The organism is Micromonospora taraxaci (assembly GCF_007830095.1).
GTDB lineage: Bacteria > Actinomycetota > Actinomycetes > Mycobacteriales > Micromonosporaceae > Micromonospora > Micromonospora taraxaci.
Genome location: NZ_VIWZ01000001.1, coordinates 1822623 through 2283995, shown reverse-complemented (window position 1 = coordinate 2283995; position 461373 = coordinate 1822623). Strand labels below are relative to the sequence as shown.

Sequence of the window (461373 nt, the reverse complement as noted above, 5' to 3'; positions counted from 1 at the left end):
AGGGCGCCACGACGACGGTGACCTCCGCGCAGCGGGCGGCTGCCGCCTCGATCAGCGCGTGGTGCCCGGCGTGCGGCGGGTAGAACTTGCCCACCACCATCCCGTGCCCGAACTCCGATGCCCGCTCGCTGCGCTCGCTCATGCCGTCACTCCGCTTCGCTGCGTGCCGGCATGAGGCACCGTCGCACTGAGCCTGCTGATTCGCTCGCTGCGCTCGCTCATGCCGTCACTCCGCTTCGCTGCGTGCCGGCATGAGGCACCGTCGCACTGAGCCTGCTGATTCGCTCGCTGCGCTCGCTCATGCGGCGACCGGCGCTGGGCCGGGCGGCACCGGGGTCGGAGGGTCGACCCGACGCAGGTCCGCCCGCCAGGCCCGCAACCCGAGCACGCACAGGGCGAGGAAGACCAGGTAGAGGACGGCGGTCAGGTGCAGCCCCTTGTACGCGTACAACGGGATGTAGATCAGGTCGGCCGCGATCCACAGCCACCAGCTCTCCACCCGCTTGCGGGTCTGTCCGTACGTCGCCAGCAGGGACAGCGCCGTGGTCAACGCGTCCGGCAGCGGCACTGTGGAATCGGTGGCCCGGTCCAGCAGGACCCACAGACCGGCGGTGAGCAGCACGCCGACCACGGCCAGCGCCAACCACTCCCGTCGCCCGGTACGACTCACCGTGAGCCGGCTCCGCCGCTCGCCACCGAACAACCAGTGCCACCAGCCGTAGCAGCCGAGCGCGACGTACACGACCTGGAGCCCGGCGTCGGCGTACAGGCCGGCGGTCCAGAACAGCAGCATGAGCAGCAGCACGTTGGCGATGCCGATCGGCCAGTTGGCGATCTTCTGCCGGGCCACCAACCACACGTTGAGCACACCTGTGGCGAACCCCAACAGCTCCGCCCAGGTGGTGCCCGTACCGGCCACCTGGAACGCGGTGCCGGTGAGCCAATCGATGATCACGGTGCCACCCTAGGGGCACCCTCCAGGCGGGAACAGACCCCGGGACACCATCGGCCCCGCCCGTCGTGGGAGGCTTTCCGACATGGTGCTCGAAGTCGCGCTGATCGACGTACTACCCGGACACGAGGACGCGTTCGCCGCCGCGTACGCCGAGGGTCACCCGGTGCTCGCCGGGGCGACCGGTTGCCGCTCGGTGCGGATGACGCGGGGCATCGAGTCCCCCACCCGCTTCGTTCTGCTCGTCGAATGGGACTCGGTCGAGGCCCACGAGGACAACTTCCGGGCCACCGAACGCTTCGAGCAGTGGCGTGCGTTGATCGGACCGCACTTCGCCGGGCCGCCCGTGGTCGAGCACTTCCTCGACGTACCGGCCTGAGCGGCCGCTGTCGCATCTCCGCGGTCGCTGTCGTACCGCACGGTTATCGTGCCCGCGCACGCGCCGGCCGCCGGTCCCGACGGGCTCGGGGGCGCCGGGCCCGGTGGCCGCGCGGCACGACGACTCCTACTCGCCCACGCGGCGGGCCAGCGCGGTGACGGTCTCCTCCGGTGACAGCGCCGCCGCCAGCAGCGCCTCGGTCATCCGCTGGTAACGGTCGACGTCGAGCAGGGTGGCCAACCGCACGTCGGTGGTCAACGCCTCGAGCATCACCGTCCGCGGGTCCGCCGGGTCCGGAAAGGCATAGCAGGAGTACGGCGTGAGTGGGTGCAGCCCGCCGCCGGCCACCCCGCGTGGCAGCAGCCGCACCGTGACGTGCGACAGCCCGGTCACGGCCACCAGGTGGCGCAACTGTTCACGCCAGACCGCCTCCGGCAGGTCGCCCGGGTCGCAGACCGCCTCGGCGAGCACCGCCGTGTAGCGCGGCGGGTAGGCCCGCCGCAGCACCTCCTGCCGCAGCGCACGGGCGCGCACCTCGGCCTCCACGTCCACCTCGGGCGTGAGCCGCGCGCCGGCCGTGACCAGCACCCGGGCGTACGCGGGCGTCTGGAGCAGCCCCGGCACGACCGACGGCTGGTACTCGACGATGTCCGCCGCGCCCGCCTCCAGCTCGGCGTAGGTGCGTTGCCGTTCGCTCATCTCGCCCAGCGTCTTCCACCAGCCGCGGCTGGTCGCCGCGTCCCGGGCGATCACGATCAGCGCTTCACGGGCGGGCGAGGGCACCTTGTAGATGTCCAGCAAATCGAGCACATCGGCGAGGTCAGGACGGCTCTGACCCAGCTCGATGCGGGACAATTTCGACGTCGAGGCCCAACCCAGCCGGTCGCAGACCTGCTCCAGGGTCAGCGCCTCGCGCCGGCGTAGCTGGCGCAACTCTGCGCCCAGACGTGCACGTCGAATAACAGGACTTGTTGGTAGCGGCATCCCGGCCTCCCCACCGAGGGAGAGTACGCAGGACGATCACCCAGTGCAATAGTTTGCTCGCACACCGCAATCAGGGCATTCGGTCCGGTCGCCGATTCCGACCTACGGCACCCGCCGCCGTCGCTGTTCGGCAGGGGTTTCCGGCAGCAGAGGCCAGTCCCGGAGCAGGCGCCGCCTCGGGGGCGAGCTCGGCGGCGTAACCCCGGCGTCCTGGCCCAACCCGCGCCTGACAGATCCGAGGTTGCCGAGGAGGCATCACCACCGGCGGTCGCTGTGGAGCTGATGCCGCAAACGATTCGCCGTCAGCGGGGGCCGGTCGATTGATGGCCGCCTGCCGTCGCCGACACGGGACACCTGGCCGCGATGCCACAGACGATTCAGCTCCAAAGGCTCGCCAACCGTCCTCCGCCTCCCCCTGCGGGCACCCTGCCGGCGGACGTCTCGGGTCGGCACGTCCGCGACGCGCGCCGGCATGGTGAAGCGCACGGACCGGCACGGTGGAGACAGCGCGCGGGCCGGCGCGGTTGCCTCAGGGGCGGTAGGTGCCGAAGGACCAGACGTTGCCGGCCAGGTCGCGGGCGGCGTAGTCGCGTGAGCCGTAGTCGGTGTCGAACGGCTCCCGGATGATCTCGGCACCGGCCGCGCGAGCCTGGGCACAGTGGGCATCGACGTCCGGCACCGCCACGTAGACCGACCAGTCGTCGTCGGCCGGCCGAGGTGCGGTGTCGGCGCGACCGCCCAGCATGATCATGCCGGTGTCGAGGACCAGCTCCGCGTGCGCGACCGAGCCGTCCGGCGTCTCGTGCACGACGTGCGCCTGGAAACCGAAGGCAGAGCAGAGCCAGTCGATCGCGGCACGGGGATCGGGGTAACGGAAGATCGGATAGACAGTTCGCATGAGCTGATTCTGCCGCCGGCGACCCGGGGCTGAATTGGACGAATGTGACCTCGGCGGGTCGCCTCGTCGAGGTGTGTCAGCCGGCTGCCGGCCGGGAGGCGAGCAGCGCGGCCGGGGTGACCCCGGCGAACTCTCGGAAGTCCCGGATCAGGTGCGACTGGTCGTAGTAGCCGTAGCCCGCCGCGACCGCGGCCCAGTCGACCGGCCTTCCCACGCCGGGTGGAGCCGCAGCGGGGGGCTCGGCCCGCTCGACGCCGGCGGGCGGCTCGCAGCCCGGCCCGTCGAGGCCATCCGGCCCGACGTTCGGGCCGACGTTGCCCAGCGCCGTGCACGCCTGCTGGAAACGCAGCAACCGGGCGGCAGTCTTGGGCGGCAGTCCCACCTCGTGTCGGAACCGGAACGCGAGGTGCCGTCGGCTCCAGCCCACCTCGTCAGCCAGCGCGGCGACGCTCCCGCGCCCACCGCTGGCGACGAGCCACTGCCACGCCCGGTCGACGCGGGCGTCCACCGGCGGGGACGCCGCCAGCCGGGCACCGAGCACTCTGTCGAGCAGGACGAAGCGCTCCGGCCAGCCGGGTGCCTCGGCGAGCCGGACACGCAGTCGCGCCAGCCAACGCCCCGGGAGCTGCCCGACCTCCACAGCCCGATTGGTCAACTCGCTCAGCGGCAGGCCGAGAAGCCGGCGGGCGGCCAGCGGGGCGAGCAGCAGCTCGACGCCCTCCCCCACGCCCAGCATGCGGGTCGTACACCAACCGTCGAAGGTGCCGGCCACGAACGAGTCGACCTGCGTGACGCCCCGCTCCGCGCTGCGCGGGTCGGTCACGTCCAGCGGAGCACCCCAGCCCAGTATCAGCACCACGAAGGCACCCGCCGACTCCCGGCGGACCAGTGGGAGGTCCGCTCGTTCCCGGTAGCCTACGTACCGGTCCACGAACGGGCGCAGACGGACGTCGGGTCGCCCGGTGACGATCTCGCCGTCCGTCACTTCACGCCGGCGGCGTCCATGCCGCGGAGCTCCTTCTTCAAGTCGGAGACCTCGTCGCGGATCCGGGCCGCCAACTCGAACTGCAGCTCGCGGGCTGCGGCCAGCATCTGGTCGTTGAGCTCCTGGATCAGCTGGGCGAGGTCGGCGCGCGCCATCCCCTCCCGCGAGGTCGTCGTGGCGGCGGACCGGCTGCGGCTGCGGGTCTCCTTGACCGGCGCCTTGCCCCGGGAGAGCTGACGCACCGCGCCCCCGACCCGGGAGTTCTCGGTGTCCTCCGCCTCGCGGTAGATGTCGTCCAGGATGTCGTGGATCTTCTTACGCAGCGGCTCCGGGCTGATGCCGTGCGCCTCGTTGTGCGCGATCTGCTTGGCCCGACGCCGGTCCGTCTCGTCGATCGCCGCCGCCATCGACGGGGTGATCTTGTCGGCGTACATGTGCACCTGACCGGAGACGTTACGAGCGGCCCGGCCGATGGTCTGGATCAGCGAACGGCCGCTGCGCAGGAAGCCCTCCTTGTCGGCGTCGAGGATCGCCACCAGCGACACCTCGGGCAGATCCAGGCCTTCGCGGAGCAGGTTGATGCCGACCAGCACGTCGTAGTCGCCCTTGCGCAGCTCGCGCAGCAACTCCACCCGGCGCAGCGTGTCGACCTCCGAGTGCAGGTAACGCACCCGGATGCCGTTCTCCAGGAGGTAGTCGGACAGGTCCTCGGCCATCTTCTTGGTCAACGTGGTGACCAGCACCCGCTCGTCGCGGTCGGTCCGCAGCTTGATCTCGTGCATGAGGTCGTCGATCTGGCCCTTGGTCGGCTTGATCACGACCTGCGGGTCGACCAGACCGGTGGGCCGGATGACCTGCTCGACGAACTCGCCCTGGGCCTGCTCCATCTCCCAGGTGCCGGGAGTCGCGGAGAGGAAGACCATCTGACCGACCCGCTCCAGGAACTCGTCGAAGCGCAACGGCCGGTTGTCGGCCGCGCTCGGCAGCCGGAAGCCGTGGTCGATGAGCATCCGCTTGCGGGACGCGTCGCCCTCGTACATGCCGCCGATCTGCGGGATGGTCACGTGCGACTCGTCGACAACGGTGAGGAAGTCGTCGGGGAAGTAGTCGAGCAGGGCGTGCGGCGGGCTGCCGGGCAGCCGCCCGTCCATGTGCATCGAGTAGTTCTCGATGCCGGAGCAGAAGCCGACCTGCCGCATCATCTCGATGTCGTAGGTGGTGCGCATCCGCAACCGCTGCGCCTCCAGCAGCTTGCCCTGCCGCTCCAGCTCGGCGAGCCGCTCGGCCAGCTCCACCTCGATGTCGCGGATCGCCCGTTCCATCCGCTCCGGACCGGCCGCGTAGTGCGTCGCCGGGAAGATCACCAGCTGGTCGACCTCGCGGACCACGTCACCGGTCAACGGGTTGAGGTAGTAGAGCTTCTCCACCTCGTCACCGAACAGCTCGATGCGGATCGCCAGTTCCTCGTACGCCGGGATGATCTCCAGCGTGTCGCCGCGGACCCGGAAGGTGCCCCGCTGGAAGGCCATGTCGTTGCGGGTGTACTGGATGTCGACCAGCCGCCGCAGCAACTGGTCGCGGTCGAGCTCCTGCCCGATCTGCGCCTTCACCGCCCGGTTGAGGTATTCCTCCGGGGTGCCCAGACCGTAGATCGCCGAGACGGTCGCCACCACGATCACGTCGCGGCGGGTGAGCAGCGACATCGTCGCCGAGTGCCGCAGCCGCTCCACCTCCTCGTTGATCGAGGAGTCCTTCTCGATGTAGGTGTCGGTCTGCGGGATGTACGCCTCGGGCTGGTAGTAGTCGTAGTACGAGACGAAGTATTCGACCGCGTTGTGCGGCAGAAGCTCGCTGAACTCCTTGGCCAGCTGCGCACAGAGCGTCTTGTTGGGGGCGAGCACCAGGGTCGGGCGCTGGAGGCGCTCGACCAGCCACGCCGTGGTGGCGCTCTTGCCGGTGCCGGTCGCGCCGAGCAGCACGGTGTTGCGGTCGCCGCGCCGAACCCGACGCTCAAGCTCGTCGATGGCCGCCGGTTGGTCGCCGGCCGGCTGGAACTCACTGACGACCTGGAAGCGGCTGTCCAGCCGGGGAATGTCGAGCGCCATGTCATCAACGGTACGCCGGAGGTCCGACAGGAACGGGCGTCACGCCAGGTACGTGATCGGCTTCAATATTCCCATTGTGTGGCCCATGTCACCGGGACTACCCTCTTCATGTAGGCCGCTCGCGGCGGCCGACCGGGCCGGTGGCCAGGCCGTCATCACGGCCGGCCGCCCCCGGCACTGCGGTCGCAGCACCCGGCTCGTCCGGCGTGCGCACCGGTGTGGTCGCGCTCACGGCGCAGACCGGCCGCCGCGAGCGCCCCTGCTCGTCACCCCGGTGCCTCCCCGCCCGTTTCATCTCCGTGGACACCTCTCCGACCCCGGCTCCCGACACCACCCCCCGCAACGCCGACGCCAAACGGCGGGCTTCCACCGCACGCAGCACCGACACCGGGGACGCGCGACGAGCCACCACCTCCCGCCCCGGTGACACCGGGGATGCGGCCCGCCCCTCCGACGCCGCTGCGCGGCCCACGACCAGCCGACCCGCCACCGCCCGACCGACCGGCAGGGGGCGACCCGCCAGCGGGCGCCGAGCCGCCACCGGGCGACGTCGCGACGGGGCCGGAGCGACCACCCGCGCTGACGACACCTCCGCACCCGCCGCCGACCCGGCGGACGGTCGAACCCCGGCCAGCCGCCGTCGACGTACCGTGCTGCTGTTGCTCGCGCTGACCGCTGTGACGTCCGCGGCGGCGTTGGTGTTCGGGCTGTTGAGCTGGGCGCCCGATCCGCCCGAGCCAACCCGGCCGCTGACCGTCGCCGAGGGCGAGCGGCTGGCCGCCGTGCGGGTCACCAACCTGCGGGACCTGCGCGCCGGGGTCCGGGTCACCGCCGGCGTCGACGCCGCCCGGATCGAACTGGTGGGTTGGGTGGACTGGTCGCGGTCCCTGCTCTACCTCGACGTGGGTGGGCCGGGCGCGGGCGCCGAACGAGGGCTGGTGCAGAAGGTCGGCGCGGTCCTGGTGGTCCGACCCGACCCTGCGGCCGTACCCACTCCCGCCGCACCACCGCTGGTGCCTCCCGCGGACCGTTGGCGGTTGCACCGCCTCGAACCTGGGGCGAACCTGGCACCCGTGCTCGACCTGCTCCTCGGCCTCGCCGCCGACCGCCCGGACGCGACGCGGGCGGTGCCCGACGGTGGCGCGCGGTGGATCGCCCAGGACACCGTGCCCGCCGGGCCGGTGGACGTCCTACAGGCGCCGTTGCCCGGGACACCAGCCTCTCGTTCGGCACCCGGTAGCACCGCCGGTTCGGCGAGCGCCGACCCGGACAGCCAGACCCGGTACTGGCTCGACCAGGACGCCCGCCTGCACAAACTGGTGACCCAACTGCCCGGCGTCGGCCCGGTCACTGTGGTCCTCAACCGGACGGACCGGCCGACGCTACACCCGGTGGACGCCCTCGGTGGCCGGCCCGGCCTGCCGCGCGCGCTGACCGACGCCGAGCGGCGTCGACTGGACCAGCTACCGGCCCGGTTGCGGGCGAAGAGCGGTGCCACGCTGACACTGACCGCACCCGTCGGCACGGACACGAATCTGCGGGCCGCCGGCTGGTTGAGCTGGACCACGCGTACCGCGTACCTCGCGGTTGCCGACCTGGGCGTGCCGGACCGCCGGACCCTGCTGCGGCGCGACGCCACCGGTCTGGCCCGGGCGGACCTGCCCGCGGGCACCGCCGGTGGCGGCACCGCGGAGCAGCCCGAACGGCCGCCGCTTCCGCCCCCGGCCGGGCCGTGGCGCGTCTCCCGAGCCGGCAGCGACGCCCTGAGCGTGCTCGTGGACGCGGCGGTGGCCGCCGGGTCGGTCGGGCCACGCGGTACGGCCGTCCGGGTACGCGAGGACGTCGCCGGCGGGCAGACCGTGGACGTCGTCGAGGTCGGCTCGGCCGGCGCGCGGCTGCGCTACTGGATCGATCGCGACGGGTCGCTACGCCGGCTGGAACTGCACACCGACGCCGACGCGTGGGCCCAACTGGATCTCCGTCCCACAATGGTGCCCCGGCTCGCCCCGATCCCCCGGCCAGCCGCCACCCCTCGACCCCACGCCGCCCGCTGACCGGTGCCGCTCAGGGCCGCCAGCCGGTCTGCTCGGCCCACTGCTCAGCCCGCAGATACTCCTCGTCGAACCACGGATCACTGGCCGTGCCTGATTCGCCGACCTCCGGTGCCGCGTCGGCGAGGTCCCGCTTGAGCAGCAGGTACGCGGACCGCTGATCCGGATCGGCACGCAGGTGGTCGCGCATCATCAAGGCGTACCGCCAGCCCGGCGAGTCGGCCACCCGCACGTGCAGGCGAACCGGGCGGCCCGGGTCGGCGCTGCCGTGCAACCGCTTCTGCCACCGAGCGCTGCCAGCCGGACGCGGGTCGTCCCACCACTGCCCGGGCACGCGGGGGAACCCGGCGTTCGCCAGTCGGTCGGCCAGCGCATTATCGGCGTCGGCGAGGCTGGACACGGCCACCTGCACGTCGATGACGTCCTGGGCGGCGAGGCCGGGCACCGCCGTCGAACCGATGTGGTCGATCCGCAGGGCGTCCGAGCCGAGCGCGTGTCGGATCCGGGCGGCCAGCCGCGCGTACTGCTCCGGCCAGGTCACGTCGGCGCCGACCCGGTCGATCCGACCTGGCGGGACCACCCGCCGCTCGCGCAGATTGTGCTCGTAGGGCAACAACCGCCGAGCCCAGAGCGCGTCGACGGCGTCGTGCAGGTCCGCCAGGCTGCCGTCGTTGGTCAGCACCACGTCCGCCGCGGCCCGCCGACGGGCGTCGTCGGCCTGGGCGGCCATCCGCCGCTCGGCCTCCGCGCGGCCCATCCCCCGGTCACGCGCCAGCCGTTCCAGTCGGGTCGTCACGGCCGTCTGCACCACGATCACCAGGTGGTACGTGGGCGCGAGCCCCACCTCGACCAGCAGCGGTACGTCGTTGACGACGATCGCGTCGGGCGCCGCGGCGGCGGTCAGTTCAGCGGTACGGGCCCGGACCCGAGGGTGCGTGATCGACTCAAGTCGACGGCGCGCCGTCTCGTCGGCGAACACCAACGCGCCCAGCGCGGCGCGGTCCAACGCGCCGTCAGCGTCCAGCACCGTGTCGGAGAAGGCGGCAACGATCTCGGCCAATCCGTCCGTACCCGGTGTCACGACCTCCCGTGCCACAGTGTCGGCGTCGATGAGCACCGCACCCCGCTCGGCCAGCCGCGCCGCCACCGCACTCTTGCCCGACCCGATCCCGCCGGTCAACCCCACTCTCAACACCCGACCAGTCAACCGGATGCCCGAGCCCACCACCAAACCCGCCCACCCGACGCGGCCCGACGCGAGCGGGGTGGAGCGGCCCGACAGCGCCGCCCCACGACCACGACCGGGCACCTGCTCACGGCGAAGGCCCCGCCCCCGGCGATCCGAAGATCGCGGGGACGGGGCCTGTCGTCGTTCAGCGGGTCACTTACCGCCGGCGAGCTTCTCCCGCAGTGCGGCGAGCGCCTCGTCGGTGGCCAGCGTGCCGGCCGGCTCCTCGGCCTGCCGGCTCGGGGCCGGGCTGGACGAGGAGGTGGTGCCACCGCCGCCACCGGCAGCGGCCGGGACGGCCGGGGCCGGGTTGGCAGCGGCCTCGGCGTCGGCAGCCCGAGAGGTCTGCACCTGCTTGGTGTGGGCCTCCCAGCGCTGACGAGCCTCGGCGTACTGGTTCTCCCAGGTCTCGCGCTGCTTGTCGTACCCCTCGAGCCACTCGCCCGTCTCGGGGTCGAAGCCCTCCGGGTAGATGTAGTTGCCCTCGGTGTCGTACGTCGCGGCCATGCCGTAGAGGGTCGGGTCGAAGTGCTCCTCGCCCTCGACGAAGCCCTCGTTGGCCTGCTTGAGCGACAGGGAGATCCGGCGACGCTCGAGGTCGATGTCGATGACCTTGACCATGACCTCGGAGCCGACCTGGACGACCTGCTCCGGGATCTCCACGTGGCGCTCGGCCAGCTCGGAGATGTGGACCAGGCCCTCGATGCCGTCGTCGACGCGGACGAACGCACCGAACGGAACCAGCTTGGTGACCTTACCCGGCACGATCTGCTGGATCGCGTGGGTGCGGGCGAACTGCCGCCACGGGTCCTCCTGGGTCGCCTTCAGCGACAGCGAGACCCGCTCGCGGTCCAGGTCGACGTCCAGGACCTCGACCTCGACCTCCTGGCCCACCTCGACGACCTCGGACGGGTGGTCGATGTGCTTCCAGGACAGCTCGGAGACGTGCACCAGACCGTCGACGCCGCCGAGGTCCACGAACGCGCCGAAGTTGACGATCGAGGACACGACGCCCTTGCGGACCTGGCCCTTCTGCAGCTTGTTGAGGAACTCGGTGCGCACCTCGGACTGCGTCTGCTCAAGCCAGGCCCGGCGGGACAGGACCACGTTGTTGCGGTTCTTGTCCAGCTCGATGATCTTGGCTTCGAGCTCCCGCCCGACGTACGGCTGCAGGTCACGCACACGACGCATCTCGACCAGCGACGCGGGCAGGAAGCCGCGCAGCCCGATGTCGAGGATGAGGCCGCCCTTGACCACCTCGATGACCGAACCGCGGACGACGCCGTCCTCGTCCTTGATCTTCTCGATCGTGCCCCAGGCCCGCTCGTACTGCGCCCGCTTCTTGGAGAGGATCAGACGACCCTCCTTGTCCTCCTTCTGGAGGACCAGGGCCTCGATGTGGTCACCAACCGTCACAACCTCGGCGGGGTCCACGTCGTGCTTGATCGACAACTCCCGAGAGGGAATGACGCCCTCGGTCTTGTAGCCGATGTCGAGCAGGACCTCGTCCCGATCGACCTTGACGACGGTGCCTTCGACAATGTCGCCGTCGTTGAAGTACTTGATGGTCTCGTCGATCGCGGCGAGGAAAGCCTCCTCGGAACCGAGATCGTCGTGGGTGACCCGGGTGGCGCTCGAGGGGGCCTCGATGCTGCTCGTCATGTGGGCGGTTGCTCCGGTCGGTGGGTTGTCACAGCAGGCTGGTGTCGCGGTGACCTGTTCGCGCCAGCGGATCCGTCGCCGGGCACACCGAACGATCGCTAGTGAGATCATGATGTGGCTCCGTCGACCGCGCACCTGCTCCCTGCCGAGGCAACGCGATCCGCGAGCGCATCGTCTAGCCTACCGTGCGCATTACCACAGCGTGCAAGCCCTCCCGGCTTCTCTACGTGCGGTGACCTGCGAAAGGCGAACAATCGCCCGGAAACGACCCCAGCTGTCTCGTGCGTCACAGCAGCCACAACCGACCCTCGCGGGACGGGCGCGAACAGGCGTCGGGACGCCCGCCACCCGCCGGCGCGGACACCACGTCGATCAAGGAGCCACTCGAAACTTGGCCGCGCCGCCGCACCCCACGCGACGGGTAGGGCCTAGCGTGAGCGCCGTGGATGACGACAGCCGGGTCACCCGGCGCCGGGTGGCTGACGCCGAGGTCCGACGGGCCAACCGCGGCTGGTGGGACACCGACGCCGACGACTACCAGGCCGAGCATGGCGCGTTCCTCGGCGACGTGGACTTCGTCTGGTGTCCGGAAGGACTCCGCGAGGCCGACGCCCGCCTGCTCGGCGAGGTGTCCGGGCGGCGCGTGCTGGAGGTCGGCTGCGGGGCGGCGGCCGCCGCCCGCTGGCTCGCCACCCAGGGCGCCTCGCCGATCGCCTTCGACCTGTCCGCCGGCATGTTGCGGCACGCCGCCAAGGCCGCCGACGACACCGGGGTACGCGTACCGCTGGTGCAGGCCGACGCCCTCGCCCTCCCGTTCGCCGACCGGTCCTTCGACCTCGCCTGCACCGCGTTCGGCGCGATCCCGTTCGTGGACGACTCGGCGGCCCTGCACGCCGAGGTGCACCGGGTGCTGCGCCCCGGCGGACGGTGGGTGTTCTCGGTGACCCACCCGATGCGCTGGATCTTCCTCGACGACCCCGGTGAGGGCGGGCTGACCGCCGTGCACTCGTACTTCGACCGTTCCCCCTACGTCGAGCAGGACGAGACCGGCGTGGCCACCTACGTCGAGCAGCACCGCACCCTCGGCGACCGGATCCGCGAGCTGGTCGGCGCCGGGTTCCGGCTGCTGGACCTGGTGGAGCCGGAGTGGCCGGAGGGGCACGATGGGATCTGGGGGCAGTGGAGTCCGCTGCGCGGGCGCCTCTTTCCCGGTACGGCCATCTTCGTCACCGAGAAGCCCGCCGACTGAGCGCGTCGCACCTGTGGTCCGACCTGCGGGCCATCGATCGCCGGTAGGCTCGACCCCATGAGCGCCGAGCCCATCCCGACATCACCTGGCCCCTGGTGTCCGGACCCGATGCGGCAGCAGCGTGCCGACTACACGCTGGAGGACCTGCTCGCCCTGCCGGACGACGCCCCCCGCGTCGAACTCGTCGACGGAGTTATCCAGGTGACACCCTCCCCCACCCTGGGCCATCAAGACATCTGCAGCCTGCTGTGGCTGTGGCTGCGCTCGCACGCCCCGGCGAATCTTCGCGCCGCGCAAGCAGTCGGCGTCGCACTCAGCCGCAACACCAGCCGGCAGCCAGACGTGCTGCTCTGTCGCGCCGAGGTGCCGTCCAACCGGTCCACGTTACGGCCGGCGGACGTCGCACTCGCCGTGGAGATCGTCTCGCCCGGCACGCGACGGATCGACCGGTTCGCGAAGCCCGGTGAGTACGCTGCCGCCGGCATCCCGTTCTACTGGCGGATCGAGCAGGACCCGCTGCACGTCTACGCGTACCGGATCGGCGACCACGTGGGGCCGGGCGGTGAGCGGCAGTACGAGCTGGTCGCCGACGGCGCCGACGTGATCGAGCTGACCGAGCCGTTCGACATCAAGCTGCCGATCGCCGAGATCACGCCGTAGCAGTTTCGCCCCCTGGGCGTCGGGTAGCCGAGGGCATGGCCGAACAGAGATTCCACAAGGGCGACCATGTCTCCTGGTCGGCCCACGGCAGCCGCGCGTACGGCGTGGTGCAGGAGACCATCACCGAACGGACTCGGATCCGGGGGCGGGCCGTGAACGCGGCGCCCGACGACCCGCAGTACCGGGTTCGCAGTGACGGAACGGGCCGCGACGTGGCCCACCGCCCCGAGGCGCTGCGCCATGAGCAGGGCTGACGACCAGGGCCGGGACACCTACCGGGAGTTCACCGAGGCGGTGAACATGAAGCCCGCTGAGCTGTCGTCCTGGCTGGAGACCGACGAGTCGAAGCAGGTTGGCTGGCACAAGGGCGGTCGTTCCGGTGGCGGCGAGTCCGTCGGGCACGAGTCCGGCCGGAAGATCATCAACCTGTTGCGTCGTAAACGCAGCGATCTTTCCGAGGGCGACTACAAGCACATGCGCAAGGTGGTCGGCTACGTACGCCGGCACATGGCGCAGCGCCCCTCCGGCAACGTCCGCGACACCAAGTGGCGCTGGTCCCTCATGAACTGGGGCCACGACCCGATGAAGTAGCGAACCGGCCGCCCGCACGGGCTCCCGAGACGGCGCGACCCAGCGGGACGAGACGCGGCCCAGCGATCGAGTACGGCTTTACGGACGGGCAGCGACGCGACTGGCGGGACCAAGTCAGGGTTCCGGGGAAACCCGACCCACGCAGGGATCAAGCCCGACCGCCCGGAGTGGGTCGGGCTGCCCCGGAACCCCCTCACCGCACAGGCCAGGACACCCCGCAACCCAATCAGTGATCAGCGCTGTTCCAGTCCCGGCCTTCGCCCACCGACACCTCCAGGGGCACCGACAGCGGGTACGCCCCGCCCATCTCGTGGCGGACGAGTGCCTCCAATGCCTCCCGCTCGCCGGGTGCGACCTCGAAGACCAACTCGTCGTGCACCTGCAGCAGCATCCGCGAGCGCAGCCCGGCGTCGCCGAGCGCGGTGTCGACGTGCAGCATCGCGACCTTGATGATGTCGGCCGCGGAGCCCTGGATGGGGGCGTTGAGCGCCATCCGCTCGGCGATGTCGCGGCGCTGCCGGTTGTCGCTGACCAGGTCGGGCAGGTAGCGGCGGCGCCCCAGGATGGTCGAGGTGTAGCCGTCCTGGCGGGCTCGGGCGACGACCTGTTGGAGGTAGTCGCGCACCCCGCCGAAGCCGGCGAAGTAGTTCTCCATCAGCCCGCGCGCCTCTTCGGTGCTGATGCTGAGCTGTTGGGACAGGCCGAACGCGCTGAGCCCGTACGCCAGGCCGTAGTTCATGGCCTTGATCTTGCGCCGCTGGTCGGGGGTGACCTCGTCGAGCGGCACCCCGAAGACCGACGAGGCGGTGGCGGCGTGGAAGTCGGCGCCGGAGTTGAAGGCCTCGATGAGCGCGTCGTCCGACGACAGGTGCGCCATGATGCGCATCTCGATCTGGCTGTAGTCGGCGGTGAGCAGGCACTCGTAGCCCTCCCCCACCACAAAGGCGCGGCGGATACGCCGGCCCTCCTCGGTGCGGATCGGGATGTTCTGCAGGTTGGGTTCGGTGGAGGAGAGCCGACCGGTGGCCGCCACCGTCTGGTTGAAGGTGGTGTGGATCCGGCCGTCGTCGGAGACCGACTTCAGCAAACCGTCCACTGTCGACTTGAGCTTGGCCACGTCGCGGTGGCGCAGCAGGTGGGCCAGCACCGGGTGCGGCTGCTGGGCGTAGAGCCACTGCAGGGCGTCGGCGTCGGTGGTGTAACCCGTCTTGATCTTCTTGGTCTTCGGCAGACCCAGCTCGGTGAAGAGGATCTCCTGCAGCTGCTTGGGTGAGCCGAGGTTGAACTCCCGACCCACCGCCTCGTACGCGCCCTGCGCGGCGGCCTTCACCTCGGCGGCGAAGTGCGCCTCCAACTCGGACAGGTAGTGGGTGTCGGCGGCGATGCCGGTGCTCTCCATGCCGGCCAGCACCCGCATCAACGGCAGCTCGACCCCGGCCATCAGCCGGGCGGACTGCTCGCCGTCGCGGGACAGCTCGGCGTCGATCGCGTCGGCCAGGTCGAGGGTGGCGCGGGCCTGCAGCATCAGGTTCTGCTCGGCGACGCCCTCGTCGCCCAGCCCGTCGAGGGTGAGCTGGCCCGACTCGGGGACGTCGACCCGCAGCTCCCGGTGCAGGTAGCGCAGCGCCAGGTCGGTGAGGTCGTAGGAGCGCTGGTCGGGGCGGGCCAGGTATGCGGCGATCTGGGTGTCGCGGACGATGCCGGCGAGCTGCCAGCCGTGCGCGGCGCAGGCCAGCACGGCCGGCTTGCTGTCGTGCAGCACCTTGGGTCGCTGTGCGTCGGCCAGCCAGCCGGCGAGGGCACCCTCGTCGGTCGGGTCGAGACGCGCCGGGTCGACCCAGGCCGCCGCGCCGCCGGCGGTGGCCAACGCCAGACCGGTGATCGAGGCGGTGTGCCGGCGGTTGACGCCGGTGTCGAGCTTGACCGCCAGCCCGACCGGGGTGCCGGTCGGCGCGTGCGTTTCCAGCCAGCCGGCCAGTGCCCCGGGCTCGGTGAGCACCTCGCCGGAGAGGTCGAACCCGGACTCGGCCTCCGGCTCGACCGCCTCCAGGTACTGGTAGAGGCGGTCGCGCAGGATGCGGAACTCGAGGGTGTCGAACACCTGGTGCACGGCCTCCCGGTCCCACCCGGTCCAGCGGGTGTCCTCCGGGCGCAGCGGCAGCTCCAGGTCGGAGACGAGCCGGTTGATCTCGTAGTTGCGGATCACGTCGGCGAGGCGCTCCCGCAGGCTGTCACCGGCCTTGCCCTTGATCTCGTCGGCGCGGGCGATCACGCCCTCCACCCCGCCGTACGTGGTGATCCACTTAGCGGCGGTCTTCGGGCCGACGCCGGGGATGCCGGGCAGGTTGTCACTGGTCTCGCCGACGAGCGCGGCGAGGTCCCGGTACTGCTGCGGGCCGACGCCGTACTTCGCCTCGATCGCCGCCGGATCCATCCGGGCCAGGTCGGAGACGCCCTTGCGCGGGTAGAGGACGGTGATCTGGTCGTCGACCAGCTGGAACGCGTCCCGGTCACCGCTGCTGATCAGCACCGACATGCCCTGGTCGCGGGCCTGACAGGCGAGCGTGGCGATGACGTCGTCGGCCTCGAAGCCCTCCTTCTCCACCACCGGGATCTGGAGCGCGGCCAGGACCTCCTTGACCAGGCTGACCTGGCCCTTGAAGTCGTTCGGGGTCTCGCTGCGGCCGGCCTTGTACTCCGCGTACTGCTCGGTGCGGAAGGAACGGCGGGAGACGTCGAAGGCCACCACGATGTGGGTGGGCTGCTCATCGCGCAGCACGTTGATCAGCATCGACGTGAAGCCGTACACCGCGTTGGTCGGCTGACCCGTCGTGGTGGAGAAGTTTTCCACAGGCAGGGCGAAGAAGGCCCGGTATGCCATGGAATGTCCGTCGACGAGGAGCAGGCGCGGCGTCGTAGCTGTCACGGCAGCGACTCTAGTCCGTCGCACCGACATCCCTGGCCGGCGGCACCGGCGACGCGACACCGAAACCACAGCCGACCCGAACGCCGGCGGCCGGCCACCCCACGAGGGGTGACCGGCCGCCGCTCGGATGGCTCAGGCCACGCCGAGGTACGCCTCCTTGACCGACGGATCGTGCAGCAGGTCCTGACCGGACCCCTCCTTCACGATTCGACCGGTCTCCAGCACGTAGCCGCGGTGTGCCCGCGACAGCGCCTGCTGGGCGTTCTGCTCCACCAGCAGGATGGTGGTGCCCTGCTGGTTGATCTCCGTGATGATGTCGAAGATCTGCCGAATCACCAGCGGGGCCAGACCCATCGACGGCTCGTCGAGCAGCAGCAGCTTCGGACGGCTCATCAGCGCCCGGCCGACAGCGAGCATCTGCTGTTCGCCGCCGGAGAGCGTGCCGCCGGCCTGCTTGCGCCGCTCGGCCAGCCGCGGGAAGAGGGTCAGCACCCGGTCCAGGTCGGCGGCGATGCCGGCGGAGTCCCGCCGGGTGTACGCCCCCATGTCCAGGTTCTCCATCACCGTCATACCCGGGAAGATCTGCCGTCCTTCCGGCGACTGACACAGCCCCCGGACCACCCGCAGGTCGGCCCGGAGCTTGCTGATGTCCTCACCGTTGAACGTGATCTTCCCCTCGGACAGCGACCGGGTCCCCGAGATGGCCCGCATCGTGGTGGTCTTGCCGGCGCCGTTCGCGCCGATCAGGGCCACCACCTCACCCTCGTTGACGGTGAGGCTGATGCCGTGCAGCGCCTCGATCCGACCGTAGGCGACGGCGACGTTCTCCAACTCAAGCAGCGTCATCGGCGGGCTCCCCCAGGTACGCGGCGATCACCTTCGGATCGCGGCTGACCTCCGCGGGCGCACCCTCGGCGATCTTGCGGCCGAACTCCAGCACCACGATCCGATCGGTGACGCCCATGACCAGCCGCATGTCGTGCTCGATGAGCAGCACGGTCAGGCCCATGTCCCGGATCTTGCGGATCAGGGTGAGGAGCTCCTCCTTCTCCGCCGGGTTGAAGCCGGCGGCCGGCTCGTCCAGGCAGATCAGCTTCGGCTCGGTGGCCAGCGCGCGGGCGATCTCCAACCGACGCTGGTAGCCGTACGGCAGGTTGCGCGCCTCGTCGTTGGCCCGGTCGGCGATGCCGACGAAACGCAGCAACTCCAACGCCTTGGCCTCGGCCGCCCGCTCCTCCAGGATGTGCCGGGACAACCCGAACGTCTTGGCGAACGTCCGGCGCGTCTCCTGCCACGTCCGCTGGATGCCCGCCTCGGCGGTCACCTGCGGCAACTCGTGCGGCTTCGGCTTCTTCCGGGGCACCCGGAAGATCGCACCGGGCACGCTGGTCCGGTGCCGGGAGTCCGTGCCGACCATGACGTTCTCCAGCGCCGTCATCTCCGGGAAGAGACGGATGTTCTGGAACGTCCGGGAGATGCCCAACTGGCTGATCTGGTGCGGCTTACGGCCGGTCACCTTCTGGCCGCGGAACAGGACAGCCCCGGAGGTCGGCTTGTACACGCCGGTCATCACGTTGAAGCTGGTGGTCTTGCCGGCGCCGTTCGGCCCGATGAGGCCGAGGATCTCGCCCTCGTAGATCTGGAAATTAATCTTGTCGAGGGCGACCACACCACCGAAGCGGAGCGTGACGTCGTTGACTTCGAGCAGCACCGACCGAGGTCCGGGCTGAGCCGGGATCTTCGGCGCGGACGTGCTGGTGGTCTGGTCAGACATGAGCGGGCGCCTCCTCTGCCTCCGCCGCGCGGTCCTTCAACTCGCGGGCTCGCCGCCGGCTCGGGATCAGACCCTGCGGACGCAGGATCATCACCAGCACCATGGCCAGACCGAAGACCAGCCACCGGTAGTCGGCGAAGTCGCGGAACCGTTCCGGCAGGTACGCCAGCAGCACCGCGCCGAGCGAGACACCGAGCATGTTGCCGGAGCCGCCGACCACGACCATCGCGACGAAGAGAATCGAGAGGTTCGCGTTGAACTGGGTCGGGTCGATGAACGCGTTACGACTGCCAAAGAGGAAGCCCGCCAGGCCGCCGAGCGCCGCGCCCATGGCGAACGCCCAGAGCTTGAACTTGAACGGGTACACGCCCATCACCGCGGCCGCGTCCTCGTCCTCGCGGACGGCGAGCCAGGCACGACCCACCCGGCTGTGCTCCAACCGGCGGACCACGATCACCATCAGCAGCACGAAGGTAATCGCCAACCAGTACCAGGGCTTCGCGTCGATCAGACCGAAGACCTTGTTGTCCGCCGAGGGCGCACCCTCCGGGCCGGGAATGGCAGAGATACCTACCGGACCGTTGGTGACCCCGGTGGCGTTGCGGGCCACGATCCGGATGATCTCACCGAAGCCGAGCGTCACGATTGCGAGGTAGTCACCGCGCAGCCGCAGCGTCGGCCAGCCCAGCAGCACCCCGGAGATCATCGTCAGCACGATCGCGATCAGCAGACAGATGCCCCAGGTCACCGCCCACGTCGGCGGCAGGTCGAACTCCTGCTGGATCCACTTGACCACCGGCGAGTTCACCGAACCGAACAGCGCCACGCTGTACGCGCCGATGGCGAAGAACCCGATGTAGCCGAGGTCGAGCAGGCCGGCGAGGCCGACCACCACGTTCAGACCGATCGCGACCAGGACGTAAATGGCGCAGACGAAGAGCACGCCCGCCCAGTTGTTGCCGCCCTCGATCGAGTCGGTACGCAGGTCGTTCAGACCGGGGACCATGAGACCACCGGGCAGCTTGCCCAGGTACGGCAGGGAATAGACGAAAACGAGCAGGGCGACCACGCCGATGGCCTTCTGCCACTTCGGCAGCGCCTGCCAGCGCTCGCCGATCGAGGTCAGGAAACCGACCCGGCGGCGGTCTGCGGTGCGAATCTTGTCGATCATGCGCGGGCCCTCCCGAGCGACTCACCCAACAGGCCGGTGGGCCGGAACATCAGCACCACGATCAGCACCACGAAGGCGATGACGTCCTCCCAGTTGGACGCGAAGAGCGTCGCACCGTAGACCTCCACGATGCCCAGGAAGAGGCCACCCAGCAGCGCGCCGCGCAGGTTGCCGATGCCACCGAGCACCGCGGCGGTGAACGCCTTCAGGCCGAGCACGAAGCCGATGCTGTTCTGGGTGAAGCCGAACCGCATGCTCCACAACAGCGCGGCCGCGCCGGCCATGATGCCGCCGAGCACGAAGATCAGCATGATCACGCGCTCCTGGTTGACGCCCATCAGCGCGGCGGTCTCCGGGTTCTGGGCCACCGCCCGCACGCCCCGGCCGTACCGGGTGCGGTTGATGAACCAGTCCAGGAGCGCCATCATCGCCACGGCCGCGACGAAGACGATCAGCTGGATGTTCGTGATCGCCGTGTTGCCGATGGTGAACAGGGTCTCCTGCTGGATGATCGTCGGCATACCGACGATCTGGCGGGGCCGACCGAACACATCCGGCAACGCGCCACCGAGCAGCTTCGGCAGCACCTGCCCGAAGAGCTCGACGAAGACCAGGGACAGACCGATCGCGGTGATCAGGAAGATCAGCGGTGGCGCGTTCTTGCGCCGCAGTGGCCGGTAGGCGACCCGCTCGAGCGCGAGAGCCGTACCGCCCGAGGCTGCCGCCGCGACGACCAGACCGAGTACCAGGAACAGGATCGCCTGGCCGATAGGCGGGTTATTTTCCACCCCGAGCTGGTTCCAGAGGATCAGCACCGCGAAGGTACCGACCATGAACACCTCGGAGTGCGCGAAGTTGATCAGGCGAAGGACGCCGTAGACGAGGGTGTAGCCAAGGGCGATCAGGGCATAGATGGCGCCCTTGGACAGGCCATCGACCGTGTGCTGGCCGAGATGGCCGATCAGTTCATCGAAATGCACCGGGGGTCTCCTTGAATCGAGTGCGGCCGGGGTGAGACACCCCGGCCGCACTCCATTGCGTGGGGCGTCAGCTGAGCTTGAGCTCCTGCAGCGCCTCGATGGCCTCGCCCTTGATCTGGTAGGCCCAGATGACGACCTTCGTCGGGTCAACGTCACCCTTGGCGTCGAACTTGATGTACTTCGACACACCCTGCTTGTCGTACGACTTCACGAACGCCAGGATGTCCGCCCGGCTCTTCTTGCCAGCCTTGAAGGCGTCCAGGTAGATCGTCGCGCCGTCGAAGCCCTCAGCGCCGTAGGAGCCCGGCGGGATGCCGAACTTCTTCTGGTAGTCGGCGGAGAAGGTGCCGCCGGCCTTGTCGGCCGGGAGGCACGGGCAGGTGATGATCGCGCCCTCGGCGCCACCGGAGGCACCCTTCGGGAACGCGGTGTCGTACAGACCGTCCGGGCCGACGAACTTGGCCTGGACACCGGCGGCACGCATCTGCTTCACCAGCGGAGCGGCCTCACGGGTGTAACCGCCGTAGAAGACGAAGTCCGCCTGAGCGGCCTTGATCTTGGAGACGGTGGCGTCGAACTGCGTCTGCCGCTCCTGGATCTTGTCCTTGTTCACGACCAGCGGGCCGAGCTGCTTGCCCAGCTCGTCGGTGATGCCGGCGCCGTAGGCGCTGGCGTCGTCGACCATGAAGACCTTCTGCGCGTTCTGGGTCTTCAGGTAGCTCGCGACCGCACCAGCCTGCGTGCCGTCGTTGCCGACGACGCGGTAGAAGGACGTGTTGCCCTTCTGGGTCAGGTCGGTCCGGGTCGCCGAGGGGCTGACCATCGCCAGGCCGGCGGCCTGGTAGATCGGCATCGTCGCGTCCGACTCACCCGAGAAGTGACCACCGATGACGCCGAGGAACGAGTTGTCACCGGCGATCTGGTTCGCGAACGGGGTCGCCACCGCGGGGTCACCCTGGGTGTCGAACTCCTGCATGGTGACCTTGCAGTTCGGGTTCGCGGTGTTGAACTGCTCCACGGCGAGCTTCGCGCCGTTCAGCGACGGGATCACCAGACCCGCGTTGTCACCAGTGAACGCGCCGAAGATCGCGATCTTGCCACCGCAGTCACCGGACGCGGTCCCACCCTCGCCGCTGCCGGAATCCTGGCAACCAGCCGCGACCACCAGGGTCGCGGCGAGCGCAACGGTGCCCAGCGCCCGTACATAGCTTCGCCTCACGGCTTCCTGACCTCCTCCAGATGCGGACCTGGCTGACCCGAAGCGACGGCGACAGCAGCAGACCGCAATTCCACCCACCCCGCAGGGACTCCCCCTGCGTTACGGCTCGTGATGGCGGAGCGTACCGACACCGCATACCGTCCCGGAAGGCCTGAACGCGGGGTCTGCGAAACCGTTACGAAGACGTGGGCAATCTTGTCGATGTCCGTCACAGGTGAATCGGCCAGACGGTCCTTAAGCGCGCGCCCGGTCCGAATCCCACCCACGCTCAGACGGGCCGCTCCGACCCGGAACAAGCGTCGCTGAGCTGCAAAAACAGCGCGCTCGGGCCGCCGCACCACAGCACAGTCGGCTTTCAGACCCCGGTGCCGGCCGCCCACCACAACCCGGCTCTGGTGCCGTCGTCCGCAGCCAGCCACCACCGGTCACCCACCGCCACCAGCGTCACGTCCCGGTCGACACCCGCCGGCACATCGAGCGGCATCGCAGCCTCCCGCCACGACCCACCACGATCCGTCGACACCCACACCGAATGCCGCGCACCGTCGACCACCGCGGCGAACAGCCGATCGCCCGACGACACCAGCGACGTCACCGCCGGCACCCCCGCGCCGGCCCGCCGCCCGAACGTCCCGGCCGCCACCCAGCCCGCCGCCTCCTGCCGCCACGCGCCGAACGTCGACCCCCGCAGCCCGACCGCCACCGGCACACCGCCGACCAGCACCACCCGCTGCAACTCCTCGTACTCCGAACCGCCCGGCAGCACAGTGCGCCGCCACGACCGACCATCCGGCGACGACCAGACCGCCGGGTCCCGGTCGATCCGACCGGCCGGCAGGAGACCACCCACCGCCAACCAGCCCGACGACGTCGCCACCGAGTCGAACGCCCAGGTCACCCCCACCGCATCACTGGCCAACTCCGGAGCACCCTCGACCAGCGCGAACTCCGCCGCGTCCGGCGACCCCACCCAGGAAGCCGCCCCCGCCGAACGGTTGCCGACGATCAACCAACCCTGCGCACCGGCCGTCAGGCGGGACACGTTCACCGCCGTCGGCCCGCCGTACGTCTCGAACGACGCCTGCACCTCGACCAGCGCGCCATCGGCCACCTGCCGCCACGTGCTCACCCGCGGATAACCGTGCGCGCCACCGACCTTCGCGCCGATCAGCGCCGCCTTCCCGTCCCGGCAGGCCACCGACAGGAACACGTTCTGCCGACCGTAGAAGGAATCCGGACGCACCGGCAGCACCGTCCAGGTCGCACCGTCCACACTGGTCCAGGCCGCCGGACGTGTGCCGCCCTCGGCGTCGACGACACCACCGACCACGAACCACCGGCCCGCGCACGACACCGCGTCACGTACCAACGGACGCCCCGCACCACCCGGCGGCGCCGGCAGCGTCAGCGGCTGCCAAGCCGGCCGCGACGCCGGCGCGGCGGCCGCCGTCGTCGGCTCGCCGCCGCTCGGCGCGGCCGGCCCGTCGCACCCGGCAAGAGCCAGCGCGAAGAGGCCGAACACCGCGATCACCCGTCGGACGGACACACGTCGATGCTAACCACCGGAGGTCACGCGGGGCGTCCCCCCGCGCGCCACGGTCAGGCGCTCAGACGGTCGGCTGCTGCGACACCTCGCCGCCAGCGGTCTCCGCGAGGATCCGCTCGGCGACCTCCTTCATGGTCATCCGGTGGTCCATCGCCGTGCGCTGGATCCACTTGAACGCCTGCGGCTCGGTCATCCCGTACGTGGTCATCAGCGCGCCCTTGGCCCGCTCCACCGCCTTGCGGATCTCCAGGCGGTCGGTCAGGCTCGCGACCTCCGCCTCCAGGGCCGCGACCTCCGAGTAACGCGACAGCGCGATCTCCACCGCCGGGACCAGGTCGCTCTTCTGGAAAGGCTTCACGAGGTACGCCATCGCGCCGGCCGCCCGCGCCCGCTCCACCAGGTCACGCTGACTGAACGCGGTCAGGATGATCACCGGGGCGATTCGGGCGCCGGCGATGCGCTCGGCGGCGGCCAGCCCATCCATGATCGGCATCTTGATGTCGAGGATGACCAGGTCGGGCTTCAGTTCCTCGGCGAGGCGGACGGCTGTCTCACCGTCTCCGGCCTCCCCCACCACCTCGTAACCCTCTTCGACAAGCATCTCGGCGAGGTCCAGCCGGATCAGCGCCTCGTCCTCGGCGATCAGTACGCGCCTGCGCTCGGCATCCGTCGGCATCTCAGCCACCAGCCCTACCCCCACCATCGATCACTGCACGGCTACCCACCCATGCTCCCGCATGAGAGTAGTCGGGTACAGTAAGCGCCACCCGCCGGGATGGTGGAACGGCATACACGGAAGTCTCAAACACTTCTGCCCGAAAGGGCTTGCGGGTTCGAATCCCGCTCCCGGCACTTTGTCATACACCTGTTCGATGATGTGGGCGTGCATCCACCGCAGATGCGGGCGCGAGCTCGCGCCCTACGCGCTCACGGACACCCCATCCACGCTGTGGCTCGCAGGCTCTCCGTGCCATACAGCACGGTCTGGCACTGGTGCGTGGATCGACCCGAGCCGGTGAAGCGCGGCACGGAGCTACGGTGCTTCCGGTGCCGGCCGGATGTCGACAATCCGACCGACCCCGCCGCCTACGCCTACCTGCTCGGTCTCTACCTAGGCGACGGCCACCTGGTGACAACGGCACGCGTCCCCGTGTTGCGCATCTACTGTTCCGATGGGTGGCCCGGGTTGATTGAGGCGTGCGATGTGGCCATGCGCGCCGTTCTGGCGTCGAAGGTGCAGCGGGTCCAGAAACAGGGTTGCGTCGGCGTGCAGAGTTACGGCAGCCACTGGCCGTGCCTGCTGCCACAGCACGGTCCCGGCAAGAAGCACGAGCGACCGATCGTCCTGACCGACTGGCAACGGCCGATTCTCGAAGTTCATCCCGGCGACTTCCTGCGCGGGCTCTTCCACTCCGACGGCTGCCGAACAGCCAACCGGGTCACGACGCGAGGTCGGCACTACATCTACCCGCGCTACATGTTCGTCAACGAGTCGTCCGACATCATGGGGCTGTGTCAGTGGGGCCTGGACCTGCTGGGCGTCGCCTGGCGGATGAACCGCCGCAATTCGCTGTCGGTAGCCCGGCGTGACGCCGTCGCCACACTGGACCGGCACGTCGGCCCGAAGTCCTGACTAGCGGCGGCGCGCCGGTAGGGCGGTTCCCGCCCTCAAGGAAGATGAGTCGATCAGAGCAACGTCGCGCGTGACTGTCGACGACAGGGGTGGGTGCTGATGCGGGTGGCGATTTTCGGTGCGACAGGCATGGTCGGCCAGGGCGTGTTGCGGGAGGCGCTGCTCGCCGAGGACGTGCGGGAGGTGCTCACCGTCGGCCGCAGGCCGACCGGTCAGCGGGATCCGAAGCTGCGGGAGCTGACGGTCGCGGACGTGGGCGACCTGTCGTCGGTGCGCGCCGAGTTGGCCGGCGTGGACGCGTGCTTCTACTGCCTGGGCGTGTCCTCGCTGGGTCTGGACGAGGCCGCGTACACCCGGGTGAGTTACGACTACCCGCTGGCGGCGGCGCGGTTGCTGGCCGAGGTGAGTCCGCAGGTGACGTTCGTCTACGTCTCGGGTGTCGGCACGGATTCGTCGGGTCAGGGTCGGGTCATGTGGGCGCGGGTCAAGGGCCGTACCGAGAACGCAATCATGGAGCTGCTGCCCAACGGCTACGCGGCACGGCCCGGGTTCATCCAGCCGACGTACGGTGCGGTGTCGAAGACCCGGTGGTACCGGTTCGGGTACGCGGTCACCCGTCCGCTGTTCCCGGTGTTGCGGCGGCTGCTGCCGAACCAGGTCACCACGACGGACGGGATCGGTCGGGCGATGCTGCGGGTGGCTCGGGAGGGTTCGCCGACGCGCGTGTTGGGCAACCGCGAGCTGCGCTGATCAGACGATCGTGGCGAGGGCCTGGGCGAGGTCGGCGCGCAGGTCTTCGGGGTCTTCGAGGCCGACCGAGAGGCGCAGCAGACCGGCGCCGGGTTTGGCGTCGCCTTCGACGGGCCGGTGGGTGAGCGAGGCCGGGTGCTGGATGAGGGTGTCGACGCCGCCGAGCGACACCGCGTGGGTGATGAGGTGGCAGGCGCCGGCGACTGTCGCCGCTGCGGGTGCGCCGCCGCGTACCTCGAAGGCGAGCAGGCTGCCGGGTCCGGCCATCTGGCGGCCGACCAGCGCCGCCGGGTCGTACACCGAGGGGTGGTGCACCCGGTGTACGGCGGGGTGGTCGGCGAGCCAGCCGGCGAGTTTCTCGGCGGTGGCCTGTTGGGCGCGGACCCGCAGCGGCAGGGTTTGCAGGCCGCGGTGCAGCAGGTAGCCGCCGAGCGGGTGCAGGATCGCGCCGGTGACCGCGCGGACCTGGCGGAGGCGCGCGGCCCAGTCGGCGTCGCAGGCGACGACGCCGGCGAGCACGTCGCCGTGTCCGCCGATGCTCTTGGTGGCGCTGTGCAGGACGAGGGTGGCGCCGTGCCGGGCGGGTTGTTGCAGCACGGGGGTGGCGACGGTGTTGTCGACCAGCAGCGGGATGTCGCCGGCCGCGGCGGCGAGGGCGGCGATGTCGACCAGGTCGAGGGTGGGGTTGGCGGGCGTCTCGACGATGACCAGCGCGGTGTCGGGTCGGATGGCGGCGGCGACCTCGTCGGGGCGCGCCCAGGTGACTGTGGTGCCGAGCAGGCCGGTGGCGAGGACGTGGTCGGTTCCGCCGTAGAGGGGGCGGACGGCGACGACGTGGCGGCGGTCGTCGCGGGCGGCGGCGAGCACTGTGGCGGTGAGGGCGGCCATGCCGCTGGCGAAGGCGACGGCCTGCGCGGTGCCCTCCAGTTCGGCGAGGGCGGTTTCGAAGCGGGCGACGGTGGGGTTCCAGAGCCGCTGGTAGACGGCGCTGCCGTCGGCGGGGAGGGTGCCGCCGGTGGCGAGCTGCTCGTACGCGGCGCCGCCGTCGTCGACCGAGGGCAGCGGGTTGGTGGTGGACAGGTCGATGGGCGGTACGTGCACGCCGAGGGTGCGTAGGTCGTCGCGGCCGGCGTGTACGGCCCGGGTGTCCACCGTCGTCATGCCGGTAGCGTCGAACATCTACCAATGAACAGGCAATGCTTCGGCAGATCATTCTGTCAGGTGGCTTGGTTTTGCTGATGGATTCGGGCGAGGATGGCGGAATGCCTCCTGAGCCGAACGATGTGCGGCCGTATCCGGCCCTGGACGAGGTGGACCGCGCGATCCTCACCGAACTGGCCGCGGATGGTCGCCTGCCGAACAACGCGCTCGCCGAGCGGGTGGGGGTCGCGCCGTCGACGTGCCTGACCCGCACCCGGGCGCTGCGCGAGCGGGGCGCGATCCGTGGTTTCCACGCCGAGGTGGATCCGGCCGCGCTCGGTCTGCCGTTGCAGGCGTTGGTGTCGGTGCGGCTGACCGCGCACGAGCGGGCGGCGGTGGACGCGTTCCGGGCCCGGTCGGTGCGGCTGCCGGGGGTGGTGTCGGTGTTCCACGTGGCCGGCGCGGACGACTACGTGCTGCACGTGCGGGCGGCGTCGGGTGACGCGTTGCGGGACTTCGTGCTGGACCATCTGGCTGTCGACCCGGTGGTGCAGCACACCCAGACCAGCCTGATCTTCGAGCAGGCGCGCGGGGTGGGTTGAGCGTCGGTTGGAATGAACGGGCAGGCCGGGGAGTTGGCACACCGTGTGATCACCGTACCGTTGTCTGTTCTTGATCTTGCCCCGGTCGCCAAGGGCACCACTGTCGGCGCGGCCCTGGAGGCCACCACCGAGCTGGCGCGACGCACCGAGGAGTTGGGCTACCGCCGATTCTGGGTGGCCGAGCACCACAACATGCCGGCGATCGCCAGCTCGGCTCCCGCGGTGCTGCTGGCTCACCTGGCCGCGAACACCTCGACGATCCGCCTCGGTTCGGGCGGCGTGATGCTGCCCAACCACGCGCCGCTCGTGGTGGCCGAGCAGTTCGGCACCCTCGAAGCGCTGCACCCGGGTCGGATCGACCTGGGCATCGGCCGGGCGCCGGGCACCGACCAGGTGACGGCGCTGGCGCTGCGGCGCACCATGGAGGGCCTGTCCGCGGAGCACTTCCCCCGCGAGCTGGCGGACCTGATGAACTACTTCAGCGGCGAGAAGCCCGGGCAGATCATCGCCATGCCGGGCCAGGGCACCCAACCGGCCGTGTGGCTGCTGGGCTCCAGCGGGTTCAGCGCCCAACTCGCCGGTCTGCTCGGTCTGCCGTTCTCGTTCGCGCACCACTTCAGCTCGGGGAACACCCTGCCGGCGCTGGCCCTGTACCGGCAGAACTTCCGGCCGTCGCAGTGGTTGGACAAGCCGTACGCGATGGTGGCGGTCAACGCGGTCTGCGCGGAGACCGACGAGCGAGCCGAGTGGCTGGCCGGGCCGAGCGCGTTGTCGTTTCTGAAGCTGCGCTCCGGGAAGCCCGAGCCGCTGTCGACGCCCGACGAGGCGGCGGCGTACCCGTACTCCGAGTTCGAGAGGGAGTTCGTCCTGCAACGCCGTGACGGTCAGGCGATGGGCTCGCCGGAGACGGTGCGCCGGCAGCTGACCGAGCTGGTGGAGCGCACCGGCGCGGACGAGCTGATGCTGACCACGTTGGTGTACGACGTGAAGGACCGGGTGCGGTCGTACGAGCTGATCGCCGAGCAGGTGGCGGGCGGTCTGCACCGGACGGCGTGAAACACGATCTTCACGTCAGCGTCACCCCGCCGACCCGGACGGTGCCTAATGTTGGTTCCGGTGGTGGTACGGCACTCTCGGTCGGGACGGGTCGAGAATGCCGCGGTGTGGCGCACCGGGCCGGAGCTGAGCGGATTCCGCGGCTGCGGCCCGGTGCCTGCCACCCTAGGCGACCCCGTCCGGGACCACCAGGGGTCAGATCAGCGTAGGTGGATGTTCGGCGTGGGCGGGGTGCTGCCCATCCCGTTGCCGATGAAGAACCCCGGGTGCGGCGGTTGGTTGTACGCCGTGTTCTGCCAGGCGATGGCCACCCGATACTGCGGGTCGTGCATCAGGGTGTAGAGCCGGACGCTGGTCGGGGTGGGTGTGCTGTAGATGCGCAACGCCCGGCTGTCGGTGGTCCGCCAGATCACCTCCTCGCGCCAGTCACCGAGGATGTCGCCGGAGAGCGCCGGCGTGGACTTGGTGCCGTTGTTGGACGCCACCCCGCTGCCGTCGAGCAGCCGGGTCTCGCCGCCGGTGCCGTACTTGTCGATCTTCGTGCTGTCGAGCAGTTCCCGCACCGGGTCGCCGTCCCACCAGGCGAGGAAGTTCGCCGACGACGGCTTACGGCCGACGTTCTGCCCCCTGGTGTTGGCCAGCCCGGAGGCCGCCGACGACCACGACTCCGCGCCGGGGCTGCCCGCCCAGATGTCCGCCGAGACACCCCGGCCGTTGTCGCCCGAGGCCGGCGTGGACCAGAGCACCTGACCGGTACGGGCGTCCGCGAAGTAGGAGCTGGGCTTGCTGCCGTCCTCGTCGACCTTGAACACCTCCAGGCCGGAGCGGCTCGGGTCGAGGTCCCCGACGTGCAGGGCGTCGCCGTGCCCGTTGCCGGTGGAGTGCAGCAGCCGACCGTTGTCGTCGACGGTGGCCGCGCCGTACACGATCTCCTGACGGCCGTCACCGTCGACGTCGGCCACGGAGAGCTGGTGGTTGCCCTGTCCGGCGGCGGCACCGTTACCGGAGGAGTTCGAGTCGAACGTCCAGCGCTTGGTCAGCGTGCCGTTGCGGAAGTCCCAGGCCGCGATCACCGCGCGGGTGTAGTAACCCCGGGCCATGATCAGCGAGGGGCGCTGCCCGTCCAGGTACGCGGTGCCGGCGAGGAAACGGTCCACCCGGTTGCCGTACGAGTCACCCCAGGACGACACCGTGCCGCGTGGCGGGTCGTAGGTGACGGTGGAGAGGATCGCGCCGGTCTGGCCGTTGAACATGGTCAGGTACTCCGGGCCGCTGAGCACGTAACCGCTGGAGTTGCGGTAGTCCGCCGACGAGGACCCGATGACCTGACCGGTGCCGGAACGGGTGCCGTCGGCGGTCTTCATGGCCACCTCCGCGCGGCCGTCACCGTCGTAGTCGTACACCTGGAACTGGGTGTAGTGGGCGCCGGCCCGGATGTTGCGGCCCAGATCGACCCGCCACAGCCGGGTGCCGGTGAGGGTGTACGCGTCGACGTAGACGTTGCCGGTGTAGCCGGACTGGGAGTTGTCCTTGGCGTTCGACGGATCCCACTTCAGCACGATCTCGTAGGTGCCGTCGCCGTTGAGGTCACCGACCGAGGCGTCGTTGGCGCTGTAGGTGTAACTCTCGCCGCTGGGCGTGCTGCCGCCGGCCGGGACCTGCAACGGCACGTCCAGGTAACCCGCGCCGAACTGCAACGCCGGTGCCGACGCCGCCTGCTCGACGCCGTCGACAACGGCCCGCACGGTGTACGCCGAGCCGGCCGCCGCTCCGCTGTCGAGGTAGTTGGTGGCACCGGTGATCGGGCTGGCGTTGACCCTGGTGGAGCCGCGGTACAGGTTGAACGACACAGCGGAGTTCTCGGTGCCGAGCAGCCGCCAGGAGACCAGGTTGCCGCTGCCGGAGCGGACGCTGATCAGCCCTCGGTCCAGGTTCTCCATCTGCAGCCCCCCGCTGGTCGGCGGCGGCGTGGTGGGCGGTGGTGTGGTCGGCGGCGGGGTGGTGGGCTCGCCGGTGGGCGGGGCGCCGGTGCAGACGGTGCCGTTGAGCGTGAAGCTGCCCGGCACCGGGTTGCTGCCGGTCCACGAACCGTTGAACCCGAACGAGGCGGAGCCGTTCGTGGCGAGGCTCGCGTTGTGGTCGACGTTGCGGGCGGTGACCTGGGCACCGGACTGGGTGACGACGGCGTTCCACGCCTGGGTGACCTGTTGGCCAGCCGCGTACGACCAGGTGAGGGCCCACCCGTTCACCGGGTCGCCGAGGTTGGTGACGGCGACGTTGGCACCGAAGCCGCCCTGCCACTGGTTCGTGATCTGGTAGTCGACGCGGCAGCCGACGGCGGCGGCCGAGGCGGTGACCGTGGCGAGGGTGCCGGCCACGACGGCGGCGGCCGTGGTGCCGGCGAGCAGGATCAGCCGATGTCTGGACTGGTGCATGGAGTGCCTCCGGGGATCCGGTGATGACCGCTGTGGCCCACTGGCCCTGCCCGGGAAGCACAGTGGATCGGCCCGGCCGCGGCGGCGGCGGACGGCGGTCTGATCGGGGGTGAACGCCCTGGAACTCACGGATCCGGCTCAAGCCGCATCGTAGGGCAAGCGCTTTCCGCTCCGCAATATCGATGCCCGTCGCTTCCATGCCGGGTCTTGCGTCGGCGATCGATGCCTGATCAACTCGTTGAGGTGACCGCTCCGCACATGGACCCCGACGAATTCCGCCGCGCCGGCCACGCCGTCGTCGACTGGATCGCCGACTACTGGGCGACAGTCGGGCAACTGCCGGTCGCCCCGTCCGACCCGCCCGGCACTGTCGCCGCCGCCCTGCCCACCACACCACCCACCACCGGCGGCGAACCGGTCGAGGCGGTCCTCGCCGACCTGGACGCGATCGTCGTACCGGGGCTGACCCACTGGCAACACCCCAGCTTCTTCGGCTACTTCCCGGCCAATACCTCCGGCCCCAGCGTGCTCGGCGACCTGGTCAGCTCCGGGCTCGGTGTGCAGGGCATGCTCTGGGCCACCAGCCCCGCCAGCACCGAGTTGGAAACGGTGGTGATGGACTGGCTGGCGCACCTACTGGACCTGCCACAGCGGTTCCGTTCGACCGGCACCGGCGGCGGCGTCATCCAGGACTCCGCCTCCTCGGCGACCCTGGTGGCCACCCTCGCGGCACTGCACCGGGCCAGCGGGGGCCGCTGGCGCGACACCGGCATCGACCGGCGCTACCGCGCCTACACCTCCACCCACGGGCACTCCTCCATCGAGAAGGCCGCCCGGATCGCCGGGCTGGGCAGCGACGGGGTCCGCGCCATCGACGTCGACCCGGACACCCAGGCGCTGCTGCCCGCCGTGCTCCGCGCCGCCATCGACGCCGACCTGGCCGCCGGTGACGTACCGGCCATCGTGGTGGCCACCATCGGCACCACCTCCACCACCGCCGTCGACCCGATACCGGAGATCGGGGCCATCTGCGCGGAGTACGGCATCTGGCTGCACGTCGACGCCGCGTACGCGGGCGCCGCCGCCGTCTGCCCCGAACTACGGTGGTCACACGCCGGCCTGGAGTACGCCGATTCGTACTGCTTCGACCCGCACAAGTGGCTGCTCACCGGCTTCGACTGCGACGCGTTCTGGGTGGCCGACCGCGCCGAGCTGATCGAGGCGCTGACAGTGCTGCCGGAGTTCCTGCGCAACGCGGCCTCCGACTCCGGCGCGGTGATCGACTACCGCGACTGGCAGGTGCCACTGGGTCGACGCTTCCGGGCCCTGAAACTGTGGTTCGTGCTGCGCTGGTACGGTGCCGAAGGGTTGCAGGCACACATCCGCTCCGGCGTACGGCTCGCCGAACGGTTCGCCGAGCAGGTTCGCGCCGACGACCGGTTCGAGGTGGCGGCGGCGCACCCGTTCGCGCTGGTCTGCTTCCGGCTGCGTGCCGACGACGACGTCAACGCCGCACTGCTCGCCTCGGTGAACGCCACCGGACGCGTACACCTGACGCACACCCGGGTCGCCGGCCGCTACACGCTGCGGATGGCCATCGGCTCCCCGCAGACCACCGAAACGCACATCGACGACGCCTGGACCCTGCTCGCCGCCACTGCCAAGGACCTCCTCACCCCCTGACGCGCCCCACGCGCGTCGGATCTTGGCGAGGGGCGCCTGGCGCGGACGGCCGTCGAGCGGTTGGGGACGGGGTTCAGCGTGGGTTGGGCGTACCCGTCGGGGTCAGCTCGGCCGGGACCGCGACGGCGGCGACAGCGCCGACAAGGGGGGCCGGAGCGGGCGCGGTGGAAGAGTTCGCAGCCTGGGCGGCCTCGGCGCGTGCCCGCCGGGTGCGGCGCAGGGCTCGCACGGCCAGCACCAGGGCGGCAAGCCAGCCGACGGCCAGGAGGGCGTACACGGTGGGGCGGACCGGGCCGTCCAGTTCGGCGGAGCGGATCAGGGTGCGGGCGTTGGTCAGCACGATCACACCACCGACCGCCGCGCCGAGCAGTTGGGCGGGCACGATCCGTACCAGCCAGGCGGCCAGCGGGGCGGCGATGAGCCCGCCGACCAGCAGCGCGGCGACGGTGGGGAGCAGGAACCCTTCGGTGCCCAGCCCGATCAGGAAGCCGACGCTGGCCGCGCCGGCCACGACGAACTCGGCGGTGTCCACCGAGCCGATCACCTTGCGGGGTTCCATCCGGCCGGAGACCAGCAGCGCCGGGGTGGCCACCGGGCCCCACCCGCCGCCGCCGGTCGCGTCGACGAAGCCCGCGACCAGGCCCAGGGGGCCGAGGAAGCGACCGCGGAGCCGCCCGCCGACCCGATCGGTGCGCAACGGGCGGGCGAAGCGGATCAGCAGGTACGCACCGAGCGTGAAGAGGATGCCGGCCATCCACGGCGCGGCGGCTTCGGTGGAGATCGAGCTGAGCACTGTGGCGCCGGCGAAGGCACCGATCGCGCCGGGCAGGGCGATGCGGGTCACCACTCGCCAGTCGACGTTGCCGAACCGCCAGTGCGCGACCCCTGCGGCGAGCGTGGTGCCGATCTCGGCCAGGTGCACCGACGCCGAGGCGGCGGCCGGGGCGACTCCGGCGACCAGCAGCAGCGTGGACGAGGTCAACCCGTACGCCATGCCGAGCGAACCATCGATCAACTGCGCGACGAGCCCGACCAGAGCGAGGACCAGTAGCTTGCGCACGAGCGCCCCCTGACTTTTCGGTATCTCCTATCGACTTGGTCGACAATGCGGCACGGGGCAGTCAGGGTCAAGCCCCTATCGGTGGATGGGACGCCACCGCGTGGCGCGCGCCGACGGGCCAACCACGCAGGGCACCCAGACAGGACCGCAGCGCGACGCACCCGCAGGCACGGCGTTTCCCGCTTCACCAATTTGCGATCTTGGACAGTTTCCGTTCGCGCCGAACGGAAACTGTCCAAGATCTCCCGACCGCCGGTGCCGGACGCGACCACAGCGGAGCGCGACACGACACCGCGGGCCATGACGCGGCGCAGCCACCACGACGCGCTACCGCGGACGCACGGCGTGTGGCTGGAGAGCGCTCAGGTCCAGGCGCGCGGGTCGGCGACCAGCTCGGTGACCCGCGCGGGCAGGGTGCCTGCTGCGACGTCGGCGACGCTGACCAGTTCGAGGATTTCGCGCTCGCTCGCTCGCAACGCGATCCAGACTTCCTGGAGCGCCCGGGCGGGGCCGTGGTAGCCGAGTTGTTCGGGGCGCTGCCCGCGTACGTGCGCGAGGGGCCCGTCGATCACCCGGATGACCTCGGCGAGGGAGATCTCCTCGGCGGGGCGGGCCAGCCAGTAGCCGCCTTCCGGGCCACGCTGGGCGTGCACGATGCCGCCGCGGCGCAGCTGGAGCAGGATGCTCTCCAGGAACTTCGGCGGGATCTCCTGGGCTCGGGCGATCTGGTCGGCCGTGACCGGCCGGCCGCGTCCCGGACCACTGGCCGTCGCGGCGAGCTCGGCGGCCGCGCGGAGGGCGTAGTCGACCCGGGCGGAGAGGCGCATGTCGGCAAGGTTAGCCGCTGGTCGTCCGGGCGGGCGGGCGACCCTCGGCCGATCGGACGCGCATCGACGAATACCCGTGAATTCACGCCCCTCGGGGAGGACCGGTGAAGTGCGTCATGATCCACGACAAGGTGGCTGCCGAAAAGCCGTTCCGGAGCGTCCCTATGCTGGGCGGGAGTACGACTGTCTGGCCGTTTACCCAACCGCCGGCACATATTGATAAACGCCCGGGCACACTCGGGGGGAAGGCACCACGATGACCGATACCGCGACACGTACCTGGGATGGCATGACCATCCCGGTGGCCGGCACCTATCTCCTCGATCAGGCGCACAAGCGGATCGGTTTCCTGTCCCGGCACATGATGGTGAGCCCGGTACGCGGTGAGTTCGCCGAGGCCACCGCGCAGGTCTTCGTGGCGGAGGACCCGCTGCTCTCCTCGGTGACGGCGACCATCACGACGGCCAGCATCACCACCGGGAGCGTCGACCGGGACACCCATCTCAAGAGCGCCGACTTCCTGGACGTGGAGCGCTTTCCGACCCTCGAATATCGAAGCACCGGCATTAAATGGCAGGGCAACGACAACCCCATATTCCAGTGGGCCCGTCTGCGCAACCATCGGCTGGGCGGACGAGGCCGGAGTCACATTATTCCGCCGCAGTCCGAGGGCATGCCCGGACGATTCGTCCTCACCGGTGAGTTGACGGTGAAGGGCATCACCCGGGCTGTCGACCTGGAGGTGAATTTCGGCGGCGCACGTCAGGATCCGTACGGGCAGAACATTTTCGGGTTCAGCGCGACGGCCGAGATCAACCGCGAGGACTACGGCCTGCTCTGGAACGTCGTCCTGGAGAGCGGCGGGGTGCTGGTCGGTAAGACGGTGCAGATCGAGATCGCCGGCGAGGCGATCTACCAGGGCTGACCCTCGTCATCCCCGCCAGAGGCCTGGCGGGGATGGGCGACAGCGTCAGGCGCCGACGCGGCGGAGCAGACCCTCCTGGACGGCGCTGGCGATCTGCTGGCCGTCGGTGGTGAACATCCGACCGGTGGCCAGCCCGCGGGCCCCGGACGCCGACGGACTCAAGCAGTCGTAGAGGAACCATTCGTCGGCACGGAACGACCGGTGGAACCACAGGGCGTGGTCCAGGCTCGCGCCGACCAACCCGCCGGGCCCCCACACCTCGCCGTGCGCGGAGAGCACCGAGTCGAGCAGGGTGAGGTCCGAGGCGTAGGTGAGCGCGCAGGCGTGCAGCAGCGGATCGTCGGGCAGTTTGCCGTCGATGCGCATCCAGACCCGTTGGTGCGGGTCGGCGGGCCGGTCGCCGGGGCGCACCCAGCCGGGCTCCCCCACGTAACGCACGTCGATCGGCCGCGGGATCTGACCCCAGATGCCGAGCCGCTCCGGGTAGCGGGCGAGCCGGTCCGACATCGTCGGCACGTCCTGCGGCAGGGGTACGTCCAGCGGAGCGGTGACCTGGTGGTCCAGCCCCTCCTCGGCCCGCTGAAAGGACGCCGACATGAAGAAGATCGGCTTGCCGTGTTGGAGGGCGACCGAGCGGCGTACCGAGAACGACCGTCCGTCGCGGATGTTCTCCACCTGGTACTCGATCGGTTCGACCGGGTCGCCGGGGCGGACGAAGTAGCCGTGCAGGGAGTGCACGAACCGCTCCGGGTCGACGGTGCGGCCGGCGGCGACCAGGGCCTGACCGGCAACCTGGCCGCCGTACACCCGTTGTGGACCGACCGGGGGGCTCATCCCCCGGAAGGTCATCTCGCCGGTCGGGTCGAGGTCCAGCACTTCCAGGAGCTGGTCCACGGCGGCCTGGCCGACCGCGACCCGACCGTCGCTCACTGCAGGGCCCGCGCCGACGCCGCGTCGACCAGCGAACCGAGCTGGTGTACGCGCAGCGTGTTGGTCGAGCCGGGAGTGCCGGGCGGGCTGCCCGCCACGATCACCACGTAGTCACCGGGGTTGGCCCGGTTGAGGCCGAGCAGCGCCTGGTCGACCTGACGGAACATGTCGTCGGTGTGCTGCACGAACGGCATCAGGAAGGTCTCCACGCCCCAGGTGAGGGCGAGCTGGTCGCGCACCTCGGGGACCGGCGTGAAGGCCAGCAGCGGCAGGTCGCAGTGCAGGCGGGACAGCCGTCGGACGGTGTCGCCGGTCTGCGAGAAGGCGACGAGCGCCTTGGCGTTGATGGCCCGGGCGATCGACGAGGCGGCGACGGTGAGCGCGCCACCGTGGGTACGCGGGTCGTGCTGTAGGCGGGGAACGCCGATCGAGCCGGACTCGGTGGTCGTCACGATCTTGGCCATGGTGCTGACGGTCAGCACCGGGTACTTGCCGACGCTGGTCTCGCCGGAGAGCATCACCGCGTCCGCGCCGTCGAGCACCGCGTTGGCGACGTCGGAGGCCTCCGCGCGGGTGGGGCGGGAGTTCTCGATCATGGAGTCGAGCATCTGGGTGGCCACGATGACCGGCTTGGCATTTTCCCGGCACAGCTGCACGGCGCGCTTCTGGACCAGGGGGACCTGGTCCAGTGGCATCTCGACACCGAGGTCACCGCGGGCGACCATGACGCCGTCGAAGGCCAGCACGATGGCCTCGAGGTGCTCCACCGCCTCCGGCTTCTCGACCTTGGCGAGCACCGGGCGGAACACGCCCTCCTCGGCCATGATGCCGTGCACGAGCTTGATGTCCTCCGCGGAGCGGACGAAGGAGAGCGCGACCAGGTCGACGCCGAGCCCGAGGGAGAAACGCAGGTCCTCGGCGTCCTTGTCCGACATCGCGGGGACGCTGACCGCCACGTTGGGCAGCGAGACGCCCTTGTTGTTGGAGACCGGGCCGCCCTCGGTGACCAGGCAGCGGATGTCGTTGCCGGTGACGTCGCTGACCTCGACGGCGACCCGACCGTCGTCGATCAGCAGCCGGTCGCCGGGCTTCACCTCGTGCGGCAGCCTGGTGTAGGTGCAGGAGACCCGCTCCTTGGTGCCGAGGATGTCGTCGCCGGTGATCACGACCGAGTCGCCGGTGCGCCACTCGTGCGGGCCGTCGGCGAACTTGCCGAGCCGGATCTTGGGACCCTGGAGGTCGGCGAGGACGGCCACCGGCTTACCTGCCGCCTCGGACGCCTCCCGGACCAGTCGATAGACCGCCTCGTGGTCGGCGTGGCTGCCGTGGCTGAAGTTGAGCCTCGCCACGTTCATGCCGGCCTCGACGAGACCCCGGATGCGCTCCGGGGACGAGGTGGCGGGACCAAGAGTGCAGACGATCTTCGCGCGGCGTGTCACGCCCATCAGGCTAGTCTCTCCTTCAGGTCGGACTCGGGACCGACCCATTGCAGGCAGGGGAACTTGTGTCCAACGACGCGCGGCGCGCGTCGGGCCGGCGGGCGGAACCACACCGGGAACGTTGTGGCGACGGGCAACAGCGACCGCGCGCCGGGAATCGTACGCCTCCGGTGGCGTGCGCTGTCGGGGTGCTCCCGGCGGCCGCCTGCCATCAGTGCGCCGACGGCGGCAGGGTGGGCACCGCGGTGAGCAGCTCACGCGGGTCGTAGCGGTGCTTGGCCCGGCGTAGCCGCGGCCAGTTCGCGCCGTAGGCGAGCCGCACCCGATCGGTCTCCTCCGGTGCGAGCAGGTTGGGGTAACCACCGGGCAGGGCGTGCGGGGCGAGCTGCGCCGAGGTGCGCTCGGCCCACTCCCGGTGCGGCTCGGCCCGCTCGCCGGGCGCCCAGACCGCGATGATCTCGGTGAGCAGGTGGTCGGTGCGCAGCCCGAACGCCGTGTCGGCGAGCCGGACCCGGGTGGCCGCTCCGTGGAAGTGGTGCACGGCCAGCGCGGAGAACGGTGAGCTGACCTGCCGGGCGGCGTCGACGAGCACGTCCACGGCACTGTCGGTGAGCGTGGGAAGCCAGCGGGTACGCAGCAGGTAGTGGTTGCCGTCGACCATTCCGCCGTCGAACATCCGCAACGCGTCCGCGTACGGCATCGGAGCGATCTGGTCGACGAGCGGGGTGCCCAGGGCGCGCAGTCGGTCCATCCACGGCAGCCCGGCGTCGGAGTCCGGGCCGCTGTAGAAGGGGCAGACGAAGATCACCGGTTCGCCGGCCGGGCCGGGCAGGAAACCGGTCATCACGGTCAGCTCGTCCGGGGCCTCGGCGACCAGCGCGCCGTAGCCGCGCAGCACGTCCGGCGCCTCGGCCAACGGAAACATGATCATGCCGGCCAGCACGCCGGACAGCCGGTGCGCCCGGAAGCGCAGCTCGGTCACGATGCCGAGGTTTCCGCCGCCGCCGCGCAGCGCCCAGTACAGCTCGGCGTCGTGCAGGGGGTCGGCGGTGACCCGGCGGCCGTCGGCGAGAACCACCTCCGCGCCGAGCAGGTTGTCCACTGTCAGGCCGAACCGGCCGCACAGCGGGCCGTACCCGCCGGCGAGGGACAGCCCGGCCATGCCCACGGCGTCGACCACGCCGGTGGGCACCACCAGGTCGTACGGGCGGGCGGCGGCGAGCAGCTCGGCGGCCGTGGTGCCGCCGCCGACGGTCACCGTGGCCGTGTCCGGGTCGACCCGGACGGTACGCAACTCGGTCAGGTCGAGCACCAGCCCGCCGTCGCGCAGCGCCCGACCGGCCCAGTCGTGCCCGCCGGAGCGGACCGACAGGGGCAGGTGGCACCGGGCGGCGATGCGGACCGCGTCGGCCACCTCGCCGGCGTCCAGGCACTGCGCGACCAGAGCGGGCGAGCGCTGGACCGCGCCGTTCCAGAGCCGGGTGGTGGTGGCGTAGGCGGCGTCACCCGGCTCGTGCAGCCGGTCGCCGAGCAGGGCCCGCAGCCGGGCGGCGGCCGTCGCGACATCGGGGGTGGCGGCGGAGCTCATGGCAACTCCTCGACCGGGGCCGATCGATGGCTCCGGGTACGCCCCGGCGGCGGCCCTCGCTGGGCGCGACCGTAGCACCGGAGGCCCGCCGAGCGCCGTCACCATCACGACAGCCGCCGATTGACCGGCCAGTCAGCTCTCGGCCTTGACCAGCGGGAACTCCAGGGATCCGGCCGGGCAGAGGAAGGTCAGCACGTCCACCCGGTAAAGGCCGGCCTGCACCGCCGGGTTGGCCTCCACCACGCTGCGGACGTCCTCGACACTGCCGGTGCGGGCGAGCCCGAAGCCGATCGGGGGCTCGGGGTTGCTGGTCGTCCCGTCGATCGAGCCGGAGACCAGGATGATGCCGCGTCGCTGCAGCGCCTGCATGTGCTCGGCGTGCTCGGCCTGCAACCGTTGCACGGTCTCGGCGGGCAGGACCCGCCCGGCCGCGCCGGGATAGAGCACGATGCACTCGTACGTGTCGAGCGCGAAGTTGACCTGCGGCACTCCCGCCATGGGTGCTCCCTCCGCCGTCGCGCCGGAACGCACCGGCTCCGGCCAGCGTCGCACGTGCGCCCTGCTCGTACCTGTCGCTTCCGGGTAACCGCCGGCGGGGCAGGTGACGTGTCGGGTCGCACAGTCGGCGGACCGGCGGTGTCACCGTCCATTTCCGGGGGATGATCTACCCATGGCGACAAACATCAGTGAGCAGCCCGCGAAGGCGTCCGGCACGTACCGCATCGGTGGCGACGTCACTGTCAACCGGCTCGGCTACGGCGCGATGCAGATCACCGGCCCAGGTGTCTGGGGAGATCCGAAGGACCCGGCCGAGGCGGTCCGGGTGCTGCGTCGTGCGGTCGAGCTGGGCGTGACGTTCATCGACACCGCCGACTCGTACGGGCCGTTCGTCTCGGAGCTGCTGATCCGTGAGGCCCTGCACCCGTACGCCGACGACCTGGTCATCGCGACCAAGGCGGGGCTGAGCCGTTCCGGGCCGGGCGACTGGCGCGCGTTGGGCCGCCCGGAGTACCTGCGTCAGCAGTGTGAGCTGAGCCTGCGCCACCTCGGCCTGGACAGCATCCCGCTCTACCAGCTGCACCGGATCGACCCGAAGGTGCCGCTCGCCGACCAGCTCGGTGAGCTGGCGCTGCTGCAGCAGGAGGGCAAGATCCAGCACATCGGGTTGTCCGAGGTGAGCGTCGCGCAGATCGAGGAGTCCCGGGCGATCACCACGATCGCGTCCGTGCAGAACCTGTACAACCTCGCCAACCGCAGCGCCGAGGACGTGCTGGAGTACTGCGAGCGCAACGACCTCGCGTTCATTCCGTGGTTCCCGATCGCGACCGGTGAGCTGGCCCGCCCGGGCGGCCCGCTGGACGCGATCTCCACGGCGCACGGCGCGTCGCCCGCGCAGCTCGCGCTGGCCTGGCTGCTGCGCCGCTCGCCGGTGATGCTGCCGATCCCCGGCACGTCCTCGGTGGCGCACCTGGAGGAGAACGTGAGCGCGGCCGACGTGCGGCTCACCGACGACGAGTTCGAGGCGCTCGCCAAGGCCAGCTGAGCTGCCGGTCCGGACGCCGTCGTCTCAGTCGGCGGCGTCCGGCCCGGGCTCGCGGGCGGCCCGCAGCGCCTCGGTGGCCTGGGCCAGCAGGCGCGCGGAGTCGGTTCGTCCGCTCACCTGGAGTTCCACCTCCGTGTCCCCGGCCTGGATCCGGATGCTGGCCTCGGTGCGCTGCTGGTCGACCCAGGACTGCAACAGGTTGAACAGCCCTGGCAGCAGACCCTGGGCCAGCACCGCGATGATCACTGCGTCGCTGAAGCCGGGCCGGCCCCCGCCGCCGCCGGCCTGGCGGACCACCGGTCGGTACTCCGGGTGGCGGTGGATCCAGGTCAGCAGGTCGACCGACGGCTGCTGGCGCTGGCGGGGGTTGATGGTCAGCCGTACGGGCAGCCGGGCGGCGGTGTTGCTGTCGGGCACGGGCTCTCTCTCCGGTCAGTTGACGGCAGGGCGGAAGGTGACGTTGTCGCCGTCGGCGGTGGCGACGCCGGTGACGGACAACGTGTCGTCGTCGGTGAACGGTGAGGTGCCACCGAAGTACGTGTTGGTGCCGCTGACCTGCACCCTGCCCCGGGTTTCGGGCGGGGTGGTCACCTGGGCGCTGGCCGGGCCGGTCAACTCCAGGGTGAGCTTCGGGTACTCCAGGATCTTCCAGGTGACCTTCTGCGCGGACCCGCCGTAGTAGCTGAACGGGCAGCCGGGTGGCGCGGTGACCGTCTGTTTGGCGCACTCGTCCAGCCAGGCGCGGACCTGGGCCTCGACGGCCTCGGCCGCCGCCGGTTTGAGCACCGGGGTCAGTTGCAGGGTGGCGGCGCTCTGCCCGGGGTCGGCCACCACCGTCGCGTTCGGCGTCTCGCTGAGCGCGCTGGACGGGCCGGTGGCGGTGTAGACGCCGGGCAGCAGCACCAGCGGCGGCCCCTCGGTGGCGACCGGCAGTTCCACCCCGTTGAGCCGCACCCCGGGGTCGGCGATCGAGGAGTTGAGCGGGATCGGGCCACCGGTCAACCGCCAACCGTGAAACAGGCCGGCGGTGGACTCCTTGTCGCGCTCCAGCGTGAGGGTGGCGGTCTGCCGTGCCTCGGCCAGCCGGTACGCGACAGTGGCGGTCGCCGTGTCGCCGTCGCGTTCCAGCGAGCTGACCTCGACGTCGGTCGGTGGCTGGTAGCCCTCGCCGCGCAGCAGTCGGTCGAGCAGCTTGGTGTCGGTGCCGGCACCCTGGTCGGTCAGGTGGCCGAGCGCGGCCTCGCTGTCCCGGTCGGCGAGCGCGGCGAAGAAGCCCTCGACCGCCGCCTCGGGGCGGAAGAACGCCCACTGCACCGCGCTGAGCCCACCGGCGCCGAGGCAGGCGACCAGGGCGAGCGCACCGACCAGCAGCCAGGTGCGGCGGGTGCCGACCGGGCCGGACTGGTTGAACAGTCGCTCGACGGTGACCGGCTCGGTCACGCCGGTGGGCGCACCGGTCAACGACGCCCGTTCCAGCGCGTCGAGCCGGAGTTCGTGCGGCGGGTGGGTGGCGCAGACCGCCTCGTCCCAACCGCTGCGGCCAGTCTCGAAGGACAGCCGCCGTTCGAGGATGCGCCGCATCGCCTCGACGTGCCCGGTGAGTACGGCGCCGAGGTCGGCCCGGTACTCCGCCGCCCGGACATCGCGGGCGTGCAGCGGCAGCACCACGTACCGCATGGTGAGCAGCACCGGCCAGAAGAGCAGGAAGACCACGAAGTTGGTGCCCGGGTGCGGGAACGTCCGCATCAGCCAGGCCGGCAGGGCGTGCGCGAGGGTGAGCGGCAGGCCGACACCACGGACGAAGGCGCTGGTGATCTCGTCTCCGGTGCGCCAGTGCACCAGCTCGTGGCTAAACAGCGCGGCGATCTCGTCGTCCGCCTCGGTCAGCACGGCGGTGGTGACCACGACGTGCCGGGCGTACGTGCGGGCGTTGCTCAGGACGGGGTCGTCCTCCATGAGCAGCCGCGGCACGCTGGGCAGGCCGAGTCGTCGCGCGCAGTCGTCCAGCACGGGTCGCAGCCGCGCGGCCTCGCGGCGGCTGGGCTGGCGGGCGCCGGAGACGACGAGCAGTCGCGGTTCCAGCACCACCCGGTAGAGCGTGTAGAGGACCCCGATCAGCCCCGCCGCGACGACGGTGCCGACCAGGCCGGTGACCACGGCGAACGGCCCCTCGCCGGCGCCCAGCCAGGGCAGCACCAGCACGCTGAGGAAACCGACCAGGAAACCGACGGCGAAGCCGGCGACGCCGCCAAGCACCCCGCCGGAGCGGCTCAGGAACGACTCCAGCAGGGAGCCGATCAGCGGCGCGTCGCGGAGCACCTGCGGCACCTGGTCGTCAGCGCCGAGGCCGCCGGCGAAGAGGCCGACGATGCCGAAGCTGAGACCGCCCCAGAAGGCCAGGAGCAGCGCCACCGGCAGGTAGAACCAGGTGGCGACGAAGGCGCCCAGCACGCCGCGCCAGTCCCGCAGGATCCCGGCGCGCAGCCAGACCAGCGCGCTGGGATAACCCGGAGGGCGGTCGGAGAACCCGCCGCCGGTCGACTGCGGGTCGGCGGCCGGCGGCTCGGCGGCCCGGACGTCGAGCTGCGGCACTGTCGGCGGGGTGTTCTCCGGCGGCACGGTGTGCGGCTCGGTCATGCGCGCTGCTCCTTCGCGAATGTCACTTCCTCTGTCGCCAATGGACAGCCGCAGCAGGCTATCGAGCACATCCGATGCCTGCCACACCCTTTCCCGGGAACGTCGGGCAACCGACACTCATCGGCTCGTGACAGTGGGGGTGGTCCCGTCGGGACCACCCCCACGGGCCGGGTCAGAGCGCGAGGCAGTTGGGTCGCACCGGGCCGTCGACCAGGGCGCCGCGCACGATGGTGTACGCCGTGCCGTCGAGCACCAGACCGAGGTGCCCCACCACCCGCAGCGGGCAGTACGACTGGATCAGCACGTTTGTCGCGCCGTCGTTGACCACGGCGTTGCCGGTCGGCCGGACCAGCTCGTCCTGAAGGGTGCGGATGGTGGTGTAGCGCACCGCCCCCGGGGTGTCGTCGCCGGCGTTGAGGTCGGCGAGGAACGCCGAGCCGATGGTCATCTGTTGACAGGCCACGATGCCGGCGCAGCTGCCGAGGCCGAGGAACGCCACGATGTTGGCGACGTAGGTGCCGTACTGCGGTGTGCCCAGGCTGACGTAGCGACCGACGGTGGCCGTGCCGCCGAGCCGCTTGAGGTAGTAGCGGCTGACCAGGCCGCCTTCGGAGTGGGCGACGACGTCCACAGTCGACGCGCCGGTGCTGGCGCGCACCTGGTCGACGTAGGTGGCGAACGCGCGGGCGGAGGTGGGGATGTCGCCGAGGCCCAGCCCGGGCAGTTGGTAGATGAAGGCGCGGTAGCCGTCGGCGCGTAGCCGGGCGGCGATCGGCTCGTACGCGACGGCGACGCCGCTGAGCCCGCCGACCACGATCACCGGGTTGGCCGCGGCGGCGGTCGGGGCAGCGGGGGCGGGGGCGGCGGTCGCGGTGCCGGCGGAGGCGATCAGGGCGGCGACGGCGACGGACACGACTAGGGCGGTCTTTCGGAGCAGCATGGCTGCACCTCCGGGGGGAGGCACCCGGCGAACCGGGCAGGTGGGTGGGGGTGTCCGGTCGACCGTGCGACGATCATCCCCGCAACAATTCGGCAACGTCAATGACTTGTTACGCGCCGGTAACCCGTTGTCCCGCCGAGGGCGCAAACCGGCAATTCGCCGGGCCTCCACATCGGACGGGCCGCGCTGGCGCGTACCCCTGGGTTGTGGCGGCGGATGGCATGCTGTGGCCGTGGCCACGGACGAACCCCCCGAGCGCCAGCTACGGGTGATGCCCTGGTGGCTGGTCCTGGTCGGCCTGCTGATCGCCGCCGCCCTGGGCTGGCTGGTGCTGGATCTGCTGCTCACCGAGGCGGGCCGGGCCACCCAGCCGGACACCCGGGCCACGCTGCGCATCGACGCGATCCGCACCGGCCTGACAGTGGTCGCCGGCACCGGTGGAGGGCTCGCCCTGCTGCTGGCCGCCCGTCGTCAGTGGATCACCGAGCGCGCCCAGCGACACCAGGAGAGCGTCGCCGCCCGCGACCAGGCGCACCGTGACCGGGTCCAGGCGCACGCCGAGTCGGTGGCCGAGGCCGCGCAACGACACCAGGACCGGCAGTCCTCGGCCGCCGAGCACGACGCGGCGGAACGGCGGTTGACCGAGCTCTACACCCGGGCGGTCGAGCTGCTCGGCAACGACAGCGCGGCGGTACGTCTCGGTGGCCTGCACGCGCTGGAGCGCCTCGGTCAGGACAATCCGGGGCAGCGTACGACGATCGCGGCGGTGCTCTGCGCGTACCTGCGGATGCCGGCGCCCGACGACGAGCCGCGCGAGACGGAGGTCCGGCGCACCGCGCAGCGTGTGCTCACCCGGCACCTACGCGCGGACGACGCGGCCCACTGGCCGGAGGTCGCGCTGAACCTGGTCGGTGCCCGGCTGGTCGACTTCGACGCCGCCGGCTGCACGCTCGTCGACGCGACCTTCACCGGCGCGGTGTTCACCGGCGCGACGACCTTCGCGGGCGCGACGGCGCGGGGGCGTCTCCTGCTCGGGTCGGCGACCTTCGGTGACGTGACCTTCGAGGGCTTGACGGCCGACGGCGAGGTCATGCTGGACGGGGTTCGGGGCGTCGGCCAGGCCAGCTTCGACGGGGCCGCCTTCACCGGTGGCCTGTCCTGCCGGCGAGCCGGCTTCGCCGGCCCGACCTCGTTCCGCCGGGCGACGTTCGGCCAGCCGACCAGCTTCGACGCGACCCGCTTCGAAGACGCCGCGACGTTCCGGGAGGCCGTCTTCGACGGCGCCCTGTCGATGGAGCACACCGAGTTCGGCGGGTCGGCCACCTTCCACTCCGCCCGCTTCACGAACATGGCGCTGTTCCGCTGGACGGTGTTCGGCGCGGAGGCGCTGTTCGACAGGGCCCGCTTCACCGACGCCGCGAACTTCGGTCGGGCCCGGTTCCACAGCATGGCCAGCTTCCGTGACGCGCAGTTCAGCCGACCACCGCAGGTGGAGCAGGCGCGGGCGATGGTCGACGCCGGCCACCGCTGGCCGGCGGGCACGGTGACGGAACGCCTCGACGACGAGTGGCTACTGCTGGTCGACAGCTGACCGGACGGCGGTCAGCTCGACGTGGCCGGCGGGCGCAGCCCGTCCAGGGCCACGCCGAGCACCCGGTCGCGCTGCTCGGGTGACGGGAACTGGGCCATGGTGAGGCCACTGATCAGCCGCACCACGTCGTCGAAGCCGATGTCGTCACGGACCACGCGGGCGGCCTGGGCCCGCCGCATCAGCGGTTCGCCGGCGGCGTAGATCTCCGTCCGGCAGCTCTGGAAGATCTCGGAGTCGTGCAGCAGATGCTCGGCGAGCGCCCGCTTGGTGGCGACGTACGCGACGAAGCGGTGCAGCCAGGCGACCAGCGCGTCCCACGGTGGCAGTTCGGCCAGGTCCTCGGCGGAGCGGCTCAACGCCCGGACCTCCTCGACGTAGACCGCCTCGAACAGGTGCCGCCGGCTCGGGAAGTTGCGGTAGAGAGTGCCGATGCCCACCCCGGCTCGCCGGGCCACGTCCTCCAACGAGGCGGCAGCGCCGTTCTCGGCGAACGCCTCGCGGGCAGCGGCGACCAGGGAGTCGTAGTTGCGCCGCGCATCGGCCCGCTTGGGTCGCTGGGCGAAGACCTCGGGCGCCTGCCCCGCGCTGCTCATGACGTGCGTCACCTCAACCTGGTTGCATCCGGAGGCATCCCTCCGCTAGCTTAGTGGAGGCACCCCTCCGGAATCGCCGGAGGCCTGCCTCCGGTTAGCTTACCTCGGGATCCGCACGACCGCCGCCTGGCCACCCCGATCGCCCGGACCCGACAAGCCCGCCCGCCAGAGACGACGGGTGACACACCTCCCTCCGTACCGTTATCAGGAGTCTTCTCTCGTGGCAGTGACCTCCCGACGCAGCTCGCGTCGGCTCACCTTCACCGTGCTCGCGGCCGGCGCCGGGTTCTTCGCGATGCTCCAGTCGCTGATCACCCCGGTGCTGCCGACCATCCAGCAGGACCTGCACACCTCCCAGAACACCGTGACCTGGGTGCTCACCGCCTACCTGCTCTCGGCGTCGATCTTCACGCCGATCCTCGGGCGGGTCGGCGACATGGTCGGCAAGGAGCGGATGCTCGTCGCGTCGCTCGCCGCGCTCGCCCTCGGCTGCCTGGTGGCCGCCATCGCCCCGAACATCGGCGTCCTCATCGTCGCCCGCGTCGTACAGGGCATCGGCGGCGCCGTCTTCCCCCTCTCGTTCGGCATCATCCGGGACGAGTTCCCGGCCGCGCGGGTCTCCTCGGCCGTCGGCGCCATCTCGGCGATCGTCGCGGCGGGCGGTGGCCTGGGCATCGTGCTGGCCGGCCCGATCGTCACCGCACTGGACTACCGGTGGCTGTTCTGGATCCCGATGGTCGTGGTGGGCCTGACCGCCGTCGCCGCCCACCTGTTCATCCCCCAGTCGCCGGTCCGTACCCCCGGACGCATCGACTGGCGCGCCACAGTGCTGCTCTCCGGCTGGCTGGTCGCGCTGCTGCTGCCGATCAGCCAGGGCGCGGCCTGGGGCTGGACCTCCATCCGGGTTCTCGGCCTGCTCGCGCTCGCCGTGGTGCTGCTGGCCGGCTGGCTGGTCGCCGAGGTGCGCTCGGCCAACCCGCTGATCGACATGCGGATGATGCGCCTGCCCGGCGTGTGGACCACCAACCTGGTCGCCCTGCTCTACGGCGCGTCGATGTTCTCCGTGTACGCGTTCCTCCCGCAGTTCGTGCAGACCCCGACCATCGCCGGCTACGGCTTCGGCGCCAGCATCAGCCAGGCCGGTCTGCTCATGCTGCCGATGCTCGTCGCGATGTTCGTCGCCGGCATCGTCGCCGGCCGCCTCCAGGCCGTCTTCAGCGCCAAGGCGCAGCTCGCGTCCGGCGCCGCGTTCAACGTGGCCGCGTCCGCCATGCTGGCCACCGCCCACGACACCCGCTGGGAGGTCGCCGTCGCCGGTGGCCTGGCCGGTCTCGGCATCGGCCTGGCCTTCGCGTCGATGGCCAACCTGATCGTCGCCAGCGTGCCCGCCAGCCAGACCGGCGTGGCCACCGGCATGAACGCCAACATCCGCACCATCGGCGGCGCGATCGGCGCGGCCGTCGTCAGCGGCGTGATCACGGCTCACCCGCAGGCCAGCGGCCTGCCCCGGGAGACCGACTTCACCATGGGGTTTCTCCTCCTCACCGCGATCGCCGTCGCGGCCACCCTCGCGGCCCTGGCCGTCCCGTCCGCCCGGCGATCGTCGGCCGGTCGCGGGCCGTCCACCGCGACGATCCTCGAGTCGGAGCTAGCCGGCGAGTTCGCCACCATGCCCGCGACCCGCTGAGGTTCGTCGGCCAGTCGAAGCCCGGGACGGTCATCCGTCCCGGGCTTCGCCGTCAGGTGACGCAGAGCTGGGCGCTCAATGTGGCGAAGCTCCACTCCGCCCAGCGCTGCGGCGACCAACCCCGCTCCCGTACCAGAAGCAGATAGAGCTCCGGGCCGAGAAGGGCGTAGAGCACGTCGGCCGCCTGCGCGACGGACACGTCGGTACGCGCGCCCGGCTTGCTCATCAGCGACGTCGCCGCGGCTTCGTGCACTACGTACCGAGGGTCGACTCCCCGAGGCCAGATCGCGGCGACCTCGGCGTCCGTGGCGACGGCGGCATCGAGCATCCGGATGATCGGCGCGACCCGGTCCAGCACCACAGCGGTGCCGTCCACGTGCGCCCGCAACTGCTCCTGGGCCGTCCCGGCGGCCATGGCGGCACGGAACCACTCGCGGTCCATGGTGGCCACCGGCTCGTCGTCTCCGGCCACTGTGACGTCGACCAGCTCCTTGAGCAGCGTGCGCTTGTTGCCGAAGGCGAAGTAGATCGTCTGCACCGCCACCTGGGCTGCCGCCGCCACGTCCTGAAGATTCGTCGCGCCGTAGCCGCGCTCGACGAACAACTCCCGCGCGGCCGCCAGGATCCGCTGCCGGGTTTGTCGCGCCTTCTGGCTGCGTAGTCCCGAGCCCTTGACATCGCTCATGCGGGAGATTATCTCTAGAACAAGTCACTAGAAGTCAACTCTAGAGAGGAACTACAGCGATGTCTCTGCTCGTGATCACACGGTTCAGCGCCGACCCCGCTCACGCCGAGCTGGTGCCCACGCGCCACGCCGACCTCGTCTCGGCCACCCGGGCGGCCGTCGGCGGCCCGATCGAGGCCCGCCTCGGCCGCGTCGACGACCGGCAGTGGGTGGGCGTGTGGCGGTGGGAGTCGGCCGAGCAACTGGCGGCGGCGCGGAAGGTGACACCGGGCAGCGCCGCCGGCACAGCGGCGTTCGCCCTGGCCATCGACCCCACCGCCGAAGAAGTCCAGCTCGTCGACGAACGCTGATCGGCCGACGGAACCCGGTGGTGGTCGGCCGCTCCGGCTCCACCGGGTGCGACCGACCCGGGGATAGGCTGACCACTCCCGCCCGTACGCCGTCTCCAGGATGTGTCCATGCCCGAACTGTTGACCGCTGACCGCATCGACGAGATCGGCGTCCTGGGCGTCAGGAGCCCCGACCCGGCCGCGCTCGTCGCCGAACTGGTGGGCGCTGTCGACGAGGGCCGGGTCGCGGACCCGGCCGACACCGGGTACGCCCTGCTGGTCGCCGCGGACATCCTGGAGCAGGCCGGCGACCGCGCCGACGCGCTCGCCCTGGCCACCCGCGCCATCGCCGAACAGCCTGACGAGGACGCGTACGCCCGGGCGGTGCGCGGCGGCCTGCTCCTGCGCCTCGGCCGCGCCGACGAGGGCATGGCCGAGCTGACCGCGCTCCGCCCGCTGCTGGAGACCAGCCCTCACGCCACCTACGTAATCGACGAGCTGGTCGAATCCGACCGCACCGAGACGGCGCTGGAGTGGCTGACCGGGGCACTCGACGCGATCCTGGAACGGACCCGCACCCAGCAGCACGAGTCCGAGGACGCCCAGGACGAGGCCGCAGCCATGATCTTCGGCCTGACTCAGCGACGGCACGACCTGCGTGCGGAACTGGGCCTGCCGCACGACGAGTACGACAACCTCGCCGACCGGTTGCGCGCCGCGAGCGACCACGCGCTCGACGCCCTGGACGACGGCCCGGCGACGCTGCTCTTCTGGCCAAAGGCGGAGTTCGATGCGCTGCTGGTGCGGTGGCCGGCGCTCGCCGAGACCTACCCGCCCACCTGGGACGAGCACCGCGCCCAGACCGAACGAGCGTTCGTCGAGGCCTCCGGGCTGGGCGGCACCGACCTGGGCGTGGTCGCCGGCACGGTCGCGGGCCTGGCGGCCTTCGCGGAACGCGCCGGCAGCGACCCCACCGAGGAGGAAACCCTCGACGAGTACGCCGACAGCCTCGACGAGGCCGGCGTGACCGCCTGGCCACCCGGCCGCAACGACGCCTGCTGGTGCGGCTCGGGTAGCAAGTACAAGAAGTGCTGCCTGCCCCGCTCGCGCGGCTGATGGCAGCCCGAACAGGAGGCAGTGCGATGACCACAGCGGATCAGCACGAAGCAGTCGAGGACAGCCCGGTCGGTTGGGTCGCCAGCCACATCCGACGCTACGTGCAGACCGACGGCGCGGACGGCGGCACCTTCCACGGCGTACCCTCGCTGCTGCTCACCACCCGCGGACGCCGCACCGGCACGCTGCGGCGCACCGCCCTGATGTACGGACGTGACGGCGACAACCACCTGCTGGTGGCGTCCAACGGAGGCGCGGACAAGCACCCGGCCTGGTACCTGAACCTGAGCGCCGACCCGACCGTGGAGATCCAGGTCGACGCGGAGCGGTTCGCCGCCAGGGCCCGGACGGCGACCGCCGAGGAGCGTGTCCGGTTGTGGCCAGTGATGACGAAGGTCTTCCCGACGTACGCGCGCTACCAGAAGGGCACCGAGCGGGAGATTCCCCTGGTCATCGTCGAACGCACGTCGGCGAAGCCGCAGGGCTCTCGGGCGCGGTGATTCCTTGGGTGACTGCCCGCAGGGTGTCCGTGGTGAAACGATCCTGGTCGACCAGCACGTCGACGGCGACACCGGGCGCCGCCAGCCAGAACGCCTCAGCGGCACCGATGAGACCAGAGCTGTCGACATGCTGGAATTCGGTCAACTCCCAATCCGCGGGATCACGCTCGTGATACTCGGCCAGGAAGTCGCGTAGCTCGGCGAGAGTTCCGAGCCGCTCACCCCGGAGCACGTGCACCCGCAGGTCGACCCGATGGCCGTCCTCAACCTGGCGCTCCCAGACACGAGTGGCGAAGCTGACGTCCTCCCACTCGGAGGCGAAGTCCGAAACCAGGTCCCCGATGCCCGATGGCAGGTGGCCGATGTGGAAGCCGTCCAGGTCCCCACCGTCGCGGGCATCCGAATCAGGCGCGCCCATCAGCCGGCCGCCTCAATCGCCGCCTCCACCTTGTCCAGATAGTTGAACCACCACTCCCCCTCGTCCTTCGGGCGCAGCGACAGGAGACTCGCCGCCACAACGAAGGCAAGAACGACTGCGCTTACGGCTGGCAGCACTCCCGACAGCGGTCGGCCGGTCAGCACGGCACTGAGGAAGGCTTCGACTTCGCCACCGGTCACGGAGCTCCAGGCCTCGGCCTCGGCAACCTCGGCGGCCAACTCCTGTACTTGTTGTGGTGATGGTCTTCCCGCGCAGATGTCAGCACTGACGAAGGCAGAGATTGCGACGAGCAGTTCCATGGCCGACCGCCGCGTTGGCTCGTCGGAGAACATCTTCAGTGCCTCGTCAAATTCGCCCGGCTGCCGCTTGACGGCCCAGTGCAACGCGTCGCGGACGAGCTGCTCGATTCGCTCATCGATCTTCAACTGAACCTCCGTCGTTGTGCGACCTCGCCTTGTAAGCCTTGAGGGATCCCCAGGTGGCTACCGCCCCGAGCACGACGCCGGCTACTGCCTTCGGCAGAGCTGGCAAGAACTCTGAAACGGTCGCCCACGCTGTCGCCGCCGATGAACCACCAACAGCAATCGCCTCTGGGCTGACCTTCTTCCGCCGTGTGGGCGGAGGCGCCTCCCGGTCCTCTCGACTCCGTGCCTCGCGTCGTCCGTCGCGGTCGGCCATTGCCGGCTTCAAGCGCGGAACCGCAGGCCGCAAGGTGATGTCCGCCGCTGCGGGTGGTTGGTGGGTTGCGCTGCCACCACCCGTTGTCAGTTTCCCAGCGCTCGGACCTTGGCGATCGTCTCCTGGACGTGCTGCTTGGCCGGGTCGCCACCCTGGGACGCCTGCGCCAGCGCCTGGCGGTACGCGTCGATCATGCCGACCAGCGGACCCGCAGCCACACCTTCCAGGGCACCGGCGACGAGTGCCCGCGCTTCGGCTGCGTCCTGTGCCGCCGCTGCGGTTTTGGCCTTCGCCTCGTCCAGCTTCTGCGACGCCGCCGCCAACCTCGCGATGATCTGTGCTGCGCTCACGCGCGCCTCCCCGTGGTCGACCATCGCCTCCACCACCGCACCGGCGGAGACCACCTGGGAGCGTACGAGATCCGCGCACCCAGCGCGACCGCCCGCTCGCTCAATCGTCACCTCGTCGACGGAAGTGGCGGACGAGACGTCGACTGGGTGCGGCAACGGGTAGATCTTGGACAGTTTCCGTTACTCATGAACGGAAACTGTCCAAGATCTGGGGTAGACGCCCCACATTCGGGCTCGCTCAGCGGTCAGCGCTCAGCAACGAACACGCCGAGGCCGTGAACGCCCTGCACCCAACCCTGCGTCTGAAGGACCAGGATGGCCTGCCGAACGACGGTCGTCGAAACGCCGTGCTGAGCCTTGAGCTGCACGGTGGACGGCAACTGGTCCCCCGGCGCGAGCTCTCCTGACTCGATTTGGCCCCGGATGTGGTCCGCGAGCCGCTCCCACTTTGGTTTGACGGGCATATGGACTCCCAGGTCTGCCCCGTCATTTGATCACGCGCTACTACTCGTGACAAGTAACGTGTTGTCGTGCTTGCTATCCGTGACTAGTTGTGTAAAGTTCGAAACGGCTGGCTCCCAGGTCTGCAAACCGGAGCTGGTCGTTCCCACCGCGCAGAGAGCGTCCGGTCGGTCGGTCCCCCCTTCCGGCCGGGCGTGCCGGGGTGTGCCCGCACGCCACCCCACGCCATGCCAGCAGCACCCAGCAACGCCATGAACAGCAAGGAGTACGACCCGACGGGAGCCTCCGATGCCCGATCGACCCGACGAATCCCCCACCGAACCACCAGCCGCACCCGAACGACGCTCTCGCCTCGTCTCCGCGCAGGACGTCGAAGACGCCGACGATGTCCTGTTCGCTCATCCGCCGCGCGTGGTGCGTCGCTGGCTCTGCGAGTGCGGAGTCGACTACCCCTGTACGGATGTGCGCTTCGCCCTTCTGGTGAAGTCCAGCGCCGAGGCGGGCGAATGAGCACCGACACCGTGGACGACTTGCGTGACGCCTGGTTGGCCACGATCTCCGCCGCCGACCGGGCCGGCGCGCACCTGCATGGGGCGGGGCCGCTCGGCCGACGGTTGCCCTGGCAGGACGCCGTCACGGAGTGCTGGCGAGCGTTGAGTCTGGTCTACGCCGGCCTGGCCGCGAGCACGCGACCGCCGGGAACCTCGGCCAGGCAACCGCCGGGAAGCTTGAACACGCGGTCACCGGGCACCTCGGCCAGGCGATCGCAGGAAGGCTCGGACACGCGATCGCCGGGAAGCTCGGTCGGAGACCTGCTCGCCGGCCTGCGTTCCGCTCGCGTCGACGCGGATCGGGCCGTCGCGTTGGCCGCCCGTGTCCGCTGGCGGTTGGGTGCGGCCGAGGACCAGCTTCGGCGTACCCGAATCGTGGCGGACGCGGTCGCGGCCCGGCAGTTCGCGGCGGCCATCACCCGGTTGGACCTGGTCGGTGCCCGGCTCGCGGTCGGCGGCCGCCGGATCGACCAGGCGGTGGCGGCGCTGATCAATGTGCTGGCGGCACCGCCGGGACGCAGCGGTGGCACCACGACCAGCGGCGACGCCCACCGGGCGGACAGCACCACAAGCGACATCCGCAACGCCAGCGACACCCGCGACGCCGACAGCGACAGGGTCCGCGCCGAGCAGATCGCCTGCGGCTGCCACGCGGCGAGCGCCCTGGTGGCCAGGAGACATCGACAGCGGAGGGCACGCATGATGATCAGGGGGCGACGATGGTGACCGATCCGCATGCGGCGCTACGAGGCCTGCTGACCGGGCGGCTGCGGGGCCACGAACGGCGGTTACGTCGGTTCACCGAGCGGGACTGGCGGCGGTACGGTGATCTGCTCGCCGGTGCGCTGCTGGTGGCGGTCCGGCGGCGGTTCGTCGCGGGGCAGGATCGGGCCCCGGTGATCCGGTTCGTGGCGTCCGCGCGGGAACGTTACGACGCCGGCGGGCACGACGTCGATCCGGTGTTGGCCGAGGCGCTGGTCTGGGCGGCACTCGGCGAGCGTCCACCGGTGCCCGACAGCGCGGCGGCGGTCGTTGCCCGGACGGTGCTGCTGCTCGGACTCCTTGAGGACGAAGGTCTCACCGACAGCGAACGCGACGAGATCCTCGCTGCCGCCGCGCAGGCCGTCGACGCATCGACGCAGGACGCCGAACGGCAGGAGACCGACAGGACGCGGATCCGGGACCGGGTTCGCGGGGCGGTGCCGGGGCGGGAAGCGCCGTAGACTCCGCAGCCGGCGAGGGTGATGGCCAGCGCGGGATGGGGGCGGCGACGTGACACCTGCGGGTACGCCCAGCAGACCGCCCGGCCGACGTCGGTTGGCTCTCGCCGTCGGGTTGGGCGGTGGTCTCGCGCTGCTGCTGGCCCTCCTGCTCGCTATTCCGCAGGTGACCGGAGACGGTTGGGGCTTGCGCGACAGGCCCACGCCCACACCGGCATCGTCACCGCAGGGCCAGGTCAGCCGGGACTGCGTCGTGCACCTCAAGGGCCAGGAGGCAGCGGCGCTGTTCCTGCGGGACATCCCGGCGGACCGGTGGGGAGACCCGGTACGGGGAACTGTTTCGACGTTCAGTGAGCCGTACGTGCTCTGGCTCTTCGACTCCGAGTGCCAGCCTCACCGGGCGATCGAGATGCCGCCGCGAACCACTCGGACGTTCACTGCCCAGGTGGGCCAGGTCTGGTACTACGCCGAAGCGTCAGCGAAGCAACCCGGCGACGGCTGCACCTGCCGCGTCTTCGGTTTGTCCACCACGGAGCAGGAGTTCAGCGACACCGGACGCCTCAGTTACCACAGCGAGCAGCCGGGATAATCGACACGACATCGCCGCAGTCGAGGCATCCCCAGAATGCGGACCAGCCCTGACTGCGACGACAACGGTGGATCACGCCGCTGAGGGCGGCCCGTTCTGCACCCGGTTGATCAGGTCGTGCAGTGGCTTGGTGCCACTGCCGACCATCACACCGGTCACGATGGCGTCGATCCAGATCGCCACCCCGTTCCAGTCACCGCCAGCGACCGCGTGCAGGATGTAGAACCCGCCAGCGCTGGACGCCACGGTGGCCAGCCCACTCGCAAGGCCCCACGCGACGACCGTGCGGTTCGCCTTGGCCCGCGCCACCGTCGCCGTGGCCGTGGCGACCGCCTCGCGGTCGGCCTCGGTCGGGCCGTCGGTCCGGGCGTCCACCTCGGCCACCGCTCGTGCCAACGCGGCCTCGGCGGCCCGTCCGGGCAGCCAGCGTGAGAACGGTTCCAGGATCCGTTCGACAGCCGCGGCGAACACCAGGAGGGTGAGGAAGACAGCCGTGGAGTCCTCCGGCTGGATCTTCGCGGCGGAGATACCGCTACGCCAGATCGCCCAGGCGGCGACAGCTCCGGCGGCGATCAGCCCGAACCCTGCGAGCACCGCCCCGGGACCGGCCTGCTGCGACGCCGCGACGACGGTCAGCCCCGACTCCTGATCGGCTCGTGGCGCGGCCGCCTCGGCTGTCGCACTGTCCCGAACGGATTCCACCTCGACGGTGGTGGACGCCTGTCCCTGCACTGTCCTGCCCAACCTTTCGACCTGCCGTTCGCCGAGACGTCTAGGCGTGAATCTCGCGATCCCGAACGACTGCGCACCCACGGCGCTCGGGCGGGGAGATTACGGCACCAATGTGGACGCTGTGGTGCCCGGGTGTGCGGCGCGCTACAGCGCCCGACGGCGACTTCACAGCGAACAGAACAACCCCGGTGAGTCGTGACCGCTCAGTAACGCTTCGTGACAGGAATGGCGCACCATTGGTACGTGGACATGCTGGAGTGGCTGGGGGCGGTGCTCGAATGGATCCAGAAGGTGGATCCGCTGATGAGCGCTGCGGTGACCGCAGTGGCGTTGTCGGGCTGGGTGGTGCGACGGATGGGGCAGCTCCGACGTGGTGCTCCGGAGGAGCGGTACCGCCGGTGGTTCGTCGAGGAGTACCAGGTGTACAACCCGTACCTGGCGGCACCGGAGACACTGCGGCTCGAACGGACCCTGGTGCCGTTGTTCGTCACCGAGGACGGGCAGCCGGACCGTGCCGCCGACGCCGCCGAACGAATCGCCGACCGGGCCGGGCACGTCGTGCTCCTCGGTGACGCCGGGTCCGGCAAGACGACGACGCTCAAGGCGTTCGGGATCGCGGCGCTGGGCGGTGTCGACGGTCGCAGTGGGACGGGCCGGGACCAGGAGGTGCCGTTCCTGGTGCCGGTACGGCTGCTGCGTGGGGTCGTGCAACCCGGGGCGCTGACCGACTACATCCTCGCCATGCTGCGGTCACAGAAGGGGCTTGCCCTGACCAGGGAGGAGGCCGACCAGTTCCTCGCCCAGGTGTTGCAGCAGCGGCGTTGCGTCGTGTTGCTCGACGGGCTGGACGAGGTGACGCCGACGACGTACGCGGCAGTGCGGGACGAGGTGTACCGCTTCCTCAGCGACCACACACCGGAGCTGCCCACCGCCAACGCCCGGATCGTGATCACCTGTCGGCGGCTCACCTTCCTGCGGATCGCCGAGGACTGGCAGGCGGAGCGGTTCGGAGCACACCGCAGCTATGCGCTGGCGCCGTTGCGGGACACCGAGATACTCGCCTACCTGCGGGCCTTCCCGGACCGGTTCCCGGAGGTCGACGGGCCACAGCGGTTCATGCAGCAACTCCGCTCCTCGGGCACGTTGGGCCTGCACCGCAACCCGCTGGTCCTCTCGATGTCGGTGGGCCTGTACGCGGGCCGGAAGTTCCCCGCCATCGCGCACTCCACCGCCCGGCTGTACGACGAGATGATCGACGAGATGCTCGGCCGGCACAGTTTCCGGGCCGACGGCCTCACCACCGGTGTGAACGAGTTCGACCAAGCCGACAAGCTGCGGGTTCTGCGGGAGTTCGCGCTGCGGGCGGCGCTCGGCCCGCAGGGGTTCGGGCCGTTCAGCCGGCTGGCGCTCGTCGAGTTCGTGTCCGCGACCGGGGACCGGCTCCGGCAGACCCTCCACGGCCGGGCCGGCGAGTTCGTGGACGAGATCATCGACCGGTCCGGGCTGCTCAGCCGGGTCGCCGACGGGCAGTACGAGTTCGTGCACCGCTCGCTGCAGGAGCACCTGGTCGCCTCCGAACTGCTCCGCCAGGGCGACGACGGCCTGCGACTGCTGCGTGAGCGGGTGATGGAACGCGAGTGGCGTCGGGTGGTGCTCTTCTACACGGCCGTCGCGGACCAGTCGGTCGTCACCGACTTCATCGGGGAACTGGCCGAGATCGACCCGGTGCTCGCCTGCGCCTGCCTGGCCGGGGCGGACTGCCTCAACCCGGTCGGGTTCGCCGTACTCGATCGGATGGCCGAACCACTGCGTGACCCCGCGCCGGCGGTGATGCTCCCCGCCCTGGCAGCGGTCCTGAGCGCCACGGCGTCCCCCCGCGCGGCGATCCGCGACGCCGCCCGGGAACAGGCGTTCACCTGGCTGACCAAGGTCGCGGGAGGAGCGGACGCGGCGGACGCGCTCGGGGGCACCCACGAGACGCTGCTCGACGTGATGACGATGCTCGTGGAACGGCTGGGCGAGAGCTCGGTCAGCCGCTCCATGGTCGTCCGCCTGGTCGCCGTCGTACCCGACGATCCGCGGTTCGTCGAACCGTTGTGGCGGTGTCTGCGTACCGCCGAGGGTGCCGCCGCCGACGACCAGTCGCTCGTGGCGCTGGTCGACCGACTGCTCCGGCTCGCCACCGACCCGGCGTGTTTCGCGGCGTTGCAGCGCCAACCGGCCGCGCACCCGAGGTTCGCCACCGCGCTCCTGCGGCAGCAGGTGTACCCGTTCCGGCGCGGGCTGGACCGACAGTCGAACCTGGTGACGCTGCTGTGCTGGGCTCAGGAGGTCGGGCTGGCAGCGCCGGACATCAACCGCTTCCTGGCGGCCAAGGCCACCGACCCGGCCCGTTGGGCGAGCCTCGAAGCGGACTGGCGTCACCAGTCCGCCTCGGCCGTCGTCCCGGTGTTCCGGGCGCAGCGGGTCGACCGGCACCGGGCCGAACGGGCGACTGGCGCGATGCTGGCAGTGCTCTCCGTCGCGGCGCTCGTCGCGGTCGGGTGGGATCTGGCCCGAGCACGTGGGGTGCTGAGCCCGGCCGTCGGCGGCGCGATGGTCGTGCTGGCGGCGGCGGAGCTGGGGTTGGCGCTGACCATGCTCGGGTTCCAGCCGCAGGGCGGGATGCGCAGGGTACGGCTGTGGCGGCCCAACGAGTGGGTAGACGCCTACGAGGACCCGCGCAGCCGACACTGGCTGGTGCCCGACGCGGGCGACGGTCGGCCCGCTGGCGGCGTCACCGGGTGAGGTACGGCGCGACGTCGGCGGGCAGTCGGGGGCCGGTCCGGCCGAGTTGCCGGTACGCCACGACCTTGCCGGTGGCCCGCCCGTCGCCGTTCGCCCGCAGGCCGAACGACAGGGTGCCGGACGCGCCGTGGACCTGGTGCGCCAGCGCGAGGTTGCCGAACTGGGTCTGCACGTCGGCGACGCCCGGCACGCTGTTGCCCAGGGCGGCCACCCGGATCGCCCGGACGGCGCTCGCCACGGCGTCGTGGTGCATCATCGCGTACCCGTCGTTGAGGGAGTCGTCGCGGAAACCCGCGTCGCGGTGCGCCTTGAGGAAGTCCGCGAAGCCGTCCGGTGTGCCGGGTCGGTTGGCGACCCAGGCCGGCGCGTCCGCCGAGGAGGCCCAGATGACCGACACGTTGGCCTCGTCCAGCAGACCCACCTGCTGGGGCGTGAGCTGGAAGCCGGTGGCACCGACCATGATGGTCAGCGGATGTTTGCGGCAGCTCCGCACCTTGAGCGCCTCGGCGAAGCTTGGGAAGTCGGCGACGCGGCCGGCGAAGAACACCGTGTCTGTTTGCAGGCGTGGGTCGACGACCGCGTTGCACAGGTTCAACACCACCGGAGTGAAGACGTTCGGGGTGGCGGGACTGTCGACCGTCCCGCCGTTGAAGGGAGGCGATCCGGTCTTGATGTGATCCTTCAGCACCTCGGTGAACGCCGCCGTCAACGTCCGCGGGTACGGGTCGTCGTTCTGGTCGGCGACGATCATGCCGCTGCGCAGGGGCAGCACGTCGCGCTGCTTGTCCAGGAGATCCTTCAACGCCAACGCGTAGTCCATGTTGCTCGGTGACACGCTGTGGAACGTCGGGTACGAGACCGCGTTGAAGTCCGTCGCCGAGGTGACCGCCCCGACCATCGGGATGCCGACGTCCCGCGCCGACAGCTTCGCCGCCACGTCCTTGCTGCCCTGGAAGCTGGAGCCGAGACCGACGACCGCGACCAGCGGGTTCTCGGCAGTGCGCAGCGCCACGATCTGGTCCACGAGCTCGACGTGGAACGGCTGCCGACTGCCCTGGTTGACCAGTAGCAACTGCACGGCAGGCGCGTTTTTGTCGCCGAAGGCGGACGAGCTGTTGGCCCTCTGCAGGGCCGCGTACGCGCCCTGCAGACTGAACCTGATCTGGTCGAGGGACATCGCCGAGGCGGCCGGCGGGCGGGCCACGCTCAGCGGCACCAACAAAACGATCCGGACGTAGCGCGAAGAGCTCTTCTCGACCTCTCGGTTAACGGCCATAATTTTGTCGGCGACCGGCCTTATTGCGGGATCCAGCGTGGCACTGTCGGTTATCGGACCAAGGCACTCGTCCGTTTCCGCAGTCAATATCCCCGGGCAGGCATTCGCGGTCGCGGTCGGCCTACCAGCTGGCGATGGATCGGGCTCGCGCTGCTTGAGGACGAGCACGCCGACGAGCGCGAGCAACGCGAGGGCAATCACCCCGGCGAGCACGAACCGTAGAGCATTCGTTCCGGCCCAACGAATCACCGGACCTCCTCATCGCGCGCGAACTGCGTGTCTGGACATCGACTATAACCACAGCCACAACGCCCGACTCACCCTGAAGCTCACGTGAATAATTCACGCGTGTGTCGCGGTCAACACGCTCGGAATCGGACCAGCAGAAATGACAGAAATCGCAGGGATCAGCGCAACCCGCGCACCAGCAGCAGGTAGGCGCAGTAGGCCATCGGCACCACCAGGAAACAGATCAGGAACCCGAGCGGCAGATACCGCGGCGGGGTGCCGGCCACCATGGCGGGTCGCCCCCACCGGCCCAGCACCAGGTACCCGCCGAAGAACGCCACCGCCGGCAACCCCGCGCAGATCCACGCGCCAAGGGTGAACCCGTCGACCAGACCGACCCCGGAGGCGAGCACCAGGGCCAGCACCAGCACCCCGGCGGCAGCACCACACCCGGCGTAGACGGCGACCGCCCGCGCCAACGGTGACCACGTCGGTAGCAGCGCCGGTCGCTGGGCCAGCACCTCCGCCTGCTGCCCGTGCCGGTCGGCCTCGTCGGCCATCCGCCGGGCCAGCTCCAACTCGACGGTCGGGTCGACCGCCGCCGCGCGCTGCGCCGGCACCCCGACGCCCGCCGGGCTCACCGCCGTCGGCAACGCCAGCCGAGCCTCCCCCGCCAGCAACTCGGGGTACGCCCCGACCCCAGCCCGCCCCGGCGCGCCGGCTGCGCCGGCGTCTCCCCCGTCCCCGGTCCCGGGTGGGGTGGACGGAGCCGATCCGGCGCTGGACGGTGGTGTGGAAGGGGCCGACCCGACGCTGGACGGTGGGCCGGGTGGCGGTTGGTCGATGCCGATCGCGCGGCCGAGCTGGTCGAGGCGGTGCCCCTGGGCGGTCAGCCGCTGCTGGAGGTAGTCGACGGCGGCGTGCAGGTCACGGCGGCGTGCGGCCTCGGTGGCGGCGTGCTGTTCGCCGGCGCGGCGCTGCTCGGAGAGCTGTCGGGCCAGCGCCGCGTACTCCTCGAAGGACACTGTCACCGCTCCCCGTCCGGTTCGTGCCCGTCGCCGGCGAACGGGACGATCAGCCGGGTGCGCTGGTCGTGCCGGTCGATCAGCAGCGCCCGGTCGGAGCGGGGCGTGTAGGCCAGGTCGTGTGTCCCGAGGTGCAGGGCCAACTCGGGACCGGGCACGTTGAGGGCGACCAGGCAGGCGATGTCGTCGCGGTTCTGGGTGCCGCCGAGGTCGTCGGCGAGGCGTCGCAGCCCGCGCCACCATCCGAGCAGGTGCACCCCCTGCCCGGGGCCCTGGCGCAGGAGTTCGCGCAGGTCGTCCAGGCCGGAGCGGAACGTGCCCGGGTCGGTCGCACCGAGAACAGGCGCGGCGGCGTCCATACCGAACACCACCAGGTACTCGCGACCGTCGGGCTCACCGGCCAGGGTGGCGATCCGGTCGCGCAGCCCGGCCGCGTCGAGACGCGACACCTGGTGACCGGCCGCCCGGAGGACGGCCTCGGTGTCGTCGGCTACCGGGTCGGCGGCGGTGACCAGGGAGGCCACCTGGAACCGGGCGTGACCGGGAGCGTGTTGGCGGGCCAGGCTCACCGTCGCGGCGCGCAGCACGTCCGCGCCGGTCGGCGCGGTGCCCACCACGGCGAGGTGCCGGCCGGGTGTTGCGTCCATCAGGAACAGGGCGGTCGTGCCGTGCACGTCGACGGTACGGCCGACCAGGGCCATCGGGCGCCGGCCACCGGGACGCAGTCCGGCGAAGGTCGAGTCGTTCTCGACCCGCGCGGCCTCGTACCCCTTGAAGACCGCCGGTGCCCGCGAACCCGGCGGACGGGCCTGCCACAGCTCGTGGCGCAACGCGGCCAGGTCAGCGGCGGCGGCGTGCGCGTCGGGGAACCGCAGCACGGTGTCGGCGCCGACCGCGCCGGCGGCGGTGTTGACCACCGCGGAGCCGATCGGCAGGGCCGCGGCGGCGTCGTTGAGCTGGTCGAGCACCCCACCCCCGCCAGGCAACGCCACCCGCAACGCGAACTGCCCGAAGATCGCCTCGGCCCGACCGTAGAGGGCCTCGATGCCGGTCATGCTCTGGCTGGCCAGCACCAGGTGGATGCCGTACGAGCGGCCCTTGCGGGCCAACTCCTCCAGCAGGTCCACGGATTCGCGGGCCAGCGTGTCGTTGCCGGCCAGCAGCACGTGGAACTCGTCGACGACCGCCACGATGCGGGGCAGCGGATTGTCCCGGGGCAGGTCGGCGAGCTTGGTGACACCGTGCCGCTTGAGCGCGCCGGCCCGGCGTTGCGCCTCCCGGCGCAGCTCGCGCAGGACGGCGAGGCCGTACTCGCGGTCGGATTCGATGCCGACGGCTCGGGCGTGCGGCAGCCAGGACGGGTCGCGGCCCGTGGGCACGAACTCGGTGAAGCTCACGCCCTCCTTGAAATCGAGCAGGTAGAGCTGCAACTCGGCCGGCGAGTAGCGGGCGGCCAGCCCGTAGAGGACGTCGAGGAGGAAGACGGTCTTGCCCGCGCCGGTGCGCCCACCGACCAGCCAGTGCGGGGTGGCGTCGTCGAAGGCCAACGTCAGCGGGGCGTTGCCGGCCCGGCCGATCACCGTCCGCAGACCGTTGCCGGCGGACTCGGCCCACCGCCGCTCGGGCAGCAGGTCGGTGAACGGCAGCGCGTCGGCGCGTCGGGTGGCGGCCCCGAGGTGCTCGGCGAGCGCGCGTACCGAGGCGGGCGGCGGGTCACCGTCGAGCAGCACGGGTGCGGCGAGCCCACTGCCGTCGGCGCTGAACGGAACGCCGGGTGGGTCGCCGACGTGAGCGTACCCCTGGTCGAGTCGGATCGCTGTGGTGCCGCCCAGCGGCGGTGCGGTCTCGCCGGGCAGCCGGGACGGGTGTCCGGTGAGCAGGACGCAGACGGCGGCGGCCGGGCCGGCGTGGGTGAGCGCGGCGAGCCGGGCCAGCTCGCGCGGCGGCGGCGCGGCGGTGGCGACCACCACCAGGAGGTGCCGGGCGGTGGGTGGACCGTGCTGCGCGGCCCGGGCGTGCTGCTCGGCGGCGTCGAGCAGCGCGGTCACCTCGGCTTCACTGGTGGCCGGCGGGTCGAGCACCCCGGCGTCGAGCAGGGGGCGCAACGGGCCGAAGGTGGCGCCCAGCGCGGCCGTGTCGATGCCGACGACCCGGACCTGACCGGGCGGTGCGGTGGCGACCAGTCGCAGCACCAACGCCCGCAGCAACCCGGCGACCAGCGGGGACCGGGCGTCGGTGTCGATGGCCAGGTGGTGACCGCCGCCGAGTGGGACCAGCACCGGGAAGTCACCGTCCGGGGTGGACGCCGCGCCGATCCGCACCGCGGCCGGCGCGTCGGTCAGCGGCGTGACACCCGGAGCGGGAGTGGCAAGGGTGCCGCCGAGACGTGCGAGTCGGGTCACCAGGTCACCGACGCCGGTCGAGCCGACGGCGGCGGCTGCCGTGCCGAGCGCGTTGCGGGCGTTGTCCAGGTGCGCTCGGGCCGCCCGGTGGGAGTTGACCGCCTGCCCGTACGCCGACGCGAGCCTGCCCACCCTCTGCCCCCAACGCCGACGGCTGCCTGGTCCCAGGAACCCTAACGGACGCCGGTGGCACCCGGACAGTCCTGCCAGGACGTGTCACGCCGGGTCTGTCACGTGGGCCCGCACGGCACCGGGTCGGCGGTGTCGGCAAGGCCGCAGCGGAACACCTCCACCGGCGCCGTGGCCACGTCGGGCACCTGCTCCACCCGCAGCAGGGCCAGCCGTTTGTCGACCGGCTCGCCTGACTCGGGCGTGAACCGGATCAGCCCGGCCACCCCCCGGTACCCCTGGCCGGCGTTCTGCCGGAGCACCTCCGCGTGCACGGCGACCGGATTGACCGACGTCGGCTCCCACCGCTGGCGCGGGTCGGCGTGGTGCAGGCGGGCGGCGAGGCTCTCCACCGCTCGGATCATCATCATCGCCGCGTCGTAGGCGAGGCTGACCCGCTCGCCGACCTGGTGCCCGGTCTCCGGCCGGCAACGCGGCGGGTCGAGCAGGTCGTCGGCCTGGATCCAGGACAGGAAGCTGGCCCGCGCGTCGTCGTCACGTCGCTCCTGGGCGGCCCGCAGCGCGGCGCAGGTGGCCAGGGAGGCCTTGGAGACGTACGTGACGGGCAGGTTGCCGGGGGCTGCGGCGCGCAGCCCGGGATTGGCCATGTAGCGGTTGACCGAGTCGTCGGCGACGAGATGCCGGGGCGGGTTGCCGCCGCACTCGCGCAACGCCCGCAGGAAACCGTCGAACTCCGTCCAGCGGCCCGCGTAGAAGAGCAGGCCGGGGTAGCCGCACTCGTCGGTCAGCCGCTCACCGGTGCGCCACTCTTCGAGGCGCGTCATCCGGGGACCGAACCGTTGCCGGAGCCCGTCGACGAGCGTGCCCACGTACAGGTCCTCGGTGAGCGTGCTGCCCTCCAGCGTCGTGTAGTAGACGTGCGCCTCGTTGACCTTCAGCACCTGTTGGGCGTACGCGTCGACCATCTCCACCTGGTCGGTGTTGGGCGCGGAGATCTGCAGGTAGAGGCGGGAGTTCGCGTCCATCCGGTCGGCGGAGAGCGTGGGCGCCAGCACCGGCAGCCCGACCTTGTTCAGCTCGCGCAGCGCTCGGGCGGTGCTCGTCCGGCTCTCCACCAGACCGACCACCCCGACCACAGTGGGGTCGTCCGAGGCCAGCTCGGCCAGCATCGACACGGCCCGGTCCGCGTAGATCATCTGCCGGCCACCGTTGGCCACCACGATCCGCAGCAGCGCGGCACCGTCGGCGCCGGCCGACTCCTTCAGCAACGCGTACTGGGCGGTGGCCATGCCTTCGAGCTCCTCGCGCTCGGAGACGTAGGACTCCTCGTCGGCGCGGGTCCGGTTGCCGGTCAGGGTGCCCAGGTAGACCAGGGTCAGGAAGGGCCGGCGTCGGTCGCTGCGCTGCCAGACCTCCTCGGCGGCGCGGTTCTGCGCGAAGATCCGCTCCTGGATGGTCCGCAGCCCGTCCTGGCCGGGGTCGTTGTTGAACACCTGCGCGGCACTGTCGCTGTAGCCGACGCACTCGCCGCTGGCGACCACCTCGACCGACACCCGGCCGCCGGTCAACGACGGGTGGCAGCCCGGCCCCCACCGGCTGCCCGCCCAGACACCCAGCGCCGCGACCAGCACCAGGCAGAGCGCCGCCGGCAGGAAACGCCTCGACCACCAGGGCGGATCGGGCGCGGAGAACGGCCGGACGCTGCCCCGCGACGGCGGGCCGGTGTCGGTGTCGTCGGGACGCAACGCCACGAGCCAGGCGGCCGGGCGGCGCAGCCGCCGCATCTCCGGCAGCGCCTCGGTCCACTCGTCGTACGCCTCGTCGGCCTCGGTCAGCGGATGCGGCTCGGGCAGCTCCGGCGGTGGTTGCCCGCCGGACACGACGATGAGCAGCGGGTCGTTGCGGCCGGTCTCGGTGCGGACGTCGCCGACCAGGCGCACCAGTTCACCGCCGACGTTGCCGGGCGCGACGTGGTCGATCAACAGCACCGGGTACGCGGTGCGCCGCCAGTCCGACGGGCGCCACGGCCGACGCCGGTACGCCTGCCGCAGGTCCTCCAGGAACGCGTGCAACAGCAGCTTGTTGACCTGGTCGGGTTGCTCGCCGTCACGCCACCCGGCGGTGAGGCGCTCGGCGAAGCCGAGGAACGTGACCGACTGCCGAGGCGCGAGGTACTGCTGGCGCATGAACCAGGTGTAGTGCCGCCCGAGCACCGGCACCCGGCCGGAGACGGCGGCCCGGAAGACCACCCCCGGCACGGCGCGGCGGACCAGCCAGAGCAGCAGCTGCGAGACGATGCTGACCGCGTCACCGCCGCTGGGCGGCGCTTCGGGAGCGCGCGGGCCCCGGCGGTCGCGCAACCGGCGTACCAGGGCCGCGCGGCTGTCGTCGCCGTCGACGCCGAAGGTGAGGCTCTGGTGCATCAGCCAGTCGGCGAGCGGGTAGTGCCGAAAGCGCAGCCGGGCGGCGCCGAACGCCTCCAGGGAGAGCTGCCGGTGCAGCTCGCGCAGCAGCGCTGACACGTCCCCGGCACCCGGCGGCGCGTCGGCGTCCAGCACGGCGTGCGGCACCCGCCGCCGGGGACCCTGTCCGAGGAATCGGCGCAGCGGCGTCATCAGGTCCGACGTGTCCGAGCGGACCAGCCAGAGCAGCGGCAGCCGGCGGTCGCCGCGACGGGGCCGCCGCAGCAGCCGGGCGAGCAGCGCGAAGAACTCCAGCCCGCCGGCTGGCAGCCGGTCCCGACCGCCCGCGGCCTGCCGCTGACCGATCAACTCCCGCTTGGGCACCTCGGACCGCCGCACGCGTCACCTCCGATCCACACAGTGTGACCTTGTGGAGCAAGACGCACCAGAGATCGACGCCGATCGGGGGTGTCGCGGGCCGGCGACGTTCACAGTTGTCGATTAGGTTGGCGTGGCGAACACCCGATGGAGGGAGTCCACCTCGTGCGACGAGCACTCACGGCGGCCACCGCCGCCCTGACCCTCACCACCGCCGGCACCGTGCTCGCCGGCACCCCCGGCCAGGCGGCCCCGGCGGGCTGGGGCCGGCCGATCGTCACGGCCGCGCCGCAACCCGGCGCGTCCGGCCTGGGCGACACCTACTTCCCCGACTACGGCAACGGCGGCTACGACGTCGAGCACTACGACGTCCGGCTGCGCTACGACCCGGCCACCGACCTGCTCACCGGCACCACCACCATCCTCGCCACCGCCACTCAGGACCTCTCGACGTTCAATCTGGACTTCCTGCTCGACGTCGAGTCGGTCCGGGTCAACGGCTGGGCGGCGACCACCAGCACCGCCGGTGTCCACGAGTTGGTGGTCACCCCGGCCCGCACGGTGACCCGGGGCCAGCAGCTCACCATCGTGGTGCGTTACTCCGGTATCCCGTCGGAGACCCTGGTCGGCGGCTACACCGGCTGGACGCGGACCGACGACGGCGCGCTCGCCGTCAACGAGCCCGAGTCGGCGTGGTGGTGGTTCCCCAGCAACGACCACCCCCTGGACAAGGCCACGTTCGACATCTCGGTGTCGGTGCCCACCGGCGTCGAGGTGATCAGCAACGGTGTGCAGCCGAGGCCCCCGGCGGCCGAGGCCGGCAACCGCACGCGCTGGATCTGGCGGACCACCTCCCCCACGGCCACCTACCTGGCCTTCATGGCCATCGGCCAGTACGACATCGTCACCGACACCACCCCGGGCGGCCAGCCGGTGGTCAACGCGTACAGCACCTCACTGGGCGCCCTCGGGCCGGCCGCGCGTGCCAGCATCGAGCGGACCGCCGAGATCGTCGACTGGTGCGGCGGGATCTTCGGGCCGTACCCGTTCGAGGCGCAGGGTGGCGTGGCCGGTCCGGTCGACGGCATCAGCTTCGCCCTGGAGACGCAGACCCGACCGGTGTACGGGCCGGGCTTCTGGCGGCGCGGTGCCAACACGTACGTGGTGGTGCACGAGAACGCCCACCAGTGGTTCGGCGACTCGGTCTCGGTGGCCGAGTGGCGACACATCTGGCTCAACGAGGGTTTCGCCTCGTACGCCGAGTGGCTGTGGTCGGAGGAGCAGGGTGAGGGCACCGCGCAGGAGGTGTTCGACTTCACCTACGCCAGCTACCCGGCCGACGACGAGTTCTGGCAGGTGCTGCCCGGTGACCCGGGTGCCGGCCGGATCTTCGACAACGCGGTCTACGACCGGGGCGCGATGACGTTGCACCAGCTCCGGCTGGCCGTCGGCGACGACGCGTTCTTCGAGATCCTGCCGGCCTGGGCCACCGAGCACCGGTACGGCAACGGCACGATCGCGCAGTTCCAGGCGCTGGCCGAGCGGATCTCCGGGCTGGACCTGGACGACCTGTTCACCACCTGGCTCTTCACCGCAGGCCGCCCCGACGTGGCCAGCGCCGCCCGCAAGGCCGCCCCGCCGGCCGAGCCGAAGTCCTGGGCCAAGATCCGCGAGGCGCATGACCTGATGTCGCACTGAGGATCCGGTGTGGACCGGAAGGGCCCGTCGCCCCTGCGGCGGGCCCTTTCCGGGTCGCCACTGCCCGGCATCCCGCTGCTCTCCCGCGACCCGGACCGAGGACCGACCACTTCGGTGCGTGCCTGTAGACCTGCCCCGGATATGGGGCGATGACGGCGCCCCACATCTGGGGCAGGTCTACAGGGACCGCCGAGGTCGTCATCCACCCGGCCGAGGACCTGGCGAGACCTGATCACGCAGTCGCTGGCACACCCGTCGCCGTAGCCGTGCTCGCCTCGACCGCGCGGATGTGCCGGTAGGCGAACCAGAGGGGTGGGAACGCCCCGACCGCGAAGGACAGGTCGACGAGCGTCCAGAACCAGGGGATGTCCCGGATCGGCCCGCAGATCAGCGCCAGCGGGACGATGCCCGCGCAGGCGATCATGCCGACCTGCACCACCCAGACGTTGCGCACCGGGTCACGCAGTGGCCCCCAGAACGCCACCGCCAGCACCAGGTGGGCGAAGGCCAGCCAGTCGGTGCCGTACAGCAGGAACGGGTAGTCGTCGCCGGCTGTCACGAGCCCGGTGTGCACCCGCTCGATCCAGGCGACCAGGGCGGGCAGTTGGTCGGAGAGCGGGTCCAGCGCGCGCAGCAACCAGCGCACCTCGATCTCCAGCGGAAAGGCGGTGGCACCGCTCAGGAAGAGCCCGATCAGCACGATCCACAGCCACCGACGGGTCCGTCGTAGCCGCTCCTCGATGTCCATGATCGGAGCGTAACGACGATCTTCGTGCCGCCCTGCCCCGTGCGCGTGCCACCGGGGGTGACCGCTGTCTCAGCGGCGGGCCACCGACCCGGCGGTGGCCAGCTCCGGGAGCCGGACCGCGCCCAACCGGATCTCGCCGGGACCGGCCGGCGCTATCACACACACCGCCCCGGCGGGACGGACGATGCGGGCGGCCCGGAACGCCACCCGTCGTACCGGATGGCGCGGCCGGGGCGTGACCAGCGCGAGGGTCGCCGTGCGGGCGTGCTGACGGTCCAGGGCGACGGCCGCCGCGACCGTGGCGATCGTCGCGGCGGTCCCGGCCAGGACGAGCGTCTGGCGCGGCCCGGCGTACTCGGCGAGCCAGCCGAGCAGCGGGGCACCGACCGCGGCGGAGACCGAGCCGGTGACCGCCAGCGCGGCGAGCACCCGACCCCGCATCGCGGCGTCGGTGTCGAGTTGGGCGCGGGTACCGACCGTGGTGTCGATGACCACCGCCGCGGCGGCGATCGGCAGGATCACCGCTGCGAAGCTCACGGTCCCCGGTGCGAGGCCGGCGACGATCTGCAAACCGCTGGCGAGCAGGCCGGCGACGACGAGCGTTCCGTACCCCAGGGAACGGCGACGGGCCGCGACGAGGGCGCCGACCACCGTTCCGACCGCGAACACCGTCGACAGGACGCCGTAGCCGGACGCGCCGGCGTTCAGCGGGCCGTCGCTCATCGCCGCCATCGTCACCTGGTAGTTGCGGCCCAGACTGCCGAGCACGAACGACAGGGCGAGCGCGAGGAGCAGCACCGGCTGCCCGCGCAGGTAGGCGAACCCGGCCCGCACGCCGCTGCGGGTCGCGCCGGCGGCGGTCACCGCCACGCCGGCCACGGCCCCCGGGCGGACGGCGAACAGCGCCACCACCACGGCGGCGAAGCTCGCCGCGTTGATGCCGAACAGCAGGGCGGGGCCGACGGCGGCCACCACGACGGCGCCGAGGCTCATGCCGAGGATGCGGCCGGCGGAGTTGGAGAGCGACCCGAGCGCCAGGGCGTTGCCGAGGGTCTCCCGGTCGACGAGGGTGGAGGCCCAGCGGCCCATCACCGGGCCCTCGATGGCCGAGACGGCACCGGTGGCCAGGGAGATCGCGAAGATCAGCGGTAGGCCGCCGAAACCGGTCAGGGCGACCGCGCCCAGCCCGGCGGCGAGCGCCGCGTGGGCCACCTGGGAGGTGATCAGCAGCGGGCGGGCCGGCAGGCGGTCGGCCAGTACACCGCCCCAGACGCTGAGCAGCAGTGTCGGTGCCGCCTGGAGCAGCACGGCGAACCCCATGGACGTCGCCGAACCGGTCTCCTTCAGGACGTACCAGTTGACCCCGAGGACCTGCATCCAGGTGCCGATGACGGAGACGAACCCGGCGAGCGCCCAGATGCGGTAGTTGCGATGGCGCAGCGCGGCGAAGGTGGCACCCGTGGCCACGACGAACCTCCAGCGATCGGCGGCATGATCATTCAGGCCGATCGCGGCGCGGTTCGGCAGCCGACAAGTCTTGCCGCCTTAAACCTGTTTGCCCACATTTGTGAGCGGCTTCACCAGCGGGAATGCCCGGCCGGTGCGGCAGCAGCCTGCCGCACCGGCCGGACGACCCAATCTGTCAGCGAGCGGCGAGAGCCTGCGCGGCCGGGCCGACCGGGGCCGGCAGCACACCGGCACCGCCGAGGTAGGCGTGGATGGCGGCGGCCGCCGCACGACCCTCGGCGATGGCCCAGACGATCAGCGAAGCGCCCCGGTGCATGTCACCCGCGACGAACACCCCGTCGGCGTCGGTCTGCCAGTCGTCGCGGGCGTCGACAGCGCCCCGCGGGTTGCGGGTCACCCCGAACTGCGCCAGCAGCGGCTGCTGCTCGGTGCCCTCGAAACCGATCGCCAGCAGCACCAGATCCGCCGGAAGCTCCCGCTCGGAGCCCGGCACCACCGTCACGATGCGCCGGCCGTCGCGCTTCTCGACGGTCACCTCGGCGATCCGAACCGCACGCACCTGGCCGGTGCCGTCGTCCACGAACTCCTGCACCGCAGCGGCGAAGACCCGCTCGCCGCCCTCCTCGTGCGCCGGGTAGCTGCGCAGGATCCACGGCCAGGTCGGCCACGGGTCCCGTGCCTCGTCGCGCTCCTGCGGCGGCTGCGGGTACAGGTCGAGCTGGTGCACGCCCGCAGCGCCCTGGCGATGGGCGACGCCGAGGCAGTCGGCGGCGGTGTCCCCACCACCGATGATCACCACGTGCTTGCCGGCAGCGTCGATCGGAGTGCCGTCCGGCAGCACCGCCCGCGCCAGCCGGCGCTCGCCGGTGGTCACGACGCCGGCCTGGTCGGTGGCCGCGGTGGCGACCGCGCGATTCGCCGCGACCAGGTGCGCCATCGCCTGGTGTACGCCCCGAAGCGCCCGCCCCGGGGTCTCCGGAGTGTCCCGGCCCTGCAACGCGCCGCAGGCCAACAGCACCGCGTCGTGCTCGGCGCGCAACTGCTCGGCGGTGACGTCCACCCCGACGTTCACGCCGGTGCGGAAGCGCACCCCCTCGGCGGCGAGCTGGGCCAACCGGGCGTCGATGTGCCGCTTCTCCAACTTGAAGTCGGGGATGCCGTACCGGAGCAGACCACCGATCGCGTCGTCCCGCTCGTACACCGTCACCGCGTGACCGGCGCGAGCCAACTGCTGGGCGGCGGCGAGGCCGGCGGGCCCGGAGCCGACGACTGCGACCGACCGGCCGGACGGCGCCGGCACCGGGCGGGGGGTGAACCCACGCGCGGCGGCGGCGTCGGCGATCTCCACCTCGACCTGCTTGATGGTCACCGGCTGACCACCGGGGATACCGAGCACGCAGGCCGCCTCGCAGGGCGCCGGACAGAGCCGACCGGTGAACTCCGGGAAGTTGTTGGTGGCGTGCAGCGACTCCACCGCGGCATCCCAGTTGCCGGTACGCACCAGGTCGTTCCAGTCCGGGATGCGGTTGCCCAGCGGGCAGCCGTCGTGGCAGAACGGGATGCCGCAGTCCATGCATCGCGTGGCCTGCTCACGGACCAGCTCCTCGCCGGCCGGCGGGTAGACCTCACGCCAGTCGCTGATCCGCACCGACACCGGACGGCGGGCCGGCAGTCGCCGGTCGTAGCGCAGGAAACCGTTCGGGTCAGGCACGTGCCACCTCCTGGGCCGCCACCCGCGGGGCGGGCGGCGCCGGCATCGCCGGCACAGCGGGTGCGGTCAGTTCTGTCATGACCGCGTCGTCGACGTCGCGGCCGGCGGCTTCGGCGGCCCGCATGATCTCCAGCACCCGGCGGTAGTCGCGGGGTACCACAGCGGTGAACTCGGCCACCGCCTCCGGCCAGCGCTTGAGCAGCTCCTCGGCGACCGCCGACCCGGTCTCGGCCACGTGCCGCTGCACCAACTCGTGCAGCAGCGCCTGCTCCTGCTCACCCAGCGGCGCCAGGTCCACCAGCTCGGTGTTGACCCGCGCATGGTCCAGGTGGTGCACGTACGCCGTGCCGCCGGACATGCCGGCCGCGAAGTTACGGCCGGTCGCGCCGAGCACCACCACAGTGCCACCGGTCATGTACTCGCAACCGTGGTCGCCGACACCCTCGACCACGGCGACCGCGCCGGAGTTGCGCACCGCGAACCGCTCCCCCACCCGGCCACGCAGGAAGACCTCGCCCGCCGTGGCTCCGTACAGGATGGTGTTGCCGGCGATGATCTGGTCCTCGGCCCGCTGCCCCGGCGCGGCGTCGGGGTCGAGGAACGGGGCGGCGGCGTCCGGACGGACGACGACCCGCCCACCGGAAAGACCCTTGCCCACGTAGTCGTTGGCGTCGCCGTGCAGCCGCAGGGTCACCCCACGCGGCAGGAACGCGCCGAACGACTGCCCGGCCGTGCCGTTCAGCACGAACTCGATGGTGTCGTCCGGGAGCCCGGCACCGCCGAAGCGACGGGTGACCTCCCCGCCGAGCATCGCGCCGACGCTGCGGTGCTCGTTGCGCACCGCCACCTCGACGCGCACCGGCGCCCCGTCGGACAACGCTGGACGGGCCAACGCGATCAGCTCGTTGTCCAGGGCCTGCTCCAGGCCGTGGTCCTGGGCGCGCACCCCGCGTCGGGCCGCACCGGCGGGCAGCTCCGGCAGGTGCAGAACGGGCGCCAGGTCCAACCCGTGCGCCTTCCAGTGCGTCAGAGCCGGGGCCACGTCGAGCAGCTCTGCCTGCCCGATCGCCTCCTCGATGGACCGGAGACCCAGCTCCGCCAGGTAGCCCCGGACCTCCTCGGCGAGGAAGAGGAAGAAGTTCTCCACGAACTCCGGGGTGCCGGTGAACCGCTCACGCAGTACCGGATTCTGGGTGGCGATGCCGACCGGGCAGGTGTCCAGGTGGCAGACCCGCATCATCACGCAACCGGCGACGATAAGCGGCGCTGTCGCGAAACCGAACTCCTCCGCGCCGAGCAGCGCCGCGACCAGCACGTCCCGGCCGGTCTTGAGCTGGCCGTCGACCTGAACGGTGACCCGGTCGCGCAGCTTGTTGAGCAACAGCGTCTGCTGCGCCTCGGCCAGCCCCAGCTCCCACGGCGTACCGGCGTGCTTGAGCGAGTTCATCGGGGACGCGCCCGTGCCGCCGTCGTGGCCGGAGATCAGGATGACGTCCGCCTTGAGCTTCGCCACCCCGGCGGCGACGGTGCCGACGCCGACCTCGCTGACCAGCTTGACGTGCACCCGGGCTGCCGGGTTGACGCACTTCAGGTCGTGGACGAGCTGGGCCAGGTCCTCGATGGAGTAGATGTCGTGGTGCGGCGGTGGGGAGATCAGACCGACGCCGGGAGTGGCGTGCCGGGTCCGGGCGATCCACGGCCAGACCTTGTTGCCGGGCAGCTGACCGCCCTCGCCCGGCTTCGCGCCCTGGGCCATCTTGATCTGGAGGTCGTCCGCGTTGACCAGGTATTCGCTGGTCACACCGAAGCGACCGCTGGCGATCTGCTTGACCGCCGAGCGGCGGGCCGGGTCGTGCAGGCGCTCGACGTCCTCGCCGCCCTCACCGGTGTTGGACTTGCCGCCGAGACGGTTCATCGCGATGGCGAGTGTCTCGTGTGCCTCGGCGGAGATCGACCCGTACGACATGGCGCCGGTCGCGAACCGCTTGACGATCTCGGAGGCCGGCTCGACCTCCTCGATCGGCACCGCCGGGCGGACCCCGGTACGCAGGGTGAACAGCCCGCGCAACGAACCGGCCTGCGCGGCGAGCGCGTCGACCTTCGCGGTGTACTCCCGGAAGACGTCGTACTGCCGACTCCGGGTGGCGTGCTGCAACAGGAAGACCGTCTCCGGGTTGAACAGGTGCAGCTCACCCTCGCGACGCCACTGGTACTCGCCACCGACCTCGAGCCGGTCGGAGGCGGCGGTGCCCGCCGACGGCCAGGCCAGCGCGTGCCGGGCAGCCACCTCGGCGTGCACGCCGGCGAGGCCCACCCCGCCGATCCGGCTGGGGGTGCCCCGGAAGTACCGCTCGACGAGCCGGCTGTCGAGGCCGACCGCCTCGAAGACCTGCGCCCCGCAGTACGAGGAGACCGTCGAGATGCCCATCTTCGACATGATCTTCAGGACGCCCTTGCCGAGCGCCTTGGCGTAGTTGCGCACAGCGGCAGCCGGCTCGACGCCGGCCAGCGCACCGGTGGAGATCAGATCCTCCACCGACTCGAACGCCAGGTACGGGTTGACCGCCGCCGCCCCGTAACCGATCAGGACGGCCGCGTGGTGCACCTCCCGACAGTCGCCGGACTCCACGATCAACGCCGCCTGGGTACGCGTCTGCTCGCGCACCAGGTGCTGGTGCACGGCGGCGGTGAGCAGCAGCGACGGGATCGGCGCCAGGTCGGCGTTGGAATCCCGGTCGGAGAGCACCAGGATCCGCACGCCGTCCTCGATCGCCTCGGAGACGTGCCGACAGATCTCGGTCAGCCGCGCCTTGATCCCGGCGGCGCCCTCCCGGATCCGGTACAGCCCGGAGACCCGGACCGCCTTGAAGCCGGGCAGGTCGCCGTCCTCGTCGATGGAGAGGATCTTCGCCAGCTCGTCGTTGTCGATGATCGGGTGCGGCAGCACGATCTGCCGGCAGCTCGCCGCGCCCGGGTCGAGCAGGTTGCCCTCCGGCCCGATCGTCGACGCCAGGCTGGTCACCAGCTCTTCGCGGATGGCATCCAGCGGCGGGTTGGTGACCTGGGCGAAGAGTTGGTGGAAGTAGTCGTAGAGCAGCCGCGGCCGGGTGGACAGCGGCGAGATCGGAGTGTCCGTACCCATCGAACCGAGCGGCTCGGCGCCGGTGCGGGCCATCGGCCCGAGCAGGATCTTCAGCTCCTCCTCGGTGTAGCCGAAGGTCTGCTGCCGCCGGCGTACCGAGTCGTGGGTGTAGACGGTGTGCTCGCGGGCCGGCAGGTCACCCAGCTCGATCAGCCCGGCGTGCAGCCACTCGGCGTAGGGCTGGGCGGCGGCCAACTCGGACTTGATCTCCTCGTCGTGCACGATCCGACCGGCGACGGTGTCGACCAGGAACATCTTGCCCGGCTGGAGTCGGCCCTTGGCGACCACGTGGGCCGGGTCGAGGTCGAGCACGCCCGCCTCGGAACCGAGCACGACGAGGCCGTCGTCCGTCTGCCACCAGCGCCCCGGGCGCAGCCCGTTGCGGTCCAGCACCGCACCGACGATCTCGCCGTCGGTGAAGGCCACCGACGCGGGACCGTCCCACGGCTCCATCAGGCTGGCGTGAAAGCGGTAGAAGGCGCGCTTGGCCGGCTCCATGCCGGGGTCGTTCTCCCACGCCTCGGGGATCATCATGAGCACCGCGTGCGGCAGGCTCCGCCCCGCAAGGTGCAGCAGCTCAAGGACCTCGTCGAAGTTCGCCGAGTCGGAGGCGCCGGGCGTGCACACCGGGAAGACCCGCCGGATGTTGCCCGGCACGTTCGGCGAGCGCAGCAGCGCCTCCCGAGCCTGCATCCAGTTGCGGTTGCCCCGGATCGTGTTGATCTCGCCGTTGTGGGCGATGAAGCGGTACGGGTGCGCCAGCGGCCAGGACGGGAACGTGTTGGTGGAGAAGCGGGAGTGCACCAACGCGATCGCGCTGTCGATCCGCTCGTCACGCAGATCCGGGTAGAACGCCGGCAACTGGTCGGGGGTGAGCATTCCCTTGTAGACCATGGTGCGGCTGGACAGCGACGGGAAGTATGCCGGGACGCCCCGCTCGGCGGTCTCCCGTTCGGCTTGTTTGCGCAGGCTGAACGCCACTCGGTCCAGCTCGATGCCGTGCAGCGGCGAACCGGCCGGCCCCTCGGGCGCGTCGGTGAGCCGTCGCGCGGCCAGGAAGAGCTGTCGAACCCGGGGCATCGCCGCCAGGGCCGTCTCGCCAAGGTCGCTGCTGTCGATCGGCACGTCCCGCCAGCCGAGCAGGTCGGCGCCCTCCACCAGCGCGTACTTCTCGACCACCCGCCGGGCACGCGCCTCGGCGGCGTCGTCGTCGGGGAAGAAGACCAGCCCCGTCGCGTACTGACCGGCCGGGGGAAGCGCGATGTCGGCCACCGCGCGCAGGAACGCGTCGGGGACCTGGATCATGATGCCCGCGCCGTCGCCGGTGTTCTGCTCCGCGCCTCGGGCGCCGCGATGGTCCAGTCGACACAGGGCGCCGAGCCCGTTGGCGACGACCGCGTGTGAACGCCGGCCGTGCAGGTCCGCCACGAACGCCACACCGCAGGCGTCGTGCTCCTGCGCGGGGTCGTAGAGGCCCTGGGCGGGTGGGCGGGGGTCGGGCATCGGGGACGCCTGCGGGCTGTGCGGGTACGGCTGTGTCATATCCGCGTACGGCTGAGCCACCGGGCCTCCTGTCGTCACTCAGGTTGGATCATGGTGGGGACGACGTCGGCCCGTGGGTCTATTGAGTCTACGTTAGGGCGACGCTCGCACGGCCACCTGAGATTGATCACACCGTCCACTGGCTGGGACGTGTAGTCTCGCGCGGTGGATCCGCTCAACAAGCACGTCTTCGACCGGTTGGAACGTTTCTACGACGCGGTGCCCCGCGACGTCGCCGGTGCGGAGGAACATGGCGGGCTGGTGTTGTTCGTCCGCGAGGGCAACGGATGGCCGTTCTACGCCCGTCCCCGGCTCGACGCCAGCGAACCGCCGTCGCTGGCCGACGTGGCCTCGGTTCGCGAGCGGCAACGGAAGCTGGGCCTGCCGGAAGCCTTTGAGTGGGTGCACGAGACGACCCCCGACCTGCTGGCGGTGGCTCGCTCGGCGGGGCTGCACGTGTTGGAGGCGCCGCTGATGGTGCTCGACCCGAGCGCGCTGCCCGACCCGGCGACGCTCTCCGACGCGGCGGTGCGGGTGCTGGCCGCCGACTCCCCCGGTTTTGCCGCCGATGTCGCCGCCCGGCGCGCGGTGGCAGCCGTGGCGTTCGCCGCCGCCGGCACCGCCACCGGAGAGGCGGGCCCGGCAGAGCGGGACGCGGCGGTCACCGAACTCGAACTCGCCGCGCTCGACGAGGAACGCGCCCGGATCGGCGACGGCCGACGGATTTCCGCACTGGCCGGCACGTCGACCGAGGGTGCGCTGTCCAGCGGCATGGCCATGCGGGTCGACGACGTCGCGGAGATCGCCGGGGTGGCCACCCTGCCGGCCGCCCGCCGACGCGGACTGGGCGCCGCGCTGACCGCCACCCTCGCCCGGGAACTGCTCGCGGCCGGCACCGACCTGGTCTTCCTCTCCGCCGGCAGCGAGGAGATCGCCCGGGTCTACCTGCGGGTCGGCTTCCGCCGCATCGGCACCGCCTGCATCGCCGAACCCGCAGCCCTGATCCCCTAGCCCCGCCCTCCGACCATGTCGATCATGGAGTCGTGGCGCCGGATCAGGACGGTTTTGTCACGCTTCGACCACCACCACAAGTCCTTGATCGACGCGGTGGAACGAGTGAGGCGGGTCAGGTGGGGGGCCGCCACTGGGCGGCGGTGGCCGCTGCGCTGGAGAGCAGTCGGGAGTTGATCGTGCCGAGCGCGGCGTCGCGGGCGCGCAGTGCCAACCGGCCACGGGCCTGGAGCACCGCCGACATCCGCCGCGTCTGCCGGACCACCGTCGCGGCGCGCGGGCGGCGTACCCGGTCGTACGCCTGAACGGCGTCGGGCAGCCGAGCCTCACGGAGCAGGGTGGCGAGCGTGGCGGCGTCCTCGAACGCGAGGCAGGCGCCCTGCCCGAGGTGCGGTGGCATGGCGTGCGCCGCGTCACCGAGTAGCACCACTCCGCCCGGACCGGCCGGAAAGCCGTACGCGCGGGGCAGCGGTCGCAGCTCGCGGACCTCCTGCTGGACCAGGTCGGACGGGTCGGTGGCGTCGAGCAGCGCGCCGATCGGGTCGGGCCAGCCCGCGTACCAGCGACGGAGCAGGGCGAGCTGGGTCTCCGGCGGTTCGGGGCGTGGCGCGCCGGCAGCGGTGGCCACCCAGTAGATGCCGCCCCGGGTGGAACCACCCGACGAGCCGCGCTCACCCAACGACGCGGCCACGAAGCGGTAGCCCGCGCCGAGGATCTCACCGACCAGTGGCTGGTCGTCGCGTAGCCGGGGCGCCTTGTACCAGGGGATGACAGCGCGCCAGGCGGCACATCCGGAGCTGACCACCCGGGATTCGGGGGCGAGTTGGCGGCGGATGCCGCTGTCCGTGCCGTCGGCCGCGACCACCAGGTCGACCTCGATGGTCTGTCGGCCGTCGCTGACCGCCGGTCGCTCACCCGGCTCGACCCGGACGTGGCGCACTGTCACGCCGGTCCGCAGGTCGACCCGCTCGCCGAGACCGGCGATCAACGCGTCGTGCAGGTCCTCGCGGTGCACCACCACCGGCATCCGGTCGGCGGGGATGGGCCGAGGCTGGACGAGCCAGTGCCCGTCCGGGCGGCGGACCCCACCGTCGGGCAGCGGAGTGGCGATGGCAGCCAGGCCCGCGCCGAGGCCGAGGGCTTGCAGCGCGCGGACACCGTTGGGCCAGAGCACCACGGCGGTCGGCTCGGGGCGGACCCGTTCGGCGCGCTCCATGAGGGTGACCATCCAGCCGGAGCGGGCCAGCGCGCCGGCCACCGCGAGGCCACCGACCCCGGCGCCGACCACCACCGCGCTTCGCATCGGTGTCGCCCCCGCTCAGCTGTCCCGGTCGGCGGGCCGCACGCCCGAGGCGTCAGCCCGGTCGGCGGGCCGGGCGCCTGCGACGTCAGCCCGGTCGGCTGACGAATCGTCCGCAGAGTCGTCGTCGGTCGACGTGCTGCCGACGACCGTGTCGTCGGCGCGGGGCTCGTCGGTGCCGGGCTCACCGGTGCTGCGCTCGACGGCCTCGTCGCCAGCGGGCTCCGCCGGCACGACGCCGGTTTCCTGCCAGGCGGCGTACTGCTCCTCGCTGACCACCCGGTAGCCCTCCGGCGCGGCGGTCCGCGTGGGGGTCTCCCGCTCGGAGAGGTCCACCTGGGACAGGTCGGACGCGGGGGGCGGGGTCGGCGTCGGCGTCGCGCCGATCGGGATCAGGAACTCCTGCGGGCCGCGTACCCGCACGAAGTAGATCAACCCGCCGAGGAAGACCAGGGCGGCGGTCCAGACGTTGAGCCGGACGCCGAGGATCTGGTTGGCCTCGTCGGTGCGCATCAGCTCGATCCAGAACCGGCCGGCGGTGTAGCCCATCACGTAGAGCGCGAAGGCCCGACCCCGACCCAGCTTGAGTCGGCGGTCGAGGAGGAAGACCAGGGCGACGACGCCGAGGTTCCACAGCAGCTCGTAGAGGAAGGTCGGCTGGTACAGGCCTGGTTCGAGGATGGGCTGCCCGGCGTCGTCCCGCAGGGCGTGCCCCGGATTGTCCGGGTCCATCCGGTGGATCTCCAGGCCCCACGGCAGTGTGGTGCGGGCACCGAACAGCTCGTTGTTGAACCAGTTGCCGAGCCGCCCGACCGCCTGGGCCAGCGGCAGCCCGGGCGCCAGCGCGTCGGCCACCACGCCGAACGGAATGCCGAGCTGTCGGGCCGCAATCCACGCCCCGACCGCGCCACCGGCGACCGCGCCCCAGATGCCGAGACCACCCTCCCAGATGGCGAACGCCTTCATCGGCTCGCCACCGGCGCCGAAGTATTTCTCCGGCGAGGTGATCACGTGGTAGATCCGGGCGCCGATGATGCCCGCGGGCACCGCCCAGACGGCGATGTCGAGCACCGCGCCGGGCGCGACGCCGCGCTGCCGCAGCCGGCGCTCCGTCACCCAGCAGGCCAGCACGATGCCGGCGATGATGCAGAGCGCGTAGGCCCGGATCGGCACCGGCCCGAGCTGCCAGACCGCGGTGCTGGGGCTGGGCAGGGCCGCCTGGGGGGACAGCGAGGCGAGGGTCACGGGTGCACACGCTACCGCTGCACACCCCCACAGCGGCACCCCGGGCCGCCGGAGCCCGCAACTCGGTGACTTCTGGTTTGCACCCCCGTACGCTCTTTGTCCATGAGCGCGCTCACCTGGGCGGTCGCCGCGGTCGTCACCGACGACACCGGCCGCGTGCTGCTCTGTCGACAGGGTCGGGGCGAGCGCCGCTACGCGCTTCCCGGTGGGCGTCTACGTCCGGCGGAGAGTCCGGTGCGGGCGGCCCTGCGGGACATCAGGGCGGAGACCGGCTGGGACATCGACCTGGTCGACCTGGTCGGCGTCTACCACCTGACCGGCCCCGCGGGGGAGGCTACGCCCGGCCGCGTCGGACCGCTGCCGGACGTCCTCGTACACGTGTTCCGGGCCCGCGCCGCAGGGGTCCAGCCGGCCGCCGACCCACCGCCGGGCTGCCGGCTGTCCTGGCACTCCCCCGACGTGCTCCCCGAGGCCGTCACGCCACTCACGCGGGCCGCCGTCACCGACGCTCGTGAGGGCCGCTCCGGCGTACTCCACGATGTTTCCCGGACGCCGGGCGTCGCAGCGCCGCCGGCGACGACTCTCTGGCGCGCGACCGACCCGGACGGGCGGTCGGGAGCGGGGCAGCCTCCGGAGCAACGCGGCGAGGCCGCGGACCCGTCCCTGCGCCCCTGACAGCCCCGAACACCCCGAGGGCCGCCAGCGTTGAGCGCCGAAACCCGGCGGGAGTCTCAGCGGGTGGGGGTACGGACGCCCTCGGCGAGTTCGGCACTGAGGGTACGCAGCGCGGCCAGCCCGTCGGCCTCGGTGGGCGCGTCGAGCACGCACCGGACCAGGGCGCTACCCACGATCACCCCGTCGGCGTACCCGGCGACGGTGCCGGCCTGCGCGCCGGTGCCCACGCCCAGACCGACACCGACCGGCAGGTCGGTGACCGCCCGGACCCGGGAGACCAACGTCGGAGCCGCGTCCGAGGTGCTCGCCCGAGCTCCCGTCACACCCATGACGGCTGTCGCGTAGACGAAGCCACGGCAGTGCTCCACTGTCATCGCCAGCCGAGCGTCGGTGGACGACGGCGAGACCAGGAACGTGCGGTCCAGCCCGTGTGCGTCCGAGGCCGCGAGCCACTCGTCGGCCTCGTCGGGGATCAGGTCGGGGGTGATCAGACCGGTGCCGCCGGCGGAGGCGAGGTCACGGGCGAACACGTCCACGCCGTACCGCTCGACCGGGTTCCAGTAGGTCATCGTGACCACCGGCGCGCCGGTGGCCGCCACCGCCTCGATGATGCGCATGGTGTCGGCGGTGCGGACGCCGCCGGCCAGGGCGATGTCGCTGGCCTTCTGGATCACCGGCCCGTCCATCACCGGGTCGGAGTAGGGAATCTCCACCTCGATGACGTCGACCCCGGCCTCGACCATGGCGATCATCGCGGCGATGCTGCCCTCGACGCTCGGGAAACCAGCCGGCATGCAGCCGACCAGCAGTGCCCGCCCGTCGGCGCGGGCCTTGTCGAAGGCCAGCCCGATCCGGCTCATCTCACTGCTCCTTGTCGAGGATGCCGAAGTAGTCACCGGCGGTGTGCACGTCCTTGTCGCCCCGCCCGGAGAGGTTGACCACGATGGTGGGTTCCCGACCGAGCTCGGCGGCGAGCTTCGGGGCCAACGTGACGGTGCCGGCGAGCGCGTGCGCGCTCTCGATCGCCGGGATGATCCCCTCGGTGCGGCAGAGCAGCTCGAACGCAGCCATCGCCTCGTCGTCGGTGACCGGCAGGTAGTTCGCCCGACCGGTGTCGTGCAGCCAGGCGTGCTCGGGCCCGACGCCCGGGTAGTCCAGACCGGCGGAGATCGAGTGCGACTCCAGGGTCTGCCCGTCGGCGTCCTGCAGCACGTAGGTGCGGGCACCGTGCAGGACGCCGGCCGACCCACCGGTGATGCTGGCCGCGTGCCGGCTGGTGGTCACGCCGTCGCCGCCGGCCTCGAAGCCGTACAGCCGCACGTCGTCGTCGCCGACGAAGGCGTGGAAGATGCCCAACGCGTTGGATCCACCACCGACACAGGCGGTCACCGCGTCCGGCAGCGCGCCGGTGAGGTCGAGGCACTGCTGGCGGGCCTCGTCACCGATGCCCCGCACGAAGTCGCGGACCATCGCCGGGAACGGGTGGGGGCCGGCGGCGGTGCCGATCAGGTAGTGCGTCTCGTCGACGTTGGCCACCCAGTCACGCATCGCCTCGTTCATCGCGTCCTTGAGCGTGCGCGAGCCGTTGGTCACCGGCACGACGGTGGCGCCGAGCATGCGCATCCGGGCCACGTTCAGTGCCTGCCGCTCGGTGTCGACCTGGCCCATGTAGACCACGCACTCCAGGTCGAACAGGGCGGCGGCGGTCGCGGTGGCCACACCGTGCTGGCCGGCGCCGGTCTCCGCGATCACCCGGGTCTTGCCCATCCGCTTGGTGAGCAGCGCCTGGCCGAGCACGTTGCGCACCTTGTGCGCGCCGGTGTGGTTGAGGTCCTCGCGCTTGAGCAGCACCCGCGCGCCGACCTTCGCGGAGAAACGCCGGGCCTCGTAGAGCAGCGACGGGGTGCCGGCGTAGTCGCGCAGCAGTGCCCCGAACTCGGCCCGGAAGGACTCGTCCGCCATCGCGGCGCGCCACGCCCCGTCGAGCTCGTCCAACGCGGCCACCAGGGCCTCGGGAACGAACCGACCGCCGAAGCGGCCGAAGTGGCCGGCGGAGTCGGGCTGCGGGCCGGCCACCGGGGCCAGCGCGTCGGCGCTCATCGGAAATCCTCTCGGTGGGGCGTCACGTCGGTGCGGGGTCAGCGCACCGGCCGGGGCGTTGCGGGGTGGTTGCCCGCGTTGACCAACTCGGCGACCGCCTCGCGGGGGCTCTTCTGGGTGACCAGACCCTCGCCGACGAGCACCGCGTCGGCGCCCGCGGAGGCGTACCGGATCAGGTCGTGGGGGCCGCGAACACCGGACTCCGCGATCTTGACGACGCTGCTGGGCAGGCCGGGCGCGATCCGCTCGAACACCGACCGGTCGACCTCAAGGGTACGCAGGTCACGGGCGTTGACCCCGATCACCTGCGCGCCGGCCTCCAGAGCCCGGTCGGCCTCTTCCTCGTCGTGCACCTCGACGAGCGCGGTCATGCCCAGCGACTCGATCCGCTCCAGCAGGCCCATCAACACGTTCTGCTCGAGCGCGGCGACGATCAGCAGGACCAGGTCCGCGCCGTGCGCACGCGCCTCGTGCACCTGGTAGCTGGAGACCACGAAGTCCTTGCGCAGCACCGGCACGGTCACGGCGGCGCGGACGGCCGCGAGATCGTCCAGCGAACCGCCGAACCAGCGCCCCTCGGTCAGCACACTGATCGCCCGAGCCCCACCGGCCGCGTAGTCGACGGCGAGATCGGCCGGATCGGCGATCTCGGCCAGCCGGCCCTTGGACGGCGACGAACGCTTCACCTCGGCGATCACGGCCACGCCGGGCTTGCGCAGCGCCGCGTACGCGTCCAGCGGCGGCGGCGCCGCCGCTGCCAGTTCACGGATCCGCTCCAGCGGAACCTGCTCCTGGCGTCGGGCGACGTCCTCACGTACGCCAGCCAGAATCTCGTCGAGCACGCTTACGGACGCTGCCTGACCGGCGTCGTCCCCCTCCGCGTGCGCATGCTCAGCAGTCACCAACGGACTCCCCTCTCCGGGCGTCATGGGCCGATGCTAGGGGCAGCCGACCGACGCCGAATGCCGGGGGTATGGCGCTGCTCACGAAAAGGGCTGCGGCATAATGGCCGACTTGCCGTGAACGGTGTGTCACGCAGCGCCACCTCCGGTATCGACCGCCGTCACACGGTGCGAGGCCCGACGACCACGGTCGGACCGGGCCGATCCATCGATCATGCCACCAGTCGCCGGTCGGCGCGCGACGACAACAACGTCGATCGATGTTGTGAGCAAGCTCAAGGTCGGACGGACAGTCCTGGTCATGGCCCAGGCGAGACAGTTGACCGGGCGGTCACAGCGGCGAAACCTCGGCCGACGAGCATCGTCCTCGGGCAGACTCAATGGCGCGCCTGCCCCGACCGTCGCAACTCCTCGTGCGAGGTGACCATGAGCATGTCCGAGCCGCAGCCGACCAGCGGGTTGACCACCATCTCACGCACAGTGGCGTCGCTCGCCGTCGGCGTGGTGCACACCGTCGAACGCGCAGTGGTCGGCGAAGGACGGATGCGGACCGCACGCGGCAACGCCTGGGAGGCCGTCTGCGCCGACCGGGCCCGCGCCGACCAACGCGCCGAGCTGAACCGCCTGGTGGCCGAGCTGACCGCCGCCCGTGCCGCCAGCCGCCGGGTACAGCGCGAGCGTCAGCCAGTCGGCTGACACGCCGCCTGCCCGCGGCGTCAGTCGGCGGTCGGGTCCTCGCCCCGGTCCAGAGCGTCCCACGCCTCCGTCGTCCGCCGCCCGGCCAGCGGCGTCGACGAACCCTCCGGGCCGGCCGGCGCCGACACGGTCTCCGGGCCCAAGCGCGCCGGCCGTTCGTACCGAGCGCCCATCGCCGGCCAACCGCCGCCCCGCACCGCCGTCCACCAGCCACCAGCGGCAGCCAACAACCCGCCGAGCAGGCACAGCGCCGGCCACTGCCGGCTCACCGAGCCACCCACGTCGGCGACCAGCCCGTAGCCGCCACCGGCCGCCACCGCCAGACCCAGCACGCCGAGCAGCCCGCCGAGCACCCGCCGCACCCGGCCCCGGGTGGCCAGCACCGCACCACCACCCGCCAACGCCACCACAGCCAGCGCCGGCAGCCACGGCAGCAGGCCCGCGCCGCTGCGGGTGTCCCGCACCGGCGGCAGCGGCGCCGGGCGCACCGTCAACTCGACCGACCAACTCCGCGTCGCAGCCCACAGCGCCAGACCCGCGCCGGCCAGACAGAGCAGGACGGCGTACGTCAACTCGCGCCGCCCCACAGCGGACCGCTCCCCGCCACCACGCGCGCTCACTGGGCCGGCCTTTCGTTCGCGACTGCGGGGCTCCGCTCCGCTGCACTCCTCGCGCTCACCGAACCGGCCTTTCGTTCGCGACTGCGGGGCTCCGCTCCGCTGCACTCCTCGCGCTCACCGGGCCGGCCTCAGTGTTTCGGCGGCTGCGATCGCCGCCAGCACCGCGGCGGCCTTGTTCCGCGTCTCCTGGTCCTCGGCGGCCGGGTCCGAGTCGGCGACCACCCCCGCACCGGCCTGCACGTAGGCGCGGCCGTCGCGGATGAGCGCGGTCCGGATGGCGATCGCCATGTCCAGGTCACCACCGAAGCCGAAGTAGCCGACAGTGCCCCCGTAGAGACCACGGCGTACCGGCTCCAGCTCCTCGATGATCTCCATGGCCCGCACCTTCGGCGCGCCAGAGAGGGTGCCGGCCGGGAAGGTCGCGGCGAGCGCGTCGAAGGCCGTCTGATCGTCACGCAGCGTGCCGGTGACGGTGGAGACGATGTGCATGACGTGGCTGTACCGCTCGATGGTGGCGAACTCGGGAACCTCCACGGTGCCCGGCTGACAGACCCGGCCCAGGTCGTTGCGACCCAGGTCGACGAGCATCACGTGCTCGGCGCGTTCCTTCGGGTCGGCGAGCAGCTCGGCGGCGAGCGCGGCGTCGGCGGCGGGGGTGCCGCCACGCGGTCGGGTGCCGGCGATCGGGTGCAGCAGCGCCCTCCGTCGCCCGTCCTCGGCGGCGGTGACCTTCAGGTGCGCCTCCGGTGACGAGCCGACGATGTCGAAGCCGTCGAAGCGCAGCAGGTACATGTACGGGCTCGGGTTGCTGGTGCGCAGCACCCGGTACACGTCCAACGGGTCGGCGTGGATCGGCCGCTCGAACCGCTGGGAGAGCACGATCTGGAAGCACTCACCGGCCCGGATCGCCTCCTTGGCCGCTTCCACGGCCTTCGGGTACCCGTCGGCGGGCGTACGGCAGAGCACCTCCCCGACCGGAGGACGCTCGACCGTGGAGATCATCGGCGGGATGGGCCGGGACAGCGCGGTGGTCATCGCGTCCAGTCGGCCCACCGCGTGGTGGTACGCGGCGGCGACCTGCGGGGCGCGGTCCGGGGCGTCCGACGGTGGCAGCACCGCGTTGGCGACCAGGATCGCCGAACCGTCGTAGTGGTCGAGCACCACCAGGTCGGTGGCGAGCATCATGCCCAGCTCCGGCACACCCAGGTCGTTCTCGGTCAGCTCGGGCAACCGCTCGAAACGGCGGATGAGGTCGTACCCCAGGTAGCCGACCATGCCCCCGGTCAGCGGCGGCAGCCCGTCGGAGGGGTCCCCGACCGGGCCGGCCAGCGCCGCGACGGTCTCCCGCAGCACCCGCACCGGGTCGCCCTCGGTGGGCAGACCCGCCGGCGGCTGGCCGAGCCAGGTCGCCACGCCGTCCCGCTCGACGAGGGTCGCGCTGCTGCGTACGCCGATGAAGGAATAGCGCGACCAGGCCATGCCGGCCGACCCCACGCCCTGCTCGGCGGACTCCAACAGGAACGTGCCCGGTCCCCCGGCCAGCTTCCGGTAGACGCCCACCGGGGTCTCCGCGTCGGCCAGCAAGCGCCGGGTGACCGGCACGACCCGCCAGCGGGCCGCCAACTCGGTGAAGGTGGCCAGGTCCGGGGTGACCGCGCCGTCGGTCACGGCTGGGCCTGCGTGGTGACGGGCAGTTCGGTGAAGAAGCAGGTCCGGTGCCCGGTGTGGCAGGCGGCGCCGACCTGGTCCACGCTCACCAGCAGCGCGTCCCCGTCGCAGTCCAGGGCGACCGAGCGGACGTACTGGTGGTGCCCGGAGGTGGCCCCCTTGACCCAGTACTCGCGGCGGCTGCGCGACCAGTAGGTCGCGCGACCTGTGGTGAGGGTGCGGTGCAGCGCCTCGTCGTCCATCCAGGCGACCATCAGCACCTCGCCGGAGTCGTGCGCACGGACCACGGCGGCGACCAGACCATCGGCGCTGCGGCGCAGCCGGGCCGCGATGGCCGGGTCGAGCCGGGACGGGCGAGCCGACTCGGGCGTCACCGGGCCGTTGGGATCGCTGGGGACGCCGGTCGCCGGCGCGTCAGGTACGGGCACAGTGACCAATTGTCCCGCACGCGGCGCGGGTACCGCCGACCGCTCCCGCCCAGGCCGCGGCGGAAGCCCGACGGGTCGGGCCAGCTGGGCCACGTAGCGGTCCAACCGGCCGTCGACCAGGGCGGCGGCCAGGTCCGCGCCGGCGGTGTCGGCGATCTCCTCGGCGTACGGCCGGATCAACGGCAACGTGCCGGCGACCAGCCGTACGGCGGCGGCCCACAGCGCGCTGGTGGCGCCCGGACGCAGCCCGAGGCAGAGCAGCATGTCGGCCCGGTATCCGGGTGGGGCCACCGGCAGTTCCAGGGCCGCCGCGAAGGCCGCCCGGCGGGAGTGGACCCGCACCGAGGGGTTGGCCGGGCGCAGCACCGACGGGCAGAGGCGGGCCAGGTCGGCGACGGCGAGCCGGACGCCGAGGCGGTCGTTGACGGCCCGAGCGGCGGCAGCCTTACCCAGCGTGGCGATCAGTTCCTCGAGTCGGGGTGGCTCGGCGGGCTGACAGAGCACCGGCAGATCGATCCGGGGGCGCCAGTGCGGGTCGGCCCAGAGCAGTCTCGCCGGCGTGGTGACCGGCAGCCCGAACGCCCAGTCGGCCGGTTCCCCGAGTCGGTGCACCCAGGAGCGGACGTCCCGGGCGGCCACCGAGACGTGGGTGACCCGACCTGCGGTTTCGGCCAGGTACGCCCGCCGGGCGGCGTACGGGGCACCGCCGACCAGCACGTCGAGGTCGACGTCGCTGTGTGCGGTGGCGGCGCGGCGGGCGTGACTGCCGCGCAGCAGGATGCCGACGACCGGTCGCTCGGCGGCCTGCCGCAGCCGCGCGGCCCAGTCCTCGAGAAAACCGCTGTCCGGTAACGGAGGGTGACCCACCGCGCCATCGTGCCGTACGCCCGATCAGCGCGCAATGCCCGTTGGCGGACTCAGTGTCCGGTCCGGAGCCTACTGCCCGTTCTCATGCTTCCTGCGACGACTGGCGGAGCGGACGCGTTGCGTCGGGATCAGTAATTCATCTAGCGTTGATTTCAACAGATGATGAGTTTTCTTGGAGGTGCGGGATGGACGATGCGATAGCCGTCCGGGACCTGGTCGTCGACCGGGGCGGGCGGCGTGTGCTGGACGGCATCAGTTGCCGCGTCCCGCGCGGCGCCGTCACGGGCCTGCTCGGCCCCAGCGGCAGCGGCAAGACCACGTTCATGCGCGCGGTGGTCGGGGTGCAGCTGGTCAGCGGCGGGACGATCACCGTCCTCGGACGACCGGCGGGCACCCCGGCGCTGCGGCACCGGGTCGGCTACCTGACCCAGGCGCCGAGCGTCTACGCCGACCTGACCGTGCGGGAGAACGCCCGCTATTTCGCGGCCCTGTACGGCCGGGGTCGGGCCGAGGCCGACCAGGCGATCAGCGATGTCGGGCTCGCCTCGGCGGCCGGTCAACTGGTCGCCACCCTCTCCGGTGGTCAACGCAGCCGAGCCTCCCTGGCCTGTGCGCTGGTCGGAGAACCGGAGCTGGTCATCCTCGACGAGCCGACAGTCGGTCAGGACCCGGTGCTGCGAGCCGATCTGTGGGCCCGTTTCCACGCGATGGCCGCCGCGGGCACCACCCTGTTGGTGTCGAGCCACGTCATGGACGAGGCGGCCCGCTGCGACCGGCTTCTGCTGATCCGCCAGGGGCGGCTGATCGCCGACGACAGCCCGGCAGCCGTCCGCGCCACTGCCGGGGTGGACGACCTCGACGAGGCGTTCCTGCGCCTGATCCGGGCCGGCGAGGCGGGTCCGGCCACCATGGACGCGACGAACGGACGGGAGCAGTCGTGACCCCGCGGATCCTGGCGGCCACCACCGGCCGCATCCTGCGCCAACTCCGGCACGACCGGCGCACCATCGCGCTGCTCGTGGTGGTGCCGGCGGCCCTGCTCACCCTGGTCTACTTCATGTACGCCGACCAGCCCACCCCGCCCGGCCAACCGACGACGTTCGACCGGATCGCGCTGGTGATGCTGGGCATCTTCCCCTTCGTGATCATGTTCCTGGTGACCAGCATCGCCATGCTCCGGGAACGCACCTCCGGCACGTTGGAGCGGCTGCTCACCACACCACTGGGCAAACTCGACCTGCTCTTCGGGTACGGCATCGCGTTCGGCCTGGCCGCCGCCGTACAGGCCGTCGTCGCCGCCGGTGTGGCGTACTGGATCTTCGGTCTGGAGACCGCCGGCAGCATGGGGCTGGTGATCGGGATCGCCGTCGTCGACGCCGTGCTCGGCGTCGCGCTCGGCCTGCTGTGCAGCGCCTTCGCGCGCACCGAGTTCCAGGCAGTACAGTTCCTGCCAGTCGTGGTGATCCCCCAACTGCTGCTCTGCGGGCTGTTCGTGGCCCGCGACCAGATGGCCGGCTGGCTCCAGGCGCTCAGTGACGCCTTCCCCCTGTCGTACGCCATCGAGGCGTTGCAGGAGGTCGGCGCCCACGCCGAGCCGACCGGCAGGATGTGGCGGGACGTGGCGGTGGTGCTCGCAGCGGTGGTGCTGGCGCTGGTGCTCGCGGCGGCCACCCTGCGCCGGCGCAGCGGCTGAGGCTGCGGCAGCCGTGGGTCGACCGGCCCACGGCTGCCCAGGTGGACGAACGAGGGGCGGCGATGACGCGGCGGACCGGCCGGCGACCCGGCAATCCGGACACCCGGGAGGCGATCCTCGACGCCGCGCGCACGACGTTCGCGGAGCGTGGCTTCGACTCCGCGTCCATCCGCGCCATCGCCGGCACGGCAGGTGTCGACCCCGCGTTGGTGCACCACTACTTCGGCAGCAAGGACCAGCTCTTCCTCACCGCGATGAACTTCCCGGTCGACCCCGCCCAGCTGGTGCCGACGGTGCTCGCCGGTGACCGGGACGGCGCCGGTGAGCGCCTGGTGCGCACCTTCCTCGGTGTCTGGGACTCGCCCGCCGGCAGCGCCGCGCAGGCGCTGCTGCGTTCCGCGGTGAGCAACGAGTGGACCGCGCGGCTGCTGCGCGAGTTCGTCACCACCCAGGTCCTGCGCCGGGTGCTCGAACAGCTCGACGTCGACCCGGCCCAACTGCCGCTGCGCGGTTCGCTGGTGGCCACCCAGATGATCGGCCTGGCGATGATGCGGTACGTGGTGCGCCTGGAACCGGTCGCGTCGGCGGCCCCGGAGACCCTGGTGGCGGCGATCGGCCCGACGATCCAGCGGTACCTCACCGGGCCGCTGCCGGCCTGAGATCCCTGCGACGTCCCAGCCACCGTGATCCACTCCGGTTCGGCGAACTCGCGGTATCCGAGTGCCAGGGATACCCCCACATCGGCGAAACCGAGTGGATCAAGGCCGAACGCGCGGCGACGGGCACGACAGCCCGGTCAGCGCGGCGGACGGGCACCGGCCGGGAGCCGCAGCGGCGGCAGCAACCTCGGCAGGTCGGCCGGATCGGCCACCGGGCCGGGGAAGGCCAATCGGATCCGACGCCGGGAACCCGGTCGGCCGAGGGCGACCACCAGCCCGTAGCGGTCGATCCGCACCACCCGGGGCGCCCCGCCCGGGGCCTGCTCGGTCAACCCGAGCTGTCGGCGCAGGTACTCGGTGACCTGCGCGCTGTCGCCCTCGGCGAGGTGGGCCAGCAGCCGCGCCTCGACCGGGTGCACCGGGTCCGGCTCCGCCTCGGCGTACTCCACCGGGTCGATCCGGTGCACGACGCCGGCCCGCTCCCAGCGGACCTCGACCACCTCGAAGCGGAACAGCCGGAAGCGGGCGCCCAGGTCGAGGAGGTCACCGGTCGGCTCCACCGCGGCGAAGTCGACAGCCGCGTGGCGGGCCTCGTCGCCGTGCAGCTCGGCCGCCCAACCGGACACCCACGCCCGACCCAGACCGGGCGCGCCGGCGGCCGGCGGCAGGTCGAGCACGTCGAGGACCACCGCCACGTCGTCGCCCCCGGCGACCGGCTGCAGGGCGGCGGCCAGGTGACTGGCCACCGGCACCAGCAGCAGCACCCGTCCGTCCGGGTCCGTCACGTGCCGGGCGTGGTGCGGGCCGGGGCGGTGGGCCAGGTGGACGAGACCGGGCAGGCGGCCGGCGACGAGGGTACGGACGATCTCGGCGGGGTTGGGCCGCATGGGCGCGACCTCCTTCGAAGGTTAGGCTTACCTAAGCCGGAGCCTAGAGCACCTGACCTCCGGCGTCCACCACACCGGAACACCACGTCACCTGGTCTGCTCCAGCCAGGAGGCGTAAAGCAGGCCGTAGACCGAGTCGGCGTCACGCACCAGCTCGTCGTGCGGACCCCGCTGCACCACCCGACCCCGATCCACCACGATCACCTCGTCGGCCGCCTGCGCCGTGGAAAGCCGGTGCGCGATGGCGAGGGTCGTCCGCCCCCGGGTGACAGCGTCCAGGGTGCGTTGCAACCGCACCTCGGTCGCCGGATCCACCGCGCTGGTCGCCTCGTCCAGCACCAACAGGTCCGGATCGGCCACGTACGCACGGGCCAACGCGACCAACTGCCGCTCCCCGACGCTGAGCGCCTCGCCCCGCTCACCGACCGGCGTGTCCAGACCCGCCGGCAGACCCTCCAACCAGTCCGACAGGCCCAACTCCGTGAAGGCGACAGCCAACTGCTCGTCGGTCAGCTCCGGCCGGGCGAACCGGACGTTGTCCCCCACCGTCGCGTCGAACAGGAAACCGTCCTGCGGCACCATCACCACCCGGGACCGCAGCGAGTCGAACCGCACCTCCGCCAGCGGCACCCCGGACAGCAGCACCGCCCCGGCCGACGGGTCCATCAGCCGGGTCAACAACTTGGCGAAGGTGGTCTTGCCGCTGCCCGTCTCGCCGACCACCGCCACCCGGCTCTTCGCCGGGATCTCCAGGTCGATGTCGTGCAGCACCGGCGGGCCACCCGGATAGGCGAACCGCACACCCGCGAAGCGGATGTCCAACGGCCCACCCGGCAACTCCCGCCCCTGCTCCCCCGGGTCCGCCACGTCGGGGGCGACGTCCAACACGTCCAGCACCCGACGCCAGCCCGCGATCGCGTTCTGGGCCTCGTTGAGCACCTCGGTGGCGATCTGCACCGGCTGGATGAAGAGCGTCACCAGGAACAGGAACGCCGTCAACTGGCCGATCGACAACGTGCCACCCACCCCCAGCGTCACGCCGAGCACCACCACACCGGCCAACGCCAGCCCCGCCGCCAACTCGCCCACCGAACTGCCCACGATGCTGATCCGGATCGCCCGCTGCTGCGCCACCCGCTGCCCGTCGATCGCCTCGTCCAACCGCCGCTCGGTACGCCCCGCGATGCCGTACGCCCGAATCACCGGAGCGCCCACCACGCTCTCGCCGATCGCGCCGAGCAGCGCGCCGGTGCGCTGCCGCACCGTCGCGTACGCCGTCGCGAGCCGGCGCTGCAACTGCCGGATCACGAACACCGCCGGCAGGAACGCGGCCAACACCACAAGAGTCAATTGCCAGGAGTACGCCAGCATCACGGCGGTCGTGACCACCAACTGACCGAGGTTGACCAGCAGGATCACGCCACCCCACTGGAGGAACTGGGTGATCTGGTCGACGTCGCTGGTCACCCGCGACACCAGCGACCCGCGCCGCTCCGACTGCTGGTGCAACATCGACAGGTCGTGCACGTGTCGGAACGCCCGCGTCCGCACGTTCGCCAACGCCGTCTCGCTCACCGTGAACAACCGGCGCATCATCAGGTAACCGCAGATCGTCGTGATCGCCAGGATCGCCGCGGTGATCCCCACGACCGACCAGAGCACAGCGAAATTCAGACCACCGACGATGCCGCGGTCGATGCCCTGCTGGACGGCGACCGGCACGGCCACCCGACCGACCATGTAGACCAACGCGAGGGCCAACGTGCCGGCCAGACCGGTCCGCAGCTCCGGCGACAGAGCCAGACCCCGACGCAGGGTCTGCCAGGTCGTCTCCTCCCGCGTCTCCCGCTCATCGGTCTTGACGCTCACTGAACCGGCCTTTCGTTCGCGACTGCGGGGCTCCGCTTCGCTGCACTCCTCGCGCTCACCGAACCGGCCTTTCGTTCGCGACTGCGGGGCTCCGCTTCGCTGCACTCCTCGCGCTCACCGGTCCACCTCGATTTCCAGGCCCGAGGGCAGCGGCGCGACGTCGTCGCCGTACGGACTCTCCTGCGCGCGTTCGACCTCGGCCTGCTCGTACGCCGTGACCAGGTCGACGTAGCCGGGCACCGTGGCCAGCAACTCGTTGTGCGTGCCCCGGGCGATCACCCGCCCCTGCTCCACATAGATGACCTCGTCGGCGAGCGCGATGGTGGCCCGTCGGTACGCCACCACCAGGATCGACGCTACCGGCACACCCGGCTCGGCCGTCGACGACCGCAGCCCGGCCAGGATGGCCGCCTCCACCCGGGGGTCCACCGCGCTCGTCGCATCGTCGAGCACCAGCAGGCGCGGGCGGCCGGCCAACGCGCGGGCCAGGGTGAGACGCTGCCGCTGCCCGCCGGAGAGCGAGGTGCCCCGCTCGCCGACCATGGTGTCCAGACCGTCGGGCAGCGCCGCGACGAAGCCGTCCGCCTCGGCGAGCCGCAGGGCCGCCCAGACGGCCTCGTCGTCGATGCCCGGCCGGTCCAGCGCGATGTTGGCGCGCACCGTGTCGTCGAAGACGAACGGCACCTGAGCGACCAGCGCCACAGTGCCGGCGAGCGACGCGGCGGTCAGCTCACGCACGTCCACACCGTCCAGGGTGACGACGCCGGTGTCCGGGTCGACGAGGCGTACCGCCAACGAGGCGATGGTGGACTTACCGGCGCCGGTCGGCCCGACCAGAGCTACCGTCCGACCGGCCGGCACGGTGAAGCCGACCTCGCCGAGGACCTGCGCGCCGGGCTGGTGTGCCTCCGCCGGCGGGTAGGAGAAGTGCACGTCGCTGAAGGTGAGGGTGGCCGGGCCGGAGCCGGCCGGGTCGAGCACGCGCTGCCCGTACGGCATCTCGCCGGTGGCGTCGAGCACCCGGCGGACCCGGTCCCAGCCGGCGACGCTGCGCGGCAGCTCGGCCAGGACCCAACCGATGGCCCGCACCGGGAAGGCCAGCACGGTGAAGAGGAACGCCACGCTGACCAGCTCGGTCACGCTGATCGCGCCCTGGCGCAGCCGGAACGCCCCGACCACCAGCACGGCGAGGGTGCCCAGGCTGGGCAGGGTCTCCAACAGCGGGTCGAAGATGCCGCGCAGCCGACCGACAGCGATCAACGAGTCGCGCAGCTCGCCGGCCCGGCCGGCGAACCGGGCGGTCTCCTGCGCCTCGCGGCCCATCGTCTTGACCACCAGGGCGCCGTCGAAGCTCTCGTGGGCGATGCCGCTGACCTCGGCGCGCAGCCGTTGGGCCCGAGCCTGCCGGGGCGCCATCCGACGGGAGTAGACGACGTTGAGGGCGAACAGCGCGGGGAAGACCGCGAGGCCGACCAGGGCCAGCGCCCAGTCGGTGGCGAAGAGCGACACGATCGCGCCGACCAGCATCACGAGCGTGCCGACGGCGAAGGGCAGCGGCGCGATCGGGTACCACGCCGCCTCCACGTCCGAGTTGGCGTTGGACAGCAACGTGCCGGTGGAGTTGCGGTGGTGCCAGGACAGCGGCAGCTCCAGGTACCGGCGGGTGACCCGACGTCGGTAGGAGGCCTGGAGGCGGTACTGCATGTAGCCGGCCCCGAGCCGCCGACCGACGATGCCGGCCACCCGCAGCACGCTGATCCCGAACAACGCCGTCGCGGCCAGCGCGAGCGTGCCCGCGCCCACCTCACCGCGTTCGATGGCCGGGAGCGCTACCTCGCCGATGACCGTCCCGACCACCCGCGCGCTGATGATGATCATCCCGCCGAAGAGCACACTGCCGACGACCGCCACCGTGAAGATCCGTGGCTGCTCACGAATGGCCTGCCGCAGGACCCCCAGCCCTCGACTGAGCACGTCCCGACTTGTCCTGCTCGCCACGCTCTCCCCCGCCGTAAGCGTCAATTATCTCCCTCATCCTTACCGGTCCGGGCCAGCACCGCCGACCCCGACCGGATATGTCGACCGTCACGTAGCGGACGGCGGCGGGCGGCGGGCTTCGTCCCCGGCCGCCGCCGTCGCGCGCCGACGGGCCGACGGGCCTACGATCAGGCCATGCCGCGGTACGCCCGAGCCGAGCGCGAGGCGCTGGCCGATCTCCTCGTGGCCTTCGGGCCGGACGCTCCGACGATCAACGAGGGCTGGGCGACCCGTGACCTCGCCGCGCACCTGGTGCTCCGGGAGCGTCGTCCGGACGCGGCCGGAGGGCTCGTACTGCCGCCGCTGCGCGGCTACGCCGAGCGGGTCCGCCGGCATCTCGCCGCGCGGCCCTATCCCGACCTGGTGGCGCAGGTACGCCGTCCGCCGCTCTGGAGCCCGATCAGCAATCCGTTGACCGACGAGCTGGCCAACCTGATGGAGTTCTTCATCCATCACGAGGACGTCCGCCGGGCCGGCTCCGGCTGGCAGCCGCGTGACCTGCCCGCCGGTCTGCAGGGCGCGCTCTGGAAGCGGGCCGCCCCGATGGCGCGGTTGGCCCTGCGCCGCTTCCCGGCGGATCTCTACGTGCAGGCGCCCGGCCACGGTGAGCTGTCCGTCGGCCGAGGGGGCGAGCCGCTGCGGGTGGTCGGCCCTCCGGCGGAGCTGGTCCTCTTCCTCTCCGGTCGCCAACGGGTGGCCCGGGTCCAACTGGACGGTCCCACGGAGGCCGCACGACGGCTTCGCACGGCCAGCCTGGGCATGTAACCGTCTGCACATAAACGGCCACGAAACGGGTGTGGGGTTCCCCACACCCAGCGAAACATGCAGATGCCTCCTCCCGTACGCTTCACCGCGCCGCTCCGCGCCGGGCGGCACGAAGTGGGGGCGCACTGTGCGAAGTTTCGCGATTTCGGCGCTGCGGGAGCCCCCGTTTCCCACGGGGCGCCACGGTGCCACGGAGCAGGTGGCGAGCGAGAGCGTGGAGTGGGCGCGCGCGTTCGGGCTGGTCGATTCCAGCCAACGTGTGCACCGACTGCAACGGGCCGACGCCGCCGGCCTGTCCGGGCGCGCCTGCCCGGACGGCTCGGTCGACGGGCTACGACTGCTCACGGACCTGATCAGTTGGCTCTTCGTGATGGACGACGCGTGCGATGAGGACGGCCTCGGCGCCGACCCGGTCCGACTGGGCCCGGCGATCAGCACACTGCTCGACGTGCTGGACCGGTACGGCGACCCGAACGTCCTACCGCCCGCCGTCGGGCCGCTCGGTGACGCGCTGCACGACCTGTGCCGTCGGATCCGACTGCACGACCACGCGGCTCTGCTGCTGCGGTTCGTCAGCCAGATGCGGGAGTACCTGCTGGCGTTGCTCTGGGAGGCGACCAACCGGGAGCGCCAGCGCGTGCCCGACGTGGCGGAGTACGTCCAACTGCGCCGGCACATCGGCGGCGTGCATCCCTGCCTCACGCTGACCGACCTGGCGTCGGCGCGACCCCCGGGGTCGGCGCAACGCGCCAACCCGGCGTTGCTCGCCCTGGATCTGCTGGCCGTGGACCTGGTCTGCTGGTGCAACGACCTCTTCTCCTACGGCAAGGAGAGCCGGGCCGACCCGGACGCGCACAACCTGGTGACGGTCATCGCCCAGGACAGCGACGCGGACGAGCCGGCCGCACTGCGTGCCGCGGCGAACCGGTTCAACCAGGGCCTGGCGAAGTATCTGGACGCCGAGGAGGCGCTGCTGTCCAGCGGGAACGACGAGATGCGCCTCGCGCTGGCCGTCCGCCGGAACTGGGTCCGGGCCACCTACGACTGGTCAGTCGTGGCTGACCGGTACGCCTGATTCCGCCGTACCGGTCGGCGGGTTGGGACGGCCGGACGATCACCGGGGCTAGCCGATGCACGGTGGCAGGCAATACTCTTCGGTAACCATCATGACGTGACGCCCGTCACGCCACCACCCCCGAAGGCGGCTACAGCGATGGCTCTCGATGTACCGTACCGCTCCATCCCGGACATGTTCCTCAAGCGCGTGGCGGCCACCCCCGACCGGAACGCGTTTGCGTCCCCGACCCCCGACGACGCGGGGCCTGCCTGGCTGACCTGGGAGCAGGTCGGCCAGCGCGCCAAGGCGGTCGCCGCCGGCCTGCACGGCCTGGGCGTCGGCCAGGAGAACCCGGTCGCGATCCTCGCCAACACCCGGCTGGACTGGGTGATCGCCGACCTCGGCATCATGTGTGCCGGCGGCGCGACCACGACCGTCTACCCGACCACCGAACCGGCCGACGCGACGTACATCATCGCGGACTCCGGGTCGAAGGTGCTCTTCGCGGAAAATCCGGCCCAGGCGGCGAAGATCGCCGGCGCCACCCTGCCCGCGCTGACCCATGTGGTGCTCCTCGACGGCGCTGTTGACCCGACCGCAGCGATTCCGCAGTTGACGCTCGCCGAGTTGGAGGAGCGGGGCACCCGCGCGCTCGCCGCCGAGCCGGATCTGATCGACATGCTCGTGGCCGGCATCGGTCCGGAGCACCTGGCCACCCTGATCTACACCTCCGGGACCACCGGTCGACCCAAGGGCGTCGAGCTGCTGCACGGCGGCTGGTGCTGGGAGGCCGTGGCGCAGGCCGAGGTCGGGCTGCTGCGCGACGACGACCTGCAGTACCTGTGGCTGCCGCTGGCCCACTCGTTCGGCAAGACGCTGCTCTGCGGCGCCATCCACGTCGGCCTGCCCACCTACGTCGACGGCCGGGTGGAGAAGCTGGTCGACCTGCTGTCGGTGATCCGCCCGACGCTGATGTGCGGTGCGCCCCGGGTCTTCGAGAAGGTCTACAACCGGGCGGTGACCACCGCCCAGGGCGCGGGTGGCGCAAAGGCGAAGATCTTCGCCTGGGGCGTCCAGGTCGGCAAGGAGAAGGTGGCCCTGGAACAGGCCGGCAAGCCGGTGCCGGGCGGGCTCAAGCTGCGTTACGGGCTGGCCGAGAAGCTGGTGTTCAGCAAGCTCCAGGCCCGACTGGGCGGCCGGATGCGGGTGCTGGTGTCCGGTGCCGCCCCGCTCAGCCCGGAGATCGCCACTTTCTTCGCCGCGGCGAACCTGCCGATCTCCGAGGGCTACGGCCTGACCGAGACCAGCGCCGGCAACTTCGTCAACCCGCCGTCGGGGCTGCGGATCGGCACGGTGGGCCGGGCGATGGGTGACCTGGAGTGCCGGATCGACAGCGACGGGGAGATCCTGGTGCGTGGTCGGCCGGTGATGCGCGGCTATCACAACCTGCCGGAGGAGACCGCCGCCGCGTTCACCGAGGACGGTTTCTTCCGCACCGGCGACATCGGCAGCCTCGACGAGCAGGGCTACCTGCAGATCACCGACCGCAAGAAGGACCTGGTCAAGACCTCGGGCGGCAAGTACATCGCACCGTCGCACATCGAGGGGATGTTCAAGGCCATCTGCCCGTACACCTCCCAGGCGGTCGTCGTCGGTCAGGCCCGCAACTTCTGCACGATGCTGGTCACGCTGGACCCGGACGCGATCCGGGGTTGGGCGGCCGGTGGCCCGCTCGAGGGACGCAGCTACACCGAGATCGTCGCCTCGCCGGAGGCCCGGACGATGGTCGAGGAGTACGTCGCCCAGCTCAACGCGAAGCTCAACCGCTGGGAGACCATCAAGAAGGTGGCCATCCTGCCACGCGACCTGACGATCGAGGACGGCGAGATCACGCCGTCGTTGAAGATCAAGCGACGTGGTGTGGAGAGCAACTTCGCCGCCCAGATCGAGGAGATGTACGCCGGCACCCTCGCCGAGCTCTGACAAGTCGCCGATGGCCCCGCGCCCGCCCGGGTGCGGGGCCGTCGGCTCGTCGTCGCCGCTCTGCCGGGGGTCGGCCTTCGCCGGCAGAGCTCAGGCGATGACCGCCGGCTCCCGCCACCGTTGACGGCCGGCCCGGTCCAGGTCGTAACGGACCGCGGCGATCCGCCCCACAGCCTCCACCAGGTCCGCGGCGGGCAGGGTGAACGGCAGCCGCAGGAACCGCTCCAGGGTGCCGTCCAGGCCGAACCGGGGGCCGGGCGCCAGTCGTACGCCGACCTCCTCGGCGGCCCGGGCCAGCGCACTGGAGACGGGGCCGTCCAACTCGGCCCAGAGCGTCACGCCACCTCGGGGCACGGTGACCCGCCAGTCCGGCAACCGCTGCGCCAGCGCGTCGAGCAGCGCGTCGCGTTGGGCGGCCAACGTGATGCGGCGGTCGGTGACGATCGTGTCGGCGTGGGCGAGCAGGTGCACCGCCACCAGTTGGTCCAGCACCGGGCTGGCCATGTCCACCCCGACCCGGACGGCGGCCAGCCGCTGCACCTGCGGCGCCGCGGCGCGCACCCAGCCGATCCGCAGACCACCCCAGTAGGGCTTGCTCATCCCACCGATGCTGATCACGCGACTGTGCCGGTCGTAGACGGCGACCGGGGGTGGCAGCTCGGTGCCGTCCAGTGGCAGGTCCACGAAGGACTCGTCGACGACCAGGTCGGTGCCGACCGCGTGGGCGGCGGCCACCACCCGCTCCCGCAGCGCGGCGGGCATCAGGTGCCCGGTCGGGTTCTGGAACTCCGGAATCAGATAGGCCAGCTTGGGCCGGGTCTGCCGGAGACTGCCCAGCAGCAGGTCGGAATCCCAGCCGTCGGCGTCGGCGGCCAGACCGTGGGTGGTGATCCGGGCCCGTCGCCCGGCCAACGCGGCAAGCGCGTTGGGATAGGTCGGGGACTCGACCAGCACACTGCCGCCCGGGGCCAGGGCGAGCCGCAGCACCAGGTCCAGGGCGTGCTGCGTGCCGCTGGTGACCATGATCTGGTCGGCCGACGTGGGCAACCCCCGAGCGGTGTACCCGGCGGCCACCGCCTCGCGTAGCTCGATGATGCCGGTCGGGTGGTAACCGGCTCCGCCCAGGTAACGGGGCAGGTCCTCGGCGGCGGCGCGGGCCGCACCCAGCAGTTGCGGTGGGGCGGCCGGTGCGGCGGCGCCGAGGTCGATCATGTCCCGGTCGTCCAACGGGGTCCACAGGCCGGTGCTGGCGACCCGGTGGTTGCCGGGCAGCATCGTCCAGCTGCCCGCGCCCCGGCGGCTGGCCAGGTGCCCGGTCTCCCGCAGGTGCCGGTACGCGGCGGTGACCGTGGTCCGGCTGATCCGCAGCGCCTCGGCCAGCTCCCGCTCGGCGGGAAGGCGGACGCCCAGCGGCAGACGGCCGTCGGCGAGCAGACCGCGCACCGCGCCGGCCAGGGCCGCGTAGTCGGGGCTGCGTCGGCGACCCGGGAGGGCATGCCACTGCCCGAGCAGGCGAGCCAATTGGACCCCGCGCACCTGACCAGTCATGGCCACTCCCCCGATATTGGCTTCTTCCTCGATGAGGATTGGCATCTAGGGTGGCATGCATGGCATTGCTTGGCAATCTGCGGCACCGGCCGGTTCGGCGGTTGGTCCAGCTCTATCTCGGGCTCGGCCTCTACGGCGTCAGCATGGCCCTGATGGTCCGCTCCGACCTGGGCCTCGACCCGTGGGACGTGTTCCACCAGGGCCTCTCCGAGTTGACCGAGCTCTCGTTCGGCACCGTCACCATCGGCGTCGGCGCGCTGGTGCTGCTGCTCTGGATCCCGCTGCGGCAGCGACCGGGCCTCGGCACGGTCAGCAACGTCGTGGTGATCGGCCTGGTCGTGGATGCCACTCTGGCGCTGCTGCCCTCCGGTGGCCCGCTCGGCGTCCGGATCGCGATGTTGGTCACCGGTATCGTCGCGAACGGAGCCGCCACCGGCATGTATCTCGGTGCCAGGTTGGGCCCGGGCCCACGCGACGGGCTGATGACCGGCTTCGTGGCCCGCCGGCCCGGCTGGTCGATCCGGCTGGTGCGAACGGTCATCGAGGTCACCGTGCTGGCGCTGGGCTGGTTGCTCGGCGGCACTGTCGGCCTGGGCACCGTCGCGTACGCGCTGGCCATCGGTCCGCTGGCCCAGCTCTTCATCCCGCTGTTCGCCGTACCCGAAGCCGCCGGACCTGACGACGCCGTACCCGAAGCCGCCGCAGTCGACGAGACCGCAGCCGACGACGCCGCGCCCACGGCCGGTACCGCCGCACCGGTCGCCCCCACCGGCTGAACCCTCACCGACCGTCCGCGAACCGGTACGCGGTGGTGCTCCACAGTGCCGGATGGAGGGTGGGTGTTCCCTTCCGGGACGCGCGCCGTCATCATCTCTGCATGGGGGAGAACGGTTGGCGCTGGACGGACGCCTGGATCTTCGTGTCGTTGGTCATCGCGAGCGGTGCCGGTCGGCATCGTCGGTCGGCGACAAGTCGACGGCCGGAGGGCGTCCGCCTTACCGATGTGCTGTCCACCGCTGACCACCTCAACCACGCGATTCCGCAGCGGCACGAGGTGGAGGCCGCGGTCCAGCGGCTGGTCGGTGCGGGGCTGGTCAGCGTCGCCGACGGCTGGTTCCGGATCACCGCCGAGGGTGAACAGCTCTGGCGTACCCGCCCGCGGGCGGGTGTGGCGACCATGGTGGACACCGTGCAGGGCGTGCTGACCCGGCGACACGCTCCCGGCAGCGCCGAGTGGAACCTGGACGAGGCCGACCACGCGGCGGCCGTCCAGGAGTACGCGGTCCGGTCCATCCCGACGCCCCGCCGATCCCCGGAGGGCCACTCCGGCGGGCACTGACGAGTCAGCGCACCGGGTGACCGCTGTGGCGCAGCGCGTCCTTGACCTCGGCCACCGTCAGCTCGCCGAAGTGGAAGACACTGGCGGCGAGCACCGCGTCCGCCCCGGCGCCGATCGCTGGCGGAAAGTGGGCCACCTCGCCGGCACCGCCACTGGCGATCACCGGCACGTCCACCACCGCTCGCACCGCGGCGATCAACTCCAGGTCGAAGCCGGCCTTGGTGCCGTCGGCGTCCATCGAGTTGAGCAGGATCTCCCCCGCGCCCAACTCGGCGCTCCGGGCCGCCCACCGCACGGCGTCCATCCCGGTGCCACGTCGGCCGCCGTGGGTGGTGACCTCGAAGCCGCTGGGTGTCACGCCGTTCGGGGCCCGTCGTACGTCGAGGGAGAGCACGAGCACCTGCCGGCCGAACCGGTCGGCGATCTCGGCGATCAGCTCCGGACGGGCGATCGCGGCGGTGTTCACACCCACCTTGTCCGCACCGGCACGCAGCAGCGTGTCCACGTCGGCGACCTGCCGGACCCCACCGCCGACGGTCAGCGGGATGAACACCGACTCGGCGGTGCGGCGTACCACGTCGAGCATGGTGCCCCGGTCGCTCGACGACGCGGTGACGTCGAGGAAGGTCAGCTCGTCCGCCCCGGCCCGGTCGTACGCGGCGGCCAACTCCACCGGGTCGCCGGCGTCGCGCAGGTCGAGGAAGTTGACGCCCTTGACCACCCGTCCGGCGTCCACGTCCAGACAGGGGATCACCCGTACCGCCACGGTCATGCCGCGAGCCTATCTCCCGCGCGTGGCACGGCGGTCGACCCGATCGGGTCGACCGCCGTGAGAGAGGTGGGCGTCACACGCGGACGAGCATCTTGCCCAGGTTGTCGCCGCGCAGGACGCCGAGGAACGCCGACGGGGCGTTCTCGATGCCGTCCACGATCGTCTCGTCGTAGGACAGGGTGCCCTCGCGCAGCCAGCCGGCGACGTCACTGACGAACGCCGAACGCACGTCGTTGTGGTCGTTGACCAGGAAGCCACGCAGGGTGAGCCGCTTGCCGATGACCAGCGCCAGGTTGCGCGGGGCGGCCGGCGGTTCGGTGGCGTTGTACTGCGCGATCATGCCGCAGATGGCGGCTCGACCGTGCAGGTTCATGACCGAGATCGCCGCTTCCAGGTGGTCACCGCCGACGTTGTCGAAGTAGACGTCGACGCCGTCCGGGGCGGCCGCCCGCAGCGAGTCACGGACCGGCCCGTCGTGGTAGTCGAAGGCCGCGTCGAAGCCCAACGCCCGCAGCCGCTCGACCTTGGCCGGCGACCCGGCGCTGCCGACGACCCGACCGGCACCCTTGAGCTTGGCGATCTGGCCGACCAGGCTGCCGACCGCGCCGGCCGCGGCGGAGACGAACACCGTCTCGCCGGGCTTCATCGCGGCCACTTCCAGCAGCCCGGCGTACGCGGTCAGCCCGGTCATGCCCAGCACGCTCAGGTAGGCGCTGGCCGGGGCGACGTTCGGGTCGACCGGCCGCGCGGCGGTGGCGTCGAGCACTGCGTACTCCCGCCAGCCCAGCCCGTGCAGGACGGTGGTCCCGACGGCGATGTTCGCCGCCTCACTGGCCACCACCTCGCCGATCGCGGCGCCGTCGAGCGGCGCGTCGAGTGCGAACGGCGCGACGTACGACTTGACGTCGTTCATCCGTCCCCGCATGTACGGGTCGACGGACATGTACTGGTTGCGGACCACGATCTGGCCCGGTCCGGGCGTCGGGACCTCGGTCTCGACGAGTCGGAAATTGTCGTCGGTGGGCCAGCCGATGGGGCGGCTGGCCAGGTGGATCTCACGGTTGCTGGTCACGGGGGTGGTCGTCCTCTCGTCCGCGGTGGGGTGCCCGGGGGCCTGTGGTCAGGCGGCCAGGGTCTCGCGGACGGTCAGCGTGACGTCGATGTTGCCGCGGGTGGCGTTCGAGTAGGGGCAGACCTGGTGGGCCTGCTCGACCAGCTGCTCGGCGGCCTCGCGGGGCACGGCGGGCAGGTCGACGACGAGCTGCACGGTGAGCCCGAAGCTGCCGCTGCCGTTCGGGCCGATGCCCACCTCGGCGGCGACGACGGAGCCGGTCACGTCGGCCTTGGCCCGTCGGGCCACGACCCGCAGCGCGCCGTGGAAGCAGGCCGCGTAGCCGGCGGCGAAGAGCTGCTCGGGGTTGGCCGCGCCGCCGGCGCCGCCCATCTCCTTCGGCACGGCCAGGTCGAGCGCGAGGGTGCCGTCGGAGGTCTCGACGTGGCCGTCCCGCCCGTCGCCGCTGGCGGTCGCTGACGCGGTGTAGAGAACCTGCATGAGGGTCACTGCTCCTTCTGTCGGTGGATGGTGTCGGTGACCTGGGTGAGGGTGTCGCGCAGCGCGACCAGCTCGGTGATGCCCAGCCCGGTGGCCTGGGCGATGCACATCGGGACGTGGTCGACCTGTTGGCGCAGGGCACGGCCCTGCTCGGTGAGGCCCACCTCGACCCGCCGCTCGTCGCGGGCGGACCGTCGTCGGGCCACCAGCCCCGCCCCCTCCAGTCGCTTGAGCAGCGGAGAGAGGGTGCCGGAGTCCAGTCGCAGCTCGGTGCCCAGCTCGGACACCGTGCGGGCGTCGTCGGGACGCTCCCAGAGCACCAGCAGCACCAGGTACTGCGGGTAGGTCAGCCCGAACTCGTCGAGAATCGGCCGGTAGACGTCAGTCAGCGCACGCGACGCGGTGTAGAGCGCGAAGCACACCTGCCGGCGCAGCACCAGGTCATCGGTCACCGTTGAACCGTAGCCCACAATTAAGTTGTGCACAATCTAATCGTGCCGACCATGGCTCGGCCGGGCACACCTCAGCGATCGCCGAGGTACGCCTCCAACTCCACCTCGACCAGGTGCTCCGGGTCCAGCAGACCGGCCACCACCACCAGGGTGGCCGCTGGCCGGACCGCTCCGAAGACCGCGTTGTGCGCCCGGCCCACCTCGTCGGCGTGCAGCCGGTCGGTCACGTACAACCTGGTCCGGACCACGTCACCCGGCTCCGCACCGACCTCGGCCAGCGCGTCCAACCCGATCCGCAGCGCCTGCGCGGTCTGCGCGGCGGCGTCACCGACGTGCACCACCTGACCGTCCACCGTCGCCGTGCAGCCGGCCGTCCAGGCCCGGTCACCGGCCCGGACCACCCGGGAGTAGCCGTAGCTCTGCTCCCACGGCCCACCCGACCCCAGCCGGGTGACAGTCACGCCTCGGCCAGCGTCCGCAGCGCCTCGGCCACCGTGAAGGCACCCGCGTAGAGCGCCTTACCGGCGATGACGCCCTCCACCCCGACCGGCTCCAGGGTCGCCAACGCCCGCAGGTCGTCCAGCGTGGACACGCCCCCCGAGGCGATCACCGGCCGGTCGGTACGAGCACACACCTCACGCAGCAGGTCCAGGTTCGGCCCGCGCATCGTGCCGTCCTTGGTGATGTCGGTGACCACGTACCGGCTCGCGCCCGCCTTGTCCAGCCGCTCCAGCACCTCGTACAGGTCACCGCCGTCCCGGGTCCACCCACGCGCGGACAGGGTCTGGCCCCGCACGTCCAACCCGATGGCCACCCGGTCGCCGTACTCCCCGACCACCCGGTCACACCAGACCGGGTCCTCGAGAGCCGCGGTGCCGATGTTCACCCGGGCCGCACCGGTGCCCAACGCCGCACGCAGCGACTCGTCGTCGCGGATCCCGCCCGACAGCTCCACCTTCACGTCCAACTGGCGCACCACCTCGGCGAGCAGGTGCGCGTTGGTGCCCCGCCCGAACGCCGCGTCCAGGTCGACCAGGTGGATCCACTCCGCGCCGTCCTGCTGCCAGGCCAGCGCCGCGTCCAACGGGTCGCCGTAGACGCTCTCGCTTCCGAGGGCGCCCTGCACGAGCCGGACGGCCCGGCCGTCGGCGACATCCACGGCGGGTAACAGGGTCAGGCTCAACGTGTTCTCCTCGATCAGGTACGACGGTCCAGGGCGATCACCACGATCGCCGGCAGTACGAGCAGCAACAGCACGATCAGCGCGATACGCAACGCCAGATTGTCGACGAACGACCAGATCAGAATCAGCGCCGCGCCGGTGAGCAGCACGATCGCGGCCCGCTCACCACGGCTGTGCCGGGCCAGCCGGCCCGAGCGGCCCCGCCGCAGCTGCGGCGTCAACCGGCGGACCACCGCGCGACGACGTTGCCGGCGAGCCACCTGCCGCTGCCGGACGGCCCGCTCCCGGGCCTGCTCCGCCTCCCGCTCCGCCCGCCGACGGGCCCGTTCCCGGCTCACCGCGACGCCCCCGCGCCGGGCACCGGGCGACGACGCTCAACCACCGCTGGGCAGCGTGGCGAGCCAGTTGCGCAGCAGCGCGGCACCGGTGTCGGCGGACTTCTCCGGGTGGAACTGGGCCGCCGACAGCGGACCCCGCTCCACAGCGGCGACGAAATCAACGTCGTGGTGGGCGGTGGTCACCGTGGCACCGGCAGCAGCCAGCGCCGCCGCATCACCCACGGCGTACGAGTGGACGAAGTAGAACCGGCTCTGCTCCGACAACCCGGCGAAGAGCACCGACTCCCCCGGCGCCCGGACCGTGTTCCAGCCCATGTGCGGCAACCGCGTGGCGGCCAACCGGGTCACCCCACCGGGCAGCAACCCGAGCCCCTTGGTCACCACACCGTGCTCCTCGCCGTACTCGAAGAGCACCTGCATGCCCACGCAGATCCCCAGCACCGGCCGACCGGCCGCCACCCGCTCGGCGATCACCGGGCCGGCACCCAACGCCTCGATCCCGGCCATGCACGCCGCGTACGCGCCCACCCCCGGCACCACCAGACCATCGGCGGCGGCTGCGGCGGACAGGTCGTCGGTCACCCGCACGTCCGCGCCGGCGGCGGCCAGTGCCCGCTCCGCCGAGCGCAGGTTGCCCGAGCCGTAGTCGAGCACCACCACGGCGCTCATGCGTCCTGCCCCGGCAACAGCCACAGCACCCCGCCGACAGTGGCGAGCACCGCGAGCAGCGCGGTGATGCCCACCACGCCCTTCGACGCGCCCTGGCGGTACAGCGACCAGGCGCCACCCACCAACACCCCGGCCAGGATCAGCAACAACGTCGGCAACGCGGCGCCCATCAGAGCCACCCGCCATTCGCGACTGCGGGGCTCCGCTCCGCTGCACTCCTCGCGCTCATCAGAGCCACCCGCCATTCGCGACTGCGGGGCTCCGCTCCGCTGCACTCCTCGCGCTCATCACAGCGCACCCTTCGTGCTCGGGATCGCACCGGCCGCGCGTGGGTCGATCGAGGTCGCCTCGCGCAACGCACGGGAGACCGCCTTGAACTGCGCCTCCACCACGTGGTGCGCGTCCGGGTGGCCGCCCGGCCGGGCCGCCCGCAGCACGTCGACGTGCAGCGTGACCCGGGCCGCCTGCCCGAAGGACTCCCAGATGTGCCGGGTCATGCTCGTCGCGTAGACCGGCCCGATGTACGGGGCCAGCACCGGCTCGTCGTGCACCACGTACGGCCGACCGGACAGGTCCACAGCCGCCCGGACCAGCACCTCGTCCATCGGCACGGTCGCCGAACCGTACCGTCGGATGCCGGCCTTGTCGCCCAGTGCCTGGTCGAACGCGGCGCCCAGGGCGAGCGCGGTGTCCTCGATGGTGTGGTGCGCGTCGATCTCCAGGTCACCCACAGTGCGCACGGTCAGGTCGAAGCCGCCGTGCCGGGCGATCTGGTGCAGCATGTGGTCGTAGAAGCCCACGCCGGTGCTGATCTCGGCGGCTCCGGTGCCGTCGAGGTCGATCTCGACGAGGACCTTGGTCTCCTTGGTGATCCGCTCCACCCGGGCGGTCCGACTCATTGCATACCTTTCGGTCGCGACTGCGGGGCTCGCAAGCTCACTCCTCGCGCTCCCACGTCACAGTCTCCATTGCGGTAAGGAAGGCGTCGGTCTCGGCGGCGGTGCCGGCGGTCACCCGCAGCCAGCCGGGCAGACCGACGTCCCGGACCAGCACGCCCTGGGCCAGCAGGGCCTTCCAGATGACGGTCTGGTCGCCGCCCACCTGGAAGAGCACGAAGTTGGCGTCGCTGTCGGCGACCCGCAACCCGCGCTCCCGCAGCGTCGCCACGATCCGGTCCCGCTGCGCCATGATCGCGCTCACCGTACCGAGAAGGGCGTCGCGGTGGGTCACCGCCGCACGTGCGGCGGCCTGGGTGAGGCTGGAGAGATGGTATGGCAGCCGGACGAGCTGCACCGCCTGCACCACCGCCGGATCGGCGGCCAGGTAACCCAGCCGCCCACCGGCGAAGCCGAACGCCTTGCTCATCGTGCGGCTGACCACCAGCCGCGGGTGGCCGGGCAGCACCGCGAGGGCGCTGACCGTCCCGGGCCGGGCGAACTCGGCGTACGCCTCGTCGACGACCACCATGCCGGGCGCGGCGTCGAGCACCGCGGCGATCACCGCCGGGTCCAGTGCCGTGCCGGTCGGGTTGTTCGGCGAGCAGAGGAAGACCACGTCCGGTTGGTGCTCGCGGACCTGGGCGACCGCCTCCTCGACGGTCAACCCGAAGTCGACGCCACGCTCGGCGGGCACCCACCGGGTGCCGGTGCCGAGGGCCAGCAACGGATGCATCGAGTACGCCGGAACGAAGCCGAGTGCGCTGCGCCCCGGCCCACCGAACGCCTGGAGCAGCTGCTGCTGGATCTCGTTGGAGCCGTTCGCCGCCCACACCTGCGCGACGGTGAGCCCGTGCCCGAGATATTCGGCCAGGTCGGCGCGGAGCGCCACGGCGTCCCGGTCCGGGTAGCGGTTCAACTCGCGCAACTCGGCCGCGAGCGCCTTGCCGATCGCCTCGACCACCGGCTCCGGCACCGGGTAGGAGTTCTCGTTGGTGTTGAGCCGCACCGGCACGTCCAGCTGCGGCGCCCCGTACGGCGACAGCCCTCGCAGGTCGTCCCGGATCGGCAGGTCGTCGAGACTCGTCACGTCGACGCTCCCGGGAAGCGCGCCTGCACCGCCTGGCCGTGTGCGGGCAGGTCCTCGACGTTCGCCAGGGTGACCACGTGCGGGGCCACGTCACGCAGCGCCGCCTCCGTGTACTCGATCAGGTGGACGCCGCGCAGGAACGACTGCACCGACAGCCCGGAGGAGTGCCGGGCGCAGCCGCCGGTGGGCAACACGTGGTTGGACCCGGCGCAGTAGTCGCCGAGCGACACCGGCGACCAGGCGCCCACGAAGATCGCCCCGGCGTTGCGCACCCGAAGCGCCCACTCCCGGGCGTCGGCCGTCTGGATCTCCAGGTGCTCGGCCGCGTACGCGTCGACCACCCGCAGCCCCGCCTCCAGATCGTCGACCAGCACCACGCCGCTCTGCTCGCCGGTCAGCGCCGTGGTCACCCGCTCGACGTGCTTGGTCGCCGGCACCTGCCGGGCCAACTCCCGCTCGACCGACTCGACAAGCTCCAGCGACGGGGTGACCAGCACGCTCGCGGCCAGCGGGTCGTGCTCGGCCTGACTGATCAGGTCGGCGGCCACGTGCGCCGGGTCGGCAGTGTCGTCGGCCAGGATGGCGATCTCGGTCGGCCCGGCCTCGGCGTCGATGCCGACCACGCCCCGCAGCAGCCGCTTGGCGGCGGTCACCCAGATGTTGCCCGGGCCGGTGATCAGGTCGACCGGGTCGCACCGCAGCTCACCCAACGGGTCGACAGCAGCGCCGTACGCCAGCATCGCCACCGCCTGGGCCCCGCCGACGGCGTACACCTCGTCGACACCGAGCAGCGCGCACGCGGCGAGCACCCGGGGGTCGGGCAGGCCACCGTTGTCCTTCTGCGGCGGGCTGGCCACCACCAGCGACCGCACGCCGGCCGCCTGGGCGGGAACGACGTTCATCACGACCGTCGACGGGTACATCGCCAGGCCGCCGGGCACGTAGAGGCCGACCCGGTCGACGGGCAGCCACCGCTCGGTGACAGTGCCGCCGGGCACCACCTGCGTGGTGTGGTCGGTGCGGCGCTGGTCGGCGTGCACCCGACGGGCCCGGCTGATCGATTCCAGCAGCGCGGCACGCACGCTGGGATCGAGCACCCCCTCGGCCTCGGTGATCGCCTCGGCCGGCACCCGCAGCACCTCCGGAGAGATGCCGTCGAACCGCTCGCTGGCCTCCCGGATCGCCGGGTAACCATGCTCGCGGACCGCCTCCACCAGCGGTCGGATCCGCTCGACGGCGACCGACACGTCGAGTTGGGCACGGGGCAGCAGGCGGCGCGGGTCTCCAAGACCGTTGCGCAGGTCGATCCGGTTCAGCACCCTTGCGAGTCTAGGCGGCCCGCCCGCGGTGCACCCGAGCCGCCCGTACGCCGGGACGGTGAGCCGGGCCACGCTCACCGGCGCGAGATTGGTTAGGCTCGACCATGTGACCGCACGGCTGCCGGTGTTTCCGCTCGCAACGGTGCTCTTTCCCGGGTTGGTGCTGCCGTTGCACATCTTCGAGGAGCGCTACCGGGCGCTGGTCCGACACCTCGTCGACCTGCCCGAGGGCGCTCCCCGCGAGTTCGGCGTGGTGGCCATCCAGGCGGGTTGGGAGGTCGCACCCGCCGGTCCCGGCTCCCGCGCGACGGCGGGCGTCGGCGAGGTCACCCTGCACGAGGTGGGCTGCACCGCCGAGCTGCGGCAGGTGACCGAACTGGCCGACGGTGGTTTCGACATCGTCACTGTCGGCCGCCGCCGGTTCCGGATCGCCGAGGTCGACGAGGACGCGGCTCCCTACCTGACCGCGGACGTCGAGTGGCTTCCCGACCCTTCCGGGCCCGACGAGGTCGCCGACCTGTTGGCCGCCCGGGTGATCGCGGTGTTCCGGCAGTACCTGGGGCTGATCCGCCCCGACCCGGAGGAGATCTCCGAGCAACTGCCGGAGGATCCGACGGTGTTGTCCCATCTGGTGGCGGCGACCGCGGCGCTCACCGTCGACGACCGGCAGCGGCTGCTGGCCATCGACGACACCGCCGCGCGGCTCCGCGCCGAGCTACGGCTGCTCAACCGCGAGGCGGCTCTGCTGCGTCAGGTGCGGGCGGTTCCGGTGCCGTTGGCGGAACTGGCGTCCCCGCCGACACCCAACTGAGCCCCGGCTCGGGCTCCGGGCGCAGGCCCGGCCACCGCGACCAGCCCGCCAGCAGCGTGTACGTGATCGCGGCGCCGAACGCCGGCAACAGCAGGTTGCCGTGCGGCAGCGGTAGGACACCGAGCAGCCAGTCGACCCCGCCGGCCCGCAGGTCGGCGGGTTTGGTGAAGGCCTGCCCGGCCGGGGCGGTGTCCAGCAGCCGGTCGAAGGTGGCCAATCCGATCCGCCGTCCCACCTGCCAGGCCACCGGCGCGGCGGCCAACCCGCCGAGAACCGCGGCGAGCAGCCCGACCGGGCCGCGCCGACGTCGCAGCACGAACCACAGGGCGAGCGCCACCAGCAACCCGAAGGCCAGCCCGAGCAGACTGAACCACCCGTCGGCGGCGATCGGCTGCTCCGGTTGCGGGTCGGAGTAGATCGCCCCCTCGGCGGTCTTGAGCACCGGCGTGTCCGGCGCGAGCCCCGCCCAGAGCAGCCCGAAGGGCACACCCAGGACAGCCACGGCGAGCACGCTGGCCAGCACCGTCGCCACGGTACGCAGCGGACGACGCGGCTCGTCGAAGGTCAGCTCCAACGAGCTCTGGTACGCCGCCGAGGCGGGGATGTCGCCCGGACCGTACCCGTGCTGCGGTGTCGCCAGCTGGGCCTCCGGCGGTGGCACGGTCCCCGGCAGCGACCCGTTCCCGGGCTGCGACTCGGCGTCCGGCTGCGACCGGGGCGACCGCTCGGCGTCCGGCTGCGGCCCGGACGACCGCTCAGCCTCCGGCGAGGTCGCGCCTGGCGTGCGGGGCGGCGCGGGGCGGTCGGGCTCGTCGACGGGCCGCGCGGGGTCGGGGTAGTCCGGGCTCACCCGATGATCCTCTCAGGCGCGGTCGAGTGCCGGGGCTCCGGTGGCGGCAGACCAGCTCACCGGGCGAACGGCTCCACCATCATCGCCGCCGCCCGCAACCACGCCTGCCGGGTCTCCGGCTGGAGCTGGTGGTACTCGATCGACGCCCCGGTCTCCAGCGCCGGGTCGTAGGGCACCACGGCCACTCCACGGGTACGGGTGGCGAAGTGCCGTTCCAGGTCGTCCTGCAGTGGCGAGCGACCCGGGGTCGGGCAGGAGATGAGGGTGACGGCGTTGTCCGCCAACTCGCCCATGCCCTCCTCGTGCAGCAGGTCGAGCATCCAGTCCGCGCTGAACGCCGCGTCCTCCCGCGGCACAGTGGTCACCACCAGCTGGTCGGCGGCCTGCATCACGGTGCGCCAGTTGGGGCTCTCCACGTTGTTGCCGGTGTCGACACAGACCACGTCGTGGGTGCGCCGCAGCAGCTCCAGCACCCGCCGGACGGTGAACTGGTCCAGTCGCTGGGCGAAGCGCGGGCTCTCCTCGCCGGCCAGCACGTCGTACGAACCGTCGGAGGCGTGCCGCAGGTAGTCGTCCAGCCGACCCAGCAGGGTCTCGCCTTCGAGGATCTCGATCTGGGCCAGGTCGGTGACCAGGTGCCGGATCGTCCGGGCGTGTCGGGCGCTGCCGGCGCGCAGCCCGAGGGTGCCGCGCAGCTCGTTGTCGTCCCAGGCGAGCACGCCCTGCCCACGCACGCTGCCGACGGTGGCCGCGGCGAGCACTGTGGCGGTGGTCTTGTGCACCCCGCCCTTGGGGTTGGCGAAGGCGAACACCCGGGGCGTGCCCAGATCCCGCCGCAGCACCCCGTTGGCCCGTTCCTGCTCGTCGACGCCCTGCGAGCGCCACTCGATCCGGGGCGGGTAGGAGCGCTCGACGACCGCCGAACCGACCGATTGGGCGACCGGCGGGGGCGCGACCGGTGGTGCGATCGGCGGTGGTGCGATCGGCGCGGGGGGTGGCGCGGCGACCGGCGGGGGCTGCGGCACGGCGACCGGATAGCCGGTCTCCGGCTGGTAGCCGGTCTCCAGCAGGGCGTACCGCGACTCCACCGGCGGGTCGCCCGGCCGGTAACCGTTGTCCAGCAACGCGTACCGCGACGGACCCGGGTCGGGGACGACCGGCGGCGGCTCGGGTTCGGTCCGGTACGTCGGCTCGACCCGATGGCCCGGATCCGCCCGGTAACCCGGCTCGGCACGGTACGCCGGCTCCGCCCGATAGTCGGGCTCCCCCCGGTACGGCTCACCCCGGTAACCCGGCTCGGCCCCGAAGCCCGGCTCGGCCCCGAAGCCCGGCTCGGCCCCGAAGCCCGACTCCGGGCGATAGGTCGGCTCCGCGCGGTACGCCGGCTCGGCCCGATAGTCGGGCTCCGGCCGGTAACCCGGCTCGGCCCGGTAACCCGGCTCGGCGCGGTACGCCGGGTCCGACCGGTAGTCCGGCTCCGACCGGTACGCGGGGTCCGACCGGTACGCCGGCTCGGCGCGGTAGTCCGGCTCGGCCCGGTAGGCGGGGTCGACGCGGTAGGTAGCCTCGGCGCGGTAGTCGGGCTCCGCGCCGTACGACAAATCTGCTGGATGCCCGATGGCGGATGCCCGCCCCGCGTAGCCGTTGGGGGCCGCGCGCCGGGGCAGCGGGTCAGGCGGCGCGTCGTCGGCACGCCGCTCCGGCTCGGTCTGCTCCGCGCCGCGACCGCCCAGCCGGGCGCGGTCCAACAACGCACGCCACCGCGGCGCTGGTTCGGCCGGCCGGCCCCAGCCGGTCTCACTGCCCTCCACGGCCCGCCCTCCCAGCGCCATCGATCTCCGTCTGACAGGCTACGAACCAAACCCTATTCGGACCACACCTCAGAGCGCACACCAGCCGACGCAGATCACGACGACGCGGGTGTCGGGGATTCGGCACCGGTGCTGTCCGGGGAGGTGGCGATGCTCGGCGGGGGCGGCTCGGTCGACTCGGCGGACGACGGCGCGGGTGACGGAATCGTGACGACCGGTGCGGGTTCCGACGATTCGCCCACCGACGCCAGCGGCGCGGGCGCGGGCGGGGTGGACTCGACGGAAACGTCCGGGGTCGGCGCGGGCCTCGGCCCGGTGTCGGCCGGCGGGCGCACCACGTCGCGCTGTTCGGGCAGTGGTGGCGTGAAGACCGTACGGTCCAGCCGGTACACCTCGGGGGCGGGGTCGACGGCCCGAACGTCCGGGCGGGCCGCCACACCGCGCAACACCTGAGGGGCCGCCCGCACCACAGCGGCGTAGACGCAGGCGCAGCCGGTCCGGTACGCCGCCGCCTCGGCGGTCGCCACCTCGGCCCCGCTGACGTAGCGTTCCCGCAACTCCCGCTCGCCCACTCCGTCACCGTCGACAGCCGCGGCCCGGGCCTGGTAGTCGGCGGCTTCGGTGTCCTTGCGGGCCGCCACCTCTTCCATCCCGGCGACCACGTCGTCCGGCACCCGTAGCGCGGGAATCCGGACGATCTCGGTCTGCCGCCCGGGCAGCGGCACCCGCCCGAAGACGGTGGAGACCCCGACGTCGCCGAGCACCGCCGCCAGACGCTGCGGCGGCAGGTACTCGGTGAGCGTGACCAACGCGTACGTGCCACCCCCCGCGGACGAGGCGGACGCGGGGAGCGCGGCCAGGTCGGCGGCGGCGGACCGCAGGTAGCCGGGGACGGAATCACCGTCGGCGACGCCGACCCGGGTCACCTCACCCACCGTCCGGTCACCCACCGGCGCGTCGTCGACAGCCCAGACCGCGGTGCCCAGGACCGCCGCCGCGGAGAGCACGGCGGCCCAGGTGAGCACCCCGGACCGCGCCGACCGGTCGCCCAGCCGGGCCACGGCCCGGGTCAGCGGCGGCAGCAGCCGTTGGTCCAGCTGCCGCAGCAGGTTGCCGGCGCGCACGGGCGGGATCCCCTCGTCGGATCGGTGTCGGGCGGTCGCCGCTCAGTCACGCAGGATCTGGAGCGCACGGTCCAGGTCGTCAGGGTAGTCGCTGACGAACCGGACCTCGTCCCCCGTTCGGGGGTGCAAAAAGCTCAGTTCGCGGGCGTGCAACCACTGTCGGGCCAGGCCGAGACGGGCCGAGAGGGTGGGGTCGGCGCCATAGGTGAGGTCACCCACGCAGGGGTGCCGCAGGGTGGAGAAGTGCACCCGGATCTGGTGGGTCCGACCGGTCTCCAGCCGGACGTCGACCAGGCTCGCGGCCGGGAACGCCTCGAGGGTGTCGTAGTGGGTGATGCTCGGCTTGCCGCCGGACACCACCGCCCAGCGGTAGTCGTGGGTGGGGTGCCTGTCGATCGGCGCGTCCACGGTCCCGCGCAGCGGGTCCAGGTGGCCCTGCACCACGGCGTGGTAACCCTTGTCCACCTCGCGGTACTTGAAGGCCCGCTTCAACGCCGTGTACGCCTGTTCGCTCTTGGCGACCGCCATGATCCCGGTGGTCCCCACGTCGAGCCGGTGCACCACGCCCTGACGCTCGGCGGCACCACTCGTGGAGATGCGGTGGCCGATCGCGGCGAGGCCGCCGATCACCGTCGGGCCGGTCCATCCGGGGCTGGGGTGGGCCGCCACTCCGACCGGCTTGTCGACCACGACGATGTCGTCGTCGGCGTAGACCACCCGCAGGCCGGGCACCGCCTGCGGCACCACTGTCGGCGGCGCGACCGGGGCGGGCAGCGTGACGTCCAGCCAGGAGCCGGCCTTGACCTTGTGCGAGTTGGGCCGGGCGCTGCCGTCGACAAGCGCGTCCCCGGCATCCACCAGGGCCGCGGCTGCGGTGCGGGAGAGCCCGAACAGGCGGGACACGGCCTGGTCCAGTCGCATGCCGTCGAGGCCGTCCGGCACGGGCAGGGAACGGTGGTCGCCGCCAGCGGCGAATGCGGAGGTCATGCCCGCTCCTGCTGCTCGGCGCCCTGGGGGGCGTCCGTCTCGGTCGGGTCGCCGTCGCGGCCGGCGCGCCGGCCGTCACGCTGGCGGCCGGTCAGCTCCAACAGCACGGCCAGCAGCACGCCGCACACCAGCGAGCTGTCCGCCAGGTTGAACACCGGCCAGACCTGGCCGTACGGGTCGAAGAGGCTGATCATGTCGACCACGTGCCCGTGGAAGGGGGATGGTGCCCGGAAGATCCGGTCGACGAGGTTGCCCAGCGCGCCGCCCAGCACCAGGCCGAGGGAGATCGCCCAGGGCAGTGAGCGCAGTCGCAGTGCCATCCAGACGATCCAGCCGACCACACCGATGGTGATCAGCGGGAAGACCCAGGTGTGGTCCGCGCCGATGCTCCAGGCGGCACCGCTGTTACGCGTCAGGCTCAGGTAGACGAACCCGCCGAGCAGACGGACCGGCTCCCGGTCGGTCAACGCGGCCAGCGCGAGGTGCTTGGTGACCAGGTCGGCCAGCAGGGCCACCAGGGCGACTCCGGCGAGGATCGCAACGGCCCGGGGTCGGCGTGTGCCGCCGCCCGGATCGGTGCGGCCGGGTTCGGCGGACGGTGCTGCGGTCATGCGCTCCCCATCGACAGTCTCGGCGGTGATCGCTCACCGTCTCATCGCCGCCGGGGAACGGACCTCAGCGCCGTTCCTCCAGCTGCTTGCACGTCACACACTGGGTGGCCGACGGGAATGCGGCGAGGCGCTCGACCGGGATCGGGTTGCCGCACCGCTCGCACCAGCCGTAACCACCCTCGTCGAGGCGCTCCAACGCGCGCTCCACCTGCGTGATCCGTTCCAGAATGCTGTTGGCGAGAGAGATCTCCTGCTCCCGCTCGAGCGTCTTGGTGCCCGTGTCGGCCTGGTCGTCCCCGGCCGAGTCGGTCAGCCGATCGCGCTGCAGCTCGGTGATCTCGCTCAGCGTCTGATCGTACTCGGCGCGAAGCTCGTCCCGCCGCGCCGCCAACGCCGCCCGGATCTTCTCGGTCTCCGCCGTGCTCCGGGTGGCCTTGGCCACCGGCTTGCGCCCGGCGGTCCTGGTGTCGGCTGGCTTAGCCATGGGTCGCTCCCTCGGCCGGGGAGCCGCGTGGTTCGCGGCATCCTGGTCAGGGGGCGCCGACCAAGGCGTCCCCTAATGGACGAAAAGGGGCGCACGGCGACGATGGCCGCGCACTCCGGAGGTTGGCAAGAATACGGAACGTACAGGCGTCCGACAACGTGCCGCACCGTCGCACCGCTCAACAGCCCCTAGCCCTGCCTAACTGGGGCAAAGGGAACGCTAGCAGATCAACCGGGCACCTCATCCCCGTGTTCGCCAAACCACCGAGCCAGCCGACCCCGTCGGCTGACGGCCCGCAACCTCCGCTCGGCGGCGTCCCGCACCCCGGCGGTCGCCACGATCAACAGGCTGTCGCCGGTCTTCAGCCGGGTGTCCGGCGCGGGCACGAATCCCACCCCGTCGCGCAGCACCAGCGTCACCGACGCACCCAGCGGAAGCCGCAGCTCGTCGACGTGCACGCCGGCCAACCGGGAGCCCGGCGGCACCTCCACCTGGAGCAGGTCCGCGCGCATCCGCTCCAGCGGAGCGGTCTCCACATGGATCTCGGCGGCCTCGGTCGGCGCGGTCACCCGCAACCAGCGGGCGAACGGCCCCAGCGCCCCGGCCTGCACCAGAGTGAAGATCACTACCAGCACGAAGACCACGTCGAAGAGACGCTCCGCACCGGGCACCCGCTCGGAGAGCGGAATGGTCGCCAGCACGATCGGCACCGCCCCGCGCAGGCCCGCCCAGGACAGGAACGCCTGTTCACGGAGGCCGACCCGGAACGGCAGCGCCGAGACGGCCACCGACAACGGCCGGGCCAGCAGCACCAGGGCCAGCCCCGCGACCACAGCGGGAAGCACCGCCGCGTCCAGTCGGCCCGGTGAGGCCAGCAACCCGAGCAGCACGAACAGCCCGATCTGAGCGAGCCACGCCAGCCCGTCCGCGAAACCGAGGATCGCCTGCCGGTGCGACAACCGGGCGTTGCCCAGCAGCACCCCGGCCACGTACACGGCGAGGAACCCCGAGGCGTGCAGCACCGCCCCGGCGGCGTACGCCAACACGGTGATGCCCACCGCGGCGATCGGGTAGAGACCGGCCGACGGCAGCGCCGCCCGGCGCAGCGCCCAGGTGCCGGCGACACCCGCACCCACGCCCACCGCCGCACCCACGCCCAGCTCGTAGCAGACCAGCCCGACCTCGTACCACCACGGATGCGCCCAACCCTCGTGGGACAGCAGCACCACCAGCAGCACCACCGGGGCGTCGTTCATGCCCGACTCGGCCTCCAGGGTGGCCACCAGCCGGGGCGGCAACCGCAGCCGGCGCAGGGTGGCGAAGACGGCCGCCGCATCGGTGGACGACAGCACCGCCCCGTAGAGCAACGCCAACCGCCAGTCCAACCCCAACAGAAGGTGTACGGCGACACCGACCACCACGATGCTCACGACGACGCCGACCGTGGAGAGTGCCGAGGCCAGCCCGAGCACCGGTCGTAGCGTGCTCCACCGGGCGGTGAGACCACCCTCCGCGATGATCACGATCAGCGCGCAGAAGCCGAGGGCCCGGGTCAGCTCGACGTCGTCGAAGCGGATACCCAGCCCGCCCTCGCCGATCGCCACACCCAGCGCCAGGTAGACGAGGAGGCTGGGCACACCGAGCCGGGTGGATAGTCGCACCGCGCCCACGGCGACCAGCAGCACGGCGGCACCGAGCAGCAGCGCGATGTCCAACCCGGGCGTCACGGTTGAACCAACCCGGGCGTCACGGCTGCCTGGCCTGGGCGTTCCTCACTCGGCAGATCCGTCGCGCAGTCGACGCAGCAGCGCGGACAGCTCCGACGCGGGCCGGTCGACGAGGAAGAGCTTGTCCCGACTCGCCGCGCCGGCGCGCAGGGACACCGCCGCCGGCCGGATGCCCAGGGCGGCCGCCAACGCCCGGCGGGCCGCTTCGGTCGCCCGCCCGTCGACGGCGGGGTCGTGCACCGCGATCACCAGGGCAGGCCCGTGTGGACCGTCGAAGCGTCCACCCACCCGGTCCCGGGAGGCTCCGGGCTTCACCCGTACCGCCACGGTGAGCGTCTCCTGCGCGGACACCGGCGCCGCTTCAGATCGGCCGGACGTCGGCGAGCAGGGCGGTGGCTGGCGCGCACTGCGCGCAGGGAGTGAACCCGAGCTCGACGGCCTCGGCGACCGGCAGCTCCTCGGGCACCCGGCCAGCGAGGAACGCGCAACTGGCGAGGTGGTAGCGAGGGTGACCGTCGACCACCTGGACAGCGTCGGGGAGTCGCGCCACCCGGGCCGCCTCGGCGGGAGTGACCGGCTGCTCGGCCGGCTCGTCGGGCACCGACCCGCCGGCACGGTAGGCGTCGTCGGTCGAAGCCGCAGACGGCGAGGCGGGGCTGACGGGCTGGACGGGAGCGGACGCGCCGTCGGTCGGAGTCACGAACGGTGCCGCGTCGTCGAACGGCGGCACCTCGTCGGCCCCGGAGCCGAACGGCGGCTCACGGTCGACCGGCGGCTCGGGTGGTTGCCGCCACCCGGTGCCGCCGGTGCCAACCGTCGTGGGCACGTGCTGGACCGGTACTTCCGGCTCGGCCAGCGGCGGCCCGTACGCCGAACCCGTGGCCTGGCTGGCCATGCGGGACACGTCGGGCTGTCGCCGGTCGGTCCGACCGGGATCCGCCGTCGCGCGGTTGGCAGCTGCCTGGCGGGCGCCCACCACCAACGCCACGGCGGCCAACAGACTGGCCGCGATGGAAATGATCAACAGGAAGCTGGATCCCCCGGCCAGACCGAGCACCAGGAGGACCACCGCGACGAGGATGAGCAGGAGACTTGCGACTATCACGGCTCACCCCCGCCGCGTCGTACCGCCCAGACGGGGCCGGCGACCGTCACCATTGTCGGAGAGCGATCGCCGGCCGGTGCTCAGCGTCCGGCTTCGAGGGCGCCGGAGCGCCCGCCGCCGCCGTACGAACCGGCGAGGCCCGCAGCGGCCAGCCCGTTGCCGCCGGCGACCCGGCCTGCCTCGGAGCGGGTCATCTCGGCTTCGAGGCCCTGGCCGCGACCGTCGAGGTCCCGCAGCTGGCTCTCCAGGTACGCCTTGAGCCGGGTGCGGTACTCACGCTCGAACTGCTTGAGCTCCTCGATGTGCTTCTGCAGGGCCGTGCGCTTGGCGTCCAGGCCGCCCATGGCCTCCTGGTGCCGCTGGCGGGCGTCCCGCTCGAGGGCGTCAGCCTTCGCGCGCGCCTCCCGGGTCACCTCCTCGGCCTTGCTGCGAGCCTCGGACAGCAGGCTGTCGGCCTCGCGGCGAGCGTCGGACACGTGGTCGTCGGCGGTGCGCTGGGCCATCATCAGCACGCGCAGGGCCTGCTGCTCGCCGTCACCGGTGACGCCAGCGGGGCCGCCGGTCGTGCGGACCTGCTCCAGCTCGGCCTGCATCGCGCGGGCGGCCTGCTCGGCCGCCGACTTGTCGCGCTGCACCCGGTCCAGCTGGGCCTTGACGTCGTTGAGCTCCGCCGCCAGTCGGGCGTCGCCGCCGGGGCCCGCGGGGGCGCCGCCACGGCCGCCGCGCTCCACCTGGGCGCGCAGCTCGTTGTTCTCCTCGATGAGACGGGCGAGCTCACGCTCGACCTCATCGAGGAAGGCGTCGACCTCTTCCTCGTCATACCCCCGCTTGCCGATCGGCGGCTTTTTGAAGGCGACGTTGTGGACGTCGGCCGGGGTCAGCGGCATCGAAACTCCTCGGGTCAGTTGCGGCCGCGAAAGCGCGTCGGTCATCAGGCAGATGCCCTGATCGACGGCCCTAACACGAACTCCATCAGCACGAACAGGATAACCAGGAGCACAAGGGAGGCCAGGTCGATGCTCACGGTACCAATTCGCAGCGGAGGGATCACACGCCTCAACGCGTTGAGAGGGGGATCAGTGACGCTCCACACGGATTCCAATCCTGCCGATGCGCCACGCCCCGGTTGCCAGCGCCGGCCGTACTGCAGGACGGCGCTCAACACGAACCGGGACAGGAGAAGGAGCAGGAAGACATAAAGGATCAGGTACAGCACTTGCAGTAAGATCGACAACACGGTCAGCGACGTCCCTCGGGTCGGGCGGGGTCAACTCAGGCTGAAAAAACCGCCCTCAGCGATCTTGGCCTTGTCCTCAGCGGTGACCTGGACATTGGCCGGTGAGAGCAGGAACACCCGATTGGTCACGCGCTCGATCGTACCGCGCAGGCCGAACGCCAGCCCGGCGGCGAAGTCCACCAGACGGCGGGCATCGGCCTCATCCATCTCGGTGAGATTGATGATCACCGGAACGCCGTCGCGGAAGTGCTCACCGATCGTGCGCGCCTCACGGTAGGTGGTCGGATGCAGCGTGGTGATCTGGTAACGCTGCTCCTCCTCGGGCAGCGCCCGCTCACGTGCCGTGACCTGCGGCGCGAGGGCCAGGTTGTCACGGGTGTGGTAGGTCAACGCGCCGGAGGTCTCACCAGCCGACGACCGCGTGATCGACCGGACGCTGGACCGCTCGATCCGCTCCGGACGCTCACCGTCGCCACGCTCGGACTCGCCCAACCGCCCGCTCGTGCGCTCGGAGAGCCGCCCCCGCTCACTGATCCGGGGCCGGGGAGCCGGCGGCTCCTCGGTGTCGTCCTCGTCCTCGTCGGCGAACTCCTCGGCGTACCGGCTCTGCCGGTAACGCGACTCGCGGTAGCCACCCTTGTCGTAGCCACCGTCGTCGTAGGCCCGCTCGTCGTCTTCCTCGACCAGACCGAGCCAGACCCCCGCCTTGCGCAGTGCACCCATCCCGCGCCCTTCCGTCCGCCGTGCGGCACGCGCCCCCGTGCCATGTCGCCCGTCGCGAGTGGACAACCATGCCCATCGGACCGAAACGGCAATCCCCCGGCGCGCGATTCGCGTCGCGCGCCACGACCCCCGACCAGGAGACGCCGTTCCTGAAACAACACTGATGTAATTTGCATGTCTCGCGGTCAGGCTACCGCAGCGTGGAACGCATTCCGAGCAACGCGCTACCGACGCGGACATGTGTCGCGCCATATCGGATCGCGATGTCGAAATCTCCGCTCATCCCCGCGGACAGCGCGGTCGCTCCCGGATGGAGGCCCCGAAACACGTCGGCGACCTCGGCGAGACGGGCGAAGGCCCGCTCCGGTTCCCAACCCAGCGGAGCGACCGCCATGAGGCCGACGAGACGCAGCCCGGGCGCGTCGGCCACCGCCTCGGCCACCGGTTCCAGCCCGGCGCCCGGATCGGCCGACCCGGGCAACGCCCCACCCCGGGCCGCGTCGCCGTCGATGCTCACCTGGACCAGGACGTCCAGCGGCACCTCCCGGTCGGCGGCGGCGTTGGTCAACGCCCGTGCCAGCCGGACACTGTCGACGGACTGCACCACATCGGCGTACCGGACCACCGAGCGAGCCTTGTTGCGCTGCAACTGACCGATGAAGTGCCACCGCGGTCGTACCCCGGCCGCCGCAACCTCGGCGGCCTTACCGGCCGCCTCCTGGTCGCGGTTCTCCCCCATGTCGGTCACTCCGAGCGCGGCCAGCGCGACCACGTCGCTGGCCGGGTAGGTCTTCGTCACCGCGATCATCGTGACGTCGGCGCGGTCCCGGCCGGCCTGCGCGCAGGCGTCGGCGATCCGGGACCGCACCTGAGCCAGGCCGGCCGCGATCTCGGCGTGCCGTTCCGGCCGCGCCGTGGCTGAGCTGTCGGTCATCGGCGGTGCTCAGGACCCGTTCTTGAGGAAGTCGGGGACGTCCACGTCGTCGAAGAGCACCCGGCGCGGCGACTGGGCCGGAGCCGGGTTGGTCGTCGGCGCCGGCACCGGGGTGCTCTGCGGCGCCGGTTGGTTGGTGTTGGTCTTACGGGTCGGCTCGGCCGCCTTGTACGCGGGCGTGCCGCCGTCGAAGCCCGCCGCGATGACAGTCACCCGCACCTCGTCACCGAGCGCGTCGTCGATGACCGCACCGAAGATGATGTTGGCATCCGGGTGGGCCGCGTCGGTGACCAGCTGGGCAGCGTCGTTGATCTCGAACAGGCCGAGGTCGGAACCACCGGCGATGGAGAGCAGCACGCCGCGCGCGCCGTCCATGCTCTGCTCCAGCAGCGGGCTGGAGATGGCCGCCTCGGCCGCCTCGACCGCGCGGTTCTCACCGCGGGCGCTGCCGATGCCCATCAACGCGCTGCCGGCGCCGCTCATCACGCTCTTGACGTCGGCGAAGTCCAGGTTGATCAGACCCGGGGTGGTGATCAGATCGGTGATGCCCTGCACACCGGAGAGCAGCACCTGGTCGGCGGTGCGGAACGCGTCCATCATGCTGATGTTGCGGTCGCCCAGGGCCAGCAGCCGGTCGTTCGGGATCACGATCAGCGTGTCGCACTGGTTGCGGAGTTCGTCTATCCCCGACTCGGCCTGCACCTGGCGCCGCTTGCCCTCGAAGGAGAACGGGCGGGTCACCACACCGATGGTCAGCGCGCCGAGCTTGCGGGCGATGTTCGCCACCACGGGCGCGCCGCCGGTGCCGGTGCCGCCGCCCTCGCCGCAGGTCACAAAGACCATGTCGGCGCCCTTGAGCACCTCCTCGATCTCGTCGCGGTGGTCCTCGGCGGCGTTCTTGCCGACGTCCGGGTTGGCCCCGGCCCCCAGGCCGCGGGTCAGCTCCCGGCCAACGTCGAGCTTCACGTCGGCGTCACTCATCAGCAGCGCCTGCGCATCGGTGTTGATCGCGATGAACTCGACGCCCTTGAGCCCAACCTCGATCATCCGGTTGACGGCGTTGACGCCGCCGCCCCCGATGCCGACGACCTTGATGACCGCCAGGTAGTTGTGCGGAGGTGTCATCTCCGGTCCTTTCCTTCGAGATTGGCTTCGGCCGACCGGGTACGGCGTGGCCAGACCAGCGGCCGACGACAGCTGTCACCAGCGAGGATCAGGGGTGAACCCTCACCCTCTACTAGAGGCTTACAGTTATGTCAACCACTGAACCTCTTCGGGGCAACGTAAGCGCCACCACGCCATGAGCCAAGGACCCGCCCGGCGTGTCGCCGGCCGGAGCGCAACGGGTCACGACGTCACACGCCTCCCGGCTCATCGGAAGGTCACCACGTCCGGCGCGCTCACGTCGATCCGATCGGTGTCCTCGTCGAGCAGCGCGGTGGCCACCCGGGCCTTGTCCGTACCCCGTGTCGCGTCGCCCCAGACCACCGTCCGGTCCCCCTTCAGCCGCAGGGTGATCCGGGCCAGCCCCTCCACGTTCACGTCCACCACCTCGGCGCGGAGCTGCGGAGTCAACGCGACGAGCACCTCCAGCCCGGCGCGGGTGCCCGGGTCGTCGGCAGCCGGCCGAACCACCGTCACCTGGGGCAACTCGGCGGGTCGTTGGTCCACCGTCCGGAACGCCACCCCGCTGCGGTCGATCAGGGCGAACCTCTCCCCCTGCGGCACCGCCGCCACCGGAGTCCGCTCGGTCACCCGCACCACGAGCGTGCCGGGCCAGTCCCGGGACACGGTGGCCCGCTCCACCGGGGCCAACGCGCCGACACGACGGGCGGCGGCGTTCAGGTCCACCCGGGCCAGCGGCACCCCGTCCTGCACCGCGACGGCGTCGTGCACCTGCACCGGGGTCACCAGGTCGGCGCCCTCCACCCGTACCTCCCGCACACCGAACAGCCCAGTGCCGAGAACCACCCACGCGACCAGCCCGGCCAGGGCGAGCACCCCGGCGGCCACCGCCCAGGGCAGCGCGGCGCGCATACGACGCTGCCGGGCCCGGGCCATGAACCGGCGGGTCGAGGGCGGAACCGCGTCCCGCCCGGCCCGGACCAGCTGCCAACGCCGGGCCGGACCACGACGCGGAGCGCCGCCGTCGCCGGCGCTGGTCCGCCCTCGGGCCGGGCCGGGACTCATCCGGCCGTGGACGCCGTGCCGCCGGGTGCGGCGGTGCCACCGAGGGCCGCCCCGTCGCCGCCGGCCGTGGCCCCGCCCGGCACCGGATCGCCGAGCACCGGGGCGGTGGCCACCGGGTCGACGGTCGCGGTCGGCGCGGAGCCGCCCGCCCGCTCCCCCAGCGCGGCCAGCAACTCGTCGCCCATCAGCGAGATCGGCGGGGCGCCCATGGTCACCACCACGTCCCCCGGGCGGGCCCGACGGGCCACCTCGACCGGCGCCGCCTCCCACGAGTCGACGAAGACCTTGCGGTCGGCGGGCAGGTCCACCGCCGCGATCAGCGCCGCCGAGCCCTCACCGGGCTGGCGCAGCTCGCCCGGCCCGAACACCTCCAGCAGCACCACCTCGTCGGCGATGGCCAGCGCCTCCGCGATCTCCGCCTGGTTGTCGCGGGTGCGGTACAGCCGGTACGGCTGGAAGACGACGATCAACCGCCCGTCCCCGGCCACCTCACGCAGCGTCTGCAACGCCAGCGTCATCGACGTCGGGTGGTAGGCGTACTCGTCGTAGACCAGTACGCCGTCCGCGACACCCTTGCGCTCGAAGCGCCGCCGCACGCCAGGGAAGACCGCCAGCGCGGCCTCCGCCGCCTCCAGCGGCAACTCGAGCAGGTACGTGGCCAGCACGGCGGAAGCGCTGTTCAGCCCCATGTGCCGCCCCGGCACCGGGAGCCGGAACTCGCCCAGCGACCGGCCGTCGATGGCGGCCAGGTAGCGCACCCCCCGCGCGGAGGAGGAGATCTCGGTCAGCCGCAGGTCGGCGTCGGCCGCCTCGCCGTAGGTGAACACCCGCCGCCCTTCGGCGCGCAGGCTCTCGGCCAGCCGTCGACCGCCCGCGTCGTCGGCGCAGGTGATGATGAACCCGTCCGGGTCGGTGAGGCGCGCGAACTCCACGAACGCCGCCTCCAGCGTCGCGTAGTCGCCGTAGGTGTTGAGGTGGTCCGCCTCGACGTTGGTGATGATCGAGACGTACGGGCGGTAGATGAGGAACGAGCGGTCGCTCTCGTCCGCCTCGACCACGAAGTGCTCGCCGGTGCCGTGGTGGGCGCCCGAGCCGACCTCGGAGATCTCGCCGCCGATCACGAAGGACGGGTCCACCCCGGCCTGCTGCAACACCATGGTCACCATCGACGTGGTGGTGGTCTTGCCGTGCGTACCGGCCACCGCGATCGCCCGACGGCCCGTCATGGCCGCAGCGAGGGCCTCGGAGCGATGCAGCACCCGCAGGCCGCGCCGACGAGCCTCGACCAGCTCCAGGTGGTCCTGCGGGATGGCCGAGGAGTAGACGACGGTGTCGACCCCGTCGAGGTTGGTCGCCTCGTGGCTGAGGTAGATGGTGCCGCCAAGCGCCCGCAGCCCCGCCAACGAGGGCCACTCCCGCAGATCGCTGCCGGAGACCCGGATGCCCCGGGTGAGCAGCAGCCGCGCCACGCCGAGCATGCCCACCCCACCGACACCGATCAGGTGGACGGCGCCCAGGTCCTCGGCGGTGAGCGTGCCGGCCGGGGTGAACTGCGCGGTCATCGGGCCACCGCCTGGAGGACGAAGGAGCGCAGCGCCTCGTCGCCGTCACGTCGCCCGTACCTCGCCGCGGCGGCGCCCATCGTGTGCAACCGCTGCGGGTCGCGGATGAGCGGGATGACGGTGCGCTCCAGCCAGTCCGGGGTGAGTTCCGCGTCGTCGACCAGGAGACCGCCGCCGGCCTCCACCACGGGCAGGGCGTTGCGCCGCTGCTCCTGGTTGCTGTGCGGGTACGGCACGTAGATCGTCGGCTGCCCGATCGCGGAAACCTCGGCGACGGTCATCGCGCCGCCCCGGGCCAGCATCAGGTCGGCGGCGGCGTAGCCCAGCTCCATCTCGGACAGGTACGGCAGCGTCACGTACGGCACCGGCAGGTCGGTGGGGATCGGCACCGGCTCGTTGCGCGCGCCCATCACGTGCAGCACCTGCACGCCGTTGCGGGCCAACTCCTTGGCCGCGCCGGACACCGCCAGGTTGATCGAACGGGCGCCCGACGAGCCGCCGGAGACGAAGAGCACCGGCAGGTCCGGGCGGAGCCCGAAGTGGGCGCGGGCAGCGTTGCGCAGCGCGTACCGGTCCAGTGCGGCGATGCTGCGACGCAGTGGCACCCCCACGATGGTGGCGTCGCGCAGGGACTCGGCCTGACTGGGCTGGTGCGGGAAGCCGACGGCGATGTTCTTGGTGAACTTCATGCCCAGCCGGTTGGCGACGCCCGGCGGCACGTTCACCTCGTGGATCACCATGGGCATCTCCCGACGCCACGCGGCCAGGTAGGCCGGCACCGAGACGTACCCGCCGAAGCCGACGACCACGTCGGCCTTCACCTCGTCGATCACCTTGCCCGCCGCGCGCGCGGCGGTCCACATCCGGCCCGGGGTACGGACCAGGTTCATGTTGACCGACCGGGGCAGTTGGTACGCCGGGATCTGCCGCAGGTCGTAGCCCTGCGGCGGGATCAGGTCGTTCTCCATGCCGCGTGGAGTGCCGAGGCAGGTGATCCGGACGCCCGGGTCGTGTCGGCGCAGGCAGTCGGCGAAGGCGAGCAGCGGGTAGACGTGCCCCCCGGTGCCACCTCCCGCGAGCACCACCGAACGCAGCGGACCCATCAGCGTCTCCTCTCGCTCGCCGTACCCCTGCGGCTCCGGTCCTGTCGGACCCCGCGCGGCACGGCCTGGTCGTCATGGCGCCGCTCACGGGACCGGGGCACGGACCCTCGGCCAGCGGGCGGCGTCGCCGGCCGGCGACGCCGGCCGGGAAGCGGCGGCAACGGGGCCCAGAGTAGTCGGACCCACCGGGCCGGCGGACGGGCATGCAGTGCTCTGGCCGCATCGGGTTCGGCGCGGGCGAAGGACGCCAGCATGCCGATGCCCGCCAACGTCACCACCAGGGCGCTTCCACCGTCGGAGATGAACGGCAGCGGCAGGCCGGTGATCGGCAGCAGCCCGACCACCCCACCGATGTTGATCACGGCTTGGCTGACCAGCCAGGTGGTCACGGCGGCGGCGGCGAGCCGGCGGAACGGGTCGTCGACCCGGCGGGCGATCCGCAACCCGGTGTACGCGAGGACCGCGAACAGGGCGAGCACCACCGCGCAGCCGATCACGCCCAACTCCTCGGCGATGATCGCGAAGATGAAGTCGTTGTGCGCCTCGGGCAGCCAGTCCCATTTCAGGCTGCCCTTGCCCAGCCCGACGCCGAACCAGCCGCCGTGCTCGATGGCCAGCCGCCCCTGGTAGAACTGGAGGCAGCCGTCGAGCTTGCAGGTCTCCGGGTCCGGCGGGTTGAAGAACATGGCCAGCCGGGCGAAGCGGTAGTTCTCCTCGCCGCGTTCGCCGGAGCCGGCCCCGAGCGAGGCCACCGCGACGAGCAGGCCGACGCCGAGCAGCCCGACGACCGTCAGCACGCCGAAGACCCGCATCCGGACACCGGCGGCCCAGAGTAGCCCCACCACCAGGGCCAGCAGGCAGAGCATCGTGCCCGTGTCGTTGTAGCCGACCAGGACGAAGAGCAGGCCCATCACCGGGAAGAGCGGGGTGGCCAACTCCCGCCACCACCCCAACGCGGCACCCTTGCGGGCGATCAGGTGCGCGCCCCACAACACCAGCGCGAACTTGGCCAGCTCCGAGGGCTGCACCTGGATCCCGCCGATGAACAGCCAGTTCAGGCGCGCCTCGATCGGCCCGAATCCGGCCGACTTCTGGTTCGTGAGCCGGGCGTAGGCGACCAGCAGGTTGAGGACCAGCAACAGCACCACCGAGGTGATCAGCAAGGGCCGGCCCAGGGACCGGTAGGTGCTGGCGGGCAGCCGTTGGCAGGCCCAGAACGCACCGATGCCGATCACCGCGAAGATGGCCTGCTTGGTCACCGAGGCCGAGGCGTTGCCGTCCTCGGCGTAGTCCTTCACGCTGGTCGCCGAGAAGACCATGGTCAGCCCGATCAGCAGCAGCAGGCCGGCACAGGACAGCAGCAGGTAGTAGGAGGCCAGCGGCCGGTCCAGCAGGCCGCGCAGGGCGGCGAGCCCGGCGGCCCCGTCCAGCCCGCGCAGCGGCGCCGGCGGTTCCGGCTCGCGGCCCGCAGCGCCGGACTCCGGACCCGTGGTTGCCGCGCCGGGCCTCGGCTCACGCGGCGGCGAACCGGACTCCTTACCGCCCGCCGCCGCGCCGGACCTCAGCCCTCGCGGCGACGCGCCGGATTCCGAGCCACGCCGGTCGTCCGCGCGGCCCGGCGGAACGCTGCCCGCCGGGCCCGCTGACCGCCGCGGCCGGACGGCCGTCCTGTCGTCCCTGTCGTCGGTGCCTGGTTCCTCCCCCACCCCGACATCATCACCGCTAGCCACGCCCGGCGAGCCCACAACGAGACCCCCGGCGTGTCGGACCGCGAAGATCCGCACAACATCGGGGAAATTGCTGCCTCAGAGCAGCCGAGACAGCAACTTCGCCGATGTTGTGCGGATCTTGGGGAAGGCGCAGCCCCGGGCGCCGGGGCGTCCGGGGCTGGGCCGGGGTCGGGGGTCGACGGAAGGTGGGGACCGGTCAGGTCATGTTGGCGAGGAACTCGCTGTAGAACAGGCCCAGGGCGATCGCCACGCCGATCCCGGCGATGATCCAGAAGCGCACCACGATGTTGACCTCGCTCCAGCCGGCCAACTCGAAGTGGTGCTGCAGGGGCGACATCCGGAACACTCGTTTACCGGTGGTCTTGAAGGAGATGATCTGGATCACCACGGACATCGTGATGATGACGAAGAGCCCACCGATGATCGGAAGCAGCAGGATGGTGCGGGTCGACATCGCCATGCCGGCGATCAGACCACCCAGCCCCAACGCCCCGGTGTCACCCATGAAGATCCGTGCCGGGGACGTGTTCCACCAGAGGAAGCCCACACAGGCCCCGGCCGCCGCCCCGGCTATCAGCGCGATCTCCAACGGGTCGCGGACCTCGTAGCAGTACGGCTGGGTGTAGCTCGGGTCGGCGCACCAGTGCCGGTACTGCCAGAACGCGATCAACGCGTACGCGGCGAGCACCATCACCGAGGCGCCGGTGGCCAGGCCGTCCAGACCGTCGGTGAGGTTCACGCCGTTCGTCGCGGCCATCACCACGAAGATGAAGATGATCACCGCGCCGACCTTGCTGACCTCCAGGAAGTCGATGTCCCGGATGAAGCTCAGCGTGGTGCTGCCCACCGTCTCGGTGTTGGTCGCCCTGCCCGTCGCGTCGGTCATCGTGCTCGGGAACCACAGCGCGATCACCCCGAAGACCGCGCCGACGAGGATCTGCCCGAGCAGCTTGCCGCGCTTGTTCAGGCCGGCGCTGTTGCGCTTGCGGACCTTGAGGAAGTCGTCGAGGAAACCCACCGCGCCGGAGAAGACCATCAGCCCCAGCAGCACCAGCGCCGTGATGGTCGGCTCCACCTGCGCGATCTGCTGGTCCGGCAGGGTGGTAAGGGCAAGGTGCCCGGCCACGTACGCGATCACCGTGGCGAGGATGAAGACCACGCCACCCATGGTGGGCGTGCCCTTCTTGCCCTGGTGCATGGCCGGGCCGTCGGAGCGGATCGGCTGGCCGGCCTTGAGCCGGGTGAACACCTTGATCGCGATCGGAGTGCAGAACAGCGACACGAGGAAGGCCACCCCGATGGCGACGATGACCGCCCTCATCGGCCGGCCTCCCCGGCGGCGGCGTCGGCGCGCAGGGCGTCGGCCACCTCCCACGTCCGGTACCGGGAACCCTTGACCAGGACGACGTCACCCGGTCGTAGTTCACTCCGCAGCACCTCGACGGCCGCTGCCTGATCGGTGAGCAGCACCGACTCTCCTCCCCAGTTCCCTACCGCTGTCGCGCCTTCGTGGATCGGCGCGGCCGGCTCACCCACCACGAGCAGCCGGTCGACACCCAACTCGGCCACCAGTTGGCCGACCTGGGCGTGGCCGTCCCGCTCGAACGGGCCCAACTCGGCCATGTATCCGAGCACCGCGACGGTACGCCGCCCCTGGCCGATACTGGCCAGCGCCCGCACCGCCACCGCCATCGAGGCCGGGTTGGCGTTGTACGAGTCGTCGATGACTGTCACCCCGTCGGGGCGGTCGAACACGTCCATCCGCCGGGTCGAGACCAGCCCCAGCTCACCGAGGGCCGTGGCCAGCTCGGCGAGCGGCATGCCCAGCTCCCGGGCCACCGCCGCCGCGGCGAGCGTGTTACCCACCTGGTGGTGGCCGGTCAACCCGAGCCGCACCGGCGCGCGCCCCTCCGGGGTGACAAGGGTGTACGACGGGTGCCCCCGCTCGTCCAGCGTCACGTCCTCGGCGCGCACGTCGGCGTCCGGTGCCTCGCCGTAGCGGACCACCCGGGCCCTGGTGCGGCTCGCCATCGCGGACACCCGGGGGTCGTCGGCGTTCAGGACTGCCAGCCCGTCCGCCGGCAGGGCCTCGACCAGCTCACCCTTGGCCACTGCGATGTTGTCCTGCGAGCCGAACTCGCCGATGTGCGACGTGCCGACGTTGAGCACCACGGAGATCCGGGGCGGCACCAGCTCGCACAGGTACCGCACGTGCCCGATCCCGCGGGCGCCCTTCTCCATCACCAGGTAGCGGGTGTCCGGCCCGGCCCGCAGCGCGGTGTGCGGGTGCCCCAGCTCGTTGTTGAACGAGCCGGGCGGTGCCACCGTGGCCCCGAGCCGGGCGGTGAGCTGGCCGATCAGATCTTTCGTGGTGGTCTTGCCGGACGAGCCGGTCACACCGATCACGGTCAGGTCGGGGAGACGGTCCACCGCGGCGCGGGCCAACCGACCCATCGCGGTCAGCGCGTCGTCGACGATCACCATGGGCACCCCGGGCACCTCTCGGCTGCCCAGCACCGCCACCGCGCCGGCCTCGACGGCCGTCTCCGCGTAGTCGTGCCCGTCGACCTTCTCCCCGGGGAAGGCCACGAAGAGCGACCCCGGGCCCACCTTGCGCGAGTCGAACTCGACGCTGCCCGTGACGGTGGCGGCCGGGTCGGCGGCGACGAGCCGCCCGTCGACGGCGGCGGCCACCTCGGCCAGGCTCAGCGCGATCATCGCTGACCCGCCAGGTCCCCGAAGCGGGCACGCAGCGCGGCGGCCAACTCGACGCTGTCGTCGAACGGGAGCACCTCGCCCGCCACCTCCTGGCCTCGCTCGTGCCCCTTGCCGAGCAGCGCGATGACGTCGCCCGGCTCGGCCAGCCGTACCGCCTCGTCGATCGCGGCGCGGCGGCCCGCCACCTCCACGATCCGGGCGGCAGTGGCGGCCCGGTACGCCCCGGCGAGCACCTCGGCGCGGATCTCCGCCGGATCCTCGGTACGCGGGTTGTCGTCGGTCACCAGCACCACGTCGGCTCCCTCCGCCGCGGCGGCGCCCATCACCGGCCGCTTGCCCCGGTCCCGATCCCCGCCGGCGCCGATCACGCAGATCAACCGACCGGCGCTCAACTCACGCAACGCGGCCAGCGCGGCCACGATCGCGTCCGACTTGTGCGCGTAGTCGACCACCCCGCGCACCGGGGCGGCGACGTCGACCAGCTCCAGCCGGCCCGGCACCCCACCGCAGGCGGCCACGCCGGTCGCCGCGGTCGCCGGGTCCACCCCGGCGCCGACCAACGCGGCGATCGCCAGCAGCGCGTTGGCCACGTTGTGCCGCCCGGGCAACGCCACCCCGGCGGACAGGACCACGCCGTCCGGGCCGTGGGCGGTGAACCGCTGGGCGTACCCCTCGCCGCTCACGCCGTCGGCCCACCAGCTCGCGCCTTGATCACCGGCCGCCGAGTAGGTGACAGTGGCCGGCTTGTACAGCGGCTTGAGGGCACTGTCGTCGAGGTTGAGCACCTCGACCGCGCACCGCCCGTCGAAGAGCTGGGCCTTCGCGGCGAAGTAGTCGTCGCTGTCGGCGTGGAAGTCCAGGTGGTCGGAGCCGAAGTTGGTGTAGCCGCCGACGGCGAACCGGACACCGCCCACCCGGCCCATGGCCAGCGCGTGGCTGGAAACCTCCATGACCACAGCGGTCACCCCCCGCTCGCGGGCGGTGGCCAGCATGGCGTGCAGGTCGGTCGCCTCCGGGGTGGTACGCACGCTGTCGATCACCAGGTCGCCGAGCCGGGTCTCCACCGTGCCGATCAGCCCGGTGGTGTGGCCGGCGGCCCGCAGCCCCGACTCGACCAGGTACGCGGTGGAGGTCTTGCCGGCCGTGCCGGTCACCCCGATCACGGTCAGGTCGGCGGTCGGGTCGCCGTACACGGCCGACGCCAGCTCGCCGAGCACGGCGCGTGGGTCGGGCACCACCAGGACGGGCAGACCGCTCCCGGCGGCCATCTCCGCACCCGCCGGGTCGGTCAGCAGAGCCACCGCACCCGCCTCGGCGGCGGCGGCGACGAACTCCGCGCCGTGCCGACGGGCACCGGGCAGCGCCGCGTACAGGTCGCCGGGGCGGACCTCACCGCTGGCGTGGGTAGCGCCGGTGACGAGCACCGCAGCGGCGTCCGCCGGAAGGTCGACGGCGAGTCGGACGGCAAGATCACCGAGCCGGACTCCGGTCACGGTACGTGGACGTGGATTGCCGGGCACGGCGTCAGACCCTACCCGGTCGTCCGGTTCCGGCCGCACAGCCGCCCCGGTGGTTCGTCGGCACTCACCGATGATGTCCCGCCGCCGCTGCTCAGCGCGGATAGACCGTGAACTTGGGTGCGGAACCGCCGGTGGAGGGCGGTACGCGGTTGTGACGCAGCGTGAACTGCATCATGTCGCGGAACGCCGGCCCGGCGATCGCCGCGCCCCCACCACCGGGCGCGTACGCGAAGACCGCGATCACGTACCGGGGGTTCTCGGCGGGGGCCATCCCGATGAACGAGGACACCTCGCCGGGCTGCTTCTTGCCGTCCACCAGTCGCCACCCGGTACCGGTCTTGCCCGCGACCCGGTAACCGGGGACGGCGGCGGTCAGGCCGGTGGCCCGGTCGACTGTGGTGACGGCCTCCAGCATGGTGCGCAGCGCCGCCGCGTTCTGCGGGCTGAGCACGGACCGGGTCACCGGCGCCGGCGCGGGGGTGCGCTTGCCGTCCGGGCCGATCACCTCCTTGACCAGGTGCGGCTGCACGTACGTGCCGTTGTTCGCGATGGCGGCGTACGCGGCGGCCATCTGCAACGGGGTGGCGTCGACGCTGTGCCCGATCGGCACCGACCCTTCCGACGAATCGCTCCACTCGTCGGCCGGCAACAGCCGCCCGCTGGCCTCCCCCGGCATCCCCTCACCGGTGGGCTTACCCAGCCCGAACCGCTTCTGGTAGTCGATCAACCGGTCCCGGCCGAGCTTGTCGGCGATGGTGATCGTGCCGACGTTCGACGAGTAGGCGAGCATCCCCGGCACGCTCATCCGCTTGCCGTTGGCCGGATGGGTGTCGGAGAACCAGGTGTCGCCCTTCTTGATGCTGTTGGCGATGGGCAGCGCGGTGTCCGGAGTGATGACGCCCTCCTGCAACGCCGCGCCGAAGGTGATCGCCTTGTGGATCGACCCGGGGTCGACGACGAAGCTGGTCGCCGCGTCCTCCCGGGCGACCGGGTCGCTCGGGAACGGCCTCGCCGCGCTGTAGGTGGGATTGCTGGCCTGGGCCAGCACCGCACCCGAGGGGATCTCGATGATCACGGCGGCGCCGGTGCCGCCCCGCGCCTTGGCCATGCCCGCGCTGAGGATCTGCTGGGTGCGGAACTGGAGGTCACGGTCGATGGTGAGGGCCAGCGAGCTGCCCGGCTTGGCGGCCGTGGTCCGGCTGTAGCCGCCCGGGATCGGTGCGGCCAGGTCACCCAGGCCGGCCTCGTACACCCGCTTGCCGTCCTGCCCGGCCAGCACGTCCTCGAAGCGGGCCTCCAACCCTTCCAGCCCGGCCATGTCCTGGCTGGTGAAGCCGATCAGGTTGGCCGCCAGGTCGCCGCCGGGCACGTCACGGCGTTCGTCGCGGTGCACCCCGATGCCGGGGAGCTCCAGCGCCTGCACCCGCTTGGCGGTCGCGATCTCCACGCCTCGCGCCAGGTACGCGAACGTGGACGTCTTGCCGCCCTCCAGCTTCCGGGGCTTCATCAGGTCGACGAGCTTCGAGGCGGGGATGCCGAGCAACGGGGAGAGCGCCCTCGCGGTGCCGGGCGGGTCCTTCACTTCGGTCGGGTCGGCGTACACGTACCGCGCCTCGACGCTGCGGGCCAGCGGCGCGCCGGTGCTGTCGTAGATCGCGCCCCGCGGGGCGGGCAGCTCGACAGTGTGGAGCCGGTCGGCGACGCCGCCGCCGGCGTACGCCGGTGCGTCGACCGCCTGGAGGAAGACCAGCCGGATTCCGATGCTGGCGAACAGCGTCAGGGCGAGCGCCGTACCCAGCCGCAGCCGCAGCCGCGAGTCGGCCAGCTTCGGCGGGCGCGGCGGCTTGCGGGAGGGGCGACGGGCCACCGGCCGGTCGGCGCGGCGCGGCGCACGCGGCGTGGTGCGGCGGCGCGGCGCGGGCTCGTCGACGCCCGGAGCACGGGGAACACGCGGGGAGACGGTCCGCACGACGCCGCCGCGACCGGCTGCCGGGGCGTCGCGCCGGCCGGAACGGGCGGCGGCCCGGCCGCCGTCGAGCACCTGCAGGGCCGGTCGGAAGGGGTCGCCGGAGCGGGTGCTGCGCGGCGTACGACGCTGCTCGGCGCCCCCGCCGCGGGCCGGCGTGCCGCGCTCGTCACGGACCGTCCGACCCCTCGGGGTGTACGCGCGAGCACCCGAGATCCCCCCGATGCCGGGCTCGCTGCTGCGCGACTCGTCGTCGGCGGGGCTGGCGTCACGCGAAGAACCGCGCCGGGCCCCCTTCGGGTCCCGGCGCGGTTCGTCCGACCTCGGCGGCACTGGTCAGCCTCCCGCACCCTGGCTGGTCACCGACGGCTGGCCGCTCGCGGGCTGCGGCACCTCCAGCGTCTTGCCGTCGGGCAGCCGGATGTAGCCCGGCTCGCCGGCGTCCACCAGGCCCAGCCGCCGCGCCTCGGCGGTCAGGTTGCCCGGCGCCTCGTGTTCGGCGATCTGCTTGTCCAGTTGCTGCTTCTCCAGGTCCAGTCGAGCCTGCTGCTGCTGCAGCCGCTCCAACCGGAACGCGTTTTCATTGATCTTGGTGTTGACCGCCAGGATGCCGAGCACCCCACCGACCACCAGCACCACGATCAGCGCCGCGAACGGCGCACGCGGCACCGACACCGGCGGTGGTGGTGCCACCCGCAGCCGGGGCGGCCGCGCGCTGGTGGCGGCACCGGCCTTCTCGACCGGCCGCAGCGCAGCGGTGCCCTGGGTGGGGAACTCGCGCGCCCCCCGGGCGCGAGTCTCCCCCTGCCGGTTCACTCGATCGATGCGTGGCGTACCGTTTCCGGGGCGCGGAGCCCGCTCCGCCGCGGTCCGGCCCCCCGACCGCGGTGCGCGCTGCTCGCCGCCGGTGACGCCCCGGCGGTCGCGCTTGTCAATGCTCATGTCCCTCCCCCTCAACATCCGTCCCTCTGCCGTCCCGGTGCCGCTGACCCCCCACGGATCAGCCGGACCCCGTGCCCGGTTGGTGCATTCCCTTCACCCGTCGGCGAGACCGTTCGCGGTCGGTCCGCCCCTGCTCAGTCGCGTTCGGGTCGAGTCGTTCCGCTGCCCGCAGCCGCACCGATGCGGCCCGCGGGTTCGCGGCGACCTCCGCCTCCCCGGGAAGTTCGGCGCCCCGGCTGAGCAGCCGGAACGTCGGACCCGACCCGGGAAGCTCGACCGGGAGGTCGACCGGGCCCTTACTGCGGACCCGGTCCGCGAGCGCCGCCTTGGTGAGCCGGTCCTCCAACGAGTGGTAGGACAGGACCACCATGCGACCGCCCACGGTCAGTGCGTCGAGCGCGGATGGCAACGCTGTCTCCAGCGCTGCCAGCTCTCTGTTTACCTCGATCCGTAAAGCCTGAAACGTTCTCTTTGCCGGGTGCCCACCCGTTCGTCGGGCTGGTGCCGGAATCGACTCCCGGACCAGCTCCGCCAACCGCGCGGAGGAGGTGATCCGGCCGCGTTCCCGCTCCCGCAGGATCGCCGAGGCGATCCGGCCGGCGAACTTCTCCTCGCCGTAGACCCGCAGCACCCGAGCCAGGTCCGGATGCGGGTAGGTGTTGACCACCTCCTCGGCAGTCACCCCCCGGGTCTGGTCCATCCGCATGTCCAGGGGCGCGTCCTGGGCGTACGCGAACCCGCGGTCGGGCGCGTCCAACTGCAACGACGAAACACCCAGATCGAACAGGATCCCGTCGATGCCCGGATAGCCCAGCCGGTCCAGCACATCCGGCAACTCGTCGTAGACGGCGTGCTCCAGGTGCACCCGATCGGCGAACCGAGCCAGTCGAACCCGCGCGTGGGCGAGCGCCTCGGTGTCCCGGTCGAGCCCGATCAGGACCGTCTCCGGGTGCGCCTCCAGCACCGCCTCCGCATGCCCGGCCAGGCCGAGCGTCGCGTCGACGTGGACCGTCCGGCCGCCTCGACCCAGCGCGGGGGCCAGCAGCTCGAGACACCGCTCGAGCAGCACCGGCACGTGCGTGCCGCGCAACTCCCCCATGTTGACCCCCACTGGTTGAAACGTCCGTTCTTCTCGTGCGCCTGTCGTCGGACGGCGCTGCCGTCGTACCGCCAGATCCCCATCCGCTCCCGCCTGACACCGGACTCGCGCCGATGACTGGATCGTGCGCCTGGCACCGGGGAAGGGATGCCAGGAACTCGAAAGCGGCTGGAGATCTCGCAGTACGTCGGGCGCCGTTCCGCCCTACAGACCGCCGGGCAGCACCCCCTCCTCAATGTCGGCGAAGTCGTCTTCGCTCTCGGCGAGGTAGGTCTCCCAGGCGACCTTGTCCCAGATCTCCACCCGCGTGCTCGCGCCGATCACCACCAACTCGCGGTCCAGAGCGGCGTACGCCCGGAGGTGAGCGGGGATGGTCACCCGACCCTGCTTGTCCGGAACCTCGTCGTGCGCGCTGGCGAAGAAGACCCGGCTGTAGGCCCGGGCCGCCTTGTGTGTCATCGGCTGCGCGCGCAACTGCTCCGCGATGCGCTGGAACTCAGGGGTGGGGAAGACGTAGAGGCAGCGCTCCTGCCCTTTGGTGACCACAACACCCCCCGCCAGCTCATCTCGAAACTTGGCCGGAAGGATCAGCCGGCCCTTTTCGTCCAGGCGTGGAGTGTGGGTGCCGAGAAACACGGCCCTACCCCCCTTGCCCCTGAGCGGCGTTCGCGGCGCCGCTGACCCCCCGGGCCGGTGAGCCCTCCCGGCCTCACCATTGGTCCCCACTCTACTCCACTTCCCTCCACCCGCAACCAGATTCGCCCGCGTGGCGTGCCCGATCCGGCGGCAAAACCGCACGTCACAAGGGGTGGAGTGGAGTGGAGGGCCGTCGCGCCCCTCCGGCGTGGTCCGCTTTCCGACATAGATCGACTCCGTCCGGCGGAGTCCCGACCGGCCGCCCGCGCAGCCGCCACGGCCGAACGGTTCACCGTCGGCGGCGATCTGGCGGGGCGGGCGGTCCGGTAACCTCGCTCGCGTGACGGACGCGAAAATGCCCCTACGGGCCAAGGTGGCCAGCTCCGTGTCACGGACCGCCGCGGCGCTCTCCAGGGCGGCCGGCCGTGGCGACGGTTCGGTGATCGGTGGCTGGATCGGCCTGAAGATCGACCCGGACCTGCTGGCCCACCTGTCGGCCGGACGTGCGATCGCGCTCGTCTCCGGCACCAACGGCAAGACCACCACCACCCGGCTGACATCCGCGGCGGTCGGCGTGCTCGGCCGGGTCGCCACCAACTCGTTCGGCGCCAACATGCCCACCGGGCACACCTCGGCGCTGGCCAAGGCCGGCAGCACCCCGTACGCGGTGCTGGAGGTCGACGAGCACTACCTCGCCCAGGTGCTGGAGGCGACCGAGCCGCACGTGGTCGCGCTGCTCAACCTCTCCCGCGACCAGCTGGACCGCGCCAAGGAGGTCGCCATGATGGCGCAGCTCTGGCGCGCGGCCCTGGTCCGGCACACCGATGTCCGGGTGGTGGCCAACGCCGACGACCCGCTGGTGGTCTGGGCGGCCACGCCGCCGGGCGACCCCGCCCGCGGCATCAACCCGCCGCACGTGACCTGGTTCAGCGCCGGTCAGCGCTGGCACGACGACTCCTGGGTCTGCCCGGAGTGCGGCTCCACCATCGCGCGCTCCGGCGACCAGTGGTGGTGCACCGGCTGTCCGCTGCGCCGACCGGAGCCGCAGTGGGTCGTCGAGGACGAAGGGGTGCTCGACCCCACCGGCGCCTGGCACAAGGTCTCCCTGCAACTGCCCGGGAAGGTCAACGTCGGCAACGCGGCGACCGCGCTGGCCGTGGCCGCCGAGTTCGGGGTCCGTCCGGTCGACGCGGTGTCCCGCCTCGGCATCGTCACCTCGGTCGCCGGTCGTTACGCCCAGGTCGACAAGGACGGGCGCAACATCCGGCTGCTGCTGGCCAAGAACCCGGCCAGCTGGCTGGAGGCGTTCGACATGGCCGACAACGCGCCGACCCTGCTCTCCATCAACGCGCGCGACCCCGACGGCCTCGACACGTCCTGGCTCTTCGACGTCGACTTCGCCCCGCTCCGCGGCCGGCAGGTGTTGATCACCGGTGACCGGGCATACGACCTGGCGGTTCGGTTGGACGTCAACGACGTGCCCTTCCAGCACGTCCGCACGTTCGAGGACGCCATCCGGTCGGTCCCGCCCGGGCGGCTGGAGGTCATCGCGAACTACACCGCGTTCCAGGACATCCGAGCGGAGTTGGACCGTGTCATCTGAGAGCCTGCGCATCGTCTGGATCTACCCCGACCTGCTGTCCACCTACGGCGACCGGGGCAATGCCCTGATCCTCGCCCGCCGGGCCCGCCAACGGGGGATGCCGGTCGAGGTGGTGGAGGTGCGCTCCGACCAGAAACTGCCCGCTACCGCCGACATCTACCTGGTCGGCGGCGGCGAGGACGGCCCGCAGGCGTTGGGCGCGCAGCGGCTGATCGCCGACGGCGGTCTGCACCGGGCGGTCGCCCAGGGCTCGGTCGTGTTCGGCGTCTGCGCCGGCTACCAACTGCTCGGCACCTCCTTCTTCGCCAAGGGCGTGCAGTGCCGTGGGCTGGAGATGCTCGACCTGCAGTCCGACCGAGGCGAGAGCCGGGCCGTGGGTGAGCTGGCCGGTGAGATCGACCCACGGCTGGGTCTGCCCCCGCTGACCGGTTTCGAGAACCACGGCGGCCGCACCCACCTCGGCCCCGAGGTCTCCCCGCTGGCCCGGATCACCGCCGGGATCGGCAACGACGGCACCACCGAGGGCGCGTGGCGCGGCAAGCTGCTGGGCACCTACTCGCACGGCCCGGCACTCGCCCGCAACCCGGCCCTCGCCGACCTGCTGCTGCGGTGGGCCACCGGGGCGCACCAGCTCCCGCCGCTCGACGACACCTGGTCGGACCGGCTCCGCAACGAGCGCCGCTCCGCAGTGGCCGCCGCCCGGGCATGATCCGTGCCGTCCGACGGCTGCTCCGGCAGCCGTCGGCCGTCCGGTTCGCCCTGCTCGTGCTCCTGATCGGCGGTTGCGGGCTACTGCTGCTCCTGGTGCCCCGGCCGGATCCGGAGCACCTTCCGCTGCTGGCCGACAAGCTGGGCGACCTCGCCCCGGTCGCCGCGATCCTCGGCGGCGCGCTGCTGCTGGTCGCGCTGGTCCCCCGGACCTTCATCACGCTCGCCGCGGGCGCGATCTTCGGCCCGCTGGAAGGTGCCGCGTACGCCCTGGGCGCCGCCTTGGTGGCCGCGGCGATCGGGTTCACGGTCGGCCGGCTGCTCGGCCGAGAGTTCGTCGCCGAACGGGTCCGTGGTCGCCTGGCCCGCCTCGACGGCTGGTTCGCCCGGCAGAGCGTGTTCGGTGTGGTCACCGTCCGCCTGCTGCCGATCGCCGGCTTCGGTCTGGTCAGCTACGGGTACGGCACGACCGGCGCCCGCGTGCTGCCGTTCCTGGCCGGCAGCGTCATCGCATCCGCGCCGACCGCGTTCGGCTACGCGGCGATCGGCGCCGCGGTCAGCTCCCCCGGTGAGATCAACTGGTACGCCGCAGCCCCGGCCAGCCTCGGCCTGATCGCCAGCGTGGTGCTCGTCCACCAGTGGTGGCGCGCCGAACGCCGCCGCCGGCGGATGCCGGTCTGACCATGCCCGAATCGGCCGCCTGATCCGCCCCGCCCCGAGGCGGACACCCCGGAGAGTGTGATGCCGCAGTGGAATCTAGATTCCACTGCGGCATCACGCTCAGAACCGCACCCGTCTCCGCCGACGTCACGCTGCGTGCCGGCGGAGGGGGTCAGGCGACGACGGAGACCATCCGACCCTGGACGACAATGACCTTCCGGGGCTCCTTGCCGGCCAGCGTCGCGGCCACCGCCTCCAGGGCAGCTGTCCGGACGGTCTCCTCGGAGGCGTCGGCGGGGACCTCGATGCGGCCACGGACCTTGCCGTTGACCTGCACCGGATAGGTCACCGTGTCGGCCACCAGCAGCGCCGGGTCGGCCGTCGGGAAGTCCGCGTACGTCAGCGAGGTGTCGTGGCCCAGCTTGCGCCACAGCTCCTCGGCCATGTGCGGGGCGAACGGCGCCACCATCAGCACCAGCGGCTCGGCCACCTCGCGGGGCGTGGCCGACAGGCCGGTCAACCCGTTGGTCAGCTGGATCAGCTTGGCGATCGCGGTGTTGAACCGGATGCCGTCCATGTCGCCACGGACGCCGTCGATCACCGTGTGCAGCAGCCGACGGGTCGCCTCGTCGGCCGGGTCCTCGGTGATCCGCAGCGCGCCGGTCTGCTCGTCGATGACGGCCCGCCACACCCGCTGCAGGAACCGGTACGACCCGACCACCGCCCGGGTCTCCCAGGGGCGGGACACCTCCAGCGGGCCCATCGACATCTCGTACACCCGGAAGGTGTCCGCGCCGTACGCGGCGCACATGTCGTCGGGGGTCACCACGTTCTTCAGCGACTTGCCCATCTTGCCGTACTCGCGGTTGACCACCAGGTCTTCCAGGTAGTACGCGCCGTCGCGCTCGACCACGTCCTCGGCCTGCACGTAACTGCCGCGCGAGTCGGTGTACGCGTACGCCTGGATCATGCCCTGGTTGAACAGCTTGCGGAACGGCTCGAACGACGACACGTGGCCCAGGTCGAACAGCACCTTGTGCCAGAAGCGCGCGTACAGCAGGTGCAGCACGGCGTGCTCGGCACCACCGACGTACAGGTCGGTGCCGCCGCAGTCGCCGTCGCCGCGCGGGCCCATCCAGTAGCGCTCGTTCTCGGCGTCGACGAACCGGTCGCTGTTGGTCGGGTCCAGGTAGCGCATCTCGTACCAGCAGGAGCCGGCCCACTGCGGCATCACGTTGGTCTCGCGGGTGTAGCGCTTCGGCCCGTCACCCAGGTCCAGCTCGACCTCGACCCAGTCCCGCCGCCGCGACAGCGGGGTCTCCGGGTTGCTGTCCGCGTCGTCGGCGGCGAACGTCTTCGGCGAGAAGTCGTCCACCTCCGGCAGCTCGACCGGCAGCATCTCCTCCGGCAGGGCGATGGCCGCGCCGGTCTCGTCGTAGACGATGGGGAACGGCTCGCCCCAGTAGCGCTGCCGGGAGAACAGCCAGTCGCGCAGCCGGTAGGTGACCGCGCCGGTGCCGTGCCCGTTCGCCTCCAGCCAGGCGATGATCCTCGCCTTGGCGTCGGCGACCCCCAGCCCGTTCAGGTCCAGGCCGCGCTCGGGCGCGGCGCTGTTGATCGCCGGACCGTCACCGGTGTACGCCTTGCCGTCGAAGCCCTCCGCCGGCTGCACGGTACGCACGATGGGCAGCTCGAAGACCTCGGCGAACGCCCAGTCCCGCTCGTCCTGGGCCGGCACCGCCATGATCGCGCCGGTGCCGTAGCCGGCCAGCACGTAGTCGGCCACGAAGATCGGGATCTGCCCGCCGGTGACCGGGTTGGTGGCGTACGCGCCGATGAAGACGCCGGTCTTCTCCTTGGTGTCGGACTGCCGCTCGACGTCGGTCTTGGCCGCCGCGGCCTTGCGGTACGCCTCGATGGCCGCCCGAGGGCTGGTGTGCCCGCCGGTCCAGGCGTCGCGCGTCCCGTCCGGCCAGGCGGCCGGCGCCAGCACGTCGACCAGCTCGTGCTCGGGCGCCAGCACCATGTAGGTGGCCCCGAAGACGGTGTCCGGACGGGTCGTGAACACCCGGACGGGCGCGGCGGCGGTCGGGAAGTCGATGTGCGCGCCCTGGGAGCGGCCGATCCAGTTGCGCTGCATCAGCTTGATCGGCTCGGGCCAGTCCAGGCTGTCCAGGTCGTCCAGCAGCCGGTCACCGTACGCGGTGATCCGCATCATCCACTGCTTCAGGTTGCGCTTGAAGACCGGGAAGTTGCCCCGCTCGGACCGGCCGTCGGCGGTGACCTCCTCGTTGGCCAGCACGGTGCCCAGCCCCGGGCACCAGTTCACCGGGGCGTGCGAGACGTACGCCAGGCGGTGGTCGTCGACGACCTGGCGGCGCTCGGCGACGCTCAGCTCGGCCCAGGCCCGGCCGTCCGGGGTGGGCCGGTTGCCGCCCTCGAACTCGGCGATCAGCTCGGCGATCGGGCGGGCCCGGCCGGCGTCGCGGTCGTACCAGGAGTTGAAGATCTGCAGGAAGATCCACTGGGTCCAGCGGTAGAAGTCGGTGTCGATGGTCGCCACCGAGCGACGCTCGTCGTGCGCCAGGCCCAGTCGACGCAGCTGCGCCTTGTACCGCTCGATGTTCGCCACCGTGGTGGTCCTGGGGTGGGTGCCGGTCTGCACCGCGTACTGCTCGGCGGGCAGGCCGAACGCGTCGAAGCCCATCGCGTGCAGCACGTTGCGGCCGGCCATTCGCTGGTAGCGGGCGTAGCAGTCGGTGCCGATGTATCCCAGCGGGTGACCGACGTGCAGGCCGGCACCGGACGGGTACGGGAACATGTCCAGCACGTACAGCTTCTCCGCGCCGGCGCGGGGGTGGGTCGGGTCGGCCAGCGGGCCGGTCGGGTTCGGTGCGTGGAAGGTGCCCTCGCGCGCCCAGGTGTCCTGCCAACGGATCTCGATCTCGTCGGCCAGGGCCGCGGTGTACCGGAACGGGGGAATGTCGCCCGCCGGTGCGGCTGCCTCACTCATCGTCTCTCCTCGCTTCGCTTCGCTTCGTCTCGGCGCCACCGGGCCGGGCCGGCGGCGGGCACAAAAAAGCCCCTCGCGCAGGAGGGGCCGCCGTGCTGTCGCTGCGTTCAGCGCATCAGCACGGCCCGGTAAGAAGCAGGAAGACTCCGGCCATGTCCCGCAGTGTACCTCGCCCACGGTTCGGTCTGCCGGCCCCCGGCCGGGCCGAACCCGTTCCCCCGAGCTGGCGAATATCGGTGCGTAACCGACGGACTACCTGCGGGGGTCGGCGATAACGACAAACATGGTTAGCCTGAGAGACCAGTGAGATTCCTGCGGCAAACGAGGCTCGACGTCGCGAACCCAACGGCGGGTCCAGGTGCTCTAGTCAGAGCTGCCGTGACGGCGACGAGGAGGAGGCCCGTGACACAACAGACCTGGGACGAGGTGGGCGGCCTACTGCCGCACGACGAGTTCCGCGCCGCCAGCGAGGCCATCGTGGCCAACATCGAGCAGGTCATCGAGGGTAAGACCGCCACCGTGCGGCTCGCCCTGGCCGTCCTGCTCGCCGAGGGTCACCTCCTGATCGAAGACGTCCCGGGTGTCGGCAAGACCAAGCTGGCCAAGGCCCTCGCGCGGTCCATCGACTGCACGGTGCGGCGCATCCAGTTCACCCCTGACCTGCTGCCCAGCGACGTCACCGGCGTCAGCGTCTACAACCAGGAGACGCACGACTTCGAGTTCCGCCCCGGTGCGGTGTTCGCCAACCTGGTGGTCGGTGACGAGATCAACCGGGCCTCGCCGAAGACCCAGTCGGCGTTGCTGGAGTGCATGGAGGAGCGGCAGGTCACCGTCGACGGCGTGACCTACCAGCTGCAGACCCCGTTCATGGTCATCGCCACGCAGAACCCGATCGAGATGGAGGGGACGTACCCGCTCCCCGAGGCGCAGCGTGACCGCTTCACCGCCCGCATCGCGATGGGCTACCCGGACGTCAACGCCGAACTGGCCATGCTCGACGGGCACGGCGCCACCGACCCGCTGCACGAGCTGCGCCCGGTGTCCGACGCGAACATCGTCCGGCAGCTGATCTCCACCGTCCGGCAGGTGCACGTCGCGGACGCCGTCAAGCAGTACGCGATCGACCTGGTCACCGCCACCCGCGAGGCCCCCGACCTGCGGCTCGGCGCCTCCCCCCGGGCGACCCTGCAACTGCTGCGCACCGCCCGGGCGGTCGCCGCCCTGGAGGGTCGCGACTACGTCCTCCCCGACGACCTGCAGGCCCTGGCGGTGCCGGTGCTCGCGCACCGGATCATCCCGACGGCCGACGCGCAGCTCGCCCGACGCACCACCGACGCGATCGTCTCCGAGCTGGTGCACCGCCTTCCACTGCCGCACGACCGGCAGCGCAACCCGTACGACACCCGGCCCGCCACCGGCAACGGTCGCGCGCCCTACGAGCCGCGGAGGCCGTGACGTGCGTGCCGGGCTGCGCGGGCTGACCACCCGCGGGCGCTCCTTCCTCGCCGCCGCGCTCGCGGCGGCGCTCTCGGCGGGCATCCTGGGCGAGAAGGACCTGCTGCGGGTGGCGGTGCTGTTGGGCATCCTGCCGTTGCTGGCGGCGGCCTACGTCGGGCGCAGCCGCTACAAGCTGGCCTGCAACCGTTCACTGGACCCGCACCGGGTTCCGGTCGGCGCCAACTCCCGCGTGGTGCTGCGCCTGCAGAACCTCTCCCGGCTGCCCACCGGCACCCTCCTTCTGGAGGACCGGCTGCCCTACGCGCTGGGCAGCCGACCCCGGGTGGTGTTGGAGCGGCTCGGCGCACACCAGGCCACCTCCGTGGCGTACACGGTGCGGGCCGACGTGCGGGGTCGCTACGACGTGGGTCCGCTGGTGGTCCGGATGACCGACCCGTTCGGCCTGTGCGAGCTCACCAGGTCCTTCCCCAGCACCGACCACCTGACGGTCATCCCGCAGGTCACCCCACTGCCGTCGGTGCGGCTCCCCGGGGAGTACGCGGGCAGCGGCGACAGCCGGGCCCGTTCGGTGGCGGTGCACGGCGAGGACGACGCGGCGACCCGGGAGTACCGGCGCGGCGACGACCTGCGGCGGGTGCACTGGAAGTCCACCGCCCGCACCGGCGAGCTGATGGTGCGCCGCGAGGAGCAGCCGTGGGAGAGCCGGGCCACAGTGGTCCTGGACACCCGCGCCTACGGCCACCGCGGCGAGGGGCCGACGGCAAGCTTCGAGTGGTCCGTCTCCGCCGCCGCGAGCATCGCCGTCCACCTGCGCCAGGCCGGCTACAAGTTGCGCCTGGTCACCGGCTCCGGTGCGGACGTGGACGCCTCGGAGGCCGGCGGTGACGGGACGCTGCTCGACCACCTCGCGGAGGTCCGGCTGGATCAACGCGCCGAGGTGACCGACCTCGTGCAACGGGTCCGCCAACGCTCCGACGGCGGTCTGATCATCGGGCTGTTCGGCACGGTGAGCGTGGCCGAGGCCGAGCTGCTGGCCGGGCTGCGCGGCAACGGGGCCACCTGTGTCGGGTTCCTGCTGAACAGCTCGACCTGGCTCAGCCTGCCGGAGAAGGCCCGGGCCGAGGCGGAGCACGCGCACGGCACCGCCGTCCTCGCCATGGTGCGCAGCGGCTGGCGGGTGGTCGGGGTCGACCACGGCGGCCGACTGCCCGCGTTGTGGCCGCAGGCCGGTCGGGGCTCCCAGGGCTTCGCCCTGCGCGCCGCACTGGCCGAGACGGTGGCCGGCGGCGTGCGATGAACGGAAGGTTCCCCTCATGAACGCCAGTCGCAACATCGGCGTGGTGGCGGCCGCGGCGACAGTGTTGGCGGCCGCGCCGCTGTCCGCCATCTTCGAGAGTTGGACGTGGCTGATCGAGTCCATCATCGCGGTCGCGGTGGTGGCCGGGGTGGCCGCGTTGACCAGGCTCGCCCGAGCCCCCCTGTGGGGTCAGGTGCTGGGCATGCTCGCCGGCCTGATTCTCGCCCTGACCTGGTTGTTCCCCAGCGGCTCGGAGCTGCTCGCCTTCCTGCCCACGCCGGGCACGTTCGCGCACTTCAGCGAACTGGTCGCCGGGTCCGCCGAGGACATGCGCTCGTACGGCGTCGAGGTTCCCGACACCGATCCGTTGCTGTTCATCACCGTGCTCGGCGTCGCCGGGGTGGCAGTGCTCGTCGACGTCCTGGCCGTCGGGCTGCGTCGGCCCGCGCTGGCCGGGCTGCCGATGCTCGCCATCTACTCGGTGCCGGTCGCCGTCTACGTGGACAGCGTGCCCGCGGTGCCGTTCGTGGTGGGGGCCGCCGGTTACCTGTGGCTGCTGGTCACCGACAACGTCGACCGCGTACGCCGCTTCGGGCGGCGATTCACCGGTGACGGCCGCGACGTCGACGTGTGGGAAGCCTCGCCGCTGGCGTCCGCCGGCCGCCGGCTCGCGGTGATCGGCGTGGCCGTGGCGGTGGTCCTGCCCCTGGCGGTGCCGGGTATGACCGGTGGGATGCTCGACAGCATCAGCCGGGGGTCGGGAAACGGCACCGGGACCGGGAACGGCTCGGGCGGCACGTCGGGTCGGATCGACCTGTTCGCGTCGCTCGCCGGCCAGCTCAACCAGTCGCAGGTGTTCGACATGGTCAAGGTCACCACCAACGAGGCGAACCCGTTCTACCTGCGCTACGCGGTCGCCGACGAGCTACGTCCGGCTGGTTTCCTGGCGCGCAGCCCGAGCGGCCGGCCGGCCAACCGGGACCTGCCGGACCCGGCCGACCGGGCCGCCCGAGGCGTGCAGCGCACCACCTACCGGGCGACGGTCGAGGTCACCAAGAGCCTGAGCATGGCGCTGATGCCGGTGTACGCCGAGCCGGTGCGCACCGAGGACCTCAGCGGCAACTGGCTGTACGACCCCAACCAGCAGATCGTGTTCTCCAACCGGGAGAACTCCCGGGGCCGCAAGTACTCCTTCGACTACGTCCGTTCGACGTACACCCCGGCGGTGCTGCGGGCCGCGCCGACGCTTCCGGCGGAGCACCCGGTACGTCGGCAGATGACCGCCACCCCCGATCGGGTGCCCGAGGTGGATGAGCTGGTCGCGGGGCTGATCCAGGGCAAGCGCACCGACTACGACCGGGTGCTGGCGATCTACTCGCACTTCTCGGCGGACAACGGTTTCAAGTACCGGCTCAGCACCGAGAGCGGCAGCAGCGGGCAGGACATCGTCAACTTCCTGACCAACAAGGTCGGCTACTGCCAGCAGTACGCGGCGTCGATGGCCTGGCTGGTCCGCGCGGCCGGCATCCCGGCGCGGGTGGCGTTCGGGTTCACCAACGGCAGCAACCGCGACGGTGACACGATCACCCTGACCAACCTCAACCTGCACGCCTGGACCGAGGTCTTCTTCGACGGTGTCGGTTGGGTGCCCTTCGACGCCACTCCGGCGTACGGGGTGCCCGGCTCCACCCGATCGGCCTGGGCACCGGACACTGACGCGCCGGAGCCGACGACGCCGGGCACCGGTGTCACGGACACCCCGGCCGGTCCCGAGGCGTCGGCTGGGCCGGCCGGACCGGACAACGCGGACCGGGAGATCGACGAGGGGTTCTCCGCCGGCGGCACCACCCCCGAGGATCAGCCGCCGGTCTGGCCGTGGTGGGCGGCGGGACTGTTGGCCCTGCTGGCTCTCCTCGCGGTGCCTGCTCTGCGCCGGCTCGCGCTGCGGCGCCGACGGGGCGGGAGGGCGAGCGCCACCCCGGCCGCCACAGTTGTCGACGACGGCACCGAGCCTGGTGCCCGTGCGGTGGTGGTCACCGTGGACGCCGACCGTGCCCGCGCCGACGCACACGCAGCGTGGGCGGAGTTGCTCGACACTCTGGTGGACTTCCGGGTTCCGGTAGACCTGACGGAAACGCCCAGGGCGACCGCGGACCGGCTCGTTCGGGACACGCTCGACGACGCCGCAGCGGTGGAGTCGGCACGGCTGCTCGGCAGGGCGGAGGAGCGGGCCCGGTACGCGCGGGATCCGCTGACCGGTGAACGGTTGTCGCCGGCCCTCCGCACGGTCCGTGGGGCGCTCGCCGAGCGGGCGGACCGACGGACCCGCCTCCTCGCCGCGGTGCTACCACCGTCGGTGCTGCTGCGGTGGAGGACCGGCCTCGCGGACGCCTCCAGCCGAATGGTGGCGCTGACCGGGCGGGCCCGGTACCAGCTGCTGCGCTGGAACCCCCGGCGGCTGCTGGCCGACCGGGCGACCCGCTGACGAACGTCCGTCCAGGTTGGGGGGCGGCGGCAGACCGCCGCCGCCCCCACCTGAGCCCACCTGCCCGCCCCACCCCTGGAGCCCTGACCCGTCAGGCGCGGTAGCGCCACGGGCGGGGTTCGGCTTTACAAGCGCGGGGCAGGGCGCGCGCGGACGCGACAAGGGTCGCCGGGAACGGTGCCCGGCGACCTGCTCGTCGCGGCGTACGACCCGCCTCAGCGGCGGGGTCGACTCACCGGTGTCCCTCCGGGCGCTGCCGCCACCTGTCCTCCATGCGGTCCAGGATCGACGACCGGCGACCGGATCGGCCGCCGCGGGGGCGACGACGACTCGTCGTGCCGCCCACCACATGCAGGTCCGGTGACTGCGCCCGCCGGTGCGACTGCACCGCGAACGCGGCCGACGCCAGCATGACGACGAAGCCTGCCACCGCCAGCGGTGGAGTCTTGATCACCGCGCCATAGACCAGTAGAGCCAAGCCAGCGATGATGACGCCGGCGGCGACGAGCAGGCGACGCCGCGCGTGGAAGCGCGGATCGCTGGCGCGCACGGCCGAGGCGAATTTGGGGTCCTCGGCAAGCGACCGCTCGATCTGCTCGAACAGCCGCTGCTCGTGCTCCGAGAGCGGCACGGCACTCCTCCCCGGTCACGTTGAGTCGGGCCCACTCGGGCCGACAGACCGTGGCAGCCAACCGGCTGCTTACCCGCAAGTCTACGAGGGGGGTCGCGCGTCGGAAAGCGGGACGACCTATGGGTGGGGTGGATTTTCCTTTCGGCGGGCATCAGGGTCGCCCATCAGACTGGCCGGACCTATGACGGACCGCCCGAAACGGGCAGCGGCGGCGTCCGCGGCAGCCTCCGCTTCGCGCCAGCCACGCTCGGGTGCGCCGAGAGTGAGCTGCCGGGGGGCACCCTGCGCGGAGGCGAGCCCTTCGACCCGGACACCGACGAGTCGGATCCGCTCACCCGGGTCCAATGCGGTGTAGAGCGCCCAGACCGTGTCGAACATCTCCCGGGCGGTGTCGGTGGGCACGTCGAGGGTGCGGGAGCGGCTGACGGTGCGGAAGTCCGCCAGCCGGACCTTGAGCGCCACGGTGCGCCCGACCTGCCCGGAACCGCGCAACCGGACGCCGACCTTCGCGCTCAGCGCGAGCAACGCGCGGCGGATCTCCAACGGGTCGGCCACGTCGACGTCGAAGGTCACCTCAGCGCCGATCGACTTGTCGACGTGCTCCGGGCTGACCCCGCGCGGGTCCCGTCCCCAGGCCAGCTCGTGCAGGTGCGCCGCCGAGGCCGCACCGACCGCCCGGCGGAGCATGCCCACCGGCGCCTCGGCGAGGTCGCCGACGGTGGACAGGCCGAGGCGGCGCAGCGCTTCGGCGGCGCGCTCCCCCACCCCCCACAGCGCGTCCACCGGCAGCGGGTGCAGGAAGTCGAGCACCTGCCCCGGCGGCACCACCAGCAGGCCGTCCGGTTTGGCCCGGGTGGAGCCCAGCTTGGCCACGAACTTGCTCGGCGCCACCCCCACCGAGCAGGTCAGCGCCTGCTCGTCGGCGACCCGGCGGCGGATCAGCCGGGCGATGGTGGCCGGGGAGCCGAAGAGCCGGCGGGCACCGGTGACGTCGAGGAACGCCTCGTCGAGGGAGAGCGGCTCGACCAGCGGGGTGACGTCCCGGAAGATCTGCATGACCGCCCGGGAGGCGGCGCTGTAGGCGGTGAAGTCCGGTGGCAGGTAGACCGCGTGCGGGCAGCGGGCCCGGGCCTGGCTGGTCGGCATCGCGCTGCGCACCCCGTAGCGGCGGGCCTCGTAGCTGGCCGAGCTGACCACCCCACGGGGCCCGACGCCGCCGACGACCACCGGCCTGCCGCGCAGCTCGGGTCGGCGGCGCACCTCGACGGCGGCGAAGAACGCGTCCATGTCGACGTGCAGGATCGGGCTGTCGGAGTCGTCGGCGTCCGGCCCGAAGCGCGGATCGTCGCCCCGGGGCAACGACTGGCTGCGGCCCATCCCGGCAGGTTAACCCGGGGGTACGACACCACCACCCACCAGTGGGCCGGTACCGCCGGTCAGCCGCGGACGACCAGCAGCGGCACGGTCAGCTCCGCGGCGGTGTCCGACCCGTGGTACGCGACCAGCTTCGACGCCATCGGTCGCTCGGTGCGGCTGGCCATGACCGCGTACGTGTCGTTGCAGGTCACCACCACGTCGCCGATCCGGCCCAGGTGTTCCTCGGGCACCGGCCCGAACCAGCCGGTGGCCACCGCCTCGTCGCGGGTACGGACCCGGGCCGCGTCACCCAGCACCTCCGACCAGGCGGCCAGCACGTCGTCGACCGCGCCCGGCTCGACGTGCAGGTAGCGGACCCGGGCCTCACCGGCCACCAGCCGCAACCCGGTGCGCAGCCGTGGGTCGGTGTCCAGGTCGAAGCGGTGCGCGGCGGGTACGTCGAGCTGGCCGTGGTCGGCGGTCACCAGCAGCGCCGCGTCCGACGGCAGCCCGTCGACCAGCCGGGCGAGCATGGTGTCCACCTCGGTGGCGGCGACCCGCCAGGGCTCCGAGTCGACGCCGTAGACGTGGCCGTACCGGTCCAGGTCGGCGTGGTAGCCGGAGACCAGGGTCGGCCCGCCGCCGGTGGCCAGCGCGGCCAGCATGGCGGCGGCCACCGCCTCCCCGCCGGCGGCGCCCCGGAAGTCGCCTCCCCGGTTGGCGGCCACCGTCAAACCGCTGCCGCCGAACTCCGGCCGACTCACCACCGTCACCGCCACACCGGCGGCGCGGGCACGCTCCAGTTGGGTGGTGACCGGTTGCCAGGTCAACGGCGACGGGTCGGCGGCCCAGTCGGTGTGGGTGAGCACCCGGTCGGTGCCGGGCACCCGCACGGTGAAGCCGAGCACCCCGTGCGCACCGGGCGCGACGCCGGTGCCCAGCGACACCAGACTCGTCGGGGTGGTGGACGGGAAGCCGGCGATGAGCGGCCGGGCCACCGTCGCCGCCAGGCCGGCGAGGGTCGGCGCGTAGGGCGCGGCGGTCGGCAGCTGGTACCACCCGAGCCCGTCGACCAGCAGCACGGCGACCCGGCGTACCCCCGCCAGGGCGGGGACGAGCCCGAGCGGGTCGGCCGAGCCGGGGACGCCCAGCACGGCGAGCGCGCTGGGCAGCACGTCGGCGAGACGGCCGCCGCCGTGGTCCGGTCCGAGGACCGTCAGCGGCGCCACGCCTGGCGACTCACTCATGCCGGCCGGCGGGCGAACAGGTGCAGTTGGGCGGCCAGGTCCCGGTACGGCGGCAGGGCGGCCAACGCGCGTTCCAACTCGACGAGGGCGGCGGGCTGCCCGTCGGCGACGGCGGCCGGCAGCAGGTCGGCCAGCACGCGTACCCCGTGGATCTCCTCGACCACGAGCCCGGCGGCGCCGAGCAGCGCGGCGGCGCCGGGGGCGTCGTAGCGGCGTCGCAGGGTGTCCCGCGGCCCGGCGGCACCGGCCGGGTCGGTGGCCAGCGCGGCCGCGACGTCGAGGTGACCGTTCATCGCCCGGCCCAGCACGGCGGCGGCCCGGCCGGCCACCAGCACACTGGCCGCGCCGCCGGGACGCAGCGCGGTGGCCAGCGCCGCCACCACCGGCGCGGGGTCGTCGACCACCTCCAGCACGGCGTGGCAGAGCACCAGGTCGACACCGGCCGGCTCGACCAGCCCGGCGAGGGCGTCGCCGTCGCCCTGCACGGCGGCGATCCGGTCGGCCACGCCGGCCTCGGCGGCCCGGCGGGTCAGCGCGGCGAGCGCGTCGGGGCTGGCGTCGACCACTGTGACCCGGTGCCCGGCGCGGGCCAGGGGTACGGCGAAACCGCCGGTGCCGCCGCCCACGTCCAGCACGGTGAGCTCGGCGTCGCCGCGCCGGTCCAGTTCGGCGCGGAGCACCGACCAGATCACGGCGGTACGGGGGGTCAGCGGCGGCCCGGCGAACCGGCCTCGGGTCTGCTCCACCCGGTCGAGCCTAGTCACCCGGTCCATCCCCGGTGCGGGCGTGTGGCGGGCGCACCCGCCACCCGTCCGGCCGGTCTGCGGTGCCGGGTCGGTCAGGACTCGGTGCCCTCGACCTCGTCCTCCGCCCGGGACCGGCGCTCGTTGGCCACCGGCCCGTTGGTCACCTCGTACTCGCGAGGGTCGGCGAGGTGCGACGGCACCCAGGTCGCACCCAGCCGGGTCCGCCGGGCGTTCGCGATTCCACCGGTGTACGCGTGGTTCCCCATCACTGTCATTCCCCCTCACGGATCACGGGCCACTCTGCCCGCTCGGGGACGAGTCTCCCGCCCACCGCCGCAGGAAACCGTAATGTGGATCACTAGATCAGCGGAAGTCACGGGATGCGGGACTGACCGGTGGCTCGATGGCGTCCAACCGGTCGGCCACCAGGTTGGTCACCCCCTCGTGCCGCTGCAACTGCCCCCTGACCACCAGCGCGGCGCTGGTCCGGGCCACCCGCCGGTAGCGCTGCCACAGCCCCGGCGAACAGGTGACGTTGAGCATCCCCGTCTCGTCCTCCAGGTTGAGGAAGGTGACGCCACCCGCGGTCGCCGGACGTTGCCGGTGGGTGACGATGCCACCGACCCGGATCCGCTGCCCCGGCTCCACCCGACCGAGCCGGGCGATCGGCACCGCGCCGAGCACGTCGAGCTGACCCCGGATGAACCGGGCCGGGTGGCTCTCCGGCGACAGCCCGGTGGCCCACACGTCGGCGACCAGCCGGTCCACCGCCTCCATCCCGGGCAGCGTGGGCGCCGCCGCGCCGGTCACCGTGCCGGGCAACCGGCCCGGCCGGTCCTGCGCCGCCGCCCCGGCGGCCCACAACGCCTCCCGCCGGGTCAACCCGAAACAGGCGAAGGCGTCCGCGGTGGCCAGGGCCTCCAACTGCGCGGCGGTGAGACCGACCCGCCGGGCCAGATCAGGCATGTCCCGGTACGGCCCACCGGTGACCCGTTCGACCTCGATCCGTTCGGCCACGTCGGCGCCGAGGGTCCGTACGCTGGACAGGCCGAGCCGGACAGCGGGACCGCCCAGCCCCCAGGCGTGCGGCGGCTCCCCCGGCCCGCTGCCCCACCGGGTGTCCGGGTTGGACTCCAGCACCGCCGACGCCGCGCTGGCGTTGATGTCCGGACGACGGACCTCCACCCCGTGCCGGCGGGCGTCGTCGGCCAGGGTCTGCGGGGAGTAGAACCCCATCGGCTGGGCGTTGAGCAGCGCCGCCAGGAACGCCGCAGGGTGGTAACGCTTGAGCCAGGAGCTGGCGTAGACCAGGTAGGCGAAGCTCATCGCGTGGCTTTCCGGGAAGCCGTAGCTGGCGAACGCGGTGAGCTTGCGGTAGACGTCGTCGGCCAGCTCACCGGTGATGCCCCGCTCGGCCATCCCGGCGTAGAGCCGGTCGGCGATCCGGCTCATCCGCTCGACCGACCGTTTGGCGCCCATCGCCCGGCGCAACTGGTCGGCCTCGGCCGCGTCGAAGCCGGCCAGGTCGATGGCGAGCTGCATCAACTGCTCCTGGAACAGCGGCACACCCAGGGTCTTCTCCAGCGCGTTACGCATCAGCGGATGCGCGAAGGTCACCGCCTCCTGGCCGTTCTTGCGCCGGATGAACGGGTGCACCGAACCGCCCTGGATCGGGCCGGGCCGGATCAGCGCCACCTCGACCACCAGGTCGTAGAACTCGCGGGGCTTGAGCCGGGGCAGGGTGGCCATCTGGGCACGGCTCTCCACCTGGAACACCCCGACCGAGTCGGCCCGGCAGAGCATGTCGTAGACCTCCGGGTCGTCCAGCGTCATGTCACCGAGGTCGAGCCGGGACCCGATCATGTCGTAGCCGTAGTGCAGCGCGGAGAGCATGCCCAGGCCGAGCAGGTCGAACTTGACCAGACCGACCGCCGCGCAGTCGTCCTTGTCCCACTGGAGCACGCTGCGCCCGGGCATCCGCCCCCACTCCACCGGGCACACCTCGATCACCGGACGGTCGCAGATCACCATGCCGCCCGAGTGGATGCCCAGGTGCCGGGGGAACGTCTGCAACTCGTTGGCGTACTCCACCACCTGCTCGGGGATGTTCTCGACGTCGACAGTGGCGACCGAACCCCACCTGTCGATCTGCTTGCTCCAGGCGTCCTGCTGCCCCGGCGAGTACCCGAACGCCTTGGCCACGTCCCGCACTGCCGACCGGGGCCGGTAGGAGATGACGTTGGCGACCTGGGCGGCGTGCTCCCGGCCGTAACGGGTGTAGACGTGCTGGATCACCTCCTCCCGACGGTCGGACTCGATGTCCACGTCGATGTCGGGTGGGCCGTCCCGTTCCGGGGCGAGGAAGCGCTCGAAGAGCAGCCGGTGCCGGACCGCGTCCACGTTGGTGATCCGCAACGCGTAGCAGACCGCCGAGTTGGCCGCCGAACCCCGACCCTGGCAGTAGATGTCCTGCTCGCGGCAGAACGTGACGATGTCGTAGACCACCAGGAAGTAGCCGGGGAAACCCAGCTCCTCGATCATGTTCAGTTCGTGGTCGAGTTGCGCGTACGCCGTCGGGTGCGCCTGCGGAGGGCCGTAACGCTCGCGTGCCCCGTCGGCGGTCAGCTTCCGCAACCAGCTCATCTCCGTGTGCCCCGGCGGCACCGGGTACGCCGGCAGCTGCGGCGCGACCAGTTGCAGGTCGAAGGCCAACTCGGCGCCGAACTCGGCGGCTCGCGCCACAGCACCCGGGTACGCGGCGAACCGGGCCGCCATCTCCGCGCCGCTGCGCAGGTGGGCGGTGGCCGCCGCGGGCAGCCAGCCGTCGATCTCGTCCAGGCTGCGCCGGGCCCGGACGGCGGCGACGGTGGTGGCCAACCGCCGCCGGCCGGGGCTGGCGTAGTGCACGTTGTTGCTGGCCACCGTCGGCAGCCCGGCCGCGGCGGCCAGGTCGGCGAGCGCGTCGTTGCGGTCGGCGTCGACCGGGTGGCCGTGGTCGGTCAGCTCCACCGCCACCGTCTCCGCGCCGAAGAGCGAGGTCAGCCGGTCCAATTCACGGGCCGCCGCGTCCACCCCCTCGGTGAGCAGCGCACCCGGCACGTGCCCCTTGCGGCAGCCGGTCAACACCAGCACGTGGTCGCGCAACTCGGCGGCGACCTCCTCCAGCTCCCCGTAGACCGGGCGGCCCTTCTCCCCGCCGCGCAACTGGGCACGGGCGATGGTGGCGGCCAACCGTGCGTACCCCTCGTGGCCGTGCGCGAGCACCAGCAGGTGCGAGCCGTGCGGGTCGGGTTCGCCGTTCTGCGGACCGGGAAGCCCGAGGGAGAGCTCCGCGCCGAAGATGGTCGGCAGACCCAGCATGCGGGCCGCCTCGGCGAAGCGGACCACGCCGTAGAAGCCGTCGTGGTCGGTGACGGCGAGCGCGGTGAGCCCCAGTCGGGCCGCCTCCTCGGCCAGCTCTTCGGGGTGGCTGGCACCGTCGAGGAAGCTGAAGTTGGTGTGCGCGTGCAGCTCCGCGTAGGGCACCACGCCGTCAGGGCGGGTCAGCTCCGGCGGCTGGTACTGCTCGCGGCGGCGGCTCCAGGCCGGGGAGTCGCCACCGTCGGCGTCCACGGCGAGCGGGTCCACCACGTGCAGGTGCCGCTCGCCCCGGCTCCCCCGCTTGTCGTCGGCCCGACCGGAGAGCACCCGTTCCAGCTCCGACCAGGGCATCTTCGGGTTGTGGAAGCTCATCCTCGCCACTCCCGGCTGACCAGACCCACGACCAGGCGCTCAGTCATAGATCGCCTCCACCAGCCACTGCCCGGCCTCGACGGCCAGCAGCAGAGCGGCGCCACCGGCCAGGCTGACCTGGAACCGCGCCCGACGGCGGGCCTCGGCCGGCACCCACCAGCGCTCGTCCACCGGCCACGGGCCGGCCCAGCCCACGATCTCCGTGGGCTGGCCGGCGCCGACCACCAACCGAGCAGGTGGGGCGCTCACCGCCAACCGCGCGCTGATCACCACCGGCTCACCGGCGGCGTCGTGCACCGTCGCCGCGAGCGGGCTGGGCAGCACCACCGCCGGAGCGGGCGCCGGCAGCCGGCCCGGCCACGGCGGAACTGCGCCGCCACCGTGGTCCGCGGGCCGACCGGAGCTGGCGGCCCGGTCGGTGCCGCTGGTGATCGGCTCGCCGGGCAGCGGTGCGGGGCCGGGGCGGGCGGGGACGCGTTCGTCGCCCCACGGCACCAGTCGCACCTGGTCGGCTGGGGAGCGCCCACCGCCGAGCACCGCGGTGACCACCGCCTCCGGGCCGAGGATGCCCTGCACACGGCTCAACGCCCGGTGCGCTCGTTCCCGCTCCTCGCCGGTCTCCCCCCACAGGCCGGCCTGCAGGCCTGCCTGGGCGATCACCCCGTCCGGGATCAGTCGCAGCCGGATGATGCCGGCCGTCGGTCGGGCCGGACGGGCGCCGCCGCGACCACTGCTGCCGGAGAGCCAACCGTCGAGCTGCCAGCGCACCCGGTCGGCGATGGCCGCGGCGGTGAGCAGGCCGTCGTGCCGCCACACCCGGTGCAACTCCTGCCCGTGCTCGGTGACCGCCTCGATGCCGAGCCGGGTGCAGGCCAGCCCGTGCCCGGCCAGCCGCTCATGCAACTGCTCGGCCAGCGCTCGGGCCACGAACGCCGCCACGTCGACCCGGTCGATCGGCTCGTCGTGCTCGGCGGTCACCGTCAGGTCGGCCGGCGGCTGCCGGACCGCGAGTGGGCGGTGGTCCCGCCCGGCGGCCAGCCGATGGGCCAGCGCGCCGTCGAACCCGAACCGGGCCAGCACGTCACCGGCCGGCAGCGCGGCGAAGTCACCGAGGGTACGCACACCGAGCCGACGCAGCAGGTCGGCCAGCGCCGAGCGGCCGAGCGCCTCGACCGGCAACCCGGCCAGGAACTCCGGTGTGCCACCCGGTGCCACCACCCGACCGGCGCGAGCGGCCAACCCGGCCGCGAACACCCCGTCGGCGATGCCGACCTGGCTCTCCACCAGGCACGACTGGGCGACGTGCTCGATGATCCGCTCGGCGGCCGCCTCCTCGCCACCGAGGTAACGGCTCGGCCCCCGGGCGGCCACCGCGCAGGCCCCCGGACGGACCACCTCGACACCGGCGACCAACTCCTCCACCGCGGCGACCACCGGCTCGAACGCCCGGGTGTCCCGCCCCGGGTCGTAGTCCACGACGGTGAGCTGGGGGCAACGACCCTGCGCCTCCCGTTTGCGCAGGCCTCGACGCACCCCCTCGGCACGGGCCCGCTCGGAGCAGGCGACCACCCGGTTGGCGTGCAGCACGGCGACCGGGCCGGTCGCCGGCACTCCGTCGACGATCTCGGCGGCGAGCACCGGCCAGTCCGGGCACCACAGCAGCAGGGTCCGTGCCGGCGAGCCGGTCACTCCCGACCGACCAGGGCGAGCGACGCGGTCGGACGGCCCACGGCCGACGGCTTCGGACGGGGGATGACCCGGGTCAGCCCGTCACCCGGTAGCCAGACCTTGATCTCCTTCGGCCGCGCGGCTGCCCCGCGCCCGCGCGCCGAGACGGTGACCTCCCGGCGGCGCAGCCGCCCCCGACCGGCCCCGAGCCCTTCCCACACACCACGGACCACCTGCAACGTCACGTCCGCGCCGTCCCACCGGCCGTACGGGACGAGCACGCTGCCGCGCTGCCGCGCCCGGGCGGCCAACCGGGTGGCGACCGAGGCGGAGACGGTGGCCGGCACGGCGGTGACCACGACGTCCACCCCGTCGATCAGCGCGGCGACAACGGTGGCCCACTCGGGGCCGGGATTCGGCACCAGGGCCAGCCGGTCCAGGGCGATGCCCAGCTCGGCGGCCGCACCCGCGCCGAACGTCGGCACACCGACCACCGCGCACCACGAGCCGGATCGGGACGCCTCGGCGAGCAGCGCCAGCATCAGCGAGGTGCCACCGCTGCGCTGGGGCTGGCCGGCGGCGACCGCGATGGTGCTGCCCCGGCGCAGGCCCCGGTTGGGCAGCAGACCGGTCAGCTCGGGCACCACCGGCAACACCCGGTGGCCGCCGACCTGGTCAGGTGCGCTCGCCGGACGCACCAGATCGGCCAGTGCGGCGGAACCGACCACCGTGCGGCCCGCCATTGGACCAACTCCCCCGTCGTTGCTGTGGATCAGATCAGGATCGGCACGCCGTGCCACCGGCCGCCCGGCTCCCCCCGCTGGGCGGTCGGTGGCACGGCGGGATCAGGCGGCGAGGCCGTCCAGGGCCGGCTGGTGGGCCACGCCGAGCGCGGTCTCCACCACCGTGACGAACTGTTCGGCAGCGCGGAGCAGATCGTCTGCCTCCCGGGCGCTGACCACCCGGGGGATGCCAGCCTCGGCGGCGGCGCGCTTGCTGGCGCCGGCGGCGAAGAACCGGGACCACTCGTCGAGCTCCGGGGCGACGGCGCAGAGAAGGACCCAGACGCTGGTGATCCGGTTGCGTCGACTCGGCGCGGGCCGGGCACGGGCGGCGAGCAGGGCGGCCGCCGCACGCAGCGCCGCCAGGTGGGCAGCCGCGTAGCGCAGACCGTCGGGTCGGGTCTGGCCGGCCTCGACCAGCCCACGCCGGGCCAACGTGAGGAGCTGGGCGGGGGTGCGGTGCGGCAGCACGTGCGCCGGCACCGTCGGTGCCTGAGCCGGGTTGGTCGGCATGGTGTCTCCTCCACATGGCCGGGGCGTCGCCCCGGCGCTGGTGCCGCCGGCGAGACGCCGAGGTCGGGTGGTGCGGAGGAAGACGCACCGGGTGTGGCCGGCCGGGTGTGGATGCTTCCCCACACCACACCCGGCCGGCGTACCGGCGGGTTCGTCGCCCGCCGCCCGGGGGTCGTGGGCGGCGGGCGACGATCCTGCCTGTCGGGACCAGGCTCGCGACTGCCTGGAAACCCAGGTGCGGCCCGCGGAGCCGCACCGCCGGGGCTGGCGCCGCGAAACGCCGCGCTCCGGCCGGTTGGAACGAACGTTCGAGGCAATCGAACACTCGTTCTAACTGCTGCTGACAGTACACCTCCCCTCCGACGAAAATGCAACGTGTGACGCGCCGGGTGTGCCAGCCGCGCGAACCGGGGTGAGCCGACACCGACCCAACCGGGAAGAATGGCGACATGCAGCCACACCCGAACGTACGAGCGGCGCAGGCCACGCCCACCGCCGGCAGCCCCGCCGAGGTGGCGTGAGCACCGCACCGGAGCTGGTCACGTTGCACGTGTGGCGGACCTCCCGCGGCGCGCTGCCCCGGGCGCTGACCCGGATGGCGGTCGACCCCCGCCGGCTGCGCGCCCTCCCGGGCGCCCGTTTCGGCAAGCTGTTGGGCACCGGGACCGGCACCGGGTTCGGGCCGGGCGACGCCGACCTGACCCGGTGGGCGGCGCTGACCGTCTGGGACTCCCCCGCCACCGCGGCCGACTTCGACGACTCGACGGTCGGGCGCGCCTGGGCCCGCATCGCCCGTGCCTCCGCCCGGGTCGACCTGCGCCCGCTGACCAGCCGGGGCGAGTGGTCCGGTCAGCAGCCGTTCGGCGACCCGCCGGGTGGCCGGGTCACCGGCCCGGTGCTGGCGCTGACCCGGGCTCGGTTGCGGGCCCGCCGGGCGGCCACCTTCTGGCGGGCGATCCCCCCGGTGGCCGCCGCCCTGCGCGACGCGCCCGGGCTGCTGGCCCGGTTCGGGGTCGGGGAGGCACCGCTGGGTTGGCAGGGCACGGTGAGCGTGTGGCGCGACCCGACGGACCTGGTGGCGTTCGCGTACCGTCACCCGGAGCACCGGGCGGCGATCATGCGAACCCCCACCGAGGGTTGGTACGCGGAGGAGCTGTTCGCCCGGTTCGAGGTGCTCGACGTGGTCGGCGACCGGTCGGTGCTCGGATGGGTCGCCGACGGTGGCCCGGCAACGGTGAAGGGTGGACGGGCATGAGGTTGGTGCGCTGGACGCCGGACGATCTCGTCCGGCGGCTGGACGACGTGGTGGCCGTCTACGGCGAGGCGATGGGATACCGCACCGACCTGCTGGAGGCCCGGCGCGGCTACATCGCCACCCACGTCCGCCGCCCGGGTTTCCGGGCGGTCGCCAGCCTGACCAGCGAGGGTCACCTCGCCGGCTTCGGCTACGGCTACCTGGGCGCCTCCGGCCAGTGGTGGCACGACCAGGTGCACCGAGCGCTGGACGCACCGACCCGTCAACGCTGGCTCACCCACTGCTTCGAGGTGGTCGAGCTGCACGTCCGGCCGCCGGCGCAGGGGCACGGTCTGGGCACCGGGCAGCTGCGCGCGCTGCTCGGCATGGCCGAGGGTGACACCACGCTGCTGTCCACCCCGGAGGCCGACGAGCAGACCTCACGGGCCTGGCGGCTGTACCGGCGCTTCGGTTTCGTCGACGTGCTGCGCAACTTCCACTTTCCCGGCGACGAGCGGCCGTTCGGCGTACTCGGTCGGGATCTGCCACTCGAGCCACCGGCGTCATGACCCGGCGGATCTCCTGGGCGCTGCTCGCCGTCCTGGTGCTCGCCCAGATCTGCTACCCGCTCACCACCGGCGACACCCGGGCCGGGCTCACCGTGGCCACCGTCGTGCTCGGTTGGCTGCTCTCGGTCGGCCACGCGCTGCTCAGCCGGGGCCCGCGGGTCGCGGCGGCGCTGGTCGCGGTGGCCACCGGCGGCGGGTTCGCGATCGAGGCGATCGGGGTGGCCACCGGTGTGCCGTTCGGCAGCTACGACTACTCCGGCGAGCTGGGCCCCAAACTCGCCGGGGTGCCGCTGATCATTCCGCTGGCCTGGACCTGGATGGCCTGGCCGGCCTGGCTGGCCGCGGTCCGGCTCACCAGCGGCGGGTCGGCGACGGCGGGCGGCGGGTCGGCGACGGCCGGCGGCGCGTCGACGGTCGGTCGATGGGCGGGGAGGATCGCGCTGGCCACCGTCGGGCTCGCCGCCTGGGACCTCTTCCTCGATCCGCAGATGGTGGCCGAGGGCTACTGGGTCTGGCGCGACGCCACCCCGGCGTTGCCCGGCCTGCCCGGCATCCCGGTCAGCAACTACCTGGGCTGGCTGCTCTTCGCGGTGCTGATGATGAGCGCGCTCCGCCCGCTGGCCGGGCCCGCCGCCGAACGCACCGACCGGCGGGACCACCCGATGACCGCGCTCTACCTGTGGACGTACTTCTCCAGCATCCTGGCCCACGCCGTCTTCCTCGACCTGCCCGCCTCGGCGCTCTGGGGCGCCGCCGGCATGTCGGTGACCGCGATACCGCTGGCGGTGACAGTGCTGCGCGCCCGCCGGGCTCGTGAGACCCGCCAGGAGGACCACCAGCCGCACCGGCCCGGCGTCGACGCGACCCGATGACCGTCCTGCTCGCCCTGCTCGTCGCCGTCGCCGCGTTGACCGGGCACACCTGGCTCAACGCCGTCCGCTGGCTGCGCCGGCCCACCGACCGGCCCACCCCGGTCGACGAGCCGGTCGCCGTGCTGCTGCCGCTGCGCGACGAGGCCGCCCGGGTCACCGGATGCCTGCGTGCCCTGCTCGCCCAACGCGGCGTGCCCGGGCTGCGCATCGTGGTCCTCGACGACGGGTCCACCGACGGCACCGCCGACGTGGTCCGCGCGGTGGCCGGCGACGACCCCCGGGTCACGCTGCTCACCGGGGTCTCGCCGCCGCCGGGCTGGCTGGGCAAGCCGCACGCCTGCTGGCAGTTGGCCGCCCGGGCCGACCCCGACGCCACCGCGCTGGTCTTCGTCGACGCCGACGTGGTGCTCGCCCCGCACGCCGTGGCCGCGGCCGTCACCGAGCTGCGCGCCGCCGGCGCGACGCTGCTGTCGCCGTACCCCCGGATCGTGGTGGCGACGGCGGCCGACCGGCTGGTGCAGCCGCTGTTGCAGTGGCTCTGGCTGACCTTCCTGCCGCTGCGGGCGATGGAGCGCTCGTCGCGGCCGTCGCTGGCCGCCGCGGGCGGCCAGTTCCTGGTGCTGGACCGGGCCGGCTACACCGCCGCCGGCGGGCACGCCGCGGTCGCCGACAAGATCCTTGAGGACGTCGAGCTGGCCCGGGCGGTCAAGCGGGCCGGTGGGCGGATCGCCCTGGCCGACGGGTCCCGGCTGGCCACCTGCCGGATGTACGACGACTGGCCGCAGTTGCGCGACGGGTACTCGAAGTCGCTCTGGGCGTCGTTCGGGCACCCGGGCGCGGCGGCGGCCGTGGTGGCGGCGCTGCTGCTGCTGTACACCGCCCCGCCGCTGATCGCGCTTGTGGGTGTGGCGGCCGACGCGCCGGGGGTGGCCGCCGTGGGCCTGGCTGGCTATCTGCTCGGGGTGGTCGGGCGGGTGCTCACCGCCCGGGCGACCGGGGGCCGGTGGTGGCCCGACGCGCTCGCACACCCCGTGTCGGTCGTGGTCCTCGGTTGGCTGACCCTGCGGTCGTACCATCTGCGAAAGCGACGCCGCCTGACCTGGCGGGGTCGCCCGGTCAGCTAGGAGGGCACGGCATGGCGCGGATCGTGGTCGTCGGCGCCGGGGTGGGTGGCCTCGCCACCGCCGCCCGGCTGGCCGCCACCGGGCACCAGGTGACCGTCTTCGAACGGGCCGACACGGTCGGCGGCAAGCTCGGCCGGTACGCGCACGACACCCCGGCCGGCTCGTTCCACTTCGACACCGGGCCGAGCCTGCTCACCCTGCCCGAGGTGTTCCACGACCTGTTCGAGGCGACCGGGGCCAAGCTCGACGAGTACCTGGACCTGGTCCCGCTGGACCCGATCGTCCGGCACGTCTTCGGAGACGGCGGCCCACCCCTGGACTCGTGCGCCGACCCGGTGGAGTTCGCCACGAGGATCGGCGCCGCCTTCGGCGATCGGGCGGCGACCGACTGGCAGCGGCTGTGGCATCGGGCCGCGCGGGTGTGGAACGCCTCCTCGCGGGACATCCTGCGCCGTACCGTCGACTCCCCGCGCGACCTCGCGTCGCTGGCCTGGCGGGTCGGTGACCTGGCCGCCATCGCACCGGGCCGCACCCTGCGCGGCCTGGGCCGCCGACACCTGTCCGACCCCCGGCTGCGGATGCTGCTGGACCGGTACGCCACCTACACCGGGGCCGACCCCCGCCGGGCGCCGGCGGCGCTGGTCGCGGTCCCGTACGCCGAGCTGACCTTCGGTGGCTGGTACCTGCGCGGCGGGTTGGGCACCCTCGCCGACGCGTTGCTCACCCGCTGTCTGGACCTGGGCGTGGTCGTGCAGACCGACGCCACTGTCACCCGGATCGACGCCACCGGCGGCCGGGTGCACGGGGTACGCCTCGCCGGTGTCGGCGCGCCGGTGCCCGCCGACGTGGTGGTGGCCAACGTGGACGCCCTCACCGTCTACCGTGACCTGCTGCCGCACCCCCGTCGGCTGGCCGGGCTGACCGACCGCAGCCTCGCCGGTTTCGTGCTGCTGCTCGGCGTCTCCGGCAGCACCGGGCTGGCCCACCACAATGTCTTCTTCCCGGGTGACTACGACGCGGAGTTCGACGCGGTCTTCGGTGACCCCGGGCGCGGCGTACGGGCACGGCCGGCGGCCGACCCGACGGTGTTCGTCACAGTTGCCGACGACCCGATGGTCCGTCCGGCCGGGCACGAGGCATGGTTCGTGCTGGTCAACGCCCCACGGCAGGGCACCGCGGCGGGCGCTGTCGACTGGCGACGGCCGGGGCTGGCCGACGCGTACGCCGATCGGATCCTGGAGGTGCTGGCGCGGCGCGGCGTGGACGTGCGCGACCGGGTGCTGTTCCGGGAGGTCCGCACCCCGGCCGACCTGGACGCGGCGACCGGCGCGCCGGGTGGCTCGATCTACGGCACCGCCGGAGGGTTGCTCCGCCCCGCCAACCGGGGCCCGGCCAACGGGCTGTGGCTGGTGGGCGGCTCCACCCACCCGGGTGGCGGGTTGCCGATGGTGACCCTGTCCGCGCAGATCGTCGCCGACGAGATCGGCCCCGCCTGGTAGGGCCGCTCAGCCGGCGTCGAGCAGGGCGCGGCGGATGGTGGAGAGCAGCTGCCCCAGACCGAAGCCGGCCAACAGCACCCACACCGCTGTCGCCATGGTGATGGTGCCGGCGGCCAAATCCGGCTCGATCAGCCCGGCCAACCCGGCGACCAGCAGCCCGGCCAGCGCCACCGAGACCCGGGTGGGTCGCTCGCCCACTGTCACCGCGCCGATGTCACGCATGCCGGCGGCGACCGCCCGGGCCCGGACGTACTCGTGCAGCCAGGACAGCGCTCCGCCCGCGACGACCAGCGCGCCCGGCGCGCCGACCAGCCAGAACGCCAGCAACCACGCCACCTCACCGAGCCGGTCGGCGACCGAGTCGTAGACGTAGCCGAGCCGGGTGGTGCGGCTGGTGGCGACCGCCACCGCGCCGTCCACGCTGTCCGCCACGGCGGCGAGCAGCACGAACAACGCGCCGAGGAAGAGGCCGTTCCCCGGCCGGGTCACCAGCAACGGTACGCAGAAGCAGAGCAGCACCCCGGCCACTGTGACCGCGGTGGGGCTGACCCGCAGCCGACCCAGCACATACCCCACGTGGTACGCGAATCGCAGCCACGCGCGCACCACCGGCGCCGCGACCCGAGGGTCGAACCCGCCGTGCAACCGCGCCCAGGCCGTGGCGTACTGATCCCAGTTCAGCTGTGTGCCCACCTGGGGATCAACCGTCGTGCCGGGCATCAGGTGTCGCAGGACCAGCATTCACACCCGCGCGCCGGCCTTCAGGTTCTGCCAGACCTCACGGGTCGCGGTGGACCGGTTGAGGGTGATGAAGTGGATCCCCGGCACACCCTCGTCCAGCAGCCGGCGGCACATCTCGCTGGCCTGCTCGACGCCGAGCCGGCGGACGGCCTCCGGGTCGTCGGCGACGCGCTCGAAGCGGGCCGCCAGCGCCGGCGGGAAGGGCGCGCCGGACAGCTGCACGGACCGCTCGATGGTGCCGATCTGGGTCACCGGCATCACCCCGGCCAGGATCGGGGTGTCGCAGCCGGCCGCGGCCACCCGGTCACGCAGTCGCAGGTAGTCGTCGGCGTCGAAGAACATCTGCGTGATCGCGAACGCCGCGCCGGCCCGGCACTTGCGGACGAACTGCGCGGTGTCGCTGGCCACGTCGGGCGAGCGGGGATGCTTGTACGGGAAGGCCGCCACGCCGACGCTGAAGTCGCCGGAATCGCGCACCAGGCGGACCAGGTCCTCGGCGTAGTCCACTCCCTCGGGGTGGCGGATCCACTCGCCGCCCGGGTTGCCCGGCGGGTCGCCGCGCACGGCCAGCACGTTGCGCACCCCCACCCCGGCGAGCCGGCCGATCACGTGTCGCAGCTCGGCGACGGAGTGGTCGACAGCGGTCAGGTGGGCCATCGGCAGCAGAGTGGTGTCGGTGGCGATCCGTTCGGTCACCGCCACAGTGGTGTCCCGCGTCGACCCGCCCGCGCCGTACGTGATCGACACGAACGACGGACGCAGCGACTCCAACTCGCGGATGGCCTGCCAGAGCAGCCGCTCCCCGGCGTCGGTCTTGGGCGGGAAGAACTCGAACGAGAAGGTCGGCTGACGCTCACGGATGAGCTCCCCGATCGCTGGCTGCGGATTGGGGAGTACCGAGGGAAGACCGAGCGCCACGACCCGACTCTAGCGGGCGAGGCGACAGTGACCCAGGCGCTTCCCACCCGATGACCGGTGTCGTGCCGCGCGCCCCGGCCGGTGGGCGCGAGGGCGTCGTACCCCCGGGGTAGGAATGGGTGGCATGGGAGGGGCGGTGGGGGCGGTCCCGGTGCCCGTGCGGGGGTCAGCAACTCAAGCGGCGACGTCCGTCCCGGCCGGCAGGTCGGGCGGGTGGGTCGTCACCGCGCCGACGCCCGCCAGGAGGACCTGTGACCCCACCCGCACCGCCGCGCCCCGCGCAGCTCGGGCCGTTGTTGGCCCGCTGCCGGCTGGCCCGGGGCTGGAGCCAGCAGCGCACCGCCGCCGAGTTGTGCGCCGCCGCCGGGGTGCCGACGTTGAGCCGGCACGAGGTGTCCCGCTGGGAACGCCAGCGCCGGGTGCCCGGCGGGTTCTGGCTCGGCTGGCTCGCGGTCGTCCTGGACGTGCCGCTGGTGGCGCTGGCCGAGGCCGCGGCAGCCACCCGTCGGGCCACTCGCCGGGCCGTCCCTACCCGACCCGCCCGAGCCACCGGACCGGGCCGCGCCGCTCGGGCCGGCACGCCACCGGCAGGGCGCACCGGTCCCGGTCGCACCGCTGGGACTACGCGTGGCGGTGGAGCGCGGGCCACGGGGACCGGCTAGCGTCGGGGCGTGACCCACGCTGCTCCCGTGTCTCCCGTCGACCGCGCCGACCTGCGGCAGCGGGTGGACAAGGCCCTCACCGAGTTCCTGGCCGGTCAACGGGCCCGACTCGCCGCCGTGGACGACGCGCTGGTCCCGGTGGCCGAGGCGATCGAGGCCTTCGTGCTCGGTGGCGGCAAGCGGCTACGTCCGGCGTTCGCGTACTGGGGGTTCCGGGGCGCCGGCGGGGTCGACGGCGAGCCGGTGCTCGCCGCCCTGGCCTCGTTGGAGTTCGTCCAGGCCAGTGCCCTGATGCACGACGACCTGATGGACCGCTCGGACACCCGACGTGGTGAGCCCGCTGTGCACCGGCGGTTCGCCGCCCGGCACCGGCAGGCCGGCTGGGGTGGTGACCCGGACAGCTTCGGCGACGCCGCGGCTCTCCTGCTGGGTGACCTCTGCCTGGTCTGGTCCGACGAGCTGCTGCACTCCGCGGGGCTGGACCCGTGGGTGCTGGCCCGGGCCCGGCCGGTCTTCGACGAGATGCGCACCGAGGTCACCGTCGGTCAGTACCTCGACGTGCTGACCCAGGCCACCGGGGACACCTCGGTGGAACGGGCCAGCAAGGTCGCCCGGTACAAGTCGGCGAAGTACACCGTCGAGCGTCCACTGCTGCTCGGCGCCGCGCTGGCCGACGCGACGGCCGACGTGCGGACGGCCTACTCGGCGTACGGGCTGCCGCTGGGTGAGGCGTTCCAGCTCCGCGACGACGTGCTGGGGGTCTTCGGTGACCCGGCGCTGACCGGCAAGCCGGCCGGTGACGACCTGCGGGAGGGAAAGCGCACCTACCTGGTGGCGGCTGCCGTGGAGACCACCGACGACGCGGGCCGCGAGCTGCTGCTCGGCCGGCTCGGCGACCCGGAGCTGGACGAGGAGGGGGTGGCCCGGCTGCGCGAGCTGATCACCGCGAGCGGGGCGCTCGCCCGTACCGAGCAGCGGATCGTCACGCTCACCGACAGCGCCCTCGCCGCCCTGGCCGCCGTCGACCTCGACACCGAGGCCCGCCAGGCCCTGGTGGACCTGGCCATAGCCGCGACCCGCCGAGCCGACTAACCCCCGGCCCTGCCGCTTTCCCGCGTCGATCATGAAGTTAGCGGGCACCGCCTCGGCGTGTCGCGCCGCCAACTTCATAATCGACCGGGAGAAGGGGTGGGGCGGGTCAGAAACCTTCGGCTTGGGCTCTGCGTTTCACTTCGCGGGCCTGGTCACCGGAGAGGGCGGCGGCCGGGGTGTTCCCGGGGAGGGTGTCGTCCTGCTCGTAGAGCCAGCGCAGGGCGGCCTCGTCGTCGTAGCCGTTGTCGGAGAGCAGGTTGAGCACGCCGGGCAGGTGCTTGAGCACCGTCTGGTTGGCAACCAGGTCCGCCGGGATGCGGCGGACGCCGTCGCGGCGGACCGCCAGCAACTCCCGGTCGCGGATCATCTGGTGCACCTTGCTGATCGACACGTCGAGACGCTCGGCGACGTCGGGCAGGGTCAGCCAGCCGGCCGGGTCGGTGGGGCCGGCGAGCTCCAGGCCGGGCACGGCCTGGTCGGGTACGGGTTCGGTCACCCGACCACCCTGCCACGCCGTCACCACGACGAGCCACCGGCACCCCGGACAACCGATCGACGCCCTGACTCGTGCGTACCGCTGACCAGCGGACGAGGGGCGGCGAGCGCGGCGGGACGAACCAGTTCGGCGATCGGCTGTAGCATCCTGTTCAACCTTCACCCCCTGGACACATAGACTCCCTGCCGATGGACACTCAGGTCGCCGACACGTTGCTGGGCTCGCTGATCGACGGGCGCTACCGCATTCGCGGTCGCGTGGCCCGTGGTGGCATGGCGACCGTGTACACCGCCACCGACGAGCGCCTTGAGCGCACCGTCGCCGTGAAGATCATTCACCCGACCCAGGCGCCCGAGGCCCGCGCCCGGATCGCCAACTTCGTGGCTCGGTTCACCGACGAGGCGAAGACCATCGCCCGGCTGACCCACCCGAACGTGGTGGCCGTCTACGACCAGGGCACCCACGCCGGCCTGCCGTACCTGGTGATGGAGTACGTCCGCGGTCGCACGCTGCGCGACGTGCTGGCCGAGCGCCGCCGGCTCAACCCGGACGAGGCGCTGGCCATCGCCGAGCAGATGCTCGCCGCGATCGCCGCCGCGCACCGGTCGGGTCTGGTGCACCGCGACGTCAAGCCGGAGAACGTGCTGGTCGCCGAGGCGCCCACCGGTGGCGTCGCCAACCTGGTCGACAGCGTCGTCAAGGTGGCCGACTTCGGTCTGGCCCGGGCGGTCGAGGCGAGCGCCGACGACGAGCAGGGCACCCAGCTGATGGCCACCGTGGCGTACGTCGCCCCGGAGCTGGTCACCGAGGGCCGCGCCGATCCCCGTACCGACGTCTACTCGGCGGGCATCGTGCTGTTCGAGATGCTCACCGGTCGCGTGCCGTACGACGGGGACCGCCCGGTCGACGTCGCCTGGCAGCATGTCGACCGGGACGTGCCGGCACCCTCGACGCTGGTGCCCGGCCTGCCGCCGGTCCTCGACGGCCTGGTGCAGCGCGCCACCCGACGTGACCCCGGTGCGCGGCCCGCCGACGCCGGCGCACTGCTGACCGAGGTGCAGGCGGCCCGGGAGCGCCTGGGTGACGGCAACACCCACACCGCAGTGCTCCGGCCGGTGAGCGGCGACGCGCCACTGTCGCAGCCGACCATGGTGGTCGCGACGGTCCGGCCGCCCGACCGCCCGGCCTGGGCGCGGCTGCCGGAGGGCGGCAACCAGGGCGGAGGGCGACGTCGGGCCGCTCCGGAGCCCGCGGAGGGTCTGGGGTCTCGGCTCGCCGCGCTGCGCAGCACGCTGATGGCGAGTCCGCGTGGCCGGTTGGCCGTCGCGGCGGTGGTGGTGACGCTGGGTCTGGTGGCCGCGATCGGGGGGTGGTGGTTCGGCGTCGGCCGTTACACGACCGCCCCGCAGCTGGTGAGTTTGAGCAACGCCGAGGCGCAGGCGCAGGCCGACCGGGCCGGGCTCGTCCTGAAGTACGGCGAGCCGCGCTTCGACGAAAAGGCACCGAAGGACAGCGTGCTGGAGCAGACCCCGGGCTCGACCTCCAAGATCGTCAAGGGTGGCACGATCACGCTGACCCTGTCCCTGGGCCCGGAGCGCTTCCCCGTGCCGGACGTGATCGGTAAGGAGTTCGACCTCGCCGAGGCGGACCTGGTCAACGTGAAGCTGGTGGTGGCCAAGGGCACCCCCCGCTACGACGACACCCTGCCGGCCGGCGTCGTGCTGGACACCAACCCCAAGGTGGGCACCGAGGTCAAACCCGGCGCGAAGATCACCCTCATCCTGAGCCGGGGCCGGGCGCCGGTGTCGGTGCCGAACCTGGTCGGCAAGAGCCTGACCGAAGCCCGCACCACCCTGGCCCAGCTCAACCTGACCCTGGTCGAGACCTACAAGGACTCTGACAAGCCCAAGGACGAGATCCTCGGCCAGAGCCCGGCCGATGGCGCCGGCGTGGAGAAGGGCACCCAGGTCAAGCTGGACGTCAGCAAGGGCCCACCGGCGATCGTCATGCCCCGGGTGATCGACCTGCCCTGTCAGCAGGCCAAGCAGGCGTTGGAGGGCCAGGGCTTCCCGGTGACGGCCCTGATCAACCCGAACGCCGTGGTCCGGATCCAGGCGCCGGGCGAGAACTCGCAGGTGCCGCCGGGCACCCCGGTCACCCTCACGTGCTTCTGATGTCGGCGGCAACCTCGCGTCCGGTGGGCGCGCACACTCCGACCTCCGGCGGGCTGGCCAGGGCCGCCCTGCCGTACGTCGACGCGACCGGCGCGCGGGTGGTGCAGGTCTACGTCTCCAACTCGCGGGGCTGGGCGCTGCCCGACGGTGACCCCGCGCAGGACGCCCTGTTCCGCGACGGCTGCGCCGAGCGGGGCATTCCCGCGTTCATCCACGCCTCGCTGCTGGTCAACCTCGGCTCACCCACTCCGGCCACGGTCGAGAAGTCGGCACAGACGCTGGCGCACGCGCTGCGTCGGGGCGTGGCGATCGGTGCTCAGGCGGTGGTGTTCCACGCGGGCAGTTCGGTGGACGAGGGGCACGCCGATGCGGCGATGCGGCAGGTCCGCGAGGAACTGCTGCCGCTGCTCGACTGGGCCGCGGCCGCCGGTGGCCCGATGCTGCTGGTCGAGCCGAGCGCGGGCGGGGGCCGGTCGCTCGCCTCGCGGGTGGAGCAGCTCGGTCCGTACCTGGACGCGGTGGACCGCCACCCGATGCTGGGGGTCTGCTTCGACACCTGCCACGCCTGGGCCGCCGGGCACGACCTGGCGGTCGAGGGTGGCATGACGGCGACCCTGGACACGCTGGTGGCCACCGTCGGCGCGGACCGGCTACGGCTGGTCCACGCCAACGACTCGAAGGACCTGTGCGGCTCCACGCGGGACCGGCACGAGAACATCGGCAAGGGCACCATCGGCGAGCCCGCCTTCGCCGAGCTGATGACGCACCCCGCCACCGCCGGCGTACCCCTGGTCGTGGAGACCCCGAGCGAGAAGCAGGTCGGCCACGCCGCCGACATCCAAACCCTCACCCGCCTCCACGCCTGAACCCCGCCTCCACCCCGCCGATCCTCGTTGATCAAGAGGTTCGCGTCATCCGGACGCCGGAATCTGACGCAAACCTCTTGATCAACAGCTGGGAGGGAGCGGCCGGCGGGGGTTAGGACGCCGTCAGGATGCGGGGTAGGGCTTCGACCGCGTGGTCGATGTCCGCGTCGCTGACGCCCAGGTGGGTGACCAGGCGGGCGGTACGGGGGCCGAGCACCGAGATGAGTACGCCCTCGGCCCGTGCGACGGCCGCCAGGGCACGCGCGTCCAGGGCGTGCTTGGTCAGGTCCAGCGCGACCAGGTTGGTGCGAACCGTCGTCGCCAGCACACCGAACGGCGCGACCGCCTCGGCGAGCCGGGACGCCTTGGCGTGGTCGTCGGCCAGTCGGTCGACGTGGTGCGCGAGCGCGTACCGGCCGGCCGCGGCGAGGATGCCGGCCTGGCGCATACCGCCGCCCATCCGCTTACGGATCAGCCGGGCTCGTTCGATCTTGTCGGCGCTGCCGACCACGAGCGAGCCGACCGGCGCGCCGAGACCCTTGGACAAACACACCGACAGCGTGTCGAAGAGCCGGCCGTACTCGATCAGGGGCACACCGTCCGCGACGTGCGCGTGCCAGATCCGGGCGCCGTCGCAGTGCAGCGCCACATCCGCGTCGTCGGCGACCGCACGCAGATCCCGCAGGGTGCTCAGCGGAATCACCCCGCCGCCGCCCCGGTTGTGCGTCTGCTCGACGGCGATCGCGCGGGTCGGAACAGCGAAGAAGCCGTCCGGCCGGATCATCCCGGCCACCGCCTCCGGGTCGATGTCCGCGCCGACGGCGGGCCAGGTCCGCGAGGAGATCCCGCCGTACGCGGCGGCGGCCCCGATCTCGTACGTGACCACGTGCGCGTCCGCGTCGCAGAGCAGCTCGTCGCCCGGCGACACCAGCAGTTGCAGGGCGATCTGGTTGGCCATCGACCCGCTCGGGGCGAACAGCGCCGCCTCGTGCCCGAACAGGGCGGCGACCTCGGCTTCGAGAGCGTTGACCGTCGGATCCTCGCCGTAGACGTCGTCACCGACCTCGGCGGTGGCCATCGCCTCCCGCATCCCGGCGGTCGGCCGGGTCACCGTGTCGGACCGCAGGTCCACGAACTGGTCTGCCACTGTCATCCTTTCGACCGCCGGTTGCGGGTCTCGCACACCTGGCCACGGTCATTCTTCTCGGCTGCCGACGGAGGGTCCGCAACCTCAGCCGCTGTCATTCTTTCGGCCGCCGACTGCGGGGCTCGCAAGCTCACTCCTCGCGTCAACCGCTGTCATTCTTTTGGCCGCCGACTGCGGGGCTCGCAAGCTCACTCCTCGCGTCAGCCGCGGAGCATCTCCGCCACCAGGAAGGCCAACTCCAACGACTGCTGGGTGTTCAGCCGCGGGTCGCAGGCGGTCTCGTAGCGGTCGGGCAGGTCGAGGTCCTCGATGCCCTGAGCGCCGCCGAGGCACTCGGTGACGTCCTCGCCGGTCAACTCGACGTGTATGCCACCCGGGTGGGTGTCCAGCCCTCGGTGCACCTCGAAGTAGCCGAGCACCTCGTCGACGATGCGGTCGAAGTGCCGGGTCTTGTAGCCGTTGGACGACTCGTGCGTGTTGCCGTGCATCGGGTCGCACTGCCAGACCACCTTGGCGCCGGCGGCGGTGACCTTGGCGACGATCGGCGGCAGGGCGTCGCGCACCCGGTGGTTGCCCATCCGGCTGATCAGGGTGAGCCGGCCGGGGATGTTGTCCGGGTTGAGCTTCTCGCACAGCTCGATCGCCTCGTCCGGGGACGTGGTCGGGCCGAGCTTGACCCCGATCGGGTTGGCGATCCGGGAGATGAAGTCGATGTGCGCCCCGCTGATCTGCCGGGTGCGCTCGCCGATCCACAGGAAGTGCCCGGAGAGGCCGTACGCCCGACGGTCGGAGACCCGGGTGAGCGCCCGGTCGTACTCCAGGGCCAGGGCCTCGTGGGAGCAGTAGAGCGTGACCGTACGCAGCGCCTCGTCGTCGGTCATGCCGCAGGCCCGGATGAACGCCAGCGCCCGGTCGATCTCCCGGGCGATCGCCTCGTAGCGCTCCCCCGCCGGGGAGTTCTTCACGAAGCCCTTGTTCCAGTCGTGCACCGCGTGCAGGTCGGCGAGCCCACCGGCGAGGTACGCCCGGAGCATGTTCATCGCCGCCGCCGAGTTGGCGTACGCCCGGATCATGCGCTGCGGATCGGCGACCCGGGCTGCCGGATCGGCCTCCAGCGAGTTGATCATGTCGCCCCGGTACGCGGGCAGGCCGCGCGCGTCGGTGGGCAGCGAGCGGGGCTTGGTGTACTGCCCGGCCACCCGGGCGACCTTGACCACCGGCAGGGACGCGCCGTAGGTGAGCACGATCGCCATCTGGAGCAGGGTGCGGGCGTTCGCCAGCAGGTGACTCTCGGTGTTGTCGGCGAACGTCTCGGCGCAGTCACCGCCCTGCAGCAGGAACGCCTTGCCCTCGCAGACCAGGGCGAGCTTCTGCCGGAGCTGGTCCACCTCGTAGGGCGCGACGACCGACGGCACTGTGTCGAGGACCTTGCAGACCTCGGCGACGGCGGCCGGGTCGGACCACGGCGGGACCTGCTCGCGGGGCAGTTCCCGCCATCGGTCCAGGCCGAGCGCGGCGTCCTCGGCGGAGTCGACTGTCGGTCGGCTGGTCTGCAGACCGGGGCTACCCACCCCGGGATGGCTCAGCTGATGCCACTCATGGCGCATGACAGAAAGCGTACGGCGACGGTCGGGGTGACCGGGCGGCGAGGGGGACGGTTCCGGCAGGTGGGAGATCAATCCGCCGGGCGCTGGTCAGGACGGGGGCGTGAGGACGGCACCGCCCGGCGTCGGGCTGGCGACCGACGTCCCGCCCGGAGCCTCCCCGGCGATGCACCAGTCGCCGCCGTCCCGGGTGACGGTGAACACCAGCGGCCGGGCGACGGTGCGCTTGCCGGAGGTGACCGAGACCGACACGCTGACCTCCTGCCCGAACGGACCGGACCGGATGTCGGTGATGGCCGCCTCGGGCACCTGGAAGTGGTCGGCGAAGTCACCGTTGGGTCCGGTGGCACCGAGGTCGAAGCCGTCGTGCAGGAGAGCGCAGAGCTGGCTCCGACCGGCGGCGACGTCCTTCGCGGTCATCGCGTCGAGGTACGCCTGCACGCGCTCGCGGGAGCGGGCGGCGGCCTCCTCGGCCGGGGCTCGCGCCGGTTTGGTGGCGGGCTCCTCCTCGGCGTCACCGCCGATGCCACAGCCGCCCAGGACGATGGGTGCCAGCACCAGCCCGGCGGCGGTCGCCGCCAGCCTGCGGTGGGTCGAGCGCATGACCACCTCCGTCGACGGTGCCATCGGGACCTGCCGAGCCGGGAGTCTGCCATATCGAGCCGGGTCGGCCCAACGACGGCGGCCCGGCCGACGCTGGGCGTCGTCCGGGCCGTCAGGTCACGGGCGGGGAGGGACGGTGCGGGCCCCTCCCCGCCGTGTGGGTGGTGCGTCGGCCCTCGGCTCAGCCGAGGCCGCCCTTGATGGCGCCGATGAGCTCGCCATTGGTGGTGTCACCGGAGAGCTCCCAGAAGAACGCGCCACCGAGGCCCTGGTTGTTCGCGTACGTCATCTTGCCGTTGATGGTCGACGGGGTGTCGTAGCTCCACCAGTTGCTGCCGCACTTGGCGTACGCGGTGCCGGCGATCGTGCCGGTGGCCGGGCAGGTGTTCTTGAGGACCTTGTAGTCCTCGATGCCCGCCTCGTAGGTGCCCGGAGCCGCGCCGGTGGCGCTGCCGCCGGGTGTGGCCTGGGTGACGCCGGTCCAGCCACGGCCGTAGAAGCCGATGCCGAGCAGCAGCTTGTTGGCCGGGACGCCCTTGCTCTTGAGCTTCTGGATCGCGGCGTCGGAGTTGAAGCCCTGCTGCGGGATGCCGGTGTACGAGGTCAGCGGCGAGTGCGGGGCCGTCGGCCCCTGCGCGGCGAAGGCCCCGAAGTAGTCGTAGGTCATCGGCATCAGCCAGTTGAGGTTGCCGATCGCGCCGGCGTAGTCGGTGGCGTCGATCTTGCCGCCGTTGCTGCCGTCCGCGGTGATGGCGGCGGTGACCAGGGCGCTGGACCCGAACTTCGACCGGAGGGCGCTGATCACGTTCTTGAACGCGTTCGGGCCGCTGCTGTCACAGGTCAGACCGCAGGCGTTGGGGTACTCCCAGTCGACGTCGATGCCGTCGAAGACGTCCGCCCAGCGCGGGTCCTCGACCAGGTTGTAGCAGCTCTCGGCGAAGGCGGCCGGGTTCTGCGCGGCCTGGGTGAAGCCGCCGGACCAGGTCCAACCGCCGAACGACCAGATCACCTTGAGGTGCGGGTTCATCTGCTTGAGCTTGCGCAGCTGGTTGAAGCTGCCGCGCAGCGGCTGGTCCCAGGTGTCGGCGACGCCGTCCACGCTGTCCGCGGCCGTGTACGCCTTCTCGTAGTCGGCGTAGCTGTCACCGATGGAGCAGCGACCGCCGGTGGTGTTGCCGAAGGCGTACAGGATGTGGGTCAGCTTGGCGGCCGAGCCGCTGGTCTGGATGTTCTTGACGTGGTAGTTGCGCCCGTAGACGCCCCACTCGGCGAAGTAGCCGACGACCTTCTTGCCGCCGGTGTTCGGCGGCGGCGTGGTCGGCGGGGTCGTGGTCGGTGGGGTGGTGGTGGGCGGCGTCGTGGTCGGCGGCGTGGTGGTGGGCGGGGTGGTGCCGCCGCCGCACGCCGCGCCGTTGACGGTGCAGTTCAGCGGCGCCTTGTAGGCGCCGGTGCCGTTGTAGCCCCAGCTGAACGAGGCGCCCGGGGCGATGCCGCCGGCCCAGCTCTTCTTGACCGCGACGTAGTGGTTGCCGCTGCTGGTGACGTCGGCGTCCCAGGCGCTGCTGATGGTGGTGCCCGACGGTAGGTCGAATTCGATGCGCCAGGTGCTGATAGCGGCACTCGATCCGTTGGTGACGGTCACCCTCGTCTCGTGACCGGTCCCCCAGTCCTGCGCCTTGGTGAAGGTGGTGGTGACCGTGCCGGCGCCGAACGCGGTGGTCACCGGCACCGCTGCGACGGTCACGGCGACCACGGCACCGGCCCAGAGGGCCCGGCGGAGCGATCTTTTCATGCGGCGTCTCCCGAACTGTTAGGAAACTTTCCAAAAGAGATGGTGAGACGGTACTCACGGCGTCATCAGTTCGTCAAGATGTCCATGTTTCGATTTCTCCTGGTGCATGGAGTGCCCGCGCCCCGGCCCTCCGGCGGTCGGCGCGTAGCCTCGCCCCATGACCGTCTTCGATACCCCGATCGATGCCCTCACCGGCGGCCCCGCAGACCTGGCCCGCTACCGCGGCAAGGCGTTGTTGGTCGTGAATGTGGCCTCCCGCTGCGGCCTCACCCCGCAGTACGCCGGCCTGCAGAAACTCGCGGAGACCTATGCCGATCGCGGCCTGGTGGTGCTCGGTGTGCCGTGCAACCAGTTCGCCGGGCAGGAGCCGGGCAGCGCCGCCGAGATCAGCGACTTCTGCCAGGTCAACTACGGGGTCACCTTCCCGCTGACCGAGAAGGTCGACGTCAACGGCCCCAACCGGCACCCCCTCTACGCCGCGCTCGTGGACACATCGGACGCCGACGGGCACACCGGGGACGTCCGGTGGAACTTCGAGAAGTTCCTGGTCGCACCGGACGGCACGGTGGCCGCCCGGTTCGCCCCGTCGGTCGAGCCCGCAGCCGAAGAACTCCGCATCGCCATCGAGAAGACCCTCCCCGCCTGACCACCCCCGAGGTGGGTTGATCAAGAGGTTCGCGTCAGAAACGGGCGAACCTCTTGATCAACACGTCGGAGCCGCCGTCGGTGACCAGCGTGAGCAGTAGGTTGGGCAGGACGGGATCGCGGGCGCGGGCAGGCCCGCCAGCTCGGCGAGACGTCGCATGCCCGGCAGTCCGCGCCGCCGGGCAACAGTGATAACCCACCGCGTCGGTGGGGAATGCGTCACGGCTGGGCGGAGTTGGGAACGAGCATGACAACTGTGGGACTGATCGGCAGCGGCAACATCGGCGGCACCGTGGCGCGGCTGGCCGTCGACGCCGGCTACGACGTGGTGCTGAGCAACTCGCGGGGTCCGGAGACCCTCACCGACCTGGTCGACAGCCTTGGCGAGCACGCCAGCGCCGGCACCGCACAGGACGCGGCGCGGGTGGGTGACCTGGTGGTGGTCAGCGTGCCGCTGAAGGCGTACCGCGCGGTGCCCGTGGAGCCACTGGCCGGCAAGGTCGTCATCGACACCAACAACTACTACCCCCAGCGCGACGGGAACTTCCCGGAGCTGGACAGCGGCGACGTCACCAGCAGCGAGTTGCTCCAGCAGCACCTGCCGGAGTCACGGGTGGTCAAGGTCTTCAACAACATCTACTTCGCGGGCCTGGCCGCGCTGGCCCGGCCGACGGGTGCAGCCGACCGCAGCGCCCTCGCCATCGCCGGTGACGACGAGGCCGCGAAGGCCGAAGTAACGGCCTTCCTCGACCGGATCGGCTACGACGCCGTCGACGCGGGCTCCCTCGCCGACGGCTGGCGCTACCAGCCCGACACCCCGGCGTACGGCACGCTCTACTCCGCCTCGCCGACCGACTGGCAGCACCCGACCCCGGGTGACGCCGACACGCTGCGCGCCGCGCTGGCCTCCGCCACCCGCTGAGCACCACCGCCGCCCGCCGGACGATCGCCTACCGGGTGGTCGCCCGGAGGGCGGCGGCGAGTTCCTCGTCGTAGCTCGCGATCGGTCGACCGTCCGAGGCGTACGCGACGAGCCGTCCCTGCGCCATGCTCGCCGAGCGGAACGAGAACGTCCGGCTCCCCGGGTACGCGTTGAGCAACGGAATGGCCCGCGGCGGCCCGCCCGGGGCGGAAAAATACTCCAGCCGGGTCACCTGCGGGGAGACCACGCCGTTGACCCGCACCTTGGTCTTCTCGGCCCGGGTGCCGAAGGTGACCGGCGCATGGGTGCCGTAGGCGGCGCATTCGACCGGGCCACGGCAGACGAAGAAGTATCGCGGGTTGACCACGTCGTCGAGGGCGTACGCCTTGAAGGTCGGATCCGCACCGGCGGGCAACGGCTGCACGGCGAAGAACGCGACCGCCACCGTGGCCGTCACGCCCACTCGCAACCAGCCCCGCGCGCCCGCCGGTCGTCGGTGCGCCCGGGAAGCGGCGACCGCGACGCCACCGAAGCCGACCAGGCACAGCAGGCCCACCCCGATCGCGCGGGCGTTCTCGAAGAGGAACTGCACCCCCGGCCGCGTCGACACCGGGCCGAGAACCGCACCCAGCGAGACGACCATGGCGGCGAGCAGCGCTCCCCCGGCCGCCCGCTGCGTGACGCCGGACGCGCCGATCAGCAGCATCGCCGCGAGCACCGGCCACACCTGGTGGTGGGTCCAGGACACCGGGGACGCGGCGACCGTGGCGCAGCCGACGAGCACCGCCGCGTGCCCGGGGCGGCCCTGTCGCGTCAACTGTCGCGCCCGCAGCAGCGCCGCCACGCAGACGAGCGCCACCAGACCGGCCCAGAGCACTGGCAACGTCGCCTCGTCCACGCCGACGCGCAGCAGCATCCCGTGCACTGACTGGTTGCCCAGCGACGCCAGGTTGCCGATCCGTGAGGTCTGCCGCACCGCCTCGGTCCAGTACGTCCAGCTCTCTGCGGGCAGCACGACCCCGGCGACCACCGCGCACGTCAGGAATGTCGCCACCGCGCGGCCCGCGTCGCGATAGCGGCCGGTGGCGAGGAAGTAGACCACGAACAACAGCGGGGTCAGCTTGATCGCCGAGGCGACCCCGACCAGCACCCCGCGCAGCCGGGGCGGGACCACGCCCATCCCGTCGAGCAGGGCCATCAACACGATGAAGATGCTCACCTGACCGAACCGCAGATTGCTCTGCACCGGCGCGGAGAGCATCAGCACCGTGGCCGCCACCGCCACGGCGAGCGGTCGCCGGGACTGCCGGGTGGTCAGCGCGACACCGACCGCCCCGGCGATGGCCACCACCGCCGCGCACGTCGCCACGAGCCAGATCCCCTGGAGTACGCCCTCACTCACGGCGGTGATCGGACCGAGCACGAGTGCGGCGAACGGCGGATAGGTGAACGGCCCACCATTGGCCGCCTCGTATTCGTACAGCGGCCGCCCAGCGTGCAGATCGGACAACGCGCCGTAGTAGATGTGCAGGTCGGAGAGCCGGTCCGCGCGGTTCAGCACGAGCACACAGGACACCAGCGCGACGACGACGAAGGTCGCCCACACCAGCGCCACCCGGCGATCCCGCATCGACCGAGGATAATCCAGCGCGGCCGCCCCCGTCGGCCCTGCCGTCGCTCACCGGCCACAGGCACCGTGGCGAGCGCGACCACGGACGTCGGCGGCGCGTCTGCCCTCGGAAGAACGGACCGGGCTGGGCGCGAGTCGGTCCCTAGCATCGACGGATGGCGAGGACGAGCGCTGCGGCGTACGACGCGCACGCGGACTGGTACGAGAATTACCTCTCCGGCGGCGGCGACTATCTCCAGCGGGTGCACGCGATCGCGGAGGACCTGCTCGGCACGGGCGAGGGACCCTGTCTCGACATCTGCTGCGGCACCGTTGCGCGCGTGCCGGACCTGTTCGCCTTCCTGGCGATCCGCGAGCGGTAGCCCGCCCGCTCCGCCCGACCGCGTAAGCCGAGGGGCGCCAGCGTGCCTCCGCAAAAACATCGACGTGGCAACTTGCGCCTCAGTCCCGTAAACGGGACCCTGTTCTCTGGGTTGCCGCCCGCTCACCGAAAGTGCTTCCGGAGGCGACATGCACACGCTCCGTACCGTGCCCCGCCGGCTGCTGGCCGGAACCGGCGCGCTCCTGCTCGGCACCGCCCTCGCTGCCACCGGCGCCCCGGTCCCGGCCGCTGCCGCCAAGGGCGCGGACACCGTCGGATACGTCCGACTCGCCCACCTCTCCCCCGACACCCCGGCCGTCGACGTCTACCTGGCCGCGCCCGGCGCCGCGAAACCGAGGGTCTTCCCCGGGGTCGGCTACGGCGTGGTCTCCGACTATCTGGAGCTGGCGCCCGGACGGTACGCGGTGGCGATGCGCGAGGCCGGCGCCCCCGCCAGCGACCCCCCGGTGCTCACCACCGAGGTCGCGGTGACCAGCGGCGACGCCTTCACGGTGGCCGGTGTCGGCCGGCACGCCGACCTCGGCCTGCGGGTGCTCAACGACGACCTCAGCGCCCCCACCGACGGCCGCGCCAAGGTGCGGGTCGTGCAGGCGTCCGTCCGGACCCCGATGCTCGACGTGGCCGCCGCCGACGGCCCGATGATCGCCGACGGCGTGCAGTTCGCGACGACGACCGACTACCAGCAGGTCGAGCCGGGCAGGTGGCGGCTGAAGCTGACCGGTGCCGGTGGCCCGAGCACCGACGCCGAGGTGCGCCTCACCGGCGGCGCGGTCTACTCACTGCTGGTGCTCGACGCGAAGCAGGGTGGGCTCACCGCCGAGCTGCGCCGCGACGCCGAGGGCGGCACCGTCGTCCCCGCCGGCGGGGTGGACACCGGCGCCGGCGGCACCGCCCGGACCGGGCTCGACGCGTACCCCCTGGTGGCCGGCGCTCTGGCCGCGGCGGCCGGGGCGGTGGCGTTGCTGCTCTGGCGTCGGCGGCGGCGCACCACCTGGTGAGCGCCGGGCCGGACCCGTCGATCCGGCGGCACCGCGACCGCCGGGTGCCGCTGGCCGCGCTGGTCGCGGCCGGCGCGGCGGTCTTCCTGGCCGCCGGCACCGGGGTCGGGCTGGCCGGCAGCGATCCGCCGCCGCCGGCGGCGAGCTGGCACCCCGGCTGCACCGACGACTGCCCGTCGACGGCCGCCGCGCCCACCCCACAGGGACCACCCACTCGGGTACGCGTACCGCGCATCGGCGTCGACTCGACGCTCACGGTGCTGGGCCTGGACCAGGCCGGGGCACTGATCCCGCCCGCCGACTTCGACGTCGCCGGCTGGTACGGCGGCGGTCCGGCACCCGGCGACACCGGCCCGGCCGTGCTCGCCGGCCACCTGGACTCGCGCCGCGGCCCGGCGGTCTTCGCCCGGCTCGGTGAGCTGCGGCCGGGCGACCGGGTGGAGGTGTGGCGCGGCGGGCAGCGGCTGGTGTTCCGGGTGACCGGCTCGCTGCGGACCCGCAAGGACCAGTTCCCGACCGCCGTGGTGTACGGCCCGACGCCCAACGCGGAGCTACGCCTGGTCACCTGCGGGGGTGCGTTCGACCGGCGGAGTGGGCACTACCGGGACAACGTCGTGGTGTTCGCGGTGGCCGAGGCCTCCGAAACGATCCCGCCGAAGCCGGCTGCGGGCTGAGCCGCACCCGGCCTCATCCGCGTCAGAGTCGGGGCGGCGGTCCGAGCCGCACCGGGCTTGATCCACTCGGGTTCGCCGATGTCGCGGTATCCCCCGCGCTCGGATACCGCGTTTTCGGCGAACCCGAGTGGATCAAGGTGCGGCGGCAGGGCGCGGCCGGGTCGGGCGGGGGTGCGTCAGAGTGGGCGGCGGCCGGCGAAGCCGCACTCGGCCCGGTGGTACCAGCGCACGTCGGAATCACCCTCGAGCCAGCACCAGAGCACCGCGCGGCCTTCGCGCTCGCCGGGGAAGTCGAGCAGCACCGGAGCGATGCCCTTGACCTGGATGTCGTGCTGGTGCAGCTCGTCGACGACGGCGTGCAGCCGAGCCTCCAGGCCCTTCACCTCGGCCAGCCCGCCGAGGGCGCTGACGCCGTGGTCGGCGAGGTCGACGCGCAGCTCGGCCAGGTCGGCCCGGACCCGGATCAACTCGTCGATGCGCGGTTGCAGCGTGGCCACCAGGTGCCGGGCCTGGGCAAGTGTGAACACCGCGCCAGTATGCGGCACGCCCGGCCCCGCGACGAGCCCCGAACGCCTAACCCCGCGCGCCCGGAACACCACATCAGCCCGCCGCCACGCGCGAAGAACGCTCAGTCGGCCTGCGCTGCCAGCTCGCGGGCCCGGTCGCGGGCGGCTTCGAGTGCGGCGAGCAGCGCGGCGCGTACCCCGTGCTTCTCCAGCTCGCGGATCGCGGAGATGGTGGTGCCAGCCGGTGAGGTGACCGCCTCGCGCAGTTTGACCGGGTGCTCGCCCGAGTCGCGCAGCATCACCGCGGAACCGATCGCGGTCTGCACGATCAGCTCGTGCGCCACCTGCCGGGGCAGCCCGAGCAGGATCCCCGCGTCGATCATGGCCTCGACCAGCAGGTAGAAGTAGGCCGGGCCGGAGCCGGAGAGTGCGGTGACCGCGTCCTGCTGCGACTCGGGCACCCGGATCGTCTGGCCGAGCGGCTTGAACATCTCCTCGGCCAACGCCAGGTGGGCGCCGGTGGCGTGCGCGCCCGCCGAGATCGCGGTCATCGCCTCGTCGACAAGCGCCGGGGTGTTGGTCATCACCCGGACCACCGGGGTGCCGTCGGGCAGCCGGCGGCTGAAGAAGCTGGTGGGGAGGCCGGCGCAGAGCGAGATGACGAGCTTGTCGGCCGGCACCTTGGGGCCGATCTCGTCGAGCAGCGCGGCGGCGTCCTGCGGCTTCACCGAGATCGCGAGCACCGCCGCCTCGTCCACCGCCGTCAGGTTGTCGACCACCCGGACGCCGTAGCGGGCGGTCAACTCCTCGGCGCGAGCTGGCCGGCGGGCGGTTGCCAGCAGCTTGTCCACGGGCCATCCCGAGCGCAGCAGCCCGGAGAGCATCAGCTCACCGATCTTGCCCGCGCCGATCACCGCGACCGTGTGCACCCCGGCTGACATCTCGGTCGTACCCCCTCGCATCGGGTCGCGGCGCGGCGGACCCGCAGGCCCGCCGCGCCGCCGACTGTCGATCAGCTGCCGAAGAACACCTCGGCCTCGGCGTACCGCTCCAGCGGCACGGTCTTCAGCTCGCGGGTGGCGTCGGCGAGCGGCACCCGGACGATGTCGGTGCTCTGCATCGCGACCATCTTGCCCCAGTCGCCGTCGTTGACGGCGTCGATGGCCTGCAGGCCCAGGCGGGTGGCGAGCACCCGGTCGAAGGCGGTCGGGGTGCCACCGCGCTGGATGTGGCCGAGCACCACGGTGCGGGCCTCCTTGCCGGTCTTGGCCTCCAGCTGCTCGGCGAGCCACTGGCCGATGCCGCCGAGGCGGACGTGACCGAACGAGTCCAGCTCCTGGTTGGCGAGGACCATCTGGCCGTCCAGCGGCTGAGCGCCCTCGGCGACGACCACGATCGGGGCGTACTGGTGCTGGAAGCGCTTCTCGACGTAGCCGGCCACCTGGTCGACGTCGAACTGCCGCTCGGGCAGCAGGATCACGTTGGCGCCGCCGGCCAGGCCGGCGTGCAGGGCGATCCAGCCGGCGTGCCGGCCCATGACCTCGACGACCAGGGTGCGGTGGTGGCTTTCCGCCGTGGTGTGCAGGCGGTCGATGGCCTCCATCGCGATGTTGACAGCGGTGTCGAAGCCGAAGGTGTAGTCGGTGGCGCCGAGGTCGTTGTCGATCGTCTTCGGGACGCCGACCACCTGCACGCCCAGCTCGTAGAGCTTGGTGGCCACACCGAGGGTGTCCTCGCCGCCGATCGCGATGAGCGCGTCCACGCCCTGCTCGGCGAGATTGTCCTTGATCCGCTCGACGCCGTTCTCGATCTTGAACGGGTTGGTGCGGGACGAGCCGAGGATGGTGCCGCCACGGGGCAGGATGCCGCGAACGTCGGCGATGCCCAACGGACGGGACAGACCCTCCAGCGGGCCCTTCCAGCCGTCCCGGAAGCCCACGAACTCGTGACCGTAGGTGGCGACACCCTTACGGACCACCGCCCGGATGACCGCATTGAGACCTGGGCAGTCGCCGCCGCCGGTGAGCACGCCGATACGCATGATCCGTCATCCTCCTGGAGCATCAGGTAAAGCCCGATATGCCCCAGGGTATGTGTCAGGTCAGACCATCGGCGCCGTTGCCGGCCCGGGGCGGGCCGTCACTGCGAACTGTAGTCGGCCCGCAGGTAAGGCGACAGCGCGCCCCGGTGGCGACCCGGCTCAGAAGGTCACCTCGTGGTTCTCGCCGGCCTTCGGTGGCCGGCCGGTGACCGCTGCCTTCGCGTAGCCGAGGAGGTTGACCACTGTGCTACCCGGCGAGTCCCAGTACTCGGCCGAGGTGGCGTGCACCTTGATCAGCGTGAGACCGGGGGTGTCCAGCCCGCCGGGGAACCAGGCCTTGAGCAACGGGTTCCACAACCGCTCGGCCCGAGCCCGGTCGAACCCCTCGGTGGCGGTCCCCGAGATCGACACCCAGGCGTGGTGCTTCTGGTCGGAGAAGGCGACGTTGACCTCCGGGTTCACCCGGAGTTGGCGGACCTTGGCCGAGTCGGCGTAGGCGAAGAACCAGAGGTCGCCGTCGAACTCGACCTCCTGGAGCCCCATCGGCCGACTCACCTGCCGACCGTCCAGCGCGATCGTGGTGAGCATGCAGATCCGGGCGGCCCGAGCCAGCTCGGTGATCCGGACGCGGGACTCTGCGGCGCTGGTCGGCTCGTTGCTCATGGCACTCTCCTCCGCTTCGGTTCGCCGAACCGATGCCCGGGACAGAACCGGTCAAACCTACGGCGGTACGACCGGCGGTCAGCGGGCCGTCATCGCCCGCCAGCGGGCCAGGTTGTGCCGGGCGTCGACCAGAGCGTCGTGCCGGGCCGCGTCCGCGTCCGGCAGGGTCGGCCGCCCACTGTCGTCCCAGAGCTGCCGCAGCTCCTTGGTGTAGCGAGGGATCTCCCGGGGCAGCGCCGGCATCGCACCCCAGAGCTGGGCGAGCACCACGTGGTCGTACGCGGCGTACCAGGCCCACAGCTCCAACTGCTCCCCCGGCCGGTCCCGGATCGGCTCGACCAGGAAGTCGTACAGGTCGTCGCGGATGCGCTCACGCGACCGCCAGGCCCGGTCCGCCGGGGAGGGCAGCTTGTCCAGCACGTTGCGTCGGACCCAGGGCACGGCGCGGGAGTCGTCGAACTCGGTGGAGACCGCGTAGAACTCGCGGCCGTACTCGTCGACGACACCGATCGAGACGAGGTCGACGGTGGTGCCGTCCTCGATGAACTCGCAGTCGTAGAAATAGCGGTAGACCATTCCGGGCATCTTCGCCCACCGCCGCGCGACAGTTCCCGGCGGGGTCCAGCTCGCGACGGTCACGGAAAAGCTTCGAGGGGTGTACAGCAAGCGACCGGACCGTCATGATCTGATGTGTACCGCTACCGGACGCCGAATCGGTGTCAGTTCACCTTGTCAGGGCCATCAGGTTCACCCGGTGAGCGAGTTTGTGGTCCATGACCGGGGAGGGGTTGGGCCGTGGAGATGCGCCTTCCGGAGCCGGGTGACGCGCTCACGGGTGTCGAGATGTTCGCCGGGTTGGAGCCCGAGGTACGGCAGCGTGTCATCGCCGCCGCCGTTCCGCGCACCTACCGCAAGGGCCAGTTGCTCTTCGTGGAGAACGACCCGGGCGAGTCACTGATCGTGCTGCGCCGCGGCGCGGTGGCGGTCTTTCGCACCGCACCGACCGGCGAGCGGGCCGTGTTGTCGGTGATCCGACCACCCGACGTGCTCGGCGAGGTCTCCCTGCTGGACGCGTCGACCCGGTCCGCGTCGGCCGAGGCCATCGAGGACTGTGCGGCGCTCGCACTGTCCAGGGGCGCGTTCATGGAGCTGGTGCACTCCAACCCTCGCATCCTGGACGCGGTGATGCGCTCGCTGGGTGGGCTGATCCGTCGGCTCACCGAGCAGAACGCCGACCATGTCTTCCTCGACCTACCCGGTCGGGTGGCCAAGACGCTGGTCCGGTTGGCCGGTGAGAGCCAGGCACCGATGATCACGATCGAGCTCAACCAGAGTCAGTTGGCCGAGATGGCCGGGGGTTCCCGACAAAGCGTCAACCAGGCGATCGGCTCGTTCGCCAGCCGCGGCTGGCTGCGTACCGAGGGGCGTCGGATCGTGGTGACCGACGTGGCCGCGCTGCGCCGTCGCGCCGGCATGAGCGACCGCTGACACCACTGACACACGCGAAACGGCCGGGCCGCCCGTGGGCGACCCGGCCGTTCGTATCCGTCACCGGTGTGGGGTCACACCCCGGAGCTGCCCGGCCCGGCCCACTTGTCCGGGCCCTTGCCGTCGCCGCCCGGGCCGTGCGACTGCTCGCTGACGATGCCCTCGGCCTGGAGCGTGGCGAGCGTGGCCGCGTCGACGTCCACCGAGTCGCCTGCGGAGTGGCTGACCCCGTTGCCGTCGGTCCAGTCGCTCTCCAGCTTGACGTACACCATTGACCTGTCCCCCTCTGGTCGCTGCTCGATATCTGGCCGCCTGAATCTAGTCGCTCTGGTCCCTTGGTGGACTGTCCACAAGCCAACAGGCCGGTACCTGACAGCGGCGGACGAGAGCGATAATTCCCGGCAGGGGACGCCACCGGCGTCGACCTGTTCGCCTCTGGGGGAGGTGTCATCGCCGCGCAGTGTGGACGCTGTGGACGCACGGCCGCCGACGGAGACCGTTTCTGCGGTGGCTGCGGCGCCGAGCTGGGGGCTGTGTGCCCACACTGTCTGCGCCCACTGGCCTCGGACGTCACGTTCTGCACGTCGTGCGGGTCGCCGCGACCGGGCGCCGAACGACCGGCCCCGGTCCATCCGCAGGAGGACCGCCGCCGGGTGAGCGTGCTCTTCGTGGACCTGATCGACTTCACGCCGTACGTCGAGCGCGCCGACCCCGAGCAGGTCCGGGGCATGCAGACCGGCTTCTTCTCCGCCGCCCGCCGGGTGGTCGGTCAGTACGGCGGGGTGGTCGAGAAGTACATCGGGGACGCGGTGATGGCGCTCTTCGGTGCCCCGATCGCCACCGAGACCGACGCGTTGCGCTGCGTACGGGCGGGTCTCGAACTGCAACGGGTGCTCACCCGGTTCGCGCCGACCGGCAGCACCGAGTTGCGGTTCCGGGTCGGGGTCGCCACCGGCGAGGCACTGGTGGACGTTGCCGCCGCTCGCGACGGTGGGCAGGCGATCGTTGCCGGCGACGTGGTGAACACCGCCTCCAGGATGCAGTCCGTCGCGCCACCCGGCGGCGTGCTGGTCTGTGGCACCACCCACGCGCTCACCAAGGACGCGATCCGCTACGAGGAACAGCCCCCGGTCACCCTGCGCGGCCGGTCGTCGCCGACCGAGGTGTGGTTGGCGCTCTCTCCCCTGCGTCGCCAGCCCACCGACCGGGAGCCGGACACCACACCGTTGGTGGACCGGGAACACGAGCTGGGCATGCTCGTCAACGCGTTGCACAGGTCGCTGCGCGACCGTCGACCGCAGGTGGTGACGATCTTCGGCCGGGCCGGCATCGGCAAGAGCCGGCTGCTGCGGGAGCTCTACCGGCACACCGGCCGGCTGGTCGACGAGCCGCTGACCTGGCGGACCGGCCGCTGCCCGCCGTTCGGCGAGAACGTCACCTTCGCGGCGCTCGCCGACATCGTCAAGTCCGAGGCGGGCATCCTCGACACCGACCCGGCGGGCAGCGCCGCGCAGCGGCTGGCCGCCGCAGTGAGCGAGCTGATCGGCCCGGGCGAACGGGACCGGGTGGTGGACGCGTTGCGCCCGCTGGTCGGGCTGCCCGGCACTCCGCTGCCGGCCGAGGAGGCGGAGTCGGCATGGCGTCGCTTCCTGCTGGCGCTGGCCACCCGACGACCCACGGTGCTGGTCTTCGAGGACCTGCACTGGGCCGACGACGCGATGCTGCGCTTCGTGGAGCTGCTCGGAGCGGCAGCCCGCGACGTGCCGCTGCTGCTGCTCTGCACCGCACGTCCGGAGCTGGTCGACCGGGACCCGAGCTGGGCCGGGACGATCACCGGCTCGGTGACCATCACCCTGCCGCCCCTGCGCGACACCGGCATCGCGGCCCTGTACGCGCACCTGTTCGGCCAGGCGGCGTTCTCCGCCGACATGCTGAGCCCGTTGATCGAGGTGGCCGGCGGCAACCCGCTCTACGCGCACGAGTACGTCCGGATGCTGATCGAGCAGGGGGCGCTGCGCCAGTCCGGGCGGGGGTGGTCGCTGGACAAGCACCTTGAGCTGACCATGCCGGAGAGCGTGCACGCGGTCATCGCCAACCGGGTGGACCTGCTGGACGCCAAGGACCGCGCGGTGCTGCTGGCCGCGTCCGTCGTCGGGGTGCAGTTCTGGCCCGGCGCGGTCGCCGCCGCGCTCGGTCAGCCGGTCGAGTCGGTCGAACGTTCGCTGCGCCGACTGGAACAGCGCGACTTTGTGCACGAGCAGTCGGCGTCGACGATGGCCGGGCAGGCGGAGTTCCGGTTCCGCCACGTGCTGGTCCGCGACGTCTGCTACCAGCGGTTACCGCGTACCGAGCGGGTGGCCCGGCACGAGCGGGCCGCCGACTGGCTCGACGCGCTGTCGCACTCCCGCGACACCGACCTGGCCGAGGTGCTCGCCCACCACCGCTGGGCGGCCCACGAGATCGCCCGCTCGCTGGGCATGGAGGTGCGGCGCTACGCCGGGCCGGCGCGGCAGGCGCTGCACCGGGCGGCCCGCCGGGCGTACGCGCTGCACGGGCTGGACGCGGCGGCCAGCCACGCGGGCCGGGCTCTCGGCCTGGCCGACGACGACGACCCGGTGGGTCGGCTCCAGTTGGAGTTGTTGAGCACCGAGATCTCGTTCTACCGGGACGGCAACGCGTTCCTGTCCGGGGGTGGGGCGGAGCAGGTGCACACGCTCGCCGACCGGTTGCTGTCGCACGGCGACGACGCCTGCGCCGCCCGGGCGTGGACGCTGCTCGGCCAGGCCGCCTGGCTACGCGCCGACCGTGGTGACGCGTTGGCCTGCCTGGACCGCGCGGTGCACCTGTTCGAGCCGTTGCCGGACAGTCCGCAGAAGGCGGACGCGTACGCGGAGATGGGCCGGTTGCACATGCTCAACTACGAGCGGGACCCGGCCGTGGCGGCGGCGGACACGGCGGCGGAGATCGCCGAGCGGTTGGGCCTGACCGAGACCCGTACCAACGCGCGGATCACCGCGGCCACGGCCCGTTACCAGTCCGGGGACCGGGTGGGCCTGGACGAGTTGCACGCGATCGTCGAGTTCGCCCGGGCCGGTCAACTGCTGGCCTTGCCCCGGGCCACCCAGAACCTCGCCTACGCGATCCGCGAGGAGGGCGACTGGCTACGGTCCAACGCCCTGCTCTCGGCCGCGCCGGCACGGACCGCCAGCGGTCAGACCCTGACCACCAGCTATTCGGCCGAGGCGATGCGTGCCTGGTTCGACGGTGACTTCGGTCGGCTGCTCACGGCGGCGGAGGCGTTCGTGGACACGCCCACCGGCAGTTGGGACATGCAGGTGCGTGGGTTGCGCTGCTGTCTGCTGGTGTTGCGCGACGACGACGATCCGGACGACCTGGCCGACGCGCTGGACACTGCGCGGCGCAGCGGGTTCCACCGGCTGCACTGGACGATGCTGAGCATGGCCGCGTTGTGCCGGGCGTTGCAGGGGCGCGCGGCCGAGGCGGCGGAGCTGATCGAGGAACTGGACCGGTGCTGGTCGGCGGTGCCGGCGCTGGCCAGCGGGGAGTGGATCGCCGCCGCCGCGTACGCCGCGGCTCTGAGCGGTCGGGACGCGGCGGTGCGGGTCCGCACGATGCTCGGCCGGGTCGGGCATCGCACGCCCTGGTCGGAGGCGGCGTTGCGGACCGTGACGGCGGCCCTGGCGGCGGCGGACGGCGACCACCAACGCTCCGCCGAGCTGCACCTGGCCGCCGCCGAGACCTACGGGCGGGTCCCGGACGTGAGCGACCGGGTGCTGGCGTTGGCGTTCGCGGCGGCGGAGCTGACCCGGGCCGGCGATCCGGCGGGCGCACGGGAGACCCTCGCCGAGGTACGCGTCTTCGCGTTGCGCAACGACGCCCCCGGCCTGCTCGCGCTGGCCGGGCGCCCGATCACCCCGACCGGGCCGGCGGTCGCGTGTTGAGCCGCCGCACGCGGCCCAACGGCTGAGCCGCCTCAGGCGGCGACTGGCGTCTTGAGCTTCTGCGCGTAGATGTCGACGTACTCGCGGCCGGAGAGCTCCATCAACTCGTACATGACCTCGTCGGTGACCGCGCGCTCGACGAACCGGTCGCCGGCCAGGCCGGCGTAGCGGGAGAAGTCCAGCGGCGCCCCGAAGCGGACCCGCACCTGGCCGACCCGCGGGAGGAGCCTGCCGGGCGGCTGGAGTTCGTCGGCGTTGAGCATCGCCACCGGCACCACCACCGCGCCGCTCTCCAGGGCCAGCCGCGCCACACCGGTCTTGCCCCGGTAGAGCCGCCCGTCCGGGGAGCGGGTGCCCTCGGGGTAGATGCCGGCCACTCCCTGGGCGCGCAGCACCCGCAACTGGGTGTCCAGGGCGGCGCGGGCGGCCTGACCGCCGGAGCGGTCTACGGGGATCGTGCCGGTGCCGACGAAGAACATCTTCATCAACCGACCCTTGATCCCCTTGCCGGTGAAGTACTCCGCCTTGGCCACGAAGGTGACCCTCCGCGAGACGATCAACGGGATGAAGATCGAGTCGAAGAAGGAGAGATGGTTGCTCGCCAGGATCACCGGGCCGGTCGCTGGTACGTGGTCCAGCCCCTCCACCCGTGGGCGGAAGATCAGCTTGAGCAGCGGACCGAGGAGCACGTACTTCAACAGCCAGTAGAGCACCGGCGTCCTTTCCCGTGGTGTGCCCGCGACAACGCCAGCCGGCGTCGCCGACGAGCCTACGAAGCGCGCGCTCTCACCACAACGGACGAAGCTGCGGGCTGACGCACCGACCGGTCCGAGGCCAGGCGCGTGTCCGGCCTCACGACCACATTCGACATCCGTCGAGCACGGCCCGCCGTCAGGCGTCCGGCTGCTTCGGTCTCGCAGAGTGCCGTCGTCGTCGGATCACCGCAGCGAGTTCACGCAGGATGACAACGGGAGGCCCGACGCTGGCGAGCACCGCGACCCAGGCACGCCAGCCTCCCTCCCTCACGATGTCGGGCAACAGGATCACGGTGAAGAGGAGCATGAGACCCCACACCGACAGCCTTCGCCCCGAGTTGCCCGACGTCGTCACACCGCGTTGGCGGCGGCCGCCGGGGTGGCCAGCAGGTACACCGGCGGCAGGGCCACCAGCGCCGCCCGCCACCGCCGACTCCGCGGATTCCCGGTCCATCCCGCCCTCTCGATGCGCGGCGCGCTACTCACCCCGCCGTTCCTTCCACTGTAGGTACTCGCGGTACAGCCCCTCCTCCCGCCGTCGCATGCGTCGGTGCAGCACCCGGGAGACGACGAGGAGCACGGCGCCGCCGCCCAGCATCAGGTAGCCCAGCGCCCGGTCGCCGGGGATCTTCGGAGCGGTGCTGAACAGCAACCCCAGCAGGGCCGAGCCCAGGCCCAGGTAGAGCGCGATCCCCGGCGGCGTCTGCCGGTATTCGAGGTGCTGACGCTGCGCGAAGGTCTGAAGGTGCGGTGGGATGTCCAGTTCCTCGTGCTCACCAGCAGCCACGTGCGCCTCTCCGTTCCCGGTCGGTGGCAGGTCGGCAGGGCGGCGCTCGGCGTGGCGGGTCGCCTTGGCGTCAACGATCACCGAGATCGCACGTCTCGCGCAAGAACGGACAAAGGACCCCCGCCGCGACCTGCGGCGGTAGCCGTGACTTTGGAAGACGCGACACAACGCACTCCCGGAACCATGCCCTGACGTGTCACGATTCAGAGCACGGCGTGCGGACCGGGCGTCGAGGGGCAGGGGTGGCCGCGCCGGAAGGCGCGTTAAGGGGGATGTCCGGGTGTCAGCGGGTGGGGCCCGCCGGGGACGGCGGGACAACGGGCTCGACGCGAACGAGTACGCCATCGTCGGCGACGTCGATCCGCGCGTCGGTGAGCACCTGCTCGACGTGCTGGCAGCCGGCGGGATCGCCGCCTACCTGCAGCCCTCCGCCGACCTCAACCCGGTCACCCGCACCACCACCGTTCCGGCCCGGCCGGTCGACCGGCTCTACGTCGACCGTTCGCATCTGACCACCGCACGGGACTACCTGACCCAGCTCTCCGACGAGAGCGCTCCGGAGCAGCCGCCCGCCCGGGACGAACCGGACATCGACGCCGAGTGGGCACGGATCGTGGCCGGCTTCCACACCACCTCGTCGACGGACGACCACCCGTGGCCGGCTTCGGAGAACGTCGAGGAACGGGACGAGCCGACGGCCGGTCCGCTGGCCCGATCCGGTGCCGACGAGCCTGGTCCGACCGCCACCGATGTCCGCCGACTGCCGTCCGCGACCGACATCTCGGGGATCTCCGTCGGTCGTGGCGCTCGGCCGGACGAGCCGTCGCTGCTGGACGGGCTGGACACCTTCGGCGCCGACCTGCCCGACGACGAGGACGACGACGAGGGTTACCACCCGCCGCCACCGCCACCGTTGCCGCGGATCAGCAAGTACGCGGTGGTCGGCGTGCTCGGCGTGGTCATCGGGTTCGCGCTCTTCCTCTTCCCGTGGCTGCTCCCGGTGGACAGGTCGGCGGTCACCCTGTTCGGTTTCACCGGCATCCTGGCCGGTTTCGTCACGCTGATCTGGCGGTTGCGCCCCGGCGACGAGGACGAAGACGACCCGGACAACGGCGCCGTCGTCTGATCGGGGCCCGCATTCCGGGACGGCACCGTCCCGCCGATGCCGTAACAGTGGTGTAACTTACTGTCAGTAGGAATACCGCTGTACGTCACTTCCCCCGCTGACTGACCGGTTTTCCCTTGCTCGTGGCGGTCAGTCCTCTGCTGATCGGAATGCCCGAGATGCGACAGAGTTCCCTCGTGCTGGTGGCCAACCGCCTCCCCATCGACGACAGTCAGGCCCCCGACGGGGCCTGCGAGTGGCGGCGCAGCCCGGGTGGGCTGGTCAGCGCGCTACACCCGCTCCTGCGACACACCCCGGCGACCTGGGTCGGCTGGGCCGGCGGCACCGGGCCCGCCCCCACCCTGCCGGACGTGGACGGCGTCCGGATGCACACCGTCGCGCTCAGCGCGGAAGATCTCCGCGACCACTACGAAGGGTTCGCCAACGCCACCCTGTGGCCGCTCTACCACGACTCGGTGGAGCAGCCGGAGCACCACCGTCGGTGGTGGGAGGCGTATCAGCGGGTCAACCAGCGTTTCGCGGAGGCGACCGCCCAGGTGGCCGAGCCGGGCGCGGTGGTCTGGGTGCAGGATTACCACCTGCAATTGGTCCCCGGCCAGCTCCGCGCGCTCCGCCCCGACCTGCGCATCGGGTTCTTCCTGCACGTGCCGTTCCCGCCGCCGGAGCTGTTCATGCAGCTCCCCCGCCGGGCCGAGCTGCTGCGCGGCATGCTCGGCGCCGACCTGGTCGGTTTCCAGCGTGCCCAGGCGGCGCACAATTTCGCCCAACTGGTGACCCGGGTGCTGGAGCTGCCGGCCACCGACCGGCGGATCGGCATCGACGACCGGGTCGTCCGCATCGGCGCGTTCCCGGTCTCCATCGACACCGCCGAGATGTCCGCGCTCGCCGCCCGACCGGACGTGGCGGCCCGCGCCCGCCGGCTCCGGCAGGACCTCGGCGACCCACGGCAGGTCATCCTCAGCGTCGACCGGATGGACTACACCAAGGGCATCGAGCAGCGCCTCAAGGCGTACAGCGAACTGCTCGCCACCGGCGACGTCAAGGTCCGCGACACCGTGCTGGTGCAGGTCGCCATGCCGAGCCGGGAACGCGTCGGCCAGTACCAGATCCTGCGGGAGCGCATCGAGCGCGAGGTGGGCCGGATCAACGGCGAGTTCGGGCGGGTCGGCGAACCGGCGATCCACTACCTCACCCAGCCCTTCGACCGGGCCGAGCTGGCCGCCCTCTACCGGGTCGCCGACGTGATGGCGGTGACCCCGCTGCGGGACGGGATGAACCTGGTCGCCAAGGAGTACGTGGCCGCCCGGGTGGACGACGACGGCGCGCTGCTGCTCAGCGAGTTCGCCGGCACCGCCGCCGAGCTGTCCCAGGCGTACCTGGTCAACCCGCACGACCTGGAAGGGCTCAAACAGGGTCTGCGCGCGGCGCTACGGGCCAGCCCGGACGACGTCACCCAGCGGATGCGGGCCATGCGCGCCCACCTGCAGCAGCACGACATCCGGGCCTGGGCCCGCTCCTACCTGCGTGCCCTGGACGAGGGCGGCACCCTGGTCAGCCGCCTGTCCAGCACCGACGGCAGCCCCGAGGACGGCGCGCGGGTGCCCCGACCCGCCACCCCCGCCGGCAGTCCGGCCGCCCAGCAGGCCAGCGGCTGACCGCCGATCCGGTGGCCTCAGTGCGCCGCCGGCTCCTTCTCCAACCAGTCCAGGATCGCGTCGATCGGCTCCGCCCACCGCGCGTCCAGCATCAGGTCGTGGCCCATGCCGGGGAAGAGCAGCGGGGCCGAACCGTACTGGCGGGCCACCCGCGTCAGCGTCGACGCCGGCACCACCCGGTCGTCCGGGCTGCCCAACACCAGCACCGGCGGCGCACCCACAGCAGGCTCGGGCTCCGGCTGCCCCAACAGCGCCCACTGCGCCCGACGGCTGGCCCGACCGAGCCGTCCGACGTGCCGTCGGGCCTCCTCGTCCGGCAACTCGCGGCTGAACAACTGCCCCCGGTTGAGCCGCAACGGCCCGCCGAACACCGCCGGCACCGTGCCCGCCGGGTTACGACGCAGCGCCGCACCCAGCACTCCCCAACCGCCGAAGACGGGCGCCACCAACACCGCGCCCCGCGCCGGGTAGCGGGCCAACGCGTGCGCCACCACCAGCGCCCCGGCGCCGTGCCCCACCAGCACCGTCTGCCGTGGCAGGCTCGCGGCCACCTGGACCACGTCATGGGTGTACGCCCGCAGCGTCGCCTCCGGCGCCGGCTCGCTGGCCCCGTGCCCCCGCAGGCTCACCGCGTACGCCGGGAAGCCCCGCGACGCCGCGTGACCCAGCCAGTGTTCGGCGAACGCCCACGCGCCGTGCCCGAAACCGGGCACGAAGAGTAGCGGCGGACGCCCCTCCTCGTGCTCGGGAAGGGCGCTGAGCACCTCACGCCGCACCGGCCGGACCGGACGTGACCACTCCCGGCCCCGCATGATCCGCAGCTCGGTCACTTGCCCTCCAGGTCGACTAGGGCGCGCTGGACGGCGCGCAGGTAGTCGGCGTGACCGACCTCGAACCAGTGCCGGCTGCTCTCCTTGACCTTCCCGGAGTAGCGCTCCCCGGCCCGCTCCCGCACCCGCTGGGCGAACGCCGCCGCCCGCTCCGGTCGGTCCCGGCGGGCCTGGAGCAGGCGGGCGAAGAGCACCGTCTGCCAGTGCGACAGGGTGAACAACCCGGAGTCGGGCTGCACCAGGCCGGCGACCGCCAGCGTCGGGTGCCCCGGGGTGAAGGCGTTGAGCCACAGGGTGGGCCGACCCGCCCCCGCGCTGTCGCCGAACACCGACGCGTCGAGGAACTCGAAGCGCGGCAGGTAACCGGTGGCGAAGACGACCACCTCGGGGTCGATCTCGCGGCCGTCGGCCAACTCCACGGCGTACGGGTGGAACCGGGCGATGTCCGGCACCGGGCCGATCCCGCCGTGGCCCACGTAGTAGACGAGCTGGCTGTTGGCGATGGGGTGCGTCTCGTACACCCGGTGGTCGGGTTTCGGCAGGCCGAAGCGGGTGAGGTCGCCGACGGTCAGCCGCAGCGTCCAGTGGTAGAGCCACTGCCGGACCCGCAGCGGCACACGCAGCGCCAGCAGGCTGTCGTTCACCTGGTCGGCGGGGCGGCCCAACACGAACTTCGGCGCGTACCAGTAGCCGCGTCGGGTGGAGTGCCAGCAGCGCGACGCCTGCTGGGCGGCCTCGACGGCGATGTCACAACCGGTGTTGCCGGCGCCGACCACCAGCACCCGCTTGCCGCGCAACTGCGCGGGGTCCTTGTAGGACGAGGCGTGCATGATCTCGCCGCGGAACTCCTCCAGCCCCTCGTAACGGGGCAGCTTCGGCGACCAGTTGTGCCCGTTGGCGATCACCACGGCGGCGTACCGGGAGGTGCGCTCCGGGCCGTACCCGCCGGTGGAGCGGGTGGTCACGTCCCACCGCTCCCCCGGGGCGGGCTCGACCCGGACGACCTCGGTGCCGAACCAGATGTGCGAGCGCAGGTCGAAGTGGTCGGCGTACCGCTCGAAGTAGGACAGCAGCTGACTGTGGTGCGGGTAGTCCGGCCAGGAGTCCGGCATCGGGAAGTCCGGGAACTGGGTGAACGGCTTCGACGAGATCAGGTGGGTGCTGGCGTACACCGGGCTGCGGTCGTGCCGCCAGTTCCAGGCGCCGCCGACGCCGGTCTCCCGCTCGTAACAGTCGACGCCGAAGCCGTGCTCGCGCAGGTTCTTGATGGCCGTCAGGCCGCTGGCCCCGGCCCCGATGACGCAGACCGTGTCGCCCCGGTCGGAGACCGGGCGACCGTCGCTGTTCAGCGCGGACGGGGTCGCCTCCGGATCGGGCCGGCCGTGGTCGGTGGAGGTGGACACCGAAACATCTCCTTTTGGTACGGCAGGCGTGCCGGTCGCCGCGAAATCCTCTCCACAACGACGCCGGATGTCCAGTCCTACCGTGCGGACATCGGCGGGCGAGCCGACGCCGGGGTCAGTCGGTGCCGGGCAGCAGCAGGTCGACCAGGACCGGGAAGTGGTCGGAGGCGCGCCGGGTCTGCGGCGTGTCCACCACGTCGTAGTCGACGACGGTGATCCGCGGGTCGACGAAGAGCGCGTCGATGCGTCGGCGCGGCTCGTGGCAGGAGTAGGTGAGCCGGTCCGCCCGGTCGGCCGCCACCGCGACATCGGTCAGCCCCTGGGACACGGTCGCCCAGGCCGGCCCGTCCGGACCCTCGTTGAGGTCCGCGCCGGCCAGCACCGGGCTGGTCGCCGCGTCGAGACCCCGCTTGAACTCGACGGCTTGCGCGGGCCGCTCGGCCGGGTCGGTGGACAGGTGCGAGCCGGCGACTGTGAACCGGGCGCCGGCCACCCGGCAGTCGGCGTACGCGGCGCCGCGCAGGTGCCGGCCGGGGGTCAGCGGGAAGCGCTGGCACCGGGTGTCCCGCACCTGGACCCGCAGGCTGGTCAACAGCAGGTTGCCCAACGCCGGCAGGCCGCCGGCGGCCACCACCAGGCCGAACGACTCGGCCAACGTGGCGGATTTCTGCCGCCACCGGAACCGGCGTGGCCCCTCCTGCACGATCACCACGTCCGGCTTCGCCGACCGGACCACCGCCGCCAGCGCGGCGGTGTCGTCGCGCTGGCTGTGGATGTTGTACGACACCACCCGCAGCGGTACGCCCATCGGTGGACCGCCTCAGATCCGGCGGGCCAGGTCGGCGGCGCCGATCACGCCCGCGCTGTTGCCCAGCTCCGCCGGGAGCACCTCGGCCACCGGCAGGCGACCACGCTGGGCGAGCGCGTCGACGTACGAGCGGCGCGTCGGGCCGAGCAGCAGGTCACCGGCGTCGATCACGCCGCCGCCGACCACCAGGGTCTGCGGGTCGAGGATCTGCGCCATGTCGGCGAGGCTGGTGCCCAGCCACCGGCCGATCTGCGCGAACGCCTCGGCGGAGATCGGGTCGCCGTCCTGCGCGGCGGCGGTCACCATCGGACCGGTGATCGCCTCGGCCTCACCGCCGGCCAGCTCCAGCAGCGCGGCTGCCCGGTTGGGCTCCTGCCGGGCGCCGGCTCGGGCGAAGCGGACGAGAGCGCTGCCGCTGGCGTACTGCTCGATGCAGCCCAGCCGGCCGCATCCGCACTGGTGTCCGTCCGGCACGGCCAGCATGTGGCCCAGTTCGGCGGCGATGCCGTGCGCGCCGCGCATCAGTTCGCCACCGAGGACGACGCCGCCGCCCACGCCAGTGCCGATGGTGAACATGATCATGGAGTCGTCGGCAGCGCGGGCCGCGCCGTACCGGAACTCGGCCCAGGCGGCCACGTTCCCGTCGTTCTCCACGATCACCGGCAGCCCGATGGCCTTGCCGACGTACTCGCGCAGCGGTTCGTCACGCCAGGCGAGGTTGGGGGCGAAGAGCACTGTCGACCGACTGGCGTCGATCCAGCCGGCCGCGCCGATGCCGACGGCCTCGATCGTCCGACCGGCGGCCAGCTCCCCGACCAGCTCGATGATGACGTCGCGGGTCTTGCCGACGTCGTCGGCGGGAGTGTCCCGTCGGGTCTGCACGAGGACCGTGCCGGTCTCGTCCACGACACCGCCGGCCACCTTCGTGCCACCGACGTCGACTCCGATGGTCAGCGTCACCGCTGCCGCCCCCCTCTGCTGCTGTCCGGCCCGCGCCCCGGCGACGTGCCGGTCCGGGTCGGGATGTCCCGCGCTCAGGCGCCGTCGCCCGATGCTTCCGCGTCGGAGTGGTCGGGCACCCGCGACGCGGGCACCACGGGACGGGTGGTCGGTGCCGGCACGGTCGCCGACCCGGCCTCGTCGACGGGTGGTGCGGCGGCCGGGGCGAGTGGATCCGCCGTCCGGGTGGCGACCGACCAGACATCCCGTTCCGGCGCCGGCTGAGAATCATGCCCGGTGCGGGTGGCATCGCGCCACACGTGATCGTCGGCCGCCGCGGTGGACGACTCCTGGACGGTCGGCTCCGGCAGCACGTCGTCGGTGCTCACGGCCGGTTCCGGCGACGTCCGGGTAGGCGTTTCGGTGGGCGGCCCGGTGGGACTCGTCGTGGGCGACTCCGGCGGGGAGAACGCGCGGAGCAGGCTGGCGACGCCCGCCGCGAGGTCCCCCGCGCCGGTCGCGAGACGTTCGGCGAATTCCGGACTCGGGTCACGCAACGCGGCAATGCCCCGACAGACCGGGCAGACACAGCATTCGGGCGATCCGGTGGCGAAAGCACCACCGGCGCCGGGACGCCCGTCAGAGCCGCCGCTGTGACCGAGGACACCGGCCAGCACCCCGCCCAGCGAGCCGAACGCGCCGCCCGCCGAGCCGGCGGAGGCCAGTCGCGCCCCCGCGAGCAGAGTGGCGACCAGCCGCTCCGCCTCTTCCCGGGCCGAACCCGGATCCGTTCCGCCCACCCTCGGCTCCTCTACCGTGCCACCGGACACGTCACTGCGCCGCACCGGTTGCTTCTACCCGGCGCTTGAGCTGCTTCAACGCGGTGTCCATGATCATCTTCTCGGCTTTGCGCCGAAACATCCCGAGCATTCCCACCGACAGGTCGACCTCCAGGGTGTAGGTCACCGTGGTGCTGCCGTCCGGGTTACCCACCAGGTCGTACGAACCGCGCTGGCTCTTCTGCATCTTCGAGGGGGCGACCAGGTGCCACTCGATCCGGGACAGGTCCTCGGCGTACTCGTACGCGAGCACGTACTCGTCGGCCATCACCCCGGCGTCGATGGTGAAGCGCACCTGGCTGGCGTAGCCGTCCTCGTACTCCTCGACGACCTCGGCGCGGCGCACCGCGTCGGTCCACTCGGGGTAGCGCGCGAAGTCGCAGATGACCGCCGTCACCCGTTCCGGTGCGGCGCCGATGATGATCGACTGGGTGGAGGAGTCCGCCATGGGGGGAGGCTACCCGGCGGGTAGCGCCAGCACGCCGCGCCGCCCCCGGCGACAGCAGGCACCGTACGACGCCGGGCGTCAGGGCCTGTGTCGAAGTCCTCGGTCGAGCCGAGGCGGAGTCCGGGCGGCGGTCCGGCAAGGCGGATATTCGTTCGGATACCGGTGTTGTATCCGGGCGAATATCCAACGCGGCCGGTCGTCGCCCGGGCCCGCCGCAGGCCGGCCAGGGGCTTTGACACAGGCCCTGACAGGGTGCCCTAGCTCACCGGGTAGGTTTCGACACAACCGACGCCCACCGCGGCGGCCGGCCCGGCCAGTGCGAGCACGAAGGAGTGCAGGTGCGCGAGTTCTCCGTCCCGCCGATCGTCACCGTTGGCGACGCGGCCAACCTCACCGATCCGGTCTGGGACAACGCCGAGGTCGCGCCCGACGCCGTCCAGTTCGCCCGACCCGTCCCGGCCGCCGACGGCACCGTCACCACCTGGACCGACGTGACCTGCCTCCAGTTCCGCGACGAGGTGGCCGCCGTGGCCCGGGGCCTGATCGCCGCCGGCATCGAGCCGGGCGTCCGGGTCGGTCTGATGAGCCGTACCCGCTACGAGTGGACGCTGCTGGACTACGCCATCTGGGTCGTCGGCGCGGTCACCGTGCCGATCTACGAGACGTCCAGCGCCGAGCAGGCCGCGTGGATCCTCGAGGACTCCAACGCGGTCGGCGTGGTGGTGGAGACCGAGGCGCACGCCAACCTGGTCGCCGCTGTCCGGCACCGACTGCCCGAGCTGAACCACGTCTGGCAGATCGACAGCGGCGCGGTCGACGAGCTGGTCACGACCGGCGCGGCGGTCGAGTTGGCCGAGGTCGAACGGCGACGCAAGGCCGTCCGCGCCGACGACCTGGCCACGATCATCTACACCAGCGGCACCACCGGCCGACCCAAGGGCTGCGTGCTCACCCATCGCAACATGTACGCCGACATCGCCAACGCGGTGCCGGTGCTGCCGAACCTGTTCAACGCCGGCGCGACCACCCTGCTGTTCCTCCCCCTGGCGCACGCCTTCGCCCGTCTGATCCAGATCGGCGTCGTGCAGGCGCGGGCCACCATGGCGCACTGCGCCGACACCAAGAACCTGGTCGCCGAGTTGCAGGCGTTCCGGCCGACCTTCGTGCTCTCCGTACCCCGGGTGTTCGAGAAGGTCTACAACGCCGCCAAGCAGAAGGCCGAGGCGGACGGCAAGGGCGGCATCTTCGCCCGTGCGGAGCAGGTCGCCATCGCGTACAGCGAGGCTCTGGAAACCCGGGGCGGACCTGGCCTGGCCCTGCGCGCCCAACACGCGGTCTTCGACCGGCTGGTCTACCGCAAGCTGCGCGCCGCGCTCGGCGGGCGGTGCCGGGACGCGATCTCCGGCGGCGCGCCGCTCGGCGCCCGACTCGGGCACTTCTTCCGCGGCATCGGCGTGACGGTCCTGGAGGGCTACGGCCTCACCGAGACCTCGCCCGCCGCCGCGGCGAACCTGCCCACCGGCACCCGGATCGGCACTGTCGGCCGTCCGCTGCCCGGCGTGACCGTCCGCATCGAGGACGACGGCGAGATCCTGATCTCCGGCGAGTTGGTCTTCCAGGGTTACTGGCGCAACGAGACGGCGACCGCCGAGACGATCAGCTCCGACGGCTGGTTCCGCACCGGCGACCTGGGCAACCTCGACGCGGACGGCTACCTGAGCATCACCGGCCGCAAGAAGGAGCTGATCGTCACCGCCGGCGGCAAGAACGTCGCCCCGGCGGTGCTGGAGGACCTGGTCCGGGCGCACCCGTTGATCAGCCAGTGTGTCGTGGTCGGTGACGCCAAGCCGTTCATCGCGGCCCTCGTGACGGTGGACGAGGAGGCGCTGCCGACCTGGTTGGAGGGCGCCGGGATGCCCGCCGACACCTCGGTCGAGCAACTGCGCGAGCACGAGGGCCTGCGCCAGGAGATCCAGACCGCGATCGACACCGCGAACCAGGCCGTCTCCAAGGCCGAGGCGATCAAGGTGTTCCGGGTTCTGCCCCGCGACTTCACCGAGGCGACCGGCGAGTTGACCCCGTCGCTCAAGGTCAAGCGCCAGGTTGTCCACAAGACGTACGCGGCGGAGATCGCCGATATCTACCGAGGCTGACTACCATCCGTCACGTGCCCGCATCCACAGCCACCGCACCGCACCCGCATCCCCTCGCCGCGGCCGCCCGCCTGGTGATGCTGGCGTTGATCGCCGTCCTGACCCTGTTCGCCACCCGTGACGTCACCCAGCTGTGGTGGATCGCGTTGCTGGCGGTGGCCGGTCTGCCGTCCCTGCTGGCTCCCCAGCACCGGCTGATCGCGCCGCTGAGCAGGGTGGCGGAGGTGGTGGTGCTGGGCCTGGCCGCGAGCCACGTGGCAGCGGTCGCGTCGATCGGCGGCACCGTCGACGGGCTCGGTGCCTCGGCGATACTCCCCTACCTGGCGGTCCCGGTGACCGTCACCGCGCTGCGCCGCCGCTTCCGTGAGGGCAGCGCCCTGCTCGCGGTCACCGCCGCCACGCTGCTGGTCAGCGGTGCCCTGACCACCGTCGGCGGCGGGGTCCAGCTCGGCCAGCCGGGTTACCTCGCGGTCTGCGCGCAGTGGCTGATCCTGGCGGCCCTCGGGCTCTACGCCGCCGGCACCCTGCACCGGGTGATGGCCGTACGCGGCGAGGGCAAACCGCAGCCGTACGCCGAGGCCACCCGACTGCTGACCCAACTGCGGACGGTGGCCCGGCAGCTCCCCGGGGCCACCCTCGACCCGGGCGGCATCTCCGAGCATCTGCTGGAGGAGTTGCGCACCGTGGCCCGGGCCGACCGGGGCGCGGTGCTGTCGGCCAGCGGCGGCGGCCGGCTCGTGGTGCTCGCCCAGGCCGGCGTCGACCGGGTGGACTGGGAGACGACGCTGGACGCGGATTCGGCGATCGCCGACGCCTGGGCCAGCCAACAGGCCACGACGGCCGCACGGTCACAGTCACGCTCGCACCGCGGTGGTGACGTGTCCGCGCTGATCGTCCCGCTGGTCGCCGGCGTGCGCACCGTGGGGCTGGTGGTGCTGGAGGCGGACGCCGCGCAGGCGTACCCGCCGCCGGTGGTGTCCCGGGTGACGGCGCTGACCCGCCCGGCCGCGCTGCGGCTGGAGGCGGCGCTGCTGTTCGACGAGGTCCGCTCGCTGGCCACCAACGAGGAGCGGCAGCGGCTGGCCCGGGAGATCCACGACGGGGTGGCGCAGGAGTTGGTGATGGTCGGCTACGGCATCGACAACGCCATGGCCACCGTCTTCGACGACGCGGACGAGACCGCCGAGGCCCTGCGTACGCTGCGCGCCGAGGTGACCCGGGTGATCCAGGAACTGCGGCTGAGCCTCTTCGAGCTGCGCAGCGAGGTGGACCGGCAGGGCGGGCTGGCCGCGGCGATCGCCGAGTACGCGCGCACCGTGGGCGCGTCCGGCGGGCTGCGGGTGCACCTCTCGCTGGACGAGTCCACCGCCCGGCTGCCGGCGGCCACCGAAGCCGAGTTGCTGCGCATCGCGCAGGAGGCGGTGACCAACGCCCGCAAGCACGCCGGAGCCTCGAATTTGTGGGTCACCTGTGAGGTCGACCCCCCGTACGCGCAAATAGAAGTGTCGGATGACGGTCAGGGGATGGCTGACCAGCGCCCCGACGGACGGTACGGTCTTGCGATCATGGCCGAGAGGGCGGAACGTATCCGGGGCCGGTTGGAGATCAGGCCGCGGCAACCCAGCGGCACGACCGTGGCGGTGGTTCTCGGTTCCTCGTCCCGGCGCGACAACGTGCGCGACAGCGCAGCACCAGAAGGGGAGTAACCCGAGGATGACCACAAGTCCGACACCGGCCACCCGCACCAAGGTCCTCCTTGTCGACGATCATGACCTGATTCGCAAGGGCCTGCGGCACGCCTTCGAGCGCGACCGCCAGTTCGAGGTCGTCGGTGAGGCGGCCACGGCGGCGGAGGGTGTACGCCAGGCCGGCGCCCTGCAGCCGGACGTGGTGATCATGGATCTGCGGCTGCCCGACGGCAGCGGCCTGGAGGCCACCCGCGCGCTGCGCAAGTCCAGCGCGTCGATGGGCATCGTGGTGCTGACCATGTACGCCGGCGACGACCAGCTCTTCGGCGCACTGGAGGCCGGCGCGAGCGCCTTCGTGCCGAAGACCGCACCGGCCGACGAGGTGGTGGCCGCCGCGCGGCACGCCGCCTCGTCCCCCAGCGCGTTCACCGCCGCCGACCTGGCCGAGGCGATGAAGCGTCGGCTCGCCCCGTCCGGCCCGCAGTTGTCGCCCCGGGAGGGGCAGGTGCTGCGTCTGCTCGCCGACGGCATGAGCGTGGCGGGGATCGCCAAGCAGCTGTTCGTCAGCGAGTCCACGGCCAAGACGCACATCTCGAAGCTCTACGAGAAGCTCGGGGCGGCCAACAGGGCGCAGGCCCTGATGACCGCGCTCCGACTCGGCCTGCTCGAGGCACCGGACGCGCCCAAGTTCTGACCTGTTCCCGCTCGTCGAGCGGGACGTCGCGGCCGACGGTCCGCGCCGGCTTCGGCCCGGCGCGGGCCGTCGCGCATCGACCGACGTCGGCGGGCAACCTCCGGCGCGCTATGGTCTGGCGTGCGTGGCGGGTGCACAATACCCGCGCGGGTGACGACGCCCGCGTCGCGGACTCGAGGGGTTGACGCATGCAGCGGCCGGACTGGGCACCCGACACCATCGACATCGAGCGCCCGAGCGTCGCGCGGATGTACGACTACTACCTCGGCGGTTCGCACAACTTCGCCGCCGACCGGGCCGCGGCGCAGGCGATGGTCGCGGCGGTGCCCGAGGCGCCGCTGATGGCGCAGGCCAACCGGGCGTTCCTGCGTCGGGCCGTGCACCACCTCGCCGAGGCCGGGATCCGGCAGTTCCTGGACATCGGCTCGGGCATCCCGACCGTCGGCAACGTGCACGAGATCGCCCAGCGGCTCGACCCGCAGTCGCGGGTGGTCTACGTGGACGTCGACCCGGTGGCGGTGGCGCACAGCCGCGAGATCCTCGCCGGCAACGAACGGGCGGTGGTGGTGCAGGAGGACCTGCGGCGCCCGGAGGCGATCCTGGCCCACCCGGACGTCCGCAAGCTCCTCGACCTGAGCCAGCCGGTCGCCGTGATGGTGGTGGCTGTCCTGCACTTCGTCTCCGACGACGACCGACCTGCGGAGCTGCTGGGGACGCTGCGCGATGCGCTGGCCCCCGGCAGCCACCTCGTGCTGTCGCAGGCCAGCGACGACGGGCGCAGCGAGGACGAGCGCGCCGAGGCGGAGCGGGTGTACCGGCGCACCGACAACCCGCTGTGGGTGCGCAGCCGCGCCGAACTGACCGCGCTCTTCGACGGGTTCGAGCTGCTCGATCCCGGCGTGGTCTGGGTGCCCGAGTGGCGACCGGACACTCCGGAGAGCGCGGAGGACGCCGAGCGGGCGGTCTTCATGGGCGGGGTCGGGCGGCTCGGTGGCTGAGCCGCCCGGGGTGACCTCCCACCCGGGCACATTCGCCCGCGCCTGGGCGAAGGCGGTCTCCGGGACCAGCTATCTGCCGATGACCCAGGCCCAGCTGGAAACCCTCCTGGACCGGCTCACCGGGCAACTGGCTGGCGCGTTGCTGACCGAGCCGTTCGACCTGCGTGCGGGGCATCGGGTCGGCGCCGAACTGGTGGCCGCGCACATCGCGTCCGCGGAGGGGCTCGGCCGTACCGTCGAGGTCATCCAGCTACGCCTGGTGCGCGACCTGGGCCTGGTCGCCGAGGACGTCGAGGACCGGATGGCCCGGTTGCTCGCGGCCGTGGCGACCGGCTACGCCCGCGCGCTGCGCGACCGGACGCTCGACGAGCAGGAGTCGATCCGCCGGGCCGCGATGAGGGCCCGTACGCAGGCCGAACGGGCACTGCGGGCCAGCGAGGCCCGGTTCCGTCACCAGGCCACCCACGACCCGCTCACCGCCCTGCCCAACCGGACGCTGTTCACCGAACGGCTCACCGCCGCGCTGAACGAGCCGGGCCGGGGCGCGCAGCGGGTCGGGGTGTGCTTCCTGGACCTGGACCGCTTCAAGGTCGTGAACGACACCCTGGGGCATCAGGTGGGCGACCAACTGCTGGTCACGGTGGCCGAACGGCTGTCCGAGGCGATGGGTGAGCACCTGGTGGCCCGGCTCGGCGGCGACGAGTTCGTGATCCTGGTGGAACACAGCGGCGGCACCGACGCCATGGTGACGCTGGCCGAGACCGCGCTGGCCGCGGTCCGCACGCCGGCCCTGGTGGACGGGCACGAGCTGCAGATCTCGGCGAGCATCGGCATCGTCGAGCGGCAGGTCGCCGGGGCCAATCCCAGTGACCTGATGCGGGCCGCCGACAGCACCCTGCACTGGGCGAAGGCTGCCGGTGGGGCCCGCTGGGCGCTCTACGACGCCGAGCGCAACCAACGCGAACTGGCCCGCTACGCGCTCTCCGCAGCCATCCCGGCCGCCCTGGAACGGGGTGAGTTCTACCTCGACTACCAGCCGCTGACCTCACTGCGCGACGGCAGCCTCGTCGGCGTCGAGGCACTGGTCCGGTGGCGTCACCCGGAGCTCGGGGTGCTGCGTCCGGACAGCTTCATCGGGTTGGCCGAGGAGACCGGCCTGATCGTGCAGCTCGGTGGGTGGGTGCTGGCCGAGGCGTGCCGCGAGGCGGAGGCCTGGTCCGCCGGCGGGGCGGCGGCACCGTTCGTCAGCGTCAACCTGGCGGTACGTCAGGTGCACCGGCCCGGGCTGGTGCAGGAGGTCCGCGCCCTGCTGCGGCAGACCGGTCTGCCGCCGGAGCGGCTGCAGCTGGAGATCACCGAGAGCACGATGATGAGCACCGCCGAGGAGCCGGTCCGCGCCCTGCGGGTCCTGGCCGACCTCGGGGTACGGATCGCCATCGACGACTTCGGCACCGGTTACAGCAACCTGGCGTACCTGCGGGACCTGCCGGTGACCGAACTGAAAGTGGCCGGGGAGTTCGTGGCCGGCCTGCGGTCGCCGTCGGTCGGCCGTACCGACGAACGGATCCTCGCCTCGCTGGTCTCGCTGGCGCACGCACTTGACCTGACGGTGACCGCCGAAGGGGTGGAGACCGCCGGGCAGGCCGAACGGCTTCGCGCGATCGGCTGCGACGCCGCCCAGGGCTGGCACTTCGGCCGCCCGGCCCCCGCCGACCGCATCCTCGCCCGCATGCGCTGAGCCGTCCGGGCCCGCGCTGGGAGGGCCGCCCGCTCCGGGCTGGCCACCGTGGACCAGCCCCATGATCGTGCTCGATCACTGATGTAGTGGTGTCGGCGAGCCGTGGAGACCACTACATCGTGGTTCGAGCACGATCACGGCCCGGCCCGACGGCGGCGGACGGCACAGCTCCCGCCGCACGACGCACCTGCACCGACCTCGCCGTAGACAGCGTCTACGCCACCTGGTAGACAGTGTCTATGGACGTGGACGAGACCGGGTTGCGGGCGCGACTGGTGGCCGCCGGAGTGGACCTGGTGCTGCGCGAGGGCCAGTCGGCGGTGTCGCTGCGGGAGATCGCTCGCCGCGCGGGCGTCTCGCACGGTGCGCCGCGCCGCTACTTCCCGACCCACGTCGAACTGCTCTCCGCCATCGCCCGCGAAGGCTTCGCCGACCTCACCGCCCGCGTCGAGAAGACATTGCGCGACGTCGAGCCCGACCCGCGTACCCAACTGACCGCGCTGGCCCGGACGTACCTGGACTTCGCGGCGGCCCATCGCGGCATGTTCGAGCTGATGTTCCGCCACGACCTGCTGGACAGCGGCCGGCTACGGCTGCGGGAGACGAGCCTCCCGCTGTTCGCCGTGCTGGCCGACCTGGTGGCCCAGCTACGCCGACCGACCGACGCCCCCGCACCGGTGCTCGCCGGCGCACTCTGGGCCAACCTGCACGGCATCGCCCAACTGTGGGCCTGGGGCAGCCTGCCGTTGGCCACCGGTGCCACCGACGACGACGCCCTGGTGCGTGCCGCACTCGATGCCCACCTCGGCCCGACACCCGCATGAACCCACCCCCGGAGGACGCGTGCCCCTGCTGTACGACCTCACCAAGCTGACCGTCGGCACCGCGCTGCGTCTCGGCTGGCAACCCCACGTGGAAGGGCTGGAGCACCTCCCCCGGCACGGAGGCGCGGTCCTCGCCAGCAATCACCTCTCCGTCGCCGACGAGCTGTTCCTCGTCGCCGCAGCGCCTCGACACGTGACCTTCTGGGCCAAGGCCGAGTACTTCACCGGCCGGGGCCCGAGCGGCTGGCTCAACCGGCAGATCGTGACCGGCATGGGTGCCATCCCGGTCGACCGCGCCGACGGCCGGGCCGCCCTGCGCGCCCTCGACGCCGCCGTACCGGTGCTGCGCTCCGGTGGCCTGGTCGCCGTCTACCCGGAGGGCACCCGCTCCCCCGATGGGCGGCTCTACCGGGGCCGGGTCGGGATGACCCGCCTGGCCCGCGACGCCGAGGTGCCCATCATCCCGGTCGGCGTGCTCGGCACCGCCGAGGTGCTGCCGGTCGACGCGCGGCTGCCCCGCCGTCACCCGGTCACCCTGCGGTTCGGCCCACCCATCCCGGTCGCCGACCGGATCACCGGCCCCCGCGACATCCGAACGATCACCGACGAGGTGATGGCGGCGATCCAGAAGCTGACCGGCCAGGAGTACGTGCCGCGCTACGCCCCGCCCCGGGAAAGCTGAAGGCGGCGATCAGCCGGCGAGCAGCGCCGCCATCCGATCCGCCTGAGCCTCCCAGCGCCACTCCCGCTCCACCCACGCCCGGCCGGCGGCACCCAACTGGCGGGCCAGGTCCCGGTCGGCCAGCAGCCGGGCGACCCGGTCGGCGAGCTGGGCGACGTCCCGGCCTCGGACGACGTAACCGGTCTCGCCCTCACGGACCGCGTCCGGCGCACCACCGGAGTCACCGGCCACCACCGGCAGGCCGGTCGCGGAGGCCTCCAGGTAGACGATGCCCAGCCCTTCGACGTCGAGCCCACGGTTACGGGTGCGGCACGGCATCGCGTAGACGTCACCGGCCGCGTAGTGCGCGGGCAACTCGGCCGACGGCACCGAACCGGTGAACACCACGTCCCGTTCCACACCGGTCTGCCGGGCCAGCTTCTCCAGCGTGGCCCGGTACGGTCCACCGCCGACGATCAGCAGCGCCGCGTCCGGCACCCGACGGCGGATCTCCGGCAGTGCCCGGATCAGCATGTCCTGGCCCTTGCGCGGCACCAGCCGGGACACGCAGACCACCACCGGCCGGTCGGTCAACCCGAGCCGAGCCCGGACCGGCTCGCCGTCCACGGTCGGGTGATAGGTGTCCACGTCGACGCCGGGCGCCAACTGGCGCAGCTCCGTCACCCCGTCCAGCACCCGGGCCAGCCGACTGCGGGTGTACTCACCGAGGTAGGTGGTGACGTCCACACCCCGACCGATGCGCCGCAGCGCCGGCCGGGCAGCCGGCAACGCCGCCCAACCGACCTCGTGGCCGTGGGTCTGCGCCACCACCCGGCGTACGCCCGCCCGCCGACGCAGACCGGCCGCGAGCAGCCCCAACGGAGCCGCGGCCCCGAACCACACAGTGTCGCAGTCGTAGGCGCGAGCCAGCCGCGCCGCCCGGCGGGCGATCAAGGGGGTCGGCAACAGCACCCTTGCGCGCTCCCGGATCACCTCGAACGGCTGGTCGGCGTCGAACTTCGCGGACCCTCGCCAGCTCGACGCGTACACCACCACCGAACCGGCCGGTTGCCGTACCGCGAGGTTGTGCACGAAGGACTGGATGCCGCCCGGGCGGGGCGGAAAGTCGTTGGTGATCAGCAGCGTGCGACTCATCGACCGGCCTCCCGGGCGTACGCGCGGGCGGCGGCCATCCGCTCCACTGTGGACGGGTGCGAGGCCGAGTAGAGGTATTCCCAGCGTGGCGGGTCGGGGTCGCCCAGGTTGACCGAGCCGAGCCGCCGCTGCATCGACTCGAAGGCCTCCGGGTCGCCGGTGAGCGCGAGAGCGTGCGCGTCGGCCCGTGCCTCCACCCGCCGCGACATCAACGCCTGCACCGGCGCGGCCACCAACCCGGCCACCGTGACGAGGGCCAGCAGCAACGGGAACGCCCTCGGCTGGGCGACCGAGTCGACACCGGCCAGCCGCAGCAGCGGCCCCCACGAGCCGAGCAGGTAGAGCGCCACCACAGCGGCGGCGGCGCCCAGCGCCCCGGTCAGCGTGCCGACCGCCACGTCGGAGTCCTTGGCGTGCCCCAACTCGTGCGCCACCACGGCCGTCACCTCGGCCGGCGTCGCCTCGGTCAGCAACGTGTCGTAGACGACCACCCGACGGGTCGGACCGAGACCGGAGACGTACGCGTTGACCGCCTTGGTGCGGCGGGAGGCGTCGGCGACCAGCACGTCACGCACCGGCACCCCGTCCCGGGCGGCCATGCTCATCAGCTCGGTGCGCAGCGGCCCCTGCTCCATCGGCGTGAACCGGTTGAACACCGGCTCCACGAGCACCGGCAACACGAACGACAGCAGGATCACCAGCACTGCCGCGCCGCCCGCGCCGAACGCCCACCACCAGCGCGGCGCGAGCCGGATGACAGCGTAGAAGCCGAACAGGGCCACCGCGCCGATCACCGCGCTGACCGCGTACGACTTGAGCAGGTCGACAGCCCAGCCGCTCCAGCCGTTGGTGCTCAGCCCGTAGCGGGTGAGCACGCTCTGCCGCCAGGCGGCGAACGGAAGTGTCACCAGGTCGGCGACGAGCACGACGGCCAGCCCGCCGAGCACGGCCTGCGCGGCCCAGTGCCCCCCGAAGGGCCGACCCACCAGCTCGACGAGGCGGCTGCCCAGCGGGGTGAGCCCGAGCGCGAGGGCGACCAGCAGGCCGACGGCGAGGGCGGTGTAGCTGCCGGGGCGCAACGCCGCCCGGAACTCCCGCCCCTTGGCCACCTGCTCGGCCGGCAGGTCCCGCAGCGCCGCGAGCTGGTCGGCCCGGGGCGCGGGCGGCCGGTGCCAGGGAATCAGCAGCGCGGCGATCACGACCAACGCGACGGTCAACCCGGCCAGGGCCACCAGCGCCCAGCCGCGCGGGGTCACCGCGTCACCGCCTGTCGTACCCCGCGCATCGCGCCGCTCCTCCCGCCGTGACCGCTCATCCTATGGCCCGCGATAAGCCCGCTTCCGGGCGCGGTGTCGCGGTCAGGCGACGCGGCGGGTGGCACGACGGCGAGCAGCCTCCGGGCGCGCGGGCGCGGCCAGCACCTCCACCTCGAAACCGGCCCGGGCGAGCACCTCGATGGCCTCGACCTCGGCGGCGACCAACCCGGCCGCCGGGGACGTCTCGTCGAACAGGGCAGTCAGCGGGCAGCCGGAACAGCCGTCGGCCCGCCTCGCGCACCCGTCGCAGTCGATGAGCATCGTGCCTCCTGATCGGCTCTCGGTGCGCGGTCAACGCCCTTTCGTCGCGGGCCGAGCACCGTCGGTGACATCGACACTAACCACCGGGTACGACAGGAACCCCGTCCGACCGCCCGTTTCAGGGCTAGATCCACTCCAGATCAGCGATATCGGGGTATCCCACCCGGCTAGCACCCCCAACATCGAGGAACCCGCCATCAAGGAATTCATGCCGATCGAGCGAAGGAGGGGCGTCGTTTGGTCGATCGGTCACCCGGGCACTGAGCGACGGTGGCCGACCTCGATGCTTCGTCAGTCGTGGATTTCCGGTACTCCCCGCGCCGCCATCGCCTCGCGAAGCTCCTCGTCGTGCTGGGCGCCGCAGCTCTTCTCGCCTTCTACACGGTGGTGTTCGACGAGGCCTGGTGGGAGGTGCTGCTGCGGTTCGGAATGATCGGCGCCGTCGTCTCACTGACCACCAACTGGCAGTTGCGCCGTCAGCCTCGTCTGCCGCTGCGGCTGACCGACGAGACGCTGCACCTGACCGGACCGAACGGGACACGTCTCAGCATCGACTGGGTCAACATGGCCAGCGCCCAGGTCCGAGGCCGCCTGGATCCGCGGCTGGTGGTCATGCCACTCGACCCGGAGCAGACGCGGCCCCCCATGCGAGCCAGGCAGTGGTCGACCCCTGGTCGCGGCCCCTACGAGCTGGTCGTCCGGCTCGCCTGGATGACGCCAGGCCCCGACGCACTGCGTCGTGAGCTGGCCCGGCGACTACCGAGCAGCTGACTGGCGGCGGCCCGAGCGCCGGCCCGGCCGAGCAGCCGAGCGCCCGAACGGCCGTTAGGGTGAGTCACAGCCCTGCGCGTCGAGGTCACGCAGGGCGAAGCGGAGATGCTGCCACTCCTCGTCGAGGATCACGTGAAGGCAGTGCAGGACGGACACCTGTTTCTCGGGCCACCAGGCGGCCGGCCGGGTCTCGGCGAGCAGGTCCGGCGTGACGGCCGCGAGAAAGTCGCGCACCATCGCCTGCCGCTCGGCCCGCAGCTCCAGAGTCGTGGCGAACGTCGGCTGCTCGACGGCAAAGATCGACATGTCGAAACCGTCGGTCTCGTACTCGGCATGTGGTTGCCCGAGCGGGTGGAAGGGCTGCGGCAGTCGCCGGATCGCCTTGCCCAGCCAGGTGTCGGCGGCGAACGCGAGGTGGCGCAGTGTCTGCGCGAACGACCACTCCCCGTCGATCGAGACGTCGACCGCACCCTCGGGCATGGACACGGCCCGGTCGACCGCCGCCACCCAGACCCGTTCGAGTGCCGCCCACGCTGTGCGGAGGTCGTCCGGATTCTTGGCCTGCCGCAGCTCACGCCCGGGAAATCGTCGGTTGAGCTCGTCCTCGACCAGCGGCACCACATCGACGCCGTTGACCAGGAACGTGCCCTCGGCCAGCCAGGGCGCGTCGATGTCCAGAGCATCCACATCGACGCCGCGCATCACCGCACCGGCCAGCGTCGACCTGTTGAACCGGGCACCCCGCAGGTCGCGGTCGACGAAGACCTTGACGTCGTCCGGTGCCATGGCGACTCCCTCCCGTTGGCGACAGCGGCGACGCTAGCCCTCGGGTACGACTAGAACGCGGGGATCACGGCGCGGGCGGCGGCTGGGCCACCCGTACGGTCTTCTTGACGCTCTCGGGCGGAACGACGGCGTTGAACAACGTGCTGTTCTCGTGGTCGAACAGCTCGGTGAGTCGGGTGAGCACGACCGCCGTCTCGTCGAGCGCCAGGATCTGGGCGTCGGCAGGATTGGCGCGAAGGATTTGCAGCATGCTGACCTCCCACTGGGCAACCAGGCCAGCCAGGATGAATTCCTGTGACCGGTACAACCGCCAGTTCGTGTCCCAGGAATAGAAATTCCGAAGGCCGGCCGCGATGGCGACCACCACGCTGACCACCGCGAGAAAGACGTAGTTCTTACGTTCGTCGCGGATGATCGGGACCACGAACAGCAGTGGCAGCGTGATGCTCAGTACGATCTCGATCGCACCGATCACCTTGAACCAGATGACGTGCAGGCTCGCCAGCCGCCGGTAGCGCCTGCGGTGCAGCGTCAGGAATCTGTCGATGAGCTGGGCGCAAGCCGGGAACGCGTCGGTGACCTCCGGTGACCACTGATAGGAACGCTGCAACGCCTCCCGTGACACTCCTAGCATCGATCCGTCCTCACATCCGGGCCGCCGAAGCTGACCATGGTGAGTCCGGGCGTGGTGGTGGCGGAACCGGCCTGTCGTGTAATCGACTGCCACACCTGGGCGGTTGATGATGCCGCGGGTCGAAACCCTCCCACGGGACGGCGGGCGCCGCTGAACACCTCCGAGGACGGCGTCAGGAGCGGGCGAGCCGCCGCAGCAGCGAGTCCGCGCCCAGCGGGTAGGCGCCGTGCCGGCGTACCCCGTCGGCGACCTCGCGGTCGGAGGAGACCACGACCACCGGACGCCCCGCCGGCTCGGCACGGACCAACCGTCGGATCAGCTCGTCGGCGGTCTCGCCCTTGCGGGAGAAGAGCACCCGTACGCCGCGCGGCGCGGGTGGCAGCCCGTGCATCCGCTCGGCGCCGTCGAAGACGACGGTGACCTCGTCGCCGGTCTGCGCGGCGATGCCGCCGAGCCCGGTGATCAGGCGTTTGCGCTGCTGCTCCAGGGACATCTCGCCGAAACCGCGCTTGGTGACGTTGTAGCCGTCGACCACCAGGTGCGCCCGGGGCAGGGCGAGCAACTGGTCGAGCCGGGCCGGGTCGTCGGTGTCGCGGGCACGGGCGGCCGGGCCGGCCGGGGCGGTGCCCGGCTGCTCGGCGAACGCGTCGGCCACGAAGTCGGCGGGGAGTTTGTCCACCGGGTCGAGCGCCAGCTCCCGGCGCAGGCCGACGGCAGCCTGGCCGATGGTCTCCAGCAACAGCCACAGCCGGGCGTCGTCGACCGAACGCGCCTCCTTGGCGCTCGCCCGGGCCACCCCGGCGGCGGCCTCCGCCTCGGCCAACCGGGCCCGGGCCCGGCGTAGTTCGGCGTCCACGTCCGCGCTGGCCCGCGCGGCCCGGCCACGCTCGGTGGCCAGCAACTCGGTGGCCTTGCGCTCGCGGGCCTGGGTCTCCCGCAGGGTACGGGCCACCTGCCGGGACTCCTCGCGGAGCTGGCCCAGCTCCTCACGGACGCGGGCCAGCTCGTCGCGCAGCTTCTCCGCCTCGACCCGGGCCACCGCCCGGTCGTGCTCGGCGCGGGTGGCGCGTTGTTCGGCCTCGCGGACCAGTTCGGCGACGACCGCGCTGTCGGCCTCGGCGCGAACGGCGGCGCCGCTGGCGTCGATCAGCTCCCGCCAGCCACGCGGACGGGCCAGGTAGGCCAGGGCGGCGACCTCGACCGGGTCGGCGGCGGCGGGGGCGGTGCCCTCGACGACGGCGGCCCCGAGGTCACCGGCGTCGGCCAGGACGCGGGCGGTGACCCGCTGCCGGAACAGCGGGTCGGCGGTGAGCTGGGCGGCGATGACCGGCGCGCCGAGCCGGGCCCGCCGGTTGGGGGCGAACTTGGCCACCCGGCGCAGCGGCACCGGCACCTCGTCGGCGGGCAGGCTGGGCAGCACCGCGGCGGTCAGCGTCACGATCCGCTGCCGGACCGGCTCGGGCAGCGTCGGCTCCGGCTCGATGGCCGGGCCGTCGCCGGTCTCGGTCGGGTCCGATGCGTCGGATGTCTCGCTGACTACGTTGTCGTCCGGGTTGCCCAGGGCCCCGTCGAGCGCGACCAGATCCTCCTCTGGGAGGTGGTCGTCGTGCGGCTCGGCGAGGGGCATGTGGCAAGTCTCCCACCGCGACCGGGCCCACCGCCCGGTGAGTGAGCCGATCTCTCATCCTAGCCCCATGGCGACTGGTGGGACGCATGCGACGGGAGTGTCGGACCGGGGCGCTAGCGTGCCGCCGATGGCACAGGCGGAGTACGTCCAGGAGTCCCTCGCTGGTCTCGACCCGGCGGTCGGTGGGGTCGACCCGGCGCTGCCGCTCTACGCGACCACCTTCGTGGTGGTCGACCTGGAGACCACCGGCGGCGCGCCGGACGGCGGCGGCATCACCGAGATCGGCGCGGTGAAGGTGCGCGGCGGTGAGCAACTGGGTGTGCTCGCCACGCTGGTCAACCCGGGGCAGCCGATCCCACCCTTCATCACCGTGCTGACCGGGATCACCCAGGCGATGCTGCTGCCTGCGCCGCCGATCGAGCAGGTGCTGCCGAGCTTCCTGGAGTTCATCGACGACGCCGTGCTGGTGGCCCACAACGCCCCGTACGACGTGGGCTTCCTCAAGGCCGCCTGCGCCAAGCACGGCTACCGCTGGCCCAACCCCCGGGTGCTGGACACCGCGGCGCTGGCCCGCCGGGTGCTGACCCGCGACGAGGTGCCCAACCGCAAGCTCGGCACCCTGGCCGCCTACTTCCGCACCCACATCCAGCCCACCCACCGCGCGCTGGACGACGCGAAGGCCACCGTCGACGTTCTGCACGGCCTGATCGGCCGGCTCGGCGGCCACCGGGTGGACACGGTCGGCGACGCCATCGAGTTCGCCCGGGCGGTCACCCCGACGCAGCGCCGCAAACGGCACCTCGCCGACGGCCTGCCCAAGGTCCCCGGGGTCTACATCTTCCGGGCCGCCGACGACCGTCCGCTCTACGTCGGCACCTCCGTGGACATCGCCACCCGGGTGCGCAGCTACTTCACCGCCGGCGAGAAGCGGGCCCGGATCTCCGAGATGCTGGCTGCGGCCGAACGGGTCGAGGCGGTGGAGTGCGCGCACTCGTTGGAGGCGGAGGTCCGCGAGCTGCGGTTGATCGCCGCGCACGCCCCGCCGTACAACCGACGGTCGAAATACCCGGAGCGGATGGTCTGGCTCAAGCTGACCGACGGTCCGTACCCTCGGCTGTCGATCGTCCGCGACCTCTCCCCCACCGACACCGCGTACCTCGGGCCGTTCACCTCCCGGCGGGCCGCGGAGCTGGCCGCCGCCGGGTTCCACGACGCGGTGCCGCTGCGCCAGTGCACGCACCGGCTCTCGCTACGCACCGTCACGCCGGCGTGCGCGCTGGCCGAGCTGGGTCGCTGCCCGGCACCCTGCGAACACAAGATCACCCCGCAGGAGTACGACGACAGCGCCGCCGCGCCCTTCCGCACCGCCACGACCGACGACCCCCAGCCGGTGGTGGACGCGCTGCTCGCCCGGATCGACGTGCTCTCGGCCGACCAGCGCTACGAGGACGCGGCAGTGGTGCGGTCCCGGCTGGCAGCGGTGCTGCGGGCCACCGTCCGGATGCAACGGTTGGCCGCGTTGACCGGGATCGTCGAGCTGGCCGCCGCGCGGCCGGCCGCGCGGGGTGGCTGGGAGTTGGCGCTGGTGCGGCACGGTCGACTGGCCGGTGCCGGGGTGTCCCCGCCGGGTGTCCACCCGCGGCCCACGCTGACCGCCATCCGGGCCACCGCCGAGACGGTGTCGGGCGGGCACGGCCCGGTGCCGGCCGCCACCGCCGAGGAGTCCGAGCGGATCCTGTCCTGGTTGGAGCGACCGGAGACCCGGCTGGTGGAGATGTCCTCCGGTTGGTCCTCCCCGGCCGCTGGCGCGGGACGGTTCCGTGACCTGCTGGCGAAGGCCGAGAACGGCTCGTCCCCGCAACTCTCGACCGAACGCTCATGACCAACTGACCGATCGGACTACGTCGACTCGCTTAGGCTGTTAGAGAAGTGCAGTCCTGCCCGATTCGTGGGCCTGCTCCCGCCGCCGGCCTTCGGCGGCGTGGAGCCGGGGTGAGGAGGTGTCCCTCGTGGACGTCGACGCCGGACACGGCGCCGCCCTGGGGGGCGCCCTTCCGACACAGCCGGGTGAGCTGCCGCTCGCCCGGCGGCTGCGGTCGTTGCTCAGCTGGCCGACCACCGACTCCGACCCGGTGACCCACCTGGTGCGCACGCACCGGGGGATCCACGCCGGCACCGACCCCGCCGTGCTGCGCCGGGCGTACACGATCGCGGAGAACATGCACCGCGGGCAGTTCCGCAAGAGCGGGGAGCCGTACATCACCCATCCCCTCGCGGTGGCGCAGATCTGCGCCGAGCTGGGGATGGACTCCACCACCCTGGTCGCGGCGCTGCTGCATGACACCGTGGAGGACACCCGCTACACCCTCCAGGCGCTCTCCGAGGACTTCGGCGGCGAGGTGGCCCACCTGGTCGACGGGGTGACCAAGTTCGACAAGGCGTTCTACGGCAAGGCCGCCGAGGCGGAGACGATCCGCAAGATGATCGTGGCGGCCGCGAAGGACGTCCGGGTGCTGATCATCAAGCTGGCCGATCGCCTGCACAACATGCGCACCCTGGGTGTGCGGTCGGCGGCCTCGCGGGAACGGATCGCCCGCAAGACCCAGGAGGTGCTGGTCCCGCTCTGTGACCGGCTGGGCATCCAGACCCTCAAGCGCGAGCTGGACGACGTGGTGTTGCTGCACCTGGAGCCCGACGAGCACGCCCGGCTGGCCCGGCACGTGCACGACCGGCCGGGATGGGACGCGTACCTCGACTCGGTGGTCGCCTCGGCCCGGGTGGCGCTCAAACGCAGCCGGGTCGACGCCGAGGTGAGCCCTCGTCCCCGGCACCTCTACTCGATCTGGAAGGACACCATCGCCGGCAGTCACACCGCTCCGTACGACCTGCCCCGCATCGTGGTGGTGGTCGACGGCCCGGCGACCGACTGTTACGCCGCGTTGGGCGCGATCCACGGCACGTGGCGACCGATCCCCGGCCGTTTCAAGGACTTCATCGCCTCACCGAAGAACAACCTCTACCGGTCGCTGCACACGAGCGTCTGCGGCCCGCAGGACCGCACCGTCGAGGTGCTGATCCGCACCGAGGAGATGCACCGCTCGGCCGAGTACGGCATCGCCGCCGACTTCCGCTTCCCGCGCTCGGGCAACAGCGGCAGCGCGGCGGCCCGCGCCGAGCAGTTGGACTGGCTGCGCCGGGTGCTCGACTGGGAGCCGGACGCCGCCGACCCGGCACAGTTCTACGAGTCGCTGCGCTGCGACCTCGCCGAGGGCCAGATCCAGGTCTTCGCGGACGGTCAGCAGGTCGTGCTGCCGGCCGGCGCGACCCCCGTCGACCTGGCCTACGAGCTGGGCAACGAGCGGGGCGACCATTGCCTCGCCGCCCGGATCAACGGTCGGCTGGCCCCGCTCAGCTCGGAGCTGGACGAGGGCGACGTGGTGGAGATCTTCACCGAGAGCGACGGCGACAACGGGTTCGAGGCCGGGGTGGCACCGCGCGGCCCCCGCCGGGAGTGGCTGAGTTTCGTGAAGTCGCCGAACGCGCAGATGCAGATCAACAGGTGGTTCGCGGAGCACACCGAGCCGGGCATCACGATCAGCGACAAGGTCCGCCTCGGTCGGGCCACCATCGGGCTGGCTCTGCGGCAGCACAACCGTGGCCTCGCCAGTGACCTGCCACTGTTGCGCCTCTCCGAGGAGCTGGGCTACCCCGACCTGGAGACCCTGCTGGTCGCGGTCTTCGACCGGGTGATCGAACCGGACACCGTGGTACGCCAGCTCATCGACCTGGTCGACCACCGGCAGTGACCGAGCCGGCCCCGGCGCGTCCGAAGGACATTCGTGACCACTAGCCTGGGGTCATGATCCCCCGCTCCCGCGCCACCGGTCGGGCCATGTTCTACCAGGCCTTCTACCGAATGCCACTGCCGGTGCGTCGGCGCCTGGTCCGGCTGGCCGTGCCCAAGTACATCGTCGGCGCGGTCACCCTGGTGCGCGACGCCGAGGCGACGGGCGCGGGACGCCTGCTGATGCTGCGCCAACCGCCCGGCAAGGGCTGGTCCCTCCCCGCCGGTCTGCTGAACCGCGGCGAGGCCCCGGTCGTGGGAGCGGCCCGCGAGCTGTTCGAGGAATCCGGCATCCGGCTCCCCCCGTCGCGGCTGCGCCCGGCAGCACCGAACGCGATCGTGCACGCCAAGGGCTGGGTGGACATGGTCTTCGAGACGGAGGTGCCGGCGTCCACCACCGAGCTGGCGGTCGACGGCGCCGAGGTCTTCGAGGCCGCCTGGCACCCGCTGGACGACCTGCCCAAGCTGACCTGGCCGACCGCCCGGCTGCTCGCCTACTACGACATCGGGCCGCTGGCCGGGCAGTTCCCACCACCGATCCCGGACGATCTGCCATGACCGGCGCGGGCGTTCCGGCGGAGCTGTGCGCGGTGGTGCTCGCCGCCGGCGAGGGCACCCGGCTGCGCCCGCTCACCGAACGGGTCCCGAAGGCGCTGTGCCCGGTGGGCAACGTGCCGCTGCTCGACCGCGCGTTGGCGCGGTTGGCCGGGCTCGGCCTGACCGGCCCCGACCGGGTGGCGGTGAACGCCTGCTACCTCGGCGACCAGGTGGTCGCCCACGTCGGTGACCGCGCGCACCTGTCCGTGGAGGTGGGCGACCCGCTGGGCACCGCCGGCGGGGTGGCGAACCTGCGGGACTGGATCGACGGACGGCCGGTGCTGGTCGGCAACGCCGACGCGTACCTCGCCGACCCGGCGGCCGCGCCCGGCCCGGACGTGGCCGCCCTGCTCGACGGCTGGGACGGGCACACCGTCCGCCTGCTGGGCCAGCCCGCCGCGAACCCCACGGAGCCCGGCACCTTCGACGGGCACTGCTTCACCGGCTTCTCACTGTTGCCCTGGCGACTGGTCCGTGACCTGCCGGTGGTCGTTTCCGACCTGGTCCGTGTCCTCTGGCGTCCGGCGGAGGCGGCGGACGCCCTGGAGGTGGTGCCCTACCCGGGCACCTTCTTCGACACCGGAACGCCGGCCGACTACCTGGCGGCCAACCTGCACGCCGCGGCCGGCGGCACCCTCGTCGACCCGTCGGCGAGGGTCACCGGCCGCTGCGAGGAATCGGTGGTCGGCGCGGGCGCGCAGGTCGACGGCGACGTGTTGCGCAGCGTGGTGTGGCCGGGCGCGACGGTTCGCGCCGGGGAACGGTTGGTCGACGTCATCCGGTTCGGGAACGGCACCGTGCCCACACTCCCCGAGCCGGACCGGCAGCACCTGCTCGGCCCGGCCGGAAAACATCTAGCATGAGCGACGACGCCGACGAACGGAGAAATGTCCCGTGATCACCGCGATCGTGCTGATCGACTGCGCCACCGACGCGATCCCCGAGGTGGCCGAGACCCTGGCCAACCTCCCCGGTGTGAGCGAGGTCTACTCAGTGGCCGGGCACGTCGACCTCATCGCCATTGTCCGAGTCCGCGAGTTCGACCAGATCGCCCAGGTCATCGCGGGCAGCATCTCCAAGGTGCCGGGCGTGCTCAACACCGAGTCGTACATCGCGTTCCGCGCGTACTCCCAGCACGACCTCGAGGAGGCGTTCGCGATCGGTCTGGCCAGCGCCGACTGACCCGCCCGTCCCGCACCGCACGCACGGCGGCCGGTCCACCGCTCGGGTGGACCGGCCGTCTGCTGTCGCTACGTCAGCTCTCGCTGGGAGCCGGCGTCTCGGTGGTGCCACCGCCCGGAGCCTCGGTGTTGCCACCCGGGGCCGGCGACTCGGTGCCGGTGCCACCCGGAGCCGGCGACTCAGTGCCGGTACCACCCGGGCTGGGCGTACCGCTGGCGCTGGTCTGCGGAACCGGGATGCCCAACCGGTTGGCGAGCTGCACCAACTCGTCGTAGTGCGCCTGCAGCGTCGGCAGGGCGGTCTGGGCCAACTGGACCACCGACTGCTCGGAGCCCTGCGAGATCTCCGTCTGGGTGGCCTGGATGGCCTGGACGTGACCAGCCAGCTCACTGGTCACCCAGAGCCGGTCGAACTCCGCACCACTGGCGTTGTTCAGCTTGTCGATGACCGCCTGCTGATCGGCGCTGGGCTCGTTCGGCAGTTCCACGTTGAGCTGGGACGCGGTCTGCTGCACCGTCTGGTCCAGCTGGGTGTGGTCGGTCTTCAGCATCGCACCCAGGTCCTTGACCCCCTGGTCCTGACCCTTCTGCTGGGCCAGGTCACCGGCGGTGATCTCGAACAGGTTGACCTGGTGAACCGCCTGCAGATACTGGGTGTCCTGCGTCGACGGCTGTGCCGCGGCCTGCGCGGCCGCGGCCGGCGCGACACCGACCAGTACCAGCGCGGCCAACAGGCCGAGGCGTTTGATACCCAACATGCTTCCCCCCCTTGAGACGTTGGACCGCACGGATACCCGGCTCACCGGGGTTATTCCTGCGATCGCCCGTCGCGCGGGGTCGACCGGTCCTGCCGCGAGCGTCCGACTCCGCCTCGGATGGGCGGTGGGTACGCATACGACGTGGCGCCCGCCGGAAATCCGGCGGGCGCCACGTAACGGTGCGATCGGGTGATCAGCGACGGCTCTCGCCGCTGCCTATCTCCTCGCGCTCGGGCCGGGGCTCGACCGGCGGGTGCCCCGGCGAGACCGGCGCCTCGACCGGCTTCTCGATCGGGTAGAAGAAGCCTCGGATGGCCGGCCCGAGGGCGCCCAGCCGGTTCATCTTCTTCGGGACGACCCAGCCGACGTAGTCCAGCTGACCGTGGCCGTCCGCGTGCCCGTTCGACGCGCTGAGCGGCTGGTGCACCTCGACGAACCGACCGTCCGGCAGGCGTCGGATGATGCCGGTCTCCACGCCGTGCGCGAGCACCTCCCGGTCGTGCTGCTGGAGACCCAGGCAGAGCCGGTACGTGACGTAGTACGCGATCGGTGGGAGCACCAGCAGACCGATCCGGCCAGCCCAGGTCATCGCGTTCAGGCTGATCTGGAACTTGTCGGCGATCACGTCGTTGGCGCCGGAGAGCGTCAGCACGATGTAGAAGGCGACGGCCATCGCACCGACGGCGGTCCGGGCCGGAGCGTCCCGGGGGCGCTCGAGCAGGTTGTGGCTCTTGTAGTCCTTGCGTTGCCGCGCTTCCAGGAACGGGTACATCGTCGACAGGCCGACCAGGATGCCGGGCAGCACGACCGTCGGCCAGAACAGCGGCGGGATCACGTACCCGTCGCCGAGCGGGATGTTGATCTCCCAGGCCGGCATCAGTCGGGTCGAGCCGTCGAGGAACATGACGTACCAGTCAGGCTGGCTGGCGGCCGAAACCACCCACGCCTCGTACGGGCCGAACAGCCAGATCGGGTTGATCTGGAACAGACCGCCCATCAGCGCGATGACGCCGAAGACGACCATGAAGAAGCCGCCCTGCTTCAACGCGTACCGCGGGAACATCCGCTCGCCGACCACGTTGTTGTTGGTCCGGCCGGGGCCGGGCCACTGGGTGTGCTTCTGCTTGAAGACGAGCCCCAGGTGGACGCTGATCAGCGCGACCAGCAGACCCGGGATGAGCAGCACGTGGGCGATGAAGAACCGGCTGATGATGATCGTGCCCGGGAACTCGCCGCCGAAGACCGACGACGTGACCCAGGAGCCGATCACCGGGATGGACAGCATGATCGCCGAGGCGATCCGCAGGCCGGTGCCGGAGAGGCCGTCGTCCGGCAGCGAGTAGCCGGTGAAGCCGGCCAGGAAGCCGACCCAGAACAGCAGCGAACCGATGATCCAGTTGGTCTCACGCGGCTTGCGGAAGGCGCCGGTGAAGAAGACCCGCAGCATGTGCACGACGATCGCGGCCATGAACAGCAGCGCCGCCCAGTGGTGCATCTGCCGCATCACCAGACCACCGCGGACGTCGAACGAGATGTCCAGGCTGGAGGCGTACGCGGCGGACATCGGAGTGCCCTGCAACGGCGCGTAGCTGCCGTCGTAGACCACCTCGGTCATCGCCGGCTCGAAGAAGAAGGTGAGGAACACACCGGTCAGCAGCAGCACGACGAACGAGAACAGCGCGATCTCGCCGAGCAGGAAGGACCAGTGGTCCGGGAAGACCTTGTTCAGCAGCTTGCGCAGCGGGGTGGCCACCGCGAAGCGGTCGTCCACTCCCACCGCGGCCTTGCCCGGCGTCGCCGCCAGGTCCAACTTTCGACGCTTCACGGCCGCTCCCAGAAGTCAGGCCCGACGGTCTCGGTGTAGTCGGACTTCGCCACGAAGAAGCCCTCGGAGTCCACCTCGATCGGCAACTGCGGCAGCCGCCGGCTGGCAGGGCCGAAGACAGGCTTGGCGTTGTTGGTGATCAGGAACTGGGACTGGTGGCACGGGCAGAGCAGCCGGTTGGTCTGCTGCTCGTACAGGCTGGCAGGGCAGCCGGCGTGCGTGCAGATCTTGGAGAAGGCCGCGTAGTTGCCCCACATGTAGTCGCCGTGGCCGATGGTCTCGTTGGCCCGACGCGATTCCTGCGCGTCGGAGTCGCGGAGGTGGATCAGCAGCGTCGGCGAGTCGGCGTGCTTGTTGCTCACGCCGTGATCGATGCCGGGGAAGACGGTCAGCTGACCACCGGCACTGATGTCCGCCGGACGGACCGGACGACCGTCCTCCCGGACCAGGCGGATCCGCTCGCCGCCCTCGGCCGGGGCGAACCCGGTGGTGAACATCTGGTTGTTCTTGTGCGGCTGCGAGATCAGACCGCCGACCAGCGGCGCGGCGGCGACCGCGGCGACCGGCGCCAGACCGGCCAGCAGCGAGATGCCGAGCAGTGGGCGACGCTTCACACCCAGCTCGTCGGCCATGTAGAGCATGGTCTGGCCGGTGATCGTGCGGCCTTCCTCGTCCACCTGGCCCTCGTGCCGGTCCTGGATCGAGACCTCCTTGGGCAGCAACTTCTTGCCCCAGGTCAGGATGCCGAAGCCGACGGCGAGCAACGCCACGCCGAGGGTGAACCCGAGCAGCGGGGTGTAGAACTTGTCGCCGCCACGGCCCGCCTCGTACTGCCACGGCCACCAGATGTAGATGGCCAGGAAGGCGGTCGCGGCCAGACCGGTGATCAGGAAGAACCCGGCGACCACCCGGGTGAGCCGACGCTCCGCCTTCGTGCCGGGCAGCACCTGCGGCTCGTAGTGGACGATCTCGATGTCGTCCCGACGCGCGCCCTCACGGACGATGTCGAACCGGGTCAGCCTGGGGTCGTTCACGTCGAGCGGCTCCCGGCCCTGCGGGGCCTGGTGCTCGGTGTGGGTGCTCATGCCGTCACCTCGCTACGGGTGGTGCCGAACGGCACCACGGCGCTGAAACTGAGTATCCGCTCGGTCACGACTTACCTGCAATCCACAGGCTGGCGAAGACGAGCGCCACGATGCCGACCAGGAAGATCGCCAGGCCCTCGGTGGAGGGGCCGTACCGCCCGAGGTTGAACCCGCCCGGGTCCTGGTCGTGCTTCAGCGTCTCCTGGATGTAGGCGATGATGTCGGCCTTCTGCTCCGGCCGGAGCTGGTTGTCGCCGAACACCGGCATGTTCTGCGGGCCGCTCAGCATCGCCGCGTAGATCTGACGGTCGGTAGCGGGGTGCAGGCTCGGGGCGAACTTGCCCGAGGAGAGCGCGCCGCCGCCACCACCGAACGCGTGGCACTGCGAGCAGTTGATCCGGAACAGCTCACCGCCGGCCGCGATGTTGCCGTCCTCACGGAGGTCGTCACCGTCCGGCACGACCGGGCCGCCACCCAGCTCCTGGATGTACTGGGCCAGCTGACGGGTCTGCTCGTCGGTGAAGACGGGGGGCTTGCGGTGCGCCTGGGCCTCCTGGCGGGCCAGCGGCATCCGCCCGGAGCTGACCTGGAACTCGACCGAGGCCGCGCCGACGCCGATCAGGCTCGGCCCGCGGCCCTCGACACCCTGGGCGTTGCGACCGTGACAGGTCACACAGCTCACGTCGAACAGCGCCTTGCCCTCGGCGGCGGCGCCGGTCAGCTGCGGGTTGTCCTGCGCCTGGGCACCCGGGGCGAAGACGGTGTAGGCGCCGCCGGCGAGCATCAGCGCGGCGATCAGCCGGACCGCGGCGCCCAGCCGGCGGCGGCCCCTGCTGCGCGCGGCGGGCCGCTCGCGCAACCGCGCGAGCAGACCGCGTCGGCGGTCGTTGTCAGAAGTCATGAGCGGTGTCCTTAACCGGTTGGACCTGTCTCAGGGGACGGAGCAGCAGTGCGGAACGTGACGCGCAAGATCACTGAAGCCAGTAGATCATGGCGTACAGCCCGATCCACACGACGTCGACGAAGTGCCAGTAGTACGACACGACGATCGCCGAGGTCGCCTGCGCCGGGGTGAACCGGCCCATGGTCGTGCGGACCATGAAGATGACGAAGGCGATCAGACCGCCGGTCACGTGCAGGCCGTGGAAGCCGGTGGTCAGGTAGAACACCGACCCGTAACCGTCTTCGTTGATCTTGATGCCGTCGGCGACCAGGTGCCGGTACTCGTTCAGCTGGCCGAGCACGAAGATCAGGCCCATCACGAAGGTGACGGTGAACCAGCGCCGGAGCGCGTGCACGTCACCCTTCTCCGCCGCGAAGACGCCGAGCTGGCACGTCACCGAGGACAGCACCAGGATCACCGTGAAGGTGGTCGCGTACGGGATGTTCAGCGCCTCGGTGTGCTTCTCCCACTGCTCCGGCGCAGCCGCGCGGATCGAGAAGTACATCGCGAACAGCGCCGCGAAGAACATGAGTTCGCTGGAGAGCCACACGATCGTCCCGACGCTGACCATGTTCGGTCGGGTCAGAGAGTGGATCCGGCTCTTGTCAATGGCTGGGGCCGCAGTCACGCCGTCATTATTGCCCCTGACCACGGCCGGCGATCAGCGGGGTGGCAAACGTGCGCCTTCCGTGGCCCGAGCGTCAGGGTCCGGTTCGCCTGGCCTAGCCTGAAAAGCGTGCTGCACGTCGATCCGATCTTCGCCGCCACCTCGGCCCCGCCGCCGTTCACCGTCGGCGCGGTGCTGACCGAGACCCGGCTGGACAGCTGGCTGGCCCTCGGCCTGGTGCTCGCCGCCGGCCTGTACCTCTACGGGGTGCACCGGTTGCGCGTACGCGGCGACCGCTGGCCGATCGCCCGCACCGTGTTCTTCATCGGCCCCGGCCTGGGCGGCATCGCGCTGGTCACGGTCAGCGGGCTGCACGCGTACGACACCGCGCTGCTGTCCGTGCACATGATCCAGCACATGGTGCTGTCCATGGTGGCGCCGATCTTCCTGGCGCTGGGAGCGCCGATGACCCTAGCCCTGCGTACCCTGCCGGTCGGGCCGCGCAAGCGCCTGCTGGCGATCGTGCACAGCCGGGTCGCCCGGGTCTACAGCTTCCCGCTGGTGGCGTTCGCCATCTTCGTGGTCAACCCGTTCGTGCTCTACTTCAGCGACCTGTACCGCTACACCCTCGAACACGCCTGGGCACACGAGCTGGTGCACGCCCACTTCATCATGACCGGCTGCGTGTTCTTCTGGCCGCTGCTCGGGCTCGACCCGCTGCCCGGCCGCTGGCCGTACCCGGCCCGCGCGCTGTTGATGCTGCTCTCGGTGCCGTTCCACACAGTGCTCGGCCTCACCATCATGCAGAGCAGCACGCTCTTCGGCGGCGACTGGTACCCGTCACTCAACCTCGGCTGGGTCGACCCCTGGCAGGACCAGGTGGTCGCCGGCGGCATCCTCTGGGCCGGTGGCGAGTTCGTCAGTGTGACCATGCTCGCGGTGCTGGTCGTCCAGTGGGTCAAGCAGTCCGAGCGGGAGGCCCGCCGGGTCGACCGCGAGCTGGACCGCCAGGAGGCCCGCGAACGCGCCGCCGACGCCACGGCCGCCTGAGCTGCCCGGACGGTACGCCCCAATGGCGGCGACGGGCGGGATGTCGGCTACGTCACGCCGACCGGTACGATCGGCGGGCAGCTACGAGGTGAAAGCGGAGTGCCGGCATGAGCGATCGTCTTTGCACCGTCTTGCTCTACAGCGACGACCCGCAGGTCCGTGACCGGATGCGGATGGCCGTCGGCACCCGTCCCGCGCCCGGGCTGCAGATCGAGTTCGTCGACGCGTCGACCTACGCGGAGACCATTCGGCTGGTCGACGACTACGAGATCGACCTGCTGCTGCTCGACGGTGAGGCCAGCCCCGGTGGCGGCATCGGCATCGCCCGGCAGATCAAGGACGACCGGGACGACGCTCCCCCGACCTGCCTGGTGATCGCCCGCGCCGCCGACCGATGGCTCGCCGCGTACGCCGAGGTCGACGCCACGCTGGTGCACCCGCTCGACCCGGTTACCACCGGCGGCACGGTGGCCGAGCTGCTGCGGACGCACGCACCCGCCTGACGTCCCCACGCTCACCGGCACCGTTACGGCGCCGGACCAGCCGGCGCCGGTTCCAGCCCACCCGCACTTCGTACGCTCGGGAGGCCCGCCATGGGCGATCGGACCTGGCCCAACCTGCTCAACTCGCTGCTGCGCGGCGAGGAGCTGTCCACCGCCGACACCGCCTGGGCGATGGACGAGATCATGACCGGCTCGGCGACCGCCGCCCAGATCGCCGGCTTCGCCGTGGCGTTGCGGGCCAAGGGTGAGACCCCGGCCGAGCTGGGCGGCCTGGTGCAGGCGATGCTGGTTCGCTCGGTCCCGGTGGTGCTCTCTGACGACCTGCGCGACACCGCGCTCGACGTGGTCGGCACCGGCGGTGACCTCGCCCACACGGTGAACATCTCCACGATGACCGCGCTGGTGGTCGCCGGCGCGGGCGTACGCGTCGTCAAGCACGGCAACCGGGCCGCCTCCTCCCTGTGCGGCACCGCCGACCTGCTGGAGTACCTCGGCATCCCCCTGGACCTCGGCCCGGAGCAGGTCGCCCGCTGCGTCGAGGAGGCCGGCATCGGGTTCTGCTTCGCGGCCCGGTTCCACCCCGGGATGCGGCACGCCGGTCCGGTCCGCCGTGAGGTGGGCGTGCCAACCTTCTTCAACTTCCTCGGCCCGCTGACCAACCCGGCCCGCCCCCGGGCCGGCGCGGTCGGCTGTTTCGACTCCCGGATGGCCCCGGTGATGGCGAGCGTGTTCGCCGCCCGTGGCGACTCGGCGATCGTGATGCGCGGCGAGGACGGCCTGGACGAGTTCACCACCGCCGCGCCGACCCGGGTCTGGGCAGCTCAGGGAGGCACCGTACGCGAGGCTGTGCTGGACGCGACGGACCTGGGGGTGCCCCGGGCTACCCTCGGCGACCTACGGGGCGGTGACGCCGCCTACAACGCCGGCGTGGCCCGTCGCCTGCTCGCCGGCGAGACCGGCCCGGTGCGGGACGCGGTGCTGGTCAACGCGGCGGCGGCGCTGGCGACCCAGGGCCCGTTGGACGGTGACCTGACCGAGGCGCTGCGCGCCGGCCTGGACCGCGCCGCCGAGTCGATCGACTCCGGCGCTGCCGCCGCGACCCTCGACCGCTGGATCAAGGCAGCCACCGCCGCCTGACCAGCCGCACCTCTCCCGGAGTCCCGGCCGGCCTCCCCGGCGTCCCGGCGATTGATCGACTCGGGTTCCTTGAAACTGCGGAGTCCTCGCGCTGAGACACCGCGTCATCAAGGAACCCGAGTGGATCTTCCGTCCTGAGCTGCGGTGCGATCGCTCAGCAGCCGACGCAGTACCTCCGGACGGAGATTTGTCGGACCCGCGTGGAAAACTACAGCCGAGTAGTTCTCCGCTCTCGTCCGTGCGTAGCTGTCGCATCCGGGGGCGGTTCGCCTGAAGTGAGAGGAGACGCCGGTGTCGCACCGCGAGCTCTACTGCGACGTCTGCGAGGACGTGACGCTGTTCGAGGTGCCGCCCTGCGTCGACGGCCACGGCATCGACTGTCCCGAGCTGATCTGCACCGGCTGTGGCGCCGCCGTGGTGATCGCCACCTTCATCGTTCCGGTCGTCCGGTCGGCCGAAGGCCGACGTCACCGGCCCGCCCGCCGCGCCGCCTGACCCGTTCACCGGCCTGCCAGACCCCGCTACCGGCCCGGCCCACCGCGCCGCCTGACCCCGTCACCGGCCGCCCGCCGCGCCGCCTGACCTCACCCGGCCGGCTCCCGCCGTGGCCCCGGCTTGATCAACACCACATCACCGATCTGGCGGCATCCTGTCGCGCTGTAACAGCCACCTCGCCGATGTGGAGTCGATCATCCCGCTAGACGGCCCGCCAGCGCGCCCCGGCGGTCGATCATCCTTCGGGACGGCACGCCAGCACCCCCAGACGGTCCAGCACCGCACGACGAAGGCCCGCTCCCCTCCTGGGGAACGGGCCTTCGTGGTGGACTGGGTCCGGTCAGTGCTCGGCGGTGCGCCGGGTGCCGCTGTAGTACTCGAACAGCAACCCGCAGGCGGCGAAGACGACCGCCACCAGGCCGGCGCCGATCAGCCAGTACTGCCAGAACACCATGCCGAGCGCCGCGATCGCGGCGGCCAGCGCCAGGCCGAACGGCCAGTAGCTACCGGGGCTGAAGAAGCCGACCTCGCCGGCACCGTCGGCGATCTCCGCGTCCGGACGGTCCTCCGGACGCAGGTCGATCCGGCGCGAGACGAACCAGAAGAAGCCACCGCACATCGAGCAGAGCAGGAACGACAGCAGCAGGGCGACGGTTCCGACCCACTCGATGCCGCCCGACTCACCGTTGGTCCAGGCGCCGTAGAGGATGGTGGCACCGAAGAGGAACACGGCGATGATCAGGAAGATACGCCACTCGGTCTTCATGCGGCTGCCTCAGCTTCCCGTACGGGCCGGAACGTCGTCCGGGTTGAAGTTGTCCTGCGTCCGCCGGGTGTCGAACGGCCGCGTGGTCTCCGCGTACGGCTCCTCACCGATCTCGGTGAGCGCCTCCTGGGTGGACTTGCCGGCCTGCTTGGCCGCCAGGAACTGGTCGTACTTCTCCGGCGAGACCACCCGCAGCTCGAAGTTCATGAAGGCGTGGTAGCTGCCGCACAGTTCGGCGCAGCGCCCGACGTAGGCACCCTCGGCGTCCAGGCTGGAGACCTCGAACACGTTGCGGATCTTGCCCGGCATGACGTCGCGCTTGAACAGCAGCTCCGGCACCCAGAACGAGTGGATGACGTCGCGGCTCGTCTCCTCGAACCGGATGGACCGGTTGGTCGGGAGAACCAGCACCGGGATGACCTCGCTGGTGCCGAGCGTCGACGCGGTGGTGTTGGCGTCCGGGCCCTGGCCGTCGCGGTAGTTGAACTGCCAGTTCCACTTGAAGGCGACGACCTCGACAGTGACGTCCGGGTTCTTCGACAGCTTGTCGACGTCCGTCTGCACGATCGCCGTGTAGTAGAAGAGCACGGAGACGATCAGGATCGGCGCGATGGTGTACAGGAACTCCATCGGCAGGTTGTAGCGGGTCTGCACCGGCAGCGCGTTGCCACGCTTGCGGTAGCGCACGACACACCAGAAGATCAGGCCCCACACGAAGACGCCGACCGCGAGCGCGGCGATGCAGGAGGCGATCCACAGGTCGTACATCCGCTTCGACTCCGGCGAGATGCCGCCCTGCGGCCAGCCGAAGCCGTGGAAGGTCTGCCCCACGTCACAGCCAGTGAGCAGAACCAGCAGCGCCACGCCACCGAGACCGAGCCCGGCCAACCGACCAGCACCACGCCCCCGGCGTCCACCAACCCCCGGGGAAGCGCTGTGCCGTACGGCCGACGGCCGTACCTCCGAACTCCTTGCGACCACCTGGTCCTGCCTCCCTAGCGCGCCGCGGTGCGTCTTTCCTCAGCACCGACGGCAAAGGCGTCACCGACGGTCGCAGATTACTCGACCATGACGGACTCGGCCGTGGTGGGGTCACTGTCCGCCCCCATCGGGGGGATCCCGGCCATACCGCCGCGATAGCGTTGCTACCTGTGAGCGCGAGGAGTGAGCCGGGGTTGCGAGCCCCGCAGCCGCGAACGAAGGCGGCTCTGTGAGCGCGAGGAGTGAGCCGGGGTTGCGAACCCCGGTCTACCTGGACGCGGCGTCCGCCGCGCCGATGCATCCGGTGGCGCGGCAGGCGTTGCTGGCCGCGTTCGACGACGGCTGGGCCGACCCGGGCAAGCTCTACACGCAGGCCCGGCGGGCCCGGCAGCTGCTCGACGCCGCGCGCGAGGCCACCGCGCTGACGCTCGGTGTCCGCGCCGACGAGGTGTCCTTCACCCCCAGTGGTACGACCGCAGCCCACGGCGCGGTGCTCGGGGCCCTGGCGGGGCGGCGGCGGGTCGGGTCGACGCTTGTGCACTCGGCGATCGAGCACTCGGCGGTGCTGCACGCGGCGGAGCGGCACGTCGCAGCGGGTGGTACGGCAGTGGGCGTGCCGGTCGACCGGTCGGGCCGGTTGGATCTGAGCGCGTGGTCGGCGGCTGTGCGCGAACCCGGAGTCGCGTTGGCCTCCCTGATCACTGCCAGTCACGAGGTGGGGACCGTGCAACCGGTCGCCGAGGCGGCGGCCACCTGTGCGGAGGTGGGGGTGCCGCTGTACGTGGACGCCGCCCAGTCGGTCGCCCGGGTGCCCCTGCCCGCCGGCTGGTCGGTGCTCAGCGCGAGCGCCCACAAGTGGGGCGGTCCACCCGGGGTGGGAGTGCTGGCGGTTCGTAAGGGCACCCGTTGGGAGTCACCCTGGCCGGCCGACGAGCGGGAGGGTGGGCGTACCCCCGGGGTGGTGAATCTGCCCGCGGTGGTGGCTGCGGCGGCGAGCCTGCGGGCGGCGGCGGCCGACGCGGCGGCCGACGCGGCCCGGCTGGCTCCGCTGGTGGACCGGATCCGGGCGCGGGTCGCGGCGGAGGTGCCCGACGTGGAGGTGGTCGGCGATCCGGTGCTCCGGCTGCCGCATCTGGTCACCTTCTCGTGCCTGTACGTCGACGGTGAGACGTTGCTGCACGCGCTGGACCGGCGGGGGTTCGCCGTGTCGTCCGGTTCGTCCTGTACGTCGTCCACGCTGCGCCCGTCGCACGTGCTGGAGGCGATGGGGGTGCTCTCACATGGGAACGTGCGGGTCAGCCTGCACCGGGAGACGACCGAGGCGGACGTCGAGCGGTTCCTCGGTGAGCTGCCGACGATCGTGGCCGAGTTGCGTGCCGACGCTGGGGTGGTGGGGTTGTGACGATGCCAGACCAGGTCATCGACTGCCGGGGGCAGCGCTGCCCGCTGCCCGTGATCGCGGCCGCCCGGCGGTTGCCGCAGGTGCCGGTGGGAACGGTGGTCCGGGTGCTCGCCGACGACCCGGCGGCGGCTGTCGACATCCCCGCGTGGTGCCGGATGCGTGGGCAGGAGTTCCTGGGCGCGGTCAGCGGCCCCGACGGCCCCGCCTACGACGTCCGCCGCTCCCACTGAAGCCCACGCGTCCGGCCAGACGCGTCGATCATGGAGTTGTGGTGGGGTTAAAACGGGGCATAAGGCACCAACCCGCCACCACAACTCCATGATCGGCGCCGACCGGCGCGGTGGTCGCCGAGCTAGGGCAGGAGGTGGGCGCGGACCTCGTCGGCCGCGGTGTCGCCGTACGACTCGGCGAGCCGCTTGACGAACAGGTCGGGGCGGACGTCGTACTCCTGGGTTCCGACGGTCTCCAGGACCAGCGTGGCCAGCAGCGAGCCGACCTGGGCAGCCCGCTCCAGACCGACGCCCCAGGAGAGCGCGGTGAAGAACCCGGCCCGGAAGGCGTCGCCGACACCCGTCGGGTCGACCGCCCGGATCTCCCGCGCGATCGGTACGTGGATCGGGTCGATATCCCGGCCGGCGATCTCCACACCGTGCTTGCCCAGCGTGGTGACCCGCACCTTGACCAGGTCCAGCAGTTGGTCGTCGCTCAGCTTCGCCTTGCTCTGCAGCAGCGACTTCTCGTAGTCGTTGGTCATCAGGTACTCGGCGCCCTCGATCAGCGCCACCACGTCCTCGCCGCCCATCCGGGCGAGTTGCTGCGACGGGTCGGCGGCGAACGCGTACCCGCGGGTGCGGCACTCGGCCGAGTGCCGCAGCATCGCCTCGGGGTCGTTGGCGCTGACCAGCACCAGGTCCAGGCCGCCGAGCCGGTCGGCCACCGGCGCCAGCTCGATGTTGCGCGCCTCGCTCATCGCACCGGCGTAGAACGACGCGATCTGGCACATGTCCGTGTCGGTGGTGCAGACGAACCGGGCGGTGTGCGCCACCTCGCTGATGTGCACCGAGTCGCAGTCCACGCCGTGGCGCTCCAGCCAGGAGCGGTAGTCGGCGAAGTCGGCGCCCACCGCGCCGAGTAGCACCGGGCGCAACCCGAGCTGACCCATGCCGAAGCAGATGTTCGCCGCCACGCCGCCGCGGCGGAGCACCAGGTCGTCCACCAGGAAGGAGAGGGACACCTTGTGCAGCTGATCGGCGATGAGCTGGTCGGCGAAGCGACCGGGGAAGCTCATCAGGTGATCGGTGGCGATCGAGCCGGTGACGGCGATCTTCATGTCAACCCTCAGGGTCGGGAGCAGGGCGCGGTCAGCCTACCGGCCCGGCAACCCGACAGTGACCGGTCGGTCGGACAACGGCCACCCGCTCGTCACGAGCACGTCGGGCCCGTTACGACGAAGGGGCCGCCCCGAAGGACGGCCCCGTCATCGCTGATGCGTGGTGTGTGACTCAGTTGAACGAGTCACCGCAGGCGCAGGAGTTGCCCGCGTTGGGGTTGTCGATGGTGAAGCCCTGGGCGTCGATCCGGTCGGCGAAGTCGATCGTCGCGCCGGAAAGGTACGGGGCGCTCATCCGGTCGACGACGACCTCGACACCACCGAAATCGGTGACGACGTCACCGTCGAGGGAACGCTCGTCGAAGAAGAGCTGGTACCGCAGGCCGGAGCAGCCGCCCGGCTGCACGGCGACGCGGAGCCGCAGGTCGTCGCGGCCCTCCTGCTCGATCAGGGCCTTGACCTTCTGCGCCGCGACGTCGGTGAGGACGACGGAAGTAGGGGCCTGGGCCTCGGTCGACTCGGTCTGCGCTGGCGTGGTCACGTGGAAGTCTCCCTGCGCGGTTTGGGTCCGGACGCACTGGCCAACGCCGCGCGCCGTCCAGTGATTCCCGGTTGTGGTCCTCAGCCGATCGTACGCCGCCCCGGGCGGGCGCACCCGGGTGGCGTGACGCCCGCCGCAGGTAGGCCCGGTGGCCGGAGCGCTCAGCGGCTCCACTGCCGGGCCAGCCGGGCGCCCAGCTCGCGTAAACCCTCGGCGGGTCGGCTCAGCGCGGCGTCGAGCCCGCCGCCCTCCTCGCCGCCGAAGTGCTCCACCAGGCTGTACGCGTCGGTGACCCCCGCCGAGGCGGCCTCCCGCCGGCCGGTGCTCACCTGCCCGGCGACCACCACGCACGGGACACCCCGGTCACGGGCCGCCCCGGCGACCCCGGCGACCACCTTGCCGCGCAGCGACTGGTGGTCGAACGACCCCTCACCGGTGATCACCAGGTCCGCGGTGTCCAGCGCGTCGTCCAGCCGGGTGGCCCTGGTGACCAGGCCGATGCCCGACTCGCAACCGCCGCCCAGGGCGAGCAGCGCCGCACCGATACCGCCGGCGGCGCCGCCCCCGGGCACCGTGCCGAGCCCTGCCGGGCAGCCGGGCAGGTCCCGCTCCAGCACCGCCGCGAAGCGCTCCAACGCGGCGTCGAGCAGCAGTACGTCAGCACGGTCGGCGCCCTTCTGCGGGCCGAACACGTTGCTCGCGCCGTGCAGGCCGAGCAGGGGGTTGTCCACGTCGGTGGCCGCGACGAGCCGGACGCCACGCAGCCGGGGTACGCCGTCCACCGCGTCGACAGCGGCGAGCGCCGCCCCGCCGTACGGGAGCGAGGCGCCACCCGGGTCGAGCGGTGTGACGCCCAGCGCGGCGAGCATCCCGGCCCCGGCGTCGTTGGTGCCCGAGCCGCCCAGCCCGATCACCACCGTCCGGGCGCCGCTCTCCACCGCTGCGGCCACCAACAGCCCCAGCCCGTACGAGGTGGTGGTCTTCGGGTCGCGCTCGGTCGCGGAGAGCAGGTGCAGGCCGCACGCCTGGGCGCTCTCCAGGTAGGCGGTCGTACCGTCGGTGGTGAGCAGGATCTCACCGGCCGCCGGCCGGCCCAGCGGGTCGACCGTCGGGACCGGCACCCGCCGGCCGCCGAGGGCTTCGGCGAGCACCTCCACGAAGCCCGGCCCACCGTCGGCGAGCGGCCGGATCAGCAGCTCGTCGCCCTGGGCTACGGACCGCCAACCGTCGGCTACCGCAGCGGCCACCTCCGGTGCGGACAGGGTGCCGGCGAACTTGTCCGGGCAGAGCAGCACGCGCATGCCGAGCAGTGTGGCAGCCCACACCGAGGGAAGCTGCGGCGCGCTCGCGCTGTGGGACCATGGCTACGTGACTTCGACCTGGGTGGAACCCTCCAACACGGCGACGGCTCTGCTGCTGCTCGGCCGGGGCAGCGACCCCGACACCGAGCGTGGCGTCGAGTGTCCGGGCGACCTGCCGGCGCCCAGCGACCCTGATCTGGTGGCTCGCGCCACGGCCGCGAAGGCGAAGCTGGGCAGCAAGGTCTTCGTGCTGGGGCATCACTACCAGCGCGACGAGGTGATCCAGTTCGCCGACGTGACCGGCGACTCGTTCAAGTTGGCCCGGGAGGCCGCCGCCCGTCCGGATGCGGAGTACATCGTCTTCTGCGGCGTGCACTTCATGGCCGAGAGCGCCGACATCCTCACCACCGACGCGCAGCGGGTGATCCTGCCCGATCTGGCCGCCGGCTGTTCGATGGCGGACATGGCCGTCCTCGGCCAGGTCGAGGCCGCCTGGGACACGCTGACCGAGCTGGGCATCGCCGGCGAGACAGTGCCGGTGACGTACATGAACTCGTCGGCCGACATCAAGGGCTTCGTCGGCCGCAACGGTGGCGTGGTCTGCACCTCCTCCAACGCCAAGCGCGCCCTGGACTGGGCGTTCGAGCAGGGGTCGAAGGTGCTCTTCCTGCCCGACCAGCACCTGGGCCGCAACACGGCGGTGCTGGAGATGGGCCTGTCGTTGGACGACTGCGTGCTCTACGACCCGCACAAGCCGAACGGCGGGCTCACCCCGGAGCAGCTGCGCGACGCCAAGATGATCCTCTGGCGGGGGCACTGCTCGGTGCACGGCCGGTTCACGCTGGACAGCGTCAACGACGTACGGGAGCGGGTGCCCGGGGTCAACGTCCTGGTCCACCCGGAGTGCCGGCACGAGGTCGTCACCGCCTCCGACTACGTGGGCTCGACCGAATACATCATCAAGACCATCGAGGCGGCTCCGGCCGGTTCGGCGTGGGCGCTCGGCACCGAGCTGAACCTGGTCCGCCGGCTCGCGCTGGCGCACCCGGACAAGCAGATCATGTTCCTGGACAAGGCCGTCTGCTACTGCTCGACGATGAACCGGATCGACCTGCCGCACCTGGTCTGGGCGCTCGAGGAGCTGGTCGCGGGCCGGGTCGTCAACCAGATCACGGTGGACGCGGACACGGCGCACCACGCCCGGGTCGCGCTGGATCAGATGCTCGCCCTGCCCGGTTCGGACACCCCGCCACCGGCGGTGGCCTGATCACGATCCGTAGTGTTCTTGGTACGCAAAAGTGCCGGATCACCGATTAATGCCACACACGCCGATGTGACCGAGTCCTTTTTCGTCACCGAGGGCTATGCTGCCGGAGCGACGACACAAGCGGGCCGTTTCGACATGGCCGCATCCGGGGTAGCGACAGTTGTTCAGGCACCCCACCATCAACACGGCAGCACCGACGCGCTGGAGGTTGCGTTGACCGACGACGTCCTGGTTGTGCACGGAGGCACTCCGCTCGAAGGGCGGATCCGCGTGCGCGGCGCGAAGAACCTGGTTTCGAAGGCGATGGTCGCCGCGCTGCTCGGCGACAGCCCGAGCCGGCTGTTCGACGTGCCGAAGATCCGTGACGTCGAGGTGGTCCGGGGTCTGCTCGGTCTGCACGGCGTCAAGGTCACCGACGGCACCGAGGACGGCGAGCTCGTCTTCGACCCGGCGAACGTGGAGAGCGCCAGCACCGACCAGATCAACGTGCACGCCGGTTCCAGCCGGATTCCGATCCTGTTCTGCGGCCCTCTGCTGCACCGGCTCGGGCACGCGTTCATCCCGGACCTGGGCGGCTGCCACATCGGCCCGCGCCCGATCGACTTCCACCTCCAGGCGCTGCGCGAGTTCGGCGCCACTGTCGACAAGCGGCCGGAGGGTCTGCACCTGTCCGCGCCGAACGGGCTGCACGGCACCAAGTTCGCCCTGCCGTACCCGAGCGTCGGCGCCACCGAGCAGGTGCTGCTGACCGCGGTGATGGCCGAGGGTGTCACCGAGCTGCGTAACGCAGCGGTGGAGCCGGAGATCATCGACCTGATCTGCATCCTGCAGAAGATGGGCGCGATCATCAAGGTCCACACCGACCGGGTGATCGAGATCCAGGGCGTGCCGAAGTTGCACGGCTACACCCACCGGCCCATCCCGGACCGGATCGAGGCGGCGAGCTGGGCGGCTGCCGCGCTGGCCACCCGTGGTCACGTCGAGGTGCTCGGCGCGCAGCAGGCCGACATGATGACCTTCCTCAACATCTTCCGGTCGGTCGGCGGTGAGTACGAGGTCACCGACGCGCGCGCGCCGAAGCTGGGCGACCCGGGCCAGGAGGGCGGCATCCGCTTCTGGCACCCCGGCGGCGAGCTGAACGCGGTGGCACTGGAGACCGACGTGCACCCCGGCTTCATGACCGACTGGCAGCAGCCGCTGGTCGTGGCGCTCACCCAGGCCCGCGGCCTGTCGATCGTTCACGAGACGGTCTACGAGCAGCGACTGGGCTACACCGACGCGCTCAACTCGATGGGCGCCAACATCCAGGTCTACCGGGACTGCCTCGGCGGCACCCCGTGCCGCTTTGGCCGGCGCAACTTCAAGCACTCCGCGGTGATCGCCGGGCCGAGCAAGCTGCACGCCGCCGACCTGGTCATCCCGGACCTGCGCGCCGGGTTCAGCCACCTGATCGCGGCTCTCGCGGCCGAGGGCACCTCCCGGGTGTACGGCGTCGACCTGATCAACCGGGGCTACGAGGACTTCGAGGCGAAGCTCGCCGACCTGGGCGCGCACGCCGAACGTCCGTAACCTCGAACACCTTTCGTTCGCCACGACGGCTCCAGGTCGCGCTGCGACCTGGAGCCGTCGGCTCGTTGCACCGCGATGTGCACCGGGCGCGGACCGTTGGCTACCCTTGCCGCGTGCCGTCGCTCTTTCGCCGCAAGTCCACCGACCTCGTCGACGAGGCCGTCACCTCGGTAACCCCCGAGGAGACCGCCGAGCGTCCCCGGGGTTACACCCCTGCCAAGGGTCGGGAGACTCCGAAGCGGCCGACCGTCGGTCGCCGCCCGGCCGGCCCCAGCCGCCCCCTCACCAAGGAGGAGGAGCGGGAGCGTCGCCGCCAACTGCGCGCCGAGGCCGCATCGGAGTTCCGCCGCGAGGGCGGCCCGCGCGACCGCGGCCCGGAGCGGCTGCTGGCCCGCAACGTGGTCGACTCCCGGCGTACCGTCGGCACCTGGTTCTTCGGCGGCGCGCTGATCGTGCTGATCGGGTCCAACGCGGCCATGCCGGCGCCGGTCCGTCTGATCTCCAACCTGCTCTGGGGTGCGTTGGCGCTGGGTGTGGTCGTCGACTCGGTGCTGATCTGTCGCAAGATCGGCAAGCTGGTCAAGGAGCGCTTCCCGAAGACCGACCAGCGGATGGGTTCGCTGTACCTCTACGCGGTCATGCGGTCGATCACGTTCCGGCGGATGCGCGCTCCGGCTCCCCAGGTGAAGCTCGGCGACAAGGTCTGACCCCGGCTCCCCCACGCACTGCCACGATCTTCGAACTGCTGCCACGCGATCCGCGTGGCAGCAGTTTCGTCTTGGTGCGCGGGTCCTGCCGCTCCTTCCTGGTCCTGCCGGGGCGGGGCGGCTGTTCGCTGTAGCGTACGAAGAGTTCCCCAAGCTCTACGTGCGCCCGAACGCTCGACGCGATGGAGTGACGGCATGGCTCCGGAACCTGCGGCCCCGCTGGCCACCATCGCCGCCGCCCTGCGTCGGGAGCGGGAACGGGTAGGTGTTTCGTTGACCGAGCTGGCCCGCCGAGCAGGGGTGTCGAAGTCCACCGTCTCGCAACTGGAGGCGGGCACCGGCAACCCGAGCGTGGAGACGCTCTGGGCTCTGGGCGTGGCACTCGGCGTGCCGTTCAGCAGGCTGGTGGAGCCCGACGACCTCGACGTACGGGTGGTCCGGGCCGGAGACGGGCCGCACGTCCGCTCCGAACAGGCCGACTTCACCGGCACGCTGCTCAGCGCGGGCGCCGCGCACCTGCGCCGCGACGTCTACCTGATCGAGCTGGAACCGGGCGCCATCCGAACCGCGGACGCGCACACCCCGCGCAGCGTCGAGCACGTGGTGGTGGCCGCCGGCCGTCTGCGGGTGGGCCCGGAGACTGCTCCTGTCGAACTCAACCCGGGCGACTACGCCACGTTTCCCGGTGACGCCCCGCACAGCTACGAGGCACTCGCGCCCGGCACCTTCGCGGTCCTCATCATGGAGCACCCCTGACCGGAGACGGATCCCACCCGGGTCGGATGGCCGTCGGGTGCGGTAGGGTCGAAGACCAGATTCGGTTATAGGACCAAATGTCCGAAACCAATGGGATAACGTTTGCGCCCATCGGCGGCACCACAGTGGCGGTGAGCGAGTCCACGCCGTTACCCTCCATCCGCAGCCACGGGGTGCCGGAGCGGGCGACCTGACCCGGCACGCGAGGCCCCAGCGCGACAATTTGCAACGAGGTGACAACGCCGTGAGCGAGCGGACGCGAGCCGGCCACCGGGGCGTGGCAGGCGGCGACCGGACGCCCGGGGTTCACTCGGTTGTGGCTGCGCACAGCTCACCTCCGTCAAGAGTCGGCCGGGTGGCCGGGTGCGGCGACGGGCTCGACGGATGAACGGCCGTTACGACGACCGGTGGCCGGACCCCAACGAACCGTCCTGGGTGGTCGAACCGACGACCGAGTGGCACCCCCAGTTCCCCGGCCAGCGCTACCCGGGCGACATCGGTGCGCTCCACCAGCCGCCGTCGCGCGGCCGTGCGACGGTGACCGGCCGAGCCGAGGTCCCGCCGCTGGCCCCGACCCGCCCCGACGGCACCTACCTCGGTCGGTCCTGGGCCGATGAACCGCCGGCAGAGCCGCCACCCAGCAGGTCCTGGGTGGACGAGGGCGCGGGCGAGACACCGACCTACGGTCGACCCCGGGGCGACCTCGACGGGTCCACCTATGGCCGCCCCGACACCAGCGACTCCCGCACCTACGACCACGAGCCGTACCGCCGGCCACTACCGGAGCCACCCCGGCGCGACGACCGTCGCTCGCCCGAGACGGACCGGCGTACCGCCTGGTCCGACCGACGCCCCGCCGACGAGCGGGGACCGGCGCGGGAGGCCGCCTGGCACCGGGACCAGCCCGCCTCCGAGCGGTACGACGGTCGACGCGCGCGACCGGAACCCACCGACCGGGACCGGGGACACCTCGGCACACCGCCGGTTTCCCCGGCGCCCCGGTCCGACGTCGGCTGGATGCCCGAGCCGGACGACTCGCCTCGTCGTCGAGGCACGCAGGACCGCCCAGCCGCCGGTTACGAGCGACACCCCGGCGACGGGTACGGCGAACGGCCCGCCCGTGACCGCAACGGCCGCACCTCCGACGACCGACCCGCCGACGGCGCCGACCGGTGGGCGTCGGTGGACGGCCGTACGCGGTACCGTGCCGACGGGTACCCGGACCGGACCGCGGACGACGGCCGTCGCCCGGAGCGGCACTACCGGGCGGACGAGGCGGCCGAGGCGGCCCGGACGCCCAACGGTGGACGACGGCACCGGCCCGAGCCGGACATGCCGGAGCAGCCCCGCCGCGACGACGACCGGCGTCGGCCCGACACCGACCCACACCGGCAGCAGCCCCGTGAGTCGGTCGCCCGCGCCGAGGCGTACCCGGAGTGGCGTTCCCGCGAGGAGGCCCGACCGGACGCCTACCGTGAGGACGGGCACCGCGACAACGGACGCCGCGAGGACGGGCACCAGGAGAACGGCTACCCCGAGCCTCGGCCCAGCCAGCGGCCCGACGGCAGCCTGCCCTGGCCGCCACCGGGCCCGCTTCGTCCGGACCGCACGCGCGAGCAGAGCCACCGCACCGAGCCGTACCGCACCACGGACCCGCACCGCGGCGCGGACCCGCACCGCGGCGCGGACCCGCACCGCACCACGGACCCGTACCGGAGCGGGGAGCCGGCCAGGCCGTCGCGGCCGGAGCGGCCACCGGCCCGCCCGGACGAGCGACAGTCGACCGCCCCCTCCCGGTACGACGAGCGGCCGGTGCGTCCCGCGGCGACCGCTCCAACGGCACCGGCCTCACCGGGCCGCGCCACACCCGTTCCGCCGGTCATCCCGGAGCGACAGGTGTCGCCCGCGCCCGTGTCCCCCGCAGCGTCCGTCTCCTCGACGGCGCCCGTCTCCCCCGCCGCGCCCGGCCGGGACCGCCCGGTGTCGGCTGCCCCGGTCTCCCCGGCCACCGATGTTCCCGTCTCGGGCCCACCTGCCGCCCGCCTGCGGTTGGAGTACCTGCCCGCGCCGGTGGATCCGCCGCACCTCGACGAACGGTCGGACGTCCCGCCGACACCCGAGCGACGGTCGCCGACCGGACCGGCGGCGATTGACCGCCCGCATCCCACACCGCCGCCGCGTTACCCCGGTCCGGACGTCGGCGACCGCCCGGTGGAGCGGCGCGGCGAGGAGCCGGGCCCGGATCGTCGACGGGTCGGCGACCCGGTGGGCGGGAGCGCGCCGACCGATCGCCGCCCGGTCCCGCCGGACTTCACCCACGCCTCGGAACGCCCGCCGTCACCGAAACGCCCGTACTCGCCGGAACGGCCAGACTCGACGCAGCACCCGCGCACCCAGGAACGCCCGCTCACGCCGGAGCGGCCCGACTCGCGGCAGTGGCCGACCTCGCCGGAGCGGCCTGTCCCGCCGCACGGGCCGACCTCGGCGGAACGGCCGGCCCCGACGGCGGACACCCGCCCGCCGGTCGCACCGCCGCCGGCCTGGCAGGTCCAGGACCCGCCGACCAGCCGACCCACGCCGATCCCGACGGCCCCGACCCCGACGGCCCAGAATCCCCCGGTGGAGGACGTCGAGCTGACGCTTCCGCCGGCCCCCGGCACGCCGCGCCGCTACGTACCCCCGCCGCCCTCGGAAGAGCCGGTGGCACCCCTTCGGGAGCCGGACGAGGTTCCGGGCACCCGCGGTCCGGACGCCTGGTTCAGCCCCGCTCAGCAGGGCGAGCCCGAGCAGAGCCAGCCGGCGTCGGACCGGCCGTCGTCCGACGACGAGTCGACAGCCGACGACCTCGACCTCGTCACCGCGTCGGGCACGACAGACCAGGACGTGTCGACGCCGACATCCCACGGCTATCCGACCGACGAGCCCATCGGCGGGTCGACCTCGACCAACGAACCCGGGCCGGTCTCCGCGCCGCCCGCCCAGCCAACCGCCGACAGCACACCCAGCTGGGCGGACGAACCCGCCGGCGACGCACCGCCGCCCGTCGAACCGGCTACGGCGGACGACGACCGGCCGGTCTCCGGCGTACCCGCCGCGGTGACGCCGTACCACCAGCCCGAAGCCGACGCCGGCCACGAGCAGGTCACGCCCGTCGAGGACGCCCGCCCTGTCGAGCAGCGGCCGGACGGCGAGGCAGTCGCCCCGCACGAGTACTCGTGGGACAGTGTGGACGGCCCGAGCACCACCGGACCGGCGGACGTCTGGCGACCCGAGACGACGTACGACGACCTGGACGAACCCGTCTCGGCCCCTCCCGCGCCGCCCGTCTCCGCGCCGCCCGCGCCACCGATCTCGGTGGAACCCGTGTCCGCGCCACCCGTGCCAGCCTTCACGGCACCCGTGTCCGCGCCGCCGGTTCCCGTAGAACCCGTGTCGGCGCCGCCCGCACCGGCCGAGCCAGCCTTCACGGCCCCCGTCTCCGCGCCGCCCGTCTCCGCACCGCCCGCGTCGGTGATGCCGACCTCCGCACCGCCCCTGCCGACCCCCACAGCGCCCGTCTCCGCGCCACCGGCCGCCGCAGAACCAGACTCCGCGCCACCGGCCGCCGCAGAAGCAGCCCCCGTCTCGGCACCGCCCGCGTCGGTGGTGCCGACCTCCGCGCCACCCGTGCCGACCTCCGCGCCGCCTGCCTCGGCCGTTCCCAGCCCCAGGAGCGGGGACGACGCGCCGGTGTCCGCACCGCCCGCCGAGGCCGCTCCGGTGGCTGCCCGCCCGTCGCTGGCCGACCCGGGTGACCCGGAGCAGGTCCTCGCGGCGTACCGCTGGCGGTTGGACCCGGTCACGCTGCGCGAGGAGTTGACGGAACCGGACGACCTGCGGGCCATCCGGCGACGACTGACCGAGAAGTTGGGTTCGGCGGTCGACAACCGTGCCCGCGCCCGGCTGCTCAGCCTCCGGGCGGTGACCTCGCGGATCCTGGGCGACCTGGACGACGCGCTGGCTGACGGTCGGCTGGCTCTCACCTACGCCGAGGCGACCGGCGAGTTGCGTCGGACCGCGCTGGCCCAGGCCAGGTTGGCGCACGTCCTGCGCTGGCGCGGCGACTTCGCCGAGGCCGACCAGCTCTTCGCCCAGGCCAACTCGGTCGAACTACCCGACCGGCTGCGGGCCGCGCTGCACGAGCACGCCGGGCGGTCGTGTTACGACCAGGGGCGGCTCATGGAGGCCTGCGAGCACTTCGAGGACGCGCTCGACCTGCGCGGCGCCGGCGACGCCGAACTGCTGGGGCGGATCCGGGTGGCGCTCGACGCGGTCACCGTCCGGGCCTCGGCGGGCGGCTTCGGGCCGTACCCCCGGGGTCGTGACGAGGTGCTCGACCGCGACCGGCCCCCGCTGCCGGAGCGCGACGGGCAGCTGTGGGGTTACACCGGTCCGGACGGCGACCTGGTCGTTCCCGCCCGGTACGCCGAGGCGCAACCGTTCCACGACGGGCTGGCCTGGGTCCGCCGTCCGGACACCGACCGGTGGTCGCTGATCAACCTGCTGGGTACGACGGTGATCCCGCCGTCGTTCCGGGCGGCGCATCCGTTCAGCGATGGGCTGGCCTGGGTGGTCGGCGACGGTGGCTGGACGGCGATCGACGCGACCGGCACGGTGCAGGTGGCGCCCAACTTCGCCGAGGTACGGCCGTTCCGCCGTGGGTTGGCCGCGGTCCGGCGCGAGGGGTGGGGGGCGGTCGACCGGACCGGCCGGATCGTCGTGCCCACGCGCTACCACGGGTTCGTCACCGAGTTGGCCGACGGCCAGCAGGTCGACGGATTCACCGAGGAGGGCCTCGCGGTCGTCGACGTGGCCGGACGGCGCGGCGTGGTGGACCGCACCGGCACGGTGCTCGTCCCCCCGGCGCATCCGGTGCTGGTCATTCACCCGGTGGCGTTCCTGGTCGCCACCGAGACCGGGCGGTGGGGTGCGCTGGACCGGCGTGGCGCGGCGCTGATCGACCCGGTGCACCGCGACCGTGCGGAGGTGCTGGCGGAGATCGACCGGCTACTCACCGACGCCAATCCCGTGCTGTGAGTGGCCGGTCGACGTTAGTGATCTAGCGGAGTTAGGGTCGGTACATGGAATTCCGACACCTGGGCCGTTCCGGCCTGCTGGTCAGCGAAATCTCGTACGGCAACTGGATCACCCACGGTTCCCAGGTCGAGGAGGACGCCGCGTTCGCCTGCGTCCGCGCCGCCCTCGACGCGGGAATCACCACCTTCGACACCGCCGACGTGTACGCCGGCACCCGGGCCGAGGACGTGCTCGGCCGGGCGTTGCAGAACGAGCGCCGCGAGGGGCTGGAGATCTTCACGAAGGTCTACTGGCCGACCGGGCCTGGCCGCAACGACCGTGGCCTCTCCCGCAAGCACATCATGGAGTCGATCAACGGCTCGCTGCGCCGGCTGCGCACCGACTACGTGGACCTCTACCAGGCCCACCGGTACGACTACAGCACCCCGCTGGAAGAGACGATGGAGGCGTTCGCCGACGTCGTGCACTCCGGTAAGGCGCACTACATCGGCGTCTCCGAGTGGACCGCCGAGCAGCTGCGCGCCGCCCACCCGCTCGCCCGGGAGCTGCACATCCCGCTGGTCTCCAACCAACCTCAGTACTCGATGCTGTGGCGGGTCATCGAGACCGAGGTCGTGCCTGCCAGCGAGGAGCTGGGCATCGGGCAGATCGTCTGGTCGCCGATGGCGCAGGGCGTGCTCTCCGGTAAGTACCTGCCGGGCCAGCCGCCGCCGGCCGGTTCCCGCGCCACCGATGAGAAGTCCGGCGCGAACTTCATCTCCCGGTTCATGAACGACGATGTGCTCACCCGGGTGCAGCAGCTCAAGCCCCTCGCGGAGCAGGCCGGGCTCAGCATGGCCCAGCTCGCGGTGGCGTGGGTCCTGCAGAACCCGAACGTCTCGTCGGCGATCATCGGCGCGTCCCGCCCCGAGCAGGTGCACGACAACGTGAAGGCGGCCGGGGTGAAGCTCGACGCCGAGCTGCTCAAGGCGATCGACGAGATCGTCGAGCCGGTCACCGAGCGGGACCCGTCGAAGACCGAGTCCCCCGCGCAGCGTCCCTGACGCCGGTCCGGTCCGGTCGGCGCGTCACACTCGCGCCGACCGGACCGGGTCAGCTCAGCTTCGACCCGGACCGGGTCAGCTCAACTCAGCTCTGCCAGAAACGGATCAGGTCGAGGCCGGTGGCGTAGAGCCACGACGGCAGACCGAGCAGGTCACCGACCGCGAAGACCGCGTCGAAGAACCAGCCGCCGATACGCGGGTTCCACAGCAGCGCGAAGAGCAGGATGAAGCCGTACGGGGCGAACAGGTCGTACATCTTGCGCCACTGCGGGTTGAGCCACGGCTGGATCATGTTGCCGCCGTCCAGGCCGGGCACCGGCAGCAGGTTGAGCACACTGGCGGTGAGCTGGAGGAAGGCGAGCAGCGCCACCCCGGCCCAGAACTCCACCGGGCCGCCCGACTGGGTGCCGAGTCGTACCGCCGCGACCAGCACCAGCATGAACAGCACGTTGGTCGCCGGGCCGGCGAGGCTGACCAGGGTGTGCCGCAGTCGACCCGGGATGGAGTGCCGGTCCACCCAGACCGCGCCGCCGGGCAGACCGATGCCGCCGAGCAGCAGCACCACCACCGGCAGCACGATCGACAGCAGCGGGTGGGTGTACTTCAACGGGTTGAGCGTCAGGTAGCCCCGGTGGGCGATGTCCCGGTCGCCGGCCCGGTAGGCCACCACCGCGTGGGCGTACTCGTGCAGGCACAGCGACACCAGCCAGCCGGACACCACGAAGAGGAACACGTTGAACCGGACGTTGCCGTAACCGTTCCAGGCCAGCACCCCGCTGACCGCGAAGAGGGCGACCAGGCCGAGGAAGATCGGGCTGGGCCGGAACGCCGCCTTGGGCACGCCGAGGACCAGCCCGTCGGCGCCCGGCCGGTCGTAGGCCATCACTCGGCCGTGGGCAGCAGGCTCATCCGGTATTCCACCCGGTCGTCCTCGACGAGCGCGACCGAGGTGACGCCGGACGTCGCGAGTTCCCGCCAGGTCTGACCGATCCAGGATTCGGCGTCGGCCTGGCTGCCGAACGACTCCGCCGGTCCCTCGACCGTCTGACCGTCCGTGCCCTCGTACCGCCAGCTCCACGCCATGCCGCGTCTCCCCTCGCCGCTGAAGTCCCCGTGGGACGAACCCCCGCCAGCGTAGTCGGCCCGGCGCGCAACGGCCCCTCGCTGCCCCCGGCAGGACCCGCAGGTGGATCAATTCGATCGAGGCCGACCGGTACGGTGGCCCGGTGTTGACTCGGGGAGTGCTGCTCGGCGACCGGTACCGGCTGGGCGAGCGGGTGGCGACGGGCGGGATGGGCGCGGTCTGGCGCGGCACTGACGTGCTGCTGGAACGCGAGGTGGCGGTGAAGGTGCTGCTGCCGTCGCTGGTCGCCGATCAGGAGTTCACCGCCCGGTTCCGGGCCGAGGCCCGGATGCTGGCCGCGTTGCGGCACCCCGGCGTGGTTCCGGTGCACGACGTGGGGCAGGCCGTGCTCGCCGACGGCAGCCGGGTCGACTACCTGGTGATGGAGTACGTCGAGGGCGAGCCGTTGTCCGCCCGGGTACGCGCGGCGGGGCGGCTGGACCCCGCCACCACCATGTCGGTGCTGGCCCAGGCCGCGGACGCGCTGCACACCGCCCACCTCGCCGGCATCGTGCACCGGGACGTGAAGCCGGGCAACCTCCTGGTGAAGGCCGACGGCACTGTGGTGCTCGTCGACTTCGGCATCGCCCGGTCCCGGGACATGGCCGGGCTGACCGCCGCGAACATGGTGCTCGGCACCGCCTCGTACATGTCGCCCGAGCAGGCCACCGGGCAGCCCGTCTCGGCCGCCACCGACGTCTACGCGCTCGGCGCGGTGGCGTACTTCTGTCTTGCCGGGCAACCGCCCTTCCACGGCGACAACCCGCTCGCTGTGGCGCTGCGGCACGCCCAGGAGGAGCCTCCCCCACTGCCGTCGGACACCCCACCGGCGGTCGCCGCCGTGGTGGCTCGCGCACTGGGCAAGCGCCCCGAGGACCGGTTCGGCAGCGCCGCCGAGCTGGCGGCGGCCGCCGCCGACGCCCGCGACTCGACACTGGCGAGCATCCCGGTCTCGGCCCGCCCACCGTGGGCGTTGGCCGCTCCCACCCCGGGTGTCCCGGCCGCCGCCTCGCCTGCCATCCCGGCCCTCGCGCCGCCGGCCGGCCCGGCCCCCGCCACTCCCGCCGGCCTGGCTTCCGCACCGCCGGCCAGCCTGGTTTCCGTGCCGCCGGCCAGACTGGTCTCCGCGCTGCCGGTCGGGGCGACGCCGCCCGCCGGGTCGGTGTCGGCGGAGCCCTCCGCTCTACGCCGACCGGCGAACGTCGCGGTCGAAGCGACGACCGAGCCGAGGCCGACCCGGGAGGACGCGATCGGGATCGGGCCGGTGGGCCGACGCCGTCCACTGCTGGTCGGGACCGGTGCGGTAGTCCTCGTCGCGCTTGTCGTCGCGGTGGCCGTGGTGGCGCTCCGGCCCGAGGCGAAGCCGGGTTCCGCGGACCAGACACCCGCGCTGGCCGGCGAGTCGGCGGCGGTCAGCGACGCACCGCTGCCGCCCGGGGACGCGACCACCACCGGGCCCCGACCCAGCGGTACGCCGGGCACCACCCGCACCACGACGGCCGACCCGACCGGATCCCCGGCCGACGCGACGAGCAGCGCCGGGCCGGGCCGGACCGCCGGCGCACCGGGCAGCACGCCGACCGGCACGACCAGCAGCCGACCGACGCCCAGCCGCACCCCGTCCAGCCGGCCCAACCCGTACACGGCGGCGCAGGCGTGCGGCAGCGGCTACCAGGTCATCGACTCGGCGACACTGACCGGCACCGACGGGCAGCGCAAGGGCCGCGTCTTCCTGACGTACCACTCGGGCACCGGCACCAACTGCGTGGTCACCCTCAAGGACACCGCGGTGGGGACGAAGTCGGCGGCGTCCGCGTACCTGGAGGTGCAGGGGCGTGCCCGGAGCACCGACAGCGGGTCCTTCGACTACTACGCGGGACCGGTGAAGGCCAGTGCCGCCGGGACCTGCGTGAAGTGGGGCGGCGCCACCGGCGGGGTCACCTACGGCAGCGGCTTCGAACACTGCGACTGATCATCGCCGCCCGTGCCACCACGCTGGTGGTTCCCGCCGGCGCGCGACCTCGCGGGAGTTGGCAGGGTAGATCTTGGACATTTTCCGTCACGCGCTAACGGTAAGTGTCCACGATTGCCAGCGGCGGTGGGTGAAGCGGCCCGGGGTCGCGCCGCGTCCGGGGCAGGAAATGGACGCTTTCCCGCAATGGTTGCGGAACGGGCTTTTGATCTTCGGCAGGGTTGGGGCGACGTGCCCGGCCCCGAAGGATGAGAACTAAGGTACGGGCATGTCCGTACAGGGGTGGAACACGGTCCTGGTGCTCGGCGGTATCCGGTCTGGCAAGTCCGAGTTCGCCGAGTCCCTGGTCACCGACGCGCCGGTGGTCCGCTATGTCGCCACCGCGCCCGAGGGCGACCCGGAGGACACCGAGTGGGCGACCCGGTTGGCGGCGCACCGCGCCCGCCGGCCGGGCAGTTGGACCACCGAGGAGACCACCGAGGACCCACGCCGGTTGGCCGACGTGCTCGCGTCCGCAGAGCCCAACGAGACGCTGCTCGTCGACGACCTGGGCGGTTGGGTGACGGTGCTGCTCGACCCGGACCACCAGCCCGCCGACGACGTGGCGACGATCGCCGAACTGGCCGACGCGCTGCGCACCTGCTCGGCGCGGGTGGTGCTGGTGAGCCCCGAGGTGGGGCTGTCGCTGGTGCCGACCACCCCGCTGGGCCGGGCGTTCACCGACGCGCTGGGCGCTGCCAACCGCGCGGTCGCCGACGCCTGCGACGCGGTGGTGCTGGTCGTCGCCGGCCAGCCGGTCTGGCTGAAGCCCGTCGCCGCACCGACGGAACCGGCCGCACCCGCACCCGCCACCGCACCGGTCGTGGCGACCCTGGCCGACGCCGAGGGCATCCCCGAGGTGCAGCTGCCCGACGTGTTGACCCACACGGCTCCGACCGTACCGAACCAGGAACCCGGCAACCCCTGGGCCGCGCCCACCATGGCGCTGCCGATGGTGGCCACCGGGCTGGTCATCCAGCCGGGCATGGAGCTTCCGATGCCCGACGAGTACGCGGGCCCGCAGGCGGTGGACCGGCTGGCCACGCTGGACGTACCGGGTGCCGGGCTGGGCGTGCTGGACCGGGTGGTCGGGTTCGCCGCCGCCACCCAGGGCACCCCGACCCCACAGGCGTGGGGTTCGGTGCGGGTGTTGCTGCTGCACGGCGACCACGCCGGCGGAGGGTCGGCCGGCGCCGTCGCCGGTGAGTCGGCACGCCGGGCCGCGCAGGCCCGCGCCGGCCAGGGCGCGTTGGCGCGGTTGGCCGCCGAGAACGGCGCGAGCTTGCAGGTGGTGGACGTCCCCGCGTCCGCCGCGATGGAGGACGAGCCGGCGTTGACGCTCGACCAGGTCGAGTCCGCGCTGCGCTACGGCTGGCGGCTGGCCGAACAGGCGGCCGACGCCGGCGTACAACTGCTGGTCCTGGGGGCCTGTGGAGCCGGCACCGAGGCGGCGGCCGCGGCGGTGCTCGCGGCGACCGCCGGCGCGGAGCCGCCCACCGTGCTGGGCCGGGTGATCACCGACACCGGCGAGATCGACGACGCGGCGTGGATGGTCCGCTGCGCGGCCGTACGCGACGCCCTGCACCGCACCCGCCGCTCGTCGCGCGGCGCGAAGGACATCCTTGCCGAGCTGGGCGGCGGCGACGTGGCGGTGGCCACCGGCGTGCTGCTCGGCGCCACCGCCCGCCGGGTGCCGGTGCTGCTCGACGGACCGGTCGGCGTGGCCGCTGGCATGGTCAGCCGCGACCTGGCCGGGCAGGCGCGGCACTGGTGCCTGCTCGCCGACCACGGAGGGCACCCGGCGGTGCGGCTCGCCGCCGACGTGTTGGGTCTCACCCCGCTGCTCGACCTGCGGCTGGATCTCGGCGAGGGCGCGAACGCGCTGGTCGCGCTGCCGCTGCTGCGTTCGGTGCTGGCGTTGTCCGCCGCGCTGCCGGTCCACCCGTCGCTCGGCGGCGGCGAGGCGGCCCCGACCGGCGAGGCGGCCCCGAACATCGACGAGCCGAGCTACCTCGACGCGAGCAACACCGACCCGGACGGCACCGAGCCCGACTTCGCCGAGCCGGAACCGGCCGGGCCGGGCCCGGCCAGCACCGGGGCGGACGACCAGCCGGCGTCGGGCTGGCGTGCCGTCTGAGTCGCGGCTCCTCGCCGGGGCCCGGCTGGCGGTCACCACGTTCACCACGGTGCCGGTGCGGGCCGGACGGATCGACCGCCCGGTCGCCGGCACCGCGATGGCACTCGCACCGGCGGTCGGCGCGCTGCTCGGCGCGCTGCTGGCCGGAGTGCTGCTGCTGAGCGGCGCGTTCGCACCACCACTGGTGGCCGCCGGTGTGACGGTCGGCGCCGCCGCGCTGCTCACCCGAGGGCTGCACCTGGACGGGCTCGCCGACACCGTGGACGCGCTCGGCTCGTACCGGCGGGGCGCAGCCGCCCTGGAGATCATGAAGAAGCCGGACGTCGGCCCGTTCGGGGTGGTCGCCCTGGTGGTCGTACTCCTGGTGCAGGCGGCGGCGCTCGCCGACCTGGCCGGACGGTCCTGGCCGGCGTGCGTCGCGGCGGTGGTCACGGCGACCGCCACCGGACGGTTCGGCGTCGCTGTGGCCTGCCGACGGGGCGTTCCGGCGGCCCGGCCGGCCGGGCTCGGCGCGCTCGTGGCCGGCACCGTCGGCCCGGTCGCACTGGCCGTCGGCGCGGTCGCCGTCGCGCTGCTGGCGGTGCCCGCCGTGCCGGGCCGCCCGTGGCAGGGGCCGCTGGCCGTCGTCGCCGCGCTCGCCGTCGCGGCACTGCTGCTGACACACGTGGTACGCCGGCTCGGTGGGATCACCGGCGACGTCCTCGGCGCGACGGTCGAGGTGGTCACCACGCTGGTCTACCTGGGTCTGGTGCTGTCCGGCTGAACCGGGCACGACCGGCCGGGTAGCGTTCGGCTCGACAGCACCGGCACGGCCACCGGGGGAACCCCATGCTCATCACTGACGACTTCCTGCCCGTACCGGTGCCGGAGTCGCTCAGCGCGACCTACCTGGTGCCGATGACGGGGCTGCCGAAGGTCAGCGCGAAGACCGCGGTGGCGGCGCTGACCGGCCGACTGGCCGAGCCGGTGCACGGGTTGGCCCGGCAGATGCTCGACAGCCCGCTGATGAGCGTCGACACCCGGCCGATCAGCGAGTTCCCCGAGCTGCCGCCGGACCTGCTCACCGCGTTCGGCGCCACCGAGGAGCAGTTGGCCCGCCTGGCCGCGGCGACCCACCTGGTGGTCGTCCAGGCCGAGTACCGGCCGGGTTGGCCACCAGCGCACGAGTGGGCGGCCCGTGCGGTCGCGGCCGCCGTGGCGGAATCCCACGACGGCGACGTGGTGGACGTCTTCGGTCTGCAGTTCCTCGACCCGGCGACCGCGTTGCGCTCGCTCCCCGACGAGCAGGGCCGGATCCGGCTGGTCGACTGGGTGCTGGTGCCGTACTCGTCCGACACCGAGGGGTTGTGGTTCACCACCAAGGGCCTGCGGCGCTTCGGGTTGCTGGAGTTGCAGACCCAGGGGGTTCCGGACCACCTCACCCGCGCCTGGGGTGCGGTGATGACCGGGGCGGCCCGCCGACTGCTGCGGGACTGGACCGACGGGCTCACCGGCGAGGAGGTTCCGGCGTTCGTGCAGTTGCCGGTGCTCGCCACCGTCACCGGGCATGACATCGCTGTGGCGTACGGCAACCCGGAACAGCACGGCGCGACCGCACCGGTGCTGCTGCGCCTGGAGCTGGACCCGGCGACCGACCCGGAGGCCGACTCGTTCCTCAGCCTGCGCCCGCCGGCCGGTCACCCGGGCCCGGACGGGCGCTACTACGCGGCCGCCTGCGCGACCCTGTTCTCCGGGATCCAGCCGGACGTGCGTTACGCCCGGTCGGGTGACGCGATGAGTCAGGCGGTCGCCACCGCCCGTGCCGCGCTGGGTGACGCGCGCGCCCGGTTCGTCGCCGGACAGCTGCCCGCCGAGTCGCAGTTGGTGGTCAAGTACGGCCTGCCCGGCGATGACGGCCCGGAGTACGTATGGGCGGGCGTGACCTCCTGGGAGGTGCCGGAACGGATCGTCGGCGTGAGCGCCAGCGACGCCAACACCGACCAGAGCGTCCGCATCGGCGCCCCCGTGGTGGTGGAGGCGACCGACGTCGTCGACTGGGCGGTCCTGGACGCCACCGGCGTCATCCAGGGCGGCTGGACCCAAGCGGTCCTGGACTCCGGCGAACCCCCCACCCCCTGACCCGTTGCCCGGTGATCAAGAGGTTTACGTCAGAATTCCGTCCGAATCTGACGCAAAGCTCTTGATCACCAGGGCAGGGGTGCTAGCGCACCGAGGGGTTCACGAAGGGGGGCTTGGTCAGCTTCAGGGGCGCTCGGCGGCCCCGGATGTCGATCTCGACCTCGTCGCCGTCGGTCAGGTTGGCGTCGGTGTCCACGAGGGCCAGCGCGATGCCCTGCTTGCGGGTCGGCGAGAAGGTGCCACTGGTCACCTCGCCGACCTGCCGGTCACCGACGTGCAGGGTCATCCCCGGCCGCGGAATGGCCCGGTCAACGGCCACCAGGCCGCGCAGCGTACGCCGGGGGCCGGCGGCCTTCTCGGCGAGCAGCGCGTCGCGGCCCCAGAAGGCCGGCTTGCCCCAACCGACCGCCCAACCGGAGCGGGCCTGCACCGGGCTGATGTCCAGCGACAGATCCTGCCCGTGCAGCGGGTAGCCCATCTCGGTACGCAGCGTGTCCCGGGCGGCCAGGCCGCAGGCGCGCAGCTCGAACGAGGCACCGGCGGCGAAGAGCGCATCCCAGACGGCCACCGCGTGCTCGGCCGGCACCACCAGCTCGTAGCCCAGCTCACCCGTGTAGCCGGTACGGCAGACGGTCAGCTCCACCCCGGCCAGGCTCGCGGCGGAGAAGCTCATGTAGTCGTGCTCGGTGGGCAGGCCGAGGGCGGCCAGCAACTCCGCCGAGCGGGGGCCCTGCACGGCCAGCACGGCGTACGCCTCGTGCTCGTCGGTGACGGTGACCTGCGCGGGCGCGGCGGCGCGCAACCGGCGCACCACCTCGGCGGTGTTCGCGGCGTTCGGGATGAGGAAGACGTGGTCGTCGGCGTACAGGTAGGCGATGATGTCGTCCACGACGCCGCCGGTGGCGTCGTCGCAGCAGAGCGTGTACTGCGCCCGGCCGGGGCCGATCCGGCCCAGGTCGTTGCTCAGGCAGGCGTTGACGAAGTCGGCCGCGCCGGGCCCGGTCACCCGGGCCTTGCCCAGGTGCGACACGTCGAAGACCCCGACCGCCGTCCGGACCGCTGTGTGCTCCTTGAGCACGCCACCGCCGGCGTACTCCAGCGGCATCTCCCAACCGCCGAAGGGTGCGAACTTGGCGCCGGCGGCGGTGTGCCGCTCGTGCAGCGGGGAACGTCGCAGCCGGGTCGCGGCGGCGGCGGAGGTCACGTCGGTCATGGGTGGCAACTTACCGGGGACAACGTGGCTGGTTAGCATCGGCGGGAGCCCGCTGACGCTGTCGGCGGGACAACCATCACGTCCGGCGGGTAGGTTCCGCCGGAGACCTTCACCGCCGGTACGCGACGCCGCGACCGGCCCGGCCCGCCCGGAGTAGCTTCAGTGACATCACCCCGCACCACCAACCTGAGCCTGGTCGACACCGACCCGGCCGAGCTCGCCGTCGACGCGATCGTCATCGGCCTGCACAGCCAGACCGGAGAGCAGGACGCCACCAGCGGCCTCGCCGGCACCCTGCTGCTCGCCAGTGGCGCGGAGAGCATCGCCGCCGCGTTCGACGGCAAGCTGACCGAGACCCTCGCGCTGCTCGGCGCGACGGGTGGGCCGGGTGAGGTCGTCAAGCTGGCCACGTTGGGCACCGTGACCGCCCCGCTGGTCGTCGCGGTCGGGCTCGGTCCGGAGCCGTCGGGCGCCGCCCCGGCCCCGGAGACGCTGCGTCGGGCCGCCGGCGCGGCGGTGCGGGCCCTGGCCGGCGCGCCGAAGGTCGCCCTGGCCCTGCCGCTGCCGGACGACGCGGACGCGACGGCGGAGCTGCGCGCGGTCGCCGAGGGCGCGCTGCTCGGCGGGTACCGGTTCGCCGGTTACAAGACCCGACCCCAGCCGACCCGGCGGGAGCCGGTGGCCGAGGTGCTCATCGCGGTGCCGGACGCCGGCGACGCGGGCGCCCAGGCGGAGGTCACCCGGGCCGAGGCGGTGGCGGGCGCGGTCCGCACCAGCCGGGACTGGGTGAACACCGCGCCGAACGAGCTGCGTCCGCCGTCGTTCGCCGACGCGGTCGCCGACGCCGCCCGTGCGGCGGGTCTCGACGTCGAGGTGCTGGACGAGGCGGCGCTCGTCGCCGGCGGGTATGGCGGCATCGTCGCGGTCGGGCAGGGCTCGGAGGCTCCGCCGCGGCTGGTGAAGCTCACCTACACCCCGCAGAGCGGTGGCAACGGCAAGCGGGTCGCGCTGGTCGGCAAGGGCATCACCTTCGACACCGGCGGCATCTCGATCAAGCCGGCGCAGGGCATGTGGGAGATGAAGTCCGACATGGCGGGTGCCGCCGCGGTCGGCGCGGCCATGCTGGCGATCGCCGCGCTGAAGCCGTCGGTGGCGGTCAGCGCCTACCTGCCGATGGCCGAGAACATGCCGTCGGGCACCAGCTACCGCCCGGGCGACGTGATCACGATGTTCAACGGCAAGCGGGTCGAGGTGCTCAACACCGACGCCGAGGGCCGCATGGTGCTGGGCGACGCCATGGCCCGCGCCTGCGCCGACGGCACCGACTACCTGTTCGAGACCTCCACCCTGACCGGTGGTCAGGTCATCGCGCTGGGTAAGCGGATGGCCGGCGTGATGGGCACCCCGGAGCTGTGCGAGCGGGTCCAGACGGTCGGGGACGCGGTCGGCGAGCCGGCCTGGCCGATGCCGCTGCCGGATGACGTGCGTAAGGGCATGGAGTCCGACGTGGCGGACATCTCGCAGGTCAACGCCGGGATGGACCGGGCCGGTCACATGCTGCAGGGCGGCGTGTTCCTGCGCGAGTTCGTCACCGACGACGTGGCCTGGGCGCACATCGACATCGCCGGGCCGGGCTACCACTCCGGTGAGCCGACCGGCTACTGGACCAAGGGCGGCACCGGCGTCCCGGTCCGCACCCTGGTGCAGCTCGTCGAGGACGTCGCCACCAACGGCTGACCGAACGCGAAGGGGCCCCCTACCCGGGGGCCCCTTCGCGTTTCTCAGTACCGCTCGGGGCGACGTTTGCGGCGCTCGTTGAAGTCGCGCATTCGCTGCGGGTAGCCCATCAGTCGCACGTCGTACACCGGGATGCCCATCCGGTACGCGAAGCGCCGTGCGCCGTCCGGACCGTCGATGCGCCGGCGGGTCCACTCTCCGTCATCGGCGATCAGGATGACAGTGGTCTCGGTCACCGTCGTCCTGGGCTCGATGAACGCCTCGACACCGCGCCGACTCCGGATGAAGTTCTCCAGATGGTCCAGATCGCCGCGGTCGGCGGCACGGTCATGGCTCGGCACAGCCGTCTGTTTGCGGCGCCGGAACAACCCCACCGGTCTCTCCCCCAGCTTTACGTCATCGACAACGGTGCCAAGGGTACGTGTCGATGACGTGTCGTTGGGCACCTCGGTACGCACCCTGTGCCCAGTGGTGACAAGATGACCGAGGTGGGGTGTGTCCGTGTTACAACCCCGTGACCCCCGATGCAGCGACGCGACCTGGGAGTTGGACGTGAGCGAGCCGAACGAAGCGACCTTCGACATCGTCATTCTCGGAGGTGGCAGCGGCGGCTACGCGACCGCGCTGCGCGCCGTCCAGCTGGGCCTGAAGGTCGCGCTGGTCGAGAAGGGCAAGCTCGGCGGGACCTGCCTGCACAACGGCTGCATCCCGACGAAGGCCCTGCTGCACGCCGCCGAGATCGCCGACCAGACCCGTGAGTCGGAGCAGTTCGGTGTGAAGGCCGAGCTGGTCGGCATCGACATGGCCGGGGTCAACTCGTACAAGGACGGCGTGATCGCCCGCCTGTACAAGGGCCTGCAGGGCATGTTGAAGGGCAACAAGTCGATCACCATCGTCGAGGGCCACGGCAAGCTGGTCGGCAAGAACGTGGTCGAGGTGGACGGCAAGCGTTACACCGGCCGCAACATCGTGCTGGCCTCCGGCTCGTACGCGAAGAGCCTGCCCGGCCTGGACGTCGACGGCGAGCGGATCATCACGAGCGACCACGCGCTCACCCTGGACCGGATCCCCTCGTCGGCGATCGTGCTCGGTGGTGGCGTGATCGGCGTCGAGTTCGCCAGCGTGTGGAAGTCCTTCGGCGTGGACGTGACGATCGTCGAGGCGCTGCCCCGACTGGTCGCCGCCGAGGACGAGGAGTCGTCGAAGGCGCTGGAGCGGGCGTTCCGCAAGCGGAAGATCAACTTCAAGGTCGGCAAGCCGTTCGAGAAGGTCGAGAAGACCGACAACGGCGTCAAGCTGACCATCCAGGGCGGCGAGACCGTCGAGGCCGAGCTGCTGCTGGTCGCCGTCGGTCGCGGTCCGAGCACCGCCAACCTCGGGTACGAGGAGCAGGGCGTCAAGATGGACCGCGGCTACGTGCTGACCGACGAGCGGCTGCGCACCAGCGTGCCGAACGTCTACGCGGTCGGCGACATCGTGCCCGGCCTCCAGCTCGCGCACCGGGGCTTCCAGCAGGGCATCTTCGTGGCCGAGGAGATCGCCGGGCAGACCCCCGCCGTGATCGACGAGGTGGGCATCCCGCGCGTCACCTACTGCGACCCGGAGCTGGCGTCGGTGGGCCTGACCGAGGCGAAGGCCAAGGAGCAGTACGGCGCCGACAAGGTCAAGTCGTACAACTACAACCTGGGCGGCAACGGCAAGAGCCAGATCCTCAAGACCACCGGCTTCGTGAAGCTGGTCCGGGTGGAGGACGGCCCGGTGGTCGGCGTACACATGGTCGGCGCCCGGGTCGGTGAGCTGATCGGTGAGGCTCAGCTCATCTACAACTGGGAGGCCTACCCGGCCGAGGTCGCCCAGCTCGTGCACGCCCACCCGACCCAGAACGAGGCCCTGGGCGAGGCGCACCTGGCCCTCGCCGGCAAGCCGCTGCACGCGCACGCCTGACAATCAACCGCGGCGTCCGGCGACGGGCGAAGATCCCACCAGGGGAATGAAGGAGTCTCAGAAAATGCCGGTATCGGTCACCATGCCCCGGCTCGGCGAGAGCGTCACCGAGGGCACCGTCACTCGCTGGCTCAAGCAGGAGGGCGACACGGTCGAGGTCGACGAGCCCCTGCTCGAGGTCTCGACCGACAAGGTCGACACCGAGATCCCGTCGCCCGCGGCGGGCGTGCTGAGCCGGATCGTGGTCGGCGAGGACGAGACCGCCGAGGTCGGCAGCGAACTCGCTGTCATCGCCGGTGAGGGCGAGTCCGCCGGCGGCGGCGAGGCCGCCCCGCAGGAGCAGGCCCCGGCCGAGGCGGTCGAGCCGGCCGCCGAGCCGACGGCCGCCGCCGAGGGCACCGCCGACCAGGTGGCCCAGGACGAGGCCCCGGCCGAGGCGCCGGCTCCGGCCGCCGCCTCGTCGGGCGAGGGCACCGCGGTGAAGATGCCGGCCCTGGGCGAGAGCGTCACCGAGGGCACTGTCACCCGCTGGCTCAAGCAGGTCGGCGAGACCATCGAGGTCGACGAGCCACTGCTGGAGGTCTCCACCGACAAGGTGGACACCGAGATCCCGTCGCCGGTCGCCGGCACGGTGCTGGAGATCAAGGTCGCCGAGGACGAGACCGCCGCTGTCGGCGCCGACCTGGCGATCATCGGCGCGGCCGGCGGGGCTCCCGCGCAGGCGAAGCCCGAGCCGAAGCCCGAGCCCCAGGCGGAGGCCAAGCCGGCGCCGAAGGCCGAGCCGAAGCCGGAGCCGAAGGTCCAGGAGCCGACGCCGGGCGCCTCGTACAACGAGCCGGCCGCGGAGACGGAGAGCTCGGCGCAGCCGGCGAAGACCGAGCAGGCCGCGCAGCCGGCCGCGCCGACCTCGACGCCGCCGCGCCCGTCCGCCCCCGCTCAGGGTGGCGGCGAGGACGCCGCCGGGTACGTCACCCCGCTGGTGCGCAAGCTCGCCGCCGAGCACGGTGTGGACCTGTCCGCGCTCAACGGCACCGGTGTCGGTGGCCGGATCCGCAAGCAGGACGTGCTGGAGGCTGCCGAGAAGGCGAAGGCCGCTCCCGCTCCCGCCGCCGCACCGGCTGCCGCTCCTTCGGCGGCTGCTGCCAAGCCGGCCGTCAAGCCGGAGCCCAGCGCGAAGCGGGGCACCACGGAGAAGCTGCCGCGGATCCGGGCGACCATCGCCAAGCGGATGCAGCAGTCGCTGCACGAGACGGCGCAGCTGACCACTGTCGTCGAGGTCGACGTCACCAAGGTCGCCAAGCTGCGGACGAAGGCCAAGGACTCGTTCCAGGCCAAGCACGGCGTGAAGCTGTCCTTCCTGCCGTTCTTCGCCCTCGCCGCCATCGAGGCGCTGCAGACCCACCCGATCATCCAGGCCAGCATGGACCTGGAGGGTGGCACGATCACCTACCCGGCTGCCGAGCACCTCGGCATCGCCGTGGACACCGAGCGCGGTCTGCTCGTGCCGGTCATCCACAACGCCGGTGACCTCAACATGGGCGGCATCGCCAAGCGGATCGCCGACCTGGCCGAGCGCACCCGGGCCAACAAGATCACCCCGGACGAGATGGCCGGGGCGACCTTCACGCTGACCAACACCGGCAGCCGGGGTGCCCTCTTCGACACCCCGATCGTGCCGTCGCCGCAGTCGGCGATGCTCGGCACGGGTGCCGTGGTGAAGCGGCCGGTAGTGGTGAACGACCCGGAGCTGGGCGAGGTCATCGCGGTCCGGTCGATGGTCTACCTGGCCATGTCGTACGACCACCGGCTGATCGACGGTGCCGACGCGGCCCGCTTCCTGACCGCGGTCAAGGAGCGGCTGGAGGGCGGCAACTTCGAGTCGGAGCTGGGCCTGGCCTGATCCGTCTGCACGCCGAAAGGGCGCCCCGGTCGACGACCGGGGCGCCCTCTCCGTTTCCGGCCTCAGCTCTTGAGCAGGGCGGTCGAGACCTGCCAGAGTCGCTCGGCGGCCTCCGGGTCCAGCGCGTAGTCGGCGACCCCGGTTCGCTGGCCCGGCTGGGCGGGGGCGGCCTCCTGGCAGTCCTCGAAGTAGCGCCCGCCCACCTCGTCGAGCAGTGGTGACGCGGCGACCAGGACGGAGGTGGCGGCACCCTGCTCAACGGTCTTCCAGGCCGCCGCGTTGCCCGACCGCATCCGGTCCAGTTCCTCCTTGCTCACGTAGCGCTGCAGGTTGGTCTGGATCGCGCCGGGCATCAGCGAGTTGGTGTAGATGCCGTCGTCGGACCAGCGCCGGGTCGCTTCCACGGCGAACAGCACGTTTGCCGTCTTGGACTGCCCGTACGCCTGCCACGGCTCGTACTCCCGGTTGTCGTACTGGATGTCCTCGAAGACCACCGGTGAGCGCAGGTGGGCGGCGGAGCTGACCGAGACGATCCGGGCCCCGTCACCGGCCGCGAGTGCCGGGCGGAGCCCGTTGGCGAGCGCGAAGTGCCCCAGGTGGTTGGTGGCGAACTGCATCTCCCAGCCCTGCGGTGTACGGGACAAGGGCGCGGCCATGATGCCGGCGTTGTTGACCAGGATGTGCAGCGGGCCGTCCCAGTTGGCGACGAAGTCGGCGATCGAACCCTGGTCGGCGAGGTCGAGCGGGGCGACCAGGACCCGGTCGTTGCCGGTGGTGCCGGTGATGTCGTCGGCGGCCTTCTGACCGGCGTCGGGATTGCGGACAGCCAGGGTGACCTCCGCTCCGGCGCTGGCCAGAGCACGGGCGGTTTCCACGCCGATGCCGGACGACCCACCGGTCACGATCGCCCGGCGCCGGACGAGGTCGACGCCCTTGATCACGTCCATGGCGGTGGAGTGATGGGTGAACGAGGTGGTGATCGGCTTGTTCGTGGTCATGATCCATCCTTGTCCGGGGTGGGTGGGACCGACCGGCCCGCTGGCGTAGGCGGCAGTCCGGGTGGTTTCCCGGCCCGGGCCGGAGGTAACGCGGGTTGCCCCCGCCATCGCTGTTCGCCCCTCCGACCTGCCCGGACGCTGCCAGAGTGGGTTCGTGGGCGGTCACCGGCGGCGTGGGCAACTGGGACCGGCCGTCCCGATTGCTCCCGGTGCCCGGGTGGACAAGTTCGAGGTCTTCTTCGACCTGGTGTTCGTCTTCTCGTTCTTCATCATCACCCGGGCGACCGCCGCGAACATCTCCGGCCGGCAACTGCTGCACGCCGGCCTGGTGCTCGCCGTGCTCTGGTGGATCTGGGTGGTGCACAGCCTGGTCGCCACCCGGGTCCGGCTCGGCGAGGGCTACGTCCCGGTGCTCATGGTGATCGCGATGGTCGCCCTGTTCGCGTTCGCGTTGGCGCTGCCGCAGGCGTTCAGCGACCCGAAGGGCAGCGCGGCGGGCCCGATGCTGGTCGCCATCAGCTACGTGGTGGTCCGGGCCGTCCACATGATCCTCTACCAGCATGTGGTGCGGGACAGCCCGCAGGAACGCCGGCAACTGCGGCGCTTCGCCCCGGAGTTGGCGGTGAGCATCGTGCTGCTGCTGGCCGCCGCGCTGATCCCGCCACAGATCGCCGACCCGGACGATGCCGCCATGGTCCGCGACGGGCTGTGGATCACCGTGGTGGTGGTGCAGTACGCCACCGGCTTCATCGTCGGCACCTGGGGCTGGGGGGTGACCAGCGCCGAACACTGGACGGAGCGCTACGACCTCATCCTGATCATCGCGCTGGGCGAGTCGATCATCTCCACTGGAGTGGGCGGCAACCTGCTCGGCAAGCCGGTGACCTGGCCGGCGGTGGCCGCCGCCGCGCTCGGCATCGTGATCACCGCCGCCCTCTGGTGGGCGCACTTCGACTTCATCGGACCGGCCGCCCGGATCGCCCTGCACGCGGCCGAGGGCGCACCCCGGGTGGCGATGGCCCGCGACGCGTACGCGTATCTCTACCTGCTGATGATCGCCGGCGTGATCCTCTTCTCCATCGGCAACGAGGAGATCCTGCACAAGATCACCGACCCGGCCGGTGGGATCGCCGAAGCGGTCGACGGTCCGGCGGTGCCGATGCTCTTCGGTGGGTTGATCTGTTATTTCGCGGTCAACCTGGCGTTCCAGCTGCGCACCCTGCACACCGTCAGCTGGACCCGGGTCGGCGTCATTGTGGCGCTCACGGCGGCGCTCCCGATCGGTCAGCACCTGCCGGCGCTGGGCACGCTCACCCTCGCGGCAGTGATCTGTGTGGGTCTGGTGGCGGTGGAGGTGTTGGTGATGTCGCAGTCCCGGCACGCGCTGCGGTCCGCTGTCTTTCAGGAACGGACCACCCACGAGGCACACGAGGCCGCCTGGCGTGCGCGTTGGCACGACGTCCCGGAGAGCGACGAGCCGACGGCTCCCTGAGCGGCGGACCCCGGTGACAGGGCGGCACCGGCCCGTCCGGTCGGGATAGACTCCGGCGCAGCGTCGCGGTGTACCCGGCACGAAGGCCGCCGTGGACATGGAGGCGCGGGGACAGCATGGGACCAACGTGCACCCAACCGGTTCACCGGCCGACCGGCTCGCCGCCGTCGGCAATCAGATGATCGAGATCCACCTCTGGCTCAGCGCGGAACTGGCCCGTCTCACGGCAGACCTCGACACCCCGTCCCGGGATCTGCGGGCGCACTGCCTGGCCTTCTGCACCGCGCTCGGACGACACCACACGGGTGAGGACGCTGGCGCGTTCCGGCTGCTGGCCGAGCAGGTCCCCGAACTGCGTCCGGTGATCGCGAACCTGATCACCGACCACGAGGTGGTGGCGGGCATCCTGGAGCGGGTCGAGGCGTTACTGGCCGGCGACGTCGCCGTGCCGGTCGACCAGGTACGCGGTGAGCTGGACGGGTTGGCTGCCCTGCTCCAGTCGCACTTCCGCTACGAGGAGAAGCGGCTGGTCAACGCTCTGAACGCGCTCACCGGTCGACCCGGGACAGCCGAGGAACTGCTCGGCCTGACCGCACCGCCCGGCTGAGCCGTGATCGACTCCGGCCGGCCGGTCTCAGCGACCGTCATGACGACGACGGACCGGGCAGCCGCTCGTAGTAGCGGATCTTCTCCCGGAGGTGCTCGTACTGGCGCTGGAGCAGGTCCATCTGCTCCTCGACCCGTACCGCGTGGTGTTGCAGCAGCTCACAACGCTCGTCGGCGGTGTGTTCACCCTCGCGGGCCAGTTGCGCGTAGCGGCGCATCTGCGCGATCGGCATGCCGGTGTCGCGCAGGCAACGGAACAGCTCCAGCCAGCCGAGGTCGTCGTCGGTGAAGACCCGCTGCCCACCCGCCGTCCGATCCACGTCGGCGAGCAGGCCGATCTTCTCGTAGTACCGCAGGGTGTCCAGGCTGAAGCCGCTGCGGCGGGCGGCCTCCGAGGGGGCGTAACCGCTCATGTCGCGAGATGGTAGCGCTTGACCTGGAGCGCGCTCCAGGTTGGAGGCTGGTCCGCATGACGACGACACGAACGTTGGGACGCAGCGGCATCACGGTGAGCGCGATCGGGATGGGGTGCTGGGCCATCGGTGGCCCCCTCTGGGGTGAGGACCGGCAGCCGTTCGGCTGGGGCGACGTCGACGACGACGAGTCCATCCGCACCATCCACCGCGCGCTCGACCTCGGGGTGACCCTGTTCGACACGGCCAGCAACTACGGCGCGGGGCACAGCGAACGGATCCTCGGACGGGCAGTGGCCGGCCGACGGGACGACGTGGTGATCGCCACGAAGTTCGGCAACGTCAGCGAGGAGGCCACCCGGCGGGCGCTCGGCACCGACGCCAGCCCGGCCTTCGCGGTACGCAGCCTGGAAGACTCGCTACGCCGGCTCGGCACCGACCACGTCGATCTCTACCAACTGCACATCAACGCGCTGCCGGTGCCCGCCGCGCTCGATCTGGTCGACACCCTGGAGGCCCTGGTCGACCAGGGCAAGATCCGGGCGTACGGCTGGAGCACCGACGACCCGGCCTCGGCGGCGGCGTTCGCGACCGCCGGCCCGCACTGTGCCGCCATCCAGCACGATGAGTCGGTGCTGCGGGACAACGCGGCGGTGCTGGCGGTCTGCGACACCCACGACCTGGCCAGCCTCAACCGTGGGCCGCTGGCGATGGGGTTGCTCACCGGGTCGACCCGGGCGGTCGGGGCGGACGACGTACGCGGTCGGGCACCGGAGTGGCTGGAGTGGTTCACCGACGGTCGGCCGACGCCACGCTGGGCGACACGGGTCGAGCAGGTCCGCGCGGCGCTCACCGCCGACGGTCGGACGCTCGCGCAGGGCGCGCTGGGCTGGCTGCTGGCGCGCAGCCCGCGTACGGTGCCGATCCCTGGCCTGCGCACGGTGGCGCAGGCCGACGAGAACCTGGCCACCCTGGCGCTCGGGCCGCTCGACGCCGAGGCGTACGCCGAGGTGGAGCGTCTCCTGGCCGACCTGCGCCACGCCTGACCCCACCCCGCATCCACCGGCGGCGTTCTGGACGAAGATGGGGGTATGCGGATCCTTCTGGCCGGCGCGTCCGGCTTCCTCGGCACCCGGCTGGCCGATCGCCTGACCGCCGACGGACACCAGCTCACCCGGCTGGTCCGGCGGCCGCCGCGTACCCCCGACGAACGGCAGTGGAACCCGTCCGCCGGGCAGCTCGACCCGGTTGCGGTCGCCGAGGCGGACGCGGTGGTCAACCTGGCCGGCGCGGGCGTGGGCGACAAGCGCTGGAACGACGATTACCGGCGGCTGATCCGTACCAGCCGGGTGGACAGCACCACCACGCTGGCGACCACCGTCGCCGGGCTGCCCGCCGACGACCGCCCCCGGGTGTTGCTCAACTCCTCGGCCGTCGGGTGGTACGGCAACACCGGCGACCGGGTGGTCGAGGAGGACGCGCCGGCCGGTGAGGGCTTCCTGGCCGACGTCTGCCGGGTGTGGGAGGCCGCGACCCGACCGGCCGAGGACGCCGGGGTACGCGTCGTGCGCCTGCGTACCGGCCTGCCGCTGCACCGCGACGGTGGTCTGCTCAAGCCGCAGTTGCTGCCGTTCAAGCTGGGCATCGCCGGCCGGCTGGGTAGCGGCCGGCAGTGGCTGCCGTGGATCTCGATGGAGGACTGGCTGGACGCGACCCGCTTCCTGCTGGACCACGACGAGATCTCCGGCCCGGTCAACGTGGTGGGGCCGAACCCGGTGACGAACGCCGAGTTCACCCGCGAGCTGGCCCGACAGCTGCACCGACCGGCGATCGTGCCGATTCCCGCGCTGGCGCTCAAGGTGGCCCTCGGCGGCTTCGCCCACGAGGCCCTCACCAGCACCAGAGTCCTCCCGAGCGTCCTCACCCGAGCCGGCTACCCGTACCACCACCCCACTCTCCCCACCGCCCTGACCGCAGCCCTGAAGGGCTGACCAGCGCGTTGATCAAGAGGTTTGCGTCATCCGGTAGCCGGAATCTGACGCAAACCTCTTGATCAACGTGGCGCGGGAGGGGTCAGCAGCCGATCACCCAGTAGTTGGGGGCGGTCTGCTTGAGGGCGCTGGTGTAGAAGGTGTTGTACAGACCCATCCGCTGGTTGGAACCGTTGGCGTAGGCGTAGCCACCGGACTGGTACGCCCGGCCGGCCGTCACGTGCGCGTAGTTGCTGGCCGTCACGCAGGTCGCCGGCACGGTCGGGGTCGGCGTCGGGGTCGGCGTGACCGTCGGGGTCGGCGTCGGGGTGACCGTCGGCGTGGGGGTCGGGGTGGTGCCGCCGCCGTTCAGACCGAAGAAGAGCGCGTCCCGGTACGTCGAGCAGATGGTGTCCAGGAAGTAGGCGGCGGCGGTGCCGCACTGGTCCGCACCGGAGCCCGGGTCGACCGGGGTGCCGTGGCCCATTCCGGAGACCCGGTAGAGGCGAACGTCGTCGTTGCCGTACACCTCGAGGGTCGTATTGCCGGGCAGCGACGACGTGCTGCTCGGGGTCTGCGAGACCCCGCGCACGTTGGTCCACTGGTCGCGGGACTCGGTGCCGTTGAGCGGGGTGACAGTGGTGTCCGAGGTGCCGTGCCAGATGGCCACCCGGGGACGCGGGCCGGTGTAGCCGGAGTACGCGCCGCGCACCAGGTCGCCCCAGGCGGCCGGGGTCTTGTCCGCGCCCGGGTTCATGCAGCTGAACGCGTTGACCATGCTGGTGGCGCAGCGGTACGGGATGCCCGCGATGATCGACCCTGCGGCGAAGACGTCCGGGTAGGTGGCGAGCATGACGGCGCTCATCGCCCCGCCCGCGGAGAGACCGCTGACGTAGACCCGGGAGCCGTTCACGCCGAAGTTGGTCTTGGCGTGGTCGACCATCTGCTTGATGGACAGTGCCTCACCCTGACCTCGGGTGGTGTCACCGGCCTCGAAAAAGTTGAAGCAGGAGTTGGCGTTGTTGCCGGAGGGCTGCTGGGCGACGATCAGTGTGAACTTCCACTGGTCGGCGTACTTCTGCCAGCCCGAGTTGGAGAAGTATCCGGAGGCGTTCTGGACGCAACCGTGCAGGAGGACGACGGCCGGGGAGTTGGCCGGCAGGTTGTCCGGTCGGTAGGCGTACATCGCGAGGTTGCCCGGGTTGGAGCCGAACCCGGTGACCTGGGTGAGGGTGGCGGCCTGGGCGGGTGCGGCGATGGCGAACACACCGGCCAGGGCCAGGGAGAGCCCGGCGACCGCGCCGATCAGCCGGGTGAGGATGGACGAGGAGCGGCGCACGGCAGCCTCCTGGAAGGGGCGGACTGTGAACTGGGTCACGGTCGAATTGCCGAGACGTTACGACGATGTGTCACCGCTATGACATGGGGCACACTCACACATTTACGGCGACCGCTGTGTACGCCGAACCAGCGACCGCCGGACCGGAAGGGGAACCCACCACAACCGCCGGTCTGACCGGCCTGTCCAGGTCCGGTTGGTAACGTCCGCTGCGTGCCGTCCTCCCCGTCGCTGGCCACCGGGCCCGCCCCAGCGTCACCGCCGCGCGTCGTCCGGGATCGCCGGGCCGACCTGATCGTCGTGTTGGTGGCGCTCGCGCTCGCCGTCTGGGTGACGAGTGGCCTGTGGCGGGACCCGAACACCCGCACCATCACCGTCAACTCCAGCGACCAGGCTCTCTTCGAGTGGTTGCTGGCCTTCGGCGGGCACGCGGTCACCCACGGGGACAACCCGCTCTTCACCTACCTGATCAACGTCCCGGACGGCGTGAACCTCGCTGTCAACACCTCGATCACGGTGTACGCGGTGGTGTTCGCCCCGCTCACGTACCTCATCGGGCCGCCGGCGACGTTCCTCGTGATCCTCACCCTGAACCTGTTCGCCACCGCGCTGGTCTGGTACTGGTTCCTCTCCCGGCACCTGGTCCGCAGCCGGCTGGCCGCCGGGATCGGCGCCCTGTTCATCGCCTACTCCCCCGGCATGGTGTCGCACGCCAACGCCCACCTCAACTGGACCGCCGGCTGGCTGGTGCCGCTGCTGATCTGGCGGCTGTTCGCGCTGCGCCGGGCAGGGCACTGGCTCCGCGACGGGGTGATCCTCGGCGTGCTGGTCGCGGTGGCCTTCTCGATCGCCGCCGAAGGGCTCTTCTTCACCGCGCTGGCGCTCGGGGTGTTCGTCGCCGTCTGGGCGCTGCACCCGGCCAACCGCGCCGAGGCACGCGCCGTGCTGCCCACCTTCCTGCGCGGGCTCGGGGTGACCGCAGTGATCGCCGGCGTGCTGCTGTCGTACCCGCTGTGGTTGCACTTCGCCGGGCCGCAACGGTTCCACGGCACAGGTTTCGACCCGGTGATCCACTCCGAGGACATCGCGGCGTTCGCCGCCTTCCCGCGCCGCTCGCTGGCCGGCGAGGCGGGGCTCGGCACCTCGCTCGCACCGAACCCGACGGAGGAGAACTCCTTCTTCGGCGTCCCGCTGCTGGTGCTCACCGTGATCTGCTTCGTCGCGCTCTGGCGACGGGCCGACGCGAGCCGCCGGGCCACCCTCTGGGCGCTGGGCGCCCTCGCGCTGATCTTCTCGGTGCTCTCCTTCGGCCCGGTCGCCAAGGTCGACGGGCGCCGCACCGACCTGCCCATGCCGTTCGACGTGCTCGGTCAGCTTCCGGTGGTGAACGCCGCGCTGCCCGCCCGGCTGGCGCTGATCGTCGCACCGGTCATCGGGCTGGTGCTGGCGTACGCCGTCGACCAGTTGCGCGCCGCGCCACCCCGATACCGCCCCACGGAGCTGGCCTGGGTGATCGGGTTCGCGGCGGCCCTGGTGCCGTTGCTGCCCACCCCGCTGCTGACCGACGAGCGGGAACCGATCCCCCGGTTCATCACCTCCGGCACCTGGCGGGAGTACGTCTCACCGGACGGGGTGCTCACCCCGGTGCCGCTGGCCGTCGACATCTACCCGGACGGCCAGCGCTGGCAGGCGTACGCGTTGTCGCACCGGCAGGGCGAGTTCGCCATTCCGGGCGGCTTCTTCCTCGGCCCCGGAGGGCCGGACGGGCGTGGCCGGATCGGCCCGATCCCGCGCACCCTGAGCGCCCTGATGGACCAGGCCGGTCGCACCGGCCTGGTGCCGATCATCACCGACGGGACCATCCGGGAGGTCCAGTCGGACCTGCGGCACTGGCACATCGAGACGGTGGTGCTCGCCGACCAGGTGCACGGCGCGAAGTTCGAGGTCGACGAGGAGGCGCTGCGGCGTACCGGCACCGCTCTGTTCGGCGAGCCGCAACGGGTCGACGACGTCTGGCTCTGGCGCATCCCGCCCACCGACCGGTGACCCGTCGACTCCCGGTGTGATCATCCCTGGTGAGGCGGCTCACCAGGGATGATCGCCCTCGACGGGACTAGGCTGGTTGCCGTGACAACGACGACCCCCGGCCTGACGGCCGTCCGTGCCGGTCTGCTCGACTACCAGGCCGCCTGGGACGAGCAGCGGAGCCTGCACGAGTCGGTGGTGGCTGGCGAGCGCGGCGACACAGTGCTGCTGCTGGAGCACCCGAGCGTCTACACAGCGGGCAAGCGCACCGAACCGTGGGACCGACCCATGGACGGCACTCCGGTCGTCGACGTGGACCGTGGCGGCAAGATCACCTGGCATGGGCCGGGGCAGCTGGTCGGTTACCCGATCCTGCGCCTGCCCGACCCGGTGGACGTGGTCGCCTACGTGCGCCGAACGGAAGAGCTGCTCATCGACGTGTGCGCAGAGTTCGGGCTGACCGCCGGCCGGGTCGAGGGGCGCAGCGGAGTCTGGGTGCCCGCTGACGACCGGGGGCCGGCCCGCAAGGTGGCCGCGATCGGCATCCGGGTGGCCCGGGGTGTCACCCTGCACGGCTTCTCGATCAACTGCGACTGCGACCTGACGTACTTCGACCGGATCGTGCCGTGTGGCATCCGGGACGCGGGCGTCACCTCGCTCACCGCCGAGCTGGGCCGGCCGATCAGCGTCGCCGACGTGCTGCCGGTGGTCGAGCGCCGGCTGTCCACACTGATCGAGGTCTGAGCGGACAGCCGGCGCACTGCCTACGGGGTCAGCCGGTGCAGGTCACGCGGGAACGCGGTGACCTCCCGGATGTTCGCCGCGCCGACCAGGCGGGCGACGAAGCGTTCCAGGCCGATGGCGAAGCCACCGTGCGGCGGCATGCCGTGCCGGAACGCGTCCAGATATCCGGCGTACGGTTCGGTCGGCTCGCCCCGGGCCGCCAACGCCGCCAGGTAGTCGGCGTGCCGGTGCAACCGCTGCCCACCGGTGACCAGCTCCAGACCACGGAAGAGCAGGTCGAACCCGTTCGAGTACGCGGGCCGCGCCGGGTCGGGGTGGGTGTAGAACGGTCGCTTCGCCATCGGGTAGCCGGTGACGAAGAGGAAGTCCGACCCGTGTTCGCGGCGGGCCCACTCGCCCAGCGCCCGTTCGTGGGCGGGCGCGAGGTCCGGCTCGTCGGCGGGCGCGCCGGCGATCGCCAGCGCCTCGGTGAAGTGCACCGCCGGGATCTCCGCCGGCACGACCGGCACGTCGACGCCGAGTGTGGTCAGCGCGCCCCCGGCCCGCTCGCCGACCGTGTCCAGCATCCCGGCCACTGTTTCGCGTAGCACCCGCATCACGTCCCGGTGGTCGGCGACGAAGCCCAGCTCCGCGTCGAGCGACGTGTACTGCGCGAGGTGCCGGACGGTGTCGTGCGGCTCGGCCCGGAAGACCGGCCCCACCTCGTAGACGCGTTCGAAGACACCGACCATCAGTTGCTTGTAGAACTGCGGTGACTGGGCCAGGTACGCGGGCCCGCCGAACCAGTCCAGCGCGAAGACGTTCGCCCCGCTCTCGGTGGAGGAGCTGACGACCTTCGGGGTGTGGATCTCCACGAACTGCTGGGCGTCGAGGGCGGCGCGGAACCCGGCCACCGCCGCCGCCGAGATCCGCAGCGCGGACGACCGGGTGGGGTGTCGCAACGCGGTCGGGGCGTTGTCCAGCTGGGTGGGCAGGCTCGCGGTGAGCGCCGGCCGGTACAGGTCGAACGGTGGTGGCACGGCGGGCGGCCCGAGTGGTCGTACCGCCGGGTCGGTCAGCTCGACCCCGGCGGGCGCGGTGTCGTTCGCGGTGACCGTCGCGGTGACCTCGACGACCGTCTCCTCGGTGAGTTTCTCCAGGTCGGCGCGGACGGCCGGGTCGGTGACGACCACCTGGGCCAGGCCGGCGGCGTCCCGCACGATCAGGAAGGCCACCGACTTGAGCAGTCGGCGGCGGTGCACCCAGCCGGCGATACGCACGGTCTCGCCGATCCGGGCGGGCAGGTGGTGGGACAGGGTTCTCTGCATGGCGTGCTGCTCCTCGGTCGATCGCCACGCCGTCGCCGCCCTGAGGAAGCGATGCGTCGCGTCAGCCCCAGGGAGGTGTGGGCGAGCGGGATCCTCGCGGTGCCACCACACCTTCACCCCCGCCGGAGCGGGGGCCTCGTTCGTCGCCTGGTGACCGGGGCCAGCCGGGCGGGCTCTACTAGGCGTTTCGGCCGTTCTGCCCGCAGCTCGGGAGGGTCTTCACGCACCGGCGCCAGACCGCCTCTCAGCACCGGCGGCTCTCTGCACTGGCGGGTCGGGGCGCTACTCGGCTCCGTCGTCGCTGTTGGCGGAGACCGTAGCACCCGAAACCCTCTCGTGTGACGCCCATTTTCGACATGCCGGTGTCCGGCGTCACAACATCTGCGGCGTGACGCCGGTCGCCCGACGCACATAGACACCCGCCGTCCGGCGTAGGCTCGTTTTCGTGACGATCGAGCACTCCGCGCCGACGACCGGCCAGGCAGCGCGTACCGCAACGGCGGCCCCCGAGGGGCGGCGCCTGCTGCGGATCGAGGCGCGCAACGCCGAGACGCCGATCGAGCGCAAACCGCCATGGATCAAGGTCAAGGCCAAGATGGGGCCGGAGTACACCCAGCTGCGCGGGCTCGTCTCGCGCGAAGGGCTGCACACCGTCTGCCAGGAGGCCGGCTGCCCCAACATCTACGAGTGCTGGGAAGACCGGGAAGCCACCTTCCTCATCGGTGGTGACCAGTGCACCCGGCGCTGCGACTTCTGCCAGATCGACACCGGCAAGCCGGCCGAGTTCGACGCCGACGAGCCGCGTCGCGTGGCCGAGTCGGTGGTGTCGATGGGCCTGCGGTACGCGACCATCACCGGCGTCGCCCGCGACGACCTGCCCGACGGCGGCGCGTGGCTGTACGCCGAGACCGTCCGGCAGATCCACGCCCTCCAGCCCGGCTGCGGCGTCGAGCTGCTGATCCCGGACTTCAACGCCGTCCCCGAGCAGCTGGCCGAGGTCTTCGGTTCCCGCCCGGAGGTGCTGGCCCACAACGTGGAGACCGTGCCGCGCATCTTCAAGCGCATCCGCCCGGCGTTCCGCTACGACCGTTCGCTGGACGTGATCCGGCAGGCCCGCGCCGACGGCCTGGTCACCAAGAGCAACCTCATCCTGGGCATGGGCGAGGAGCGGGCCGAGGTCTCGCAGGCGCTGCGCGACCTGCACGACGCCGGCTGTGAGCTGATCACCATCACCCAGTACCTGCGCCCCTCCCCCCGGCACCACCCGGTGACCCGTTGGGTCAAGCCCGAGGAGTTCGTCGAGCTGCGCGAGGAGGCCGAGGAGATCGGCTTCGCCGGGGTGATGAGCGGGCCGCTGGTGCGTTCGTCGTACCGGGCCGGCCGGCTCTACCAGCAGGCCATCGACGCCCGCGCCGCCGCGTCGGTCGTCACCGCCGGCTGACCCACCGGCAGCGCCGCACGGACCGTGCGGCGCCCGGGTGTCATGATCGTGCGATGACCACCGGGGTACGCGAGCAGCCGCGCGACGCAGGTCGTCCGCGACCCGTCGCGCGCCTCGGACCGGCCGGCTGGCTCACCGCGTTGGTGCTGCTCGCCGGGGTGGGTTACCGGCTCTGGCTGCTGGCTCACGCGACGCCGCCGACGAACAGCGACGAGGCCACCATGGGGCTGGCCGCGCTGCACATCGCCAGAGGCGAGGGCTTCCCGGTCTGGTTCTACGGCCAGCAGTACATGGGCACGCTGGAGGCGTACCTGGCCGCGCCGGTGTTCGCACTGGCCGGTGGGCCGTCGCTGGTCGGTTTGCGACTGCCCACGCTGGCGCTGTACGCGGTGTTCCTGCTGCTGGCCTGGCGGTTGACGATGCGGCTGACCGGGGACCGGTGGTTCGGGCTGCTGGTGGTGGCGTTGCTGGCGCTCGGCTCCGACCGGATCGTCAAGAACCAGCTCATCGCCGGCGGTGGGTACCCCGAGATGAACGCGGCCGGCGTGGCGCTGGCCGTACTGGCTGTGGACCTGGCCACCGGCCGGCCGGGTCGGCGACTGGCCCGCTGGGCGGCGTGGGGTTTCCTGGCCGGCCTGATGCTCTGGGTCGACCCACTCGTGCTCCCGTACGTGGTGGCGACCGGTGCGGTGCTCGTCGGGTTCCGCCGGCGGGAGCTGCGGGGTGCGGCCGGGGCGCTGCTCGGGGCGGCCGCCGTGCTGGGGGCGGCCCCGCTGCTGTTGCACAGCCTTCTGAACGGACGCAATCCGCTGCACGCGGTGCTCGCCGCGAGCGGCGCCAACGCCACCGCCGGCTGGGCCGAGCGGTTGCACGGCGGACTGCTGCTCGGCCCGTCGCTGGGGATGGGCTTCTGCGACCCCGGGCGATGCGCCACCTGGCAACTCTGGTGGGCGCTCGCCCTGCCGCTGCTGCTGGCCCTCGGCGCGGTCAGCGCCTGGCGGGCACTGCGCTCGCCCGCCCCGCCGGAGTCGGCGGGCTCCGCCGGCGCTGCGGAGTCTGGTGTGTCGGCCCGGGTGGCGGCGGCGGTCCGGCTGGCGCTCGTGCTGGCCGCGGTGGCCACTGTGGGCGCGTACACAGTGAGCAGTTCCGCCGGCCTGACCCCGGTGGAGAGTTCCCGCTACCTGTCCTGCCTGCTCATCTCCCTGCCGGCGCTGCTCTGGCCGGTGTGGACGGTGGCCCGGGACGGGCTTCGTCAGGTGGCGGGCGGCCGGCGCGGTGTGCGCACGACGCTGGCCCGTTCGGTCGCGGTGGTGTTGCTGGTCGCCACAGTGGGCACCGCCGCACACGCCACCTGGCGGGCAGCGCAGACCGCACCGGCGACCCGGGCCGCCGAGGCCCGGCACGCCGAGTTGGTCGGCACCCTGCGTCAGCTCGGCGTCCGACACGTACGCGCCGGCTACTGGACCTGCAACCGGCTCACCTTCGCCAGCGCGGAGCAGGTGGTCTGCGCGGTCGTCGACGACGAGCTGCGCCCCGGCTTCGACCGCTACCCCGCATACCGGCGGGAGGTGGACGAGGCGGCAGCGCCGGCCTGGGTCGCACCGGCCGGATCGCCGCTGGCGGACGTGCTGGACGAGCGCCAGCGCGCGGGCGACCTGGACCTGGTCACGATCGACGGCTGGCGGATCTACCTGCCCCGGTGATCAGATCAGCGCGGCGCTGTGGTTTCGGTGAGCAGGCCGAGGCGGTGGGCGACGGCGGCAGCCTCCCCGCGGTTGGTCACGTCCAGCTTGGCGATGATCCGGGAGACGTGCACGCTCGCCGTCTTCGGGGAGATGAACAACTGCTCGGCGATCCGGCTGTTGCTGTGCCCCTCGGCGACCAGTCGCAGCACCTCCCGCTCCCGCGCGGTCAGCAGATCGGGGCCCGCCCCGCCCTGCCCGGGGTTGCGCAGGCCAACCCGCCGCGCCAGGGTGGCGGCGGCCTCCACCAGCGGTACCGCCCCCAGTCGCTGACCGATCTCGGCGGCCTCGGTGACCGCCGCCGCCGTCTCGTCGCGCTCCCCGGCGGCGGCAGCCGCCTCGGCCAGCGCCACCAACGCACGGCCCAGCGGGTAGGGCTGCCCGTCGGCCCGCCACGCTTCGACCGCCGTACGCCAGGCCGGCAATACTTGGTCGCCGGCCGCGAGCAGCGCGGTGACCTGGGCTGCGTGGGCCCGCGCCGCCGGGTGCCGGGCGGGCAGGTCGGTGGCGAGCGCCGCCACGGCCACCGCAAGGTCGCGGTCACCGACCCGGGCTGCGGTACGCGCGACGGCGCTGAGCACCGGCCACCCCTCCCGAGGGAGCTGCGGCAGGCTGTCGTCGGCCACGGCGACGCGGGCGGCCCGTACCGCCTCGACCTTGTCGTCGCTGGCCAGCGCGGCCTCGATCGCCAGTTCGTGCAGGGGCAGGCGGTGGTTCGGCCACAGGTAGGGGCGGCCGAGGAAGGTGAGCGCCCGGTCGACCAGTTCGTCGGCGCCCGGGCGCGCACGGGCCAGCCGTAGTCCGGCGCTCAGCTGGAGCCAGTGCAGCCCGGTGACACCGGACAGGTCGATCCGGGCGGCCTCCGCGCACACCGCCTCGGCCTCGTCCCACCGGCCCAGCGCGATCAACGCCTCGGCCCGGTTGGACAGGAGGTACGCCCCGGTGGAGCGGCTGATCCCCACCCGCCGCGCTTCGGTCACGCCGGCCTCGGCAGCCTGCGCGGACTCGGCGTAGCGGCCCAGCTCGCAGAGCATGTCCGACTCGAACACCAGGGCGAGCACCAGGGTTGGCGCGTCCCCCGCCGCACGGGCGGCGGCGGCCGCCTGGCCCAACTCGGCCAGCCCTCCGATCAGGTCCCGCTCGCCGTGGCAGAGCAGCGCGATCCGCGTCGCCAGCAGGGCAGAATGTTCGCCGAGCGCCTCGGCGTCAGTGGCGGCCTCGGCGGCCACCCGGGCCGCCTTCTGCGGGTCGATCTTCACCAGGTGCGCGGCGATGTCGGCCAGCAGACGGGCCCGCTCCGCGCCCCGGGGGCCGCCGGCCGCCAGCTGGTACGCCTCGTCCAACTCCCGGCTGCCGTCACTCTTGCCGAGCAGGGCCATCAGTCGACCCCGCTGGTCCAGCAGGCGGGCGGCGCGAAGCGGTGCGGCGTCGGCGTCCACCTCGGCCAGTCCGGCCCGGGTCAGCGTGATGGCGCGGCTGAAGTCGCCGGCCGTCACCGCCGCGTCCAGGGTCTGCTCCAGCAACGCCAGGTGGTCCATGTCGAGCAGGTCGGCGGCGTCCGGCACCAACTCCCACAGCTCCAACGCCCGCTCCAACAGTCGGCGCTGCTCGGCGTACGCGTACCGGTCGGCGGCGGCGCAGGCCGCAGCCTTCGCGGCGACGAGGGCACGCGGGTGGTCGTGCGCGGCGTGCCAATGGTGGGCGATCTCGGCCGGGGCCCGCCCGGCGGCGACCAGGTGCGGCTGCGCCTCGATCGCGGCGGCGAAGCGGGCGTGCAGCCGGGCGTGCTCGCCGGGGAGCAACTCGTCGTGGACGGCCTCGCGGACCAGCGCGTGCCGGAACTCGTAGTCACCGTCGCGGTCGGCCACCACCAGCTGGGCGGCGACGGCGGCGCGCAGCGCCTCTTCCAGCTCGACCTCGGGCAACCCGGCGACCTGGGCGAGCAGGTCGTGGGCGAAGCTGGTGCCGCCGGCGGCGGCGATGCGCAGCACCCGCTGGGCCGGTTCGGGAAGGCGCTCCACCCGGGCCAACAGCAGGTCACGCAGCGTTTCGGGGAGCGCGGCGCAGCCCACCGGGTCACCGGCGACGGCCAACTCCTCGATGAAGAACGGGTTGCCCTGAGTGCGGTTGTGGACGTCGTCGACGGCACGGGCGGGTGGCTCGGCGCCGAGCAGGTCGGCGAGGATCGCAGCGGTGCCGTCGCGGTCCAGTCGGCCCAGCTCGACACGCTCCACACCGCGCGCCCGGTCCAGTTCGGCGAGGAACGGACGCAGCGGATGCCCCCGCTGCAACTCGTCGGTGCGGTAGGTGCAGACCAACAGCAGCCGGCCCGGCCGGGCTGCCCGGACCAGGAAGCCGATCAGGTCGCGGGTGGAACGGTCGGCCCAGTGCAGGTCCTCGATGATCAGGACCAACGGGCAGGCGTCGGCGAGCCGCTGGAACAGCTCGGCGACCAGGTCGAACAGGTAGCCGCGCGGGGCGTCACCCAGCGGCAGGGCACGCGGGCCGGCCAGCGCTGCGGACGCCCGGCCCAGCTCCGGCAGCAGCGGCGCGAACTCCGCCTCGTAGCCGGCGAAGACCTCGGGGCCGTCGGCGCGGAGCACCGCGCGCAGCGCGGCGGCGAACGGAGCGAACGGCAGGCCTGCCTCGCCCAGCTCCAGGCACTGGCCGACGAGCACCCGGGCCGTGCCGTCGACGGCCTGGCCGGCGAACTCCTCCAGCAGCCGGGTCTTACCCACGCCCGCCTCGCCACCGACCAGCACCGTGGTCGGCTCACCCGACCGGGCGCGGCCCAGCGCGTCCCGCAGTGCCGCGATCTCGCGATGGCGGCCGACGAGGACGGAGCTGGCTGCGCGTACGGTCACAGGTTCGAGCATGCCATGACGGCCCGCGCCGCCCGCCCCGCCGATCGGCCGGTGTCCGAGCAGCGGGGTGGGTTCGAGTCGACCGCCCGATGCGGCGGGCGGGCTCGACCGAGGGTCGGGCTCGACCCCGGCGGCGGACCTGGCGGGGGCGGTCACCGGCGGGCGTCGCCGGTGCGGCCGGCCTGCCTGCGCCGACCCAGCCAACCTCTACTGACCGGCCGTGACAGCGACCGGGCGAGCCGGTCCGCCGCCGCGTCGGCGCGCAACTCGGCGGAGTGCGAACGGTGCAGGGTGAGCAGGAAGTCTGCGTCGTTGCCGAACATGTCGGGCTCCTTCGTCGTGTCGTCGTCTTCTGCTGACGACTCTTCGCGCGAAGGCCCCACCCGGGCATGGGCACGACACCTCATCTTCCCGGTCGGCACCCTCCTTACCCGTCCGGTCCGGGTGCCTGAGGCGACGTAAGGTACTCAGTTGCCCCGGCACCCGGACGCGGATCAACGGGGCAGGCGGCGACCACTAGACTCTGCGGCATGGCAAAGCCCCAGGAGAAGGTCTCGTTCGGCCAGCGGCTGAAGCAGATCGGGATGGTGTTCCAGTTCACCGCCAAGCAGGACCGGTGGTTCGCGCCGCTGGTCGCCGCGGCGGTGCTGCTCCCGCTCGCCCTCACCGTGGTCGCGGTCATCCTCTGGGGCTGGATCTGGCTGCCGCTGGGCATCCTGTTCATCCTGCTCGCGGTGCTGATCGTGCTCAACCTGCGGTCCAACAAGGCGATGATGAACGCCGCCGAGGGGCAGCCCGGCGCGGCGGCGCAGATCATGGAGAACATGCGCGGCGACTGGCGGGTGACCCCGGCGGTCAGCTCGACGACCCAGATGGACATGGTCCACCTCGTGATCGGCCGCCCGGGCGTGATCCTGCTGGCCGAAGGCAACCCGCAGCGGGTTCGTGGCCTGCTCGGGCAGGAGAAGCGGCGGCTGTCCAAGGTGATCGGCTCCGCTCCCCTGCACGACTACGTGATCGGGCAGGAAGAGGGCGAGCTGCCCATCCGCAAGCTCCGGACGACACTGCTGCGCCTGCCCCGCGCCCTCTCCGGCAAGGACGTCAACTCGCTGGACAAGCGCCTCAAGGCGCTCACCGCGCGGCCGCAGATGCCCAAGGGCGCGATCCCGAAGAACATGCGGCCGCCGGGCGCCTTCCGCCAGTCGCGGGGTCGCTGACCCCCTTCGACGTACGCCGACAAGAGCCGGACCCACACGGGCCCGGCTCTTTCGCATCGCCCCGCGCCCCGCGCCCTGCGCCCTGCGCCCCGCGCCCCGCGCCCCGCGCCCCGCGCCCCGCGCCCAAGATCCGCGCAACATCCCCGATGTTGCTGCCTCCGACGCGCGGGAGACACCAACATCCCTGATGTTGCGCAGATCTTGGCGACGAAGCGCCTGGCGCGGGCGGACCTTGGCTCGGGCAGCGCGAAGATCGTGCTCGAACCTGGATGTAGTGGCCTCAAGGCGCGTGGATGCCACTACATCAATGATCGAGCACGATCTTGGGCCGCCGAGGCTCGGCTCAGCCGCCTTCGGGGGCGGGTCAGGTGCGGGGTGCGTCGACGATGACCGAGTCGGCGAGCCGGTCGTGCAGCCCTCGGCGGTGCTCGTCCATGATCAGCGCGGGGACGACGAGGGCCAGCAGCAGACCCCGGATCAGCCCTCGGAGCACTCCGATGCGGCCGCCGTCGTGCCAGTTCACGCAGCGGACCTTCGTGATGTACATGCCGGGTGTCTGGGCGAACAGGCCGAGGAAGAAGCCGTACACCAGGACCAGCACCAGCACCGGCGCCCAGCCGTCGCGGACCGGGTCGGCGAAGAAGTTGGACACCAGCAGACAGAGCACCCAGTCGATGATCAGCGCCCCGAACCGTCGCCCGAGGGTCGGCGGGGTGAAGGTGGGGTCGGTGGCTGGCGCTGCCGGGGTGTGCGGATTGGTCACAGCGGTCAAGGGTATCCGCGCCGGGATGAGGGCTTGTCGAGTGCCGCTGCCACTGTGTGCCGATTCAGGCCAAACGCATCAGATGTCATTAGACTGGCACAGTCGGTACGGCGCTCGCAGCGGGCCGAGGCGTCGACACGAGCGTCGCTGACGCTCCGCGAGGGACGTAACACGGCAGAAACAACGGAGACACGGCCGGGCAACCCCCCGGCCCTAGCGTCGCCAGAAGCCTAGCCACCCCGTGGACGTGCCAGGAGGATGTGTGTTCGCCAATCCCGAGGAACTGCTGCGATACCTCAAGAACGAGGACGTGAAGTTCGTCGACGTTCGTTTCTGTGACCTGCCCGGCGTGATGCAGCACTTCAACTTGCCGGTCGAGTCCGTCAACGACGACCTCTTCACTGACGGCCTCGCGTTCGACGGTTCGTCGATCCGCGGTTTCCAGGCGATCCACGAGTCGGACATGCTCCTGCTCCCGGACGTCGCCACCGCGTTCATCGACCCGTTCCGCGCGCAGAAGACTCTCGCGCTCAACTTCTTCATCCACGACCCGTTCACCCGCGAGGCCTACAGCCGCGACCCGCGCAACGTCGCGAAGAAGGCCGAGGCGTACCTGGCGGCGAGCGGCATCGCCGACACCGCCTACTTCGGCGCCGAGGCGGAGTTCTACATCTTCGACTCGATCCGCCACGAGACCTCGGCGCACCAGTCGTTCTACTACATCGACTCGATCGAGGGCGCCTGGAACACCGGCCGCGAAGAGCCGGGCGGCAACCGCGGTTACAAGACCGCGTACAAGGGCGGTTACTTCCCCGTCCCGCCGGTCGACCACTACGCCGACCTGCGTGACTCGATCGTGCGCCGCCTGGTCGACACCGGCTTCAACGTGGAGCGCTCGCACCACGAGGTGGGCACCGCCGGCCAGTCCGAGATCAACTACCGGTTCTCCACCCTGCTGCACGCCGGTGACCAGCTCCAGCTCTTCAAGTACATCGTGAAGAACGAGGCCTGGGCCAACGGCAAGACCGCGACGTTCATGCCCAAGCCACTGTTCGGTGACAACGGCTCCGGCATGCACACCCACCAGAGCCTCTGGCTCAACGGTGAGCCGTTGTTCTACGACGAGACCGGCTACGCCGGCCTGTCCGACATGGCCCGTTGGTACATCGGCGGTCTGCTGCACCACGCGCCGTCGCTGCTGGCCTTCACCAACCCGACGATCAACTCGTACCGCCGTCTGGTGCCGGGCTTCGAGGCGCCGGTCAACCTGGTCTACTCGCAGCGCAACCGGTCCGCCTGCACCCGCATCCCGGTGACCGGCGCGAACCCGAAGGCCAAGCGCGTCGAGTTCCGGGTCCCGGACCCGTCGGCCAACGTCTACCTGGCCTTCTCCGCCATGATGATGGCCGGCCTGGACGGCATCAAGAGCAAGATCGAGCCGCCGACGCCGATCGACAAGGACCTCTACGACCTCCCGCCGGAGGAGTGGGGCGACGTCAAGCAGGTGCCGGGCTCGCTGTCGGCAGTGCTCGACTCGCTGGAGGCCGACCACGACTACCTGCTCGACGGCGGCGTCTTCACCCCCGACCTGATCTCCACCTGGGTCGACTGGAAGCGCGCCAACGAGGTCGACCCGGTGCGTCTGCGCCCGACCCCGCACGAGTTCGCCATGTACTACGACTGCTGAGCCTGATCAAGGCTCTGACCTGCACCAACAGGATCACTACTGATCTTGGGTACAGGTTGGGTACAACCTCACGGACGGCGGTCATGCCCGGCTCACAGCCGGCGTGGCCGCCGTTTCGTGTTGGCCGAGCGCACCGTCGATGAGCAGCCGGGTCCGGTCGAGCACGTCCGGCCACTCGTGGACGTAGGTGTTGAGCGTGACGGTCGGCGTGCTGTGGCCCAACGCGAGCTGCACCGTCTTCACCGATGCCCCCGCGTGGATCAGGACTGTTGCGTAGTAGTGCCGCAGTCCGTGGATCCCCCACCGCGCCGGCAGGCCGACCGCTTCCCGGGCGCTCGCCCACGTCCGCGAGAAGGTCGCCGCGTTGACGGGCTCGCCGCCGACACCCTTGAACAGCAGGCGTGCGGCCCGGCGGACCGGCCGGCGACGGTCCGCGTCGTCGTCGACCTCGACCGCGTCGCACCCGTCGGCCAGGTGCTGACGCAGCGCCACCGCCACGACATCAGGCAGCTCGACGGGTGCGGGCGCTGGTGCTGGTCTTGACCGGTCCGAGGAACGGCTGACGGCCCTTGAGTACCTTGAGTTGGCCTCGGACGTGCACCTCCCGCACGTCGAAGTCGATGTCGTCCACCTCCATGCCGAGGATTTCACCCAGGCGCAGCCCGCAGCCGGCCGCGAGATAGACCGTCGCGGCCAACCGTGCCGGCAGCAGACGCGCCAGGTCGTGCACCTGCTGCGCCGTGGGAAGGACCCGGCTCCCCCGGCCGACCGGCGGAAGCCGGATGCCCTTGTCGCACGGGCTGGCCGAGATCGGCCGGTCCCGCAATTGCTGCAACTCGGCGTGAGGGAGGTTGGGATGCCGCTGACTTCTGGCTTCACTGGTTGCCGGGCGGCGTAGCGGCATGCAGCGCCGGCTCATCCTCGGGCCGTAGGCTCCCGGCGTGACCGTCTACGACATCGCCGCACAGCTGCCCTCCATCGACGTGTTGCGCGAGCGCTGCAAAGCCCTGGCGATGCTCGACGCGATCGTCGGGGGAGACTACTACGCCTACGACCGCGAATGGGGCGAGGACGAAGCAGCGTCGATGCGCAACGGCAGCGGCGAGGAGTACAACGTCGTTTTCACCGCCGATGGCGTGTTCATTCGGGGCATCTACCACGAGTCGTCGATGTTCACCTACACCGACGGGCGGCTGTGGCCGGGTCTCCTCGGCGGACTGCCGGAGCAGTTCCAGGCACAGGTACACGAGCCGGCGTTCTGCCGGCAGGACGGCACCCTTGACGCCACCTTCGTCCTGTGGCGGCGGACCATCGACGAGCGGTGGCATGCTGGCAACGACATCGACTTTTCACCTGCAGACGACGATGAGGTCGACCCAGACGGCTCATGGCTGCTCGACATTCTCTGCAATGACATCGTCTCGGAGTACATTGAGCACGCCAAGGATGTCTACGAGATCGACCTAGATCCCGCTGCCGTTGAACACTTCGTTGCGCTCCGTCCGCTGACCGATGCAGCCGTCCGCGCGCTCAATCCTGAAGCTGAACTGGCCGACCTTCGCGAGAAGGCAGAGGAGTACGGCTACCCGACCACGGCGGCGTAGACCCAACTCCACCCGCACGATCTTGCCGCGATGGCGGTCCTGTCACGGTAGGTGAGAGCTGCGACCAAACGCTGTCAAGCATCTGGTGGGACGCCACTGTCTAGCATCTCCCGTGACGGGACACAGTGCCTGATCTACGCTGTCGGGTCTCAGGACCTGCGTGACAGATCAGTCTCGGGACGTAGGTGACACGTCCGGCTAGACGATCTTCGCTTCAGGGTAGCTGTTTAGGGCTCGGGTGGCCGCTCGTGACGTCCTAGGATCGGCGGGTGCTGGCTGACGAGGAACGTCTTCCGCAGTTTGCTTATCACCCGGATCCGGTGGGGACGGGTTCGATCGTGGCTGCTGAGGTGGTGTGCGCGTGTTGCCGACGGCGGCGGCCGTTCACGTATGTCGGCCCGGTCTTCGCGGTGGAAGAGTTGGCCAGGGCGCTGTGCCCTTGGTGCATCGCGGACGGCCGGGCGGCTGGGATGTTCGACGCGCAGTTCACCGACAAGAGCTGGCGGGTTCCGGACGACGTGCCTGCCGACGTGACCGAGGTGGTTCTCCGCCGGACGCCCGGCTTTCTGGGGTGGCAGCAGGAGCAGTGGATGCACCATTGCCGCGACGCGGCGGAGTTCCATGGCTTGGTCGGGGCGAACGAGTTGGCTGCCTTTCCTGACGCGCTGGAACACCTGCGGCTGGAGTTGGCCGGGTCTGGTTGGTCGGCCGATGACAAGGACTGGTATCTGCAAGCGCTGAGCAAGGAGGGCCCGGTCACCGCCTATCTCTTTCGCTGCCGGCACTGTGGTAGTCACCTCGCGTACTCCGACTCGACCTGACCGTCTGTTTGCTGTCGCGGGGGCTCCGGCTTACGGACCTTGAACCGGGCGATCGGTTTGACGGTGGTGCGCGGGACTTCGGTGAGGAGCTGGTCGCCGTCGTAGACGCGGAGGGTGGTGTCGGCGGCTTCGACGGTGAGCGTTCGGCCAGCGTGGGCGATGCCGACGTGGATGCGTTGGCCCGCGATGACCAGGGCTCCTCGGCAGCTGACGCGGCGTTCGACCCGCACGGGTTGCGGGTTCGGGGTGGGTGGTGGTCCAGCGGGGCGGGCGTCGCGGATGCTGGCGGCCTCGGCGGCGGTGAGGGGGTTGGGCAGGCTGCGCAGCAGGACGCCGTCGGCGGTGATCTGCAGGAGGCCGCGGTCGAGTCGGACGGTGACGCGCCTGCCGGCGAAGTGGTAGCCGACGGGATGCTGTCGGCCGGCGAGGCTGATCAGGCCGGTGGCGTTGACGAGCCGTTCGACCTCGATCGGGGCGCCGGATCGGACGGTGCCGGTGGTGATCGGTGGTGGCCCGGCGGGCTGACCGTTGTCGGCGCGGAGTTGCCGCAGGTGATTGGGGGTGAGCCGGGACGGGACGGTCTTGAGGCGGACGCCGTCGATGAGCAGGTGAACGACGGTGGTGTCGGCCCAGAGGGTGACCGGTAGTCCGGCTCGGGTGGGGCTGAGCCAGAACTGTTGTCCGCAGACGGTGAGGTTGCCCGAGGCGGGAACGAGGCGGGTGACCTCCACGGCTAGGCCGACGTCGTCGCCGGTTGCCGATGGTGCTGCTGCGGCGGTGGCCGATCTGGCGGCTGATGGAGACGTCGGCAGTGGCGCAAGCGGCGGCGTTCGGGGTGCGGGGATGGTGGTCAGCGGTGGCGGCAGCCGCAGGGGGATCTGCTCCTCGGCGGGCTGGGTGGTGAACCGGTCGGCCGGGACCGCCATCCCGAGGGACTGGTGGGGTCGTTCGTTGTTGTATTCGTGCCGGAACACGTCGATGGCTGCTTGAGCTTCCTCCGGGTTGGCCCAGACTTCGACGTCGTCGAGGAGTTCGCGTTGCAGGGTCTGGTGGAACCGCTCGACCTTGCCCGTGGTGGTGGGTGAGCGGGGCTTGGTCAGCCGGTGGGTGATGCCGTTCTCCCGGCAGATCCGGTCGAACATCACCTCCCCGCCACCTCGACCGAACCGGGCAGTGAACTGCTTGCCGTTGTCCGTGAGCACCTCGTCGGGCACCCCGAACCGTTGTAGAGCCTCGGCGAAGGCGAGACACACGGCCCGGCCGGTGGCCCGGCGGACCACGGCAGCGATGACGCAGAACCGGGAATGGTCGTCAACGCCGGTCACGACCTTCGCCTCACCACCGTCAGCCAGTTGGATGCCACCGACGATGTCCATTTGCCACAACTCCATAGGCCGGCCCCGTTCCCACCTCCGGTAGTCCTCTCGGCGCCGGCGGCGGGGTGCCGGATCGATCAGGCCATGTCGGATCAGCACCCGATGCACCGTGATCCGCGACGGAATCGGACCGGGACAGTCACGTCGGCCAAGCTCATAGACCAGGCGACGGGCACCCCAACGGGGATGGTTCCGGCGCAGCTCACAAATCAGCGCCTCCACCTCCGGCGACGTCTGCCCCGGTGAAGAGCGCGGCCGGCTGGACCGATCGGCCAGCCCTTCCAAACCCTCCTGCTCATACCAGGTCAGCCAGCGATGCACCGCCTGGCGGGAGACCCCGAATCGTTCGGCGACGTCCGTGACCGTCGACCCGGCAACCACGTCCTGGACGGCTCGATACCGCTGCTCCATCACGCTCATCTCCACCAACACTCGGCGGAGTGTCACCCAGGTCCTGATACCGATGTGTCACGCAGGTCCCGAGACCGGACAGTGCCTGATCTACGCGGCGGTGAGAACCTTCCATACGTCTTCAAGGCGGCCCCGCCGGAGTTCGCGCGCCGGCCGAGGTGCAGCGGACGCGGGGCTTCAGCGTGGCGATATCAGCCCACCGATGGCACTCTGCCGAGATGGGAGAACATCCAGGAGGCCCGCTCACCGACTCCGAACTGGCAGCCATGTTCCGCCTGTTGGCGCGGTTCTCTGAGCACGACCTGGACCAGTGGGACAATTGGCGATTGGATACGTCCTACGGACCGGTGTACGTCACCGCCAGCCGAGCGCTGGCACCGGGCTGGCAAGACGATGCGTTCACCCCCGTTTGGCCGCTGCCGCCACGGTTGCAGGAAGCCGGGCGGGATGGTGCCTCCGGCGGGTAGGGCCTCCGGCCCTACGACCCGGGGATAGCCTCCGGCGGCCGGGGCTACTCGCCCCGAACCCTCGGCGACTCTGGGATGCCCCAGCCGCGACCGGGTACCCGTCGCACACCGGAGGCCACCAGACCGCGCCGACCTGGTCCAGGTCGTTCGTCCGGCGGGGCGCTCCACCTGGACCAGGTCGGCGGGGCCCGGCAGGGCGGAGCCTGCGCGACGGGATGCCGCACCGGCCCCCCTCAGGACCACTCGCACACACCTCGACCCCATGATCGTGAGGTACACGAGGGGCACAGATGCCGCCTGGAAACACTGAGCAACGATGGAAGTTGATATAGGACGTACGGCCTGCTCAGCAGCTTGATCGACGCCACTCCGCCAGGTCAGCCGACATGCGCGGTTAGTTCGCCATGTACTACGACTGCTGAGCAGTCGCTTCGCACACCGGCCGGGCCGGCTCCGCTCACCGCGGAGCCGGCCCGGCCCGTCTCACACCCCAGACCGCGGCGCGCCGCGCCGCCGCGAGATCCGCGCAGTTTCGGGGATGGTGCTGCCTCCGAAGCGCCGGAGGCAGCACTTTCCCCGAAGTTGCGCGGATCTTGGGCTAGGCCCGAGCCCGTCGGAGTACCAACACGAGCACCAACAGGAGCAGCCCGGTCATCGCCAGGGCGCCGGGTGCTTTGGTGACGCGGGCCAGGTTGGTGCCGTCGGGCAAGGCGAGGAAGGCCGCCGCCACGGCGGGCAGCACGAACCACGTCGTCCGTAGGGCGGTCAGCGCGAGCAGCGCGAGGGGCCAGGTGGCGTACCAGGGGTGGAAGACCGGGGACAGGACGACGGTGGCGACCAGCGCCAGCGCCGCGCCGCGCACCACCACCCGGGCGTCGTTCAGTCGGCGCAGCGCCCGCCAGGTTCGGTACCAGAGCACCACCAGCACACCGGCGAGCAGGAGCAGGGCGACCGCGCGGATCACCGGTACCGCCTGCGGGTCCCGGCCGACCAACGCGCCGGCGTAGTCCACCACGAACCCGACGGCGGTGGGTGGCGACGTCCACTGCTCGGAGTCGCCGCTGTGCGTCAGCCCGCGCACCCAGCCGAACCCGAGACCGGACAGCACCGAGGTGACCAGCACCGCGCCGACGAGCCCTCCGGCCAGCCAGCCGCCGTCGCGCACCAGCGCCCGCACTGGGTACGGGCGCCGCACCCCGGCCAGCACGGCGAACGGCACCACCACCACGGCAGTGGCCTTCACCGTGACCGCCAGCCCGAGCAGCGCGCCGGCCAGCAGCAGCCCGGCCGGCCAACCCGGTCGCCGGACCGCCACCAGCAGCCCGCAGAGCAGCAGACCCAGCATCACGGCGTCGTTGTGCGCCCCGGCGATGAGGTGCACGCCGACCAGCGGCCCGGCCAGCGCCAGCCAGGCAGCCCGCCGGGTCGGTACCCCGGCGGCGCGGGCCAGACCGGGCAGGCAGAGCGCGGCCAGCAGCAGCCCCGCCACGGCGATCACCCGCAGCGCCACGATCGTGCCGGTCAACCCGCCACCGAGGCCGACCGCGAGCGCGGCGAGCAGGACGAACACCGGCCCGTACGGTGCCGGGGTGTCCCGCCAGATCGGGGCGACGGTGTCCAGCCATGGACAGCCCGCCGCCGCCACCCCCACCGCGTACGGGTCGACGCCGTGCGCGTACGTCCAACCCTGACAGGCGTACGAGTAGACGTCCCGGCTGCCCATCGGGGGTGTGAACAGCAGCGGCAGCGCCCACAGGCTGGCGGTGACGTACGCCCACCGGGTCGACGGGGCACCGTCGCGCAACGACCACCACGCGCCGACCAGCAGCGCGGTGCCCACCAGCCAGCAGGTCAACGTCGCAGGGCCGCCCGGGGTTCGCCAGATCGACGCCGGCGTCACGCCGAGCGGGGCGTCGGGCAGCGCCCCGCCGAGGTATCCGGCCACGGCGAGCACTACCGCGCCGGCCAGGCCGACGTACCGCGCACCCGAGGCCGCCACCGAAGCAGCCGGCACCGAACCATCCGCCACCGAAGCAGCCGGGCCGAGCGAACCAGGCAGGCCGGACGAACCAGGCGGGCCGGGAGCGGTCACCGGCGCACCTTCCCTCAGTCGGCGGCGACCGGCTGACGGGTCGCCCGAGCCGACCGTACCAACCGGACGACCACCACGATCACCAACAGCGTCATCAGCGGCGCCCCGACCGTCTTGGTGAACCGGGGCAACCCAGTGCCGTCGGGCAGGATCAGGAACGAGGCGACCAGGGCGACCACGACGAACCATCGGGTACGCCGGGCGGTGGCGGCCAGCACGAACAACGGCCAGGTCCAGTACCAGGGGTGTACCACCGGTGCGAGCGCGACGGTGACGGCGAGCGCGAGGCCGGCGTAGAACAGCGGGTCACGGGTGCGGGCCCGCCACCAGAGCCAGACGAGCAGGACGGCCAGCAGCACCACGGCGATCCCGCGCGTCACCGGCAACGCGTCGATGTGACCGCCGAACGGCACAGCGAGGTAGCCGATGGTTTGCGCGACGGCGGTGGGTGGGGAGGTCCAGGCGATGGCGGCGCCGCCCTGGGACAACCCGCCGATCCAGCCGAAGTCCAGCCCGCCGGCGACTGTCACTCCCACGACGGCGGCGACGGACCCGCCGACCACCCAGCCGCCGTCGCGGATCAGGGTCCGGATCCGGTACGGCCCTGCGGTGGCCGCCAGAGCGGCGAACGGGATCACCACCACGGAGGTGACCTTGATCGCCACGGCGACACCGAGGAGCAGCCCGCCGACCAGGAGCATTCCGCGCCGGCCCGGGTTCGAGGCCACCACCGCCAGCCCGCCGACCAGCGCGGCGAGCATCAGCACGTCGTTGTGGGGACCGCCGATCAGATGCGCGGCGACCAGTGGGCAGCCCAGCGCCAGCCACACCGCCCGTCGGGCCGGAACCCCGGCTCGACGGGCCAGCACCGGCAGCGCCCACGCGGTCATCGCCACGCCGACCAGGGACAGGGCCCGGAACAGCACGATGCTGGCGTTCAGCGATCCGGTCACCTCGACCACAGCGCCCGCGATGAGGACGAACAGCGGCCCGTACGGTGCCGGGGTGTCCCGCCAGATGACGGAGACCGTGTCCAGCCAGGGGCAGGGCAGCGCGGAGACACCGTGCTCGTACGGGCTGATGCCGCCGGCGAAGCTGGCGCCCTGACAGGCGTACGCGTACACGTCCCGGCTACCAAACGGTGGCGCGACGAGCAGCGGCAGCAGCCACAGCCCTACGGTAACCAGCGCCCACCGGGTCGACGGAACTCCGTCGCGCAGCGCCCACCAGGCGTACGCGAGCAGGCCGGTGCCGACCACCCAGGCGGCCAGGACCAGTGGCCCGTCGGGGCCCTGCCAGACGCTGGCCGGGGTGCTGCGCAGCGGGCCACTGGGGAACGCTCCCCCGAGGAACGCGGACAGCGCGAGCAGCGTCGAGCCGACCAGGCCGGTCCAGCGCGCGAGGTGGGAAGACACGCCCGACATGCTGCCAGCACCGCGCTCGGGGGGTGACGGCAGGCACCGTCAGCAGTGCTTGGCGGGGGTCAGGTCGCTGGAGATCGTGTAGTCGCCGGCCGCGCGGACCCGCACCTCGGTCCACCCGTCCGCGCCGGGGCGTACGCAACCGTCCGGGCCGGTCAGCGACAGCCAGCGGGACCAGCGAACCCGCACCGGCACGTCGCCGGGCGCGGCGGTCAGGCGGACCGAACCCCGGTCGCTGGCGACGAGTTGGCCGGGGGCGCCGACCAGCGGTGTCGGGTCGGCCACGGCGTACAGGCGCCAGGTCGTGTCACGCCAGACCTCCCGCAGGTACGGCAGGCCGGCGCGGATCATCGCGGCCTCGTCCCGGCCCCACCGATCGGCGGGGGCGTCCGGGGCGATCGCCACGTAGGTCACCGCCTCGTCGTGGAGCCACTTCTCGTAGGTCTGCGCGTTCAGGGTGCCGTCGTAGAACAGCGCGTTGCGATCGCTGTCGACCTGGCGTTCCCAGCCACGGGCCAGGGGCACTGTCGGTGGCAGGTACGCGGATTCCCAGTGGTCGCGCAGAGGCACCACCTCGACCCGTCCGACGGGTTGCCGTCGTTGCAGTTCCTCGACGAGCGGGCGGTGGAACGCCGGGGAGCTCTCCGGGGCACCGGCCCGGGTGAGGTCGCTCGTCATCACCGGCGACTGCCACCACACCGTCGCGGCGAGCAGCCCGGCCAGCCACGGGCCGGGCAGCGGGGCGTACCCGGCCAGCACGGGCAGCGCGAAGAGCAACGGCAGGCGCAGCGCGTTGGAACCGATCGGGCTGGGCACGTAGTAGGCAGCGACCAGGAGCAGGACGGTGAGCGCCGCGCCGACCCGCAGCACCCGGCGGCGGCGCGGCACCAGGACCGCCACCAGCACGGCGAGCGCGACGTTGATCCGCATCGACTCGGCCGAGTACGGCTGGGTGCCCCCGTTGCCGAACAGCAACGCGATCGGCGCGAGGGTGACAGCGGGCGTCACGGCCAGGACGAAACCCTCCGCCAGCGGACCCTCCGCCCGCCACCCGCCGGCCAGCGCGCGACCCGGCCCGTCCCCACGCCGGAGGGCGGCCAGCAGCAACGCCGCGCCGGCCAGCCCGGTGAACAGGCCGGCGACCGGGCTCGCCGCCGTCGCCAGGGCAGCGCAAATCGCGGCGAGCGCCAACCGGGCGGTACGTGGTGGGCGTTCCGTGCTGACGGCGCAGAGCGCGAGCAGCCCGAACGTCAGCCCGACGGCGAAGGTGATCCGTCCGCTCGCCAGATTGCCGACCAGGACCACGGCACCGAGGACGCCGGCCAGCAGCGGGCGTCGGGCCCGGTTCCGGGCGAACAGCCACGCCAGCGCGAACGCGCCGAGCACGGCGGCGACAGCCCCCAGTGGACGCATCCCGATCAGCGCGCCCAGCCGGGCCGTGAACAGGCTGTAGCCGTACTGGTTGACACCGCCGTACCAGCCGAGGTCGATCGGCGTCGCACCGTACCGGTCGGCGAACTCGGCCCGCGCCACCTGCGCCGCGAGGTCGGTGCCCATCCGGGGCGCGATCAGGAACGCGACGGCGAGCGCCACCGCGACCCCGGTCGCCGTCATCCAGCCGGTGCGCCGCCCGAACGGGCGTGGCGACGCGTCAGGCATTGAGGACCCGTTCAGTAGCGGCCCGGGAGCGGCGACCGACGCGCAGGTACTCGTCGAGGAACTCCCCCGGATCGTCGCGGCCGAGCAGCCGGACCACGCCGGCCAGCTCCACCCCGTGCCGGGGCAACTGGTCGCCGGCCCGACCCCGGACCAGCATCAACGCATTACGGACCTGCGCGGCGAGGGACCACCCGGCGGCCATCTCGGCGGCGTCCGCCGGGTCGATCAGGCCGGCCCGCTCGGCCGCCGCGAGAGCGTCGAGGGTACGCGTGCCGCGCAGCGCCGGGTTCGCACCGGCGTGCCGGAGCTGGACGAGCTGCACCGCCCACTCCACGTCGGCCAGCGCGCCGCGACCCAGTTTGGTGTGGGTGGCCGGGTCGGCGCCCCGGGGCAGCCGCTCGGTCTCCACCCGGGCCTTGATCCGCCGGATCTCGACGACCTGCTCACGGGTCAGCCCCTCGGCCGGGTACCGCACCGGGTCGATCATCGCCTCGAACTCGGCACCCAGACCCGCGTCGCCGCAGACGAACCGGGCGCGCAGTAGCGCCTGCGACTCCCACACCCGCGACCAGCGGGCGTAGTACGCCGCGTACGCGGCGAGGCTGCGCACCAGTGGACCCTGCCGGCCCTCCGGGCGCAGGTCGGCGTCGACGCCCAGCGGCGGGTCGGGGGCGGGCACGCCGAGCAGCCGACGCAGCTCCTCGGCGATCGCGTGCGCGGCGGCGCTGGCGGCGCTCTCGCTGGCCCCGGCGGGCGGGTCGTACACGAAGAGCACGTCGGCGTCGGACAGGTAGTTCGACTCGTACCCGCCGAGCCGTCCCATGCCGATCACCGCGAACCGCAGCCCTTCCGGCGCGGGTTGGCTGGCCTGGGCGGCGCGCAGCGCGGCGGCCAGTGTGGCGTCGGTGACGTCGGCGAGTGCCGTGCCGACCTGGGTGATGTCGGACAGGCCGGGAGCCGGTCGGTTCGCGCCGTCCGGTCGGGTGGGGCTGGGTGCGAGCGAACCCGCGTGGCAGAGCACGTCGGCGCAGGCCACCCGGACCAGTTCCCGACGCCGTAGCGCGCGCACCGCGCTGGTCGCCTCGACCGGGTCGGTGTGCCGGGCCGCCGCCGCGAGGAACCCCTCCCGGAGCACGTCCCGGGAGCGCGGGACCAGCTCGTTCTCCTCGGCCAGCAGCCGCAGCGCCTCCGGGTCGCGGGCGAGCAGGTCGGCCACGTACCGGGACAGCGAGAGGACCCGGGCCAGCCGCCGGGCGACCGGGCCTCCGTCGCGCAGCAGCCGCAGGTACCAGGGAGTGCTGCCGAGCTTGTCGGAGACTTTGCGGTAGTTGAGCAGCCCCCGGTCCGGCTCCGGCGCGTCGGCGAATTCGCTCAGCAGCACCGGCAGCAGGGTCCGCTGGATGGCCGCCGTGCGACTCACCCCGCCGGTGAGCGCCTGGAGGTGCCGCAGCGCCCCGGCCGGGTCGGCGAAGCCGAGGATCTCCAGTCGGTGCCGGGCCGCCTCGGGGGTGAGCCGCAGCCCGTCCGCCGGCACCCGGGCCACCGACTCCAACAGTGGCCGGTAGAGCAGTTTGGCGTGCAGTCGGCGTACCTCGGTGGCGTGGGTGACCCACTCGGCCCGGAAGCTCTCCACGGCGCTGCGCCCCGGCGCGGCCGTGAAACCCAGCGCGGCGGCGAGCCAGCGCAGCGCGCCCGGCTCGGTGGGCACCGTGTGCGTACGACGTAGGCCCTGGAGTTGCAGCCGGTGCTCGACGCTGCGCAGGAAGCGGTAGCCGCGCAGGAGCGCCTCGCCGTCGGCGCGACCGACGTAGCCGCCGGCGACGAGCGCGCGCAGCGCCGGGATGGTGCCCGGTTCCCGCAGCGTCTCGTCGCCGCGACCGTGCACGAGTTGCAGCAACTGGACGGCGAACTCGATGTCGCGCAGCCCTCCGGGACCACGCTTGATCTCGCGCTCCAGCTCCTTCGGCGGGATGTGGTCGATGATCCGGCGGCGCATGGCGCGTACGTCCTCGACCGCCTCGGGCCGTTCGGCCGCCCGCCACACCAGCGGCGCGAGCTGGTCGATCCATTCCTGGGCCAGCGGCAGGTCACCGGCGGCCGGACGGGCCTTGAGCAGCGCCTGGAACTCCCAGGTGCGCGCCCACCGGCGGTAGTACGCGAGGTGGCTGGCGAGGGTCCGCACCAGCGGGCCCCGGTTGCCCTCGGGGCGCAGCGCGGCGTCCACCGGCCAGGCGACCATCCCGCAGATGGAGATCAACCGGGTCGCCACCGAGGTCGCTGCGGACAGGTCGGCGTCCTCGGCGGCGACGAAGATGACGTCCACGTCGGAGACGTAGTTCAGCTCGCCACCGCCGCACTTGCCCATCGCCACCACCGCGAGCCGGGGTCGCTCGGTGCCGTCCGCCAGCTCCGTGGCCGCGATCTCGTAGGCGGCGGCCAGCGTCGCGTCGGCGAGCGCGGAGAGCGCGGCCATGGTCTGTTCCAGGCCGCGCCCGCCGGTGAGGTCCGCCGCCGCGATCCGCAGCAACGCCAGCCGGTACGCGGAGCGCAGCGCCGCCGTCGGGTTGCCACCGTCAATCGGTTCCAGCCGCCCCTCGGCGATCGGGGCGAGCCCGTCCGGTGCGGTGCGCAGCGTCAGGCAGTGCTCGGGGTTCGCCACCAGGTGGTCGCCGAGCGCCGACGACGCGCCCAGTACGGCGATCAGTCGCCGCCGCAGCCCCGGGTCGGCATGCAGCTCCGCGAGCAGCAGCGATTCGTCGCTGCCCTCGGTGGTGCGGCGTTCAGCCTCGACGATGCGGTGCAGTTGACGCAGCGCCAGGTCCGGGTCGGCGGCCCGGGACAGCGCGGCGAGCAACTCCCCGGCCGGCTCGCCGGTCGGCTCCTGCTCCTCCGGCCGCCACAGCCGCAGCCCGTCCGGGCCGAGGAGGTCCGCGGCGCGCGCGCCGCCGTCGCCCTCAGCGGTGCCGAACCCGTACCGGGCGAGCCGCCCCGGCGCCCTGGTCGGCCGGCTCATCAGTGCCCGAGCAGCGGCAGGCCGCGCCGCGTCACGCTGTCGTCCAACTCGCCGAGGGCCAGCGCGGCGAACCGGGCGGCGAACGGCTGCCAGACCTCCTCGATGTCGGGCAGCACCGAGGCGCAGGCCGCCACCACCAACTCCGGGTCGTAGCCCAGCTCGGCCAGTTGGGCCGAGTCGGTGGACCAGTCGGCGATCATCGCGGCGTCACACTCGATGTGGAACTGCAGACCCCAGGCCCGGTCCCCGAGCCGGAACGCCTGGTTCGGGTAGCGGGTCGACGCGGCCAGCAGGGTCGCGCCCCTGGGCAGCTCGGTGATCTCGTCGACGTGCCACTGGAGCACGTCCGGGATCAGCGGCACGTACCGGAACAGCGGGTCGCCCTCGGCGGCATCGCGTCGGCCGACCACGCCGGGGCCGATCTCCGGCCCGGACGGACTGCGTTCGACCAGCCCGGCGTGCGCCGTGGCGAGCAGTTGCGCGCCCAGGCAGACAGCCAGGGTCGGCACCCGGTGCCGGACCGCCTTGCGCAGCAGGCCCTCCACGGCGGGGAACCAGGGCGCGCCAGGCGAGCCGTCCGGCAGCGGGTACGCCTGCTGTTCGCCGCCGAGCACCACCAGCGCCGCGTACCCCTCCAGGTCGGCGGGGAGCTCGTCGCCGGCGTGCGGGCGGACCACCCACAGTTCCAGCCCAGCCTCGGTCAGCCACTCGCCCAGCAGGCGGGCGTCGTCGGTCGGGTCGTTCTCGATCACCAGCGCGGTTGCCACCCGTCGAGGCTAGCGGGTACGCCGCGTCGTGCCACGCCCCGCCACAGAGCCGCGTGCCCGCGCTGGTGGCGGTGGTTAGGCTCTGCGGTTGTGATCAGCGAGGACACCACCGCCGCCGTCCGCCCACCCGTGCTGGTGCCGGGGGACGCGGTGCTGCTGGTGTCGCCGTCTGGGCCGACCTCGCCGGAGCGGGTGGCCCGGGGCATGGAACTGCTCGTCGGTTGGGGTCTGCGCCCGGTGCCGGCCCCGAACGCGTACGCCCGCCACGGCTTCCTCGCCGGCACCGACGATCTGCGCGCCGCCGACCTGAACGCCGCCTTCGCCGATCCGGAGATCCGAGGGGTCATCTGCACCCGGGGCGGGTACGGCGTCCAGCGCATCGTGGACGCCATCGACATGGCCGCCGTCCGCCGCGATCCGAAGGTGGTGGCCGGTTTCTCGGACATCACCGCGTTGCAGTTCGCGTTGTGGCGGGGTGCCCGGCTGGCCGGGGTGCACGGCCCGGGGGCGGCCTGGCGCGACGAGCGGACCCCGCTGCGCTCCGCCGAGTCCCTGCACGCGGCGCTGATGACGACCGAGCCGGTGACGATCAGCGCGGTGCCCACCGAGGAGACGTTCGACGTCCGCGTCCCGGGTCACGCCACCGGCACCCTGCTCGGCGGCAACCTGTGCATGATCGCCGCGTCGATCGGCACACCGGATCTGCCCGACCTCACCGGTGCGGTGCTGTTGATCGAGGACGTTCAGGAACCCCCGTACAAGGTCGACCGGATGCTGACCCACCTGCGTCGGGCCGGCGCGCTGGACGGCCTGGCCGGGGTGGCGGTCGGGCAGTTCACCGACTGCGGCGACGGCTGGGACACCACGATCGTCGACGTGCTCGGCGAACGCCTCGGCGACCTGGGCGTACCGGTCCTCGGCGGCCTCCCCATCGGCCACGGCCCCGGCCAACTGACGGTCCCGGTAGGCACCAGAGCGACAGTGAACACGGACACCAACACCCTGACGGCCTCCCCTGCGGTCTCCCCCCGGCTCCCCCGGTGATCAAGAGGTTTGCGTCATGTCCGGCCCGGATTTTGACGCAAACCTCTTGATCACCTAGGTGGGCCGGGGCAGGTGGGCTACCGCGCCGATTTCCAGGGCGGCCCAGACGCCATCGGCGGTGCGGGCGATGCCGTGTGGTTCGGCATTGGGGGTGAGCAGGTCATAGCCCTCGATCCGGCCGGTCGGATCGAGGTGACCGATCCGGTTGGCGCCCCACTCCGTGAACCACGCGCCGCCCGCCGGGTCGGCCACGATGGCGTGCGGACGGGCCGCACGGTTCGGCAGGGGAAACTCGACGATCTCGCCGTCCGGCGCGATCCGGCCGAGCTGACCGGCGGCGATCTCCACGAACCAGACGGCACCGTCGGCGCCGAGGGTGATGCCGACCGGGCCGGCGTTCGCGGTGGGCAGCGGGTGCAGCGTGGTACGACCGTCGAAGTCGATGCGGCCGATCGCGTTCGCCTGGTGGAGGGTGAACCAGAGCGCCTGGTCCGCGCCCGCGGTGATCATCGAGGCGAACCCGCCGGTCACCGGCAACGGGAAGACCGTGACGGTGCCGTCGGTGTCCACCCGGCCGATCGTGTCGGAGGTCATCCCGGCGTACCAGAGCGCGCCATCGGCTCCGGCGGCGATGCCGCCCGGCCCGGTGCCGGCGGGCAGGGCGATCATGCTTTGCTCACCGTCGACGCTGAGGTGACCGATCCGGTCGTCGCCGGAGCGGGTGAACCAGAGCGCGTCGTCCGGCCCGGCCGTGATGATCAAGGGCCGACCGCCGGCCGGCTCCAGCGGACAGGTACGGACCGTGCCGTCCACCCCCAGGCGGGCGATCGCGCCGGCGTGGACCAGCGTCAGCCACAACGCGCCGTCGGGGCCGGCCGTGATGCCGTACGGGCCGGCGCCCGGTTCGACGAGCGGTATCTCCCGAATCTCGGAGGTCGTCACGTGCGGTGTCCTTCCGTGGGCGGATCGCCCACCCTGACCGGTCGGCCAGCGACGGCACAACCGGTTTCGTCCGCCACCCGCCGATTATCAGCCCGCTGACAGGATCGCCACGGCTTCCACCCAGGCTGCCCGGTCACTGTCGGTGACGACAGCGCAGGATGACCGAACCTCTGGAGGACAGCATGTCCCGCACCATCCGCAGGAAGCACCTGCTGGCCGGCCTGGCCACCGCCGGCGTCCTCGGCGTGGGGATCGCGGCCCCGACGATCGCGTTCGCCGCGGACACCCCCACCCCGGCACCGAGCGCCAGCAGCGCCCCGGCCCCCGGCGCGAAGGCCGACCGGCAGGGCGAGTTCGCCGAGGCGCTCGCCAAGGAGCTGGGCGTGCCCACCGACAAGGTGACCGCCGCCCTGGAGAAGGTCCGCGAGCAGCACCGGCCGGCCGATCGGCCGCAGCGCCCCTCCGGCGAGGACCGCAAGGCCGCGCTCAAGGAGCGGCTGGACCAGGCCGTCAAGGACGGCAAGCTCACCCAGGAGCAGGCCGACGCCATCACCAAGGCCGTCGAGGCCGGCGTCTTCCCAGGGGCCGGCGGCCACCGCGGGTGGGGCCACCACGGCGGTCCGGCGGGTACGCCCGGCAAGTGAGCCCGCGGCACCCGTGAGCAACACCCGTTTCGCCGATGTGGCGGTGTCCCCGAGTCGGGACACCGCCACATCGGCGATCTGAGTGTCGATCGCGCCGCCGGCCGGGCGGGCGCGGCCTAGCCGGGCCGGCGTCAGTTCTGGCCGGGCGGCGGCGCGAACAGGCCGAGGTGGTTGCCGGCGGGGTCGAGCAGGTGGGCGAGGGTGAGCCCGGCCGGCGTCGTACGCGGGGCGACCAGCACCTTGCCACCGGCCGCCTCGGCCTGCCGGCAGGTCTCCGCCACGTCGGTGACCTCGGCGTAGAACACCGCGTAGTTCGGTGACGTCCCGTCGATCGCCCGGATCGCTCCGCCGATCCCGGTGTCGCCGCCGGCACCTGTCACCCGGTAGGAGCCGCCGTCGGCCGATCCCTGCTCCTCGAAGGTCCAACCGAACAGCTCCCCGTAGAAGCGCTCCGTCTCCTCCGGCCGGTCGGTGCCGATCTCGAACCAGGTGATGGGCGTCGTGGACATCTGCTGCCTCCAGAGTTTCCGAGTCGGCCGTTCGGCCGTCGTCTCGGAGCAGTCTCTGGGCCGTCCGCGACACCGTCCTGTCGGTGTTTCCGGATCACCCCGACGGGGTTTCCGTGCCGACGAAGACGCTGGACGAGCCGGCCGCCGCGCCTCAGACCAGGCTCAGCGGGCGGACACGCCGGTGCGGGATGTCGAGGTCCGTCAGGCGCAACTCCCGGGACACCACCTCGGGCAGCGGCCGGACGCTCCGGATCCGGTCGGTCCGGAAGCACCGAAGCTCGTCGCGCAGCCGGCACCAGGCCACCAGATACCAGTGTCGGGTGTTGCCGAGGTAGCCCAGCGGCTCGACGTCGCGCAGCGAGCCCGTGCCGTCGCGGTCGGCGTACCCGATGCGCAGCACCCGCCGCGCGGAGACCGCGTCGGCGACGACGGCCGGGACGGGTGTCGCCGGCCCGTCGCCGATCAGGTGCACGCGGCCGGCGAGACGGTGCGCCTCGACGGCGTCGGCCGGCTGCAGCACCGCCACCAGCTTGCGCAGGGCGGTGCCGCCCGGCCCGGCGAACGGCGTGCCGGCGAGCCGGTGCAGCGCGACAGCCATCGCCACCGCCTCGGCCGCCGTGAGGTTTACCGGCGGCAGGGTGCGGGCGCGGTCAAGCACGTAGCCGCCGGTGCGCCCCGGCTCGGCCCAGATCGGCACCCCGGCCTCCTGGAGCGCGCCGATGTCCCGTTCGATGGTCCGGCTGCTCACCTCGAAACGCGCGGCCAACCAACGGGCGCTGCGCGGACGCGGCGACACCGCCCGCAACTCCTCGACCAGCGCGTAGAGACGGTCCGTGCGGTTCATGCCCGGCACGCTACGGCCGGGGTACGACGAGCGCGCTCAGGCGATGCAGGCGCAGACGATCAGCGCGGCCCCGAAGTGGGTGGCGGCGCTGACCCGGGCCGCCGGGTGCGGCTCGGGCGAGCAGATGACCTCGCCGAGCTTGCCCGGGGTGAGCAGGTCCAGCACGAAGAAGGCCAGCGCCATGATGGCCAGCCCGACCAGCCCGAAGACCACGGTGGAGGCGAGCCCCTTGCCGAAGTCGCTGTAGCTGGTCAGGATCGCGGTGAACACGATCCCGGCGATGCCGAGCTGGTTGGCGGCGAGCAACAGCCCGGCGTTGGCGTTGCGGTCGACCCAGATCAGGTCCCGCAGCCGGCCCGGGGTCAGCAGGTCGACCAGCCCGAACCCGGCCGCCATGAGCCCGACGCCCACGATCCCGAACACGACGCTCTGCCAGGCACCGCTGAGCAGATCCTCCAGCACCGACTGCCTCCCGACTCTCCGCCCGGAGGGGTACCGGCGCGGTGATCGAGACGATAGCGGCAGGGCGCAACCGCGTCAGCCCCGCGCCCAGGGCCTGTTTCATAAGAACTGGCCGGCCTGCGGCGGGCCCGAACGACGACCGGCGGCGTTGCGGTGGGGTCCGGATACAACACCGGTATCCGGACCCCACCGCGCCTTGCCGGATCGCCGCCCGGACTCCGCCTCGGCTCGACCGCCCTTATGAAACAGGCCCTACAGCGCCAGGTAGCGCTGCCGCTCGTACGGGGTGACCTCGCGGCGGTACTGCTCCCACTCGGCCCGCTTGTTGCGCAGGAAGAAGTCGAAGACGTGCTCGCCGAGCACCTCGGCGACCAACTCGGACTCCGCCATCACGTCGATCGCTTCGGCCAGGTTCTCCGGCAGCGCCTCGTAGCCCATCGCGCGCCGCTCGGCGCTGGTCAGCGACCAGACGTCGTCCTCGGCGCCGGGCGGCAGCTCGTACCCCTCCTCGATGCCCTTCAGACCGGCGCCGAGCAGCACCGCGAAGGCGAGGTACGGGTTGGTCGCCGAGTCCAGCGAGCGGACCTCGACCCGGGCCGAGTTGGGCTTGCCGTACGCGGGCACGCGGACCAGCGCGGACCGGTTGAGGTGACCCCAGCAGACGTACGCCGGGCTCTCGGTGATGCGGTCGGGCAGGTGCTGCGGGAAGAGCCGCTTGTACGAGTTGACCCACTGGTTGGTGACCGCCGTGTATTCCCGGGCGTGCACCAGCAGGCCGGCGATGAACGACTTCGCCACCTTGGAGAGCTTCATCGGGTCGCCGCTGTCGTGGAAGGCGTTGCGCTCCCCCTCGAACAGCGACAGGTGGGTGTGCATCCCGCTGCCCGGCTGGTCGGTGAAGGGCTTCGGCATGAAGCTGGCCTGCACACCGGTGGAGAGCGCCACCTCCTTCACCACGTGCCGGAAGGTCATGATGTTGTCGGCGGTGGTCAGGGCGTCGGCGTAGCGCAGGTCGATCTCCTGCTGGCCGGGCGCGACCTCGTGGTGGCTGAACTCCACCGAGATGCCGATGCGCTCCAGCGCCAGCACACCCTGACGGCGGAAGTCGCGGGCCACGGCGTGGGTGGTGTGCTCGAAGTAACCGCCGGTGTCGACCGGGGTGGGCACCGAGCCGTCCTGCGGGCCGTTTTCCAGCAGGAAGAACTCGATCTCCGGGTGGGTGTAGAAGGTGAAGCCCTTCTCGGCCGCCTTCGACAGCGCACGGCGCAGCACGTGCCGGGGGTCGGCCCAGGACGGCCCACCGTCGGGCAGCAGGATGTCGCAGAACATCCGGGCGCTCTCGCCGCTGACCCCGCCCTCGAAGGGGAAGACCTGGAAGGTGGTCGGGTCGGGCATCGCCACCATGTCCGATTCGAAGACCCGGGCGAAGCCCTCGATCGCCGAGCCGTCGAAGCCGATGCCCTCCTCGAAGGCCGCCTCCAACTCCGCTGGCGCCACCGAGACGCTCTTCAGCGTGCCCAGCACGTCGGTGAACCACAGCCGGACGAACCGGATGTCCCGCTCTTCCAGCGTACGGAGGACGAACTCCTGCTGACGGTCCACTTCCCCAACCCCTCGCGACGCTCATTTGTCCGCATTGGCCGGGCTGCACCCGACCTGATCGCCCAGTCTTCCCGGGCCTGGTTACGCAGACGTTACGCGAACTGCCGCCGGTCGTCCCCTCACCTCCCGCCCGACGGACGTACACCCCGCCGCAAAGCCGAGCCCGGGCCTCACCGCCCGGCGGATACGCCCGCCGCAGCGTGGCGGCCATCTCGTCCGAGGGGTGGGAATCACCCGCGGAGGCTGGGGCAAGATGAGGACATGCCCACCCTGCGTCTCGCCCTGTCCCAGGTCAACCCGAGCGTCGGCGACCTCGCCGGAAACGCCGACCTGGTCCGCAGCTGGACTCGCCAGGCCGCCGATGCCGGTGCCCAGTTGGTGCTCTTCCCGGAAATGATGCTCACCGGCTACCCGGTCGAGGACCTGGTCTTCCGGCGTTCCTTCGTGGCCGCGTCCCGGGCCGCTGTGGAGCGGCTCGCGGCCGACCTCGCCGCGGACGGCCTCGGTGAGGTGCCGGTCGTGGTCGGCTACCTAGACGCCGACGGGCCACCGCAGGTCAGCGGTGACGCCGAGCCGGGCCGGGGCGCCCGCAACGCCGCCGCGCTGCTGCACCGGGGCACCGTCGCCGCCCGCTACTTCAAGCACCACCTGCCCAACTACGGCGTCTTCGACGAGGACCGCTACTTCGTCTCCGGGGACGCGCTGACCGTGGTGCGGATCGGCGGCGTGGACGTCGCGCTGACCATCTGCGAGGACCTGTGGCAGGCCGGGGGTCCGTTCGCCGCCGCCCGGCGCGCGGGCGTCGGCCTGGTGGTCAACATCAACGGCTCGCCGTACGAGCTGAACAAGGACGATGTCCGGTTGCCGCTGGTGCGCCGCCGGGCCGCCGAGGCGGGCGCCGCCATCGCGTACGTGAACATGGTCGGCGGCCAGGACGAGCTGGTCTTCGAGGGCGACTCGATGATCGTCACCGCGGACGGTGACCTGCTCACCAGGGCCCCCCAGTTCGTCGAACACCTGCTCCTGCACGACGTCGAGCTGCCGGCCGCCACCGACCTGCCGACCGGCGAGTCCGTCGCGGACGACATGCGGATCGTGCGCAGCGCTGTCGACGGCATCCCGGCCGCACCGACCGGCCCGGCCGCCACCGGCGGTCTGATCGAGCCCGTGGCCGACGAGGCCGAGGTGTGGCAGGCACTGGTCCTCGGTCTGCGCGACTACGTCAACAAGAACCGCTTCCCGTCGGTGGTGCTCGGTCTCTCCGGCGGCATCGACTCGGCGGTGGTGGCCGCGTTGGCCGTCGACGCCCTCGGGCCGGACCGGGTGGTCGGGGTGTCGCTGCCCAGCCAGCACTCCTCCGAACACTCCCGGGAGGACGCCGCGGACCTGGCCAAGCGCACCGGCCTGGACTACCGCATCGAACCGATCCAGCCGATGGTGGACGGCTTCCTGGCCAACCTGTCGCTGTCCGGTGTGGCCGTGGAGAACCTGCAGGCCCGGGTCCGTGGCGTGATCCTGATGGCGTTGTCGAACCAGGAGGGCCACCTGGTGCTGACCACCGGCAACAAGAGTGAGCTGGCGGTCGGCTACTCCACCCTGTACGGCGACTCGGTGGGCGGCTTCAACCCGGTCAAGGACGTCTGGAAGACGCTGATCTGGCGACTCGCGAAGTGGCGCAACACGGACGCGGCCCGGCGCGGCGAGACCCCTCCGATCCCGGAGAACTCGATCGGCAAGCCGCCGAGCGCCGAGCTGAGCCCGGGGCAGCTCGACAGCGACAGCCTGCCCGAGTACGACGTCCTGGACCCGATCCTGATCGGCTACGTCGACGGCGACCTCGGCCGTGACGGGCTGGTCGAGTCGGGCCACGACCCGGCGGTGGTGGACAAGGTGCTGCGGCTGGTGGATACCGCCGAGTACAAGCGACGGCAGTCCGCGCCGGGCACGAAGATCTCGATGAAGGCGTTCGGTCGGGACCGCCGTCTGCCGATCACCAACCGGTGGCGCGAGCACGGCTGAGCCGTACACCGTGGGGTGTCGGGTCGGTGGCACGGCCCGGCACCGCCTCGCGGCGCTGCGCGCGACGGCCCCGCGTCGCGGTGGAGTGACATCTTGCACTGGGCCCTGCCATCGCCCCGTCTCGCGGTGCGACGATCGCGACGGAACCCGGGGACCGCGCAGGCGGCCTCGAGGAAGGGAGACAGAGATGGTGGAGTCCACTCCGAACGAGGTGACAGCGCTCTACGGGGGCCCGGCGACCCGTCGGGTCCGCACCAGGGACCTGATGGCCGCCAAGGAGCGCGGCGAGCGGTGGCCGATGCTCACCTCGTACGACCAGTACACGGCGTCGATCTTCGACCAGGCCGGTGTCCCGGTGCTGCTGGTCGGCGACTCGGCGGCGAACAACGTGTTCGGCTACGAGACGACCCTGCCGATCACCGCCGACGAACTGCTTCCGCTGGTACGGGCCGTGGTGCGGGCGACCCGGCAGTCACTGATCGTGGGTGACCTGCCGTTCGGCTCCTACGAGGAGGGGCCGGCCCAGGCGCTGCGCACCGCCGTCCGGTTCATGAAGGAGGGCGGCTGCCACGCGGTGAAGCTGGAGGGTGGCCGTCGCTGCGCCACGCAGATCGCCGCGATCGTCGGCGCCGGCATCCCGGTGATGGCGCACATCGGTTTCACCCCGCAGAGCGAACACACCCTGGGCGGCTACCGCGTGCAGGGCCGGGGCGACGCCGCCGACGAGGTGCTGGCCGACGCGCGGGCGGTGGCCGAGGCGGGCGCGTTCGCCGTGGTGCTGGAGATGGTGCCCGGCGAGGTGGCCAAGCGGATCACCAACGAGCTGCCGATCCCGACGGTGGGCATCGGCGCGGGCCCGGACACCGACGCGCAGGTGCTCGTCTGGCAGGACATGGCCGGCCTGCGCACCGGGAAGACGCCACGCTTCGTCAAGCGGTACGCGGACCTGGCCGGTGCCCTCACCGACGCCACCCGCCGGTTCGCCGACGAGGTCCGAGGCGGGGAGTTCCCCGCCGCCGAACACACCTTCTAAAGCGGGCACGGCCTGATCCACTCGGGTTAGCCGAAGTCGCGGTGTCCCGGACACCAGGACACCGCGACTTCCTGAAACCGGAGTGGATCAGGCCGCTCGGGTCAGATGTCGGTGACGCGGATGCCGGCGTGTGCCTTGTAACGCTTGTTGATGGCGATCAGGTTGGCGGTGAACGCCTCGATCTGGTGGGCGTTGCGCAGCCGGCCGGCGTAGATGCCGCGCATGCCGGGGATCCGCGCGGCGAGCGCACCGACCACGTCGACCAGTTCGCGGTCCTCCGTGCAGATCAGCACGTCCAGGTCGATCCGGTCGACCTCGGGGTCGGCCAGCAGCGGGGCGCTGACGTGGTTGAACGCCGCGCAGACGCGGGAGTCGGGCAGGAGCGCGGCGGCCTGCTGCACGGCGCTGCCCTCGGCGACGGTCAGCGCGTACGGGCCCTGCTTGTCGAAGCCGAGCGGGTTGACGCAGTCGACGACGATCCGGCCGGCGAGCGGCTCGGCGAGGGCGGCGACGGTGGCGGCGTGCCCGTCCCACGGCACCGCGATGATCACCACGTCGCTGCGTCGGGCCACCTCGTCGTTGGCCGCGCCGGTGACACTGCCGTTGGCCGGCACGCCGGGCAGGGCCGCGATCTCGGCGGCGGACTCGGCGGCCCGTTCGGCGGAGCGGGAACCGATCAGCACCGTCTGCCCGGCCCGCGCGAACCGGTAGGCGAGGCCCCGCCCCTGGTCGCCGGTGCCACCGATGATGCCGACCGTCAGCCCGGACACGTCGGGGAGCGTGCTCGCGTCGTATGCCATGGGTTCATCCTCGCAAACCGTCCGGTCCGGCACCGCGTCAGGCCGCCGCCGGTCGGGGCGGTCAGGCCAGCTCGAACAGGACGGTGCGCGCCGCCGGGTCGGCGGTGACCAGGCGGACCCGGACCCGTTCACCGAGCGGCAACTGCCCGAGGCAGCGGGCACGCACCGGAGGGGCGTCCAGGGCCACGGTGCCGCCCGGCGGTCGGGGCCGGGACCGGCCGTTGGGCGGGGCGTCGACGTCGAGGACGGCCGCGTCGAAGGTTTCGCCCACCCGGTGCTCCAGCACGGCGGCTTCGGCCAGTTCGACGGCGCCCCGGGCTGCCGCCGAGGCGGTCCGGTCGGTGCTCGCCATCACCTCCGGCAGCCGGGGCAACGCGGCACGGGCCCAGTCGGGCACCGGCTGACCGGCGTGCAGCGCCAGGCACACCTCGGTGGCGTAGCGGTCGGCCAGCCGCCGCAACGGGGCCGTCACGTGGGCGTACGTCGCTGCCACACCACCGTGCTCCGGCTGCTCCGGCACGGCCCCGTCGAAGGCGGTGTACGCGGCACCGCGCATCAGCTCGGCCGCCTGGTCGATGAACGCCGCGGCGCGCGGCTGGGAGGCGTCCAGACCGGCTATCACCTGACCGGGGCCCACCTCGTCCGGCCAGTGCACGCCCAGCGGGGCGGCGGCGGCCCGCAGCCGCTGCACCGCCTCCGGTTTGGGCGCCGGCATGGTCCGCAACAACCCGACCCGACCGGCCAGCATGATGTCGGCGGCGGCCATCCCGGTTAGCAGGGAGATCTGGGCGTTGTGCTCCTCCATGGGCACCGGCGCGCGCAGCACCAACTGCCAGCCCTCGCCGTCGGGCTCCAGGTCCTGCTCGGGCAGCGGCAGGTTGATCGCGCCACGACGCAACCCCCGGGCCGTCAGCAGTTCGCCGATCTCGGGCAGGAGCGCGATCGGGTCGGGCAGCCGACCGGCCTCGGCTGCCGCCTGCACCCCGGTGTAGTCGAGTTTGGCCCGGCTGCGGACCAGGGCGCGTTCCAGCTCGACCGCCACGGTGCCGCCGTCGGCGTCCAGGTCGATCGTCCAGACCACCGCGGCCCGGTCGTCGTCGGGCAGCAGACTGGCAGCGCCCTCGCTGAGCGTGTGAGGGTGCAACGGCACGTTCCCGTCGGGCAGGTAGATGGTCTGCCCCCGCCGCCAGGTCTCCGCCTCCAACGCGCCGCCGGGCCTGACGTGCGCGGCGACGTCGGCGATCGCGTACCGCACCCGGTAGCCCCCGCCGGGGCGGCGGGCGAGGTGCATCGCCTGGTCCAGGTCCCGGGAGGTCGCCGGGTCGACGGTGACGAACGGTACGTCGGTGCGGTCGACGGGCGGTCGCGGCGGCGCGCTCGCCGCCTCGTCCGCCTCACGCTGGGCGTCGGGCGGGAACTCCTCGGGCAGGCCGAGTTCGCGGCGCAGCGCGCCGAAGTCGATGCGGGGCGCGAGTACGCGTCGGATGACCACGGGTCAATCCTGACAGCGCCGCCGGTGATCCGCTTCCGGTGACCGGCCGAGATGTCCGCCCGGCGAGCCGGGGCGGCCCGCTCAGCCGGTGGCCTTCCGGGCGGTGCTGCGCGTACCCCTTGGGGCGGTGGCGCGTGCGGCGACCGGGCGGGCCGGCGACTTGCGGGCGGTGACCTTGCGGGCCGGTGCCTTCGCCGCGACGGTCCTCTTCGCCGGCGCCTTCTTCGCCGCCGCCTTGCGCGCGGTGGTCGACGAGGTGCCGGTCACCTTCGCTGCGGGTGCCGTCCTGGCCGGGGCCTTGCGGGCGCCGCCACTGGGTCGGGTGGACGCGGCCTTCTTCGCCGGCGCCTTCTTGGCCGGGGCCTTCTTGACGGCTGCCTTCGTCGCGGCCGTCTTCTTCGCCACCGTCTTCTTGGCGGCGGACGCCTTCGTCGCGGTCTTCCGCGCCGGCGCCTTCGCCGCGGTGGCGGTCTTCCGCGCCGGTGCCTTCGCCGCGGTGGCGGTCTTGCGGGCCGGTGCCTTCGCCGCAGCGGTGGTCTTCTTCGCCGCCGAGGTGGTGGTCTTCTTCGCGGCGCTCACGGTCTTCTTCGCGGCGCCGGTGGTCTTCTTCGCCGTACCCGTGGTCTTCCTCGCGGCGGCGGTGGTCTTCTTCGCGGTCGCGGTGCTCTTGCGCGTCGCGGGCCGCGTCGTGGCGGCGGTGGAGGTGCGAGACGCCGGGGCGCGCTTCGCGGCGACTGTCGTCGTGCGGGTGGCGGTCTTCTTCGCCGGGGCCTTCTTGGCCGTCGTGGCCCGGCTGGTCGTGGTGGTCCTGCTCGTCGTGGTGGCCTTCTTCGCGGGCGCCTTCTTGGCCGCCGTGGTGGTCTTCCTGGCCGGGGCGCGCCCCGCGCCGCCGGCAGTCTTGCGCGCCGGGGCCTTCGCCGCCGTCGCACCGGCGGTGGACTTGCGGACGGGGGTGGTCCGGCTCGCCGCCGTGTTCCGTTCCGCCGCGGCGGTCTTCTTCGCGGTGGTCCGTCGGGCAGCCGGGCGGGTGGTGGCCTGCTGTGCTTCGGCCATCGTGGTTCCCTCCTTGGGGACGTGCTCTCGCGTGCGTCCTCGCGGAGCACGAAATGCCTCGGCGCGAGCCGTCCCGCGCCGCCTACCTGTCTTCTCCGGCCCAACGAGCGTCCTCGGCATCCCACGCCTCGTTCCGCTCCTGCACTCGTTGCAGGGCGTTCTCCGCGTCGGCCGCCGAGTCGTACGGGCCGAGTACGTGCTTCGCCGGACACACGTTGGCGTCCGTCTCGACCCGGTGATGCCGGGTGCACCAGTAGAACTGCCCACCACGTCCGCTGTCGCTCATGGGAATCACTGTGCACCGCGATCCGGCCGGCCGCCACCGGATCGCACAAGTCGCCGACCCTCTCCACAGTAGATATGCATTGCGTTCGTCGGGCCGGAACAGCAAAAGAAGCGCAGGCCGGGACACTTTTCCCCACCGGCGGCCGTCGGCTGAACGGCTCGGCCACGAGTTGGGCCACTTCGTCAACGGTGACCCGCGCCGGGAGACCCGGGCGGGGCACGGCCCGGACCGGTGGCGTTCGGCGTTGGCCGAGGCCCGCATGGAACAGATCGACGCCGAGCTCGCCCGGGAGTACGAGCGCTTCCGCCGTACCGTCAGCTGGTCGGCCTGACCTCCGACGTGACGTGACGGGACGGCGCTGGCCGGTGGGCTCCTGCCTATGATCGCCGGATGGGAACACCGGACTACATCGTGGGCATGCGCAAGCATGTCGGGCACGACCTGCTCTGGCTGCCCAGCGTCAGCGCGGTGGTCCGCAACGACGCCGGTGAGCTGCTGCTCGGTCAGCGGGCCGACGACGGCCGCTGGTCGGTGATCAGTGGTTTCGTCGAGCCGGGCGAACAGCCGGCCACCGCTCTGGTCCGTGAGGTGCGGGAGGAGACGGGCCTGGAGGTCGCGCCGGTGCGGTTGTCCAGCGCTGTCTCGCACCCGCACACCTACCCCAACGGGGACCGCTGCGAATACCTCAACCTAGGCTTCCTGTGCCGGCTGGTGTCCGGCACGGCCCGGGTCAACGACGACGAGTCGTTGGCCGTCGGGTGGTTCTCGGTGGACCGGCTGCCCGAGTTGGACAAGCACGCCCTGCTGGTCCTCGCGTACGCGTTGCGGGAGAACCCGGTGGCCGGTTACCTGGAGCCGGGCATGACGTGGGACGACGTGCCCGACTGAGGTTCACACCGGGGTCGCCGCGAGAGCGACCGGCTCGGCGGGGGCCGACCGGGCCGCCCGGATGGTGTACGCGAGCGCGTACGGCATGCAGGCCAGGTAGAGCATGGGCTCCACCCGCAGTTGGTAGCTGATCAGCTGGAAGATCTCCCACGGAATGTGCTCCGGCACGCCGACGCTCCAGCCTGTCCAGGCGGCGACGAGCCACAACGGCGCGGCGAGCCAACCGACGTCGTCCGGTCGCAAAGGGCCGCTGAGCGGGCCGGCGCCGCTGCCCATCGGGAGGGTGTCGACGACGGTGCGGATCACCGCGAGGTCGGTCGTCGCGAGCGCGCCGAGCACGCCCGCCCACCAGGCGGCGCGGGGGCGGTGCCGGGCGGCGAGGCTCGCCGCGGCCCAGAGCGCGAGTGTCAGGCCGGCCAGCCACAGCAACAGACCGGGTACGGCACGGGCCAGGTCGTCCGGGTAGATGACGTACAGGAGCGGGACCGCCGCCGCACCGATGGGGAGCACCACGCCGAGCGCGATCCGCAACGGGCCGTCGAGGGCGTTGTGCCGGGCCCAGCGTCCGGCGAACACCGCCAGCAGTGTCGCCATCCCGATGGTGAGCGCCGTCCAGATCGGCTTCTCCACCCAGATCGCCCCGTTCGAGATCTGGATCTGGAACGGGATGTAGGCGCTGCCGAGCACGATCCCGACGCAGGCGATCGGGGACAGTAGTAGCGCGGCGACGGTGCGGCCGGCCCGACCACGCATCACGGTGCGGTCGACCACCGGAGTGCCGGCCCTGCTCACCGCGAGGCTCGCGGCGAAGCCGACCATCTTCGTCCAGCGGCCGCTCTCGGCGAGCACGTGCAACTCGGCGGACCATTCGCGGCGCAGGTCGTCGCGGACGTCGGCGGGCCAGCGGCGGGCGGCCATCTCCAACAGCAACTCGGCGACGCGTCGGCTCACCATGCCGGCGCTCCGGTCGGCTCGGTGCCGCCCCACGATGGACGACTGTCGGGGATCGCGGCACGCAGGTCGGCGAGCGCCTGGCGGGCCCGCGTCACCCCGACCGCGGTGAGCCGGTAGTAGCGGCGGGCCGGCCGACCGGCCGCGACGGGATCGAGCTCCTCCCAGTCGGCGGCCAGCCAGCCGGCCTCGGTGAGCCGGTGCAGCACCGGGTAGAGGGTGCCGCTGGGCAGGTCGGTCATCCGCATCAGGTCCAACCCGTAGCGCTGCGCGTCGGGTTCGGCGAGCAGCGCCGCGAGCACCTTGGCCACCGGAATGGTCATCCGCATCCGGCAACTGTATCGGAACTCTACATAGGGGTGGGTACCCGTTCGACGGGAATCCACAGCTCGGCGTCCGCCTCGGTGCCGTCCGCGGAGACCCGGACCCGGGAGATCTCCGGTCCAGGTCGGCTGCGGTACGGGTTGGACGGAAACCACTGGGTGAACACGTCCCGCCACAGGTACTGCACCGCCTGCGGGAACGCGCCCGACGTGGTGAACACCGCCCACGTGCCCGCCTGCACCGGCAACGCGTCCATGTCCTCCGGCGGGACGGCGCCGGTCACCACCCCGTGCCAGTAGTCCAACTCCGTGCCCTCGGCCCGACTGTCGGCGAGGTTGTCGCTGACGTTCACGATCCCCTTCGGCTCCTGATCGGAGAGGGCCTCGATCCGTCCCGTCGTCTCCTTGTCGATGCCCTTGATGAACGCGACGATCGCCGGGTTCATCCCCTCGTGCACCAGCGGAACCCGGGCCTTACGCCCCACCAGCGCGAACGCGTCCTTGTCGACGATTCGATATTCCATGCTGCCGCTCCCTTCGACGGTGAGTCGGAAGGACATCCGGGGCTGGGCGCGCAGCGTCGCCCCCGTACGCCGAGCCTCTCCGGGCCCCACGCCGTGCACGGCCTGGAACGCCCGGGCGAACGCCTCGGTCGACCCGTAGCCGTAGTGCACCGCGACGTCGAGCAACGTCCGCTCCCCCGCCAGCACGTCCGCCCCGGCGACGGTGAGCCGACGGCGACGGATGTACTCCGACAACGGCATCCCGGCCAGCGCGGAGAACAGCCGCCGGAAGTGGTACTCCGACGTCAGCGCGATCCGCGCCAGCTCCGCCACCTCGATCTTCTGGTCGAGGTGCCGCTCGATGTACGTCATGGCTTCGTTGAGCCGCTCCAGCACCAGGATCTCCTTCCCTTTCAAGCAGCCACGCTAGGCGGGAGGGCAGGTGGCCGACCCGACATCCGGTGCCCGCATCGGTCGGGTCAGCCCGCACCGATCGTCGTGTCGTAGCCTGGCGGACTTTGCTTCTTCGAGGAGGTTGACGTGGCCGAGTACCCGCAGGACGTCGTGCAGCGCTTCCACGGCACCCCGGAGCAGGTGGACGCCGGCCTGGTGGGCGAGCTGCCCCGGACCTGGGGGTCTGTCGTCATCGAGGAGTACGACAGGGCCTGGGCGCAGCTGTTCACCGCCGTCCACGCGTCGCTCACCGAGGCGTTGGGACCGTTGGTCGTCGGCGTGGAACACGTCGGGTCCACGGCGGTGCCGGGGCTGGCGGCCAAACCCGTCGTCGACGTCGACCTCGTCATCGAGGACACCGCCGAGGAGTCGAGCTATCTTCCGACCCTCGAACGGCTCGGCTACCGACTCGTCCTGCGGGAGCCCTGGTGGCACGGGCACCGGATGCTGCTCAGCCCCGCCGAGGACGTCAACCTGCACGTCTGGCCCCGGGGTGCGCCGGAACCCGTCCGGCACCGACTGTTCCGCGACTGGCTGCGCTCGCATCCAGAAGACCGGGAGCGGTACGCCACGACCAAGCGACGCCTCGCACGGGACACCGCGCACAGCCCCGCGACTACAGCCTGGCGAAGAACGACGTCATCGACGAGATCTACGCGCGCATCTTCGCCGCCTGACGGACGTGCACACGTAGATCTTGGACACTTTCCGTTAGCTCCTAACGGAAAGTGTCCAAGATTCGGCCGTAGGCCGAACGTGTGAGCCTGCAAATGACCATGCGGATTCGTCAGGAACAGTCGAAGCGGTAGTCGAACGGCCTGGTGGGGCACGTGGTGCAGACGAACAGGTAGATCCCGCCGACGTCGCCCAGCATGAGCCCGCTGGGGTTCTGGATCGTCCGCCACGGGTGATCGTCGGTGGTGTCCCATCCCCACCCGGCCATCGCCGGACGATCCTCTACCGGAATCCACCGCTTCTCGTCACCGCGGCTGAACTCCCAACTCGCGACTGTCAGCAGATGGTCCATGGACGCGCCGCACCCGCAGACCGGCCAGTCCGGAGACTGGGTCCAGCCGGGGTAACCGCCGACCTTGATCCCCGAGGCGACCGCCAGATCGGTTTCGTACTCCCAACCGGTCTCCTGCGCCACCCGACTCATCGTGTCTTTGATCTGCGGCCAGACGGCATCCGGAAGGTCCCAGCCCGGGTACTCGGTGACCCGCTCCGGGTCGAGCACGCAGGGGTTGGGGACGTGCGCTGGATCTGACTCCCCATCCGGTACGGGCATGTCCTGAAGTCGGGCACCGATGTCGGCGCGGCGACGCCATCGCAGTGCAGGGCGAGGTGTCGTCCACGGGTCATGGTCGAATGGGCACCACAGGACCTGCAGCACGTCCCTACCCGCTGGGAACGGCACCTCGGGTACGTCCTCGGCCAGCAACTGCACTACCGGCACCAGCGGTGCCGCCGGCTCACCCGGACCACCCTCGTAGTGGTCGCCGGGCTCCGGTCCGTCGCACATCGGCCAGGCCTCGTCGGCCGGCCACAGCAGCGGGCCGCCCACCGAACTCTGCTCCGCCGTCGGCGAACCTGGGCGGGGATGCAACCGGACGGTCGTCCGCGCCAATGGGGCCACCGGCGGAAAGACCTGCGGCACGTCGATGGGGCTGGAGGGGGTGGTGTGCACGCCGCCGATCGTAGGAGGTGCGAAATCACCGTGCTCAGCGCAGTGGCTGCTGCATGATCCAGGTGGGTACGGGCTCCGACAGCGAGCCCACCACCTCCCAGCCGGCCCGGCGGTACAGCTCGACGTTGCCCGGGTTGCTGGTCTCCAGGATCGCCGGAAATCCCTCGGCGGCGGCGCGATCCAGCCCGGCCCGCATGACGGCTCGGCCCCAGCCCCGTCCGGCGCTGTCCGGGTGGGTGCCCAGCACGCCGAGGTACCAGAACGGGTACGTCGGCAGGGCGGCGTGCACCGTGTCGTCGTAGCCCTCGACCCGGGCCAGCACGTCGGCGGGGTACCGGTCGGCGGTGTTCCCGTCGCCGGAAGGAACGTGTCCGGTCGCCGGTGGTTCCCAGATCGCCGCGGACGCGCCGCCGCCGATCGTCCAGATGGCCGACCGGTGTACCCGCTTGTCGAAGAGGTGCCCGAAGAAGGCGGCGGCGTACCGCGGGTAGGTGTCCTCGTCGGGGAACAGGTACCGCAGGACGGGATCCTGCACGAACGCGGCAACCAGGGAACCGACCACCGCCTTGCGGTCCGCTGGGGTGGCGATGGTGATCTCGGGCGTCGTCATGGAGATTGACAATATTGCAGGCCGACCGCCCCCCACCGGCCCGGCGCGAGACGGCAGACTCGTCGCATGAACGTCGATGAGTACCGTCAGCACTCCCCGTACAGCGATCCCGGTCGGCACGCCGCGCTGCTCGACGCCGTCCCGTCCGACATCGCGTCGGTGGCGGCGACCGTCCGCAACGTGATCGTCCACTACCGCGCCGGTGGGGTCGAGTTGCCCCCCGACCGGCTCGAGGAGGTCAACTGCCGCTGGGTGGACCGCATCCTCGACACCGACCAGTCCCGTTTTCCGCTGCCTCTGGCCGCCGAGCGTCCGGCCGTGGACCGGGTGGCCGGCTGCTGCCGGGACCACACGCTGCTCTCGGTCGCGGTGTTGCGTCAGCACGGCATTCCCAGCCGCAGCCGGGTCGGTTTCGCCTCGTACTTCGTGCCCGGCTGGCACCACGACCACGTGCTGGTGGAGTACTGGGACGGCCACCGGTGGGTCTGGGCCGACCCGGAACTCGACCCGGCCGGCGACTGGGGGTTCGACGGTTACGACATCGACCCCAAGGCCGGGCTCTTCGACTCGGCGGCGCGGGTGTGGTCGGCGTACCGGGCCGGGACGATCGACCCCGACCGCTACGGCGTGAGCCCGGAGCTGCCGATCCGAGGCGACTGGTTCATCCACGACTACGTCCTGATCGAACTGGCCCACCGGCAGAAGGACGAGTTGCTGCTCTGGGACCGCTTCGGCGCGATGACCGAGGACCTCAGCACCGCCGACCTCACGCTCGTGGACGAGATCGCCGCATTGCTGCTCGCCGCCGACGACGGCGACGAGGCCGCGGAGAAGGCCCTCGCCGACCGGTACGCCAGCGACGCCCGACTCCGCCCCGGCCCGCAGGTGCACTGCATGTCACCGGTCTCCGGCACGGTCAGCGTGGTCGACCTGCGCCGCTGAGCGGCCCGGATCCGACACACGCACTACCCGAAGGTGAAGGCGTACGCGGCCGCGCCGGGCTCCCCGAACGTGATCTCCAGGGTCCGCTCGCGGACCGCGTCGTCCTGGCGTACGAGCTGGTAGAGGCGACCGTCCTGGAGCACCCCGTTGCCGTCGGCGTCCACGTCGACGCCGTGGGACGGGCCGGGAGCCTCCCCGTCGAGAAGCACCCGGAACGGGATCGGCCGCCCCGGCGCGGGGGCCAGCACGAGGTGGGCGTCACGGGCGTGGAACCGGAACGCGATGCTGCCGCCGGCCTGGTCGACCACGACGCTCTCCGCCCCGATCGTCCAGTCCCCCGCCAGCGCCCACTGGTTGAGGTCCAGACGCTCCGGCAGGTGGTAAGCGCGGCGTTCGTCGAGCGCCGGGCCGTTCGGCGACGCGAAGTGTTCGCCGCGGCTGAAACCGAGGTACGTCTCGGGCGTCCGCAGGTTGTCCCAGTCGGCCTCCGCCTCCGGCCCGACACCGTTGACGGGTACGAAGTCCCGCTCGATGCCGAGCAGGTGTTGGAGGCTCCGCTCGGACTGCTCGTAACGCCCTTCGCCGAAGTGCTCGTCACGGAAGACGCCGTCGCGGTCGACGAAGTAGAGCGCCGGCCAGTAGTGGTTGTCGAAGGCCTGCCAGATCGCGTAGTCGTTGTCGACGGCGACCGGGTAGTCGATCGACCGCGCTGTGACCGCCCGGCGCACCTGGTCGACGTCGTGCTCGAACGAGAACTCCGGGGTATGCACCCCGACGACGACCAACCCGTCGTCGCGGTACGCCTGCGACCAGGCCCGGACGTACGGCTCCTGGCGTAGCCAGTTGATGCAGGTCAGCGTCCAGAAGTTCACCAGGACGACTCGTCCGCGCAGGTCGTCCGGGCCGAGTGGCTCGGAGTTGAGCCACTCGGCCGCCCCGTTGAGCGGGGGCAGGTGCACGGCCATCTACCGCAGCGACCGGAAGGCGGTCCGAAGCTCCTCGGAGAAGATCTTCGGCTGTTCCCAGGCCGCGAAGTGCCCGCCGACGTCGAGCTTGTTGTAGTAGATGAGATTGGAGTACGCCTGCTCGGCCCAGCTCTGTGGCGCCTCGTACAGCTCGTCGGGGAAGACGCTCACGGCGACCGGCACCTTGACGCCCTTGGCGGCGAAGAACGAGAGCTTGTTCTCCGCGTACAGGCGGGACGCGGAGACCGCGGTGTTCGTCAACCAGTAGAGCGAGATGTTGTCCAGGATGTCGTCCCGGGTCAGACCCGCCTTGGCGCCGTCGAAGACCTGCGCGATCAGCGCGAGACTCTTCGCGTCGTGGTCGAGCAGGAAGGACGCCAGGCCGACCGGGGAATCCGCCAGCCCGGTCAGCGTCTGCGGGCGCGTCGCCATCATCAGGGCGTACGCGACGTGCTTCCACACGTAGTTGGCTTCCTCGGCGGCACGCATCTCGTCGGCGGAGAGACCCGACGGCAGTGAGCCCATGGCGTTGTTCGCGCCGGTGGTGTCGCCCTGGAACAGCAGGTCGATAGCGGGTGGGATCGCGCCGGGCATGTTGGTGTGGATGCCGAGCAGTTCCGGGGGCGCCTGGAGGCCCATCTGGTCCACGATGACAGCACCCCAGTCGCCGCCCTGCGCGACGAACCGGTCGTAGCCCAGCCGCTTCATCAGCTCGGTCCAGGCGGTCGCGATCTTCTGCGGGTTCCAGCCCGACTCGGTCGGCTTGCCGGAGAAGCCGTGCCCGGGCAGCGACGGGATCACCAGGTGGAAGGCGTCGGCCGCGCTGCCGCCGTGGGCGGTGGGATCGGTGAGCGGTTCGATGATCTTCATCTGCTCGATCACCGAGCCGGGCCAGCCGTGGGTGACGATGAGCGGCAGCGCGTCCTCGTGCTTGGAGCGCACGTGGATGAAGTGGATGTCCACCCCGTCGATGGTTGTCATGAACTGCGGCACGGCGTTCAGCCGTGCCTCGACCTTGCGCCAGTCGTACTCCTTTTCCCAATAGCGGGCGACGGCCTGAATGGTCGCGAGAGGCACGCCCTGCGACTGGTCGTCCACCGTTTCCTTGTCCGGCCAGCGGGTCGCCTTGATGCGCCTTTTCAGGTCGTCGAGGTCGGCCTGGGGAATGTCGACCGAGAACGGCCGAATTTCCGTGGTGCCGGGACGGGTCTTGGTTTTGACAGCCATGCGGGTTCCTCCGTCTAGGTTTGCGCCCTGCGAGGAGAATTCATGGGCCTGTGCGCCATTGTGGAAATGGGCACGCCGCCGCCATATCTCGGAGCCTAGAACGCCGCACCCGGGGCCCGTGGCGATACGGCGGTCAGGGCGCTGCGACGGCCTGCTCGGCGGCTCGGCTGACCTGCTCCCAGCCCGCCCAGGTGTCCATCCGCCGGCGGGAGATGTCGAACGCCAGGTCGTACACCATGCTCCCGAGCAGGAGTCGCAGCGGCGGGTCGTCACTGTCGACGAGTCGAAGCAACGCCTCGGCGGCCAGCCTGGGTTCGCTGTCGATCGACCCTTCCGCCCACTGTCGCTCCAGTTCGGCGCGGAGCGGCGCATACGCCTCCAATGGGGTGGTGGCGGCAATATTGGTGTAGAGGTCGGTCCAGTATCCGCCCGGCTGCACGATGCTGACCGTGATCTCGAAGGCCGCCGCCTCCATGGCCAGTGCCTCGCTCATGCCTTCCAGGGCGAACTTGCTCGCGCTGTACATGCCGGTGCTCGGAAAACCACCGAGCGCGGCGATGCTGGACACCTGCACGATGCGGCCGGACCGCTGGGCCCGCAGGTGCGGCAGCACGGCTTGACCGACCCAGAGCGCGCCGAAGAAGTTCACCTCGAACTGGGCGCGCGCCTCGGCCTCGGTGAACTCCTCGACCATGCCCATGGACATGGTGCCGGCGTTGTTGACGACGATGTCGAGCCGTCCGACGTGCGCGACGGCGGTGTCCACGGCGGCGACGACCGCTGCCCGATCGGTCACGTCGAGCGGCAGGGCCAACAGACGGTCGGCGTGCCGCTCGTCGAAGTCGCTCTGCGCGATGCTGCGGGACGCGGCGACCACCTGATCGCCCCGGTCGAGCGCGGCGTTCGCGAAGGCACGGCCCAGACCACGGCTGGCGCCGGTGATGAACCAGGTACGCATGAAGGTCTCCCCATGGCTATTGCGAGACGAGACGGTCCGTCTCGTCATGGCCAGAAGACTAGGCGCTCACTGACGCCCTCGTCAAGACGAGACGGTCCGTCTCGTTACTGATATCGTGTCGTCCCATGACGCCCAACACGGCCCGCCGCAACGAGACGTCGCGGCGCGCCATCCTCACCGCGGCCTTCGACCTGCTCCAGGAGGTCGGGTACGCGAAGGTCAGCATCGAGGGCATCGCCACCCGGGCCGGCGTCGGCAAACAGACCATCTACCGCTGGTGGCCATCCAAGGGCACTGTCATCTTCGACGCCTTCCTCCTACTCAGCGAGGGCGCCGAGGGCGAGCCGCCGACGCTGCCGGACACCGGCGACCTGGCCGCGGACCTCAGCCTGGTGCTCCGCGCCACCGTCGAGGAGATGAACGATCCACGGTACGAGCAACCGATGCGCGCCCTCGCCACCGAGATCACGCTCGACGCCGAGCTGGCAGCCGCGTACGCCCAACGGTTGGACGGGCCGCTGCGGGAGGCCAAACGGCAACGTCTGCGCAGCGCCCAGCAGGCCGGGCAACTCGCCGACGACCTCGACCTCGACGTGGCCGTGGACCTGATCTGGGGGCCGGTGCTCAACAGGTGGCTTTACCGCAGCGGTCCGCTCACCATCGAGTACGCCGACCAGGTCGTCACCACCGCGCTCAACGGGCTACGCCCCCGCCGACCCGCTGCTCAGGGCATGCCCGCGTAGCGAAGTGGGAGCGGCGGTCGTGGCCGGCGCCACGCGACATAGGCCAGAATGCCGAAGGCGGTCAGGAGTACCGCCGCGATGAGGATCATGTACCACCTGGAGTGATCGCCGACCTCCCGCACGCTGAGACAGGGCCGGCTCTCGGAATGATGGACGCGGATGCGGTCGCCGGTGGTCACGGACCGGTTCGCGTCGACGGCCACGCGAAAGTCCGCCTCGCAGACCTCGCCACCGCTCGTGTTGAACTGCACCGTCACGAACGTCTTCCGCTCACCTCGGTGCTCGACGTCGAGCACCGTGGCCTCCGCCTCCGATCCCCGGTGGTCGTCGACGAGCGACCAGGTGGAGAGCGCCGTCAGCGTGATCACGAAGACGAGGCAGAACGCCGAGAACACCCGCAGGAAGGTACGGCTCGGCCGTCGACGGTTCATGGCCGGAACTCTAGAAGGGGCTGGCCACCCGTTTTCACCGCTCCTCCAACGGGCTGCGACCCCGCAGACCCAGCGAGTGACCGCCTTTGCGTTGCCGCAGCCTGGTGCGGCAACATCAGGCGCCGTGACGGCACCACGCACGGAACCGGAGAACGACTTCCCGGCCAGCACACCCCGGATGAGCCGGCGGGTCCGGCACTGGTTGGCTGGCGCTGGGATCACCGCCCTGGCCGCCACCCTCGGCATCACCCTCGCCGTACGCGGTGGCGCCACCCCGGCCTGCGCCGCGCCACCGTCGGGAAACACCGTCCACAAGGGAAAAGCCAGCTTCTACGACGCGGGCCGCTCGGGCGGCAACTGTTCGTTTCCCGGCCCGCCGGCGGACCGGCTCTACGTGGCCCTCGGCTCGTCGCAGTACTCCGGAGGAGCAGCCTGCGGCAGCTACCTGGACGTGACGGGCCCGAAGGGCACGGTCCGGGTCATGGTCATGGACCAGTGCGGCGGCTGCGGACCGACGAAGATCGACCTCTCCACCGAGGCGTTCACCCGGATCGCCGACCGGTCGCAGGGCATCGCGTCCGTGACGTACCGGGCGGCACTCAACCCGCCGCTCGACGGAGGCCTCACCTTCCGGATCAAGGGCGGCGCCTCGCAGTACTGGTTCGCCGTGCAGGTCGGCAACCACGGCAACCCGCTGCGCTCGGTCGAGGCGAAGGGGACCAGCGGCGGCTTCCGCAAGGCGGCCCGCCAGACCGACAACTACTGGACCATCGAGGGCGGGCTCGGCCCCGGGCCGTACAGCATCACCGTCACCGACGTGTACGGGCAGAAGGCGACCGCCACCGGCATCCGGATGGTCACCAAGCAGGTGCAGCGCAGCACGGTCTCCCTGATCAGCCCCGCCACGCCCAGCAGCTCACCATCGGCCCCGGCCTCGCCGAGCGCTCCCCCGCCCTCGCCGACTCCGACGGAGTCGGTCACGCCGACGGCGACAGTCGAAGCCATCGCCGGAGCCGCCCCGCTCCCCGGCCCCCGCTGCTGACCCCCTGCCGAACGGACGCTGCCCCCCTCGACGAGGGCGTCGAGCACGTCGACGTGGCCGCGAAAGAGAGAAGGGACACCCTTCGAGGGCAGTTGACATGCGTTTCGAGCGAGTGACAGCGTTGTCATCGACTCATTTCCTCCATATGAGACGAGGAGCGCATCTTGCTCTATCGGAACTCACAGCGCCGCCGCGCGACAGCAGCCGCCGCAGCCGGCATCCTCATCACCGGGCTGGCACTCGCTCCGTCCGCGCCGGCGCAGGCCAGCCCTCACAAGGCGCAAGACGGGGCCGTCCGGTCGGGTGACGCACGTTTCGAGGTGCTGTCCCCGACCCTGATCCGCACCGAGTACCAGAAGGACGGCAGGTTCACCGACGCCGCCACGTTCAACGCCATCGGGCGCGACGACTTCCCCCGTACGCGTTTCACGAAGCACGTCGACCACGGCTGGCTCACCATCGACACCGGCGCGATGACGGTGCGCTACCAGGTCGGCTCGGGCGCGTTCACCGCCGACAACCTCACCGTGCAGCTCAAGGCCGGCAAGCAGCTCGTGCAGGGCCGACCCTGGGCCGGGCACACCGCTCCGGCGTGCGTGTTCGGCGCACTGTGCGAGGCCGAGTCGCTCCAGCTGAACGGTCCCGGCGTGGCCACCGACCACCAGGGATACACCGGGCGCGGCTTCGCAGCCGGCTTCGCCTCGTCCGGCGACTCGGCCACCTTCGCGCTCGACGCTCCGGCGAGCGGCACGAAGCAGCTGACCGTCCGCTATGCCAACAGCACCGGCGGCGACGGCCAGAACGTGGCCCGCACCCTGACGGTCAAGGTCGACGGCGACGCCGGCCGCACGCTGACGCTGCCGCCCACCGCGAACTGGGACACCTGGGGTACGGCCAGCGTGCCGGTCGACCTCACCGCCGGCCGGCACGAGATCAGCGTCGTACGGGGCCCCAACGACTCCGGCAACGTGAACATCGACAGCCTCGCGGTGGTCAACCCGGGTGACGCGTTCCCCGCGCCGACCACGCCCCAGCCGCAGCCTCTGCGGTTCGGCACCCTCGGCGAGGCCGAGACCGGCGCGCTGACCGGCGGCGCGAAGCCCGCGAACGACCACAACGGCGCTTCCGGTACGGGATTCCTGGCCGGCCTGGAAAGCACCACGTCCGCCGTGGCGTTCACCGTGACTGATGTTCCGGCAGCAGGCGACTACCAGGTGCAGATCCGCTACGCCAACGGCCAGGCCGGCTCCCAGCCGAGCCAGGCGCGCACCATGTCGGTCACGGCCGGCACGGCGGCACCTGTCACGGCGACCCTTCCGCCGACCAGCGGGTGGGACTACTGGAACACCGTCTCCGTACCGGTCCACCTCGACCGTGGCACCAACACCGTGACGTTCGGCTGCCCCACGGACGCCAGCTGCAACGTCAACGTCGACACGGTCGCCGTCACGAGCAAGGACTCCCCGCTGCTCGCCCCGCACGCGCCGCTCGGCGGCTACCGCCGCGGCCTGGACGGCGTGTCCGGCGCGGCACTCACCGCTCCGGGCCTGCTCTACCAGGACGGCTGGTACCTGCTCGACGACTCCGCCTCGGCCCTGAGCACCACCAAGCCGCGGCCCGCCCCCGAGCAGGACGGCTACGTCTTCGCGTACGGGCAGGACTTCACCCGTGCTCTGAAGGACCTGTCGACCCTGACCGGGCCCACGAAGCTGCTGCCCAAGTGGGCGTACGGGGTGTGGTACTCCGAGTACTACGACCGCACCGCGACCGAGTTCCAGGACCTGGTGGCCCGGGCGAAGGCCGAAGGCGTACCCATGGATGTTCTTGTTCTCGACACGGACATCAAGGCGCCGGACAAGTGGAACGGTTGGAGCATCGACCCCACCCGGATCCCCGACCCGAAGGCGTTCTTCGACTGGGCGAAGAAGCAGGGCCTGCACACCGGCATCAACATCCACCCGAGCATCCTCGGTTCGGACCCGAAGTTCGCGCAGGCGCAGGCCACCGCGAAGGGCAAGCTGCAGCGCGTCGGCTGCAACGGCGGTCCCGACTGCTACACGTTCGACTTCGGCGACCCGGACCAGCTCAAGGCATACATGCAGCTCCACGACGGCATGCTGCCGAAGGGCACCAAGGGCCCGGACCTCTGGTGGCTGGACTGGTGCTGCGACAACACGAAGTCGTCGCTCGCCGGGGTGACCGGCGACGCGTGGATCAACCAGCAGTACGCCGACAAGACCGGCTTCGCCTTCTCCCGGGCGTACGGCTCCTTGCAGGCCGGCGGCTACAGCAGCCCGACCCCGGTGTCCACCGGGCCGTGGGCCGACAAGCGCACCACGCTGCACTTCACCGGCGACACCACCTCCAACTGGCAGACCCTCCAGATGGAGGTCGGCTACACGCCGGGCGAGTCCGCCGCTACCGGACTGGCCGCGGTCAGCCACGACATCGGCGGGCACACCGGCGGCCTCCAGGAGCCGGGCACCGAACCGGGCAGCACCAAGCTCCCCGACGACCTCTACGCCCGGTGGGTCCAGTTCGGCACGTTCCAGCCGATCGACCGGCTGCACTCCAACCACAGCGACCGGCTGCCCTGGCAGTACGGCCCGGCGGCCAACGCGTCGGCTAAGAAGTTCCTCAACCTGCGCAAGGAACTGCAGCCGTACACCTACGCCGCCGCCAAGGAGGCCACCCGCACGGGTACGCCCATCGTCCGCTCGATGTACCTCGCGTACCCGAACGAGCAGGCCGCGTACGCCACCGCCGGTTCCCAGTACCTCTACGGCCCGGACTACCTGGTGGCACCGGTGACGACGCCGGGCAACACCGCCACCACGTCGGTGTGGTTCCCGCCGGGCAACAGCTGGACCGACATCTTCACCGGGAAGACGTACCGGGGCGGCACCACGCAGAACATCACCACCACGCTGGACACCATGCCGGTGTTCAAGAAGCACTGAGGTCTTAGGGATCCGGTTGCCGGCCGGGTGGGGGCGACCCACCCGGCCGGTTCTTTTCTGGCTATCGGTGTGGCCGCCGGGCCAACGACAACCAGCCGAGGAACCGGGCGTGCAGCGCGGGCAGGTCCGGGCGTAGACCCAGGCGGTACACGTCGTCCATCGCCTCCTGCATCGACGCGGCCAGGTAGAACGCCAACGCGATCGAATGACCGTAGAATTCGGTCGCGAGATCGAGCCGAGCCCTACCGCACGGCCAGGGCGCGGCGCAGTTGCGGCACAGCCAGGCCGGACGCATCGGCAGGTGCGGGCTCATCCGACCCGCACCGGACGACGGCGGCGTTTGGCCGGCAGGGCCTGCATCCGCACGCCTGCGCGCCGCACGTACAGCTCGCGCCGCGCCACCGCGTCGCCCGCCGCGTTCAGCTGGTAACCCTCAATCCAGACCCACCCGTGGTACGTGTGCCGCTCGGGCAACTCGCGGATCACGCGCACGACGATCGGGCGCAGAAACTGCACGCTGGCCGCGGTCGTCAGGTAGACCACGTCACCCGCCGTCATCGTCGGCGTCGGCTGGGGCTTTTCGAAGTTGTCGTCGGGCACAGGCTTCCCCTTGGTGCCGTTGGGAAGGGCCGCTCCCGTGAGTGCTCGCCCGCCGGAAGCGGCCCCGCTGCGAACGCGACCACCGGATCTCGTGGGCCTGCCAGCCGCACCGCCTGGTGACACTCTGCTGTGGAAACCACTACGCTCGGAAGGTGCTTCCGGCATCCGAGGTGACCTGGCCTAACAGGGCCCCGACGTGTGGCACCTCGGGTAGTCGATCTTCGAGTTGAGGGGCGTTGAATGGCTGACGTACCAGGGCCGTTATCGGCGTTCATCGTTGGCGAAATCCGCCGCGCCCGAGGGGCTTCCGGCATGACGCAAGAGTCGTTCGGCCGCGCTGCGGGCTTCAGCGCCTCACACGTCAGCGCCGTGGAGAGCGGCACGCGCGCGCTGACGATCGACTTCATCAAGGGCGCCGACCGGGCGCTGAACAACGGTGGACTCTTCGAGCGCCTGGCGACAAAGTTCGGCGCACCGTCATGGTTCCTGCCCTGGCTGGACGCCGAGCGCGAAGCGACACAGCTCCGCTACTTCGAGCCCAACCTGATCCCCGGTCTGCTCCAGGTGGAGCACTACGCCCGCACCGTCCTGCGAACAGTCGAGAGCCTCACCGATGACGAGGTTGAACAGCGGGTGCAGGGGCGCATGAACCGGCAGGCGATCCTGACCGGGGAGCGCCGGCCACAGTTCGTCGCCGTACTGGACGAAGCAGCGATCCGGCGCACGGGCGATGGGCTGGGCGGAATCATGGCCCAGCAGGTGGCTCACCTGGTCGCGATGGCCGAACTCCCCCACGTTCACGTCCACGTCATCCCGATCGGCAGCGGCCTGCACATCGGGCTGTCCGGACCGTTCGCCCTGGCCCGGTCCAGCGAGGGCGTGTGGGTTGGCCACCTCGAAAACCAGCTTGGCGGGGACGTCATCGACAAGGACGATGATGTAGCTACGCTTCAGGCAAGGTGGGAGAGCGTCCGAAACGAGGCTCTACCGCGCCGGCAGTCCATCGACCTGCTGAAGGAAGTTGAGAGCCATCATGGACCTCAGTAACGCCCGGTGGCGCAAGTCCACCCGCAGCGGCGCAAGCGGCGGCAACTGCGTCGAGGTGGCAAGCAACCTGCCCGGTGTCATCGGCGTCCGGGACAGCAAGGACCCCGTAGGTCCGGCCCTCACCTTCGGTCCGGCGGCCTGGCGGGCGTTCGTCGCCCAGCTCGCCGAGCGGCCGTGACCAGCGCACTACAGGCGAAAGCGTCCGTGCCAGACGCCAGGGCTGGCACGACGTGGCGTGTCCCGGCATCGGCCTGTGATACCGCAACGCTCCTGCCGCTCAGCGGGTGGCACAGAAGCCGTCACGTATTAGGTGAGACCTTGATGGTCGGCGCGATCGGCGAACAGACTCGCGGCATTGTTTGAGCGTGGCCCCGGGTGGCGCAAGGGACCTGCGGACGGAGTGCCATTGAGACCAGGGCGACGATCCCGCCCCGGTCACCGAGCAGTCCATGCAACCTGGTGGGACGGACGATCTTCGCCGTCGAGACTCACCCAGAGCGGGTGGCGCATCTGGCCCGTAGACCTGCCGCCGTTGTGCGGCGTCCACGTCCGAGCCGACCTCTGACCGGCCAGGACGAGAGTGAACCCTACAGCTGCACAGGAGGAACCTGGCCACCTTGCCGAGGAATGATGCTGACATATTCACAAACCTGAGTCAGTTGGATCGCCTTGGTAACCATCCACTCCCTGTCCGCGGCCCCACCTTTAGCGTCAATCACTCTCTTCGCGTTTTCGGCCAGTATCATTCCTCGGATGTTGACCTCGCTGTAGGACGATTTGGCTGCGGTCTGACCGATCGACAGCATCTCCTCCGGGTCCAGATCGCCTCCAGCACGCGTGGCTTTCGCCACCTGGTTGCATGCATCCTTGGCGTAGTCGTCGACCCCGACAGCCACAACACCAGTGGGAGTCGGCGCAGAGGCACTCGGGGTGACTGCGGCCGAGGCAGCGGCGTGGGTTTCCGGACGGTCGGCCCCAGCCCCAGAGCAACCCCCCAAGCTGGCGATAGCGGCCGCAGCAGCAACTCCGATGACGTACCTACGCACCAGTTGGTCCCCCTTGATTTGCGGCCGCACCCGTTGGCGGGATTGCCCCGGGAGCGTACGGGGCTCTGCACGAGATGATCAAGAGGTGGCTGCCAGCGCGGAGAAAGATACCGGCACCCTGACTGCTAGTCGTCAAACTCAAACCCGCTCGCCTTGGCCTGCGAGACCAACCGCCGCAAGCGTTCGCCGTCGGTCGCGACCACGTTCATCCGAGCTGCCAACTCTTCCAGCGCGCTCCGATCGGCGCCGTCGGCGCAGAACATGCCAGCCTCGGAGTCATAGGCGAACCGGCCTTCGAGCGTCTGGGCCTCGGTGCTCACCAGAACTTCCGCGACGCCTTCCCAGAAGTACCCGTTGGGCTCGTGATCGAGCTACCGAATCAGGTCGTCAACCGGTGTGGTCCCCGCCTCCAGTAGCAGCGAATACTGCCCTGAAGTCGTCTCGATCAGGCTAAGCAAGGTCATCTGAGGAGCCTGGCACCGCTCGGCGGTCGGGGCAAAATCCGCCGGCACCACGTACGTGTACACCCGAGGGTCTCCAGGGCGTCAGGGCGTGATCAGGGCGTCGAAAGCCGTCCAATGTTGACCATCAACGCCCTGACATAGAACCAGCTCAGAGCGTTGATCAGGTCTCTGAGCTGGTGGGCGACGGACGAGTCGACCTGTACGCCGGATTCTGAAGGTGATTCGCGCCCTGAGCAGGCGTTTCGTTCGCCAGGTGTCCGCTCAGGGCGTCGGCGGGGCGTCAGAGCTGCAGCGGCATGAGCGCCAACTACCGATAGACAGCTACTCAGTCTTCATCGGACACGATCGGCACAACCTCACCGAAGAGCGCGTCAATTTCTTCCACCTGTTCTGCCGTTAAGCTAGGTGGGCCAACGAGCGGAACCAACGAGATCGTGAATCCGATATTATTCCTTGGAGCTTTCAGAAACATGATCCCGATGGTCAACTTTCCTTCTTCATCCCCGACGGCCGGATGCCTACTGTGTCGCAGGTGAACTAGAGCATTGAAAAGTGGAACACACTCCGAAGGATGCACTTCCGTGAGGCCAAATACGAATTGGATGCCGCTGGAATGCTCCTGAACGACGAGGTAGTCAAGTTGAGAGGTCAGGTTTTCAAGCCGAGAGATGACCTGAACCGCAACAGCATTACGCATCGAAAATGGCAGGCAATCAAGCTTCGCCATGACCTCAAGACGGATTCGCTCATGTTCCGGCAGGAAGTTGCACTCCGAAATAGAGAGATACAAGTTTCGCCAAAATACCTCACACTCAGGCAGAGGGCGCCCCATTTGGATCAGCGGCAGAGTTGGATCAACGAGGGCAGATTGAGCATCAACACGATTGCCGGGCCTCTGAAGAGATCGGCCCGCTAGCATCACCTGCTGGTCAAAGCGGATGAGTTCATCACCGAGCGGCACCATCGGCAGAGCTGTTACGCCGTGCACATATCTGTGAACTCCGTAGACAGAGCGCAGCTGCCCCAGCAAAAACTCCCACTCGTATCTCAACAGGAAGAGGGTAGGATTCTTCGCGCCAGACTGATCGAGTGTTACCTTCGGCGGATCAGGATGGTCAATTACTACAACATTGCAGACAACAAGGCCCTCGGCATCAATATCGACCTCACGGCCAACACGATTAGTGAATCGCCCTCCACCAGCCAAGCGAAAGATCCTGAAGCTCCCATCCGCCTGCCCCATACCCTTCTTCGCATGCTTCCGAATCCACCGCTCCTCCTTCGCCGGATCACCAGAGGCCGAGGCGGGATCACGGGTCTTCACTTGCACACTCAACGCCAGTCTTCCGGCCACAATTAGTGCATCAGTGACCTCTTTCGGTGCACCCCCCTTCAGGACCTTACGCGGGTTGAAGACAAAATCAGGGACCGTGAAGTCTGACGCCGCTTGGCGAACCCGCTCCTCAACCAAATCCGTGAAGACACCTTCCCCCGATATCGCCGAAGGCACGTCCGCTGCTTGGATCATCGCGCCGTCAGACGTTTCTATGATGTAGACGCGGGTCATAAGTAGATTATGCTCAATCAAGAGGAGGGCACCAAGCCAGTATCCTCGCTCCCGCACTAGACGCCGTCAGGGTGGCGCTCATCAGCGTCACCGCGCATCAAGCCGTGTCCCCGTACGTACGGTTCGCCGCCGTCGACCCAGCCAGGGTGCTGAATAGATCGTCGATGGCGTTGCGGGTACGTTCCTCGCTGGCCGGCATCAGGTGCGTGTAGACCCGGAGCGTGAAGCCCGGATCGGCGTGGCCGAGGTACGACGCGAGCGCCTTGATGCTCTCCCCCGCGTCGAGCAGCGACGAAGCGTAGAAGTGGCGTAGTGCGTGCATCCCTGTGGCCCGGGTCGGCGTGATGCCGGCCGCCACCACGGCGGGACGCCAACTCTGGGTCTGCTGCACCGATAGGTGACATCTGAGATGGCTTGCCCTGACGGCAGGCTGGAAGGATGTTGCTGTGCCCAAGCCCTACCCCCGAGAGTTCCGCGACGATGTCGTGCGGGTGGCCCGTGACCGGGAGCCAGGCGTGACGGTCGAGCAGATCGCTAAGGACTTCGGGGTCCACCCGATGACGCTGTTCAAGTGGCTTCGCCAGGCCGACATCGACGCCGGAGTCACGCCCGGGACGGCCAGTACCGAGTCAGCCGAGCTGCGGGAGGCTCGGAAGCGGATCAGGTTGTTGGAGCAAGAAACGAGGTCCTGCGTCGGGCCGCCGCCTACTTGTCGCAGGCGCATCTGCCGGGAAAAGGCTCTACCCGCTCGTGAGCGAGCTGGCCGCCGACGGGATCCCCGTGGCGGTGACGTGCCGGGTGTTGAAGATCGCTCGTCAGCCTTACTACCGGTGGCTGGCCCGACCCGTCACCAGCGCCGAGGAGGTGGCGGCGTACCGGGCCAACGCGTTGTTCGACGCCCACCGCGACGATCCGGAGTTCGGCTACCGGTTCCTGGTCGACGAGGCCCGCGACGCCGGGCAGCCGATGGCCGACCGCACCGCGTGGCGGATCTGCTCCGGCAACGGCTGGTGGAGCGCGTTCGGCAAGCGCAAGCGTCGCGGCAAGGGCGGTAAGCCAGGTCCACCCGTGCACGACGACCTGGCCCAGCGGGACTTCACCGCCGACGGCCCGAACCGGCTGTGGCTGGCCGACATCACCGAACACCACACCGCCGAGGGCAAGCTCTACCTGTGCGCGATCAAGGACGTCTGGTCCCACCGCATCGTCGGCTACTGCATCGACTCGCGGATGAAGTCCCGCCTGGCCGTCGCCGCACTGGACAACGCCGCCGCCAGACGCGGTGACCTGGCCGGTTGCATCCTGCACACCGACCGCGGATCCCAATTCCGGTCCAGGAAATTCGTCCGAGCCCTCAACCGCCACCGGATGGCCGGATCGATGGGCGGAGTCGGCGCCGCCGGCGACAACGCCGCCATGGAATCCTTCTTCGGACTGCTGCCGAACAACGTCCTCAACCGGCGATCCTGGACCAGCCGTGCGCAACTCCGGATCGCGATCGTGACCTGGATCGAACGGACCTACCACCGCCGCAGACGCCAGCGTTCGCTGTCCCGGTTGACCCCCGTGGAATTCGAGACCATCATGCACCGACCGGCCAGTCAGGCCGCGTGACTACACCTGTCACCTGCCGGTGCAGCAGACCCAGATGATCTGCGCTCGGCCGGACCGGGCCGGCGATCGTCGGCCGGTGAGGGTTCGCGGGCGGGCTGCCGCACACTGACCAGGTTCCGATCGGGTGGAGTCCAAGAGCGGATGGGCCGCGCGTCTAGACGCCAAGGCAAAATCCGTTCTCACCCAGGGATACTGAGCAAGTGTCACAACAGCCGTCAGCAACGCCGCCAGCCGCATCAGAGTTCCGCGAACGAGCCGTAGCCTGTCTTCAAGCCGGCGACTGGCGCGGCGCCCACAGCTGGGCAAAGGGCTGGGTCGGATCTGGAGGAGGTACCCACATCGAGCCTTGGCTCGTCTACATCGCCTCCGCCCTCATCAGCGGTAAGGCCCGAGAAGCCGTCCATTCCATCGATATGGCGATCGGCCTCTGGCTGCCCGGCAAGCACGACCGAGCGGCGCTGCTCTGGCTGCGCGGTTGCGTCGTCCATCGACGGCTCAACGACCCTCGGACCGCATTGCTGGACCTGCTTCCAGCTGGACCAGCGCTGCCGCCTTGGTTGACGAACCAGCGAGAAGCTGAGGTCGCCGCATGCGAGGAGGCTGCACGGCACAGCCGGACGCGGGTCCCATCGGTGAAGCGGGCCTGGAGCTACTCGGGGCGACCCGAGGGGCTTCGACTTCAGGATCAGGCGTACGAGCCGAGATCTGATGGCGAGGCACCCGACGCTCAACTGCTCAAGGTCCTGGTCGACCTCGGGATGCCCGTGGCGTAGCTACGTAGCAGGCTGGCAGCTGTGTCCTGATACCGATGTGTCACGCAGGTCCCGAGACCCGACACCGGGCTGCCGGCAATGTCGGGCTCCACTTGATCCGTTACGAGTCAGTGTCACTTGACGGGTGACAGCCCCGGCTAGGAAAGATCTTGTGGAGAGCAGGCTAGCGGAGGCTTGTCCGTCATGCCCATGGGCGGACCCATTGCAGAAGTTCGGCGGCTCCGGCGGCGGTGTCGGTGTCCGGGTCTTGGCTCAGGGTGTTGCAGGTGTTCAAGACTTCGTGGACGGGTCCGTTGGGGAGCAGGTGGCGGCTGACGGCCTCGTAGATGTGGTCGATGTGGCTGGAGTAAACGGGGTATTCGGCGTTGGCAGCGACTCGGGCCACCAGGTAGTCGAGTTTGACGATGGCTCGCGCGATGAGCCGGATGCCGTGGACGTCCCCGCGCTCCAGCAGAGCAACGCAGGCGCTCTCCGTCACGAAGGTGTCGCCGGTGTCGAGGACGAGTTCAGACAGGATGGCGGCGATGTCGTCGCGGTCCGCCCATGGGGCCAGTTGTTGCGCGGCCTGGGCGCGGGTCGCCCAGTCAGGTGAGGTAGCCGCGGCTAAAGCCGACGGTGGAGGGTCGGGGCGCGGCATGGGTTCACGGTCTCATGGAGCCGCCGGTCGTTGAAGGCGGCGTGGCGGCTCGGGCTTGCGGACCTTGAACCGGGCGATGGGCTTGGTGGTGGTGCGGGGGACTTCGGCGAGGAGCTGGTCGCCGTCGTGGACGCGGAAGGTGGTGTCGGCGGCTTCGACGGTGAGGGTGGCTCCGGCGTGGGCGATGCCGATGTGGATGCGTTGGCCGGCGATGACGAGGGCTCCACGGCAGCTGACGCGGCGTTCGACCCGCACCGCTTCGGACGGCCGGGGTCGGTGGTGGCCCGGCGGGACGGGCATCGCGAATTTTGGAGATCTCGGCGAGGGCGAGGGGGTTGGGCAGGCTGCGCAACAGGACGCCTGCTGCGCTGATCTGCATGAGGCCGCAGTCGAGTCGGACGGTCACGCGTTGTCCAGCAAGGTGGTAACCGACGGGGTGTTGCCGACCGGCGAGGCCGATGAGGCCGGTGGCGTTGACGAGCCGTTCGACCTCGATAGGGGCGCCGGCCTGGACGGGTCCGGTGGCGATCGGTGGTGGCCCGGCCAATTGGCCGTCGTCGGCGAGGAGTTGTCGCAGGTGATCGGGAGTGAGTCGGGACGGGACGGTCTTGAGCCGGACGCCGTCGATGAGCAGGTGAACGACGGTGGTGTCGGCCCAGAGGGTGACCGGGAGTCCGGCGCGGGTGGGGCTGAGCCAGAACTGTTGCCCGCAGACGGTGAGGTTGCCTGAGGCGGGAACGAGGCGGGTAACCTCCACGGCCAGGCCGACGTCGTCGCCGCTGGTGGCTGGCGCTGCTGTGATGGTGGGCTGGCCCGCGGAGGGTCCAGGTGCCGGCAGCGGCCGGCGGGGTGCGGGAATGGTGCTGGTCAGCGTTAGCGGAAGCCGCAGCGGCAGTTGCTCCTCGCTCGGCTCGGTGATGAAGCGGTCGGCGGGGAACGCCATCCCGAGGGACTGGTGTGGTCGTTCGATGTTGTATTCGTGCCGAAAGACGTCGATGGCGGCTTGGGCTTCCTCGGGGGTGGCCCAGACCTCGACGTCGTCGAGGAGTTCCCGTTGCAGGGTCTGGTGGAACCGCTCGACCTTGCCGGTGGTCGTGGGAGACCGGGGCTTGGTCAGCCGGTGGGTGATGCCGTTTTCCCGGCAGATCCGATCGAACATCACCTCCCCGCCACCGCGACCGAACCGGGCGGTGAACTGCTTGCCGTTGTCCGTCAGGACCTCCTCGGGAATGCCGAACCGCTGCAAGGCATCGGCGAAGGCGAGACACACCGCCCGGCCGGTGGCCCGCCGGACGACCTGGGCGATGACGCAGAACCGGGAGTGGTCGTCGACCCCGGTGACGACCTTGGCCTCACCACCATCGGCGAGCCGGATGCCGCCGACAATGTCCATCTGCCACAGCTCCATCGGCCTGCCGCGTTCCCAGCGCCGGTAGTCCTCCCGCCGACGCCGCCGAGGTGTCGGATCGATCAGACCGTGTCGGACCAGTACCCGATAGATGGTGCTCAAGGACGGGACCGGCCCGGGACAACCGCGACGGCCCAGTTCGTAGTGCAACCGCCGCTGACCCCAGCGGGGATGGTCGCGGCGCAGCTCGCAGATCAACGCCACCACCTCGCCAGGAGTCTGGGCGGGATGCGCATGCGGTCGGTGCGACCGGTCAGCCAGACCGTCCAAGCCGTGATCGCGATACCAGCCCCACCAGCGATGCACGGCCTGGCGTGAGACGCCGAACCGTTCGGCGACCTCCGTCACGGACAAGCCAGCTTCGACTTCCAGCACTGCACGGTAACGCTGCTCAGTCACGCTCAACTCCACCAACACTCGGCGGAGTGTCACCCAGGTCCTGATACCGATGTGTCACGCAGCTCCCGAGACCGGACACCGGGCTGCCGGCAAAGTGGTTCAAAGTTTCTGTACGTCTTCAAGGCGGCCCTGAGCGGGCCGCACGCGCCGCCGCCTGGGCGCGCGTCCGTCGCTCCGCTGGCGCTCCGACTCCGACCACGCAAAACGCCCGTCGGCTGGCGCGGAAGCGGAGAGCCCAAGGGGCCGCCACAGAACGACAGGGGCGTTGACCGGGTAGGGGTGGGCCGGCAGCCGGCCGGGCCGCGCGGCCACGAGCCCGCGCGGTATAGGGAGCGCACGCCGGCCGCGTCGGCGGACTGGCGGGGTCGCGGGGCTGCGGTTATTGCGCCTCCGGCGGGGGCGCTCGTGCTCCGAGATGGTTGCAACCCCGTCGGCGGGTTGCGGTCCGTGGGTGGTTGCGCGAGCCATCCCGCCAGCCGACGACCCGGGCAAGCCGAGCAGACCACCGCCCGACCCGCCAGCGTCCGAACGTGTGTCAAGGTCCGCTTGACGTGGCGGGCCGGGCGGCGGCCCGCTCCCAGAAGGGCGGGTCGACGGCAGACGGGATGGCGGGCAAGCCGCAATCAGATATCAGACAATAGTATTCTCCCACGATTCGATAGCCTGATCGGGTGAACAAGGAATACGCGGCGCTTATTGCTCAAGTCATTCCGGTTGTGGCGTTAGCTATTGGTGTTGCGTTCACATTCATCAAACCCTGGAGCAAGGGAGTGAATCCAAACCCCAGGGGCATCTATTACGTACTCGAATTCGGTTTCCTCTGGTTAATCTTCTTAGCTGGGGTCGAGTCATATGCTTTATCCATTGTAGGCAACTACGACTTCCAGCTAAATCCGCTCGCCAATAAATGGCGGATGAGTCTAAAATCCGATCCTGCTAGATTTGCCCGGACAGCAATAGATGTCGGCGTGCTGGTCGCATTTACGTTCCCGGCGCTCTTGGGAAAGATCCGCTACGTAGGCCTAGTCGAGCAAGATGATTCCTCTGCTGCCGAAAGGGCTAGCGATGCCCGTCAGCGCAGATTAATCAGGATCCAAATCCTTTATGGCCTTGTCATCTACTTTTTCGTGCGCTACTCGTTATCCGACTAATTGCGGCCGAAGGGCCGGCAGTCAAGATAGACCTAAGAGTTTCAGCAATTGCCGCTGACGGAATGGCGAGCGAGGGAATCTTGAATTCATGGATTGCAGCTACTAGTGGGTTGGCTGGCGTACTCATAGGGATTCTCGGAAAATACCTCGCCGATATTAAAATTGGTCAACGCTCCCGGCTTTTCGACGAGAAGCTAAAGTCCGCCCTGCGCTATCTGGATGCGGTTGAGGACTACCGGGAGAGAGTTACTAATGATTATTCCACCAGATCTCAGTTAAAGTTTGTGCAAGAAGAAGAGAAGCGTCAGGAGATTCGAAAAGACGTCGATGTTACCTACGGTGCAATGCGAGAGGCGTTTAAGGTGGCAAGGCAGGCGGAAACTGCTTTGATTTTACTCATTCCCTCAATTGAGGATCCTGTCGTTTCCTATCTCACTGCTGCCGTCAAGTATGCGTGGCATGAGATCGAACACGAGGAAGTCCGCGCAGCGCAAGACGCTGCCAGGGACGCTATCCGCCATGCGCTTGGTGTCTGAGCATGATCCGGAACCTGCGCGGAACGATCAAGATTCCAAGTGCCGGCAAGCAGCCTGTTGCACCTGGTAGACACGCTGTGTCGCACCCTGCCGCTGACTCCCTCCTAAACCGTGTGTCTTGAGGGCGGTAACAGCAACGAGCCGGCACGACGACAGCTGGCGACGGCGGCGCACGGACGAGCGCCCGAGGTGGCAGACGTTGGTAGACAAAGGCTCAGAACCTGCAAGCGAGGGCACCATCCGGTCCGGATGAGGATGCCCCTACTCCAAGTCTGCCCTGTCCCAGCCCGGCGGAAGCTTTTGCAGGCCGATTAGGACGTCTAGGCCAAGGTGCTCTTCCAGCATGTGTTTGAGATTGCGGCCTTCAATAATTTCGATTCTTCCGTTCGCGGCGGCGAAGTCGCGGCTCGCCTTGCCCACCCATGAAGTAGTGACGAGAACACCTTTGGCGGCCCGCTTGTGATCCATCACGCCGGCAAGAGCGTGGACGGCTTCAAGGCCGACGATTTTGCTGTAACGCTTGGCTTGGATGATGCAAAGCCCGCCGACGATTGGATCCTCATTGACAGCGACGCCGTCGACTCCTTCGTCCTTGGAGGCTTGCGTGACCCAAGACTTCATGCCGATGCTCTCGAAGAGCCGGCGGATAAGATGCTCGAACTCTCCAGGAGAGAGTGTCAGTAGGTCTGTGCGGCTATCCAAGCCGGCGACGACATCCATCTCGTCAACGAACTTGTACTTTGAAAGGTCGAAGGAAACTACTGGCCTGACGCCTTCCAGGTCGTACGGGTGCGGGGAAACAATGGCGTTCAGGTGGCTGCGAAGGCACAGCACCGGGTCCAGTTCTGGCTCATCGAGCTGCACCACGGCAAACTTGTCTCGCTCCGCACCCACGCTCATCAGCAACGGGCGAATGGCGCGGCCAGTCGCCTTGTCCTTGGTTGAGACATAGCCGTTGAAGACGATGCTGGTGACGAGGTCCGGTGACGTCGCCTCGAAAGTCTCGGCAATGGTACGCAATGTCAGCCGTGCAAGGAGGTCGCCGTACAGCTTCTTAGTCTCGGGCTCCTTGCGAGGTATAGCAACCATGCCCTTCGCCGTCGTGTATCGATAAGCGACCACGGTGGGAACGACGTCTCGCAGTGGCAGCTCGTACTCGATGAGGAGCTCCCTGGAGGCAGGGTCATAGTGAGCGGCGGCCTTGCCTGTCAGGCCCTCCGGGTATCGCGACTGAGCGAGGACGTGTTGTAGACGCTCAACAAACGCGTGTGGTCCGCCGTTCGACAGAGCCGCCCTAAGTTCGAGGTCAGACCCGGCGGCCCGCTTGTTCCTCCCGGCTAGCAGCTGTGCGTACTCGGCAATCCTCGTGCTGACGGCCTCGGTCCGGAACTCGGCCTCTGCCATCTTATGGGCGTGTGCCTCCCGCTCCGCCAGGCGCTTCGTGGCGGCTGCCCCCTGCGCCTTCTCGCGAGCGTCGGCAGCTAGGCGTCGTTCCTCAGCACGCTCGCGTTGGGCGGCCTCTCGCGCTGCCTTCGCCGCCGCTTGGTCGGCCAAACGCTTCGCCTGTACTTCATGCCTCAGGCGCGCTGCCTCGGCCTTCTTTGCCGCAGCCTCGGCTTGCTTAGCCTCGCGGCGTGCCTCCGCTTCCTGACGCTTTTGCTCGGCAACCAACTCGCGGTGCCAGCGCGCCTCCGCTTGCGCCTGGAGCTTCTTGGCCTGCTTGCGCGCATCGAGCATCTGAGCAATCAGGCCCTTGCGTCGCGCCATGCGCCCTCCGAAGGTCCACCATAGACAGGCATGACCGTAACGCACTCGCGACGCAGTGAAAAGACTGAACTACGTACGGTAGTTGTGGTTGCGATGCAGGAAGGCCAGTGCGAAGGTCGATTCGAAGCGGTTCTATCTGATCGCTTCTCCCCAGGGGTCGCTGACAGCAGCGGTGACAGCAACGTGCCGAGAAGAGGGCGGCTGCCGGCGGCCGGACGCAGACAGCCGTCCGAGGTCGCGGACGCGGAGGGACCCCGCCGGACGACGCGCCCAGCACTTATAAGCGAGGGGTTGGCTGGGCCGTCTCTGGGCCGTAGGGGCCGTCTCGGGGCCGTCATGCGCCGACCGAAGATGACCGAGGATGACCAGTAGCGCCCGAAGAAACAGCAGGTCAGCCGCCACAAAGAGGCGGCTGACCTGGTGGGCGACGGACGAGTCGACCTGTACGCCGGATTCTGTGCGCGACGCGTACCCCAAAGGGGTTTGCGCCGGCGGCGGCCATCCATCTCGGCCTGCCGTTGCCGGCAGGCTCCAGCGGCCTACCCGCAGACATCGGGCGGGCAGCCCTCAAGCGTCTGCGCCGGGTCGTCATCTTGCGGTGACGGCCCTTGCTTGGCCTTGCTCCGGGTGGGGTTTACCGAGCCACCCCGGTCACCCGGGGTGCTGGTGGGCTCTTACCCCACCGTTTCACCCTTACCGTCCCCGTTGGGGGTCGGCGGTCTGTTTTCTGTGGCACTGTCCCGCGGGTCGCCCCGGGTTGCCGTTAACAACCACCCTGCCCTGTGGAGTCCGGACGTTCCTCGGCGGCGGGCCGTAGCCCGCCGACGCGACCGCCCGGTCGACTCGTCCGTCGCTCTCCCATCCTAACGACGAGCCTGCTGCCGGTATTGCCACCCCGCCAGACCAAGATCGCGCAGCTCACGGGCGGTCCGGCGGAGCTGCCTCGGAAGGCGACAGCTAGCCTCGTGGGGCTATGGATCTCTCCCACGCCGCGCTGCTGCTCGCCGCCGGTCTCGCCGCTGGCACAGTCAACGCGGTGGCCGGTGGTGGCTCGTTGATCACCTTTCCGGCGATGATCGCGGTCGGGTTGCCCCCGGTGCCGGCAAACGTCAGCAACTCGGTCGCCGTCTTCCCCGGGTACGTGGCCAGCGTGGCGGGCAGCCGGCAGGACCTGCCACGCCCCCGCGCCCTCGCCACGCTGGTGCCGACCACGATCGTCGGCACGATCCTCGGGGCGTTGCTGCTGCTGGCCACGCCGGCCCGCGCGTTCGAGCTGGTCGTACCCTTTCTGGTCCTCGGCGCGACAGCGGTCCTGGCCTTCCAGGACCCGCTGCGCCGGCTGGTCGGTCACCCCCGGGACCTGTCGCCACGCCAGCGGACGGTCGCGGTGCAGACGATGGTCGCGCTCGGCGCGGTGTACGGCGGGTACTTCGGTGCCGCCCTCGGGGTGATGCTGGTCGCCGGGCTGGCCCTGGTGCTGGACGCGACCCTGGCGCGGGTGAGCGCGATCAAGAATCTGCTGTCCGCCGTGGTGGGGTTGACGACGCTCGTGGTGTTCGCCCTGTTCGGCCCGGTGAACTGGGCGGCCGTCGCGGTGGTCGCGCCGGCCACCCTCATTGGGGGGTACGCGGGCGCTCGGCTCGTCCGTCGGCTGCCGCCGGTGCTGCTCAAGGGGCTGATCGTGGTGTTCGGTACGACGATCGGCCTCTACCTGCTCTACCGCGCCCTGAGCTGAGGGCGCCCGCGCCGCCCGCCCTGCTTCGGGCCGAGATCCACGCAACATCCGGGATGTTGCTGCCTCAGCGAGCGCGGAGGCAGCAACATCCCCGAAAGTGCGCGGATCTTGGGACGGGCGGCGCGGGCGGGGCGGGGCAGAGCAGGGGTCGGACGGGTCAGTAGGCCTCGCCTACCGGCTCTTCGGTGGTGTTCTCTGCGCTTGCGGCGCTGCGGTTCCAGCGCGACCAGAGGACCCGCTCGCCGTAGCCGGCGGCCATTACGTGCGCGAAGGCCAGGTAGACGAGGACACCGACGGCGAGCACCCCGAAGCCCACCCAGAACGGCAGGGAGAGCGAGTGTTCGGCGAGCTTGCCGGAGATGATCGGTGCCGGCGCGGCGGCGCCCCAGCGGACCAGGTTGAACGCGCCGGTGGCGACCCGGCGGTCGCTGGAGCCGAGGCCGAGGGCCAGGTCGGTGAGGTTGGCGTTGGCCAGCCCCATGCAGAGTCCGGCGAGCACCAGCACGACGAGCGACTCGGCGGTGCTGGTGGAGGTGGCGAAGAGGACCATGCAGACCAGCAGCCCGGCGATGGCCACGCCGACGGTCTGCACGGCGCCGATGCGGTGGGCCAGCCGGTGACCGATCACCAGGATGCCGGTGGCCAGGCCGAGACCCCAGCCGGTGAACGCCAGCCCCAGCGGGATGATGTCCAGCTTGAGGAAGAGCGGCGTGTAGCCGAGGACCACGAAGAACACGAAGTTGTACGCGGCGGTCACCGCGCAGAGGGCGATGAACGCCGGCCGACGGAACGTGGCGAAGATCTGGCCGACGCGCACCGGAGGCTGCCGGTTGGTGGGTTCCCGGAGTTTGCGGGAGGCCACGCCGAGGGCGAGGACCATGAAGACGCCGCAGACGAAGAACGGCAGCCGCCAGGTGACCTCGCCGAGCAGGCCGCCGATCAGCGGGCCGACGGCGAAGCCGAGACCGAGGGCGGTCTCGAAGAGGCCGACCACCCACTCCCGGTCGACGGCCAGGTTGACCAGCACCACCATGGCGGTGGCGAAGAACATCGCGTTGCCCAGCCCCCAGACGCCGCGTAGCACGGAGAGCTGCAGGATGGTGTCGCTGAACGAGGCAAGGATCGCGGCGACGCCGACCACCGAGACGCCGGTGATGAGCACCGGCTTGAAGCCGAACCGGCCGCTGGCCAGCGTCGCCGGGATCATGCCGACGGCCATGACCGCGATGTACGCGGTGAACAGCAACTCGACCTGCCAGGCGCTGACGCCGATCTCCTCGCCGATGGCGGGCAGGATCGGGTCGACGACGGCGATGCCGGCGATGGCGAGGAAGGCCACCAGTGTGGTGGCGTAGATGGCACTGCGGTTCGGTTCGGAACGCCGGTCCACTCCGACTCCTCAATTAGCTGTATCGTACAGGTACTTATTCTGTATCATACAGCTATGAGCGACGACGACGAGATCACCCTGGGCCGCATCGAGACCGAGGTGGCCCTGCTGATGCGCTTCGGCGAGGCGACCCGGCGGGCCACCGGCACTGCCGAGCACCGGGTGCTCGACCGGGCGGCGTACGTGATCCTGCGGCACCTGGACAACTCCGGCCCACAGAACGTCTCCGCGCTCGCCGCCCAACTCAACCTGGACGGCTCGACAGTGACCCGGCAGGTGTCCGCGCTTCAGCGGGACGGCCTGATCACCCGTACCCCGGACCCGTCCGACGGCCGAGGCACCGTCATCTCCGCCACCACCGCCGGCCTGCAACGAATGGCGGCGGTGCGGTCCGCACGGACCCGGCTCTACGGCGACATGCTGGCCGACTGGAGCGACGAGGACCGGGCAACGCTGGCCGCCCTCCTGGGCCGCCTCAACCAGGCCCTGGTCAACCGCAACCGCCGCCGCTGACCACGCGCGACGGTGTCGTGGTCCGACTCACCGCTCCACCTACCCACAAGATCGCGCAAGATCCTGGTTGTAGTGGCCTCCCGCACGACCCAACACCACTACAACAATGATCGAGCACGATCTTGCGGTGAACCCGCCGAGCCCGCCCGGCCGGGTATCAGGAGAACGTCCGCCGCGCCCAGGTGCGGAAGTCGGTGGTGGGCAGGCCGAGAGCACGGGTCATCTCCGGACGGGCGGGGCTTCCGTTCTCGTTGATCTGCTCGACCGCCTTGACCATGGCGGCCAACAGGCCACGCTCGACGGCCTCCTGCGGAGTGAGCACCGGAGCGGTGATCGCCCGGCCGGTGACCTCACTGAGGATGGCCGCGACCTCGGTCATGGTGAGCAGGTCGCCGGCGAGTTCGACGTCCTGGCCGTCGAGCTTCCCCGGGTTCGTGAACGCGATCGCCGCGGCTTCGCCGATGTCGTCGACGGCGATCCACGGGAGTCGCGTGTCCGCGGCGAAGCCGGTGATGATGGTGCCGCTGGACCAGTCGCCGAAGAGGTAGGACCAGCCGACCAGGTTCTCCATGAAGGTCGAGGGCTTCAGGACGGTCCAGTGCGCGAAGCCGCCGGAGCGCACCATCTCGTCGATGGCCGCCTTGCTCTCCCAGTAGTGCCTGTCCCACCGACCCTCGGCCCACCCGGGCTGGTTGCGGTGGAAGTCGCCGGCACCCGAGACGCTGCTGTGCACGACGTGCGACACGCCGGCCCGGCGCGCTGCCTCGACGACGTTGCGGCCGCGGGTCACCTCGGCGTCGCCCTGCATGTCGGTCACGTCGGGGTACGGGATGGAGAAGAGGCCGTCCATCCCGTCCGCCGCGGCGAGCAGCGACTCCGCGTCGTCCAGGTCGCCGGTGACCAGTTCGGCACCCCGGTCCCGCAGAGCCTGGGCGCTGTCGGTGCCGGGATCGCGGACCAGGGCGCGGACCGGGACGCCACGGTCGAGCAGCGCTCGGGCCGTGGCCCCGCCCTGCTTGCCCGTCGCGCCGATGACGAGAACAGCCATGATGCCTCCCGAGAACCAAGTGGGGTGGTCCCCCACTTCTCGTCGGCTACGATATGGGGGACCACCCCACTTCCGCAAGGCGGGCCATGAGAGCGGACGCGCAGCGCAACTACGACCTCATCGTCACGGCGGCCTCCGAGGCGATCGCCCGCGACGGCGCGTACGCCTCGCTGGAGGAGATCGCCCGCTCCGCCGGGGTGGGATCGGCGACCCTGCACCGGCACTTCCCCACCCGGTGGTCGCTGCTCCAGGCGATCTTCCGGGGCTGTGTCCGCAACCTGGCGGCGCGCGCCGGAGACCTGCACGCCGCGCCGGACGCCCTGGACGCGCTGACGACCTGGCTGCACGAGGTCACCGCCTACGCCACGACGACCCGCGGCCTCGCGGACTCGCTCCTGAACGAGCCCGCCGAGGAGAGCGACGCCTGCGGTGCGACGCTCGTCGCCGCCGGTGCACCTCTGCTGCGTCGAGCCGTCGACGAGGGTTCGGTACGGCCCGACATCACCATGGGCGACCTGATGATCCTCGCCAACGGCATCTCACTGGCGGCGCAACCAATGGGCGCGGAAAAGGCGGAACAACTGCTGACCCTCGCCCTACAGGGAATCGGCCGCCAGCAGCCGTAGGGGCCGCCCTGGTGGACCGACGCGAGAGCTCCTTTGACTGCCAAGATCGCGCAAAATCCTGGTTGTAGTGGCCTCCCGCGCGGCCCTACACCACTACAACAAGGATCGAGCACGATCTTGGCAGCCAGAGCGCTCCAGGTCGCCGGCCTGGCCCGACGCGGCAGCCCTCCGCCGCGCCCGCCAGGCCGCCGGCCCCGCCCGGCAGCCCTCGCTGACCCCGCTGCCCTCGCTGCCCTCGGCAGGCGCCCGATTCGTTTGCGACATCAGCTCGACAGCGTCTGAAACCACCTCACCGCCCCGCAACAACGACCCCCGCGACAACGATCCCGCTGACGACGACCACCCCAGGCCGACGACGGGCCCCAGACGACGGCCTGGACACAGATACGCCCGGGCACCGACCGGCGTCGGCACCCGGGCGTACCAGCGGTTAGGCGACTGGTTCGCGGGCTGAGTCGGCGTCGCGGTCGGTGCCGGGGGTGACTCGGGGGTCGCCCTCGTCGGCGAAGTAGTCGTCCGGCTCGGTGCCGTCGACTCCTTCGTCCGCCTTCGCGGCCCGCAGCGCCAGCGTCACCAGCGCAGCGACGGCCAGGTTGATCGCCACCGCCACGATGCCGACGTAGATCGTCTTGGTGGTGTCGAAGCCGAACTCGGACAGCGGGAACGCCGAGCCACCGAAGTGCTTCCGGGTCGGGCTGGCCACCTGGTAGAGCATCCACATGCCCAACCCCATGCCGACCGCCCAGCCGGCGATCAGGCCGGCGCGGTGGAACCAGCGGGTGTAGAGGCCCAACGCCACCGCCGGCAGCGTCTGAAGGATGATCACGCCACCGATCAGCTGGAGGTCGATGGAGAACTGCGGGTCGAGGAAGACGATGCAGGCCACCGCGCCGACCTTCACCACCAGCGAGGTGATCTTCGAGACGTTGGCCTCCTGGGCCGGTGAGGCGTCCCGCTTCAGGTACTCCTTGTAGATGTTGCGGGTGAACAGGTTCGCCGCCGCGATCGACATGATCGCCGCCGGCACCAGCGCGCCGATGCCGATCGCCGCGTACGCGACACCGGCGAACCAGTCCGGGAACTGCTGGTCGAACAGCAACGGCACGACGGTGTTGCTGTCGACAGTGCCCTCCTTGGCCCCGGGCAACGGCTTCACGCCGGCCGCGATGGCCATGTAGCCGAGCAGGGCGATCAACCCGAGCAGCAGGCTGTACGCGGGCAGCGCCGACATGTTCCGCTTGATCACGTCGCGGTTCCGGCTGGCCAGCACACCGGTGATGCTGTGCGGGTAGAGGAAGAGCGCCAACGCCGAACCGAACGCCAACGTCACGTACTGGAGTTGGTTGTTGCCGTTGAGCAGGATGCCGTCGTTCGGGTTGGGCGAGGCGTCGAACTTCGCGTCCGCCGCGGCGAAGATGTCACCCCAACCGCCCAGCTTGTACGGCAGGTAGATGACCGCCACCAGGATGACGATGTAGATCAGGCTGTCCTTGACGAACGCGATCAGCGCCGGCGCGCGCAGCCCGGACTGGTACGTGTACGCGGCCAGGATGGCGAACGCGATGATGATCGGCAGGTGCCGGGCCAGCGCGTTGTCGCCGGTGACCCCCATCGTCTTGAGCACCGCCTCGATGCCGACCAGCTGCAACGCGATGTACGGCATGGTGGCCACGATGCCGGTGATCGCGATCAGCAGGGCCAGCACCGGCGAGTCGAAGCGCTTACGGACGAAGTCGGCAGGCGTGACGAACCCGTGCCGGTGCGACACCGACCAGAGCCGGACCAGCACCAGGAAGACCAACGGATAGATCACGATGGTGTACGGCACGGCGAAGAACCCGGCCGCGCCCGCCCCGAACATCAGGGCCGGCACCGCCACGAAGGTGTACGCCGTGTAGAGGTCGCCTCCGACCAGGAACCAGGTGATCCAGCCGCCGAAGCTGCGCCCGCCCAGGCCCCACTCGTCCAGGTGCGCCATGTCCTTCGGGGCGCGCCAGCGGGCGGCCACGAAACCCATGGCGCTGACCAGGAGGAACAGCAGGGAGAAGACGATGATCTCGGTGAGATGGTCGCGCCACATCAGCGGCCTCCACGCTTCTTGGTCATCTGGTACACCAGCGTCGTGGTGCCGACGCCGAGCAGGATGAACGCCAGTTGCAGCCAGTAGAAGCGGGGGAACCCGAAGACGCGGGGTGAGTCGCCGTTGAAGAAGGCCGGGACCAGCGGCACCACGATGGGAATGAAGAGCAACCAGTTCCAGGGGCTGTGGTCCTTCGCCCTGGTCGGCGCCGTAGTGGGCGCCTCCGGTTCGGGTGCAGCCATCTGACACACCTCCGGGGAGTCGAGGCTCTCGATGTAACGGCCGGAGGCTACGACTTTGTGACGGCCGTCACGCGACCCGCTCGGAGGGTGCTGCGCCGAACGGCCGGCCGGCTGCGCCGAACGGCGCGACCGACCGGCCGACTGGTGAACGGCTCAGAGAGCGGCGAGGTGGGAGGTGTCGTTGACGGTGCGGACGGCGACGCCGCCGTCGGGCCACATGTCGAGCACCGAGATCCCGGCCGCGTCCAGGAAGAGCCGGTGCAGGAACCCGTCGCCGGCGGCGAGGGCGTCGCGCAGCACCAGCTTGATCGGCGAGACGTGCGAGACGAGCACCACTGTCTCCCCGGGGTACGCGGTGAGGAGCCCCGCCACGACACGGTGGGCGCGTTCGGCGACGTGGGTGAACGACTCTCCACCCGGCGGGGCGACCCGGGGTGAGGCGAGCCAGGCGTCCATCTCCCCCGGCCAGCCCTCGCGCACCTCGGCGAAGGTGCGCCCCTCCCACTGGCCGAAGTCGCACTCGATCAGGTCGTCCTCGGTGCGCACCGGCACGTCACCGAGCGCCCCGGCGATGGCCGCCGCGGTGGCCGTACACCGGGACAGTGGTGAGCTGAGCACGGCCGCGACGGTCGGGGCCAGCGCGGCCACCCGGGTGGCGGTCTCGCGGACCTGGGCGCGGCCCTTCTCGGAGAGGGGCACGTCGCCGCGACCGGAGTAGCGGCGCTGCTCGGTGTACTCGGTCTCGCCGTGCCGGACCAGGATCAGCCGGGTGGCGGTGAAGGTCGGGCGGGGCTCCCAGGACGCCGGGGCGGTCGCCGGGTCACTGCCGACGACCGGGGCGGCGGCGCGTGTCGACGTGGGTCGGCCGGCGGCGGCGTCCATGGCGGCGTTGGCGAGCGCGTCGGCGTGCCGGTTCTGATCGCGGGGGATCCAGGTGAACCGGACCGCGGCGAAGCGGCCCACCAGCCCGGCCGCCTGGGCGGCGAGGGGTCGCAGACCGGGGTGCTTGATCTGCCACCGGCCGCACATCTGCTCGACGACGAGCTTGGAGTCCATCCGGACGTCCACCTCGGCGGCGCCCAGCTCGGCGGCGGCGGTCAGCCCGGCGATCAGGCCCTGGTACTCGGCGACGTTGTTGGTCGCCGTGCCGAGTGACTCGGAGCGCTCGGCCAGCACCTCACCGGTCTCCGAGTCACGGACCACAGCGCCGTAGCCGGCGGGGCCGGGATTGCCCCGGGACCCGCCGTCGGCCTCGACGGTGACCACGCGCGGCGCCACGACCTACAGGCCCGACTCGTTGGTGCGGACCATGATCCGTCGGCAGTCCTCGCAGCGGACCACGTCGTCCGGGGCGGCCCCGCGGATCCGGGCCAGGTCCGCACCGGACAGCTCCAACCGGCACCCGCCGCAGCGGCCCGCGGTGAGCAGCGCGGCACCCAGCCCGGTGTCCTCGCGGATCTTGTCGTAGAGCTTGACCAGGTCGGCCGGGAGGTCGGACGCGAGCGGCTGACGGGCCCCCCGCTTGAACTCCTCATCCTTGGCGATCTCGGCCATCGCCTCGTCGCGGCGCTGCTCGGTCGCGGCCCGCTTGTCGCGGGCGTCGGCCAACCGCTGCTCCACCCCGTCGAGGACGCCCTGCGCGGTCTCCCGCTGCTCCATCAGCTCCAGCTCGGCGTCCTCCAGGTCGCCCTGGCGGCGGTTGAGCGAGACCAGCTCGTGCTGGAGCGCCTCCAACTCGCGGGCGGGGCCGGTGCCGGCGGCGAGCCGGTTCTCGTCCTTCTCCTTGCGGGCCCGGACCTGCTCGACGTCCTTCTCCATCCGGGCGATGTCCCGGTCCAGGTCGTCGACCGCCACCTGGGCGCGGACCCGCTCGTCCTCCAACGCCGACAACTCCCGGGCCAGCGCTTCCAGCTCGGCCCGCTCGGGCAGCGACCGCCGACGGTGGGCGAGCTGGGCGAGGTTGGTGTCGATCGCCTGGAGGTCGAGCAGGCGGCGCTGCACCTGAGGGTCAGCCTTCACGGTCGGGGCTCCTTGTCGTCCACAACGGGTGCGGCGGCGTGCACTGTCCACGGGTCGGTATCCAGGTCGGACACCAGCGTCTCGACGCCCAACGACTCCCGGAGGAGGTCGGCCAGGTCGTCCAGCCACGGTCGTTCGGTCGCCCAGTGGGCGGCGTCGATCAGGGCGGGACCATCGGCGGCGAGGTGCTCGCCGGCCGGGTGGTGCCGCAGGTCGGCGGTGAGGAATGCGTCCACCCCGGCGGCGGTCGCGGCGCCGAGGAAACTGTCCCCCGACCCGCCGCTGACGGCGAGGGTACGAACCATACGCTGGGGATCGCCCGCAGCGCGAACTCCCCAGGACGTGACGGGAAGCACGGCGGCGGCGTGCCGGGTCAGCTCGGCGAGGGTCATCGGCTGGGGCAGCTCGCCGATCCGACCGAAGCCCCGGTCGTCGCCGTGGGCGGGCGAGCCGGGCGCGGGTCGCAGCAGTGGCCGCAGCCCGGTCAGCCCGAACCGGGCGGCGAGGGCGTCGGAGACGCCGGGGGCGGCCACGTCGGCGTTGGTGTGCGCCGCGTAGAGCGCCACCCCGGCCCGGATCAGGTCGTGGATGATCCGCCCCTTGAAGGTCGTCGGAGCGACCGACGAGACGCCGCGCAGCAGCAGCGGGTGATGCGAGACGATCATGTCGACGTCGGCGGCCAGCGCCTCGGCGACCGTCTCGGGCACCACGTCGACCACACAGAGCACCCGGCGCACCGGCGCGGACGGCTCGCCGAGCACCAGGCCCACCCGGTCCCACTCCTCGGCCCAGGCCGGCGGGAAACGCCGCTCCAGCTCGGCCACCACGTCGGTCACCGTCGGCGCGGATCCGCTTGTGCTCACGGCGGGCCAGCTTACCGGCGCGAGGGCCGTCGGGCGGTGACGCCCGCCCGGCCGCGTCGGCCTGAAGCGCTGGGCCGCGCCGGCCAGCCCTCCTGAAAGGCGGTCCCTAGGCGGCGTTCGCGGCGACGGTGTGCAGCGCGGCCAGAGGCTTCGCCCACGGGAACGCGGACAGGTGTTGCTCCCCCGTTCCCGGCGGGTGCAACGCGACCACGTGATCACCGAAGAGCACAGTGACACCCCACTCGGCCAGCCGGGCCACCCCGGCCCGGAACGCCGGGTGGGCGGCCATCGCCACATTGGTGTACGGCACGGCCACGATCGGGATGCCCTTGCCCTGCGCCTCGACCAGCAGGCCCAGCGCGAGGGTGTCGGCGATCCCGGCCGCCCACTTGTTGACGGTGTTGACGGTGGCCGGGCAGACGATCATGGCGTCGGCGGGCGGCAGCACGTCCGGGTCACCGGGGTTCTTGTAGTGCGTCCGCACCGGATGACCGGTCTGCCGAACCAGCGCCGACCGGTCGACGAACTTCGCGCCGTCCGGCGTGGTGACCACGCAGACGTCCCAACCATCCTGTTGGGCGAGGTCGACCAGGAGGCCGACGTGCCGTGCCAGCGGCGAGCCGCAGGCGATGACGTAGAGCACCTCGCGGTGCCCGCTGGTACGCGGTGAACCGGCCATCACACCGGCTCCGCGCTCATACCCCTACTCCCATGTGCTCAGCCAACTCCGCTACCGGAGAAGGCGGCGCACCACGTGTGCGACGAAGGACGTCCGACATCACCTCGTGCGCGATCGGCCGGCAGCGGATCTCCGACGGGGCGAGCCGATCGCCGAGCAGCAGCATCTCGCCAGCGTTCGCCACGTCGCCCATCTGCGCGTACCCGCGGGCGATGTCGAGCAGGTGGTGGGCGCGGCGTTCGGGCAGCAACGCGTTGAAGGAGGGCTCCGCGATGCGCAGCTGGTGCACCTCCACGGCCCGCCCACCGTCGCCCAACTCGACGGCGGCGGCGGCCCGGTGCAACTCGACATTCGTTGGACCGAACGACGTCCAGTAGTGGTTGTAGTCGCCACCGAGCAGGGTGGCGGCCTCCTGCGCGCAGTTGATCAGGTCGTCGACGCTCGCCGTGTCGCCGATCCGCGACGCGGCCATCGCGCCCTGGAGCAGCAGCATCCCGTAGACGGAGAGCCGGGCCGGGGACACCTCGTTGCCGCCGCCCGGGGCCAACCGGTTGGCGATCTGGACGTTCAGCTCCAGCGCCGGCCGGGCCCGACCCATCGCGACCAGAGCGTTGCAGACCCGGGTGGTGGCGATCCCCGCCAGCAGCGGGTCGTCGGCGCGCTGGGCCACCGCCATCGACCGGTCGGCGGCCAGCCAGGAGAGCTCACACTCACCGAGTTTGCGCAGCACCGACGAGGCGATCTGGTAGACCTGCCCGAGCAGATGGGCCGCCTCGACGGCCCGGTCCCCGCCGTACGCGGCGTCGGCCGCCTGTGCGTCGCGCAGCAGCTTGGGCAGCGCCCGGGTGAGCATCCCGTAGCGCCCGTACTGATAGGTGAGCCAGGCGTGGTTGACGGCCTTGCGCATGTCGTCCAGCGGCGGCGGAGAGGGCACCGCGTCGAAGTACGCGCTCATCGAGTCGTAGCGCTCCAACGCCGCCCGGATCTCCTGCACCTCGATTTGGTCAATGCAGTTCAGCGCGTCGGTGCGGCGCTCCGGGTCCTTGCCCATGAGGAGTTGGACGTCCACCTGGAGGATGTCGGCGATCTCGTACAGGACGGAGAACTTGTCCAACCGGCGGACGCCGCGTTCGACCTTGTCCACCCAGCTCTTCGACTTGCCCAGTCGGTCCGCGAAGACCTGCTGCGACATCTTCCGCCGTCCGCGCCAGTAGGCGACCCGCCGTCCAATGGGTAGCTCGTCCATCTCCCCATCCTCCCCTGCGCGACGACCGATCGAGCCGAAGCTATCTACACGGGCGCGGCGGCCTTCATTCACTTTCACGTTTCCGCTGGTCGCACAGGATGTACGTCAGCCGGACAGCCAGTCCTCGTACTTTTCGTGCAAGTTGCACGAGCCGTTCGTCAACCTCAACGATCGTGGGTTACGGCAGTGACGGTGCTCGACATGGGACCTGGCGAACGCCGGGCCCGACGAGGGGAGATGGCACACATGTGGGGGAATGTCGGACCGCGCGTCGCCGAACTGTCGCCGCTGGAACGGGTCCGGCTGCGCCGGGTCGCCATGCGGTACGCCGCACATGGCTGGCAGGTCACCCCGGGGGCCTGTCTGGCCCGCAGCCGCTTCGTCTGCGGCCGGGCCGGCTGTCCCACAGTGGGCTGTCACCCCGCCCTGGAGAACTGGGAACTGGCCGCCAGCGCCGACCCGGCCCGGGTGGCGACCTGGTGGCGGAACCGCCCGCACGGGGTGCTGCTGCCCACCGGCCGAGCCTTCGACGTGTTGGAGGTGCCCGCCCACCTGGGTCGGCTCGTCCTCGACGCGGTGCAGATCCACCCCGCCGGCACCGGCGTACGCGGGCCGGTGCTGGCCACGCCCACCGGACGCTGGATGTTCCTGGTCCGCCCCGGCGACCCCCTGCGGCCGGAGCTGGAGCATTGCTTCCACGTCGTCCGGCACGGACCGGGCTCGTGGATCCCCGCGCCGCCCACCCGGCTGCCCGAGGGCACAGTCCGCTGGGCGGTCGCCCCCGAGCAGGCCCGCTGGCAACTCCCGGACTCGTACCTCGTGCAGAACACCTTGATCGGGGCGCTGCGCGCCACAGGGGTGACGCTCGCCCCCGACCTGATACCCGGTCACCTGCCGCTGCCCCGACGAGGAATGTGAAGAAAGGCCCCGTCCGACGATTCCATCCGGTGCCCGACAGCGTCGCCGGGGCACCGGTCCTCGTTGACAGGGGGACGGCGCGAACGCGCGCCACGATCGGGGGAAAGATGTCCACGCACGACAGAGCGTCACATCCCGGTGGCACCGAACCACCCCGGCGCAGCCACCGACGACACCGCTGGGCCGGCACCCGACCGTCCGGCTCACGCCCCGGCCGTCCCCGCCCCACCGGGTCCCGCCCCGCCGGCACCCACCGCCCGATCCGTTAGTCCGTCAGCGGGATGCTGGCGGAGTAGTACTGACGGCCGTCGTCGGTGACGACGGCGTGGGTGTGGTCGTCCAGGCGGTCCAGCCAGCCGCGACCCGCCGCCCCCATGGCCAGGGCGGCGGTGGCGTACGCGTCGGCCACCCCGAGGTCGGTGCCGACCACTGTCACCGAGCGCAGCCCGCTGGCTGGAGCGCCACGGCGTGGATCCAGCACGTGCCGACCCCGCTCGTAGACCCCCGAGGTGGCCACGGCCAGATCGGTCCCGCTGAGCACCAAGCACGTCGCCATCGCGTCCCACGGGTGCCGGATGCCGATCCGCCACGGCTCCCCCGACGGCGACAAACCGCGTACGCGCACGTCGCCACCGGCGTTCACGCAGTGGTTCAGAGCACCGGCGGCGAGCAGCCGATCCGAGGCGACCTGCGCCGCCCAGCCCTTGACGAAACCGGACGGGTCGAGCCGCCCGGTGGCGTACGCGTCGAAGAACCCGTCGGTGGTGCCCCACAGGTCGGCGCAGGCCTCCAGCACGAACCGCAGGTCCGCCGACGCCTCGGAGAGCAGCACCTCACCCCGATCGAAGCGGCACACCTCGCTGTCCGGCTTGTACGTGCTGAACCGGGTGTCCACCTCGCGCATCCAGGCGAAGACGTCATCCGCCAGCTCACGCGCCCGCGCGGGCGGCAGGTCGTCGGCGAGGTCCAGTGTGATCGCCGTACCCATGATCTGCTCGACCCGGCAGAGCCCCGGTCGGGTCAGCGCGGCCGGCACCTCAGAACGCCTGCTCGATAGCGGACCGCAGCGACTGCTTGTAGGAGTTGCTGGTCTCGGTGGCACCGGAGACGGTGTTGAGGTTCGCGTTCTGCTTGCGCACCACCTCGCCGCCGCTGCCGTCGTACGCGCTGCTGACGTCGCCGCTGTGGATGTCGGATTCACCCCCGCTGGGCAGCGACAGCGCGACGGCATCGACGATCCGGTTGCCGGAGACCACGATCTGCACCTGCACGTACCCGTACTCGTTGTCGAAGCCGGCGCCGGTGACCCGGCGGTTGGTCGACTGGGGTGGCTTGGTGGTGCGCGGCGCGCTGGGTGCCTTGGTGGTCTTGGTGCCCGACGGGCGGGCGGTGGTCTTGCCGGGCTTGGGCGACACCGGCGCGTCGGCGCTCTTCGACGGGGTGGGCCCGCCCTCGGCCGGATCGGTGCCCGGCGCGGCCGGGTCGGCGCTCGGGTCGACGCCCTTCCCGGCGGGGTCGACCGGCTGGGCGGTGGGCAGGTTCTGGGCGACCTGGTTGGTGGCCGGGGAACCCTTGAAGACCACCAGCGCGGTGGTGCTGGCGGCGAGGCCGGTGATCGCGAGGAACGCGCGACGCATGGGGGTGCCCTTCCTACAGCTCGAACGTGGCCAGGTGGATCTGCCGTCGCGGCACGCCGGCGCGGCGCAGCGCCCGCACCGACTGTTCCACCAACCCGGGCGGCCCGCACAGGTAGACGTCGCGCCGGGCCACGTCGGGCACCAGTTGACGCAACCCGTCCGGGCTCATCAGTTGACGCGGGCCGGGGTCGTCGCGGGAGCCGATGACGTACCAGACGGAGGTGTCCCGCTCCTGGGCCAGCCAGTCCAGCTCGCGGCTGAGCAGCACGTCGGCCGGAGTACGGGCCCGGTAGATCAGGGCGGCACCCGGGGGCAGTTCCTCCAACATCGCCCGGATCGGCGTGATGCCACTGCCGCCGGCGATGAGCAGCGCTCGCTCCCGAACCCGGTGCGCGGCGGTGAAGGTGCCGGACGGGCCCTGTGCCCAGACCCGGGTGCCCTGCTCCAGGTCGCGCAGCTCCGCGGTGTGCGTGCCGACGACCTTGACGGTGAGCCGCAGCCAGCGACCGTTCGCGGCGGCGGAGACGGAGAACGGGTGCGACTGCCACCAGCAACCCCGGGTGAGGAAGCGCCAGCGGAAGTACTGGCCGCCGAGCATCGCCAGCCGCCCCAGACGCTCACCGGTGAGGTAGATGGAGATGGTGTCCGGGCTCTCCGCGACGACGTCGGCGACCCGCAGCTTGTACCGCAGGTTGAACGCCAGCGGCGCGATCACCCGACCCCAGAGCAGGGCGGCGACCACCAGCAGGTAGAGCGCGATCCAGCCGGTGCGTACCGGACCGGGCTTGTACAACTGCGCGCCGTGAGTGAACTGGTGGCCGAAGCCGAGCAGCAGGACCAGGTAGCTGGACAGGTGCAGCGCGTGCCACATCTCGTAGGGCAACGCGCGGCGGATCGCCCGGACGCTGCTGAAGCCGACCAGCATCATGATGCCGGTGGCGACGAACGCCGAGACCATGTCCTCGTAGTCGCCGAGCAGCGTGCCGACCTCGGCGAGGATCGACTGGTTCCGCAGGTCCGCGTAGCCGACGAGGATCAGCGACATGTGCGCCAGCACGGCGACCAGCAGGGTTGCCCCGACGTCGCGGTGCCAGCGGGCCATCTGCTCGCCGCCGATCCACCGTTCCAGCACCGGCAGCCGGCTCATCATCAGCACCTGCACCAGCAGCAGGTAGCCGGCGATCAGACCGGTGATCCGACCGGCGGCCGTGACGGTGGCGGCGGTGCTCCGCAACGAACCGGTGGGGGTGCCCAGCCACCACGGCAGCACGCTGGCGACCAAACCGACCAGGAGCAGCACGCCCAGCAGCCGCCGGCCGCCGGGACCGCGCCGGTCCGGGATCTGCGGGGGTACGGGCGCAGCCGGCCGGCCGCCGTGCCGGGACGAGGTCCCGGTACGACGGCCGGCGGCGTGGGTGTGCGGGTACGTCACGCGTACAGCTTCATCGGGGCGTACTTCTGGCGGGGGAAGACCTTCTCGACCTCCGCGTTGGTGAGCCCGAACCGGCCCTGGGCCACCGCCCCGTACACGTTGAACATGTTGTTGTACTCCGGCACGTCACCGGAGTCCAGCTTGTCCAGACCGTTCCAGGTGCCGAGCAGGGAGCCGGCCAGCTTCTTACCGGAGAGCACGGTGACCACGCCACCGTGCCCGTGGTCGGTGCCGCCGGTGTTGGAGCCGACCCGGCGACCGAACTCGCTGGACACCATGATGGTCACGTCGGCGGCCTGCGGGCCGAGGTCGGTGAAGAAGGCCGCCATCGCGCTGGCCAGCTCGTTCAGCCTGCGGTGCAGCTGGCCGCCCGCGGCGGTGCCCTGGTTCTCGTGGGTGTCGTAGCCGCCCATCCCGACGGTGGCGACCCGGACGTTCGCGCCGCCCTTGATCAGCTGGGCGAGTTGCTGGAAGGCCCGGCCGACGCCCTCGTACGTGACGCCCTCGGCGGGCTGGTACGGCTTGGCGGCGAGCTTCTGCGCGGTGGCCAGCGCGCCCATGCCCTCCTGCACGGCTTCCTCGACCGGGTGGTTGATCCCGGTGAAGAGCCCCTTGATGGCCTTCTCGGTGGCCGCCCGGTACTTCTCGTCACCGTTGAGCCGCAACGATCCGACGCTGTTCAACGACAATGCGCCGTTGTTGCCGACCAGCGAGCGGGGCAGCGTGCTGCCGATGCCGACGCTACGGAACGCGGTGCCCTTGCCCAGGTTGTCGACCAGACCGTCCAGCCAGCCCCGACCGCCGGTCTCGTTGGGCAGTCCGCCCAGGTTGCAGGCGTCCGCGGCCTGGAAGTGGCTGCGCGACAGCCGCTCGTCCGAGACGCCCGGGATGAAGCCGAGCTGGCCTGCGGTCAGCCACTTCTCCAGCGGCTTGAACGCGCTGGTCAGCTTGAAGCCCCGGCCCAGGGCCAGCGAGTCGTTGCCGAGCAGCAGGTCGGGCCGCGCCTTGCTGAGCACCGGGTCGTTGTCCGGTGCCACCAGGCTCAGCCCGTCCAGCCCGCCGTAGAGGAAGACGTGGATCAGGGTGCCGGTCTTGGTCGCCGCGAACGACGCCGACGTGGTCACGAACTGGGCAGTGGCCAGGGCGGTGGCGGTGGCCGCGGCACCCGCGACGAAGGTACGGCGGGTGACGCCGCGACCGTCCTGCTGGGCCTCCTCCAGGTTCTCCAGAGTGCGGTAGCGGTCCAGCTCGGCAGCGCTCTCGGCGGCCACGATGTCCGCCTCGGCGCGCAGCAGGGCCTCGGCCGGGTTGTCGGCCAGCCGCCGCACGTCGGGGCATTCGGGGTGCAGGGGGAAAGAGTTGTACACAGTCTTCTCCATCGGGTGCCTCACCGGAGGTGGTGCTGGGGGGAAGCGAGGATCGCCCGCGCGACGGCGGTGATGGCCCCGTTGAACGTGGCGTCGACCTTGGCGGTGGCGGCGACGCCGGCCACACCGAGGATCAGGTTCTTCTCCCGCGTGCTCAGCTTCTGACCCACCAGCCGCTGGGAGAGCGCGTCCACGTACGCCCCGGCGGTCGCCGGCGGCTTGGCGACCAGCTTCTCCGGTGCCGTGTACGTGAAGGCGGTGCGGTAGCCGGCGAGGATCTCGCCCGCCTCGTTCCAGCCGTTGACCATGGTGCCGGCCGACGTCCAGGCGACGTAGACGTCCGGGTAGCCGTCCGGGGTGGGCTGACCCATCGGGTACTGACCCAGCTCGCGCAGCTTGTCCTGGATCTGCCGCAGGCCCCGCGCGTACGGGGTGCGCTTGCTGTCGCCGTTGTTGTGCTTCGGCGACGCCTCCGGCGAGACACCCAGCGTGCGGTACGTGGCAGCCAGGTACTCCATCGGGCGGCGTACCTTCTGGCCCACGGCGGCCCAGAACTCGGTGGAGCAGAACATCGCCATCAGCACCGGCTTGATCAGGCCGTTGTTGGTGGTGTAGATCTTGGCCAGCCGGTCCACCAGGGACTTCGGCGGGGTGTCCGAGACGAAGCGGGTCGCCAGGCTCTGCGCCACGTACTTCGCCGTCGACGGGTGCAACGCGATGTAGGTGATGTACGCGTCGATCGCCGCGTCGGCCTTCTTCGGGTCCGACGAGTTGTTCGGGTGGCTGAAGCCGAGGATCTTCACCTTGCCGACGTAGTGCTGCTCCGGCTTGAAGACGTACTTGCCGTCCTTGTCGATGCCCCGGCCGGTCTGCAACATGGCGGCCTGACGGACGTCCGGCTCCTTGTAGCCGCCGTCGACGCCGACCGAGTACAGCTCGAGGTTCTCCCGGGCGAGGTTCTCGTTGATCGCGTCCTTGCGGGAGTCCTTCTGGTTCAGGTAGATCAGCAGCGCGGGGTGCTTGTTCGCCGCGATCAGCATCTCCGGGTAGCTGCCCAGCGCGTGCTTGCGCACGACGTCCTGGTCGAACGAGTTGCGGTAGACCTCACCGCCGTCGAAATCGGCGGCGACGTGCAGGAAGTCGTTCCAGAAGTCGACCATCACCTCGAACAACTGGCGCTTGGACCAGATCTGCCGGGCGATGGTGGCGTCCACCATCTCCCGCTCCGGCTGGGCGCCCTGTTCGTTGAGCTGGTCCCGCTGGGTCCGCAGCTGCTGCACGCTGAGCTTCTGGGTGGGCAGCTCGGCGAGCTTCAGCTCGGCCTTGCTCGGCGCGATCTTGTCCGGTTCCATCTGGGTGCGGATCCAGGCGTCGATGCCCTGCTTCTTGATGTCGGCGATCACCTCGGGGGTGGGCCCGAAGGTGGCCCGCCGGGCCAGGTGCAGGATCGGGTCCTTGGCGAGCACCGTCTTCACTGTCACCTCGGTCGCCGCGGCGGCGGCGGCCGGGCCGGAGAGGGTACGTCCGCCGGTCGGCGCGTTCTTCTTCAGCGCCTCGCCGGCCCGGGAGCCCATGTAGCTCTCGTTCTGCTCGGTGTAGGTGCGCACCGTGCTGGGCTGCTGGCCACTGGGCCGCGCGGCGGTGCCGTCGGTGACAGTGCTGCCGGTGGCGTCACCGGCCACCTCGTCACCGAAGATGCCGCGGAGCTGCGGGGTCATGGCGAGCGCCGCGCCACCGGCGACGACGGCGGCGGTGCCACCGAGGGCCACCATGGCCTTGCGTCGTCCGACCTTGGGACGCGACTCGTCGTCGTCCAGAGTGGGCAGTCCGGTGCCGGGCCGCGCCGGGACCGGGCGACCGAGCCCTTCCGGGCCGACCCACTGCGGCCCGCGCGGGCCAGGGGCGGGCTGTCCGGCGTGCGCGTAACCCTCGCCGTACTGCTCGCGGGGGTCGGCCTGCGCCGGGTAGCCGCCCTGGTAGGGGTTGGGCGAGTCGTACCCGTAGGGCGCGGACGCGTTGGGGTCGCCGTAGCCATCCGCGTTGTGGTGCTGGCGTCCGTCCCAACCGCGGTCGTCCCGCGGTCGACGTGGTGGCACATTCTGGTCGGCCATGTACCAATCCCGATTTCTGATGAGCGCCGGAAGCTGCGACCGGGCAGGTGCGGCAGGTGCGGCGACTGTTGCCTGAGGGGGGTTGCTACGGCAAAGTAACCAAGCCCTCCGGGCCCTTCAAGGTGGGCCGAACACCCTCGTGAGGGCACTTAAGACAGCGCTCAGCGCGGCGTCCGCGGCAGTCGCCGGGCCGGGGACGAGCGCAGACCTTCCCAGCAGGGCGGACGCGCGGCAGCCGGGTACGGACCGGACCTCCCCGCCGTACGCGACACTTTCCGCGCCGTTCAGCACCACAGGGAAACTTAAGGTTCAGGTAAGCCGGACATGAGGTGGCCTCACGACGGTCACCGCGCCCGATGTCACCGGGCCTCGCGAGGAGGAAAAGTAGCGGGAGCAGGCGAGCGTGAGCCACCACCGCAGCGGGTATGCCGCCGAACCGCTGAACGCGTGAGGGGAAGGCAGCGCCATGCTCAGCAAAGAGGATCAGCGCAGGTTCGACCAGATCACCCGTCAGCTCCGGGAGAGCGACCCGGCATTCTTCAAGAGGCTGGACCACCGGGTCCGTGCCCGCAGGGGCCGGTACCTGATGTTGTTGACCATCGTGCTGTGGGCGTCGCTGCCTGCGATAGCCGTGTTCGCCGGTCGGCTGACCGGTGCGATCTGCGCGGTGGTGCTGGTGGCCAACGCCGCCATCATGTGGCGGTTCCGCCGCCGCTGGACGTGACGGCTCACCGGTCGTCCGGGCCGAACGCCCGGTAGGCGCGGCGTAACCGTTCGAGCATTCCGGGACCACCGATGGCGGGGGCCGGCGCTCCGAGTTGGCGTAGCAGCAGGTCGGAGCCGGTCACCAGTCGAGGCGGCCGGTCCGGCAACGGCACCGGCGGTAGCCAGAACCGGTCTGCCGCCTCCGGCAGCGTGGTCGTCGACAGCCCGACGAGCGCGCGGGCCGCGCCGGCCGGTGCCACCGTCGATCGGTCACCGTCCGGTTCGGACGGTGCGCCGACCGCCTCGGGCAGCGCAACGACGCCGGTGGCCTCCACCCGCCGGGCGCGCAGCTCGTCCAGCAGCTCCGCCCGGGACCGGCCACGCCAGTGCAGCAACTCGAACGGGTCCGCGTCGAACGCCTCGGCCAGCAGGTAGAACGTCGCCGCGAGGTGCTTGCACGGGACCGCGAAGTCAGGGCAGTTGCACCGTTGGGTCAGCTCGTCCACACCGGCCGGGAACAGGGGCGCGCCGGCGGCGACGAACAGCTCCTCCAGCTCGCCGGGGAGGTCTCCGGCGAGCAGCCGGGCGCTGAAGAACGCCTGCCCGGCCAACTCCTCCTCGATCCGGGACCAGAGCGAGGCCGGGAACTGTCGCAGCGCGATGGACACCTGGTACGGCTGCGGGCGGGAGCCCTGCACCACGGCACTGACTCGCCCGGGTGCGATGTCGAGCGTCAGCACCTGGCCGGCGCGTGCGTACGACCGGCCCCGGGTCAACCTGGTGCCCAGCGCGAACGACTCCAGCACCTCGAGGAACCGCCGGGACCACCAGGAACGTCCGATGGCACCCCGGGCGCTGCGCGCCCGCAGACCCCCGTCGACCCGGCGGGGGCGCCCGTAGTCGGCGAACCGGTCGGCGCTGACTCCGGCGTTGTCGCTCACTCCACCACCGCCCCGGCCTCCAGGGCGAACAGCTCGCGCAACTGACCGGTGGACAGCTCGGTGATCCACTGTTCGCCCGTGCCCACGACCCGCTCGGCGAGGGCGCGCTTGTCGTTGATCATCGCGGCGACCTTCTCCTCCACGGTGCCCGCGCAGACGAACTTGCGGACCTGCACCCGACGGCGCTGCCCGATCCGGAACGCCCGGTCGGTGGCCTGGTCCTCCACCGCCGGGTTCCACCACCGGTCCACGTGCACCACGTGGTTCGCCGCGGTCAGGGTGAGGCCGGTGCCGCCGGCCTTCAGGGAGAGGACGAACAGCGGCGGGCCGTCCGCCGACTGGAAACGCTGCACCATGGCGTCCCGCTCGGCCTTTCCGAGCCCGCCGTGCAGGAACAGCACCTCCCGGCCGAACCGCGCCGACAGGTGACCGCGCAACATCGCGCCGAACTCGGCGTACTGCGTGAACAGCAGTGCCCGCTCCCCCGCCGCCAGCACCTCTTCCAGGATCTCGGTCAGCCGGGCCAGCTTGCCGGAGCGACCCTCCAACGCGGACCCGTCGCGCAGCAACTGGGCGGGGTGGTTGCAGACCTGCTTGAGCCGGGTCATGGTGGCCAGCACCAGGCCGCGCCGCTCGATGCCGTCGCTGGTCTCGATCCGGGCGAGCATGTCGTCGACCACCACCCGGTAGAGCGCTGCCTGCTCGGCGGTGAGGTTGCAGAGCACCTCCATCTCCAACTTCTCCGGCAGGTCCGAGATGATCGACGAGTCGGTCTTGAGCCGGCGCAACACGAACGGGCCGGTGATCCGGCGCAGCCGCTCGGCGGCCTCGGCGTCACCGTTGCGCTCGATCGGCTCGGCGAACCTCTTGCGGAACGTCGCCGCCGGCCCGAGCAGGCCCGGGTTGGCGAACTGCATGATCGACCAGAGGTCCGCGAGCCGGTTCTCCACCGGTGTGCCGGTCACCGCCACCCGCTGCCGGGCCGGCAGCGCACGGACCGCCTCGGCCTGCCGGGTCGACGCGTTCTTGATCGCCTGCGCCTCGTCCACCACCACCCGGTGCCAGTCGATGCCGGCCAGGTCGACGGCGTCACGGGCGGCCACCGAGTAGGTGGTGAGGACCAGGTCCGCGCCGTGCGCGGCCGCTGTGAACTCCGCCCCCCGCGCCCGCTCCGCCCCATGGTGTACGTGCACCCGCAACGTCGGTGTGAACCGCGCCGCCTCCCGCTGCCAGTTGCCGACCAGCGACATCGGACAGACCAACAGGGTCGGGCCGGCCTCCGGCGGGTCCCCGGCGAGCAACGCGAGCAGTTGCACCGTCTTGCCCAGACCCATGTCGTCGGCGAGCACACCACCCAGCCCGAGCGAGCGCAGGAACGCCAACCACGCCAACCCCCGCTGCTGGTACGGCCGCAGCGTCCCCTGGAAACTCGGCGGCGGTTCCAGCGGGGTGAGCCGACGCTCGACAGCACCGGCGAGCAGGTCGCCCAGCGCCCCGTCGGCGGTCACCTCCAACACCGGTAGCGCACCGGTGGCGTCACCGTCCTCCAAGCCGAGGCGCAGCAGGTCGGCGACGCTCAACTCACCGGCGGAGCGGAGCAGGCGCAGACCGGCGGCGAGCCGCCCCGGGTCCAGCTCGACCCACCGGCCACGCAGCCGCACCAGCGGGGTCTTCATCTCGGCCAGCGCCGCCAACTCCTCGGCGGACAGCGGCTGGTCGCCGAGTGCCACCTCCCAGCGGTAGTCCACCAGGGCGTCCAGACCGACACCGGCCTCGGCACCACTGACAGTGCCCGGCGCGGTGCGGCTGCGGGCGCGTAGCCGGGCGCCGATCCGGGCCGACGGACGCTGCCACCATGACGGCAGCAGCACCCCGAACCCGGCCGCGTGCAGCACCGGGGCACCCTCGCTGAGGAACCGGTGCGCCCCCTCGACGTCGAGCTCCATCACCTCGGGAGCGGCGGTACGCAGTGCGGCATCCAGGTCCGGCCAGAGCCGACTGGCCCGCCCCAACTCGGCGAGCAGCGTCTCCTGCGGGCTGCCCGTACGCCCGGTCAGGCCGCCGAGCGTCTGCGGCGCCCGCCACACCTGCCCGGCGTCGACGTGCAGGCCGGGCTCGTCGGCCGCCTGCAATCCGAACTCCAACCGCCACCGCCCGCCGCCGGACGACTCGACCGACGCCGGCACGATATCGTCCGGTGCCGGACGGGTGGCCAGGATCGGTTCGGTGACCTCGTCCGGAGCCGGCTCCACCAGCCGGAAACTGGCCCGAACCGGCCCGCCGGCGGCGTCCCGCTGCCAGACGTCCAGCTCGTCGCGCAGGGTGGCCAACGCCGTGGGATCGACTGTGAAGTCCCGCTGCGGACCGGCGAGCGCCGCCAACCAGGCAGGTGCCGGGCCACCCGGCCGCAGCCCCCGAGCCAGGGCGGTGGTCGCCAGAGCGGCCCGCGCGGCGGCGTCGGTCAGCGCGTCGAGCGCATCCGCTACCACCTCGGCAGCGGTCAGCTCGCCCCCGCCCGCACCACGTGCGAGAGCGACGGAGTCGGCGGCGGCTCGGGCGGCGGGTGGCAGGGCCAGCGCCAGCGATCGTGCCCAGGCGGCGTCGGTGCCGGTCAACAGCGGCCGCCAGACCGCCCGCGCCGACACCTGCGCAGCACCGCCCGAGGAAGCCTCGGCCGCTGTGCTGACGCCGGGGAGGAGACGGCCACGGGTCACCAGGTCGGCGGCGAAGTCGGCCAGCTCGGCGAGGTGACGCACTGTGGCCCCGGCCACCGCCGGGAGGTCGTCCAGGGCGCGGAGCAGCGACAGCGCGTCGTCCGGGGCGTACACCAGGACGGGGACGCGCCACCCGGCCACCGTGAGTCGACCGCGGGCCGGAGGTGCGACGTCGGTCCGGATCAGCTCGGGCGAGTCGGTCGGCACGCCTGCCCGGGTGGGCAGGGTGAGCAGCGCGGTGTCCGGCCTGCTCGGCTCGGCGGCGTCGGCGAGGGCGGCGGCCAGGTCGGTGTGCCCGGCGGCGAAGGGGTGTGGACGTTCCCGGGGCGGCCGGCCGGAGCGGGTCGGCGCGGGTGGTGCGGCGCTGTCCTCGGCCCAGACGGCGAGGCCGCCGGTCGAGCTGTCGCCGGGCAGCCACAGCCCGTGGATGACCAGCACCTGCTCCCCCTCGTCGCCGCTCGCGCCCCAGAATAGGCGGCCCGCCGGGGCCGGCGTCCGCAGCCACCGCCGAACCGGCTCACCGTACGGCGCGCACCGCATCGTCGCCGACTCCTGCGGGTGATCGACACGACTTCGCTGATATCGCGGTATCCACGTCGGTCGGACACCCCGACATCGGCGAAACCGTGTTGATCTTGGCCGCCGAGGGCCGCCGAGGGCGCGTCAGGGCCGGGGTCAGATCGCGCCGCACTCGCCGTCGGTCAGTTCGCGCAGGATGTCGGCGTGACCCGCGTGGCGGGCCGTCTCCTCGATCATGTGCACCAGGATCCAGCGCAGCGACACCTCGCCGAGCTGCGGGTGCGGCACCACATGGTCGAGGTCGAGGCTCGCGGCGACCGCCCGGGACCGGGCGCAGGCCCGCTCGTACGCGGCGACGAGCTCGGCGACGGTCTCCTGGTCGCCGAGGGTGAAGCTCGCCACCGCGTCCTCTTCCGAGGTCAGGTAGACGTCGCCCGGCTCGGGCGCCAGCAGGGTCGGGAACCAGTTCCGCTCGACCAGTGTCAGGTGCTTGACCAGCCCGGCGAGCGTGGTGGCCGAGGGCACCAGTCGGCGGCCGGCGTCGGCGTCGGAGAGACCGCGCAGCTTGCGCAGCAGCACCCCACGGTGGAAGTCGAGGAACGAACTCAGCACGGCACGCTCGTCGCCGGTGCGGGCGAGCACCGGACCGAGCGATGGATCGATCGTCTGCTCCATCCGCCGACCCTAGCCACGAAGCGGGGCCCTCGCTGCCCCGCTATCCGCTGCGGACCGGCGGTACGACGGGCAGGATGGGCGCATGGCTTCATCCGTGCAGATCCTTCTCGTCGGCGGCACGGCGGACGGGCAGACCATCACCGTCGAGCTGGACAGCAACGGCCGGCCGCCGCTGACCCATCACCACGTCGGCCCGGGTGGGCTGGCCGAGGCGCAGATCTACGAGTTGGAGACCGCCCGCGAGGAGGCCCGCGAGTGGCGCTACCGGTGGACCGGCCCGGCGGTGTGACCGCCCCGGCTCAGACCCGGGTGAGGGCCTGGCTGCGCAGGCTCTCCAACACGCCCCGGGTGACCTCCGAGGTGCCCCGCGCCTGATCGCACACCTCGGCCACCCGTCGTGCGGTGCCCTCGGCCCGTTGCTCGCGCTCGTCCCACAACCGGTCGACCTCGGCCAGCAGCGGCCCCTCGACCTCGCGTTCCACGCCGCGCAGGGCCGGCACGCCGAGCCGTTGGGCCAGGTCGAAGACCTTGCCGGCGTACGGCAGGGGCAGGAACGGTGTGCCGACCATCGCCGCGAAGATCAGGAAGTGCAGGCGCATCCCGACGGCCAGGTCGAAGTGCCGCATCAGCCCGAGCACCTGCTGCGGCGAGTAGGTGCCGTGCAGGATGCGACCCCGATCGGCCGCGACCATGTGGGACAGCACCCCGTGTGCGTGCCGGATGTCGTCGCGTTCCATGGGCACGAACAGCACGCACGCGTCGATCCGGTGCACCAGGAAGTCACCGATCTGGGCCAGCAGACGGTGGTAACCGTCCACGTCCAGCCGTTCGGCGGCCCGCCCCGGCTCCCGCACGCTTATCCCCACCAGCCGCTGACCCACCGGCACGCCCTCCTCGGCCAGCAGGTGGGCCGGGAACTCCTCCGGTTGCAGGAGGAACGCCGGGTCGGCGGTGACCGTGATCGGGTTCAGCAGGCCGGCCTCCTCCAGCACCATCCGGGACTCCTGGTCCCGCACGGTCACCTGGACCGCGCTGGAGAGCGTCTCCCGGACCATGCCGGTGTCCACCGCCTCGCCGAGCGGCCCGACCCCCACCGCGTACGTGATCAGCGGCAGGCCACGTTCCTGGGCGACCCGGACCACCCGCAGGTAGCGGCGGGCCTCCCGGTCGTAGAGGATGCCTCCCCCGCCCAGGATGAGCAGGTCGAGCTGGGCCAGCACCAGCGCGGAGTCGGTACGGCTGACGCCCTCCCAGGGCACCGCCTCGACGTCCGGGTGGGCGGCCCGGGTGTGCTCCGGGTTACGGGAGAAGACGATGATCCGGGCGTTGGGTTCCTGCGTGCGAAGGTCGGTGAGCAGGCCGGTGAGGATCGCCTCGTCGCCGAGGTTTCGCCCACCGTACGAGCCCAGCACACCGATGGTCAGTCCGCCGCCGTGCGTCATCCGTCGCTCCTCCCCAGGTGCGGTCCGCGCCGGTTTCCCGCTGGTCGGGTGAACAGTCCTGCCGGGGGGACCGTCCTGGGTCGCCAGGTGCCCGGTCGCCGACTCAGCCCGCCCTGTCGATCCGCTTCGCCATCTGCTGCGAGGTGACCTCGAAGCCCAGACTGCGGTAGAGCCCGATCGCCACGGTGTTCGTCCCGAACACGTTCAAGCCCAGCTCGGGTACGCCGAGGTGGGCGAGTTCGACCTCGATGAGCTGGATCATCCGCCGCGCGTAGCCGTGTCCCTGGTGCTCCGGGTGCACCTCGATGTTGTGGATCCAGGCCTGACGGGGGCCGGTTGCCGCGGGCAGGGTCACCCAGATCCAGCCGACCTCGGTGTCGTCGACCCGGCCCAGCCGCAGCAGCGCCCCCTCGGTCGCCGCGCCGGCCGGCAGCGACTCCCGGATCTGGTCGACCGACCGCTCGCGGGCCGCCTCCGGGCTCATCCCCCGATGTGCCACCAGGTCGTCGGCGTACCCCTGCTCCAGCGGCCCAAGCAACCGGGCCAGCTCCGGTGCCGTCATCGGCGTCAACGTCAACTCCACCGCGGCTCTCCCTCGTCGTCGCCAGCGGACAGTGCAGCAGAACCGACCCGGGCCCGCCACCCGGCCCCACGCCGTTCGGCCCGGACGGCCGGGGTGCGCGGCCCGGCCATGATGGCGACGTGCGCATCGCCCACGTCAGCGACAGCCACCTCGACAACCCCGAGGGGGTGGCGACCTCGGTCGGCACCACAGTGGCGCTGCTGCGCGCCGCCGGGCACCGGGTCGTCCTGCACTGCCCGGGCCCCCTGTTGCGGCGTCGCCGACGACCGGGTGAGGTGCCCTCGCTGACGGTGCCGACCCGGCCCTACCGGCTGGCAGTGCCCCGGTCACCGGATGCACCGGCGGACGTGGTGCACGTGCACACCACCGGCCCGCTCGGCGTCGCCGGCCTGCGGTGGGCCACCGCACGGGGCGTACCCACCGTGCTGACCTGGCACACCGACCTGATCGCGTACGCGGCGCACTACCCGGAGATCCCGATCGGGGCCGCGTACGCGGGCCTCCGGCTGGGCCTGCGCTGGCACGCGCGGGACCTGTGGGCGCTCGGCCGGCCCGGCCCTGACCGGCAGACCCGACTGGCGGAACTCGGGCGGTGCCTGCTGGCGCACAGCACTGTCCTGGTGGCGCCTTCGGCGAAGACCGCGTCGATGATGGCGGCGATGGCGGGGCGTACCCCGATCGTGGTCCTGCCGACCCCGGCCGCCGCGCCACACGCCGACGCCGACGACCGGCGGCGGTTGCGGGCCCGGCTGGGCATCCCGACGGACGCGCCGGTCCTGCTCGCGGTGGGCCGGGCCACGCCGGAGAAGAACCCGGAGCTGCTGCTCGCCGCGTTCGCCCAGGTCCGCCAGACGTTGCCGGAGGCCCGCCTGGTGCTGCTGGGTGCCCGACGGCACCGGCTCGCGATCCGCCGGACGGCCCACCGGTACGGGGTGGCCGGCGCGGTGCGCCTGCTGCGCCCGGTGTCGCACGACCGGGTCGGCGCCCACTACCGGGCCGCGGACGTGCTCGCGTTCACCTCGACCACCGACACGCAGGGCCTGGTGCTCTCCGAGGCCGAGGCGTACGGACTGCCGGTGGCCATGGTGGACACCGCGCTGGTCCAGCGGCCGGGCACCGGCACCACCCGTCCGGTCGCCGAGCCCACCGCCGCGGCGTACGGCGCGTTGCTGACCCGGCTGTTGACCGAGCGGGAACTGCGCGCGGACGTGATCCGGGACGGGCGGGCGGCGGTCGCGGCCTGGTCCGGGGAGCGCTACCTGGCCGAGCTGGTCAGGCTGTACGCGGCACTGCCCCCAGCGGAGGCGACGCCGTGACGGCGGCGGAGTCGGGCCGGGACGTCCGCCGGGTCCTGCGGGTGAGCACCGCGGCGGTGGTCGCCGTCGGGCTGGTCCTCGCCCTGTTCGCCGCCCGTGACGAGCCCGTCGAGCTGCTCTTCTACTTCACCGTGCAGGTCAACCTGGCCTACCTGGTGGTGTTGCTGGCCGGTGGCGGTGACCGGCTGCGCACCGCGCTCACCGTCTACCTCGTCGGCACCGCACTGGTCTTCGTCCTGGTGCTGGCCAACCCGTGGAGCCGCTACGCCATGGTGGCGAACGCCGACGCCCGAGGGACGATCTCCGACGCCGGCAACCTGCTGCTGCACGTCGTGGCACCGCCGCTGGCCGCCGCCCACTGGCTCAGCCGTCGACCCCGGGTCGCGCTGCGCCCGGTGTACGCGGTCAACCTGCTCGGCTATCCGCTGGTGTGGCTGACGGTCATCCTGCTCCGGGGGGCGCTGAAGGGTGGTGAGGACCGCTATCTCTACCCGTTCCTCGACGTGCCCCGACTCGGCTATCCCACGGTCGCCCTCAACGCCGTGCTCTTCGCCGTCAGCCTGCTCGTGATCGCCCTGACCGCCGTGCACCTGACCCGCCGTCACGCGCGGTGAGGCGGCTGCCCGTCAGGGTGCCGCGAGCGCCGACTCCAACTGACCCGCCAGCTGCGCCAGGTCGTGCAGGCGCAGGTCGCCGTCGAGCCCCTTCAACGCGGCGGTCAGCGCGCCGGCCGCCCGCCCGGCGCGCAGGCCGACCTCGGCGTCCTCGACAACCAGGCACCGCCCCACGGGTACGCCGAGCAGGGCGGCGGCCCGCAGGTAGCCCTCCGGGTCCGGTTTGCCGACCCGCACGTCGTCGACAGTGACCAGCACCGGAGCGACGATCCCGGCCGCGCCGAGCCGCGCTCGGGCCAGCCGGGCGTCGGCGCTGGTCACCACGGCCCAGGGCAGCCCCAACCGGGCCAGTGTGTCCAGGAGCTCGTGCGTCCCGGGGGTGGCGACCACGTCGGACAGGTCGTCGTACTGCAACGCGAGCTGCCGTGCCGCCGCGGTGGCGACCGCGTGGTCGTCGAGGTCGGGCAACAGCCGGCGGATGGTCCGGTCGGCGGGGCTGCCGTGCGCGATGGCCAGCGCCGCTGCCGGGTCGACCGCGTACTCGGCCGCCCACCGCTCCCAGGCCCGCTCGACGGCCGCGTCCGAGTCGACCAGGGTGCCGTCCATGTCGAACAGCACCGCGCCAATGCCTGCCAGTTCCACGCTCACGCTCCAGTTGTTGCTCGCACCGCGAGGATAGGTCCTCAACCATCCGCCGCGCGGGAGGCGTTCTTCTCACCGAGGGGGTGGGCATGACCGAGACGTTCCACGAGTTCGTGGTGCAGCGTTCGCCGGCCCTGTCCCGGACCGCCTACCTCCTCACCGGCGACCACCAACTCGCCGAAGACCTCGTGCAGACCGCCCTGGCGCGCACCTACCGCCACTGGCGACGCATCCGCGACGGCGACCCGGAGGCGTACGTCCGCCGGGTCATGTACCACCAGCAGGTCTCCTGGTGGCGACGCCGACGCCTCGCCGAACGACTCGAAGCCGAGCCCACCGAACGGGCTGGTGGCGACCACACCGACACCACCGCCCTGCGGCTCACGCTCACCGCCGCGCTGCGCCACCTCACCCCCCGCCAACGGGCCGTCATCGTGCTGCGTTACTACGAGGACCGCACCGAAGCGCAGGTCGCCGACCTGCTCGGCTGCTCTCTCGGCACCGTCAAACGCCACGCCCACGACGCACTGCGCCGACTCCGAGCGGTCGCTCCCGACCTGCTCGACGCCACCGCGGAGAGGAGCACCCGATGACCGCCCGGCTCCGCGACGCGCTGCGTACCGCCGCCGAGGACGTGCCCACCTACCCGGTGTACGAGCGCGCTCTCGCCACCGCCCGTCGCCACCGTCGGCGCCGGGTGGGCGTCGGCGCGGCGGTGTTGGTGCTGCTCGCGTTGGCCGGCGTCGTGGTGCCGCTGACCCGTACCCCTGGCCTCGACGTGGCCGCCACCGCGAACGCCGCGCTGCCCGACCACATCGCCCTGCCGCCGCTCGGCACGCTGCACGTCACCGACCGCCCCCGGCTCGGTCCCGCGTCGGTCGTCTTCGACGGGCCCGCACCGCGTCTGCACGGCTGGAACGACGTGAACGTCGTCGGTGTGGTCGGCGCGGACTCCGACCGCTACCGGATCATGCGGATCGGCGGTGAGTCCGTGGCGGGCAGAACCGTGCACCTCTCCCCCGACGGCAGGTACCTGGCCCGGCCGGACGGAGTCCAGGACGATCCCCCGGGTGTCGAGGTCGTCGACCTGGTCACCGGGCGGACCCAGCGGCTCTCGTCGCCCGTGGACCGCAGTGTCTGGAGCACACCTGTCGGCTGGTCCGCCGACGGCGGGTCGCTAGTGGTCAGCGACGAGGTGCCGGTCGCGTTCGACGGGGCCACGTACACCACAGTGCTGAGCGCGGTAACAGTCGCCGGTAAGCGGTGGACCAGGTTGGCCGCCGGCGCACAGGAGGCGTACGTCGGCTCGACCGTCGCCGCCGCCCCGGGTCGGCTCGCCTACCAGTACGGCCGCACCGTCGCCGTGACCGACCTGGCTGGTCGGGAGCTCTCCTCGTTCGTACTGCCCGACGGCACCTGGCTGGCCGGCAAGGGCGCGTGGCGACCCGACGGCACGAACCTGACACTGGCTGCCCGTGGAACGACCACCACCGAGTGGACTCTGCGCCAGGTCGATCCCGCCAGCGGACGGGATGTCGGTCCGCTGGCACTGCCGGCCGTGTCCGGGGTCGTCTCCATCCGGCTGCTCGGCTGGGCCCCGGACGGGTCGGCGCTGGTGGCGGCCTACCTGCCGGACCCTGCCGCCCCCGACCTGCCGCTGGAGGAGCAGTCGAACCCACCCGCGAGCGACCAGCGCGTGCGCACCGTGCGGGTGCTGGCGCTGACGCCCGGTGCCACCGCGCCGCGCACCGTGCTGACCGCGCCGGACCAGGTGATCGCCGTCGACGTCGCCGACCAGGTGATCCGCAACGGACGCGTCCGTGACGCGCAGCCACCCGGTGGGGTGGGTGGACGGTTCTGGCTCTGGACGGGTCTCCTCACGGTGCTGGTCACCGTGGGTCTGCTGTATGTGAGCCGCCAGCGGATCGCGCTGTGGCGCGACGATCGGCGGATCAGGCGGGCGCGTCGAACTGGTGGGTGAGAGGCGTCACTCGCCCCCGTCCAACACCGGGCGTACCGCGTCGACGAACGAGATCCGGTGCTTCGTCCGTGCCTCGATCGCGGTGATCCACCGCTCCCGGTGCCGCTCGCGTAGCGGCGTCGCCGCGTCGCCCGGCAGGTCACGGAAGCGGCGCTGGTCGGCGTATTCCAGGGTGAGGCTGGTCAGCACTGACCGGGCCACCGACTCGACAGCCGCCGGGCCCTCCAGCAAGACCAGGTTGTACGCCTCGTCCACGGCGCGCATCGCCGCGTACGCCTCGTCGTAGCCGGGCACCGGCTCACTCCCGCCGGCTTCGAGCCACCGGCGGTCCAACTGCCGGTACGCCTGGTCGCAGGCGCTCAGGAATCCGACGTACGCGTCCCGGCGAAGCTCGTCCCGGCGCGTCGCCCGACGCTCGACGCTCTCCTGCCGGGCGACGGTGAGCTGGTGGGCCAGTTGCCGGCGGGTGCTGAGCGCGCCGACCAGCCCGGTCAGGCCGGCGGCGGCCAAGGTGGACAGTGAGGTGATCAGCGCGACGGCGACGGTGTCCTGCACCCGCCCATCATCGCGGTGCCCGGAACGAGGGTCGCCGCCCGGTGGCGCGACGCGGTGGGTCAGCCTTCAGGCGTCAGGGCAGTTCGTAGCCCGCTTCCTCGACCGCGGCCCGCACGTCGACGATGTCGAGGAAGCGGTCACTGTTCACCGTGACGGTGTCGTTCTCGACATCCACCACCACGGCGGTGACGCCGGGGATTCGCTCGATCTCCTCGGTGACGAAGCCTGCGCAGTGCCCGCAGGCCATGCCGACCACGCGATAGGTTCGGACGCTCATGTCGCCACCCGATCCTGGTTACCGGCCTCGACGGGAACCGAACGGGTGAGCATGTGCGCCCGGCGCATTCGCCCGTCGACAGCGAACTGCCCGAAGAAGTGGACCTCCACACTGCCTGCCCGCTTCGAGGTCTGGAAGTGCAGCGTGTAGCGGGCGGCGACCCGGTTCCCGTCTGCTATCGCCTCATGCACCTCCCACCGGGCGTTTGTCTGGTGCTTCCGCGCCGGGCGGGTGTGCGCGATGAGCTTGGTGCGGTCCATCAGGTTGCCGTCGGCGAACTGCACAATGTCGGGCGTGTGGTAACGGTCGACAACCACTGCCGGATCCTCGTCGCCGCGAACCAGGTCGTTCATGAAAGAGGTGAAGAAGTTTGCGATGAACTCCTTCGGACTGACGCCCTCGAGACCGCCCATGCCACCCACCGATCAGCTCGCGATGAGACCAATCTTTACAGCTTGTAAAATATCGTCCTCCTACAAATTTGACAAGGCGTAAGAGATGACTGGCTCAGCAGACCGCCACCGACGTGCCGACGCCCGCCGCAACAGCAGCGCGATCCTCGACGCGGCGGTCCGACTACTCGACGCGCAGCCCGACGCGAGCCTCGACGCCATCGCCAGCGCCGCCGGCGTGACCCGGCAAACCGTCTACGCCCACTTCCCGTCCCGCGAGCACCTGATGGCGGCCGTGGTGCGACGGATCACCGACGAGGCCGTCGCCGCGATGGACGCCGCCGAACCCGACGACGGATCCGCCACGGACGCGCTGATCCGCGTCCTCGAAGCCGGCGCCCAGACCGCCGGACGCTATCCGGTTCTCATCCAGCAGATCGCATCGCTTCCGGTGAGCCCGAACGTCGACGAGGAACGCCACGCACCGGTCGCCGAACGGATCAATCGCGTGATTCGGCGCGGTCAGGCGAGCGGCGAGTTCGACAAAGGACTGCCAGCCGGCTGGTTGGCCACGATCACCATCAAACTCGGCCACGCCGCGGGCGAGGAGGTCGACGCCGGCCGCATGTCTCCGGCCGAGGCCGCCGAGGCGCTGCGTACCGCCCTGATCAGGATGCTGCGCCCCGGAGCATGACCAGGTGCGAGCAGTGCGACATCCTCCCGCCGGTGAAGGCAAGCCGGCGGTGCTTCGACGCGGCTGGTTCTCGGCAGATGGTGAAGGGTGGGCGCGGCAGGTTTCGAACCTGCGACCCCCCGCTTGTAAGGCGGGTGCTCTCCCACTGAGCTACGCGCCCGGATCGCCCGTGCGGCGGGCCGGTGGCTGGCAAGCTTACCCTGCCCGTCGCCGACCCGGGCGCACGGCGTACCCCGGTCAGACTGTCGCTTCGGCGATGGCCTTGCGCCAGGCCAACTGGTCGCGGGCCTCGCCCGGGCCGTTCATCTCGGCGAAGCGGACCACGCCCGTCCTGTCGATGACGAAGGTGCCCCGGTTGGCGAAGCCGGCGACGTCGTTGAAGACCCCGTACGCCTGGGCGACGCCGCCGTGCGGCCAGAAGTCGGCCAGCATGGGGAACTGGTAGCCCTCGCGGTCGGCCCAGATCTTGTGGCTGTAGACCGAGTCGACGCTGACGGTCAGCACCTGGACGTCGTCGTTCGCGTACTCGTCGAGGTTGTCCCGCACCTCCCGCAACTCGCCCTGGCAGGTGCCGGTGAACGCGAGCGGGTAGAAGACCAGCAGGACCGCGCGCCTGCCTCGGAAGTCGGAGAGCCGGACCTCCTGGTTGTTCTGGTCCTTCAGCACGAAGTCGGGCGCCTCGGCGCCAACCTCGATGGGCATGCGAACACTCCTCGGCTCGGTCAGAGGGACGGCACCAGCCTGCCGCCCGGCGGTGCGGACCGCCGGGCGCGCGAAGCGGGGTGGGCTACTTCTTGGCCTTGGCCCCTCGGCGCAGCACCAGTCGGGCCCCGCTCCAGTCCCGACCGGCATTGACGGTCGAGGTCTGCTGGAGGCCTGCGGTGGGCGCGGACTCCGCGACCTCACTCGGCTCGACGTGCCCGTCACGCCCCGCCTTCGGGGTGAGAAGCCACACGACGCCGTTGTCGGCCAGCGGGCCCAGGGCATCGACGAGAAGCTCGAAGAGGTCACCGTCGCCTTCCCGGTACCAGACCAGCACCGCGTCGACCACCTCGTCGGTGTCCTCGTCGACCAGATCTCCACAGCGGTCGGTCAGGGCGTCTCGGAGATCCTGGTCGACGTCGTCGTCGTACCCCATCTCCATGACGACCATCCCCGGTTCGATCCCGAACCGGTCCGCCAGGCTGCGTACCCCGTCGGCGGCCTGACCAGCGGTCGCGCTCACTGTCGCGTGCCTCCTCATCTCGTACCTGCTCGCGGCGTCGGTGCGACGCCGTCAGGCAAAGTCCACACAGTTGTGGGTCCCCGCGCAAGTGGCGCACCGGGTGGAACGGAATTTACCGTGCCAGCAGCGTACGGGCACCGTCGGTAATGGCGTCCGTGGAGACCAGAACGTGACGCGCTGCCGGACCTAATGGTACAAACGAGTCAACTCCGGCTACTCGTCGCGCTGCACCGACGTAACCGGCGTCGACCAGAGCGGCGATCACTCCCTCGCCGACCCCGCCGGATCGGCGAGTCTCGTCCACCACCAGCACCCGGCCCGTCGCCGAGGACTCGCGGATGATGTCGGCCACCGGCAGCGGGGCCAGCCAGCGCAGATCCACGACCCGGGTGCCGACCCCCTCCTCGGCGAGGACGGCCGCAGCCCGCAGCGACATCCGCACGCCGTTACCGAAGGTGATGATGGTCAGGTCGTCCGCCGACCCGACCCGGTAGACCCGGGCCCGGCCGATCGGCACGTGCCCGGCGACCCACGCCCCCGGCTCCGGATAGCCGGCCAGCCACTCCCCGTCACCGTCGGCGTACAGGTCGCGGGTGTGGTAGAGCGCGATCGGCTCCAGGAACACGCACACACTGCCGTCGACCGCCGCGCTGGCCAGGCAGGTCCGCAGCATGGGCGCGGCGTCGTCCGGCCGCGCCGGCACCGCGACCACCAGACCCGGCACATCCCGGAGTACGGCCACCGAGTTGTCGTTGTGGAAGTGCCCGCCGAACCCCTCCTGGTACGCCAACCCGGCCACCCGGACGACCATCGGGTTGCGGAACGCCCCCTGCGAGAAGAACCGCATGGTGGCCGCCTCACCGCGCAGCTGGTCCTCGGCGTTGTGCAGGTACGCCAGGTACTGGATCTCCGGCACCGGCAGCATGCCGGCCAGCCCCGCGCCCAGCCCCAACCCCAGCACCGACGTCTCGTCGAGCAGGGTGTCGAAGACCCGGGCCGGCCCGAAACGGTCCCGCAGCCCCTTCGTCACCCCGTACACGCCACCCTTGGCGGCCACGTCCTCACCGAACACCGCCATCTGCGGGTGGTCGAGCATCCCGTCGGCGAGCGCCGCGTTGATGCTCTGCGCAAGGGTCAGCGGACCGGTCAGCTCCGGTGGCTTGCCGCCGAACGCCTCCGCCCGGGCGCCCGCGCCCGGGCCGCTGGCCCGCGCCGCGGCGTCGGCCACCGCCCGGGCCACCCGCACCGGCCGGCGGGGCGCCAGCGCCGACACCACGTCGGCCGCCGACGCCAGCTTCGGCTCGCCCAGCACCTCCTCGGCCAACCGGCGTACCTGCCAGCCGGTCTCGTCGTACCGGGCCAGCAGCTCCTCGCCGGTCGCCACCCCGGCGTCGACGAGCAGGCGCGCGGTGGCCGCCACCGGATCGCGGTCCAGGTCCTCGGCCAGCTCGGCCGGGCTGCGGTACGCCGACTCCGCGTCCGCCCCGGCGTGCCCCATCAGCCGGACCGTGCGCAGGTGCAGGACCGCCGGGCGGCGGTTCCGGCGTACCCAGGCAGCGGCCTCCGCCGCCACCGCGTACGCCCGCACGGGGTCGGCCCCGTCCGCGCTGAAGTAGCGGATGCCCGGCTTGGCCCGCAGGGTCGCCTCGACCCAGCCCTCCGGTGACCGGACGCTGATGCCCAGCCCGTTGTCCTCGCAGACGAAGAGCACCGGGATGCGCAGCCCGGCGTGGTCGTACCACCCGGCGGTGTTGAAGGCGGCGGTGGCGCTGGCGTGGTTGACCGAGGCGTCGCCGAACGAGCAGACAACTATCGCGTCCGGCGGCCACGGGACGTGCGCGGCGCCCGCGCCGCTGCCGACCCGCACCCCGGCTCCGGTACGCCGCCCGGCGCTGTCCAGCCGGCGCAGCCGTTCCACGGCCAGTCCCATTCCCACCGCGCGGGGCAGATGCGAGGCGATGGTGGAGGTCGTCGGCACGACGGCCAGGTCGGCCCGGCCGAACACCTTGTGCCGGCCACCTGCGATCGGCTCCTCGCTGGAGGCGACCATCCCGCGCAGCACGTCCCGGGCCGCGTCCGCGTACGCGCCGAACCCGCCTGCCGGGGCCGGCTCCGGCCCGGACGGATCAGGATCGGCGGTCGAGTCGGCGTCGGTCGACGCTGGATCGCTGCTGGCCCGCCGGTCGCTGCTCGCCGTTGGACCGGCGGTCGACCCCGGGTCGCCGGTCGGCGCTGGGTCGGCGGCGGAGTCCGGCTCGCCCGACGGCGACGCGGCGGCGGCCTGGGCGGCGCGGAGGCAGTAGAAGGCACCGGAGCGGTAGTGCAGCAACGCCGGATCGGTGGGGCGCAGCGCGGCGGCGACCGCGGCGTTGCCCTCGTGCCCGGCGGAACCGATGGTGTAGAAACCCTCCCCGAAGCTGCGCAGCCAGCGGCCGGCCAGGTCGAGCTGCCGGCTCGTCACCTGCGCGTCGAACAGGTCGAGCACCTGCGCGCCGGTCAGTGGAGCATCGTCGGTGATCGGGTCAGCGGGGTCACGCCGACGCTCCGCGGCAGGCAGCGTCGCCAGCGTCTCCCGGAACCGGTCGTCGAGGTCTTGCGGGGTGGTCACGTCGCACAGCATTACCGACGGGAGGGCTGCTCGCCCAGTGGGACACGGCCGTCGCGGGCCGACTCACTCCGGACCGCAGGGCTCCGGCCAACCACCGTCAGACGCCTTCCAGACCAGGTCACGAAGGGTGCGCAGCTCTTCGTCGGTCAGCCCGGACAGGAGTCGGGAGTCGGACATCACCATGGTCACCCGGTCCCGTTCGACGCGGCCCTTCTCGGTCACCACCAACGTCTTCTGCCGGCGGTCCGCCGGGTCGGTGCGTCGTTCCACCAACCCGGCCTGTTCCAGCTTGTCGACCAGCACCGTCACGTTCGACCGGTCGCAGCCCAGTTGGCCGGCGAGATCACGAGCCGGCAGCGGGCGGTCCGGGTCCAGTTGATGCAACGCCCGCGCCGTCGCCGGAGTGAGCCCCAACTCGGCGAACGCGGCACCCTGTCGGTGTCGCAGGGCGTCGCTGACGTGGGCCATCCGGCGCAGCACATCGGCGGCGAGACCAGCCCGATCCACCGGCCCACCTGCTACGGAACCCACCTCCTGCGGCACTGCCACATCGTACGCACCGGGCGGGCCCGGTCGGCTCAGCGTTCGCACCTCGACAAGATCCGCACAACGTCGGGGACAGTGCTGCCTCAGCCCGCGTCGAGGCAGCAACTTCGGGGATGTTGCGCGGATCTCGAGGCGAAACGGAGCGTCAGCCCGGGAGGAAGGAGAAGCGGACCTGTCGGGTCGGGTTGTCACCGTTGGTGTCGACGAGGCAGATCGACTGCCAGGTGCCGAGCACCAGACGGCCGCCCAGCACCGGCAGCGTGGCGTACGGCGGCACGAACGCCGGAAGCACGTGGTCGCGGCCGTGGCCGGGCGAGCCGTGCCGGTGCCGCCAGCGGTCCTGGGTCGGTAGCAGGTCGTCCAATGCGCTGAGCAGGTCGTCGTCGGATCCCGAGCCGGTCTCGATGATCGCCAGGCCGGCGGTGGCGTGCGGCACGAAGACGTGCAGGAGTCCGTCGCCCTCACCGGAGACGAACTGCTGGGCCTCCGCTGTGATGTCGCGGACGGCCGGGCGGGACCCGGTCTGGACGGTGATCACGTCAGTGCGCATACGTCGCATTCTGCCGCAACCTGCGGTCAGGAACCGCCGCCACCGCCCCCGGAGTCCCCACCACCGCCGGAGGAGCCACCGCCCCCGAAATCGCCTCCGGAGTGACCGCCGCCTGCGGAGTCACCGTCCCCGCCGCGGGACCAGTCCCAGCCGTTCGAGTCGCCGTAGTACGTCGAGGGAATGCTGGTGTCGGCGTGCCTCTGGCGCGGACCGGGCACACGACGAGGCGCGCGGCGGGGCGCGGGTGCTCGCAGCCCGCCGCGAACCTGGACCGCGCCGAACGCCATCGCTCCGGCGCCGAGGATCGTGATCGGCAGCGCGGCGGTGTCGCCGGCCAGGAGCACCGGCGCGGAGAGAAGCGCTCCGAGCGCGCCACCCGAAAGGATCATGACGCCGGTTGCCACCCGCCACCCGTTCATGTGCGGCACGGTAGCGAGCCCGGGCAAGCGGGCGGTTTAGGCGGTCGTAGCGCTAAGTTACCGATGAGTACCTGTGTTCAGCATCGCGTCGGGGGCACCTAGGCGTGACGACAGGTGCCACCAGGGGGCAGGATGGCGCTAGAGACCTATCCCACACACAACCGAGGGAACGCCTGTGGCTACGGAACGCAAGCGCCCGGTGATCAGCGACGGCCTACCGAGCCAGCTTCCGGACATCGACCCTGAAGAGACAAGCGAATGGGTCGAGTCGCTTGACGGTGTCATCGACGAGCGCGGCGCCAAACGCGCCCGGTACGTCATGCTGCGCCTGCTGGAGCGCGCCCGTGAGCGCCAGGTCGGGGTTCCGCCCCTGACCACCACCGACTACATCAACACCATCCCGTCGGAGCGCGAACCGTGGTTCCCGGGTGACGAGCACGTCGAGAGGCGGATCCGGGCGTACGTCCGGTGGAACGCCGCGATGCTGGTGCACCGGGCGCAGCGCCCGGAGATCGGCGTCGGCGGGCACATCTCGACCTTCGCCAGCTCGGCGTCGCTCTACGAGGTGGGCTTCAACCACTTCTTCCGGGGCAAGAACCACCCGGGCGGCGGCGACCACATCTTCTACCAGGGCCACGCCTCCCCCGGCATGTACGCGCGGGCGTTCCTGGAGGGGCGGCTCAGCGAGCACCAGCTCGACGGGTTCCGCCAGGAGTTGTCGCACCCCGGCGGCGGGCTGCCGTCGTACCCGCACCCGCGGCTGATGCCGGACTTCTGGGAGTTCCCCACCGTCTCGATGGGTCTCGGCGGTCTGAACGCGATCTACCAGGCCCGGTTCAACCGGTACCTGCAGCACCGCGGCATCAAGGACACCTCGCAGCAGCACGTCTGGGCATTCCTGGGCGACGGTGAGATGGACGAGCCGGAGACGCTCGGCGCCATCGGTGTGGCCGCCCGCGAGGAGCTGGACAACCTCACCTTCGTGATCAACTGCAACCTCCAGCGGCTGGACGGCCCGGTCCGGGGCAACGGCAAGGTCATGCAGGAGCTGGAGGCGTTCTTCCGGGGTGCCGGCTGGAACGTGATCAAGGTCGTCTGGGGCCGCGAGTGGGACCCGCTGCTCGCCGCGGACACCGACGGCGCGCTGGTCAACCTCATGAACACCACGACCGACGGCGACTACCAGACCTACAAGGCGGAGTCGGGCGCGTACGTGCGGGAGCACTTCTTCGGGCGCGACGCGCGTACCCGCAAGATGGTCGACCCGCTCAGCGACGACGAGATCTGGAACCTCAAGCGGGGTGGGCACGACTACCGCAAGCTCTACGCGGCCTACAAGGCGGCCACCGAGCACACCGGTCAGCCCACCGTCATCCTGGCGAAGACGATCAAGGGCTGGACGCTCGGCTCGCACTTCGAGGGCCGCAACGCGACCCACCAGATGAAGAAGCTGACGCTGGAGGACCTGAAGACCTTCCGCGACCGGCTCTACCTGGACATCCCGGACAAGGCGCTGGAGGACAACCCCTACCTGCCGCCGTACTACAACCCGGGTGAGAAGTCCGACGAGATCCAGTACCTGAAGGAGCGGCGCGAGCAGCTCGGCGGTTACCTGCCGTCCCGGCGGACCAGCACCAAGCGGCTGGCCATCCCCGGTCCGGAGCGGTTCGCCGACGTCAAGCGCGGCTCGGGCAAGCAGAAGGTGGCCACCACCATGGCCTTCGTCCGCCTGCTCAAGGACATCATGAAGGACAAGGAGTTCGGCAAGCGCTGGGTGCCGATCATCCCGGACGAGGCCCGCACCTTCGGCCTCGACTCGATCTTCCCGACCGCGAAGATCTACTCGCCGCACGGCCAGCGTTACACCTCTGTCGACCGGGAGCTGTTCCTGTCGTACAAGGAGTCGACGACCGGTCAGATCCTGCACGAGGGGATCAACGAGGCCGGTTCGGTGGCCTCGTTCACGGCGGCCGGCTCGGCGTACGCCACCCACGACGAGCCGATGATCCCGATGTACATCTTCTACTCGATGTTCGGGTTCCAGCGGACCGCCGACGGGCTGTGGGCGGCGGCCGACCAGATGGCGCGGGGCTTCCTGCTCGGCGCGACCGCGGGGCGCACCACGCTCAACGGTGAGGGCCTCCAGCACGAGGACGGTCACTCGTTGCTGATCGCCGCCACCAACCCGGCGGTGGTCGCGTACGACCCGGCGTTCTCGTTCGAGATCGCGCACATCATGGAGCACGGCCTGCACCGGATGTACGGGGACGCGCAGGAGAACGTCTTCTACTACCTGACGGTCTACAACGAGCCGATCCTCCAGCCGGCCGAGCCGGCCGGGGTGGACGTGGAGGGCCTGCTCAAGGGCATCTACCGCTACTCCCCGGCACCGGAGGTCGACGGCCCGAAGGCCAACGTGCTCGCCTCCGGCACCGGCATGCAGTGGGCGCTCAAGGCCCAGCAGTTGCTCGCCCAGGACTGGGGGGTGGCCGCCGACGTGTGGTCGGTGACCTCCTGGACGGAGCTGCGCCGCGACGCGGTGGAGACCGAGGAGTACAACCTCCTCAACCCGGGCGCCGAGGCGAAGATCCCGTACATCCAGCAGAAGCTGGCCGACGCGGACGGCCCGAAGGTAGCGGTCAGCGACTGGATGCGGGCCGTACCGGACCTGATCGCCCGGTGGGTGCCCGGTGACTACACGTCGCTCGGCACCGACGGCTTCGGCATGTCGGACACGCGGCACGCGCTGCGCCGGCACTTCCACGTCGACGCCGAGTCGATCGTGGTGGCCACGCTGCGGCAGCTCGCCCGCAGCGGCGCGGTGGCGGCCACCGTGCCGGCCGAGGCGGCGAAGAAGTACGCGATCGACGACGTCAACGCCGCCCCGGTCGGCGAGACCGGCGGCGACAGCTAGACCCGTACGACCAACGAGGGGCCTGGGCGCATCCGCACCCGGGCCCCTCGCCACGCTCACCCCACCCCCGGCCAGCGCCCCACGCCCCCACGCCCCCCACCCCCACGCCAGCGTCGATCATGCAGTTGTGGTGGGGACGAAGCGGTTAGAAAGCCGCGAATTAGGCACCACAAGTCCATGATCGACGCCCGTGAGGGCGAGCGGCAACGGTGAGGGTGGGCGGGAACGGCAGCGGCGGGGGTCCGGGGTCCCTGGCGGGGATCCGGACCACCGCCGTCGCGGGTGACGCCGGGAGGATGGGCTCTCGTCAGCCGACGGCGGCCAGGTCGGTGAGCCGGGCCAGCGAGTCCTCCAGGTCGGCGCCGACCCGGCGCAGTCCGAGGCGCAGCAGGGCTGCCTTGACCGGCCCGGCCGGCCAGCGGACCACGATGAGCCGCACGACGGTCCCGCCCTCCTCCTCGTCGGTGGTGAGCTGGACGTAGATCTCGGTGCGTGCCTCCGCCCGAGCTCCCGCCCCCTTGGCCCGTTCCCGCCAGCCGATCAGCGTCGGCTCCTGGTAGGCGATCACCTCGGCCTCATGCGCCGAGCCGCGCCCCGCCTGGACCAGTTGCCGCCGTCCGAAGCCCTCCCCCGAGAGCACTTCGGCCGCGCGAACCCCCGCCAGCCAGGCCGGCAACTGCTCGGCCCGCTGGACGACATCCCAGACAACTTCAATTGGCGCCGCCACGTGCGCACTGCGTTCAACGAGGATCATTTCCGTCTTCCTCCGGTGAGGACATCCCACGATATCGGCACTCTATGCGCTAAATCGGACTTAAGTGGACGGGTTTGGAAAAAGACACGCCGATCAACCATTGCGGATTGCGCCAGGCCGGCCTATGGCGCATTCATCGAGAGCGCTTTAAAGTCCCGAACACGTTTCACGTTGACCGGGAGGGCGCATGTCGACCGCACCTATGCCCCAGTTCCCCACCGGCTTCCGCTGGGGCGTCTCCACATCGGCCCACCAGATCGAGGGTGCCGCCACCGCCGACGGACGCGGTCCGTCCATCTGGGACACGTTCGCGCACTCGCCCGGCCGGATCAGCGACGGCAGCACGGGTGCGGAGGCCTGCGACCACTACCACCGGCACACCGAGGACGTCGCGTTGCTGGCCGGGCTGGGCGTCTCCGCGTACCGGTTCTCCATCGCCTGGCCCCGGGTGCAGCCCACCGGCACCGGCCCGGCCAACGCGCCCGGCCTGGACTTCTACGACCGACTGGTGGACGAGCTACTGGCCGCCGGCATCGACCCGGTGGCGACGCTCTACCACTGGGATCTGCCCCAACCACTCGAAGACGTCGGCGGCTGGCTGCACCGCGACACCGCCGCCCGATTCGCCGATTACGCCGATCTGACCGCCGCCCGACTCGGCGACCGGGTCCGGCTCTGGATCACCCTGAACGAGCCGTTCATCCACATGAGCATGGGGTACGGGATGGGCGTGCACGCCCCCGGCCGGATGCTGCTCTTCGACGCCTTTCCGGTCGCCCACCACCAACTGCTCGGGCACGGACTCGCTGTCGCCGCGCTGCGGGCCCACACCGCCAGCCCGGTGGCGATCGCCAACAACTACTCCCCGGTGCGGGTGCTCGGCGACAGCGACGCCGACCGGGCCGCCGGTGCCGCGTACGAGGCGCTGCACAACCGACTCTTCACCGATCCGCTGCTCGGACGCGGCTACCCGGAGCTGCCCGGCCTCGACCCGGGCATCGTCCAGCCCGGCGACCTCGACACGATCGCCACACCGATCGACGTGCTCGGGGTCAACTACTACAACCCCACCGGTGTACGCGCTGCCGAGGAGGGCTCTCCGCTCCCGTTCGACCTGGTCCCGTTGGACGGCTACCCGCGCACCGCCTTCGACTGGCCAGTGGCCCCCGACGGGCTGCACGAGCTGCTCGGCTGGCTGCGGGACACCTACGGCGACGCGCTGCCGCCCATCGAGATCACCGAGGGCGGGTGCGCGTACGACGACGCGCCGGACGCGGACGGGCAGGTGGCCGACCCGGAGCGGATCGCGTACCTGGACGGACACCTACGGGCGGTACGGGCCGCCATCGACGACGGAGTCGACGTGCGCGGGTACTTCGTCTGGTCGCTGCTGGACAACTGGGAGTGGGCCGAGGGGTTCACCAAACGCTTCGGCCTCGTGCACGTCGACTACGCCACCCAGACCCGTACGCCGAAGTCGTCGTACACCTGGTTGCGGGACGTCGTCGCGGCCAGCCGGCCGGGGTCGGCGCGGTGACCACACTCGACCCGACGCCGGCGTCGCTGCCGGCGGCGCTCGCCGAGCCGACAGTGCCGGTGCGGCGCAGCTGGATCGGCTTGATCTTCGCGGCCAACCTCGGCGTGTGGATGGCGTTCTTCACGCCCATCCAGGTGCTGCTGCCGCAGCAGATCGAGCAGATCGCGCCCGGCGACAAGGAGAACATGCTGGCCGTGGTCACCGGCCTCGGCGCTCTGGCGGCGGTGCTCGCCAACCCGCTCGCGGGCGCGTTCTCCGACCGGACCTGTCTGCGCGTGGCCGGCCGCGAGTTCGGCCGTCGGCACGTCTGGACGGCGGGCGGGGCCGTGCTCGGCGCGGCGGCCCTGGTGCTGCTGGCCCAGCAACGGACCATCCTCGGCGTCGCCCTCGGCTGGGTCGCCGCGCAGGTCTGCTTCAACGCGATGCTGGCCAGCCTCAGCGCCGCCATCCCGGACCGGGTGCCGGTGGTGCAGCGTGGCGGCGTCTCGGGTTGGGTGGGCATCCCGCAGGCGCTGGGGCTGGTGCTCGGGGCGGTGCTGGTCACCGCAGTGGTCACCGGCAACACCGCCGGCTACCTGGCCATCGCCGTGGCCGTCCTGCTGCTGTCGCTGCCGTTCGCGCTGCTCACCCCCGACGAACCGCTGCCGCGTACCCATCGGCCGGCGATCCGGACGCGGGCGCTGCTGGCCTCGATGTGGATCAACCCTCGTCGGCACCCGGACTTCGCCTGGGCCTGGATCACCCGGTTTTTGGTCCAGCTCGGCAACGCCCTGGGCACCCTCTACCTGCTGTACTTCCTCACCGACGGGGTACGCCACCCCGACCCCGAGGGATCGCTGCTGGTGCTGATCCTGCTCTACACGCTCGGCATGATGCTGACGGCGGTGGTCGCCGGCCGGATGTCGGACCGCTCCGGGCGCCGCAAGATCTACGTGATCGCGTCCGGGCTGATCATGGCGGTGGCGGCGCTGCTGCTCGCTGTCGCGCCGGTCTGGCCGATGGCGATCGTCGCCGCGTTGCTGCTCGGGGCGGGCTACGGCGTCTACCTCTCGGTGGACGCCGCGTTGATCACGCAGGTGCTGCCCCGGGCCACCGACCGGGCCAAGGACCTGGGCGTCATCAACATCGCGAACTCGGCGCCGCAGGTGCTCGGCCCGGCGCTCTCCGCCCCGCTCGTGGTGTACCTGGGCGGCTACCCCACGCTCTACGCGGTCACCGCCGTGGTCACCCTGATCGGCAGCGTGCTGGTGGTCAAGATCCGCTCGGTGCCCTGAGTCGGGGGCCGTGGCGGAATCCCGTCGACGGTCGCCGTAGGCTGGAGGCGTGACGGTACGTGTGCGCTTCGCCCCTTCCCCGACCGGTATGTTCCACGTCGGCGGTGCCCGCTCGGCGCTGCAGAACTGGATCTACGCCAAGCAGCAGGGCGGGGTGTTCGTGCTGCGCATCGAGGACACCGACGCGGCGCGCAACAAGCCCGAGTGGACCGAGGGCATCCTCTCCGCGCTGGACTGGATCGGCATCTCCCGGGGCAGCTACGAGGGCCCGTACTTCCAGTCGGAGAACGCCGGCGAGCACCGGGCCGCCGCGGCCCGCCTCTACGAGTCGGGTCGCGCCTACTACTGCGACTGCACCCGCGAGGACGTGCAGGCGCGTACCGGCTCGCAGTACCAGGGCTACGACGGCTACCACCGCGACCGTGGCCTCGGCCCGGGCCCGGGGCACGCCCTGCGCTTCCGTACGCCCGACGAGGGCGCCACGGTGGTGGTCGACCTGATCCGCGGCGAGCCCACCTTCGAGAACAAGCTCATCGAGGACTTCGTGATCGCCCGGGGCGACGGGTCGCCGGTCTTCCTGCTGGCCAACGTCGTCGACGACATGACCATGGGGATCACCCACGTGATCCGGGCCGAGGAGCACCTACCCAACACCCCCAAGCAGCAGCTGCTCTGGGACGCCCTCGGGGTCAAGCCGCCGGTCTGGGCGCACGTACCGGTGGTGGTCAACGAGAAGCGGCAGAAGCTCTCCAAGCGGCGCGACAAGGTCGCCCTGGAGGCGTACCGCGAGGAGGGCTACCTCGCCGGCGCCATGCGCAACTACCTGATGCTGCTCGGCTGGGCCCCCTCCGGCGATCGGGAGATCGTCCCCTGGTCGGTCATCGAGGACGAGTTCCGGCTGGACGAGGTCAACCCCTCCCCCGCGTTCTTCGACGAGAAGAAGCTGCGCGCGTTCAACGGCGAATACATCCGCGCCCTGCCGGTTGCCGAGTTCGTGGACGCCTGCCAGCCGTGGCTGACCGGCACCGGGACGATCGCGCCACCGCCGTGGCAGCCCGAGGAGTTCGACGCCGACGCGTTCGCAGCGGTCGCCCCGCTGGCCCAGACGCGGATCGCGGTGCTCAGCGAGATCGTGTCGAACGTCGACTTCCTCTTCCTCGCCTCGCCGTTGATCGACGAGGCCGCGTGGACCAAGACGATGAAGGACGGCTCCGCCGAACTGCTGGACGACGCGGTCGCGGCCTTCGAGGCGCTGGAGTCCTGGGATGCCGAGTCGCTGAAGTCGACGCTGGAGGCGGTCGGCGCCGAGCGTGGCCTCAAGCTCGGCAAGACGCAGGCACCCGTGCGGGTCGCGGTCACCGGCCGCACCGTGGGTCTGCCGCTGTTCGAGTCGCTGGAGGTGCTCGGCCGCGAGCGCACCCTGACCCGGATGCGCGCCGCCCGCCTACGCCTGGTCTGACCCCCGAACACCGACACACCCGGGCCGTCTCCGCCGTCGGCCGGCCAGGCTCGTGCCCGGCCGGTCAGCGACGTCGGGCCCGGAGCCACCGCTGCAACCCGACGACCAGCCCACCCACCAGCAGAGCCGCCGCGATCGTCCACAGCCAGCCGCGCACCTGGCTGCCCTCCTGCGCGGCCGGCACCGGGCTGCCCGCCGGGGTCGCGTCGACGGCCGCGGTGGCGACCCGGGAAGTGTCGGCGGTCGGACCCGCCGCCGCGGCCGTCGGGGCGGTGGCACCGGCGGTCGGGGCGACGCCGCCGGCGGGCGCGGACGGGTCAGCGGCCGTACCGGTGGTCAGGGTGAACCGCACTTCGCCCTTCACCGGGTGCCCGTCGGAGGACGCGAGCTGGTAGCCCACGATGTAGAGACCCGCCGCCGCCGGCTTGAACGGCACCCGCACCCGGCTGCCGTCGAAGACCGGTGGGCCGCCAGCGACCACATTGTCCGGCCCGGTTATTGTGATCTTCGTCGTTGCCGGTGCCGGCTTGGCGAGGAAGCGCAGCTCGATCCGGGCAGGCGCCGTCGCGACTCGGGCGCCGTCACGCGGATCGCTGCCGGTCAACGAGTTGTGCGCGGCGGCTGGCGTCGGTGGCGCCAAAAACGACACACCGAACGCCACGCCGAGCACCACTGGCACTACCCGCGCCGTACGTGTAACCCTGCCCCCCATGAACCCCTCCGTAAGGGTACGATCCGCCCGCTGATCAAACGGCTCCTCATTAGTCGAGCCGAGATCGCAGATAGTTCCAATTACTGTTCCACAAGCTGCAACTCATCGACGTTCCCCGGAGTCTGTAAGGGTGACGCCGACCATCCGGTCGGTGTCGGCCGGCAGACCGGTCCGGACGTCACAGCGATGCACTCCATCGAACGGGGCGAGGAGGCGGGATGGTCCGACAGATGAGGCGGTGGGCCGCCGTGCTGGCGGGCACGCTGGTGACGGCGCTGCTGTCACTCGGCACCACGGGCCCGGCCTCGGCCGCGCCGAAGCCCGCACCCGCCGGAGTGGACATCACCGGCGTGGGGCTGGCCGCACCGCTGCAGTTGCGCGCGGAAACGCAGCCCGCCCACGTGGGCGCAGTCATCGACCAGGTCAACTTCCTCGGCCGTACCGGCATGGCCAGCGGCCCGAAGCCCGCCGACCTCGGTCCGAAGTACACGGTCGTGGTGCTCGCCGGGGAGACGCCGAAGCAGACGTACGACCTGTATCCGAAGGCGGTCGGTGGTCCTCGGGTCTTCCGGCCGGCGAAGCAGCCGGACGGCCGCAAGACCAGCGCCGGCTGGTTCCTGGGTCGACTCAGCATGTCCGAGACCCTGCGCACCGCTGGCGTGCCGCTCGAGCGGCAGTTCGACACGGTCAGCGGCGGCGTGGGTGGCGGCGAGCGGGTGCTCCCGGAGGACACTCTCGACCCCGCCAAGGATCTCGACGAGGCGCTCGGCGACCTGCAACGGCTCCTGCTGCTCAACGTCGGAGTGATGCTCACCATCACCGTCGGCCTCGCCGGGATCGCCCTGCTGATCCGTCGTCGTACGCGCTGAACAACCGCACCCGCCGGTCAGCGGCGGGCGGTGATCAGCACCAGCGGCGGGGCGGGCGTTCGCGGCGCGTGGCCCGCGGACGCGGCCGGACCGGGCCGTGCCGATGCGCCCCGGCCCAGCCGGGAAGTTCGCTGAGGCAACCAGCCGGGACGTCGACGTCGGGCTCACCGAGGGCGGCGGGCTCGCCGGAGCGCTGACGCGGGAGAGGGGTCTCGTCGTCGGCCCGACCGGCGAGCGGCTCCCCCGGGTGCGATGGCGCGCCGCCAACCGAGCGGCGGTGCTTACCGGCCGTCTGCGGGTCGTGCCCCGGCCGGCAGGGCTCACCCTGGGCGCAGCCGTGCTCGGCCTCCCCGTGCGCCATCCCCGGTCTCCTCACGTTCGTCTACCCCCGGGTGCTCCCCGACGTGCCCTGTCACCGTACTGGCCGGGACCGACGGGCCGTGCACGGCGTACCCGGCCACTCGACCGGGCGGCCCACGACGACGACGGTGAGCGCGGAAACCGGTTGCGCAGTTCACAGCTTCTTTTCGCGCCGTTCACCCGGCGGCCGCGACCGGGGCGGTCCGGCGGTCATTCAGCGCGGCCCGAGCTTCTCCATCACTCATGATGATCACTGTTCGCTCATCGGGGCGCTTCCCGCGTACCCCTTTCGGCGCATGCCGGGGGCGGTGGCGTCCTCCCCCGGTCGGAGTCCGACCGGGTGCGGCTGTGGTGGGATCGGGGCATGCGTCTGCCACCGTGGCTCGGCTCCGGCACCCGCGGCCGGGATCTGGCGCTGGCCGGCGTGTCGCTGGCCGGCGGCCTGGTGCTGTGGACCCTCGGTTGGCAACCGCAGATCCGTCCGCACCCGGACGTGCCCGCGGTCCTGTTCCTGCCGCCGCTGCTGGCGATGTGCGTCGCCGTGGGCCTGCGCCTCGTCGCCCCGCGCGCCAGCCTCGCCGTCGGCACCACGGCGGTGGTGGTGGACATCGCCCTCGGTGGCTCACTGGGGGCGATCCTGATCTACACCCAGGTGCTCTACGACGCCTGCGTTTACGGCCCGCCCCGGCTGTGGCGGTGGCTGCTGCGGGCGACCATCGGGCTGAGCGTGGTCGGTGCGATCGTCGGCGTGGTTCTCACCGACCAGTGGAGCGGGGTGGCCGTCGGGGTGCTGGTGGTGCTCGTCGGCCTGCTGCCGGTCCTGACCGGGATCAGCGTGCGGCAGTACCGCGACCAGGCTGCCGCCGAACGGGCCCGGGCCGAGCAGACCGCCCGCCTGGTCGAGTTGGATCGGCGGCAGGCGGTCAGCGCGGAGCGGGCCCGGATGGCCCGGGAGCTGCACGACGTGGTCGCCAACCACCTCAGCGCGGTGGCCATCCACGCCACCGCCGTGTTGTCCGTGCCCGGGCTGGATCGCGACCAGGTCGAGTCGGCGTTGCGGGTGATCCGGGAGAGCAGCGTGCAGGGCCTGGCCGAGATGCGTCAGATGATCGAGGTGCTTCGCGAGCCGGGGACCGGGGGCGGGCCGCCGCCGGGGGGCGACGGCACGGCGGTGCCGGAGTTGGTCAGCGCGCGGCTCGCCGAGACGGACGAGCTGGTCGAGCGGGTCCGGGCCGCCGGCCTCGCGGTGCGGGTACGCACCGACGGCGCGCCGGGGCCGCTGCCGGTGGGGGTGGACCTCGCCGCGTACCGGATCGTGCAGGAGTCCCTGACCAACGCGCTCAAGCACGGCACTGGTGAGGCGGACCTGACCATCGCGTACCGACCGGCGGAGGTGGTGCTGACGGTGGAGAACCCGGTGAACCGGGACGGGGCCGGGCTACCCGGCGCCGGCGCCGGGCTGATCGGGATGCGGGAGCGCGCCACCCTGCTGGCCGGCCGGTTCAGCGCCGGACCGCACGACGGACGCTGGCAGGTCCGAGCCGCGCTGCCCATCGGGGAGGGCCGGTGAGCAGCACGGCGGGAGCGGCGACGGTGCGGGTGGTGCTCGCGGACGACCAGCCGGCGGTACGTGCCGGCCTGGCCCTGATCCTGGACGGTTCCCCGGGCGTCGAGGTGGTCGGCGAGGCGGCCGACGGCGAGGAGGCGGTGCGGTTGTGCCGGGAGCTGCGCCCGGACGTGGCGGTGCTCGACGTCCGCATGCCTCGCCGGGACGGGATCTCCGCGACCCGGGAGATCGTCACCGACGCGCTCGCCGACGTGCTGGTGCTCACCACCTTCGACCTCGACGAGTACGTCTTCGGCGCGTTGCGGGCCGGCGCGGCCGGGTTCCTGCTGAAGGACACCGACGCGGACGGTCTGGTGGACGCGGTGCGTACGGTGGCGCGTGGCGACGGGTTCATCGCTCCCGCCGTGACGCGCCGGTTGATCACCGCTTTCGCGGCCACCGCGCCGACCGCGTCGGCCGCCACCCGGGCCGCGCTGGACACCCTCACCCCGCGTGAGCGGGACGTGCTGGCCTGCCTCGGCCTGGGTCTGTCCAACCAGCAGATCGCCGACCGGCTGGTGCTGGCGGAGAGCACCACCAAGACGCACGTGAGCCGGATCCTGGCGAAGCTGGACCTGCGGAGCCGGGTGCAGGCCGCGATCCTGGCCCAGGAGCTGGGCCTGCCCCCTCCCCCGCACCCGTGAGCCCCACGGCTGTCCACCCTGGACGATGATGATCGTCAACCCGTCGTACGCTGTCCGGCATTCACGCCGATGGCGGCCGCTCAGGACGGGGACGACGTGCGACGTTCATGGGGCTCGGCGATCCTCGTGGCGCTGACCATCGGGGCAAGCGGTTGTGACGGCGGCCCCTCCGCGAAGGCGACCTCGACCTTCGTCCCTTCGGCGGGGGTGTGCCACGCCACCGCCGGCGACGAACGCAGTCCCGAGGCGTACCTCCCGATTCCCTGCTCCTCGAAACACGAGGTGGAGACGTTCCTGGTCGGGCGGATCACCGGCGCGGAGGGTGCCGCGTCGGCGCCGCCGGCCGCCGGCACCGAGGGGATCTCCCGGCTGTACGAGGCCTGCGACGCCGATGCCGCCGTCTTCCTCGGTGGCGAGTGGCGCGAGTCACGGCTGGCGATGCGGACGCTGGTCCCGTCGGCTGCGCGCTGGAAGGCGGGTGAGCGGTGGTACCGCTGCGACCTGCTGGAGATGCACGCGGTGGACCGGTGGTTCCCCAACCCCAGGGCGAACAGCCTGCGCGGTGCCCTGACCGGCGACTCGCCGTTCCGGTACACGTGCTTCAACAATCCGACCGAGTCCGGCGACCTGCCACCCGCCTCCTGCACGGGGCCGCACGACACCGAGTTCGCCGGCATCTGGCGGGCAGGGCCGGAGGTCGAGACGTTGACCGACGACGTCAGGCACGCGGGGTGCCGGGCCACCGTCTCCCGGTACGTCGGGGTGTCGGAGACCGACGTGGAGGGCCGGTTCCAGCTGTTCTGGTTCACCCCGGAGGGCGAGCCCGAGTGGCAGGCGGGCGCCCTCAGCGTGGGGTGCCTGCTGCACAGCCCCGAAGGAGCGCTGAAGGCGTCGGTCAAGGGTGCCGGCCGGAAAGCCCTCGCCGCTACCGGCTGACCGGTGCCGACGTGGATGGCCTGCTCAGAACGTGTCAGGCTAGGGCGGTGAGCACGCCGGGCGGTGGAGAGCTGTCGGCCACGCTGCGCCGGATCGAACGTTCGGCGGGGGCGCTGGCCACCTCCAGCGTGGCCCGGATGGACGAGACCCTGCCGTGGTTCCGGGCGCTGCCGGCCGACCAGCGCTCCTGGGTGATGTTGGTGGCCCAGGCCGGCGCCCGGTCTCTGGTGCAGTGGTTGCAGGACGGCGGGGGCACGGCGGACAGCACCCAGGAGGTCTCGGACGAGGTCTTCGCCGCCGCTCCGCAGGCGCTGGCCCGCTCGATCACCCTCCAGCAGACTGTGGCGTTGATCAAGGTGACCATCGACGTGGTCGAGGAGCAGGTGTCGCACCTGGCCGCCGAGGGCGAGGAGCAGCAACTACGCGAGGCGGTGCTGCGCTTCTCCCGGGAGATCGCGTTCGCCGCCGCCCGCGTGTACGCGCGGGCCGCCGAGTCGCGTGGTGCCTGGGACGCCCGGTTGCAGGCCCTGCTGGTCGACGCGCTGCTGCGCGGTGACTCCCCGGACGTGCTGGCCAGTCGGGCCGCCGCTCTCGGCTGGGCGGACGCGCCGCCGGTGGCGGTGGCTGTCGGTCGGTCACCCGGCGGGGAGGTCTCCGCGGTGCTGCACGTGGTCTACCGGCAGGCCCGCCGGATCGGCGTGGAGGTGATCGGTGGTGTCCACGGCGACCGGCTGGTGATCGTGCTGGGTGGCGCGGCGGATCCGATGACCGCCACGGCCAAGTTGCTGAGCGCGTTCGGGGACGGCCCGGTGGTGGTCGGGCCTGCGGTGCCGAGCCTGGACGAGGCGACCGAGTCGGCACGGGCGGCGTTGTCCGGTTTCCGGGCGGCGCCGGCCTGGCCGAGCGCCCCCCGGCCGGTGCCGGCCGCCGACCTGTTGCCGGAGCGGGCTCTCGCGGGCGACGCCGAGGCCCGCCGACGGTTGCGGCACGACGTGTACGCGACGCTGGTGCGCGCCGGTGGTGAACTGTTGGCGACCCTGGACGCGTTCCTGGCCGCTGGCGGCACGCTGGAGAGCGCCGCGCGAGCCCTGTTCGTCCACCCGAACACCGTGCGGTACCGGTTGCGGCGGATCGCCGAGGTGACCGGCTTCTCGCCGTTGTCTCCCCGGGACGCGTTCGCTCTCCAGGTCGCGCTGACCGTGGGCCGGTTGGATCCGGTCGCCCCGATCACCTCACCGGTCCCGACTCAGACAATGACCCCGGCCACCCGGAAAACGGCTCAAAACGAGGATGATCCCCGCCGATCTTTGTAGGAAACCTCCAAAGGTCCTAGTGCGGTTTGGTCGGGGGCGGCACAGCGTTACCCGCGCGTATCCGGGAGAGTCATAGGCGTGCTCGCCGTACTTAGTCCCGGCCAGGGTTCTCAGAAACCCGGCTTCCTGACCCCCTGGCTCGACCTGACCGGCACGGAGGCGCGTCTGCGCGAGTGGTCGGCGCTGGCCGGGGTCGACCTGATGCATCTGGGCACCGACGCCGACGCCGACGAGATCAAGGACACCGCCCGCACCCAGCCGCTGCTGGTCGCCGCGGCGCTGCTCGCCGGCGAACACCTGCCGTTGGACGATGTCGCGCTCACCGCTGGTCACAGCGTCGGCGAGCTGGGTGCCGCCGTCCTGGCCGGTGTGCTGTCGGCCGAGGCCGCGATCAGCCTCGCCGGGGTTCGTGGCCGGGAGATGGCGGCCGCGTGCGCGCTGGAGCCGACCGGCATGGCCGCGGTGCTCGGCGGCGACCCCGACGAGGTGCTCGCCGCGATCGAGGCCAACGGGCTGTACCCGGGCAACCGCAACGGCGCCGGGCAGATCGTCGCCGCCGGTTCGCTGGACGGGCTCGACAAGCTCGCCGCCGAGCCGCCCGCGCGGGCGCGGATCATCCGGCTCAAGGTGGCCGGGGCGTTCCACACCCCGTACATGGCCCCGGCCGAGACCGCGCTCGCCGCGGTCGCCGCCGAGATCACCCCCGCCGACCCGGTCCGCCTCCTGCTGTCGAACCTCGACGGCACGGCGGTCGACAACGGTGCCGAGATGGTGCAGCGCCTCGTGCGTCAGGTCACCGCGCCGGTGCGGTGGGATCTGTGCATGCGTACGCTGGCCGACCTCGGGGTCACCGGCGTGATCGAGTTGCCACCGGCCGGCACTCTCGCCGGGTTGGTGAAGCGGGACCTCAAGGGCGACGGCGCCCCGGAGATCGTCACCCTGAACACCCCGGACGACCTGCCGGCCGCACGGGACCTGATCGCCCGCATCGGAGGTCGCTCATGACTGGCAGTCGCATCGTCTCGATGGGGCACTACCAACCCTCCCGGGTGGTGACCAACGACGACATCGCGCAGCTCGTCGACACCAACGACGAGTGGATCCGGGACCGGGTCGGCATCGTCAGCCGGCGGATCGCCGACAGTGAGACGGTGGCCGACATGGCCGCCGCCGCCGCCGGCAAGGCGCTGGCCAACTCGGGCCTGACCGCCGCCGACATCGACCTGGTCGTGGTGGCCACCTGCACCTCCATCGACCGCAGCCCCAACGTGGCCTGCCGGGTCGCCGCCAAGCTGGGCATCACCGCCCCGGGCGCGTTCGACGTCAACACCGCCTGCTCCGGCTTCGCGTACGCGCTGGGCACCGTCGACCACGCCATCCGGGCCGGCGCGTCCCGCAACGCGATCGTCATCGGCGCGGAGAAGTTGTCCGACTTCACCGACTGGACCGACCGCTCGACCTGCATCATCTTCGCCGACGGCGCCGGCGCCGCCGTGGTCTCCGCCACCGCCGACGACGAGCCGGCCGGGATCGGGCCGGTGGTCTGGGGTTCGGTGCCGGAGAAGAGCGACGCGGTCCGCATCGAGGGCTGGCGCCCGTACGTCCAGCAGGAGGGGCAGGCGGTGTTCCGCTGGGCCACCACCGCTATCGCACCACTCGCCCTGCAGGCCTGCGAGCGGGCCGGGGTCGACCCGTCGGAGCTGGCCGCGTTCGTGCCGCACCAGGCCAACGCCCGGATCATCGACGGCATCGCCAAGCGACTCAACATCCCCAACGCGATCATCGCGAAGGACATCGTCGAGTCCGGCAACACCTCCGCGGCGAGCGTGCCGCTGGCCCTGTCCAAGCTGGTCGAGCGCCGGGAGGTGCCCTCGGGCGCGCCGGTGCTGCTGTTCGGTTTCGGCGGTGGCCTGACCTACGCCGGTCAGGTCGTCCGCTGCCCCTGATGCCCCCTCGGGCGCGTACGCGTCCAGGAGTGGCGGTCGGCGACGCCGTCCGCCGGAAACCCCGATGAAAGGAACCAACCGCAATGACCCGTGACGAGATCACCACCGGCCTCGCCGAGATCCTCGAAGAGGTTGCCGGGGTGAACCCGGACGACGTGGCCGAGGGGAAGTCCTTCACCGACGACCTCGACGTCGACTCGCTCTCCATGGTGGAGGTCGTGGTTGCCGCCGAGGAGAAGTTCGGCGTCAAGATCCCGGACAACGAGGTGCAGAACCTCAAGACCGTCGGTGACGCCGTCAGCTACATCGCGGCGCAGTCCTGATCATGAGTCGTCCTGACGTCGTCGTCACCGGGCTCGGCGCGACGACCCCGCTTGGCGGGGACGTCGCGTCGACCTGGGACGCCATGCTCGCCGGCCGCTCCGGGGTGAGTGCCCTCACCCAGGAGTGGGCCGCGCAACTGCCGGTCCGGATCGCCGCTCAGCTGGCCGTGGAGCCGTCCGAGGTGCTGGACCGGGTCCGACTGCGCCGACTGGACCGCTCCGAGGCGATCGCGATCATCGCGGCGCAGCAGGCCTGGGCGGACGCCGGCCTCGACGGCTCCGACCTCGACGGGGAGCGGCTGGCCGTCAGCGTCGGCTCCGGTATCGGTGGCGCCACCACCCTGCTCGCCCAGGACGACATCCTGGAGGCTTCCGGGCCACGGCGGGTCTCCCCGCACACCATCCCGATGCTGATGCCGAACGGTCCGGCCGCCTGGGTCGGTCTGGAGCTGGGCGCGAAGGCCGGTGTGCACTCGGTGGCCAGCGCCTGCGCCACCGGCGCCGAGGCGATCGCCCTCGGCCTGGACATCATCCGCTCCGGTCGGGCCGACGTGGTGGTGGCCGGTGGCACCGAGGCGGTCATCCACCCGCTGCCGATCGCCGGCTTCAGCTCGATGCGGGCCATGTCGACCCGCAACGACGAGCCGGAGCGCGCCTCCCGCCCGTGGGACCGGGGCCGCGACGGCTTCGTCCTCGGCGAGGGCGCCGGCATCGTGGTGCTGGAGCGGGCCGAGCACGCGGCTGCCCGGGGCGCCCGGGTGTACGCGCGCCTCGCCGGTGCCGGTATCACCTCCGACGCGTACGACATCGTGCAGCCGCACGCCGAGGGTGAGGGCGCCATCCGTGCCATCGCCAAGGCGATCGCGGACGCGGACGTGGCGAAGCGGGACATCGTTCACGTCAACGCGCACGCCACCTCGACCCCGGTCGGGGACATGCTGGAGATCAGTGGGCTGCACAAGGCGCTCGGTGACCACCCGGTGCTGTCCGCGACGAAGTCGATGACCGGTCACCTGCTCGGTGCGGCCGGGGCGTTGGAGTCGATCGCCACCATCCTGGCCATCCGCGACGGTGTCGTCCCTCCGACGATCAACCTCGACGACCCGGAGCCCGGCCTCACCCTGGACGTCGCCGCGCACAAGGCCCGCCACATGGAGATTCCGGCCGCGCTGAACAACGCGTTCGGTTTCGGCGGCCACAACGTGGCGCTGGTCTTCGCCCGGCCCTGAGCCTGCCGTAGAACGGGCCACCTCCGATCGGAGGTGGCCCGTTCTGCTCGTTCAGCCCCGGTTGCGGGGGTGCTGCTTCGCGGTGCGCTCGTTGCCGTGGCGGTAGTTGCCGGTCCAGCGGGCCATCACCAACTGCGGGTCGTCGTCGACCTCGGCGAGGAACTCCGCCGCCCGACCGCCGCGCAGCGTGCCGGCCACCCGCCCGTGGTGGGTGATCACCACAGTGCCGTCGGCCCGTCGCACGTGCCGAAATCCTTCTGCCGCTCCCATCCCTGGAGACTGTCAGGCCCCCCGAGCCGAGGCGAGCCGTTTTCGCCGCCGGCCGGGCGGCTCGAAGGACGGTTCAGGTGCCGCAGGTGGTGGCGGACAGGCCCTGCACGGCCACCGGGGACCGGCCGCTCGGCTTGGCCTTGCCGGCCAGCACGGCGGCCAACGCCGTCATCGAGGCCCGGCTGGACGAGTAGGTGGCCAGCAGCGTCGGCGACTTCGCGCCAGCCAGTACGTACGGGGTGTCCATGGCGACAGTGACCGCCGCGTCGGGCCGCAGGTCCTTGGCGCCGTCGCCGTAGCCGACCAGGTGCACGACCGTCCCGCCACTCGGCTTCACCTGCGCTCCGGCGGCCGTCAGCGCGGCGGTGAGCGCGGCCCGGGTGCCGTCCCGACCGCCGGAGGAGGTGACGGTGATCGGCCCGGCCACCGCCTTGCCGCAGGTGCCGCGCAGCACGGTGACGGCGGCGGCGGCCAGCGCGTCGGCCGCCGCGCGGTGCTCCGGGGAGTTGAGCGTGGACATCTGCGCGGCCGGGGTCTCCGCGAGACGGAACTTCATGGTCAGCACCCGGGTGACCGCCTCGACCAGCCGGGTCCGGGGCAGTGACCCGCCGCGCAGCGCGGCGAGCAACCCGTCGTACGCCTGACCGACGTTCGGGGTCATCAGGATGAGGTCGTTACCGGCGTTCAACGCGCGGACCGCCGCCTCGCCGGGCGCCCAGCGCTTCGCGGGTGGCATGTTCATGCCGTCGGTGATCACCACACCCTTGAACCCGAGCTGGCCGCGCAGGACGTCGGTGAGCAGCTTGTGCGAGAACGTCGCTGGGGTCCCCGGGTCGATCGCCCGCGCGTCCAGGTGGCCGGACATCACCGCCATCGCCCCGGCGTCCATGCCCGCGGTGAACGGCGGCCAGGCGCCGTTCTGCAACGCCTCGGCGGACTGGGTGAGCACCGGCAGATCCTGGTGCGAGTCGTCGGCGCTGTGGCCGTGCCCGGGGAAGTGCTTCAGGGTGGCCGCGACCCCGGCCGCCTGCAGGCCACGGACGGCGCCGCCCACCTGCGCCGCTGCCTGCTTCGGGTCGGAGCCGTACGACCGGGATCCGATCACGGTGCTGCGGGTGGCCAGCACGTCGGCCACCGGGGCGAAGTCGACGTTGATTCCCATCGCCGCCAGCTCGGCGCCGGCGGCCCGCCAGGCGGCCTCGGTCAGCTTCGGGTCGCCGGCCGCGCCCGCCGCGAGCGCGCTGGGCAGCAGTGTGACCCCGTCGGTCACGCGGGTGACGACGCCGTACTCCTGGTCGGTGCCGATCAGCAGGGGCGCGGGACCGGCGGCGAGTCGACCGGCGGCGGCGCGCAGCCCGGTGGTGAGGTCGTGCACCTGCTTCGGGTTGTCGACGTTCGTGGTCTCCTGGTTGCCCTTGGTCGGGTCGTCGGCGCTGAAGCCGACCAGGATCAGGCCACCAAGCCGGTACTTGCTGATCATGTCGGCGGGGGTGTCGACTCCGGCGAGGGCCTGGTTGCCGGCGGCCGAGCCGGCCGAGACCTTCGTCGCCGAGTCGCCGTAGGCGTACGGCATCAGCACCTGGCCGACCAGGTCTTCGTCGGACAGCGTCGCGACCAGCGCGGCGGCGCGGGCGGCGGGGTCGCTGGCCGGTGGCGCGGCGGAGGTGCTCGGCGCCGCCGAGGTGCCGGACGGGCTCGGCGTCGGGGCCGGGCGTTCGGCGGCATTCGAGCAGCCGGAGACGAGCAGAACGGTCAGGGCGGCGGCTGCGACGGTGGCGCGCCACGGGCGATTCGACACGCGGCCTATCCCATCAGTTCCCCCTTATCGGGGCAACTTGACCTTTCCGCCCGCAGGGCCCACCGACGACGTGCGTGCAGGTTGCCCGACCCGCACGCGGACGAGTCAGCCGACCCGGGTGAGCAAGGTCACCGGCGCGCCGTCGCCGGCGTAGCGGTAGGGCTCCAGGTCAGCGTCCCACGCAGTGCCCAGCGCCTTGTCCAGCGCGTGCGCCAGCGCCTCCGGAGCCCGGGATGCGGCCATCAGCGTCCGTAGCCGGTCCTCGCCGAGCTGGATGTCGCCGGCCACGCCGACGGTGGCTCGGAACAGACCACGGGCCGGCACGTACATGAAGCGTTCACCGTCGGCACCGGGGCTCGGCTCCTCGGTGACCTCGAAACGGATCATGGGCCACTGCCGTAGGGCAGCAGCCAGCTCGGCGCCCGTCCCCGGACGACCGGTCCACCCGCACTCTGCCCGGCGTGCGCCGGGGTCGACGGGCTGAGCCGTCCACTGCAGGTTGACCGGCGCGGCTAGGACGCGCGCGATCGCCCACTCGACGTGCGAGCACACGGCGAGCGGGGTCGAGTGGACGTATACGACGCCACGCGTTGGCACGGTGACCTCCCGGAGAGCGAGGTGCGTCTTCCCCTACGACCTCGACCACCCAGGTGGCTCGTGCAACACATGATGACTCCTGTGACGCGTGGTGCGCCAGGGAATCGGAAAAAACGCCGGGTGGAATAGCCGGACGGGTGGCTGCCGTTGCCTCTCAGGACACCGCGACGACCAGCATGATGTCGTGGTCCTGTACAGTTCCACCGGCGGCTTATGCCGCGTTACACCTACGCGAGCCGAGTCCACGTTCGGCCCGCACACAGCCCCCGGACGTCCAGTCCTCCCGTACGTCTTGCAAGGAGTACCTCCGTGGCGAGCAACACCTCTAAGACCGCGCGCGCGTCAGTCCGGGCCGGCCAGGCTGGCCAGGGTGGCGCCCTCAGCGTGCTGGGCGAGTTCAAGTACCTCATCCCGCTCAACGGCGGCAAGCACGCCTACGTGCGGAACCTGACCAACGGCAAGACCGCGCACCTGCGCACCGACTCGGACGCCTTCGTCGAGGAGATCCGCGTGCTGGCCGCCGCCGGCCACGCCGCCAAGATCCGGGCGGAGATCAACAACCTGGCTGCCACCCACCCGGGTGACGGCTGGGAGGCCACCGAGAAGCGCCTCGTCGCGGCCGGTGTCTTCGAGGGCTGAGCCCTCCCCCACCGCATCATCTGAAACCGCCCGTCGGGAGTTCCCGGCGGGCGGTTTCGCGTCCGGGGGCGGTCAGCCTGGGTCGAGGAGGGCGACCTCGCCGGTGGCCAGGTCGTAGAGGCCGCCGGTCACCGCCACCCGCCCGGCGGCCACCGGCCCGGCCAGCAGGTCGTCGTCGCGCAACGTGCGCACCGTCCGCCCGACGTGCCGGCGAATCGCCAGCGGGTGCACCGCCGGGTCGTCGAACCCGATCCCGGTCACCGCCGGGGCGATCTCGTCCACCAGGTACGCCAGCGACCCCCCGGGACGCTCCCCGGTGCGCAGCGCGTCCACCGCGGCACCCACAGCGCCGCACCGCTCGTGGCCCAGAACCATCACCAGTGGTACGCCGAGCTGCCCGACCACGTACTCGATGGAGCCGCACACCGCCCGGTCGAGCACGTGCCCGCCGGTACGGATCACACAGATCGCCCCGAACGTCTGGTCGAAGATCGCCTCCAGCGGCACCCGTGAGTCGATGCAGCCGAGCACCACCGCGTACGGCTGCTGGTCGCCGGAGGCGGCGGCTGCGGCCGTGACGTCGTGCCCGTGGATCGGCTGGCCGCTGACGAACCGCCGGTTCCCGGCGAGCAGGTCGGCAAGCGCGGCGCGGGGCGTACCGCCGGCCTGCCGTCCCTGCCCCGGCGTCCCACCCATGGGCACTCCCGAGGACCCCATGCCGTTCAGCTTGGTCTTCCGCCGACGACCACGGGCGAGGTCGGGAATGTTCGCCCCGGCGCGATTGGCGTGGTCTCATGGCGGGTAGCCGGTGTTACCGCCGGGTATCCCGGTGCTTGTGGTGCTGGGCGGCCCTGGGGAGGTGGCGATGCCGGAGCGGTTCGAGGTGACCATGCCGGACGGCGTACGGCTCAACGTCGAGGTGACGGGGCCGGCGGACGCCCAGGTGACAGCCATCCTGCTGCACGGCTGGACGCTGGATGGGCGCGCCTGGCACCGGCAGGTGGAGGCGCTCACCACGGCGTCGGTCGGCCGGGCGGTGCGGGTGGTCACCTACGACGCGCGGGGGCACGGCCACTCCAGCTGCATGGCGCTGCCCACTGCCACAGTGGCCCAGCTCGGCGACGACCTGGCCACGGTGATCGACACGGTGGTGCCGACCGGGCCGGTCGTCCTGGTCGGGCACTCGATGGGCGGCATGACGATCATGGAGTACGCCCACCGCCACCCCGCGCACTTCGCCGCCCGTACCGCCGGGCTGGTCTTCGTCTCGACCACCGCGGAGGGGCACACGCACACCGTCTACGGCCTCTCGCCGCGGATCGCCCGGCTGATCCGGCTGGCCGAGACGACAGGTGCCGGGGTGTTGGCCCGATGCGGTTCGTGGCGGGCGCCCCGGGCTCTGCTGAACGCGTTGCGACCGAGCATCCGCTGGATGCTCTTCGGCGACCGCTGCGACCCGTCCGATCTCCGCCTGGTGACCTCGGCGGTGGCTCGCGCCTCGCTGCGCTCGATCGGCGGGTTCCGCGCCTCCATCGGCGCCCAGCACCGCCTGGACACCCTCGCCGCGCTGGCCCACCTGCCGGCCGCCGCTCTGGTCGGCGACCGGGACCGGCTGACCCCACCGCCGTGCGCCGAGTCGATCGCGGCGGCCCTGCCGGCCACCGAGCTGACCATCTGCCCTGGTGCCGGACACATGCTGATGATGGAGCGCCCGGACGAGGTCAACGCCGCGCTCAGCGGTGTCCTGCGTCGGGTGCTCGCCGAACCGCCGCCCCGCAGCCTCGACGCGACCCCCGCCGGGACCGGCGTCTGACCACGTTCCCGCACCTCGGGCGCGGCGGGTCGGGCGCGGGGCCGTACCCTTCTGCGGTTGGCTTGCGCGGTTTCCGCCGCCTGCCGGCGACAGTCGAAGGAGCGTGCGTTGACCGACCAGACCGGCCTGGAGCAGGAGATCGCCGTCGAGCAACGCCACCTCGACCGGGTGTACGCGCGGTTGGCCGAGCTGCGGCGGTCGGCGGTCCGCGCCGAGCGCGACGGCTATCGGATGGCCCGGGTGGGCACGCACGGCGCGCTGGTCGAGCGCGACGCCATGGTGTTCCACGCGGCGCAGCGGCGGCACACCCTGGACGCCGAGCACGAGGGGCTGGTCTTCGGCCGGCTGGACCTGCGCGACAGCCAGGTCCTGCACGTCGGGCGGCTCGGCATCCGGGACGAGGACGCCCGCACGCTGGTCGTCGACTGGCGGGCGCCGGCCGCCGCCGCCTTCTACCAGGCCACTCCGGCGCAGCCGCTGGACGTGGTGCGTCGCCGCACGATCCAGTCCCGCGCCGAACGGGTCACCCGGATCGAGGACGACCTGCTGGACCCGACCGCCGCCCCGGAGGGGATGACGGTCGTCGGTGACGGCGCGCTGCTGGCCACCCTGTCCAAGGCCACCGGCCGGGGCATGCGGGACATCGTGGCGACCATCCAGCGCGAGCAGGACGAGGCGATCCGTTCGCCCGGTTCCGGGGTGACGATCGTCGCCGGCGGCCCCGGCACCGGTAAGACCGCTGTCGCCCTGCACCGGGCCGCGTTCCTGCTCTACTCCGACCGCAGCCGGTACGCGGGCGGCGGCATCCTGGTGGTGGGCCCGTCGTCGGTGTTCGTGGAGTACATCGGCTCGGTGCTGCCGTCGCTCGGCGAGGACACCGCGACCCTGCACTCGTTGGGCACCCTCTTCCCGGGGATGAGCGCCACCCGCACCGACCCGCCCCAGGTGGCGGCGGTGAAGGGTTCGCTGCGGATGCGTCGGGTGCTCGAGCGGGCGGCCCGCGACGCGGTGCCGGGCGGCCCGGGTGAGCTGCGGCTGCTGTACCGGGGCACGCTGCTGCGGCTGGACCGGACGACGCTGGACCGGATCCGAGACCGCGCGCTGCACCGGGGCGCCCGACGCAACGAGGTGCGCCGGGCTGGCTTCGACGGGGTGTTCGCCGCGCTCTGGGCGCAGGCCCGAGAGGTGGGCGTCACCCGTCTGCCGCAACAGCGGGCCTTCGAGGCGGAGATCGCCGAGCGGTCGGAGTTCCGGGAGTTCCTCAAGGCGTGGTGGCCTCGTCTGCACCCTCGGCACGTGCTCGGTTGGCTGGCGCAGCCGGACCGGCTGCGCCGGTACGCCGGGGGGATCCTCTCCAACGCGGAGATCCGGCTGCTCACCACCGCGTACCGGGATCTGGACTCGACCGGGCTGACCATCGCCGACATCGCGCTGCTGGACGAGTTGGACGCGCTACTCGGTAAGCCGGTGCAGCCGGCCCGGGCCCGTCGCGACCCGTTCCAGCTGGCTGGCGGCGTACGCGAGCTGAGCACCGCCGCCGACCGGCAGCGGGCCGCCCGCGCGGCGGCTCGGGAGCGCCCAGAGGACTACCGGGACTACGCGCACGTGGTGGTCGACGAGGCGCAGGACGTCTCACCGATGCAGTGGCGGATGATCGGCCGTCGTGGTCGGCTGGCCTCCTGGACGGTGGTGGGTGACCCGGCGCAGACCGCGTGGACCGGCGACCCCGACGAGTTGGACCGGGCCCGGGACCAGGCGTTGGGCCGGCGCAAGCGGCACGACTTCACGCTCACCACCAACTACCGCAACTCCTCGGAGATCTTCGCGGTGGCGGCGGCGGAGATCCGTCGGCTCTACCCGGACCTGCCGCTGCCGACCGCCGTCCGGTCCACCGGCGTCGATCCGGTCGAGTTGGTGGTGCCCGCGACGGGGTTGGAGACCGCGACCGTGAAGGCCGCCGCCGACCTGCTGGCCGAGGTGGAGGGCACGGTCGGCGTGATCACGCCGGTGCCGCGTCGGGACGAGGTCGCCGGTTGGCTCGACGCGCTGGACGCGCCGAGGTTGCAGGTGGTCACCAGCCTGGAGGCCAAGGGCATGGAGTACGACGGAGTCGTGCTGGTCGCCCCGAGCGAGATCCGGGCGGATCCGGGTGCCGGGGTACGCACCCTGTACGTGGCGCTGTCCCGGGCCACCCAGCGACTCACCACCATCGACCCCACCGGCTGACCTGTCCGAGCGGCCACCGGTGGGAGGCGCGACCCGTACACTTGCACACATTGCGATGTGAACATACATTGGACCGGACCTCGGACGGCGGCGGAAGGTAATTCACGTGGGCGCAGGTCATGACCACCACCACGGGTCCGTCGCCAATGCCGCATACCAGCACCGGGGTCGACTCTGGGCGGCATTCGGGCTGCTCGCCACCCTGATGGTGGTCGAGGCGGTCACCGCCCTGCACACCGGGTCGCTCGCCCTGCTCTCCGACGCCGGGCACATGTTCACCGACGTGCTCGGCATCGGCATGGCGCTCGCCGCGATCACCGCGACCCGGCGGGCCACCGGCGACCCGCAGCGCACCTTCGGGCTCTACCGACTCGAGGTGCTCGCCGCACTGGCCAACGCCGTCCTGCTCTCCGGCGTCGCGGTCTACGTGGTGATCGAGGCGATCCGCCGCTTCGGCGACCCGCACGAGGTCATCACCGGTCCGATGCTCGTGGTGGCCGTCCTCGGCCTGCTCGCCAACATCGTCGCCTTCGCCCTCCTCCGCACCGGGGCCCGGGAGAGCATCAACATCCAGGGCGCCTACCTGGAGGTGCTCGGCGACCTGCTCGGCTCGGTCGGCGTGATCGGCGCGGCGCTGCTCATCACCGTCACCGACTGGTGGTGGGCCGACCCGCTCGTCGCCGTCGCCATCGGCGTGTTCATCCTGCCACGCACCTGGCGGCTGGCCCGGGCAGCCATCCGCATCCTGGTGCAGGCCGCACCGGAACACCTCCAGGTGACCGCCGTGCACGACCGGCTGGCCGCCGTTCCCGGCGTGGTCGAGGTGCACGACCTGCACGTCTGGACGCTCACCTCGGGCATGGACGTGGCCTCCGCACACCTCACCATGGAGCCCGGCGCAGAGGTCGGCGCGGTGCTCACCGCAGCGCGTACGGCCCTGCACAACGACTTCCGAATCGAGCACGCGACGTTGCAGATCGAACCGGGTGCCGCGTCCGGGGCGTGCGGCTCCATCGAGTGGTGAGGTGAGTCCCGCGTGAGGACGCACTCACCGTCCGTCACATTCGCTGCAGCCGCCCCACCAGTACCGGTAGGCTCTGTCCCGGCCGCCACCAGGCGGCGCCTCCCGGCGCCGGTGGTGGTCGTCGCCTAATCGCCCGCACGGGCGAACCGGGGAACCACGTTCCTGGGGTGCATCCGCGTCAGCGGTAGGGATCTTCCGTCCCGAACCCGTCAGCTAACCCGGTCGGCGGCTGACGGAAGGACTGCGCAGTGGCACCAGCACGACCACCTGCCGCCAAACTGGCGGCCCTGATCGTCGCGATGCTCGCTCTCGGCGTCGCGCTCCCGGCCGGCACCGCCTCGGCCGCTCCCCCGACCGGCCAGCGGGCCGCCGCACCCGACTCCGACGAAGAGGGCGGCACCCCGGCACTCCGAGCCCAATTGGAGGCCGCCAGCAAGGGCTACCTGGACGCCAAGCGCGCCCTGGACTCCTCCGTGCAGCGGCAGCAGCAGCTCACCACCCAACTGAAGACCCTCGAGGTCGAACTCGACCAGCGCAGCGGCAAGGTCGGCGAGATCGCCGGCGTCGCGTACCGCACCGGACGACTCAGCACGATCTCGGCGCTGCTCAACAGCAACACCCCGGAAGGCTTCATGGACCGGGCCGCCTCCCTGGACGCGGTGGCCGCCAACGAGGACCGGGTGCTGCGCGACCTCCTCACCAGCAAGGAGCAGGCCAACCGCACCCGGGTCGCCCTGGACGGTGAGATCAACGAACAGCGCAAGCAGGTCGCGGTGATGGCCAAGCGCAAGGAGCAGGCCGAGCGGGCCCTGACCGTCGCCACCACCCCGAAGCCGCAGACCACCGCCGACACGGACTCCAACCGGGGCACCTCCACCAGCAACGCGAAGGCCGCTCCGCGCAACTCCGACGGCTCCTGGCCGAAGGAGTCGTGCAACGTCGACGACCCCACGCCGGCCAGCGGCTGCATCACCCCGCGCACCCTGCACGCCCTCAACCAGGCCAAGGCCGCCGGCTTCACCCGGTACGTCTCCTGCCACCGCCCCAGCGGCTCCGGTGAGCACCCGAAGGGTCGGGCCTGCGACTTCGCCGCCCAGAAGGGTGGCTTCGGCGGCGACGCCACCGGCGGCGACAAGACGTACGGCAACAACCTGGCCGCGTACTTCATCCGCAACGCCGACCGGCTCGCCGTGCTGTACGTGATCTGGTACAGGCAGATCTGGCTGCCCAGCAGCGGATGGAAGTCGTACAGCGGGGCGGGTGGCGACCCGTCCAGCGACCACACCAACCACGTGCACCTGTCGGTCTACTGACCACTCGTGGCCGGTGCCCCCGTCGAGGGGCACCGGCCACGGCTACGTCGCGGGGCGTACACCCGATGTCGCCGGTCGTCGGACGACCCGGCCACTGTCGGCGGGCAGCATCGCGGTATGCCTCGGATCCCACCCACCGCCCGCAAGGCACTGCTCACCCTGCACCTGGTCACCTCGCTGGGCTGGCTCGGCGCGGACCTGGTGCTGCTCACCCTCGGCATCGCCGTACAGCGGGGCGCCGACCCGGCCGTCTTCTACCCGGTCGGTGCGGTGGTCGGCACCGTCCTGTTCGCACCGCTGAGCGTCCTGGTCTGGCTGATCGGTGTCGTCAGCGCGCTGCTCACCCCGTGGGGCCTCCTGCGCTACCGGTGGGTGCTGGTCAAGCTCGTGATCACCACGATGATGGTCGGGCTGGTGCTGTTCCTGCTCACCCCGAACCTGCGGCACGCCGGAGCGTTGGGCGCCGCCCTGCCCGCACGGGATCGCGCCGACCTGGTGATCGCGCCCGCGGTGTCGACCACCCTCATGATCATCGCGACGGTGCTGTCCACCTACAAGCCGTGGGGACGCCGGCACGCCGCCCGAACGACCAGCGCTCGCAAGCCGGTGCCCACGCCGCCGTGATCACGCTGCAACCACGATGTAGTGGTCTCCTGAGCGCCATCAGGCCACTACATCCATGATCGAGCGTGACCTTGACGGCTGTGGGCGCGCCGATCCGCTCCCGGGCGGCCGCGTCGGGTGTTCGCCCTCAAGATCCGCGCAACATCAGGGATAGTGCTGTCTCCCGAGCGTCGGAGGCAGCAACATCCGGGATATTGCGCGGATCTTGGCGCGGGCGCGCGGGCGGGCGGGTCAGGCGGCGGGTGGGGGGTCGCTGGCGCGTTCGAGGGCCGGCCCCAGTCGGGTGGCCAGGGCGAGGTGGGCGGCACGGGCCTGGCGGAACGCGTACCGGAACAGCGGGGTCGGCGCGGTCAGGGTGATCTCAACGTCGATCCGAACCAGGCCATCCGGCTCGGGGCGCAACCGGGTCTGGTTTCGCACAGTGGTGGCCGGCCACTGACGGGCCACCATGACGATCTCGTCGTCCTCGTTGATCAGCACGTCCGCGTGGTAGGTGGTCTTGAAGTGCAGCGGGCCGGCCGCCAAACGGTCGTTGATCGTGTAGCTGGCCTGCGCACCAGGTCGGGGCGGCAGTCGACGGACCCGGACGATCAGCGGGTGCAGCTCGCCCTGCCGGGTCAGGTCGCTGAGCATCGCCGCCGCGTGGGCCGGCGAGCACCGGGCCTGGACGGTGTAGCTGAAGGTATCGCTGGTGAGCACACCGTCTCCCGCCGTCGATGGTCGCACGATCGTCCCCTACCGATGTCTGACTGGCAACGCCCCGGCCGACGAACCCAGGGCGGCAGGACAGGGAGCTACTATTTGTCGCATTAGTGATGAATTACCCAAACGTGCTGGGGGCGGACACCATGAACGGCGACGATCCGGTGAGCGGGCACGTGATGGTCTTCGCGCCCACACCACAGCTGACCGTGACCCTGGACCAGCCCAACGACCACCCCGAGTTGCACCTGCACCCCGGCGGGCAGGGGGTCTGGCAGGCCCGGATGGTGATGTCGCTCGGCGTCGACGTGGTGCTCTGCGCAGCCCTCGGCGGCGAGATCGGCCAGGTGTTGGAGCCACTGCTGGTCAGCGAGGGCGTCGACCTGAAGGTGGTGGTCCGTGACTCCGGCAGCGGCGGGTACGTGCACGACCGCCGGGGCGGGTCCCGGCAGGAGATCGCCGACGTACCCGGGCAGCCGTTGAGCCGACACGAGCTCGACGAGCTGTACAACCTGGCCCTCGGCGAGGGCCTGAGGGCCGCTGTGAGCATTCTCAGCGGGCCGAACGCGCCGTGGCTCGTCCCCGCCGACCTGTACCGGCGTTTCGCGGCGGACCTTGGCGCCAACGGCGGCCGGGTCGTGGTCGACCTCTCCGGCGATCATCTCGCCGCGGTGCTGGAGAGCGGCGTGTTCTTCCTCAAGGTGAGCCACGAGGAGTTGATCCGCGACGGCCGCGCCCGCACCGACGACACCGTCGAACTGACCCAGGCCATGTACGAGCTGCACGCGGCCGGCGCCGAGACGGTGGTGGTGAGCCGGGCCGACCAGCCGGCGCTCGCGCTCATCGACGGGGAGTTGTTCGAGGTCGAGATGCCCCGACTGGAGGCCGCCGACCCGCGTGGCGCGGGCGACTCGATGACCGCCGGGGTGGCCGCCATCGTGGCCAGCGGCGGAGACATCCGGACCGCCATCCGGACCGGTGCCGCGGCCGGCGCGCTCAACGTGACCCGGCACGGCCTGGGCACCGGACGGCTGGACTCGATCACCGGCCTGGTGGACCGAGTCCGACTGGTGCCGGCGGACAGCCGGCCACAGGAGCGGACTACCCCTGACGAACTGGCCGACCGGGTGGTCGACCGATGACAGTGCGGGTGTTGATCACCAACGACGACGGGATAGCCGCGCCCGGCATCCAGGCCCTCGCCTGGGCGGCCGTGCAGCGGGGCCTGGACGTGGTGGTCGCCGCGCCACTGGAGGAGGCGAGCGGCACCAGCGCCGCGATGAGCGCCATGGAACGGGACGGGAGGGTCGTCGTGAACGACCACCCGCTACCGGACCTGGCGGGAGTGCCGGCGTACGGAGTGGGCGGCTCCCCCGGCTTCATCACGCTGATCGCCCTGCACGGCGCGTTCGGCCCACCGCCGTCGGTGGTGCTCTCCGGCATCAACCGGGGCGCCAACGCCGGCCGGGCCGTCCTGCACTCGGGGACGGTGGGGGCCGCGTTCACCGCCGCCACGAACGGGTGTCGCGCGATGGCGGTCTCCCTCGACGTGCTCTCCGCGGGTGAGGCGACAGCGGCGAGCGGCGGTGCCGCGGTGGATGCCGCAGCCCGGGTACGGGACACCGAGCGGCACTGGAGCACCGCCGCACGGGTCGCCCTTGATCTGCTCCCCCGGTTGCGATCCGCGCCGTTGGAGAGCGTGCTGAACGTGAACGCGCCGGACCTGCCGCACGGGCAGTTGCGCGGAGTGCGTCGCGGCGCGCTGGCCAGCTTCGGCCAGGTGCAGATGACGGTGGCCGAGTCCGGTCACGGCTTCGTGCGTACCTCGTTGGAGGAGCCGGGGCAGGCCGCGCAGCCCGGCACGGACGTGGCGTTGCTGGCCGCCGGGTACGCGTCGGTGACGGCCATCCGGGCGGTCACCGAAGCGACCGACGTCGACCTGACCGGGCTGGACGAGCAGACCTGACGTGGTGTCGGGCGCGCTCAGGCGCCGGGCAGCACCTCGGGGGTGGCGGCACCGGCGAAGTAGGGCTCGGGGGCACCGAACAGGCCGAGCAGGCCGGTCACCCACAGCTGCCGGTGCACGAACCGGCTCGGCTCGGTGACCACCAGCTTGACGTCGCTGACCTCGGCCGTCTGGAAGCCGGCCACCATGGCGCTGATGCCGACGGAGTCGATGAAGGTGACCAGCCTCATGTTGAGCTCGATGCGCAGGGGCCGACCTTTGGCCAGCACCTCCGCGATCGCTTCGCGCACCTCGTACGCTGTGTCGACGTCGATCTCGCCCCGCGGGGCGATCTCCACGACACCACCGGACAGAACCGACTTCACGATCGACAGGCTCACGCGAGCACCTCCACCCGCCCGTCCCCCGGGCGCCTCATCAGTACGCGGGCCGCGACCGAGAGTATTCCTCCAACGGCCTCGGTCGCCACCCCTCGGGATGAGCAATTCGCGGATCCGAGCCAACAAAGCGGCCCATATCCGTACTTTTCAGTATCTGATTACTCAACACTTTTCGTTATCTGCGCCTCGTCGATCAGTCGTGACCGACGCGTCGCCGGACCAGGGTAGCCGTCCGGGCCCGGCGCGCCGGACAACCGCCCCACGACCTACGCCCGTCCCGCGTGCCACCGGCGTGTCGTCCGCGCCCAGCTGCCCTGATCGGCGCCCGTGGTTGCCGTTCCGTCCTAGCATCGGGGCGGGACACCCACCGTGACGGAGAGGACCTTCAATGATCAAGCGACTTGCGAGGCTGGCTGGCGTCGGCGTACTTCTCGCCCTCGTACTGGCCTGCGGTTTCGGCGGAGGCGACGGCGATGACGACGATGACGACGACTTCGCTCAGGGCGTTGCGGCAGTGGCGGTGCGCTGAGGTTGCGGCGTGCCGGGTTTGCGCCCGGGCGACCCTGGGCACTGGCGGGGTAGGCGAACCGTGACGCGCTGAACAGACGCCGAAGTCCGAAGTGGCCGGCGGCTTCGGCACCCAAGGAGGTAACCACGATGTTCGGAACCAACCTGCTGGACCGCCGCAGCAAGCCGGAGCGGATCGCGGACCAGGCCTGGGAGCACCTGCTCTCGGCCGTCAGCTCCGCCGGAGACAGTGTGCGGGACACCGCACGGTCGGCCCGCCGCAACAGCAGCGACCTGGCCGACGGCGCCGGTGACCTGGTGGGCTCCGCCGCCGAAGAGGCGCGACGCCGCGCCTCGCTGGCCTTCGACGCACTGGCCGGTCGCCAGCCGGCTCTGCCCTGGACACTGCTGATCGGCGCAGCGCTCGTCGGCGCGGCGGTGGGCTGGGCCGTCGGTTCCGCCGCGCGGGCCGCCGGCAGTCGGGACAACTCCTCCGTCGACGACGTGGAGTTCGTCGACGTCGACCGTCCCAACTCGCCTGCGGTCTGAGCACACGTTCCCGTACCCCCGGGCCCCGATCGACGTCTGTCGAACGGGGCCCGTACCGCTGGGTCGGGTACGGGTTGGGGCCGGTCCGCCGGGTGCCGGACCCCTCAGGCGGCCCGGCGGACCGGTGCTCGGGTGGTGGTGGTGGTGATCTTGGTGGTGGTAGTGCACACCCCGGGGGACGGGGTCGACCGGGCGGGAGCGTCGTGGCCCGGGGGACGAGCACGACGACGGGGACAGAGTTGCCCTGGCTCCACCACCCGACGCGACGGCTCCCGCGATCGAGGAACGCGATTACCGTAACCGAAATGTGCTCGTGATGGAAGCGCTCCCATGGATGAAACAACCGCCATGTCACCCTGTCCGGGCGAGGACGGTTCACCCGGAGCGACGGCAGGTTCGACGTCGGCGGGCCTCCGGCTGCACGTCGCCGCCCGGCTCGCCACCGGAGCACGGGAGGAGGACAGATGGCCATCGCGGAGATCAGCCGCACCGACCAGGACATCCAGTCCGCCGTACTCGACGAGCTGACCTGGGAACCGCGGGTGCAGCCGCACGAGATCGGCGTGACCGTCGCCGAAGGCGTCGTCACGCTGACCGGCCGAGTGGACAGCTACGCGAAGAAGTGGGCCGCCGAACGCGCCGCGCACCGGGTCGCCCGGGTCCGGGCGGTCGCCAACGACCTGGCCGTGCAACTGGCCACCGGCGCGGAGCGCACCGACCCCGACCTGGCCGCCGCCGCCAGCCACACGCTGGAGTGGGACGCGTTCGTGCCCATCGAGAAACTCCAGGTCACCGTTTCGGCCGGCTGGGTGACGCTGCACGGCGACGTCGAGTGGGAGTACCAGCGCCGCGCTGCCGAACGGGCGGTCGGCCGACTGACCGGCGTACGCGGGGTGAGCAACGGCATCGCCGTCCAACCGGCCGCCCCGCCGGACGGTCGGAACCTGGCCGAGCGGATCGTCGACGCCCTCGCCCGAGCCGGGGCGACCGAAGCCGAACGGATCAGCGTCCGGGTGCACGGCGACACGGCGGTGCTCGCCGGGTTGGTGCACTCGATGCCCGAGCGGGCCGAGGTCGAGCAGGTGGCGTGGTCCGCACCAGGTATCCGCGAGGTGCAGAACCACATCGCCGTCGCCCCGGTGCTGCGGTGAGCGCGCGCCACGCGCGGCGCTGAGCGAGCACGGAACCACCCGAGGTGGGTGAGTCCGCCTCACCCACCCCGGGAGCAGGCTGGTGGCATGAGTGATCCGAACGGGCTGATCCAACCGGGGCACGCCGCGCCCGACTTCACCCTGCCGGCCACCCCGGCCGGGGACCCGATGGGGCCCGAGCAGTTCCACGGCCGACCGGTCGTGCTCGCCTTCTACCCCGCCGACTGGAGCCCGGTCTGCGGTGACCAGATGTCGCTCTACCAGTCGGCGGCACCCGTCTTCGCGCAGTACGAGGCGGTCGTGCTCGGCATCTCGGTGGACAGCATCTGGTCGCACCGGGCGTTCGCGGAGAGCCGGGGCATCGAGTTCCCCCTGCTGGCCGACTTCGAGCCCAAGGGCGAGGTGGCCCGTGCCTACGGCGCGTACCAACCGCGCGGTGAGGCCGCCCGCGCGCTCGTGGTGCTCGACCCGGACGGCACGGTGACCTGGAGCTATCTCTCGCCGCCCGACGTGAACCCGGGCGCGGACGGCATCTTCGACGCGCTGGACCAACTCGCCGCCGACCGGAAGGTGACGACCGGATGACCACGCCACTGCAGGTCACCGCCCGACTCCGGGACCCGGTGACCACCGAGGACCACATCCGCGGGCCGGCCGACGCGGCGGTCACGGTCGTCGAGTACGGCGACTTCCAGTGCCAGTTCTGCGGTGCCGCGTACCCGAACCTGCACGAGTTGCTGCGGCAGCGAGCCGACACCGTCCGGCTGGTCTACCGATACTTCCCGATCGCCAACGTGCACCCGTACGCCGAACGCGCCGCCGAGACGGCCGAGGCCGCCGGGGTGCGGGGCCGGTTCTGGGAGATGCACGACTGGCTCTACGAGCACCAGGACCAGCTCGACCCGGTGCACCTCTCGCTCGGTGTGGAGCAGGTCGGGTTGCCACCGGACGAGTTGAACGCAGAGGTGGAGAGCCGTGCGCACGCGGACCGGGTACGCCGGGACTTCGTGGGCGGCATCCGTAGCGGGGTGAACGGCACCCCGACCCTGTTCGTCAACGGCGTCCGACACGAGGGCGGCTACGACCTGGCCGACCTGTTGACGGCCGTGGACGCCGCCGGCGACGCCTGACCGCCGACACGCTCAGATCAGCCGCAACTCGCGCGCCCGCCGGACCGCTTCACGCCGGCGGGTCGCGTCGAGTTTGCGGTAGATGTTGCGGACGTGGGTCTTCACCGTGTTGACGGAGAGCGACAGTTCGCTGGCGATCTCCACGTTGGACAGGATGCTCTGCAGGTAGCGCAGGATGGTCAGCTCGCGCTCGGTGAGCGGCTCGTCGAGGACGCCCCGGGGCGCTGCGGTCGGCCGGGTGGTGCTCGTGCTGGCCCCCCGGACCAGGTCGCTGACCAGCGTGAAGTGGGCGGTGCCCGCGTCCAGGTGGGCGGCCAGCAGGTCCCGTACGGGTGGTGCGGCGCGGGTGAAGACCCGCCGGCAACCCTGTGGGCCGGCGAGGTCCAGCACCTGTTCCAGGATCCGGCCGGCCCGACGCCCGTCCCCCGCCCGCTCGGCCAGCACCGCGTCCAGCAGGCCCGCGTCCAGACGTACCGGCAGGGGCCAGGCCGTGGCCGTCGGCGACTGCCAGCCCGGCAGGACCCGCCCGGCCGCGGCGGTGTCACCGGCCAGCAGTTCCACCTTCGCCACCGTCACCGCCAGCACCGGGTCGGTCCCGTCGTCGGCGGATCCGGCCAGCAGGTCACGGGCGGCCTCCAGGTCGCCCCGCTCGGCGCGTAGTTCGGCCTCGGCGGCCCGCAGGAGGCTGGTCAGTTCGGTGGCGGAGGGACGGTCGGCCAGTGCCGCACCGGCCCGGACGAGCAGCCGCTGGCCGGCGGCCGGGTCGCCGGCGTCGCGGTGCAACTGCGCCCGGCACAGGGCCGCCACCGCAGCCGCCACCGGTTCGCCGGGAGCGGCGGCGAGCCAGTCCTCAGCGGTACCGGCCTCCGGGCCGCCAGCCCACCCGTCGGCGACGCCGAGCGCCGGGCCGGCGAGGGCGAGGTTCGCCGCGGCCTCCTCGGGCTGGTCGCGCAGCAGCGCCACCAGGGCCAACGCGAGGTACGCGTAGGCGCAGTCGAGCCGACCGGACCAACCCCGGCAGGGCGGCATGCCCAGCGCGTCCCGGGCCGCCTGCTCGGCCGCCCGCAGGTCACCGCGAACCGCGAGCAGCAGTGCGGCACGGCTGGCGCCGACCAGCTCGGTACGCGGCCGACCGGCCTCACGGGCCGCCGCCCGGGCCCGGACGAAGCGGGCGGCCGGCAACGCGCCGCTGGCCAACTCGACCAGCCCCAGCGCGGTGCCGGTGAACGCCCTCAGGTCCGCGTCGTCGGCCGCTGCTCCCCCACCAGTGGTGGGAGCGGAGCTGGACGACCCGGTCGGCGCGGAGTCCGGCAGCCGGGTCGGTGTAGCGCCCTCCGGGCGGGTTCGCAGCAGTCGGGCGGCGGCGGCGCGAACCTCCGCCTGGTCGTCGGCAAGCCGGGCCACGCTCACCTCCAGCGCGGTGACCAACCGCAGGAACCGGTCGCGTCGGGGCACGGGAAGGCCCGCGGCGTGTTCGGCCGCCACGCCCAGGTGGCCACTCGCGGCCGGCAGGTCACCGGCGCACACGCGCTCGGCGGCACAGGCCAACGCCACCTCCGGATCGGCGCGGACCACCTCCGCCGGTGGGGCCACGGGGGCCGGGGCGTGCACCGGTTCGCGGTCGTAACGGGTCAGCTCCGGCCAGTGGGCGACGAACAGGTCACCGGCCAGGTCCCACCGGCCGGCGGCCAACGCGTGCCGCAGACCGTCGGCCGGCCGGCCGTCGCCCGCGTACCAGTCGGCGGCCCGGGCGTGCAGCTCGCGCAGGTCGTCGGCGGGCAACCGGGCCAGGTCGGCGCGGAGCAGGTCGGCGAGCAGGGGCTCGCACCGGTACCAGGCTGGGCGGGTGTCCTCCCGGTGCAGCAGACCGCCGGCCCCGGCCAGGTCGGCGAGCGCCTGCCCGGCGTCGGCGCGGCCGGTCAGCGCCTCGGCCAGGTCGGCGCAGACGGTGTCGACGACCGCGGTACGGCGCAGCAGGTCCTCCTCGGCCGGGTTCAGCGTCGCGAGCACCTCCTCGTGCAGGTAGCCGGCTATCTCCGGTTGGTCACCGCCGAACTGTCCCGCCCAGCGCTCCGGGTCGGCCTGACCGCGTACCGCGAGGGCCGCGATGCGCAGCGCGGCCGGCCACCCTCCGGTCCGCTCCCGCAGGCGGTGCACGGCAGCCGCCGGCAGCGCGGCGCCGTGCGCGGTGAGCAGGTCGGCCACCTCGTCGTCGGTGAACGCCAACTCGTCCGGGCCGATCTCGGTCAGCTCGCCGGCGAGGCGGAGCCGGTGCAGCGGCAGGTGCAGCCCGGCCCGCGCGCCGATCACCAGACGCAGCCGCTGCTCGGCGTGGCGCAGCAGGAACTCCAACCCGCTCAACGCGGCCGGGTCGGCGACCCGGTGCAGGTCGTCCAGGATCAGCAGCACCGGCCGGTCCGCGGCGGCGAGCGACGCCGCCAGCGCCTCCAGGTGCTCGGGGCGCGGCGACCGGTCCGGCACCGGTCCGCTCTCCGTCGAGCCGGTCGCCGCACACAGCGCCGCCGCGAGGTACGACCAGAGCCGGTCACCGTCGTCGCCCACCTCCACGGACACCCACGCCGGGACCGGGCCGGACTCGGGCGGGGCCGCCAGCTCGCCGGAGTCGGGCACGACAGCACCCGGCTCGACCTCGGCCGGCGCGCCACCCAGCCGTACCCAGGACGCGAGCAGCGTGGTCTTACCCCAGCCGGCCGGAGCAGCGATCCGGGTGACCGGCCCCGCGCTGCCCTCGTCCAACCGGCGCAGCAGTCGAGGTCGGGCCACCACCGGTTCCGGCGGCACGGCCGGAGTCAACCGGGACGCCAGCAGCGGCGGCCCCCCTGCCGGCTCGACCCGCACGCGATCCTGTTCCGACACCCAGCCCCACCCCCACCGCACGCTCCGCCCCCGGTCGGCGAGCGGTTACCCGGCGGACGGCGGTTCACCCCTTCCGGGCGAGCACGCTTCACCCGACCGGGACCGACGATCGGGGGACGTGGACAGGGAGGACTGGTGGGACCGATGGGACGGCTGGCGCGGGCGGGACCCGCCCTCGGCAGCGGTGCGCTGGCTCGGGCGGTGCGCCTGCTGCGCGTACCCCGATGGGTGGGTAGGCCGGGCGCGGACGGCGACCCTGGCGCGTCGGCCCGGTGGGAGGTGGTGACTGTCGACCGGCCGCCCGAGCAGGTGCTTCCGGACGGGCGCTGGCCCGAGCCGCTGCGCCGGCTGGGTGGCGCGATCGAGGTGCGGGCGCGGTCGGCGCCCGGCGACCGGGGCACGGAGCTGTCCGCCCGGCCACTGTCCGGCGGACCCCCGCCCGCCGGGTTGGCCGCGCACCTGGTCGGCGACGACCCAGCTCTGCTGGTGCGCCAGACGTTGCGTCAGGTCAAGCAGCGCGTGGAGGCCGGTGAGGTGCTGCGCGCGGACCGGTCCGCGCTGGATCGCCCCGAGGTACGCGGGTGAGGGCCCTGTGCTGGGTGGCGGCCGACGAGGTGGCGGTACGCGAGGTGCCCGACCCGGAGCTGCGCAACGAGCGGGACGTCATCGTCCGGGTTCGGCGCAGCACCACCTGCGGCGGCGACCTGCCGTTGCTGGCCGGCCGGGACCCGCTGCTGCGGGCCGGTGACGTGCTCGGGGCCGAGTTCCTGGGCGAGGTGGTCGAGGTCGGGCCCGCGGTCCGCCGGCACCGCACCGGCGACCGGGTGGTCGTCGGCGCGAGCGTCGCCTGCGGGGGCTGCTGGTACTGCCGTCAGGGCCTGCACTCCTGCTGCGACAACGGCAGCGCCGAGCTGGCGAGCGCGGACCCCGACTGGGGGCGATCCGACGCCGGCTGCTTCGGCCGGCCCCCGGCGGCGGGCGGGTTCGCCGGCGGTCACGCCGAGTACGTGCGGGTGCCGTACGCCGACGTGGGTGCGTTCGGAGTGCCGGACGGGGTCGACGACGACCGGGCGGTGTTCGCCGCGGACGCGGCGCCGACCGGGTGGCTGGCGGCGGAGTTGGGGGCGGTACGTGCTGGCGACGTGGTGGCGATCTGGGGCGCCGGGGCGGTGGGCCAGCTGACCGCCCGGGCGGCGGTGCTGCGCGGTGCCGCCCGGGTGCTGGTGGTCGACCGCCACGAGGAACGCTTGCGGATGGCCGAGCGGCACTGCGGCGCGGAGCCGCTGGACTACCGTCGCACCGACGTCGCGGCGGAGCTGCGCGATCGCAGCGGTGGACGTGGTCCGGACGTGTGCGTGGTGGCGGTCGGCGCGCCGCCGGCCCGATCGTTGGTCGACCGGTTCGGTGGCCACACCGCCGACCGACCGGACGCGCTACGGGAGTCCGTGCACGCCTGCCGCAAGGGCGGTGTGGTGGTGGTGCTCGGCGCGACCGGCGCCTTCGTCGACGCGTTCCCGCTGGGCACGGTGACCGACCGGCGGCTCACACTGCACGGGGTACGTCGGCCGGACCTTCGCGACGTGCCGATGCTGCTGGACCGGATGGCCCGCGACGAGCTGCGTACCGAGCATCTGGCCACCCATCGGCTGCCGTTGGAGCAGGCACCCCACGGGTACGAGTTGTTCCGGGACCGGACCGACGGTTGTGTACGGGCCGTGTTCACGCCCTGACGGCCTCGTCGTGATCTGCCATCGGGGGCCACGAATGGCAGACTCCGGGGATGACTGGGGAGCGGACGTACGACGTGGTGCTGTTCGGGGCGACCGGGTTCACCGGCGGTCTGACCGCCGAATACCTGGCCCGGCACGCGCCGGCCGGGCTGCGCTGGGCGCTGGCCGGGCGCAGCCAGCAGCGTCTCGCCGCCGTCCGGGACCGGCTCGCCGCGATCGACCCGACGCTGGCCGAGCTGCCGCTACTGACCGCCGACGTGACCGACGCGGACTCGCTACGCGCGGTGGCGGAGAGCACTCGGGTGGTGGCCAGCACGGTCGGCCCGTACATCCACCACGGGGAGCCGCTGGTCGGGGCCTGCGCCCGGGCCGGCACCGACTACCTGGACATCACCGGCGAGCCGGAGTTCGTCGACCTGATGTACGTGCGCCACCACGACGAGGCGACCCGCACCGGGGCGCGGCTGGTGCACGCCTGCGGGTTCGACTCGATCCCGCACGACCTGGGGGCCTGGTTCACTGTCAAGCAGCTGCCCGCCGACGTGCCGATCACCGTGGACGGTTACGTGCGCGCCGGTGGTCGGTTCTCCGCCGGCACGTACCATTCCGCGCTCACCGCGTTCTCCCGTACCTCGCAGGCCAGCCGGGCCGCCCGGGACCGCCGTGCGGTCGAGCCGCGCCCCACCGACCGCCGGATCCGGGCGGTACCCGGCCGGCTGGCCCGCTCCGCCGAGCTGGGCATCTGGACCGTCCCGCTGCCGACCATCGACCCGCAGGTGGTCCGCCGTTCGGCGGTGGCCCGCCCGGAGTACGGCCCGGACTTCCGTTACCGGCACTTCGCGGCGGTGAAGCGGCTGCCCACCGTGCTGGCCGGCGCGGCCGGGCTCGGCGCGCTGATCGGGCTGGTGAAGCTGCCACCCAGTCGACGGTGGCTGCTCGGTCGACTCGCCTCCGGGCAGGGCCCGACAGCCCAGCAGCGGGCCGCGTCCTGGTTCCGGGTGCGGTTCGTCGGCACCGGAGGCGGGCAACGGGTGGTCACCGAGGTGGCCGGCGGCGACCCGGGCTACGACGAGACGGCGAAGATGCTCGGTGAGTCGGCGCTCTGCCTCGCGCTCGACGACCTGCCGCCGACCTCCGGTCAGCTCACCCCGGTCGCCGCGATGGGTGACGCGCTGCTCGACCGGCTCGTCCGGGCCGGGCTCACCTTCCGGGTGCTGGACCGCTCGGCTTGACCCTCGACCGGGTCGAGGGGGCAGGATGCCCAGCGTGAGCGACCTGCACAGCATCGGTGAGCTGGCCCGGGCCAGTGGCCTGACCGTCAGCGCCCTGCGCTTCTACGACTCGGCGGGAGTGCTGGAACCGGCCCTGGTCGACCCGGTCACCGGCTACCGCTGGTACACCGATGAGCAGATCGCGCCGGCCCGCCTGGTGGCCGGGCTGCGCCGGATCGGCATGCCGGTGCCGGAGATCGCCGCCGCGGTACGCGCCGAGCCGGCTGCGGTGCACCTGTTGCTCGACGCGCACCTGCGTCGGCTGGTCGACGGGCTCGCCGACGCCCGCCGTGAGGTGACCCGGCTCCGGACGCTCGTCGACCCGGCCCCGCAGACCAGCACCACTGTGCTCCTCTCCCCCGCCGACCTGGCCGCCGCGCTCGACGCGGTGCGCTTCGCCGTCGGCGCCGACCCGGAGCTGCCGATGCTCTCCGGCGTGCTGCTCGACGTGGAGTCCGACGGCGTGCGGCTGGTCGCCACCGACAGGTACCGGCTCGCGCTGGCCCGGTCCGGGGCCGACGTCGACGGTCCCCCGGTGCGGGTGTTCGCACCCGTCGACCTCGTCGACCAGATCCGGGCGCTGCTCACCGCCGCCGACGCCCGGCCGGTGCGGCTGACCGTGGCGGGCGCGGACCTGCGGGTGCTGGTGGCCGGGCGGCCCCTGACCGGCAGCGCCCTGCCGTACGACTTCCCGGACTACCGCCGGCTGGTGCGCCAGGCCGTCGGCGAGCGGCCCACCGCCCGTCGCATTCCGGTGGACGTGGCGGCGCTGCGCGCCGCGCTGGCCGACCCGGCGGCGCCCACTGTCGCCCGCGACCACGACGGCACGCCCCGGGCGGTCACCGTGCTGGGCGTCGACGACACCGGCGACCTGCGGCTGCTCCCGGACACCGAGCTGACCTCGGACGCGCTGCTGGTCGGGGTGGACGGCGGATACCTGCTGGACGCGTTGAACGCGGCCGGCGGGCCGCAACTGGTGCTGGAGTTGGACGGGCCGATCGGGCCGCTGGCCGTACGCCGTCCGGACGACGCGGACACCTACTCGGTGCTGATGCCGATCCGGCTGTAGAACCTCCCCGTCCCGGGCCGAGGGGGCCGCGACGGTAGCATCTGGTGGTTCACCAGTGAACCCCGGACGGAGGCGTACGGAGCAGCATGCTCGACATGGAGTTGATCCGGAAGGATCGCGAGGCAGTGGCGACCGCGTTGGCGAAGCGACTGGATCCCGCCGAGGTCACCCGATCCCTGGACGAGATCCAGCGGCTCGACCAGGAACGACGCGCGCTGATCACGGAGATCGACGCCGAGCGGCAGCGCCGCAAGGCGGAGGCCCGGGCGTACGCGCAGGCGAAGCGTGCCGGCGAGGAGCCGCAGGTCGTCGCGCCCGACGCCGAGCGTCGACAGCTCGCCGACCTGGAGTCCCAGCTGGACGAGGTCCAGGGCCGGCTCCGCGACGCGATGAGCGAGCTGCCCAACCTGCCCAGCGACGACGTCGTGGCCGGCGGCAAGGAAGCCAACCAGGTCGTGAAGACCTTCGGCGAGCCACCGGTGATCGAGAAGGTCCGCGACCACGTGGAGCTGAGCCGGGCGCTGGGCCTGGTCGACTACGAGCGCGGGGTCAAGCTCGGTGGGTCCGGTTTCTGGATCTACACCGGCATCGGCGCCCGGCTGGAGTGGGCGCTGCTCAACTACTTCGTCGACCAGCACATCAGGGCCGGCTACGAGTTCCTGCTCCCGCCGCACCTGCTGCTGGACTCGGCCGGCTTCGCCGCCGGGCAGTTCCCCAAGTTCTACGACGACGTCTACCACCTCGACTCGGCGTCCGCCCCGCGCGGCCAGTTCCTGCTGCCGACGTCGGAGACGGCGATCCTCGGCGCGTACCAGGACGAGATCCTGGAGACGCCGAAGCTGCCGTTGAAGGCGTTCGCGTACACCCCCTGCTACCGGCGGGAGTCGGCCGGCTCGCACTCGGACGAGCGTGGCACCGTGCGCGGGCACCAGTTCAACAAGGTGGAGATCTTCCAGTTCACCCTCCCGGAGCAGGCCGACGCCGCTCTGGAGGAGATGCTCGCCCACGCGGAGAGCCTGGTCGAGGGGCTGGGCCTGCACTACCAGCGCACCCTGCTCTCGGCCGGTGACGCCAGCGCCTCGATGAAGAAGACCCTCGACATCGAGGTGTGGATGCCGAGCACCGGCAAGTACAAGGAGGTGTCGTCGGTCTCCTGGGCCGGCGACTACCAGGCGCGTCGGGCTGCCATCCGCTACCGCGAGCCGGGCGGCAAGCAGACCCGTTTCGTGCACACGCTCAACGGCTCGGCGCTGGCCACCAGCCGGCTCTTCCCGGCCATCCTGGAGCAGTACCAGCAGGCCGACGGCAGTGTCCTGGTCCCGAAGGTCCTCCAGGAGCGCCTGGGCACCGACCGTCTGACCCCCCGCTGACCGACCTGTTCGGCGGCGGCGGGCCTGGTGCGTCCGCACCAGGCCCGCCGCCGCCGTTTCGGGCCACGGGTGTCAGTCCGTGGTCGATCCCGACGGTTCAGGCACCGAACGCCTCCACGGAGGTCAGCCGGGCGTCACCGGGCTGCCAGTCGGCGACCGCGACCGCCAGGTACCGCCCGGAGGACCCGGTCGTGACGGTGGTCTCGGGTTTCGGCTTCGGCACCGAGGCGACCGGCACGTAGCCGAGCCCGTCGGCCGAGGTGGACACGGTGATCGGTCGCCGCCGACCGGGAGTCCAGGTCAGGCGGACCGACGCCAACTCCCGGAGCGATCCGAGGTCGATCACCATGCGGCCGTTCGGGCCGGGTTGCCAGGCGGTCCCCGGGTCGCCGTCGACGACGGCCGACGGGTCGGTCATGCCGGCCGGCAGCGGTGACGTCGGGTAGGTCGTCCGGGACCGGGCCAGGTCACTGGTCGGCGTCACCGTCCCACCAGCGAACGCGACGTCCTTGCTGTGTCCAGCGGGGACCGTCACGCGCTGTCGGGCGCCGCCGGCCGCGGACTCCACCTGCACCTTCACCATGTGCCCGGCGGGGGCGGTGATCCGGAGGTGGTGCGAGTCGGTGACGTCGAACCGGGTACCGGCGGGAATCGCCTTCTCCGGCTGTGCCGCGGTCGCGGTGAACCGGGACGGCTCGACGCGTGCGGTCGCAGCGGCAAGGTCGACCTGGTAGGTCGTGGTCCCCGATCCGGTGACCTGACTTCCGTGGTACAACCGCAGCGTGGCGCCCTGCGAAAGCGTGACGGCCGCCGTCGTGATGGCGCCGTCGGACAGGTTGAACAGGCTCAGGTATCCGTCCGCGTCACTCACCCGCAACGCCTCCGGACCACCGCTGGGCAGGGTTCGCGACGCCGCGGCGGCCAGGGCCGACCGGCTCGCGCCCGCGTACCCCTCGATGATCAGCCGGGTGCTGCCGGTGGCCGGTCCGCTGGACAGGGTGACGGTGGTGGCGGTCACGGTGATCGGGTTCTGGGCGTTGTGGACCACCAGGCCCGCTCGTCCGTCGACGTTCAGCCAGGAGCCGGCGATGGTCGGGCTGTCCGGCACGACCGCCGCGTCGCTCCAGTCGGTGCCGTTGAGAGAGGTCTGGATGACGTAGCGGGTGCCGTACGCGGCCTCCCAGTCCAGGCGTACGCCGCTGATGTCGACGGCCTCGCCGAGGTCGACGGCGAGCCAACTGTCCGCGCGGCCGCGTTCCTCACGGGCGACCGCCCAGCGGGTGCCGGGGTTGCCGTCGGTCGCGCGAGTTGCGGGGTAGGCGGGGTCGGCGGACGAGGCCGTGGTGGGCCGGCCGCTGGCGAGGTCGACCCCGCTGGCGTTGAGCACGGCGAAGGCGAACAGCGAGTAGCCGTACTGGGTGGCGGGGGAACGGCCGAGCATCCGCACGTGCCTGGCTGCACGGGGCGCGAAGCTGATCTGGTCGGTTCCGCCGTCGCCGACGCCCGATTGTCCGGCCAGGGTGACGGACCCCTGTTCGCCGGTGAAGGTGCGGGTGCCGGTGAGCCCGGGTACGCCGGGCATGTTCAGGTTGAACAGGGTGAAGACGCCCTCGTCGGCACCGGTGCCGGTGGTGGCGTACACGACCGTGCCGGTGGGCAGCGTGACGTATCCGGCGGTGCCGCCGGCGACGCGCAGAACGGTCGCCGTGGCGTCGACACCGTCCCTGGCCACTGTGTACGCGGCGGAGGTGCGGCCGAGGACCGGCGCGGACTGCCTCGGCAGCAGCGAGGCCGCCCGGGTGTCGAACAACCAGTTGTCGTGGACGGGGGCCCACTGGAACGACACGAATCCGGTCTTGCTGACCGCCGCGGCGAAGGCGGCCGGAGTCTGGTGGGCGGTCAGCCCGGCCTGTTCCCCGAAGTCCCGGGTGCCCGCCGCCGCCGCGAAGAACGTGGTGCTGGCTACCGGCTGGACCACACCGCCGTTGGCCGCACGCCAGGCATGGAAGAGGTAACTGATGGCGACCTCGGCCCGGGCTTCGGGCTCGTACTTCGGCTCGCCGCTGAACTTGGTGAGCCGACTCTCCGGCGGGTAGTTCAGGTAGGGCATGAGCCGCTCGGCGAGGTCCGCCTCGGCCCGGGCGGCATGCCGGTCGCCCTGGACCTGCGCGAGGAAGGCGAGCGGCAGGACGTCACGGCCGTACAGGTGGTAGCGGTCCGCGACCATCGGCATGAAGGGTTCGCCGGCATCGCTGGCCAGCAGCCGCATGGTCCGCCACAGTTGGTCGCCGTTGGGCTGCCGGGAAAGCGCCTCGGGGAGCGGTTGGCCGGCGGTCAGGAAGTGCGCCGCGGTACGACCCGCGGTGCGCCACAGTTCTTCCTGGTAGTGCGGGCCGAAGGAGCCGTGATTCTCGACGAGGAACGTGTCGTGGATGTTGTGGGCGGTGTTCCAGTCGGCGACCGCCCGCCCGTCGACGAGGGCGGGGTTGGCGCGGTCGGCTGCCGGTAGTCCACTCGCGTTGAGCGTCCACATCGAGAACCGCTCGCGCCACGCCGCGGCGGCGGGGTCGTCCGACGCCCAGGCCAGGCCGGGCGCGATCGCCTGGGCGTAGACGCCCATCTCCTCGAGCTTGGTGTCACCGATCCAGCCACCGGTGAGGCCGTTCGGCGTCCAACTGCCACTCAGCGGGTCGTTACCGGTGCCGAGGGAATGGGCGTACGCGGCCTGCCCGCGGGCGATGCGGTCGACGTTGTTGCGGGTGACCTCGTCCAGGTCGGACCAGAGCAGTCGGGCGGCCAGGACGAAGTACAGCTCGAAGGTGCTGTCCCAGAACAGCTGTCGGCCCCACTCGGTGCCGCCGGCGAGCCGGTTGGTGGCCGCGAACCGGCGGATGGTGGCGACGGTACGGGCGTGCAGCGTGTCCCGGTCGACGCCTGCTGCCGCCGGGTCGTACCCGGGCGAGATGAGCAGGACCGCGTTACCGAGGACGACAGCGAACCTGAAGTCCGCGAGGCGGTACGCGTTGATCGCCGGATCCCACTGCTCCTCGGCCCATCGGGTGTGGGCGAGCAGCAGCGCGTGGTAGGTGCTGGCAACCGGGCCAGTGGCCGCAGCCGGTGGCGTGGTGGCGGCTGGCGCGGCCTGGGCGGCGGCGGGTCGGGCGATGGCGAGTCCAGCGCCGACGGCGCTACCAAGGATGAGGAGCCGCCGCCTGCTCAACTCGAATTCGGATATACGCATGGTGGCCCTTCGGTGTGACAACGTTGTCAGACAGACTCCGATGATCGTTTCCGGATGTCAAGACCAACGCGTTACCTCAGATCCCCACTGCACCCTCATCGTTGATCATGAAGTTATGGCCCCTCGCCTCGGGGGGTCGGGGCGATAACTTCATGATCAACGGGGGCTGGGGTCGGGCGGTGGGTGCGTTTCGTCAGGAGCGCGGTCAGGAGGAGCAGGCCCAGGGTGGCCAGCAGGACCGTCGGGCCGATCCGGTCCACGGTGTCGGCCAGGGCTCGCTGGACCTGGGCGGCCGCTCGGATGACCGGGTCGTGCACTGCATCGCGGCGGCCGGCGGCCAGCCGTAGCTCGTACCAGCCGTACCAGGCGACGTAACCACCGGTCACCAGCAACATCAGACCGCTGAGGCGGGGCACCAGCGCGCCGGCGACACGCAGCCGGGCCACCAGCCCGTCGCGCAGCAGCGCCACACCGAGAGCGGCGACCGCGACCACCAGACCCATCCCGAGGGCGTACGCCCCGAACAGCGCCAGCCCACGCCCGGTCGAGCCGGCCTGGAGGCTGGTCACCACGATCGCCAGGAACGGGGCGATGGCGCAGCCGAGCGACGCCAACGCGTACGCCGCGCCGAACAGGATCATCGACGGCCAGGAACGGGTCAGCCGGGGCGCTCGCGCCGACCAGCCGGGGCTGGGCAGTCGCCGTCCGGCGAGCAGCCAGCAACCGGCCAGCACCAGCAGCACACCGAGCGTCACCGTGAGCCACGGCAGGCGGGGTCGCAGCCAGCCGGCCAGCGGCGCGAGCGCCAGGCCGAACGCGCCGAAGACCAGCACGTACCCCACTGTCAGCCCGGCCGCCGCGGTGAGCGCGCGGCCGACCGCGCCGCGGGTGTCCGACGCTCCGGCGACCAACAGCGAGAGGTACGCGGGCAGCAACGCGAAGCCGCACGGGTTGACCGCGCCGAGCATGCCGGCGGTCAGCGCGAGCAGCAGCGCGGCGGTCACGCCCCGGCCAGGGCGGCGACGCGGGCGCTGAGCGCCTCACCGTCCAGGAATCCCCGGTGGACCACAGCGCCGGTCCGGTCGATGATCACGAAGATGCTCTGCTCGGTCACCTTGAACCGCTTCCAGAGCGCGCCCTTGCGGTCGTCGACCTGGGTCGTCCCGGCCAGCTCGAACTCGGTGACGAAGTCCTTCATGGCCCGCTGCTCGCCCAGCCCGGCGACGCCGACGATCGGCACCGTGTCCCGGTACTTCGGCGCGATCTCGGCCACCGTCCACGCCTGACTGGCGCAGGTGGCGCACCACGGCGCCCAGAACCACAGCACCACCGGCCTGCCGGCGAACTGCGCCGCGTCGAACGCGGCGCCGGTGAGGGTGGTCCCGGTGAAGCGCAGGACGTCCGGGACCGCGGCCGGGGTCGCGGGCGGCGCGCTGGTCACCGCGTCCGTCGGTGCACCGGTCACGGTCGGGGCTGCTCCGGTCACGGTCGGGGCCCCTCCGACGACGGTGGGCCCACCCGGCGCGGTGCCGGTGCAGGCAGCAGCGCCGAACAGGGCCACGACGAGCGCTCCGGCAGTGGCCGTGTGGCGCAGTCGCCCGGCCGCTGTCCTCGCCATGCCCATCCGCTTCTCCGTTCTCGTCCGCAAGGGATCTTTCGGTGCCCTACTCCGCCTTGGCCAGGCGCAGAGCCAGCTCCGGGCACACCTTGACCGCCTTCAGCGCTCCCTCCCGCAACCAGGTCGGCACGGGGGTGGCCGGGAAGGCCGGGAATCCGTTCGCGTCCAGCCGGATGAAGTCCGGTACGACGTGCGCGCACAGGCCGTGCCCGTCGCACCGCGACCAGTCCAGGGTGAGCTTCTGCGGGTTCGCGTCCGGCGCGCCCGGCAGCCCCATGACGCCCTTGACCCGTCGGCCGCAGCCGTCGCCGGTGCTGTGCAGCCGCAGGTCCTCGGCGAAGACCTCGATCGCGGAGAGGGCGAACCTTGCGGTGCCGTCCGGGTGGCTGCACGCGCCCCGGCCCCTCACCTCGCCGGCGGCGGCGCGCACCACGTCCGCCGGTTGGCTGCCGGCCACGGCCAGGTCCACCGCGCGGGCGAGGTCCGGCAGGCCCATCTTGCAGGGTCCGCACTGGCCGGCGGACTCCCCGGCCAGGTAACGCACCACCTGCGCGGCCTCACCGAGCGGGCAGGTGTCGACCCCGACCGGGACGATGATGCCCGCGCCGAGGGTGCCGCCGACCGCGGCCAGCCCCTTGCGGGACACCTCGGCCTTCTCCGCCGCCTCCGGGGTGATCCACTTGCCGTGGTAGCCGCCCATCAGGATGCCCTGCACGTCCGGGACCTCGCACAGGTCGAGGACGTCACGCAGCGGCATGCCGGCGGTGCACTCCACCACCGCCGGTCGGCCCGCCGCACCGGTCACGGTGAGCAGCACGGTGCCCGGCTCGTCGTCGGTGCCGAGCGCCGCGTACTCGTACGGGCCGAGTCGGGCGCCGACAGCGAGTTGGGCGTACGTCTCGGCGTTGGACAGCAGGGTGGGCAGGCCGCTGACCCCGGAGTCGCTGGAGCGCTTCTTGGTGCCGGGCGGGATGTGCGGCAGCCCGTTGATTCCGTTGACGAGCGCTCCGCCCTCACCGGAGATGAACCGGTGCGGCACTGTGACGATCGTCGTCATCACCGGCATCCGGCGCTCTTCGAGGGCCTCCATCAGCGAGTCCCGGCCGACACCGTCGTCGGCGACCCCGATGACGATCTCGTCGGCGTCCAGCGCGTACGCGGCCAGCGCCGCGCCGTCCAGGATCAGGTGCGGTGCGCGGGTCAGCAGCACCTTGTCCTTCCAGCTGGCCGGCTCACCCTCGGTGGCGTTGACCACCACGACGGCGGCGAGGTCCTGCCGCTCGCAGGACTCCAGCACCGCGCGCAGTTTGCGGGCGAACGGGAAACCCGCACCTCCCTTGCCCTTGAGCTGCATGCCCTCGGTGAGCCGGAGCAGTTGCGCCGGCTCCATCGGCCCGATCGGTCCGTGTACCTCCTCGTGCGCCGCCAGGTCGAGTCGTCCGTACTCGGCGAAGCCGGCGGTCAGCCGCGGCTCGCCCACGCAGGCGACCGGTGGCACAGCCGTCCGCATCACTTGGCCTCACCCCGCAGCCCAGCCCAGTACGCCCCGTCCACCGCGTCGGCGCTGGCCTTGCGGCGCTTGGCGGAGCGGCCCTCGCCGGCGGCCCGCTTGGCGCGGCGCGAGGCCAGGTCGACCAGGGTCGGCGTGTCGTCGACTGGCGGTGCCTCGTCCGGCACGTACCGGGCCGGCGGGCGCCAGTAGTCCGGCTCCTCCGGCAGGTCGTCCTCCACGCTGTGTCGGCCGCTGCCGCTGCGCGGCGTCGCCGAGATCGGGCTGCTGGAGATCGGTTCGGCGGAGACCGGGCCGGCGGAGATCGGCTCGGCGGCCTGCCAGCGGCGCGGGCTGTCCCACGGCTCCTCGGGCTCGGCCGTCGGCAGCGGCGGGGCCGAGTACCGGCTGTCCTCGTCCTCGCGGCGGGACCGGCGGCTGGGCCGCTCGGCGTCCGACTCCTCGGCGCGTCGCCGGCCGGTCGGAACCTCCTCGTCCCGGGTACGCGAGCCGCGCCGCCGGGCCACCGGCTCCTCCTCGACGCTGCGGCGGGTCGACCGGCGGGTGGTGGACTCCCCCTCGTCGCGCCGGCTGCGGGACGAGCGTTCGGTGTCGCGGCGGGCGGCCGGTTCCTCTTCGCGTCGACGTCGACTGGGCCGGGTGGGCTCCACGAGGGAGCCGGGCTCGGGCACCACCGGAACGGTGAACCGTTCCGGGTCCCGCCGCGCGGCCGGCGCGGCCCAGGTGGCGGTGGTGGTGTCCGCCCAGGCGGGACGCTTGTCGGCGGGCTTGCTGCGGCGCCCCAACCCGGCGAGCAGCGTTCGCGCGGTCTTCGCCTCCTCGGCCCGGCCAGCCATCACCGCGTTGCGCACCGCCGCCTGGTGCTGTTCGCGGCTGCGCCGACCGATGCTGACCGAGAGCCGCACCAGCAGGGCCAGCACCACGAGCAGGATGCAGCCGAGGTAGCTGAACATCACCCAGGGTGCCGCGGCCCGACCGGCGTTGAGGCCGTGCAGCACGGCGAAAGGCCAGGCCAGGTACGCGACGGAGTGCATGGCGCGCCACAGCCACTTCGGACCGACGTCGGCGAAGCGGGCCCGGATGATTCCGGTCCAGATCACGCTGACCATGAGTAGGGCGGCCACCGTGCCGAGGCCGACGTAGAGCCCTCGGCCGCCGACGAACGGCACCAGCGCGTCGGTCGCCGCCGCCCGGCCTGTGGCGATCTTGGTGAGAACGTGGAATCCGAGCCCGGCCACGCCGAGCACGCCGGTGGCGCGGTGCGCCGACTGCATCAGCACCCGGTGCGGGATGCGCAGCACCAGCCGGTCGGTGGCGAGCAGACCGAGCATCACGGTCAGGCTCAACGCCACCAGGGCAATCACCCCGGCGAAGAACTCGGTGAAGAAGAAGCCGTACGCGTACGCCTTCTGTCCGGCGCCGGTCAGCATGATCGCCGCCCAGAGCGCCGCGAGCGCCGACGCGATCAGCATGCCGACCGCCGGCCGCGAGGGGGTTCGCACCCCCCGGCTGCTGGCGCTGGTCCGGACGGTCGCCGCCTTCTTGTCCTGCTGTGCCCGGGCCATCTGCTCCTCGATCGTCTCGCGGCGGCGTACCACCGGCCGACCCCTGCTCCCCCATCCAGTACGGACTGACGGGGCGCGCGGATCACCCGCTGCGAAAAATTTCTGGGTCGGGATCGAACCGAGTGGTGCCGCCGTGCGTTGCGGCCCTCCACAGACCTGGCACCAACAGCGACGACCATCCATGCGTAGACAGCGCCTGCAACGAGCTTGTAACCTTTCAGCAAATTTCAGTGCTGCCTGCAAGATTCGAGCAGGCCGGCGCTACCTTCGCCCCACCACCCCCACCCCGCGCTCGTCAGGAGTCCCGATGCATCGACGTCGACGCCTCTCTGCGGTCCTCGCCCTCGGCCTGGTCGCCACCCTGCTGTTTCCCGCCACCGCACCCCCGGCCGCCGCCGCCCCCTCCGGCGCCAAGAAGGTCATCGTCCAGCTCTTCGAGTGGAACTGGCCCTCGGTGGCCGCCGAGTGCCAGAGCACCCTCGGCCCGAAGGGCTACGGCTTCGTCCAGGTCTCACCCCCGCAGGAACACGTGCGGGGCAACCAGTGGTGGCTGGCGTACCAGCCGGTCAGCTACCGGATCGAGTCCCGCAAGGGCACCCGGGCCCAGTTCCAGTCCATGGTCAACACCTGCCACGCGGCCGGGGTCAAGGTGATCGTCGACGCGGTGATCAACCACATGTCCGGTCAGGCCAACGGGGGCACGGGCTGGGCCGGTTCGTCCTACTCGCACTACGACTACCCGGGCATCTACCAGACCCAGGACTTCCACCACTGTGGGCGCAACAACGGCGACGACATCGTCAACTACAACGACCGGTTCGAGGTGCAGAACTGCGAGTTGGTCAACCTCTCGGACCTGAAGACCGAGTCCGACTACGTCCGTACGAAGATCGCCTCATACCTCAACGACCTGCTCTCGCTCGGTGTGGACGGCTTCCGGCTGGACGCCAGCAAGCACATGCCGGCCGCCGACATCGCCGCGATCAGGGGCAAGCTCTCCCGCTCGGCGTACGTCGTGCAGGAGGTCATCTACGGCGCGGGCGAGCCCGTCCAGCCGACCGAGTACACCGGCAACGGCGATGTGCACGAGTTCCGCTACGGCAAGGACCTGGCCCGGGTGTTCCGCTCGGAGCGGTTGGCCTACCTGCGCAACTTCGGCGAGGGGTGGGGGCACCTGCCGACCGGCTCGGCTTCGGTGTTCGTCGACAACCACGACACCCAGCGCGACGCCGGTGGGGTGCTGACCTACTCCGACCGGGGTATCTACGCGCTGGCGAACGCGTTCATGCTGGCCTGGCCGTACGGGTCGCCGACGGTGATGTCCAGCTACACCTTCAGCAGCCGGGACGCCGGCCCTCCCTCGGACGGCGGTAACAAGACACTCAACACCACCTGCTACTCCGGCTGGGAGTGTGAACACCGCTGGCCGGTGATCGCCAACATGGTGGGCTTCCGCAATGCCACCGAGGGCGCCGGGGTGGCCAACTGGTACGACAACGGCAACAACCACATCGCGTTCAGCCGCAGCGGCAAGGGCTTCGTCACCATCAACGACGAGGATTCCGCCGTCAACGGACGGTCCTACTTCTCGGGGCTGCCCGCCGGGCGGTACTGCGACGTCATCCACGGCACGTACGCCGGCGGCACGTGCAGCGGACCGGTGGTCACGGTGGACGGCAACGGCTGGTTCGCGGCGAACGTGCCGGCACACGACGCGGTAGCCATCCACATCGGCGCCCGCCTCTGACCACCTGCGACGGAAGGCGCCCTTGTAATCGATATTTGTGCAGGAAGGACGCCTTCCTGGTAGACCTTTGTCCGATACAGTCGTTTGGTGTCGTTTGACGGAAAGACTCCGTACCGTCGTCGTGGCGTCTGGGTGACCGCCGCCATCGGCGTCCCCGTGCTGCTGGTGACCGCGTTGCTGGTCGGGCAGGCCCTCACTCCGGACCCGACGACCCCCGAACGGGTCGTCGCGAAAGCCGACCCGACGCCGAGCAGCGTGGAGCAGAACGCGGAGGAGTCGATTCCACCGGCCGCGCCCGCTCCGGCGGGGTTGCCGGTGGTCGACTACGACCCTGCCCCCGGTGGGTTCCCCGCCGACCCGGCCACCATGGACACCACGCCGTTGACCGAGGGCGTGCACCCGACGAAGCGGATCGCCGCCTACGACGCCCCCGGCGGCCGTCCGCGAGCCTTCCTCGAACCGACGATCCGGGGCGTCGAGCTGACCATGCCGATCGCCGATCGGCACGCCGGCTGGACGGCCGTCCTGCTGCCCTCGGCCAACCGGCGGCTCGCCTGGCTGCCCCCCGGCGGGTTCGACACCGTGCCGCTGCGCGACCAGATCGTTGTGGAACGCAAGGTCCACCGGCTCACCTGGTACCGGGCCGGCAAGGCGGTGCGGTCCTGGGAGGTCAGCCTCGGCCAGTCCGGGCAGGACACTCCGCTCGGTCGGACCTTCATCCTGGGTCGCACCCCACCGCCGGAGTCGGTCTACGGCGGGGTGGACATCTACGCGCTCGGGTCGGTGCCCGACGACCCGGAGTCGGTGCCGGCCGGGCTGCGCGGCGCGCACATCGGAGTTCACACCTGGCACAACGACGACGAGTTGGGCGAGAACGTCACCAACGGCTGCATCCGGCTGACCCGCTCCGGTCAGCGGGAGCTGCTCGCCGAGGTCCGCCCCGGCAGCAGCGTGGTGGTGGTCGACCAGTTGCCAGCCCCACCGCCGACCGCCTGAGCGCCGGCACCGTCGTTCAGTCGCCGAGCAGCCAACCGTTCTGCTCGGCGACCCGGATCGCGTCGGCACGGTTACGCGCGCCGGTCTTACCGATCGCCGCCGAGAGGTGGTTGCGTACCGTCCCCTCCGACAGGTGCAGCGCCCCGGCCAGATCGGCGACGGTGCCACCGCCCCGGGCCGTCCGCAACACCTCGGTCTCCCGTTCGGTCAGCGGGCTGACCCCGGTGGCGAGGGTCTCCGCCGCCAGCGTCGGGTCGACGACCCGCAGGCCGGCGTGCACCCGACGGACCGCGTCGGCGAGCTGTCGGGCCGGGGTGTCCTTGACCACGAAGCCGCTCGCGCCGGCCTCCATCGCCCGACGCAGGTAGCCGGGCCGGCCGAAGGTGGTCACCACCAGCACCCGGCAGGTCGGCATCGCGGCCCGCAACGCGGTGGTGGCCGCGATCCCGTCCAGGCCGGGCATCTCCACGTCCAACAGAGCAACGTCGGGGGCGCTGCGCAGGGCCTCGGGCACCACCTCGTCGCCACGGCCGACCTCGGCCACCACTGTCAGGTCCGGCTCCAACGAGAGCAGCGCTGCCAACGCGCCCCGGACCAGCGCCTGGTCGTCGGCCAGCAGCAACCGGATCGGCGCGGGCCCGCCGCTCACCGGGTCTCCCCCGGCGCGTGTACCCGCAGCAGGAACCCGTCGCCGCCCGGTCGGCGGCCGACGGTCACCGCCGCGTCCAGCCGCCCCGCCCTTTCCCGCAGACCGACGAGACCAGAGCCGGTGGCGTCGGGAGTGGACGGGCCACGCCCGTCGTCACTCACCTCGACCCGGTCCGCGTACACCCGGACCGTGCAGCACCGCGCCCCGCTGTGCCGGACCACGTTCGTCACCCCTTCCCGTACCGCCCAACCGAACAACCGGTCCCACTCCTTCGGCAGCTCCGGCACCTCGGCCGGCAGATCCGCCGCGATGCCCGCCGCGGCCAACGCGGAGCGGGCGCCGGCCAGCTCCGCGGCGAGAGTGACATCGCGGTACGCCCCGGCGGTCTGCCGCACGTCGGCGAGCGCCGCCCGGGCCAGCGCCTCCACCTCGGCGATCTCGACGGCGGCCCGGTCGGTGTCCACCTCGATCAGTCGGCCCGCCAACTCGGCCTTGATCGCCACCACCGTCAGCGAGTGCCCGAGGATGTCGTGCAGGTCGCGGGCGGCGCGAGCTCGTTCCTCGGCGATGGCGAGCCGGGCGATCTCCTGTTGGGCGGCCTGGAGCTGGCTGTTGCGCTGGGCCAACTGGGCCACCCCGAACATGGCGAACGACGCGAGCAGCACCGCGAAGACGATGCCGCTCTCCGCCTCCCATCCGGGCACCAGCCACGAGGCCAGCGCGGGGGTCACGGCGCAGACCACCACCACCGCCAACGCCTCCCACGGCGGCAACAGGAACACCCCAGCGGCCGCCACGTAGACCAGGGTGGCCAGCCAGTCCCCGTCGGTGCCCGGAATGCTGGCCAGGCCCACCGAGAGCAGCAGTGCCAACCCGACCCGCGCCCGGCCCGCCGGGATCGGCGCCAACGACTGGCGCAGCCGGCGGGCCCACTGGAACAGCAGCACGTAGCCGACGCTGAAGACGACCAGCGCCGCCACGCCGAGGATCCGCCGCCACAGCTCCGGCTGGTGCAGCGCCGTGGCGAGCGGCACGTTGAGGAAGAACAACCACACGGCGGCCAACAGCCAGCCGGTGAACCGCCAGTGGCGGCTCACCGGCCGGGGCTGCCCGGTCGCGACGTCCATCGGGTTCACGCTAGCCGGCACGGCGGTCAGACCCGCGCGGTGTCCCGGCGGAACAGTCGGGCCGCACCGACGCCGAAGACCAGCGCCCAGACCACCAGGTTGGCCACCGCCGCCAGGCTCACCCCGTCTCCGGTCAGCGGCGCGCGGGCCAGCACCCCCACGCCGTACACCGGGGTGAACGTCGCGACGTGCTGGAGCACCTCCGGCAGCACCTCGACCGGCACGAACAGCCCGCCGAACATGGCCAGTACGGCCAGGATCGGGCCGATGAACTGCATGACGTTCTCGGCCGGCGCCAGGTAGCCGACGAACAGGCCGAACGCGGCGAAGACCAGCGAGCCGATCCAGGCGGCGAGCCCGGACAGCAGCCAGACGTACGCCGGGACCCGGACGCCTGCCGCCGCGCCCACCAGGAACTCGACGACGACAGCGAGCAGACCGAGGGCCATCGCGGTGGCCAGCTTGGTGGCCACGTACGCGCTCGGGCGCAGCGGGGTGAGCCGCAGCTGGCGGCTCCAGCCCAGCGCCCGCTCGGTGGCCACCGCGCCACCGGCGCTGGTGGTCGCCACCATTGCCGCGTACACGGCGAGGCTGATCATGATGTAGGCCGTCACCGGGCGACCGTTGTCCAGGTTCTGCCCGCCCTGCGGCAGACCGAAGATGAGGAAGAAGACCCCCGGCATGATCAGCGTGAACGCGAGGGTACGGCGGTTGCGCAGCACCCGGCGCAACTCGATGCGCAGGACGCCTGGGGAGAACCCGCCCAGGGCGGGCAGCCGACGGTCCGGTTCGGCGGTGCGGTTCGGGGTGGCCGACAGAGTGGTCATCTCAGGCTCCGGTCTGCGCGGTGGTCAGGGCGAGGAAGGCGTCCTCGAGGTTGCGGGAGGTGATCTCCACGTCCCGGGCGGCGGTCCGGGTGAGCAGGTGCCGGGCGACGGCGTCCGAGTCGCCGGTGCGCACCAGCACACTGTCGCCGCGTACCTCCACGGCGTCCACGTCGGGCAGCGCGGCGAGCGCGGCCTGGTCGGCGCCGGGCAGGGTGGCCCGCACCGTACGACCGGCGGCCAGGTTCTTGATCTCCGCGGTGGTGCCGTCGGCGATGACGCGCCCCTGCCGGACCAGCACGATCCGGTCGGCGTACGCGTCCGCCTCGTCCAGGTAGTGGGTGGCGAAGATGACGGTCCGTCCGGCCCGGGCGTCGCGGCGCAGCGCCTGCCAGAAGTCCCGGCGGCCCTCGACGTCCATTCCGGTGGTCGGCTCGTCGAGCACCATCAGGTCCGGGTCGGGCAGCAGGGCCAACGCGAAGCGCAGCCGCTGCTGCTGGCCGCCGGAGCAGCGCCCCACCACCCGCCCCGCGATGTCGGCGATGCCGGCCCGCTCCAGCACCTCGGCCACCGGACGGGTGTGCCGGTAGAAGTGGGCGGTCATCTCGACCGTCTCGCCCACTGTGAGGTCCTTGAGCAACCCTCCGGTCTGGAGGACGGCGGCGACCCGACCCTGGGCCACCGCGTTGTCCGGGGTGCCCCCGAGGATGCGGACGGTGCCCGCGTCCGGGCGGGCCAACCCGAGCAGCATGTCGATGGTGGTGGTCTTGCCCGCGCCGTTCGGGCCGAGGAAGGCCACCACCTCGCCGGGCTGAACCCGCAGGCTCAACCCGTCGACAGCGGTGACCGCGCCGAAAGACTTGGTGAGGCCGTCCAACTCGACAGCCGGATGCGTACTGGTCATGTCAGTCATGCTCCGGTGGCGCGTACCCCGATGCCTGGAGCGGCCGTCACGTCCCGGCCGTGACATTTGTCAGGGGCGGCCGTGCAGGCATTCCAGGCGCGACAGCGGGTAACCACCCGGCCGGACACCGCCACACCGGGAGGACGCGATGGGTGCCACGCCGCAGGGCCAGGTCGACACGATCGTGCTGATCCACGGGCTCTGGATGACGTCGCGAAGCTGGGAGGGGTGGGTCGAGCGGTACACCGAACGTGGCATGCACGTCATCTCCCCCGCCTGGCCCGGGATGGACCGGTCGGTGGAGCAGCTGCGCGACGATCCCAGCCCGATCGCCGAGCAGAGCATGGCCACGATCGTCGCGCACTACGACAAGATCATCCGGGCGCTGCCCCGACCGCCGATCATCATGGGGCACTCGTTCGGCGGTCTGTTCGCCCAGGTCCTCGCCGACCGGGGTCTCGGCGCGGCGGTGGTGGGGGTGCACCCGGCGGCGGTGAAGGGCGTGCTCAAGGTGCCGTTGAGCCAGCTGCGCTCCGGCTTCCCGATCCTCCGCAGCCCCGCCAACCGGGGCAAGGCCGTCCCGTTCACACCGGACGACTTCGCGTACACGTTCGGCAACGCCCTGAGCCGCGAGGACTCCGACCGGGCCTGGCAGCGCTACGCCGTCCCCGGTGCCGGCCGGGTGTTCTTCGAAGGTGCCTTCGCCAACGTCGACCCACGCTCACCCGCCCGGGTTGACGTCGGCCGCGACAACCGACCGCCGCTGCTGCTGATGGCCGGCGACAACGACCACGTGGTGCCGGCGTCGGTGGTCCGCGCCAACGCCGGGCTCTACCAGAAGTCCCGGGCCCTGACCGCGTACCAGGAGTTTCCCGGCCGAACACACTTCACAGTGGGGCAGGACGGCTGGGAGAAGATCGCCGACTACGCGTTGGACTGGGCGCTGCGCGCGGCGGCCCTACCCCGCGAGGCGACGATCGCCAGCGAAACCCCCCGCCGCTGAACGGCCGAGCCCTCTGCCCCGGCCGCCATGATCATGTGATGAGAAATAGCTGCCAGAGACGTTCCTGACCTAGTTTCTCATCACATGATCACTGGAGACCCGGCATGTCGGCGACCGGCGGGGGTATCCCGGCGGGATGAGGGCGAGTTTCCGGATCGGCCGTGTCGCGGGAGTGCCGGTCGGCGTCAACTGGAGCGTTCTGGTCATCTTCGCGTTGATCGCGTGGGGGTTGGCCGCCAACCAGTTCCCGCGTTCGTACCCGGACCGCTCGCCGGTGGCGTACACCCTCGCCGGCCTGGCCGCGGCGGTGGTCTTCTTCGTCGGTCTGCTCGCCCACGAGGTGTCGCACGCGGTGGTGGCCAAGCGCAACGGGCTCACCGTCGACGGCATCACGCTGTGGCTGTTCGGCGGGGTGGCCGAGTTGCGGGGCGAGCCGCGTGACCCGGGCGCGGAGCTGCGGATCGCCGGCGTCGGCCCGCTGGTCAGCCTCCTGATCGGAGCGTTCTTCGGTGCCGTGGCCGCGCTGCTCGCGCTGGCCGGGCAGGGTGGGTTGCTGCTCGGGGCGGTGGCGTGGCTCGCCGGCATCAACGTGCTGCTGGCCGTCTTCAACGTGCTGCCCGCCGCGCCCCTGGACGGCGGTCGGTTGCTCCGTGCCGCGGTCTGGAAGGCCACCGGTGACCGGACCAGAGCGTCAGTGGTCGCCGCCCGCGCGGGCTGGGTGCTGGGTGTCCTCCTGATCGGCCTCGGGTTGTGGCAGTTCCTGTCCGGGATCGGTTTCGGTGGGCTCTGGCTGGCCCTGATCGGTTGGTTCCTGATCGGCGCGGCCGGTGCGGAGGAACGGCAGGCCCGTACCGGAAGCGCACTGCGCGGCATCCGGGTGGGCGACGTGATGACCCCGCAGCCGCAGACCGTCTCGGCGGAGGTGACGGTGGCCGACTTCGTCGACCACTACCTCTTCGCGTACCGGCATTCGGCGTTGCCGCTGACCGAGGACGGCCGACCGATCGGTCTGGTCACCGTCGACCGGGTACGGGGCGTACCGTCCGACCGGCGGGCGTCGACCACCCTCGCGGAGGTGGCGTGCCGGGCCGACGACCTGGTGCTCGCCCGACCGGGTGAACAGCTCAACGACCTGCTCCCCCGGCTCAGCGAGTGCGCCGACGGCAGAGCTTTGGTGGTCGGCGACGACGGCCGCCTGACCGGCATCGTCTCCCCCAGCGACATCGCCCGCGCGGTCCAACGCAACACCCTCGCCGGCGCCCGGTGATCATGAAGTTGTTGCCCCGACACGCCGCGCCGGGTGGCAACAACTTCATGATCACCAAAGGGTCAGGAGTGGGGGCAGGTGTCCCGGTACTCCTGGATGGTGGTGGAGGCTTGAGGGGCGGGGCAGAGGAACTGGTCGTAGCGGGTGTCGTCGTCCACGAAGCGCTTCAGCCAGGAGATGCTGTACTTGGCGACCGTCACGTTCGTCGAGGTGGGGGCGGAGTGACTGGCGTTGTTCAGCTCCAGGTACGCCTTGTCCAGCGTGGACGGCAGGCTGGTGTAGAAGGGCTCGGAGTGCGACGAGACCGGCGCCACCGAGTCGTTCTCCGCGCCGACCACCAGCGTCGGCACCCGTACGCCGGACCAGTTCTTGATGGTGTGCCAGCCGGTCAACGGGATCGCCGCCTGCAACTGCGGCCGTGTGTTCGCCGCCGAGAGACTGCCACCGCCGCCCATCGAGTGCCCCATCACGGCGAGCCGGTTGCGGTCGATCCGGGTACGCACGCTGCTGGTGTTGGTCAGGTAGTCCAGGGCTGCCAGCAGTTGCGTGCCCCGGCTGGCCGGCTGGTCGTAGCGGGACAGCGTGTCGATCGTGATCACCACGAAGCCCTGCGAGGCGAGGCGCGGCCCTAGCCAGGCCACGCTGGACTGGGTGGCGGTGTAGCCGGGTGAGATGGCCACTGCTCCGAAGGTGCCCTCGGCGGTGCTGGTCGGGTAGTAGATCGTTCCGCCTCGGAAGCCGCTGACGCTGGAGGCGGCGACGGTGCTCTGGGCGATGGCGAACGCGCCCCTGCTGGCCTCGATGCTGGCCACGGTGGGGGCCGGGCCGCGCTCGTACGGGCTTGCGGCGGCGTGGGCGGCTGACGCGGGGCCGAGACCGGCGCCGACCAGAACCAGGGCGAGCGCCCAGCGCAGGCCACGACGCGGGCGGCGGGCGGGTAGTGGGTCGGGGGTGATGGCGGGTACGGGCTGCATGTCTCGCTCCGGGGGGTGGAGCCGACGGTCCCGGGACGGGGACCGGACGATGAGACTCATCGACATGCATCAGTGTCTTGCGGGGTCCCGCACCTCACCAATCCCAGCCGCCCCATGCCACCGCGCTATGGCACGGGCCGGGTCACCGGGGGAAGTAGCGGTCCAGGACGTCGGTGCGGAACGTGCCCTTCGGGTCCAGGTCGGTCAGCAGGGTGGTGAAGTCCGCGTAGTGGGGGTAGCGGGACGCCAGCTCCGCCGGGTCGGTGACGAAGACCTTGCCCCAGTGCGGGCGGGGTGCGAACGGCGCCAGGCGCTCCTCCACGGCGGCCACCACGGGCAGGACGGCGGCGGTGTCCTCGATCCACGTGAAGTGCACGACGAAGCTGTCCCGCCGGTGGTTCGGGCTGAGCCACAGCTCGTCGGCCGCGACCGTACGCAGCTCGCACACCAGCAGCACCGGGGCGATCAGGTGCGCCACGTCGTCCAGGGCGGCGAGCGCGTCGACCGCGGCGGAACGCGGCACGTGGTACTCGGACTGCAACTCGTCGCCGCTGCTCGGGGTGAACCCGAGCTTGAAGTGCGGCAGCCGCTCGTGCCACGGGCCCGGCTCGCCGAGTTGCGGGGTACAGTTCTCCGGCGGCATCCCGAGCACCGGGTGTCGCGGCTCGTCGGCGGCGGTGGTGCCGAGCCAGTCCGCCGAGGGCGGCGGTTGGTCGGCTGCCTGCTTGCGCCACACCTCGCGCAGTCGGGGCGTACGCCAGTCGGTGAAGACACTCACGCTGTACGCCGAGCCGAGCGCCTCGTCCAGCGCCTCCCGGTCGAGGTTGAGTCGCACGTACTGGCGCAGCTCGAAGGCCGGCACCACGTCCAGGGTGACCCGGGTGACCAGGCCCAGCGCGCCGAGCCCGACCACCATGCCGGCGAACCTGTCGGTGTCACGGTCGACCCGCAGCAGGTCGCCGTCGGCGGTGACCAACTCCAGGCCGGCGACCGCGCTGGCCAGGTTGCCGTGGGTCTGACCGGAGCCGTGGGTGGCGGTGGCCACCGCCCCGGCGACCGAGATGTGCGGCAGCGAGGCGAGGTTCGCCAGCGCGTACCCCTGGGTGTGCAGCTGTCGGGCGAGGTCGCCGTAGCGCATCGCGCCGCTCACTGTGACCTGCCCGCGCTCGTGGTCCACCTCGACGGTCTGGGGCAGCCCGGCGAGGCTGACCAGGTCACCGTCGGTGTCGCCGAAGCGGTTGAAGGAGTGCCCGCTGCCCACCGCCCGGAGCCGGGTGCTGCCGGCGACCAGTCGGCGCAGTTCGTCGGTGGAGGTCGGTCGGTGGAACGCCCGCGCGGCGTACCGCACGTTGCCGGCCCAGTTGCGGCGCGGCACCTCGGGAGCTGCGGCCTGCGGTGCCTGCTCGGTCATGTAGCGGTCTCCCGATCGGTGGGCTGGTGGTCGGCCAACGCGGTGACGAGGGCGTCCAGAACCGTATCCGTCTGGACGGTGCTGTAACCACGTTGGGCGATCGGCAGACCGGCGGCGGTGGCGCGTTCGATCTCCCCCCGGGCCGCCTGCCGGGCCGACGCGTCCCCGGACATCAGGGCGTCCTGCCCGCGTCGGATCAACCGGTCGACCCGTCCCATCTGGTAGCCGCGCAGCCCGACAGTGAGATCCGGGGTGGCGAAGGCGTCGCGACGCAGCGCGAGCAGGTCGACGAAACGGTCCCCGGCATGGCGGGCGAGAGCGGCGGACACCTGCTCGGGCTGCTCGCGGACCTGGTCGAGGACGAGCAGCTCGATGGCCGGGCGGCCGTCGACCGGGTGCCGGGCGGTGACCAGCTCACGCGGCACACCCTGCACAGGAACCAGCAACAGTCGCGGCGGTCCCGCGTAGCCGTCGCGTCGGGGCGGCTCGTCGAGGACCAGGGTGTCCACCTCGTCCCACCGGATCTCCCGGCGCAGGCCGGGCCGCCGGATGCTCAGCCCGTCCGCGTGGATCCCGAACCGGAACGGCCGCACCGCGCTGACCAGCGCGACCGCGCCGAGCGCGATCGCCCCCACCGCGATGATCGTCCGTAGCAGGTGGCCGTCGCTGGGATAGACCAACAGAAGCACTCCACCGAGTACGCACACCAGGGCGAGCGCACGGGCCCCCCGATTCCGGCGCAATTCCACGCTCGGACCCCCGTTTCATGACCGTGGCGTCGGTCCCGACATCTTCCGCCAGACCGGGCACCAGGGACACCGGTCGATCGGGCACGGTTGTTCTCGTCGTCGTCGGGGAACCCTACGCCCATGAGCAGCTACCGCGATCCGGCCGCACGAGGTGACGTCTTCCCCTCCGAGGAGGAGCTGGACCCGACCGGGACCGGCATCGAGCAGGCCAGCGCGCCACCGGCCGGCGGGTTGCCGAGCCACCCGGCGCCCACTCCCGGTCCCCGACCCACGCCGGCACCCGCGCCGGCCCCCACGCCAGTGCCGGCACCCGGGCCGCCGCCACGCGCGCCCGGTGCCCAGTCGATCGTGACCCACCACCTGGACGGTTCGGTGGAGGTGGTCACCGACCTCGACGGCGACGGCGTCGCCGACGTCGTCCAGATCGACGTGGACGGCGACGGCATCCCGGACATCACCTATGTGGACAGTGACCGGGACGGGCGCCTGGACACCGTGCTGGGCGACCCGAACGCGGTGGGGACGGGCAACCACCGCGCCTGACCGGGCGTCAGAGTTTCGCCATCACCTCGCTGGCGACCAGTTCCAGGTGCTCCAGGTCGCCGAGGTCCAGCACCTGGAGGTAGATCCGCTCACTGCCGATGTCCCCGTACCGGCCGATGGTGTCCAGGACCTCGGCGGGGGTCCCGGCCAGACCGTTGGCCCGCAGCTCGTCGGGCTCGCGACCGATGGCGGCGGCCCGACGGGCCACCTCGGCGTCGTCGCGCCCGCAGCAGAGCACCAGGGCGTTGGACCAGACCATCTGGCCCGGGTCCCGGCCGATCTCGGTGCAGGCCGCGCGGACCCTGTCGAACTGCGCCGCCGTGTCCGGCACCGAGGCGAACGGCAGGTTGAATTCGTCGGCGTAGCGGGCGGCCAACCGAGGGGTGCGCTTCGGGCCCATACCGCCGAGCAGGATCGGTGGGCGCGGCTGCTACACCGGCTTCGGCAACGCGGGCGAGCCACTGACCGGGTAGTACCGGCCCGGGTGGTCGGTGAAGATCCGCAGTTCCATGATCCGAGCATAGGGTTCCCCGGTCGGCCCGGCCGGCAGTCGTACCGACCGGGTCGCCAGGGTCACTCAGACGTACGGCCGCTTGGCGTACGCCTCGCGCAGCGCGGCCAACCCGGTCGCCTTGGGGATCAGGGTGCCCCACCCCGAGTTGAAGTAGTTGGTGCGCACGATCCGTGGCCCCCGCTCGGCGTTGAGCTGGGCGATCGCCGCCGGCACGGTGGCGATCCATGCGGCCTGGTTGGGGATCTCGGCCACCCGCACCCCCCACTCCGCGATGATCACGGGCCGGGACAGCGCCACCGGGCCGAGATCGGCCACCGCCCAGTCCTTGGTACGACGGAACCGGGCCAGCGCGGTGTGGTTGGCGGCGGTGCCGTACACGTTCCACTGCAGGAAGTCGAGGCGGGCCATCAGCGACTCCTGGTGGGTGCGCTGAAAACAGGCCCGGTCGAAGCCCCCCAGCCCGATCGAGAACGTGGTGTTGCCGGGCAGGGACCGCGCCTTGAACCAGGTGATGATGTAGTTGATCGCCTGTACCGCCCGGGCATCCGACTCGGCCCAGGTGTACGCCTTGCCGTCCTCGGTGGTGCCGAACTCGTGGTCGGTGTCCAACTCCGAAGCGAGCTGGATGTTCACCCCGAAGCCGAGCGTCCGGTACTGCGACAGGGCACGGGCGAACAACCCGTCGCACTGCCCCTTGATCACCTGCCCGTAGCCGTACGCCTTCGGGAAGGTCGTGCCGGGTCGCTGCTGGATGGTCATCGACGGCGCCGGGACCGTGTAGCTGACGCCGTCCACCGTGAAGCTCTGCGGCCCCTGGTTGGGCGCGCCGTAGTGCTTCAACTCCAGGACCATGTTCATCTGCACACCAGCCTTGCCCAGGTTGACCAGCCAGGGCCGGTTGTAGCCGGGGAAGATGAAGCCGTCGGCGAAGCTGCGGTACTGGGTGAGCGACCGGAAGTTACCGCCGGCCATGTCGGCGGTCGGGTCCGCGCCCCCGGACAGGTAGTAGCCCCCGAGTACGGGCTGCTGTTGGGCCAGGCTGTAGTCGACGCCGGCCGTCGCGGTGTTCCCACCGGCGTCACGGACCTGGACGGTGACCCGGGGCATCACGCCACCGACCGGTACACGGCCACGGAGCCGTTGTCGGAGACCCGGGTCCAGGTACGCCCGGAGTTGTCGGTGACGGTCACGGTGAGCGGATCGATGACCGCGGTGACCTTGACCGGCGCGCTGCTGTTGCCCTGCGCGTCGGTGACCACGATGGTGACGGTCAGCGGCTTGGTGTCGGCGTCCGAGTAGGTGACGGTCAGCAGCATCTGGTCGCCCGGCGCGAAGACGGTGGCGTTCAGGGCTGCGGTTGCGGTGGGAGCGGCCATGTCGGGCCCTTTCTGGCTCGGTCGCCAGGCTTCGGCGCGCGGTCGAGCGACGCCGGACCCGGCGGGGTCCACAGTGCGAAAGGCCGGCGGGGCACGGGGACGGCAGGCACGACCGGTGGGAGGCGTCGCCTGACGACCGGCGGTGCTGACGTCCCTGTCCCGGTGGGCGGAGGCACCGCTGCGGGCGCCCGCAGGGGTGTCAGTGGCAGCCCGGGCCCGTCGTACGCGTGACCGGCACGGCATCTGTGCCGTGACCGCCGCGGCATCGAGGCCGGGCTGGGTGAGGGCGGCGCCGGTACGGACGATGGTGTCCCCGCCGGGGCCGGAGGATCAGGATGTGGCCCGCCACCCGTCTACCTCCACCTGCTCCAAGGGTGCTCTACCAGGGGCTTTACCGTCTTGTCCGGTTTGTGACAAGGCCGCTGGCAGGACCCGGCACGCGACTAACCGCCTCCCGGGCACCCACACCGGGACAGCTGGGTCGTCCGCGCTGGCGCTCAGTCGAGATGGTCGGCGGGGACGGTCTGGAGCAGCCAGGCCAGTGGCATCCGCGCTTGCGCCTCGTACGCGCCGCTCCCGTTCAACCGGTGCAGGGTGACGGTCTGCGCGCTGTCCCGATCGACGACCCAATACTGCGGAATCCCCGCCGAGGCGTACTCGCGGACCTTGGTCACCGAGTCCATCGCCTCCGAGCCTGGCGAGACGATCTCCACGACGAGCACGACGTCGGCGACCGCGGCCCAGACACTGCGGATCGGCGGCTTACGCCAGACGCTCAGGTCGGGAATGCGCCCGCCGTCACCGTCCGGGCCGGAGATGCGGACGCCGGCCGCTTGGAGCACCTGCTCGGCGGGCCATCCGGCCATGATCAACCAGGCGAACAGGCGACTGGCGATCATGGCATGTTCCGAATCGGGCGGGGGCATGACCGACAGGACCCCCTCGGGGCTGGTCTCGTAGCGGTGACCATTCGAATCGGCAGCGTTCATCGCTGCCACGTCGTCGAGCGTCACAACAGCGGGCATGTGCATGCCGACAGCCTCCGCGCTCATAGGCCTCATCCTAGGCGACCTCCGGCCGCTGATCAGCGCACCCGACGGGCGCACGGCGGTGTCGTCCGATGCCGTGGATGGTGATGACGCATCCCGACGAAACGCCGCTGCGCACGTTGCCGCAACGCTGCGACCGCGCCGGCAGCCCGGTCCGGCTGAACGTGCGCGGTGGACGTGTTCATGCGACGCGCGCCCGTCAACGAGCCTGCGTTGTCAATGTAACGTTGACACGTGGCATCGGAGCTGGCCCGTCTGGCGAACGTTCGGATCACTCGCGCGCGGTTGGACGAGGAGGAGCTGGACCTCATCGACCGGGCGCGCCACGAGGGCGCGACGTGGGGGCAGATCGCCGCGGCCCTGGGCCTCGGCAGTCGTCAGGCCGCCGAACAGCGTCGACAGCGCCTGGTGACCGCTCGGCGGTCCCGAACGCAGCAGCACGACCTCCACGTCTCGCCGCAGATCGTGGCACTGCGTAACGCTGTGGCGGACCTGGGGCGATGGATCGCCGCGGATCGCCGCTGGGACGCGCGGTTCGGCCGAGCGGCGCTCGTCCGCCGCACTGTGGAGGCGGCCCTGGACGCCACTCCCGGCGCGCTGTACGAGCTGGCCCGGCATCTCGCCACGGACCTCGGCGAAGCGGGCGAGTCGCTGCCGGTACCTGCTCGAACCGCCGCAGCGAAGGTCGACGCCGCGTTGTCAACAGCTGGTTGACAACACTCCACTGCATTGCTCGGAAAGGGCTCAAGAACCAGGATGTGAGTCGTCCCGACTCAACCTGGAGGGCCGATGCGGCGCAACGCCGGACTGTTCGTGGGGATCTCGTTGGTGTCCGGCTTCGGCAGCAGCGCCATGTCCCTGGTGGCCGGCATCTGGATCCTCGACCTCACCGGCTCGACGAGCCTCGCGGCCCTCGCCGGGCTCTGCGTGTACGCCCCGGTGCTCGCCGGCCCGTGGCTGGGCGGCCTGCTCGACCGGGCACCCCGGCGGCCGCTGGTCATCGCCGTCAACCTCCTGCTGGCCGCCGCGCTGCTGACGCTCCTCGCGGTACGAGGGCCGGAACAGACCTGGCTGATCTTCGCCGTCTCGTGCGCCTACGGCATCAGCTACGTGCTGATCGACGCGGGTGAGACGGCGCTGCTGCCGTCCGCGCTGTCGCCGACGGAGCTCGGCGACGTCAACGGGTGGCGTTCCAGCGCACAGGAGGGAATGAAGCTCGTCGCTCCCCTGGCCGGAGCGGGCCTCTACGCCTGGCGCGGCGGTCACGCCGTCGTCGTCCTCAGCGCGGTCATGCCCGTCCTGGTCGCCCTCCTGTACGCGGTGCTCCGCCTGCACCGGACACCTCCCGGCCGGCCCGCGCGGCACTGTGGCGGCCCGCGTACCGGACTGGTGGTCCTGTTCGGACAGCGGGCGACGCGTCTGCCGATCGTGCTCGCGGCCGTCTCGATCGCCATGTCCGGCTTCACGACCGCGGCGATCTACGCGATGGTCGTCACGGAACTGCGCCTGCCGGCGACGTTCCTGGGGGTGCTGGCCAGCGCCCAGGGGACCGGCTCCATCGTGGGTGGGCTGTTCGTCGGTCGGATCATCGCCCGGCTCGGTCCGGTCGCCGTCGGCGTCGCCGGGACGGTGCTGTTCGCTGTCGGTTGTCTGGCCCGCTGCCTGCCGTGGTGGCCAGCCACTGTCGCCGGAGCGGTGGTCGCCGGGGTGGGCCTGCCCTGGACCCTGGTCGCGGCGGTGACCGCCGCGCAGACGCACACGCCGCCGGCTCTGCTGGGCCGGGTCTCCGCGACGGCGAACACGGCGATGTTCGGGCCGCTTGTCGCCGCGATCCCCCTCGGCTCGGCGGCCGTGCACCTCGGTGCCCGCCCGCCGCTCGTCACCGCCGTCGTGCTCTGCCTGACGGCCGCGGTCGCCGTGTTCCACAGCCCGCCGACCCCGCGCGGCGCAGCGAGTCGGCGGTCACCGCGGCAAGGGTACGACCGATCCGCCGCACCACCTGGATACTGTCTAGCCATGCCGCTGAGTCCGGACGAGGTCGAGCTGTTCGAGCGCTCCCGGGCTCGTCTGGAGGCGATCGCCTATCGCCTGCTGGGCTCGGCGAGCGACGCCGAGGACGCCGTGCAGGACACCTTCCTGCGCTGGCAGGCCGCCGATCGGGGGCACGTCGAGACGCCCGCAGCGTGGCTGACGAAGGTGCTCACCAACGTGTGCCTCAACCAGCTCACCTCGGCGCGGGCCAGGCGGGAGACCTACGTGGGCAGTTGGCTGCCCGAACCGGTCCTCGCCGGAGACCGGATGCTCGGCCCGCTCGACACCGCCGAGCAGCGTGAATCGGTCTCGATGGCGGTGCTCACCCTGCTGGAGCGACTCTCCCCCAACGAGCGCGCGGTGTACGTGTTGCGCGAGGCCTTCGGCTACTCGCACGGCGAGATCGCCGAGATCATCGGCCGCACCGAGTCGAACTGCCAGCAGACCTACCGGCGGGCCAAACAGCATGTCGCCGCGGAGCGGGCCCGCACGGAGGTCGACCGCGCCACCGCCCAGAAAATCATCGCGGAGTTCCTGACGGCGGCCAACAACGGCGAGATCCAGCGGCTGGTCGAACTGTTGACCGACGACGTACGGAGCACCGCCGACGGCGGGGGCAAGATCCCGGCCCGGTCCTCGATCACCGGGGCGATGGCGGTGGCGAAGTTCCTGCGTGGCCTGTTCAAGCCCGCCGACGTCAAGCGGGACCTGGTCGGGGGGAGTCCCGCCGTGCACATCGCCGCCGCGAACGGCGGTCCGGCAGTGGTCGTGGTGATCGACGACCGGGTCATCGGCGTCATGTCCCTGGACGTGACGCCCGACGGCGTCGCGGCCATCCACAACCAGGTCAACCCCGACAAGCTTGCCCGCGCCACTCGTCAGTGGTCCGCGACCCCGCACGAGGAAGCCCTCTTCCGCGCCTGGTGACCCAGCTCATAGCCAACTCCTGTCAGGAAACGCGTCGCTGCCCGGTTCAGGAAGCGACCACCGCCGAGACAGGAGCGCCACCATGAGACACCGCATCGTCGTCCTCGGAGCCGGCTACACCGGAGCCATCGCCGCGGGACGCCTCGCCAAGCGACTGCACCCCGACGACACCGAGATCACCGTCGTCAACGCCGACGCCGACTTCGTCGAGCGGGTCCGCATGCACCAGCTCGCCACCGGGCAGGACCTCGAACACCTCCCGCTACGCGACGTCTACGCCGGCACCGGCGTCACGCTCCGACAGGCGCGGGTCACCGCCGTCGACGTCGACAGCCGGACCGTCGCGCTGGCCGACGAGCACGGCAACGACGAGATCGCGTACGACACGCTCGTCTACGCCCTCGGCAGCACCGCCGCCGACCACGGCGTCCCCGGCGTCGCGGAGCACGCGTACGACATCGCGGGCAGGTCTGCGGCGTTGCGGTTGCGTGACCGCCTCGCCCACCTCGCGGCCGGCGGGACCGTGCTCGTCGTCGGCGGAGGCCTCACCGGTCTCGAAGCGGTCACCGAGATCGCCGAGGCCCGGCCGGACCTCGACGTCGCGCTCGCGACCCGGGGCGGTCTCGGCGACTGGCTCAACGACAGGGCGCAGCGGCACCTGCGCGGCGTCTGCGACCGGCTCGGCATCACCGTGCACGAGCACGCCGACATCGCCCGGGTCGACGCGACCGGCGTGGTCACCGGCGACGGCCGGGTGATCCCGGCCGAGGTGACGGTGTGGACGACCGGCTTCGCCGTCCACCCGATCGCCGCCGCCACGACCCTGGCGGTCGCGGCGACCGGGCAGATCGTCGTCGACGAAACCATGCGGTCGGTCTCGCACCCCGAGGTGTACGCGGTGGGCGACGCCGCGATTGCCGAGGGACCGGGCGGCAAGCCGCTGCGGATGTCCTGCGCCTCGGGCGTCCCGATGGCCTGGCAGGCCGCCGATGCCATCGCCGCCCGGCTGACCGGCCGGTCGAAGTTCCCGAAGGCTCCGCTGCGCTACTTCAACCAGTGCATCAGCCTCGGCCGCCGCGACGGCATCATCCAGTACGTGACCGCCGACGACCGGGCCAAGCCGTCCCTCCTCACGGGGAAGCTGGCGGCGCGCTACAAGGAGTTCGTCTGCAAGGGCGCGACCTGGGGCATCTCCCATCCGATGCTGTACCCGGTGCGCCGCCACCGCATCACCGCGAACCGGCCGGAGAGCATCACCACCACCTCGTGACACGCCGTCCGGGTGGCGTGGGGCGGGCCGGCGTTCCCCGAGACACCGGCCCGCCCGCAGTCCCCCCGGCGGTGTCAGTCGCCGTACTCCCAACCCTGTGTCGTCACGGTGGGCTCGGCAGTGTTCGAGACACCACCGGCCAACGCTGGCGCGGCCATCCCGCCGATCGCCAGCAGGGCTCCGACCGCCATTGCGGACATGACACGACGAATTCGCATGGACTCTCCTCACTCGAACAGGTGGGCTGTCGGGTGGACAGCGGGACGTGCTCGGGGCCCCCGTAGCAGGCGGAACTCGTCACCCGATCTTGCGTGGCCAGCGCCAGAGGTGACCGGATCTCAGCGTATTGACGCCGGCTCGGCGACCGCCACCGTCGACGCCTGTTCCGAACGGACGGACACCTGTCCGGGCTGCTCAACGGCTTGTTCGGGCTTGTTCGCAGGACCCACCCGTCGTGGCCGAGCCGTCCGAGGACGGCTCGGCCAGTCGCTGTGCGTCAGGGGGTCACCCGGGTGGCTGGGCGGTCCCCGGGCAGGCCCGACATGTCGGCCTCGACCGGCGGCAACGGGGTGACGCCGAGGACGCTGCCGTCCGGGGCGTACGCGGTGAGCGTCGCCGGTTGGTCCGGGGGCACGGAGGCGCTGCCGGCGTTCGATGCGTCGAGGGCGACCGTGGCCGGGGGTGCGCCTTCGACGGTCACCGTGACGCGGGCCGCGCCCGGCGGGGCGATCACCCGCACCTGACCGGTCGGCGTGCGGGTGCCGTCGTCGCCCCGAACCCGCCAGCCGATCGGTCGCCTGTCGACGCCCTCGGCCGGCAGCAGCAGCCGCAGATCGGTCCACCAGCCGGTGCTTTCGTGGCCGTGCATCGCGTACGCGATCACTCCCCCACCGGCCGGCTGCACGGTGAGCAGAGCGGCGGCCCGGCCGTGTTCGTTGCCCGACCACCGCACCCGTACGGTCGTGCCGGCGGCCGGGAGGCGGCTGTCCTGTAGTGCCGTTTCCACGAAGGTGCGCAGGCTGGCGTCGTCGAGCGAAGCACCTCGCCGGGCGGCGGTCAGCAGGGCGTCCATCTCCGGCCCGTTGGGGTCGATCGCGGCGTACGGGCCACCGCCCAGGCCGCCCTGGTAGAACACCCGGTCGCCGCGGCTGACCCGGACCACGGGTTCGCTCGGAAGCGGCGTGGCGGGCAGGACGGCGAACCCGACTCCGGTGTCGTCAGCCGTAGCGAGGTTCTGGTACTCCAGGGTGCCCCTCGCCGTGTACCGAGGTTCGCCGGTGACCAACACGGTGGAGTCGGCCGGTCCGACGACGACAGCGAATCCGCCGGAACCGGCCTGCATCAGCGTCATCACCGGCTCGTCGGCGCCCTCGCTGTGGCCGCCGTAGCGCATCTGATCGGCGCTGCCGCCGGCCGGACCCACGTACCAGACCAGGGCCTCCTTGGTCAGCAGGCCCAGCCGCAGCGGCACCGCGACCAGCGCGACCCGGTGGCCCGGCTGGTCGCTGCCGTAGACCAGGCGGATCCGGTCGCTGTCGATCCTCCACCTGCCCACCCGGGTGTCGGTTCGCACCGGCGGCTCGGCGCTGATCCGAGCCCGCAGCGCGTCCAGCCAGGCGTGGTCACCGACCAGCGCGCCCCGTGGCGGTGCGTCGACGAGCGCGGTCGGGGCGGCGGCGACCGCGATGCCCGGCGCCCACCCGGGCAGCGGCACCACGTTGGCCTGGACCCCGACGAGCGCGACCCCGACCGCGGCGGCCACCGCCGTCCGGATCAGCCGCGTCCGCTGGTGCCGTCGCTCGCGGCGCGCGAACATCGGCCACGGGTCCTCGGGTACGTCGACTCCGTGCGCCGCCTGCCGAAGCGCGGGACCGAGCGTCGAACTCGCGAAGTCCTCGGTCATGCCAGTTCCTCCTCGAGCCGTACCGGGGGCTGTGCCGCGGGCGGGACGAAATCGACCCGCAGTCGGGCCAACCCGCGCGACGCCTGGCTCTTGACTGAGCCGACGGAGCAACCGAGGACCGTGGCGGTGTCGGCCTCGCTGAGGTCCTCGAAGTAGCGCAGCACGAGCACCGCCTGGGTTCTGGGCGGCAACCGTCGCAGCGCGGCCAGGAGCAGGTGGCGCTGCTCCACCTGCGCGTACGCGTCGTGCGCCGGTGTGCTGTCGGTGGTCAGCAGCGGCACCTCCAGCGGCCGCCGCCGACGTCGCCAGGAGATCGCCGTGTTGACCATCACTCGGCGTACGTAGACCTCGGGCGCATCCTTGCGCAGCACCCGCCCCCAGCGCCGGTGGGTCTTCTCCAACGCCGACTGCGTCAGATCCTCGGCTGTCCCCCGGTCGCCGGTGAGCAGGTAGGCCGTTCGGAGCAACGATCCCCACTGCCGTTGGACGAACAGCCGGAACTGATCGTCGTCCTCGTGCCGACTCACGCCACCTCCAGGTCGCATCCGCCCCGCGTACGCGGGGCGGATGCACTGTGAGACGCCGTCGACGACGCCCGAGGTTGAGTCGGCAGGGATGTGTCAGCCCCGGCTGGCCGACTCGCGGAGCATCACGTCGACCTCGGGGTCCGTCATGATCTCGCGGACCTCCTGTGCGCACCGGCACGCGGCGGCCATCTTGGCAGCCCACTCGAGAGCCTCCTCGCGGGTGGCCACGTCGACGATCGTGAGACCGCCGATGACCTCCTTGGTCTCCGGGAAGAGGCCGTCGGTGACAGTGCCGTCGGTGGCCACGATGCTCGCCTGCTGCCGTTCGAGGCCGCCGCCGTACACCCACACGCCGGCGGTCACGGCCTCCTGGCTCACCGCGTGCGCGGCCTTGCCCACGTCGGGAAGATCCTCGGCCGGGATGTGGTCCATCGCGCCGTCGTTGAACGAGATCAGATACCGCGCCATCGCATGACTCCCTCTGTTCCGGCGGCACCCTTCGGCCGCCTCCCGCCTGGTCTACGAACGGCTCGTCGCGGATTCGACGGAGTGCCGGAAGAATTCTTACCCGGATCGTCGTCCCCCGGGTCGGTGCCGACCCGACACCGTCCGGACCCTGCACGGCAGGGCCCGGACGGAGGTGGGCGTCCTACCGCTAGAACCCGTCCCACTGGCGGGCGGAGCACTTCCAGGTCTTCCCGCCATCCTGCGAGATGCAGACCGCGAGGAACTTCCCGAGGAAGGGAAGGGTGAAGGTGAAGATGTGGGCCTTGGTCTTCGCGTACGGCACGCCGGACTTCTCGGCGATGTCGGCCAACGCCCACCCCGGGTCCGGCCGGTCCAGCGTCGCCACCCGGCGCAGCGACGGAATGTCCCCGCCGTCCAGGAGGGTCTGGATCTCGTCCGCCGACGGTTCACCGTCACCGGTCAAGGTCTCCACCGTGGACGGCCCGTCGACTGCCACACCGTTGACCTTCTCGAAGGCCGCCTTCGTGCCACCGACCGTTGTCTCGCCGGCCAGGTCGAGGGTGAAGGTCCGTTCGCCTCCCCGGCTCGCCAGGAGGCATTCCCAGACGGACTTGCCGCTGGCGACGCACATGGTCAGACACCAGTTCCGGCCACCGGGCACCGACGAGGCGAAGATCAGCGACGTCGCCGTCCCGCTCTCACCTCTGCCGTCGTACGTGCCGTCGGCGAGGTCGGCCATGGTCGTGCCGAGGATGTCCCGGCTGCCCGGCATCGTGCCGACGACCTTGACGCCGTCGACCTCCCTACCGGCGACGAGCGCTTCGAGCTGGTCGTCGGTGAGGTTCCGGCCGCCGGTGTCGACGGCCAGCACCGTGTCCAGGTCGCCGACGGGCCGACCGGTCAGGTCCTCGAGCTGGTGGAGCATCGTCCCCGGAGCACCGGGGTGGTCGGTGACCGTCGTCCGGGCCTCGTCCTCGGCGGCCTGTGACGGGGCGTACGAAGCTGTCAGCCCGACGATCAGGGCGGTTGTGACGATGGTGGCGCGCCTGGTGATGGTCCGCAGAGCTGTCATCGTGTCCTCATTCCGCTGTCTCGGTGATCGCTGTCGGCCGGGCTACCAGCGACACGTGACGAGGTCGCCCACTGTGTTCGGGGAACCCCACTCGCAGTGGTCGTCGATCCACTCACCGACATCGCTGATCGTGTCGACGATCCAGGCGAACACCGACTTGATCGCGCCCCAGAGGCTGAAGTAGACGACTGTCGTCTCCGGTGTGCCGCCGACCTCGTCGACGACGTCCTTCGTCGACATGGCGGGATCCGGCTTGTCGAGGGTGCCCAGCACCCGTACACCGGTGTCGTCCTTGCCGGCGAGCAACGCCTCGACCTGCTCCGGGGTCCGCTCCTTGCCGTCGTCGACCGCCACGATCGCGCGGTCGATCAGCACCTCCCGGCTGCCGCTGACGGCTTGGGCGATGGCGGCCATCTCGCCCAGCGTGAGGTCGTTTCCGAGCGCGGGACCGGTGAACCGCCGGACCGAGACGGCACCGGACGGGTCGATCTGGATCTCGGCGGCCGTGATCAGGTCGTCCGGCCCGAACGGGTCCCAGGCGAACGTCCACTGCCCGCCGAGGCAGCGGAACACACCGTGCACCCGACCCTCGGGCTCGGTCTCGGTGCGGTCGATTCCACCGCGTTCGTCGACGTACTGGACCACACAGTCGGTGCCCTTGCGCGGCGGCTTGTCGGTCTGGGCCACGGCAGCGGAGGACACGGTCAGCACCATCGCGCTGACCACCCCGACCACCGCGAGGCAGCGTGCCAAGCGACTCATCGAACACTCCATTCCTGGCGAGGGAAACTGGTGCTCGAAGGGTGCCGGCCCACGCTGAAACGGCCCGGAAAGCCCGCTGAAAGCGGGTGCGTCAGTGGAGCTGGGCGGCGTCGAGCTGTTCGAGGTCGACGCGGATCGCCTCGGCGTCGGCGTCGCCGAGGTCGTCGAGGATGGTCAGGGCCCGACGCCACGCGGCACGGGCGGCGCCGAAGTCGGCGAGGGCCCGGTGGCTGCGACCGAGATTGGCGTACGTGCTGGCTTCGGCGTAGCGGTCCTGAACCTGCGTGAAGAGTTCGAGGGCCTGCTCGTAGCAGGCGACCGCCCGCCGGTCGTCCCCGAGCTGGTGATGGGCGTGGCCGAGGCTGTCCCAGGTGTCGGCCTGCCCCTGGACGTCGTCCACCTCCCGCAACATCCCCAGCGCCGCACCGCACGACTCCAGGGCGCGGTGGTAGTTGCCGAGCAACGCCTCCTGCCAACCGACCGCGTTGAGGGTGTACCCCTGCCCGGCCCGATTGTCGATCCCCCGGAACAGGGTCAGCGCCCGCCGGGAATGGGTGAGCGCCTGCTGGTACCGCCCCTGGCGCTCCGCGAGCTGACCGAGGTTCAAACATGTGTGTGCCCGCCCGGCGTCGTCGCCGACGACGGTGAACAGGTCGAACGCCCGCCGCAGATGGTCGTCGGCCTCGTCGTACCGGCGGAGTCGGGAACAGGCGAGCCCGAGACTGCGGTGCGCGTGGCCCTGCCCGGCCTGGTCCCCGATGCGGGACGCCGCGGCGAGAGCGATCCGCTGCGTGCCGAGCCAGTCCTGCCAGTGCCCCTGCCGGTGCAGGAAGCCGGCCATGGTCCACGCGAGCCGCCAGGCGTGACCCTCGAAGCCGGATCGCGCCGCGAGCGGTACAGCGGCGAGCAGGACGGGAAGTTCGGCGGTGAACCACGCCGTGGCGGCCGCCTTGCTCCGGGGCCGTTCCGGCGTCACGCCCGCCCTCGGCGACGCGAGGCTGATCTCGCTGAAGTGCGGGTGCAGCACGAGGTCGGCGGCGTGGGCGGTGTGCAGGCAGTGGTCGAGCAGCCGGTGGACGGCGGCAGCACGTTCGGCCGGTGGTTCGGCCTCGTCGGCGAGGCCGGCGGCGTACGCGCGCAGCAGGTCGTGGAACGCGTAACGCCCGTAGGTGTGCTCGGTGAAGAGGTTCGCCCGGGTCAGTTCGGTGAGCACCGGACCGCTCGCCTGCGGGGCGACGCCGGCCAGGCTGGCCACCGCCGGGGCGGAGACGTCCGGGCCGGGGTGCAGGCTCAGCAGCCGGAACAGCCGGGCCGCTGGTGGGCTGAGCGTCCTACACGACCAGGAGAACACGGCCCGGACGTCGGTGGCCTCGTCTCCCCCGTCGAAGGCGTCCAGGTTGCCCAGCTCGCCGGCGACGGCGTCCAGGTTGCTCAGCTCGCCGGCGACAGCGGCCAACGAGAAGTGCCGGTTGGTGGCGGCTCTGGCCGCGACGATGGCCAGGGCGATGGGCAGCCGTGCGCACCGGTCGGCGATGTCGTCCGCTGCGGCGGGTTCGGCGGCGACCTGGCGCTCCCCGAGGCGACGGACCAGCAGGTCGCGGGCTTCGTCGGGGCTCAACAGGTCGAGGGGCACCGGTTGGGCGCTCTCGGTGACGACCAGCGGGACGAGCTGGTCGCGGCTGGTGACGATCGCCAGGCAGTCCGGTGAGCCGGGCAGCAGCGGCCGGACCTGTTCCGCGTCGCGCGCGTTGTCGAGCACGACGAGCAGACGTCGCCCCGCGACTGTCGTGCGGTACAGGCTCACCATCGCGTCCGGGTCGCTCGGCATCCGGGCCGCCGCCACGCCGAGCGCCTCCAGGAACCCGTGCAGCGCCCGCGCCGGCTCGGTCGGCGCGGCCCCCGGGTCGAAGCCGCGCAGGTTCACGTAGAGCTGACCGTCCGGGAAACGCTCGGCCGCACGGTGCGCCCAGTGCACGGCGAGGGCGGTCTTGCCCACCCCCGCGGTACCGGAGATCACGACGGCGCCACCCCTGTCGACGAGCGCGTCGAGGGCGGCCAGTTCCGCGTCGCGTCCGGTGAACGTCGGCACGGGAGGAGGCAGCTGCGCCGCCACCGGCACCTGGGCCGACGCGGACGGGGCGGGCGCGGCGATCGCGGTGTCCTGGCGCAGGATGGCGCACTCCAGATCGCGCAGCCGCAGGCTCGGGTCGATGCCGAGGTTCTCCCGGAGCGTGTCGCGCAGCCGCCGGTACGTGGCGACCGCTTCCCCCTGACGGCCGTCGCGGTACAGGGCGAGCATCAACTGCGCGTGCAGGTGCTCGTCGAACGGGTGCTCCCGGACGAGCCGTTCCAACCCGGGGACGAGTCGAGCGTGCTCGCCGACGGACAGCCGGGCCTCGGCGAGCGCCCGCTCGGCCTCCAACCGCAGGCGGGCCAGGTGCTCCGCCTGCTCCTCGAGCCAGGGTGACCCGGCCACGTCGGCCAGCGGCGGTCCACGCCACAGCGCCACCGCTGCGGTCAGGTACTCCACCCGCACGTTGCGGTCCGTCGTCCGCCGGGCCAGGTCGAGGAGACGCTCGGCGGCCTGCACATCAGTGGACTCCGGCCCGGTGTCGAGCACGTAACCGGGCTGGCGCGCCACGATCGATCCAGGCTCGCCGAGCACTCCGCGTAGGTAGGAGACGTGGCGTTGCAACGTGTTCGACGCGGTGGCCGGCAGGTCGTCGCCCCAGACCACGTCGGTCAGCCGGTCCACGCTCACCACCCGGCCCACGTGCAGCGCCAACGTCGCCAGCACCGCCCTGCGGCGCAGGCCGTTGACCGCCTGCGGCCCGTCGGCGACGACCACCTCCACCGGCCCGAGCAGCCGGACCCGTACGCCCGTGCAAGCCATCGAGGTCACCGAATCAGGCTAGTTCCGGAGCCCGGCCCGCTCGATCTGTTCGTCGCGCAATGGACACGATCAACGGCTGACCTGGTTCATCAGCCGGTGTACTTGCCGTTGCGGGTGTCCCCCCACGTCCCGTCGTAGTGCACCTTGCGGTAACGGTGCACCGAACCCTTCTTGACCGCCTGCCAGTGGGCGTACGCCACCTCGTAGTCGTGGTGCTTGTAGTACTCGCCGAACGACTTGTAGTAGATCCGGTGTCGGGCGTACCCGCCGCAGTTGGCGAGGTAGCTGTAGGAGTACATCTTCATCCCGCCGAAGTCGGACGCGTAGTACGTCCTGGCCGGGTGCCACACCGACGACGGATTCGGGTACCCGGGCAACTCGGCCCAGTTGTACGAGTTCCAGTACAGGTCCCAGCAGGTCATCGTCGCCGCTGTGGACATTCCGCTCGACGTAGGCGCCACGAGGTCGTCGGCGACGACCGGGGACGCCACGATGGTCCGGTAGGCCAGCTCCGGTGGGGTCGGCGTGCCGGCCGGCGGTTCCGACAGCAGCACCCGGGGCACCGGCACTGACCTGGGCGTGATGGTCAGGTACGTCTGCAACATGCTCTGCTTGTCGTCGTACGCCAGGGGCGCGTTGCGGCCCATCTCACCGTCCTGACGAAGGCCCCAGTCGCCGGACAGTTCGTCGCGGGAGAACACCACCCGCACACCGTTGCGGTAGCCCAGCCGCGCCAGCTCGACGTCGCGGTCCACGGGCTCCTCGTCGTACACCCCTGGGGCCGCACCGCTGGCGGCGCTGGCCGGCGTGGCGTTCCACGCGGCCAGCGTCGGCAGGACGACCAGCACCGCGAGCAGTGCGCGTCCCGACAGCACTCTTGCCATCACAACTCCTCACCCGATCTATTGCGAGACGCGGACCCGGACGGTGCGCGCCTCGACGTGTCCGGGACATCCTTCGAGGCGAGGTTCAGAGCGTCGTCAAGGTGGCGTCAAAAGCGCTGGGTTTCGGTGTCGTAACGGCGACGCTCCCGTATGCGTGGCCGCCGGAACAGCGCCCAATGAAACGATGAACGCCCCGACGGATCGCGAATGGAGCCGGCGGTGCACCGTCGTGGTCGCCGCAGCCGGCTACGGCAAGACCTTCGCCGTGCGAGGCTGGCTGGGCGACCGCTCGGTGCGGTGGTGCGACGGCCCGGATGTGGCCGCCCTGGCGACGGCGGGACCGGAGTGGCTCACCTCCATCGGCGACCGATCCGCGATCGACCTGCCCGCCGACGAACCGAGCTGGCTCATCCTCGACGACGTTCCGCGACTCTCCCGCCGACGGCTACAGACCCTGCTGGACACCCTCGAACAGCTTCCCCCGCAACTCAGGGTCGTCCTGGTGACCCGCCACCCGCCGACACTGCCCCAGCGGCAGTCGGGGCTGCTCGCCGAGCACGGTCCGACGGATCTCCGGCTCACGCCCGACCAGGTGGTGGCCGTACTCGCCGCCGACCACGGCCTCACCGACCCGGCGCTCGCGACCCGGATCCACGCCGCGACCGGTGGCTGGCCGGCGCTGGTCACCCTGGCTGCGGGGACGGCCGCCACCAGCGGGAACGTGGACGGCCCGGGAACGCCCCTGGAGTCCTACCTGGTGCGGGAGGTGTTCGCGGAGCTGCCGCCCGAAGTCCACCGACTGCTGCGGGACGCGGCGCACCTCGACCCGATCCACCCCGACCTGGCCGGCGTCCTCGGGCACCGGCACGGTGTTCATCGACTCGACCACCTGGCCCGCACCGGCATTCTCGTCCCGGTGACCGCGGGCGGGCACACGTACCGGATGGTGCCGGTCGTCGCCAGCGTCGCCCGCCACCATCTGCCCTTGAGCCCGGCAGCGACGCAACACCTGCACGCGAAAGCCGCAGCGTGGTACGCCGAGCACGGGCACCTCGTCCCGGCCCTCCGGTCGTACGGCAGATCTGGCGTTGCCGAGGCGGCGGCGCTGGTCCTCGACGGCCACGGCGCGGAGCTGATCGCCTCGGGCGGCGCCGAGGCCGTCGTCGACGCCTACCAGGCCCTACCCGAGCACGCCCGGTCCGACGGGCTGCGGCTGCTCTACGGGGAGGCGCTTCAGATGCGTGGCGACTTCGACGCCGCACTCGCCGTGTACGCCGCGTTGGACGATCGGCGGAAGGCCCTCCCGGCCGGGCTCGCCTGGCAGTACGGCCTCGTGCACTACCTGCGCGGCGAACCGCAGACCGCGCTCGAGTTCTTCCAGCGCGGTCAGCTCGACCCCCAGCCGTCCACCGACAACGTGCGGCTGCTCGCCTGGACCGCCTCGGCGCAGTGGACGACCGGGAACGCCGAGGCGTGCCGGCGCAACGCCGAACGCGCCCTCGCGGCAGCGACAGCCGTCGGCGGCGACGCCGCATTCGCCGCCGCGCACACCGCCCTCGCCCTCGACGCCAAACTGCGTGGTGATCGGCCGGCCGCCGACGAGCATCACGAGAGGGCGCTGCGGGCCGCCGAGGCGGCGCGGGACACCATCCAGGTGACCCGCATCCGCGCCAACCGCGCGTCCGCCCTGGTCGGCGAGGGCCGATACCTCGAAGCGCTGGCCGAGGTACGGCCCGCTGTGGAGTTGGCCCACAGCAACGGGCACGCCGCGATGCTCGCGTTGGCGCTCTGCAACGAGGGCTCGGCCTACTTCCGCCTCGGTCAGCTCGCCGAGGCCAACGAGTGCTACGAACGCGCCGTGCCGCTGCTCCAGCGCATGGGCTCCCGCAAGGTGGCGTACCCCCTGGTGGGGATCGGCGACGTGCACGCGCTGCGGGGCCGGACCAACCTGGCGCGCGCGGCGTACGAGGAGGCGCTGCGCGCCAGCGAGCCCGTCGACGACCACCAGATCCAGGTTCCGGCGCTCGCCGGACTGGCCCGGGTGTTGGCCGCCGAGGACGGCGCCACGGCGTTCGCCCTGGCCCAACGCGCCGTCGAACTGGAACGCGGCCCCGACTCGGCGACCGCCCGACTCGCGCTCGGCTGGGTGGCGCTGGAGATCGGCGACCACGAGCGGGCCGCCACGGTGGCGCTGATGGCGTCCACCGCCGCCCGGCTGCACCGGGACCGCGCGGCACTCGCCGAGGCGTTGGAGCTTCGCGGGGCCGCCGCCGTCGACGCCGACGACACCCGCCAGGCCTGGCGGGAGGCGGCGGCGACCCTACGCGACATCAGGTCCGCCGTGGCCGCGGACCGACTCGCGGTGCTGCTCAGCCGGCTGCCCGGCGCCGACCCCCAGGAACGCGTCGACGCCCTACGCGCCGCCGAGCGGCTGACCGCTGCCGGCGTACCGCCTCCGACTCTCAGCCGGCATGGCCCGTGCCGCGTCGCACAGGTCACCGTCCGCACCCTCGGACGCTTCGAGGTGTACGTGGACGGCTCGCAGGTGCTGGCCACCGCATGGCAGTCACGCAAGGCACGGGACCTGCTGCGGATCCTCGCCTCCCGGCGGGGTCGCGCGGTGCCCCGGGAGCAGCTCGGCGAAATACTCTGGCCCGCCCAGGACCCGGAGCGGGTCAGTCACCGGCTGTCCGTGGCCCTGTCCACCCTCCGCGGCGTCCTCGACCCAGAGCGCCGTACGTCGACCGACCACTTCATCATCGCCGCGCACCCCAGCCTCGCGCTCGACGTCGATCACGTCGAGCTGGATGTCGAGGAGTTCCTCACCGAAGCCGCACACGGCTTCCGGCTGGCCGAGCACGGTGAGACCGATGACGCGCGCGCCACGCTTCTCCTCGCCGAGCAGCGCTACCGGGGCGACTTCCTGGAGGACGAGCCGTACGACGACTGGTCCCGTCCGACCCGCGAGGAGGCACGTCGGGTCTACCTGCGCGTCGTACGCAAGCTGGCCTCGCTGGCCCACGGCGTCGACGAGACCGTCCGCCACCTCGGCCGTGCTCTCGAACTGGAGCCCTACGACGAGGGTGTGCACGGCGAGTTCGTCCGGACGTTGACGGCTGCGGGCCGGCACGGCGAGGCCGCCCAGGCGTACCGACGCTACGTGGAGGCGATGTCCGCGATCGGCATACCGGCTCAGGCGCGCGGCGACCTCTTCACGCCGGGCGGCAGTGTCGCATGAGGTAGGTGAGGCACCTCAAGAGACACCTCAGCTTGTATCGTGCCGTCCGTGACACGCCGCTACGACTGGTCAGACGTCCGCGAACGGCTCGCGCGGCTGGCCGCCGCTCCCAGTGCCGATGATGTCTTCGGCTCCTCCAGTCACGGTTGGCAGCTTGAGCCGCCACTGCTGGCCGAGGAACTGGCCGAGGCCGAGACGCAACTCCAGGTGGAGCTACCCGGCGACTACCGGTCCTTCCTGTTGGAGGCGGGGAGGGGAGGCGCGGGGCCGGCCTACGGGCTGTTCCCCATGCGCCGCACGAACGGACGGTGGCAGTGGGAGGGCGACGGCGCCACCCTCACCGACCTGGACGCCCTCGGGCAGCCCTTCCCCCACGTCGAGGCGTTCAACCCTGCCGATGATCTACCCGAGCCACCGGACGAGGCGGACTACGACTCGGTGGACGAGTTCGACGCGGCTGAGGACGAGTACACGGAACAGCACGACGCCATCGTCTTCAAGCCCGAGCACTCGATCGGGTTGTTGTACCTGTGCCACCTCGGTTGCGCGCTGCGGGAGGCTCTCGTCGTCAGCGGCCCGGCGCGGGGGCAGATGTGGGCTGACGACACCGCCGACGATGGCGGCTTCTCGCCGCTCCGCGATGACGACGGGACGCCGCTCGACTTCACCCGGTGGTATAGGCGCTGGCTGAGCGAGTCGGAAACCAAGGTCCACCCTTGATGTCAGCTCCGGCAGCGGAACCCCCGCTGGTAGCTCTCAGTCGCGGATCCGGTTGAATGGATCCCAGCCGCCACACGTGGTCAGATATTCACCGAGAGTAGCTGGGCGGACGCGTCATGGAACCTGACACCCGGAGCGCCCACTCCTCGCTGGACGTGCCGGTAGCATGACTTTGAGGAGTATTACCAGGTAATCCCCTTGATCGCTGATCAAGACACAATAATGTGGACGGTCAGACATCTACATTCGCCCCTCGCCACGGATAGTAATTAGCTAGCCGGGGACGACGAGGGGAAACGATGAACGAAACGTTGGCGACGGCCATCTCCGATCACGGAGCGTTGGCCTTGGTGCTGGCCATCGCCGGGACGACGGCAGGGTTGGTACGCGCATACGTCTCGCACCGAACACGCCTGCACGAGGAGCGTGAGGCGTCGACACGAACCGCCGCCCGGGCCGCCTGGCTGACCAGGCTGGCGGAGGCCGACCACGACGTCGTGCGGATCGTGGAGCGCGACCGGGACGGGCATCGCGAGGTGGAGCTGGGCAGCCTCGACTCGGCGCGACGCGACGCGACCAGGGAGGCCGCGTGACCGGGGTGGAGGGCACCGCGGCCCTGACGCCGGAGCCGGTCGACGGTCAGGCGGCGCGCAGGGCGGAGGCCGCGCGCCTCAAGGCCGAGCACGACAGGGAGTTCGCCACTTTCGCCGAGGGCAGCTACCACACTGTGGAGGGGATTCTCCGCGCGGCGTGCTGGAACCGCGAGGTGGTTCAGGACGCGCTCAACGAGGCGTACCTGCACGGGCGCGTCCAGTGGCCCAAGATCCGCGCCTACGCCGAGCCGATCGGCTGGGTGATCATCACGGCCCGCAACAAGATCCGCAAGGAGCTGCAACGACGCCAGCGCGAAGCTGCCGTGGCGCCGGAGGACCTGCCGCCGGCACCCCACACGGATATCGCCGACGTGTGGGAAGCGCAGGAGATGCTGCGAAGCTGGCTGCACCGCCTGCCGTCGCGGCAGGCCGAGGTGTTCCAGATGTCTCGCAAGGGGTTCTCCAACCAGGACATCGCACGCATCCTCGGACTGGCCGAGAACAGCGTCCGCTCCTACAAGCTCGCTGCCCGGAAACGCCTGCAGGAACTGGCCGAGGAGGCCGGCTACACGGCCTCGGAAGGCCGACGGCGCCAGGGAGGCAGCCGTGGACCTCGATGACATTCTGGCGTTGGCCGAGACCAGCCAACCCAGTCCGCTGGAACTCGCCCGTGCCCGCCGCGTGGCGCGGGCCGCGCAGGGCCAGTACGACCTGGCCGTCGCCGACGGATACGACATCATCGTCGATTCCGACCTTGTCGATCCGCTGACCTCGGCTGTCGACGAGGCGACCAGAGTCGCTCGTGCCGCGCAGCTCGCACAGCTCGGCACGATCACCTGGACGATCGGCGATTCCGGGCGTCTCTCCTGGTCGGACGAGATGGCGATGATATTCGGGCACGCGCCGGGGACCCTGCGCCTCACCCCTGGAACACTTGCCCGCCTCGTTCATACCGCGGACGTGGACCGAGTTCGCGAGGTCGTGCGAACGGCATGGCAACGCCGCCACCCCGACGAGGTCACCTTCAGGGTGATCCAGCCGAGCGGCGCCGTGCGGCACGTGCACTGCCACATCGAAATCCTCACCACCGACGGCGCACCGTCGGGCATCATCGCTACCGGCGCGGACGCCACAGCGCTCGAACTCGCCCGGCAGGAACGTCGCCGGCTCGCCACCCGTACCGACATGCTGTGTGCCGACCTGGGCGCGCTGGACATCGTCAGCGGACTGCCGACCCGCAGCTACCTGACCGACGAGGTCGACCGCGCCCGCCGCACCACTGGCGGGGCACTCATCGTCGTGGCAACCGAACCCGCCACCCGGCTACCCGACGCGCTCACCGACGAGAACTACGACCAACTGACGGCAGATGTCGCACGGCTCCTGCGAACCATCGTGGGCGACGAGGCGACCTGTGGCCTGGTCGGCTCCGGCCTCTGGGGCGTACTCCTCCCTCCGACCGCAGAGCACGCCGAGCCTCCCGAGACCCTGGCGGCCCGGCTCGTCGACACCTTCCGACGCCACCTGTTCAGCGTTCAGCACAGGACAGTGCGGCTGAACACGTGGGCGGGCCTCGTGCTCTTCGGAAGCGACATCGCGGCGACCGGGTTCGACCTGCTCATCGACGGCGAACACGCGGCGCGCGACGCACGCCGCAACGGCTTCCCGACCCGCGTCCTGACCGAACCCGCGGCGACCGACGACCGGACAGACAAGTGCCGTTCGCAGGTACGGCAGGCAGTGTCCACCAACAGGTTCGCCCTCTATGCCCAGCCCATCGTCGACCTGCGACTCAACGAGGTCACCCGCCACGAGATCCTGCTGCGAGTCCGCAGCGACACGGGCGAGTCCGTGGCACCGTGGGCCTTCCTCGACATGGCCGAGCGCGTCGGCGAGATCCTCACCGTGGACAAGTGGGTCATCGACCATGCCCTCGAACTGATCGGCCGAGGGGCGCAGACCTCCCACTATCAGGTCAACATCTCCGGCAAGTCCCTCGCCGACCCGGGCCTGCTCACCTACGTGACCGAGGCGATCCGCCGACACGGGGTGAAGCCGGAATGCCTGACCTTCGAGATCACCGAAACCGCCCTCATCGAGAACCGGAACGAAGCCCTCGCCTTCGCAACGGGGATCAGAGAGATCGGCTGCCACCTCGCCCTTGACGACTTCGGTACGGGCTACAACGCGCTCGCTGACCTGAAGTACCTCCCGGTGGACCTGGTGAAGATCGACGGGGTGTTCATCGTCGATCTTTGCCGGTCGCCGGCCGACCAGGCCGTCGTCTCGATGCTGGTGAAACTGTGCCAGACGCTCGGCATCCGCGTTGCTGCCGAATACGTCCAGGACGAGGAGACGCTGGACTTTCTGAAGAGCTGTGGGGTCGACTTCGCCCAGGGCTACAAGACCGGACGACCCGAACCGCTCGACATAAGCCCCGAGAAGGCGGTGCGGACGATCGAATTCGAACTGCGGCTCCCGCCGCAGCACAGCGCCATGGGCTGACCAACGGACCGCCTACGCCCCCTGGCGGATCGGATGACGCTTCCTCGCTACGTCGTCTCGGCTCAGGGGCGGCATGCGTTCGTCTT

Annotated in this window: 417 protein-coding genes, 2 tRNA genes, 1 other RNA gene, 10 pseudogenes and 1 riboswitch (2 of these 431 running past the window's edge); of the genes and pseudogenes, 177 read left to right on the top strand and 253 right to left on the bottom strand. The window is 71.7% G+C overall.

Features of this window, described 5'->3' with window-relative positions:
• Positions 1 to 142: the beginning of an AAA family ATPase gene (locus tag FHU34_RS10810; RefSeq protein ID WP_167524795.1), read on the bottom strand. It extends 947 nt beyond the left edge of the window; only the first 142 of its 1089 coding nucleotides appear in the window; its start codon is at positions 140 to 142; its stop codon lies beyond the left edge, outside the window.
• Positions 143 to 298: 156 nt separating this feature from the next.
• The gene (gene pnuC / locus FHU34_RS10805) at positions 299 to 955 is read right to left on the bottom strand and encodes a nicotinamide riboside transporter PnuC (protein ID WP_145779826.1); all 657 of its coding nucleotides are present in this window, start codon (positions 953 to 955) and stop codon (positions 299 to 301) included.
• Positions 956 to 1037: 82 nt separating this feature from the next.
• Between pnuC and FHU34_RS10800 the strand changes: the two genes are divergently transcribed.
• Positions 1038 to 1331 (top strand): antibiotic biosynthesis monooxygenase family protein, encoded by a 294-nt coding sequence (locus FHU34_RS10800; protein WP_145779825.1) that lies wholly within the window; start codon positions 1038 to 1040, stop codon positions 1329 to 1331.
• Between the two features lie 126 nt (positions 1332 to 1457).
• On the opposite strand, the gene FHU34_RS10795 is transcribed toward FHU34_RS10800, so the two are convergent.
• The 4 genes from FHU34_RS10795 to uvrB form a co-directional block, all read right to left on the bottom strand.
• Positions 1458 to 2315 (bottom strand): helix-turn-helix domain-containing protein, encoded by an 858-nt coding sequence (locus FHU34_RS10795; protein ID WP_145779824.1) that lies wholly within the window; start codon positions 2313 to 2315, stop codon positions 1458 to 1460.
• A 529-nt stretch (positions 2316 to 2844) separates the two neighbouring features.
• The gene (locus tag FHU34_RS10790; RefSeq protein ID WP_145779823.1) at positions 2845 to 3213 is read right to left on the bottom strand and encodes a VOC family protein; all 369 of its coding nucleotides are present in this window, start codon (positions 3211 to 3213) and stop codon (positions 2845 to 2847) included.
• Positions 3214 to 3289: 76 nt separating this feature from the next.
• Entirely contained in the window at positions 3290 to 4198 is a 909-nt protein-coding gene (locus FHU34_RS10785) for a helix-turn-helix domain-containing protein (RefSeq protein ID WP_145779822.1), read from the bottom strand.
• Entirely contained in the window at positions 4195 to 6303 is a 2109-nt protein-coding gene (gene uvrB, locus FHU34_RS10780; protein WP_145779821.1) for an excinuclease ABC subunit UvrB, read from the bottom strand. Before uvrB ends, FHU34_RS10785 begins: the two co-directional genes overlap by 4 nt.
• A gap of 206 nt (positions 6304 to 6509) precedes the next feature.
• Between uvrB and FHU34_RS10775 the strand changes: the two genes are divergently transcribed.
• Positions 6510 to 8357, top strand: a complete 1848-nt coding sequence (locus FHU34_RS10775) for a hypothetical protein (protein WP_145779820.1) — start codon at positions 6510 to 6512, stop codon at positions 8355 to 8357.
• A 10-nt stretch (positions 8358 to 8367) separates the two neighbouring features.
• On the opposite strand, the gene coaE is transcribed toward FHU34_RS10775, so the two are convergent.
• On the bottom strand, positions 8368 to 9549 hold the full coding sequence (coaE, locus tag FHU34_RS10770; protein WP_145779819.1) for a dephospho-CoA kinase: 1182 nt from the start codon (positions 9547 to 9549) through the stop codon (positions 8368 to 8370).
• Positions 9550 to 9735: 186 nt separating this feature from the next.
• Positions 9736 to 11355, bottom strand: coding sequence for a 30S ribosomal protein S1 (gene rpsA / locus FHU34_RS10765; RefSeq protein WP_208744961.1), 1620 nt, complete (start codon positions 11353 to 11355; stop codon positions 9736 to 9738).
• Positions 11356 to 11686: 331 nt separating this feature from the next.
• On the opposite strand from rpsA, the gene FHU34_RS10760 reads away from it, so the two are divergent.
• From FHU34_RS10760 to FHU34_RS10745, 4 genes and pseudogenes are all read left to right on the top strand, one after another.
• Positions 11687 to 12493, top strand: coding sequence for a class I SAM-dependent methyltransferase (locus FHU34_RS10760; protein WP_145779817.1), 807 nt, complete (start codon positions 11687 to 11689; stop codon positions 12491 to 12493).
• Positions 12494 to 12550: 57 nt separating this feature from the next.
• Complete coding sequence (locus FHU34_RS10755; protein ID WP_244311610.1) at positions 12551 to 13153, top strand: Uma2 family endonuclease; 603 nt, start codon at positions 12551 to 12553, stop codon at positions 13151 to 13153.
• 35 nt (positions 13154 to 13188) lie between these two features.
• The gene (locus FHU34_RS10750) at positions 13189 to 13407 is read left to right on the top strand and encodes a hypervirulence associated TUDOR domain-containing protein (RefSeq protein ID WP_145779816.1); all 219 of its coding nucleotides are present in this window, start codon (positions 13189 to 13191) and stop codon (positions 13405 to 13407) included.
• Positions 13394 to 13741, top strand: a pseudogene (locus FHU34_RS10745) (DUF3140 domain-containing protein); the annotation flags it as partial. The gene FHU34_RS10750 and the pseudogene FHU34_RS10745, both read left to right, overlap by 14 nt.
• A 229-nt stretch (positions 13742 to 13970) precedes the next feature.
• Here the strand turns inward: FHU34_RS10745 and polA are convergent.
• The 8 genes from polA to FHU34_RS10705 form a co-directional block, all read right to left on the bottom strand.
• Complete coding sequence (gene polA, locus FHU34_RS10740; protein ID WP_145779814.1) at positions 13971 to 16670, bottom strand: DNA polymerase I; 2700 nt, start codon at positions 16668 to 16670, stop codon at positions 13971 to 13973.
• Between the two features lie 132 nt (positions 16671 to 16802).
• Entirely contained in the window at positions 16803 to 17516 is a 714-nt protein-coding gene (locus tag FHU34_RS10735; RefSeq protein WP_145779813.1) for an ABC transporter ATP-binding protein, read from the bottom strand.
• Positions 17503 to 18444 (bottom strand): ABC transporter ATP-binding protein, encoded by a 942-nt coding sequence (locus FHU34_RS10730; protein WP_145779812.1) that lies wholly within the window; start codon positions 18442 to 18444, stop codon positions 17503 to 17505. Before FHU34_RS10730 ends, FHU34_RS10735 begins: the two co-directional genes overlap by 14 nt.
• Entirely contained in the window at positions 18437 to 19615 is a 1179-nt protein-coding gene (locus tag FHU34_RS10725; RefSeq protein ID WP_145779811.1) for a branched-chain amino acid ABC transporter permease, read from the bottom strand. Before FHU34_RS10725 ends, FHU34_RS10730 begins: the two co-directional genes overlap by 8 nt.
• Positions 19612 to 20595: a branched-chain amino acid ABC transporter permease gene (locus FHU34_RS10720; RefSeq protein WP_145779810.1), complete on the bottom strand. Its 984-nt coding sequence runs from the start codon at positions 20593 to 20595 to the stop codon at positions 19612 to 19614. Before FHU34_RS10720 ends, FHU34_RS10725 begins: the two co-directional genes overlap by 4 nt.
• A 67-nt stretch (positions 20596 to 20662) precedes the next feature.
• Positions 20663 to 21814 carry a branched-chain amino acid ABC transporter substrate-binding protein gene (locus FHU34_RS10715; RefSeq protein ID WP_145779809.1) on the bottom strand — a complete coding sequence of 384 codons (1152 nt, stop codon included), beginning with the start codon at positions 21812 to 21814 and terminating at the stop codon, positions 20663 to 20665.
• A 355-nt stretch (positions 21815 to 22169) separates the two neighbouring features.
• A complete protein-coding gene (locus FHU34_RS10710; RefSeq protein WP_145779808.1) occupies positions 22170 to 23360 on the bottom strand; it encodes a hypothetical protein in 1191 nt (396 codons plus the stop codon).
• Between the two features lie 61 nt (positions 23361 to 23421).
• Positions 23422 to 24045: an ANTAR domain-containing response regulator gene (locus FHU34_RS10705; RefSeq protein ID WP_088991522.1), complete on the bottom strand. Its 624-nt coding sequence runs from the start codon at positions 24043 to 24045 to the stop codon at positions 23422 to 23424.
• Between the two features lie 84 nt (positions 24046 to 24129).
• Here FHU34_RS10705 and FHU34_RS10700 point away from each other — a divergent pair.
• From FHU34_RS10700 to FHU34_RS10690, 3 genes are all read left to right on the top strand, one after another.
• Positions 24130 to 24212 (top strand) — tRNA-Leu (locus FHU34_RS10700).
• A gap of 358 nt (positions 24213 to 24570) precedes the next feature.
• A complete protein-coding gene (locus FHU34_RS33610; protein WP_244311609.1) occupies positions 24571 to 24993 on the top strand; it encodes a hypothetical protein in 423 nt (140 codons plus the stop codon).
• A 99-nt stretch (positions 24994 to 25092) separates the two neighbouring features.
• Positions 25093 to 25743 carry an NAD-dependent epimerase/dehydratase family protein gene (locus tag FHU34_RS10690; RefSeq protein ID WP_145779806.1) on the top strand — a complete coding sequence of 217 codons (651 nt, stop codon included), beginning with the start codon at positions 25093 to 25095 and terminating at the stop codon, positions 25741 to 25743.
• Here FHU34_RS10690 and FHU34_RS10685 read toward each other — a convergent pair whose 3' ends face one another.
• Positions 25744 to 26922 carry a trans-sulfuration enzyme family protein gene (locus FHU34_RS10685; RefSeq protein ID WP_145779805.1) on the bottom strand — a complete coding sequence of 393 codons (1179 nt, stop codon included), beginning with the start codon at positions 26920 to 26922 and terminating at the stop codon, positions 25744 to 25746.
• 83 nt (positions 26923 to 27005) lie between these two features.
• Between FHU34_RS10685 and FHU34_RS10680 the strand changes: the two genes are divergently transcribed.
• Positions 27006 to 27485, top strand: a complete 480-nt coding sequence (locus tag FHU34_RS10680; RefSeq protein WP_088988500.1) for an Lrp/AsnC family transcriptional regulator — start codon at positions 27006 to 27008, stop codon at positions 27483 to 27485.
• A 12-nt stretch (positions 27486 to 27497) separates the two neighbouring features.
• Entirely contained in the window at positions 27498 to 28541 is a 1044-nt protein-coding gene (locus FHU34_RS10675) for an LLM class flavin-dependent oxidoreductase (protein WP_208744960.1), read from the top strand.
• 200 nt (positions 28542 to 28741) lie between these two features.
• On the opposite strand, the gene FHU34_RS10670 is transcribed toward FHU34_RS10675, so the two are convergent.
• On the bottom strand, positions 28742 to 30976 hold the full coding sequence (locus FHU34_RS10670) for a rhamnogalacturonan lyase family protein (protein ID WP_145779804.1): 2235 nt from the start codon (positions 30974 to 30976) through the stop codon (positions 28742 to 28744).
• A gap of 243 nt (positions 30977 to 31219) precedes the next feature.
• Here FHU34_RS10670 and FHU34_RS10665 point away from each other — a divergent pair, with 243 nt between their 5' ends.
• A complete protein-coding gene (locus FHU34_RS10665; protein ID WP_244311608.1) occupies positions 31220 to 32659 on the top strand; it encodes a pyridoxal-dependent decarboxylase in 1440 nt (479 codons plus the stop codon).
• A 73-nt stretch (positions 32660 to 32732) separates the two neighbouring features.
• Here the strand turns inward: FHU34_RS10665 and FHU34_RS10660 are convergent, their stop codons facing one another.
• Together FHU34_RS10660 and FHU34_RS10655 are read right to left on the bottom strand one after the other, a co-directional pair.
• The gene (locus tag FHU34_RS10660) at positions 32733 to 33719 is read right to left on the bottom strand and encodes a sulfite exporter TauE/SafE family protein (RefSeq protein ID WP_244311607.1); all 987 of its coding nucleotides are present in this window, start codon (positions 33717 to 33719) and stop codon (positions 32733 to 32735) included.
• Positions 33720 to 34081: 362 nt separating this feature from the next.
• Positions 34082 to 34546, bottom strand: coding sequence for an RrF2 family transcriptional regulator (locus FHU34_RS10655; protein ID WP_088988497.1), 465 nt, complete (start codon positions 34544 to 34546; stop codon positions 34082 to 34084).
• Positions 34547 to 34802: 256 nt separating this feature from the next.
• Between FHU34_RS10655 and FHU34_RS10650 the strand changes: the two genes are divergently transcribed.
• Entirely contained in the window at positions 34803 to 35471 is a 669-nt protein-coding gene (locus FHU34_RS10650; RefSeq protein ID WP_145779803.1) for a YceI family protein, read from the top strand.
• A gap of 45 nt (positions 35472 to 35516) precedes the next feature.
• On the opposite strand, the gene FHU34_RS10645 is transcribed toward FHU34_RS10650, so the two are convergent.
• The 4 genes from FHU34_RS10645 to FHU34_RS10630 all read right to left on the bottom strand — a co-directional run bounded on the left by FHU34_RS10645 (position 35517) and on the right by FHU34_RS10630 (position 39926).
• Positions 35517 to 36401, bottom strand: coding sequence for an acyl-CoA thioesterase (locus FHU34_RS10645; RefSeq protein WP_145779802.1), 885 nt, complete (start codon positions 36399 to 36401; stop codon positions 35517 to 35519).
• Complete coding sequence (pyk, locus tag FHU34_RS10640) at positions 36398 to 37846, bottom strand: pyruvate kinase (RefSeq protein WP_145779801.1); 1449 nt, start codon at positions 37844 to 37846, stop codon at positions 36398 to 36400. The genes FHU34_RS10645 and pyk overlap by 4 nt, the downstream gene beginning before the upstream one ends.
• A 205-nt stretch (positions 37847 to 38051) precedes the next feature.
• Entirely contained in the window at positions 38052 to 39428 is a 1377-nt protein-coding gene (locus tag FHU34_RS10635) for an FAD-binding oxidoreductase (RefSeq protein ID WP_167524794.1), read from the bottom strand.
• A gap of 132 nt (positions 39429 to 39560) precedes the next feature.
• Positions 39561 to 39926, bottom strand: a complete 366-nt coding sequence (locus FHU34_RS10630) for a YciI family protein (protein ID WP_145779799.1) — start codon at positions 39924 to 39926, stop codon at positions 39561 to 39563.
• Positions 39927 to 40098: 172 nt separating this feature from the next.
• Here FHU34_RS10630 and FHU34_RS10625 point away from each other — a divergent pair, with 172 nt between their 5' ends.
• Positions 40099 to 40971, top strand: a complete 873-nt coding sequence (locus FHU34_RS10625; protein ID WP_145779798.1) for an aldo/keto reductase — start codon at positions 40099 to 40101, stop codon at positions 40969 to 40971.
• Between the two features lie 24 nt (positions 40972 to 40995).
• On the opposite strand, the gene FHU34_RS10620 is transcribed toward FHU34_RS10625, so the two are convergent.
• From FHU34_RS10620 to FHU34_RS10610, 3 genes are all read right to left on the bottom strand, one after another.
• Positions 40996 to 41388 (bottom strand): effector-associated constant component EACC1, encoded by a 393-nt coding sequence (locus FHU34_RS10620; protein WP_145779797.1) that lies wholly within the window; start codon positions 41386 to 41388, stop codon positions 40996 to 40998.
• Positions 41389 to 41403: 15 nt separating this feature from the next.
• On the bottom strand, positions 41404 to 43608 hold the full coding sequence (locus FHU34_RS10615) for a M48 family metalloprotease (protein WP_145779796.1): 2205 nt from the start codon (positions 43606 to 43608) through the stop codon (positions 41404 to 41406).
• A gap of 172 nt (positions 43609 to 43780) precedes the next feature.
• A complete protein-coding gene (locus FHU34_RS10610; RefSeq protein ID WP_145779795.1) occupies positions 43781 to 44548 on the bottom strand; it encodes an esterase/lipase family protein in 768 nt (255 codons plus the stop codon).
• Between the two features lie 232 nt (positions 44549 to 44780).
• On the opposite strand from FHU34_RS10610, the gene FHU34_RS10605 reads away from it, so the two are divergent.
• Entirely contained in the window at positions 44781 to 46139 is a 1359-nt protein-coding gene (locus tag FHU34_RS10605) for a pentapeptide repeat-containing protein (protein WP_145779794.1), read from the top strand.
• 11 nt (positions 46140 to 46150) lie between these two features.
• On the opposite strand, the gene FHU34_RS10600 is transcribed toward FHU34_RS10605, so the two are convergent.
• Positions 46151 to 46732 (bottom strand): TetR/AcrR family transcriptional regulator, encoded by a 582-nt coding sequence (locus FHU34_RS10600; RefSeq protein WP_208744959.1) that lies wholly within the window; start codon positions 46730 to 46732, stop codon positions 46151 to 46153.
• Positions 46733 to 46952: 220 nt separating this feature from the next.
• On the opposite strand from FHU34_RS10600, the gene FHU34_RS10595 reads away from it, so the two are divergent.
• On the top strand, positions 46953 to 48419 hold the full coding sequence (locus FHU34_RS10595; RefSeq protein WP_145779792.1) for an MFS transporter: 1467 nt from the start codon (positions 46953 to 46955) through the stop codon (positions 48417 to 48419).
• Between the two features lie 52 nt (positions 48420 to 48471).
• Here FHU34_RS10595 and FHU34_RS10590 read toward each other — a convergent pair whose 3' ends face one another.
• A complete protein-coding gene (locus tag FHU34_RS10590; RefSeq protein ID WP_145779791.1) occupies positions 48472 to 49104 on the bottom strand; it encodes a TetR/AcrR family transcriptional regulator in 633 nt (210 codons plus the stop codon).
• 59 nt (positions 49105 to 49163) lie between these two features.
• Between FHU34_RS10590 and FHU34_RS10585 the strand changes: the two genes are divergently transcribed.
• The 3 genes from FHU34_RS10585 (at position 49164) to FHU34_RS10575 (ending at position 51049) form a co-directional block, all read left to right on the top strand.
• Positions 49164 to 49454, top strand: coding sequence for an antibiotic biosynthesis monooxygenase (locus FHU34_RS10585; protein WP_145779790.1), 291 nt, complete (start codon positions 49164 to 49166; stop codon positions 49452 to 49454).
• Positions 49455 to 49562: 108 nt separating this feature from the next.
• On the top strand, positions 49563 to 50549 hold the full coding sequence (locus tag FHU34_RS10580) for an SEC-C domain-containing protein (protein WP_145779789.1): 987 nt from the start codon (positions 49563 to 49565) through the stop codon (positions 50547 to 50549).
• Between the two features lie 26 nt (positions 50550 to 50575).
• The gene (locus FHU34_RS10575) at positions 50576 to 51049 is read left to right on the top strand and encodes a nitroreductase/quinone reductase family protein (protein ID WP_145779788.1); all 474 of its coding nucleotides are present in this window, start codon (positions 50576 to 50578) and stop codon (positions 51047 to 51049) included.
• Here FHU34_RS10575 and FHU34_RS10570 read toward each other — a convergent pair.
• From FHU34_RS10570 to FHU34_RS10555, 4 genes are all read right to left on the bottom strand, one after another.
• On the bottom strand, positions 51000 to 51467 hold the full coding sequence (locus FHU34_RS10570; protein ID WP_145779787.1) for a hypothetical protein: 468 nt from the start codon (positions 51465 to 51467) through the stop codon (positions 51000 to 51002). The two genes, FHU34_RS10575 and FHU34_RS10570, sit on opposite strands and share 50 nt — an antisense overlap.
• Positions 51467 to 51913 carry a hypothetical protein gene (locus tag FHU34_RS10565; RefSeq protein WP_145779786.1) on the bottom strand — a complete coding sequence of 149 codons (447 nt, stop codon included), beginning with the start codon at positions 51911 to 51913 and terminating at the stop codon, positions 51467 to 51469. The genes FHU34_RS10570 and FHU34_RS10565 overlap by 1 nt, the downstream gene beginning before the upstream one ends.
• 339 nt (positions 51914 to 52252) lie before the next feature.
• Entirely contained in the window at positions 52253 to 52516 is a 264-nt protein-coding gene (locus FHU34_RS10560; RefSeq protein ID WP_088949318.1) for a DUF6244 family protein, read from the bottom strand.
• 245 nt (positions 52517 to 52761) lie between these two features.
• The gene (locus tag FHU34_RS10555) at positions 52762 to 52980 is read right to left on the bottom strand and encodes a winged helix-turn-helix domain-containing protein (protein ID WP_124822494.1); all 219 of its coding nucleotides are present in this window, start codon (positions 52978 to 52980) and stop codon (positions 52762 to 52764) included.
• Positions 52981 to 53266: 286 nt separating this feature from the next.
• On the opposite strand from FHU34_RS10555, the gene FHU34_RS10550 reads away from it, so the two are divergent.
• Genes FHU34_RS10550 through FHU34_RS10535 form a run of 4 tightly spaced genes read left to right on the top strand, consistent with a single transcriptional unit; the run spans position 53267 to position 55338 of the window.
• A complete protein-coding gene (locus FHU34_RS10550) occupies positions 53267 to 53488 on the top strand; it encodes a hypothetical protein (RefSeq protein WP_145779785.1) in 222 nt (73 codons plus the stop codon).
• A complete protein-coding gene (locus tag FHU34_RS10545) occupies positions 53485 to 54255 on the top strand; it encodes a hypothetical protein (RefSeq protein ID WP_145779784.1) in 771 nt (256 codons plus the stop codon). Before FHU34_RS10550 ends, FHU34_RS10545 begins: the two co-directional genes overlap by 4 nt.
• Positions 54252 to 54752 (top strand): hypothetical protein, encoded by a 501-nt coding sequence (locus FHU34_RS10540; RefSeq protein ID WP_145779783.1) that lies wholly within the window; start codon positions 54252 to 54254, stop codon positions 54750 to 54752. Before FHU34_RS10545 ends, FHU34_RS10540 begins: the two co-directional genes overlap by 4 nt.
• Positions 54753 to 54801: 49 nt before the next feature.
• Positions 54802 to 55338, top strand: a complete 537-nt coding sequence (locus FHU34_RS10535) for a hypothetical protein (RefSeq protein ID WP_145779782.1) — start codon at positions 54802 to 54804, stop codon at positions 55336 to 55338.
• Positions 55339 to 55410: 72 nt separating this feature from the next.
• On the opposite strand, the gene FHU34_RS10530 is transcribed toward FHU34_RS10535, so the two are convergent.
• Positions 55411 to 56070, bottom strand: a complete 660-nt coding sequence (locus FHU34_RS10530) for a hypothetical protein (protein WP_145779781.1) — start codon at positions 56068 to 56070, stop codon at positions 55411 to 55413.
• A gap of 249 nt (positions 56071 to 56319) precedes the next feature.
• On the opposite strand from FHU34_RS10530, the gene FHU34_RS10525 reads away from it, so the two are divergent.
• Positions 56320 to 58857, top strand: a complete 2538-nt coding sequence (locus FHU34_RS10525) for an NACHT domain-containing protein (RefSeq protein ID WP_244311924.1) — start codon at positions 56320 to 56322, stop codon at positions 58855 to 58857.
• Here FHU34_RS10525 and FHU34_RS10520 read toward each other — a convergent pair.
• The 4 genes from FHU34_RS10520 to FHU34_RS10505 all read right to left on the bottom strand — a co-directional run bounded on the left by FHU34_RS10520 (position 58847) and on the right by FHU34_RS10505 (position 66718).
• Positions 58847 to 60073, bottom strand: a complete 1227-nt coding sequence (locus FHU34_RS10520; protein WP_145779779.1) for a type 1 periplasmic-binding domain-containing protein — start codon at positions 60071 to 60073, stop codon at positions 58847 to 58849. The two genes, FHU34_RS10525 and FHU34_RS10520, sit on opposite strands and share 11 nt — an antisense overlap.
• Positions 60074 to 60540: 467 nt before the next feature.
• On the bottom strand, positions 60541 to 61386 hold the full coding sequence (locus tag FHU34_RS33605; protein WP_145785532.1) for a hypothetical protein: 846 nt from the start codon (positions 61384 to 61386) through the stop codon (positions 60541 to 60543).
• Between the two features lie 2 nt (positions 61387 to 61388).
• A complete protein-coding gene (locus FHU34_RS10510) occupies positions 61389 to 63920 on the bottom strand; it encodes an FtsK/SpoIIIE domain-containing protein (RefSeq protein WP_145779778.1) in 2532 nt (843 codons plus the stop codon).
• A gap of 98 nt (positions 63921 to 64018) precedes the next feature.
• The gene (locus FHU34_RS10505; RefSeq protein ID WP_244311606.1) at positions 64019 to 66718 is read right to left on the bottom strand and encodes a type 1 periplasmic-binding domain-containing protein; all 2700 of its coding nucleotides are present in this window, start codon (positions 66716 to 66718) and stop codon (positions 64019 to 64021) included.
• A 126-nt stretch (positions 66719 to 66844) separates the two neighbouring features.
• Between FHU34_RS10505 and FHU34_RS10500 the strand changes: the two genes are divergently transcribed.
• Positions 66845 to 68395 (top strand): M1 family metallopeptidase, encoded by a 1551-nt coding sequence (locus tag FHU34_RS10500; RefSeq protein WP_425280522.1) that lies wholly within the window; start codon positions 66845 to 66847, stop codon positions 68393 to 68395.
• A 232-nt stretch (positions 68396 to 68627) separates the two neighbouring features.
• On the opposite strand, the gene FHU34_RS10495 is transcribed toward FHU34_RS10500, so the two are convergent.
• The 4 genes from FHU34_RS10495 to gltB form a co-directional block, all read right to left on the bottom strand.
• The gene (locus FHU34_RS10495; RefSeq protein WP_145779776.1) at positions 68628 to 69143 is read right to left on the bottom strand and encodes a hypothetical protein; all 516 of its coding nucleotides are present in this window, start codon (positions 69141 to 69143) and stop codon (positions 68628 to 68630) included.
• A 69-nt stretch (positions 69144 to 69212) separates the two neighbouring features.
• A complete protein-coding gene (locus tag FHU34_RS10490) occupies positions 69213 to 70610 on the bottom strand; it encodes an MFS transporter (protein WP_145779775.1) in 1398 nt (465 codons plus the stop codon).
• 175 nt (positions 70611 to 70785) lie between these two features.
• Positions 70786 to 72321 carry a glutamate synthase subunit beta gene (locus tag FHU34_RS10485; RefSeq protein WP_145779774.1) on the bottom strand — a complete coding sequence of 512 codons (1536 nt, stop codon included), beginning with the start codon at positions 72319 to 72321 and terminating at the stop codon, positions 70786 to 70788.
• Positions 72314 to 77005 carry a glutamate synthase large subunit gene (gltB, locus tag FHU34_RS10480; RefSeq protein ID WP_145785530.1) on the bottom strand — a complete coding sequence of 1564 codons (4692 nt, stop codon included), beginning with the start codon at positions 77003 to 77005 and terminating at the stop codon, positions 72314 to 72316. The genes FHU34_RS10485 and gltB overlap by 8 nt, the downstream gene beginning before the upstream one ends.
• 165 nt (positions 77006 to 77170) lie before the next feature.
• Between gltB and FHU34_RS10475 the strand changes: the two genes are divergently transcribed.
• The gene (locus tag FHU34_RS10475; protein WP_145779773.1) at positions 77171 to 78016 is read left to right on the top strand and encodes a GNAT family N-acetyltransferase; all 846 of its coding nucleotides are present in this window, start codon (positions 77171 to 77173) and stop codon (positions 78014 to 78016) included.
• 115 nt (positions 78017 to 78131) lie between these two features.
• Here the strand turns inward: FHU34_RS10475 and FHU34_RS10470 are convergent, their stop codons facing one another.
• Positions 78132 to 79319, bottom strand: coding sequence for an FAD-dependent monooxygenase (locus FHU34_RS10470; protein ID WP_145779772.1), 1188 nt, complete (start codon positions 79317 to 79319; stop codon positions 78132 to 78134).
• Between the two features lie 15 nt (positions 79320 to 79334).
• Positions 79335 to 80561 (bottom strand): prolipoprotein diacylglyceryl transferase, encoded by a 1227-nt coding sequence (gene lgt / locus FHU34_RS10465; RefSeq protein WP_208744958.1) that lies wholly within the window; start codon positions 80559 to 80561, stop codon positions 79335 to 79337.
• 102 nt (positions 80562 to 80663) lie between these two features.
• Here lgt and FHU34_RS10460 point away from each other — a divergent pair, with 102 nt between their 5' ends.
• The gene (locus FHU34_RS10460) at positions 80664 to 81236 is read left to right on the top strand and encodes an NUDIX hydrolase (protein WP_145779770.1); all 573 of its coding nucleotides are present in this window, start codon (positions 80664 to 80666) and stop codon (positions 81234 to 81236) included.
• 56 nt (positions 81237 to 81292) lie between these two features.
• Here the strand turns inward: FHU34_RS10460 and trpA are convergent, their stop codons facing one another.
• Genes trpA through trpC form a run of 3 tightly spaced genes read right to left on the bottom strand, consistent with a single transcriptional unit; the run spans position 81293 to position 84178 of the window.
• On the bottom strand, positions 81293 to 82096 hold the full coding sequence (gene trpA, locus FHU34_RS10455) for a tryptophan synthase subunit alpha (RefSeq protein ID WP_145779769.1): 804 nt from the start codon (positions 82094 to 82096) through the stop codon (positions 81293 to 81295).
• A 1-nt stretch (position 82097) separates the two neighbouring features.
• Positions 82098 to 83336 carry a tryptophan synthase subunit beta gene (gene trpB / locus FHU34_RS10450; protein WP_145779768.1) on the bottom strand — a complete coding sequence of 413 codons (1239 nt, stop codon included), beginning with the start codon at positions 83334 to 83336 and terminating at the stop codon, positions 82098 to 82100.
• Between the two features lie 38 nt (positions 83337 to 83374).
• Positions 83375 to 84178, bottom strand: coding sequence for an indole-3-glycerol phosphate synthase TrpC (trpC, locus tag FHU34_RS10445; protein ID WP_172862221.1), 804 nt, complete (start codon positions 84176 to 84178; stop codon positions 83375 to 83377).
• Between the two features lie 492 nt (positions 84179 to 84670).
• Here trpC and FHU34_RS10440 point away from each other — a divergent pair, with 492 nt between their 5' ends.
• A complete protein-coding gene (locus FHU34_RS10440; protein ID WP_425280521.1) occupies positions 84671 to 84934 on the top strand; it encodes a hypothetical protein in 264 nt (87 codons plus the stop codon).
• A 20-nt stretch (positions 84935 to 84954) separates the two neighbouring features.
• On the opposite strand, the gene FHU34_RS10435 is transcribed toward FHU34_RS10440, so the two are convergent.
• From FHU34_RS10435 to FHU34_RS34145, 4 genes and pseudogenes are all read right to left on the bottom strand, one after another.
• The gene (locus tag FHU34_RS10435; protein ID WP_145779766.1) at positions 84955 to 85554 is read right to left on the bottom strand and encodes a Trp biosynthesis-associated membrane protein; all 600 of its coding nucleotides are present in this window, start codon (positions 85552 to 85554) and stop codon (positions 84955 to 84957) included.
• A 114-nt stretch (positions 85555 to 85668) separates the two neighbouring features.
• Positions 85669 to 87222 carry an anthranilate synthase component I gene (locus FHU34_RS10430; protein ID WP_145779765.1) on the bottom strand — a complete coding sequence of 518 codons (1554 nt, stop codon included), beginning with the start codon at positions 87220 to 87222 and terminating at the stop codon, positions 85669 to 85671.
• Positions 87219 to 87650, bottom strand: a complete 432-nt coding sequence (gene hisI / locus FHU34_RS34150; protein ID WP_145785529.1) for a phosphoribosyl-AMP cyclohydrolase — start codon at positions 87648 to 87650, stop codon at positions 87219 to 87221. The genes FHU34_RS10430 and hisI overlap by 4 nt, the downstream gene beginning before the upstream one ends.
• Before the next feature lie 186 nt (positions 87651 to 87836).
• Positions 87837 to 88154 (bottom strand): annotated as a pseudogene (locus tag FHU34_RS34145) (phosphoribosyl-AMP cyclohydrolase); the annotation flags it as partial.
• A gap of 548 nt (positions 88155 to 88702) precedes the next feature.
• Here FHU34_RS34145 and FHU34_RS10420 point away from each other — a divergent pair.
• The 3 genes from FHU34_RS10420 (at position 88703) to FHU34_RS10410 (ending at position 90869) form a co-directional block, all read left to right on the top strand.
• The gene (locus tag FHU34_RS10420; protein WP_145779764.1) at positions 88703 to 89458 is read left to right on the top strand and encodes an ABC transporter ATP-binding protein; all 756 of its coding nucleotides are present in this window, start codon (positions 88703 to 88705) and stop codon (positions 89456 to 89458) included.
• Positions 89455 to 90210 carry an ABC transporter permease gene (locus FHU34_RS10415; RefSeq protein ID WP_145779763.1) on the top strand — a complete coding sequence of 252 codons (756 nt, stop codon included), beginning with the start codon at positions 89455 to 89457 and terminating at the stop codon, positions 90208 to 90210. Before FHU34_RS10420 ends, FHU34_RS10415 begins: the two co-directional genes overlap by 4 nt.
• Before the next feature lie 62 nt (positions 90211 to 90272).
• Positions 90273 to 90869 carry a TetR/AcrR family transcriptional regulator gene (locus FHU34_RS10410; protein ID WP_145779762.1) on the top strand — a complete coding sequence of 199 codons (597 nt, stop codon included), beginning with the start codon at positions 90273 to 90275 and terminating at the stop codon, positions 90867 to 90869.
• 137 nt (positions 90870 to 91006) lie between these two features.
• Here FHU34_RS10410 and FHU34_RS10405 read toward each other — a convergent pair whose 3' ends face one another.
• From FHU34_RS10405 to FHU34_RS10395, 3 genes are all read right to left on the bottom strand, one after another.
• Positions 91007 to 91756, bottom strand: coding sequence for a DUF2470 domain-containing protein (locus FHU34_RS10405; protein WP_145779761.1), 750 nt, complete (start codon positions 91754 to 91756; stop codon positions 91007 to 91009).
• An 87-nt stretch (positions 91757 to 91843) separates the two neighbouring features.
• On the bottom strand, positions 91844 to 93625 hold the full coding sequence (locus tag FHU34_RS10400; protein ID WP_145779760.1) for an ABC transporter ATP-binding protein: 1782 nt from the start codon (positions 93623 to 93625) through the stop codon (positions 91844 to 91846).
• A gap of 114 nt (positions 93626 to 93739) precedes the next feature.
• On the bottom strand, positions 93740 to 95623 hold the full coding sequence (locus FHU34_RS10395) for an ABC transporter ATP-binding protein (RefSeq protein WP_145779759.1): 1884 nt from the start codon (positions 95621 to 95623) through the stop codon (positions 93740 to 93742).
• Between the two features lie 174 nt (positions 95624 to 95797).
• On the opposite strand from FHU34_RS10395, the gene FHU34_RS10390 reads away from it, so the two are divergent.
• The 3 genes from FHU34_RS10390 (at position 95798) to FHU34_RS10380 (ending at position 99467) form a co-directional block, all read left to right on the top strand.
• Positions 95798 to 96427: a TIGR03085 family metal-binding protein gene (locus FHU34_RS10390; protein WP_145779758.1), complete on the top strand. Its 630-nt coding sequence runs from the start codon at positions 95798 to 95800 to the stop codon at positions 96425 to 96427.
• Positions 96428 to 96626: 199 nt separating this feature from the next.
• The gene (locus FHU34_RS10385; RefSeq protein WP_244311605.1) at positions 96627 to 97502 is read left to right on the top strand and encodes a terpene synthase family protein; all 876 of its coding nucleotides are present in this window, start codon (positions 96627 to 96629) and stop codon (positions 97500 to 97502) included.
• Between the two features lie 138 nt (positions 97503 to 97640).
• The gene (locus FHU34_RS10380; protein WP_145779756.1) at positions 97641 to 99467 is read left to right on the top strand and encodes an AMP-dependent synthetase/ligase; all 1827 of its coding nucleotides are present in this window, start codon (positions 97641 to 97643) and stop codon (positions 99465 to 99467) included.
• 90 nt (positions 99468 to 99557) lie between these two features.
• Here the strand turns inward: FHU34_RS10380 and yczR are convergent, their stop codons facing one another.
• Positions 99558 to 101015 carry a MocR-like transcription factor YczR gene (gene yczR, locus FHU34_RS10375; protein WP_145779755.1) on the bottom strand — a complete coding sequence of 486 codons (1458 nt, stop codon included), beginning with the start codon at positions 101013 to 101015 and terminating at the stop codon, positions 99558 to 99560.
• Between the two features lie 59 nt (positions 101016 to 101074).
• On the opposite strand from yczR, the pseudogene yczE reads away from it, so the two are divergent.
• Positions 101075 to 101692 (top strand): annotated as a pseudogene (gene yczE / locus FHU34_RS10370) (membrane protein YczE); the annotation flags it as partial.
• Between the two features lie 200 nt (positions 101693 to 101892).
• Entirely contained in the window at positions 101893 to 102354 is a 462-nt protein-coding gene (locus tag FHU34_RS10365) for a hypothetical protein (RefSeq protein ID WP_145779753.1), read from the top strand.
• A 4-nt stretch (positions 102355 to 102358) separates the two neighbouring features.
• Here the strand turns inward: FHU34_RS10365 and hisF are convergent, their stop codons facing one another.
• The 12 genes from hisF to hisD form a co-directional block, all read right to left on the bottom strand.
• Positions 102359 to 103126: an imidazole glycerol phosphate synthase subunit HisF gene (hisF, locus tag FHU34_RS10360; RefSeq protein ID WP_145779752.1), complete on the bottom strand. Its 768-nt coding sequence runs from the start codon at positions 103124 to 103126 to the stop codon at positions 102359 to 102361.
• Positions 103127 to 103199: 73 nt separating this feature from the next.
• Complete coding sequence (locus FHU34_RS10355) at positions 103200 to 104198, bottom strand: NADP-dependent oxidoreductase (protein WP_145779751.1); 999 nt, start codon at positions 104196 to 104198, stop codon at positions 103200 to 103202.
• 48 nt (positions 104199 to 104246) lie between these two features.
• Entirely contained in the window at positions 104247 to 104678 is a 432-nt protein-coding gene (locus FHU34_RS10350) for an organic hydroperoxide resistance protein (RefSeq protein WP_145779750.1), read from the bottom strand.
• Positions 104679 to 104683: 5 nt separating this feature from the next.
• Complete coding sequence (locus FHU34_RS10345) at positions 104684 to 105130, bottom strand: MarR family winged helix-turn-helix transcriptional regulator (RefSeq protein WP_145779749.1); 447 nt, start codon at positions 105128 to 105130, stop codon at positions 104684 to 104686.
• Positions 105131 to 105201: 71 nt separating this feature from the next.
• Entirely contained in the window at positions 105202 to 105591 is a 390-nt protein-coding gene (locus tag FHU34_RS10340) for a RidA family protein (protein ID WP_145779748.1), read from the bottom strand.
• Positions 105588 to 106313 (bottom strand): bifunctional 1-(5-phosphoribosyl)-5-((5-phosphoribosylamino)methylideneamino)imidazole-4-carboxamide isomerase/phosphoribosylanthranilate isomerase PriA, encoded by a 726-nt coding sequence (gene priA / locus FHU34_RS10335; protein WP_145779747.1) that lies wholly within the window; start codon positions 106311 to 106313, stop codon positions 105588 to 105590. The genes FHU34_RS10340 and priA overlap by 4 nt, the downstream gene beginning before the upstream one ends.
• 14 nt (positions 106314 to 106327) lie before the next feature.
• On the bottom strand, positions 106328 to 106651 hold the full coding sequence (locus FHU34_RS10330; RefSeq protein ID WP_145779746.1) for a hypothetical protein: 324 nt from the start codon (positions 106649 to 106651) through the stop codon (positions 106328 to 106330).
• 36 nt (positions 106652 to 106687) lie between these two features.
• Positions 106688 to 107320 (bottom strand): imidazole glycerol phosphate synthase subunit HisH, encoded by a 633-nt coding sequence (hisH, locus tag FHU34_RS10325; RefSeq protein ID WP_145779745.1) that lies wholly within the window; start codon positions 107318 to 107320, stop codon positions 106688 to 106690.
• A complete protein-coding gene (locus tag FHU34_RS32925; RefSeq protein WP_167524791.1) occupies positions 107317 to 107490 on the bottom strand; it encodes a hypothetical protein in 174 nt (57 codons plus the stop codon). The genes hisH and FHU34_RS32925 overlap by 4 nt, the downstream gene beginning before the upstream one ends.
• A gap of 117 nt (positions 107491 to 107607) precedes the next feature.
• Positions 107608 to 108219, bottom strand: a complete 612-nt coding sequence (gene hisB, locus FHU34_RS10320) for an imidazoleglycerol-phosphate dehydratase HisB (protein WP_145779744.1) — start codon at positions 108217 to 108219, stop codon at positions 107608 to 107610.
• 37 nt (positions 108220 to 108256) lie between these two features.
• Positions 108257 to 109345, bottom strand: coding sequence for a histidinol-phosphate transaminase (locus FHU34_RS10315; RefSeq protein ID WP_145779743.1), 1089 nt, complete (start codon positions 109343 to 109345; stop codon positions 108257 to 108259).
• A complete protein-coding gene (hisD, locus tag FHU34_RS10310; protein WP_145779742.1) occupies positions 109342 to 110664 on the bottom strand; it encodes a histidinol dehydrogenase in 1323 nt (440 codons plus the stop codon). Before hisD ends, FHU34_RS10315 begins: the two co-directional genes overlap by 4 nt.
• A gap of 106 nt (positions 110665 to 110770) precedes the next feature.
• On the opposite strand from hisD, the gene FHU34_RS10305 reads away from it, so the two are divergent.
• Positions 110771 to 111475, top strand: a complete 705-nt coding sequence (locus FHU34_RS10305; protein WP_145779741.1) for an LON peptidase substrate-binding domain-containing protein — start codon at positions 110771 to 110773, stop codon at positions 111473 to 111475.
• Here FHU34_RS10305 and FHU34_RS10300 read toward each other — a convergent pair.
• The 25 genes and pseudogenes from FHU34_RS10300 to mraZ form a co-directional block, all read right to left on the bottom strand.
• On the bottom strand, positions 111390 to 112325 hold the full coding sequence (locus tag FHU34_RS10300) for a DUF2567 domain-containing protein (protein WP_145779740.1): 936 nt from the start codon (positions 112323 to 112325) through the stop codon (positions 111390 to 111392). The two genes, FHU34_RS10305 and FHU34_RS10300, sit on opposite strands and share 86 nt — an antisense overlap.
• A 56-nt stretch (positions 112326 to 112381) precedes the next feature.
• On the bottom strand, positions 112382 to 114157 hold the full coding sequence (locus FHU34_RS10295; protein ID WP_244311604.1) for a MinD/ParA family ATP-binding protein: 1776 nt from the start codon (positions 114155 to 114157) through the stop codon (positions 112382 to 112384).
• A gap of 74 nt (positions 114158 to 114231) precedes the next feature.
• The gene (locus FHU34_RS10290) at positions 114232 to 115260 is read right to left on the bottom strand and encodes a hypothetical protein (protein WP_145779739.1); all 1029 of its coding nucleotides are present in this window, start codon (positions 115258 to 115260) and stop codon (positions 114232 to 114234) included.
• A gap of 42 nt (positions 115261 to 115302) precedes the next feature.
• The gene (locus FHU34_RS10285; RefSeq protein WP_145779738.1) at positions 115303 to 116247 is read right to left on the bottom strand and encodes an RluA family pseudouridine synthase; all 945 of its coding nucleotides are present in this window, start codon (positions 116245 to 116247) and stop codon (positions 115303 to 115305) included.
• Positions 116244 to 116858, bottom strand: a complete 615-nt coding sequence (lspA, locus tag FHU34_RS10280; RefSeq protein WP_145779737.1) for a signal peptidase II — start codon at positions 116856 to 116858, stop codon at positions 116244 to 116246. Before lspA ends, FHU34_RS10285 begins: the two co-directional genes overlap by 4 nt.
• Before the next feature lie 64 nt (positions 116859 to 116922).
• Positions 116923 to 117342, bottom strand: coding sequence for a TraR/DksA family transcriptional regulator (locus tag FHU34_RS10275; protein WP_124770807.1), 420 nt, complete (start codon positions 117340 to 117342; stop codon positions 116923 to 116925).
• A 227-nt stretch (positions 117343 to 117569) separates the two neighbouring features.
• Complete coding sequence (locus tag FHU34_RS10270) at positions 117570 to 119069, bottom strand: potassium/proton antiporter (RefSeq protein ID WP_145779736.1); 1500 nt, start codon at positions 119067 to 119069, stop codon at positions 117570 to 117572.
• 45 nt (positions 119070 to 119114) lie between these two features.
• A complete protein-coding gene (locus FHU34_RS10265) occupies positions 119115 to 119420 on the bottom strand; it encodes a DUF167 domain-containing protein (protein ID WP_145779735.1) in 306 nt (101 codons plus the stop codon).
• Positions 119421 to 119430: 10 nt separating this feature from the next.
• On the bottom strand, positions 119431 to 120138 hold the full coding sequence (locus FHU34_RS10260; protein WP_425280571.1) for a chromosomal replication initiator protein DnaA: 708 nt from the start codon (positions 120136 to 120138) through the stop codon (positions 119431 to 119433).
• 116 nt (positions 120139 to 120254) lie between these two features.
• Positions 120255 to 121061 carry a DivIVA domain-containing protein gene (locus tag FHU34_RS10255; protein ID WP_088988417.1) on the bottom strand — a complete coding sequence of 269 codons (807 nt, stop codon included), beginning with the start codon at positions 121059 to 121061 and terminating at the stop codon, positions 120255 to 120257.
• A gap of 44 nt (positions 121062 to 121105) precedes the next feature.
• Entirely contained in the window at positions 121106 to 121411 is a 306-nt protein-coding gene (locus FHU34_RS10250) for a YggT family protein (RefSeq protein ID WP_030334503.1), read from the bottom strand.
• Positions 121412 to 121441: 30 nt separating this feature from the next.
• The gene (locus tag FHU34_RS10245; RefSeq protein WP_145779733.1) at positions 121442 to 122134 is read right to left on the bottom strand and encodes a cell division protein SepF; all 693 of its coding nucleotides are present in this window, start codon (positions 122132 to 122134) and stop codon (positions 121442 to 121444) included.
• Positions 122135 to 122324: 190 nt separating this feature from the next.
• On the bottom strand, positions 122325 to 123068 hold the full coding sequence (locus FHU34_RS10240; RefSeq protein ID WP_145779732.1) for a YggS family pyridoxal phosphate-dependent enzyme: 744 nt from the start codon (positions 123066 to 123068) through the stop codon (positions 122325 to 122327).
• 9 nt (positions 123069 to 123077) lie between these two features.
• Entirely contained in the window at positions 123078 to 124193 is a 1116-nt protein-coding gene (ftsZ, locus tag FHU34_RS10235; RefSeq protein ID WP_145779731.1) for a cell division protein FtsZ, read from the bottom strand.
• Between the two features lie 246 nt (positions 124194 to 124439).
• Complete coding sequence (locus FHU34_RS10230) at positions 124440 to 125258, bottom strand: cell division protein FtsQ/DivIB (RefSeq protein ID WP_145779730.1); 819 nt, start codon at positions 125256 to 125258, stop codon at positions 124440 to 124442.
• On the bottom strand, positions 125255 to 126820 hold the full coding sequence (murC, locus tag FHU34_RS10225) for a UDP-N-acetylmuramate--L-alanine ligase (RefSeq protein ID WP_145779729.1): 1566 nt from the start codon (positions 126818 to 126820) through the stop codon (positions 125255 to 125257). The genes FHU34_RS10230 and murC overlap by 4 nt, the downstream gene beginning before the upstream one ends.
• Entirely contained in the window at positions 126817 to 127923 is a 1107-nt protein-coding gene (murG, locus tag FHU34_RS10220) for an undecaprenyldiphospho-muramoylpentapeptide beta-N-acetylglucosaminyltransferase (protein WP_145779728.1), read from the bottom strand. The genes murC and murG overlap by 4 nt, the downstream gene beginning before the upstream one ends.
• Positions 127923 to 129353, bottom strand: a complete 1431-nt coding sequence (locus FHU34_RS10215; protein WP_145785527.1) for an FtsW/RodA/SpoVE family cell cycle protein — start codon at positions 129351 to 129353, stop codon at positions 127923 to 127925. Before FHU34_RS10215 ends, murG begins: the two co-directional genes overlap by 1 nt.
• A 496-nt stretch (positions 129354 to 129849) precedes the next feature.
• On the bottom strand, positions 129850 to 130974 hold the full coding sequence (gene mraY, locus FHU34_RS10210) for a phospho-N-acetylmuramoyl-pentapeptide-transferase (RefSeq protein WP_145779727.1): 1125 nt from the start codon (positions 130972 to 130974) through the stop codon (positions 129850 to 129852).
• The gene (locus FHU34_RS10205) at positions 130971 to 132371 is read right to left on the bottom strand and encodes a UDP-N-acetylmuramoyl-tripeptide--D-alanyl-D-alanine ligase (protein ID WP_145779726.1); all 1401 of its coding nucleotides are present in this window, start codon (positions 132369 to 132371) and stop codon (positions 130971 to 130973) included. Before FHU34_RS10205 ends, mraY begins: the two co-directional genes overlap by 4 nt.
• Positions 132368 to 133930: a UDP-N-acetylmuramoyl-L-alanyl-D-glutamate--2,6-diaminopimelate ligase gene (locus FHU34_RS10200; protein WP_145779725.1), complete on the bottom strand. Its 1563-nt coding sequence runs from the start codon at positions 133928 to 133930 to the stop codon at positions 132368 to 132370. Before FHU34_RS10200 ends, FHU34_RS10205 begins: the two co-directional genes overlap by 4 nt.
• Positions 133931 to 133982: 52 nt before the next feature.
• Positions 133983 to 136190 (bottom strand): peptidoglycan D,D-transpeptidase FtsI family protein, encoded by a 2208-nt coding sequence (locus FHU34_RS10195; protein ID WP_145779724.1) that lies wholly within the window; start codon positions 136188 to 136190, stop codon positions 133983 to 133985.
• A gap of 3 nt (positions 136191 to 136193) precedes the next feature.
• Positions 136194 to 136799 (bottom strand): cell division protein FtsL, encoded by a 606-nt coding sequence (gene ftsL / locus FHU34_RS10190; RefSeq protein WP_145779723.1) that lies wholly within the window; start codon positions 136797 to 136799, stop codon positions 136194 to 136196.
• Positions 136789 to 137910, bottom strand: a pseudogene (gene rsmH, locus FHU34_RS10185) (16S rRNA (cytosine(1402)-N(4))-methyltransferase RsmH). Before rsmH ends, ftsL begins: the two are co-directional and overlap by 11 nt.
• Before the next feature lie 192 nt (positions 137911 to 138102).
• A complete protein-coding gene (gene mraZ / locus FHU34_RS10180) occupies positions 138103 to 138534 on the bottom strand; it encodes a division/cell wall cluster transcriptional repressor MraZ (RefSeq protein WP_030488958.1) in 432 nt (143 codons plus the stop codon).
• A gap of 355 nt (positions 138535 to 138889) precedes the next feature.
• Between mraZ and FHU34_RS10175 the strand changes: the two genes are divergently transcribed.
• From FHU34_RS10175 to FHU34_RS10165, 3 genes are read left to right on the top strand one after another with little or no spacing between them, the layout of a single operon-like run.
• On the top strand, positions 138890 to 140137 hold the full coding sequence (locus tag FHU34_RS10175; protein ID WP_145785525.1) for a MurT ligase domain-containing protein: 1248 nt from the start codon (positions 138890 to 138892) through the stop codon (positions 140135 to 140137).
• Positions 140127 to 140846: a type 1 glutamine amidotransferase gene (locus FHU34_RS10170; protein ID WP_145779722.1), complete on the top strand. Its 720-nt coding sequence runs from the start codon at positions 140127 to 140129 to the stop codon at positions 140844 to 140846. The genes FHU34_RS10175 and FHU34_RS10170 overlap by 11 nt, the downstream gene beginning before the upstream one ends.
• Positions 140843 to 141526, top strand: coding sequence for a TVP38/TMEM64 family protein (locus FHU34_RS10165; RefSeq protein WP_145779721.1), 684 nt, complete (start codon positions 140843 to 140845; stop codon positions 141524 to 141526). Before FHU34_RS10170 ends, FHU34_RS10165 begins: the two co-directional genes overlap by 4 nt.
• Positions 141527 to 141677: 151 nt before the next feature.
• Here the strand turns inward: FHU34_RS10165 and leuS are convergent, their stop codons facing one another.
• Positions 141678 to 144518: a leucine--tRNA ligase gene (gene leuS, locus FHU34_RS10160; protein ID WP_145779720.1), complete on the bottom strand. Its 2841-nt coding sequence runs from the start codon at positions 144516 to 144518 to the stop codon at positions 141678 to 141680.
• 402 nt (positions 144519 to 144920) lie between these two features.
• Here leuS and FHU34_RS10155 point away from each other — a divergent pair, with 402 nt between their 5' ends.
• From FHU34_RS10155 to FHU34_RS10145, 3 genes are read left to right on the top strand one after another with little or no spacing between them, the layout of a single operon-like run.
• Positions 144921 to 145973 (top strand): AAA family ATPase, encoded by a 1053-nt coding sequence (locus tag FHU34_RS10155; protein WP_088988401.1) that lies wholly within the window; start codon positions 144921 to 144923, stop codon positions 145971 to 145973.
• Position 145974: 1 nt separating this feature from the next.
• Complete coding sequence (locus FHU34_RS10150) at positions 145975 to 147273, top strand: DUF58 domain-containing protein (protein ID WP_145779719.1); 1299 nt, start codon at positions 145975 to 145977, stop codon at positions 147271 to 147273.
• Positions 147274 to 147289: 16 nt separating this feature from the next.
• The gene (locus FHU34_RS10145) at positions 147290 to 149758 is read left to right on the top strand and encodes a transglutaminase TgpA family protein (RefSeq protein ID WP_145779718.1); all 2469 of its coding nucleotides are present in this window, start codon (positions 147290 to 147292) and stop codon (positions 149756 to 149758) included.
• 232 nt (positions 149759 to 149990) lie between these two features.
• On the opposite strand, the gene FHU34_RS10140 is transcribed toward FHU34_RS10145, so the two are convergent.
• The 9 genes from FHU34_RS10140 to FHU34_RS10100 form a co-directional block, all read right to left on the bottom strand.
• The gene (locus FHU34_RS10140; RefSeq protein ID WP_030334542.1) at positions 149991 to 150389 is read right to left on the bottom strand and encodes a DUF3040 domain-containing protein; all 399 of its coding nucleotides are present in this window, start codon (positions 150387 to 150389) and stop codon (positions 149991 to 149993) included.
• A gap of 117 nt (positions 150390 to 150506) precedes the next feature.
• Positions 150507 to 151766, bottom strand: a complete 1260-nt coding sequence (locus FHU34_RS10135) for a DNA polymerase IV (protein WP_145779717.1) — start codon at positions 151764 to 151766, stop codon at positions 150507 to 150509.
• 59 nt (positions 151767 to 151825) lie between these two features.
• The gene (locus FHU34_RS10130) at positions 151826 to 152992 is read right to left on the bottom strand and encodes an alkaline phosphatase family protein (RefSeq protein ID WP_145779716.1); all 1167 of its coding nucleotides are present in this window, start codon (positions 152990 to 152992) and stop codon (positions 151826 to 151828) included.
• Positions 152989 to 153765: a methyltransferase domain-containing protein gene (locus tag FHU34_RS10125; RefSeq protein ID WP_208744956.1), complete on the bottom strand. Its 777-nt coding sequence runs from the start codon at positions 153763 to 153765 to the stop codon at positions 152989 to 152991. Before FHU34_RS10125 ends, FHU34_RS10130 begins: the two co-directional genes overlap by 4 nt.
• A gap of 65 nt (positions 153766 to 153830) precedes the next feature.
• A complete protein-coding gene (locus FHU34_RS10120) occupies positions 153831 to 154013 on the bottom strand; it encodes a hypothetical protein (protein ID WP_145779714.1) in 183 nt (60 codons plus the stop codon).
• An 88-nt stretch (positions 154014 to 154101) separates the two neighbouring features.
• Positions 154102 to 157470 carry an error-prone DNA polymerase gene (locus FHU34_RS10115; RefSeq protein ID WP_145779713.1) on the bottom strand — a complete coding sequence of 1123 codons (3369 nt, stop codon included), beginning with the start codon at positions 157468 to 157470 and terminating at the stop codon, positions 154102 to 154104.
• A gap of 39 nt (positions 157471 to 157509) precedes the next feature.
• Positions 157510 to 159159, bottom strand: a complete 1650-nt coding sequence (locus FHU34_RS10110; RefSeq protein ID WP_145779712.1) for a DNA polymerase Y family protein — start codon at positions 159157 to 159159, stop codon at positions 157510 to 157512.
• Entirely contained in the window at positions 159156 to 159881 is a 726-nt protein-coding gene (locus FHU34_RS10105) for a hypothetical protein (protein WP_145779711.1), read from the bottom strand. Before FHU34_RS10105 ends, FHU34_RS10110 begins: the two co-directional genes overlap by 4 nt.
• A gap of 102 nt (positions 159882 to 159983) precedes the next feature.
• Entirely contained in the window at positions 159984 to 160433 is a 450-nt protein-coding gene (locus tag FHU34_RS10100; RefSeq protein WP_007463070.1) for an SAV_6107 family HEPN domain-containing protein, read from the bottom strand.
• Positions 160434 to 160950: 517 nt separating this feature from the next.
• Between FHU34_RS10100 and FHU34_RS10095 the strand changes: the two genes are divergently transcribed.
• From FHU34_RS10095 to FHU34_RS10075, 5 genes are read left to right on the top strand one after another with little or no spacing between them, the layout of a single operon-like run.
• Positions 160951 to 161688, top strand: a complete 738-nt coding sequence (locus FHU34_RS10095; protein ID WP_145779710.1) for a monooxygenase — start codon at positions 160951 to 160953, stop codon at positions 161686 to 161688.
• Positions 161685 to 162236, top strand: a complete 552-nt coding sequence (locus tag FHU34_RS10090; RefSeq protein WP_145779709.1) for a GNAT family N-acetyltransferase — start codon at positions 161685 to 161687, stop codon at positions 162234 to 162236. Before FHU34_RS10095 ends, FHU34_RS10090 begins: the two co-directional genes overlap by 4 nt.
• Positions 162233 to 163108 carry a carotenoid biosynthesis protein gene (locus FHU34_RS10085; RefSeq protein WP_145779708.1) on the top strand — a complete coding sequence of 292 codons (876 nt, stop codon included), beginning with the start codon at positions 162233 to 162235 and terminating at the stop codon, positions 163106 to 163108. The genes FHU34_RS10090 and FHU34_RS10085 overlap by 4 nt, the downstream gene beginning before the upstream one ends.
• Positions 163105 to 164232, top strand: coding sequence for a glycosyltransferase family 2 protein (locus FHU34_RS10080; RefSeq protein WP_145779707.1), 1128 nt, complete (start codon positions 163105 to 163107; stop codon positions 164230 to 164232). Before FHU34_RS10085 ends, FHU34_RS10080 begins: the two co-directional genes overlap by 4 nt.
• A gap of 11 nt (positions 164233 to 164243) precedes the next feature.
• The gene (locus tag FHU34_RS10075) at positions 164244 to 165731 is read left to right on the top strand and encodes a phytoene desaturase family protein (protein ID WP_145779706.1); all 1488 of its coding nucleotides are present in this window, start codon (positions 164244 to 164246) and stop codon (positions 165729 to 165731) included.
• Between the two features lie 6 nt (positions 165732 to 165737).
• Here FHU34_RS10075 and FHU34_RS10070 read toward each other — a convergent pair whose 3' ends face one another.
• Positions 165738 to 166451, bottom strand: a complete 714-nt coding sequence (locus FHU34_RS10070; RefSeq protein WP_145785524.1) for a CDP-alcohol phosphatidyltransferase family protein — start codon at positions 166449 to 166451, stop codon at positions 165738 to 165740.
• A gap of 21 nt (positions 166452 to 166472) precedes the next feature.
• A complete protein-coding gene (gene metF, locus FHU34_RS10065; protein WP_145779705.1) occupies positions 166473 to 167390 on the bottom strand; it encodes a methylenetetrahydrofolate reductase [NAD(P)H] in 918 nt (305 codons plus the stop codon).
• 251 nt (positions 167391 to 167641) lie between these two features.
• Between metF and FHU34_RS10060 the strand changes: the two genes are divergently transcribed.
• On the top strand, positions 167642 to 168052 hold the full coding sequence (locus tag FHU34_RS10060; RefSeq protein WP_145779704.1) for a helix-turn-helix domain-containing protein: 411 nt from the start codon (positions 167642 to 167644) through the stop codon (positions 168050 to 168052).
• Positions 168053 to 168061: 9 nt separating this feature from the next.
• Positions 168062 to 169144: a polyprenyl synthetase family protein gene (locus FHU34_RS10055; RefSeq protein WP_145779703.1), complete on the top strand. Its 1083-nt coding sequence runs from the start codon at positions 168062 to 168064 to the stop codon at positions 169142 to 169144.
• A 106-nt stretch (positions 169145 to 169250) separates the two neighbouring features.
• Here the strand turns inward: FHU34_RS10055 and FHU34_RS10050 are convergent, their stop codons facing one another.
• Positions 169251 to 169640 (bottom strand): Rv2175c family DNA-binding protein, encoded by a 390-nt coding sequence (locus FHU34_RS10050; protein ID WP_145779702.1) that lies wholly within the window; start codon positions 169638 to 169640, stop codon positions 169251 to 169253.
• 188 nt (positions 169641 to 169828) lie between these two features.
• Between FHU34_RS10050 and pknB the strand changes: the two genes are divergently transcribed.
• Both pknB and FHU34_RS10040 read left to right on the top strand, forming a co-directional pair.
• A complete protein-coding gene (pknB, locus tag FHU34_RS10045) occupies positions 169829 to 171814 on the top strand; it encodes a Stk1 family PASTA domain-containing Ser/Thr kinase (RefSeq protein WP_145779701.1) in 1986 nt (661 codons plus the stop codon).
• On the top strand, positions 171814 to 172680 hold the full coding sequence (locus FHU34_RS10040; RefSeq protein ID WP_145779700.1) for a deoxyribonuclease IV: 867 nt from the start codon (positions 171814 to 171816) through the stop codon (positions 172678 to 172680). The genes pknB and FHU34_RS10040 overlap by 1 nt, the downstream gene beginning before the upstream one ends.
• Before the next feature lie 112 nt (positions 172681 to 172792).
• Here FHU34_RS10040 and FHU34_RS10035 read toward each other — a convergent pair whose 3' ends face one another.
• The 4 genes from FHU34_RS10035 to FHU34_RS10020 form a co-directional block, all read right to left on the bottom strand.
• Positions 172793 to 173827, bottom strand: a complete 1035-nt coding sequence (locus FHU34_RS10035) for a threonine aldolase family protein (RefSeq protein ID WP_208744955.1) — start codon at positions 173825 to 173827, stop codon at positions 172793 to 172795.
• Between the two features lie 200 nt (positions 173828 to 174027).
• Positions 174028 to 175434: a class II 3-deoxy-7-phosphoheptulonate synthase gene (locus tag FHU34_RS10030; protein WP_145779698.1), complete on the bottom strand. Its 1407-nt coding sequence runs from the start codon at positions 175432 to 175434 to the stop codon at positions 174028 to 174030.
• Between the two features lie 87 nt (positions 175435 to 175521).
• The gene (locus FHU34_RS10025) at positions 175522 to 176034 is read right to left on the bottom strand and encodes a nuclear transport factor 2 family protein (RefSeq protein WP_145779697.1); all 513 of its coding nucleotides are present in this window, start codon (positions 176032 to 176034) and stop codon (positions 175522 to 175524) included.
• A gap of 181 nt (positions 176035 to 176215) precedes the next feature.
• A complete protein-coding gene (locus tag FHU34_RS10020; RefSeq protein ID WP_145779696.1) occupies positions 176216 to 177826 on the bottom strand; it encodes a glycosyl hydrolase family 18 protein in 1611 nt (536 codons plus the stop codon).
• 157 nt (positions 177827 to 177983) lie between these two features.
• Between FHU34_RS10020 and FHU34_RS10015 the strand changes: the two genes are divergently transcribed.
• Together FHU34_RS10015 and FHU34_RS10010 are read left to right on the top strand one after the other, a co-directional pair.
• Positions 177984 to 178472: a glutathione peroxidase gene (locus tag FHU34_RS10015; protein WP_145779695.1), complete on the top strand. Its 489-nt coding sequence runs from the start codon at positions 177984 to 177986 to the stop codon at positions 178470 to 178472.
• A gap of 246 nt (positions 178473 to 178718) precedes the next feature.
• Positions 178719 to 179393 carry an NADPH-dependent F420 reductase gene (locus FHU34_RS10010; protein ID WP_145779694.1) on the top strand — a complete coding sequence of 225 codons (675 nt, stop codon included), beginning with the start codon at positions 178719 to 178721 and terminating at the stop codon, positions 179391 to 179393.
• A 28-nt stretch (positions 179394 to 179421) separates the two neighbouring features.
• Here FHU34_RS10010 and FHU34_RS10005 read toward each other — a convergent pair whose 3' ends face one another.
• Positions 179422 to 181023: a glycosyltransferase 87 family protein gene (locus FHU34_RS10005; RefSeq protein ID WP_145779693.1), complete on the bottom strand. Its 1602-nt coding sequence runs from the start codon at positions 181021 to 181023 to the stop codon at positions 179422 to 179424.
• A 155-nt stretch (positions 181024 to 181178) separates the two neighbouring features.
• On the opposite strand from FHU34_RS10005, the gene FHU34_RS10000 reads away from it, so the two are divergent.
• From FHU34_RS10000 to FHU34_RS09990, 3 genes are all read left to right on the top strand, one after another.
• The gene (locus FHU34_RS10000; RefSeq protein ID WP_145779692.1) at positions 181179 to 181385 is read left to right on the top strand and encodes a class I SAM-dependent methyltransferase; all 207 of its coding nucleotides are present in this window, start codon (positions 181179 to 181181) and stop codon (positions 181383 to 181385) included.
• A 148-nt stretch (positions 181386 to 181533) separates the two neighbouring features.
• The gene (locus FHU34_RS09995; protein WP_145779691.1) at positions 181534 to 182403 is read left to right on the top strand and encodes a DUF4397 domain-containing protein; all 870 of its coding nucleotides are present in this window, start codon (positions 181534 to 181536) and stop codon (positions 182401 to 182403) included.
• Positions 182400 to 183077 (top strand): class F sortase, encoded by a 678-nt coding sequence (locus tag FHU34_RS09990; protein ID WP_244311603.1) that lies wholly within the window; start codon positions 182400 to 182402, stop codon positions 183075 to 183077. Before FHU34_RS09995 ends, FHU34_RS09990 begins: the two co-directional genes overlap by 4 nt.
• 176 nt (positions 183078 to 183253) lie before the next feature.
• On the opposite strand, the gene FHU34_RS09985 is transcribed toward FHU34_RS09990, so the two are convergent.
• The 5 genes from FHU34_RS09985 to FHU34_RS09965 all read right to left on the bottom strand — a co-directional run bounded on the left by FHU34_RS09985 (position 183254) and on the right by FHU34_RS09965 (position 186863).
• The gene (locus FHU34_RS09985) at positions 183254 to 183604 is read right to left on the bottom strand and encodes a DUF2203 domain-containing protein (RefSeq protein WP_145779690.1); all 351 of its coding nucleotides are present in this window, start codon (positions 183602 to 183604) and stop codon (positions 183254 to 183256) included.
• Positions 183605 to 183705: 101 nt separating this feature from the next.
• Positions 183706 to 184524, bottom strand: a complete 819-nt coding sequence (proC, locus tag FHU34_RS09980) for a pyrroline-5-carboxylate reductase (protein ID WP_145779689.1) — start codon at positions 184522 to 184524, stop codon at positions 183706 to 183708.
• Between the two features lie 71 nt (positions 184525 to 184595).
• Complete coding sequence (locus tag FHU34_RS09975) at positions 184596 to 185624, bottom strand: 6-phosphofructokinase (RefSeq protein ID WP_145779688.1); 1029 nt, start codon at positions 185622 to 185624, stop codon at positions 184596 to 184598.
• 159 nt (positions 185625 to 185783) lie between these two features.
• The gene (locus FHU34_RS09970) at positions 185784 to 186287 is read right to left on the bottom strand and encodes a pyridoxamine 5'-phosphate oxidase family protein (protein ID WP_145779687.1); all 504 of its coding nucleotides are present in this window, start codon (positions 186285 to 186287) and stop codon (positions 185784 to 185786) included.
• A gap of 78 nt (positions 186288 to 186365) precedes the next feature.
• The gene (locus FHU34_RS09965) at positions 186366 to 186863 is read right to left on the bottom strand and encodes a polyadenylate-specific 3'-exoribonuclease AS (protein ID WP_145785522.1); all 498 of its coding nucleotides are present in this window, start codon (positions 186861 to 186863) and stop codon (positions 186366 to 186368) included.
• A gap of 219 nt (positions 186864 to 187082) precedes the next feature.
• Between FHU34_RS09965 and FHU34_RS09960 the strand changes: the two genes are divergently transcribed.
• The gene (locus tag FHU34_RS09960; protein WP_088988366.1) at positions 187083 to 187775 is read left to right on the top strand and encodes a Crp/Fnr family transcriptional regulator; all 693 of its coding nucleotides are present in this window, start codon (positions 187083 to 187085) and stop codon (positions 187773 to 187775) included.
• A gap of 74 nt (positions 187776 to 187849) precedes the next feature.
• On the opposite strand, the gene FHU34_RS09955 is transcribed toward FHU34_RS09960, so the two are convergent.
• Positions 187850 to 188047 (bottom strand): hypothetical protein, encoded by a 198-nt coding sequence (locus FHU34_RS09955; protein ID WP_088949427.1) that lies wholly within the window; start codon positions 188045 to 188047, stop codon positions 187850 to 187852.
• Between the two features lie 153 nt (positions 188048 to 188200).
• On the opposite strand from FHU34_RS09955, the gene FHU34_RS09950 reads away from it, so the two are divergent.
• The gene (locus tag FHU34_RS09950; RefSeq protein ID WP_145779686.1) at positions 188201 to 191737 is read left to right on the top strand and encodes an adenylate/guanylate cyclase domain-containing protein; all 3537 of its coding nucleotides are present in this window, start codon (positions 188201 to 188203) and stop codon (positions 191735 to 191737) included.
• Between the two features lie 32 nt (positions 191738 to 191769).
• On the opposite strand, the gene FHU34_RS09945 is transcribed toward FHU34_RS09950, so the two are convergent.
• The 3 genes from FHU34_RS09945 to FHU34_RS09940 all read right to left on the bottom strand — a co-directional run bounded on the left by FHU34_RS09945 (position 191770) and on the right by FHU34_RS09940 (position 193360).
• On the bottom strand, positions 191770 to 192450 hold the full coding sequence (locus tag FHU34_RS09945; protein WP_145779685.1) for a lysophospholipid acyltransferase family protein: 681 nt from the start codon (positions 192448 to 192450) through the stop codon (positions 191770 to 191772).
• A 393-nt stretch (positions 192451 to 192843) separates the two neighbouring features.
• Complete coding sequence (locus FHU34_RS34005; protein WP_280116476.1) at positions 192844 to 192978, bottom strand: hypothetical protein; 135 nt, start codon at positions 192976 to 192978, stop codon at positions 192844 to 192846.
• Positions 192971 to 193360, bottom strand: coding sequence for a hypothetical protein (locus FHU34_RS09940; protein WP_145779684.1), 390 nt, complete (start codon positions 193358 to 193360; stop codon positions 192971 to 192973). The genes FHU34_RS34005 and FHU34_RS09940 overlap by 8 nt, the downstream gene beginning before the upstream one ends.
• A 199-nt stretch (positions 193361 to 193559) precedes the next feature.
• On the opposite strand from FHU34_RS09940, the gene FHU34_RS09935 reads away from it, so the two are divergent.
• Positions 193560 to 194405: a DUF308 domain-containing protein gene (locus FHU34_RS09935; RefSeq protein WP_145779683.1), complete on the top strand. Its 846-nt coding sequence runs from the start codon at positions 193560 to 193562 to the stop codon at positions 194403 to 194405.
• Between the two features lie 158 nt (positions 194406 to 194563).
• Positions 194564 to 196060, top strand: a complete 1497-nt coding sequence (locus FHU34_RS09930; protein ID WP_167524789.1) for an alpha,alpha-trehalose-phosphate synthase (UDP-forming) — start codon at positions 194564 to 194566, stop codon at positions 196058 to 196060.
• A 17-nt stretch (positions 196061 to 196077) separates the two neighbouring features.
• Here the strand turns inward: FHU34_RS09930 and FHU34_RS09925 are convergent, their stop codons facing one another.
• From FHU34_RS09925 to FHU34_RS09900, 6 genes are all read right to left on the bottom strand, one after another.
• Positions 196078 to 196872, bottom strand: coding sequence for an alpha/beta hydrolase (locus FHU34_RS09925; protein WP_145785521.1), 795 nt, complete (start codon positions 196870 to 196872; stop codon positions 196078 to 196080).
• A 14-nt stretch (positions 196873 to 196886) separates the two neighbouring features.
• Positions 196887 to 198293: a flavin-containing monooxygenase gene (locus FHU34_RS09920; protein ID WP_145779681.1), complete on the bottom strand. Its 1407-nt coding sequence runs from the start codon at positions 198291 to 198293 to the stop codon at positions 196887 to 196889.
• Between the two features lie 115 nt (positions 198294 to 198408).
• Positions 198409 to 199101: an endonuclease/exonuclease/phosphatase family protein gene (locus FHU34_RS09915; RefSeq protein WP_145779680.1), complete on the bottom strand. Its 693-nt coding sequence runs from the start codon at positions 199099 to 199101 to the stop codon at positions 198409 to 198411.
• A gap of 12 nt (positions 199102 to 199113) precedes the next feature.
• Positions 199114 to 200061, bottom strand: a complete 948-nt coding sequence (locus FHU34_RS09910) for an ROK family glucokinase (RefSeq protein ID WP_145779679.1) — start codon at positions 200059 to 200061, stop codon at positions 199114 to 199116.
• Positions 200062 to 200135: 74 nt separating this feature from the next.
• Positions 200136 to 200840, bottom strand: a complete 705-nt coding sequence (locus tag FHU34_RS09905) for a hypothetical protein (protein ID WP_145779678.1) — start codon at positions 200838 to 200840, stop codon at positions 200136 to 200138.
• A 31-nt stretch (positions 200841 to 200871) separates the two neighbouring features.
• Positions 200872 to 201327, bottom strand: coding sequence for an SRPBCC family protein (locus FHU34_RS09900; RefSeq protein ID WP_088988357.1), 456 nt, complete (start codon positions 201325 to 201327; stop codon positions 200872 to 200874).
• A 338-nt stretch (positions 201328 to 201665) separates the two neighbouring features.
• Here FHU34_RS09900 and FHU34_RS09895 point away from each other — a divergent pair, with 338 nt between their 5' ends.
• The 7 genes from FHU34_RS09895 (at position 201666) to FHU34_RS09865 (ending at position 210104) form a co-directional block, all read left to right on the top strand.
• Positions 201666 to 203480, top strand: coding sequence for an AMP-dependent synthetase/ligase (locus FHU34_RS09895; RefSeq protein WP_145779677.1), 1815 nt, complete (start codon positions 201666 to 201668; stop codon positions 203478 to 203480).
• A gap of 14 nt (positions 203481 to 203494) precedes the next feature.
• Entirely contained in the window at positions 203495 to 205186 is a 1692-nt protein-coding gene (locus FHU34_RS09890) for a sensor histidine kinase (protein ID WP_145779676.1), read from the top strand.
• A 7-nt stretch (positions 205187 to 205193) separates the two neighbouring features.
• A complete protein-coding gene (locus FHU34_RS09885; protein ID WP_007072219.1) occupies positions 205194 to 205862 on the top strand; it encodes a response regulator transcription factor in 669 nt (222 codons plus the stop codon).
• Between the two features lie 188 nt (positions 205863 to 206050).
• The gene (locus FHU34_RS09880) at positions 206051 to 206860 is read left to right on the top strand and encodes an SAM-dependent methyltransferase (protein WP_145779675.1); all 810 of its coding nucleotides are present in this window, start codon (positions 206051 to 206053) and stop codon (positions 206858 to 206860) included.
• 79 nt (positions 206861 to 206939) lie between these two features.
• Entirely contained in the window at positions 206940 to 208598 is a 1659-nt protein-coding gene (locus FHU34_RS09875) for a putative bifunctional diguanylate cyclase/phosphodiesterase (protein WP_244311921.1), read from the top strand.
• 239 nt (positions 208599 to 208837) lie between these two features.
• A complete protein-coding gene (locus FHU34_RS09870; RefSeq protein ID WP_145779674.1) occupies positions 208838 to 209422 on the top strand; it encodes a TetR/AcrR family transcriptional regulator in 585 nt (194 codons plus the stop codon).
• Between the two features lie 19 nt (positions 209423 to 209441).
• Positions 209442 to 210104: a lysophospholipid acyltransferase family protein gene (locus FHU34_RS09865; protein ID WP_145779673.1), complete on the top strand. Its 663-nt coding sequence runs from the start codon at positions 209442 to 209444 to the stop codon at positions 210102 to 210104.
• Between the two features lie 9 nt (positions 210105 to 210113).
• Here the strand turns inward: FHU34_RS09865 and FHU34_RS09860 are convergent, their stop codons facing one another.
• The 3 genes from FHU34_RS09860 to FHU34_RS09850 all read right to left on the bottom strand — a co-directional run bounded on the left by FHU34_RS09860 (position 210114) and on the right by FHU34_RS09850 (position 212815).
• Positions 210114 to 211238 (bottom strand): glycosyltransferase family 4 protein, encoded by a 1125-nt coding sequence (locus FHU34_RS09860; protein ID WP_145779672.1) that lies wholly within the window; start codon positions 211236 to 211238, stop codon positions 210114 to 210116.
• Positions 211235 to 212494 (bottom strand): M48 family metallopeptidase, encoded by a 1260-nt coding sequence (locus FHU34_RS09855; protein WP_145779671.1) that lies wholly within the window; start codon positions 212492 to 212494, stop codon positions 211235 to 211237. The genes FHU34_RS09860 and FHU34_RS09855 overlap by 4 nt, the downstream gene beginning before the upstream one ends.
• Positions 212495 to 212596: 102 nt before the next feature.
• The gene (locus FHU34_RS09850) at positions 212597 to 212815 is read right to left on the bottom strand and encodes a hypothetical protein (protein ID WP_145779670.1); all 219 of its coding nucleotides are present in this window, start codon (positions 212813 to 212815) and stop codon (positions 212597 to 212599) included.
• A 297-nt stretch (positions 212816 to 213112) separates the two neighbouring features.
• Between FHU34_RS09850 and FHU34_RS09845 the strand changes: the two genes are divergently transcribed.
• On the top strand, positions 213113 to 213586 hold the full coding sequence (locus tag FHU34_RS09845; protein WP_145779669.1) for a hypothetical protein: 474 nt from the start codon (positions 213113 to 213115) through the stop codon (positions 213584 to 213586).
• Between the two features lie 54 nt (positions 213587 to 213640).
• On the opposite strand, the gene FHU34_RS09840 is transcribed toward FHU34_RS09845, so the two are convergent.
• The 3 genes from FHU34_RS09840 to FHU34_RS09830 all read right to left on the bottom strand — a co-directional run bounded on the left by FHU34_RS09840 (position 213641) and on the right by FHU34_RS09830 (position 216633).
• A complete protein-coding gene (locus FHU34_RS09840; RefSeq protein WP_145779668.1) occupies positions 213641 to 214372 on the bottom strand; it encodes a DinB family protein in 732 nt (243 codons plus the stop codon).
• Between the two features lie 64 nt (positions 214373 to 214436).
• A complete protein-coding gene (locus FHU34_RS09835; protein ID WP_145779667.1) occupies positions 214437 to 215006 on the bottom strand; it encodes a hypothetical protein in 570 nt (189 codons plus the stop codon).
• 172 nt (positions 215007 to 215178) lie between these two features.
• A complete protein-coding gene (locus tag FHU34_RS09830; RefSeq protein ID WP_145779666.1) occupies positions 215179 to 216633 on the bottom strand; it encodes an NYN domain-containing protein in 1455 nt (484 codons plus the stop codon).
• A 127-nt stretch (positions 216634 to 216760) separates the two neighbouring features.
• Here FHU34_RS09830 and FHU34_RS09825 point away from each other — a divergent pair, with 127 nt between their 5' ends.
• From FHU34_RS09825 to FHU34_RS09805, 5 genes are all read left to right on the top strand, one after another.
• Complete coding sequence (locus FHU34_RS09825; protein WP_145779665.1) at positions 216761 to 218515, top strand: DEDD exonuclease domain-containing protein; 1755 nt, start codon at positions 216761 to 216763, stop codon at positions 218513 to 218515.
• Between the two features lie 127 nt (positions 218516 to 218642).
• A complete protein-coding gene (locus tag FHU34_RS09820) occupies positions 218643 to 220439 on the top strand; it encodes a RelA/SpoT family protein (RefSeq protein WP_145785519.1) in 1797 nt (598 codons plus the stop codon).
• Positions 220440 to 220492: 53 nt separating this feature from the next.
• Positions 220493 to 221035: an NUDIX hydrolase gene (locus tag FHU34_RS09815; protein WP_145779664.1), complete on the top strand. Its 543-nt coding sequence runs from the start codon at positions 220493 to 220495 to the stop codon at positions 221033 to 221035.
• Positions 221032 to 221937: a nucleotidyltransferase family protein gene (locus FHU34_RS09810; RefSeq protein ID WP_145779663.1), complete on the top strand. Its 906-nt coding sequence runs from the start codon at positions 221032 to 221034 to the stop codon at positions 221935 to 221937. Before FHU34_RS09815 ends, FHU34_RS09810 begins: the two co-directional genes overlap by 4 nt.
• Positions 221938 to 221968: 31 nt before the next feature.
• Positions 221969 to 222256, top strand: a complete 288-nt coding sequence (locus FHU34_RS09805; RefSeq protein ID WP_145779662.1) for an Lrp/AsnC family transcriptional regulator — start codon at positions 221969 to 221971, stop codon at positions 222254 to 222256.
• 73 nt (positions 222257 to 222329) lie between these two features.
• Here FHU34_RS09805 and FHU34_RS09800 read toward each other — a convergent pair whose 3' ends face one another.
• The 5 genes from FHU34_RS09800 to ctaE form a co-directional block, all read right to left on the bottom strand.
• Complete coding sequence (locus FHU34_RS09800; protein WP_145779661.1) at positions 222330 to 223013, bottom strand: DUF4142 domain-containing protein; 684 nt, start codon at positions 223011 to 223013, stop codon at positions 222330 to 222332.
• Positions 223014 to 223206: 193 nt separating this feature from the next.
• Entirely contained in the window at positions 223207 to 224838 is a 1632-nt protein-coding gene (qcrB, locus tag FHU34_RS09795; protein ID WP_145779660.1) for a cytochrome bc1 complex cytochrome b subunit, read from the bottom strand.
• The gene (gene qcrA / locus FHU34_RS09790; RefSeq protein ID WP_145779659.1) at positions 224835 to 225923 is read right to left on the bottom strand and encodes a cytochrome bc1 complex Rieske iron-sulfur subunit; all 1089 of its coding nucleotides are present in this window, start codon (positions 225921 to 225923) and stop codon (positions 224835 to 224837) included. Before qcrA ends, qcrB begins: the two co-directional genes overlap by 4 nt.
• Positions 225924 to 225987: 64 nt before the next feature.
• The gene (gene qcrC / locus FHU34_RS09785; protein ID WP_145779658.1) at positions 225988 to 226824 is read right to left on the bottom strand and encodes a cytochrome bc1 complex diheme cytochrome c subunit; all 837 of its coding nucleotides are present in this window, start codon (positions 226822 to 226824) and stop codon (positions 225988 to 225990) included.
• A gap of 70 nt (positions 226825 to 226894) precedes the next feature.
• A complete protein-coding gene (ctaE, locus tag FHU34_RS09780) occupies positions 226895 to 227494 on the bottom strand; it encodes an aa3-type cytochrome oxidase subunit III (protein WP_030337743.1) in 600 nt (199 codons plus the stop codon).
• A gap of 108 nt (positions 227495 to 227602) precedes the next feature.
• Between ctaE and FHU34_RS09775 the strand changes: the two genes are divergently transcribed.
• From FHU34_RS09775 to FHU34_RS09760, 4 genes are all read left to right on the top strand, one after another.
• The gene (locus FHU34_RS09775; protein ID WP_423468824.1) at positions 227603 to 228523 is read left to right on the top strand and encodes a cytochrome c oxidase assembly protein; all 921 of its coding nucleotides are present in this window, start codon (positions 227603 to 227605) and stop codon (positions 228521 to 228523) included.
• A 107-nt stretch (positions 228524 to 228630) separates the two neighbouring features.
• Complete coding sequence (locus FHU34_RS09770; RefSeq protein ID WP_145779657.1) at positions 228631 to 229026, top strand: response regulator; 396 nt, start codon at positions 228631 to 228633, stop codon at positions 229024 to 229026.
• 90 nt (positions 229027 to 229116) lie between these two features.
• Positions 229117 to 230163 (top strand): anthranilate phosphoribosyltransferase, encoded by a 1047-nt coding sequence (gene trpD, locus FHU34_RS09765; protein WP_145779656.1) that lies wholly within the window; start codon positions 229117 to 229119, stop codon positions 230161 to 230163.
• Between the two features lie 291 nt (positions 230164 to 230454).
• Positions 230455 to 230658 carry a hypothetical protein gene (locus FHU34_RS09760; RefSeq protein WP_145779655.1) on the top strand — a complete coding sequence of 68 codons (204 nt, stop codon included), beginning with the start codon at positions 230455 to 230457 and terminating at the stop codon, positions 230656 to 230658.
• A 340-nt stretch (positions 230659 to 230998) separates the two neighbouring features.
• Here FHU34_RS09760 and FHU34_RS09755 read toward each other — a convergent pair whose 3' ends face one another.
• Both FHU34_RS09755 and ctaC read right to left on the bottom strand, forming a co-directional pair.
• The gene (locus tag FHU34_RS09755) at positions 230999 to 231424 is read right to left on the bottom strand and encodes a cytochrome c oxidase subunit 4 (protein WP_145779654.1); all 426 of its coding nucleotides are present in this window, start codon (positions 231422 to 231424) and stop codon (positions 230999 to 231001) included.
• Positions 231425 to 231433: 9 nt separating this feature from the next.
• Positions 231434 to 232405: an aa3-type cytochrome oxidase subunit II gene (gene ctaC / locus FHU34_RS09750; protein ID WP_145779653.1), complete on the bottom strand. Its 972-nt coding sequence runs from the start codon at positions 232403 to 232405 to the stop codon at positions 231434 to 231436.
• A gap of 295 nt (positions 232406 to 232700) precedes the next feature.
• Here ctaC and FHU34_RS09745 point away from each other — a divergent pair, with 295 nt between their 5' ends.
• Both FHU34_RS09745 and FHU34_RS09740 read left to right on the top strand, forming a co-directional pair.
• Positions 232701 to 233807 (top strand): cysteine desulfurase family protein, encoded by a 1107-nt coding sequence (locus tag FHU34_RS09745; protein WP_244311920.1) that lies wholly within the window; start codon positions 232701 to 232703, stop codon positions 233805 to 233807.
• Complete coding sequence (locus tag FHU34_RS09740) at positions 233804 to 234037, top strand: sulfurtransferase TusA family protein (RefSeq protein WP_145779651.1); 234 nt, start codon at positions 233804 to 233806, stop codon at positions 234035 to 234037. The genes FHU34_RS09745 and FHU34_RS09740 overlap by 4 nt, the downstream gene beginning before the upstream one ends.
• Positions 234038 to 234159: 122 nt before the next feature.
• On the opposite strand, the gene FHU34_RS09735 is transcribed toward FHU34_RS09740, so the two are convergent.
• The 3 genes from FHU34_RS09735 to FHU34_RS09725 form a co-directional block, all read right to left on the bottom strand.
• Positions 234160 to 235137: a carbohydrate kinase family protein gene (locus FHU34_RS09735; protein WP_145779650.1), complete on the bottom strand. Its 978-nt coding sequence runs from the start codon at positions 235135 to 235137 to the stop codon at positions 234160 to 234162.
• Positions 235138 to 235309: 172 nt separating this feature from the next.
• Positions 235310 to 235678, bottom strand: coding sequence for an iron-sulfur cluster insertion protein ErpA (gene erpA, locus FHU34_RS09730; protein WP_007463211.1), 369 nt, complete (start codon positions 235676 to 235678; stop codon positions 235310 to 235312).
• Between the two features lie 161 nt (positions 235679 to 235839).
• Positions 235840 to 236979, bottom strand: a complete 1140-nt coding sequence (locus FHU34_RS09725; RefSeq protein ID WP_145779649.1) for a glycerate kinase family protein — start codon at positions 236977 to 236979, stop codon at positions 235840 to 235842.
• A 67-nt stretch (positions 236980 to 237046) separates the two neighbouring features.
• Between FHU34_RS09725 and nadA the strand changes: the two genes are divergently transcribed.
• The 6 genes from nadA to FHU34_RS09695 all read left to right on the top strand — a co-directional run bounded on the left by nadA (position 237047) and on the right by FHU34_RS09695 (position 247397).
• Entirely contained in the window at positions 237047 to 238246 is a 1200-nt protein-coding gene (nadA, locus tag FHU34_RS09720) for a quinolinate synthase NadA (RefSeq protein WP_145785517.1), read from the top strand.
• A gap of 213 nt (positions 238247 to 238459) precedes the next feature.
• Complete coding sequence (gene murA, locus FHU34_RS09715; protein ID WP_145779648.1) at positions 238460 to 239815, top strand: UDP-N-acetylglucosamine 1-carboxyvinyltransferase; 1356 nt, start codon at positions 238460 to 238462, stop codon at positions 239813 to 239815.
• 113 nt (positions 239816 to 239928) lie between these two features.
• Complete coding sequence (locus FHU34_RS09710; protein WP_145779647.1) at positions 239929 to 240522, top strand: DUF3043 domain-containing protein; 594 nt, start codon at positions 239929 to 239931, stop codon at positions 240520 to 240522.
• Positions 240523 to 240717: 195 nt separating this feature from the next.
• Complete coding sequence (locus tag FHU34_RS09705; protein WP_145779646.1) at positions 240718 to 241278, top strand: helix-turn-helix domain-containing protein; 561 nt, start codon at positions 240718 to 240720, stop codon at positions 241276 to 241278.
• A 384-nt stretch (positions 241279 to 241662) separates the two neighbouring features.
• Positions 241663 to 246354 carry a WG repeat-containing protein gene (locus FHU34_RS33600; protein WP_244311601.1) on the top strand — a complete coding sequence of 1564 codons (4692 nt, stop codon included), beginning with the start codon at positions 241663 to 241665 and terminating at the stop codon, positions 246352 to 246354.
• Between the two features lie 44 nt (positions 246355 to 246398).
• On the top strand, positions 246399 to 247397 hold the full coding sequence (locus FHU34_RS09695) for an aldo/keto reductase family protein (RefSeq protein WP_145779645.1): 999 nt from the start codon (positions 246399 to 246401) through the stop codon (positions 247395 to 247397).
• Positions 247398 to 247482: 85 nt separating this feature from the next.
• Here the strand turns inward: FHU34_RS09695 and FHU34_RS09690 are convergent, their stop codons facing one another.
• Together FHU34_RS09690 and FHU34_RS09685 are read right to left on the bottom strand one after the other, a co-directional pair.
• On the bottom strand, positions 247483 to 248280 hold the full coding sequence (locus tag FHU34_RS09690) for a site-2 protease family protein (RefSeq protein ID WP_145779644.1): 798 nt from the start codon (positions 248278 to 248280) through the stop codon (positions 247483 to 247485).
• A complete protein-coding gene (locus tag FHU34_RS09685) occupies positions 248280 to 248480 on the bottom strand; it encodes a hypothetical protein (RefSeq protein ID WP_088988327.1) in 201 nt (66 codons plus the stop codon). The genes FHU34_RS09690 and FHU34_RS09685 overlap by 1 nt, the downstream gene beginning before the upstream one ends.
• A gap of 143 nt (positions 248481 to 248623) precedes the next feature.
• On the opposite strand from FHU34_RS09685, the gene FHU34_RS34220 reads away from it, so the two are divergent.
• The 4 genes from FHU34_RS34220 to FHU34_RS09665 all read left to right on the top strand — a co-directional run bounded on the left by FHU34_RS34220 (position 248624) and on the right by FHU34_RS09665 (position 254786).
• Positions 248624 to 250492, top strand: coding sequence for a protein kinase domain-containing protein (locus FHU34_RS34220; RefSeq protein ID WP_145779643.1), 1869 nt, complete (start codon positions 248624 to 248626; stop codon positions 250490 to 250492).
• Positions 250493 to 250760: 268 nt separating this feature from the next.
• Positions 250761 to 252668, top strand: coding sequence for a bifunctional adenosylcobinamide kinase/adenosylcobinamide-phosphate guanylyltransferase (locus tag FHU34_RS09675; RefSeq protein ID WP_145779642.1), 1908 nt, complete (start codon positions 250761 to 250763; stop codon positions 252666 to 252668).
• Positions 252658 to 253431 carry an adenosylcobinamide-GDP ribazoletransferase gene (locus tag FHU34_RS09670; protein ID WP_145779641.1) on the top strand — a complete coding sequence of 258 codons (774 nt, stop codon included), beginning with the start codon at positions 252658 to 252660 and terminating at the stop codon, positions 253429 to 253431. Before FHU34_RS09675 ends, FHU34_RS09670 begins: the two co-directional genes overlap by 11 nt.
• A 65-nt stretch (positions 253432 to 253496) precedes the next feature.
• A complete protein-coding gene (locus tag FHU34_RS09665) occupies positions 253497 to 254786 on the top strand; it encodes a DUF2314 domain-containing protein (RefSeq protein ID WP_145779640.1) in 1290 nt (429 codons plus the stop codon).
• Between the two features lie 82 nt (positions 254787 to 254868).
• On the opposite strand, the gene gcvT is transcribed toward FHU34_RS09665, so the two are convergent.
• Positions 254869 to 255999: a glycine cleavage system aminomethyltransferase GcvT gene (gcvT, locus tag FHU34_RS09660; RefSeq protein WP_145779639.1), complete on the bottom strand. Its 1131-nt coding sequence runs from the start codon at positions 255997 to 255999 to the stop codon at positions 254869 to 254871.
• 162 nt (positions 256000 to 256161) lie between these two features.
• Here gcvT and FHU34_RS09655 point away from each other — a divergent pair, with 162 nt between their 5' ends.
• Positions 256162 to 257736 carry a leucyl aminopeptidase gene (locus FHU34_RS09655; protein ID WP_145779638.1) on the top strand — a complete coding sequence of 525 codons (1575 nt, stop codon included), beginning with the start codon at positions 256162 to 256164 and terminating at the stop codon, positions 257734 to 257736.
• Positions 257737 to 257780: 44 nt separating this feature from the next.
• Here the strand turns inward: FHU34_RS09655 and FHU34_RS09650 are convergent, their stop codons facing one another.
• Entirely contained in the window at positions 257781 to 258110 is a 330-nt protein-coding gene (locus tag FHU34_RS09650) for a hypothetical protein (protein WP_145785515.1), read from the bottom strand.
• A 178-nt stretch (positions 258111 to 258288) separates the two neighbouring features.
• Here FHU34_RS09650 and lpdA point away from each other — a divergent pair, with 178 nt between their 5' ends.
• Together lpdA and sucB are read left to right on the top strand one after the other, a co-directional pair.
• Entirely contained in the window at positions 258289 to 259680 is a 1392-nt protein-coding gene (lpdA, locus tag FHU34_RS09645; RefSeq protein WP_145779637.1) for a dihydrolipoyl dehydrogenase, read from the top strand.
• A 64-nt stretch (positions 259681 to 259744) separates the two neighbouring features.
• Positions 259745 to 261580 carry a 2-oxoglutarate dehydrogenase, E2 component, dihydrolipoamide succinyltransferase gene (gene sucB / locus FHU34_RS09640; RefSeq protein ID WP_145779636.1) on the top strand — a complete coding sequence of 612 codons (1836 nt, stop codon included), beginning with the start codon at positions 259745 to 259747 and terminating at the stop codon, positions 261578 to 261580.
• Between the two features lie 62 nt (positions 261581 to 261642).
• Here sucB and FHU34_RS09635 read toward each other — a convergent pair whose 3' ends face one another.
• A complete protein-coding gene (locus tag FHU34_RS09635) occupies positions 261643 to 262578 on the bottom strand; it encodes an SDR family NAD(P)-dependent oxidoreductase (RefSeq protein WP_145779635.1) in 936 nt (311 codons plus the stop codon).
• A gap of 154 nt (positions 262579 to 262732) precedes the next feature.
• On the opposite strand from FHU34_RS09635, the gene FHU34_RS09630 reads away from it, so the two are divergent.
• Positions 262733 to 264070, top strand: a complete 1338-nt coding sequence (locus tag FHU34_RS09630) for a low temperature requirement protein A (RefSeq protein ID WP_145779634.1) — start codon at positions 262733 to 262735, stop codon at positions 264068 to 264070.
• 127 nt (positions 264071 to 264197) lie between these two features.
• A complete protein-coding gene (locus FHU34_RS09625) occupies positions 264198 to 264677 on the top strand; it encodes a hemerythrin domain-containing protein (RefSeq protein WP_244311600.1) in 480 nt (159 codons plus the stop codon).
• Positions 264678 to 264714: 37 nt separating this feature from the next.
• Here the strand turns inward: FHU34_RS09625 and FHU34_RS09620 are convergent, their stop codons facing one another.
• On the bottom strand, positions 264715 to 265089 hold the full coding sequence (locus FHU34_RS09620) for a MerR family transcriptional regulator (protein ID WP_145779633.1): 375 nt from the start codon (positions 265087 to 265089) through the stop codon (positions 264715 to 264717).
• A gap of 56 nt (positions 265090 to 265145) precedes the next feature.
• On the opposite strand from FHU34_RS09620, the gene FHU34_RS09615 reads away from it, so the two are divergent.
• Entirely contained in the window at positions 265146 to 266135 is a 990-nt protein-coding gene (locus FHU34_RS09615; RefSeq protein ID WP_145779632.1) for an aldo/keto reductase, read from the top strand.
• Positions 266136 to 266180: 45 nt separating this feature from the next.
• Positions 266181 to 267080 (top strand): TIGR01777 family oxidoreductase, encoded by a 900-nt coding sequence (locus FHU34_RS09610; RefSeq protein ID WP_145779631.1) that lies wholly within the window; start codon positions 266181 to 266183, stop codon positions 267078 to 267080.
• Positions 267081 to 267162: 82 nt separating this feature from the next.
• Here the strand turns inward: FHU34_RS09610 and FHU34_RS09605 are convergent, their stop codons facing one another.
• Positions 267163 to 268398, bottom strand: a complete 1236-nt coding sequence (locus FHU34_RS09605) for an extracellular catalytic domain type 1 short-chain-length polyhydroxyalkanoate depolymerase (protein WP_145785513.1) — start codon at positions 268396 to 268398, stop codon at positions 267163 to 267165.
• A gap of 213 nt (positions 268399 to 268611) precedes the next feature.
• Here FHU34_RS09605 and FHU34_RS09600 point away from each other — a divergent pair, with 213 nt between their 5' ends.
• Complete coding sequence (locus FHU34_RS09600; RefSeq protein ID WP_145779630.1) at positions 268612 to 270444, top strand: DUF6311 domain-containing protein; 1833 nt, start codon at positions 268612 to 268614, stop codon at positions 270442 to 270444.
• Positions 270445 to 270525: 81 nt separating this feature from the next.
• Positions 270526 to 271167 (top strand): lipoyl(octanoyl) transferase LipB, encoded by a 642-nt coding sequence (gene lipB / locus FHU34_RS09595; RefSeq protein ID WP_145779629.1) that lies wholly within the window; start codon positions 270526 to 270528, stop codon positions 271165 to 271167.
• A gap of 20 nt (positions 271168 to 271187) precedes the next feature.
• Here lipB and aspS read toward each other — a convergent pair whose 3' ends face one another.
• The gene (gene aspS, locus FHU34_RS09590) at positions 271188 to 272474 is read right to left on the bottom strand and encodes an aspartate--tRNA(Asn) ligase (RefSeq protein WP_145779628.1); all 1287 of its coding nucleotides are present in this window, start codon (positions 272472 to 272474) and stop codon (positions 271188 to 271190) included.
• Between the two features lie 445 nt (positions 272475 to 272919).
• On the opposite strand from aspS, the gene lipA reads away from it, so the two are divergent.
• Positions 272920 to 273915 (top strand): lipoyl synthase, encoded by a 996-nt coding sequence (lipA, locus tag FHU34_RS09585; protein ID WP_145779627.1) that lies wholly within the window; start codon positions 272920 to 272922, stop codon positions 273913 to 273915.
• Positions 273916 to 273968: 53 nt separating this feature from the next.
• Positions 273969 to 275618 (top strand): hypothetical protein, encoded by a 1650-nt coding sequence (locus FHU34_RS09580; RefSeq protein ID WP_145779626.1) that lies wholly within the window; start codon positions 273969 to 273971, stop codon positions 275616 to 275618.
• Positions 275619 to 275623: 5 nt separating this feature from the next.
• Here the strand turns inward: FHU34_RS09580 and FHU34_RS09575 are convergent, their stop codons facing one another.
• Positions 275624 to 278521, bottom strand: coding sequence for a helix-turn-helix transcriptional regulator (locus FHU34_RS09575; RefSeq protein WP_244311599.1), 2898 nt, complete (start codon positions 278519 to 278521; stop codon positions 275624 to 275626).
• A gap of 152 nt (positions 278522 to 278673) precedes the next feature.
• Positions 278674 to 278844 carry a hypothetical protein gene (locus tag FHU34_RS32920; protein WP_167524788.1) on the bottom strand — a complete coding sequence of 57 codons (171 nt, stop codon included), beginning with the start codon at positions 278842 to 278844 and terminating at the stop codon, positions 278674 to 278676.
• Between the two features lie 207 nt (positions 278845 to 279051).
• On the opposite strand from FHU34_RS32920, the gene FHU34_RS09570 reads away from it, so the two are divergent.
• The gene (locus tag FHU34_RS09570; RefSeq protein WP_145779624.1) at positions 279052 to 279738 is read left to right on the top strand and encodes a DUF4191 domain-containing protein; all 687 of its coding nucleotides are present in this window, start codon (positions 279052 to 279054) and stop codon (positions 279736 to 279738) included.
• 364 nt (positions 279739 to 280102) lie between these two features.
• Here the strand turns inward: FHU34_RS09570 and FHU34_RS09565 are convergent, their stop codons facing one another.
• The gene (locus FHU34_RS09565; protein ID WP_145779623.1) at positions 280103 to 280501 is read right to left on the bottom strand and encodes an RDD family protein; all 399 of its coding nucleotides are present in this window, start codon (positions 280499 to 280501) and stop codon (positions 280103 to 280105) included.
• Between the two features lie 262 nt (positions 280502 to 280763).
• On the opposite strand from FHU34_RS09565, the gene glnA (FHU34_RS09560) reads away from it, so the two are divergent.
• The gene (glnA, locus tag FHU34_RS09560; RefSeq protein WP_112671701.1) at positions 280764 to 282188 is read left to right on the top strand and encodes a type I glutamate--ammonia ligase; all 1425 of its coding nucleotides are present in this window, start codon (positions 280764 to 280766) and stop codon (positions 282186 to 282188) included.
• Positions 282189 to 282269: 81 nt separating this feature from the next.
• On the opposite strand, the gene FHU34_RS34000 is transcribed toward glnA (FHU34_RS09560), so the two are convergent.
• Together FHU34_RS34000 and FHU34_RS33995 are read right to left on the bottom strand one after the other, a co-directional pair.
• Positions 282270 to 282686: a tyrosine-type recombinase/integrase gene (locus FHU34_RS34000; RefSeq protein ID WP_167524787.1), complete on the bottom strand. Its 417-nt coding sequence runs from the start codon at positions 282684 to 282686 to the stop codon at positions 282270 to 282272.
• Positions 282687 to 282690: 4 nt separating this feature from the next.
• The gene (locus tag FHU34_RS33995; RefSeq protein WP_167524786.1) at positions 282691 to 283023 is read right to left on the bottom strand and encodes a tyrosine-type recombinase/integrase; all 333 of its coding nucleotides are present in this window, start codon (positions 283021 to 283023) and stop codon (positions 282691 to 282693) included.
• Between the two features lie 106 nt (positions 283024 to 283129).
• Between FHU34_RS33995 and FHU34_RS09550 the strand changes: the two genes are divergently transcribed.
• Both FHU34_RS09550 and FHU34_RS09545 read left to right on the top strand, forming a co-directional pair.
• Entirely contained in the window at positions 283130 to 283792 is a 663-nt protein-coding gene (locus tag FHU34_RS09550) for a hypothetical protein (protein ID WP_145779621.1), read from the top strand.
• Positions 283793 to 284061: 269 nt separating this feature from the next.
• On the top strand, positions 284062 to 284613 hold the full coding sequence (locus tag FHU34_RS09545) for a CbrC family protein (protein WP_145779620.1): 552 nt from the start codon (positions 284062 to 284064) through the stop codon (positions 284611 to 284613).
• Here the strand turns inward: FHU34_RS09545 and FHU34_RS09540 are convergent.
• The 6 genes from FHU34_RS09540 to FHU34_RS09510 all read right to left on the bottom strand — a co-directional run bounded on the left by FHU34_RS09540 (position 284586) and on the right by FHU34_RS09510 (position 295819).
• Entirely contained in the window at positions 284586 to 286409 is a 1824-nt protein-coding gene (locus FHU34_RS09540; protein ID WP_244311598.1) for an IS481 family transposase, read from the bottom strand. The two genes, FHU34_RS09545 and FHU34_RS09540, sit on opposite strands and share 28 nt — an antisense overlap.
• 1056 nt (positions 286410 to 287465) lie before the next feature.
• A complete protein-coding gene (mptB, locus tag FHU34_RS09530; RefSeq protein ID WP_425280570.1) occupies positions 287466 to 288926 on the bottom strand; it encodes a polyprenol phosphomannose-dependent alpha 1,6 mannosyltransferase MptB in 1461 nt (486 codons plus the stop codon).
• A 47-nt stretch (positions 288927 to 288973) separates the two neighbouring features.
• Positions 288974 to 290374: a polyprenol phosphomannose-dependent alpha 1,6 mannosyltransferase MptB gene (gene mptB, locus FHU34_RS09525; RefSeq protein WP_208744953.1), complete on the bottom strand. Its 1401-nt coding sequence runs from the start codon at positions 290372 to 290374 to the stop codon at positions 288974 to 288976.
• A gap of 48 nt (positions 290375 to 290422) precedes the next feature.
• Positions 290423 to 292039, bottom strand: coding sequence for a hypothetical protein (locus tag FHU34_RS09520; protein ID WP_244311597.1), 1617 nt, complete (start codon positions 292037 to 292039; stop codon positions 290423 to 290425).
• On the bottom strand, positions 292032 to 295052 hold the full coding sequence (locus FHU34_RS09515; protein ID WP_145779616.1) for a bifunctional [glutamine synthetase] adenylyltransferase/[glutamine synthetase]-adenylyl-L-tyrosine phosphorylase: 3021 nt from the start codon (positions 295050 to 295052) through the stop codon (positions 292032 to 292034). The genes FHU34_RS09520 and FHU34_RS09515 overlap by 8 nt, the downstream gene beginning before the upstream one ends.
• Positions 295052 to 295819 carry a type 1 glutamine amidotransferase gene (locus tag FHU34_RS09510; protein WP_145779615.1) on the bottom strand — a complete coding sequence of 256 codons (768 nt, stop codon included), beginning with the start codon at positions 295817 to 295819 and terminating at the stop codon, positions 295052 to 295054. Before FHU34_RS09510 ends, FHU34_RS09515 begins: the two co-directional genes overlap by 1 nt.
• Before the next feature lie 90 nt (positions 295820 to 295909).
• Here FHU34_RS09510 and FHU34_RS09505 point away from each other — a divergent pair, with 90 nt between their 5' ends.
• Positions 295910 to 296863: a S66 peptidase family protein gene (locus tag FHU34_RS09505; protein ID WP_145779614.1), complete on the top strand. Its 954-nt coding sequence runs from the start codon at positions 295910 to 295912 to the stop codon at positions 296861 to 296863.
• Positions 296864 to 296917: 54 nt separating this feature from the next.
• On the opposite strand, the gene FHU34_RS09500 is transcribed toward FHU34_RS09505, so the two are convergent.
• Positions 296918 to 297805: a Vgb family protein gene (locus FHU34_RS09500; RefSeq protein WP_145779613.1), complete on the bottom strand. Its 888-nt coding sequence runs from the start codon at positions 297803 to 297805 to the stop codon at positions 296918 to 296920.
• A 182-nt stretch (positions 297806 to 297987) separates the two neighbouring features.
• On the opposite strand from FHU34_RS09500, the gene FHU34_RS09495 reads away from it, so the two are divergent.
• Positions 297988 to 298449, top strand: coding sequence for a hypothetical protein (locus FHU34_RS09495; RefSeq protein WP_145785510.1), 462 nt, complete (start codon positions 297988 to 297990; stop codon positions 298447 to 298449).
• A gap of 131 nt (positions 298450 to 298580) precedes the next feature.
• On the opposite strand, the gene FHU34_RS09490 is transcribed toward FHU34_RS09495, so the two are convergent.
• The 4 genes from FHU34_RS09490 to glnA (FHU34_RS09475) all read right to left on the bottom strand — a co-directional run bounded on the left by FHU34_RS09490 (position 298581) and on the right by glnA (FHU34_RS09475) (position 301866).
• The gene (locus tag FHU34_RS09490) at positions 298581 to 298958 is read right to left on the bottom strand and encodes a VOC family protein (protein ID WP_145779612.1); all 378 of its coding nucleotides are present in this window, start codon (positions 298956 to 298958) and stop codon (positions 298581 to 298583) included.
• Positions 298959 to 299109: 151 nt separating this feature from the next.
• Complete coding sequence (locus FHU34_RS09485) at positions 299110 to 299802, bottom strand: helix-turn-helix transcriptional regulator (protein ID WP_145779611.1); 693 nt, start codon at positions 299800 to 299802, stop codon at positions 299110 to 299112.
• A 36-nt stretch (positions 299803 to 299838) separates the two neighbouring features.
• Positions 299839 to 300264, bottom strand: coding sequence for a DUF350 domain-containing protein (locus tag FHU34_RS09480; protein WP_088988294.1), 426 nt, complete (start codon positions 300262 to 300264; stop codon positions 299839 to 299841).
• A gap of 252 nt (positions 300265 to 300516) precedes the next feature.
• The gene (gene glnA / locus FHU34_RS09475) at positions 300517 to 301866 is read right to left on the bottom strand and encodes a type I glutamate--ammonia ligase (protein ID WP_088988293.1); all 1350 of its coding nucleotides are present in this window, start codon (positions 301864 to 301866) and stop codon (positions 300517 to 300519) included.
• Between the two features lie 261 nt (positions 301867 to 302127).
• On the opposite strand from glnA (FHU34_RS09475), the gene FHU34_RS09470 reads away from it, so the two are divergent.
• Together FHU34_RS09470 and panB are read left to right on the top strand one after the other, a co-directional pair.
• Positions 302128 to 303885, top strand: a complete 1758-nt coding sequence (locus FHU34_RS09470) for an NAD+ synthase (RefSeq protein ID WP_145779610.1) — start codon at positions 302128 to 302130, stop codon at positions 303883 to 303885.
• Between the two features lie 187 nt (positions 303886 to 304072).
• Positions 304073 to 304918: a 3-methyl-2-oxobutanoate hydroxymethyltransferase gene (gene panB / locus FHU34_RS09465; RefSeq protein WP_145779609.1), complete on the top strand. Its 846-nt coding sequence runs from the start codon at positions 304073 to 304075 to the stop codon at positions 304916 to 304918.
• Positions 304919 to 305019: 101 nt separating this feature from the next.
• Here the strand turns inward: panB and npdG are convergent, their stop codons facing one another.
• The 4 genes from npdG to FHU34_RS09445 all read right to left on the bottom strand — a co-directional run bounded on the left by npdG (position 305020) and on the right by FHU34_RS09445 (position 308549).
• A complete protein-coding gene (gene npdG / locus FHU34_RS09460; protein ID WP_145779608.1) occupies positions 305020 to 305718 on the bottom strand; it encodes an NADPH-dependent F420 reductase in 699 nt (232 codons plus the stop codon).
• A gap of 61 nt (positions 305719 to 305779) precedes the next feature.
• A complete protein-coding gene (locus FHU34_RS09455) occupies positions 305780 to 307210 on the bottom strand; it encodes an RNB domain-containing ribonuclease (protein WP_145779607.1) in 1431 nt (476 codons plus the stop codon).
• 81 nt (positions 307211 to 307291) lie between these two features.
• Positions 307292 to 308263 (bottom strand): histone, encoded by a 972-nt coding sequence (locus tag FHU34_RS09450; RefSeq protein WP_145779606.1) that lies wholly within the window; start codon positions 308261 to 308263, stop codon positions 307292 to 307294.
• An 82-nt stretch (positions 308264 to 308345) separates the two neighbouring features.
• Positions 308346 to 308549 carry a hypothetical protein gene (locus FHU34_RS09445; protein WP_130403226.1) on the bottom strand — a complete coding sequence of 68 codons (204 nt, stop codon included), beginning with the start codon at positions 308547 to 308549 and terminating at the stop codon, positions 308346 to 308348.
• Between the two features lie 169 nt (positions 308550 to 308718).
• On the opposite strand from FHU34_RS09445, the gene FHU34_RS32905 reads away from it, so the two are divergent.
• Together FHU34_RS32905 and FHU34_RS09440 are read left to right on the top strand one after the other, a co-directional pair.
• Positions 308719 to 308880, top strand: a complete 162-nt coding sequence (locus FHU34_RS32905; RefSeq protein ID WP_167524732.1) for a hypothetical protein — start codon at positions 308719 to 308721, stop codon at positions 308878 to 308880.
• 59 nt (positions 308881 to 308939) lie between these two features.
• Positions 308940 to 309437 (top strand): NUDIX hydrolase, encoded by a 498-nt coding sequence (locus FHU34_RS09440; protein ID WP_145779605.1) that lies wholly within the window; start codon positions 308940 to 308942, stop codon positions 309435 to 309437.
• 3 nt (positions 309438 to 309440) lie between these two features.
• Here the strand turns inward: FHU34_RS09440 and FHU34_RS09435 are convergent, their stop codons facing one another.
• The 3 genes from FHU34_RS09435 to FHU34_RS09425 are packed head-to-tail and all read right to left on the bottom strand — an operon-like array spanning position 309441 to position 311610.
• A complete protein-coding gene (locus FHU34_RS09435) occupies positions 309441 to 310391 on the bottom strand; it encodes a hypothetical protein (protein ID WP_244311596.1) in 951 nt (316 codons plus the stop codon).
• Positions 310385 to 310717 carry a PadR family transcriptional regulator gene (locus FHU34_RS09430; protein ID WP_145779604.1) on the bottom strand — a complete coding sequence of 111 codons (333 nt, stop codon included), beginning with the start codon at positions 310715 to 310717 and terminating at the stop codon, positions 310385 to 310387. Before FHU34_RS09430 ends, FHU34_RS09435 begins: the two co-directional genes overlap by 7 nt.
• A 20-nt stretch (positions 310718 to 310737) precedes the next feature.
• Positions 310738 to 311610, bottom strand: a complete 873-nt coding sequence (locus tag FHU34_RS09425; protein ID WP_145785508.1) for an AraC family transcriptional regulator — start codon at positions 311608 to 311610, stop codon at positions 310738 to 310740.
• A gap of 144 nt (positions 311611 to 311754) precedes the next feature.
• Between FHU34_RS09425 and FHU34_RS09420 the strand changes: the two genes are divergently transcribed.
• A complete protein-coding gene (locus FHU34_RS09420; RefSeq protein WP_208744952.1) occupies positions 311755 to 312429 on the top strand; it encodes a GrpB family protein in 675 nt (224 codons plus the stop codon).
• 25 nt (positions 312430 to 312454) lie between these two features.
• On the opposite strand, the gene FHU34_RS09415 is transcribed toward FHU34_RS09420, so the two are convergent.
• Entirely contained in the window at positions 312455 to 313354 is a 900-nt protein-coding gene (locus FHU34_RS09415; protein WP_208744951.1) for a hypothetical protein, read from the bottom strand.
• A 34-nt stretch (positions 313355 to 313388) separates the two neighbouring features.
• Positions 313389 to 313964, bottom strand: coding sequence for a GNAT family N-acetyltransferase (locus FHU34_RS09410; RefSeq protein ID WP_145779603.1), 576 nt, complete (start codon positions 313962 to 313964; stop codon positions 313389 to 313391).
• Positions 313965 to 314030: 66 nt separating this feature from the next.
• Here FHU34_RS09410 and FHU34_RS09405 point away from each other — a divergent pair, with 66 nt between their 5' ends.
• The gene (locus tag FHU34_RS09405) at positions 314031 to 314906 is read left to right on the top strand and encodes a transglutaminase domain-containing protein (RefSeq protein ID WP_145779602.1); all 876 of its coding nucleotides are present in this window, start codon (positions 314031 to 314033) and stop codon (positions 314904 to 314906) included.
• Between the two features lie 23 nt (positions 314907 to 314929).
• On the opposite strand, the gene FHU34_RS09400 is transcribed toward FHU34_RS09405, so the two are convergent.
• The 3 genes from FHU34_RS09400 to FHU34_RS09390 all read right to left on the bottom strand — a co-directional run bounded on the left by FHU34_RS09400 (position 314930) and on the right by FHU34_RS09390 (position 318056).
• Positions 314930 to 315871, bottom strand: a complete 942-nt coding sequence (locus FHU34_RS09400) for a redoxin domain-containing protein (RefSeq protein ID WP_145779601.1) — start codon at positions 315869 to 315871, stop codon at positions 314930 to 314932.
• The gene (locus FHU34_RS09395; protein WP_145779600.1) at positions 315872 to 317098 is read right to left on the bottom strand and encodes an epoxide hydrolase family protein; all 1227 of its coding nucleotides are present in this window, start codon (positions 317096 to 317098) and stop codon (positions 315872 to 315874) included. It lies immediately after the preceding gene.
• Between the two features lie 133 nt (positions 317099 to 317231).
• Positions 317232 to 318056: an SDR family NAD(P)-dependent oxidoreductase gene (locus FHU34_RS09390; RefSeq protein ID WP_244311595.1), complete on the bottom strand. Its 825-nt coding sequence runs from the start codon at positions 318054 to 318056 to the stop codon at positions 317232 to 317234.
• Positions 318057 to 318181: 125 nt separating this feature from the next.
• Between FHU34_RS09390 and FHU34_RS09385 the strand changes: the two genes are divergently transcribed.
• Positions 318182 to 318799, top strand: a complete 618-nt coding sequence (locus FHU34_RS09385) for a TetR/AcrR family transcriptional regulator (protein WP_145779598.1) — start codon at positions 318182 to 318184, stop codon at positions 318797 to 318799.
• Here FHU34_RS09385 and FHU34_RS32900 read toward each other — a convergent pair.
• Positions 318781 to 319194, bottom strand: a complete 414-nt coding sequence (locus FHU34_RS32900; RefSeq protein WP_167524785.1) for a DUF3592 domain-containing protein — start codon at positions 319192 to 319194, stop codon at positions 318781 to 318783. The genes FHU34_RS09385 and FHU34_RS32900 overlap by 19 nt on opposite strands.
• A gap of 160 nt (positions 319195 to 319354) precedes the next feature.
• Between FHU34_RS32900 and FHU34_RS09375 the strand changes: the two genes are divergently transcribed.
• Complete coding sequence (locus FHU34_RS09375) at positions 319355 to 320272, top strand: expansin EXLX1 family cellulose-binding protein (RefSeq protein WP_244311594.1); 918 nt, start codon at positions 319355 to 319357, stop codon at positions 320270 to 320272.
• Positions 320273 to 320436: 164 nt separating this feature from the next.
• On the top strand, positions 320437 to 323232 hold the full coding sequence (locus tag FHU34_RS09370; RefSeq protein ID WP_145779595.1) for a TIM-barrel domain-containing protein: 2796 nt from the start codon (positions 320437 to 320439) through the stop codon (positions 323230 to 323232).
• Positions 323233 to 323293: 61 nt separating this feature from the next.
• Here FHU34_RS09370 and FHU34_RS09365 read toward each other — a convergent pair whose 3' ends face one another.
• Both FHU34_RS09365 and FHU34_RS09360 read right to left on the bottom strand, forming a co-directional pair.
• Positions 323294 to 323545, bottom strand: coding sequence for a hypothetical protein (locus tag FHU34_RS09365; protein WP_145779594.1), 252 nt, complete (start codon positions 323543 to 323545; stop codon positions 323294 to 323296).
• Positions 323542 to 323832: a hypothetical protein gene (locus tag FHU34_RS09360; protein ID WP_425280520.1), complete on the bottom strand. Its 291-nt coding sequence runs from the start codon at positions 323830 to 323832 to the stop codon at positions 323542 to 323544. The genes FHU34_RS09365 and FHU34_RS09360 overlap by 4 nt, the downstream gene beginning before the upstream one ends.
• Before the next feature lie 240 nt (positions 323833 to 324072).
• Here FHU34_RS09360 and FHU34_RS09355 point away from each other — a divergent pair, with 240 nt between their 5' ends.
• Positions 324073 to 324879, top strand: coding sequence for a helix-turn-helix domain-containing protein (locus FHU34_RS09355; RefSeq protein ID WP_145779593.1), 807 nt, complete (start codon positions 324073 to 324075; stop codon positions 324877 to 324879).
• On the top strand, positions 324866 to 325057 hold the full coding sequence (locus tag FHU34_RS09350) for a DUF397 domain-containing protein (protein WP_145779592.1): 192 nt from the start codon (positions 324866 to 324868) through the stop codon (positions 325055 to 325057). Before FHU34_RS09355 ends, FHU34_RS09350 begins: the two co-directional genes overlap by 14 nt.
• Positions 325058 to 325466: 409 nt before the next feature.
• Here the strand turns inward: FHU34_RS09350 and FHU34_RS09345 are convergent, their stop codons facing one another.
• The 4 genes and pseudogenes from FHU34_RS09345 to FHU34_RS09325 form a co-directional block, all read right to left on the bottom strand.
• The gene (locus FHU34_RS09345; protein WP_145779591.1) at positions 325467 to 325775 is read right to left on the bottom strand and encodes a hypothetical protein; all 309 of its coding nucleotides are present in this window, start codon (positions 325773 to 325775) and stop codon (positions 325467 to 325469) included.
• 275 nt (positions 325776 to 326050) lie between these two features.
• Positions 326051 to 326278 (bottom strand): annotated as a pseudogene (locus FHU34_RS33585) (Imm51 family immunity protein); the annotation flags it as partial.
• 436 nt (positions 326279 to 326714) lie between these two features.
• Positions 326715 to 327956 carry a hypothetical protein gene (locus FHU34_RS09330; RefSeq protein ID WP_145779590.1) on the bottom strand — a complete coding sequence of 414 codons (1242 nt, stop codon included), beginning with the start codon at positions 327954 to 327956 and terminating at the stop codon, positions 326715 to 326717.
• Positions 327957 to 328053: 97 nt separating this feature from the next.
• Complete coding sequence (locus FHU34_RS09325) at positions 328054 to 328410, bottom strand: tyrosine-type recombinase/integrase (RefSeq protein ID WP_280116475.1); 357 nt, start codon at positions 328408 to 328410, stop codon at positions 328054 to 328056.
• Here FHU34_RS09325 and FHU34_RS09320 point away from each other — a divergent pair.
• Positions 328403 to 329570: pseudogene (locus tag FHU34_RS09320) on the top strand (IS3 family transposase). The gene FHU34_RS09325 and the pseudogene FHU34_RS09320 overlap by 8 nt on opposite strands.
• A gap of 954 nt (positions 329571 to 330524) precedes the next feature.
• On the opposite strand, the gene FHU34_RS09315 reads toward FHU34_RS09320, so the two are convergent.
• Together FHU34_RS09315 and FHU34_RS09310 are read right to left on the bottom strand one after the other, a co-directional pair.
• Positions 330525 to 330980, bottom strand: a complete 456-nt coding sequence (locus tag FHU34_RS09315) for a hypothetical protein (RefSeq protein ID WP_145779588.1) — start codon at positions 330978 to 330980, stop codon at positions 330525 to 330527.
• 12 nt (positions 330981 to 330992) lie between these two features.
• Positions 330993 to 332805: pseudogene (locus FHU34_RS09310) on the bottom strand (IS481 family transposase).
• Positions 332806 to 333458: 653 nt separating this feature from the next.
• Between FHU34_RS09310 and FHU34_RS09305 the strand changes: the two are divergent.
• Positions 333459 to 333938 (top strand): hypothetical protein, encoded by a 480-nt coding sequence (locus FHU34_RS09305; protein WP_145779587.1) that lies wholly within the window; start codon positions 333459 to 333461, stop codon positions 333936 to 333938.
• Between the two features lie 62 nt (positions 333939 to 334000).
• Positions 334001 to 334474, top strand: coding sequence for a hypothetical protein (locus FHU34_RS09300; RefSeq protein ID WP_145779586.1), 474 nt, complete (start codon positions 334001 to 334003; stop codon positions 334472 to 334474).
• A gap of 261 nt (positions 334475 to 334735) precedes the next feature.
• On the opposite strand, the gene FHU34_RS09295 is transcribed toward FHU34_RS09300, so the two are convergent.
• Both FHU34_RS09295 and rnpB read right to left on the bottom strand, forming a co-directional pair.
• Positions 334736 to 336241, bottom strand: a complete 1506-nt coding sequence (locus FHU34_RS09295) for a restriction endonuclease (protein ID WP_145779585.1) — start codon at positions 336239 to 336241, stop codon at positions 334736 to 334738.
• A 428-nt stretch (positions 336242 to 336669) separates the two neighbouring features.
• An RNA gene (gene rnpB / locus FHU34_RS09290) (RNase P RNA component class A) lies at positions 336670 to 337087 on the bottom strand.
• 127 nt (positions 337088 to 337214) lie between these two features.
• Here rnpB and FHU34_RS09285 point away from each other — a divergent pair.
• Complete coding sequence (locus FHU34_RS09285; protein ID WP_145779584.1) at positions 337215 to 337976, top strand: sulfite exporter TauE/SafE family protein; 762 nt, start codon at positions 337215 to 337217, stop codon at positions 337974 to 337976.
• A 157-nt stretch (positions 337977 to 338133) separates the two neighbouring features.
• Here FHU34_RS09285 and FHU34_RS09280 read toward each other — a convergent pair whose 3' ends face one another.
• Positions 338134 to 339366 (bottom strand): MFS transporter, encoded by a 1233-nt coding sequence (locus FHU34_RS09280; RefSeq protein WP_145779583.1) that lies wholly within the window; start codon positions 339364 to 339366, stop codon positions 338134 to 338136.
• Between the two features lie 54 nt (positions 339367 to 339420).
• Between FHU34_RS09280 and FHU34_RS09275 the strand changes: the two genes are divergently transcribed.
• Entirely contained in the window at positions 339421 to 339879 is a 459-nt protein-coding gene (locus FHU34_RS09275) for a MarR family winged helix-turn-helix transcriptional regulator (protein WP_145779582.1), read from the top strand.
• Between the two features lie 157 nt (positions 339880 to 340036).
• On the opposite strand, the gene FHU34_RS09270 is transcribed toward FHU34_RS09275, so the two are convergent.
• Positions 340037 to 340927 carry an NmrA/HSCARG family protein gene (locus FHU34_RS09270; RefSeq protein ID WP_145779581.1) on the bottom strand — a complete coding sequence of 297 codons (891 nt, stop codon included), beginning with the start codon at positions 340925 to 340927 and terminating at the stop codon, positions 340037 to 340039.
• A gap of 86 nt (positions 340928 to 341013) precedes the next feature.
• Here FHU34_RS09270 and FHU34_RS09265 point away from each other — a divergent pair, with 86 nt between their 5' ends.
• The gene (locus tag FHU34_RS09265; RefSeq protein ID WP_145779580.1) at positions 341014 to 341553 is read left to right on the top strand and encodes a TetR/AcrR family transcriptional regulator; all 540 of its coding nucleotides are present in this window, start codon (positions 341014 to 341016) and stop codon (positions 341551 to 341553) included.
• Positions 341554 to 341983: 430 nt separating this feature from the next.
• Here FHU34_RS09265 and mctP read toward each other — a convergent pair whose 3' ends face one another.
• The 7 genes from mctP to FHU34_RS09230 all read right to left on the bottom strand — a co-directional run bounded on the left by mctP (position 341984) and on the right by FHU34_RS09230 (position 348682).
• Positions 341984 to 343633, bottom strand: a complete 1650-nt coding sequence (gene mctP, locus FHU34_RS09260; protein ID WP_145779579.1) for a monocarboxylate uptake permease MctP — start codon at positions 343631 to 343633, stop codon at positions 341984 to 341986.
• Positions 343633 to 343875: a DUF3311 domain-containing protein gene (locus FHU34_RS09255; protein ID WP_145779578.1), complete on the bottom strand. Its 243-nt coding sequence runs from the start codon at positions 343873 to 343875 to the stop codon at positions 343633 to 343635. The genes mctP and FHU34_RS09255 overlap by 1 nt, the downstream gene beginning before the upstream one ends.
• A 153-nt stretch (positions 343876 to 344028) precedes the next feature.
• Positions 344029 to 345153: a bifunctional RNase H/acid phosphatase gene (locus tag FHU34_RS09250; protein WP_145779577.1), complete on the bottom strand. Its 1125-nt coding sequence runs from the start codon at positions 345151 to 345153 to the stop codon at positions 344029 to 344031.
• 3 nt (positions 345154 to 345156) lie between these two features.
• Positions 345157 to 345894 (bottom strand): zinc ribbon domain-containing protein, encoded by a 738-nt coding sequence (locus tag FHU34_RS09245; protein ID WP_145779576.1) that lies wholly within the window; start codon positions 345892 to 345894, stop codon positions 345157 to 345159.
• Positions 345891 to 346721 carry a Nif3-like dinuclear metal center hexameric protein gene (locus tag FHU34_RS09240; RefSeq protein ID WP_208745134.1) on the bottom strand — a complete coding sequence of 277 codons (831 nt, stop codon included), beginning with the start codon at positions 346719 to 346721 and terminating at the stop codon, positions 345891 to 345893. Before FHU34_RS09240 ends, FHU34_RS09245 begins: the two co-directional genes overlap by 4 nt.
• Before the next feature lie 142 nt (positions 346722 to 346863).
• Entirely contained in the window at positions 346864 to 347436 is a 573-nt protein-coding gene (locus FHU34_RS09235; protein ID WP_145779574.1) for a flavoprotein, read from the bottom strand.
• A 16-nt stretch (positions 347437 to 347452) separates the two neighbouring features.
• A complete protein-coding gene (locus tag FHU34_RS09230; RefSeq protein WP_145779573.1) occupies positions 347453 to 348682 on the bottom strand; it encodes a helix-turn-helix domain-containing protein in 1230 nt (409 codons plus the stop codon).
• Between the two features lie 246 nt (positions 348683 to 348928).
• Between FHU34_RS09230 and FHU34_RS09225 the strand changes: the two genes are divergently transcribed.
• A complete protein-coding gene (locus FHU34_RS09225; RefSeq protein WP_145785505.1) occupies positions 348929 to 349600 on the top strand; it encodes a bifunctional DNA primase/polymerase in 672 nt (223 codons plus the stop codon).
• Between the two features lie 265 nt (positions 349601 to 349865).
• Here FHU34_RS09225 and FHU34_RS09220 read toward each other — a convergent pair whose 3' ends face one another.
• Genes FHU34_RS09220 through FHU34_RS09200 form a run of 5 tightly spaced genes read right to left on the bottom strand, consistent with a single transcriptional unit; the run spans position 349866 to position 356147 of the window.
• Positions 349866 to 350588: an FAD:protein FMN transferase gene (locus FHU34_RS09220; protein WP_145785504.1), complete on the bottom strand. Its 723-nt coding sequence runs from the start codon at positions 350586 to 350588 to the stop codon at positions 349866 to 349868.
• A 49-nt stretch (positions 350589 to 350637) separates the two neighbouring features.
• Entirely contained in the window at positions 350638 to 351237 is a 600-nt protein-coding gene (locus FHU34_RS09215) for an FMN-binding protein (protein ID WP_145779572.1), read from the bottom strand.
• Between the two features lie 13 nt (positions 351238 to 351250).
• Positions 351251 to 352669 (bottom strand): ferredoxin reductase family protein, encoded by a 1419-nt coding sequence (locus tag FHU34_RS09210; RefSeq protein ID WP_145779571.1) that lies wholly within the window; start codon positions 352667 to 352669, stop codon positions 351251 to 351253.
• The gene (locus tag FHU34_RS09205; protein WP_145779570.1) at positions 352666 to 354048 is read right to left on the bottom strand and encodes a DUF1501 domain-containing protein; all 1383 of its coding nucleotides are present in this window, start codon (positions 354046 to 354048) and stop codon (positions 352666 to 352668) included. The genes FHU34_RS09210 and FHU34_RS09205 overlap by 4 nt, the downstream gene beginning before the upstream one ends.
• Before the next feature lie 8 nt (positions 354049 to 354056).
• On the bottom strand, positions 354057 to 356147 hold the full coding sequence (locus FHU34_RS09200; RefSeq protein WP_145779569.1) for a DUF1800 domain-containing protein: 2091 nt from the start codon (positions 356145 to 356147) through the stop codon (positions 354057 to 354059).
• 466 nt (positions 356148 to 356613) lie between these two features.
• Between FHU34_RS09200 and FHU34_RS09195 the strand changes: the two genes are divergently transcribed.
• Positions 356614 to 356871 (top strand): DUF3040 domain-containing protein, encoded by a 258-nt coding sequence (locus tag FHU34_RS09195; protein ID WP_088988248.1) that lies wholly within the window; start codon positions 356614 to 356616, stop codon positions 356869 to 356871.
• A gap of 4 nt (positions 356872 to 356875) precedes the next feature.
• Here FHU34_RS09195 and FHU34_RS09190 read toward each other — a convergent pair whose 3' ends face one another.
• The 3 genes from FHU34_RS09190 to FHU34_RS09180 all read right to left on the bottom strand — a co-directional run bounded on the left by FHU34_RS09190 (position 356876) and on the right by FHU34_RS09180 (position 361701).
• Positions 356876 to 357793 carry an SWIM zinc finger family protein gene (locus FHU34_RS09190; RefSeq protein WP_145779568.1) on the bottom strand — a complete coding sequence of 306 codons (918 nt, stop codon included), beginning with the start codon at positions 357791 to 357793 and terminating at the stop codon, positions 356876 to 356878.
• Entirely contained in the window at positions 357790 to 360945 is a 3156-nt protein-coding gene (locus FHU34_RS09185) for a DEAD/DEAH box helicase (RefSeq protein ID WP_145785503.1), read from the bottom strand. The genes FHU34_RS09190 and FHU34_RS09185 overlap by 4 nt, the downstream gene beginning before the upstream one ends.
• 237 nt (positions 360946 to 361182) lie before the next feature.
• Positions 361183 to 361701 (bottom strand): DinB family protein, encoded by a 519-nt coding sequence (locus tag FHU34_RS09180; RefSeq protein WP_145779567.1) that lies wholly within the window; start codon positions 361699 to 361701, stop codon positions 361183 to 361185.
• Positions 361702 to 361783: 82 nt separating this feature from the next.
• On the opposite strand from FHU34_RS09180, the gene FHU34_RS09175 reads away from it, so the two are divergent.
• Positions 361784 to 361990 (top strand): hypothetical protein, encoded by a 207-nt coding sequence (locus FHU34_RS09175; RefSeq protein ID WP_088988245.1) that lies wholly within the window; start codon positions 361784 to 361786, stop codon positions 361988 to 361990.
• A 10-nt stretch (positions 361991 to 362000) separates the two neighbouring features.
• On the opposite strand, the gene FHU34_RS09170 is transcribed toward FHU34_RS09175, so the two are convergent.
• On the bottom strand, positions 362001 to 363143 hold the full coding sequence (locus FHU34_RS09170; protein WP_145779566.1) for a polysaccharide pyruvyl transferase family protein: 1143 nt from the start codon (positions 363141 to 363143) through the stop codon (positions 362001 to 362003).
• Positions 363144 to 363246: 103 nt separating this feature from the next.
• On the bottom strand, positions 363247 to 363726 hold the full coding sequence (locus FHU34_RS09165) for a GNAT family N-acetyltransferase (RefSeq protein ID WP_167524784.1): 480 nt from the start codon (positions 363724 to 363726) through the stop codon (positions 363247 to 363249).
• A 119-nt stretch (positions 363727 to 363845) separates the two neighbouring features.
• Between FHU34_RS09165 and FHU34_RS09160 the strand changes: the two genes are divergently transcribed.
• Positions 363846 to 365042 carry a glycosyltransferase gene (locus tag FHU34_RS09160; protein WP_167524783.1) on the top strand — a complete coding sequence of 399 codons (1197 nt, stop codon included), beginning with the start codon at positions 363846 to 363848 and terminating at the stop codon, positions 365040 to 365042.
• Positions 365039 to 365656: a Pr6Pr family membrane protein gene (locus FHU34_RS09155; RefSeq protein ID WP_145779563.1), complete on the top strand. Its 618-nt coding sequence runs from the start codon at positions 365039 to 365041 to the stop codon at positions 365654 to 365656. The genes FHU34_RS09160 and FHU34_RS09155 overlap by 4 nt, the downstream gene beginning before the upstream one ends.
• A 12-nt stretch (positions 365657 to 365668) precedes the next feature.
• Here FHU34_RS09155 and FHU34_RS09150 read toward each other — a convergent pair whose 3' ends face one another.
• A complete protein-coding gene (locus tag FHU34_RS09150; RefSeq protein ID WP_244311592.1) occupies positions 365669 to 366304 on the bottom strand; it encodes an HAD-IA family hydrolase in 636 nt (211 codons plus the stop codon).
• Positions 366305 to 366387: 83 nt separating this feature from the next.
• Between FHU34_RS09150 and FHU34_RS09145 the strand changes: the two genes are divergently transcribed.
• Together FHU34_RS09145 and FHU34_RS09140 are read left to right on the top strand one after the other, a co-directional pair.
• Positions 366388 to 366891 carry a SigE family RNA polymerase sigma factor gene (locus tag FHU34_RS09145; protein ID WP_145779562.1) on the top strand — a complete coding sequence of 168 codons (504 nt, stop codon included), beginning with the start codon at positions 366388 to 366390 and terminating at the stop codon, positions 366889 to 366891.
• Positions 366888 to 368279, top strand: a complete 1392-nt coding sequence (locus tag FHU34_RS09140) for a hypothetical protein (RefSeq protein WP_145779561.1) — start codon at positions 366888 to 366890, stop codon at positions 368277 to 368279. Before FHU34_RS09145 ends, FHU34_RS09140 begins: the two co-directional genes overlap by 4 nt.
• Before the next feature lie 6 nt (positions 368280 to 368285).
• Here the strand turns inward: FHU34_RS09140 and FHU34_RS09135 are convergent, their stop codons facing one another.
• The 3 genes from FHU34_RS09135 to FHU34_RS09125 all read right to left on the bottom strand — a co-directional run bounded on the left by FHU34_RS09135 (position 368286) and on the right by FHU34_RS09125 (position 369524).
• The gene (locus FHU34_RS09135) at positions 368286 to 368834 is read right to left on the bottom strand and encodes a hypothetical protein (protein WP_145779560.1); all 549 of its coding nucleotides are present in this window, start codon (positions 368832 to 368834) and stop codon (positions 368286 to 368288) included.
• 73 nt (positions 368835 to 368907) lie between these two features.
• Entirely contained in the window at positions 368908 to 369111 is a 204-nt protein-coding gene (locus tag FHU34_RS09130) for a heavy-metal-associated domain-containing protein (protein WP_145779559.1), read from the bottom strand.
• Positions 369108 to 369524, bottom strand: a complete 417-nt coding sequence (locus FHU34_RS09125) for a nuclear transport factor 2 family protein (RefSeq protein ID WP_145779558.1) — start codon at positions 369522 to 369524, stop codon at positions 369108 to 369110. The genes FHU34_RS09130 and FHU34_RS09125 overlap by 4 nt, the downstream gene beginning before the upstream one ends.
• Before the next feature lie 85 nt (positions 369525 to 369609).
• Between FHU34_RS09125 and FHU34_RS09120 the strand changes: the two genes are divergently transcribed.
• Positions 369610 to 370197: a TetR/AcrR family transcriptional regulator gene (locus FHU34_RS09120; protein WP_145779557.1), complete on the top strand. Its 588-nt coding sequence runs from the start codon at positions 369610 to 369612 to the stop codon at positions 370195 to 370197.
• An 88-nt stretch (positions 370198 to 370285) separates the two neighbouring features.
• Here the strand turns inward: FHU34_RS09120 and FHU34_RS09115 are convergent.
• The 7 genes from FHU34_RS09115 to FHU34_RS09085 all read right to left on the bottom strand — a co-directional run bounded on the left by FHU34_RS09115 (position 370286) and on the right by FHU34_RS09085 (position 375545).
• Positions 370286 to 370357: transfer RNA gene (locus FHU34_RS09115), tRNA-Val, on the bottom strand.
• Between the two features lie 77 nt (positions 370358 to 370434).
• Entirely contained in the window at positions 370435 to 370899 is a 465-nt protein-coding gene (locus FHU34_RS09110; RefSeq protein WP_145779556.1) for a peroxiredoxin, read from the bottom strand.
• 85 nt (positions 370900 to 370984) lie between these two features.
• Entirely contained in the window at positions 370985 to 371422 is a 438-nt protein-coding gene (locus FHU34_RS09105) for a DUF3052 domain-containing protein (protein ID WP_145779555.1), read from the bottom strand.
• 112 nt (positions 371423 to 371534) lie between these two features.
• Positions 371535 to 374042, bottom strand: a complete 2508-nt coding sequence (locus tag FHU34_RS09100) for a thiamine pyrophosphate-dependent enzyme (protein WP_145779554.1) — start codon at positions 374040 to 374042, stop codon at positions 371535 to 371537.
• A gap of 51 nt (positions 374043 to 374093) precedes the next feature.
• The gene (locus FHU34_RS09095; RefSeq protein WP_145785501.1) at positions 374094 to 374498 is read right to left on the bottom strand and encodes a MarR family winged helix-turn-helix transcriptional regulator; all 405 of its coding nucleotides are present in this window, start codon (positions 374496 to 374498) and stop codon (positions 374094 to 374096) included.
• A gap of 223 nt (positions 374499 to 374721) precedes the next feature.
• Positions 374722 to 375126, bottom strand: a complete 405-nt coding sequence (locus FHU34_RS09090) for a YjbQ family protein (protein WP_167524782.1) — start codon at positions 375124 to 375126, stop codon at positions 374722 to 374724.
• Positions 375127 to 375152: 26 nt separating this feature from the next.
• Positions 375153 to 375545 carry a hypothetical protein gene (locus tag FHU34_RS09085; protein ID WP_145779552.1) on the bottom strand — a complete coding sequence of 131 codons (393 nt, stop codon included), beginning with the start codon at positions 375543 to 375545 and terminating at the stop codon, positions 375153 to 375155.
• Positions 375546 to 375720: 175 nt separating this feature from the next.
• Here FHU34_RS09085 and aceE point away from each other — a divergent pair, with 175 nt between their 5' ends.
• Positions 375721 to 378459: a pyruvate dehydrogenase (acetyl-transferring), homodimeric type gene (aceE, locus tag FHU34_RS09080; protein ID WP_145779551.1), complete on the top strand. Its 2739-nt coding sequence runs from the start codon at positions 375721 to 375723 to the stop codon at positions 378457 to 378459.
• A 307-nt stretch (positions 378460 to 378766) separates the two neighbouring features.
• On the opposite strand, the gene FHU34_RS09075 is transcribed toward aceE, so the two are convergent.
• Positions 378767 to 379213, bottom strand: a complete 447-nt coding sequence (locus tag FHU34_RS09075; protein WP_088949558.1) for an SRPBCC family protein — start codon at positions 379211 to 379213, stop codon at positions 378767 to 378769.
• 187 nt (positions 379214 to 379400) lie between these two features.
• On the opposite strand from FHU34_RS09075, the gene FHU34_RS09070 reads away from it, so the two are divergent.
• Genes FHU34_RS09070 through gltX form a run of 3 tightly spaced genes read left to right on the top strand, consistent with a single transcriptional unit; the run spans position 379401 to position 383483 of the window.
• Entirely contained in the window at positions 379401 to 380750 is a 1350-nt protein-coding gene (locus FHU34_RS09070; RefSeq protein WP_145779550.1) for a GH1 family beta-glucosidase, read from the top strand.
• Entirely contained in the window at positions 380747 to 382024 is a 1278-nt protein-coding gene (locus FHU34_RS09065) for an MFS transporter (protein ID WP_145779549.1), read from the top strand. Before FHU34_RS09070 ends, FHU34_RS09065 begins: the two co-directional genes overlap by 4 nt.
• 49 nt (positions 382025 to 382073) lie before the next feature.
• On the top strand, positions 382074 to 383483 hold the full coding sequence (gene gltX / locus FHU34_RS09060) for a glutamate--tRNA ligase (RefSeq protein ID WP_145779548.1): 1410 nt from the start codon (positions 382074 to 382076) through the stop codon (positions 383481 to 383483).
• A 64-nt stretch (positions 383484 to 383547) separates the two neighbouring features.
• On the opposite strand, the gene FHU34_RS09055 is transcribed toward gltX, so the two are convergent.
• A complete protein-coding gene (locus FHU34_RS09055) occupies positions 383548 to 384195 on the bottom strand; it encodes a copper resistance CopC family protein (protein WP_145779547.1) in 648 nt (215 codons plus the stop codon).
• A gap of 218 nt (positions 384196 to 384413) precedes the next feature.
• On the opposite strand from FHU34_RS09055, the gene FHU34_RS09050 reads away from it, so the two are divergent.
• The gene (locus FHU34_RS09050; protein WP_145779546.1) at positions 384414 to 385064 is read left to right on the top strand and encodes a hypothetical protein; all 651 of its coding nucleotides are present in this window, start codon (positions 384414 to 384416) and stop codon (positions 385062 to 385064) included.
• Positions 385065 to 385098: 34 nt separating this feature from the next.
• Here the strand turns inward: FHU34_RS09050 and FHU34_RS09045 are convergent, their stop codons facing one another.
• Complete coding sequence (locus FHU34_RS09045; protein ID WP_145779545.1) at positions 385099 to 385425, bottom strand: hypothetical protein; 327 nt, start codon at positions 385423 to 385425, stop codon at positions 385099 to 385101.
• A 363-nt stretch (positions 385426 to 385788) separates the two neighbouring features.
• On the opposite strand from FHU34_RS09045, the gene FHU34_RS09040 reads away from it, so the two are divergent.
• The 8 genes and pseudogenes from FHU34_RS09040 to fabF all read left to right on the top strand — a co-directional run bounded on the left by FHU34_RS09040 (position 385789) and on the right by fabF (position 393421).
• The gene (locus FHU34_RS09040; protein ID WP_145779544.1) at positions 385789 to 386994 is read left to right on the top strand and encodes a sensor histidine kinase; all 1206 of its coding nucleotides are present in this window, start codon (positions 385789 to 385791) and stop codon (positions 386992 to 386994) included.
• Positions 386991 to 387674, top strand: a complete 684-nt coding sequence (locus FHU34_RS09035) for a response regulator (RefSeq protein ID WP_145779543.1) — start codon at positions 386991 to 386993, stop codon at positions 387672 to 387674. The genes FHU34_RS09040 and FHU34_RS09035 overlap by 4 nt, the downstream gene beginning before the upstream one ends.
• Positions 387675 to 387770: 96 nt before the next feature.
• Positions 387771 to 388610, top strand: a complete 840-nt coding sequence (locus FHU34_RS09030) for a septum formation family protein (protein ID WP_167524781.1) — start codon at positions 387771 to 387773, stop codon at positions 388608 to 388610.
• Positions 388607 to 389923: a PucR family transcriptional regulator gene (locus FHU34_RS09025; protein ID WP_423437289.1), complete on the top strand. Its 1317-nt coding sequence runs from the start codon at positions 388607 to 388609 to the stop codon at positions 389921 to 389923. The genes FHU34_RS09030 and FHU34_RS09025 overlap by 4 nt, the downstream gene beginning before the upstream one ends.
• Before the next feature lie 78 nt (positions 389924 to 390001).
• Positions 390002 to 390919 (top strand): annotated as a pseudogene (locus FHU34_RS09020) (ACP S-malonyltransferase); the annotation flags it as partial.
• Between the two features lie 5 nt (positions 390920 to 390924).
• On the top strand, positions 390925 to 391869 hold the full coding sequence (locus tag FHU34_RS09015) for a beta-ketoacyl-ACP synthase III (RefSeq protein ID WP_145779539.1): 945 nt from the start codon (positions 390925 to 390927) through the stop codon (positions 391867 to 391869).
• A gap of 83 nt (positions 391870 to 391952) precedes the next feature.
• Positions 391953 to 392192: an acyl carrier protein gene (locus FHU34_RS09010; protein WP_030330276.1), complete on the top strand. Its 240-nt coding sequence runs from the start codon at positions 391953 to 391955 to the stop codon at positions 392190 to 392192.
• Positions 392193 to 392194: 2 nt separating this feature from the next.
• Positions 392195 to 393421, top strand: coding sequence for a beta-ketoacyl-ACP synthase II (gene fabF, locus FHU34_RS09005; RefSeq protein ID WP_145779538.1), 1227 nt, complete (start codon positions 392195 to 392197; stop codon positions 393419 to 393421).
• 51 nt (positions 393422 to 393472) lie between these two features.
• Here the strand turns inward: fabF and FHU34_RS09000 are convergent, their stop codons facing one another.
• The 3 genes from FHU34_RS09000 to FHU34_RS08990 all read right to left on the bottom strand — a co-directional run bounded on the left by FHU34_RS09000 (position 393473) and on the right by FHU34_RS08990 (position 396086).
• Entirely contained in the window at positions 393473 to 393664 is a 192-nt protein-coding gene (locus FHU34_RS09000) for a hypothetical protein (RefSeq protein ID WP_244311591.1), read from the bottom strand.
• 100 nt (positions 393665 to 393764) lie between these two features.
• Positions 393765 to 395498 (bottom strand): glycoside hydrolase family 3 protein, encoded by a 1734-nt coding sequence (locus FHU34_RS08995; protein WP_145779536.1) that lies wholly within the window; start codon positions 395496 to 395498, stop codon positions 393765 to 393767.
• A 96-nt stretch (positions 395499 to 395594) separates the two neighbouring features.
• On the bottom strand, positions 395595 to 396086 hold the full coding sequence (locus tag FHU34_RS08990) for a DUF3145 domain-containing protein (RefSeq protein WP_030330284.1): 492 nt from the start codon (positions 396084 to 396086) through the stop codon (positions 395595 to 395597).
• Positions 396087 to 396395: 309 nt separating this feature from the next.
• Here FHU34_RS08990 and FHU34_RS08985 point away from each other — a divergent pair, with 309 nt between their 5' ends.
• Positions 396396 to 396725: a hypothetical protein gene (locus FHU34_RS08985; RefSeq protein ID WP_030330285.1), complete on the top strand. Its 330-nt coding sequence runs from the start codon at positions 396396 to 396398 to the stop codon at positions 396723 to 396725.
• Positions 396726 to 396797: 72 nt separating this feature from the next.
• On the opposite strand, the gene FHU34_RS08980 is transcribed toward FHU34_RS08985, so the two are convergent.
• On the bottom strand, positions 396798 to 397421 hold the full coding sequence (locus FHU34_RS08980) for a carbonic anhydrase (RefSeq protein WP_145779535.1): 624 nt from the start codon (positions 397419 to 397421) through the stop codon (positions 396798 to 396800).
• A 169-nt stretch (positions 397422 to 397590) separates the two neighbouring features.
• On the opposite strand from FHU34_RS08980, the gene FHU34_RS08975 reads away from it, so the two are divergent.
• The 5 genes from FHU34_RS08975 (at position 397591) to FHU34_RS08955 (ending at position 403725) form a co-directional block, all read left to right on the top strand.
• The gene (locus FHU34_RS08975) at positions 397591 to 398538 is read left to right on the top strand and encodes an alpha/beta fold hydrolase (protein ID WP_145779534.1); all 948 of its coding nucleotides are present in this window, start codon (positions 397591 to 397593) and stop codon (positions 398536 to 398538) included.
• A 108-nt stretch (positions 398539 to 398646) separates the two neighbouring features.
• Complete coding sequence (locus FHU34_RS08970; protein ID WP_145779533.1) at positions 398647 to 400764, top strand: HelD family protein; 2118 nt, start codon at positions 398647 to 398649, stop codon at positions 400762 to 400764.
• Between the two features lie 106 nt (positions 400765 to 400870).
• Positions 400871 to 401788 (top strand): cation diffusion facilitator family transporter, encoded by a 918-nt coding sequence (locus tag FHU34_RS08965; RefSeq protein WP_145779532.1) that lies wholly within the window; start codon positions 400871 to 400873, stop codon positions 401786 to 401788.
• Positions 401789 to 401900: 112 nt separating this feature from the next.
• A riboswitch (cyclic di-AMP (ydaO/yuaA leader) is annotated at positions 401901 to 402032 on the top strand.
• Positions 402033 to 402036: 4 nt separating this feature from the next.
• Positions 402037 to 403101, top strand: coding sequence for a coiled-coil domain-containing protein (locus tag FHU34_RS08960; RefSeq protein ID WP_425280519.1), 1065 nt, complete (start codon positions 402037 to 402039; stop codon positions 403099 to 403101).
• Positions 403102 to 403218: 117 nt separating this feature from the next.
• Positions 403219 to 403725 (top strand): hypothetical protein, encoded by a 507-nt coding sequence (locus FHU34_RS08955; protein WP_145779531.1) that lies wholly within the window; start codon positions 403219 to 403221, stop codon positions 403723 to 403725.
• 231 nt (positions 403726 to 403956) lie between these two features.
• On the opposite strand, the gene FHU34_RS08950 is transcribed toward FHU34_RS08955, so the two are convergent.
• A complete protein-coding gene (locus tag FHU34_RS08950; protein ID WP_145779530.1) occupies positions 403957 to 404424 on the bottom strand; it encodes an SRPBCC family protein in 468 nt (155 codons plus the stop codon).
• Between the two features lie 182 nt (positions 404425 to 404606).
• Here FHU34_RS08950 and FHU34_RS08945 point away from each other — a divergent pair, with 182 nt between their 5' ends.
• Together FHU34_RS08945 and surE are read left to right on the top strand one after the other, a co-directional pair.
• Complete coding sequence (locus tag FHU34_RS08945; RefSeq protein WP_145785499.1) at positions 404607 to 405569, top strand: 1-phosphofructokinase family hexose kinase; 963 nt, start codon at positions 404607 to 404609, stop codon at positions 405567 to 405569.
• The gene (surE, locus tag FHU34_RS08940) at positions 405566 to 406393 is read left to right on the top strand and encodes a 5'/3'-nucleotidase SurE (protein ID WP_145779529.1); all 828 of its coding nucleotides are present in this window, start codon (positions 405566 to 405568) and stop codon (positions 406391 to 406393) included. Before FHU34_RS08945 ends, surE begins: the two co-directional genes overlap by 4 nt.
• Before the next feature lie 17 nt (positions 406394 to 406410).
• Here the strand turns inward: surE and FHU34_RS08935 are convergent, their stop codons facing one another.
• Positions 406411 to 406773: an STAS domain-containing protein gene (locus FHU34_RS08935; protein WP_030330302.1), complete on the bottom strand. Its 363-nt coding sequence runs from the start codon at positions 406771 to 406773 to the stop codon at positions 406411 to 406413.
• Positions 406774 to 407161: 388 nt separating this feature from the next.
• On the opposite strand from FHU34_RS08935, the gene FHU34_RS32895 reads away from it, so the two are divergent.
• From FHU34_RS32895 to FHU34_RS08915, 5 genes are all read left to right on the top strand, one after another.
• Positions 407162 to 407302 carry a hypothetical protein gene (locus FHU34_RS32895; protein WP_167524780.1) on the top strand — a complete coding sequence of 47 codons (141 nt, stop codon included), beginning with the start codon at positions 407162 to 407164 and terminating at the stop codon, positions 407300 to 407302.
• A 128-nt stretch (positions 407303 to 407430) separates the two neighbouring features.
• Positions 407431 to 407829: a hypothetical protein gene (locus FHU34_RS08930; protein ID WP_145779528.1), complete on the top strand. Its 399-nt coding sequence runs from the start codon at positions 407431 to 407433 to the stop codon at positions 407827 to 407829.
• Positions 407830 to 408293: 464 nt separating this feature from the next.
• Complete coding sequence (locus tag FHU34_RS08925) at positions 408294 to 408980, top strand: BON domain-containing protein (RefSeq protein WP_145779527.1); 687 nt, start codon at positions 408294 to 408296, stop codon at positions 408978 to 408980.
• A gap of 87 nt (positions 408981 to 409067) precedes the next feature.
• On the top strand, positions 409068 to 409565 hold the full coding sequence (locus tag FHU34_RS08920; RefSeq protein WP_145779526.1) for a redoxin domain-containing protein: 498 nt from the start codon (positions 409068 to 409070) through the stop codon (positions 409563 to 409565).
• On the top strand, positions 409562 to 410110 hold the full coding sequence (locus tag FHU34_RS08915; RefSeq protein ID WP_145779525.1) for a DsbA family protein: 549 nt from the start codon (positions 409562 to 409564) through the stop codon (positions 410108 to 410110). Before FHU34_RS08920 ends, FHU34_RS08915 begins: the two co-directional genes overlap by 4 nt.
• Before the next feature lie 12 nt (positions 410111 to 410122).
• Here FHU34_RS08915 and FHU34_RS08910 read toward each other — a convergent pair.
• Positions 410123 to 413055: pseudogene (locus tag FHU34_RS08910) on the bottom strand (winged helix-turn-helix domain-containing protein).
• A 76-nt stretch (positions 413056 to 413131) separates the two neighbouring features.
• Here FHU34_RS08910 and FHU34_RS08905 point away from each other — a divergent pair.
• The 5 genes from FHU34_RS08905 to serS all read left to right on the top strand — a co-directional run bounded on the left by FHU34_RS08905 (position 413132) and on the right by serS (position 418427).
• On the top strand, positions 413132 to 413572 hold the full coding sequence (locus FHU34_RS08905) for a hypothetical protein (RefSeq protein ID WP_425280569.1): 441 nt from the start codon (positions 413132 to 413134) through the stop codon (positions 413570 to 413572).
• Positions 413569 to 414717, top strand: coding sequence for an alcohol dehydrogenase catalytic domain-containing protein (locus FHU34_RS08900; protein WP_145779522.1), 1149 nt, complete (start codon positions 413569 to 413571; stop codon positions 414715 to 414717). The genes FHU34_RS08905 and FHU34_RS08900 overlap by 4 nt, the downstream gene beginning before the upstream one ends.
• Before the next feature lie 50 nt (positions 414718 to 414767).
• Positions 414768 to 415949, top strand: a complete 1182-nt coding sequence (locus tag FHU34_RS08895) for a saccharopine dehydrogenase family protein (RefSeq protein WP_145779521.1) — start codon at positions 414768 to 414770, stop codon at positions 415947 to 415949.
• A 25-nt stretch (positions 415950 to 415974) separates the two neighbouring features.
• Complete coding sequence (locus tag FHU34_RS08890) at positions 415975 to 417057, top strand: DNA polymerase III subunit beta family protein (RefSeq protein WP_145779520.1); 1083 nt, start codon at positions 415975 to 415977, stop codon at positions 417055 to 417057.
• Positions 417058 to 417143: 86 nt separating this feature from the next.
• Positions 417144 to 418427, top strand: a complete 1284-nt coding sequence (gene serS / locus FHU34_RS08885; protein WP_145779519.1) for a serine--tRNA ligase — start codon at positions 417144 to 417146, stop codon at positions 418425 to 418427.
• Positions 418428 to 418524: 97 nt separating this feature from the next.
• Here serS and FHU34_RS08880 read toward each other — a convergent pair whose 3' ends face one another.
• From FHU34_RS08880 to FHU34_RS08860, 5 genes are all read right to left on the bottom strand, one after another.
• Complete coding sequence (locus FHU34_RS08880) at positions 418525 to 421668, bottom strand: discoidin domain-containing protein (RefSeq protein WP_145779518.1); 3144 nt, start codon at positions 421666 to 421668, stop codon at positions 418525 to 418527.
• 113 nt (positions 421669 to 421781) lie between these two features.
• Positions 421782 to 422672 carry a cytochrome c biogenesis CcdA family protein gene (locus FHU34_RS08875; protein ID WP_145779517.1) on the bottom strand — a complete coding sequence of 297 codons (891 nt, stop codon included), beginning with the start codon at positions 422670 to 422672 and terminating at the stop codon, positions 421782 to 421784.
• A complete protein-coding gene (locus FHU34_RS08870) occupies positions 422669 to 423286 on the bottom strand; it encodes a TlpA family protein disulfide reductase (RefSeq protein ID WP_425280518.1) in 618 nt (205 codons plus the stop codon). Before FHU34_RS08870 ends, FHU34_RS08875 begins: the two co-directional genes overlap by 4 nt.
• 46 nt (positions 423287 to 423332) lie before the next feature.
• Entirely contained in the window at positions 423333 to 424796 is a 1464-nt protein-coding gene (locus FHU34_RS08865) for an NADH-quinone oxidoreductase subunit NuoF family protein (RefSeq protein ID WP_208744950.1), read from the bottom strand.
• Entirely contained in the window at positions 424796 to 426394 is a 1599-nt protein-coding gene (locus FHU34_RS08860; protein WP_244311589.1) for a ferric reductase-like transmembrane domain-containing protein, read from the bottom strand. Before FHU34_RS08860 ends, FHU34_RS08865 begins: the two co-directional genes overlap by 1 nt.
• Positions 426395 to 426668: 274 nt before the next feature.
• Between FHU34_RS08860 and FHU34_RS08855 the strand changes: the two genes are divergently transcribed.
• Positions 426669 to 428108, top strand: coding sequence for an alpha-amylase (locus tag FHU34_RS08855; RefSeq protein WP_145779514.1), 1440 nt, complete (start codon positions 426669 to 426671; stop codon positions 428106 to 428108).
• Between the two features lie 87 nt (positions 428109 to 428195).
• Positions 428196 to 429104 carry a L,D-transpeptidase gene (locus FHU34_RS08850; protein ID WP_145779513.1) on the top strand — a complete coding sequence of 303 codons (909 nt, stop codon included), beginning with the start codon at positions 428196 to 428198 and terminating at the stop codon, positions 429102 to 429104.
• Between the two features lie 16 nt (positions 429105 to 429120).
• On the opposite strand, the gene FHU34_RS08845 is transcribed toward FHU34_RS08850, so the two are convergent.
• From FHU34_RS08845 to FHU34_RS08830, 4 genes are read right to left on the bottom strand one after another with little or no spacing between them, the layout of a single operon-like run.
• Complete coding sequence (locus FHU34_RS08845; RefSeq protein WP_244311588.1) at positions 429121 to 429753, bottom strand: response regulator transcription factor; 633 nt, start codon at positions 429751 to 429753, stop codon at positions 429121 to 429123.
• The gene (locus FHU34_RS08840) at positions 429750 to 430880 is read right to left on the bottom strand and encodes a sensor histidine kinase (RefSeq protein ID WP_145779512.1); all 1131 of its coding nucleotides are present in this window, start codon (positions 430878 to 430880) and stop codon (positions 429750 to 429752) included. Before FHU34_RS08840 ends, FHU34_RS08845 begins: the two co-directional genes overlap by 4 nt.
• Positions 430881 to 430906: 26 nt before the next feature.
• Positions 430907 to 431707 (bottom strand): ABC transporter permease, encoded by an 801-nt coding sequence (locus tag FHU34_RS08835; protein WP_145779511.1) that lies wholly within the window; start codon positions 431705 to 431707, stop codon positions 430907 to 430909.
• Position 431708: 1 nt separating this feature from the next.
• On the bottom strand, positions 431709 to 432608 hold the full coding sequence (locus FHU34_RS08830; RefSeq protein WP_145779510.1) for an ABC transporter ATP-binding protein: 900 nt from the start codon (positions 432606 to 432608) through the stop codon (positions 431709 to 431711).
• A gap of 148 nt (positions 432609 to 432756) precedes the next feature.
• Between FHU34_RS08830 and FHU34_RS08825 the strand changes: the two genes are divergently transcribed.
• Both FHU34_RS08825 and FHU34_RS08820 read left to right on the top strand, forming a co-directional pair.
• Positions 432757 to 433611, top strand: a complete 855-nt coding sequence (locus tag FHU34_RS08825) for an alpha/beta hydrolase (RefSeq protein WP_145779509.1) — start codon at positions 432757 to 432759, stop codon at positions 433609 to 433611.
• A 136-nt stretch (positions 433612 to 433747) separates the two neighbouring features.
• The gene (locus FHU34_RS08820; RefSeq protein ID WP_145779508.1) at positions 433748 to 434878 is read left to right on the top strand and encodes a site-2 protease family protein; all 1131 of its coding nucleotides are present in this window, start codon (positions 433748 to 433750) and stop codon (positions 434876 to 434878) included.
• A 62-nt stretch (positions 434879 to 434940) separates the two neighbouring features.
• Here the strand turns inward: FHU34_RS08820 and bdeA are convergent, their stop codons facing one another.
• From bdeA to FHU34_RS08805, 3 genes are all read right to left on the bottom strand, one after another.
• Positions 434941 to 435852 carry a bis(hydroxyethyl) terephthalate hydrolase gene (gene bdeA, locus FHU34_RS08815; RefSeq protein WP_145779507.1) on the bottom strand — a complete coding sequence of 304 codons (912 nt, stop codon included), beginning with the start codon at positions 435850 to 435852 and terminating at the stop codon, positions 434941 to 434943.
• 142 nt (positions 435853 to 435994) lie between these two features.
• Positions 435995 to 437263 carry an FAD-binding protein gene (locus FHU34_RS08810; RefSeq protein WP_208744949.1) on the bottom strand — a complete coding sequence of 423 codons (1269 nt, stop codon included), beginning with the start codon at positions 437261 to 437263 and terminating at the stop codon, positions 435995 to 435997.
• Complete coding sequence (locus FHU34_RS08805; protein ID WP_145779506.1) at positions 437260 to 438012, bottom strand: hypothetical protein; 753 nt, start codon at positions 438010 to 438012, stop codon at positions 437260 to 437262. Before FHU34_RS08805 ends, FHU34_RS08810 begins: the two co-directional genes overlap by 4 nt.
• Positions 438013 to 438132: 120 nt before the next feature.
• On the opposite strand from FHU34_RS08805, the gene FHU34_RS08800 reads away from it, so the two are divergent.
• On the top strand, positions 438133 to 438555 hold the full coding sequence (locus FHU34_RS08800; RefSeq protein ID WP_145779505.1) for a hypothetical protein: 423 nt from the start codon (positions 438133 to 438135) through the stop codon (positions 438553 to 438555).
• Between the two features lie 7 nt (positions 438556 to 438562).
• Here FHU34_RS08800 and FHU34_RS08795 read toward each other — a convergent pair whose 3' ends face one another.
• From FHU34_RS08795 to FHU34_RS08780, 4 genes are all read right to left on the bottom strand, one after another.
• On the bottom strand, positions 438563 to 438970 hold the full coding sequence (locus FHU34_RS08795; protein ID WP_280116507.1) for an LLM class flavin-dependent oxidoreductase: 408 nt from the start codon (positions 438968 to 438970) through the stop codon (positions 438563 to 438565).
• A gap of 162 nt (positions 438971 to 439132) precedes the next feature.
• Positions 439133 to 440176, bottom strand: a complete 1044-nt coding sequence (locus FHU34_RS08790; RefSeq protein ID WP_145779504.1) for a hypothetical protein — start codon at positions 440174 to 440176, stop codon at positions 439133 to 439135.
• Positions 440176 to 440445 (bottom strand): hypothetical protein, encoded by a 270-nt coding sequence (locus tag FHU34_RS08785; RefSeq protein ID WP_088988188.1) that lies wholly within the window; start codon positions 440443 to 440445, stop codon positions 440176 to 440178. Before FHU34_RS08785 ends, FHU34_RS08790 begins: the two co-directional genes overlap by 1 nt.
• A gap of 497 nt (positions 440446 to 440942) precedes the next feature.
• A complete protein-coding gene (locus FHU34_RS08780) occupies positions 440943 to 441497 on the bottom strand; it encodes a Uma2 family endonuclease (RefSeq protein ID WP_145779503.1) in 555 nt (184 codons plus the stop codon).
• Between the two features lie 231 nt (positions 441498 to 441728).
• On the opposite strand from FHU34_RS08780, the gene FHU34_RS08775 reads away from it, so the two are divergent.
• The 4 genes and pseudogenes from FHU34_RS08775 to FHU34_RS08765 all read left to right on the top strand — a co-directional run bounded on the left by FHU34_RS08775 (position 441729) and on the right by FHU34_RS08765 (position 445722).
• Positions 441729 to 442208: a hypothetical protein gene (locus FHU34_RS08775; RefSeq protein ID WP_145779502.1), complete on the top strand. Its 480-nt coding sequence runs from the start codon at positions 441729 to 441731 to the stop codon at positions 442206 to 442208.
• 75 nt (positions 442209 to 442283) lie between these two features.
• Positions 442284 to 443465: pseudogene (locus tag FHU34_RS33220) on the top strand (MFS transporter); the annotation flags it as partial.
• A 45-nt stretch (positions 443466 to 443510) separates the two neighbouring features.
• A complete protein-coding gene (locus tag FHU34_RS33215) occupies positions 443511 to 444452 on the top strand; it encodes an RNA polymerase sigma-70 factor (RefSeq protein WP_208745131.1) in 942 nt (313 codons plus the stop codon).
• Positions 444453 to 444534: 82 nt separating this feature from the next.
• Positions 444535 to 445722 carry an NAD(P)/FAD-dependent oxidoreductase gene (locus FHU34_RS08765; RefSeq protein WP_145779500.1) on the top strand — a complete coding sequence of 396 codons (1188 nt, stop codon included), beginning with the start codon at positions 444535 to 444537 and terminating at the stop codon, positions 445720 to 445722.
• A 74-nt stretch (positions 445723 to 445796) separates the two neighbouring features.
• Here the strand turns inward: FHU34_RS08765 and FHU34_RS32890 are convergent, their stop codons facing one another.
• From FHU34_RS32890 to FHU34_RS08730, 8 genes are all read right to left on the bottom strand, one after another.
• Positions 445797 to 445940: a hypothetical protein gene (locus FHU34_RS32890; protein WP_167524779.1), complete on the bottom strand. Its 144-nt coding sequence runs from the start codon at positions 445938 to 445940 to the stop codon at positions 445797 to 445799.
• A gap of 278 nt (positions 445941 to 446218) precedes the next feature.
• The gene (locus tag FHU34_RS08760) at positions 446219 to 447625 is read right to left on the bottom strand and encodes a hypothetical protein (RefSeq protein ID WP_145779499.1); all 1407 of its coding nucleotides are present in this window, start codon (positions 447623 to 447625) and stop codon (positions 446219 to 446221) included.
• Positions 447622 to 448152 carry a SigE family RNA polymerase sigma factor gene (locus FHU34_RS08755; protein ID WP_244311586.1) on the bottom strand — a complete coding sequence of 177 codons (531 nt, stop codon included), beginning with the start codon at positions 448150 to 448152 and terminating at the stop codon, positions 447622 to 447624. Before FHU34_RS08755 ends, FHU34_RS08760 begins: the two co-directional genes overlap by 4 nt.
• Before the next feature lie 93 nt (positions 448153 to 448245).
• Complete coding sequence (locus tag FHU34_RS08750) at positions 448246 to 448620, bottom strand: YciI family protein (RefSeq protein WP_145779497.1); 375 nt, start codon at positions 448618 to 448620, stop codon at positions 448246 to 448248.
• Between the two features lie 187 nt (positions 448621 to 448807).
• Positions 448808 to 449692, bottom strand: coding sequence for a hypothetical protein (locus FHU34_RS08745; protein ID WP_145779496.1), 885 nt, complete (start codon positions 449690 to 449692; stop codon positions 448808 to 448810).
• 42 nt (positions 449693 to 449734) lie between these two features.
• Positions 449735 to 450454: a hypothetical protein gene (locus FHU34_RS08740; RefSeq protein WP_145779495.1), complete on the bottom strand. Its 720-nt coding sequence runs from the start codon at positions 450452 to 450454 to the stop codon at positions 449735 to 449737.
• A 91-nt stretch (positions 450455 to 450545) separates the two neighbouring features.
• On the bottom strand, positions 450546 to 453347 hold the full coding sequence (locus FHU34_RS08735; protein ID WP_145785495.1) for an AfsR/SARP family transcriptional regulator: 2802 nt from the start codon (positions 453345 to 453347) through the stop codon (positions 450546 to 450548).
• Positions 453348 to 453436: 89 nt separating this feature from the next.
• Positions 453437 to 454231: a hypothetical protein gene (locus FHU34_RS08730; protein WP_145779494.1), complete on the bottom strand. Its 795-nt coding sequence runs from the start codon at positions 454229 to 454231 to the stop codon at positions 453437 to 453439.
• A gap of 184 nt (positions 454232 to 454415) precedes the next feature.
• Here FHU34_RS08730 and FHU34_RS08725 point away from each other — a divergent pair, with 184 nt between their 5' ends.
• The 5 genes from FHU34_RS08725 to FHU34_RS08705 all read left to right on the top strand — a co-directional run bounded on the left by FHU34_RS08725 (position 454416) and on the right by FHU34_RS08705 (position 461287).
• Positions 454416 to 457469, top strand: a complete 3054-nt coding sequence (locus tag FHU34_RS08725) for an AfsR/SARP family transcriptional regulator (RefSeq protein ID WP_145779493.1) — start codon at positions 454416 to 454418, stop codon at positions 457467 to 457469.
• 48 nt (positions 457470 to 457517) lie between these two features.
• Positions 457518 to 458189: an SMI1/KNR4 family protein gene (locus tag FHU34_RS08720; RefSeq protein ID WP_208744947.1), complete on the top strand. Its 672-nt coding sequence runs from the start codon at positions 457518 to 457520 to the stop codon at positions 458187 to 458189.
• Between the two features lie 299 nt (positions 458190 to 458488).
• Entirely contained in the window at positions 458489 to 458782 is a 294-nt protein-coding gene (locus tag FHU34_RS08715) for a hypothetical protein (RefSeq protein ID WP_145779492.1), read from the top strand.
• Entirely contained in the window at positions 458779 to 459402 is a 624-nt protein-coding gene (locus FHU34_RS08710; RefSeq protein WP_145779491.1) for an RNA polymerase sigma factor, read from the top strand. The genes FHU34_RS08715 and FHU34_RS08710 overlap by 4 nt, the downstream gene beginning before the upstream one ends.
• Positions 459389 to 461287, top strand: coding sequence for an EAL domain-containing protein (locus tag FHU34_RS08705; RefSeq protein WP_145779490.1), 1899 nt, complete (start codon positions 459389 to 459391; stop codon positions 461285 to 461287). Before FHU34_RS08710 ends, FHU34_RS08705 begins: the two co-directional genes overlap by 14 nt.
• 62 nt (positions 461288 to 461349) lie before the next feature.
• Here the strand turns inward: FHU34_RS08705 and FHU34_RS08700 are convergent, their stop codons facing one another.
• Positions 461350 to 461373 carry the end of a DUF397 domain-containing protein gene (locus tag FHU34_RS08700; RefSeq protein WP_145779489.1) on the bottom strand. Its footprint extends 165 nt past the window's final position, so the window shows 24 of its 189 coding nt (coding positions 166–189); its start codon lies off the right edge, out of view — the gene reads right to left on this strand; it ends in the stop codon at positions 461350 to 461352.

Bases quoted from the DNA above. Each gene is read 5' to 3' on its own strand.
- FHU34_RS08785 (WP_088988188.1), bottom strand. From the start codon at position 440,445: ATGGCCGCTCCCACCGCAACCGCAGCCCTGAACGCCACCGTCTTCGCG.
- FHU34_RS10350 (WP_145779750.1), bottom strand. From the start codon at position 104,678: ATGCAGGTTCTCTACACCGCGTCAGCGACCGCCAGCGGCGACGGGCGG.
- FHU34_RS10680 (WP_088988500.1), top strand. From the start codon at position 27,006: ATGCCTCCTGAGCCGAACGATGTGCGGCCGTATCCGGCCCTGGACGAG.
- FHU34_RS09275 (WP_145779582.1), top strand. From the start codon at position 339,421: ATGAGCGACGACGACGAGATCACCCTGGGCCGCATCGAGACCGAGGTG.
- FHU34_RS09095 (WP_145785501.1), bottom strand. From the start codon at position 374,498: ATGGCCCACGTCAGCGACGCCCTGCGACACCGACAGGGTGCCGCGTTC.
- FHU34_RS09215 (WP_145779572.1), bottom strand. From the start codon at position 351,237: ATGCGTCGCGCGTTCCTCGCGATCACCGGCCTCGCCGCCAGCACCACC.
- FHU34_RS08800 (WP_145779505.1), top strand. From the start codon at position 438,133: ATGAGCAGCTACCGCGATCCGGCCGCACGAGGTGACGTCTTCCCCTCC.
- FHU34_RS10440 (WP_425280521.1), top strand. From the start codon at position 84,671: ATGTCCGAGCCGCAGCCGACCAGCGGGTTGACCACCATCTCACGCACA.
- FHU34_RS10670 (WP_145779804.1), bottom strand. From the start codon at position 30,976: ATGCACCAGTCCAGACATCGGCTGATCCTGCTCGCCGGCACCACGGCC.
- FHU34_RS10615 (WP_145779796.1), bottom strand. From the start codon at position 43,608: ATGACCGAGCCGCACACCGTGCCGCCGGAGAACACCCCGCCGACAGTG.
- FHU34_RS10625 (WP_145779798.1), top strand. From the start codon at position 40,099: ATGGCGACAAACATCAGTGAGCAGCCCGCGAAGGCGTCCGGCACGTAC.
- FHU34_RS09485 (WP_145779611.1), bottom strand. From the start codon at position 299,802: ATGAACCGCACGGACCGTCTCTACGCGCTGGTCGAGGAGTTGCGGGCG.
- lspA (WP_145779737.1), bottom strand. From the start codon at position 116,858: ATGACCGCAGCACCGTCCGCCGAACCCGGCCGCACCGATCCGGGCGGC.
- FHU34_RS09915 (WP_145779680.1), bottom strand. From the start codon at position 199,101: ATGGGCGTACCGCTGCGGGTGGTGTCGTACAACATCCACAGCCAGCGC.
- FHU34_RS09995 (WP_145779691.1), top strand. From the start codon at position 181,534: ATGCACACGCTCCGTACCGTGCCCCGCCGGCTGCTGGCCGGAACCGGC.
- FHU34_RS09925 (WP_145785521.1), bottom strand. From the start codon at position 196,872: ATGCGGGGCCGGGAGTGGTCACGTCCGGTCCGGCCGGTGCGGCGTGAG.
- FHU34_RS32925 (WP_167524791.1), bottom strand. From the start codon at position 107,490: ATGGGCGCCGCGTTGCCGACGTTGTTGCTGATCCTGGCCGGGGTGTTG.
- FHU34_RS10165 (WP_145779721.1), top strand. From the start codon at position 140,843: ATGATCCGTGCCGTCCGACGGCTGCTCCGGCAGCCGTCGGCCGTCCGG.
- FHU34_RS08840 (WP_145779512.1), bottom strand. From the start codon at position 430,880: ATGGACGTCGCGACCGGGCAGCCCCGGCCGGTGAGCCGCCACTGGCGG.
- FHU34_RS08920 (WP_145779526.1), top strand. From the start codon at position 409,068: ATGAGTGATCCGAACGGGCTGATCCAACCGGGGCACGCCGCGCCCGAC.
- FHU34_RS09580 (WP_145779626.1), top strand. From the start codon at position 273,969: ATGACCACCGGGGTACGCGAGCAGCCGCGCGACGCAGGTCGTCCGCGA.
- FHU34_RS10585 (WP_145779790.1), top strand. From the start codon at position 49,164: ATGTCTCTGCTCGTGATCACACGGTTCAGCGCCGACCCCGCTCACGCC.
- FHU34_RS08870 (WP_425280518.1), bottom strand. From the start codon at position 423,286: ATGGCGAGGACAGCGGCCGGGCGACTGCGCCACACGGCCACTGCCGGA.
- FHU34_RS08925 (WP_145779527.1), top strand. From the start codon at position 408,294: ATGGCCATCGCGGAGATCAGCCGCACCGACCAGGACATCCAGTCCGCC.
- FHU34_RS09090 (WP_167524782.1), bottom strand. From the start codon at position 375,126: ATGCGCACTGACGTGATCACCGTCCAGACCGGGTCCCGCCCGGCCGTC.
- FHU34_RS09515 (WP_145779616.1), bottom strand. From the start codon at position 295,052: ATGAGCCGGCCGACCAGGGCGCCGGGGCGGCTCGCCCGGTACGGGTTC.
- FHU34_RS10750 (WP_145779816.1), top strand. From the start codon at position 13,189: ATGGCCGAACAGAGATTCCACAAGGGCGACCATGTCTCCTGGTCGGCC.
- FHU34_RS09870 (WP_145779674.1), top strand. From the start codon at position 208,838: ATGGACGTGGACGAGACCGGGTTGCGGGCGCGACTGGTGGCCGCCGGA.
- FHU34_RS09225 (WP_145785505.1), top strand. From the start codon at position 348,929: ATGTGGGGGAATGTCGGACCGCGCGTCGCCGAACTGTCGCCGCTGGAA.
- FHU34_RS10460 (WP_145779770.1), top strand. From the start codon at position 80,664: ATGAGCGCGCTCACCTGGGCGGTCGCCGCGGTCGTCACCGACGACACC.
- FHU34_RS09440 (WP_145779605.1), top strand. From the start codon at position 308,940: ATGGGAACACCGGACTACATCGTGGGCATGCGCAAGCATGTCGGGCAC.
- FHU34_RS09445 (WP_130403226.1), bottom strand. From the start codon at position 308,549: ATGAGCGACAGCGGACGTGGTGGGCAGTTCTACTGGTGCACCCGGCAT.
- FHU34_RS10005 (WP_145779693.1), bottom strand. From the start codon at position 181,023: ATGCGGGATCGCCGGGTGGCGCTGGTGTGGGCGACCTTCGTCGTCGTC.
- FHU34_RS09110 (WP_145779556.1), bottom strand. From the start codon at position 370,899: ATGCCCATCGAGGTTGGCGCCGAGGCGCCCGACTTCGTGCTGAAGGAC.
- FHU34_RS10105 (WP_145779711.1), bottom strand. From the start codon at position 159,881: ATGGCGGGCCGCACGGTGGTCGGTTCCGCCGCACTGGCCGATCTGGTG.
- FHU34_RS10495 (WP_145779776.1), bottom strand. From the start codon at position 69,143: ATGGACATCGAGGAGCGGCTACGACGGACCCGTCGGTGGCTGTGGATC.
- FHU34_RS09175 (WP_088988245.1), top strand. From the start codon at position 361,784: ATGGCTTCATCCGTGCAGATCCTTCTCGTCGGCGGCACGGCGGACGGG.
- FHU34_RS32895 (WP_167524780.1), top strand. From the start codon at position 407,162: ATGATCAAGCGACTTGCGAGGCTGGCTGGCGTCGGCGTACTTCTCGCC.
- trpA (WP_145779769.1), bottom strand. From the start codon at position 82,096: ATGAGCCGGATCGGGCTGGCCTTCGACAAGGCCCGCGCCGACGGGCGG.
- FHU34_RS09430 (WP_145779604.1), bottom strand. From the start codon at position 310,717: ATGCGGATGACCATTCCGGTGGCCAAGGTGCTCGCGGCGCTGCTCGCC.
- FHU34_RS08865 (WP_208744950.1), bottom strand. From the start codon at position 424,796: ATGCGGACGGCTGTGCCACCGGTCGCCTGCGTGGGCGAGCCGCGGCTG.
- FHU34_RS09170 (WP_145779566.1), bottom strand. From the start codon at position 363,143: ATGACGCACGGCGGCGGACTGACCATCGGTGTGCTGGGCTCGTACGGT.
- FHU34_RS10040 (WP_145779700.1), top strand. From the start codon at position 171,814: ATGTCGGCGGCAACCTCGCGTCCGGTGGGCGCGCACACTCCGACCTCC.
- FHU34_RS10675 (WP_208744960.1), top strand. From the start codon at position 27,498: ATGAACGGGCAGGCCGGGGAGTTGGCACACCGTGTGATCACCGTACCG.
- FHU34_RS10755 (WP_244311610.1), top strand. From the start codon at position 12,551: ATGAGCGCCGAGCCCATCCCGACATCACCTGGCCCCTGGTGTCCGGAC.
- yczR (WP_145779755.1), bottom strand. From the start codon at position 101,015: ATGACTGGTCAGGTGCGCGGGGTCCAATTGGCTCGCCTGCTCGGGCAG.
- FHU34_RS08855 (WP_145779514.1), top strand. From the start codon at position 426,669: ATGCATCGACGTCGACGCCTCTCTGCGGTCCTCGCCCTCGGCCTGGTC.
- trpB (WP_145779768.1), bottom strand. From the start codon at position 83,336: ATGAGCGCCGACGCGCTGGCCCCGGTGGCCGGCCCGCAGCCCGACTCC.
- FHU34_RS09395 (WP_145779600.1), bottom strand. From the start codon at position 317,098: ATGGCTGTCAAAACCAAGACCCGTCCCGGCACCACGGAAATTCGGCCG.
- FHU34_RS10410 (WP_145779762.1), top strand. From the start codon at position 90,273: ATGACGCGGCGGACCGGCCGGCGACCCGGCAATCCGGACACCCGGGAG.
- pknB (WP_145779701.1), top strand. From the start codon at position 169,829: ATGGACACTCAGGTCGCCGACACGTTGCTGGGCTCGCTGATCGACGGG.
- FHU34_RS09070 (WP_145779550.1), top strand. From the start codon at position 379,401: ATGTCGACCGCACCTATGCCCCAGTTCCCCACCGGCTTCCGCTGGGGC.
- FHU34_RS10010 (WP_145779694.1), top strand. From the start codon at position 178,719: ATGACAACTGTGGGACTGATCGGCAGCGGCAACATCGGCGGCACCGTG.
- FHU34_RS10610 (WP_145779795.1), bottom strand. From the start codon at position 44,548: ATGCTGCTCCGAAAGACCGCCCTAGTCGTGTCCGTCGCCGTCGCCGCC.
- FHU34_RS09635 (WP_145779635.1), bottom strand. From the start codon at position 262,578: ATGACCACGAACAAGCCGATCACCACCTCGTTCACCCATCACTCCACC.
- hisB (WP_145779744.1), bottom strand. From the start codon at position 108,219: ATGAGTCGGACCGCCCGGGTGGAGCGGATCACCAAGGAGACCAAGGTC.
- FHU34_RS10145 (WP_145779718.1), top strand. From the start codon at position 147,290: ATGAACGCCAGTCGCAACATCGGCGTGGTGGCGGCCGCGGCGACAGTG.
- FHU34_RS09770 (WP_145779657.1), top strand. From the start codon at position 228,631: ATGAGCGATCGTCTTTGCACCGTCTTGCTCTACAGCGACGACCCGCAG.
- panB (WP_145779609.1), top strand. From the start codon at position 304,073: ATGGTGGAGTCCACTCCGAACGAGGTGACAGCGCTCTACGGGGGCCCG.
- FHU34_RS10630 (WP_145779799.1), bottom strand. From the start codon at position 39,926: ATGGCGGGAGTGCCGCAGGTCAACTTCGCGCTCGACACGTACGAGTGC.
- FHU34_RS09665 (WP_145779640.1), top strand. From the start codon at position 253,497: ATGCTCATCACTGACGACTTCCTGCCCGTACCGGTGCCGGAGTCGCTC.
- FHU34_RS09300 (WP_145779586.1), top strand. From the start codon at position 334,001: ATGGCGAGCGAGGGAATCTTGAATTCATGGATTGCAGCTACTAGTGGG.
- FHU34_RS09885 (WP_007072219.1), top strand. From the start codon at position 205,194: ATGACCACAAGTCCGACACCGGCCACCCGCACCAAGGTCCTCCTTGTC.
- FHU34_RS08880 (WP_145779518.1), bottom strand. From the start codon at position 421,668: ATGCGTATATCCGAATTCGAGTTGAGCAGGCGGCGGCTCCTCATCCTT.
- FHU34_RS09725 (WP_145779649.1), bottom strand. From the start codon at position 236,979: ATGCGCGTGCTGCTCTGCCCGGACAAGTTCGCCGGCACCCTGTCCGCA.
- FHU34_RS08725 (WP_145779493.1), top strand. From the start codon at position 454,416: ATGAACGCCCCGACGGATCGCGAATGGAGCCGGCGGTGCACCGTCGTG.
- FHU34_RS10285 (WP_145779738.1), bottom strand. From the start codon at position 116,247: ATGACCTCCGCATTCGCCGCTGGCGGCGACCACCGTTCCCTGCCCGTG.
- FHU34_RS10590 (WP_145779791.1), bottom strand. From the start codon at position 49,104: ATGAGCGATGTCAAGGGCTCGGGACTACGCAGCCAGAAGGCGCGACAA.
- gcvT (WP_145779639.1), bottom strand. From the start codon at position 255,999: ATGACCGACGTGACCTCCGCCGCCGCCGCGACCCGGCTGCGACGTTCC.
- FHU34_RS10125 (WP_208744956.1), bottom strand. From the start codon at position 153,765: ATGGACCGGGTGACTAGGCTCGACCGGGTGGAGCAGACCCGAGGCCGG.
- FHU34_RS10365 (WP_145779753.1), top strand. From the start codon at position 101,893: ATGGGGGAGAACGGTTGGCGCTGGACGGACGCCTGGATCTTCGTGTCG.
- FHU34_RS10255 (WP_088988417.1), bottom strand. From the start codon at position 121,061: ATGCCGCTGACCCCGGCCGACGTCCACAACGTCGCCTTCAAAAAGCCG.
- fabF (WP_145779538.1), top strand. From the start codon at position 392,195: ATGAGTCGTCCTGACGTCGTCGTCACCGGGCTCGGCGCGACGACCCCG.
- FHU34_RS10500 (WP_425280522.1), top strand. From the start codon at position 66,845: ATGGAGGGAGTCCACCTCGTGCGACGAGCACTCACGGCGGCCACCGCC.
- FHU34_RS08715 (WP_145779492.1), top strand. From the start codon at position 458,489: ATGAACGAAACGTTGGCGACGGCCATCTCCGATCACGGAGCGTTGGCC.
- FHU34_RS10245 (WP_145779733.1), bottom strand. From the start codon at position 122,134: ATGGGTGCACTGCGCAAGGCGGGGGTCTGGCTCGGTCTGGTCGAGGAA.
- FHU34_RS09145 (WP_145779562.1), top strand. From the start codon at position 366,388: ATGACCGAGACGTTCCACGAGTTCGTGGTGCAGCGTTCGCCGGCCCTG.
- FHU34_RS10090 (WP_145779709.1), top strand. From the start codon at position 161,685: ATGAGGTTGGTGCGCTGGACGCCGGACGATCTCGTCCGGCGGCTGGAC.
- FHU34_RS09875 (WP_244311921.1), top strand. From the start codon at position 206,940: ATGACCCAGGCCCAGCTGGAAACCCTCCTGGACCGGCTCACCGGGCAA.
- FHU34_RS09810 (WP_145779663.1), top strand. From the start codon at position 221,032: ATGACCGGCGCGGGCGTTCCGGCGGAGCTGTGCGCGGTGGTGCTCGCC.
- FHU34_RS10000 (WP_145779692.1), top strand. From the start codon at position 181,179: ATGGCGAGGACGAGCGCTGCGGCGTACGACGCGCACGCGGACTGGTAC.
- FHU34_RS08730 (WP_145779494.1), bottom strand. From the start codon at position 454,231: ATGGCAAGAGTGCTGTCGGGACGCGCACTGCTCGCGGTGCTGGTCGTC.
- FHU34_RS09900 (WP_088988357.1), bottom strand. From the start codon at position 201,327: ATGGCGGACTCCTCCACCCAGTCGATCATCATCGGCGCCGCACCGGAA.
- mctP (WP_145779579.1), bottom strand. From the start codon at position 343,633: ATGTGGCGCGACCATCTCACCGAGATCATCGTCTTCTCCCTGCTGTTC.
- FHU34_RS09265 (WP_145779580.1), top strand. From the start codon at position 341,014: ATGAGAGCGGACGCGCAGCGCAACTACGACCTCATCGTCACGGCGGCC.
- FHU34_RS09315 (WP_145779588.1), bottom strand. From the start codon at position 330,980: ATGCCGCGCCCCGACCCTCCACCGTCGGCTTTAGCCGCGGCTACCTCA.
- FHU34_RS08895 (WP_145779521.1), top strand. From the start codon at position 414,768: ATGACTGGGGAGCGGACGTACGACGTGGTGCTGTTCGGGGCGACCGGG.
- mraY (WP_145779727.1), bottom strand. From the start codon at position 130,974: ATGAGGGCGGTCATCGTCGCCATCGGGGTGGCCTTCCTCGTGTCGCTG.
- murC (WP_145779729.1), bottom strand. From the start codon at position 126,820: ATGACCGCGCAGTTCACCCCGGCCGGCACGCTCACCGCCGAGGACCTG.
- FHU34_RS09285 (WP_145779584.1), top strand. From the start codon at position 337,215: ATGGATCTCTCCCACGCCGCGCTGCTGCTCGCCGCCGGTCTCGCCGCT.
- bdeA (WP_145779507.1), bottom strand. From the start codon at position 435,852: ATGCAGCCCGTACCCGCCATCACCCCCGACCCACTACCCGCCCGCCGC.
- FHU34_RS10655 (WP_088988497.1), bottom strand. From the start codon at position 34,546: ATGCGCCTCTCCGCCCGGGTCGACTACGCCCTCCGCGCGGCCGCCGAG.
- FHU34_RS09405 (WP_145779602.1), top strand. From the start codon at position 314,031: ATGAACGTCGATGAGTACCGTCAGCACTCCCCGTACAGCGATCCCGGT.
- FHU34_RS09400 (WP_145779601.1), bottom strand. From the start codon at position 315,871: ATGGCCGTGCACCTGCCCCCGCTCAACGGGGCGGCCGAGTGGCTCAAC.
- FHU34_RS09520 (WP_244311597.1), bottom strand. From the start codon at position 292,039: ATGCCTGACGCGTCGCCACGCCCGTTCGGGCGGCGCACCGGCTGGATG.
- FHU34_RS08780 (WP_145779503.1), bottom strand. From the start codon at position 441,497: ATGAGCGCGGAGGCTGTCGGCATGCACATGCCCGCTGTTGTGACGCTC.
- FHU34_RS10735 (WP_145779813.1), bottom strand. From the start codon at position 17,516: ATGACGCTGCTTGAGTTGGAGAACGTCGCCGTCGCCTACGGTCGGATC.
- FHU34_RS33215 (WP_208745131.1), top strand. From the start codon at position 443,511: ATGCCGCTGAGTCCGGACGAGGTCGAGCTGTTCGAGCGCTCCCGGGCT.
- FHU34_RS08810 (WP_208744949.1), bottom strand. From the start codon at position 437,263: ATGACCGAGCAGGCACCGCAGGCCGCAGCTCCCGAGGTGCCGCGCCGC.
- FHU34_RS08945 (WP_145785499.1), top strand. From the start codon at position 404,607: ATGGTCTTCGCGCCCACACCACAGCTGACCGTGACCCTGGACCAGCCC.
- FHU34_RS09860 (WP_145779672.1), bottom strand. From the start codon at position 211,238: ATGAGTCGCACGCTGCTGATCACCAACGACTTTCCGCCCCGCCCGGGC.
- FHU34_RS09365 (WP_145779594.1), bottom strand. From the start codon at position 323,545: ATGAGCCCGCACCTGCCGATGCGTCCGGCCTGGCTGTGCCGCAACTGC.
- FHU34_RS09745 (WP_244311920.1), top strand. From the start codon at position 232,701: ATGCATCCGGTGGCGCGGCAGGCGTTGCTGGCCGCGTTCGACGACGGC.
- FHU34_RS10380 (WP_145779756.1), top strand. From the start codon at position 97,641: ATGGCTCTCGATGTACCGTACCGCTCCATCCCGGACATGTTCCTCAAG.
- FHU34_RS33610 (WP_244311609.1), top strand. From the start codon at position 24,571: ATGCGCGCCGTTCTGGCGTCGAAGGTGCAGCGGGTCCAGAAACAGGGT.
- FHU34_RS10295 (WP_244311604.1), bottom strand. From the start codon at position 114,157: ATGGCGCTGGGAGGGCGGGCCGTGGAGGGCAGTGAGACCGGCTGGGGC.
- FHU34_RS08760 (WP_145779499.1), bottom strand. From the start codon at position 447,625: ATGACCGAGGACTTCGCGAGTTCGACGCTCGGTCCCGCGCTTCGGCAG.
- leuS (WP_145779720.1), bottom strand. From the start codon at position 144,518: ATGAGTGAGGCAGCCGCACCGGCGGGCGACATTCCCCCGTTCCGGTAC.
- FHU34_RS09220 (WP_145785504.1), bottom strand. From the start codon at position 350,588: ATGGGTACGGCGATCACACTGGACCTCGCCGACGACCTGCCGCCCGCG.
- FHU34_RS10120 (WP_145779714.1), bottom strand. From the start codon at position 154,013: ATGACAGTGATGGGGAACCACGCGTACACCGGTGGAATCGCGAACGCC.
- FHU34_RS08915 (WP_145779525.1), top strand. From the start codon at position 409,562: ATGACCACGCCACTGCAGGTCACCGCCCGACTCCGGGACCCGGTGACC.
- FHU34_RS10015 (WP_145779695.1), top strand. From the start codon at position 177,984: ATGACCGTCTTCGATACCCCGATCGATGCCCTCACCGGCGGCCCCGCA.
- FHU34_RS09100 (WP_145779554.1), bottom strand. From the start codon at position 374,042: ATGCTGTGCGACGTGACCACCCCGCAAGACCTCGACGACCGGTTCCGG.
- FHU34_RS10580 (WP_145779789.1), top strand. From the start codon at position 49,563: ATGCCCGAACTGTTGACCGCTGACCGCATCGACGAGATCGGCGTCCTG.
- FHU34_RS09815 (WP_145779664.1), top strand. From the start codon at position 220,493: ATGATCCCCCGCTCCCGCGCCACCGGTCGGGCCATGTTCTACCAGGCC.
- hisF (WP_145779752.1), bottom strand. From the start codon at position 103,126: ATGACCGTGGCGGTACGGGTGATCCCCTGTCTGGACGTGGACGCCGGA.
- FHU34_RS10575 (WP_145779788.1), top strand. From the start codon at position 50,576: ATGACCACAGCGGATCAGCACGAAGCAGTCGAGGACAGCCCGGTCGGT.
- FHU34_RS09850 (WP_145779670.1), bottom strand. From the start codon at position 212,815: ATGCTCATCGACTGCGACGGGTGCGCGAGGCGGGCCGACGGCTGTTCC.
- FHU34_RS09450 (WP_145779606.1), bottom strand. From the start codon at position 308,263: ATGGCCGAAGCACAGCAGGCCACCACCCGCCCGGCTGCCCGACGGACC.
- FHU34_RS10030 (WP_145779698.1), bottom strand. From the start codon at position 175,434: ATGCGCCATGAGTGGCATCAGCTGAGCCATCCCGGGGTGGGTAGCCCC.
- FHU34_RS08820 (WP_145779508.1), top strand. From the start codon at position 433,748: ATGAGGGCGAGTTTCCGGATCGGCCGTGTCGCGGGAGTGCCGGTCGGC.
- FHU34_RS10570 (WP_145779787.1), bottom strand. From the start codon at position 51,467: ATGGGCGCGCCTGATTCGGATGCCCGCGACGGTGGGGACCTGGACGGC.
- npdG (WP_145779608.1), bottom strand. From the start codon at position 305,718: ATGGCATACGACGCGAGCACGCTCCCCGACGTGTCCGGGCTGACGGTC.
- FHU34_RS08735 (WP_145785495.1), bottom strand. From the start codon at position 453,347: ATGGCTTGCACGGGCGTACGGGTCCGGCTGCTCGGGCCGGTGGAGGTG.
- FHU34_RS09735 (WP_145779650.1), bottom strand. From the start codon at position 235,137: ATGAAGATCGCCGTCACCGGCTCGATCGCCACCGATCACCTGATGAGC.
- FHU34_RS08790 (WP_145779504.1), bottom strand. From the start codon at position 440,176: ATGCCCCGGGTCACCGTCCAGGTCCGTGACGCCGGTGGGAACACCGCG.
- gltB (WP_145785530.1), bottom strand. From the start codon at position 77,005: ATGACACAGCCGTACCCGCACAGCCCGCAGGCGTCCCCGATGCCCGAC.
- FHU34_RS09495 (WP_145785510.1), top strand. From the start codon at position 297,988: ATGTCCCGCACCATCCGCAGGAAGCACCTGCTGGCCGGCCTGGCCACC.
- FHU34_RS10135 (WP_145779717.1), bottom strand. From the start codon at position 151,766: ATGGGCCGCAGCCAGTCGTTGCCCCGGGGCGACGATCCGCGCTTCGGG.
- FHU34_RS08765 (WP_145779500.1), top strand. From the start codon at position 444,535: ATGAGACACCGCATCGTCGTCCTCGGAGCCGGCTACACCGGAGCCATC.
- FHU34_RS09045 (WP_145779545.1), bottom strand. From the start codon at position 385,425: ATGGCGCACGGGGAGGCCGAGCACGGCTGCGCCCAGGGTGAGCCCTGC.
- FHU34_RS09540 (WP_244311598.1), bottom strand. From the start codon at position 286,409: ATGAGCGTGATGGAGCAGCGGTATCGAGCCGTCCAGGACGTGGTTGCC.
- FHU34_RS09930 (WP_167524789.1), top strand. From the start codon at position 194,564: ATGCGACAGAGTTCCCTCGTGCTGGTGGCCAACCGCCTCCCCATCGAC.
- FHU34_RS10070 (WP_145785524.1), bottom strand. From the start codon at position 166,451: ATGCCCGGCACGACGGTTGATCCCCAGGTGGGCACACAGCTGAACTGG.
- FHU34_RS08930 (WP_145779528.1), top strand. From the start codon at position 407,431: ATGTTCGGAACCAACCTGCTGGACCGCCGCAGCAAGCCGGAGCGGATC.
- uvrB (WP_145779821.1), bottom strand. From the start codon at position 6,303: ATGGCGCTCGACATTCCCCGGCTGGACAGCCGCTTCCAGGTCGTCAGT.
- FHU34_RS10405 (WP_145779761.1), bottom strand. From the start codon at position 91,756: ATGCGGCCCAACCCCGCCGAGATCGTCCGTACCCTCGTCGCCGGCCGC.
- FHU34_RS10650 (WP_145779803.1), top strand. From the start codon at position 34,803: ATGACCGATACCGCGACACGTACCTGGGATGGCATGACCATCCCGGTG.
- serS (WP_145779519.1), top strand. From the start codon at position 417,144: ATGCTCGACATGGAGTTGATCCGGAAGGATCGCGAGGCAGTGGCGACC.
- FHU34_RS09675 (WP_145779642.1), top strand. From the start codon at position 250,761: ATGTCCGTACAGGGGTGGAACACGGTCCTGGTGCTCGGCGGTATCCGG.
- hisH (WP_145779745.1), bottom strand. From the start codon at position 107,320: ATGAGCGCCGTGGTGGTGCTCGACTACGGCTCGGGCAACCTGCGCTCG.
- qcrC (WP_145779658.1), bottom strand. From the start codon at position 226,824: ATGACTTCTGACAACGACCGCCGACGCGGTCTGCTCGCGCGGTTGCGC.
- proC (WP_145779689.1), bottom strand. From the start codon at position 184,524: ATGTCAGCCGGGGTGCACACGGTCGCGGTGATCGGCGCGGGCAAGATC.
- FHU34_RS09120 (WP_145779557.1), top strand. From the start codon at position 369,610: ATGACTGGCTCAGCAGACCGCCACCGACGTGCCGACGCCCGCCGCAAC.
- FHU34_RS08740 (WP_145779495.1), bottom strand. From the start codon at position 450,454: ATGAGTCGCTTGGCACGCTGCCTCGCGGTGGTCGGGGTGGTCAGCGCG.
- FHU34_RS09050 (WP_145779546.1), top strand. From the start codon at position 384,414: ATGGTCCGACAGATGAGGCGGTGGGCCGCCGTGCTGGCGGGCACGCTG.
- ftsL (WP_145779723.1), bottom strand. From the start codon at position 136,799: ATGAGCATTGACAAGCGCGACCGCCGGGGCGTCACCGGCGGCGAGCAG.
- FHU34_RS10600 (WP_208744959.1), bottom strand. From the start codon at position 46,732: ATGAGCAGCGCGGGGCAGGCGCCCGAGGTCTTCGCCCAGCGACCCAAG.
- FHU34_RS09800 (WP_145779661.1), bottom strand. From the start codon at position 223,013: ATGTTGGGTATCAAACGCCTCGGCCTGTTGGCCGCGCTGGTACTGGTC.
- FHU34_RS09490 (WP_145779612.1), bottom strand. From the start codon at position 298,958: ATGTCCACGACGCCCATCACCTGGTTCGAGATCGGCACCGACCGGCCG.
- FHU34_RS09615 (WP_145779632.1), top strand. From the start codon at position 265,146: ATGACGACGACACGAACGTTGGGACGCAGCGGCATCACGGTGAGCGCG.
- FHU34_RS09825 (WP_145779665.1), top strand. From the start codon at position 216,761: ATGGCACAGGCGGAGTACGTCCAGGAGTCCCTCGCTGGTCTCGACCCG.
- FHU34_RS10470 (WP_145779772.1), bottom strand. From the start codon at position 79,319: ATGCGAAGCGCGGTGGTGGTCGGCGCCGGGGTCGGTGGCCTCGCGGTG.
- trpD (WP_145779656.1), top strand. From the start codon at position 229,117: ATGGGCGATCGGACCTGGCCCAACCTGCTCAACTCGCTGCTGCGCGGC.
- FHU34_RS09390 (WP_244311595.1), bottom strand. From the start codon at position 318,056: ATGCGTACCTGGTTCATCACCGGCGCCAGCCGTGGTCTGGGCCGTGCC.
- FHU34_RS09705 (WP_145779646.1), top strand. From the start codon at position 240,718: ATGGCTCCGGAACCTGCGGCCCCGCTGGCCACCATCGCCGCCGCCCTG.
- FHU34_RS09880 (WP_145779675.1), top strand. From the start codon at position 206,051: ATGCAGCGGCCGGACTGGGCACCCGACACCATCGACATCGAGCGCCCG.
- aspS (WP_145779628.1), bottom strand. From the start codon at position 272,474: ATGCAGAGAACCCTGTCCCACCACCTGCCCGCCCGGATCGGCGAGACC.
- FHU34_RS09435 (WP_244311596.1), bottom strand. From the start codon at position 310,391: ATGGTGAGCCGACGCGTCGCCGAGTTGCTGTTGGAGATGGCCGCCCGC.
- FHU34_RS10115 (WP_145779713.1), bottom strand. From the start codon at position 157,470: ATGAGCTTCCACAACCCGAAGATGCCCTGGTCGGAGCTGGAACGGGTG.
- FHU34_RS10525 (WP_244311924.1), top strand. From the start codon at position 56,320: ATGCTGGAGTGGCTGGGGGCGGTGCTCGAATGGATCCAGAAGGTGGAT.
- FHU34_RS08980 (WP_145779535.1), bottom strand. From the start codon at position 397,421: ATGGGTGGGACGCCGGGGCAGGGACGGCAGGCCGGCGGTACGCCCCGC.
- FHU34_RS09125 (WP_145779558.1), bottom strand. From the start codon at position 369,524: ATGGGCGGTCTCGAGGGCGTCAGTCCGAAGGAGTTCATCGCAAACTTC.
- FHU34_RS09200 (WP_145779569.1), bottom strand. From the start codon at position 356,147: ATGGCCGACCAGAATGTGCCACCACGTCGACCGCGGGACGACCGCGGT.
- FHU34_RS09830 (WP_145779666.1), bottom strand. From the start codon at position 216,633: ATGCCCCTCGCCGAGCCGCACGACGACCACCTCCCAGAGGAGGATCTG.
- FHU34_RS09695 (WP_145779645.1), top strand. From the start codon at position 246,399: ATGGAATTCCGACACCTGGGCCGTTCCGGCCTGCTGGTCAGCGAAATC.
- FHU34_RS10175 (WP_145785525.1), top strand. From the start codon at position 138,890: ATGCCCCTACGGGCCAAGGTGGCCAGCTCCGTGTCACGGACCGCCGCG.
- FHU34_RS08750 (WP_145779497.1), bottom strand. From the start codon at position 448,620: ATGGCGCGGTATCTGATCTCGTTCAACGACGGCGCGATGGACCACATC.
- FHU34_RS09410 (WP_145779603.1), bottom strand. From the start codon at position 313,964: ATGACGACGCCCGAGATCACCATCGCCACCCCAGCGGACCGCAAGGCG.
- FHU34_RS09570 (WP_145779624.1), top strand. From the start codon at position 279,052: ATGGCAAAGCCCCAGGAGAAGGTCTCGTTCGGCCAGCGGCTGAAGCAG.
- FHU34_RS09255 (WP_145779578.1), bottom strand. From the start codon at position 343,875: ATGGCTGCACCCGAACCGGAGGCGCCCACTACGGCGCCGACCAGGGCG.
- FHU34_RS10550 (WP_145779785.1), top strand. From the start codon at position 53,267: ATGCCCGATCGACCCGACGAATCCCCCACCGAACCACCAGCCGCACCC.
- FHU34_RS09965 (WP_145785522.1), bottom strand. From the start codon at position 186,863: ATGGTCTACCGCTATTTCTACGACTGCGAGTTCATCGAGGACGGCACC.
- FHU34_RS09835 (WP_145779667.1), bottom strand. From the start codon at position 215,006: ATGCTAGGAGTGTCACGGGAGGCGTTGCAGCGTTCCTATCAGTGGTCA.
- FHU34_RS08835 (WP_145779511.1), bottom strand. From the start codon at position 431,707: ATGACCACTCTGTCGGCCACCCCGAACCGCACCGCCGAACCGGACCGT.
- FHU34_RS10230 (WP_145779730.1), bottom strand. From the start codon at position 125,258: ATGAGTCCCGGCCCGGCCCGAGGGCGGACCAGCGCCGGCGACGGCGGC.
- FHU34_RS10100 (WP_007463070.1), bottom strand. From the start codon at position 160,433: ATGCCGACCAACCCGGCTCAGGCACCGACGGTGCCGGCGCACGTGCTG.
- FHU34_RS09130 (WP_145779559.1), bottom strand. From the start codon at position 369,111: ATGAGCGTCCGAACCTATCGCGTGGTCGGCATGGCCTGCGGGCACTGC.
- pyk (WP_145779801.1), bottom strand. From the start codon at position 37,846: ATGGGCGTGACACGCCGCGCGAAGATCGTCTGCACTCTTGGTCCCGCC.
- FHU34_RS32890 (WP_167524779.1), bottom strand. From the start codon at position 445,940: ATGCGAATTCGTCGTGTCATGTCCGCAATGGCGGTCGGAGCCCTGCTG.
- FHU34_RS09010 (WP_030330276.1), top strand. From the start codon at position 391,953: ATGACCCGTGACGAGATCACCACCGGCCTCGCCGAGATCCTCGAAGAG.
- FHU34_RS10205 (WP_145779726.1), bottom strand. From the start codon at position 132,371: ATGATCGCGCTGAGCCTGGCCGAGGTGGCCGCCGCCGTCGACGGGCGG.
- FHU34_RS09140 (WP_145779561.1), top strand. From the start codon at position 366,888: ATGACCGCCCGGCTCCGCGACGCGCTGCGTACCGCCGCCGAGGACGTG.
- FHU34_RS09235 (WP_145779574.1), bottom strand. From the start codon at position 347,436: ATGGCCGGTTCACCGCGTACCAGCGGGCACCGCGAGGTGCTCTACGTC.
- FHU34_RS09975 (WP_145779688.1), bottom strand. From the start codon at position 185,624: ATGCGTATCGGCGTGCTCACCGGCGGCGGCGACTGCCCAGGTCTCAAT.
- FHU34_RS10020 (WP_145779696.1), bottom strand. From the start codon at position 177,826: ATGAAAAGATCGCTCCGCCGGGCCCTCTGGGCCGGTGCCGTGGTCGCC.
- FHU34_RS08890 (WP_145779520.1), top strand. From the start codon at position 415,975: ATGCCCAGCGTGAGCGACCTGCACAGCATCGGTGAGCTGGCCCGGGCC.
- FHU34_RS10075 (WP_145779706.1), top strand. From the start codon at position 164,244: ATGGCGCGGATCGTGGTCGTCGGCGCCGGGGTGGGTGGCCTCGCCACC.
- FHU34_RS09205 (WP_145779570.1), bottom strand. From the start codon at position 354,048: ATGGAGAAGACTGTGTACAACTCTTTCCCCCTGCACCCCGAATGCCCC.
- FHU34_RS10025 (WP_145779697.1), bottom strand. From the start codon at position 176,034: ATGCGCTCGACCCACCGCAGGCTGGCGGCGACCGCCGCCGGGCTGGTG.
- FHU34_RS10725 (WP_145779811.1), bottom strand. From the start codon at position 19,615: ATGATCGACAAGATTCGCACCGCAGACCGCCGCCGGGTCGGTTTCCTG.
- FHU34_RS10790 (WP_145779823.1), bottom strand. From the start codon at position 3,213: ATGCGAACTGTCTATCCGATCTTCCGTTACCCCGATCCCCGTGCCGCG.
- FHU34_RS09470 (WP_145779610.1), top strand. From the start codon at position 302,128: ATGCCCACCCTGCGTCTCGCCCTGTCCCAGGTCAACCCGAGCGTCGGC.
- FHU34_RS09970 (WP_145779687.1), bottom strand. From the start codon at position 186,287: ATGAGCAACGAGCCGACCAGCGCCGCAGAGTCCCGCGTCCGGATCACC.
- FHU34_RS10730 (WP_145779812.1), bottom strand. From the start codon at position 18,444: ATGTCTGACCAGACCACCAGCACGTCCGCGCCGAAGATCCCGGCTCAG.
- FHU34_RS09230 (WP_145779573.1), bottom strand. From the start codon at position 348,682: ATGGACGAGCTACCCATTGGACGGCGGGTCGCCTACTGGCGCGGACGG.
- sucB (WP_145779636.1), top strand. From the start codon at position 259,745: ATGCCGGTATCGGTCACCATGCCCCGGCTCGGCGAGAGCGTCACCGAG.
- FHU34_RS10240 (WP_145779732.1), bottom strand. From the start codon at position 123,068: ATGACCGACAGCTCAGCCACGGCGCGGCCGGAACGGCACGCCGAGATC.
- FHU34_RS09385 (WP_145779598.1), top strand. From the start codon at position 318,182: ATGACGCCCAACACGGCCCGCCGCAACGAGACGTCGCGGCGCGCCATC.
- FHU34_RS09015 (WP_145779539.1), top strand. From the start codon at position 390,925: ATGACTGGCAGTCGCATCGTCTCGATGGGGCACTACCAACCCTCCCGG.
- FHU34_RS09195 (WP_088988248.1), top strand. From the start codon at position 356,614: ATGCTCAGCAAAGAGGATCAGCGCAGGTTCGACCAGATCACCCGTCAG.
- FHU34_RS10545 (WP_145779784.1), top strand. From the start codon at position 53,485: ATGAGCACCGACACCGTGGACGACTTGCGTGACGCCTGGTTGGCCACG.
- FHU34_RS09350 (WP_145779592.1), top strand. From the start codon at position 324,866: ATGGACCTCAGTAACGCCCGGTGGCGCAAGTCCACCCGCAGCGGCGCA.
- FHU34_RS09270 (WP_145779581.1), bottom strand. From the start codon at position 340,927: ATGGCTGTTCTCGTCATCGGCGCGACGGGCAAGCAGGGCGGGGCCACG.
- FHU34_RS09295 (WP_145779585.1), bottom strand. From the start codon at position 336,241: ATGGCGCGACGCAAGGGCCTGATTGCTCAGATGCTCGATGCGCGCAAG.
- FHU34_RS10800 (WP_145779825.1), top strand. From the start codon at position 1,038: ATGGTGCTCGAAGTCGCGCTGATCGACGTACTACCCGGACACGAGGAC.
- FHU34_RS09610 (WP_145779631.1), top strand. From the start codon at position 266,181: ATGCGGATCCTTCTGGCCGGCGCGTCCGGCTTCCTCGGCACCCGGCTG.
- FHU34_RS10690 (WP_145779806.1), top strand. From the start codon at position 25,093: ATGCGGGTGGCGATTTTCGGTGCGACAGGCATGGTCGGCCAGGGCGTG.
- FHU34_RS09085 (WP_145779552.1), bottom strand. From the start codon at position 375,545: ATGAACGGGTGGCGGGTGGCAACCGGCGTCATGATCCTTTCGGGTGGC.
- FHU34_RS10635 (WP_167524794.1), bottom strand. From the start codon at position 39,428: ATGAGCTCCGCCGCCACCCCCGATGTCGCGACGGCCGCCGCCCGGCTG.
- FHU34_RS09955 (WP_088949427.1), bottom strand. From the start codon at position 188,047: ATGGTGTACGTCAAGCTGGAGAGCGACTGGACCGACGGCAACGGGGTC.
- FHU34_RS08825 (WP_145779509.1), top strand. From the start codon at position 432,757: ATGGGTGCCACGCCGCAGGGCCAGGTCGACACGATCGTGCTGATCCAC.
- FHU34_RS10555 (WP_124822494.1), bottom strand. From the start codon at position 52,980: ATGCCCGTCAAACCAAAGTGGGAGCGGCTCGCGGACCACATCCGGGGC.
- FHU34_RS08905 (WP_425280569.1), top strand. From the start codon at position 413,132: ATGGGACGGCTGGCGCGGGCGGGACCCGCCCTCGGCAGCGGTGCGCTG.
- FHU34_RS09685 (WP_088988327.1), bottom strand. From the start codon at position 248,480: ATGGCGTGGAGCTGGCGGTACGAGGGCACGGACGGTCAGACGGTCGAG.
- surE (WP_145779529.1), top strand. From the start codon at position 405,566: ATGACAGTGCGGGTGTTGATCACCAACGACGACGGGATAGCCGCGCCC.
- FHU34_RS09620 (WP_145779633.1), bottom strand. From the start codon at position 265,089: ATGAGCGGTTACGCCCCCTCGGAGGCCGCCCGCCGCAGCGGCTTCAGC.
- FHU34_RS09840 (WP_145779668.1), bottom strand. From the start codon at position 214,372: ATGGCACCGGACGACGTCAAGGTCTTCGTCGACCGCGACCTGCGGGGT.
- FHU34_RS09040 (WP_145779544.1), top strand. From the start codon at position 385,789: ATGCGTCTGCCACCGTGGCTCGGCTCCGGCACCCGCGGCCGGGATCTG.
- FHU34_RS10130 (WP_145779716.1), bottom strand. From the start codon at position 152,992: ATGAGTGAGTCGCCAGGCGTGGCGCCGCTGACGGTCCTCGGACCGGAC.
- FHU34_RS09690 (WP_145779644.1), bottom strand. From the start codon at position 248,280: ATGGCCTACGACCGGCCGGGCGCCGACGGGCTGGTCCTCGGCGTGCCC.
- rpsA (WP_208744961.1), bottom strand. From the start codon at position 11,355: ATGATCTCACTAGCGATCGTTCGGTGTGCCCGGCGACGGATCCGCTGG.
- FHU34_RS08745 (WP_145779496.1), bottom strand. From the start codon at position 449,692: ATGACAGCTCTGCGGACCATCACCAGGCGCGCCACCATCGTCACAACC.
- FHU34_RS33600 (WP_244311601.1), top strand. From the start codon at position 241,663: ATGAACGGCCGTTACGACGACCGGTGGCCGGACCCCAACGAACCGTCC.
- FHU34_RS09075 (WP_088949558.1), bottom strand. From the start codon at position 379,213: ATGATCCTCGTTGAACGCAGTGCGCACGTGGCGGCGCCAATTGAAGTT.
- FHU34_RS10275 (WP_124770807.1), bottom strand. From the start codon at position 117,342: ATGGCTAAGCCAGCCGACACCAGGACCGCCGGGCGCAAGCCGGTGGCC.
- FHU34_RS09055 (WP_145779547.1), bottom strand. From the start codon at position 384,195: ATGGGGGGCAGGGTTACACGTACGGCGCGGGTAGTGCCAGTGGTGCTC.
- ftsZ (WP_145779731.1), bottom strand. From the start codon at position 124,193: ATGACACCTCCGCACAACTACCTGGCGGTCATCAAGGTCGTCGGCATC.
- FHU34_RS09755 (WP_145779654.1), bottom strand. From the start codon at position 231,424: ATGAAGACCGAGTGGCGTATCTTCCTGATCATCGCCGTGTTCCTCTTC.
- FHU34_RS10795 (WP_145779824.1), bottom strand. From the start codon at position 2,315: ATGCCGCTACCAACAAGTCCTGTTATTCGACGTGCACGTCTGGGCGCA.
- FHU34_RS10080 (WP_145779707.1), top strand. From the start codon at position 163,105: ATGACCGTCCTGCTCGCCCTGCTCGTCGCCGTCGCCGCGTTGACCGGG.
- qcrA (WP_145779659.1), bottom strand. From the start codon at position 225,923: ATGAGCACCCACACCGAGCACCAGGCCCCGCAGGGCCGGGAGCCGCTC.
- FHU34_RS08830 (WP_145779510.1), bottom strand. From the start codon at position 432,608: ATGACCAGTACGCATCCGGCTGTCGAGTTGGACGGCCTCACCAAGTCT.
- FHU34_RS10390 (WP_145779758.1), top strand. From the start codon at position 95,798: ATGCCGCGGTACGCCCGAGCCGAGCGCGAGGCGCTGGCCGATCTCCTC.
- FHU34_RS09330 (WP_145779590.1), bottom strand. From the start codon at position 327,956: ATGACCCGCGTCTACATCATAGAAACGTCTGACGGCGCGATGATCCAA.
- FHU34_RS10420 (WP_145779764.1), top strand. From the start codon at position 88,703: ATGGACGATGCGATAGCCGTCCGGGACCTGGTCGTCGACCGGGGCGGG.
- FHU34_RS32920 (WP_167524788.1), bottom strand. From the start codon at position 278,844: ATGTTCGGCAACGACGCAGACTTCCTGCTCACCCTGCACCGTTCGCAC.
- murG (WP_145779728.1), bottom strand. From the start codon at position 127,923: ATGGGTCCGCTGCGTTCGGTGGTGCTCGCGGGAGGTGGCACCGGGGGG.
- FHU34_RS08975 (WP_145779534.1), top strand. From the start codon at position 397,591: ATGCCGGAGCGGTTCGAGGTGACCATGCCGGACGGCGTACGGCTCAAC.
- FHU34_RS09355 (WP_145779593.1), top strand. From the start codon at position 324,073: ATGGCTGACGTACCAGGGCCGTTATCGGCGTTCATCGTTGGCGAAATC.
- FHU34_RS10685 (WP_145779805.1), bottom strand. From the start codon at position 26,922: ATGTTCGACGCTACCGGCATGACGACGGTGGACACCCGGGCCGTACAC.
- FHU34_RS10085 (WP_145779708.1), top strand. From the start codon at position 162,233: ATGACCCGGCGGATCTCCTGGGCGCTGCTCGCCGTCCTGGTGCTCGCC.
- FHU34_RS09180 (WP_145779567.1), bottom strand. From the start codon at position 361,701: ATGGAGCAGACGATCGATCCATCGCTCGGTCCGGTGCTCGCCCGCACC.
- FHU34_RS08955 (WP_145779531.1), top strand. From the start codon at position 403,219: ATGCCTCGGATCCCACCCACCGCCCGCAAGGCACTGCTCACCCTGCAC.